340 protein-coding genes, 2 tRNA genes and 4 pseudogenes (1 of these 346 only partly in view) are annotated in these 431,060 nt (G+C 57.7%); 167 read left to right on the forward strand and 179 right to left on the reverse strand.

What is annotated here, in order from left to right:
• Both OHL21_RS22675 and OHL21_RS22680 read right to left on the reverse strand, forming a co-directional pair.
• Positions 1-683, reverse strand: the beginning of a protein-coding gene (locus tag OHL21_RS22675; RefSeq protein ID WP_263419583.1) for a vitamin B12-dependent ribonucleotide reductase. It extends 2,545 nt beyond the left edge of the window; the window shows 683 of its 3,228 coding nt (coding positions 1-683); it begins with the start codon at positions 681-683; its stop codon lies off the left edge, out of view.
• A 461-nt stretch (positions 684-1,144) separates the two neighbouring features.
• Entirely contained in the window at positions 1,145-2,371 is a 1,227-nt protein-coding gene (locus OHL21_RS22680) for an MFS transporter (RefSeq protein ID WP_263419584.1), read from the reverse strand.
• Between the two features lie 63 nt (positions 2,372-2,434).
• Between OHL21_RS22680 and OHL21_RS22685 the strand changes: the two genes are divergently transcribed.
• On the forward strand, positions 2,435-2,923 hold the full coding sequence (locus tag OHL21_RS22685) for a heme-degrading domain-containing protein (protein ID WP_263419585.1): 489 nt from the start codon (positions 2,435-2,437) through the stop codon (positions 2,921-2,923).
• 248 nt (positions 2,924-3,171) lie between these two features.
• Here OHL21_RS22685 and OHL21_RS22690 read toward each other — a convergent pair whose 3' ends face one another.
• Positions 3,172-3,570 carry an ArsR/SmtB family transcription factor gene (locus tag OHL21_RS22690; protein ID WP_263419586.1) on the reverse strand — a complete coding sequence of 133 codons (399 nt, stop codon included), beginning with the start codon at positions 3,568-3,570 and terminating at the stop codon, positions 3,172-3,174.
• Between the two features lie 79 nt (positions 3,571-3,649).
• Here OHL21_RS22690 and OHL21_RS22695 point away from each other — a divergent pair, with 79 nt between their 5' ends.
• From OHL21_RS22695 to OHL21_RS22710, 4 genes are all read left to right on the forward strand, one after another.
• Positions 3,650-4,462, forward strand: coding sequence for an arsenite methyltransferase (locus OHL21_RS22695; protein WP_263419587.1), 813 nt, complete (start codon positions 3,650-3,652; stop codon positions 4,460-4,462).
• Positions 4,459-4,923: an arsenate reductase ArsC gene (locus OHL21_RS22700; RefSeq protein ID WP_263419588.1), complete on the forward strand. Its 465-nt coding sequence runs from the start codon at positions 4,459-4,461 to the stop codon at positions 4,921-4,923. The genes OHL21_RS22695 and OHL21_RS22700 overlap by 4 nt, the downstream gene beginning before the upstream one ends.
• The gene (locus OHL21_RS22705) at positions 4,920-5,633 is read left to right on the forward strand and encodes an aquaporin (RefSeq protein ID WP_263419589.1); all 714 of its coding nucleotides are present in this window, start codon (positions 4,920-4,922) and stop codon (positions 5,631-5,633) included. Before OHL21_RS22700 ends, OHL21_RS22705 begins: the two co-directional genes overlap by 4 nt.
• A 116-nt stretch (positions 5,634-5,749) precedes the next feature.
• Positions 5,750-7,360: a VWA domain-containing protein gene (locus OHL21_RS22710; protein WP_263419590.1), complete on the forward strand. Its 1,611-nt coding sequence runs from the start codon at positions 5,750-5,752 to the stop codon at positions 7,358-7,360.
• A 93-nt stretch (positions 7,361-7,453) separates the two neighbouring features.
• Here the strand turns inward: OHL21_RS22710 and OHL21_RS22715 are convergent, their stop codons facing one another.
• From OHL21_RS22715 to OHL21_RS22745, 7 genes are all read right to left on the reverse strand, one after another.
• Positions 7,454-10,012: a M1 family metallopeptidase gene (locus OHL21_RS22715; RefSeq protein ID WP_263419591.1), complete on the reverse strand. Its 2,559-nt coding sequence runs from the start codon at positions 10,010-10,012 to the stop codon at positions 7,454-7,456.
• A 405-nt stretch (positions 10,013-10,417) separates the two neighbouring features.
• Complete coding sequence (glk, locus tag OHL21_RS22720; protein ID WP_263419592.1) at positions 10,418-11,455, reverse strand: glucokinase; 1,038 nt, start codon at positions 11,453-11,455, stop codon at positions 10,418-10,420.
• Positions 11,452-12,234: a 6-phosphogluconolactonase gene (gene pgl / locus OHL21_RS22725; protein ID WP_263419593.1), complete on the reverse strand. Its 783-nt coding sequence runs from the start codon at positions 12,232-12,234 to the stop codon at positions 11,452-11,454. Before pgl ends, glk begins: the two co-directional genes overlap by 4 nt.
• Before the next feature lie 135 nt (positions 12,235-12,369).
• Positions 12,370-13,908 carry a glucose-6-phosphate dehydrogenase gene (gene zwf, locus OHL21_RS22730; RefSeq protein ID WP_263419594.1) on the reverse strand — a complete coding sequence of 513 codons (1,539 nt, stop codon included), beginning with the start codon at positions 13,906-13,908 and terminating at the stop codon, positions 12,370-12,372.
• Positions 13,909-13,949: 41 nt separating this feature from the next.
• Positions 13,950-14,858, reverse strand: coding sequence for a phosphogluconate dehydrogenase (NAD(+)-dependent, decarboxylating) (gnd, locus tag OHL21_RS22735; protein WP_263419595.1), 909 nt, complete (start codon positions 14,856-14,858; stop codon positions 13,950-13,952).
• 322 nt (positions 14,859-15,180) lie between these two features.
• A complete protein-coding gene (gene tkt, locus OHL21_RS22740) occupies positions 15,181-17,154 on the reverse strand; it encodes a transketolase (RefSeq protein WP_263419596.1) in 1,974 nt (657 codons plus the stop codon).
• A 103-nt stretch (positions 17,155-17,257) separates the two neighbouring features.
• Positions 17,258-19,681: a glycoside hydrolase family 15 protein gene (locus OHL21_RS22745; RefSeq protein ID WP_263419597.1), complete on the reverse strand. Its 2,424-nt coding sequence runs from the start codon at positions 19,679-19,681 to the stop codon at positions 17,258-17,260.
• A 506-nt stretch (positions 19,682-20,187) separates the two neighbouring features.
• Between OHL21_RS22745 and OHL21_RS22750 the strand changes: the two genes are divergently transcribed.
• Positions 20,188-20,799, forward strand: a complete 612-nt coding sequence (locus tag OHL21_RS22750; RefSeq protein WP_263419598.1) for a superoxide dismutase — start codon at positions 20,188-20,190, stop codon at positions 20,797-20,799.
• An 89-nt stretch (positions 20,800-20,888) separates the two neighbouring features.
• Here the strand turns inward: OHL21_RS22750 and OHL21_RS22755 are convergent, their stop codons facing one another.
• A complete protein-coding gene (locus OHL21_RS22755) occupies positions 20,889-21,332 on the reverse strand; it encodes a RidA family protein (RefSeq protein ID WP_263419599.1) in 444 nt (147 codons plus the stop codon).
• A 158-nt stretch (positions 21,333-21,490) separates the two neighbouring features.
• Between OHL21_RS22755 and OHL21_RS22760 the strand changes: the two genes are divergently transcribed.
• Positions 21,491-22,237 carry an SDR family NAD(P)-dependent oxidoreductase gene (locus OHL21_RS22760; RefSeq protein WP_263419921.1) on the forward strand — a complete coding sequence of 249 codons (747 nt, stop codon included), beginning with the start codon at positions 21,491-21,493 and terminating at the stop codon, positions 22,235-22,237.
• Positions 22,238-22,291: 54 nt separating this feature from the next.
• Here OHL21_RS22760 and OHL21_RS22765 read toward each other — a convergent pair whose 3' ends face one another.
• The 3 genes from OHL21_RS22765 to OHL21_RS22775 all read right to left on the reverse strand — a co-directional run bounded on the left by OHL21_RS22765 (position 22,292) and on the right by OHL21_RS22775 (position 26,280).
• Positions 22,292-24,646, reverse strand: coding sequence for a Tex family protein (locus tag OHL21_RS22765; RefSeq protein ID WP_263419600.1), 2,355 nt, complete (start codon positions 24,644-24,646; stop codon positions 22,292-22,294).
• Positions 24,647-24,719: 73 nt separating this feature from the next.
• A complete protein-coding gene (locus OHL21_RS22770; protein ID WP_263419601.1) occupies positions 24,720-25,508 on the reverse strand; it encodes a tetratricopeptide repeat protein in 789 nt (262 codons plus the stop codon).
• Entirely contained in the window at positions 25,498-26,280 is a 783-nt protein-coding gene (locus OHL21_RS22775; RefSeq protein WP_263419602.1) for a coiled-coil domain-containing protein, read from the reverse strand. Before OHL21_RS22775 ends, OHL21_RS22770 begins: the two co-directional genes overlap by 11 nt.
• Before the next feature lie 101 nt (positions 26,281-26,381).
• On the opposite strand from OHL21_RS22775, the gene OHL21_RS22780 reads away from it, so the two are divergent.
• Both OHL21_RS22780 and OHL21_RS22785 read left to right on the forward strand, forming a co-directional pair.
• Positions 26,382-27,533 (forward strand): tetratricopeptide repeat protein, encoded by a 1,152-nt coding sequence (locus OHL21_RS22780; protein WP_263419603.1) that lies wholly within the window; start codon positions 26,382-26,384, stop codon positions 27,531-27,533.
• 84 nt (positions 27,534-27,617) lie between these two features.
• Positions 27,618-28,172 (forward strand): glutathione peroxidase, encoded by a 555-nt coding sequence (locus OHL21_RS22785; RefSeq protein WP_449649509.1) that lies wholly within the window; start codon positions 27,618-27,620, stop codon positions 28,170-28,172.
• A gap of 83 nt (positions 28,173-28,255) precedes the next feature.
• Here OHL21_RS22785 and OHL21_RS22790 read toward each other — a convergent pair whose 3' ends face one another.
• Positions 28,256-28,921 carry a GNAT family N-acetyltransferase gene (locus OHL21_RS22790; RefSeq protein ID WP_263419604.1) on the reverse strand — a complete coding sequence of 222 codons (666 nt, stop codon included), beginning with the start codon at positions 28,919-28,921 and terminating at the stop codon, positions 28,256-28,258.
• A gap of 348 nt (positions 28,922-29,269) precedes the next feature.
• Positions 29,270-31,306: a M1 family metallopeptidase gene (locus OHL21_RS22795; RefSeq protein ID WP_263419605.1), complete on the reverse strand. Its 2,037-nt coding sequence runs from the start codon at positions 31,304-31,306 to the stop codon at positions 29,270-29,272.
• Between the two features lie 264 nt (positions 31,307-31,570).
• Between OHL21_RS22795 and OHL21_RS22800 the strand changes: the two genes are divergently transcribed.
• The 6 genes from OHL21_RS22800 to OHL21_RS22825 all read left to right on the forward strand — a co-directional run bounded on the left by OHL21_RS22800 (position 31,571) and on the right by OHL21_RS22825 (position 35,371).
• Positions 31,571-32,233 carry a DsbA family oxidoreductase gene (locus OHL21_RS22800; protein WP_263419606.1) on the forward strand — a complete coding sequence of 221 codons (663 nt, stop codon included), beginning with the start codon at positions 31,571-31,573 and terminating at the stop codon, positions 32,231-32,233.
• 5 nt (positions 32,234-32,238) lie between these two features.
• Positions 32,239-32,763 (forward strand): SRPBCC family protein, encoded by a 525-nt coding sequence (locus OHL21_RS22805; RefSeq protein ID WP_263419607.1) that lies wholly within the window; start codon positions 32,239-32,241, stop codon positions 32,761-32,763.
• 40 nt (positions 32,764-32,803) lie between these two features.
• Complete coding sequence (locus OHL21_RS22810; protein WP_263419608.1) at positions 32,804-33,673, forward strand: class II fructose-bisphosphate aldolase; 870 nt, start codon at positions 32,804-32,806, stop codon at positions 33,671-33,673.
• 16 nt (positions 33,674-33,689) lie between these two features.
• A complete protein-coding gene (locus tag OHL21_RS22815; RefSeq protein ID WP_263419609.1) occupies positions 33,690-34,646 on the forward strand; it encodes an alpha/beta hydrolase in 957 nt (318 codons plus the stop codon).
• Positions 34,647-34,695: 49 nt separating this feature from the next.
• Positions 34,696-34,929 (forward strand): hypothetical protein, encoded by a 234-nt coding sequence (locus tag OHL21_RS22820; protein WP_263419610.1) that lies wholly within the window; start codon positions 34,696-34,698, stop codon positions 34,927-34,929.
• A gap of 121 nt (positions 34,930-35,050) precedes the next feature.
• Complete coding sequence (locus tag OHL21_RS22825) at positions 35,051-35,371, forward strand: nuclear transport factor 2-like protein (RefSeq protein ID WP_263419611.1); 321 nt, start codon at positions 35,051-35,053, stop codon at positions 35,369-35,371.
• 22 nt (positions 35,372-35,393) lie between these two features.
• Here the strand turns inward: OHL21_RS22825 and OHL21_RS22830 are convergent, their stop codons facing one another.
• The 5 genes from OHL21_RS22830 to OHL21_RS22850 all read right to left on the reverse strand — a co-directional run bounded on the left by OHL21_RS22830 (position 35,394) and on the right by OHL21_RS22850 (position 41,400).
• A complete protein-coding gene (locus OHL21_RS22830) occupies positions 35,394-36,683 on the reverse strand; it encodes a serine hydrolase domain-containing protein (protein ID WP_263419612.1) in 1,290 nt (429 codons plus the stop codon).
• A 132-nt stretch (positions 36,684-36,815) separates the two neighbouring features.
• Positions 36,816-38,540, reverse strand: a complete 1,725-nt coding sequence (locus OHL21_RS22835; RefSeq protein WP_263419613.1) for a DUF4097 family beta strand repeat-containing protein — start codon at positions 38,538-38,540, stop codon at positions 36,816-36,818.
• A gap of 5 nt (positions 38,541-38,545) precedes the next feature.
• Positions 38,546-39,733: a B-box zinc finger protein gene (locus tag OHL21_RS22840; protein ID WP_263419614.1), complete on the reverse strand. Its 1,188-nt coding sequence runs from the start codon at positions 39,731-39,733 to the stop codon at positions 38,546-38,548.
• Positions 39,730-40,632, reverse strand: a complete 903-nt coding sequence (locus tag OHL21_RS22845) for an anti-sigma factor family protein (RefSeq protein ID WP_263419615.1) — start codon at positions 40,630-40,632, stop codon at positions 39,730-39,732. The genes OHL21_RS22840 and OHL21_RS22845 overlap by 4 nt, the downstream gene beginning before the upstream one ends.
• A 9-nt stretch (positions 40,633-40,641) precedes the next feature.
• Complete coding sequence (locus OHL21_RS22850; RefSeq protein ID WP_263419616.1) at positions 40,642-41,400, reverse strand: RNA polymerase sigma factor; 759 nt, start codon at positions 41,398-41,400, stop codon at positions 40,642-40,644.
• Between the two features lie 181 nt (positions 41,401-41,581).
• Between OHL21_RS22850 and OHL21_RS22855 the strand changes: the two genes are divergently transcribed.
• Positions 41,582-42,667 carry an SRPBCC family protein gene (locus OHL21_RS22855; protein WP_263419617.1) on the forward strand — a complete coding sequence of 362 codons (1,086 nt, stop codon included), beginning with the start codon at positions 41,582-41,584 and terminating at the stop codon, positions 42,665-42,667.
• Between the two features lie 281 nt (positions 42,668-42,948).
• Here the strand turns inward: OHL21_RS22855 and OHL21_RS22860 are convergent, their stop codons facing one another.
• The 10 genes from OHL21_RS22860 to OHL21_RS22905 all read right to left on the reverse strand — a co-directional run bounded on the left by OHL21_RS22860 (position 42,949) and on the right by OHL21_RS22905 (position 53,775).
• Positions 42,949-43,464, reverse strand: a complete 516-nt coding sequence (locus tag OHL21_RS22860; protein ID WP_263419618.1) for a superoxide dismutase family protein — start codon at positions 43,462-43,464, stop codon at positions 42,949-42,951.
• 173 nt (positions 43,465-43,637) lie between these two features.
• Positions 43,638-44,255: a thymidine kinase gene (locus OHL21_RS22865; protein WP_263419619.1), complete on the reverse strand. Its 618-nt coding sequence runs from the start codon at positions 44,253-44,255 to the stop codon at positions 43,638-43,640.
• A gap of 200 nt (positions 44,256-44,455) precedes the next feature.
• Positions 44,456-45,229, reverse strand: a complete 774-nt coding sequence (locus OHL21_RS22870) for an ATP-binding cassette domain-containing protein (RefSeq protein WP_263419620.1) — start codon at positions 45,227-45,229, stop codon at positions 44,456-44,458.
• A gap of 1 nt (position 45,230) precedes the next feature.
• On the reverse strand, positions 45,231-47,111 hold the full coding sequence (locus tag OHL21_RS22875) for an amidase (RefSeq protein WP_263419621.1): 1,881 nt from the start codon (positions 47,109-47,111) through the stop codon (positions 45,231-45,233).
• A 164-nt stretch (positions 47,112-47,275) separates the two neighbouring features.
• Positions 47,276-49,603 (reverse strand): M1 family metallopeptidase, encoded by a 2,328-nt coding sequence (locus OHL21_RS22880; RefSeq protein ID WP_263419622.1) that lies wholly within the window; start codon positions 49,601-49,603, stop codon positions 47,276-47,278.
• A 93-nt stretch (positions 49,604-49,696) separates the two neighbouring features.
• Positions 49,697-50,329 (reverse strand): BON domain-containing protein, encoded by a 633-nt coding sequence (locus OHL21_RS22885; protein WP_263419623.1) that lies wholly within the window; start codon positions 50,327-50,329, stop codon positions 49,697-49,699.
• A gap of 133 nt (positions 50,330-50,462) precedes the next feature.
• A complete protein-coding gene (locus OHL21_RS22890; protein WP_263419624.1) occupies positions 50,463-50,768 on the reverse strand; it encodes a hypothetical protein in 306 nt (101 codons plus the stop codon).
• A 168-nt stretch (positions 50,769-50,936) separates the two neighbouring features.
• Complete coding sequence (gene sucD, locus OHL21_RS22895) at positions 50,937-51,812, reverse strand: succinate--CoA ligase subunit alpha (protein WP_263419625.1); 876 nt, start codon at positions 51,810-51,812, stop codon at positions 50,937-50,939.
• Positions 51,812-52,990, reverse strand: a complete 1,179-nt coding sequence (gene sucC / locus OHL21_RS22900) for an ADP-forming succinate--CoA ligase subunit beta (protein WP_263419626.1) — start codon at positions 52,988-52,990, stop codon at positions 51,812-51,814. Before sucC ends, sucD begins: the two co-directional genes overlap by 1 nt.
• A gap of 89 nt (positions 52,991-53,079) precedes the next feature.
• Complete coding sequence (locus OHL21_RS22905; RefSeq protein WP_263419627.1) at positions 53,080-53,775, reverse strand: hypothetical protein; 696 nt, start codon at positions 53,773-53,775, stop codon at positions 53,080-53,082.
• A 44-nt stretch (positions 53,776-53,819) separates the two neighbouring features.
• Between OHL21_RS22905 and trpD the strand changes: the two genes are divergently transcribed.
• Positions 53,820-54,830, forward strand: coding sequence for an anthranilate phosphoribosyltransferase (gene trpD, locus OHL21_RS22910; RefSeq protein WP_263419628.1), 1,011 nt, complete (start codon positions 53,820-53,822; stop codon positions 54,828-54,830).
• Positions 54,831-54,987: 157 nt separating this feature from the next.
• Positions 54,988-55,323, forward strand: coding sequence for a YbjQ family protein (locus OHL21_RS22915; RefSeq protein WP_263419629.1), 336 nt, complete (start codon positions 54,988-54,990; stop codon positions 55,321-55,323).
• A 646-nt stretch (positions 55,324-55,969) separates the two neighbouring features.
• Here the strand turns inward: OHL21_RS22915 and OHL21_RS22920 are convergent.
• The 3 genes from OHL21_RS22920 to OHL21_RS22930 form a co-directional block, all read right to left on the reverse strand.
• The gene (locus tag OHL21_RS22920; protein WP_263419630.1) at positions 55,970-57,028 is read right to left on the reverse strand and encodes an alkene reductase; all 1,059 of its coding nucleotides are present in this window, start codon (positions 57,026-57,028) and stop codon (positions 55,970-55,972) included.
• A gap of 67 nt (positions 57,029-57,095) precedes the next feature.
• Complete coding sequence (locus tag OHL21_RS22925; protein ID WP_263419631.1) at positions 57,096-57,659, reverse strand: LOG family protein; 564 nt, start codon at positions 57,657-57,659, stop codon at positions 57,096-57,098.
• A gap of 68 nt (positions 57,660-57,727) precedes the next feature.
• Entirely contained in the window at positions 57,728-58,081 is a 354-nt protein-coding gene (locus tag OHL21_RS22930) for a hypothetical protein (protein WP_147646937.1), read from the reverse strand.
• Positions 58,082-58,311: 230 nt separating this feature from the next.
• On the opposite strand from OHL21_RS22930, the gene OHL21_RS22935 reads away from it, so the two are divergent.
• From OHL21_RS22935 to add, 4 genes are all read left to right on the forward strand, one after another.
• The gene (locus tag OHL21_RS22935) at positions 58,312-61,056 is read left to right on the forward strand and encodes an ATP-dependent helicase (RefSeq protein WP_263419632.1); all 2,745 of its coding nucleotides are present in this window, start codon (positions 58,312-58,314) and stop codon (positions 61,054-61,056) included.
• A 98-nt stretch (positions 61,057-61,154) separates the two neighbouring features.
• Complete coding sequence (locus OHL21_RS22940; protein WP_263419633.1) at positions 61,155-61,310, forward strand: hypothetical protein; 156 nt, start codon at positions 61,155-61,157, stop codon at positions 61,308-61,310.
• Between the two features lie 158 nt (positions 61,311-61,468).
• A complete protein-coding gene (locus tag OHL21_RS22945; RefSeq protein WP_399259274.1) occupies positions 61,469-63,034 on the forward strand; it encodes an amino acid permease in 1,566 nt (521 codons plus the stop codon).
• A gap of 263 nt (positions 63,035-63,297) precedes the next feature.
• Positions 63,298-64,329 (forward strand): adenosine deaminase, encoded by a 1,032-nt coding sequence (add, locus tag OHL21_RS22950; protein WP_263419634.1) that lies wholly within the window; start codon positions 63,298-63,300, stop codon positions 64,327-64,329.
• A 110-nt stretch (positions 64,330-64,439) separates the two neighbouring features.
• Here add and OHL21_RS22955 read toward each other — a convergent pair whose 3' ends face one another.
• A complete protein-coding gene (locus OHL21_RS22955; protein WP_263419635.1) occupies positions 64,440-64,985 on the reverse strand; it encodes a hypothetical protein in 546 nt (181 codons plus the stop codon).
• Between the two features lie 110 nt (positions 64,986-65,095).
• On the opposite strand from OHL21_RS22955, the gene OHL21_RS22960 reads away from it, so the two are divergent.
• The 4 genes from OHL21_RS22960 (at position 65,096) to OHL21_RS22975 (ending at position 68,215) form a co-directional block, all read left to right on the forward strand.
• Complete coding sequence (locus OHL21_RS22960; protein WP_263419636.1) at positions 65,096-65,368, forward strand: hypothetical protein; 273 nt, start codon at positions 65,096-65,098, stop codon at positions 65,366-65,368.
• A gap of 157 nt (positions 65,369-65,525) precedes the next feature.
• On the forward strand, positions 65,526-66,476 hold the full coding sequence (gene fabD / locus OHL21_RS22965) for an ACP S-malonyltransferase (protein ID WP_399259276.1): 951 nt from the start codon (positions 65,526-65,528) through the stop codon (positions 66,474-66,476).
• Positions 66,476-67,285 carry an ABC transporter ATP-binding protein gene (locus OHL21_RS22970; RefSeq protein ID WP_263419638.1) on the forward strand — a complete coding sequence of 270 codons (810 nt, stop codon included), beginning with the start codon at positions 66,476-66,478 and terminating at the stop codon, positions 67,283-67,285. The genes fabD and OHL21_RS22970 overlap by 1 nt, the downstream gene beginning before the upstream one ends.
• 177 nt (positions 67,286-67,462) lie before the next feature.
• Complete coding sequence (locus OHL21_RS22975) at positions 67,463-68,215, forward strand: metallophosphoesterase family protein (protein ID WP_263419639.1); 753 nt, start codon at positions 67,463-67,465, stop codon at positions 68,213-68,215.
• Positions 68,216-68,325: 110 nt separating this feature from the next.
• On the opposite strand, the gene OHL21_RS22980 is transcribed toward OHL21_RS22975, so the two are convergent.
• The 6 genes from OHL21_RS22980 to rplM form a co-directional block, all read right to left on the reverse strand.
• Positions 68,326-70,572, reverse strand: coding sequence for a patatin-like phospholipase family protein (locus OHL21_RS22980; protein ID WP_263419640.1), 2,247 nt, complete (start codon positions 70,570-70,572; stop codon positions 68,326-68,328).
• Between the two features lie 337 nt (positions 70,573-70,909).
• Positions 70,910-72,091 (reverse strand): RtcB family protein, encoded by a 1,182-nt coding sequence (locus OHL21_RS22985; RefSeq protein WP_263419641.1) that lies wholly within the window; start codon positions 72,089-72,091, stop codon positions 70,910-70,912.
• Positions 72,092-72,236: 145 nt separating this feature from the next.
• Positions 72,237-72,902 carry a translation elongation factor Ts gene (tsf, locus tag OHL21_RS22990; protein ID WP_263419642.1) on the reverse strand — a complete coding sequence of 222 codons (666 nt, stop codon included), beginning with the start codon at positions 72,900-72,902 and terminating at the stop codon, positions 72,237-72,239.
• 147 nt (positions 72,903-73,049) lie between these two features.
• Entirely contained in the window at positions 73,050-73,946 is an 897-nt protein-coding gene (gene rpsB / locus OHL21_RS22995) for a 30S ribosomal protein S2 (RefSeq protein WP_263419643.1), read from the reverse strand.
• 137 nt (positions 73,947-74,083) lie between these two features.
• Complete coding sequence (rpsI, locus tag OHL21_RS23000) at positions 74,084-74,479, reverse strand: 30S ribosomal protein S9 (RefSeq protein ID WP_147646926.1); 396 nt, start codon at positions 74,477-74,479, stop codon at positions 74,084-74,086.
• Positions 74,480-74,501: 22 nt separating this feature from the next.
• Complete coding sequence (rplM, locus tag OHL21_RS23005) at positions 74,502-74,936, reverse strand: 50S ribosomal protein L13 (RefSeq protein ID WP_263419644.1); 435 nt, start codon at positions 74,934-74,936, stop codon at positions 74,502-74,504.
• A gap of 419 nt (positions 74,937-75,355) precedes the next feature.
• On the opposite strand from rplM, the gene OHL21_RS23010 reads away from it, so the two are divergent.
• The 7 genes from OHL21_RS23010 to OHL21_RS23040 all read left to right on the forward strand — a co-directional run bounded on the left by OHL21_RS23010 (position 75,356) and on the right by OHL21_RS23040 (position 82,054).
• Positions 75,356-76,240, forward strand: coding sequence for an energy transducer TonB (locus OHL21_RS23010; RefSeq protein ID WP_263419645.1), 885 nt, complete (start codon positions 75,356-75,358; stop codon positions 76,238-76,240).
• 326 nt (positions 76,241-76,566) lie between these two features.
• Positions 76,567-77,718: a glycosyltransferase family 2 protein gene (locus OHL21_RS23015; RefSeq protein WP_263419646.1), complete on the forward strand. Its 1,152-nt coding sequence runs from the start codon at positions 76,567-76,569 to the stop codon at positions 77,716-77,718.
• A gap of 124 nt (positions 77,719-77,842) precedes the next feature.
• On the forward strand, positions 77,843-79,261 hold the full coding sequence (locus tag OHL21_RS23020; protein WP_263419647.1) for an ArnT family glycosyltransferase: 1,419 nt from the start codon (positions 77,843-77,845) through the stop codon (positions 79,259-79,261).
• A 12-nt stretch (positions 79,262-79,273) separates the two neighbouring features.
• Positions 79,274-79,603 (forward strand): DMT family transporter, encoded by a 330-nt coding sequence (locus OHL21_RS23025; protein WP_263419648.1) that lies wholly within the window; start codon positions 79,274-79,276, stop codon positions 79,601-79,603.
• A 97-nt stretch (positions 79,604-79,700) separates the two neighbouring features.
• The gene (gene hemE / locus OHL21_RS23030; protein ID WP_263419649.1) at positions 79,701-80,741 is read left to right on the forward strand and encodes a uroporphyrinogen decarboxylase; all 1,041 of its coding nucleotides are present in this window, start codon (positions 79,701-79,703) and stop codon (positions 80,739-80,741) included.
• Between the two features lie 25 nt (positions 80,742-80,766).
• Complete coding sequence (hemH, locus tag OHL21_RS23035) at positions 80,767-81,702, forward strand: ferrochelatase (RefSeq protein WP_263419650.1); 936 nt, start codon at positions 80,767-80,769, stop codon at positions 81,700-81,702.
• Between the two features lie 37 nt (positions 81,703-81,739).
• A complete protein-coding gene (locus OHL21_RS23040) occupies positions 81,740-82,054 on the forward strand; it encodes a hypothetical protein (protein ID WP_263419651.1) in 315 nt (104 codons plus the stop codon).
• Positions 82,055-82,068: 14 nt separating this feature from the next.
• On the opposite strand, the gene OHL21_RS23045 is transcribed toward OHL21_RS23040, so the two are convergent.
• Positions 82,069-82,341 carry a ubiquitin carboxyl-terminal hydrolase 14 gene (locus OHL21_RS23045; protein WP_263419652.1) on the reverse strand — a complete coding sequence of 91 codons (273 nt, stop codon included), beginning with the start codon at positions 82,339-82,341 and terminating at the stop codon, positions 82,069-82,071.
• 194 nt (positions 82,342-82,535) lie between these two features.
• Between OHL21_RS23045 and OHL21_RS23050 the strand changes: the two genes are divergently transcribed.
• On the forward strand, positions 82,536-83,936 hold the full coding sequence (locus OHL21_RS23050) for a TolC family protein (RefSeq protein WP_263419653.1): 1,401 nt from the start codon (positions 82,536-82,538) through the stop codon (positions 83,934-83,936).
• Between the two features lie 297 nt (positions 83,937-84,233).
• Here OHL21_RS23050 and OHL21_RS23055 read toward each other — a convergent pair whose 3' ends face one another.
• The 9 genes from OHL21_RS23055 to OHL21_RS23095 form a co-directional block, all read right to left on the reverse strand.
• Positions 84,234-87,722: a hypothetical protein gene (locus OHL21_RS23055; RefSeq protein WP_263419654.1), complete on the reverse strand. Its 3,489-nt coding sequence runs from the start codon at positions 87,720-87,722 to the stop codon at positions 84,234-84,236.
• Between the two features lie 1,681 nt (positions 87,723-89,403).
• Positions 89,404-89,480: transfer RNA gene (locus tag OHL21_RS23060), tRNA-Arg, on the reverse strand.
• Between the two features lie 103 nt (positions 89,481-89,583).
• Entirely contained in the window at positions 89,584-90,462 is an 879-nt protein-coding gene (locus OHL21_RS23065; protein WP_263419655.1) for a TIM barrel protein, read from the reverse strand.
• Positions 90,463-90,777: 315 nt separating this feature from the next.
• Positions 90,778-91,368, reverse strand: a complete 591-nt coding sequence (locus OHL21_RS23070; RefSeq protein WP_263419656.1) for a hypothetical protein — start codon at positions 91,366-91,368, stop codon at positions 90,778-90,780.
• The gene (locus OHL21_RS23075; protein WP_263419657.1) at positions 91,358-92,359 is read right to left on the reverse strand and encodes a YheT family hydrolase; all 1,002 of its coding nucleotides are present in this window, start codon (positions 92,357-92,359) and stop codon (positions 91,358-91,360) included. Before OHL21_RS23075 ends, OHL21_RS23070 begins: the two co-directional genes overlap by 11 nt.
• A complete protein-coding gene (locus tag OHL21_RS23080) occupies positions 92,356-93,099 on the reverse strand; it encodes a DUF72 domain-containing protein (protein ID WP_263419658.1) in 744 nt (247 codons plus the stop codon). The genes OHL21_RS23075 and OHL21_RS23080 overlap by 4 nt, the downstream gene beginning before the upstream one ends.
• 23 nt (positions 93,100-93,122) lie before the next feature.
• Positions 93,123-93,198, reverse strand: a tRNA-His gene (locus OHL21_RS23085).
• A 252-nt stretch (positions 93,199-93,450) separates the two neighbouring features.
• Positions 93,451-94,020 carry an HNH endonuclease gene (locus tag OHL21_RS23090; protein ID WP_263419924.1) on the reverse strand — a complete coding sequence of 190 codons (570 nt, stop codon included), beginning with the start codon at positions 94,018-94,020 and terminating at the stop codon, positions 93,451-93,453.
• Between the two features lie 90 nt (positions 94,021-94,110).
• The gene (locus OHL21_RS23095) at positions 94,111-95,022 is read right to left on the reverse strand and encodes a ComF family protein (RefSeq protein ID WP_263419659.1); all 912 of its coding nucleotides are present in this window, start codon (positions 95,020-95,022) and stop codon (positions 94,111-94,113) included.
• Between the two features lie 173 nt (positions 95,023-95,195).
• Between OHL21_RS23095 and OHL21_RS23100 the strand changes: the two genes are divergently transcribed.
• The 5 genes from OHL21_RS23100 to OHL21_RS23120 all read left to right on the forward strand — a co-directional run bounded on the left by OHL21_RS23100 (position 95,196) and on the right by OHL21_RS23120 (position 99,893).
• Complete coding sequence (locus OHL21_RS23100) at positions 95,196-95,804, forward strand: hypothetical protein (protein ID WP_263419660.1); 609 nt, start codon at positions 95,196-95,198, stop codon at positions 95,802-95,804.
• 139 nt (positions 95,805-95,943) lie between these two features.
• Entirely contained in the window at positions 95,944-98,181 is a 2,238-nt protein-coding gene (locus tag OHL21_RS23105; RefSeq protein WP_263419661.1) for an OPT family oligopeptide transporter, read from the forward strand.
• Positions 98,182-98,185: 4 nt separating this feature from the next.
• Positions 98,186-98,710 carry a DUF2059 domain-containing protein gene (locus OHL21_RS23110; RefSeq protein WP_263419662.1) on the forward strand — a complete coding sequence of 175 codons (525 nt, stop codon included), beginning with the start codon at positions 98,186-98,188 and terminating at the stop codon, positions 98,708-98,710.
• Between the two features lie 332 nt (positions 98,711-99,042).
• Positions 99,043-99,447 carry an energy transducer TonB gene (locus OHL21_RS23115; RefSeq protein WP_263419663.1) on the forward strand — a complete coding sequence of 135 codons (405 nt, stop codon included), beginning with the start codon at positions 99,043-99,045 and terminating at the stop codon, positions 99,445-99,447.
• Between the two features lie 59 nt (positions 99,448-99,506).
• Complete coding sequence (locus OHL21_RS23120; RefSeq protein ID WP_263419664.1) at positions 99,507-99,893, forward strand: energy transducer TonB; 387 nt, start codon at positions 99,507-99,509, stop codon at positions 99,891-99,893.
• A gap of 14 nt (positions 99,894-99,907) precedes the next feature.
• Here OHL21_RS23120 and hemG read toward each other — a convergent pair whose 3' ends face one another.
• Positions 99,908-101,278, reverse strand: a complete 1,371-nt coding sequence (gene hemG, locus OHL21_RS23125; protein WP_263419665.1) for a protoporphyrinogen oxidase — start codon at positions 101,276-101,278, stop codon at positions 99,908-99,910.
• Between the two features lie 51 nt (positions 101,279-101,329).
• Between hemG and OHL21_RS23130 the strand changes: the two genes are divergently transcribed.
• Positions 101,330-101,461, forward strand: a complete 132-nt coding sequence (locus tag OHL21_RS23130; protein WP_263419666.1) for a hypothetical protein — start codon at positions 101,330-101,332, stop codon at positions 101,459-101,461.
• 59 nt (positions 101,462-101,520) lie between these two features.
• On the forward strand, positions 101,521-102,213 hold the full coding sequence (locus OHL21_RS23135) for a DUF6454 family protein (RefSeq protein ID WP_263419667.1): 693 nt from the start codon (positions 101,521-101,523) through the stop codon (positions 102,211-102,213).
• A 181-nt stretch (positions 102,214-102,394) separates the two neighbouring features.
• Here OHL21_RS23135 and bshC read toward each other — a convergent pair whose 3' ends face one another.
• Positions 102,395-103,993: a bacillithiol biosynthesis cysteine-adding enzyme BshC gene (gene bshC, locus OHL21_RS23140; protein WP_263419668.1), complete on the reverse strand. Its 1,599-nt coding sequence runs from the start codon at positions 103,991-103,993 to the stop codon at positions 102,395-102,397.
• A gap of 187 nt (positions 103,994-104,180) precedes the next feature.
• Between bshC and OHL21_RS23145 the strand changes: the two genes are divergently transcribed.
• The 4 genes from OHL21_RS23145 (at position 104,181) to OHL21_RS23160 (ending at position 107,644) form a co-directional block, all read left to right on the forward strand.
• On the forward strand, positions 104,181-104,795 hold the full coding sequence (locus tag OHL21_RS23145) for an NUDIX hydrolase (RefSeq protein WP_263419669.1): 615 nt from the start codon (positions 104,181-104,183) through the stop codon (positions 104,793-104,795).
• Positions 104,796-104,896: 101 nt separating this feature from the next.
• Positions 104,897-105,115: a cold shock domain-containing protein gene (locus tag OHL21_RS23150; RefSeq protein ID WP_147646898.1), complete on the forward strand. Its 219-nt coding sequence runs from the start codon at positions 104,897-104,899 to the stop codon at positions 105,113-105,115.
• Positions 105,116-105,314: 199 nt separating this feature from the next.
• Entirely contained in the window at positions 105,315-107,057 is a 1,743-nt protein-coding gene (gene polX, locus OHL21_RS23155; RefSeq protein WP_263419670.1) for a DNA polymerase/3'-5' exonuclease PolX, read from the forward strand.
• A gap of 5 nt (positions 107,058-107,062) precedes the next feature.
• Complete coding sequence (locus tag OHL21_RS23160) at positions 107,063-107,644, forward strand: hypothetical protein (RefSeq protein WP_263419671.1); 582 nt, start codon at positions 107,063-107,065, stop codon at positions 107,642-107,644.
• 200 nt (positions 107,645-107,844) lie between these two features.
• On the opposite strand, the gene OHL21_RS23165 is transcribed toward OHL21_RS23160, so the two are convergent.
• A complete protein-coding gene (locus OHL21_RS23165; RefSeq protein ID WP_263419672.1) occupies positions 107,845-108,645 on the reverse strand; it encodes a hypothetical protein in 801 nt (266 codons plus the stop codon).
• Positions 108,646-108,728: 83 nt separating this feature from the next.
• Between OHL21_RS23165 and OHL21_RS23170 the strand changes: the two genes are divergently transcribed.
• The 3 genes from OHL21_RS23170 to OHL21_RS23180 all read left to right on the forward strand — a co-directional run bounded on the left by OHL21_RS23170 (position 108,729) and on the right by OHL21_RS23180 (position 112,055).
• Entirely contained in the window at positions 108,729-109,766 is a 1,038-nt protein-coding gene (locus OHL21_RS23170) for an NAD(P)/FAD-dependent oxidoreductase (protein ID WP_263419673.1), read from the forward strand.
• Positions 109,767-109,835: 69 nt separating this feature from the next.
• Positions 109,836-110,981: a citrate synthase gene (locus OHL21_RS23175; protein ID WP_317890003.1), complete on the forward strand. Its 1,146-nt coding sequence runs from the start codon at positions 109,836-109,838 to the stop codon at positions 110,979-110,981.
• Between the two features lie 72 nt (positions 110,982-111,053).
• A complete protein-coding gene (locus OHL21_RS23180; RefSeq protein ID WP_263419674.1) occupies positions 111,054-112,055 on the forward strand; it encodes a hypothetical protein in 1,002 nt (333 codons plus the stop codon).
• A gap of 512 nt (positions 112,056-112,567) precedes the next feature.
• On the opposite strand, the gene OHL21_RS23185 is transcribed toward OHL21_RS23180, so the two are convergent.
• Positions 112,568-113,173, reverse strand: coding sequence for a DinB family protein (locus tag OHL21_RS23185; RefSeq protein WP_263419675.1), 606 nt, complete (start codon positions 113,171-113,173; stop codon positions 112,568-112,570).
• Between the two features lie 76 nt (positions 113,174-113,249).
• Here OHL21_RS23185 and OHL21_RS23190 point away from each other — a divergent pair, with 76 nt between their 5' ends.
• Both OHL21_RS23190 and mnmA read left to right on the forward strand, forming a co-directional pair.
• On the forward strand, positions 113,250-114,431 hold the full coding sequence (locus tag OHL21_RS23190; protein WP_263419676.1) for a cysteine desulfurase family protein: 1,182 nt from the start codon (positions 113,250-113,252) through the stop codon (positions 114,429-114,431).
• 276 nt (positions 114,432-114,707) lie between these two features.
• Positions 114,708-115,832, forward strand: coding sequence for a tRNA 2-thiouridine(34) synthase MnmA (gene mnmA, locus OHL21_RS23195; protein ID WP_263419677.1), 1,125 nt, complete (start codon positions 114,708-114,710; stop codon positions 115,830-115,832).
• A gap of 195 nt (positions 115,833-116,027) precedes the next feature.
• Here the strand turns inward: mnmA and OHL21_RS23200 are convergent, their stop codons facing one another.
• Both OHL21_RS23200 and OHL21_RS23205 read right to left on the reverse strand, forming a co-directional pair.
• Positions 116,028-116,588 carry a hypothetical protein gene (locus OHL21_RS23200; RefSeq protein ID WP_263419678.1) on the reverse strand — a complete coding sequence of 187 codons (561 nt, stop codon included), beginning with the start codon at positions 116,586-116,588 and terminating at the stop codon, positions 116,028-116,030.
• Positions 116,589-116,664: 76 nt separating this feature from the next.
• On the reverse strand, positions 116,665-117,036 hold the full coding sequence (locus tag OHL21_RS23205; protein ID WP_263419679.1) for a YtxH domain-containing protein: 372 nt from the start codon (positions 117,034-117,036) through the stop codon (positions 116,665-116,667).
• A gap of 304 nt (positions 117,037-117,340) precedes the next feature.
• Between OHL21_RS23205 and OHL21_RS23210 the strand changes: the two genes are divergently transcribed.
• From OHL21_RS23210 to OHL21_RS23240, 7 genes are all read left to right on the forward strand, one after another.
• Positions 117,341-118,408 carry a BON domain-containing protein gene (locus OHL21_RS23210; protein ID WP_263419680.1) on the forward strand — a complete coding sequence of 356 codons (1,068 nt, stop codon included), beginning with the start codon at positions 117,341-117,343 and terminating at the stop codon, positions 118,406-118,408.
• A gap of 254 nt (positions 118,409-118,662) precedes the next feature.
• On the forward strand, positions 118,663-120,399 hold the full coding sequence (locus OHL21_RS23215) for a glycoside hydrolase family 57 protein (RefSeq protein WP_263419681.1): 1,737 nt from the start codon (positions 118,663-118,665) through the stop codon (positions 120,397-120,399).
• Between the two features lie 349 nt (positions 120,400-120,748).
• Positions 120,749-121,549 carry a hypothetical protein gene (locus tag OHL21_RS23220; protein WP_263419682.1) on the forward strand — a complete coding sequence of 267 codons (801 nt, stop codon included), beginning with the start codon at positions 120,749-120,751 and terminating at the stop codon, positions 121,547-121,549.
• Complete coding sequence (locus OHL21_RS23225; protein ID WP_263419683.1) at positions 121,546-122,184, forward strand: class I SAM-dependent methyltransferase; 639 nt, start codon at positions 121,546-121,548, stop codon at positions 122,182-122,184. Before OHL21_RS23220 ends, OHL21_RS23225 begins: the two co-directional genes overlap by 4 nt.
• A 19-nt stretch (positions 122,185-122,203) precedes the next feature.
• The gene (locus OHL21_RS23230; RefSeq protein WP_263419684.1) at positions 122,204-124,237 is read left to right on the forward strand and encodes a M1 family metallopeptidase; all 2,034 of its coding nucleotides are present in this window, start codon (positions 122,204-122,206) and stop codon (positions 124,235-124,237) included.
• Between the two features lie 2 nt (positions 124,238-124,239).
• Entirely contained in the window at positions 124,240-125,226 is a 987-nt protein-coding gene (locus OHL21_RS23235; RefSeq protein ID WP_263419685.1) for a hypothetical protein, read from the forward strand.
• Between the two features lie 276 nt (positions 125,227-125,502).
• Complete coding sequence (locus tag OHL21_RS23240) at positions 125,503-126,030, forward strand: SixA phosphatase family protein (protein WP_263419686.1); 528 nt, start codon at positions 125,503-125,505, stop codon at positions 126,028-126,030.
• Here the strand turns inward: OHL21_RS23240 and ppx are convergent.
• Positions 125,982-127,520 carry an exopolyphosphatase gene (gene ppx, locus OHL21_RS23245; protein ID WP_263419687.1) on the reverse strand — a complete coding sequence of 513 codons (1,539 nt, stop codon included), beginning with the start codon at positions 127,518-127,520 and terminating at the stop codon, positions 125,982-125,984. The two genes, OHL21_RS23240 and ppx, sit on opposite strands and share 49 nt — an antisense overlap.
• 106 nt (positions 127,521-127,626) lie before the next feature.
• On the opposite strand from ppx, the gene OHL21_RS23250 reads away from it, so the two are divergent.
• The 7 genes and pseudogenes from OHL21_RS23250 (at position 127,627) to OHL21_RS23280 (ending at position 141,132) form a co-directional block, all read left to right on the forward strand.
• Complete coding sequence (locus tag OHL21_RS23250; RefSeq protein ID WP_263419688.1) at positions 127,627-129,474, forward strand: ArnT family glycosyltransferase; 1,848 nt, start codon at positions 127,627-127,629, stop codon at positions 129,472-129,474.
• A gap of 41 nt (positions 129,475-129,515) precedes the next feature.
• Positions 129,516-131,363, forward strand: a complete 1,848-nt coding sequence (locus OHL21_RS23255) for an ArnT family glycosyltransferase (RefSeq protein WP_263419689.1) — start codon at positions 129,516-129,518, stop codon at positions 131,361-131,363.
• A gap of 157 nt (positions 131,364-131,520) precedes the next feature.
• A complete protein-coding gene (locus OHL21_RS23260; RefSeq protein ID WP_263419690.1) occupies positions 131,521-134,349 on the forward strand; it encodes a bifunctional YncE family protein/alkaline phosphatase family protein in 2,829 nt (942 codons plus the stop codon).
• A 185-nt stretch (positions 134,350-134,534) separates the two neighbouring features.
• Positions 134,535-136,190: pseudogene (locus OHL21_RS23265) on the forward strand (AsmA family protein); the annotation flags it as partial.
• A 457-nt stretch (positions 136,191-136,647) separates the two neighbouring features.
• Positions 136,648-137,913 (forward strand): SGNH/GDSL hydrolase family protein, encoded by a 1,266-nt coding sequence (locus tag OHL21_RS23270; protein WP_263419692.1) that lies wholly within the window; start codon positions 136,648-136,650, stop codon positions 137,911-137,913.
• Positions 137,914-138,105: 192 nt separating this feature from the next.
• On the forward strand, positions 138,106-138,432 hold the full coding sequence (locus tag OHL21_RS23275; protein ID WP_263419693.1) for a PadR family transcriptional regulator: 327 nt from the start codon (positions 138,106-138,108) through the stop codon (positions 138,430-138,432).
• Positions 138,433-138,441: 9 nt separating this feature from the next.
• A complete protein-coding gene (locus tag OHL21_RS23280) occupies positions 138,442-141,132 on the forward strand; it encodes an ABC transporter permease (protein ID WP_263419694.1) in 2,691 nt (896 codons plus the stop codon).
• Positions 141,133-141,460: 328 nt separating this feature from the next.
• On the opposite strand, the gene OHL21_RS23285 is transcribed toward OHL21_RS23280, so the two are convergent.
• Positions 141,461-142,387 carry a hypothetical protein gene (locus tag OHL21_RS23285; protein WP_263419695.1) on the reverse strand — a complete coding sequence of 309 codons (927 nt, stop codon included), beginning with the start codon at positions 142,385-142,387 and terminating at the stop codon, positions 141,461-141,463.
• A gap of 564 nt (positions 142,388-142,951) precedes the next feature.
• Between OHL21_RS23285 and OHL21_RS23290 the strand changes: the two genes are divergently transcribed.
• Genes OHL21_RS23290 through OHL21_RS23300 form a run of 3 tightly spaced genes read left to right on the forward strand, consistent with a single transcriptional unit; the run spans position 142,952 to position 146,129 of the window.
• Positions 142,952-144,424: an ATPase domain-containing protein gene (locus OHL21_RS23290; protein WP_263419696.1), complete on the forward strand. Its 1,473-nt coding sequence runs from the start codon at positions 142,952-142,954 to the stop codon at positions 144,422-144,424.
• 58 nt (positions 144,425-144,482) lie between these two features.
• Entirely contained in the window at positions 144,483-145,601 is a 1,119-nt protein-coding gene (locus OHL21_RS23295) for a sensor histidine kinase (RefSeq protein ID WP_263419697.1), read from the forward strand.
• 60 nt (positions 145,602-145,661) lie between these two features.
• Positions 145,662-146,129, forward strand: a complete 468-nt coding sequence (locus OHL21_RS23300) for a DinB family protein (RefSeq protein ID WP_263419926.1) — start codon at positions 145,662-145,664, stop codon at positions 146,127-146,129.
• A gap of 436 nt (positions 146,130-146,565) precedes the next feature.
• Here the strand turns inward: OHL21_RS23300 and atpC are convergent, their stop codons facing one another.
• The 9 genes from atpC to hfq form a co-directional block, all read right to left on the reverse strand.
• Positions 146,566-147,003 (reverse strand): ATP synthase F1 subunit epsilon, encoded by a 438-nt coding sequence (atpC, locus tag OHL21_RS23305; protein WP_263419698.1) that lies wholly within the window; start codon positions 147,001-147,003, stop codon positions 146,566-146,568.
• Between the two features lie 3 nt (positions 147,004-147,006).
• Positions 147,007-148,443, reverse strand: a complete 1,437-nt coding sequence (atpD, locus tag OHL21_RS23310) for a F0F1 ATP synthase subunit beta (RefSeq protein WP_263419699.1) — start codon at positions 148,441-148,443, stop codon at positions 147,007-147,009.
• 13 nt (positions 148,444-148,456) lie between these two features.
• Positions 148,457-149,548: a F0F1 ATP synthase subunit gamma gene (locus OHL21_RS23315; RefSeq protein ID WP_263419700.1), complete on the reverse strand. Its 1,092-nt coding sequence runs from the start codon at positions 149,546-149,548 to the stop codon at positions 148,457-148,459.
• Positions 149,549-149,554: 6 nt separating this feature from the next.
• Positions 149,555-151,102: a F0F1 ATP synthase subunit alpha gene (atpA, locus tag OHL21_RS23320; protein ID WP_263419701.1), complete on the reverse strand. Its 1,548-nt coding sequence runs from the start codon at positions 151,100-151,102 to the stop codon at positions 149,555-149,557.
• Between the two features lie 68 nt (positions 151,103-151,170).
• Entirely contained in the window at positions 151,171-151,710 is a 540-nt protein-coding gene (atpH, locus tag OHL21_RS23325) for an ATP synthase F1 subunit delta (RefSeq protein WP_263419702.1), read from the reverse strand.
• A complete protein-coding gene (locus OHL21_RS23330; protein ID WP_263419927.1) occupies positions 151,710-152,405 on the reverse strand; it encodes an ATP synthase F0 subunit B in 696 nt (231 codons plus the stop codon). The genes atpH and OHL21_RS23330 overlap by 1 nt, the downstream gene beginning before the upstream one ends.
• 11 nt (positions 152,406-152,416) lie before the next feature.
• The gene (locus tag OHL21_RS23335; RefSeq protein ID WP_263419703.1) at positions 152,417-152,881 is read right to left on the reverse strand and encodes an ATP synthase F0 subunit B; all 465 of its coding nucleotides are present in this window, start codon (positions 152,879-152,881) and stop codon (positions 152,417-152,419) included.
• 525 nt (positions 152,882-153,406) lie between these two features.
• The gene (gene hflX / locus OHL21_RS23340; RefSeq protein WP_399259201.1) at positions 153,407-154,858 is read right to left on the reverse strand and encodes a GTPase HflX; all 1,452 of its coding nucleotides are present in this window, start codon (positions 154,856-154,858) and stop codon (positions 153,407-153,409) included.
• 2 nt (positions 154,859-154,860) lie between these two features.
• Positions 154,861-155,166, reverse strand: coding sequence for an RNA chaperone Hfq (gene hfq / locus OHL21_RS23345; protein ID WP_263419704.1), 306 nt, complete (start codon positions 155,164-155,166; stop codon positions 154,861-154,863).
• Between the two features lie 273 nt (positions 155,167-155,439).
• On the opposite strand from hfq, the gene OHL21_RS23350 reads away from it, so the two are divergent.
• Positions 155,440-156,558, forward strand: a complete 1,119-nt coding sequence (locus OHL21_RS23350; RefSeq protein ID WP_263419705.1) for a DegT/DnrJ/EryC1/StrS family aminotransferase — start codon at positions 155,440-155,442, stop codon at positions 156,556-156,558.
• Between the two features lie 78 nt (positions 156,559-156,636).
• On the opposite strand, the gene OHL21_RS23355 is transcribed toward OHL21_RS23350, so the two are convergent.
• Positions 156,637-157,254 carry a TetR/AcrR family transcriptional regulator gene (locus tag OHL21_RS23355; RefSeq protein WP_263419706.1) on the reverse strand — a complete coding sequence of 206 codons (618 nt, stop codon included), beginning with the start codon at positions 157,252-157,254 and terminating at the stop codon, positions 156,637-156,639.
• A gap of 86 nt (positions 157,255-157,340) precedes the next feature.
• Between OHL21_RS23355 and OHL21_RS23360 the strand changes: the two genes are divergently transcribed.
• The 4 genes from OHL21_RS23360 to OHL21_RS23375 all read left to right on the forward strand — a co-directional run bounded on the left by OHL21_RS23360 (position 157,341) and on the right by OHL21_RS23375 (position 163,947).
• Positions 157,341-158,804, forward strand: a complete 1,464-nt coding sequence (locus OHL21_RS23360; RefSeq protein WP_263419707.1) for an efflux transporter outer membrane subunit — start codon at positions 157,341-157,343, stop codon at positions 158,802-158,804.
• 32 nt (positions 158,805-158,836) lie between these two features.
• Positions 158,837-159,925, forward strand: a complete 1,089-nt coding sequence (locus OHL21_RS23365) for an efflux RND transporter periplasmic adaptor subunit (RefSeq protein ID WP_263419708.1) — start codon at positions 158,837-158,839, stop codon at positions 159,923-159,925.
• Positions 159,922-163,101, forward strand: coding sequence for an efflux RND transporter permease subunit (locus OHL21_RS23370; RefSeq protein WP_263419709.1), 3,180 nt, complete (start codon positions 159,922-159,924; stop codon positions 163,099-163,101). Before OHL21_RS23365 ends, OHL21_RS23370 begins: the two co-directional genes overlap by 4 nt.
• A gap of 72 nt (positions 163,102-163,173) precedes the next feature.
• Entirely contained in the window at positions 163,174-163,947 is a 774-nt protein-coding gene (locus tag OHL21_RS23375; RefSeq protein WP_263419710.1) for an SDR family oxidoreductase, read from the forward strand.
• 460 nt (positions 163,948-164,407) lie between these two features.
• Here OHL21_RS23375 and pqqE read toward each other — a convergent pair whose 3' ends face one another.
• From pqqE to OHL21_RS23405, 7 genes are all read right to left on the reverse strand, one after another.
• The gene (gene pqqE, locus OHL21_RS23380; protein WP_263419711.1) at positions 164,408-165,481 is read right to left on the reverse strand and encodes a pyrroloquinoline quinone biosynthesis protein PqqE; all 1,074 of its coding nucleotides are present in this window, start codon (positions 165,479-165,481) and stop codon (positions 164,408-164,410) included.
• Between the two features lie 6 nt (positions 165,482-165,487).
• Positions 165,488-165,748 carry a PqqD family peptide modification chaperone gene (locus OHL21_RS23385; protein WP_263419712.1) on the reverse strand — a complete coding sequence of 87 codons (261 nt, stop codon included), beginning with the start codon at positions 165,746-165,748 and terminating at the stop codon, positions 165,488-165,490.
• On the reverse strand, positions 165,745-166,488 hold the full coding sequence (pqqC, locus tag OHL21_RS23390; RefSeq protein ID WP_263419713.1) for a pyrroloquinoline-quinone synthase PqqC: 744 nt from the start codon (positions 166,486-166,488) through the stop codon (positions 165,745-165,747). The genes OHL21_RS23385 and pqqC overlap by 4 nt, the downstream gene beginning before the upstream one ends.
• 2 nt (positions 166,489-166,490) lie before the next feature.
• Entirely contained in the window at positions 166,491-167,393 is a 903-nt protein-coding gene (gene pqqB / locus OHL21_RS23395) for a pyrroloquinoline quinone biosynthesis protein PqqB (RefSeq protein ID WP_399259206.1), read from the reverse strand.
• A gap of 3 nt (positions 167,394-167,396) precedes the next feature.
• Positions 167,397-167,477, reverse strand: coding sequence for a pyrroloquinoline quinone precursor peptide PqqA (pqqA, locus tag OHL21_RS24630; RefSeq protein WP_147650507.1), 81 nt, complete (start codon positions 167,475-167,477; stop codon positions 167,397-167,399).
• Positions 167,478-167,633: 156 nt separating this feature from the next.
• Positions 167,634-168,770, reverse strand: coding sequence for an SH3 domain-containing protein (locus tag OHL21_RS23400; protein ID WP_263419715.1), 1,137 nt, complete (start codon positions 168,768-168,770; stop codon positions 167,634-167,636).
• 121 nt (positions 168,771-168,891) lie between these two features.
• Positions 168,892-169,998: a lactonase family protein gene (locus OHL21_RS23405; RefSeq protein ID WP_263419716.1), complete on the reverse strand. Its 1,107-nt coding sequence runs from the start codon at positions 169,996-169,998 to the stop codon at positions 168,892-168,894.
• A gap of 59 nt (positions 169,999-170,057) precedes the next feature.
• Between OHL21_RS23405 and OHL21_RS23410 the strand changes: the two genes are divergently transcribed.
• Positions 170,058-171,071: a M20/M25/M40 family metallo-hydrolase gene (locus OHL21_RS23410; protein WP_263419717.1), complete on the forward strand. Its 1,014-nt coding sequence runs from the start codon at positions 170,058-170,060 to the stop codon at positions 171,069-171,071.
• A 133-nt stretch (positions 171,072-171,204) separates the two neighbouring features.
• Here OHL21_RS23410 and OHL21_RS23415 read toward each other — a convergent pair whose 3' ends face one another.
• The 5 genes from OHL21_RS23415 to nadA form a co-directional block, all read right to left on the reverse strand.
• The gene (locus tag OHL21_RS23415; RefSeq protein ID WP_263419718.1) at positions 171,205-171,750 is read right to left on the reverse strand and encodes a carboxymuconolactone decarboxylase family protein; all 546 of its coding nucleotides are present in this window, start codon (positions 171,748-171,750) and stop codon (positions 171,205-171,207) included.
• An 84-nt stretch (positions 171,751-171,834) separates the two neighbouring features.
• Complete coding sequence (locus OHL21_RS23420) at positions 171,835-172,371, reverse strand: peroxiredoxin (RefSeq protein ID WP_263419719.1); 537 nt, start codon at positions 172,369-172,371, stop codon at positions 171,835-171,837.
• 102 nt (positions 172,372-172,473) lie between these two features.
• Positions 172,474-172,908 (reverse strand): Fur family transcriptional regulator, encoded by a 435-nt coding sequence (locus OHL21_RS23425; protein WP_263419720.1) that lies wholly within the window; start codon positions 172,906-172,908, stop codon positions 172,474-172,476.
• 108 nt (positions 172,909-173,016) lie between these two features.
• Positions 173,017-173,445: a DUF2203 domain-containing protein gene (locus OHL21_RS23430; protein WP_263419721.1), complete on the reverse strand. Its 429-nt coding sequence runs from the start codon at positions 173,443-173,445 to the stop codon at positions 173,017-173,019.
• A gap of 88 nt (positions 173,446-173,533) precedes the next feature.
• Positions 173,534-174,658 carry a quinolinate synthase NadA gene (nadA, locus tag OHL21_RS23435; protein ID WP_263419722.1) on the reverse strand — a complete coding sequence of 375 codons (1,125 nt, stop codon included), beginning with the start codon at positions 174,656-174,658 and terminating at the stop codon, positions 173,534-173,536.
• 240 nt (positions 174,659-174,898) lie between these two features.
• On the opposite strand from nadA, the gene OHL21_RS23440 reads away from it, so the two are divergent.
• From OHL21_RS23440 to OHL21_RS23455, 4 genes are read left to right on the forward strand one after another with little or no spacing between them, the layout of a single operon-like run.
• Positions 174,899-175,384 (forward strand): twin-arginine translocase TatA/TatE family subunit, encoded by a 486-nt coding sequence (locus OHL21_RS23440; protein ID WP_263419723.1) that lies wholly within the window; start codon positions 174,899-174,901, stop codon positions 175,382-175,384.
• On the forward strand, positions 175,377-176,159 hold the full coding sequence (tatC, locus tag OHL21_RS23445) for a twin-arginine translocase subunit TatC (protein ID WP_263419724.1): 783 nt from the start codon (positions 175,377-175,379) through the stop codon (positions 176,157-176,159). The genes OHL21_RS23440 and tatC overlap by 8 nt, the downstream gene beginning before the upstream one ends.
• Complete coding sequence (locus OHL21_RS23450) at positions 176,156-177,082, forward strand: M28 family peptidase (RefSeq protein WP_263419725.1); 927 nt, start codon at positions 176,156-176,158, stop codon at positions 177,080-177,082. The genes tatC and OHL21_RS23450 overlap by 4 nt, the downstream gene beginning before the upstream one ends.
• Positions 177,083-177,087: 5 nt before the next feature.
• Positions 177,088-177,996 (forward strand): TerC/Alx family metal homeostasis membrane protein, encoded by a 909-nt coding sequence (locus OHL21_RS23455; RefSeq protein WP_263419726.1) that lies wholly within the window; start codon positions 177,088-177,090, stop codon positions 177,994-177,996.
• Positions 177,997-178,362: 366 nt separating this feature from the next.
• Here OHL21_RS23455 and nadB read toward each other — a convergent pair whose 3' ends face one another.
• The gene (gene nadB, locus OHL21_RS23460; RefSeq protein ID WP_263419727.1) at positions 178,363-179,913 is read right to left on the reverse strand and encodes an L-aspartate oxidase; all 1,551 of its coding nucleotides are present in this window, start codon (positions 179,911-179,913) and stop codon (positions 178,363-178,365) included.
• Positions 179,914-179,946: 33 nt separating this feature from the next.
• Between nadB and aroB the strand changes: the two genes are divergently transcribed.
• The 4 genes from aroB (at position 179,947) to OHL21_RS23480 (ending at position 184,186) form a co-directional block, all read left to right on the forward strand.
• Positions 179,947-181,053, forward strand: a complete 1,107-nt coding sequence (aroB, locus tag OHL21_RS23465; protein ID WP_263419728.1) for a 3-dehydroquinate synthase — start codon at positions 179,947-179,949, stop codon at positions 181,051-181,053.
• Complete coding sequence (gene ubiE / locus OHL21_RS23470; protein WP_263419729.1) at positions 181,050-181,793, forward strand: bifunctional demethylmenaquinone methyltransferase/2-methoxy-6-polyprenyl-1,4-benzoquinol methylase UbiE; 744 nt, start codon at positions 181,050-181,052, stop codon at positions 181,791-181,793. The genes aroB and ubiE overlap by 4 nt, the downstream gene beginning before the upstream one ends.
• 14 nt (positions 181,794-181,807) lie before the next feature.
• A complete protein-coding gene (locus tag OHL21_RS23475; protein ID WP_263419730.1) occupies positions 181,808-183,235 on the forward strand; it encodes a cation-efflux pump in 1,428 nt (475 codons plus the stop codon).
• Positions 183,236-183,409: 174 nt separating this feature from the next.
• Positions 183,410-184,186 (forward strand): PASTA domain-containing protein, encoded by a 777-nt coding sequence (locus tag OHL21_RS23480; protein WP_263419731.1) that lies wholly within the window; start codon positions 183,410-183,412, stop codon positions 184,184-184,186.
• Positions 184,187-184,334: 148 nt separating this feature from the next.
• On the opposite strand, the gene OHL21_RS23485 is transcribed toward OHL21_RS23480, so the two are convergent.
• The 3 genes from OHL21_RS23485 to OHL21_RS23495 are packed head-to-tail and all read right to left on the reverse strand — an operon-like array spanning position 184,335 to position 186,969.
• Positions 184,335-185,681: an ATP-binding protein gene (locus tag OHL21_RS23485; protein WP_263419732.1), complete on the reverse strand. Its 1,347-nt coding sequence runs from the start codon at positions 185,679-185,681 to the stop codon at positions 184,335-184,337.
• A complete protein-coding gene (locus OHL21_RS23490; RefSeq protein WP_263419733.1) occupies positions 185,678-186,394 on the reverse strand; it encodes a response regulator transcription factor in 717 nt (238 codons plus the stop codon). Before OHL21_RS23490 ends, OHL21_RS23485 begins: the two co-directional genes overlap by 4 nt.
• 26 nt (positions 186,395-186,420) lie before the next feature.
• Positions 186,421-186,969 (reverse strand): hypothetical protein, encoded by a 549-nt coding sequence (locus OHL21_RS23495; RefSeq protein ID WP_263419734.1) that lies wholly within the window; start codon positions 186,967-186,969, stop codon positions 186,421-186,423.
• Positions 186,970-187,267: 298 nt separating this feature from the next.
• Here OHL21_RS23495 and OHL21_RS23500 point away from each other — a divergent pair, with 298 nt between their 5' ends.
• Positions 187,268-188,392: a carboxypeptidase-like regulatory domain-containing protein gene (locus OHL21_RS23500; RefSeq protein ID WP_263419735.1), complete on the forward strand. Its 1,125-nt coding sequence runs from the start codon at positions 187,268-187,270 to the stop codon at positions 188,390-188,392.
• Positions 188,393-188,853: 461 nt separating this feature from the next.
• Here OHL21_RS23500 and OHL21_RS23505 read toward each other — a convergent pair whose 3' ends face one another.
• Genes OHL21_RS23505 through OHL21_RS23515 form a run of 3 tightly spaced genes read right to left on the reverse strand, consistent with a single transcriptional unit; the run spans position 188,854 to position 192,241 of the window.
• The gene (locus OHL21_RS23505) at positions 188,854-190,017 is read right to left on the reverse strand and encodes a trans-sulfuration enzyme family protein (RefSeq protein ID WP_263419736.1); all 1,164 of its coding nucleotides are present in this window, start codon (positions 190,015-190,017) and stop codon (positions 188,854-188,856) included.
• Between the two features lie 3 nt (positions 190,018-190,020).
• The gene (locus OHL21_RS23510) at positions 190,021-191,094 is read right to left on the reverse strand and encodes a VWA domain-containing protein (protein WP_263419737.1); all 1,074 of its coding nucleotides are present in this window, start codon (positions 191,092-191,094) and stop codon (positions 190,021-190,023) included.
• Positions 191,078-192,241, reverse strand: coding sequence for a VWA domain-containing protein (locus OHL21_RS23515; protein WP_263419738.1), 1,164 nt, complete (start codon positions 192,239-192,241; stop codon positions 191,078-191,080). The genes OHL21_RS23510 and OHL21_RS23515 overlap by 17 nt, the downstream gene beginning before the upstream one ends.
• Positions 192,242-192,419: 178 nt before the next feature.
• Here OHL21_RS23515 and OHL21_RS23520 point away from each other — a divergent pair, with 178 nt between their 5' ends.
• The 6 genes from OHL21_RS23520 to OHL21_RS23545 all read left to right on the forward strand — a co-directional run bounded on the left by OHL21_RS23520 (position 192,420) and on the right by OHL21_RS23545 (position 197,063).
• Positions 192,420-193,814, forward strand: coding sequence for a DUF1015 domain-containing protein (locus tag OHL21_RS23520; RefSeq protein WP_317890004.1), 1,395 nt, complete (start codon positions 192,420-192,422; stop codon positions 193,812-193,814).
• 139 nt (positions 193,815-193,953) lie between these two features.
• Complete coding sequence (locus OHL21_RS23525; protein WP_263419739.1) at positions 193,954-194,619, forward strand: N-acetylmuramoyl-L-alanine amidase family protein; 666 nt, start codon at positions 193,954-193,956, stop codon at positions 194,617-194,619.
• The gene (locus tag OHL21_RS23530) at positions 194,616-195,323 is read left to right on the forward strand and encodes a GerMN domain-containing protein (protein ID WP_263419740.1); all 708 of its coding nucleotides are present in this window, start codon (positions 194,616-194,618) and stop codon (positions 195,321-195,323) included. Before OHL21_RS23525 ends, OHL21_RS23530 begins: the two co-directional genes overlap by 4 nt.
• Complete coding sequence (murI, locus tag OHL21_RS23535; RefSeq protein ID WP_263419741.1) at positions 195,320-196,135, forward strand: glutamate racemase; 816 nt, start codon at positions 195,320-195,322, stop codon at positions 196,133-196,135. The genes OHL21_RS23530 and murI overlap by 4 nt, the downstream gene beginning before the upstream one ends.
• A 76-nt stretch (positions 196,136-196,211) precedes the next feature.
• The gene (locus OHL21_RS23540; RefSeq protein ID WP_263419742.1) at positions 196,212-196,598 is read left to right on the forward strand and encodes an EVE domain-containing protein; all 387 of its coding nucleotides are present in this window, start codon (positions 196,212-196,214) and stop codon (positions 196,596-196,598) included.
• A gap of 156 nt (positions 196,599-196,754) precedes the next feature.
• Complete coding sequence (locus OHL21_RS23545; RefSeq protein ID WP_263419743.1) at positions 196,755-197,063, forward strand: hypothetical protein; 309 nt, start codon at positions 196,755-196,757, stop codon at positions 197,061-197,063.
• 181 nt (positions 197,064-197,244) lie between these two features.
• Here the strand turns inward: OHL21_RS23545 and OHL21_RS23550 are convergent, their stop codons facing one another.
• Positions 197,245-198,081 carry an SAM-dependent methyltransferase gene (locus OHL21_RS23550; RefSeq protein WP_263419744.1) on the reverse strand — a complete coding sequence of 279 codons (837 nt, stop codon included), beginning with the start codon at positions 198,079-198,081 and terminating at the stop codon, positions 197,245-197,247.
• 51 nt (positions 198,082-198,132) lie between these two features.
• Between OHL21_RS23550 and OHL21_RS23555 the strand changes: the two genes are divergently transcribed.
• From OHL21_RS23555 to OHL21_RS23585, 7 genes are all read left to right on the forward strand, one after another.
• Positions 198,133-198,726: a DUF1569 domain-containing protein gene (locus OHL21_RS23555; RefSeq protein WP_263419745.1), complete on the forward strand. Its 594-nt coding sequence runs from the start codon at positions 198,133-198,135 to the stop codon at positions 198,724-198,726.
• A gap of 74 nt (positions 198,727-198,800) precedes the next feature.
• Positions 198,801-199,925, forward strand: coding sequence for an aspartate-semialdehyde dehydrogenase (gene asd, locus OHL21_RS23560; protein WP_263419746.1), 1,125 nt, complete (start codon positions 198,801-198,803; stop codon positions 199,923-199,925).
• On the forward strand, positions 199,922-201,370 hold the full coding sequence (gene lysC / locus OHL21_RS23565) for a lysine-sensitive aspartokinase 3 (protein ID WP_263419747.1): 1,449 nt from the start codon (positions 199,922-199,924) through the stop codon (positions 201,368-201,370). Before asd ends, lysC begins: the two co-directional genes overlap by 4 nt.
• Positions 201,371-201,385: 15 nt before the next feature.
• Positions 201,386-202,060, forward strand: a complete 675-nt coding sequence (locus OHL21_RS23570) for a 4-hydroxy-tetrahydrodipicolinate reductase (protein ID WP_263419748.1) — start codon at positions 201,386-201,388, stop codon at positions 202,058-202,060.
• A 135-nt stretch (positions 202,061-202,195) separates the two neighbouring features.
• A complete protein-coding gene (locus OHL21_RS23575) occupies positions 202,196-203,464 on the forward strand; it encodes an aminopeptidase (protein ID WP_263419749.1) in 1,269 nt (422 codons plus the stop codon).
• 256 nt (positions 203,465-203,720) lie between these two features.
• Positions 203,721-204,641: a 4-hydroxy-tetrahydrodipicolinate synthase gene (dapA, locus tag OHL21_RS23580; RefSeq protein ID WP_263419750.1), complete on the forward strand. Its 921-nt coding sequence runs from the start codon at positions 203,721-203,723 to the stop codon at positions 204,639-204,641.
• 165 nt (positions 204,642-204,806) lie between these two features.
• The gene (locus tag OHL21_RS23585) at positions 204,807-205,232 is read left to right on the forward strand and encodes a response regulator (RefSeq protein ID WP_263419751.1); all 426 of its coding nucleotides are present in this window, start codon (positions 204,807-204,809) and stop codon (positions 205,230-205,232) included.
• On the opposite strand, the gene OHL21_RS23590 is transcribed toward OHL21_RS23585, so the two are convergent.
• A complete protein-coding gene (locus OHL21_RS23590) occupies positions 205,229-206,116 on the reverse strand; it encodes an alpha/beta hydrolase (protein WP_263419752.1) in 888 nt (295 codons plus the stop codon). The genes OHL21_RS23585 and OHL21_RS23590 overlap by 4 nt on opposite strands.
• 97 nt (positions 206,117-206,213) lie before the next feature.
• Between OHL21_RS23590 and OHL21_RS23595 the strand changes: the two genes are divergently transcribed.
• The 4 genes from OHL21_RS23595 (at position 206,214) to OHL21_RS23610 (ending at position 212,365) form a co-directional block, all read left to right on the forward strand.
• Entirely contained in the window at positions 206,214-207,059 is an 846-nt protein-coding gene (locus tag OHL21_RS23595; RefSeq protein WP_263419753.1) for a 2,3,4,5-tetrahydropyridine-2,6-dicarboxylate N-succinyltransferase, read from the forward strand.
• A 124-nt stretch (positions 207,060-207,183) separates the two neighbouring features.
• Positions 207,184-208,851, forward strand: coding sequence for a ribonuclease J (locus tag OHL21_RS23600; protein WP_263419754.1), 1,668 nt, complete (start codon positions 207,184-207,186; stop codon positions 208,849-208,851).
• Positions 208,852-208,994: 143 nt separating this feature from the next.
• Complete coding sequence (locus tag OHL21_RS23605; RefSeq protein WP_263419755.1) at positions 208,995-211,622, forward strand: DNA translocase FtsK; 2,628 nt, start codon at positions 208,995-208,997, stop codon at positions 211,620-211,622.
• 275 nt (positions 211,623-211,897) lie between these two features.
• The gene (locus tag OHL21_RS23610; RefSeq protein ID WP_263419756.1) at positions 211,898-212,365 is read left to right on the forward strand and encodes a PA2169 family four-helix-bundle protein; all 468 of its coding nucleotides are present in this window, start codon (positions 211,898-211,900) and stop codon (positions 212,363-212,365) included.
• 156 nt (positions 212,366-212,521) lie between these two features.
• Here the strand turns inward: OHL21_RS23610 and OHL21_RS23615 are convergent, their stop codons facing one another.
• Positions 212,522-213,901: a sigma-54-dependent transcriptional regulator gene (locus OHL21_RS23615; RefSeq protein ID WP_263419757.1), complete on the reverse strand. Its 1,380-nt coding sequence runs from the start codon at positions 213,899-213,901 to the stop codon at positions 212,522-212,524.
• Positions 213,898-215,019, reverse strand: a complete 1,122-nt coding sequence (locus OHL21_RS23620) for a two-component system sensor histidine kinase NtrB (RefSeq protein ID WP_263419758.1) — start codon at positions 215,017-215,019, stop codon at positions 213,898-213,900. The genes OHL21_RS23615 and OHL21_RS23620 overlap by 4 nt, the downstream gene beginning before the upstream one ends.
• A 534-nt stretch (positions 215,020-215,553) precedes the next feature.
• On the opposite strand from OHL21_RS23620, the gene OHL21_RS23625 reads away from it, so the two are divergent.
• From OHL21_RS23625 to OHL21_RS23635, 3 genes are all read left to right on the forward strand, one after another.
• Positions 215,554-216,849, forward strand: a complete 1,296-nt coding sequence (locus OHL21_RS23625) for a TolC family protein (protein WP_263419759.1) — start codon at positions 215,554-215,556, stop codon at positions 216,847-216,849.
• Positions 216,850-216,974: 125 nt separating this feature from the next.
• Positions 216,975-218,114, forward strand: coding sequence for an efflux RND transporter periplasmic adaptor subunit (locus OHL21_RS23630; RefSeq protein WP_263419760.1), 1,140 nt, complete (start codon positions 216,975-216,977; stop codon positions 218,112-218,114).
• A 2-nt stretch (positions 218,115-218,116) separates the two neighbouring features.
• Positions 218,117-221,263, forward strand: a complete 3,147-nt coding sequence (locus OHL21_RS23635) for an efflux RND transporter permease subunit (protein ID WP_263419761.1) — start codon at positions 218,117-218,119, stop codon at positions 221,261-221,263.
• Positions 221,264-221,457: 194 nt separating this feature from the next.
• Here OHL21_RS23635 and moaC read toward each other — a convergent pair whose 3' ends face one another.
• From moaC to OHL21_RS23685, 10 genes are all read right to left on the reverse strand, one after another.
• Positions 221,458-221,922 (reverse strand): cyclic pyranopterin monophosphate synthase MoaC, encoded by a 465-nt coding sequence (moaC, locus tag OHL21_RS23640; protein WP_263419762.1) that lies wholly within the window; start codon positions 221,920-221,922, stop codon positions 221,458-221,460.
• 7 nt (positions 221,923-221,929) lie between these two features.
• Positions 221,930-223,135, reverse strand: a complete 1,206-nt coding sequence (locus OHL21_RS23645) for a molybdopterin molybdotransferase MoeA (protein ID WP_263419763.1) — start codon at positions 223,133-223,135, stop codon at positions 221,930-221,932.
• Between the two features lie 154 nt (positions 223,136-223,289).
• Positions 223,290-224,468 (reverse strand): carboxypeptidase-like regulatory domain-containing protein, encoded by a 1,179-nt coding sequence (locus OHL21_RS23650; protein ID WP_263419764.1) that lies wholly within the window; start codon positions 224,466-224,468, stop codon positions 223,290-223,292.
• Between the two features lie 107 nt (positions 224,469-224,575).
• Positions 224,576-225,271: a 7-cyano-7-deazaguanine synthase QueC gene (queC, locus tag OHL21_RS23655; RefSeq protein ID WP_263419765.1), complete on the reverse strand. Its 696-nt coding sequence runs from the start codon at positions 225,269-225,271 to the stop codon at positions 224,576-224,578.
• Positions 225,255-225,524, reverse strand: coding sequence for a putative signal transducing protein (locus OHL21_RS23660; protein WP_263419766.1), 270 nt, complete (start codon positions 225,522-225,524; stop codon positions 225,255-225,257). Before OHL21_RS23660 ends, queC begins: the two co-directional genes overlap by 17 nt.
• A gap of 111 nt (positions 225,525-225,635) precedes the next feature.
• A complete protein-coding gene (locus OHL21_RS23665) occupies positions 225,636-226,319 on the reverse strand; it encodes a 7-carboxy-7-deazaguanine synthase QueE (protein ID WP_263419767.1) in 684 nt (227 codons plus the stop codon).
• 4 nt (positions 226,320-226,323) lie between these two features.
• Positions 226,324-226,701 (reverse strand): 6-carboxytetrahydropterin synthase QueD, encoded by a 378-nt coding sequence (gene queD / locus OHL21_RS23670; protein WP_263419768.1) that lies wholly within the window; start codon positions 226,699-226,701, stop codon positions 226,324-226,326.
• 251 nt (positions 226,702-226,952) lie between these two features.
• On the reverse strand, positions 226,953-227,198 hold the full coding sequence (locus tag OHL21_RS23675) for a hypothetical protein (RefSeq protein WP_263419769.1): 246 nt from the start codon (positions 227,196-227,198) through the stop codon (positions 226,953-226,955).
• A gap of 178 nt (positions 227,199-227,376) precedes the next feature.
• On the reverse strand, positions 227,377-228,267 hold the full coding sequence (locus OHL21_RS23680; protein WP_263419770.1) for a GDSL-type esterase/lipase family protein: 891 nt from the start codon (positions 228,265-228,267) through the stop codon (positions 227,377-227,379).
• A 239-nt stretch (positions 228,268-228,506) separates the two neighbouring features.
• Entirely contained in the window at positions 228,507-230,513 is a 2,007-nt protein-coding gene (locus OHL21_RS23685) for an ATP-dependent DNA helicase (RefSeq protein ID WP_263419771.1), read from the reverse strand.
• Positions 230,514-230,656: 143 nt separating this feature from the next.
• Here OHL21_RS23685 and der point away from each other — a divergent pair, with 143 nt between their 5' ends.
• Entirely contained in the window at positions 230,657-232,450 is a 1,794-nt protein-coding gene (gene der, locus OHL21_RS23690; protein ID WP_263419772.1) for a ribosome biogenesis GTPase Der, read from the forward strand.
• Between the two features lie 83 nt (positions 232,451-232,533).
• Here the strand turns inward: der and OHL21_RS23695 are convergent, their stop codons facing one another.
• From OHL21_RS23695 to OHL21_RS23720, 6 genes are all read right to left on the reverse strand, one after another.
• Positions 232,534-233,628 (reverse strand): DUF7544 domain-containing protein, encoded by a 1,095-nt coding sequence (locus OHL21_RS23695; protein WP_263419773.1) that lies wholly within the window; start codon positions 233,626-233,628, stop codon positions 232,534-232,536.
• A gap of 15 nt (positions 233,629-233,643) precedes the next feature.
• Positions 233,644-234,717 (reverse strand): DUF7544 domain-containing protein, encoded by a 1,074-nt coding sequence (locus OHL21_RS23700; protein ID WP_263419774.1) that lies wholly within the window; start codon positions 234,715-234,717, stop codon positions 233,644-233,646.
• Between the two features lie 48 nt (positions 234,718-234,765).
• Entirely contained in the window at positions 234,766-236,106 is a 1,341-nt protein-coding gene (gene trmFO / locus OHL21_RS23705; RefSeq protein WP_263419775.1) for a methylenetetrahydrofolate--tRNA-(uracil(54)-C(5))-methyltransferase (FADH(2)-oxidizing) TrmFO, read from the reverse strand.
• Positions 236,103-236,585 (reverse strand): GNAT family N-acetyltransferase, encoded by a 483-nt coding sequence (locus tag OHL21_RS23710; protein ID WP_263419776.1) that lies wholly within the window; start codon positions 236,583-236,585, stop codon positions 236,103-236,105. The genes trmFO and OHL21_RS23710 overlap by 4 nt, the downstream gene beginning before the upstream one ends.
• Before the next feature lie 17 nt (positions 236,586-236,602).
• Complete coding sequence (locus OHL21_RS23715; RefSeq protein ID WP_263419777.1) at positions 236,603-237,211, reverse strand: GIY-YIG nuclease family protein; 609 nt, start codon at positions 237,209-237,211, stop codon at positions 236,603-236,605.
• A 147-nt stretch (positions 237,212-237,358) separates the two neighbouring features.
• Complete coding sequence (locus tag OHL21_RS23720; protein ID WP_263419778.1) at positions 237,359-238,024, reverse strand: hypothetical protein; 666 nt, start codon at positions 238,022-238,024, stop codon at positions 237,359-237,361.
• A gap of 50 nt (positions 238,025-238,074) precedes the next feature.
• Between OHL21_RS23720 and OHL21_RS23725 the strand changes: the two genes are divergently transcribed.
• From OHL21_RS23725 to OHL21_RS23745, 5 genes are read left to right on the forward strand one after another with little or no spacing between them, the layout of a single operon-like run.
• Positions 238,075-239,346 (forward strand): 3-deoxy-D-manno-octulosonic acid transferase, encoded by a 1,272-nt coding sequence (locus OHL21_RS23725; RefSeq protein WP_263419779.1) that lies wholly within the window; start codon positions 238,075-238,077, stop codon positions 239,344-239,346.
• Positions 239,346-240,296 carry a tetraacyldisaccharide 4'-kinase gene (gene lpxK / locus OHL21_RS23730; RefSeq protein ID WP_263419780.1) on the forward strand — a complete coding sequence of 317 codons (951 nt, stop codon included), beginning with the start codon at positions 239,346-239,348 and terminating at the stop codon, positions 240,294-240,296. Before OHL21_RS23725 ends, lpxK begins: the two co-directional genes overlap by 1 nt.
• A gap of 22 nt (positions 240,297-240,318) precedes the next feature.
• The gene (locus OHL21_RS23735; RefSeq protein ID WP_263419781.1) at positions 240,319-241,395 is read left to right on the forward strand and encodes a glycosyltransferase family 9 protein; all 1,077 of its coding nucleotides are present in this window, start codon (positions 240,319-240,321) and stop codon (positions 241,393-241,395) included.
• Positions 241,392-241,955: a methyltransferase family protein gene (locus tag OHL21_RS23740; RefSeq protein WP_263419782.1), complete on the forward strand. Its 564-nt coding sequence runs from the start codon at positions 241,392-241,394 to the stop codon at positions 241,953-241,955. The genes OHL21_RS23735 and OHL21_RS23740 overlap by 4 nt, the downstream gene beginning before the upstream one ends.
• 31 nt (positions 241,956-241,986) lie before the next feature.
• On the forward strand, positions 241,987-242,784 hold the full coding sequence (locus tag OHL21_RS23745) for a DUF3108 domain-containing protein (RefSeq protein ID WP_263419783.1): 798 nt from the start codon (positions 241,987-241,989) through the stop codon (positions 242,782-242,784).
• 8 nt (positions 242,785-242,792) lie between these two features.
• Here the strand turns inward: OHL21_RS23745 and OHL21_RS23750 are convergent, their stop codons facing one another.
• The 4 genes from OHL21_RS23750 to OHL21_RS23765 form a co-directional block, all read right to left on the reverse strand.
• The gene (locus tag OHL21_RS23750; RefSeq protein WP_263419784.1) at positions 242,793-244,346 is read right to left on the reverse strand and encodes a beta-lactamase family protein; all 1,554 of its coding nucleotides are present in this window, start codon (positions 244,344-244,346) and stop codon (positions 242,793-242,795) included.
• A gap of 223 nt (positions 244,347-244,569) precedes the next feature.
• The gene (locus tag OHL21_RS23755) at positions 244,570-245,361 is read right to left on the reverse strand and encodes an SDR family NAD(P)-dependent oxidoreductase (RefSeq protein WP_263419785.1); all 792 of its coding nucleotides are present in this window, start codon (positions 245,359-245,361) and stop codon (positions 244,570-244,572) included.
• A gap of 446 nt (positions 245,362-245,807) precedes the next feature.
• Entirely contained in the window at positions 245,808-246,215 is a 408-nt protein-coding gene (locus OHL21_RS23760; protein WP_263419786.1) for a VOC family protein, read from the reverse strand.
• Positions 246,215-246,958 carry a DUF899 domain-containing protein gene (locus tag OHL21_RS23765; protein ID WP_263419787.1) on the reverse strand — a complete coding sequence of 248 codons (744 nt, stop codon included), beginning with the start codon at positions 246,956-246,958 and terminating at the stop codon, positions 246,215-246,217. Before OHL21_RS23765 ends, OHL21_RS23760 begins: the two co-directional genes overlap by 1 nt.
• A 56-nt stretch (positions 246,959-247,014) precedes the next feature.
• On the opposite strand from OHL21_RS23765, the gene OHL21_RS23770 reads away from it, so the two are divergent.
• On the forward strand, positions 247,015-247,464 hold the full coding sequence (locus tag OHL21_RS23770; RefSeq protein WP_263419788.1) for a MarR family winged helix-turn-helix transcriptional regulator: 450 nt from the start codon (positions 247,015-247,017) through the stop codon (positions 247,462-247,464).
• A gap of 169 nt (positions 247,465-247,633) precedes the next feature.
• The gene (locus tag OHL21_RS23775; protein WP_263419789.1) at positions 247,634-248,536 is read left to right on the forward strand and encodes a tetratricopeptide repeat protein; all 903 of its coding nucleotides are present in this window, start codon (positions 247,634-247,636) and stop codon (positions 248,534-248,536) included.
• A 3-nt stretch (positions 248,537-248,539) separates the two neighbouring features.
• On the opposite strand, the gene OHL21_RS23780 is transcribed toward OHL21_RS23775, so the two are convergent.
• Both OHL21_RS23780 and OHL21_RS23785 read right to left on the reverse strand, forming a co-directional pair.
• Entirely contained in the window at positions 248,540-248,704 is a 165-nt protein-coding gene (locus tag OHL21_RS23780) for a DUF5522 domain-containing protein (protein WP_263419790.1), read from the reverse strand.
• Between the two features lie 215 nt (positions 248,705-248,919).
• Positions 248,920-253,305: a DEAD/DEAH box helicase gene (locus OHL21_RS23785; RefSeq protein WP_263419791.1), complete on the reverse strand. Its 4,386-nt coding sequence runs from the start codon at positions 253,303-253,305 to the stop codon at positions 248,920-248,922.
• Between the two features lie 225 nt (positions 253,306-253,530).
• On the opposite strand from OHL21_RS23785, the gene OHL21_RS23790 reads away from it, so the two are divergent.
• Positions 253,531-254,124, forward strand: a complete 594-nt coding sequence (locus OHL21_RS23790) for a KdsC family phosphatase (protein ID WP_263419792.1) — start codon at positions 253,531-253,533, stop codon at positions 254,122-254,124.
• A 241-nt stretch (positions 254,125-254,365) separates the two neighbouring features.
• Here the strand turns inward: OHL21_RS23790 and OHL21_RS23795 are convergent, their stop codons facing one another.
• Positions 254,366-255,457: an FUSC family protein gene (locus OHL21_RS23795; RefSeq protein ID WP_263419793.1), complete on the reverse strand. Its 1,092-nt coding sequence runs from the start codon at positions 255,455-255,457 to the stop codon at positions 254,366-254,368.
• A gap of 133 nt (positions 255,458-255,590) precedes the next feature.
• A complete protein-coding gene (locus OHL21_RS23800) occupies positions 255,591-257,243 on the reverse strand; it encodes a rhamnogalacturonidase (protein ID WP_263419794.1) in 1,653 nt (550 codons plus the stop codon).
• A gap of 122 nt (positions 257,244-257,365) precedes the next feature.
• On the opposite strand from OHL21_RS23800, the gene panB reads away from it, so the two are divergent.
• Genes panB through coaBC form a run of 3 tightly spaced genes read left to right on the forward strand, consistent with a single transcriptional unit; the run spans position 257,366 to position 260,394 of the window.
• Positions 257,366-258,274: a 3-methyl-2-oxobutanoate hydroxymethyltransferase gene (gene panB / locus OHL21_RS23805; protein WP_263419795.1), complete on the forward strand. Its 909-nt coding sequence runs from the start codon at positions 257,366-257,368 to the stop codon at positions 258,272-258,274.
• Positions 258,275-258,298: 24 nt separating this feature from the next.
• The gene (gene panC / locus OHL21_RS23810) at positions 258,299-259,147 is read left to right on the forward strand and encodes a pantoate--beta-alanine ligase (protein WP_263419930.1); all 849 of its coding nucleotides are present in this window, start codon (positions 258,299-258,301) and stop codon (positions 259,145-259,147) included.
• A 2-nt stretch (positions 259,148-259,149) separates the two neighbouring features.
• Positions 259,150-260,394, forward strand: a complete 1,245-nt coding sequence (gene coaBC / locus OHL21_RS23815) for a bifunctional phosphopantothenoylcysteine decarboxylase/phosphopantothenate--cysteine ligase CoaBC (protein ID WP_263419796.1) — start codon at positions 259,150-259,152, stop codon at positions 260,392-260,394.
• A gap of 348 nt (positions 260,395-260,742) precedes the next feature.
• Here coaBC and OHL21_RS23820 read toward each other — a convergent pair whose 3' ends face one another.
• Positions 260,743-264,183: a TonB-dependent receptor gene (locus OHL21_RS23820; protein ID WP_263419797.1), complete on the reverse strand. Its 3,441-nt coding sequence runs from the start codon at positions 264,181-264,183 to the stop codon at positions 260,743-260,745.
• A gap of 614 nt (positions 264,184-264,797) precedes the next feature.
• Positions 264,798-265,364, reverse strand: a complete 567-nt coding sequence (locus OHL21_RS23825) for a hypothetical protein (protein WP_263419798.1) — start codon at positions 265,362-265,364, stop codon at positions 264,798-264,800.
• 220 nt (positions 265,365-265,584) lie between these two features.
• Between OHL21_RS23825 and OHL21_RS23830 the strand changes: the two genes are divergently transcribed.
• Together OHL21_RS23830 and OHL21_RS23835 are read left to right on the forward strand one after the other, a co-directional pair.
• Complete coding sequence (locus OHL21_RS23830) at positions 265,585-266,718, forward strand: sensor histidine kinase (RefSeq protein ID WP_263419799.1); 1,134 nt, start codon at positions 265,585-265,587, stop codon at positions 266,716-266,718.
• Positions 266,709-267,476, forward strand: a complete 768-nt coding sequence (locus OHL21_RS23835) for a LytR/AlgR family response regulator transcription factor (RefSeq protein ID WP_263419800.1) — start codon at positions 266,709-266,711, stop codon at positions 267,474-267,476. Before OHL21_RS23830 ends, OHL21_RS23835 begins: the two co-directional genes overlap by 10 nt.
• 48 nt (positions 267,477-267,524) lie before the next feature.
• Here OHL21_RS23835 and OHL21_RS23840 read toward each other — a convergent pair whose 3' ends face one another.
• On the reverse strand, positions 267,525-267,899 hold the full coding sequence (locus OHL21_RS23840; RefSeq protein WP_263419801.1) for a VOC family protein: 375 nt from the start codon (positions 267,897-267,899) through the stop codon (positions 267,525-267,527).
• 227 nt (positions 267,900-268,126) lie between these two features.
• Positions 268,127-269,467, reverse strand: coding sequence for a hypothetical protein (locus tag OHL21_RS23845; protein WP_263419802.1), 1,341 nt, complete (start codon positions 269,465-269,467; stop codon positions 268,127-268,129).
• Between the two features lie 208 nt (positions 269,468-269,675).
• Here OHL21_RS23845 and OHL21_RS23850 point away from each other — a divergent pair, with 208 nt between their 5' ends.
• On the forward strand, positions 269,676-273,185 hold the full coding sequence (locus OHL21_RS23850; protein WP_263419803.1) for a carboxypeptidase regulatory-like domain-containing protein: 3,510 nt from the start codon (positions 269,676-269,678) through the stop codon (positions 273,183-273,185).
• Here the strand turns inward: OHL21_RS23850 and OHL21_RS23855 are convergent.
• Complete coding sequence (locus OHL21_RS23855; protein ID WP_263419804.1) at positions 273,182-273,316, reverse strand: hypothetical protein; 135 nt, start codon at positions 273,314-273,316, stop codon at positions 273,182-273,184. The two genes, OHL21_RS23850 and OHL21_RS23855, sit on opposite strands and share 4 nt — an antisense overlap.
• Before the next feature lie 39 nt (positions 273,317-273,355).
• Between OHL21_RS23855 and OHL21_RS23860 the strand changes: the two genes are divergently transcribed.
• Complete coding sequence (locus tag OHL21_RS23860; RefSeq protein ID WP_263419805.1) at positions 273,356-276,301, forward strand: glycosyl hydrolase; 2,946 nt, start codon at positions 273,356-273,358, stop codon at positions 276,299-276,301.
• A gap of 253 nt (positions 276,302-276,554) precedes the next feature.
• Positions 276,555-276,755, forward strand: coding sequence for a cold-shock protein (locus OHL21_RS23865; protein WP_263419806.1), 201 nt, complete (start codon positions 276,555-276,557; stop codon positions 276,753-276,755).
• A 225-nt stretch (positions 276,756-276,980) separates the two neighbouring features.
• Here the strand turns inward: OHL21_RS23865 and OHL21_RS23870 are convergent, their stop codons facing one another.
• Both OHL21_RS23870 and OHL21_RS23875 read right to left on the reverse strand, forming a co-directional pair.
• Positions 276,981-277,778: an alpha/beta fold hydrolase gene (locus OHL21_RS23870; protein WP_263419807.1), complete on the reverse strand. Its 798-nt coding sequence runs from the start codon at positions 277,776-277,778 to the stop codon at positions 276,981-276,983.
• A complete protein-coding gene (locus OHL21_RS23875; RefSeq protein ID WP_263419808.1) occupies positions 277,753-278,604 on the reverse strand; it encodes a DoxX family protein in 852 nt (283 codons plus the stop codon). The genes OHL21_RS23870 and OHL21_RS23875 overlap by 26 nt, the downstream gene beginning before the upstream one ends.
• A 253-nt stretch (positions 278,605-278,857) precedes the next feature.
• On the opposite strand from OHL21_RS23875, the gene OHL21_RS23880 reads away from it, so the two are divergent.
• Positions 278,858-280,459: a putative bifunctional diguanylate cyclase/phosphodiesterase gene (locus OHL21_RS23880; protein ID WP_263419809.1), complete on the forward strand. Its 1,602-nt coding sequence runs from the start codon at positions 278,858-278,860 to the stop codon at positions 280,457-280,459.
• Between the two features lie 96 nt (positions 280,460-280,555).
• Here the strand turns inward: OHL21_RS23880 and OHL21_RS23885 are convergent, their stop codons facing one another.
• Positions 280,556-283,129, reverse strand: a complete 2,574-nt coding sequence (locus OHL21_RS23885; RefSeq protein ID WP_263419810.1) for a hybrid sensor histidine kinase/response regulator — start codon at positions 283,127-283,129, stop codon at positions 280,556-280,558.
• Between the two features lie 380 nt (positions 283,130-283,509).
• Positions 283,510-283,740: a hypothetical protein gene (locus tag OHL21_RS23890; RefSeq protein ID WP_263419811.1), complete on the reverse strand. Its 231-nt coding sequence runs from the start codon at positions 283,738-283,740 to the stop codon at positions 283,510-283,512.
• Between the two features lie 199 nt (positions 283,741-283,939).
• On the opposite strand from OHL21_RS23890, the gene OHL21_RS23895 reads away from it, so the two are divergent.
• On the forward strand, positions 283,940-284,875 hold the full coding sequence (locus tag OHL21_RS23895) for an RNA polymerase sigma-70 factor (RefSeq protein ID WP_263419812.1): 936 nt from the start codon (positions 283,940-283,942) through the stop codon (positions 284,873-284,875).
• 85 nt (positions 284,876-284,960) lie between these two features.
• Positions 284,961-285,587 (forward strand): NAD(P)-dependent oxidoreductase, encoded by a 627-nt coding sequence (locus OHL21_RS23900; protein ID WP_263419813.1) that lies wholly within the window; start codon positions 284,961-284,963, stop codon positions 285,585-285,587.
• Between the two features lie 191 nt (positions 285,588-285,778).
• Here OHL21_RS23900 and OHL21_RS23905 read toward each other — a convergent pair whose 3' ends face one another.
• Together OHL21_RS23905 and OHL21_RS23910 are read right to left on the reverse strand one after the other, a co-directional pair.
• A complete protein-coding gene (locus tag OHL21_RS23905) occupies positions 285,779-287,053 on the reverse strand; it encodes a hypothetical protein (RefSeq protein ID WP_263419814.1) in 1,275 nt (424 codons plus the stop codon).
• Positions 287,054-287,243: 190 nt separating this feature from the next.
• Positions 287,244-287,477: a hypothetical protein gene (locus tag OHL21_RS23910; RefSeq protein ID WP_263419815.1), complete on the reverse strand. Its 234-nt coding sequence runs from the start codon at positions 287,475-287,477 to the stop codon at positions 287,244-287,246.
• On the opposite strand from OHL21_RS23910, the gene OHL21_RS23915 reads away from it, so the two are divergent.
• The 7 genes from OHL21_RS23915 to OHL21_RS23945 all read left to right on the forward strand — a co-directional run bounded on the left by OHL21_RS23915 (position 287,476) and on the right by OHL21_RS23945 (position 298,200).
• Positions 287,476-287,724 carry a hypothetical protein gene (locus tag OHL21_RS23915; RefSeq protein WP_263419816.1) on the forward strand — a complete coding sequence of 83 codons (249 nt, stop codon included), beginning with the start codon at positions 287,476-287,478 and terminating at the stop codon, positions 287,722-287,724. The two genes, OHL21_RS23910 and OHL21_RS23915, sit on opposite strands and share 2 nt — an antisense overlap.
• Before the next feature lie 34 nt (positions 287,725-287,758).
• The gene (locus tag OHL21_RS23920; RefSeq protein ID WP_263419817.1) at positions 287,759-288,043 is read left to right on the forward strand and encodes a hypothetical protein; all 285 of its coding nucleotides are present in this window, start codon (positions 287,759-287,761) and stop codon (positions 288,041-288,043) included.
• A gap of 65 nt (positions 288,044-288,108) precedes the next feature.
• Positions 288,109-290,340 carry a beta-glucosidase BglX gene (gene bglX, locus OHL21_RS23925; RefSeq protein WP_263419818.1) on the forward strand — a complete coding sequence of 744 codons (2,232 nt, stop codon included), beginning with the start codon at positions 288,109-288,111 and terminating at the stop codon, positions 290,338-290,340.
• A 35-nt stretch (positions 290,341-290,375) separates the two neighbouring features.
• Positions 290,376-291,980: a sulfatase-like hydrolase/transferase gene (locus tag OHL21_RS23930; RefSeq protein ID WP_263419819.1), complete on the forward strand. Its 1,605-nt coding sequence runs from the start codon at positions 290,376-290,378 to the stop codon at positions 291,978-291,980.
• A 186-nt stretch (positions 291,981-292,166) separates the two neighbouring features.
• Positions 292,167-294,542 carry a sulfatase-like hydrolase/transferase gene (locus OHL21_RS23935; RefSeq protein ID WP_263419820.1) on the forward strand — a complete coding sequence of 792 codons (2,376 nt, stop codon included), beginning with the start codon at positions 292,167-292,169 and terminating at the stop codon, positions 294,540-294,542.
• 65 nt (positions 294,543-294,607) lie between these two features.
• Entirely contained in the window at positions 294,608-295,636 is a 1,029-nt protein-coding gene (locus OHL21_RS23940) for a LacI family DNA-binding transcriptional regulator (protein WP_263419821.1), read from the forward strand.
• A gap of 71 nt (positions 295,637-295,707) precedes the next feature.
• The gene (locus tag OHL21_RS23945; protein ID WP_263419822.1) at positions 295,708-298,200 is read left to right on the forward strand and encodes a glycoside hydrolase family 95 protein; all 2,493 of its coding nucleotides are present in this window, start codon (positions 295,708-295,710) and stop codon (positions 298,198-298,200) included.
• Between the two features lie 460 nt (positions 298,201-298,660).
• On the opposite strand, the gene OHL21_RS23950 is transcribed toward OHL21_RS23945, so the two are convergent.
• The 5 genes from OHL21_RS23950 to gtdA form a co-directional block, all read right to left on the reverse strand.
• Positions 298,661-299,512 (reverse strand): hypothetical protein, encoded by an 852-nt coding sequence (locus tag OHL21_RS23950; RefSeq protein ID WP_263419823.1) that lies wholly within the window; start codon positions 299,510-299,512, stop codon positions 298,661-298,663.
• Positions 299,513-299,748: 236 nt separating this feature from the next.
• Positions 299,749-300,597: a fumarylacetoacetate hydrolase family protein gene (locus tag OHL21_RS23955; RefSeq protein WP_263419824.1), complete on the reverse strand. Its 849-nt coding sequence runs from the start codon at positions 300,595-300,597 to the stop codon at positions 299,749-299,751.
• Entirely contained in the window at positions 300,594-301,097 is a 504-nt protein-coding gene (locus OHL21_RS23960) for a DinB family protein (protein ID WP_263419825.1), read from the reverse strand. Before OHL21_RS23960 ends, OHL21_RS23955 begins: the two co-directional genes overlap by 4 nt.
• 11 nt (positions 301,098-301,108) lie before the next feature.
• The gene (locus OHL21_RS23965) at positions 301,109-302,491 is read right to left on the reverse strand and encodes an MFS transporter (RefSeq protein ID WP_263419826.1); all 1,383 of its coding nucleotides are present in this window, start codon (positions 302,489-302,491) and stop codon (positions 301,109-301,111) included.
• Entirely contained in the window at positions 302,488-303,579 is a 1,092-nt protein-coding gene (gtdA, locus tag OHL21_RS23970) for a gentisate 1,2-dioxygenase (RefSeq protein WP_263419827.1), read from the reverse strand. The genes OHL21_RS23965 and gtdA overlap by 4 nt, the downstream gene beginning before the upstream one ends.
• A gap of 136 nt (positions 303,580-303,715) precedes the next feature.
• Here gtdA and OHL21_RS23975 point away from each other — a divergent pair, with 136 nt between their 5' ends.
• Both OHL21_RS23975 and OHL21_RS23980 read left to right on the forward strand, forming a co-directional pair.
• Complete coding sequence (locus tag OHL21_RS23975) at positions 303,716-304,198, forward strand: MarR family winged helix-turn-helix transcriptional regulator (protein WP_263419828.1); 483 nt, start codon at positions 303,716-303,718, stop codon at positions 304,196-304,198.
• A 54-nt stretch (positions 304,199-304,252) separates the two neighbouring features.
• Positions 304,253-305,251, forward strand: a complete 999-nt coding sequence (locus OHL21_RS23980; protein ID WP_263419829.1) for a formylglycine-generating enzyme family protein — start codon at positions 304,253-304,255, stop codon at positions 305,249-305,251.
• Between the two features lie 292 nt (positions 305,252-305,543).
• Here OHL21_RS23980 and OHL21_RS23985 read toward each other — a convergent pair whose 3' ends face one another.
• Positions 305,544-307,121, reverse strand: coding sequence for a family 43 glycosylhydrolase (locus tag OHL21_RS23985; protein ID WP_263419830.1), 1,578 nt, complete (start codon positions 307,119-307,121; stop codon positions 305,544-305,546).
• 60 nt (positions 307,122-307,181) lie between these two features.
• Here OHL21_RS23985 and OHL21_RS23990 point away from each other — a divergent pair, with 60 nt between their 5' ends.
• Entirely contained in the window at positions 307,182-308,222 is a 1,041-nt protein-coding gene (locus OHL21_RS23990; protein WP_263419831.1) for an Ldh family oxidoreductase, read from the forward strand.
• Between the two features lies 1 nt (position 308,223).
• On the opposite strand, the gene OHL21_RS23995 is transcribed toward OHL21_RS23990, so the two are convergent.
• A complete protein-coding gene (locus tag OHL21_RS23995) occupies positions 308,224-308,991 on the reverse strand; it encodes a GntR family transcriptional regulator (RefSeq protein ID WP_263419832.1) in 768 nt (255 codons plus the stop codon).
• Positions 308,992-309,024: 33 nt separating this feature from the next.
• Between OHL21_RS23995 and OHL21_RS24000 the strand changes: the two genes are divergently transcribed.
• The 6 genes from OHL21_RS24000 (at position 309,025) to OHL21_RS24025 (ending at position 316,439) form a co-directional block, all read left to right on the forward strand.
• Entirely contained in the window at positions 309,025-310,044 is a 1,020-nt protein-coding gene (locus OHL21_RS24000) for a proline racemase family protein (protein ID WP_263419833.1), read from the forward strand.
• A complete protein-coding gene (locus tag OHL21_RS24005) occupies positions 310,044-311,162 on the forward strand; it encodes an NAD(P)/FAD-dependent oxidoreductase (RefSeq protein ID WP_263419834.1) in 1,119 nt (372 codons plus the stop codon). The genes OHL21_RS24000 and OHL21_RS24005 overlap by 1 nt, the downstream gene beginning before the upstream one ends.
• Positions 311,155-311,403, forward strand: coding sequence for a (2Fe-2S)-binding protein (locus OHL21_RS24010; protein ID WP_263419835.1), 249 nt, complete (start codon positions 311,155-311,157; stop codon positions 311,401-311,403). The genes OHL21_RS24005 and OHL21_RS24010 overlap by 8 nt, the downstream gene beginning before the upstream one ends.
• Entirely contained in the window at positions 311,400-312,680 is a 1,281-nt protein-coding gene (locus OHL21_RS24015) for an NAD(P)/FAD-dependent oxidoreductase (protein WP_263419836.1), read from the forward strand. The genes OHL21_RS24010 and OHL21_RS24015 overlap by 4 nt, the downstream gene beginning before the upstream one ends.
• A 9-nt stretch (positions 312,681-312,689) precedes the next feature.
• The gene (locus tag OHL21_RS24020) at positions 312,690-313,619 is read left to right on the forward strand and encodes a dihydrodipicolinate synthase family protein (protein WP_263419837.1); all 930 of its coding nucleotides are present in this window, start codon (positions 312,690-312,692) and stop codon (positions 313,617-313,619) included.
• Between the two features lie 87 nt (positions 313,620-313,706).
• A complete protein-coding gene (locus OHL21_RS24025; protein ID WP_263419838.1) occupies positions 313,707-316,439 on the forward strand; it encodes a DUF5695 domain-containing protein in 2,733 nt (910 codons plus the stop codon).
• Positions 316,440-316,566: 127 nt separating this feature from the next.
• On the opposite strand, the gene OHL21_RS24030 is transcribed toward OHL21_RS24025, so the two are convergent.
• The 19 genes from OHL21_RS24030 to OHL21_RS24115 all read right to left on the reverse strand — a co-directional run bounded on the left by OHL21_RS24030 (position 316,567) and on the right by OHL21_RS24115 (position 346,936).
• Complete coding sequence (locus OHL21_RS24030) at positions 316,567-318,075, reverse strand: APC family permease (protein WP_263419839.1); 1,509 nt, start codon at positions 318,073-318,075, stop codon at positions 316,567-316,569.
• Between the two features lie 148 nt (positions 318,076-318,223).
• A complete protein-coding gene (locus OHL21_RS24035; protein WP_263419840.1) occupies positions 318,224-322,060 on the reverse strand; it encodes a TonB-dependent receptor in 3,837 nt (1,278 codons plus the stop codon).
• A gap of 621 nt (positions 322,061-322,681) precedes the next feature.
• Entirely contained in the window at positions 322,682-324,943 is a 2,262-nt protein-coding gene (locus OHL21_RS24040; protein ID WP_263419841.1) for a S9 family peptidase, read from the reverse strand.
• A gap of 18 nt (positions 324,944-324,961) precedes the next feature.
• Positions 324,962-326,704, reverse strand: coding sequence for a DUF885 domain-containing protein (locus tag OHL21_RS24045; protein ID WP_263419842.1), 1,743 nt, complete (start codon positions 326,702-326,704; stop codon positions 324,962-324,964).
• Between the two features lie 86 nt (positions 326,705-326,790).
• Entirely contained in the window at positions 326,791-329,181 is a 2,391-nt protein-coding gene (locus OHL21_RS24050; RefSeq protein ID WP_263419843.1) for a glycoside hydrolase family 127 protein, read from the reverse strand.
• A 132-nt stretch (positions 329,182-329,313) separates the two neighbouring features.
• On the reverse strand, positions 329,314-331,044 hold the full coding sequence (locus OHL21_RS24055) for an IPT/TIG domain-containing protein (protein ID WP_263419844.1): 1,731 nt from the start codon (positions 331,042-331,044) through the stop codon (positions 329,314-329,316).
• Between the two features lie 658 nt (positions 331,045-331,702).
• Positions 331,703-332,104, reverse strand: coding sequence for a transcriptional regulator (locus OHL21_RS24635; protein ID WP_399259247.1), 402 nt, complete (start codon positions 332,102-332,104; stop codon positions 331,703-331,705).
• 220 nt (positions 332,105-332,324) lie between these two features.
• Entirely contained in the window at positions 332,325-333,383 is a 1,059-nt protein-coding gene (locus OHL21_RS24060; RefSeq protein ID WP_263419845.1) for a sugar phosphate nucleotidyltransferase, read from the reverse strand.
• Positions 333,384-333,556: 173 nt separating this feature from the next.
• Positions 333,557-334,207 (reverse strand): response regulator, encoded by a 651-nt coding sequence (locus OHL21_RS24065; RefSeq protein WP_263419846.1) that lies wholly within the window; start codon positions 334,205-334,207, stop codon positions 333,557-333,559.
• Positions 334,182-336,353 (reverse strand): PAS domain S-box protein, encoded by a 2,172-nt coding sequence (locus tag OHL21_RS24070; RefSeq protein WP_263419847.1) that lies wholly within the window; start codon positions 336,351-336,353, stop codon positions 334,182-334,184. The genes OHL21_RS24065 and OHL21_RS24070 overlap by 26 nt, the downstream gene beginning before the upstream one ends.
• Before the next feature lie 367 nt (positions 336,354-336,720).
• Positions 336,721-338,010 carry a fumarylacetoacetase gene (fahA, locus tag OHL21_RS24075; protein ID WP_263419848.1) on the reverse strand — a complete coding sequence of 430 codons (1,290 nt, stop codon included), beginning with the start codon at positions 338,008-338,010 and terminating at the stop codon, positions 336,721-336,723.
• A complete protein-coding gene (locus tag OHL21_RS24080) occupies positions 338,001-338,855 on the reverse strand; it encodes a hypothetical protein (protein ID WP_263419849.1) in 855 nt (284 codons plus the stop codon). Before OHL21_RS24080 ends, fahA begins: the two co-directional genes overlap by 10 nt.
• Positions 338,852-340,204 carry a homogentisate 1,2-dioxygenase gene (gene hmgA / locus OHL21_RS24085; RefSeq protein WP_263419850.1) on the reverse strand — a complete coding sequence of 451 codons (1,353 nt, stop codon included), beginning with the start codon at positions 340,202-340,204 and terminating at the stop codon, positions 338,852-338,854. The genes OHL21_RS24080 and hmgA overlap by 4 nt, the downstream gene beginning before the upstream one ends.
• A gap of 12 nt (positions 340,205-340,216) precedes the next feature.
• Complete coding sequence (locus OHL21_RS24090; protein ID WP_263419851.1) at positions 340,217-340,969, reverse strand: phenylalanine 4-monooxygenase; 753 nt, start codon at positions 340,967-340,969, stop codon at positions 340,217-340,219.
• 13 nt (positions 340,970-340,982) lie between these two features.
• Positions 340,983-342,128: a 4-hydroxyphenylpyruvate dioxygenase gene (gene hppD, locus OHL21_RS24095; RefSeq protein ID WP_263419852.1), complete on the reverse strand. Its 1,146-nt coding sequence runs from the start codon at positions 342,126-342,128 to the stop codon at positions 340,983-340,985.
• A 220-nt stretch (positions 342,129-342,348) separates the two neighbouring features.
• Entirely contained in the window at positions 342,349-343,125 is a 777-nt protein-coding gene (locus OHL21_RS24100) for an enoyl-CoA hydratase/isomerase family protein (protein ID WP_263419853.1), read from the reverse strand.
• Positions 343,122-344,012, reverse strand: coding sequence for a hydroxymethylglutaryl-CoA lyase (locus tag OHL21_RS24105; protein WP_263419854.1), 891 nt, complete (start codon positions 344,010-344,012; stop codon positions 343,122-343,124). The genes OHL21_RS24100 and OHL21_RS24105 overlap by 4 nt, the downstream gene beginning before the upstream one ends.
• Before the next feature lie 13 nt (positions 344,013-344,025).
• The gene (locus tag OHL21_RS24110; RefSeq protein ID WP_263419855.1) at positions 344,026-345,735 is read right to left on the reverse strand and encodes an acyl-CoA carboxylase subunit beta; all 1,710 of its coding nucleotides are present in this window, start codon (positions 345,733-345,735) and stop codon (positions 344,026-344,028) included.
• A gap of 34 nt (positions 345,736-345,769) precedes the next feature.
• On the reverse strand, positions 345,770-346,936 hold the full coding sequence (locus tag OHL21_RS24115) for an acyl-CoA dehydrogenase (protein ID WP_263419856.1): 1,167 nt from the start codon (positions 346,934-346,936) through the stop codon (positions 345,770-345,772).
• 546 nt (positions 346,937-347,482) lie between these two features.
• Here OHL21_RS24115 and OHL21_RS24120 point away from each other — a divergent pair.
• From OHL21_RS24120 to OHL21_RS24130, 3 genes are read left to right on the forward strand one after another with little or no spacing between them, the layout of a single operon-like run.
• Positions 347,483-348,181: a CoA transferase subunit A gene (locus OHL21_RS24120; RefSeq protein WP_263419857.1), complete on the forward strand. Its 699-nt coding sequence runs from the start codon at positions 347,483-347,485 to the stop codon at positions 348,179-348,181.
• Between the two features lie 2 nt (positions 348,182-348,183).
• A complete protein-coding gene (locus OHL21_RS24125; protein WP_263419858.1) occupies positions 348,184-348,822 on the forward strand; it encodes a CoA transferase subunit B in 639 nt (212 codons plus the stop codon).
• 47 nt (positions 348,823-348,869) lie between these two features.
• Entirely contained in the window at positions 348,870-350,048 is a 1,179-nt protein-coding gene (locus OHL21_RS24130) for an acetyl-CoA C-acetyltransferase (RefSeq protein WP_263419859.1), read from the forward strand.
• A gap of 220 nt (positions 350,049-350,268) precedes the next feature.
• Here the strand turns inward: OHL21_RS24130 and OHL21_RS24135 are convergent, their stop codons facing one another.
• The 4 genes from OHL21_RS24135 to OHL21_RS24150 form a co-directional block, all read right to left on the reverse strand.
• Positions 350,269-352,638, reverse strand: coding sequence for a heterodisulfide reductase-related iron-sulfur binding cluster (locus OHL21_RS24135; RefSeq protein WP_263419860.1), 2,370 nt, complete (start codon positions 352,636-352,638; stop codon positions 350,269-350,271).
• Between the two features lie 171 nt (positions 352,639-352,809).
• Positions 352,810-353,757 (reverse strand): electron transfer flavoprotein subunit alpha/FixB family protein, encoded by a 948-nt coding sequence (locus OHL21_RS24140; RefSeq protein WP_263419861.1) that lies wholly within the window; start codon positions 353,755-353,757, stop codon positions 352,810-352,812.
• Entirely contained in the window at positions 353,754-354,518 is a 765-nt protein-coding gene (locus OHL21_RS24145; protein WP_263419862.1) for an electron transfer flavoprotein subunit beta/FixA family protein, read from the reverse strand. The genes OHL21_RS24140 and OHL21_RS24145 overlap by 4 nt, the downstream gene beginning before the upstream one ends.
• 154 nt (positions 354,519-354,672) lie before the next feature.
• Positions 354,673-356,070 (reverse strand): hypothetical protein, encoded by a 1,398-nt coding sequence (locus OHL21_RS24150; protein ID WP_263419863.1) that lies wholly within the window; start codon positions 356,068-356,070, stop codon positions 354,673-354,675.
• A 353-nt stretch (positions 356,071-356,423) separates the two neighbouring features.
• Between OHL21_RS24150 and OHL21_RS24155 the strand changes: the two genes are divergently transcribed.
• Complete coding sequence (locus OHL21_RS24155) at positions 356,424-360,242, forward strand: TonB-dependent receptor (RefSeq protein ID WP_263419864.1); 3,819 nt, start codon at positions 356,424-356,426, stop codon at positions 360,240-360,242.
• A 132-nt stretch (positions 360,243-360,374) separates the two neighbouring features.
• Here OHL21_RS24155 and OHL21_RS24160 read toward each other — a convergent pair whose 3' ends face one another.
• Positions 360,375-362,330 (reverse strand): carbohydrate binding domain-containing protein, encoded by a 1,956-nt coding sequence (locus tag OHL21_RS24160; protein ID WP_263419865.1) that lies wholly within the window; start codon positions 362,328-362,330, stop codon positions 360,375-360,377.
• 153 nt (positions 362,331-362,483) lie between these two features.
• Entirely contained in the window at positions 362,484-364,181 is a 1,698-nt protein-coding gene (locus OHL21_RS24165) for a carboxylesterase/lipase family protein (protein WP_263419866.1), read from the reverse strand.
• A 406-nt stretch (positions 364,182-364,587) separates the two neighbouring features.
• On the opposite strand from OHL21_RS24165, the gene OHL21_RS24170 reads away from it, so the two are divergent.
• Positions 364,588-365,658 (forward strand): alpha/beta hydrolase, encoded by a 1,071-nt coding sequence (locus OHL21_RS24170; RefSeq protein WP_263419867.1) that lies wholly within the window; start codon positions 364,588-364,590, stop codon positions 365,656-365,658.
• A gap of 286 nt (positions 365,659-365,944) precedes the next feature.
• On the forward strand, positions 365,945-366,511 hold the full coding sequence (locus OHL21_RS24175) for a hypothetical protein (protein WP_263419868.1): 567 nt from the start codon (positions 365,945-365,947) through the stop codon (positions 366,509-366,511).
• Between the two features lie 149 nt (positions 366,512-366,660).
• Here OHL21_RS24175 and OHL21_RS24180 read toward each other — a convergent pair whose 3' ends face one another.
• Complete coding sequence (locus OHL21_RS24180; RefSeq protein WP_263419869.1) at positions 366,661-367,491, reverse strand: manganese catalase family protein; 831 nt, start codon at positions 367,489-367,491, stop codon at positions 366,661-366,663.
• 569 nt (positions 367,492-368,060) lie between these two features.
• On the opposite strand from OHL21_RS24180, the gene OHL21_RS24185 reads away from it, so the two are divergent.
• The 3 genes from OHL21_RS24185 (at position 368,061) to OHL21_RS24195 (ending at position 370,808) form a co-directional block, all read left to right on the forward strand.
• Complete coding sequence (locus OHL21_RS24185; protein ID WP_263419870.1) at positions 368,061-369,476, forward strand: MATE family efflux transporter; 1,416 nt, start codon at positions 368,061-368,063, stop codon at positions 369,474-369,476.
• Between the two features lie 297 nt (positions 369,477-369,773).
• Positions 369,774-370,070, forward strand: coding sequence for a hypothetical protein (locus OHL21_RS24190; protein WP_263419871.1), 297 nt, complete (start codon positions 369,774-369,776; stop codon positions 370,068-370,070).
• A gap of 72 nt (positions 370,071-370,142) precedes the next feature.
• Complete coding sequence (locus tag OHL21_RS24195) at positions 370,143-370,808, forward strand: Type 1 glutamine amidotransferase-like domain-containing protein (protein ID WP_263419872.1); 666 nt, start codon at positions 370,143-370,145, stop codon at positions 370,806-370,808.
• A gap of 47 nt (positions 370,809-370,855) precedes the next feature.
• Here OHL21_RS24195 and OHL21_RS24200 read toward each other — a convergent pair whose 3' ends face one another.
• The 3 genes from OHL21_RS24200 to OHL21_RS24210 are packed head-to-tail and all read right to left on the reverse strand — an operon-like array spanning position 370,856 to position 376,691.
• A complete protein-coding gene (locus OHL21_RS24200; protein ID WP_263419873.1) occupies positions 370,856-372,301 on the reverse strand; it encodes an efflux transporter outer membrane subunit in 1,446 nt (481 codons plus the stop codon).
• Positions 372,294-375,476 carry an efflux RND transporter permease subunit gene (locus OHL21_RS24205; RefSeq protein WP_263419874.1) on the reverse strand — a complete coding sequence of 1,061 codons (3,183 nt, stop codon included), beginning with the start codon at positions 375,474-375,476 and terminating at the stop codon, positions 372,294-372,296. Before OHL21_RS24205 ends, OHL21_RS24200 begins: the two co-directional genes overlap by 8 nt.
• A gap of 12 nt (positions 375,477-375,488) precedes the next feature.
• Positions 375,489-376,691, reverse strand: a complete 1,203-nt coding sequence (locus tag OHL21_RS24210; RefSeq protein WP_263419875.1) for an efflux RND transporter periplasmic adaptor subunit — start codon at positions 376,689-376,691, stop codon at positions 375,489-375,491.
• 160 nt (positions 376,692-376,851) lie between these two features.
• On the opposite strand from OHL21_RS24210, the gene OHL21_RS24215 reads away from it, so the two are divergent.
• The 6 genes from OHL21_RS24215 to OHL21_RS24240 all read left to right on the forward strand — a co-directional run bounded on the left by OHL21_RS24215 (position 376,852) and on the right by OHL21_RS24240 (position 387,354).
• Positions 376,852-377,463 carry a TetR/AcrR family transcriptional regulator gene (locus OHL21_RS24215; RefSeq protein ID WP_263419876.1) on the forward strand — a complete coding sequence of 204 codons (612 nt, stop codon included), beginning with the start codon at positions 376,852-376,854 and terminating at the stop codon, positions 377,461-377,463.
• 241 nt (positions 377,464-377,704) lie between these two features.
• Positions 377,705-379,843, forward strand: coding sequence for an FG-GAP repeat domain-containing protein (locus tag OHL21_RS24220; RefSeq protein ID WP_263419877.1), 2,139 nt, complete (start codon positions 377,705-377,707; stop codon positions 379,841-379,843).
• A 679-nt stretch (positions 379,844-380,522) separates the two neighbouring features.
• Complete coding sequence (locus OHL21_RS24225) at positions 380,523-381,593, forward strand: glycosyltransferase family 4 protein (RefSeq protein ID WP_263419878.1); 1,071 nt, start codon at positions 380,523-380,525, stop codon at positions 381,591-381,593.
• A 14-nt stretch (positions 381,594-381,607) separates the two neighbouring features.
• On the forward strand, positions 381,608-383,791 hold the full coding sequence (locus tag OHL21_RS24230; protein ID WP_263419879.1) for an amylo-alpha-1,6-glucosidase: 2,184 nt from the start codon (positions 381,608-381,610) through the stop codon (positions 383,789-383,791).
• A 241-nt stretch (positions 383,792-384,032) separates the two neighbouring features.
• Positions 384,033-384,203 (forward strand): hypothetical protein, encoded by a 171-nt coding sequence (locus OHL21_RS24235; RefSeq protein WP_263419880.1) that lies wholly within the window; start codon positions 384,033-384,035, stop codon positions 384,201-384,203.
• Between the two features lie 745 nt (positions 384,204-384,948).
• A complete protein-coding gene (locus OHL21_RS24240; protein WP_449649510.1) occupies positions 384,949-387,354 on the forward strand; it encodes an ABC transporter permease in 2,406 nt (801 codons plus the stop codon).
• A gap of 197 nt (positions 387,355-387,551) precedes the next feature.
• On the opposite strand, the gene OHL21_RS24245 is transcribed toward OHL21_RS24240, so the two are convergent.
• Positions 387,552-388,763 (reverse strand): DUF763 domain-containing protein, encoded by a 1,212-nt coding sequence (locus OHL21_RS24245; RefSeq protein WP_263419882.1) that lies wholly within the window; start codon positions 388,761-388,763, stop codon positions 387,552-387,554.
• A 386-nt stretch (positions 388,764-389,149) separates the two neighbouring features.
• Here OHL21_RS24245 and OHL21_RS24250 point away from each other — a divergent pair, with 386 nt between their 5' ends.
• The 5 genes from OHL21_RS24250 to OHL21_RS24270 all read left to right on the forward strand — a co-directional run bounded on the left by OHL21_RS24250 (position 389,150) and on the right by OHL21_RS24270 (position 397,733).
• The gene (locus OHL21_RS24250) at positions 389,150-392,407 is read left to right on the forward strand and encodes a TonB-dependent receptor (RefSeq protein ID WP_263419883.1); all 3,258 of its coding nucleotides are present in this window, start codon (positions 389,150-389,152) and stop codon (positions 392,405-392,407) included.
• Positions 392,408-392,592: 185 nt separating this feature from the next.
• Positions 392,593-394,173: a sulfatase family protein gene (locus OHL21_RS24255; protein ID WP_263419884.1), complete on the forward strand. Its 1,581-nt coding sequence runs from the start codon at positions 392,593-392,595 to the stop codon at positions 394,171-394,173.
• 103 nt (positions 394,174-394,276) lie between these two features.
• Positions 394,277-395,323: an alpha/beta hydrolase gene (locus tag OHL21_RS24260; protein WP_263419885.1), complete on the forward strand. Its 1,047-nt coding sequence runs from the start codon at positions 394,277-394,279 to the stop codon at positions 395,321-395,323.
• A gap of 651 nt (positions 395,324-395,974) precedes the next feature.
• Positions 395,975-396,811 carry a type IV toxin-antitoxin system AbiEi family antitoxin gene (locus tag OHL21_RS24265; RefSeq protein ID WP_263419931.1) on the forward strand — a complete coding sequence of 279 codons (837 nt, stop codon included), beginning with the start codon at positions 395,975-395,977 and terminating at the stop codon, positions 396,809-396,811.
• Positions 396,801-397,733: a nucleotidyl transferase AbiEii/AbiGii toxin family protein gene (locus OHL21_RS24270; RefSeq protein WP_263419886.1), complete on the forward strand. Its 933-nt coding sequence runs from the start codon at positions 396,801-396,803 to the stop codon at positions 397,731-397,733. Before OHL21_RS24265 ends, OHL21_RS24270 begins: the two co-directional genes overlap by 11 nt.
• A 573-nt stretch (positions 397,734-398,306) precedes the next feature.
• Here OHL21_RS24270 and OHL21_RS24275 read toward each other — a convergent pair.
• The 5 genes from OHL21_RS24275 to OHL21_RS24295 all read right to left on the reverse strand — a co-directional run bounded on the left by OHL21_RS24275 (position 398,307) and on the right by OHL21_RS24295 (position 406,420).
• Positions 398,307-398,483 carry a hypothetical protein gene (locus OHL21_RS24275; RefSeq protein ID WP_263419887.1) on the reverse strand — a complete coding sequence of 59 codons (177 nt, stop codon included), beginning with the start codon at positions 398,481-398,483 and terminating at the stop codon, positions 398,307-398,309.
• 282 nt (positions 398,484-398,765) lie between these two features.
• Positions 398,766-399,050, reverse strand: coding sequence for a hypothetical protein (locus OHL21_RS24280; RefSeq protein ID WP_263419888.1), 285 nt, complete (start codon positions 399,048-399,050; stop codon positions 398,766-398,768).
• A gap of 2 nt (positions 399,051-399,052) precedes the next feature.
• On the reverse strand, positions 399,053-401,527 hold the full coding sequence (locus OHL21_RS24285) for an RHS repeat-associated core domain-containing protein (protein WP_263419889.1): 2,475 nt from the start codon (positions 401,525-401,527) through the stop codon (positions 399,053-399,055).
• A gap of 7 nt (positions 401,528-401,534) precedes the next feature.
• Positions 401,535-403,835, reverse strand: a complete 2,301-nt coding sequence (locus tag OHL21_RS24290; RefSeq protein ID WP_263419890.1) for an RHS repeat domain-containing protein — start codon at positions 403,833-403,835, stop codon at positions 401,535-401,537.
• Between the two features lie 1,361 nt (positions 403,836-405,196).
• Positions 405,197-406,420 carry a hypothetical protein gene (locus OHL21_RS24295; RefSeq protein WP_263419891.1) on the reverse strand — a complete coding sequence of 408 codons (1,224 nt, stop codon included), beginning with the start codon at positions 406,418-406,420 and terminating at the stop codon, positions 405,197-405,199.
• 919 nt (positions 406,421-407,339) lie between these two features.
• Here OHL21_RS24295 and OHL21_RS24300 point away from each other — a divergent pair.
• From OHL21_RS24300 to OHL21_RS24315, 4 genes are all read left to right on the forward strand, one after another.
• Complete coding sequence (locus tag OHL21_RS24300) at positions 407,340-407,978, forward strand: RHS repeat domain-containing protein (RefSeq protein ID WP_263419892.1); 639 nt, start codon at positions 407,340-407,342, stop codon at positions 407,976-407,978.
• 1,069 nt (positions 407,979-409,047) lie between these two features.
• Positions 409,048-409,302, forward strand: a complete 255-nt coding sequence (locus tag OHL21_RS24305; protein ID WP_263419893.1) for a hypothetical protein — start codon at positions 409,048-409,050, stop codon at positions 409,300-409,302.
• Positions 409,303-410,056: 754 nt separating this feature from the next.
• Positions 410,057-410,341: a hypothetical protein gene (locus OHL21_RS24310; RefSeq protein WP_263419894.1), complete on the forward strand. Its 285-nt coding sequence runs from the start codon at positions 410,057-410,059 to the stop codon at positions 410,339-410,341.
• Positions 410,342-410,565: 224 nt separating this feature from the next.
• Positions 410,566-410,796, forward strand: coding sequence for a helix-turn-helix domain-containing protein (locus OHL21_RS24315; RefSeq protein ID WP_263419895.1), 231 nt, complete (start codon positions 410,566-410,568; stop codon positions 410,794-410,796).
• 1,905 nt (positions 410,797-412,701) lie between these two features.
• On the opposite strand, the gene tnpA is transcribed toward OHL21_RS24315, so the two are convergent.
• From tnpA to OHL21_RS24340, 5 genes are all read right to left on the reverse strand, one after another.
• The gene (gene tnpA, locus OHL21_RS24320; protein WP_263419932.1) at positions 412,702-413,142 is read right to left on the reverse strand and encodes an IS200/IS605 family transposase; all 441 of its coding nucleotides are present in this window, start codon (positions 413,140-413,142) and stop codon (positions 412,702-412,704) included.
• Between the two features lie 477 nt (positions 413,143-413,619).
• A complete protein-coding gene (locus OHL21_RS24325) occupies positions 413,620-414,075 on the reverse strand; it encodes a hypothetical protein (protein WP_263419896.1) in 456 nt (151 codons plus the stop codon).
• 110 nt (positions 414,076-414,185) lie between these two features.
• A complete protein-coding gene (locus OHL21_RS24330; protein WP_263419897.1) occupies positions 414,186-414,755 on the reverse strand; it encodes a hypothetical protein in 570 nt (189 codons plus the stop codon).
• Between the two features lie 243 nt (positions 414,756-414,998).
• On the reverse strand, positions 414,999-415,901 hold the full coding sequence (locus OHL21_RS24335; protein WP_263419898.1) for an RHS repeat domain-containing protein: 903 nt from the start codon (positions 415,899-415,901) through the stop codon (positions 414,999-415,001).
• Positions 415,902-415,947: 46 nt separating this feature from the next.
• On the reverse strand, positions 415,948-416,280 hold the full coding sequence (locus tag OHL21_RS24340) for a hypothetical protein (protein ID WP_263419899.1): 333 nt from the start codon (positions 416,278-416,280) through the stop codon (positions 415,948-415,950).
• Between the two features lie 13 nt (positions 416,281-416,293).
• Here OHL21_RS24340 and OHL21_RS24345 point away from each other — a divergent pair.
• Both OHL21_RS24345 and OHL21_RS24350 read left to right on the forward strand, forming a co-directional pair.
• Positions 416,294-416,455, forward strand: a pseudogene (locus OHL21_RS24345) (DUF1738 domain-containing protein); the annotation flags it as partial.
• Positions 416,456-417,237: 782 nt separating this feature from the next.
• Positions 417,238-417,762, forward strand: a complete 525-nt coding sequence (locus OHL21_RS24350) for a helix-turn-helix domain-containing protein (RefSeq protein ID WP_263419900.1) — start codon at positions 417,238-417,240, stop codon at positions 417,760-417,762.
• Positions 417,763-418,244: 482 nt separating this feature from the next.
• Here OHL21_RS24350 and OHL21_RS24355 read toward each other — a convergent pair.
• Positions 418,245-418,454, reverse strand: a pseudogene (locus OHL21_RS24355) (DUF1738 domain-containing protein); the annotation flags it as partial.
• A 198-nt stretch (positions 418,455-418,652) separates the two neighbouring features.
• On the opposite strand from OHL21_RS24355, the gene OHL21_RS24360 reads away from it, so the two are divergent.
• Complete coding sequence (locus OHL21_RS24360) at positions 418,653-418,892, forward strand: hypothetical protein (RefSeq protein ID WP_263419901.1); 240 nt, start codon at positions 418,653-418,655, stop codon at positions 418,890-418,892.
• A gap of 872 nt (positions 418,893-419,764) precedes the next feature.
• Positions 419,765-420,106 carry a hypothetical protein gene (locus tag OHL21_RS24365; RefSeq protein WP_263419902.1) on the forward strand — a complete coding sequence of 114 codons (342 nt, stop codon included), beginning with the start codon at positions 419,765-419,767 and terminating at the stop codon, positions 420,104-420,106.
• A gap of 392 nt (positions 420,107-420,498) precedes the next feature.
• Here OHL21_RS24365 and OHL21_RS24370 read toward each other — a convergent pair whose 3' ends face one another.
• A complete protein-coding gene (locus tag OHL21_RS24370) occupies positions 420,499-420,675 on the reverse strand; it encodes a hypothetical protein (RefSeq protein WP_263419903.1) in 177 nt (58 codons plus the stop codon).
• A 347-nt stretch (positions 420,676-421,022) separates the two neighbouring features.
• Positions 421,023-421,394 (reverse strand): hypothetical protein, encoded by a 372-nt coding sequence (locus tag OHL21_RS24375; protein WP_263419904.1) that lies wholly within the window; start codon positions 421,392-421,394, stop codon positions 421,023-421,025.
• 839 nt (positions 421,395-422,233) lie between these two features.
• Here OHL21_RS24375 and OHL21_RS24380 point away from each other — a divergent pair.
• Positions 422,234-425,611, forward strand: coding sequence for a hypothetical protein (locus OHL21_RS24380; protein ID WP_263419905.1), 3,378 nt, complete (start codon positions 422,234-422,236; stop codon positions 425,609-425,611).
• A gap of 1,225 nt (positions 425,612-426,836) precedes the next feature.
• Here OHL21_RS24380 and OHL21_RS24385 read toward each other — a convergent pair.
• Both OHL21_RS24385 and OHL21_RS24390 read right to left on the reverse strand, forming a co-directional pair.
• On the reverse strand, positions 426,837-430,184 hold the full coding sequence (locus OHL21_RS24385) for a beta strand repeat-containing protein (RefSeq protein ID WP_263419906.1): 3,348 nt from the start codon (positions 430,182-430,184) through the stop codon (positions 426,837-426,839).
• A 644-nt stretch (positions 430,185-430,828) separates the two neighbouring features.
• Positions 430,829-431,060, reverse strand: a pseudogene (locus OHL21_RS24390) (IS630 family transposase); the annotation flags it as partial.

Here is a 431,060-nt window from a genome sequence, read left to right on the forward strand (position 1 = left end):
GTGCCCGATCCCCACTTGAAGAGCATGCCTTCGGTCTTGGCCAGCGTCAGGATGGAATCCAGCGAATCGTTCACCGCATTGATAAAGCAGGCCGAGCACTGCGGCTTACGGTAGCCGGTCACCGAAAACTCAATGGCGCAGGTATGCGCATTCCAGTGCCAGTTCTGCGCGTCGGAGTTCGGCTCCAGACGGTCGCAGCCGACGTTGAACCAGACCGGCGAGTTGAAGGCAGCTTTCTGCTGGATCAGCAGGTGCGCCAACTCGTCGTGGAAGACGGCCGCGTCTTCCTCGGTGGCGAAGTACCCGTCTTTCTTTCCCCAGTCGCGGATCGTCTCCGCCACGCGGCTTACCAGTTGGCGCACGCCGGTCTCACGCTCCGGAGTTCCGAGCTGGCCATGCAGGTACTTACTGGCGACGATGTTGGTCGCCGTCATGGACCAGTCAGCGGGCACCTCGACGTCCTTCTGCTCGAAGATCGTCTTGCCCTTGAAGTCCTGAATGATCGCATCGCGCTTCTCCCAGACAACCTCGTCATAGGGGCTAATGCCGGGTTTGGAGAAATAGCGCTGCCAGGTCAACCCGGGGGCAGACTTGGAGGATGACTGGGAGGGGGATTTGGTTGGAACAGAAGCCGAGGCGGCGACAGAGTCAGCGACAGCAGCGGCCTTACGATTTTCAGCCATAGGGGATACTCCTAGGGAACGTTTAGATGGTCTTTATACGGATCTGGATACGAATCTTGGGACTACGCGCTTCCGTGATTTCTTAGCGACTTGCCGGGCCCCTGAAAAGGAAGCATTTGTGAAAGTAACGCTGTCTGTAGGGCATGTCAACCAGCTTATACAATCTATTGTAGTTGTTTTGTGAATACCCCGCGAATGGCGGCCGCGATGGCCCAAGGGCTCAAAATCCGCCCAAAATCGCTGTGGAAGTTCGCAAAAAGCCTCGCCAGAAGCGAAGTTTACAGTCCGGTTAATACCGCACTCGGCTGAGCTTACGCCTGTTTCCGCCTCGGAAAAGGCGTCATTTGGGTGGAAAAGTCGATCAAGCTGACGCTTATTGGCGGCAGAGGTTCGATTTCATACGAGTCGGGTGCCCTGCCCTCGCAACGCCAGGGTGGACGGGAAACCACTGCGTTTAGACCCTACTGATGTACCTCAGCCCGCCGCAGCAACTGCCACAACGCCACACCCACGGGCGGGCACAGGCTCACAATCCACAAGGTCGCCGAATAGTGCTTCTGGTCAAACAGACGTCCCAGCCAGGGCAGCAACAACCCCGTCAGCAACGCCCAACTCGAAATCGAGAACCCCGCCAGGAAGGCGGCATTCTGCTTCGGCTGCACGCTGGCGCCATCTGCCAGGGCAAAGACCACAAATCCGCCCGCAAAGAACATCTCCAGGAAGAAGAGCATCAGCACCACCGGCACCGAGGTAAACATGGGCACAACCGTGATCAGAAAGCTGGCCACCATCAGGAAGAGAAAAACACCGAGGGGCCGCGAGACGGTCCGGCGGCGGCGCAGGTCGCTCAGCCGGCCGAAGACCAGGTAGCCCACCTCCCAGCCCGCCGGAGGCACCCACAGCATGTGCCCCAGCGACGCCTGCGAGACGTGCAGCACCCTCGACAGGTACAACGGTGTCGCATACAGTCCAAAGGCCAGGGGAGCCGCTCCCAGGCCGTAGATCGCCGCCGTGGCGAAGAGATCGCGGTTCCAGCGGGCGACAGGTCGAACTGCATCCTCCAGCGGCTGTGAATGCTTCGGCGGGTAGATTCCGGCGACTCGCAGACCGAGCCAAAGCACCAGCCACAACGCTCCGACAACTGCGGTAAAGACAAAGGCGGCGCGCCAGCCGTAATGGATCGCCAGTGGCGTAACAATCAGCGGCGTCAGCGCGGCTCCAAGGGAGCCTCCGCTGTAGGCCAGCGCGAGGCCGAAGGATCGCTGTTCTGCCGGGAGGGCTTCGCTCACCGTCTTCAGACCCGCCGGAAAGGTCGCCCCCTCACCGAAACCAAGCACGCCGCGGAAAACGCTCATCGTCAGCAGGCCGGTCATCATGGCATGGCTTCCGGAGGCCAGCGACCAAAGCCCGACTGCCGCAAAACAGGTCCAGAACAAACCCTTGCGGTCCATCACCCATCCCCAGATGGGATTCGCCGCCATGTAGCAGAGCGAAAAAACCAAGATCGCCTCGCCGTACTGCTGCGCCGAGAGATGCAGGTCGGCAAGAATGGTCGGCGACAGGATCGACAACACGCTGCGGTCGACATACGAGATGAACGACAGCAACAGCATGGCGATGGCAGGCAGCCAGCGGCGCACCGGACTGGAAGGGCGCAGCCGGCTGGAAGCGGGAGGAGGTGTAGCCACACTGGAAATCCCAGGGCTGAGAGTCGATACACTGTCGGGCACGAGATAACTTTATAGGAAGCTATGACACTCGACGACGAGATCCGGATCATCACCGAGCAGGAAGCCGCTCTGCAGTTCTCCACCTTCAACGCCGACACGGCTTGGGAACTCGGCAGCCGTCTGCGTGCCCTGGTTGCCAAAGACAGCCGTCCCACGGCCTTCGGCATCTGGATGGGCGGCCAGACGCTCTTCTACGCCACGACACCCAACGTCGCTCCAGGCAACGAAGACTGGGTGCGCCGCAAGCCCAATACCGTCGTTCGCTTTGCCAAGTCCAGCTTTCGAGTGGGCAAGGAACTAGCCAGGCAGAACACCACCCTCGAAGTCCGCCAGGGACTTACGCTCGCCGAGTATGCTGCACACGGCGGCGGATTCCCACTCACACTGCGCGGGTCAGGCTGCCTGGGAGCCATCGTCCTCAGCGGCCTGACCCAACCGGAAGATCACGAGATCGTTGTGTCTGCGGTGGTGGAGATTCTCGGTGTCACCGTGCCTCGTCTCGAGATATAGATAGGCTTATGCCGGGTGCCCCACCCCTCGCAACGCTAGGGTGGGGCACCCCGTGTAGGGAAAGAGCGTCAAAAGCAGATCCCTTCGGGATGACAAACAAAGGGTCTCGGTTGGTTCATCGAGCGGGATATCTCAAGAATTCTGGTGGCTCACAACCCTTTGTCATTTCGTAGCGAAGCGGAGAATCTGCTTCTCTACCCAGACCTCATGAACAAACGGAATGACCGCCAAAAGGCGTAACCGGTCCTTTACTCCGCTGCACGCGCCGGCACCGGTGCACCTTCCAGCGTGACAAACTTCTGCGGAGAGCAGCAGGCCGTCTCCAGTTGCCGCAGATCCGCCTGCATCTTTTTGTCATCTTCCAGCGCCCGGAGTGCCGCGCTCATCGCCTTTCGAAGATCCTTCTCCTCTGGCCAGGCAATGCTGTAATGCACCCACTTGCCTTCTTTGCGTGTCGCCACCATGCCGGAGCTGCGCAGATATGCCAGATGCCTCGAAATCTTCGGCTGCGGCTCCTTCAAAATCTCCACGAAGTAGCACACGCAAACCTCACGCCCGTTCAACAGATTGAGGATACGCAGACGCGTCGGGTCAGAAAGCGCGGTAAAGATTTGCGCCAGTTGCTCCGTTCTCCCCTTCGCCGCCATGCGAAATTCATTATATACGGCTTGACAGATATGTCCCCAGGAGATACATCTGCTTAAGCAGATATGTCAGGAGGGACCGATGGATACTACCTCTGCCGTGAAGGATAAGTACGGCGCCCTGGCGCGCGCCGTCAAACAAAATGAGCCCGCGTGCTGCGATCCGCTGATGCAATGCTGTGATCCCATCACGCGCAATCTCTACACCTCCGGCCAGCATGATGTCCTTCCGGAGAAAGCTCTTCTGGCCTCGCTCGGCTGCGGGAATCCCACAGCGCTGATCGATCTCAAGTCTGGTGAGACGGTCCTTGATCTCGGCTCCGGTGGAGGTATCGACGTATTGCTCTCAGCACAGCGTGTCGGCCCCACAGGCAAAGCCTACGGCCTCGATATGACCGACGAGATGCTGGAGCTGGCGCGCGAGAATCAGCAGAAGGCGGGCGTCACCAATGTCGAATTCCTGAAAGGCAATATTGAAGCGATTCCCCTTCCCGACGCGAGCGTAGACGTCATCATCTCCAACTGCGTGATCAATCTCTCCAGCGATAAGGATCGTGTTCTGCGAGAAGCCTTCCGTGTCCTCAAACCCGGTGGCCGCTTTGCTGTCAGCGACGTTGTTGTTCGTGGACACTTCCCCGACGCGATCCGGAAGAGCATGCTGCTGTGGGTGGGTTGTATTGCCGGAGCTCTGGAAGAGCAGGAGTATCGACGGAAGCTTACTGCTGCCGGATTCACTGGCGTCGGCCTTGAAATCACGCGCGTCTATCGCATCGAAGACGCCCGCCATTTCCTCACCGAAGCCGGTATCGATGTGGACTCCATCGCCTCGCAGGTCGAAGACAGATTTGTCAGCGCCTTTGTGCGTGCCACCAAACCAATGAAAACTCGTTCATGATCAACGTTCTTTTTCTGTGTACCGGAAATTCGGCGCGATCCATTCTTGCTGAAGCCCTGCTGAACCATCGTGGAGCAGGCCGTTTCCGCGCCTTCAGCGCCGGCAGCCAGCCCGCTGGACTGGTGCGTGAAGGCGCTCTGCGTCAGCTCCAGCGTGAAGGAATCTCCACTGCGGACCTGCGGAGCAAGAGCTGGGACGAGTTCGCGCAGCCCGGCGCTCCACAGATGGATATCATCCTCACCGTCTGCGACAACGCCGCAGCAGAGCCCTGCCCTTTCTGGCCCGGACATCCTGCAACCGCGCACTGGGGCCTGTCCGATCCCGCAGCAGTAGACGGTGGTGAGGAAGCGATCGCACATGCCTATGCGGAGGCGTTCGCCACGCTCGATCGCCGCATCAGCCGTCTGCTCAAGCTGGAGACCATTACGCCTGAAGCGCTGTCCGAAGCAGGTTCCCTGTGAACGCAACTCTCGGCCGCCGCGCTGCCTCCGAATTTCTATCGACCGCTCTCCTGCTGGCCATCGTCGTTGGTTCCGGCATCATGGGTCAGGGGCTGGCTCAAGGCAATACAGCAATAGCCCTGCTTGCCAACTCGCTGGCTACCGGTGCGGGCCTGATCGCATTGATCCTCACCTTTGGCGGTCTGTCGTCTCACATGAATCCGGCCGTGACCATCGCAGCGGTCCTCGATCGCTCCCTGGCACGGAGAGACGCCGCACTCTACGTGCTCGCGCAGACCGCAGGCGCCTGCTGCGGCGTTGTTCTGGCGCATGCAATCTTCGGCCTGCCGCTGTTGCAGCATGGAAGTCATATTCGCAGCGGACCGGCCTTACTGCTCTCGGAGTTTATAGCCACCTTCGGTCTTCTGATGGTTGTACTCAGTTGCTCTCGCCTGCGTCCAGCGGCAGTTCCCTATGCGGTTGGTGCGTACATTACTGCCGCATACTGGTTCACTTCATCGACATCCTTTGCCAACCCGGCGGTGACCCTCGCCCGCTGCCTGACCGATACCTTCGCCGCAATTCGCCCCGCCGACGTTCTTCCCTTCACCGTTGTTCAGCTATTGGGAGCACTAGCGGCTATCGGCGTGCAACAGTGGTTTTTTCAATCCTCTACACCGGTGTCCGCCACTGCTTCTCAAGAAGAAGTCATGGTCCAAACAGGTCGCTGATAAATAATCGCTATCTCTGTTATCGGGATCGCAACCTCTGCCCTGCTTTCGTGTCATCTTGAGGATGCCGCTGTTCCCCTGGCGGTATTCGGCAACACACGACAGAGGTGACACCGATGCGACCGATGCTTTGGGCTACTGTTCTGGCAATAGCGGCAACGATCTCCGCGGGGCAGGAGCCCTCCGGTACCAACACGCAACCCACTCAGGAACAGGCCCCGGCCACGCAGTCACCGGCGCCTCAGTCTTCTGCCCCTGGACAGGTGCCGTCTTCGCCGGGTCCGGTTACTGCTCAGCAGCAGAATGGCACCTATACGATTCAGCGTAATGCGCGTCTGGTCATCCTCGACGCTGTCGTCGTCGACAACAAAGGCACCCCCATCCCAGGCCTGAAGAAAGAAGACTTCACCGTATCCGAGATGGGCGAACCGCAGACGGTGTTGAACTTCGAGCAGGCAGGCGCGACCATTCCGCCACCCTCCGTCACCATCAACTCCACCGCAGAACTCGACAAGCTGACTCCTCGAGCGCCCGTAAACATCATTGTTCTTGACGAGTTCAATACACGCTTCGAAGACATGGCCTTCGCGCGTTACTCGCTGAAGAAGTTCCTGGAGAAACAGCCGGACAAGCTTGAAGTACCCACCATGCTGCTCGCTGTCGATCTTCAGCACTTCACCGTGCTGAAGGACTATACCCAGGACAAGCAGGCTATTCTGCAGTCCCTGGACAAACATTTTGTCGCGTATCCATGGCAGACACACAATTACTCCTGGATTGGCGAACGGTATGCCACCGCCTTCATCACTTTGCGCCGTGTCGCACAGGCCACCACCGGACACTTCGGCCACAAGAATATGATCTGGGTCGGCCGCGGCTTCCCGCCCTATAACTTCGTCAATGCTCCGGTTGACCAACAGCACCGTGTCGATAACGCGATCCAGGACGCTGTTAATACGCTGCGTGATGCCCGCATCACTCTCTACACCATCGATCCTGCCGGGGTAATGATAGATCCCGGCAAATACGGCAGCGCCGCTGCGTTCAACGACCCGTTGGGTGGCAACTACCAGTTCTCGGCTCTGGCAAAAGCAACCGGCGGGGCCGCTCTGTATGGCCGCAACGACGTCGATACCGAGATCGGGACCGCGATTAAAGACGGCGCTACTTTCTATACCCTTACCTACCGGCCAACCGACACCTCGCGCGACATGCAGAAGTTCCGCAAGATCGTAGTCACGGTGAACCGTCCGGGAGCAAAGGTCCTCACCCGCGAGGGCTATTACCTCTCCTACGGCCCGGGCCGGGTTGATCCTACAAATCCCTCCCGCCGCCTGGTCTCAGATCTGGTGGCCGCGGAAGGCAGCCAGATGGTCTACGATGGTGTTCCCCTTACCCTCGAGAAAGATCCAACCGACGCCAACACGTATCTGCTGCACGTCGATGCTCGCGGCGTCGCCTGGACCTACGCCACCGACACCGAACCGCGGCACGCGGAACTCATCCTGATGTGCACGCAGTTCGACAAGAAGGGCAAAGAGCTCGACCGCGATGCTCGTTCCATGAAGATCTCAGCCGGAGCCGATGCTCCACCCACCGGCCCTCTGGTGCGCCCTCTTAACCTGCGCTACCACATGAAACGTAATGACAAAGCCGTGCGAGCCCGCTTCACCGTTCGCATGGCAGCGACAGGACGTATTGGGACAGCAGATGCGGAACTGAATTAGTTGAATAGTGGAATGGTTGAATGGTTGAATAGTTCGGGGTTGCCGAAACAGTTGAATTAGCCCCAAGCACTATTCAACTATTCAACCATTCAACTATTTATTCGTTTCCAGCCACCGTGCCAGCTCGCCCTGCTGGCTCTTGCGCAGCGCAATACAGGCATCGATCGACTCCAGCGATTTCTTCAGAGTGCGTTCTGAGGCATCGACCTTGTGCTCGGCGAAGAAGTGTTCTACCTGGGTGCGCTCATCCTGGGTACAGAAGCTGCCGACAGCCGAGACGATACGTGCACCGGAACTCTCTGTCAGCGTCGCCTGCACTTGCTTCCAGTTCTCTTGAATGAAAGTCCAGGTTTGGGCGTGCGTCTCCGGCCGCGAGAGCAGAATCGCCAACAGCACCCAGCTATCCTGCGTCCGCACTTCGCCGGAGATGGCGTACTTCAGAGTCGCCTCTACAAGCGCGGGATTGCTGAAGCGAGCCAGGGTGTGAAGGAAGTCCGTCTTCAGACCGGGATCTTTCACCACCTGCGAGGCCTTCCGCACCTTCTCATAAAGCGATGGATCTCCGTTGCGCGCCGCGATGGCCAATGCCGTTCCGGTCATCGCAGGATCGACCGAGAGCTTGCCACGGAAGAGCTGATCCATCAGGTTCTGCGCCTCGGCGATGATCTCTTTGTCACCGGCAAAACCCAGCAGACCAAAAAGCGTGGCTCGCAGGTTCTGTTTCTCAAAGCTATCGTGCTTAGATGGCTTGCCCAGCGCCTCGTAGACCGGACGGTACTCCATACAGATCCAGGCCTGCAATCGCGCATGCTCCTCGTCCGAGGCGATGCGGGCATCCACACCCAGAAGGCCACCGGCTGCTGTCTCTAGAACCGCAGCGCTATCGTCTTTCTTCACCATGCGCAGCAGGTTCAGGTAGTCGCTCACCTGGATCAGCCCGGCCCGCATCAAGGCCTCGCGCTCGCCAAGAAACAAGATTCGCTCTGACGGAGAGAAGCGTGTCTCCAGTAACTGCAGAATGGTGCTGTACTGCCGCTGCGAATAGGTCGCGCGATAGTAACCCGTAGCTCCGGAGTTTGCGAAGAAGAATGGTTCGGGGATCGTCGTATTCGCGCCATCCGGCTCCATCACACGGCAGAGATCAGCAGCGACACCTTTGAGGCATGTCGGAACGTCCCATGCTTGAACCTGCTCCGCCCTCGCCGCACGCATCGCCAAAGGCGAGAGATAGAAACGACTCTGCGGTGCATCCATCGCCTTGTCGGTAAAACGCAGCAACGGCACTCCGGGCTGGCCAATAAAGCTCTCCATAATGCGATCGACCGGCTGGTGGCTCACCTCGGTCTGCGCCTTCCAGAAATCTTCCGCAGTCGCATTGCCGTAGAGATGCGCGGCGAGATAGTTGTGAACGCCCTGACGAAAGATCTCGGGACCAACGTAGTGCTCCACCATGGCCAGCACAGCGCCCGCTTTGCCGTAAGCGATGCCGTCGAACATCTCGTTGATCTCATCTGGTGTATTCGCTGTTGCGCGGATGGGCCGTGTCGCGGAGTCGGAATCATAGTTGAGTGTCTCGTTCAGCTCGGCGGCGCGCTCCTGCTGCATGTTCCACTCCGGATGCCATGCTGCCAGAGGTTTCTTCTCCATCCAGGTGGCGAAGCCTTCGTTCAGCCACAGGTTGTCCCACCACTGCATGGTCACCATGTCGCCGAACCACTGATGCGCCATCTCATGCGCGATCACCTCGGCGACGTTCTTCTTCGCCTGCACCGAACCATTCTTTGCATCCACCAGAAGGTCGGTCTCGCGATAGGTGATGCAGCCGAAGTTCTCCATCGCGCCTGCCTCGAAATCCGGCAGCGCGATCATGTCGAGCTTCGGCATCGGATATGGGATGCCGAAGTACTGGTTGTAGTAGTGCAGGATGTACTGCGCAGCGTCTACCGCGTACTTCGTGTACTTCACCTTGTCAGGCGTAGAGCAGGCCCGGATAGGCACACCATCCGCCTTCCCGGTAGAGCATGCAAACTCGCCCACTAGAAATGCCACCAGGTAAGTAGACATTTTCGGCGTCGTCGCAAACTTCACACGATGTTTCCCGCTGCCGAACGGGGTATCGCTGACGATCTGTGTATTCGAGATCGCGGTATCCCCCTCGTCGAGCACCAGCTCGAGATCGAAGGTCGCCTTCATCGCCGGCTCGTCGAAGCTGGGAAAGGCACGCCGAGCATCGGTCGGTTCGAACTGGGTGACGCCATAGCTGCGCTGCGGCGTCTTTGAAAGATAAAAGCCACGAAGCTTGTCGTTGAGGGTGCCCGTATACCGGATCTGCAACGTAACCGGCCCGGCGGGCAGCGCATGTTCGAAGGTAAAAGTCGCCTGTTCTTTCGCATCATCCAGAGAGACTCCGGCAACCTGGCCGGAAGCCCGCACGGAGGTAAATTGGATCTCGGCAGCGTTCAGCGTGATCTCTGTCGCGGGAGCGTCCAGCGTGAGATCGATGCTCTCCTCGCCCGCAAAGGTCGCTGCCTTCAGGTCAGGCGTAATGGTTAACGTGTAATGCGTTGGACGGGCATTCGACGGGAGGCGCTGCGCCTGTACAGAGGTGATGAAAGAAAGTGCTGCAAAAAAGAGGAAAAGCCGAAATCGCATCTGTTAAATGAGTTGACGATACTAAAGATCGGCAGGTTTCGCTCGGTCTTTTAGTTTTGGGCCGCTTTTGGGGGAGATTTTTGGTGTTGGGGGTGGATTCTGCGTTTGGGGAGTTCAGCGTTTTGGGGAGATTTCTATGTTCGGGTAGAGAAGCAGATTTCTCCGCTACGCTGCGAAATGACAAAAAGGATCGTGGCAGGTGACAAGGTGGAGGTCATCCGGGGAATTCTCGTTAGAAAGAAGCCTCCAAGAACAAAAGCGTCCTGGTCAATTCAGCGACAGGGACACCCTTACTGATCAAACGGCCCATAATTTTGTCATTTCGCAGCGCAGCAGAGAAATCTGCTTCTCTACCCAGACTTCAAAGAAAAAGCGGATCCCTCAACGGGTATCCGCTTTCCAACCCTACTGGTTCCGCGAAGCCGCACGCTCGCTCATCCCAGAAAACTCCGCCGCCCGCGATTCTGCATAGGCCGCCGCTCCCAGGAGTGCACAGCTCTGATCCAGAATCACGCGCACCGTAATCGTCTCGAGCAATGGTGAAAGCCGTCCCTTGTCCAGAAAAGCCTTCCGGAAGGTACCGTTCTGCAAGGTCTTCAGCAGCTTGGGAGACATACCGCCACCCAGGTACACACCGCCGCGCGCCAGCACCTTCAGCGCGATATTGCCTGCCTCAGCACCGTAGACACCCGCAAAGAGATTCAGAGTCTCCGCGCAGAGCTCGCTGGAACCGTCTTCGCCGCAGGTTCCGATCACGAAGTTCGGATCTTCCTTCGCCATGCGATCCTTCAGCCACTGCGGCTCGTCCATCTTCTTTACGTCGCGGAAGAACTCATAGATGTTGATCAGGCCGAGCCCGGAGATCACACGCTCGTAACTGACACGACCGTTGAGCTTCTTGATCAGATGCTGCAACAGCGCAATCTCGTCCGGCGTGCGGGCGGCGAAGTCGGTATGACCTCCCTCGCTGGCTACAGGGATATGCCGCTTTCCATTCCAGACCAGCAGTGCCTCTCCCAGCCCGGTACCCGCGGAGATCAGACCGGCATTGCCTACCGCCGATGGATCTCCCTGGTAAAGAGTGATCAGGTCTTTCGGCTCCAGCTCGGGAATGCCGTATCCATTCGCTTCGAGATCGTTCAACAGCAGCACATGTGGAATATCGCAGGTGCGCGAGATGACGCGCGCATCCAGCTTCCAGGGCAGGTTCGTGGGCTCCATGCGCTGATCGATCACCGGCCCCGGAGCGCCGAAACACGCTGCGGTAATGCCGTGCGTGTCGCCCTTGCTGTCCTGAGCGATGAAGGCCTGTACGACATCCTCGACGGAGGTGAAGTCGCGCGACGCGAACTTATGCTCGCGCAGCATATGCAAGCGTCCGCTCGTGAAATCAAAGAGCGCTAAATGTGCTTTGGTACCACCGACATCGCCTGCAAGAATCATCCAACCCACTCCATGGTGCCACCATGCGGCGAGGGCAGCTTGGCTGCCGCAGCCGTATCCAGCAAGAAGAGCAGCTTACCATTTGCGGGCCGAATCAGTTGCGAGGGCAGCGTCTCCACGTCCTTCGGACCGGTCAGCACACGCGCCAGGACATCGGTTTTGGCTGCGCCCTCGATCAGGAAAACCACCTCGCGTGCGGCGTTGATCACCGGCCACGACAACGTGATGCGCCACGTATTCTTCTGCGGCACATGATTCGCAAAAGCGATGCGGCCCATCTCATCGATCCCTTCGGTATGCGGGAACAGCGATGCGGTGTGACCATCGTCCCCCATTCCGAGCTGCACGAGATCAAAGACCGGAGTCTCCGCCCCCTCCAGCTTGAAGGTATTGCGGATCAGAGCCTCGTAACGAGACGATGCCTCCTGAGGGTCGAGCTCGCCTTCCATGCGGTAGACCTGGGAGGCCGGCAGGGGGACCTTATCCAGCAGCAGTTCCTTGGTCACGCCGTAGTTGGATTCAGGGTCCGCCGGTGGAACGCAGCGTTCATCCACCCAGTACAGATGGAGCTTGTCCCAAGGAAGAGCGCTAAGAAAGGGTTCCTGCGCGAGCAGGGCGAACATGCGTTTCGGAGTCGATCCGCCGGAGATAGCGACGCGCGCCATTCCGCGCGCCGCTACCGCCTGCTTGACTGTCGCGGCAAAGTGCTCCGCCGCCTTCTTTGCTACAGCCGCTGCATCCGGCGAGACATCCAACGTTACCAGGGTGGTACGAGACATTCAGTTCCTTCTACTCAGTGGTTAAAGCATTTTCACTGTTGCTGGTTATCCCGGAAGAGGAGCGCAGCGGCGTTTTCATTATGGAAAACGCCCATAGATGCAGAAGCCCGACTCTCCACCTACAGGGAAAATACTCTAGCAGCTCTTCCAGCAGCGGCCGTCGCGCGCCAGTAGCTCGTTCGAGGCTTCAGGACCCCAGCTTCCCGCCTCATAGTTCGGAAAATCCGAGACCGGAGTCGCAGCCCACTTCTCCAATAAGGGAGTAAACAATGCCCACGTTGCTTCCACACCGTCACGGTGAGCAAACAGCGTTGCATCGCCCAGCATGGCGTCGAGCAGCAGACGCTCGTAACCGTTGGCCGTGGATTTGCCAAAAGCGTCGGCATACTTGAAGTTCATGGTCACCGGAGCGATGTTGGTCGTCGGTCCCGGAACCTTGGCGCCGAACCGCAGGCTGATACCCTCATCCGGCTGGATACGCATGGTCAGGATGTTCGGTGTGACCTGGGTACCGCAGTCGTTGGTCGTTCCCTTGAAAATATGCAGCGGCGGCTGTTTGAAGGTGATGGTCACCTCGGTCTCGCGGTTAGCCAGACGCTTGCCGGCACGGATGTAGAACGGAACACCCGCCCAGCGCCAGTTCTCGATCTCGAGCTTCAGCGCGGCAAAGGTCTCGGTCTGCGAGTTCGGATCCACACGGTCTTCCTCACGATAGCCAATCACCTGCTTGCCATCGACCGTACCTGGGCCGTACTGCCCGCGAACCGTGTCCTCAAGCTTGAAAGGCTCAATCGCACGCCATACCTTGAGCTTCTCGACACGGATCGTGGAGGCCTCAAATGAGTCAGGCGGCTCCATCGCCACGTAGCTCAGAACCTCCATCATGTGGTTCTGCAGAATGTCGCGCGATGCACCGGCCTTCTCATAGAACGGTCCACGGCCTTCAATGCCAATCGACTCCGCCGCGGTGATCTGCACATTGTCGATGTAGGTACGGTTCCACACCGGCTCGAAGATGCCATTGCCGAAGCGGAAGACGAGGATGTTCTGCACCGTCTCCTTACCGAGGTAGTGATCGATACGGAAGATCTGGTCTTCGTCCAGCACCTGGTTGACCTCATCGTTCAGCTCGCGTGCCGACTGCAGGTCATGACCGAACGGCTTTTCGATGATGACGCGTACCCAGACATCGCTCTCCGGCTTGGCCATCTTGTGCGCGCCCAAACGGTGAATGATGTCGGAGAAATACTCAGGCGCTACCGCCAGATAGAACAGGCGGTTGCCCTTGGTGCCGTACTTCGTATCGAGATCGGAGAGAGCGGCGTTCAGGTTCTGGAACCCCTGATCGTCATCGAAGTTTGTGGTGAAGTAGTGGACGCGATCGACGAACTCCTTCAGCTTCGGATCGTTGTCATCCACACCTCCGCCCTTGAGGATGCCATCGCGCATGTCTTTCGCAAAAGTGGCCGACAGGTCGCGGCGGGCTACACCGACCACCGCAAACTCCTGCGGCAGAAGACCTTCCTGTTCCAGGTGGAACAGCGCCGGCAGCAGCTTACGTTTGGTCAGGTCGCCCGACGCGCCAAAGATGACCACGATGCATGGGTCAGGCTTGCGCTCGTTGCGCTGTTCATTCACGGTCGCGGGAGATACAGTTACTTCGGCAGTCGCCATGGGCTTACACCAACTCCTTACTACTTCAAGGCTAAACGAGGTTAGGACTTTTTGACGGCATGGCCGCCGAATGCATTGCGCATGATGGAGAGCGCGCGGTCCGTGTAGTTGTTGTCCTCACGGGAACGCAGGCGGCGAATCAGCGCCTCCGTAATCACCGGAGCGGAGATATTCAGATCGATCGCCTCGAAGACCGTCCAGCGCCCCTCGCCGGAGTCCGGAACGTACGCAGCCAGGCCCTCCAGGTTCGGATTCTCCTTCAGCGCCTCTGCCGTGAGATCGAGCAGCCACGACCGGACAACCGAACCGTGACGCCAGATCTCGGAGATCTGCGCCAGATCAAGATTCAGGCTCTCCTTGGCCTTCAGAATCGCAAAACCCTCGGCGAAGGCTTGCATCATGCCGTACTCGATGCCGTTATGCACCATCTTGGTGAAATGGCCGGAACCGGTAGGTCCGACATGCCCCCAGCCCTTATCCGCGGCCGGAGCGAGCGCCTCAAAGATAGGCGAGAGATACTTCACCGGCTCCTCATCGCCGCCGATCATCAGCGAGTAGCCTTCCTGCAGGCCCCAGACGCCGCCGGAGGTCCCCACATCGACAAACTCGAAGCCCTGCGGCTTCAGCTCATCGTGACGGCGAATTGTGTCCTTGTAGTTCGAGTTGCCACCGTCGATAAAAATGTCGCCCTGCTTCATGAGCGGCTTCAGCTTGGCAATGGTCTCATCCACCGGATCTCCGGCCGGAACCATGATCCAGATAGCACGCTTTTCGGCCGTCAGGTTCTTGACCAGATCCTCAAGTGAGTTCACGCCGACCGCTCCGGTCGCCGTCAGTTTGGCGGTTGCCTGTGGGTTAAAGTCGAATCCGACTACCTTATGGCCGGCCAGGCGAAGACGCTCCGCCATGTTGCCACCCATCTTTCCCAGACCAATGAGGCCGATTTCCATCTCGACTCCTAACGTAACTTTATTTTTATATCTTCCAATAGAACCAGTACGACGAATTGATAACTATTGAGACGTTTTTGAATTATCCCGCGTCGCATTCATCGTTTGGTTCGATGCTCTGCGTATGCAGGACGGTTCAAGAGGTCTCTTGTGGGACCCCATCCACCGTTCCGAACAACGGCGGAGTCTGCGGCACAGTCTGTATTCCGGAGGAGGCGGGAGGTCGCAGCGGTCTTCAAAGAACCCGAACCAGCCGGAAGGCAATGCCCGTTTGCCTGTCTTGCGAGAGGGCCTCCGTTCCCGGAGGCCCTCCCTTCGTACTTTACTTCCCGGTAAGCTTCTTTGCGTGCTCAACGATGTTTGCTGTGTTGAAGCCCAACTTCTCGAACACGATGGGAGCCGGGGCCGATGCGCCGAACCGATCGATACCGATGACAGCGCCGTTGCCGCCGAGGTACTTGTACCAGCCCATGGTGGCGCCGGCTTCGATAGCAAGCTTCGGCAGGTTGGCGGGCAGAACGCTGGCCTTGTAAGCCTCGTCCTGCTCGTCGAAGAGGCGGAAGCTCGGCATGGAGACAACCTTCGCCGAGATGCCCGCAGCCTTCAGCTCCGGCAGCGCCTTCAGGGCCAGCGAAACTTCCGAACCGGTCGCGATCAGCACGATCTGCGCATCGGCAGCATCTTCTAGAACATACGCACCCTTGCTGACACCCTTGGTCTTCTCAGGATCCAGCACCGGCAGGTCCTGACGCGAGAGAGCCATGAAGCTGGCCGCCTTGCGGTGCAGCGCGATCTTCCAGCACTCGGCGGTCTCATTGGCATCCGCCGGGCGGAAGTCGGTGAGCTGCGGAATAGCGCGAAGGCTCATGAGCTGCTCCACCGGCTGGTGGGTTGGGCCGTCTTCGCCCAGGCCGATCGAGTCGTGCGTGAAGATGAACAGCGAGTGCGTGCTCATCAGCGCTGCCAGACGGATGGCGTTCCGCATGTAGTCGGAGAAGACGAAGAAGGTCGAGCCGAACGGAATCAGACCACCGTGAGCGGCCATACCGTTGACGGCGGCAGCCATGCCGAACTCGCGAACACCGAAGAAGATGTTGCGGCCGTTGGGATCGATGTGGAAGTTGGTCGACTCCTTGAAGATGGTCTTGGTGGAGGCAGTGAGGTCGGCAGCGCCGCCGATCAGCTCCGGAACCGTCTTGTACAAAGCCTGCATTACGACCTGACCGGCGTTGCGGGTTGCAACCGGCTTATCAGTCGGGAAGGGCTTGATGTCCTTGGCGAAATCAGCAGCCAGCTCAGCCTTGACAGTGCGCTCGAACTCATTGGCCAGGTCCGGATGCGCCACCTTGTACTTAGCGAAGAGAGCGTCCCACTCCTCATGGATCTTCTTGCCCTTGGGCTTGATGGTGCCCCAGTCCTCAGCAGCGCACTCAGGAATGTAGAACGACTCTTCCGGCGGGAAGCCGAGAGCTTCCTTGGTCTTCTTGGTGTTCTCGGCGCCGAGGGCCTCGCCATGCACCTTGCTGGTGCCGGCATGCGGGCTGCCGTAGCCAATGACGGTGCGCACGCGAACCAGGGTCGGCTTCTCGGTCTCGGCCTGAGCTTCCTTGATGGCCTTGCGCAGGGCGTCCAGATCGTTGCCGTCGCCAACGTGCAGCACCTGCCAGTGATAGCCCTCAAAGCGCTTGCTCACGTCTTCGGTGAACGAGAGCTCGGTTGGTCCGTCCAGCGAGATCAGGTTGTCGTCGTAGAAGACGATCAGCTTACCAAGCTTCAGCGTTCCTGCCAGCGAAGCGGCCTCGTGCGAGATGCCTTCCATCAGGTCGCCGTCACCGCAGACCACATAGGTGTGGTGATCGACAATCTTCATATCCGGCTGATTGAAACGAGCAGCCATGTGTTTCTCAGCGATTGCCAGACCGATGGACATCGCAAGTCCCTGACCCAGCGGACCGGTAGTTACTTCAACACCTGGGGTCTCGCCGTACTCCGGGTGACCGGGAGTGATGGAATGCCACTGGCGGAAGCTCTTCACCTGGTCCAGCGGAAGGTCGTATCCGGAGAGATGCAGCACGCTGTACAGCAGCGCCGACGCGTGGCCGTTCGACAGCACAAAGCGGTCACGATCGATCCACTTGTGGTCCGCGGGGTCATGCTTCATCACATCGTGGTACAGAAGGTAGGCCAGCGGCGAAAGCGCCAGCGGAGCACCGGGATGGCCGCTCTTGGCCTTTTCCACGGCATCGACTGCGAGAAGACGAAGTGTATTGATGGACTTCTGAACCAGGTCGCTCATGTATTCCTCGGGCACTAGGGCAAAAGCCTTAGTGCGCTCGTGTTAGTAAGGGTTTTCGTTATTCACTTCCAGTGTACAGGCTCCGCTGACCGCCCCTGCGTGGTCAGGCCACCTGCACGGTAAAGTTATAGCCGAGCCATCGATGCTGCTGCGGCCAGTAGAGGGTAAATTCGATTTGGCCTTGCTGTCCGGACTGGGTCGTAATCTCAGCGAAGAAGCCCGGATAGCCCGCCGATTTCGAGTCGGAGGTCTGACGAGTGGTCCAACCATCAATAGTCCAGATCACCTGAAATTGGTCGCGATCCACAATCCTTAGCCGTTTTCCGGCGCCGACGGTATGTACCGGACGGATGATCTTGAAGATCTCGATCTGGCAACCACCCCTGCGCTGCTCACACGGAGCTGCATAACGCTCAGCGACACATGAGATGCGGTCGAAGACCTGACCGTCGGTGGCGGATCGCAATAATTTCAGATACTCCGAGTGCGCCCACACCAGCGGCTGCGCGGCACCGGCAGAGCGGCCGAAGAACAACCCCTCTCCGGGGAGATCGTGGTAGTCCCAGATCTGCTCCGGCAGCATACCGCCGAAGCTGGAGAAACGTTCCAGCGCAGTAATAAACGGAGTCACATCTTTGCCCGCCGCCAGCTCATAGTGCGCACGCTCGCCGGTTAACAAAGGCCAGGCGCGTCCCTGTCCGTAGTGCAGGAAGGGACCTCCATCCTTCTGCTGGCCGTAGCCATCATGGTTGTAACGGCGCCAGCAGGGGCCGTAGGGCGTATCGATGCGGAGTACCTTGTCAATGACTTTCAAGGAATTGATGATCAGCGGATCATCCGCGCGGCGCACACCGTAACGCACAAGTTCCAGGAAGCCGGCGTCCACAATCTCGTTGGCAGCGAAGTTGTACTGCTCCCCCGGGGTGCGATTGGCCAGGTTTAAACGGCCATCGCCGATGGATGGATTGTAGAAAGGGTCTCCGGGATGGGGAGGAACGATACGGACGTAGTGGTATCTCACATCCGGATGCAGCACACCGTTGGTCGTCGTCGTCCACTCTTCCAGATGCGACTCGATCCAGTCGGCGTAGACCTCCAGAAACTCCGCCAGTTCCGGCGCCTTATGACCACGCGCGATATCGGCAGCGCAGATAAGGCCGCTGATCACCGCAGCCAACGTTGATGGGGAATACCCGGCGTTCTCTTCCCAACGTTCCTGCTGGGTCACCGGAGCATAGTGCACCAGGAACGCCGCAGCATTTTCGACAAACGGAAAGACATCGAAGCCCCCCAATCCACCAAGCTTCCACAAACGCCATGCCAGGATGATGGGGAATGCGACTTCATCCAACTGAATACCGGTCCAGTACGGTGTGCCGTCGATCCAGAAGTTCTGAGGGAAGCTGCCGTCAGGCCGCTGGGAGCAGGCCAGGTACACCAGCGCCCGGCGCGCCGTATCGACGCGACCGCAGGCCAGCAGAGCGCTGGCAGACTGCACCATATCCCGCGTCCAGACCAGATGGTAACCGCCCAGGTCATCGTCCCCCTTCGACGCTCCCCAGGGAATCGAGGCGGAAGCAATGAAGGCTCCGGTATAGGTCTTATCTTCGTGCGCCAGAACAACGTTGTGGCTGATGCGCATCAGCCGGCCACCATCGGTCGATTTTCCGGCCAAATATTCGGGAGCAGGAGCGCGGTACCACTGCTCGATAAAGCGCTTCAGGTGCGCTTCATAAGGAGTCGAGAGCGATTGCATCATTCCGGCGAGAGCAGCGTGATGACCCTCTCCCAGGGCGATGGCCAGGGTGAACTCACGGTTGCGGGCGACATCGATCTCGCCCATCAGAGCGATATTGCCATTCAATGCCTGTCCGAACTGCCAGTCCATCCTCATGTTCTGAACCAGATCCTGGTACCCGTCTGAGGAACCGACAAAACCGCAGGAAGAACGCGTGAATCCGCAGGAAGCTCCCATCGACAGTGACGTCCCGTTCTTCCACGCAATCAGGGCACGCTGACCGGCAACTTCAATCGAACGGCCTGAGTTCCCTGCGCCACCACCTTCAATGTGAGGCGCCAGCAGGGCATAACACTTCAACCGCTGCAGCAGGTCCTCTTCACCGTCGATCTTCACGCGGACCAACACCACCGGGTGATGAGGATCGCAGAGAAACTCCTTCGTGACCCGGTATCGTCCCTGCAGATCAGTGGCGACAACCCGGACAGCAAGCGCATCCGGGTCCACATAATGGAAGTCGTATTCAAAATCACGCTTCTCTTCGTGGAAGAAGGTCTCCCCATCGGTGAACAGAAACTCCATGTCACGGATCTGCGGACGATCAATGGTGGGGTAATAAACCTCATTCAGCGTGCCGTGCGAGACAGTGAACCAGACTCTCGAAGAGGCGGCATACGCCGTACAGACAGCATCTTTTTTTGACGAAGTCCAGCGAGGTTCGAGCCCTGGCGCACCAAAGGCCATGCCATGGTCGTCCAGCCAACGATACGCAGCGGATAGAGCGTTCATTGTTACTGATTAAAAACCATCGGCAGGTGGGTAACCGCAAATGGAGGAAAAATGTCAGTCTCCTTCTATGCGAGTCGCACTATTTCTGAGTCATATTGCCGCCACCGCCTTTGACTTCGTGTGGCAGCAGACCTTTCGCTCGCTGCGATATCATCAGAGACCGTGACCTACTGCGCATCGCAGTGCACAATCGCCGCATCAAAGGGCGTGTCATCAAATTTCTGTCGGTCAGCGCCGGGAGCAGATTTTTTCGAGATCAAGGAGCGAGGAGAGAACTGTAGCTGGTCTACTAGAACGACGAGCGACAAAGAGATCGGGAAAATCTGCCCCGGCCCTTTGGGTTGCGGCGCAAATTCGCCCGTACTTCGTTGTCGCCCTCGACTGTGGAATAACCACAGCCTTCGGACTCCGCCTCGTACGAACTAATTTGCGCTCGCAACGCTGACGGCAGAAATTTGATGACTCGCCCTCACCCTGAACCGAAACGACCCGACAGGAGATCTCACGTGGCCTACGAACTACCCCCTCTTCCCTACGACTACGCCGGACTGGAGCCCCATATCGATGAGGCGACCATGAAGCTGCACCACGACAAGCATCACCAGACCTATGTGACCAACCTGAACGGTGCGATTGAGAAGCACCCGGAGCTGGGTTCGAAGTCGCCGGAAGAGCTGATCGCCGGTCTGGCCAGCGTGCCGGAGGACATCCGCACTGTCGTCCGCAACAACGGCGGCGGCCACGTCAATCACACCATGTTCTGGGAGATCATGAAGCCGAATGGCGGCGGAGCTCCGACCGGCGCCATCGCTGACCAGATCACGAAGGACTTCGGCGACTTTGAGACCTTCAAGAAGACGTTCAATGAGACCACCGCGAAGCAGTTCGGCTCCGGCTGGGGCTTCCTGGTCTACAAGGGCGGCAAACTCGAGATCGTCACCAAGCCCAACCAGGACTCACCGCTGACCGACGGCCTGTTTCCGATCCTGGGCAACGACGTTTGGGAACACGCTTATTACCTGAAGTACCAGAACAAGCGGCCGGACTATCTGGCGGCCTGGTGGAACACTGTCAACTGGGACGAGGTCAACAAGCGCTTCGAGAAAGCCAAGAAGTAGCGGTTGGTTGAATAGTTGAATACAAAAAGCCACCTGTGCGGGTGGCTTTTTTGTTTGGGTTGAATGGTTGAATCGTCCGCAAACCAGAGTTAGATATACGCAACCAGGTCGATTTCGATCGTCGTTCCTCGCGGATTGGCAGCCACAATCGTCGTCCGTACCGGCGGTTCCTTGGGAAATCGTGCAGCGAAGATCTCATTCAGCGCAGCGTAGTCCTTGATATCGCTCAGAGCGACATTTACCTTCAGCACCTTCTCCATGGACGAGCCGGCGTTCTTCAACTCCTTCTCCAATTCATCAAAGACCCACTTCGCATCGGCATGAATCTCTCCCGGCGCAGCACTGCGTGAGCTCTTCCCGGCAAGAAACAACAGGTTCCCATACGCGACCGCGGGCGAATAAACCGCCGGCGGCGTCGATGGCGGGTTCGCGCTGAAGATCTTCTTACGCAAGGCTGCTTCCGCCTTCGCAAATGGGGCCAAGAGAGCCAGCCCGAGAGTAGATACAGAGGCAACCACAGATCTGCGATCCATGTGCATGAAGTGCTCCTGATACCAGAAATTTTTCCTGAGCATATCGCGCCATAGCCTGCCTGAGGAAAAAGAGTTGAATCGTTCTTCCTAAAGCCGCCATCCATTTAGACGACTATCGAAACGTTGAAACGATGACGGGACGATTAAAGGAGAAGGTGATGGGACGTCTGGCGAATAAGGTAGCGGTGGTAACGGGAGCTTCCAAGGGTATTGGCGCGGCGATTGCAAAGGATCTCGCCAAAGAAGGCGCGACGGTTGTGGTGAACTATGCCAGCAGCCGCGAGGGCGCGGAGAAGGTCGTCAATGACATTACGAAGTCCGGCGGCAAGGCCGTAGCCATCGGCGGGCGCGTTGAGAACAAGGACGAAGTAACGAAGCTCTTCGCTGATGTGAAGCAGCAGTTCGGCCGTGTCGACGTACTGGTCAACAATGCAGGCATCTACGGCTTCGCTCCGATTGAAGCAGTTACCGCTGAAGACTTCCAGAAGCAGTACGGCACCAACGTTCTGGGTCTGCTACAGGTAACGCAGGCAGCCGTGCCGCTCTTCCCGGCCGAAGGCGGAAGCATCGTGAATATCAGCTCGGTCGTCCGCACCGGAATTGCGAACGCGACCATCTACGCCGGAACCAAAGGCGCAGTCGATACCATCACTTACTCACTCGCCAAGGAGCTCGCACCGAAGAAAATTCGTGTGAATGCGGTAAACCCCGGCCTGGTGGCAACCGAGGGAACAGCAGGCTTCCTGGGTACCGACATTGAAAAGGACGTGGTTGCGAAGACACCGCTCGGCCGCATCGGTCAGCCCGAAGACATCGCACCGACCGTTACCTTCTTCGCCTCCGACGATGCCCGCTGGGTAACCGGTGAGACGCTGCTCGTCTCTGGCGGCGTGCTGAACGTCTAAGACAGGTTTCTCTCCGCAATAAAAAGGCCCGGCAATTTCGCCGGGCCTAACTTTTTATCGTGTCTTCCACTTGCCGCTGAGGGCCGCGAGCTTTTCCTCCATCGTCTGCAGTGGAGCAGGAGCAGAGGGACGCGGCTTCCCTGCAGGAGGCCTGGCTCCGCCAGCGGTCCGATTGGGTCCGCTTCCGCTGGGGACAACACTGCCATTCTTAACCTTTGGTCCAGCAGGAGCTTCTAGTTGTTTGATCGAGAGAGAGATGCGGCGTGTCTTCTCATCCGCACCCAACACTTTGACCTTCACAATCTGCCCCGTCTTCACGGCCTCATGCGGATCTTTGATGAACTTGTTCGAGAGCTCGCTGATATGAACCAGACCGTCCTGGTGCACACCAACATCGACAAACGCTCCGAACTTGGTGACATTGGTGACCACACCTTCCAGCACCATGCCTTCCTGCAGATCGCTCAGCTCGTTCACGCCCTCGGCAAAGCTGGGAGCGACAAATTTCTCGCGCGGATCGCGTCCAGGCTTGCGCAGTTCTTCGAGGATGTCATTCAATGTGAACGCTCCTGCATCGAGACGTGAGCGGTCAACCTTCTCCAGCAACTGCGGATTCTTGATCACATCTTCGATCGGTGTTCCGATGGCTGAAGCAATCTGCTCTACGACGCGGTAGCTCTCCGGGTGCACCGCTGTCGAATCCAGCGGGTTCACGCCGCCACGAATGCGCAGGAAGCCGGCGGCCTGTTCGAAGGTCTTCGGCCCAACGCCGGAGACCTCCAGCAGTTGCTGTCGCGAAACAAATTTGCCGTTGTTGTCGCGATGGCTGACGATGCTCTGTGCCGTACGCTCGCTGATACCGGAGACATAACGCAGCAGAGTCCACGAAGCTGTGTTCAGATCAACGCCCACGCGGTTCACACAGCTCTCAATCGTATGTTCCAGCGACTCCTGCAGGAGCTTCTGATCCACATCATGCTGGTACTGACCGACGCCAATCGCCTTGGGATCGACCTTTACCAGCTCCGAGAGCGGATCCTGCAGACGGCGTGCGATGGAGATGGCTCCACGCACGGTCAGATCGAGATCCGGAAACTCCTGCCGCGCAATATCTGACGCAGAGTAGACACTGGCGCCGCTCTCGCTCACCGTGACTGAGAACACGGTGTTCAGATGATGTTCACGCAGGAACTCGCGCACGAACTGATCGGTCTCGCGCGAAGCGGTTCCGTTGCCGATGGCGATCGCACGCACGTTGTGGTTCTTCAGCAGCGCCGCGACCTTCTGCTTCGCCTGCTCTACCTGGGCTTTGCCGGTGTGCGGATACATCACATCGTGCGCCAGAAACTTTCCCGTCTCATCAACAACAGCAAGCTTGCATCCGGTGCGCAGGCCGGGATCGATGCCAAGCACCGCCAGCGGGCCTGCGGGCGGAGCCAGCAGCAGATGATGTAGATTTTCGCGGAAGACTTCGATTGCCTCTTTGTCGGAACGGCGCTTCAGCTCCAGGCGAATCTCGCTCTGAATCGATGACTTCATCAGGCGCGTCCACGCATCTTCCAGCGCCAGGGTCATGTGCGATGTCCAGTCTCCCTGGTCGCGCAAAACTCGTGCTTTCAGCAACGCCAGAATCCGCTCCTGGTCGCTCTCGATCAGGAAGTAGAGCACACCTTCTTCTTCGCCACGACGAACAGCAAGCATGCGGTGCGACGGAATCGTCTTCACCGGCTCCTTGTAGTCGTAGTACATCTTGAACTTCTCCTGCGGATCCTTCGGGGCATCGCCCTCAAGCTCCATGACCTTGCGCGAGACGATGATGCCCTCATCGAATAGAACCTGCCGCAGCTCCTTCCGCAGATCGGCGTCTTCGCTGATGCGCTCGGCAACGATGTGGCGGGCGCCTTCCAGTGCAGCTTCAATATCAGCGACACCTTTCTCCGTATCGACGAAGGTAGCGGCCAGTGTGACGAGATCCTCTTCGCCACGCTGTTGCGCCCAGAGATAGTCTGCGAGCGGCTCCAGCCCGGCTTCACGTGCGATCGTCGCTTTGGTACGGCGCTTCGGCCGGTAAGGGAGATAAAGATCCTCGAGCTCACTCTTATCCATCGCGGCCTCGATGCGGGCCCTAAGGTCCCCGGTGAGCTTGCCCTGCTCCGTAATGGAGGCCAGAACCGTCTCCCGGCGTGAGACCAGCTCGCGGAAGTAGGTCACGCGCTCTTCGATCGAACGGATCTGCACTTCATCGAGGTTGCCGGTCGCCTCCTTACGGTAACGGGCGATAAACGGAACAGTGCCGCCGTCATCCAGCAGTTCGATCACAGCCACAAGACTGCGCAGCGGAACATTTAGTTCGTTGGAGATGTGTTGCAACAGGGGAAGAGCCAGCGCGGGAAACTTCGATTCAGCCATAGTCCTCGACTGATCTTAAAGGAAGTTGCGATGAGGAAATGTCGGAATGGAGATGTGGCGCAAAAAGAGACTGCTATGGATCGCGATACTCGCGGCGCTTGAGCTCGCGAACCGCCGCTTCGTGTCCCTGCTCGGCGGCCTTCTTTGTCCAATAGCGGGACTGCACATAGTCGTGCTCGACGCCCTGTCCCATGGCATAAAGATGCGCGAGTTGGAACTGAGCTTCGGCATTGCCCTGATCGGCAGCCCTGCGATACCACGTTGCCGCCTGCGTATAGCTCTGCGGAACGCCCTGGCCAAAGTAGTAAAGGCCGGCCAGCCGCTCCTGAGCCTCTGGAAAGCTCTGTGTGGCCGCCAGACGATACCAGTGAGCGGCTTCGGCATTGCTCTGCGAAACGCCTTCGCCTTTCTGATACATCAGGCCGAGGTTGTACTGTGCCCAGGCGAGACTGCTATATGCAGCCCGTTGACACCATGCAAAGGCCTCCGCGAACTCTCCAGCGGAGTAATAACGAAACGAAAGATTGGCCTGTGCATAGGCGTGGCCCTGTTCCGCAGCTTTGCGTTCCCAGAGGGCGGCCTGGGCACTGTCCTGCGGCAGCCCCTGCCCTTCGTCATACATCGTGCTGAGCAGATACTGTGATTCAGCATGGCCCTGTTCGGCCGCAAGCCGAAAGCCGTTTGCGGCTTCAATGAAATTGTGGACCTTGTAGGCAAGGATAGCCTGCCGGTAGTGAGGATTTGCGGCTGCACTGGCGGCATCACGACGGCCACGGGCAATCAGGCCGGAACGCTCGGAATGCAGCGACAACCCGGCTCCGGTCGGGGCATGTTGCAAAACGCCTTTGGACTTATCTTCCATAGGCATCGATCTGGCGGTTGACAAACTCGAAGCGGCAACGGGCGTCGGCGATCTGCTCCTGAAGACTGGTGGCCAGTTCTGTGAGCAGATCACGATGCTCGCGGGCTGCTATCTCAGCGTCGAGAAATAGTTGGGCGATCTCGCTTGCAAGCAGTGTGTGCCGCTCCGCCTCCAGGGCGGCGATATCGCGCTCCGCGTGCTGGATCTGACGGCTGATACGAAGCAGCTCCGCGGCAGCATCTTCGCCCGCGATGGATGCATTGATCTCGCGATGGTCGTCGAGCATGCGCTGCAGGGTCTCTGTATCGCCGCGGCGATAGGCCTGGTTGGCGCGGGCCATCAGCAAGGTGAAGTGTTGCTGCTCGGCCTCATCGCGGGCGAAGTCAGGATGGATACGCTTGGCGACATCGCGAAAAAGAGTCTTGAGATTGGGCGGTGGATCGAACTCTTCCGCTTCGCGCGCCGCACCGAATGCGGCATCATGCGTCTCCTGCGCTCGCTGCCGTGCTTCCTGGGCGCGCTGCCGGGCTGCATCCGAGTCATAAATGGCCACTTCGCGCTCGGCGATGCGCGCTTCCAGATCGTCGAGCTCCGCGTAAAGAATGCCGACCTGGCGCAGATATCGGCCCTCGAAGGCCTTGAGCTGCGCACGGAGCTGCGCCAGCTCCGATTCGCATTCGGCAAGCCTGGCGCGAACGCCGGCAAGCTGCTCGCGCCTGCCGAGCAGGGCGGCAGCGTCCGGAGTTTGCTGGAGGATGATTTCAGCAGGCATACAGGCTCCGCGTGCGGAGCTTCCAGTTTATCGTCATACGCGACTTTCTTCCCTAACCGGCTCACCCTCCGCTTGTCTAAAGGGCACCGGAGAAACGAACTATGGCACGTTTGTGGCTGCTGACAGCAATCCTGTTTACGGCTCCGGCCCTGGTGGCGCAGGAGACCAAGGCCGATGAGGTCATCCAGAAAGCGATCGATGCCATGGGCGGTATTGAGAAGATTCACGCCCTTCACAGCCTGATCTATCGAGGCTTTCACTACGAAGGCAGCTACCAACAGGAGTATGTGCATACCAAAACATCTACTTCGGTGATGGTGCGCATGCGTCCCGGGCTGCGCCTGGTAGGGTGCAGACCAGAGATCCCTGAGTGTCACGGGCAGTGGAGCAGAATCGTCGAAGGCTTTGATGGCCGGCGTGGATGGGAGCTCAACTGGCCGAAGCAACGGCTGGTACGCACCGTTAACAAGGCAGAACACGCCCTGCACTGCGGAGCTGCCTTTGACTATCTCTTCATCGACTATAAGGAACGGGGATTCCATGCCTCTTATCTCGGGACGCAGCACGTTCTTGGCATCGATGTCGAAGCTATTCAGATCGACAGACCGGATTGCGGATCGGCCATGCTCTACTACTTCGATCCGCAGACCTATGCGATCCGTATTACGCGAGCCAAGCTTCCGATTCACGCGCGCGGCGATGCCGTCGACACCATCGCTGTCTATACAAAAAGCCTTGAGGTTAACGGAGTCCGGCTTCTCTCGCGGGAGGAAGAGGTGAACTTCAACACAGGCGACGTCATCGACGGAGTGGATTGGACCTCCATCGAAGCGAACACGATCAACGATCCTGGAATCTTTCAGCCACCTGAGGTACATCCGTCAGGAATCACGGCCATTGTTTTGAAGATGCTGGAGCAGGCCAACCATGACACTCCCAGCCGGATGATGGCGATCTACAGCAGCTTTCGTCACAGCGCAGAAGGCAAGGCAAGCGACGTGGTCTATGACATGAACTGGTTGGGTTACGAACTTCTGAAGGTGGACAAATACAGCCATGCCATACCCGTGTTTCTTCAGATCGTGCGGGAAAATCCGCAGTCAGCGGACGCCTACAACAATCTTGGGGAGGCCTATCTCCAGAAGAAAGACCGTAAACACGCAATTGCCGCCTTCGAACAGGCTTTAAAGCTGGGAGCGAACGGAGATGCAGTTCAGAAAAAGCTGGATCGTCTGCGCAAAGAACAAGGCTAGAGGACGAGCCAGTGACATCTTTCGGCGGCGCAGTCCCTATAATGGCCGCACACGCCACCTTTGGCCACCGGAATGGAGAAGCCTGTGCGGAAACGACTGATACTGTCCTTACTCTGCTTTACGATTGCGGCATTTGCCGGAACAGCAACGCAGGTCTACAACTATCGTCTAAAGACGATCGATGGTGAGCCGACCTCGCTGGCGAAATACAAGGGTAAGGTTCTGCTTGTGGTGAATGTGGCAAGTGCGTGCGGCTTCACCCCGCAGTACACCGCACTCGAGGCCATCTATGAGAAGTACAAGGACAAGGGACTGGTCGTCGTTGGAGTCCCGGCCAATAACTTTGCCAACCAGGAATCCGGCACCGAGGCTGAGATCAAGACCTTCTGCAGTCGCAAGTACCACGTCACCTTCCCGATGATGTCGAAGGTCTCCGTTGTCGGCACCGATCAGACACCGCTGTATCACTACCTGACGGACAAGACCGCAAATCCTGCTGTCGGCGGCGACATCAAGTGGAACTTCACCAAGTTCCTGATCGCACGCAACGGAACACCGGTCAATCGTTTCGAACCGGCGATCAAACCGGACGCCCCGGAAGTGATCACCGCCATTGAAAACGAGCTGAACAAGAAATAAACAAAGCTACGTCGGCAAATGGGGCGCCCATACACCGGCTGCCCCATCCATCGCCAATCACCCCGATACGCGATGGGTGGGGATCAAACGAGTTCTACTTCTTCCGGAAGCGCCCTCAACATAAGATCGATGCGGGGATCATCCGCACTCTGTCCGTAGACATCCACATAGATCTCCGTCAACCACTGTCGTACCTGATGCCGCGGGACAAAATCTACAATGGCGCTTAACGCCATCATCTCCATCGCCGGGGGTGACGCCGCTATCACTGGTGGCATACTCCAGCTAAGGTTGCGCAGTTCGAGCGCGCCCAGTGCGCGGTAGAACTGCTTCCGCCTTGTGCGCAGCAGCCGATCCGGATCGTCGATAAGGTCGGATTCCACCTCCAGCAGAAGCGTTACCGAAGGTGCATCTACAGCTCGCGCGGCAGCAAGGACGATCTGACCGCCGATCCCACGGCGACGTTGTGACGGTGCTACGGCCATGTACTCCAACAGTGCAGCGGTACCGCCACTGAGAACACACACAATCGCGAAACCGACTGTTACCTCGTCCTTCGTAGCAAGAAGGAAGTAGTACTGTTCCGTAGCAAGCATCCGGCGCAGCACATCCGCCGGCTTACGTTCGGAACATGGAAAGGCCTCTTCATAGAGACTGAGCAGATCGGTGAACTCCAGCTCAGAAGAGGGCTGGAGACGCTTCAACACGAGCCCTGAAGGTGATGTCTCCACAACAACCGATCCTGTCATTCTTCGTTTATAACTTCTTCGCATACACAAGGTATATTGACGGATTCGAAATAGCTCATGCACTGGGTGCCCATGTCCCTTAGGGACATGGGCCCGGCCGTCCTATCCCAAGCATCAATCGGCAGATTTGGCCCAAGCTTTGCTCTTGTCCACAGGAACAAACGGTCGCGCGAAGCGCGATACCCCACCCTTCGCAATAAAGCCGAGAAGAATGGGGCAACGAGAGCTTACCTTTGCCGAATATCTCGATACTCCTGAGCTGAAACTTACAGATCGGTAACTGCGGAAGCGCGAAATACACAAGGCCGCACATTCTGTGCGGCCTTTGCCCTTAGAACATAGCAACGACTACGGCTTCGCCGTATTATTCGCCCGGTTTCCATCAGGAATCCGATGCTCCGGATCGATGGTGACCTCGGCGATCTTCTTCGTCGTCGGCAGAGGCATGTTGTACATCGCCTTTTGCATCCAGGTCTCCGCCGGCAGCTTGATCTTCAGATCCGTACCATCCTCATACTTCACCTGCACCCACGCCGGCAGAACAAGCTGGCCGTTCTGCTCGATAGTGACGTGTGCCCCCTTGGACGGATCTGCCGGATCGTTGTATTTCAGATCCTTCGCGGCCATATCCATCGTCCAGTTGTTCTCATACCATCCACGCCAGAAGTAGCTCAGGTCTTCTCCGCCTTCGCTCTCCATCTCACGGAAGAAGTCTGAGGGAGTGGGATGCTTGAATGCCCAGTCGTTGATGTACTTGCGGAATGCCCGGTCGAAAACCTCGTGGCCCAGGATTTCCTCACGCAGCAGATAAAGCCCTTCTGCCGATTTGAAGTAGGTGATGGGATGGCGGTACTTCTCGCGGATGGCGTCAGAACGCATCAGGATTGGCGGAGCCTCCGGATCGGCGATCACCTTCGCGATCTCATCCGCCGGATAGCCGCCGCCCGGAGCATACTCACCATCGCGCTTCGGCCCCCAGACACCATGATTGAACTGATCAGACTCATAGATATCGATGAAGGTGTTGAAACCCTCATCCATCCAGGCATCGCGGCGTTCGTTGGACTGCACCACCATCGGGAACCAGGTATGGCCGATCTCGTGCGCCGTAACGACGAAGAGGCCCTTGCCCTTCGAGCGGATACCGTCAAAGACCAGCCCCGGATACTCCATGCCCGAAGAGAAGCCCGCCACATTGATGCCTGCGGGATAGGGATAGACGTACCAGTCCTGCGAGAAGTGCTCGACGGCATCCTTCAGATACTCCGTGCAGCGTCCCCAACCGTCGTCACCCGCGGCCTCCGCCGGATAGAAGCTCTCAGCGAGCGAGGTCTTTCCACCAGGAAGATTGATCTTTGCGGCATCCCAAATGAATGACGGCGATGCGGAGAAGACAGCATCGCGCGTGTGATCCATATGGTAGTGCCAGGTCAGCGTGCCATCTTTCTTCGGACGGCTCGCCGGGTCGTGCACCTCATCCTGGGTACGAATGAAAATTGTCTTGTCGCTCGTCGCGGCCTGCTTCAGACGGTCTTGTTGCGTCTTGGTGAGCACCTCTGCACCGTTCACCAGATATCCGGTACCGGCGACCAGATAGTTCGAAGGCACAGTCACATAAAAATCGTAGTTGCCGAACTCCGTATAGAACTCATTACCCAGGAAGGGCTGTGTGTCCCAGCCATGAATGTCGTCATAGACGGCCATCCGCGGATACCACTGAGCGATATCGTAGATCGGCCCGTCCTTCACGTCGTCGACCGAGGTACGTCCACCCCAGATACCCGGCACCGTGTAGTGATACTTGATCAGGATCTTGATGCTGCCCGCGTGCGGCAGCGGCGTAGGCAGGTCGATCCGAGCCCGCGTATCGCTGATCACGTACTCGGCCTTCACCGGCTTTGCGCCTTTCGCCGTGGAGAGCAGCTCCATCGACTCGAACACCGTTCCTTCGGTGTTGATAGTCTCCGGCCGCTGACGGCTGCCACCGGAGAAGGCACGCGAACGTGCATCGGCACGATACGTGTTCTGCTCCACCTGGAGCCAGAGGCTGTTGAGCGGTCCCGGGCTGTTGTTCGTGTAGGTGATGGTTTCGATATTCGAGAGCGTCTTGGTTCCCGGATCGATCGTGGCATGCATCTCGTAATCAGCCGAGTTCTGCCAATAAGCCGAGGTGGGTGCGCCATCCCCGCCACGATAGACCGAAGTCGATTGCGGCATGGTATACGGCGCAAAGGTCTTTAGCGGGTCGTAAGTCGCCGAGCGGCCGCCGGTATCCGGAATCTGTGGACGGCGGCCCTGTCCCTCGGGAGGCTGAGCGGCGATCATTGCGGCGGAAACGAGAAGTACGGCAGCGGTAGAAGCGCGGCGCATGGCACACGAGTGCATCAAGGGAATCTCCTGCAAAGCCAAATGAAGCGGTGTGACTGATATGAAAACAGGTGGACGGGAATCGGGCAAGCTGCACCAAGCTCCCTCTTCTCAAAAAGAGATGTGTCAACCAGAAATTTTGTCGCGTATCTCAGAATTTAGAAGCCAGTATCAAGAAGAAACATCGCTTGGGGAAATCGGCTGAAATCTATCCGGTGCGAGCGGCATCCATACCTAAAGAAATGCTCGGGCGAAGGAACGGATGTCTGAAAGGAAGACCCCATGAATGCTATCAATCAGCGCACAGGCGAAACCTCAAGCCCATTCCTGCGGGATATCGAGGACAGATTGAAGAACCCTGAAACCGTATTGCACTGGTATGACCTCCTTTGCCCGTTTTGTTACATCGGGCAGCATCGTACCGGGATTCTCGTTGAACATGGATTGCAGGTCATGGAGCTACCCTTCCAGGCTCACCCGGAGATTCCTCCGGAGGGCACGCCTGCCGGCCCACGAATCGGCCCTATGTACAGCCACCTGGAGCACGAGGCAAAGGCAGCAGGTCTTCCATTGCACTGGCCGGCGCGACTTCCCGATACACGCCGGGCTCTCGCCGCCGCCGAATGGGTACGAAGACATCAACCGGAGAAGTTTCCTCAGTTCCATAAGGATCTCTTCGCTGCACATTTTGTGCACAATGAGAATCTCGGAGATCCCATGGTTATTGAGCGATATGCAGCCGCGCTTGGCATTGACCTAGAAAGGCTCAACACGGCCCTCTCCGATGGCAGCGCGCTTTGGGCTGTAACCGAATCCGAGATGCTGGGCCGGGAATATGGCGTCCGGGGAACTCCGGCATGGCTGATCGGGCATCAGTTGATTTCAGGAGCACTGCCACCGGCAGAGTTTGAACGTCTTGCCGATGCAGTTGCAGGGAAGGGATAGTCCAAATGGCTGCAGCGCCGACATCCGAGAAGTATCAGATCGAAGCCTCCATCACCATACTCCGTCCCGTGGACGACGTCTTTCGCTTCTATCGGGATTTCAGAAATCTTCCTCGTTTTCTCGGCGACGTCATGGCTGTTGAGCTCATCGGCATCAGAACATCGCGCTGGACAATCGAAGGACCCTTCGGTATCCGAACCCACTGGACCGTCGAAGTAACCGAAGAACGGCCCGACGAGCTCATCCGCTACGAAACCGTCACGCTTCCCGAAATCAGAACATCCTGGGACGTTCACTTCGCACCGGCTTCGGATGACGCTGCAACGACCGAAGTACGCGAGGTGATGAAGGCCCCTTTCGGCAAAATAGGGCAAGCCGCGCTTGCCCTTATCGGAAAACGGCCTAGCTCCGAAGTAAGCGCGAACCTTCGCCGCTTGAAAGAACTACTGGAGACAGGACGGGTTATGGATACAACCTACTCCGTGCCGGGAAAATTCCATCACGCAGACCATGAGGTTGCAGCTTCATAAACTTTCGACAGAATTACATCAACTCCAATGGAGGTTATTCATGCTCGGCTTACGAGATGTCCTCGAACAGGCGCAGAAGAACAAGGTGGCCGTCGGCCACTTCAATGTTGCCGACTTCTCTCTCTTGAAGGCGGTCTTCGCCGCCGCTTACGAATTGAAGGTTCCCGTCATCGTTGGAGCCTCCGAAGGCGAGCGAAAATTCCTCGGCGCTCGCCAACTTGCAGCCCTGGTCCGCAGCCTGCGCGAAGAGTTTGATTTTCCCATCTTCCTGAACGCCGATCATACCCATACCCTTGCGAGTGCAATCGAAGCTGCAAAAGCCGGGTATGACGCCATCGTCTTCGATCTCTCCGCATTGCCCATCGACGAGAATGCGGGGCAGACCAGAGATGCTGTCGAGAAGCTAAAGGCGATCAATCCATCCATCCTGATCGAAGGGGAGATCGGTGATATCGGCACTGGGTCTGAGATTCATGATGAAGTCCCTGATCTCTCGAAAGGCCTTACGGATCCGGAGGAGGCGAAACGATACCTCGCCGCAAGCAACATCGATATCCTGTCACCGGCCGTAGGCAACATGCATGGCATGGTCCAGAGCATGGTGCAGGGCAAAACCAAAAAGCGCCTGGACCTTGCTCGCATCGCACAGATCAAGAGCGCCACCGGAGCTCTGCTCACCTTGCATGGCGCATCCGGAACCGATGATGACGACATGCGCGAGGCCATTGACGCTGGAATCAACATCGTCCACATCAACACCGAACTACGCATCGCCTGGCGACAGGGGCTCAATGCGAGCCTTGCAAAGCAGCCTCAGGAGGTCGTTCCGTACAAAATTCTTCCGGCCGTGATCGATGCCATCCAGCAGGTCGCTGCATCACGCCTGAAACTCTTCAACAAGCTGAGCTGATGGCAGGAGAGAGACCATGGTCAGACAAGCCCCGGTTCTGGACAATACGATTCAGAAATTTATCGACGAACTCTCACATCACGACGCCCCGCCGATCTACGAACTTACTCCGGAGGAGGCACGCAATACACTACTTCAGGCACAATCTCTGCCCGTCGATAAACCCGAAGTTGAAATCAAAGACTTGCAGATGAATTGGGAGCCAGGTCCGGTGCATCTCCGGATTTTTCGTCCCATCAATGCGAAGGGAATCACTCCCGTCGTCGTGTACTTTCACGGCGGTGGTTGGGTGATGGGCGATACCACGACACATGACCGCCTTCTACGAGAGCTGACCGCAGCCACTGGTGCAACATTGGTCTTCGTCGATTACAGCCGCTCTCCCGAAGCAAAATATCCGGTGGCCATCGAACAGGCGTATGCAGCCATACTCTATGTTGCCAAATACGCTGGAGAGTTCGGCGTCGATCCGGCACATCTCGCTGTCGCCGGCGATAGTGCGGGCGGGAATATAGCCGCCGTTGTATCAATGCTCGCAAAAGAGCGATCTGGCCCGCATATTGCAGGACAGCTTCTCTTCTATCCGGTGACGAACGCTGATTTTGAAACACCCTCCTATCAGCAATTCGCGGACGGGCCATGGCTTACCCGTCGTGCAATGCAGTGGTTCTGGGACCAGTACCTTCCCGATCGTATGCAACGGAAGGACTCGCATGCCGCCCCACTGCAGGCTCCATTGAGCGTGCTCACAGGCCTACCCCAGATCTTGATCATTACCGCAGAAAACGATGTCCTTCGTGATGAAGGGGAAGCCTATGGACGCAGATTGATTGAGGCAGGCGTAGAAACCGTGACAACGCGATACAACGGCGCTATCCATGATTTTGTCATGCTTAATGGCATCGCCAATGCGCCCCCTGCTCGAGCAGCTATAGCCCAGGCTTCAGACTTCCTCCGGCACGTCCTCTCCTAAAAGCATTCCGGAGATCAGACCATATTCAAATCAGAAGGGTGATTGTTCTATGAAAGACCTACAGCGCATGCAACAGTTGAAGTCGGAGATCGCTCAGGACGAAGAGCGATATCGTGAAGTCGAACGTCTTGAGGCCGAGCTGATGCAGAATATCGGCCTGAAGGGATTCAAGGCCGCATCCACCGAAGGACGCTATCGCGACGAAAAAGAAGCGCTAACCTCGGCAATCCGAGAGAAACGGGAGATGCTCGCCGGCATGGAAACGCAACCCGACCTGGACTAGAGCATTTTCCCTGTTGCTGGGTATCCCGGAAGGGCGTGCAGCGGCGTTTCATTGCGGAAAACGCCCATAGATGTGGAAGCCCTACACTACACCTGCAGGGAAATGCTCCAGGAGCAAAAAGATGAACACCACAGTTATCACCAACCCTGTCGTCCGTTTAGCGATCGATGCCCTTCAAAAGGGCGATACGCAAACGTGGCAATCGCTCTTTGCTCCCGATGCGCAGTTTTTCGACGACGGCCAGCCGCGGAACCTTACGCAGTTTTCCAACGATGCCATGGGACACGAAAGATTTCTCTCAATCGATCATGTCAGCGATAACGGTCTTCTGATCGAAGGAAAGTTCCACTCCGATACCTGGGGAGAGTTCCGGACATATTTCAGGTTCGTGCTGAATCGCGACGGTAAAATTACACGGCTGGATATTGGGCAGGTCGGATAACGATTCACATCATCCTTTCCCCCTATTGCATGTGCTTTTTCAGCTTATCCGCTTCCTTACGCACCCAGCTCTTCTTCTGCGGCTTCGGTGGAGGCGGTGGGGCAAGCTCGGGATGCTCGTTCATCTGCTGCATGCGGATCCGCTCCGGCGTATAGCCTTCCCACTCCCACGGCGTCACCGTATCGCCCAGCAGCTTCTCCAGCAATGGCTTGAAAGCAAACTCTCCGTTTTCACTGTTGGTCAGCATGATCATGCAGTCTTCCGTCTTCTCGAAGCAGATCATGTAGTTCTGTGCGCCATCTCCATGGCCCTCTTTGAAGAACGCCCGGCCATACTTTGTATTCGTCAACAGGCCCCATCCCAACCCGTACGCCAGACCTACCTGCACAGGCTCCTCCGAAGTATCCTCCGCTAGCGTGGGGAACTGATGTGCCGTATGAATTTGGACCTGTGGTGAAAGCATCTGTGCCTGGATCGGTCCACTGAGGAGCTTGCCTGCCAGCAGCGCCTGAGTGAACTTCACCAGGTCATTGATGTCGGTGTCCATCGATCCCGCGGCACGCGGATTGTTGCGATGCGTATGTGTAATGAGCTTGCCGTCAGGAGTGTATCCATCAGCAGCATCCGGAGCAAAGCTATCTTTCCAGCTCATGCCGGTGCGGGTCATGCCGAGCGGTATAAACAGGCGCTCCTCCATCATTTCCCTAAGACTGCGGCCTGTCTTCTGCTCGATCGTGAACTGCAAAAGATTCAACCCCTCGCCGGAGTAGGCAAAGCGAGTCCCAGGGTTGTAATGGATATGCAGCTTATGGTCAGGCTCCAGCGCTGTAAAGTTAGCAAACCCCGCCGTATGCGATAGAAGATGCCGGGGTGTGATCTTTTGCCAGCGGGGATCGTCCGCAAGATCTTTGTACTTCTCATACTCCGGCAGCGGCTTCGGAAGATAGGTCGCGATCGGTGTATCCAGGTCGATCTCATGGGCCTGCACAAGCTGCATGACAAAAGTGGCAAAGACACTCTTGGTAATGGAGGCTGCCCACATCACCGTATCGTTGTCCATCGCCTGTTTCTGTGCCACATTCCGCAGGCCGAAACTCTGCACCCATACGGGCCTGCCGTGATTCAGGACTGCAATCTGCGCTCCTGGAATATGACTCGTGGCGAGGGTCTCGCGCACGATCGTCTCCGCCTGCGCTGTCGTGAGCGTCGTACCGTCCAGGCGATGGATGGCGCTCTGCGCCGGAGATGCCAAAGGGCCTGCAAGGATCACAGCCCCAAGAAAACTACGGCAGACGACTGATTCGAATCGCATCGACCCGGACTCGTTTCCTTAGAGTATTTTCCCTGTAGGTATAGTGTAGGGCTTCCGCATCTATGGGCGTTTTCCGTAATGAAAACGCCGCCGCACTCCTCTTTCGGGATACCCACCAACAGGGAAAATGCTCTAAAAATCGTTGTCGGTGTCTTTGTTCTTATCTTTATTCTTCTGCTTTGAGGTCGTCTTCCTACCCTCGTGCACAACGACACCGTTCTGATTAATGATGACACGGGTGCCGTTCGCGTCTCTTATATCCAACCCCGCCGGCGGAGCCGGAGGTGCAGGCGGCGCCATCGTGATCTTCGGAGGCGCCGGGAGAGTAGCCGGAATCGGCGGCAGTGTGTTGCGATTGATCGAGATGTCGCTTTCAGAGTTAAGGATGCGGATCTGCTTGCCGCCGCCATTGATGGAGCCTGAGAGCATATGGCGATCGCCGCTCGAGTTCCGGTCTAACGGAAGGTCAGTATCGGTCGATCCGTTTTTCGTCTCCGCGGAGATGGTATAACCGGCCTTCTCAGGCACCGTCAGTTTCACATCGCCACTGCGATTGGTCACCGTAACATTGCCGACAGGCTGCGCAATACCGATCTCTACCGTGCCATTCTTATTCGTCACCGTCACATCTCCGGCAACGCGGTTCATGACGATGTCACGGCTGCGTGTATTCAGAACTACGGGACCGAGCACATCCTCTACCGTCATATCGTGATCCGGGTCGATATCAACGTGACCGTCCAGGCGGACAAAGCGGAACTCGGTACGGCTGGTGCGTAGCTGAAATGGTCCCTGGACGCGCTCAATCCGCCCCGCGCCGAAGAAGTCTCCATTCATCTGCACCGGCCCATTTACATCGGAGATGCTGAGCTCGTCGATCTTGCCTTCGATATTGAGCGAACCCGTCAGAGAGTGTGCATTCAGCGACGAATCATTGTTGTTGATATGCACGTTCGAGGTTCCGGTGATAGCTGAGATATCGACGTTCCCATGATTGGCCGTCAGATTCACCGGAGCCTTGAGATTGCGGACATGCAGCTCCCCATGATTCGCAGTTGCCGTAACCATGGCAGTGGCTGGAACCGTAATTTCGAGGTCGAGCTTGCATCCCTTTTCTGCCGCGATATTTACCACCACGCTGTTGCCCATGGCGGAAATGTTAGGATCGATCGCCTTTGCCTTACGCTCCGCCTCAGAGTCGCTGTCGGAGTAAACCTCTTTGTGACCGGTGATGTGCAGCTTGCCGTCGTCGCTGGTACCGGAAATCGTCAGGTCACCCCGCGGATTGTCCACGGTCAGCGTTCCACCCTCAGGAAAAGTCTGTTCAACCGGCGTCAGATCGCTCTCATGCTTGTCGCCTGCAAACTCGTCCCAGTTATCACCGCTGACATGGAAGCTACGGGCAAACCACCCGTTGACGCGCCGGGCATCCGTATAGGCAAAGCTGACGAACGCCAGCAGCATCACCAGGAAGACCACGCCGCCGACACTCCGCCGCACCGGCGGAGCATCGCCGGCCCGTAAATAGCGATCCACAGCCCACTCGGCCAGCATCAGCACGCCGATGGCAATCAGCACCAGCGGCCAGAAGTGTCCGTACCAGTTCCAGAACTGGTTCGCTGCCATGCGTCCCGTCTGGATCAGCAGAAAGACAATCCCGATGGCCACCAGGAGCAGAGGTCCGACGATGGAGCCTCGGCGATACTGCCGCATCTGCCAGCGCATCTGTTCACGCTGCAATCGGGCCTGGGCTCGCCATGCATCCCGCTGCGCCCTGGCCTGATCGCGGGCAATACGCTGCTGCTGACGCCACTGTTCACGTTGAAAACGAGGATCGATTGGAGGAATCGTAGCCATTGCTCTTACCTGGCCTCTCCTTCATGATCCACAGGGTCGGTACCCGAAGAAGGCACGGTTGAAGTCCCGGCCGGAGCCGCGGCGCCTGTACCTGGGGCAGCAGGCTGCGTGTAGTACTGCGCTGCCGCAGCGTCAGAGTAGGCGGCCCGTTCGGCAATCGCCAGTAGACCGACAACGATCAGGAAAATCGGCCAGCTATGTCCCCACGTCAGCACGTGCACCTGATTCAGGAAGAAGAGCACGCCCACCAGAATGATCCATACTGAGCCGCGGAGCGCACGCAACACCCGCAGGCGATATCCCAGACTGCCGTCGTCACCCAGCGTCAGGCCGCTCTCCGTCATCTTGCGGAGAAAGATCCAGACACCGAACCCGATGATCAGGAACGGCCAGAGATAGTTCATGCTCATCTCGCCCAAAATCCCGGAGCTGCCGATCAGGAAGATCACTCCCAGACCGATCAGCCAGATCGCTCCTGTGGGGAAACGGTTGACCGGGGCAGGCTGCCAGTTCGGGTCATACGCGGGAGTGACGGGAGGCACCGGGGGCATCGGCGGAACGCTGTAGTTCGCTGCCGGCGGCGTGTAAGGAGAGCTGCTCCAACCGGAAGGTGGCGGCGGGGCGACAGGTTCGGCGGAAGGCGGTGGAGGCACCGGGCCGACAGGGCCGGTGGCATTGTTCGCGGGCCAGGCCTTTCCAAAACCGAACTTCTCGCCCACGTCGTTCAAACCGAAGGGATCCGGCAGCGGTGTGCCCTCGCGGCGCGCCTTCGCTGTCTGGTAGGCATCGAAGACCATGTAGAAGATCCAACCCGCGACGAAGATCACGAAGAAACCGCTGACGTGGTCACTCATCGAAGCGAGAACGGCAAAGATGGCGAGGTGAACGATGCCCTTGGCAAACTGACCGTTGTACATGGCGCCAACGCCTGGAATCACACCCAGCAGACCCGCAAGACCGGGATTCGGCCCGCTGGAAACCGGCGGGACGGCAGTGTAGGCCGTACCGCCTGAGACTGGCTGCCAGCCCGTACCCACAGGGGGCGGCGGGACAGCGCCGCTCAGCTTGGCCGCCAGGCAGGGCTCACAAAAGACAGCCGAGCCGACGGTACGTGTGCACTCCTGGCAGAGCGGTTTGCCGCAGTTCTGGCAAAACGCCACATTTTCGCGATCGTTATGGTTGGCGCACATCATACCGTGCCTCTTTCCGTTTTACCGCCCGCGCGGACGGCGTTGGCTACTACACCATGGGAGTTGTACTGCAAAACTTTCGGATCGATCTGATTTGAATCGACCAAGTTGAGTTCTACCTGGGCCGTCAGCACATAGCTCGGACGAATGTTTTCCTTCCGGCTCGATCCGTTGCGCGGCCGCTTCTCTTCGTTCTTTTGCTGCTGATTCTGTTGCTGATTCTGTTGTTGATTCTTTGGCTGGGCATTGTTCTGCTTCTGGTTATTGTTGTTGCCCGCCGGTGTATCGTCGCTACGCCGCAACTCACCCAGGCGCGACTCCAGCTCATAGACCACCCGCAGGTTGTCGTAATAACGCACCACGCGCGCATTGGTCTGGTAGAGGGTCCGCTTCAGGTTGCTGGGCTTCAGATCGCTTGCCTTGATGTCGGTGATGCGGATACCGACCAGGTTCATCGTGAGGGCAATTGAAAAGAACGCCATCGCCGCAGTCATTGCCAGGCGCGGCTGCAGCAGCGATTGCCCAAGGTTCTTCAGGTTGAACCAGGCGAGTACGCGAGTCGACCACCGCGCCGCGATCGGCGGCGCCATCACTGGTTCCACCGCTGCCACATAGGCTGGTTGAGCCAGGTGCGCGCCAGAGGTCTGAGACAGAATGCGGGCCATCAGGTCCGCCGTTGGCTGCGGACGATCGCTTTTGAGCATCTCCAGCCAGGCTGCACCTCGCTGGGCGTCTTCGTACGCCATCGCACAGTCTTCGCAACCCAGCAGATGAAGATCGAAACGAGCCCGCTGCTCCGGTGTAAGCAGGCCGTCGATCGCGTCCGTCAGCATAGCCTCACACTCGGCGCACCCCATCCCTCCGGCACGGCTGCCCGGGTTCTGCGCTCCGAATTGGTTCATCTCCGCCACTTACACCACCTGCCTTTCGGTCTTTCCAAGAATTCTTGCCAACTCACCGCGTCCGCGGTTGATGCGGCTCTTGACGGTGCCCTCAGGCACCTTGAGTACCGCCGCAATCTCTTTGTAATCCATGTCTTCCAAATCGCGCAGAATAACTGCTTCACGCAACTCTGGCGAGAGCTGTTTCAGCGCCGTCTGGATACGGGTCTTCAGCTCCAGACCGGCGACATGCTCATGCTGGCCCTTGCGGGTATCGGCCAGCCGATCCGCGAAGGTCGGTCCATCGTCTTCCCCGTCAAAACTCGCGTCCATCGAATCCGAGACCCGATCCATGCGCGTACGGCGGAAGTGATCCACCAGTAGATTGCGCGCCAGCGTCGTAATCCAGGTCTGGAAGCTGCCCTTGAAGGCATCGAAGCTGTCCAGGTTCCGGTACAACTTCAGGAAAACGTCCTGCGTCAGGTCCTCGGCATCCGTGGCCGAACCCGTAAAGCGATAACAGATGGCGTAAATCCGCCGGTGCTGTGAGGCAACCAACTGCTGCCAGGCATGGGAATCCCCCGCCATGCACTGACGAACCAGCTTCTCCATCGCCTCCTGCTCGGGCGTGCGCTCCACAGTACGTTCCTCAACCTGCTTATCTGTCTGATCGAGTGTAACTTGCGGCACAGGCGCGGAGGGTGGAACCTGGCCCTTTCGAGGATCCGGACCCAGCAGCATGGCCCGCTTTACCGGTATGACCGGCAAGCCGTGCGCGGGAATCGCCATGTGTAAAACGCCCATGTGTTTCTATACGAAAAACGGAACTGCGCAGTTCCCCGGCGTGTCCTGGAAAATCTGCCCCAAAAGAGGGACGCGCGTTGACAGTGGTCGGTTCGCCGGAGTCTGATGCTCCTGCAGTACAAACCCACTCATTTCCACCGTTTCATCCACCGTTTCAAGGAGACCCATGTTTAAGGTCCATCTCTGCCTGTCTGCCTGTGCTCTGCTGGCCAGCTCGGCCATCGCCGTTGCCCAGGCGCCGGCGGCCGCTCCAGCCGCACGCCCGGCTCCTCCGCCTCTGGAAAGTCCCAGCCCGCACTACGTTTCGTTCGTCCTGACCCAGGACGTCAACGCGCCCGCCGACACAGTCTGGGTCAGGGTCGGCAAATACTGCGACATCGGGGAGTGGGGATTTCCCTGCACCATCCTCCAGGGGCCAGGAAATGAGATCGGCTCCGTACGGTCTATCCAGAACGAGGTGATGGTCGGCAAAACCAGGTACAGCTATACCTATGCCCAGGCTCCGCGGCAGGGAGTGACCTACAACCTCTACCACGCCACGCTGGAGGTGGTTCCGGTGACCGCAAAGACCTCCCGGCTGGAATACAGCTTCCTCTACGACAACTCCATGCTCACGGATGACGCAGCTCGTAATACCGAGATTGCCACCCGAAAGATGCGCTTTACCGGCTTTCTGAAAAACATGAAGACGCTGGCCGAGGGCGGCAAGCTGGAAAAGCCTACCGCTCCCCCTCCCGTTCTCTCCACCGCACCCTGGCTGGTGGCTGAGCCGCACTATGTCACCATTCCCATGAGCATCGATGTCAACGCTCCGGCAGACAAGGTCTGGGCTCGCATCGGCAAGTACTGCGACATCGGCGAATGGGGCTTCCCGGGCTGCACCATCACCTCGGGCAAAGACGGCGAACTGGGCGCCATCCGCACCATCGGGAATGAGGTGCTGGTCGGCAAGACCAAGTACAGCTACATCTACACTCAGCCCAAACGGGTCGGCAGCAGCTACAACATGTACCACGGCGACCTGGAAGCCGAGCCTCTCACCGCCACTACCACCCGCCTGCACTACACCCTGCTCTACGACAACTCCGCACTACCGGACGACGCCGCAAAGCAGAAGGACATCGAAAATCGCCGCACCCGGTTTACCCAGATGCTCGAAAACATGAAGCTGCTGGCCGAAGGCAAGCCACTGCCAGAGGGCGCTGTGCGGAGGCCTGCACCACCGGCTGCGAGCCCAACGACACCGAAATAGCATGGAGCTCATTTTGTTTTGTCATTTCGTAGCGAAGCGGAGAAATCTGCTTTTCTGCTCAGACTTCAAGCTCGGGTAGACAGAAAAGCTGATCCCATCGGGATGACAAAAATTCGAGCCCCGCTCGAATAGTTCACCCCTGCGAAGCAAGTTCGCCGGGAACCCCGATATCCCACCCATCGCGTCGCGATGGATGGGGCACCCAGATCCGTGATTATTCAAAGCAAAGGGGCTGGAGACATAACGTCTCCAGCCCCTGCTCTTTTCAGTCCGTTGCCCTTTTACATCGCGGGCTTCTCGATCACGCCGCAGGCCAGCCTGCTGCCGGCATTTCCAGCCGGGTCGGTCATCTGATCGTCGGCCTTCTCATGAACGACTACCGTGTGGCCATAGATGGAGTTCGGCGCTGCCGGGTCCACCGATAGATAGTCCGCATCGAAGGTTTTGTGACCCATGTTTCCGGTCATCGTCACCGACTCAGGGAAATCGCCATCATGATGTCCCTCGGGGTTCTTGAAACCGTGATGCTTGTTTTCAGGGTTGAAGTGACCGCCCGCAGACTGGAAGCTCGGAGCCTCACAGGTCGATCCGGCGTGCACATGCACGGCATGCTCTCCGGCGGGCAGATTCTCAAGCATGACCATAACCTTCACACCACTCTTCGCGGGCGAGAAGGTGACGTAACCGGCGTCCTTGCCGTTCGCGTCCTTCAACATGACCTTGACGGGCTGGGGTGCGGCAGCGAAAACGGGAACGGCAACCAGAAGGGCGGCCGCAGCAACGGATGCAAGACGCATAGTGAATCTCCTTGTATCCAGCAGGATACGTATAGGATGCGTCACGATGCAAAACGTGGCCTAGACCATCTTCCCTGTTGCTGGGTATCCCGGAAGAGGAGTGTAGCGGCGTTTTCATTACGGAAAACGCCCATAGAAGCAGAGGCCCCACGCGACCCTACAGGGAAAATGGGCTACCGGGCAACCGCCGGAAGCTCCATCTGCTCACTCTGGTTCTCATCGATAAAGGGCTGGAAGTGCTCACGGCAGCGAGCCTCATACATCCCGGCGGCTCCAACGACGACAAGCTCCTGGCTTTGCCCCAGCCGCTGGGTATGGATCGCCGGATTTCCGCACACCATGCATACCGCCGACAGCTTCGTCACCTCATCTGCAAGCGCCATCAGGTTCGGCACCGGACCAAAAGGCTCATTCGCAAAGGTCGTATCCAGACCGCCCAGAATCACCCGCTTGCCCAGATGCACCAGCTCCATCACCAAAGGAATCACATCCTCATCGAAGAACTGCACCTCATCGATGCCGATGACATCCACCTCGTGAATGTGATCGTTCTCGAAGAGCGTCGCCTTCAGACGCTCTGAGGTCGGCGTAACGACCGCGGCGTCATGCGTCTGCTCGGAGTGTGATGCAATCGCCGTACGGTGATATCGCAGATCAATATCAGGTTTGAAACAGGCGACGCGCTGTTTCGCAATCTTGGCGCGCTTCAAACGGCGGATCAGTTCCTCGCTCTTGCCGGAGAACATAGGGCCGGTGATCACCTCCAACCGGCCAACGTGGTGCTGGGTCATTCCGGAATGGTACTGCTGCACGGGGTGTGCAAAACAAGGCTCGATTTAGCATCAAGCTTTGCCTTTTATTTGTCATTTCGTAGCCCTGCTTCTACGTATCATCTCTCCGGGGTGCCCCACCCTCACGGAGTTAGGGTGGGCAAGGCAACCGCTGTCTTCTAACCAACACGCCTACCTCTGTCGTATTTGGGAACAGCACCCTAGACGGGCAACTCCGGCGTCGCCGCAATCAACTGCTGTGTGTAAGCCTCACGCGGATGATCGCATACCTCGAGCGCCTCTCCGATCTCCACCAACTTGCCACGCTGCATTACCGCGACGCGATCGCAAAGATACCGCACCAGCGGCATGGAGTGCGAGATGAACAGATACGTCAGCCCATAGCTCCGCTGCAGCTCGCGCAGCAGGTTCACCACCTGCGCCGCAACCGAAACATCCAGTGCGCTCACCGGCTCATCCAGCACCAGGAACTCCGGCCTTAACATCAGCGCACGGGCAATGTTGATGCGCTGCCGTTGGCCACCGGAGAACTCGTGCGGATAACGCTCCAGCGCTGACGCATCAAGCCCTACCTCATGCAACAGTTGTTGCACCCGCTCCTCGGGCCGCATCCCCGCGGGTGCACCATGAATCGCACACGGCTCCAAGAGGATCTGCCGCACACGCATCCGCGGATTCAGCGCCGAGTAAGGATCTTGAAAGACCACCTGCATACGACGCCGCAGAGCATGCATGCCCGAACGTCCTGCCGCCAGCACGTCGACCCCATCCACATGTACAGAACCCGCAGTTGGTTCTACCAGACGGAGCAGCATGCGAGCGACCGTGCTCTTGCCTGAGCCTGATTCCCCTACCAATCCAAGTGTCTCGCCGCGTTCGATCGTCAGCGAGACATCGTCCACCACGCGCACCTTACCAGCGGCATTCTTTGCCGGGTACTCCTTCACCAGGTTGTGAGCGACGACAAAAGACATATCAGGCAAGCTTCGGATGAAGTTTGTGGAAGCCGGTAGCCTCCTGGTACGCGTGTGCAAATGCGGCCAGCCGTGCGTCAGAGTAAAGCTGGCCGAGGAACGTAATACTCGTCATCGTACCCGGCCCGCCGGTGTTTGCCGGGTCACCATCGCCTGTCTTCCACGGCAACGGCGCGTCGTCGCCCCGCAAGCCGTTGGGAACAATTACTGCCGGATGCCCCGTTAGATTGGTAGCGCGAAGCTGCGGGCCGCCCGAGGGAGTCACGATCACATCCACCTTCGCGAAGAGCTCCGCCATCTGTTCCATGCCGAGAGTGCGGGCACGCATCGCCTGTACATAATCCACCGCGGAGTAGAAACGAGCGATGCGGAAGGTATTCGGCCAGTCGCCGGAGCCTTGTCCGGTCAGCAGGCGATCGCGTCCGCTCAAGGTAAGTTCATCGAACGCGGCTGCCGCCTCGACCTCCAGGACCGGAGTGATCGCTCCCCAGGGAAGCTTCGGCAGCTCCACCGGAATCAACGTCACACCCATCTTCTTCAACGCATCCAGCGATGCCCGTTCGTAACGGTTGTCGTAGACCGCGCGCTCATAGTTCCGCTTCGCCATCGCCACCCGCTCGGCGAATGCTGCATCTGCCTCGCCGTCCTTGCGCTTCGGCTCTTCGAATTTCGGCGCCTCAAACGCCGCTGACAACACACCGACACGGAGCTTCTTCCAGTCGAAACGCGCATCCCAGCAGAATGATGCTTCTTTGACCATCCGGTCCTGTCCATCGGGACCGTGGATGGCCTCCATCACCAGCGCACAATCTTCCACGCTGCGACAGATGGGGCCGATCTTATCCATCGTCCAGCTCAGTGCCATTGCTCCTGTGCGCGGCACGAAACCGAATGTCGGCCGCAGTCCAGTAACACCGCAGCGGGTTGCCGGAGACGAGATTGACCCCAGCGTCTCAGTCCCGTTGGCAAAACCCACCAGACCGGCACTCACCGCCGAGCCTGAACCGGCAGACGACCCGCTTGAACCCTGCTTCGTATTCCACGGATTGCGTGTACGCGCACCGAACCACAGATCACCCTGCGCCAGGGCTCCCATACTCAGCTTGGCAACCAGCACGGCTCCGGCCTTGTCGAGCCGGTCGACCACCGTCGCGGTAGTGTCAAACTGCTGCTCTTCGAAGCCGGCCGCTCCCCATGTGGTGCGGTATCCCTTCACACTGAGCAGATCCTTCGCACCCCAGGGGACGCCGTGCAGCGGTCCCAGATGTTTGCCTGCAGCAATCTGCCGATCTGCCTCCGCCGCCTGCTGCAGGGCGCGCTCTTCGGTGAGAGTGATGACGCAATGCAGTTGCGGATCAAAGCGCTTGAGCCGCGACAGATACATTTTCGTCAGATCGATGCTCGTGATCTTACGAGTCCGCACCAGTTCGCCCAGCTCTCTCGCCGTGGCGAAAGCCAGCTTCTCTTCATTGCTGAGGGAGAGTCCGCTGACATCGGGCGCTGCTCCCAATACCACAGGCTTCTTCGCCGTCTCAAGCTTCATCCCCGGAGGCACAGGATCAAACGAAAATGCAGGGGCCACACGGTTCGGCAGATGCAGATCCCGAAGCTGGCGAATGGAGTCACGCTGTTCAACAACGCCGTCGAGCAACTGTTTCTTCTGCTCCTCGGTGATCGTCAGCCCCGCCATCGCGGCGGCCTGGTCAATCATCTCCGGCGTGATCTTTGCAAACGTGCCGGGGTCTGCGCCCGTGTCCTGCTGCGCCTGAGCGGCCAGGGTGTACAACGCACCAGGAAACAACGTGGCGCCCACACCGGCTTTGGCGCACACGCCAAGAAAGCGGCGGCGGGACTCGTCAGCTTGCATCATGTTTGCAAGCATAACGCGTAGGCGCCTAGAGCAGTTCTCCTAAAGGCGTAGAGCGGAGTATCGGGGTCCCCAGCGAACGAGTTCGCTGGGTGAAGTTTTGGCAGTTTGCGCCGTTTTCCTTCGAAGAAAACGGCATTCACAGATTTATCCAACACTACAGTATTAGGAGAATTGCTCTAATCGCTCAGCAGATCATGAAATGCATTAAGGAAGACCCGCTTGGGGGTAACGTTCGCAGGAACGGGAATATCCTTTTCCGTAGACGTATTGCCGTGAAGATGCGCAACGCCCAGGCGGCTTTGTTTGCCCTCCCCCAGATCGATATAGAGCGGAACCAACATGCGGAAGGTATCGGGAACGCCGCTCTGCGTGAGTTTGAAGTGCAAGACCTTGCTTCCGTTCTTCTCCTGAAGAGAAGATTCGATTGTGTAATGCGGCACGGTCGTGCCATAGACATAAGCGTCGAAAAACCAGTCGAGCTTTTTGTTGCCATCGAGGTCCATCCAGGGAGGAAGGTCCTTCTCCATGGCCGTCTTGAAATCTTCCGTCGTTGCCGGCTTGTTGCGGTAGGTAGCGCAGAAGTCCTGGAGCGCCCGCTTGAATGGCATTTCACCGGATTGGCTGTCGTAGTACAGCATCTCCAACATGTGCAGAATGTACGCCCCCTTGCCGTAGACGAGGCGCTGGTAGATATCGTTTTTGACTGCCGAGCTATTCAGACGAACTCCCATGGTGACCGGGCCGACATCGACGGCGCGTTTTCCATTCGCGACTTTTTCGAGGATGCGGCGACGCTGAGTCTCCCAGAAGTTCTGATATCCCTTCATGTCTCTGCGGGCGTGTAGCAGAAACAGACTGGTGGAAAAGTCAGCAAAACCTTCACTCATCCATTGATCTCGGTAGCTGTCAAAGCCGACCATCTGTCCCCACCACTGATGCGCGACCTCGTGGGCAGTAACTTCATTCCAGAAGCCGGGATCGCTCCGATCAAGGCCAAGCATATGCAATTGCTGGCTATCGAAGAAGCCACAAATAGGTAGAAAAACGAGCATCGGCCAAGCCTGACCATACGTACAGGCTCCCTGCTGCGTGAGGGAGACATGATCGTAAGGGAGCTTACCGAAGTAGTCGGTGTAGACCTGAAGCGCTGCTGCTCCGTCCGCGAGCTGACCTGGTTGCATACTGAGGGTGTTCAGGGTTCCCATTCCCGCGCCGTTGCGAAGCGGCTGGAGATAATCGGGGAGTTCTTTATTGGCGAAGGTGTCGATCTTCAAAGACTTGTCCGGCAATTCACCGGAGAGCTGTTTGAAGTCGCCGATGTTGAAGCCGGCGACTGCAATAGGAATATCGGTCTTCCATTCTGAAATCACAGTATTCCCTTCGGTGACTTCACGCACCTGCTTCCCGGTGGCAATAACCTTCAGCCCCTTCGGCACGGTGAAGGTTAGGTGGTAGTCTACGTAGCTGCCCAGCGATGAAGTACCCGAGGGATACCAGGAGGTCCGGGCGATGGGATAGTAGTTGCCATTGCCCAGATTCTCGACAACATCTGGTCCCGCGTATTCCATCTTGATGGAGATGGCATCGCCTTGCTTGCCCGCTTTGGACAGCACAACGGCAAACTGGGAGTAGTGATCCTTACTCTCCTGGATAAAGTCCAGAGCTTCTCCGGAAGATGCGGTCACAGCGGAAACACGCAGCGTGGGGTAGAGATGAAATGGGAGAACCCGCACCCCATCTTTTCCAATCGTCAACTGCGTGGTGGCCTGTGCGGCGATCTTGCCGTTTTTCTCAATCTTCGTAGTGATGTCCTGCTGTTTGACAGAAAACGCCTCATGTCCCTTGCTGTCTTTCAACCGCAGGCCGACAGTGACGTCATAATCTTCGTCACCGGAGCTGAGGAGTGCGATCTCGTCCGGTTGTGACCAGTAAACCCCATATGGATCGAGCACATAGAGATAGCGTTTGGAAAATGCACCCTGCCCTTTGAATGTGGCCAAGAAGAAGCCTCCAGGTGCGTCGATATCCTGCAGCAGGCGAGCTTCGACGTTATAAAGCAACTCATTCCGGAAGAGCCGCTGTAGTTCCTGGCCGGAGGAGATCGCGGCTGGCGTGGTAAGCGTCTCCCCTATCGATGCCTTGCGGATCAACGCCTCGGTATCGTCAGTAAAACGTAATGCCAGCGTCGTGAAATCGCGCTGAAAGGAATCTCCCTTGAGAATGAGGCTGAGACTGTGCTTTTCTGCGGGGTCGTGGGGCGCCATCTCGAAATTGCCGGTACCGACGAAGATTGCGCCGGTCGTCCGTCCAGCGACCGGCGCAAAAAAGTAAAACGTGCCGGACTTGAAATGAAATAGCCCTACTTCGCGTTTGAGGTCAAAGTTCTGAACGTTTACTCCGTTACCCGCCGGCAAAGAACCCCGAAGTGCGAGGTAGGAAGCGTTGGAATTCGGGAGTTTTGGCGAACTTTGTGCAGAAAGGGCGGAAGGCAGTAGAAGTGCCACAAGGGCTACAGCTCGGAACATGAAGAAAGCTCAGGAGGTGGAATGCCTAAGTATGGCATCCCATCCATCCCCGGCCAGAAATTTTCTGTAACGTTACTTCTCTTTCTTCGGCTGTGAAGCCACGATCAACTGATTCTCCACACCGAAGACACCTGGCGTAGAGTTCGCCTGCATCTGCGCGATGATGGAATCGCTCTCGTTATTCACCACACCGGCCAGGATCACGTTACCGTTCTTCACGATGATGTGAATTGCGTGATAGCCAAGCGGCGGATCCCAGGTGATGCCGCCGGCAGCCCGCGGAATCGATGGCGTCAGCGCCGCGTTCGGAAAGTTCGAAGTGTACTTGCGAAGCGCCGGCTGCCTGTAGATGTTGGTATAGACCGCCATGCGGATACGGTCGTCGTTGGGCGAGTTCGGCAGAACCTCGATCTGGTTATCGACCTCGGTCACGCCCTCGATCTTTTTCACAACGCGGGCCGCATCGTCTTTCAACGTTGGCCGGCTGGCATAACCGCCGAGAGTCACGACGCCACCGCGCAGGCCGAAGTGCAGGCTGTCGAAGACGCTGTAATTGGGCAATCGCAGAAGTTGCTTTTGCACCTCGCGCGCAATCCGCGAAGCATCCTCGTTGGACCACTTGGATTGCTGCTGCGCATAGGCGGTTAGAGGAGCGATCAGCAGGGCAAGGAGCAGGGGAAAAATAAACCGTGCAGTACGTTTCATTTCGCATCTCCAGAGCAGAATCAGCGTCATTTTTGCTGGCGCCATGCCGTCTGAAATCTTAGACGATAAAACTTGCGCCGAAGGTGGGGATGCCACACTTCGGCGCTCAGGTTGCCATGGAAGCCACGCAGGATTACGCCGCACGTAACTCCTGCTCTCCATTGCGATCATGAACCTGCGCATCGGAGCCATGCTGTTTTACCAGCTTGTTGTAGATGCCGAACAATAAGAATGGAGCGACCCATTGACCAACAAACTGAGCATCCCGGTCGCGGCCAGTAAGTTTGAGGACCAGCGATGCGGCTACAGAAATACCCGCGACACCTAGATAGAACGAACTTGGAAGTTGTGATGTGTGCTTTTCGATATATGAGGTGACCTGATCTTCCTTCACCTGTCCCGGAACTACGCGATGATCCTGATCTGTGAGATTCGACATGCTGTCTCTCCTCCGATGGAAGCATCAGATGGTGAGTGACCGCCTCGCTTTGCCTGCCCAAACGCGACATTCCTGCCGGAACCAAAACTAGTGAAATCTTGAGAACAGATTCTTGCCTAAGTAAGAAGGGGCGGCCGAAGCCGCCCCTCCCTGATTCTGTTACCGAAACTAAGCCTTGCCCAACACCTTGGCCATCATCTCGCCCATTTCCGCGGGCGACTGCACCACGTGGATACCGGCTGCACGCATCGCTTCCATCTTGCTCTGCGCTGTACCTTCTCCACCGGAGATGATCGCACCGGCATGGCCCATACGGCGTCCCGGAGGCGCCGTCTGACCGGCGATAAAGCCGACCACAGGCTTGGTGACATGCTCCTTGATAAAAGCCGCGGCTGCCTCTTCTGCCGATCCACCGATCTCGCCGATCATGATGATCGCCTCAGTCTCCGGATCGTCCTGCAGCAGCTTCAGCGCATCAATGTGCGTCGTGCCGATGATCGGGTCGCCGCCGATGCCGATCGCCGTCGACTGGCCTATACCGCGGGTCGTGAGCTGGTAAACCGCCTCGTAGGTCAGTGTGCCCGACTTCGAGACGATACCGACGTTACCTTCCTTGTGAATACGGCCGGGCATGATACCGATCTTCGCCTTACCCGGCGAAATCACGCCCGGGCAGTTCGGCCCGATCAGGCGCGACTGCGAGTTCTTCACGATTGGCCACGCCTTCACCATATCCAACGCGGGAATACCTTCGGTGATGCAGATAACGAGCGGGAGCCTGGCATCAACCGCTTCCAGAATGCCGTCAGCCGCAGCCGGCGGAGGAACGAAGATCACGCTGGCATTAGCGCCCGTCTCGCGCACGGCCTCTTCCACCGTGTTGAAGACAGGCCAGCCCTCGTGAATGGTGCCGCCCTTGCCCGGCGTCACACCGCCCACAACCTTGGTACCGTACTCGGCGCAGGCCTTGGCGTGGAACGTACCCTCGCGGCCGGTGATGCCCTGAACGATCAGTCGCGTGTTCTTATCGACCAGTACTGCCATTACGCCACCCCCTTGGCTGCCGCGACAGCCAGGTCAGCGGCTTCCTTCATCGTTGCGCCCACTTCGAACTTCAGACCGCTCTCCTTCAGAATCTTGCGGCCCTCTTCCACGTTCGTGCCTTCCAGGCGAAGGACGATCGGAATGTTGACGCCAAGATTTCTTGCAGCGGCCACAACAGCGGTCGCCAGCACATCCACGCGCAGAATGCCACCGAAAATGTTGATGAAGATCGCCTTCACATTCGGATCTTTCAACAGAATGCCAAAGGCCTGCTCGATCTGCTCCTGGCTGGCGCCGCCGCCCACGTCCAGGAAGTTCGCCGGAGCTCCACCGGCGTACTTGATGATGTCCATCGTCGCCATTGCCAGACCGGCGCCGTTCACCATGCAGGCGATGTTGCCTTCCAGGCGGATGTAGTTCAGGTTGAACTTGCTGGCTTCCACCTCGAGCGGATCCTCTTCGGTGATGTCGCGCAGCTCCTTCAAATCCTTGTGACGGAACATGCCATTGTCATCAAAGTTGATCTTGCAGTCGAGCGCGGCGAGCTTGTCGTCCTTCGTCGTAATGAAGGGATTGATCTCCAGCAGCGAGCAGTCGGTCTCAACGAACGCCTTATACAGGCCCATCATGAACTGCACCGCCTGGCCAACCTGCGTTGGCTTCAGACCTAGCTTGAAGGCGAGCTTACGCGCCTGGTATGGCTGCAGGCCGATACCAGGATCGATGTACTCCTTGTAGATCGCCTCAGGATCCTTCGCGGCAACCTCTTCGATCTCCATGCCGCCGGCCTGAGAGGCCATGAACACCAGCTTGGCCGAAGCGCGGTCGAGCACGATACCGAGATACAGCTCACGATCGATGGCCGAAGCCTCTTCGACCAGCAGGCGCTGCACCTTCTGGCCCTGCGGTCCGGTCTGATGCGTCACCAGCTGCATACCCAGGATCGCCTTCGACGCGGTATTGGCATCGTCGATCGTTTTGGCAACCTTCACACCGCCACCCTTGCCACGGCCGCCGGCGTGAATCTGCGCCTTGACGACCACGGCGGGAGCGCCGTTGGAGAAGAGCTGCTTGGCGGCCTTATCGGCCTCTTCCAGCGTGGTGGCCATCTCACCGGCAGGGACGGTGACGCCATACTTCCGCAGGATCTCTTTTGCCTGATACTCGTGAATTTTCATGGTTCCGGAGCTATCCGCAAATGATCGTAGTCGAGCCGCAGAACGAGGCGCAACCGGAGATCGCACTTTCGTGCGATGTTCGAACCGGGTTACGGTGTCAAGAAGCCATCGGGCAAACTTTTAATAATTCCGGAGAATCGCAGCGGCGCACAGACATGCAATGAGACAGGAACGTGCTGCATCTGGCTGCCTGGACGCGTCAACCAACTGAAAGTGTCCGGATCGGCACAGGGGGCGGAGTTGAGCGAACTGAAGCCGATAATCGCGTAAACCACCGCATCGGGCTCCACGACCATCTCCTGCCCGATACTCGAGTTGAAGTGGAATCCACCGCAGTTCTGACAGGTCGTGAGCGGCACTGGACGGTACCGCGTCACGGTCTTCATCACCCATGTATTTCCCTGCCGCACCCGCTCCTGAACCACGGAGCTGTTCTCGAGCTGCATCACCATTACCGATGAGAACGAACAGGAGAAATTACTGCCGTTACGGAAGCTGATGGGAATGCCGTGTTGCCCATTCGAGGCATTGTCCGCGCCGATCTTCACCTCGATCTGTTCCGGGTCGCAGAGAGGCGCTGCCGGGCGGTTCTCCGGATGCCCCATGGGATTGTCATAGTCAATGGAATCAATCGGCACGGAATAGTTGTCGTTTGTCGGGACGCTGCGGATTCTATTGGCGTCATCGCCGGCCTTCGCCGTTCGCTGCGGATCCTGCGCAGCTGCGGAGAGCGTCACGAAGAGTGCGACGAGTGCCATCCAGCGCATACGGGTATTAGATGACATTCCCGGCGGTTTCGCATCTAAATGCTACCCTCAAAAAGACGGATATGGGTCTCTCCCTCACTCTCAAGCGCATCGTCGAACAGAAAGCCATACTCACACGTGAGGAGTCCCGTGCCCTGATGGCCGAGATCCTCGCCGGCGATTTTACCGAGATCACACTGGCCGGTCTGCTTACCGCGCTTGCTACCCGGGGCGAGACCGCCGCTGAGATCGCAGGCTTTGCTGAGGCCATGCGTTCGGCCGCCCTACGGTTTCCCCTGGACGCCAGTGAGCGCGAAATGCTGGTAGATACCTGCGGCAGCGGCGGAGACCTGAGCGGCACGTTTAATATCTCCACGGCGGCGGCCCTGGTCGCCACCGCCGCCGGAGCCCGGGTTGCGAAGCACGGCAACCGCTCCGTCACCTCCATGTGCGGCTCGGCTGACGTTTTAGAAGCCTTGGGCATTCCCATCTCGCAATCTCCGGAGACTGGCGTTGAGGTCCTGCGGCGCGATGGCTTTCTCTTTCTTCATGCGCCGGAACTGCATCCCGGGATGAAGGCCGTCAATCTGGTACGCCGCGCCCTTGGCGTCCGTTCGGTTTTCAACATTCTCGGTCCCATGGCGAACCCCGCCGGAGCCCCCTCTCAGGTGATGGGTGTCTATGCTCCGCACCTGGTTCCGGTCGTCGCCGAAGCTATGGCCATGCTCAATACGCGGCATGCCTTCATCGTGCATGGAAACGGTCTGGACGAAATCACGCTTGACGGCGCCACACAGGTCGCCCAAGTGAAGGGACGCGTTGTCTCTTTGATGACATTGAGACCGGAAGAAGTCGGCCTGAAGAGCGCTCCTATCTCCGAGGTCCGCGGCGGCGATGCAGCAGAAAATGCAGCTATCCTCACCGCCATCTTCGCCGGAGAACAAGGCCCACGCCGCGATATCGTGGTGCTGAATGCGGCCGCTGTACTGGTTGTCGCCGGCAAAGCAGCCACGCTGAAAGAGGGTGTGGCCCTGGCGCAATCAACCATCGATTGCGGCGCGGTTACTGCTCTGTTGGAGAAGCTGCGCAGCTAGGTACAGATTTTGGGTATTCCCTTCCTACCCTGGCGCTGCGACCGTTCACCCCAACGAACAAAGTTCGTGGGGACCCCCGAGGGTGGGGCACCCGGCCAGAGAAAATCTGGAACTACGTAAACCCCCTCCTCGTACAATTCCCCGCAAGGAGAACTCCATGCCTATCGATCCGTCTATGGTCACCACCGCGTTTGAGCTGCCTGGCTATCGCATCGTTCGAAATGTAGGTGTCGTCCGCGGCATTCTGGTACGCTCGCGCTCAATCTTCGGCTCCATCGGCGCCGGTCTGCAGACGCTGATCGGCGGCAATATCACTATCCTCAGCGACCTCTGCGAGAAAACCCGCAACGATGCCTTCCAGATGATGCTGCTGCATGCCGAGCAGAGCGGAGCCAATGCAGTTATTGCCGCCAAGTACGATGCCACGGAAATCATGCAGGGTGTCACCGAAGTGCTTGCCTACGGCACCGCTGTCGTCGTCGAAAAGATTTAGGGCGAATCGATACCCAAAAGCCTATTCCTTATTGAGCCAGAAAGACGTGTTGAGCGCTGAAGGCGCGACCTATACCAGCCATACGAGGTCTCACGAACCGTTTCGTTTGCGACGATTGGGGATTATCGGTCGGGCCTTCAGCCCCAGCCCTTTCAAGGTCTTTGGGGCCAAGATATGTTTCTGTTCGCCTTTCATTTGTCTTCGTCGCTATTAAAAGATCGAGAGATGCATTTCGATGTATCACTCAGCATTAACTCAAAATGATTTCCCTTGCCAAACCTTCAACTAAACGCGCAAAAGAACCAAGTCAGTAAATCTGGCGGCGCATTTTTCTCATTTTGCAAAGACCTTGAAAGGGCTGGCCTTCAGCCCTCTTACCGTTTCCTATCTCCGTACCTGGGGCGTTGCCCCAGGCTGGTATAGAACGCGCCTTCAGCGCTTGATTCTTGATTCTCCGTACCAATGTCCACGGATCGCTTATAGGGCGTTCTGACGCGATGGTTTGCGCTTTTTGCAAGTTGACTTCCGCAGCCTCTAGAAGCCTGGGCATCTCTGTCCACCGAAAGAGAGCCCAGGGCCTTAAACCCATGTATCTTTACAATTTTTTCATTTCGGAGGGCTGAAGCCCGCTGCTCTCACCTATGTCTCAGTCCTCAGGCAGCGTCGGGTAATCCACATACCCTTCCGGATTATGCGTATAGAAGGTCTCCGGATTCGGCTGATTCAACGTCAGCCCTTCCGCAAACCTCCGCGGCAGATCCGGATTGGCGATAAACAGCTTCCCGAACGCCACGGCATCGGCCCAGCCATCCTTCAACGCCTTGCCTGCCTGCTCAAAGGTGAACGCTTCATTCGCCACATAGACGCCGCCGAATTTCTTCTTCAGCTCCGGCCCCAGGCTGTCTTCCGCCACGCGCTCACGGGCGCAGATAAAAGCGATCTTCCGCCTACCAAGCTCCGTTACTACATATCCAAAGGTCGCGGCTGGATTTGAATCCTGAATGCCATGTGCTCCCGGACGTGGAGCTAGATGCATACCAACCCGGTCAGGTCCCCACACACTGATGGCGGCATCCGCACACTCCAGCATCAATCGCGCGCGATTTTCCAGACTCCCGCCATACTCATCCTCACGATGATTGGGCCCATCCTGCAGGAACTGATCGAGCAGGTATCCGTTCGCTCCATGCAGCTCTACACCATCGAAACCGGCACGCTGTGCATTCTGTGCTCCGCGGCGGAACTGCTCTACCACCTCTTTGATCTCTGCGATCGTCAACGCACGCGGCGTCTCGAACGAGACCTGCGGCCGCAGCACATTCACTGTTCCCGGCGCAGCAATCGCACTCGGCGCTACCGGCAACTGACCGTTGAGTAGCTTCGAATGCGAGATGCGGCCGACATGCCAGATCTGGGCAAAAATGCGGCCGCCGGCCTCATGCACTGCCTGCGTAATCGGCTTCCACGCCTCAACCTGCTCATCGCTCCAGATCCCCGGCACTTGCGGATATCCAACACCCAAAGGAGCCACGGGTGTTCCCTCGCTGATAATCAGCCCGGCGCTCGCGCGCTGACGATAATACTCCGCCTGAATTGGCGTGGGTACATGGTCTGGCGTGCCACGCAGCCGCGTCAGCGGTGACATGAAGATACGGTTAGGAAGATCGAGGTCACCGACGCGGATGGGATCAAACAGAGTAGGCATACCTACGCTTGGATGGTTCGATGAACGTGAAAGATTCAACAGATCGCGACGCCCGGAACGCGGCGCACTATCCCAGACAAAGCCGGATCGCTTCGTCCACCGTATCGGCTACCAGCAGCAACTCTCGTCTTGGCTGGGTTAACACACCTTCCGCGATGCAATGATCCAGAAACGCCAACATGCCGTCCCAGAACTTTGCCGTATTCAACAGCACGATCGGTTTGGAATGGAGCTTCAGTGTCGACCAGGCCAGCACCTCAAAGAGCTCTTCCAACGTCCCGAAGCCGCCGGGCAGAATCAGAAACGCATCTGCCTTCTCTCCCATCAGGGCCTTGCGGTCATGCATCGTCTTCACGATATGAAGTTCGGTTATCTCGTGATGCGCTACTTCCATATCGACCAGCACATGCGGAATGACACCGGTCACACGGCCGCCGGCGCGAAGTGTCGCATCAGCCACTGCGCCCATCAGGCCCACACGGGCGCCGCCATAGATAAGGCCAATATTTTGCAGAGCTAGCTGTCGCCCCAGGTCCTCGGCATCGGCACGATATTCGAGCCGTGCTCCATTGGCAGAGGCACAAAAGACACAGATATTACGGGAAGGCGAGATGGCTGCCGGCGAAGACATACTCCATTAGAGTACGCCTTCACCGCCAGCCATCCGGGTAAGGGGAGGGGATTGAGAAATGTGAATTTTTAGTTCAACGCCAGGGTCGCGTTGTTCATATCCTTGGAAAGCTGCACCATCAGAGTGCCAGCGGCGACCTTGTCGGTGGCAGTGTTGCTGTAAACACGGGTACCGTCAGCGGCTTCGAGCTGCTTGCTGCTCTTGGCGGCGATCGTCACGACATCATCGCCGATACGAAGCTCGCGTGCCTCATTGGAATCGTTACGAACGGTGAACTTGATAGTCTTGCCGGCCTTCTTCATGGAGGTCTGCGTATCCGGAGTGCCCTTCTTGAAGAACGACGCGGCATGCGCGGTAGGGGCCAAAGTCATGGCGGTGAAGGCGATAGCGAAAGCGGCGCGCGTAACAGTCTGACGGTTCATTTGAGTTTCTCTCCTTTGCGGTGGCTGATCGAATCTCATCTGCCTAGGTTCAGGTGATTTCGTCACGCAGGAGGCATTACGCGGCCTGTTCCAACTTTGTTCCACCTTTTTTCGAAATTAATTTCGAGTAATTTTCTGCACTTTACTTGCTAACGTCCATTCACCGCGGCTGTCTTATATGCTCTTGTGCGCTGCGGCGGTAAACTTGATGGAGGAGTAGTTTTCTCGTCTTGCAGCATCTTCTCGACAAGTTGAATCCGCAGCAAAGAGCCGGTGTAGAGACCGTCGACGGTCCTGTGTTGCTGCTTGCCGGCGCCGGTTCCGGTAAGACCCGTGTCATCACGCATCGCATCGCGTACCTGATTGATCAACGGGGTGTCTCTCCTGATTCCATCCTCGCCGTGACCTTTACCAACAAGGCCGCGAAGGAGATGGAGGAGCGCGTCCTCTCACTGCTGGGCCACGGATCGCTCTCCAAGCCCTCGATCTCGACCTTCCACTCGTTCTGTGTGCGTACCTTGCGCCGCGATATCGAAGCCCTGCGTGTGAATAACGTCGGTCTCACCAAAAACTTCGCCATCTATGACGAGACCGATCAGCAGGCCGTCGTCAAGCAGGCACTGAAGCGGCTGGGCATCGACGACAAGCAGCTGAAGCCGCGTGTTGCGCTCGGTCGCATCTCATGGGCGAAGAATCACATGATCGATCCGCAGGAGTACTTCCTCAACTCCACCAATCCCCTGGAAGAGCGGATCGCACACATCTTCAAGATCTATAAACAGGAGCTGGCCAAGGCCAACGCACTCGATTTCGACGATCTTCTGCTCGAGACCGTACGCCTTTTCAAGTCCTCCTCCGAAACACGCGAGCGCTACAACCGCCGCTATCGCTACATCCTCATTGACGAGTACCAGGACACCAACCGTCCGCAGTACGAGCTGATGAAGATGCTCGCCGGCGATCATCACAACGTCTGCGTCGTCGGTGATGAAGACCAGTCCATCTACAGCTGGCGCGGCGCCGATATCCGCAACATCCTCGAGTTCGAAAAAGACTTTCCAGAGGTACAGACCATCCGTCTGGAACAGAACTATCGTTCCACCCAGGTCATTCTTGAAGCCGCCGGTGCCGTCGTCTCGAACAACACGCAACGCAAGGGCAAGAATCTCTTCACAACGCGCGATGGCGGATCGCTGATCGGCTACTACGAAGCTCCTGATGGAGAGAATGAAGCTCTCTTTATCGCCGATCGCCTGAAGAGTTATCTAAGAACCGCTTCGGAAGGAGACGGCGAGGCGCGCTGCGCCATTCTCTACCGCACCAACTCGCAATCACGTTTGGTGGAAGAGGCGCTGCGCCGCTACCAAATTAAGTACACGATGGTGGGCGGCTTCTCGTTCTACGAACGGTCCGAGATCAAAGATATGATCAGCTACCTGAAGCTGGTCCAGAATCCGCATGATTCTGTCGGCCTGGCACGTGTCATCAACGCGCCTGCTCGCGGCATCGGCAAGACGACGATGGAGACGCTCGAACGTCTTGCACTCGAGACCGGTATGTCCACATGGGACGCCATTGGCCAGGCGATCAAACAGCGCCTGCTGCCGCAACGTGCCCTCACCGCGCTCGAAGGCTTCAAACGGCTGATCGAAGATGCGCGCGCCATGCTTGGCCCTGGCTTCGCAGAGAAGCTTGCCGAAGATACAGCCGCCGCGGCAGAAGAAGACGTATCGTTTTCGTTCGCCGAAGCGGAAGCAGAGATTGAAAACGAAGAGGCTGACGCCTCCTTCGATACCAGCTTCAATTTCAACTTCAACTTCGACTTCGGCCCAACGGAAGAACAATCGTCCATCGCTCCGGAAAATGCACATGGCACCGAAGACGTCTCCTTCAATCCCTTCGCTCCGGTGGTAGAGAAGCCCACTCCTGCGTCCAAAGCCGATGCTTCCAAGGAAGATGCCTCCACGGAAAAGCTTGAGACCAGCACCCGCATCGACGGCTTCCGTGCACCCGGCGATCCGGCCACGCTGCCTGAGCTGATCAAGTTCCTCAACGACCGTTCCGGATATATCCGCGCTCTTGAGGAAGAAGGCACGCCCGAAGCCTTCTCGCGCATTGAAAACCTGAAGGAACTCGCCAACGCCGCGCAGGACGCCCAGGAGCGCGGCGAGACTCTGGCCGACTTCCTCGATCACGCCGCCCTGGTCTCCGACGTTGACCAGTACCAGGCCGATGCCAAGGTCACGCTGATGACCCTGCATGCCGCCAAGGGCCTGGAATTCCCGCTGGTCTTTCTCTGCGGCATGGAAGAGGGACTCTTCCCACACTCGCGTGTCCTGCAAGACCCCACCGGTCTGGAAGAAGAGCGCCGCCTCTGCTATGTGGGCATCACCCGCGCGATGGATACGCTCATCATCACTAGGGCACGATATCGTCGCCGCTACGGCAATGACATGCCAGAGGCGAGCATGCCCTCACGCTTCCTGGCGGAGATTCCCTCCCGCCTGATGGAAGATCTCGGCAGCCCGCGGCCCACTCCATCGTGGTCGAGCGGCGACAGCTACTCCCGCTATGGCGGTGGTAACCGATATGGCCAGCAGCGGCGCGATCCCTACGAAGAGGGCGAACGCCACTATTCCTACGAGGACGAAGACCAGTCCGGCAACCGCGGACGTCCGCAGCAACGCTATGGCGCCGGCAGCGGTGGAGGCGGCCGTTCCGGCTCCTCCATGGACAACATCGCCAGCTTCTTCTCGCAGCGTGGCCAGAAGGTCTCCCGCCCGAAGATGGATCTCCCCGAGCCCACCGGCAAGACCGGAATGGCCCGCGGAACCCGTGTCCGGCACCCCAAATATGGGGAAGGAATTCTGGTCCGGCGCGAAGGCGAGGGGGATGACGCCAAAATTACGGTAGAATTTCAGAAGCACGGCGTTAAGAAGCTGGTGGAGAAGTTTGCCCAGCTCGAACGCATCTAAGTCGTATCCGGAATTCGTCGTATCGGGATTCCGTATTCAGAAGTTCCGCATCCGGGCGACCTGGGCGTGCAACGTTTTCAGAGAACAGAGAGAAGACAGTGGCAAATACCAAGAGCGTTACCGACACAGCAGAGCGCAAGAAACTGAAGCGCGCCGCCCGCAAGAAGGCGGCTCCCAAGGCCAAGCGCACCACCCCGCGCGGCTCCAACAAGAAGAAGGTACGGAAGTTGACGCGCGGTCAGTCCAAGCGCTAGAGACGCACGCTCTTCCAACAAGCATTCAAGGCAAGGCCCGCCTATGCGGCGGGCCTTGCTTTTTGCTGCCTGGAATCATTGCCTCTAGGACGTAATCTTGCTGTAATCGAACCTGAACCACACACCACATCCGCAGGAGCACTCCGCTGGCCCGGCAAATTTTCGCCACCAAGTCCATTGACAAGCTCATCTCTGAGTCAGAGCAACCGGAACGGAGCCTGAAAAAGACGCTCGGACCGGTCTCACTTACCGCACTGGGCATCGGCGCCGTTATCGGCTCCGGCATCTTCACTGTCATTGGAACGGCCATCGGAGGCAATCCTTCCAAACTTGCGGACTGGAAGGCTTCGCCCATCATTGACCTGATCCTGCACCACGGTTCGGTCGCCGGCCGTCCAGGCGCGGGCCCTGCCCTGGCGCTCTCTCTGATTCTGGTCGCCATCGTCTGCGGCCTGACCGGACTCTGTTATGCCGAGCTCTCCAGCATGATCCCTATTGCCGGCTCGGCCTATACCTACACCTACGCCACTCTGGGCGAGCTTATCGCCTGGATCATCGGCTGGGATCTCATCCTCGAATACGCCTTCTCGAACATGAGCGTCTCCGTCGGCTTCGCGGCACACGTCGTCGACCTGATTGACTGGCTCGGCATCAAGATGGATCCCAAGTGGCTTTCCCCGGCCTATCTGCCGCTTGGCCTGCAGGATCTCGCCGGACATGACATCTACAAACCAGGCTGGCACGTCGGCTTCAACATCCCGGCGTTCCTCATTGTGCTTATCCTCACCGTGATCCTGGTCCGCGGTATCCGCGAATCTGCCCGGACCAACAACATCATGGTGCTGGTGAAGATCTTCGCCATCCTGCTCTTCATCTTCTTCGGCCTGAGCTTCATCCATCCGGGCAACTACCACCCGTTCGTTCCCAATGGCTTCCCCGGTGTTCTCGCCGGCGGCTCCATCATCTTCTTCACCTATATCGGCTTCGACTCCGTCTCTACCGCGAGTGAAGAGTGCCGCGATCCCAGGCGCGATGTTCCCATCGGCATCATCGCCACGCTGGTGATCTGCACCCTGCTCTACGTGGGAGTCGCCGCCACCCTGACGGGCATCGTGCCCTGGCAGTCCATCGCGGGCGACGCTGCCCCCGTGGTAACGGCCCTCAAACGCATCAGCCTCACACCGGAAGGCCATCACCTGCATTGGGTGCGTCTGGCCGTGCTCCTCGGAGCCATCGTGGGCATGATCTCTTCCATCCTTGTCTTCCAGCTCGGTCAGGCGCGCGTCTGGTTCGCCATGTCCCGCGATCGCCTGCTGCCCGATGTCTTCAGCAGCCTGAACCCGAAGTACCGCACACCGGCCTTCTCGACCTGGTTCGCCGGTATCCTTGTAGCCATTCCATCAGGACTCTTCGACGTGGGCTCGTTCGCCGAGATGTCGAACATCGGCACTCTCTTCGCTTTCGTTCTGGTCTCAATTGGAGTGATCGTGCTGCGGCGCCGCCAGCCGGAACGTCATCGCGGCTTCCGCGTTCCCTTCGGTCCGGTCATTCCCGTCCTCAGCACGCTCTGCTGCGTGCTTCTGATGGCGGGCCTGCCGGCTATCACCTGGGTACGTTTCTTCGTGTGGCTGGTGATCGGCCTCTTTGTCTACTTCCTCTACAGCCGCAAGCGCAGCGAGTTCGCGCCTAAGGCTCAGAGCATCGTTACGTTGCAGGAAAAGTAGCTATTATTACCCTTCGCACTCTTCGGCTAGGGCGACAAATTCAGTTGATCTGATACAGCATGACTGAAGGTGGTGGGAGCAGCGGGCTTGAGCCAGGCTTGAGCCCGCTGATAAAGGCGTAAAAGTAGACGGGCTTTTAGCCTTGGGCCTCCTCTGTCTGTGAGGGATGGGGCACCCAGAGCATGGCTATCTGGAATTTGTCGATACGCCCTAGAAACACGTTCATCACGTCGCACCCCCTATCGCCCGGTACACTAACAGTCATGCCGCAACGGCCTCTGTATCCCTTCGATCTCGAACCGCGCGACTGGCTTCGGCGCCTGCCGAAATGTGAGTTGCACCTGCATCTCGAGGGCACCATTGAGCCGGAGACCCTGGTCGAGCTCTCCCGCCGCCACGACGACACTCCCCTTTCGTTGGAACAAGCCCGCAAACTCTACCGGTACGAGAACTTCCTTGAGTTCCTGATGGCGTTCAAGTCAGTGACCGAACGTCTGCAGACACCCGAAGACTATGAGCTGATCACCTACAACATGGTCAGTGCGCTCGCGTCGCAGGGTGTTGTGCATGCCGAGGTTTACATCTCTTTCGGCATCATCTATTTCATCAAGCAGCTTGAAGTCGAGCCATTCGTTGAAGGCATGGAGCGAGGACGTCTCCGCGCTGAAAAAGACTTCGGCGTCACGCTGCTCTGGATCATCGATGCTGTACGCCACTTCGGGGTAGACGAAGCCGCCCGCGTCTTTCGCAAAGCGGCCGAGTTGCGCGAACAGTATCCCAGCATCGTCGGTATCGGCATCGGCGGCGATGAAGCTCGCGGCCCCGCCGATCAGTTCCGCGATCTCTATCTCGAAGCAAAAAAGGCCGGCCTGCGGCTGACGGCACACGCCGGTGAGTCAGTCGGCCCGCACAGCATCTGGTCCGCCATCAACATCGGCGCTGAACGCATCGGCCATGCTCTCACCGCCGCCCAGGATACGGAGCTTCTGGAAGTGCTCGCGGAAAAGCAGATTCCGCTCGAGCTGAACATCACCAGCAACTTGAAAACCGGCTGTTGCCCTTCGCTCGACTCCCACCCGGCCCGCGACTACTTCCATTCGGGACTGATGGTCACGCTCAACTCCGACGACCCACCGATGTTCGGAGCCAATCTGCTGGACGAGTACATCCTCGCCCACGAACAACTCGAGTTCACCTTGGAACAGATGCGCGAACTCGCCGCCAATTCCGTAGAAGCCAGCTTCTTAGGCCCGGAACGGAAGCTGGCGCTGCTGCGGCAGGTGGAGCAATTCTAGTTGCTAGTTGCTGGTTCCTAGTTGCTAGTTGGCCGCATAACTGGTGGCGTTAGCCATCCTTGCTTCTCACTAGCAACTAGGAACTAGCAACCAGCAACTGGTTCCTGCTCCTACGGAGCAGGGACCATCACCGCATTCGGGTCCACCTTCGGGATCCCGAAGTGACCGCTCAGATGCAGCAGGTCCAACGGACGGAGCCGGCACGAGATCGAGATGAAGCTCATCTGTCGCGACTGGCGGATCAGTACCGAGACATCGTCGATCTGCGCTCCGCTGAAGTGCATCCACAGATCGGTACCGGTACCGGGATCGCGCTGGTTCGCATTGACCAGGTGCTTCCATCCGGCGGCTTTGTACTCGGCGGCCACTGACTCCAGCTGCCGAGGGTCATAGCCGATCTCGTCGCGGAAGTGATAATTGGTGACGGTAATTCCATGGATCGCGGCAGCAGCGCGGCGGGCGTCTTCGTCCGCGATGAGAGAATCCGCTGAGTCCAGCATCGCCTTGTCAAAACTGAAGCTGGAGCGCGACCCAGCGGAGCCCATCAGCTCCACCCCCTCAGGTATCCGGTTCATCAGCGGCTGCTGCGCGCGGGCGGTAAACGACAGGATCAGCAGCGGTAAGACCAGGAAACGAAGCCGGGAACGTATCTTCATCACCTTCTTATGAACCCGAAGTTGGCGAGTTGGTTACTCATGGGAAGAAAATTTCCCCGGAAACTAAGGCTTTCTGCAAGCCATGCCGATGGTGCGTTATGATGCATGGCATGAAGCCGTTTGGAAAGCGCCGTATTTTTGGCACAAGGCTCGATAAGATTCCTGCCGTAGTGATCGAATCTCTACCCAGCAGCGAGGCGTCGCGCTCGCGCGTGCTGAAGACTGTCGGCTGGGTCTCCGCCGGTCTGGGCGCGGTCGCCCTCGGCCTCTTCGTCGGCCGCGAACTGCGCCAACGCTACAAGTTCAATCGCCGTACCCCCTACGACATCTACTCGCATGCCGGTGACGAGATGCAGGATGTCGAGTTTGGCGTGGGAATTTAGGGCAGTTGCTGGTTCCTGGTTGCTAGTTGTTCAGTCTCGTATAACGATTGTGGATTCAATAGGAAAGCGTGGTCCGTCGGATCACGCTTTTGGCTTTTAACCAGCAACCAGGAACTAGCAACTAGCAACTGCCCTCCTTTACCATGCCCCTATGAGCATGCAAAAACTGGCGTTTCTCTTTCCTGGGCAGGGTTCCCAGGCGGTCGGGATGGGCCGCGATCTCTATGACAGTTTTCCGGTCGCAAAAGCGGTCTTCGACGAAGCCGATGCAGCGCTTGGGTTTCCGCTCTCGAAGCTCTGCTTCGAAGGTCCGGAAGAGGATCTGAAGCTCACAGAGAATACCCAGCCTGCCATCCTGACGGCGTCTGTCGCCGCTCTGCGTGTGCTCGAAGAGAAGGGCATTCGGCCAGCCATCGCCGCCGGACACTCGCTGGGCGAATACTCCGCCCATGTCGCCGCCGGTACTATCAGCTTCGCCGACGCTGTCCGCACCGTGAAAAATCGTGGCAAGTTCATGCAGGAAGCTGTCCCCGCTGGCCAGGGCACCATGGCCGCCATTCTGGGCCTGCCCGCCGCCACCATCGGAGAGCTCTGCGCCCGCGCCTGGGATGAGACCGATTCGGTCGTCTCCGCCGCCAACCTCAATGCTCCCGAGCAGACCGTAATCTCCGGCGCCATCAAAGGCGTAGAGCGCGCCGCTGAGCTCTGCAAAGAGGCTGGCGCAAAGCGAGTCGTCATGTTGCCCGTCAGTGCTCCTTTCCATTGCTCCATGATGGCTCCCGCCAGGCATCAGCTCGCCACCTATCTGGAGCAGGTCAACTTCCACGACCCGCAGATTCCGGTCGTCTGCAACGTCGACGCCCGTGTCGAGCACCGCCGCGCTGAATCCCGCGATGCCCTCATCCGCCAGGTCACCGGCGCAGTTCGTTGGGTGGAATGCGTACAAACCCTCGTCGCCCAAGGCGCAACCCACTTCATCGAGGTTGGCCCGGGACGTGTCCTCACCGGCCTGATGCGCCAGATCGACCGCAATCAGAAGGCCCTCAATGTCGAAGACTCTGCATCGCTCGAAAAGACACTCACAGCCCTGGCGGACGTAGCGGAGTAATGAGCTCACTGCTCGAAGTCCGCAACCTGCAGGTATCCTTCGGCGGAGACCGCCCCGCGGTCGATGGCATCGATCTCGACGTCGCCGCCGGTGAGTCGCTCGGGCTTGTGGGTGAGTCGGGCAGTGGTAAATCCGCCACATCGCTGGCCGTGTTGCGGCTGCTGCCTCCCTCGGCGCAAGTCCGCGGCCAGGTCCGTTTCAACGGGCGTGACCTGCAGGCACTCTCGACAGAGGCCATGCGACAGGTACGTGGCCGCGAGATCGCGATGATCTTCCAGGAACCGATGACCGCTCTTAATCCGGTCTCCAGCATCGGCACCCAGATCGCCGAGGCGGTCCGTGCACATCACCCCAACCTCTCTCGTGCGGAGGTGAAGGAGCGCGTTCTGGAGTCGCTCGTGCAGGTTGCAATGCCCGACCCTGCCCGCCGCTATGATGACTATCCGCACCAGTTCTCCGGCGGACAACGACAACGCATCCTGATCGCCATGGCGATCGTGAACCAGCCCCGGCTGCTCATCGCCGACGAGCCGACAACGGCGCTCGACGTCACCGTCCAGGCACAGATTCTGCGTCTGCTGGCGGACCTCCGCGAACGGCACGGGCTCTCCATGCTCTTCATTTCGCACGATCTCGCGGTCGTGGCACAGACATCGGACCGCGTCGCCGTCATGCAGCATGGACGAATCGTGGAACATGCGACGGTCCACGAAATCTTCCACCAGCCGCAGCATCCCTATACGAAGCGCCTGCTGGCCTCAGCCCCGACCATGCAGACTGACCGGTCTAAACCTCTCGCCCAGGTTTAGAGCGTGCCATCAAACTTCAGCGGGTCATCATGAACGAAAGGGAAGGATCTGCTTCTCTTTGCAGGGATCTTCTTGAGCCCTCTATTTTCAAGTTTTTAACTTTCCACCCAATCTTGTTACATTGGTGTGCAGGCCCAACCCATAACCGTTGCGCGCCGAACACTGAATTTATCTGTCATGCGCGCGCTTGTTCTCTCTGATATTCACGGAAGTTTGGAAGGCTTAGAGGCTGTTCTCGAAGCCGCCGGGGCCGTCGACAGGATATGGGATCTCGGGGATGTCGTTGGTTACGGCGCCAGCCCGAATGACGTCGTTGAAAAGATTCGCGCAGTTGGCTCGCTGCATGTCCGCGGTAACCATGACCGTGTCGCCGCCGGCCTGACCTCTTCCCTGAACTTCAATCCCATCGCCCGTGCAGCCGCTCTGTGGACACAGGAGGCTCTCTCGCCCACCAACATGGATTGGGTACGCGCTATGCCGCAAGGCCCCCTCTACCCCGAGGGCGTTGCCGTAGCTTGCGTGCATGGCTCCCCGCTCGATGAAGACGACTACATCCTCAACGTGCGCGATGCGTGGGCTCCCTTGCAACAGATGCAGCAGCCGCTCACCTTCTTCGGTCACACCCATGTGCAGGGAGGCTTCATCCAGCAAGGCACCGCCTGGCGCGAACTGATTCCCGAGTACCGCTCCCGCGAAGTCGCCGAGACCTGGGTCCTGAAGCTCGACCCAGAGTGCCGCTACCTCATCAATCCCGGATCCGCCGGCCAACCCCGCGACGGCGACTGGCGTGTCGCCTGCGCGATCTATGACACCGACGAAGCCACCATCACCTTCCACCGCCTTCCCTACGACATCATCAAAGCGCAGGGCAAGATTCTGATGGCAGGACTGCCCGATAGGCTGGCTATTAGGTTGAGGGACGGAAAGTAGAGCGAGTTAAAAGTTGCGAGTTAAAAGTTAAAGCGTTAATGCCGTGGCGAGCTTTGGCTGCATCGACCCACCCTTGCATTAACGCTTCAACTTTCAACTTTCAACCGCTTTCAAAAAGAGCGGCCAATGGTAAAGCTCAGCTTCCTTCTCCCTGCATCGCCGATCGCAGGACCGAAGCTGATCACACCCAATGGAGTCTCTGCCAGCACGCCGAACATGACGTCCTGGCGTAGGAAGCTTGAGACTGGCTGCGCATAGTCTGTGCCTGTGACACCGATCGATCGTGGAGCGCGCATCTGGCCTGCCTCATATGCAATCGCCAGATAGATGTTCTGTCCCAGAGGATCCGGCAGCTTTGCGATCCTGCGTAGATACGCCTCGCGAAGGTAGAAGTAATCCGTTCCGCGATACTCCTCGAAGGCCGAGGCGGAGAGCCTCCCAGGCCCACCCAGCGTGAATCGATAAGGCTGCGCCACGTCGCGATTGAACAACGTGCCACCTTCTACGGCAGCGAGGAAAGTGTTGCCACCGATGGTATGAGCGAACTGAAACTCGCCGACGACGCGCGGAGCCGCTGCCGCCTGCTCGCCTGCCTTCAGATAGCCGGCCCCCAGCTTGTACTGAAAACCACGCTGCGCCACCTCAGCACGGTCCTGTCCGTCGTGGGCGTAGCGCACATCGAAAAGATGCGCCACCTGCGATGAGTCGCCCTGGCCATCGTTGCCGGTCTTCGTCACCCAGCGCTGGCTCCAGGCTTGCCAACCCGCGCGAAGCTCGCTGTTATGGCTGAAGGTATATCCAAGATCGACACCGCCGCCGCCGCGCTGCCACAGCCTCTCCGATAGGCGGTCCTGGTCGTGATAAATGAAATACGGCCGCCGGGTAAACTCTCCATGCGGAGCGAGAAAGAGACCACGTGTATTCAGCAGGCGATAGTACTCAAGATCAAATTGCTGTAGCCAGCCCAGCTCCACGGTGCCGCGAAGTTCCGAGCCATACCGTCCGAAGTCCTGGTGCAAATACGTCAGGTCGAGCGTAAAGCGGGGGGTCTGACCCGACTGCGCCTGCCCATTGATGCCGATAAGAATGAACGGAGGCCCGTTCTCCTTATCAGTCAGCTTCACCGTGATATCCGCATCGCGCACACCACGGATAGGTCCCGACGGATAGCTGACCTGGTAGGTCGCCTCGTAGCGTTCATCCGCCCGCAACTCATCCAGCGGTTTGTCGATGACAGTGGCTTCCGCCGGCTGGCCTACCAGCTTCTGCAACTTATGCTCCACCGCCTCCTTCACCTCGTGATTATGAGTCTCCACCTTGATGGAGGCGATGTTGCGCGGCTTGTCCGCCGTCCTTGAAGCCCGGCTCGCAAGATACGCCGCCCACTCCGTGTCGGAGACCGTGTAGGCCATTAGCTTGTCCTTCTGCGCCTCGGTTGCGTCGTAGCCAAGCTTCACCAGGTCTACAGCTTTGCCGTAGTCCATCACCGTCAGGTCGCCGGTCTGCGGCTCGATGACGACATCCGCCAGTCGGCGTGACTGCAGCTCGTTGCCCCAGATCGCCACTGAGAACGACCTCTGCAACGTTCCCAGCAGGCTGCCGCCGCTGTTCGGCGCCAGCTTGGTCAAAGGCATCGAGACCGCGAGAATCACATCGTCATGCAGATCGGATTTCAACGTCTGTGTCGGCAGGTTCTCAAGTACGCCCCCGTCTACATAGGTGTGTCCGTCTCTCTGCACGGGGGGAAAGATTCCCGGTAGCGCGATGGAGGCGCGGATCGATTCCGGCAGCGATCCGCGCGCGAACACCACCGGCTTGCCCTCGGTGATATCCGTCGCAGTACAGCGGAACGGAACCGACAACTGGTCGAAGCTGGTCTTGTCGCCATACGACAAGAACTGCGCCGAAAGGAAAGCATTCAATCCGGCATCGACCAGCAGGCCATTGCGAATGCTGATGCCATGCTTCAGGCCGATGGTCATGTAGTTGGGTGCGCTACGGCGATCTTCGCGCCGGCGATAGTTCAACGCGCTGAAGTCGTTGGAAAGGCGAAAGACCTTGGTCAGCACCTCATCGGTGGTCAACTGCTGGATCTCATCCGGCGTATGGCCGGTCGCATAAAGCCCGCCGATCAGCGCTCCCATACTGGCGCCCGCGATACCGTCCACAGGGATGTGGTGTTCCTCCAGCCAGCGCAACACACCGATCTCTGTAAGGCCAAGCGCACCGCCGCCACCGAGGGCCAGACCAATCTTCTTCCGCTCAGGCTGGGGTGTGGGTACTGCTGTCTGTGAGGACAGCGGCGTGGTGCAGAGTGCAGCCGTGAGGAGGGCCGCTACGGTCGAACGTTTCCGCATATCTTATGGGATGCCCTTCTTCCACCTGCGGTCCAGTAAAAACTAACCGAAAGAATTGGAATAGCTAATGGTGGTATCGGCGAATAAAACCCATACACTGGGTGCCCCATCCATCGCAACGCGATGGGTGGGATGTTCGAGCATACTCGAACTCGCTTTCCTCTCTGAATCGAGAGAAGTCAAAAAGATGAGATTTACTGCTATCTGTTCCAGACAGCGCTGTAAGCGAAATGGTTCGAGCTGTGCTCGAATCTCCCACTCACGCTTTCGCGTGAATGGGGCACCCAGTGTGTAGTTCAAAAAAAGAGACCCGGCTTTCGCCGGGCCTCTTCATTATTCAATCCTTATAGGGATCGAACTCGTTTGCTCCCGCCATGGCCACACCCAGCGGAGTCAGGGTATGCAGCACACGCACCGTATCGCCATGCTCGGAGATTACTTCGTGCAAACGCTTGTAGCAGTGCGGGCTTTCATCCAGCCCGCCGCCACGCAACACCACACCCGATGCCTGTAGCCACTCCTGCATCATCTGCGTCGTCACCTGCCCGGGACGCTTGCACACCCCGGTCTTGCGGTCATACACACCTGCAGCCTGCTTACGGCCCATCACGCGGCCCGCGCCGTGCACCGTGGAGTACAGCGCCGTCTTCGAGTCCGCAGAGTCAACACCCTCCAGAATCACCGACTGCTCTCCCATTGTGCCGCCGACGAAGCCCTTCTGACCCGGAAATGCAGGCGTGGCTCCCTTACGGCAGACCCACATCTGCTTGCCGCCGTGCTCTTCCAGCCAGGCGAAGTTGTGGTGGTTGTGCACCTCTTCCACCACACTCGCGCCCAGCAGACGAGCCACACGGTCGCACACCCAGTCACGGCCGGCGTACGCATACGCTCCACCCAATTGCATGGCGGCAACATACTGTGCTCCCAGGTCGCTGGTCACGTCCAGAAACACAGGATCAACCATCATGCCGTCCTTCGCTCCCGCGGCCTTGAGGAACCACGTTGCAATACCGTGGCCCAAACCACGCGAGCCGAAGTGCACGCCAACCCATGTGCGGTCCTGCTCGTCGACAAACAGATCGACGTAGTGGTTGCCGCTGCCGATGGTGCCCAACTGCGCCTGCGCCTTACGCTTCAGCGGCTTCGCGGCGTCCGTGTCCCAGCCCGGGTGGCCATCCTTCGCGAAGATCGCATGATCCACCTCTTCGTTGTTTTTACGACCAACACCGAAGGAGAGCGTATTCCACACGTCATCCATGATGCGTGCGATGTTCTGCCGCACTTCACTGCCCGGAATATCCAGGCGCACGGCTTTGTTTCCGCAGGCGATATCGAAGCCCACAGCCGTAGGGCTGATGCGGCCCTCGCTTGCGATCACGCCGCCGATCGGCACGCCATAACCAAGATGTCCATCAGCCATCAAGGCCATATAGTCTGCGTGGCGGGCGCAGACCTTTGCCTGCTCCAGCGTGTTCTCTTCATGCTTTCCCCATACCGGGATCTTGTCTACTAACTGCATTGCTGCTCTCCTTTCTGTCTGATCTCCGCGCCGAGCAAGCGCAGGAACCAAGGCTGAGTGCCGCTGCGGCGCGAATCGCGTTGGCGGCAAAGTAAAAGGCCCGGCTGTCGCCGGGCCTCGTCTGGTGCAGAGTTGAAGCGCAGACTTATGCCTGTGCTTCCTCCGACGAAGCGGCGAGCTTGGTGGTCGCGACGGTCCAGTTGGACTCGCCGATCTTGAAGCGGGCAAAGCGGCGAACCGAGATATTCTCGCCAAGCTTGCCGATCTTCTGCGCGATAAGCTGCGCGATGGTGACCGACTGCTCCTTGATGAAGGGCTGCTCCAGCAGACAGACCTCCTCGTAGAACTTGCTCATCTTGCCCTCGAGCATCTTCTCGATGATGTTGGCCGGCTTGCCGCTGGCGGCAGCCTGAGCGCGGAAGATCTCCTTCTCACGCTCGATGTCCTCAGCCGTAACCTCTTCCTTGCCGACATAGCGAGGATCGGTGGCGGCGATGTGCATCGCGATGTCCTTCAGCAGCTCCTGGAAGTCGTCGGTGCGGGCAACGAAGTCAGACTCGCAGTTCAGCTCCAGCAGAACGCCGATCTTGCCGCCCGCGTGGATGTAGCTGCCCACCAGGCCCTCGTTGGTCGAGCGCGAAGCCTTCTTGGCCGCGGAAGCCATGCCGCGCTTACGCAGCACGACGAATGCCTCTTCCATATCCCCCTTGGCCTCCTGCAGCGCCTTCAGGCAGTCTCCCATGGGAGCGCCGCTCTTCTCGCGGAGTTCCTTTACCAGCTTTGCGTCGATCTTTGCAGTCTCAGTCGCCATGTTCCATTTCCCTTCTTTTCCGTTCAAATCTTCGTTGATCTGCCATCCCGCGCACATCAATGTCCGGTTACGCGGGCAGGCATACAAAAAGAGCGTGGTTGCCAATGAACCGGCAGCCACGCTCCCTTGTGCAAGTTCGTGATCTGCTTAGGCGCCGGCTTCGGCGGTAACCTCAGTCTCGCTCTCCGTCTTACGAATGCCGCCACCGAGGGCAGCTTCCAGATCGACGGTCTCTTCTTCTTCAACCACGGGCTCCGCAGCAGCCACCACATCACCCTCTTCGCCGTCCTCACCGAGGAAGTGCGACGCGGTCTCAACCGGGGTCACATCCTGGTACTCGTCGGCAAACGCCTTGTCGCCAACCATCTGCACGCCCTCGTAGGCGGCATCGGCGATCTTGGTCGTAAACAGACGGATGGCGCGCAGCGCGTCATCGTTGCCGGGGATAACGTAGTCCACCACGGTGGGATCGCAGTTGGTGTCAACAACGGCAACCACTGGAATGCCAAGCTTGCGGGCTTCCGAGACGGCGATGGCTTCGTTGTTCGAGTCGACGATGAAGATCGCATCCGGCAGGCGGCGCATGTTCTTGATACCGCGGAGATTGGCATTCAAATGCTTGCGCTCGCGCTCCAGGCGGATGACTTCCTTCTTCGTCATCAGCTCATAACGGCCATCGGTCGACATCTCGTCCAGCTCCTGCAGACGCTTGACCGACTTCTGCACCGTTACCCAGTTCGTCAGCAGACCGCCAAGCCAGCGGTTGTTGATGAACGGCATACCGGCGCGCTCGGCTTCCTCCGCAACGGCGTCCTGTGCCTGGCGCTTGGTGCCGACGAACAGAACGGTCTTGCCCGAAGACGTCATGTCGGTGACGAACTTCGCAGCTTCCTTGAACATCTTCAAGGTCTTCTGCAGGTCAATGATGTAAATGCCGTTACGCTCGCCGAAGATGTACTCCTTCATCTTCGGGTTCCACCGCTTGGTCTGGTGCCCGAAGTGTACGCCTGCTTCGAGCAGCTCCTTCATCGTAATCGTTGCCATAGAGGCTCCTTCATCAGGTCATCGAGCCGGTACAACAGAGTGGCCGATTGATCCCGTTCGTGGGAAATTTAACTACTTGGCCGGCGGCAGCCGAAGCCGCCGCCGGGTCGAACCAAACCAAAACCAGAAGCCAGCGATTAGCGCTTGCTGAACTGGAAGCGCTTGCGGGCGCCCTTCTGACCGTACTTCTTACGCTCCTTGGCGCGGGCGTCACGGGTCAGCAGGCCATCGGCCTTCAGGGTCTTACGCAGCTCGGGATTCACCTCGAGCAGAGCGCGGGCAATGCCCATCTTCACGGCATCGGCCTGAGCGGCAACACCACCGCCGGCAACCGTCGTCACCACGTCGAACTGCCCCTCGAGCTGAGCGGTCTGCAGGGTGCGCTTCGCCGAAGCGCGCTGCTGCTCCGTCACGAAGTAGACGTCACGGGGCTTGCCGTTAACCGTGAACTCGCCCGATCCCGGGCGCAGAAAAACACGCGCGATCGCCGACTTGCGACGACCCGTGCCATAGTACTGAACCAAATCCGCCATAATCCTCTCGAATCCCTTACCGTTATGCAGTCAGCTCAACAGCCTCAGGCTGCTGGGCCAGATGCGGATGCTTGTCTCCGCGGTAAACCTTCAGCTTGCTCGCCATCTGGCGGCCAAGCTTCGACTTCGGCAACATGCCCTTGATCGCCTCTTCGACGATCGCCTCGGGCTTGCGCGCCAGCAGCTTGTCGAAGGCTTCCTCGCGCAGACCGCCGGGGAACCCGGTGTAGCGGCGATAGATCTTCTGCTGGCTCTTCAGACCGGTCAGCTTGATCTTCTCCGCGTTGATCACGATGACGTGATCGCCCGTATCGATGTACGGGGTGTACTTGGGGCTGTTCTTGCCGGTAAGAATGTTCGCCGCGCTGCTGGCAAGACGTCCAAGGGTCTTGTCGGTCGCGTCCACCACGAACCACTTACGATTGATGTCCTTTGCGCCGGGCACAAACGTCGACATTGCTGCTTCTCCTGAAACCAAAATCCTTCGAAAAACGACTAAATCTCGCTTCCACACGGCCAAAACGGGGCAAGGAAGATGCGCCCGGACCTGCCAGGTGGACTTGCGCTCAATGCAGTGGGTGCTTTCGGGGTCCTTGTCCGTCAAGCGGACGCTACCAGGAGTCGGGCCTCATCGCCGATCGAACGGCTTTTTACCCATTCACTCCAGGCTGCCCCAGGTGGATCCACGGCGGAGTTCCCTCGTCAAAAAGACGCAGAACTGCGCGAGCTTTAACAGTAGCTCACTTTCAGGGAGGAGTCAACGGAGGTACTCCCTCACAGAGCCAACTCCAGTCTAGCCTGAAAAACTGATTCGAACCGCCGCTCTCGCGCTCGCGAGCATTGTTCCGCCCATCACTATCCGGTACCCTTGCCCCCATGCGGCGCTTTTTCTCCCTTTCTACTGCCCTGCTTGCCTTGTTCTGCCTGGCGATCTTTGCCCAAGGCCAGTCCACCGAGGCCGCCCTCGGAAAGCGCCTCATCGGCCGGCAGTTCCTGCTGCGCGGCTGCTGGCAGGGCGCGAACCTCTGGTTCACCGCTGACGGTCGCCCGCTGAACGACTATCCGGAGCTGCCTTTCACCCTCGCCGGAGTCAAAATCGACCACATCAAGCTGCTCAAAAACGGTCTCCAGATCGAAGCACATCGTATGGGACTGGAGATCGACGCCAAGGCCCGCGGAGCGGTCCGCTGGGTGCCTATCACCCTGGCCGACGGCCCCGTGGATCGCACCGGAGCCGAGCCTCTCCAGTTCCACATCAGTCCGCCGGTCTCCGGTGACTACACGGCCGCCCTGGACGCTATCTTCGCCGACAGCGTCAATGAGCTGGCTCCCCGCCTGCCTGCCTACTGGCAGACGGCCGCCACCCAGTTCTTCGGCCAGAACGAGGCCCCGCTACCTGAGGCCTTCCGCCTACACGGCCCTGACCTGAAGCACTATGCCTCCCTGGGTACCTTCTCCGGGCAGGACCCGGCGCAGGCCGCCTCCGGCAACACCGCTCAGCCAACCCTGCTCTCCGGCGCCAACCCGGACTTCACGCCCGCCGCCCGGCGATTGAGATACGCTGCCGTCGTCATCGTCCGGTTCACCGTCAATGCCGACGGCTCCGTCAGCAAACCGCAGATCGCCCAGCCCGCAGGCCTTGGCCTGGACGAAGCTGCTGTGGCCGCGGTGCTCCAATACCGCTTTCGGCCCGCTTCTGTTAGTGGCACGCCTCAGCCCGTGGAAATCGGCACTGCAATCCGGTTCGCACTAGGGAATTGAAAAATTGAATGATTGAAGAATGGAATGAGTTCTGTCTAGACGGCCGACCGACCTCGGACCTGGGTGCCCTATCCATCGCAACGCGGTGGGTGGGATGTATGCCTCGAAACAGCTTCTAAAACGCCGAAGACAGGGTTCCTGGCCAACTTGTTTGCTGGAGCGACGAAGCGAAGGACCCGCTTTCTATTAGCCATTCTGCTTCCCTCCTCATCCCACTGCAAACGACAAATGCGGCGTGGCGTGTAATCAATTCCGTTTGCTCCGCAACAAAAACAGGTACAGCGGGTCACGCACTCTAAAGCGCGAATCCTGCCAGGACCTGAAGCATGAGCGATTTTGCTGTCCAACTCGATTTGCAACATGCCTCAGGCACTGTTGAACTTGCGGTGATTCTGCCGACCTACAACGAGCGCGCCAACATTATCGAAGCGATCCGCCGGACGCAGACAGTCCTGGGAAACCTGCCGCACGAGATCATCGTCGTGGATGATGATTCTCCGGACGGCACCGCAGACGTGGTTCGCCGGCTTGCCCGTCAGGATAGCCGCATCCGCCTTATCCATCGCATCGGCCGCCGTGGTCTCTCTTCGGCCGTGATCGAAGGCATGATGGCCTCCACCGCGCCGATGCTCGCGGTGATGGACGCGGACATGCAACACGATGAGACAGCCCTTCCCCGCATGATCGAGAAGATGCAGCGTGAGCATCTTGACCTGGTGATCGGAACACGCAATGCCCACGGCGGCAGCATGGGAAACTTTGCACGGATCCGTGTCCGCATCAGCCAGCTCAGCGCGCAGCTTTCGCGTTCCGTCTGCCAATGCGAAGTCTCCGATCCGATGAGCGGCTTCTTTCTGGTGCGTGACGACTTCTTCCGCTCCGCCGCTCCCCGTTTGCAGACCGGCGGCTTCAAGATTCTGCTCGATCTGCTGGCATCCAGCGATCGCAAGCCGCGCATCGGCGAAATTGGATATCGCTTCCGTACACGCATGCATGGCCAATCCAAACTATCGTTCCATGTCGGCGTCGAGTACCTTTTCCTCATCGTGAACAAGCTCACAGGCGGACATCTCTGCCCCCGCTTCACGCTCTTCGCGCTCACAGGCGCCAGCGGCCTTTTGGTCCACTTCGCTGTTCTGGCAGCCATGTACCTCGGCCTCCACGCGAGCTTTTTCGATTCGCAAGCCGCCGCTGCCTTTGCAGCCATGAGCACTAACTTCGCCGTCAATAATGCGCTGCAGCAAAGCCGCCTGCGCGGCCGCCGCGCCTGGACCGGTTATCTCCGCTTCCTTATGCTCTGCGGTCTTGGAGCTATCTTCTCTGTCTCCTACGCCAATCGCCTTCATCTCACACACACATCATGGGCGTTAGCCGCGCTCGCCGGCATCGCCATCGGTTCCGTATGGAACTACGCCATGACTCAGATATTTACGTGGGAGACGCCATCAACCCGGCGCGCGGTGAGCCTCTCCAGCTAGGGCATTCTCCTAAAGGAGTTATGCGGAGTGAGGCTGTTTTGCGCCGTTTTCCGCCGAAGAAAACGGCATTCACAGATTTATCCAAAGTTACAGCATTAGGAGAATTGCCTTAGACTCCGTAAGGATGCAGCGCTCTCATAAGCAGCTTCTCGCAGCAGCTCTGGTTGCCGCTTACACCGCTTTTGTTCCGGTGATGCGCTCCGGTATGCGCCTTGAAGTCGGCTACAACGAGGGTTGGAATCTCTATAACGCTCACACCGTTCTACTGCACCAGCCGCTCTATACCGAACGCTTCGGATGGCACGCGGTCAACTATCCCGCGCTGTCGTTCTATATCTCCGCGTGGCTCTCGCACCTGACCGGCGATCTGCTCTATACCGGCCGTGCGCTGTCTATCGTCGGCCTGCTCTGCTCCGCGCTGCTTCTGGGAGCGATGGTGAGGCATCTCGCAGGATCGCGTTATGCCGCCACTTTCACCGCACTGCTTGCCGTCAGCGTCGTCTGTGCCTCCGCCCCCAGCTATATCGGACAATACGATCCTCAGCTCTTTGCCACGCCGTTCTTTCTCGCGGCGCTCTATCTCTATCTGCGTTTCCGCGAACGTCCAGTGGCGATTGTCTTGATGGCGCTGCTCTTCGTCTTCGCCGGAAATATCAAGCACAATCTCATCGACATCCCTCTGGCGGTAACACTGGATCTTCTGCTCTCACGCCGCTGGCGAGGGCTAGCTCTCTTTCTCGGTACAGCGATACCGGCCGCTGTGTTTTCGCTGTGGATCAACCAGCATGTCGCCGGCCCTGCATTTCTCACCAACCTGCTCGCGGGTCGCGGATATTCCCTGCATCACGCCTTCGATAACGGCATCGGCACGCTTGGGCCGCTGATTCCTCTGCTCGTTCTTGCCGGCATCACGGCATGGCGATCGCGGCGATACCCTGCACTCCGCATCACCGGAATCTGGCTTGCATGTGCCTTTGTCCTGAATCTCTTCTTTGCCGGCGGAGTCGGTGTTGCCACCAACTCCCTCTTCGACACGCTTCTAGCCATGGTGTTGTTGGTTGGCATCTTCCTCGATGAGGTACGCGAGGCAGCGCCGCCATTGACTCATCTGCCGCTGGTCATTGCCTTATGGCCGATGCTGCCGCTCTTCATCAACAACGAGACCAGCCTTCCGTTTCGAGATCTTCGGCGCCTGCGACAACAGCAACAAACGTATCGTGAGTCGCTTGCTATCTTGCAACAGACTTCCGGCCCAGCCATCTGCGAGTCTCTGCTGCTCTGCGCCGAAGCCGGCAAGCCCTATCTCTACGACCCGTTCAACGCGACCCGCTTCATTCAGTTGGGCAAACTCGATCCGTCGCCGCTTTACAGACAGCTCGCAAACCAGCAATTCGCTGCCGTGCAATTGAACAAGTCGATCGATCTCACCAAAGCTGATACCGACGCCAACCGTTTCATGCCAGAGATGCTTGAGATCGTTCGCAAGCACTACACACCTGTCCTGCAACGCGACGGCATCCTGATCCTGGTTCCGCTTCGCTAGAATCGAAACGCGATGCGATTCTCATGGCTGGCCGGGGCAATCCTGGCTGAAGTCTGCGCCACCTCCGCTCTCAAGCAGGCCAATGGCTTTACTCGCCTGCTTCCGTCCCTCGTGGTCGTTATAGGCTATGGCGTCGCCTTCTACTGTCTTTCCCAGACGCTCAAGACCATTCCCGTCGGTCTCGCCTATGCGATCTGGTCCGGTGTCGGCACAGTTCTCATCGCTCTGGTTGGATGGCTCTTCTACCACCAGAAACTCGACCTCGCCGCCATTCTCGGCATGGCGCTCATCGTCAGCGGCGTTCTGGTACTGAACCTCTTCTCCAGCACGGTTGGCCACTAATTCGTAGCCCCGATCTACGTTATTGGCGACCTATTCAACCATTCAACGATTCCAACGTTCAACCCTTGGCTTCGCTTCCACGTAGAATCGAAACTGCATGTCCAGCCGTTTTGTAAGAGCCTGCCTCCGACAGTCCGTTGATCGCACACCCGTCTGGTTCCTTCGCCAAGCCGGCCGGTATATGCCGGAGTACATGGCCGTACGCAAGCATCACTCGTTGCTCGAGATCTGCCGCACCCCGGAGATCGCTGCCGAGGTCACCATTACCGCCGCCGAGCGTCTGGGCGTCGATGCCGCCATCATCTTCGCCGACCTGCTGCTGCCGCTCACGCCCATGGGCCTGGACTTCGAGTTCGTCAACGGCGAAGGTCCGGTCGTACACACGCCCATCCGCTCCGCCGATCAGATCGCAGCCCTTCGCACTGACCGCGCCGAAGAGCTCCAGTACGTTGCCCGCGCCATCGAGAAGGTCTCTGCTCACTTTGCCGCACCACGTCCAGACGGCGATGAGCTTGGCATCATTGGCTTCATCGGCGCTCCCTTCACTCTTGCCAGCTACATGATCGAAGGCGGCGGCTCCCGCAATTACATTGAGGCCAAAAAGCTGATGTACGGCGACCGCGCCGCATGGAACCTGCTGATGGACAAGCTGGTCACCATCCTGATCCCCTATGCGAAACAGCAGGTAGAAGCCGGCGCCGACGTCATCCAGATCTTCGACTCCTGGGCAGGAGCACTCTCCGTCTCCGACTACCGCGAGTACGTGCTTCCAGCCACCACCCGTCTGGTACAGGCCGTTCAGGCAATGGGCGTCCCTGTCATCTATTTCGGTGTCGACTCAGCCTCGCTGCTGCCGCATATGAAGCAGACGGGCGCCGATGTCCTCGGTCTCGATTGGCGCATTCCCGTCGACGAAGCCCGCACCCTCTTAGGCAGCAACGTTGCTGTGCAGGGAAACCTCGATCCCATCACGCTCTTCGCGCCGCAGGATGTGCTTAAGCAGCGCACTGAGGAGATCCTTCGCAGCAATGCCGGACAACCCGGCCACATCTTCAACCTCGGACACGGCATCGTTCCCGGCACACCGGTTGAAAACGTCATCGCCGTCGCCGAATGGGTCAAACAGTTCCAGATCTAAATCATGACCCACTAAAATAGAAGCGATGCACGCGATTCTTCTGCTCGCTCACGGCACGCCGGATACTCTCGGCGAGATGAAAGCCTACCTCGACCTCGTAACCTCCGGCCGCGGTGTTCCCGATCACGTCGTCGAAGAGCTGCAGCATCGCTACGCAGAGATCGGCCTTCGGGAGAAGCCCGGCCCTGAGCCGCCGCATCTCACCCGCTGGACCATGAAGCAGGCAGATCTGCTCCGCGCAAAGATCAGTGAACCTGTCTACGTGGCGATGCGCAACTGGAAGCCGCTGATTGCTCCCGTCATCGAGCAGATGAAGGTTGACGGCGTCACTTCGGCACGTGTTCTCTGCCTGGCCCCGCAGAACTCACGCACCTCGATCGGTCTATATAAACGCGATCTAGTGAAAGCCCTGGGCGAGAATCCCGCCATCCAGATTGATTTTGTCGAAGGCTGGCACAGTCACCCGAAACTGATAGAGGCTTTCGCCGACCGTCTGTTGCATACACGCGTTCCTCACGTGCCCATCGACACGAACGGGAAGCGGGCGGTCCTGTTTACCGCACACTCCGTTCCCTCTCGCACAGTGCAGGGCGATAACCCGGATCCGTATGCCGATGAGGCAAAAGACACAGCCGCTCTGGTCGCACAGAAAGCCGGAATCGGCGACTGGTACTTCGCTTTTCAATCACAGGGCGTCAGCGGAGGCCCATGGCTTGGGCCCACGGTGGAAGACTCGCTGCGCTCGCTGAAAGATCGCGGTTATGAGGAGGTTGTGCTGCACCCCATCGGCTTCGTCTGCGACCATGTCGAGGTCCTGTACGACATTGACATCAATTTCCAGCAGTTCGCCAAAGAGATCGGCATTACACTGTCGCGCCCTGAGTCGTTGAACGACCATCCGCTGCTGATCGAAGCGCTCGCCGAGCTAGCTGGTTCCCGCCGCCAGGCGCCTTGCAGTTAGGGGACGGCCTGAGCCGTCCCGTACTACAATCCTCTGCATGGCGAAGTCGAAGGTTGAACAGGGGTTTGAAGTGTTGTGTCCGGACTGTGGTGCGATCCTGAAGATCGATCCCGTCACGCAGCAGATCATCAGCCACACCTCGGCGCCAAAGAAACGCACCTTTGAGAGCCTTTCCCAAGCCTCGGCCGCGCTGAAAGAGCAGGACGACCGCCGGGATTCGCTCTTCCGCCAGTCAGTGGAAGCAGAGAAGAACAAGGAAGATCTTCTCGCCAAAAAGTTCGCTGAGGCGGTGAAGAAGGCCAAAGAGACTCCACTGACGGAGAAACCTCTGCGGGACTTCGACCTGGACTAATTTCGCTGACCGCCTTACTGCGGCAGCTCTTCAACAACTTCATCCACAAAGCACCATGCCCAGCTCTCGCCGGGTTCGACCGAGCGCATGATGGGATGCTTGGTGTCATGAAAGTGCTTGGTGGCGTGCTTGTTCGGCGAGGAATCACAGCAGCCTACATGTCCGCAGACCAGGCACATTCTCAGGTGCACCCAGGAGCTGCCCATCTTCAGGCACTCTTCACAGCCCTTGGCAGAAGGCGTTACCGGATGCAGGTGCGCGAAGTGTTTGCAGGCATGCTGAGCCACAGGGAGTCTCCTTTAGGGACATGGCAGGTGCGAAGAAAAGCTCTCAGACCTGCTTGCCTGTGGGTATTCTTTCACGTGAGAAGTGGGCCGGTGAACACTTTTAGAGTCAATCTTTTGGCATGACGAATCTGTACCATGGAGCATTTCCCTGCAGGTGTAGAGTAGGGTTTACGCATCTATGGGCGTTTTCCGCAATGAAAACGCCGCTGCGCTCCTTTTTTGGGATACCCAGCAACAGGGAAGATGCTCTAAGTGATAAGTATCGAGGATTCCAAAAGAGTTTCCGCATGAAAGCCGTACGTTTTCTTCTTCGCCTCCTGCCTCTGCTATACGGATGCATGCTGCTTGCATCGGCGAGGCTTGAAGCCCAGCTCTCGTTCGCCTCTGCGATTGACCTGGCGCTTCGCAATAGCCCACGGGTAAAGATGGCCGAAGCGGATGCGGCGAAGGCAACCGCCGTTCTTTCGGAATCACGGGTTGTGTTCATCCCGGTATTGAATGCCGGCTCAGGACTGGGTTACTCCTACGGCTTTCCTGTCGGTCAACCGACCCTCTACAACTTCAACCTGCAATCCCTGATATTTGATCTCTCTCAGAAAAGCTACATCAACGCGGCGCGAATGGGGCTGGAGGCCGCCAACCTTGCCTTGGCGGATGCCCGTCAAGTCGTAGCAGAAGATACTGCCCGCACATGCGTTGTGCTGGACCATGACTTACAGCGACTTGAAGCCTTGAAACAGGAACAGGAATTTGCGACGCATCTCGTAGAGATTATGCATTTGCGTCTGGATGCGGGTCAGGACAGCCGGATCGAACTCATCAAATCACGCCTAACTCTGGCACAAATCACGCTTATCAAATTACATACGGAAGCAGACATCGCATTCCAGCGCACTCATCTCGCGAATCTGACGGGATTGCCTGCCGATGGGCTTTTCATTTTTCCCGGCAGCATCCCCTCGTTGCCGGCTCCAAAAACAACGAGCGATGGTGAGTATGCGCCGGCAATTCGGGCGTCGTACGTCAGCGCGCAGTCCAAATTCCAGGCCGCATTTGGCGATGCAAGAAAGCTATATCGCCCGCATGTCGCTTTTAACTTTCAGTATGACCGGTATGCGACTTTCAATAATTACCAGGATTACTACAAGCCCGGCTCTTTTCGGACGGATAACTTCACGGTAGGGACGGTGGTAGACCTCCCCGTCTTTCAGCCTCAGTTACGTGCCAAAGCCAGGGAATCGCTTGCCGACGCATCTCACGCGCAGTCTGACGCGGATCGAGTGAAGCTTGATTTCCTGGAAGGCCGCGCGAAGACAATCAACTCGCTCGCGGAGTTGAACGAAAAAAGCGAGATTGCCACGCTGGAGCGTGAGATTGCCGAACAACAGCTTGAGGCACTACGGATTCAGTTGAATGAGGGATCCGGCAATAGCAACGTTCCCCCCTCTCCAAAAGATGAGCAAAATGCACTTATTCAGGAACGCCAGAAGTATCTCGATCTTCTCGATGCCGACCGGCAGCTCCGTGAAGCGCAGATCATCGCGCTACGCCTGACGGGGCACCTGGAAGAGTGGCTGAAGAACGCCGACCGGTAGTCTGGTGTGGTGAGTCTGAAGTTCATAGCAATGTGTCATCCTGAACGTCCGGGTCCCAGGCGAATTTGTTCGCTGGGGTGATTAGTGAGAACCTGCTTTCTCAACGCTTCGAATCGCAAAAGCACTTCAATGATTTATGGCAATGAATTAATGACTCACCACACTAGCCCGGTTCACTGCTATGCATTTGCAAGCAATCCTGGACCTCTCGTGGGCATCTTGTGATAGTCATAGACCTCTAGTTACGCTGCAGGCCGCCTTTGGGGCGGCCTGCAGTCCATTACGAGCGGTTAGGGTCTACAGGCAGGAATATGCCCACGTATACGTTGTAGAAGCAGCAAGAGCTGAGGCGACACCAATCGTCCATGTGGTGGTACTTGGTGCCGTAGTGTAGATCGAAGATGCCATTGGAGCTGTCGTCGCATCCCGTGCCTGCAAATGGCAGCCGTTTGGAGTAAGGGTCAACGTCCCGCTGAACGTTATTGTTGCAAGAGTTCCGGTTGTCGTCCCCGCGCCAGTCGTGCAGGTAATGACGCCAGCCGTGTTTCCACCGGTGATCGTGGTGCAAGCAGGCGATGTTCCCGCAGCGGCGCCGGCAACCATCGTCGGTACTGCGCCGCCTGTGGTTAGCAGATTCGAGCCAAGGCCTTGAACTCCTGTAATCGGATTCGATGTATTGTTGAAGAATTCGATCGATGCCTGTTTGACGCCAAAGACAGCCGTGTTAGCTCCCCGCAGCAGAGCAAGATAGCCTCCATAACCAGAATCCGAATTGATATGGATCAAAGCTCCACCGCTGGGAGCTGCATTCACTGCGCTCGAACGAAACTCGAAGGCTCCGATTGTTCCTGTGTAGTTTGATGAAGAGCTCTGGATACGAATGGTGGAATTTGTAAATGAGAATGGTTGCAAGTTTACAGGCTGAAGAAAACTAAACTGTGCATTTGCAAAAGTTCCGGCGCATCCAGCTTGAAATCCCCAGCTCGTACTGGCTCCGATGTTAAGTGTGCAGTAATTAGCAATACTTCCATTGTCGAGAATTTTCCATTGCACACCATGACTGGTTCCAAAAATTGATCCCCGTTCGAGATATGCATCAGAATAGGTCCCAGTTCCTCCATCGAACACTCTGGCAGCGAATACCTGAAGAGGATCAAGAAGGCCCGTTGGCCCATTAACACGAATATTGCCGGTAGGAATCCAGGCTGCCGCTGAGTAGCCGGTGCCACTTTGACCAATGTCGTACATACATGTCGGCGTTGTGGCGTTTGAAAATGACTGCGTTTGCTGCACCACCGACGCTCCGGTATATCCAGACTTTCGAATCAGCGCCATCGAAGTGGCTCCGGGGATGGTGTTCGGCAAGCACACCTGGATATAGTTCGAACTGCTAAGAGTTGTCGGTCCGTTTGTGACAGTAAAATCAGGACTGCAGCCAAAGGGGTTCAGATTGAAATTATTGCCGGCACAGATCGCGTAGGTGGCCGAGGTTGATCCCGGATTTGGAACGTAAGAGGTCAGAGCGCCGATCGTCGTCGCGCGACTGAACAACACCCCATCTACACCAAAGGTCCCGGCACTCACCAAAAAACGATTGGCTGACGCGGAGTCTACATACAAGCCATGTCCCCCGCTTCTGAGGAAACCTAGTCCTGGCCGAGTCGCTGCCCCTTGACCTACATGGATTGTAGTTTGAGCCCGGCTCTCAAAAAGGTCCTGTGATGGGATGCCTCGATTTGCTTGAAAAAGACCGTTGAGATAGGCCTGTCCTGCTCCGTCTACATGAACTGAGTCGGTAGAGGTAAAGGCCCGGCGGTTAGCGAATTCCTGACCTGAAGAATTTGGGTAATTTATATCCACGTAGTAGGCATTTCCGCCACCACGATTGATTTGCTCGATCGCATTCATTGCATCACGGTCCACGTCTCTACCAGCCGATGGATCAGTAATGAATCCATTCGTGTAACTACTGATCCATTCAATGTCAGGTGTGTAGGCATTGCAGACGGACGAAGTTGTATTCCACCAATTGCCTGCGGCTTCACATGCACTCTGAGTGCTGATTGAGGACACCTTGTTAGACTGCAGGTTTATACCGCGCGTATTCCACTGCTGCACCCAATAGTTGATGGGGTGCCCGGCCATCTGCGGGTTGTCGAGGTATTCAATCAGAACCGTGTCCGGGGCAGGGATAGCTTGATAAAAACCGTTAAGATAACTACTGGGTGCGGCAAAATCATCATTGAGTCCGCTGCCACCAAACCCCAGGTCCTCATAGACAACTCCGGCGGTATTCGGATCGTACTCCTCCCAAGCAAAGACTTTCACGCTGCTGCCGGATTGATTGGTAATCCGTATGCGACCGAGACCGTCATGTTGCAACGTCACGGCCTGAATGGACATGTTCGATGTAAGGATGTTGCTGAAGGTCGGATTGACCGAACAAGTTCCTCCGCCAGTGCGGGCGATCGTGGTCGTGTAGGGATCGTAACTGCTGCCACCGGAGGTAACTTCAACCCACGAGACTCCACCAGAGGAATTGATGTGCCCAATGCCGGAGAATCCTGATCCCCCACCACCCGAGGCTCCAAGGGTAATGTCCGCCGTGCAAGTACCGCTGCCAGTTCCAGCAACTCCGATGGCTACAATCGAGCCAGTTGTCGCGCAAGAAGATGGCTGCGTCCAGGTCACAGGCTCTGAGAAGTAATTCTGGTTGTCGGGCGAGTAGCTGATATTGAAAGCTCCATGGCCGTCGCACAGGTAAAAGAGTTTGAACTGCGGCATCGGGCGGTACGTAGTATCCGATCCCAAAGTGGTCGCGACCATATAGACATCGAGTTGTCCGGTGGCTGAGGAACTTCCGATGGTGAGGGATGATCCATTGGGACTGGTTGGATCGGGGGTTCCATTTGGACTTATTACTGTCGTGCCAGAACGTACAGAGTTCAGTCCAAAAGCATCTTGGGTTAGGCCATAATACTGGTTATTATTCTGCGTCCCAGCATGGGCCGCCGTCGTCACCACCCCCGATACACCAACACCCAGACTCCTTTGCAGGATGGTCATCTGGTTTGCAAACTGGTTGACTGAATCCCCTGCAGACATAACGATCCATTGCGGCACGGCGGGGATTCCCATGTTAGCGAGATTCGCTCCGTTGCGCGCGAGCTCAATCATCTTAAGCTTCATCTCGGCTTCTTTGGGATGGTATTCAATACGCTCATAGCGGGGTTGAAAGAGAACATTGGCGCGAGCTGATCCAAAAGTTGCTCCCGAGCGTCCATCTGTTAATTGAGAAGTGCAGGTTGAGATCAGATAATTGACCGAGGTCGAGAGGGTGTCAGTCACCGTAGAATTTGCCGGAACATACACGTCCAGGTTAGGAGATGCAGCGCAGGCTGCTGTATAGGCTGCCTGGATTGTCGTGTAGGTAGCACCATCGGCAACGACCAAACCGAGGGAACTCGTGCCACTGCTGCCGCCTCCGGAGATCAGGTTGTAGTTTGCTCCATCGGAGACTGCAATCCCCGTCTGGCCGCTCGCGATGCAGGCAGCCGACCCTGTGGATCCCTTGACGCAAATTTGCTGTGCTCCGGAAGATGTGTTCTTCACGAAGACAGCACGGCCGGGAGACAGTGGAACAATAATGTTTCGCGTAGCCGTCAATGGCACAGAGCTCGTGACGATGAAGGTGCCACGATATGGCCCGTCACCGGATGGAACCGTACACGCGCCTGCAGGCGTCATGACATCGCAGTCCGCGTCGGTCATCACAAGCGATGACATGCCGTGGTCTGAGTCTGTAGTTGATGTAACTGTAGTGTGGGCGTTCAGGGAAACCTGAGCCCATGACGATATGGAGCAAAGCCCTATAGCTGTTATCAGGGCAAGGATAGATTTACGCATATTTCTCCTTGGTGCGTTGTGTCGTGAGGGTTGACTGCAACGTGTTCGCGCAGCAGTGCGGCAACCTCTGCAAACAGGGGCCGGCCGTTGATCTGCCTGCATGGGCGGATCAGGCACACGACGGCCTTCTAGCTGGCAATCGTGACCAACTTAGGAATCTGAGACGTTATGGGGTGATGGAATCGGGAATCTGAGCGCGCCCTCTTAGCACGCTCAAGCGGACCTCAATCATAAGGTCCGTGTTCACCAAGGCAGGGTGTACATCAAAGCTCGTTACAAACGCCTGCAGGAGGCGCTGTGAGGGGCAAAGGGCTTTCTCTTTCATTTGCTGTGTTGTACCCGTTTTTCGTGCTCTATTTCGGATTACAAAGACAAAGAAATGTGGCGATGGAGAGATCTCCACTGCCCATTTGTATTTTTGCGATGTCGGAAGTTTCCAGGCCAGCAGCCAAATGGTCAAGAGAAAGTTTCATAAGTCTTCGCGGGCCGAAAGCGAACACGAAGGTATTCACAAGAGTACGGGTCGTCAAGCCGAATACTGGCGGCGACTTCCAGGAGGCCCCGACGTCCACAAACGCCGTAAGCCATTCTCAACATAGGATGGTATTCGCCATACTGCAACGGCTTTATCGTTTTCTACTACTGCTACTAGTAGGCGTTGAACGTAGTGAAGAACTTGCTTCTTCAACGCTTCGGGTGGCAAAGCTCTTCACGATTTATTCACGAACTTTAGACTCAGGACACTAGATGCGGTCGCCAAAGCTACAAGAATGCGCAAAATTTTCATGCCGACCATCAGTAACTAGCACACTGGTGCCGCAGCTTTAGAGCGGCCCAGAATGAGGTAACCGTTGCGGCGATGAAGATAAGGCCTTCAAGGAGAAGGTATGAAAAGAAACTCCGCGAAGTGTTCCACGCTTATAAGCGGTGTAGGTGAGGGCGAGCGTCATTGCGGATTCCAGAAAACAAAAGACCGACACAACAAAAGCTATTATCGAGAGGGAAATCCCTCATGCCAATATCCCCATTCTTTTCGGATCGAAATACGAGACGATGGCCGGCTTCGACTTAGCATCCTCTGCGTCAGGCCACGTTTCACGCCTGTTAGGTCAATGTCTGCGCAGCGCCTTAACCAGTCCGGCGATGCCGAACGCCAAAGGCAATGCTCCGACGCCAAGGACAGGTAAATCCACTGCTTGTCGGCGCGCTAAAAAAAGCCCGCCATATGAAGCCACCAAACAGTAGGCAGAACGTCTAGATGAGGATGAAACCTAATCGCTGGATTGGGCTTTGGCTAGTTGGGCCAAACCAAGCATTCGAGAGAGCTTTCTGTTCGGATAGCACTTTCTTGATGGGATCGCGAGATGGCTTCTTCCGGTCGTGGTCTGAATGCATGATTAGGCTGAATGATGGAACGTAGCAAAGCCACCCAACGATAACGGATCTGTGCGAAGCCGGCCCCGCGTAACGCCCAACATCGTCGTGGCAGCAGGTGGCACAGGTAATCTCATACGGCGGCTTTGGTTTTCCGGAGGTCAGCGGAGGAGGGCGGAAGACTTTGTGGTAGGCGAGGCAGGGATCGAACCTGCAACCCCGAGCTTAGAAGGCTCGTGCTCTATCCAATTGAGCTACTCGCCCGCCTGCTTTGATTGTATGCGAGCAGGGTGTGCTTCCATACATGGGAATACAGAGAAACCCATCCATGCAGAGCGCAGGGGCGATGCATGGATGGGTTTCTGCGTTACGACTTCAGGGCAGCGATGGCTTCTTCCCGGGCGGTCTTCAGGGTTTTGACCCAGTCGCCGGTGGCACGGAACTCCATGCAGATGACGCGGTTGTACTTCAGCTCGGCCAGCTTACGGTAGACGTTGGTGTAGTTCACTTCGCCGGTGCCGGGCTCGTGGCGTCCTGGGACGTCGGCGATGTGCACCAGACCGACCAGGTCGATATTGCCGTCGAGCTTTTCGATCAGGTTACCGGCCTGCCGCTGCTCATGGTAGAAGTCGTACAACACCTTGATGCGCGGGCTGTTGACCTCGCGGCAGATGGCGAAGGCTTCGCTGACGCTGACCACAGCTTCTTCCTTGTGCTCCAGCAGGTCGATCGGCTCGAGCACGATCTCGATCTGATCCTTCTCAAGGAGGTCGGCAGCGTACTTCAGCGTATCGACGATAGCGGCGTGCTGCTGCTCCGGTGTCTGGCCGGGAACGCGCTTGAAGGCGGTATAGATGAACTGTTTGCAGCCCAGCTCTTTCGCGCCGGGGATGGCTTTGACCAGGTCATCGTGCAAAAAGGTGCGCTTGGTATGGTCAGCCAGAGAATTGCGGCCGGGCACGGCGGAGTCGACGCCGAGCTTGTACTTCTTCAGAGCGGCAAGATTGGTCTTCCACTCTTCCGGGGTCCACTTTTCGTACTCATTGCCGACTTCGACGGAGCTATAGCCGGCAGCAGCCACCATTTCGAGCTTCTGTTCGAAACTCAGCTTGTTGTCCAGCGTCCACAGCATGACGGAGAAGGTGTTGGAGGGGGCCGGGGCGGCGACGGCAGCTTCAAGGCCGCCGAGGAACGGCATTGCGGCCGCACTCAGGGAAAGCTTGTGGAAGTGACGACGATTCATCATGAGTCTGTGGTCTCCAGAGGTTTCAGCGCAGCGAAAAGCGTGGCTGGGTTTGCTAGAGAAGTATATCGGGGGAGTGCTGAAGGAATGTAGTGAAGATATCTCGCGAGGTGAGATTCAGTGATGCGCCCGCGGTGCCGCGTTTTGTTGAATAGTTGAATGGTTGAATGGGTTTGTCATCCCGCAGGGATCTGCTTTTTGGGCTCAGAATCACCTGACGCCCTGGGTAGAGAAGCAGATTTCTCCGCTGCGCTGCGAAATGAAAAATCGAAATTCGAGCGTACTTCGATATCCACGCGAGGAAATTGCGTGAGCGACTTACGGAATCGCGTCTTTGCTGCGCATCAGGACCACAACATCGCTCAACGCGTCTGCCCAGTGCAGATAGGCATCGTTCGCATCCTGTCCAACCGCCTTTACATAGAGAGAAACGGCATAGCCCTCCTGCACCATTCCGAAGTCGGTGACGGCGGGGCGCAGGATGAACTCCAGCTTGGCTGTGGGGTGCTCCAGCTTGCCGGCAAGCCGTGTCAGCCGGTCGAGCAGCGGTGTCAGTTTGTGCGGCGAGAGGAAGGCGTTACGTTCACGCCAGACCAGATCGATGTAGCTGGCGAAGCCCTCGGGCGCCTCCTCGGGTGATTCAATCAGCAACTCCATGCGCAAAGCATCGAGCTCGGCTTCGTCCATCTCCCAGGCATCGCACTTGGCCGTGTAGACAGGTGAACGGGAGACGTTCAGCGAACGCAGCGCGTGCAGCAGGGCAGCGTGCTCATCGGCCTCAGGAATCGAGTCCAGCGCATCGGGGTCTTCCCGCAGATCGACAAAGGCATGAGCCGAACCTTCGGCCTGCCAGGGAAGGACGAGTACCGGATCGTGCTGCCCGGTCTCGGTCGACCACTCAGCGAGCATGCGCCTCCTGTGGGATATGCACGTGCTGTTGCAGGAAGGCAAGTGCGGTGTGCTCGGCCCAGTAGCCATCGTAGTTCTCAACCGCATCGGCAAGGAAGGCGCAGTGGCCGCCGTGCGCCGTCTCGATAAAAGTGATCTTCGGATTTGCAGCCATGGCGGCGCGAGTCTCCGGTGTAATGCGGATGAAGGGGTCGTCGGCAGCGTGAAGAACCAGCGCCGGCAGGGCAATGCGATGAAGAACACGAGCTGCCGCGGCGCGATGGTAGTAGTCGTCTGCGCCGGTAAAGCCGCAGTAGGGCGTCATGACGCGCTCATCGAAGTCACGGATGGAGCGAACATTATTTACTCGTGAAGGATCGTAGATCTGTGGGAAGAGCTCACATTTCCGCTGATAGCGCGCCAGCAGGCCGCGGAGAAACTTCCACTCATAGACGCGGTTTCGGCCCTGGTGCAGGCGATCCGCAGAGGGACCGAGATCGACGGCGGGCGAGACGCCGACGGCCGATTGCAGCTCTGGCATGGAGCTGCCGAGCTCTCCGGCCAGCTTAAGTACGATGTTGCCACCCATCGAGTAACCAATCAGGCTGATGCGCTGCGCGCCATGGGTACGGATCGCCCAGCGCATGACCTCCAAGAGATCGATGGAGAGGCCGGAATGATAAAGCGTAGGTGTCAGGTGCTCCGTACCTCCGCAGTTGCGCATGTTCATGCGAATGACCGACCAGCCCGTGGCCCACAGCTTGGAGGCGTTGCCACGCATGTACTGCGAGTCGGAGGAGCCTTCCAGGCCATGCAGCAGGATGGCCAGCGGAGCATCGGGAGATGGCTGCCAGTTGCAGTGGCACAGGATCTGCGTCTCGGGCTCCGTCTGGATATAGATAGCCTCGGACGGAGGCAGGTGCGGATCGCGCTTCAGGAAGTTGCCGACCAGCGTCTGCAGATCGCCATGCCGCACCCAGCGACGCGGCTTGAAGTGCCTGCTGTGGCTCACTGGGACGCCGCCTGTTCCAGCAGTGAGGCGGCTGCCAACACTCCTGCGGGTTCATCTTCGTGCTTGAAATAGGCAAAGACATCGCGCGTCTGCGTCAGTTCGGCGAAGTGGGCCTTATAGCGCGGCAGATCATCCGTGGTGAAGTGTGCCGGGTTGCGCAGGCGGAAGAAGGTGAAATCCGACGCGGTATGCACCTCGGGTGTGACCAGATCTTCGCTCTCGGCGACGCAGAGCGCGGCATTATGGTTGCGCAGCGCTTCATAGGTCGCATCGGCAAACCAGCTCTCATGCCGGAACTCAAAGGCAACGCGATAGTCGCGCAAAGTGGGGAGATCGAGAAAAGCGTTGAGGCGATCGAGATCGGCCTTGAAGTTCGGAGGGAGCTGAAAGAGCAGCACGCCGAGCTTTTTTGCGGCATACGCATGTGCCAGCGAGCCGGTGAAGGCGTGGACCTGTGGACCACAGTCACGAAGACGCTTGATATGGGTGATGGTCTGCGGAGCTTTGAAGCTGAACCGGAAGTTCTCTGGCACAGCCGCAACCCACCCGGCGACCATGGCGTTGGTGGGTAACGCGCGGAAGGTATAGTTCACTTCCACGGAGTTGCAGCGGGTCGCATAGTACGGGAGGAACTGTTTTGCGGGCGTCTTGGCGGGATAGAAGCCTGGTTTCCAGGTGGGATAGGCCCAGCCCGAGCTACCTGTGTAAAGCGTATGCGGAAGAGTGGGCGATTCGCTCAAGACGCGCAACGAAAAGGTGTGTTTGGGGCGGCTAGAGGGATTTGAACCCTCGACATCGGGTGCCACAGACCCGCGTTCTAACCCCTGAACTATAGCCGCCGTACCTCTGCAATTGTAGCAAAGGTTCGAGCGAAGCTCGAATCGGTGGGAGCCGTGGGCTTCCAGCCCACGGTCTATCGGCTCAATATAGAAATGGGCTTCAGCCCTGGGCTTTTTCCTCACGGGCAGAGGAGGCCCAGGGCTATAAAAGCCCATCTACTTTTAAGGCCTTTATCAGCGGGCTATAAAGCCCCGCTGCTCCCACCAGTTTCAGTCACGCTGTGTCAGATCAACTGAATTTGTCGATACGCCCTAGTAATAGAGATACTTGCGCCAGTTGGCATCACTGGAACCGATCATTCGCATGATGTGGCGACTGGTGTGCAGACTGAAGGGGCGAGGCTCTCGTGCCAGCTTCATATCGGTGAGCTCGTGCAACAGCGAGTTTCCTTTTTTGCGGTTGCAGGTGTGGCAGCAGGCGACCAGGTTCTCCCAGGTGGAGGCTCCGCCGCGAGAACGTGGAACCACGTGATCGAGCGTGAGCTCGCCCGCAGTGAGCACGATGCCGCAGTACTGGCAGGTATTGCGGTCGCGCAGAAGGATGTTCTTGCGCGAGAGCGCGCGCGTCTGGTGCGGGATGCGGCGGTACTCCAGAAGGCGGATCACCGAGGGCATCTCCACCTTCACACGAGCGGAGTGCAGCTCAGTTCCCTGCGCCTCTTCGGTGCGGGCGACTCCCTTGAGCACCAGCACCAGGGCCCGGCGAGCGCCGCAGATGTTAATCGGCTCATACGAAGCATTGAGCACCAGCACAGGGGTCTGCAGCGGCGACGATCCCCGCGTGCGTTCCGGGGCATGTGCCGGTCCCAGACCGTGCTGCATGGTGTGACACTTCGCCAGTGACTTCTGCTTGCGCGCCTTGCCGTGCATTCGTGTTTCTCCTCCGCTGCGTTAGATCAAACCCGTACTTAATCAAACTTGATCCTGTTGCAAACTCGCTGTCCCCGCGATCGGTTGCGTGGGTCTTATGAATCCTGTCCATGGCACCGCCACATCGCGCTGTGTACGCGCCACGGTGGCCACGCGGACAGTGGCTGCACCTTCCCGCAGCAGGATGCGTGCGCACTCCCGCGCTGTGGCGCCGGTGGTGTAGATGTCGTCGATCAGAAGGATGTCTTTGTCCGCGATAGCAGCTTTGTCCTTGACCGCAAAGGCGCCGCGAAGATTCAGGCGGCGCTGGCGGGGCGTCAGCAGGTACTGGTTCTCAGTCGACTTCACGCGGTGCAGTGCGTCAGCAATGCGCAGGCGGAAGTTGTAGCGGCGATTCAGTACGCGGACGACCTGCTCCGCGAGCAGCAACGACTGGTTGAAACCGCGCTCACGCATGCGGCTGCTAAAGAGCGGCACCGGAACCACGATGGCATGACGGGAGAGGCCAGGCATCTGCCGAACTTCCTCAGCGAGCTTTTCACCAAGCAGGCGCGACAGCACCGCCACGCGTTCGAACTTGAACAGACCCACCATCTCGCGCAGCGCGCCTGTGTATTCACCGAAGGCTACTGCCTGGACAAAGGGAGGCGGAGAGAAGCGGCACACACGGCACAACGGAGCGTCTTCGAGCCGAATGGACTCAAAGCCAAGGGCTTCTCCGCACAGGGCGCACATGGAAATTGTCTGGGGAATCAAGAGGCCGCGGCAGGCATCGCAGACCGGCACGCGGGAGGCGCGCAGCAGGGGTTCGCGGCACACGCGGCAATCAGAGGGGAAGAGAACGGTGGAAAGGCTGTCGGCCAGGTTTCGACCGGGCGGCGCATCACTTCGCCCAAGCACGTGACTTCGCAGGTAGCGGACGCGTGCGCGCCAGCGCTCCACACCGAGTTTCATGTCCGCAGCCTGACTGAAGACGCACCTCGATTGGCCGGCGCAGGTTGAAAGTAAGGTTACATCTTGCGCCAGTTGGTCGCAGTATACCCACAGGTTGTGCCGTAACGCCAGTCAATATCTTGAGAATTACCGGAACCACCGCGGATGCAGGCACTTAGAATGGGGCCACGCTCATGACCCGCTCTCAGTTCCTGTGGTGTCTCAAGTTGTTGGGATATTGGCTGCTTGCCTACATTGCGATCCAAGTCGCAGCGCCGGTCCGCTATGTATTGTGGTGGATGTTGCGGAGCGGCGGCCGGATCCACGAGCCTCTTGGGCTCTTCAATACCCGTACCTATCTTCCCTTTCAAATTGCCTGGGGTTGCTTTCTAGGCCTCTTCCCTCTCCCTCGAGTCGTGGATGCTTTCCGGGTTATGTTTGGGCGGTTCCGCCGAACGCTTGCACCTGAAGTTGATGAACGGCACCGGCGCAGACCCATCCTTTGGGCATGGGCTCCGCCAACGGCTATTTTTCTGCTGCGCTTTCTCTCCTTTCACGTGCAAAACGAATCAGTATTCGGCGGCAACGTGGGAGTAACTCGATGGCAGTACTTCTTCTCGAACTACATGCTGGAATGGCTGAATCTAACGGACCCGCTGACACTCCGCTGGATGATTGACCGTCTGGCAATAGCCGGGCCGATGTTACTGACAATTGCCTATGCGGTTACGGTCCATCTCCGTCTTCGCATGCAGGAGAGATGGCCGCTGCAAAAGACGGCGAGCGAGCCGCCGGCCATTTAATCAACCCGTTCGAAGCCTGTTTGGCTCGACTCGCGATCTGGCAGACCGGTTTTGTGACGCCTATCTTTCCATCGGACAAACCGAATTGATCCATCGACTTCACTGATACACTCCTGCTCAACGTAAGGATTGATCTTCGATGGCTCTAGACAACTTCCGCCCCTTTGTTCCTGCAAACGAAACCCGTCCTGAACTCACCCTGCGCGCCCTGTTGATCGGCGCGCTTTTTGGTGTGCTCTTCGGCGCGGTCACGGTCTACGTCGGCCTGAAGGCCGGGCTCACGGTGGCGGCTTCCATCCCCATCTCGGTGCTGTCGATCTCGATCCTGCGCGCGTTCGGACGGTCGTCGATCCTCGAGAACAATATCGTGCAGGCGACGGGAAACGCGGGCCAATCGATCGCTTCGGGTGTGATCTTTACCTTGCCGGCGCTGATCTTTCTCGGCTTCGACCTGGAGGCGGCGCGCATCTTTGCCCTGGCGCTCTTTGGCGGATGGATCGGCGTGTTGTTCATGATTCCGCTGCGGCGGCAGTTAATTGTGGAAGAGCATGGCACGCTGACTTATCCCGAAGGAACGGCGTGTGCCGATGTCTTGATCGCAGGTGAGAAAGGCGGAAGTTTCGCCTCGCGCATCTTCCTCGGGCTGGGCCTCGGCGGCATCTACACGCTCTTCCAGAATGAGAACCTTTTCGGACTGTTTCCGGGAACACCGAACTATCAACCCGATTACGGACCGCAGCATCTGTTGCGAGGCTCGGCGATTCGCGCCGATGTGACACCGGAATACCTGGGAGTTGGCTACATCATCGGAATCCGCGTGGCAGCTATCATGCTGGCCGGCGGTGTCTTTTCCTGGCTGGTGCTAATGCCGGCGATTGTCTTCTTCGGCGGACATCTGCAGGGGCCGCTCTATCCCGGCACAGTACCAATCATGCAGATGTCGCCTTCGGATCTGTGGCGAACCTATGTTCGTCCGATGGGCGCCGGAGCGGTGGCATGCAGCGGTCTGATCACACTGCTGCGAACAGCGCCGACAATTGTCAACGCATTGACCGCAGGCTTTCGGAAGAAAGGAAGCTCCGTGGCGGTCTCGGCTGAGGAAAAGACAAGCCGCGTCGAACACGACATTCCGATGAAGTGGGTCGGACTGGGATCAGTCGCGCTGGTAGTGCTGATGGTGTTGTTCCTGCAGTTGAAGCCGGTGCCGGGAGCGCAGGTAGGGCTGCTGGCGAATATCGCAGCCGCGGTGCTGGTCGTCATCTTCGGATTTCTGTTTGTGACGGTGAGCTCGCGCATCGTGGGCATCGTCGGTTCGTCGGCGAGCCCGGTGAGCGGCATGACCATTGCGACGCTGATGGCGACGGCAGCCATCTTTCTGGTGAAGGGATGGACAGCGCCCGCCTTCGGAGCGCTGGCGATTACGGTTGGCGGCATTGTCTGCATCGCGGCATCGAATGCTGGCGATACCTCGCAGGACCTGAAGACCGGCTTCCTGATCGGAGCGACTCCGTGGAAGCAACAGGTGGCGATCATGGTCGGCGTTATCGTCTCCGTCTTCTCCATTGGAGCGACGCTGAATGCGATGAACACCGGTCTGGAGACCTTTCAGAAGATGCCGGCGCCACGCGTACTGGATCTCGGCGCACTGCCGCAGGGAGTTTCCAGCAATGGCAACTTCACCCGCACGCATATCGAGGTAATGAGTCACGATGCCGCGGGACACCAATCAAAGCAGTCACTGGAAGGAACCAGCAGCTACATTCTGCTGAACGCCATCGGATCGTCGGTGCTGGAGGATGGCAAGTACCTCTATAACCCCGCAACAGGGCAGGCGGAGATCCAGTGGGTACAGGGTATCGGCAGTGAGAAGGCCGCGGCGCCCCAGGGACGTCTGATGGCGACGGTCATCAACGGCATTCTGTCGCGCAAATTGGCGTGGGGACTCGTGATGTTAGGCGTGGCGCTGGTGGTTGTGGTGGAGCTGCTCGGTGTCCGCTCGCTGACATTTGCCGTGGGTGCGTATCTCTCGATCGGAACAACGCTGGCAATCTTTGTCGGCGGTCTAGTGCGGTGGATGGTGGAGCGCGCGCTGGAAAAGCACCGTGCGGCCAATCCGATTCCTGGCGATGAGCTGGCTTCCGAAGAGATTTCTTCAGGCTCGCTGTACGCTTCGGGGTTGATTGCAGCAGGCGGCATCGTCGGTTTGCTGGGCGTGTGCGTCAAACTATACGAGAATCTGAAAGAGACCACGATCTGGCGCTTCCAGGAGACGAATCCGCTTCACAAGGACTGGATTTCGGTGATTGGATTTGCACTGTTGGCCTTCTCTCTCTACTACTTTGCCCGTAAACCGCTGGAACAGAAAAAGGAGCAGTAAACCCATGCGCAAGATTCTTATCGCCGCCACAGCCGTACTGCTCTCACTTCCGCTTTCCGCCCGAGCCGATGAAGCCAGTAAGCGCGCCAAGATCGAAGAGATGCTGACCGTGCTGAAGATGGAAGACAATTTCACTCTCCTGATGAAGCAGGTGGAGCAGCAGGGCCGGCAAATGGGGATGTCAATGACCAACCCGTCGCAGTTAACCGATGCCGACAAGAAGATTCTGGACAACTTTATGACCAAGCTGATGGCCGCAATGCAGGAGACGATGGGATGGCAGAAGCTGAAGTCAGAGTTCATTGATCTTTATGCCAAGGCCTACACCGAGGAGGAGGTCGATGGCATTCTGACCTTCTATAAATCTCCTGTGGGGCAGTCTATGCTCACCAAAACGCCACAGTTGGTGCAGCAGTCGATGGCTATCAGCCAAACGCACATGAAAGAGATCCAGCCGAAGCTGGAGCAACTCACCGACGATCTGAAGAAGGATCTGGATGCCGCGCATGCGGCGAAGCCGAAGCCCTAAGAGGCAGTTACTGGTTGCTAGTTCCTGGTTGCTGGATGAAGGCCTCGCGTGAGCGAGGCCTTTATCTTTCCCCCTAGAAGATCGCCTTCTGACCTACGGCTCGTTGGAGCTTGCGGGCATGGGTGTGGTCCGACCTTCTGTTGCGAGATCGCTCATGCGTAGAAATTTCTTTGTAGATCTGGCTTTCAAGCCCGTCCAGAGCGCACGGTAAGTTATTGATTTTTCGTCGAATTGAAGCGTCTCAAATTATTTTCAAGAAATTAGTTGACAATCATGGTCTATATATTTCATAGTGGTTTTGGCAACTAACAATCTTTTGCCAGGAGATAGCCATGAAGAAGCTTGTCGCAGCCAGCATCGCCCTCGTATCCGTAGCCGCCAACGCCCAGTTGATGCCGATCACGGACGGCTTCCTGGCCCGCGCTGTCGCTCCTGCAGCGATCGCTAGTGCGACAGGTGTGGCCAAGCCGGTCAATGCCGCCATCGCTCTGGTTCCTCCGGTTCGTCAGAGCCAGCTTGATGCTTCCAAGATCGCAGCAGGCGCTGCCGGTCTGGTGACGGCGCACTTCACGGTCGACACCAACGGTGTTCCGCAAGACATCACGCTGGATCGCTCAATCAGCCCCTCGGTCGACGCACGCATCATCAAGGCAGTCTCTGCTCTGCGCTACACCCCGGGCTCGCTGCACGGCGAAAAGATTGCTTACCCCGTTGCTCTCTCGCTGAACCTCAAGTAACACGAGTCCCTGCCACCTACTCACTCTCTGAACTCATAAACCTGTCAAAGGAGACAAAAATGCGCAAACTGATCGCAGCAAGCCTGTTCGTTCTTCCCACCCTGATGCACGCCCAGCAGAGCCCGGTTCGTGCCGAGGCGCCGAAGATGATGGCCGCTGCCGCGGCTGTGGCTCCGAAGGTTCCGGCCTTCACCGGAATCATTGCTCCCAAGCGCATCACCGACATCGACCGCGCGGTCTTCGTTGGCCTGACCTCCTCCCAGCCTGTGGTTGCTAAGTTCACCGTCGATGCTCAGGGCGTGCCGCAGAACATCGTTGTCGAGGGCACGAATGAGATCGCTGCGGCGAAGATCTCTGACGCCGTCTCCAAGCTGCGCTACCAGGCCGGTAAGCTGAACGGCCAGAGCTACGAGTTTCCGATGGTTCTGAAGTTCGACCTCCGCTAATCGGAGTCCTGTCCCTACAACGAGGCTGCCCGCTGGGCAGCCTCGTTTGCTTGGCGCACCAGATCAGGTAGGCCAACGCCGTGATACGCATTCCCCAGCAGCCGTAATCCACTCAGCGAAGCGACCTGCTCTTCCAGGGCAGAGACGCGTTCGCGATGTCCGACCTCATATTGCGGCAGCGATGCCGGCCAGCGCCGAACCAGGCTGATAGCCGGCTCCGGCAACGTCTGGCCGAGGATGCTGGAAAGCTCATTCATCCCCAGGCGGATCAGAACAGAGTCGGGTAGATCCATCAGATCTTCGTCCGCGAAGAAGGCTCGCAGCACACGTCCGCCTTCGGGAGCACGATGGGCAAACTTCTGATCGACGAAGGTGGCTGCGAGCAGGCGGCTCTCACTCGAACCCTCCGGCACCAGAAAGCCAAAGCCCGGAGGCAGTGGGAAGTGTTCGCGGAAAGCGAGGGCGATGATGATGGCCGAGCTCGCGTCACGGGGAAGAAGCTCGGCAGCGCCGGGCAAAAGGGGAGCCAATAGAGCAGACGTCTGCTGGGGCGGAGTCGCGAGCAGCACAGTATCAAAAAATCCCCGGCCCTGCGCCGTCTCAACCTTCCACTCACTGTCCATGCGCGTCAGGGTGACAACGCCTTCACGTAAGCGAAGAGACGAGGGAGGGAGAGCCTCAGCCATACGCTCTATCAGTCCACCAAGTCCGCTGCGCAGCGATGCGAAGAGCGAGGCGCCGGTGCGTTGGCGTGACGCCAGACCGGCGATCAAAGAACCGTGCTCTCGTTCGAGGGCAACGAAAGGCGCCATGACGGCATGGACGGAGAGCTTATGAATGCTGCCGCCGAAGACTCCCGAGAGCAGAGGCGCGGCAAGCTTTTCGGCAACCTCCTGGCCGAAGTGGCGAGCCACGAAAGCGGCAATAGACTCGTCTTCCCCCGCGTGCGCCGCGGCATAGTCCTTCAGCTCCCTGGCTCGTGAGGGCTCCTGCAGATAGGCACGTTTGGCCTCTTCGGAAAAGAGAGAAGAAGCCAGCAGCGAGTCCATGCCTGCCTGTCCCTGCGGTACCATCATGCGCATGTGTGCGGGCATGGGGACGAGTGCTCCCTGCTGCAAAACGTAGGTGAGCCGGTTGTGGTCGTTGGAGGGAATAATCTCGCCGCCTAAACCGAGCTCAATAGCGAGCTCGCGCGCCCAGGGTTTCTCAGCCACCCAGGAGTCAGGGCCGCATTCGATGACAAAGCCATTTTCACGATGGGTCTCGACGATACCGCCGAGGCGCGGTCCAGCCTCGAAGAGAGTACAGGCCATGCCGAGACGATGCAGGCGGTAGGCAGCGGTGAGACCGGAGATGCCTCCGCCGATGATGGCAATCTTCTTCACTCAGGCTGATTGTAGAGGGGACGAGGGTCCGTGTGGTGTGCCGGAGATCACATGCAATCTTCACAAGACGATCCGCAGGTTATTCTGTCGCAGGCGATCGGCACGGTAGAAAGCCAGATGGCCCTTGCCTGGGGAGTGACATGTTGCGAGCAACTGGTTGTCTGGTTCTTACTCTGGTTTTAGCTGTACCTGTCTTTGCACAGTCCACACCTTCTTCCCAAGGCGTGGAGAACGCACGGCTGGTGGAGACTTTGCCCCTTGAGGGAACGCTCTTCCATGTTCAGGGTGTCGATCTCGATGCGCAGCATATCTGGGTGACCTCGGTCGACATCGAGCAGAAGAAGGGATATCTGCATCAGTTCAACCGAGCGACCGGGCACTTTGAACGGCAGGTAGAGGTGACTGACGGTCCCCGCTTTCATCCGGGAGGATTTTCCATCGCAGGCGACTCCATCTGGGTTCCAGTTGCAGAGTACAAGCCGCACAGCACGGCGACACTGGTGGAGCTGGACAAGCGAACGCTCACGACAAAGCGAAGGATCTCAGTCGCCGATCACATCGGTTGCCTCGCCGTAACCGGCGACAGCCTGATCGCGGGCAACTGGGGAAGCCGTCAGTTGTATGTTCTGGCGATGGACGGACAGCAGCAGCGCGTGATCGATGTTGCCTCAAATAACCAATACCAGGACATCAAGTTTGTGGATGGCAAGCTGGTCGGTGGTGGAAATCTAACGAAGACGACCGGAGCCGTAGATTGGTACGCGTGGCCTTCGATGCAACTACTGCGCAGTGTAGCAACGGGCACAACAGACCGGGGCAGACCGTACTCCGGCGAGGGTATGGCGCTGAAGGGGAACGATCTGTATTTCGTGCCTGAAGACGGACCGAGCCGAATCTTCCATTTCGTGCTGACGGCAATGCCTGCTAAGCATTAACGAAGGTGAGAACAAACTCGAACCATACTCTGGGTGCCCCATACATTGCAACCCAATAGGTGGGTGTTCACGATCCCCGGCAAACAATCAGACCTGAGGCGTTGCCCCAGGTGGTATAGAGCGCGCCTTCAGCGCTTACCCTGCCGGGTGAGTTGTGTCGCGAACTTCAGGGACAACGACACTAAAGAAAGATCGCCTTGTGGCCGCTACACTCTTGCCCGGCGTGGCTGACGATCTCTGCGGGGAAGTCGTCGCCGGTGCGGGCGAGGAACCAGGTACCAGCGACAGCGCGCTCCTGCACGTGACCTTGCGGGAAGAGGTTCAGTGTGACCGCATCCGCATGCTTACGCAGCGAAGCATTCTTCTCCTGCTCAAAACGCGCAGCCATGCGGCGCAGACGATTCATCTGGTAGCGCATCTTCGAGGCCGACACCTTGCCAGACTTTGCCAGTTCACCATCAACCGACTGCATCCATCCCAGCAGCGCATCCAGCTCACGATCGAGCGCATTGCCTGCGGCCTGAAGCCTCTTCTTGCCTTCGATCGGCATGGCTCGTGCCCCCAGCCGAAGCGCCAGATCATCTGCTGACGAGAAGGCTTCCTTCAATCCGAGCTCGTGCTGATCCATGACCTTGGCAATCGCCGGCTCCACCAACGTGGCCGACATACGCGGCAGGACCGTCGTACGGCGCCCCAGGATGGTGTCATACAGCACGCCGGATTGCGCAAAGTAAGCGATCTCTGCCGGTCCGCCGATATACGCTGACGTAGGAAGAATCTGGTCCTGAAAGACAGGGCGCAGCAGGGCATTGGGACTGAACCGCTCTGGAGCTGCCGTCAGCAACGTCTTCAACTCTTCAGTCGTGTACGTGACATGACCGGCCTTCCATGCGCCGTCTTTATGACGAAGCGCATGGCGTTCGCCGGTCTGTTCGTCAAAGAGGAAGAGCAGGCTGCCATGCTCCGGCAGCAGGACCTGTGCATGGTAACCGGCATCGACCAAGGCCTGGGAGCGTGCGCGAACTGCAGCCTCCAGCTCCTCGGCCTGTTCGATCGCGGCCAGAAGCACCGGAGAGCCCAACTCGTGATAGCCGCGTTCGGCGGCATCGATTGTCAGTAGCCCCTCAGCCGCAAAGATGTCGCGCAGTAGCCCGGTGAACGCCTTAGCCAATGTCTTGCCGGGAGCGTAGTGGCGCTTCAATGTCTCTGTAATCGGAGCCCACGCGAGCAACTCCGTCGCCTGCTCTACCAGTGCCGTAATCTCTTCCGGCAGCACTACGCCGCCCACAGCGTTATTGCGGTGGACCAGGCTCTTGAGCCGCAGAGTCTCCGCTGAATTCTTCGTTAGCAGCAGGACCTGATTGACTTCGTCGAGGTCATGATCTTCGGTCGCCGGCCAGAAGATCGGCACATGCGGAATGCCCGCTTCGGTCGCCTCCTGTGCCCTCCGAATCGCAGTCGCCGCCTTGAAGAGGGTATACAGCGGTCCACCGAGGATGCCGACCTGCTGGCCACTCACTACGACACCAGCGCCGTCACGCAACATCTCCAGATGCCTGCGGGCTGCAGGCGAAGGATCGGGGTTCTGGGCCTCCAGCAGTGAGACCAGACGGGCGCGATGCTCCGGTGTCAGCTCGGGCGATTTTTCGCGCCATACCGTATCGGCCGGGTGGCCGCCGAAGCTCTCAGCAAGAATGGGATTGTCCCAATGGGCAAGATACTCGCGAAACAGACGCGAGACGCCGGGCAGCACCGTGATGGGGTAGCACTCAGACCGCATGGAGATTACTCGTGCAGAGGCACACAGATGAGTCTCGCACAGAGACACGATCCGTTTTCCAAACTTTCACAGTAAGGAAGAGACGTTCGCCGTACGAGTTTTGTCAGCCGGTGCGTCATATAAATTCGCGTTGCACGGTTAGATTCATCAGCCCGCCCCGGCGATGCAGAGTGTTAGGTTTAGTTTTATGGCGACCAAAACATCCGTGAAACGAACATCCGCGAAAAAGGCTCCGGCACGACGTTCCGGCAAAGCGAAACTCCTCGAACAGAAGCTGGCGTACGATGGCCCGCTCTTCAAGGTATGGTCTGAGACCGTGAAGGAACCAGGCGGCATCGTCTCCAAACGCGACATCATCCGCCACAACGGATCGGTCGTTGTCCTCGCCGTCGACGACCGCCAGTCAAAGCGTGATCCCTACATCATCATGGAGAGGCAGTATCGCCAGGCAGCACAGCAGTTCCTTCTGGAGCTCCCTGCCGGCAGGCGTGAAGCTGACGAGAAACCCTTGGCTGCCGCGAAACGCGAGATGATCGAGGAGACCGGCTACCGTGCCCGCACCTGGAAGAAGCTGGTCCGCTACTACGCCAGCCCCGGTTTCCTGGGTGAGTGGATGGAAGTCTACCTCGCCACCGATCTGACGGAAGGAGATGCTCAGCCTGAAGACGATGAGAAGATCGAAATCCTTCGCATCCGCCTATCTGAATTGTTGAAGATGCGTAATGAAGGTAAGATCCACGACGGAAAGACCATCATCGGCATCTCAATCTACGAAGCACTGCGGCGTACTGGCAAAGCCTAGCGCGTGTCAGAAAACCTTCCTGCCCCTCATCCGCGTCATACCGATCACGCGCGGGTTCATTCGTTCCCGAGCAGACTTCCCTCCCGCGAGGTTCGACGAACGTGGCACATTACAAGGGCAAAGTGAAGTGGTTCAATAACGCGAAGGGCTACGGGTTCCTGGGCCGGGACGATGGACCGGACGTGTTTGTCCACTACAGCTCGATTCAGCTTGAAGGTTACAAGAGCCTCAAAGAAGGCGACGAGGTCGAGTTCGACATTATTGAAGGCCAGAAGGGCCCTCAGGCCGACCAGGTCACACGGCTAAAAGAGGCGTCCTAGAGCAATTCTCCTAATCCTGTAGCTCTGGATAAATCTGCGAATGCCGTTTTCTTTGCAGGAAAATGGCGTAAACAGCCGAGACTCCGCTCTATGCCTTTAGGAGACCTGCTCTAGCCGAAGCGCAGAATTTTCTCATAGCTGTACCGCACGGTGCATACTAGCGGACAGGGCTTTGTCCAAGCTCTGTCCGCTTTGATTCATGGAAAACGTCACAATCGCCCGCCTGCTGGATGAGACCGCCGATCTTCTGGAGATCGATGCCGCCGACCCATTCCGCATTCGCAGCTATCGCCGCGCCGCCGAGGCCGTCGAGCAGCAGACTACGCAACTCGCAACGCTCATCGAAGAACCGAAACAACTGCTTGCCATCGCCGGCATCGGCAAAAGTATGGCATCGAACATTGTCGACCTGGTCAGGTCCGGCACCATGCCGTTGCGAGAAGACTTGCTGACCAAGTACCGCCCGACCATGCTCGACCTGCTGAAGCTCCCAGGCATGGGGCCAAAGACAGTTGCCCTCATCTGGAGCGCTCTCGGCGTCGCTGACATCGACAGCCTGGAGACGGCCGCAAAGGAAGGCAAGCTCAACGAGCTGCCACGCTTCGGACAGAAGCAGATCGACAAGATCCTCAAAGGCATCGAAGACTTCCGCAAGAATACCGGCCGTTACCGGATTGACGACGCGACCGCCATCGCCGAACGCATCGCCGCACTCATCCGCGAATTTCCCGGTATCGACACCGTCACTCCGGCTGGTTCGCTGCGCCGCGGCCGCGAAACCGTGGGAGACCTCGATCTCCTTGTCACAGGATCGGCCTGTGAACCCGACTGCGTCGCCGCCGTCGTCGATCACGTCGCCGGTCTTCCCCTGATCGCCAATCTCATTGCGAAGGGTCAGAACAAAGTGAGCTTCAACATGCGCAACGGCCTGCAGGTCGATGTGCGCATGCTTCCAAAAAGCAGCTATGGCGCGGCGCTGCAGTACTTCACGGGCTCCAAGATGCACAACGTTGCGCTTCGCCAGCGAGCTATCAAGATGGGCTACACCCTCAGCGAATACGTCCTGGCCCGCATGGATGATAGCTCCATCGTTGCTTCGGCGGCAGAGCAGGAGATCTACAACGCCCTGGGCCTCGATTACATTCCCCCGGAGCTGCGCGAAAACAACGGTGAGATCGAGGCCGCCCAGGCTCACACTCTTCCACGTCTGATCGAACTCTCTGACATTCGCGGCGACGTACACTCCCACACGGTTGCCAGTGATGGCCGGCAGACTATCCGCGAGATGGCCGAAGGCGCCATCGCCAAAGGTTACAAGTTCCTCGCCATCACCGATCACACCAAAAACCTCGCCATGACCAATGGCCTTGACGATGCACGGGCGCTGGAGCACATCGCTGCCATCCGCGAGGTCGACCGTGAGATGGAGGGCCGTATCCGTGTCTTCGCCGGCATTGAAGTCGATATTCTGGGCGACGGCGCGCTCGATCTTGAAGACAGCACGTTGGCACAGATGGACGTCGTCATCGGCTCCGTTCATACCCTTTTCAATCAGCCTTACGAAGAGATGACCGCCCGCATCCTGCGCGCCGTAGAGAACCCCTATCTGCGGATTCTCGGACACCCGACCGGGCGCAAGGTGATGGCGCGCGAGGCCTATACCTTTGATCTGGAGCGGGTACTGCGGCGCTGCGCCGAACTCGGCGTCGCGGTGGAGCACAACGCCGGCATGCCTCGCCTCGACCTCAGCGACCGCAATCTACGCCTGGCCAAGGAACTTGGCTGCCGCATCTCCGTCAATACAGATGCGCACGCTGTCTCTGATTTCGAACAGATGCCCTTCGGCATCACCCAACTGCGCCGCGCCTGGCTTACACCGGCCGACGTAATCAACACATACTCGCCGGAGGACTTTCTTGCGGCGTTACGACCCAGGCCGTGAGGAACATGCACGAGATCAAGTTTCATCAGACCCACCGACCCCTTCGCCACTTTCTGTGGCCCATCGCCATTGCCTCGGTAGTTCTTGCCGCGGTCGGCATCGGGATCTATGTCCGCAGCCCGCATGCACCGGCAAACGTGAGCGTGACGCACGTTGCCGCAGTGCCCACGACCGTTACCTACTCCAATGACGTGGGGACACTGAAGCTGCTCGGCAAAACCGATGCGAACGAAAATACCCTCTATGTCCTGGCGACGGTGAAGGTACACAACAACCTGAAGACACCGGTCTTTCTGAAGGACCTGACCGGAGCACTCACCATGCCCGACGGATCGGAGCTGCTGACCAGCGCCGTCGAAAAGAACGACGTTCCGGCCACCTTCACGGCCTTCCCAAAGGTCAAAGAGGCCGCTGCCGGTAAGCCTTTGCTGTTGCGCGAGACCGAAGTCCCCGGCATGAGCGATATGGAAGGCCTGGTTCTCCTCGGATTCCGCGATGCCACCCAGCAGACCTGGGACCAGAGCAAACACGCCGCCGTCAAGATCGCGCCCTACCACTACGACCCTATTGTGGCCGAGCTGAAGTAGCGACCTCCGAGCCAAGGCAGAATTGGGTGGGAGCCGTGGGCTTCGGCCCACGGTACAACGACCTATAAAGAAAGTGGGCTTTTAGGCCTGGGCTTTTGTTCTGCCAGGCAGAAGGGCCCAGGGCTAAAAGCCCTTTCTTTACTTGTATCCATGTCAGCGGGCTGAAGCCCACTGCCTCACCCATACGAACTACGACTACCCTAGCTCTTCGGCGTCGACAGATATCCGCTGATCTGGTTCTTCGCCACACTGTTCACCACAATCTCGAAGAGCGCCGGCGTCTTGCCGGAGTAAAACTGCACCGGCTCCATGATTGTCTTGTCCTTCTTCTCGATATTGCGATCATCGGACGAGATCACCATCGTGTATTTGCCCTTCTTCTGATCAACCTTCTTCAACTGCACCTTGATGGTCGAAAGCAATGTCGGCTGTCCGCCCTTCTGCAGCGTGAATTCGAAGTAGTTGCGGTCGCCCTTGTGCTTCAGAATCTCCAACTCGTCGTGATTCTTCGCAATCAGGCCGCTCATTACGCCGGCATCGCCGACCACCCGTTGAAGCTGGGTCTTGGTGGTATCAAGATCCGCCTTGGTGCTGGCGACATCTGTCTTCACGCCACCCACATCCGTCTTCACACTGCTTACTTCACTCGATACCGCGCTTACCTGCTTGTTCGTCGCCTCCTGCGCGGCGATCAGCTTCTCGTCGGCGGCCCTCTGCGCAGCCAGAATGCTCTGCGCGCGCTGCTCAAGCTGTTTCTGCGTCAAGCCGACACTGGCTCCCAGAGTCTCCGTGGCGGCCTTCAGGCGCGCATTCGTCGCCGTAAGCTTCTCGTTCAGATCGGCGTTCGCGGCTTTGGCCGCAGTCAGATTCTTCTCCGCTTCGCTAAGGTGGTTCTGTAACCCATAGCACCAGATCAGCGAGGCGATCCCCAGCGCCAAGGCGATGAACACCACCGCAATAAAAGCTCCGGACATCTGTCTCTGTTCAATTTCTTCACTCATATTCGTCCCACGTTCTCCTTGCCTTGGGGCAAAGTATAGCCTTGCCCCGCCCGCTGAGATAGACGAGTTTCTACAATGGCCGTATGCAGCAAATGGATGTAGCCGTCGTAGGAGCGGGCGTCATTGGGCTGGCGGTTGCGCTGGAGCTCCGCAGCCGCGGGCTTTCGGTGGCTGTCGCCGATAAAAACGATCCAGTCAGGGAGGCGAGTTGGGCCGCCGGCGGCATGCTCGCCGTCGACGACCCCGAAAACCCCGCTCCCCTGTGGCCGCTCTCCGCCTGGTCGCGCGAACTCTATCCCGAGTTTCTCGCACGCATCGAACAGCAAAGCGGTTTGCGTGTTCCCATCCGTACCCATCGTGCCCTGCAGGGCGCCCATGAAGGCAGCTCTTCGCCCGAGACCCTCCGCGTCCTGAAAGAGATCGGTCTATCTCCGGAGGGATATGCCTGGGCACTCCAGCAGGAAGGCTCACTCGATCCGCGCGACCTCGGCGCGGCTCTCCACGCTGCATGCGCCAATACAGACGTCTCAATACGATCCCGCTGCGCTGTCGACACGCTCACACGCGAAGGCGCCGGCTGGCGGCTGCACACCGCCCATGGCGACATCCTCGCCAGCCGCGTCGTCCTCTGCACCGGAAGCTGGACCGGCCCCCGCAACCTTCCCGTCTTCCCTCGCAAAGGCCAGATGATGGCCGTCGAGATGGATGCGCCGCTCGACACCGTCGTGCGCACGCCGGAGATCTACCTGATTCCACGCGGCGGCGGACGCGTCGTCATCGGCGCCACCATCGAAGATGCCGGCTATGACAAAACCGTACACAGCGCCGACATCGCCGCCCTGAAAGCGCGCGCCGTGAAACTGTTTCCACCGGCAGCGCAGGCGACCATCGTCGAAACATGGGCCGGTCTTCGGCCAGCGACCCACGACGGCCTGCCGCTTATTGGCGCTGTTGAAGAAGGCCTCTACGCCGCCACAGGCCACTATCGCAATGGGATCCAGCTTGCTGCCGCGACCGCTCGCGCCATCGGTCTGGAACTAGCCGGCGAGCCCCTTCCGATCGATATGCAAGCCTACGCCGTAAATCGCACATTTAGGTCGATATTCGCACAACCGTCATGACAATCCTCGCGGCGCTGCGCTATAACCGTTAGTACTAAATTTTCGTTTTCTCACGGAGTAGAGCTCAGCATGACCACGATGACCGCCGCACCCAAAGGCCTGGAAGGCATTATCGCCGCGAACTCTGGTATCTGCTGGATCGACGGTGAAGCGGGCGTGCTTTCCTATCGGGGAATCGATATTCATGAGCTGGCTCCGAAATCGACCTTCGAAGAGGTCACCTATCTTCTCTGGTTTGGCAAGCTGCCTTCGAAGAGCGAGCTGGCTGAGTTTACGAAGCATCTCGCCGAGGCACGCAGCCTGCCTCCGGCTGTCGTCGAGTTTCTGAAGACCGTTCCGAAGGATGGAACTCCTATGGCGGTGCTGCGCACCGCCGTCAGCCTACTCTCCATGTATCCCGAGGGCAATGACCCCGACGAGAAGAGCGTGACCCACGACGCTAACGTCACCAAGGCCTTCCGTCTTACTGCGCAGATCCCGATGATCGTTGCCGCCTTCGATCGCATTCGAAAAGGAAAACCTGTGGTCGAGGCCGATAAATCGCTCTCGCATGCCGCGAACTTCCTGTGGATGCTGACTGGCGAGAAACCGACCGAGACCGCAACCCGCACCTTCGACGTAGCCCTCATCCTGCACGCCGACCACGAGCTTAACGCCTCCACCTTCGCCGCCCGCGTCATCGCCGCTACCCTCGCCGACATGCACTCTGCCATCACCGGCGCCATCGGCGCCCTGAAGGGTCCCCTGCACGGCGGCGCCAATGAGGCCACCATGCGCCTGCTTTATGCCATCGACAAGGCCGGCGCTGATCCCGTTCAGTACGTCAAAGACATGCTCGCGCGCAAGGAGAAGATCTCCGGCTTCGGCCACCGCGTCTACAAGACCGAAGATCCTCGCGCCACCCACCTGCGCAAGATGAGCGAGGAGCTCTCCAAGGCCACCGGCAGCAAGTGGTACGGCATGTCCCGTGAGATCGAACTCTTTATCAAGAACGAGAAGAAGCTCAACGCCAATGTCGACTTCTACTCCGCTTCCACTTATACGATGCTGGGCATCGACATTGACCTGTTCACGCCGATCTTTGCGGTGTCACGTATCTCCGGATGGGCAGCGCATGTTATTGAGCAGCATGACGACAACCGTCTGATCCGGCCGCGCGCTGACTACATCGGGCCCGAATATCCCGCGCCGTACATCCCGATCGAACAGCGGTAACCGCCCCGATTTTCATTGCCATTCGTTGCGGCGCCGGGGTAGCCTTCCTCTAGTTCCCCCCGGAGTGTCACTTTGCACGTCGTTCGAACGATTGCGGGGCTTTGTCTGCTGCCCGTATGCCTTGTCTCTGTTGCACGCGCGCAGAGCTTAGCGGCGCAGGTCCCCGCCACGGCTGTCAGCTCCTCCGTCACTGATTCCAGTCTGCCGGCAGACGATGCTCTTGATGACGCAGTCGCTGCTGAACTCGCAATGGCTGTAGCCCGCGAAGGGTATGATCCGGAGCAATTTCAACTCCCGGATCGCAACGTTCTGACCTTCAGCCTTATCTCCTCCTCCATCCACAACTCTGTCCTCGGATGGACACAGATGACGACGCCGGTTGTGGCATATCGCTTCAATCGTCATTGGTCCGTGGACCTTTCGGTTCCGGCATTCTTCAGCCTCCACAGTTACGTCGCCAGCTCCACTACGACCTACAAACTGGAGACGCTGCGTCATCTTGTTGGAGACACTGCCATTGCAACGCGCTACACCACCGACTTCGGCCGTGCGTTCACCTATACGGGTTCGGCAACCATGTCACTTCCTACGGGAGCTGACAGCTACGGCCTTGGTAACGGTCAGGTCACATACAACTTCAATCATCGGGTGGACTACAGTACCCATTGGGCCGCCGCCCCCTTTATCGAGACCGGCATCGGCGACACTTCGAGCCTGATTGACCGCGAGATTCAGCGGACCTACACGACCATCGGCCACATTGCGCATTTCCAGGCCGGCTCGCAGTTCCTTCTTCCGCTCCGGAGCGCCTTTACCGTTTCGGCCTATGAAAACCTACCGATCGGCGATCAGAAGATCTATCGTCCGGTGCGAGTCAATCATGCCTGGGTGGAACGTGCAGTCGGTGTCAGCCTCGCAGAAGACAATGGCATCGACACCATCGTCGAGGTCCCGGTCAATCGCAATGTGATCGTCTCAGGCTTCTACAGCCGCAGCCTGCGGCTGAAGTACGACACCACCGGCGTCTCTGTGACATTCTCCCTGCGCAATCCGTTTAAGCGCGGTTCCTATTAGGCACGTCGATAAATTCGGTTCTTCTTTTGTTGAGATTTGCGGCTTCCCGCCCACCCCAGAGCATCTTCCCTGTTGCTGGGTATTCCGAAACGGGCGTGAAGCGGCGTTTTCATGCGGAAAACGCCCATAGATGCGGAGGCCCAACTATACACCTACAGGGAAAATGCTCTAACTCCGTGAGAGTAGGGCACCCGGTCAACATAAGCACCAAACCGTTTGCTCTATAGCTGCCAGTAAAAATATCAACCTTTTTGTGCGCCCTATTATCCGATTGGCTCCCGGATTTTTCATTTCGGGGCGTAGCGGAGCAATCTGCTTTTCATTTATTTTCTCCACCCGGGTGCCCCACTCTCGGGGTCCCCAACGAACGCTGTTCGTTGGGGTGAACGCTCGCAACGCCGGGGTGGGCCGAGCACCAAAGAATCTCAGTCAAACAAAGAGAGCATCCGTATACGGTCACAACACGAAACGGGCACGGCCATCGCGTGCCCGTTTCATATCTTTCTCGACATCTACTTATTCGTTGGATTCGCCGGAGGGCGCCCGCTGCTTGCCGGTGGCGCTACGCCGACCATACGTCCCCATACGACCATCTGACCATACTCGTCGCGAATGTGACTCACACCGCCTGCAAGGCTGATCAACTTCGTTGAGGCCGCACCTCGGCCTGCTCCTTCAAAGGCATTTGCCGCCGTAATCGAAGCAGCGGCCTTATGGCCGTACTCCATCGACTCCTTCGCAGCCTTCACGATTGCATCTTTGTCGGTCAGCTTACCGATGGCGCCGATCTTCTCCTGATCGAGCTTCTCGCCCAACACCGGAGACCAGTAGAAGTAGTTCGCCTGGATGGTATGCGTCACCAACTGCGCAAAGGTCCGTACACCTTTGAAATCAACGGACTCGGGCGCCTTGAAGAGGCTGGCTGACGGTGCAAAGCTGTACTTGTCCGCAGGCATGGCTTCGATGAGGCTAATGAAATCCTTCTCAGCTCCGGAGACCATGAAATCCGCCGCCTTTGCCGGTTCTACGGGGCCTTGAGGTGCGGGCGGTGGCGCCTGCCCGAACATGGTTGTGGAACACAACGCTGCCATCGCGATCGCAAGGATCTGTATCTTCATTGCCTCTCCTTTTTGGGTGCTGCGCGCAATCAGGCTAGCACCCGCATTGCAGGGCGTCATCTCATAGAATGGAACGATGCGCCGGATTTATCTGGATGCCAACGCGACTACGCAGGTGCTGCCGGAAGTGCTGGAGGCAATGCTCCCCTTCTACACACAGCGCTTTGGCAACGCATCGTCGATCCATCAGCCGGGACAGCAGGCCCGGGCCGCGGTAGAACATGCGCGCGCGTCCGTGGCGGCACTGCTGCATTGCCGTCCGGCGGAAGTCGTCTTCACCAGCGGGGGAACGGAAAGCGATAATCTTGCCCTCTTCGGCGCCCTGCAGCCCGCCAGTGAGATCGCGCGCGGCGATCATCTGATTTCCAGCGCCGTCGAACACCATGCCATCCTGAACGCCGCCGAAGAGCTGGAACGGCGCGGCGTCGAGCTCACCGTCCTTCGCCCCGACCGCGCCGGCATTATCTCCCCTGAAAGCCTGCGCTCGGCCATGCGGCAGAATACGCGCCTGGTCTCAATCATGCTGGCAAACAATGAGACTGGTGTTATCCAACCGATCAAAGAGCTCGCCGCCATCGCTCATGAAGGCGGAGCCCTCTTCCATACCGATGCTGTCCAGGCGGCCGGCAAGCTTGAGATCAACGCTAAAGATCTTGGCGTCGACCTGCTCTCCATCTCCGGGCACAAGATGTACGCTCCCCAGGGAACAGGCGCTCTGTATGTGCGCCGAGGTCTCCATCTACGTCCGTTGCTTTACGGCGGAAGCCATGAACGGCAGCGTCGCGCCGGCACCGAAAACCTGCCAGGTATCGTTGGTCTGGGACGAGCCGCTGAACTCGCACAGGAATATCTCCAGACAGGCCGCCCTCGGAAGCTGGCCCAGCTGCGCGACCGTCTTGAAACCGGCATTCTGGCAGGAGTTCCGCAGACTGAGATCAACGGCGAAGGCGCCGATCGTGTCGCCAATACGACGAATCTCCACTTCGCTCATCTTGAGGCGGAAGCCCTGGTCATCGCTCTCGATCTGAAGGGCATCGCCGTAAGTGGTGGCTCAGCCTGCCAGTCCGGAGCCACCGACCCCTCGCATGTCCTTCTGGCGATGGGACTTTCCCCTGAGCGCTCGCGCGCCAGCATTCGCTTCTCGCTCTCGCGAACGACCACGGACGACGAAATCGACGCCGTTCTGACGACCATCCCAGAGGTCGTCTCCCGCCTTCGCACGCTCTCTCCCGCGTGGAAGTCGGCTGTGGCGGTTTAAGCATATCGACCCATTCGCCATCAGGAATTTAAGGTATTCCTAACCCACCCTCACTCCGTGAGGGTGGGCACCCGGCACGATAAGGATCATCAGCCTTGGCAGCGCCCCAACGATCCTACATTCTCCCAACCTGGGTGCCCCGTTCGGGGTCCCCGGCGAACTTGTTCGCTGGGGTGAGTACTCGCAACGCTAGGGCGGGGTCGATGGCTATCCACCGAATTCACCGCGAATCCCACTTTCCACAAATTTCCCAGAAATCGGCGAAAATAGAGATGTATGAGTCAGCAGGAGGCCATCGCCGTCGCCATGTCTGGAGGAGTTGATTCCTCCACTGTCGCGGCGATGCTGCGCGCCGAAGGACACACCGTTATCGGCCTTACCCTGCAGTTATGGAACCAGCGCCGCCTCTCCGGGCATGAGGGCATGCCGGAGGCTGTTCAAGGCCGCTGTTGTTCGATCGATGACGTCTATGACGCACGCCGTGTGGCCGAGCAGATCGGTATCCCGTACTACGTCGTCAATCAGGAGGCGCGCTTCGAGCGCGATGTGGTACAGCCCTTTGTCCGCGAGTATCTGCATGGACGCACCCCGATTCCCTGCACCCTGTGTAACAACCACCTGAAGTTCGATCAGTTGCTCCTTACCGCACGCTCCATCGGCGCCGAGCGCATTGCCACCGGTCACTATGCCCGGAACGAGTACGATCCGGCGCGTGACCGCTGGATTCTCAAGCGGCCTGCGGACAAGGCCAAGGACCAGACCTACTTCCTCTTCGGCCTTACCCAGGAACAGCTCTCGCGCACGCTCTTCCCCCTCGGACACATGACTAAGCCCGAAGTCCGCGAACTTGCCGAGGGATATTCTCTTGCTCTGGCAAAAAAGCCGGACTCGCAGGAGATTTGCTTTATCCCCGGCGGCGACTACAAGCTCTTCATGGAAGCCTATCTGGAAGAGCAGGAGGAGCCCCTACCTAATACGTCGGGGGAGCTGGTCACCAGCTCCGGAGAGGTTGTCGGTGCACACGAGGGCGTACATCACTTCACTGTCGGCCAGCGCAAGGGCATACAACAGCGACTTAAGGGACATCAACCGAATCCGTTCTATGTACTGCAGATTGATCCGGACTCGCACCGCGTTACCGTTGGCACAGAAGATGAGCTGCTAACGCAGGCCATGCGCGTAGGCGAGCTGAACTGGATCTCCATCGCCTCGCCCGGCGAACCGATGCGCGTGCAGGCAAAGATCCGCCACCGTCACGAACCCGCATGGGCGACTCTACAGAGGGTTAGCGAGGATGAAGTGGAAGTCACCTTCGATGAATCGCAACGCGCCGTCACGCCCGGCCAGGCCGCAGTCTTTTACCAGGACGACGAAGTTGTAGGAGGCGGCTGGATCCGCTAACAGGAACGACTCGGCCACAAAACTGGGTGCCCCATCCATTGCGTCTCGGGGTCCCCGGCGAACTTGTTCGCTGGGGTGATTAGAATGGGTGGGAAATCTATGGGCTCCCCAAACGGATTCGCGCAACGCGCGAATCTCCCACGCACCCTTCGCGTGCATGGAGCACCCAGAGTATGGGATAGAAACGATACAGCCCTACTCTTCCGTATCTCCTACTCCCGTTGCGACGGAAGCGGCAGTACTCTTCCAGGCTTTAGCGCGTCCGACCAGCGTCTCTAATCCCGCCTTGATCCCATGCATCACACCCGAGATATGACGCACCGGCACCATGATGGCGTGATGCACCTCAGCGGTTACGCGGCCGACGGTATTGAGGCTATCGGTCATCGCAGTATCAACGCGAACCACCTGGGCGCGTGCGCGTGTGGCAGCCTCGGAGACCACAATGTCAAGCTCGTGCGCCTTGTCGCGCAGAATGTTTGTCGTCTCCACAAGGTTGTCGGTAATCCGGTCCACCTTCGGAGCCGTCTTCTCCACGGCGCTCGTGACGCTATCCATGATCGGGATGGCCTTTGCCTGCAGCTCCTGCGCGATACCAAGCAGCTGTTTTTGCGCCTTAGAGACGCCTATCGCCATAGCGATCAGCACGCCGGCCTGCACCACTACGGCCGCGGCAACCACGGCGATAAAAGTAATGAGCAGGTTGGAATGGTCCTGTGCCAGTTGGCTCTGCCAAAGGATAGCTGCTGTAAGCATGGATAGGCCGCGCTTTCTTTCCGGAAATAGTAACAGGGCTCCGCGTCAAGACGGCGGAGCCCCATGCAAGCTGAGTTTACGCCGAGTGCTCGTTGGAAGGTTCTTCGACGGTCTTCCTGCTATAAGCCTGCTTCCCCGCATCTACAGCCGCAGCTACCTTGTCCTGCTGCTCGTGCAGAAAATCCTTCCCCTTCTCCACATATTCGGTCCACTGGCTGCGGCCGCGTTCGTAGTACTGACGGCTGCGGTCAATGTACTCATCCAGCTGTTCTTTACCGCGCTCCACATATTGATTGGCTTTGTCGCGGGCTTCCTTGGCGGAGAGCACCAGCTCTTCACGCGTCTCTTTCCCCGACTTGGGAGCGTACAGCACACCGATCAGCGCGCCGATGCCAAGTCCTGCAAGAAACCAGCCAATTCCGTTCGAGCCATTGTCATTCTCTGCCATTTGTTTCCCTCTTTCCTAAGCGAGATTCGTGTATGGAACCTTCGAGTTGCGGAGAATCGGATGGTAGCAAATCCACCCCCGGGCGGCAAACCTCGCCTGTCATCGCGCACAAAGCTCCCGCTTAATGAGGATGCTACTCGCATCAGGCAGGTTTACCCACAACATTCCCTTTCTTATGACAGAAACATCAGGGATACACTTGGCGTCTAAGATGAGTGACGACACACTCCCCGGAGCTAATCCCCAGAGCTTGCGGGAAATCGCAAATAAGGGGCGCACATCCCGCGTAAGGAGAGGGATTTCCATGAATCTTGAAGGTATGCACAACACTCTTCGCACCACCGGCCTGGCGCTTGTTCTCACCCTTGCCGTAACTGGATGCAAGAAGGCCGATACTCCTGCTCCGGATGACAACAGTCTGGCCTCCTCCATTCAGAGCAGGATCACCTCCGACTCCGCCCTGAGCGCGGAGCAGATTCAGGTAGGCGTGTCGGGCGGTGTCGCCACGCTGAGCGGTAATGTAAGCAATGCGGCAGCCAAAACGCTGGCCTCCAATGACGCGGCAGCCATTCCCGGCGTCAAGACGGTCATCAACAACCTGAACGTCCAGGCTCCTGCCGCAGCCCCGGCCCCGGTTGCTGCTGCACCTGAACCCGTTCCGGCTCGGCCCGAACGCGAGAAGAAGCCCAAGCCCGTCGTCGTTGAGCGTCAGCCGGCTCCCGCCCCAGCTCCAGCACCGGCTCCCGTAAAGCAAGCTGCTGCTCCTGTGGTTCAGGCGCCTCCGCCACCGCCGCCGGCGCCCACTACAAAAACTGTGACGGTCGCTGCCGGAACCTTCCTTCCGGTCCGCATCACGCAGGGCCTGGACTCCGCTACCACACAGACAGGTGACTCCTTCACGGGCGTCATCTCCAACGACATCATCGTTGATGGATGGGTTGCCCTGCGGCAAGGAACCCCGGTCAGCGGGCGCGTGGTGGAAGCGAAAGATGCGGCTCACTTCAAAGGAAGCTCGCTGCTCTCCATTGAGCTGACCAGCATCTCCCGTCGTGGCGAGCGCATCGCGGTCTCAACGGAACCCTTCAGCAAAGAAGGCGCCGGACGCGGTAAGAACACCGCGACCAAGGCTGGTGTCGGCGCAGCCGCTGGAGCCATTCTCGGCGGCATCTTCGGCGGCGGTAAAGGTGCTGCCATTGGTGCAGCCGCAGGCGGTGCAAGCGGCGCGGGCATCAATGCCGTTACCAGAGGTGAGCAGGTACAGATTCCCACCGAGTCGCTCATCCGCTTCCGCCTGACCAACGCGTTCACCATTCAGGCAACACAGGCAGGGGCATCGAGCAACGACGACTCAACGCGTCACCCGATGCAATAACGCGTCCTAAGACGTTTCAGCTTAAGGAGCTCCGGATTCCCTTCGTGGATCTGGAGCTCTTTTTCATACCGGGTGGCTCTGTCGGCAACAGCACTTGCTACAACGCTGTTCCATCAATTTGCGTCTATCCAAACAGCCAAACGAGGTGAGATTTTCCTGTAGTAGACTCGGAGCAACGCAGCCCGGGGGAAGCTTCTTCCTTCCAGAAATACAACGAACCACCTGCAACCAAGACTTGTACGAGGTCTACCGCCTTGGCATCGCCGAAGAAGCCTGCAGGATTTCTGACATTTACGTTGCATTCTCACCTGCCTTACGTGGTCAACCACGGCACGTGGCCACATGGTATGGAGTGGTTACATGAGGCAGCGGCCGAAACGTACCTTCCGCTGCTACGCGTCCTTGGACGTCTTGAAAAAGACGGGCTGGCACTCAAGGCGAATATCAACCTCTCTCCAATCCTGCTGGAGCAGCTCTCCCATCCTATCTTCCGGGCTGAGTTCCCGAAGTATCTCGAACGCAAGATTACCGCCGCTACGGAAGACGAAGCCTTCTTCATTCAGGGAGGCGAGACGCACTTCGCGGAAAATGCCCGCTTCTGGCGAGCGTTCTTCCAGGAAGCGCTCGATGACTTCAACGCTCTCGGCGGCGACATCATCAAGAGCTTCCGCCACTTCAACGACAAAGGCCTCATTGAGATCATCACCTGTGGCGCGACCCACGGGTATATGCCTCTGCTGGGAACTGACGAGAGTGTGCGTGCGCAGATCCGCACGGCGGTCGCCACCCATAAGCGGCACATCGGCAAACATCCGCGTGGTATCTGGGCGCCCGAGTGCGGCTATCGTCCAGCCGGCTTCTGGAACTACCCCGTACCCGACGCCGATGGAACCACACATCCCGGCTACGATCGTATCGGGGTTGAACAGGCTCTCAGCGAATCGCAGATCGAGTACTTCTACGTCGATACTCATCTGGTCGAAGAGTCGGAACGCATTCCTTCGCCCTACGAATTGCTCAACGGACACGTCCCGCGGGACGAAGCCACCATCCAGATGACCTTCAATAACCATCGCGGGCTCTATCAGCCGTACTACGTCGATGGTCCTTACGACAAGCGTTACGCCGCGACGATCTTCCCGCGCGATCCACGCACCGGCCTGCAGGTCTGGTCCGGCGAAAGCGGCTATCCGGGCGACTCCAACTATCTCGACTTCCATAAGAAGCGCTGGCCCGGTGGCCATCGCTACTGGCAGGTGACCGGCCCTAAGCTGGATATGGCCTTCAAGATGCCATACTGGCCGCAGGAAGCCGCCGAAAAGGTCAAGGAACACGCCAGCCACTTCGTGCACCTGGTCTATGAAGCGCTGAAAGATAGCTTCAACGACCCCATCCCGCCGATTCTCTGTGCACCCTTTGACGCCGAGCTCTTCGGCCACTGGTGGTTCGAGGGTCCCCTCTGGCTCGAAGCCATCGCTCGCACGCTGGCCGAATACCCCATCGGAATTGAGCTCATCACCTGCTCCGAGTATCTCGACAAGTACCCGCGCGCGGGCTTCATCTCGATGCACGAAGGTTCATGGGGCGTCGAAGGCACCAACCATGTGTGGATGAACCCGGAGACCTCCTGGACCTACAACCACATTTATTCCGCTGAACTGTACACCCGCGACGTCGCAACCGCCGGCAAGTGGAAAGATGGTGGTCTCGGCGAACGCATCATGAAACAGCTCTGCCGCGAGTTGCTGCTGCTTGAGTCTTCCGACTGGCAGTTCCTCATCACCACCGGAGCCGCACGCGACTACGCCGAAAAGCGATTCAACGTGCATAACGAGCAATTCCTGGAGATAAAAGGCATCTGGCAGGCCTTCGAACAGAACGGCTCTCTCAACGAAGCCCAGGACCGCCGCCTCTCCGAACTCGAAATCAGAGACTCCGTCTTCCCTGATATCGACCCCAGCTTCTGGGCCGCAGGCGCTAAAGCCAGTTAAGAGTTAAAAGTTGCAAGTAAAGTTAAAAGTTAAAGAGGGACGGCATCGGTTGCTGTCCCTTTTTGCTTTGCCCTAAAGGGAGGAAGCAAGCCGCTCAAATTCGATGCCCGGTCTGCCCAAAGGCCTCCATCGTCAGAGAAGCACCGCTTTAACTTTTAGCTTTCAACTTTTAACCAGGCCAGAGACCCTGTCCGATCCAGACACATTCAATGGCAGCAGCCATCACCCATTTGCTTTACCCTTAAAAGATGGAGCAAATCGCTCCATTCGATCATCGGTGTGCCTCAACAGCTCCCATCACCACAGAGGCACCGCTTCAACTTTTAACTTTCAACTTTTAACTCTTCCAATGGCTGTCGCGTTTCCTACACTCCCGACGCACCGTTACAGCGTCTTTCACCGTTGGCATCTGCTCTCGCTCGATGCTCCGACGGTGGCTGTCGTGTGGACTCTCGCGGCGGCGCGCATCACGCACCATGCGCTCTCCTGGTATGTGCCTGGAGCCATGTTCGTCGCAGTGTGGCTGGTCTATGTCGCCGATCGTCTGCTCGATTACAAGCAGGGCGAAGAGCTAGAAGCCCGGCACCGCTTCCACGGCCGCTTTCGCCGCCGCTTCGTAATCGCCGCGATGATTGCCCTGCCTGCGCTTCTGGCTCTGATGTGGAAGATGCCTGCACGCGCCTTGCTCGCCTATATTCTGCTGTGCGTTCCGCTCATCCTCTACTTTGCCGCCATCCACAAAACACGCCTTCGCTATAAGGCTCCGAAGGAGGCCGTCGTCGGCATTTTCTTCGCCGCTGCGGTCTTTCTACCGGAGTTCTTCACACCGCGCGTGGCCATTGCCACTACCTTCTTTGCGCTGCTTTGCTGGTTGAACTGTGTCGCGATCCATCGCTGGGAGAATCCGAAATCTTCCGACTGGAGCGCACGCAACTTCCGCCCGCTCATCGTTACCCTGGCCGCCGTCTGCGCTCTTACGCCCTTCTCTCCCGCACCGCATCCCTTCGCCATCCTTAACCTGTGCACAGCCAGCTCCGCACTCCTGCTGCTGGCGCTGGACTGCACGCGCCGGCCTATCTCTTCGGTCACACTACGCGCCGCAGCCGACGCCGCACTGCTCACCCCGCTTATCCTCTTCTTTCTGCGGTGAACGCCACTCCCAACTTCGATCGCATCGCCAGGCTCTACCGCTGGATGGAGTGGCTCAGTTTCGGCCCGCTGCTGCATCGCACGCGCACCGCATGGTTACGTGAACTTTTCGAAGTCCGCAGGGCTCTTATTCTCGGTGATGGCGATGGCCGTTTCACCCGGGATCTGCTCCGCACCAACCGCCAAGTCCACGTTCACGCCGTAGACCTCAGCGCAGTCATGCTGCAGGAGCTGCGCCGCCGTTGTAGACCCTATACAGATCGCCTTGTCATCACCCAGGACAACGCACTGAATTTCGTTCCCGATGCGTCCTACGACCTTGTTGCCACGCATTTCTTCCTCGACTGCCTCTCCGAGGCAGAGGTAGAGCAGCTCGTACAGACCCTGCTGCCTTCCCTGACAGACAATGCCAGATGGCTGGTCAGCGACTTTCATATCCCGCAACAAGGCGCCATGCGCCCTATCGCAGCGCTGCTGACCCGCATTCTCTATGCGGCCTTCCGCCTGCTGACCGGCCTCCGCGCCAACCACCTCCCCGACCATACCTCCGTGCTGCAGCGTGCGGGTATGGTCTGCATCCGAAGATGTGTGTTCCTTGGCGGCATCCTGATCTCGGAGCTATGGCAAAGGCCCTGAAGCGCATAGAATTCTGGGCATGAGAAAGACCGTCTCCGTTGCTCTGCTTTCTCTTGCCACTGCGCTCGCCGCCCAGACATCCATCGCGACCAACCCGCCCACGCCTTTGTCCGAACGCGTGGTGCAGTACGCGATCGATGCACAGATCGATCCGGTAAAGCATACGGTCGACGCCACGGAAACCCTCGCCTATCGCAACCTGACCGGCCAGCGGCTGACGAGCTTCCCCTTCCATCTCTACCTCAATGCATTTCAGCCGCAGTCCACCTTCGCGCGAGAGACGGCGGAAGGCGGCGGCATCCGCGAGGTAGAGCGTGAGTATCCTGAACATCGCCGCGGCGAAATCCGTATCGCTTCCATCACTGCCGATGGCTTCGGAGACCTGACATCGGCACAGCGCTTCACCGCGCCCGACGACGGCAACACCTCCGATCACACAGTGATGGAGATTCCGCTGCCGCATCCCCTCGAACCCGGCGAGACCATCACCTTTCACATCGCGTTTCACGACAAATTTCCGGAGTCCATCGCGCGCAATGGGTACAAGCGCGACTTCATGATGGGCGGCCAGTGGTTTCCTAAAGTCGGTGTCTTCTGGCACGGCGCATGGAACTGTCATCAGTACCACGCGACCACCGAGTTCTTCTCCGACTTCGGCATCTATAACGTCAAGCTCACCGTGCCGGAAAACTACACCATCGGCGCCACAGGCGCCTCGACTGGCATGACCCACAACGCCAACAGGAAGACGATGTCGTTCTACGCAGAAGACGTCCACGACTTCGCATGGGCCGCCTCCCCGCACTTTACTGAGACCACAGAGACGTACCTCTCGAGCATGGGCCCGGTCCGCATCCGTGTTCTCGCCCTTAAATCTCATCCGCAGGCCGGGCCTCGATATGCCGCCATCCTCCGGCAGACGATGGCGAAGTTCGAGCAATGGTACGGTCCTTATCCCTACAAACAGATTACGGTGATCGATCCTGAACCCGGCTCCGCCATGGAAGGTATGGAATATCCGACGCTCATTACCGGCGGAACCTCCTGGTGGGAGCCTTCATGGCTTCACATCCTTGAGGTTACTGCCGAACACGAGTTCGGCCATCAGTACTGGTATGGTATGGTCGCGACCAACGAGTTTGAAGAGGCCTGGCTCGATGAAGGTATCAACTCCTACACGGAAGTGAAGGTCATCGAGTCCCTCTTCGGGAAGGACAAAGGCATTCTCGGCGGAACCTACGCCAGTGCCGGCGACCGCGATCTGCAGCGCTACGAGTACACCCTTGCGCCGGACTATGATCCGTTGACGCGCTTCGCCTACCAGTTTCGCAACGAGCGGTCCTATGGCGGCATCACCTACGGCAAAACGGCTACAGCGCTGCTCACGCTTGAGGGCATGATTGGCGAAGACACCATGCGCGAAGCGGTGCACCAATACTTCATGAAGTATCGTTTTACGCATCCCACAGCCGACGATTTTCTACGCGAGATCGAAAAAGCGGCGATTGCAAAAAACCGTGTGTACCACTCTTTTGCGCACGTTGTTACCAGCGGCGATCCGTTCACCAGCAGTGGGGCCAATGACTCCCTCGTCCCTGTCGATTTCGCTCCAGCTTTACGTTTCTATTTCCATCAAGCCATCTACGGCACGGCGGTTCTCGACTATGCTGTCGATTCGGTAACGACACAACCCATGCAATGGTGGAAACCCGAACCGGAAGACTCAAAAAACATCGATTATCGCAATACGGTCATCGTGCATCGCAAGGGCGACTTCATCCTTCCAGTAACGGTCGAGGTCGCCTTCGATGACGGCACCCGCACCCGCGTCTGGTGGAACGGCGCAGACCGCTGGCAGCGCTTCACTTTTCAGAAACACGGCGTCAAAGTCATCTCCGCCGAAGTCGACCCGGACCATATCGTTCTGCTCGACAAAGACCGGTTCAATAACAGCTATCGCGTCACACCGCATAGTACGGCAGCACGCAAGCTGACAGCCATCATTCTCTTCCTCGAACAGTGCCTCAGCCAGGTGACGACGTGGATCGTGTGAGTATGGAAACCAACCGCCCGCTGCTTCTACCCGGCCTCCAGATGGCGCTGCGCCACTGGCGGGCCATTGCCTGGACCTACGCGCTGCAACTGTTGCTCACCATTCTTTTCACTTTCGGAGTTCATCACCAGATCGCTGCTCTTCTTTCGCAGTCGCTCGTGTCGGCGCGGCTCACTTCGGGCTTCGACGTCGCACTTCTCGCCGACGTCTCACGAGGCATCAGGCAGCCTCCTTATGCAGGCCAGCAACAGTGGTATCTCTCCAGCATTGTCTTTGCCGTCATCAACTTCATCCTCACTCCAGGTGTGCTCTACGCCTATGTAACTGGAGAACGCGCCTGCTTGCATCGCCTGCAGTACCAGGGCTTCCGCTACTTTTGGCGGTTCGTGCGCATCGCTCTCGTCGCCGTCGTCATCTTCGCTGCGGTGCTCGGCCCACTTGGAGCTCTGCGCTCCTTTCTCAGCGATCGTCTTGATACGGCCGGAGTTCTGGGCAAACCCCACTTTCTGGCTGTGCTGCCGATGACACTGCTCCTGCTGCTCTTCGCCTGTCTGCTGCGCCTCTACTTCGACCTGGTGGAGGTCTATACCATTCGGCTTGGTCTTAATAATGAGCACCGTGTGTACAAAGCCTATGCTCCGGCGTGGAACGCTCTGCGTTCCCGCTTCACCGCGCCGTATCTTGCATTTTCCCTTCTGACCTTCACAGGCGTCGCCTGTATCGCGGCAGCAGCATGGCTTGCCATCCACCGTCTCGCTGCTCCCGGCTCACTCGGCATCTTTCTTCTGCTGCAGAGCGGCATCCTGCTCGATCTTGTTACCCGCTTCTGGCAGCGAGCCCTCGAAGTCCGCCTGGCGGAAGATGCACCTGAAAATGACCTGGGACTCAACCAGGATCCGCTGACTCCGGTTCCTATCTCTCCGTGGCCCAGACCGTATCCTTTCCCCTCAACACAGACACATCCGGAGCCGGAGACCTCGGAGAGCTAGTCTAGAGTGTGTCGAGGAGAACTGCTTTTGCGATAGAAAAGCAGATTTCTCCGCTTTCGCTGCGAAACGACAAAAAAAGATTATCGAGCTTCGCTCGACATCCCACCCATCGCTTTGCGATGGATGGGGCACCCAGTTCCGAGGTAAATCTGTCGATACATCCTGGCAGACAGTGAGAACTTCCCAAGGTCAGAAAACCCCACATTTTCTGATGCCGACGCCGGAGCGACAATCCCATACCATCAACACCCCGCTCTCTGGCATCTTTAATGGGAGATGAATCTTTACGTCCTGCGTCACGCCAGTGCCGGCACCCGCCGCGCTAACCCGCTGCTCGATACCCGCCGCCCCCTCGACAAGGAGGGCAAGAAGCAGTGTCTGCAACTCGGTCATGTACTCAACGGCATGCGGCTGCACTTTGACCTCATTGTCTCCAGCCCGCTGAAGCGCAGCCTGCAGACTGCCTCGCTCGTTGGCATGGAGACCGGTTATGAGGCCTCTATCCTGCTCTCGAACGCTTTGGCTCCGGGCGCCGGTTTTGCCGATTTCCAGAAGCTGCTAAGCGAGTGTGCGGAGGCCGAGAACCTGCTGGTCGTGGGGCACAATCCCAACATCACGACCTTTCTTGGCTCGCTTATCGCGCTGCCCAAGCCGGCACGTATCAGACTGCGCAAGGGCTCGATTGCCCGTGTGAGCTACGACCGGGGCGCCGGCATCCTGCAGTGGCTGCTCGATCCGCGCACCGTACGCACTCTCTACACGGCCTCGACCACCAGCTCGCGCCGGAAGACCTCGAGGAAGTAGTCCGCTTCTTTACGCAGCGACCATACCTCCAGCTCAGCGCTTCCGCGCGCCGCCGACAGGTCCAGCACGACACGCTTGGGATAGACCTTGATACGTAGCTTCACGGCGGCCGAAGCGCGGTCCTGATTCAGGCCAACCGCAAGCCGTAGCAGGCTTACCGCACGCGCCACCGCCGTGTGTTCCTCCACAGGGACCGCACGTAATACACGGTCCATGGCGTCCGGGCGGCTCTTCCCCAGATAACGCGCAATGGCGCTGACAATCGCTCTCTGCTCCGGAGAGAAACCGTAGATTTCAGAATTCGCCAGGATATATTGCGTGTGCCGGTGATGTCCCTGGTGGTTCATGTACTTGCCCACGTCCTGCATCATGGCCGCAGCCTCCAGCCATAATCGGTACTCCGGCGGAAGCTCATGCACCGCATGCAGCGCGTCGAAGAGCTGCGCCACATGCGCCCGGACGGGCTCATTTCTCCTCGGATCGACGCCATAACGGCGGCAAAGCTCGCGGATACCGTTCCAGCGCTCGACCTCCATCTGCTGGTGCACATCGGCGCGGATATCTGTCTCTGCCAGCATCTGAGCCAGGACGCCATCACGAAGGCCCAGTGGCGAGTAACGGAAGCCCTTTAGCTCCATCCGTTCCAGCAACTGAGCATACACATAGGCTCCGCCGACGATGATCTCACTGCGCTTCGGTCCGATGCCGGGCACCTGCACCCGTTCCGCATTGGTCATCTTCGCCAGCATATGCGCCACCTTACGGACGCTGGCTGTATCGGCTTCCAGAGCCTTTGTCTTGGCCCGTGAAGCCCGCTTCTTGAACAGTGCCGCAGAAGCCTCCGCCAGTGCCGCTGCAGTGCCGCTGGTCGCAATGACGAGCGGCACACGCACCGGGCCAAGTTTCTTTTCCGCGCGAAGCAGCTCACGATGGATAAAACGTTCCAGTTGCGCCAGATCTTCCTTGCTGGTCGGATCGCTGTGCAGAAACTCCTGCTGCAACCGCACCGCTCCCAGCGGGGTGCTCACCATCGACTTGATGCGGCCGTGCTCGCTGTGAGTAATCTCGCAGCTTCCGCCGCCAAGATCGATCATCAGGCACCTGCCCCGCGCTCCCGGCTCCAGCGTAGCCACACCAAGATGGATCAGACGGCCCTCTTCCAGGCCTGAAATCACCTCCAGGTGCCATCCTGTGGCCGATTTGACCCAGGCCGCAAAGGCGGCTGCATTGCGGGCATCGCGTGTGGCCGAGGTAGCCACGACCCGCACTTTATCCACAACGTGGGCCTGGACCGCCTTATGAAAACGCTTCAGAGCCCGGATGGTAGTGGCCATCGCCTCCGGCGAGATCACTCCCGTCTCGAAGACGCTTTCACCAAGACGTGTCACCTCGCGGGCCTCATACAACGTCTTGAGCTTATGCATCTGTACGGCGGCGATCTTGAGCCGGCAGGAGTTGGACCCGATATCGATAGCTGCAAATGTCGGCATCTTTCCTCGCGTCAGGATACACGCTTCGCGCATCGAATCTTATGGGTGTTTTTCGTGTCTAACGGAAGGAACACACATCTTTATCGATAAGTAGAGTTGTAGCCGGATGGTAACTACGTACGCTCCGAAGCCTGTCGCGGCACCTTCGCGCCTGACCAGCACCCGCAAGCGCCGGATCTGGATACTGTCGCTCGTCTGGGTGGCAGTCTATTTTGCAAGCCTGTTCTCTCCTCCGTTGCTCGACGACGCGGACGCCACCCATGCCCAGGCTGCCGCCGCGATGGCCCGCACCGGCGACTTCGTCACTCTTTACGTCAATGGCATCCGCTACCTGGAAAAGGCCGCTCTGCCCTACTGGCTGGTCGCGGTCGATTACCGCATCTTCGGCTTCAACGCCTTTGCCACACATCTGCCCCTCGCTCTTGGCGTAGCTATGCTGGCTGCTCTTGCTTATCGCTGGGGCAAGCACGCCATTTCCCGGACAGCGGGCTTCTACGCCTCTCTGGCAACGCTTACTACGGCAGGGGTCTTTCTCTTCACGCGTATCTTCATTCCAGAGGTGCTGCTTTCGTTCTTTCTTTGCGCCTCACTCTACTGCCTGCTGCGTGGGCTTGAGAAGGCGCGCGTGGGCTACTTCTATGGCATGTGGATCGGTCTCGCACTCGCCGTTATGACCAAGGGGCTCATCGGACTGGTCTTCCCTATGGGCGCAACGGCGATTTATCTGGCCATCACCGGCGAGTGGCGCCGCTGGCGCGAACTCCGTCTTGTTACAGGAGGCCTTCTCTTTCTCGCCATCGCCGCTCCCTGGCACATCCTTGCCGGTCTGCGGAACACCGGCGGCGTGAACGGACACGGCTTTTTCTGGTTCTACTTCATCAATGAACACGTGCTCCGTTTCCTCGGCGAGCGCTATCCGAAGGACTACAACAAGCTGCCCGGCTATCTCTTCTGGCTGCTGCACCTGGTCTGGCTCTTCCCCTGGTCGCTCTTCCTTCCCGTCGCCCTGCGTGACCTGTGGACCAACCGCTCCAGATATCTGCGTCCGTACAGCTTCCATCAGCGCTCTGTCCTTCTGCTCGGCATCTACGCCGCCATCGTCCTGGTCTTCTTTTCCATCTCCACCAACCAGGAGTACTACACCTTCCCGGCCTATCTGCCGATCCTTCTTCTCATCGCCTTCTCTCTTGCCCGTCGCGAAGACAAGGTCCTGCGTGGAAATCTGGTTACCGCAGCACACGTCATCTTTGCCATGCTTGGCTTTCTAATCGCCGGAGCACTCTTCTACGGCCTGTGGAGCTCACGCAATCTTCCTTTCGAGCCTAGCATCGGAGACCTCTTGGCCCATCGCGCCGTAGGAGACTACACGCTCTCGATGTCGCACTTCTTCGACCTGACCGCAGCTTCCTTTGCCGCGCTGCGCCTGCCCGCTGCCCTGGCCATGCTGGCCTTCGCCTTCGGTCCAGCCGTCGCCTGGAATCTTCGTCTGCACAAGCGCAACACGGCTGCCTTCTCCACCATGGCATTCACCACTGCGCTCTTCCTCATAGCTGCGCATATCGCTCTCGTGCGCTTCGGCTCCATGCTGAGCTGCAAACAACTGGCAGACACTGCCAATGACCTCGTCGCCTCCCGGCGTATCGAAGGCAACTACCAGCTAATGCTGTATGGCGATCAGTCCTACGGCTCTTCGGTCATCTTCTATACCAACCGCCAGGCACTGCTGGTCGACGGCCGCTCCAGCTCGTTGATCTTCGGCAGCACCTTCCACGATGCGCCACATATCTTCCTCTCCTCACAGGATCTGCTCCAGACGTGGGGACAGGGAGTGCGTCATCTCCTCTTCGTTCCTGAAGAGCATCATAACGACGTAGAGCAACTTCTCAAGGGACGTTACGTTCTGTTGAAAGAGACATCCGGCAATACGTTGCTGACCGACCGCCCGCTCGATTGACGTAGCACTAGAAAAACCAGCACGATGGATAGAAGAACCTCGTGAGCCTCCCGACCTCATCCGCCGTGACGGATCCTACCGCCTCGCCCGCCCCAGCACGCCGGAGATCCATCACCATTCTTCTCATCATCTGGGGAGTGCTGCAGCTCGGCGGCATCTTTACCCCCGGCCTGCTCGACGATGTCGACTCGGTCTATCTCGAGGTCGCGCGCGAAATGCTCGTCCGCCACGACTACGTCACGCCTTATGTCGACGGTATCCGCTTCTTTGACAAGCCTCCGTTGATGTACTGGCTCGCGGCCGGCAGCATGAAGATCTTCGGACCGCATGACTGGGCCGGCCGGCTTCCGCTTGCCCTGCTGGTTCTTGGACTCATCTTTTCGGTTTACTCTCTCGGCAGACGGTTTTTCGGCGAACGTGGCGGCTTTTACTCCGGCCTGGCCATCGCCACCTCGATCGGCCCCTATCTCTTCACGCGCTTCTACATCCCCGACGTTCCGCTGGCGCTATGGATGACCCTCTCCATCCACCTTCTGCTCATCGCCCTCGATCGAGTCCGAGCACACGAGTCCGCGCTGAAACCGATGCTCGGCTTCGCCGCCGTAACGGCTCTCAATGTCCTCACCAAGGGCCTGATCGGGCTCGTCTTTCCGGTCGCATTCGCTCTCATCTTTCTTCTGTTGACGCGCCAGGCCCGCGCCCTGCTCCGCTTGCATCTCGTCCCGTCGATAGCGCTCTTTCTGGTCATCGCGCTTCCCTGGCACATACTCGCAGCGCTGCGGAACCCTGCCATCGACGCCAATGCCCGCGGCTGGTTCTGGTTCTACGTCATCAATGAGCACTTCATGCGTTTCATCGGCAAGCGCATTCCGCACGACTACGGCCAGGTGCCTGTCCTGCTCTTCTGGGGCATGATCCTGGCGTGGCTGCTGCCCTGGGCGGTCTTTCTGCCGCGTGCGATCCGCTGGGGCGCCGCCACGCTGCGCACACAGGGATTGAAGGCTCGCGCCTCAGAAGCTCCGCTGACCCTCTTTCTGTGGGCCGTCGTGGTCATTGGTTTCTTCTCGCTCGGCAGTCGACAGGAATACTACGCCCTTCCAGCACTGCCCGCTCTCGCCGTCCTCACCGGCGGACAACTGGCGCGCGCCGAAGATCCACTTCATCCGGGGTCACGCCATGCGGCGTACTTCTGGACACGGTGGCTGCTTCTGCCCATCACCACACTTGCAGCGGTGGTCTGCACCTGGTTTGCAATGACCGCTCCCATGCCACCCGCCGGCGTCGATATCTCCGCTGTGCTCACCACCAACCCCGAGCGCTACACCCTCGCCCTCGGCCATCTCTACGACCTCACTGGCACGGCGATGGGTTTCTTCCGCTTCCCGCTCATCCTCGTCGCCGTCTCCATGTACGCCGCCGGCCTCACGGCCTGGCTGCTGCGCCGCAAGGGCAAGTGCTATGCGGCCAACGTCACTCTTGCTATCGCCATGATGGGAAATCTCTGGGGCATGCACGAAGGACTGGCGCGCTTTTATCCCATCCTGGGCTCGAAGGGCCTGGCCGACGCCATCAACTCTGTCTTTCAGCCGGGTGACCAGATCATGCTGGACGGCGAGTTGACCTCCGGCTCCTCCATTGCGTTCTACACCCGTCAGCCGCTGCACCTGGTCAACGGACGCGTCAACGGCCCCTGGTACGGCAGCTTCTGGCCCGATGCGGCCAGGGTCTTTGAAACCGAAGATTCCCTGCACCAGGCCTGGGCAAGCCACGACCGCGTCTTCCTCATGACCTACGAACCCCAGCGCCGCCTGACCGATCTGCGGCCCTTCGGCGGCGTCTACGAGCTCAAGTCTGAGGGCGGCAAAACTGTCCTCACCAATCACCCCTGAGAGCTAGAGCGTATCGACAGGGCTTGTTTTTTGCTTGTCATTTCGCAGCGATAGCGGAGAAATGACAAACGAATAACCGATAACCTGACGAGTAGTAAAAATCAGATAAATCACGCGACTCCCGCAATACGGGATTGTTACCCTTCTAACGATCCCTATGACCTCTGTGACGCGTCTCTCCCTCGTTACGTTGTTGGCTGTTGCCCCGGTCTTTGCGCAGTCGCCGATCAATCTACCCAGCAGCAAACAACTGCTCCCCGGCATTCCCGGCGACCCACAGCGCATCAACAGCCTTCCACTGGCGATGGCGTGGTCACCCGACCATCGCTATCTCGCCGTCGTGAACGCGGGCTACGGAACCGCCGAATCGAACTACCAGCAGTCCATCGCTGTGCTCGATACCCAGACCGGCAACGTCAAAGACTTCCCTGAGTCCCGCACGACGCTCTCTTCTGCGCAGACACTCTTCTCCGGCCTGCTCTTTTCCGCCGATGGTCAGCGCCTCTATGCCTCGCTCGATTCTCTCTCCGAACCGGAAGGCGGCGCACCTGGCGAAGACGGCCTCGTCAAGACCGGTAACGCCATCGCCGTCTACAGCTTCCACGACGGCTCGATCACTGCCGACCACCTCATCCCCATCCCGCTACAACAGCTTGCTGCCGGCCGTTCGCAGAACGAGATCGGCAAGCCCATCGCCATGGGCAAAGCGATCCCAGTTCCCACGGGCCTGGCCTTACTGAAGGCAGCCAATGGCGCAGAACAACTTCTGGTCGCGGATAACTTCTCCGACGATGTGCTACAGGTCGATGCTGCCAGCGGTAAGATCCTTCACCGCTTCGATCTCGCCACCAAACCCATCGTCCCTGCGAATTATCCCATCGCTATCGCTGTCGATACAGCTCAGCGCTTCGCGTATGTCGCTCTCTGGAACGGCTCCGCGCTTGCCCAGCTCGATCTGAAGTCCGGTAAGGTTGCCTCGACTCTGCCGCTGCTTCCGCCCGACCCGGCCACTGGCCCCAGCTCGCATCCCTGCGCGCTGGTCTTCTCCAGGGACGGACGAACGCTGTACGTCGCCCTGGCAAATCGCGATGCGGTCGCCGTGGTCTCACTCGCGAACGCGAAGCCGAAGCTCGCCGGAACCCTTGATACGCGCCTGCCCGGACAGAGCTACTTTGGCGCTATCCCCACAGCACTTGCGCTCAGCACCGATGGCAGCCGGCTCTTTGTCGCTAACTCCGGCTCCAACGCGGTTGCCGTCTTCGATACGGCACAGAAGCTCTCCGCCACTGCTTCTATACACGCCGCCGGCTTCCTTCCAACCGAGTGGTTCCCAACGGCTATCGCCGTACAGGGCAACAGGCTCTACGCAGCCACCGGCAAAGGGAAGGGCACCGGTCCCAACGCGCCCAAGCCGCTCATGGCTGCCGATCCCGGCCAGATGCCCGCAAAGTTCAAGACGCGGGCACATGCTTACATTGCGACGCTGCTGCATGGCTCACTGGCCTCCATCGATCTGAGCTCCGCTTTACCCAAACTGGATGAGCTCTCGCGCGCTGTTATTCTTTCAAACCGCATGAACGCCGAGCAGCAACACGTCTTCGCCGATGGGCACAACCCCATCAAGCACGTGATCTACATCATCAAAGAGAACCGTACCTATGACCAGATCCTCGGTGATCTCGGCGTCGGCGACGGTGATTCCTCTCTAACGATATATGGCAAAGACATCACGCCCAACCTGCACAAGCTCGCACTGCAATTCGGCGTGCTTGATAACTTCTACGACTCCGGCGAGGTTTCCGGCGATGGACATGTCTGGTCGACTGCCGCCATCACCTCCGACTACAACGAGAAGAACTGGCAGCAGAGCTATCGTGGCAAAGAACGCACCTATGACTATGAAGGTGTCGTCGCGGAAGGCTATCCGCTGCTCGAAGGCATCTCCGATATCGACGAGCCGCAGAGTGGCTACATCTGGACCAATCTCGCCAAACATGGCAAGTCGCTCTACCACTTCGGTGAGTTCGTCGCCACTAAGTTCTGCGACGATTCCGGCGAGGCTCCGAAAGATCGTTCTCCGCTGAACGGCACACCCGAGCCCTCGCCTCAGCGCTGCGCGGGGAGAGCCTCCATCCTCCCTGGCCAGGAGATTCCTGCCAACTACGGCGGTGGCAAGAGCGAATACCAGTGGCACATTCCGCTTATCTTCAAGAACACTGCCACCAAGCCTGAGCTCGAAGGCCACTTCGATACTGCCTATCCGGACTTCAATCTCAAGTTTCCGGACCAGCTCCGCGTCAGCGAGTTCATTACCCAGTTCGATAAATGGGTCACCGAGCGCAAGGCGGGTAAGGACAACATGCCGCAGTTCGTGATGTTGCGTCTGGGCGACGACCACACCGCCGGCACCGCCGTCGGCTCACCCACGCCGCGCTCCTCTGTTGCGGATAACGATCTCGCTGTCGGCCGCGCCGTGGACGCCATCTCACACTCACCCTACTGGGACGACACGGCCTTCTTCATCCTCGAGGATGACGCACAGGACGGCGCCGATCACGTTGATGGCCACCGGTCGATCTCACTGGTCATCAGCAAATACTCTCCGCGTAACCCGGAGCCTTTCCTTGACCACAACTTCTACACCACGGTCTCTGTCCTGCACACGATGGAAGACCTTCTCGGCGTTCCGCCGATGAATAACAACGATGCCTTTGCTCCGCTCATCGCACCGATCTTCAGCGGTAAGGGCGATCAGCCGGCTTTCACCGCAGACTATGCCAATCGCGACAACAAACTCATCTACCAGGCCAATACGGCAAAGACTGTGGGAGCGAAGCAATCTTCAAAAATGGACTTCACTCATGAAGACCGCGCTGATGCCCGCCTGCTGAACATCATCCTCTGGCGCGACGCCATGGGCGACAAACCGATCCCGCAGATGGTGCTGCATCCCCACGGCCAGAAGAAGGATGATGACGACGACTAGGGCATAACAAGCCGTCGCTTTGTCATGCTGAAAGGAAGATCGAACACAGTTCGATCTTCCTTTTTATTTTGTCATTTCGGAGTGACCGAAAGGAGCGGAGAAATCTGCTTCTTTTATTCACCCTCCGGCGCTGGTAGAAATCCCCAAACAAGCATCTACTAAAGAGGAAGTTCAGGCGCTGGGAGAAGAGCATGGTACAGATCAAACGGAGTTGGGTCATCATCGCAGGCATCGTGCTTCTGGTGCTCGTCGGCTTCTTCGCCGTCGGCCATCTGCTCGATGCAGACACCTACCGCGGACGCATCGAAAAAGCGCTCTCGGATTCCCTCGGACGTCCCGTGCAGCTAGGACATCTCGACTTCTCACTCTTCTCCGGAAGCCTGCTGGCCGAATCCCCCGTTATCGCCGAGGATCCTGCATTCAGCAATCAGCCTTTTCTTACTGCGAAGAGTGTTCACATCGGCGTCGAGGTACTCCCGCTGTTGCTACATCGCCAGATCCACATCAACGGCTTCACGATCGATCAACCGAAGATCGTCCTGATACGCGCCGAGAACGGCGCCTGGAACTACTCCAGCATCGGCAGCGAAGGCAAACGTAAGGCCCCCACGGCCGAAACCAACGACCTCATCCCCAACCTGACCGTCGGCAAGATCGATATCAAGGATGGCAGCGTCACCATGGGCACGCAGCCGCAACATGGGCAACCGCACATCTATAGCGACCTCAACATCAGCGTGCAGAACTTCTCGTTCGCCAAAGCATTCCCCTTCACGGTTAACGGCAAGCTGCCGGCAGGAGGAAATATCGACATCAGCGGGAACGCCGGTCCGATCAACCAGCATGATGCTTCGCTGACCCCGCTTACAGCGCAGATCGCGTTGAAGCATGCAGACCTGGTCTCGGCCGGACTCGTCGAACCCAGCCAGGGAATCTCCGGCATTGCCGATCTCGATGCTAAGGTTACTTCGAACGGCCAGACCGCACAGGCCGATGGGAAGCTCCATCTCACGCAACTGAAGCTGGCGAAGAACGGCACGCCATCCTCGCAGCCTGTCGATCTGCAGTTCAACGTCAATCAGGATCTGCAATCGCTCTCCGGCAAGATCAACAGCGCCACCATGCAGGTCAGCAAGGCTGCGCTTGCCGTCACTGGAACCTACACGACCCGCGGCAACACTACCACGACACAGATGAACGTCGATGGAAAGAACATGCCCATCGATGACCTGGTCGCCTTCCTCCCCTCTCTCGGTGTGCAGTTGCCCTCCGGTTCGCGGCTACAAGGTGGCACCCTCACGCTCTCGCTCGATGTCGCCGGACCAACAACGGCTCCTGTCATCAGCGGTCCCATCCGTATTGCAAATACACAGCTCGCAGGCTTCGATCTGGGACAAAAGCTCGCCAGCGTTCAGGCCCTCACCGGAGCAAAGACCGGGTCGAACACCACCATCCAGGCCCTGAGCACCAACCTCCGCTATAGTCCTGAGGGAGTCCAGACCAACAATCTTGCCGCCATCGTCGCCGGACTAGGCTCCGCCTCCGGCAACGGCTCCATCAGCGCCAACAATGCGCTCAACTACCGTCTGCTGATCAAGCTCGACTCCACTGGCATTGGTGGACTCGCCACGCAAGCCGCCAGCCTGCTACCCGGTGTCTTTGGATCAGCAGTAAGCCAGGCCACTGCAAATGGAATTCCAGTGATCATCGGGGGCACAACCGCCAATCCCACGTTCACACCCGACATGAGCAAGCTGGTTGGCGGAAGCACACAACAACAGAAACAGAACCTGCAATCCAATCCCTTAGGGAAAGCTCTCAGTGGCCTGTTCCACCGATAGGAACAGGCGCCATTCACTTCAACGACGTCCTGGTTGCCTCATTGCTCATGCTGATTTACCAGGGGCGAGGCATGAGCAATATAAGCGCTGAAGGCGCGTTCTATATCAGCCTGGGCCAACGCCCAGGTTAGTTGCCCATAAGGTGTTAAAGGGCTGAAGGCCCGCTCCATAACTCTGAAGCAGCTGGTTAGGCTACAGTGCAGAAGTCATGTTCGAACCGCCTGACGAATTCTGGCCGGAAGAGTGAAGGCCGGGCCCACGTCCCTTAAGGGACATGGGACACCCAGTGCATGGGTTATCGCAATCTATCGGCCGATCGCGGTAGCGTCTTCGACTCCGACACCTGGGAACAGATCTCTGCTGCAAAAGACGCTGCCTTTCTACGTACGGTTCCCGACAATGTCTTCGCTATACTTGCACTGAAGCAGATACAACATATCAACTCTGGAGAACGCCTGTGTCCCCCCTCAGGACCTCTTGGCGCGGCATCTCTGCCTCGCTGCTCTTTCTGTCAACGGTTCTAGTTAATGGTTGTGGTTCGGATGGAAGCTCTTCCTCCACCAGCAAGCCCTTTGCAAGTGTCGTCTTCCTGGGCGACTCTCTCACAGCCGGCTACCAGAACGGCTCACTCCTCGACAGCCAGCAGAAGAACGGCTACGCCGCACTCATTGCTACGCAGGCAAACTTCTCCATCACGCTTCCACTGATTGCACCTCCCGGAGCGCCTGCGGTGCTGCAGCTCGTTAAAGCAGGCCCGCCTCCGGTCATCGTCACCGCATCGGGAACCACCACCGGCCGCGATAATCCCACCGAACAGCCAACCGACCTCGCCGTTCCCGGTCATCTGCTCCATGACATTCTCAGCACTACGCCATCGGCCGTCGCCACGACAGGCCAGCAGCAGATGACAAACCTTGTCCTTGCATTCCCCGCGGGCAACACGAAGTCACAACTCGACGAAGCTGTTGCACTCAAGCCGAGCACCGTGATTGTCTGGGCGGGCAACAACGATGCGCTCATCGCTGATGAAGAGGGCACACCTTCGGTCATGACATCGCTCGCGAGCTTCACCGCTGACTTCACGCAGTTGATGACGACCCTGAAGTCGAAGACGTCCGCCAACCTGGTCGTTGCCAACATTCCCGATGTCACCGCGGTTCCCTACATGGTTCCGGCCAATACCGTCATCACGCAGGTCTCAGCACTGACCAGTATTCCAGCCTCCACCGTGGCTGCGATCCTCGGCATCCAGAATGGAGACCTGGTCAACCTCGACGGCGTGCAGGCTCTCGAGGCCGCTGCCACCGGCGGCAAGCTGGCGAAGCTTGCCGATAACTATGTCCTTACTGCCTCCGAAGTTGCCGCCGTGCAGGCCACGGTCAACAGTTACAACCAGGTAATACAGCAACAGGCACAAGCTGTGGGAGCAACCGTCGTCGACATGCACGCCTACTTCGCTTCCATGCAGGCAGGTGTCACTGTAAATGGCAAAACTGCGACCACAGCGTTCCTTGGCGGCCTCTTCGGCCTGGACGGTATCCACCCCACCAACACCGGCTATGCTCTGTTGGCCAACCAGTTCCTCACCGCGCTGAATGCCAAACTCTCGCTGACTATTCCCCTGGTCAACGTAGACGCAATTGCGGCCAAAGACACTCTCGTCGGACTGAATATCTCGACCGTGAAACAAGCAGTCCCAGCGGTACACTTGCCACTCAACTAACCCACACCCTGGGTGCCCATATCTGCGGAGCAGATGTGGGGTTGTTCACGAAATGCGACGGCTTTTCTTCGTTTCGGACAAACACGGTAAATACGGATCGAGCTCGCGCTCGATACTTCCTTCCAGCCCTTGACATCTAGGTATATCCAGGCGCATCATCCTCCATACCTAGATTTCGAGGCATAGAGTACTATGGCAAAGAACGACCTTCAGGGAACGCTCGAGCTCCTCATCCTCAAGACCCTCGCGCAAAACACCTCTCTCCACGGTTACGGTATCGTTCTCCACATCGAACGAGTCTCCGGCGAACTGCTTCGCGTCGAAGAGGGTTCGCTCTATCCCGCTCTTCATCGCATGGAGCAGAACCAGTGGGTGCGTTCGCAGTGGGCGCTGACTGAGACCAACCGCCGAGCCAAGTTCTACTCCCTTACCGTTACCGGCCGTAAGCAGCTCACCGCCGCTGAACGCGCCTGGGAACAGACCGTCAAGGGTGTACAAGCCGTCCTGCACTTCGCCTGAGGTGAACCGATGAATCTTCTGCGCCGCATCGCTGCTCTCTTCCGCCGTTCCTCCGTCGACCGCGAGATCGCTGACGAGCTTCAGGCTCATATGGCCATGCGTACCGAAGACAATATCGCCGCCGGTATGTCGCCCGCAGAGGCGGCACGTGACGCACGCCTGCGCTTCGGCAATCCAACCACCGCTCGCGAACGTGTAGAACACGTCGACATCGCCACGGGACTCGACTCGTTCTGGCGAGATATCCGATATGCCATCCGCGGCTACTGTAACGCTCCGCTCTTCGCCATCGTCGCCATCACTACACTCGCGCTTGGCATTGGAGCCAACACCGCTATCTTTCAATTGCTCAACGAGGTGCGCCTGCGCAGTCTCCCCATTCAGCACCCGGAAGAGCTCGTCGACATCCGCATCATCGGCGGCAACCAGGGATTAGGGGTCTCCAGCTCCTTCTACTCCTCGCTGACACGCCCCGTCTGGCAGGAGATCGAACGCAACCACGAACCACTCTCCGAGGCCTTCGCCTGGAACTTCGACTTCCAAAACATGCAGATCGGCGCCAACGTCAACGATGTCCACGCGGTCCGCACCATCAACGTCTCCTCTCAGTTCTTCAGCACCCTCGGCCTCGAACCAGCCGCCGGCCGCGTTCTTGATGCGGAAGACATGGCTGCTGCCTGCACCGGATCCGGCGCGGTGGTCAGCTATGCATGGTGGCAGTCGCAGATGGGAGGACGGGCCATAACCGGCGCCGAGTCCGTCGTTCTCAACGGAGTCCCTTATCGCATCGTCGGTGTCACACCACCCCGATTCTTCGGTCTTGCCGTCGGCGAGAACTTCGACTTCATCACGCCTCTCTGCATCCCAAAAAACGCGGCGCGCGAGTTCTTCGATATCGGTGTCATGGGACGCCTCGCCCCCGGCTGGAACATCGACCGAGCCACGCAATGGTTTACCGCCGCCAGCAAAGGCATCTTCGAGGCCACGCTGCCGCAGGGCTATGGCACAAAAAGCACGGAACAGTTCCGCAACTTCAAGCTGGGGGCTTACGCAGCCGGCTCTGGTGTAAGCCGATTGCGTCACGACTACGACGCATCGCTCTGGATTCTGCTCGGCATCACCGGCCTGGTGCTTCTGATTGCCTGCGCTAATCTTGCTAACCTCATGCTCGCTCGCGCCAGTGCACGTCAACGCGAGATCGCTCTGCGCATGGCCCTTGGCGCCACACGCGCTCGCCTGCTGCGTCAGCTATTGCTGGAGTCCGGCCTGCTCGCCATCTTCGGAGCATTCCTGGGCATCGCTCTCGCGCAGGTCTTCAGCCGTTTGCTCATCCGTGTGCTCGCTTCCACCGATGAGAATCTGACACTCAGTGTCCACACTGACTGGCGTGTGCTTCTCTTCACCTCCGGCATCGCCGTGCTCACATGCACCATCTTCGGCACGCTTCCGGCCTTTCGTGCCGCCAAGGCCGATCCCATCCACGCCCTCAAGACTGGCGACACCCACGCCGCCGGCCATCGCGAGCGCTACTCTATGCAGCGGCTCATGGTCGTCCTGCAGGTCGCCGTCTCCATGGTGCTGCTCGTCACAGCGCTGCTCTTCGTGCGCAGCTTCCGCAACCTCATGACCGTCGACCCAGGCATGCGTGAGAACGGAATTACGGTGGGCGGCTTCATGTATCCCACCTCCACGATCACTCGCGAACATTTTGAAGACTTCAAGCATCAACTCGTCGACGAAGTGCGCTCCGTTCCCGGGGTCTCCAACGCTGCGATCGTGACCATGCCGCCTCTCTCCGGCAGTTCCTGGGGACACCTCGTCAGTGTCGGCTCTCGTGAAGGTGACAGTCGCTTCACCTGGGTCAGCCCGACATACTTCGCGACCATGGGAATCCCTATCGTCTCCGGTCGCGGCTTCAACGACAACGACACCGCCAACTCCCCGCGCGTCGCCATCGTCAACCGGGCCTTCGTCGATCGCTACTTGCCGGGAGAGAACCCCATTGGCAAAACCATCCGCACCCAGGCTGAGCCGCGCTATCCCGCAACGCTCTTCGAGATCGTCGGCGTAATTCCCAATACCTTGTATACCGACATCCACGAGAAGCGCATCGAGACAATGGCCTTCGTCCCCGCGCGCCAGTTCCCATCCGAAGCCGACGGCCGCAGTACTCAGATGGTCATCGCATCCTCACTTCCCTCCGCAATCATTAGCGAAGAGATCAAGCGAAACATCAGGGCAAAACATCCTGAGGTACGCATGTACTTCTTCGACGTTCATGAGCGAGTGCTCAAGAGCCTGCTCAAGGAACGTCTGCTCGCCATCCTCTCCGGCTTCTTCGGAGCGCTCGCCGCCATCCTCGTCATGGTCGGCCTGTATGGCGTCGTCTCTTATCTTGTGACGCGCCGCCGCAACGAACTCGGCATCCGCATTGCACTGGGCTCCACGCGCCAGCGCATCGTCTCGCTCGTTATGGGCGAGGCGGGACGCATGCTGCTTGTCGGCGCACTCATCGGCACAGCCATCTCTCTGGCCGTCACCCGCAGTGCCAGTTCACTGCTCTTTGGCCTGAAGGCGTGGGATCCCGCAACCATAGCGTTCGCTATCACCGCCCTCGCCGTCGTAGCCTTCTCCGCCAGCTTCCTGCCCGCTTTCCGCGCTGCCCGCCTCGACCCCGTCGACGCTCTGCGCCGAGAGTAGTACACAGAAGCCTCAGAGCCTATGCACCGGATGCCCCATGTCCCGATTCTGGGACATGGGTATTCGAGCGAAGCTCGAACTGTTTGTTGGTCATTTAGTAGCGACCGATGGGAGCGGAGAAATCTGCTTCTCTACGCCTGCGCCAAATTCCGCAACCCGACGAACCTCAAAAAACACGCCAGTGCTGACCTCGCGGCACCCAGAGCATTTCCCCTGTTGCTGGGTAGCCCGAAAGTGGAGTGCAGCGGCGTTTTCATTGCGGAAACGCCCATAGATGCGGAAGCCCTACTCCTCACCTGCAGGGAGAATGCTCTAGTCCCTCTAGTTCCTACTCCGGCTTTCCATTGAGAACTTCACCCGTCTTCTGAACGCTCTTCTTCACTGCCTTCCATACATTCCTGGAAGAATTCTTCAAAGCCTTGCCAGTCTTGTCCACGGTTGTATCCAAGGCGGAAGAAGTGCTGCTGTCGGCAATACTCAGAGCGGTATCCGTGGCCCTCGCCCCCGTCGCCGCACCGCCAATCCCTGCATTCGCACCAAGGATGGTGGCTTGCGCGGGGCGCTTCGCGGGATTCGCCCAAATGATATCTGTATCGGGCAGCCTTTCAATGCGTGCAACGCGCTTTTCCAGAAAGTCGCTTCGACTCAGTTTGGCGCTCAGCGGCCATTCGATAGAGCTGAGCCAGACTGCGCCGTTCATCGGCAGACCCACCTCGCCCATGTTGATGATCTGTTTGGTCTTCAAGGGCCTCATCTCTGTACATCGGTCCCCGCCGCACCCATGGGTGCACATTAACTCGGACAAAAATGAGGCATGTTTTCCCTCTGAGATCCAGATCGTTGCTCCATGATCTTCTGCATGAAGCGTTACTGCCCGGGCAAGGTGACTGGCATCGCAGATCGTGTCCTCGTGCGCTGCGGCATACCAATACAACGCCTTCGACTCTTCGACGCTCGTTCCAGTTCTCACCAGAACCGATACGTGTTCGGCATCAAGACGATGTCCCATCTCACCGCAATCTCGACGCCATAGATGGTAGTAGTGCAGCTCAACCTGGTTCGGCCGACCCTTTCGAGGAAATGCCTGGCCTCCGTAAGGAAACACCTGACCATAGATCGTTCCATCCTCCTCCAGCACCGTAGGCTTTCGTGTATCCGCGAAAAATCGGGCCGGCTTATCGGAGCAATCCCCGCGGCTGATCATAAACACAGGCGAATACCTCTCCAGCAGGCGGCCTTCCTCGTCGTCGCTCAAGCCATCCCGATCCGTATCTGGACCTGGCCTGACGGCACTCACCGTCTGAAATTGTCCATACGTCTCGACGAAGGAAAACAGGAACAGGCCCAAAACTATTGCCGTTCGAAGCCTTTTCAAGGGTATTGATCTTCTCCATAACGCAATGAGTTGCTCACCGGCTATCGACCGCGCAACGGCGGCCACAGCACAGGCAGCCACCGGCTCGTTCCTATCCGGCAGCTTCGCCCATCGAGATATGATTCCGCAGCCCATCGCTTCACCCACCTTCCATGCTGCGCTACAGCCTCAGCGGATTACAACCGTAACGGCTCGCTGCCGCGTCCTTCCCAGCCACAAAACCGCATCCTGTAAGAACCGCGGAAGGACTCCCCGAGGGACCCGGGGGATGATTTGCAGATGGCAAATCAGACCCTTTTTGGCAGACTTTTCGGGAAAAATGACATCTAACCGCAAAGGAAGGGAGGGAACGGTATGGGCGGCAAGCTTCCACCGAGCAACAGACCCGGGGAGCCGGATTTTCTTTCATCACCTAATGGTTTGCAAAGCCGGGAAGAAAGACTTTTGACCGGCGTCGAAGGATTAGATGACATTCTGAACGGTGGTCTTCCCAAAGGACACCTCTATCTCATAGAGGGAGACCCAGGGACGGGCAAAACCACACTAGCCTTGCAGTTTTTGCTCAAGGGACTGGAAGAGGGCGACAGGGGAATGTACATCACCTTGTCTGAATCCAAACTCGAGCTGGAGCAAGTGGCGGCCTCCCATGGATGGTCGGTGGATTCGATCACAATCTACGAGATGATTCATTCTGACGAGGACCTGAGCGCAGAGGCGCAGTACACCGTCTTTCACCCTTCAGACGTCGAGCTGGCCGACACCATGACGTCGATTCTCAAGCAGGTGGAACAGATTAATCCGCAACGCGTGATTTTTGACTCCCTCTCAGAGTTCCGCATGCTCGCCCGCGATCCGCTCAAATACCGCCGCCAGATTCTTGCATTGAAGCGGTATTTTTCAGGAAGGAACTGCACCGTCCTTTTGCTGGATGACCGAACTGCAGTAGGAACTGGAGACGATCTCCAGCTCCAGAGCATCGCCCACGGCGTCATCAAAATGCAGAGCCTGGAACGAGATTTCGGCATCAAGAGACGCCGTATGGAGGTTCATAAACTCCGCGCCTCCCACTTCCGCGAAGGCTTCCATGACTACACCATCAAGACCGGCGGAATCGAGATCTACCCTCGCCTGGTTGCCTCGGAACACAAACCCGGCTTTAAACGGACCAATGTCGCGAGCGGGGTGAAGGAGCTGGATGATCTCTTCCGTGGAGGAATCGATACTGGAACCAGCACGCTCCTGATCGGTCCGGCCGGCTGCGGCAAATCGACGATCGCGCTTCGATATGCGGTCTCCTCGGCCCAACGCGGTGAGAAGGCAATCATCTTCACCTTTGATGAGTCACTCGCAACATTGATCGAACGTGCCCGCGGTCTGGGTATGGATCCCACCGAACTGTTGCATAGCGGCCTGCTTGAGATCCAACAGATCGATCCCGTGGAGCTTTCTCCCGGAGAATTTGTCTCCAGGATCAGGCGGCTGGTTGACGAAGACAACCTTCGAGTTGTCGTCATCGACAGCATGAACGGATTCCTGAACGCCATGCCGCATGAACAGTTCCTCGCCATGCAACTGCACGAATTATTGGCCTATCTGGGACAGCAGGGCATCGCAACGCTGCTCACGCTCGCACAACACGGCTTCATCGGCGCCACCAATACGCCCATTGACGTAAGCTATCTGGCAGACACGGTTTTGCTGTTCCGTTATTTCGAACGCGCCGGATCCATCCGCCAGGCACTTTCGGTTGTTAAGAAAAGGAGCGGCCCGCATGAACACACTATCCGCGAACTGACCTTTCGCAGAGGAGAAATCAAGGTTGGACCTCCACTCCATGAGTTCGAAGGAGTTCTTAGCGGAATCCCAACCTTCACCGGTTCAAAGGTAGAGGAGAATTCTTCTGAGCCCCGAGAATGAGACGACCTCCAACGAGACACGCACCCTTGTCCTGGCGCCTACAGGACGGGACGCGCCGTTGATCTCCATTCTTCTGGAGAGACTGGGCAAGCCTTGCCATATCGTGAGCTCCGTCTCCGAACTGAGCATCAATATTCGTAAAGGGGCCGGCGCCGCGATTATCACTGAGGAGGCGCTGAAAGGGGACGGCATCCTTGAACTGGAATCAGTGCTGACGGAGCAGCCGGCATGGTCGGACTTTCCTGTCATCCTTTTGGTTGCAGGCGGCCGCGTCACCACCGAAAGTGAACGCCTGCGCCGGTTGCGGATGCCACTGGGAAACGTGCTTCTTCTGGAGCGCCCCATCCGCCCCGAGACCCTTCACAGCACACTCGAAGTCGCATTGCGCGGAAGGCAACGTCAATACCAGGTACGGGACCAGATGGAGCAGATGGTGCGGGCCCAGGAAGCTCTTCGCCGAGCGGAAAAACTGGCGGTCACCGGACGACTGGCAGCGAGTATTGCCCACGAGATCAACAACCCGTTGGAATCCGTGACCAATCTGCTCTACCTGTTACGCTCGGAAGCATCCTCCGACACGGCACAGCTTTACCTCAGTCAAGCCGAGCAGGAGCTCGCGCGTGTGACCGAGATCGCCAAACACACCTTGCGTTATTACAAGGAACCCAACAAGCCGGTGCTTGTAGACGTCAGCGCTGTATTGGACTCCATGCTGACGCTGTATCACTCGCGTCTGATCGCAGCACAGATCGACGTATGCAAAGAGATGCGCTCTCCGGTCGTTTCTGCTCATGCCAATCCCGGAGAGCTACGGCAAGTCATCGCCAATCTCATCGGCAATGCGCTCGATGCGATGCGCACCGGCGGTAAGCTCAGGCTGCGAATCGGCTCCTGGTATAGCCCGAAACTTTCAGATCGCCGATACCTGAGTCTGACCATTGCCGATACAGGGTCGGGTATCGATCCACAGTTGCTGCCAATCGTCTTCGAGCCGTTTGTCACAACCAAGGGAGAAACGGGCACGGGCCTCGGCCTATGGGTCACCCAGGAAATCGTCAGGAAAAATGGGTGGTCCATTCGCGTGCGCAGTTCCATAAACCCTGACCACCGCGGAACCGTCTTTTCGATCCTCATTCCGGCGGAACCCGCTGAGGCTTCAAGTTCTATCGCGGCCTGACGTTCCATTTACAATGATTCGGCATCACGAAGAGGCCACGCCCTGTTCACTCTCACCGGAATCCGTCAGTTACATAGCTGGACTCATTCAACCCTCACTCTTCTGCTCGATCACCTCGCGACGATCCCTGAAGAAGCGTATGCGAAAGAGCTTCCGGGCTTCGGACTTCCAACGCTTCGCGAACAGATGATTCATATCTTTAACTGCGAAGGTTTGTGGACCCACGCCCTCCAGAAGGCCGGGTTCCGGGATGAAGATCCCGCCGACTGGCCGACCATCCCGGATGCAAGACGACTGCAGCACCGTGTCGGCGCAAACACGCTTGCCTACTTGTCAGGCCTGACGGACGAGCAGCTCAATGCGGATACTGAACTGCATTTCCCGGACGGGGACATAGCCATACGCACTCCGGCATTCATCCTTCATCACGTCCTGACCCACGCCTTCCATCACAAAGGCCAGATGGTCTCCATGTGCCGTACGCTGGGCTACCCCGCGCCGGATACCGATCTGAGCAGGTTTGAATAAAGGTTTCAACCTGGACTCGCCGATGCAAACGGGTGATTCGCATTGCAATGGAGAGTTATAGAGCTGGCCTTCAGCCCTTTAACGCTGGGTAGGCACTGAACCTGGGGCGCTGCCCCAGGCTGGTATAGAGCGCGCCTTCAGCGCTTAGAACGGGGAGATCGCTGGTGGCGTCCCGATTCTGCGATGTGGGTATTCGAGCAAAGCTCGATCTTTTTGTTTGTCATTTCGTAGCGAGATCTAGGCGGCATCGAAATTGGCTACTTCGACGAAAGTTATGAACACAGATATGCGATGGTCTGGGCCCAGCATCTAGAACCCCTAACGAGGATTTCAGTTCCTTGGACGGTGCTCTTATGCCAATCCCGAGTAGGATTGAAGGAAGCAAAAAGGCGCGAACCGAAGTCCGCGCCTTTTGTGTTCGTATCTGTAGAACGAGTTAGTGAGCAGCCTTACCCTCAGCCGAAGCGATCTTCTCTTCGGCTACGCGGATCTCCGCGTTGGCATCGTCATACGACTGTGCGTCGTCGCCGGCTTCGGCCCAGTCCTTCTCGCCCTTCTGAAGGTCGGCCTTGGCCTGCTCCACGTTGATCTCGCCCGGCCGCATTGCCTGTTCGGCCAGGATGGTCACACGCTCCGGCAGCACCTCGGCAAAGCCCCAGGCCACGAAGAACTTCTCGTTGCCCGAAGCACCACCGTGCAGGCGAACCTCGCCGGCGCCCAGTTCGGCCAGCAGTGGAGAGGCGCCATAGAGCGTCTCCAGGTAGCCGGACATCGACGGCAGCTCCACCGCCTCAGCCGTGGTGTCGACCACCACGCGCTGCGGCGTGACCAGCCGCACCGAGAGAAGTCCCGTATTGTGTGTTGTCTCGGCCATGGCTTACTTCTTCATCTTCTCCGCGGCTTCGAGCACTTCCTCGATCGAGCCCTTCATGTAGAAGGCCTGCTCCGGAATGCTGTCGTGCTTGCCTTCGATGATTTCCTTGAAGGAGCGGACCGTGTCGGCAACCTTGACGTACTTGCCCGGGTTGCCGGTGAAGATCTCGGCCACGTGGAAGGGCTGCGACAGGAAGCGCTGCACCTTACGTGCACGGGCCACGGTGATCTTGTCCTCTTCCGAGAGCTCGTCGATACCGAGAATCGCGATGATGTCCTGCAGATCCTTGTAGCGTTGCAGAATTCCCTTCACCGCCTGGGCGACACGATAGTGCTCTTCACCGACGACGCGCGGAATCAGGATGCGCGAGTTGGATGCGAGCGGATCGACGGCCGGATAGATACCGATTTCCGTCAATGCACGCGAGAGCACGGTGGTGGCGTCAAGGTGAGCAAAGGTCGTCGCCGGAGCCGGATCGGTAAGATCGTCAGCCGGAACGTACACAGCCTGCACCGACGTAACCGAACCCTTCTTGGTCGAGGTAATACGCTCCTGCAGCTGACCCATTTCGGTCGCCAGGTTCGGCTGATAGCCTACGGCCGAAGGCATACGGCCCAGCAGCGTGGATACCTCGGAACCCGCCTGCGTGAAGCGGAAAATGTTGTCGATGAACAGTAGCGTGTCCGCGCCTTCCTCATCACGGAAGTGCTCCGCGATAGTCAGACCGGTGAGGGCCACGCGCAGACGCGCACCCGGCGGCTCGGTCATCTGACCATAGATGAGTGAGGCTTTGGACTTGGTCCAGTCCTTAGGATCAATAACGCCCGACTCCTGGAACTCGTGCCAGAGGTCGTTTCCTTCGCGGGTACGCTCGCCCACACCGGCGAAGACCGAGAAGCCGCCGTGCTTCATGGCGACGTTGTTGATCAGCTCCTGAATCAGAACCGTCTTGCCTACACCGGCGCCGCCGAAGAGACCGATCTTACCGCCCTTCAAGAACGGCTGGATCAGGTCGACGACCTTGATGCCGGTTTCGAACATCTCTTCCGAGGTCGACTGCTCGTCAAAGGCCGGGGCCTGGCGGTGAATCGACTTGTAGGTCTTGGCCGGAACCGGGCCGAGCTCGTCCACGGGCTGCCCCAGAACGTTCAGCACGCGGCCCAGGGTCTCGCGGCCCACAGGAACGGTGATGGGGTTGCCGGTGTCGACAGCCTTCATGCCGCGAACCATACCCTCGGTCGCCGTCATAGCGACGGTACGCACACGGCCCTCACCCAGATGCTGCTGCACTTCGACGATGACGTCGATCGGCTGGGGCGTGGTGAAGCCCTCGCTGGTGATGCGCAGCGCCTGATAGATAGGCGGCATATTCGACTCTTCGAACTGCACGTCAACGGCCGGGCCGCTGATGGAAACTACGTGTCCAATGTTCTCTGCCATAAATCCTTCTCTCTTACAGAGCGGCCGCGCCGCTCACAATCTCGATCAGTTCCTTCGTGATGGCCGCCTGGCGTGCGCGGTTCATCGTCAAGCTCAGCGCGTCGATCATGTCGCCCGCGTTGCTGGTAGCGTTATCCATTGCTGTCATACGCGCGGCATGTTCCGCAGCCGCCGACTCCAGCATCGCGTGCAGGATCTGGGTCTCAATGTACTTGGGCATCAGGTGCTTGAAGATGCGTGCCGGGCTCTGGTCGAAGATGTAGTCCACATCGGCGGTGCCGAACTTCTTGGCCTCACGCTCGATCGCGGTCTCCTCCGGCTCCAACGTGCTGACACCGGCGGTACGCGCCGCATGTCCGGCAGCTTCCTTCTGCTCCAGCGACATCTCTTCGGCAGCAGTGATCTCCGGAGCTCCCAGCTTGGCGATCGGCAGCAGCTTCTCTACCACCACACGCTGCGCAATCACACTCTTGAACTCGTTGAAGACCACATAGACGGAGTCGATCTCGGCCCGCTCGAAACGGGCAACGATATCGTGCACCATGGCATGCACGGTATTGAAGTCCAGGCGGGCCAGCAACAGCTCATGCTCGCCGGTCAGCTCAACCTTGTGGGCGCGATGACGGATGATCTCGTGATGCTCAGAGAGATCGTTGTCGTACTTCTCCGTCTTGCGCTCATACACAGCCTGCGGATAGAGGCGACGGAAGGCATCCCTCGCCTTGCGGCCCACCGGCTCGACATCGACGTTCTGGCCAAGAGCTTCGCGCTCGCGGATAAAGTTCGAAGCGGCGCGCACGATGTTGGAGTTGAACGCTCCGGCAAAGCCCTTGTCGCCCGCAACCACCACAACGAGGACGTTCTTCTCCTCGCGCTGCACCAGCAGCGGATGAATGGCTTCTCCCGTCGTCGGATCGTAGATATCGGCGCGGCGCTGCAGCGACTCCAGCACGGAGGTAATCATCTGCGCGTAAGGACGCGCCTGCAGAGCGGCCTCCTGCGCACGGCGCAGCTTGGCCGCCGAGACCATCTTCATCGCCTTGGTGATCTGCCGCGTGTTTTTCACGCTGCGGATACGGCGTCGTAGATCGAGAACGCTTGGCATAGTCGGTTAGGCCTTGGCGGCCGCAACCTCCTTCGGCTTACGCTCCGCGAGGAAGGTCTTCTTGTACTCGCTGATGGCGTCGGTCAGCTTCTTCTTGACCTCGTCATCGAGCTGCTTCTTAGTGGCGATATCGTTCAGCACGCCATTGCCGCTAGCCTCGAGGAAGGGAAACAGGCCGTCCTCAAACGCGCGGAGCTGCTTCACTTCGACATCGTCCAACAGACCCTGGGTTCCGGCGAACAGAATTGCAACCTGCTTCTCGGCCGGCAGCGGCTGGAACTGCGGCTGCTTCAGCAGCTCAGTCAGGCGCTGGCCGCGAGCAAGCTGCCGCTGCGTGGCGGGGTCAAGATCGGAACCGAACTGCGCGAAGGCCGCGAGCTCACGATACTGGGCCAAGTCAAGCTTCAGCGTGGAACCCACCTGCTTGGTCGCCTTGATGGCGGCAGCGAATCCTACACGGCTTACCGACAGACCTACGTTCACAGCCGGGCGGATACCCGCGTTGAACAGATCGGTCTCGAGGAAGATCTGACCGTCGGTGATCGAGATCACGTTGGTCGGAATGTACGCCGCAACGTCGCCGGCCTGGGTCTCGATGATCGGAAGGGCCGTCAGCGAACCGCCGCCCTTTTCCTTGCTCATCTTGGCCGAACGCTCCAGCAGACGCGAGTGGAGATAGAACACGTCACCCGGATACGCCTCACGGCCCGGCGGACGGCGGAGCAGCAGCGAGATCTCGCGGTAAGCCACGGCGTGCTTCGACAGATCGTCGTAGATCACCAGCGCGTGCTTGCCGTTGTCGCGGAAGTACTCACCGATCGCGGTCGCGGTGTACGGAGCCAGGTACGACATCGGCGAAGGCTCGGAAGCCGTCGCAGCAACGACGACCGTGTAGGCCATCGCGCCCCTCTCCTGCAGCGTCTGCACCACCTGGGCCACCGACGAGCGCTTCTGACCGATGGCGCAGTAGATGCAGATCAGGTCATTCTTGGCCGAGTTGATGATGGTGTCGAGAGCAACGGCGGTCTTACCGGTCTGGCGGTCGCCGATCAGCAGCTCACGCTGTCCACGGCCGATCGGGATCATCGAGTCGATAGCCTTGATACCGGTCGCCATTGGCTCGGTCACCGACTGACGGTCGATAACGCCCGGAGCGATACGCTCGACGGGCAGCGAGTGCGGGGTGTTGATCGGTCCCTTGTCGTCGATCGGCTGGCCGAGCGCGTTTACCACGCGGCCTACCATCGCTTCGCCTACCGGGACCGACATAATGGTGCCCGTACGCTTGACCTGGTCGCCTTCCTTGATCTCGGTGTAATCACCCAGAAGCACGGCGCCGACCTGGCCCTCGTCCAGGTTCATGGCCAATCCCGCAACGCCCTTGGGGAACTCGATCAGCTCACCGGCCATAACCTTGTCCAGGCCATGGATACGGGCGATACCGTCGCCGAGCGAGATCACGGTTCCGACCTCGTCAACCTGCACGCGCTGCTCGTAGTTCTCAATCTGCTGCCGCAGAAGTTCGGTTATCTCATCTGCCTTGATCTGAGCCATTCCGTCGTTTCCTCTTCAATCCCTTGTACTTAATTTGTCGCGTGCGTCTTGTGCGTTTCCGCCGCGGCTTACGCGTTGACCAGCTTCTGCTTCAACTGGGCCAACTGCGCCTTGACCGAGCCGTCATACAGCGTCGATCCAATCCTGATAATTGCTCCACCCAGCAGAGAGGCGTCCTGCTTATAGCTGGCGCGCACCTTTCCACCGGCCAGGGCTCCGGCCTTCTGCTCCAGCAACACCTTATCCTCGTTGGTCAAAGGACGGGCGCTGATGATCTCAGCCTCCGAAATTCCAGCCTGCCTGTCAGCGATGGCATTGTACTCACCCAGCACATCGCCCAGCATCTCCATGCGGTCGTGTGCGGTCAGCACCGCCAGGAAGTTCCGTACCTGCCTGCTGAAGCCGATCTTTCCACCCACCGCATCCAACACCTTCACCTTGGTGGCCTGGTCGATCGATGGGTTCTCGAGAAGCTCACGAAGCTCACGACTGCCGGCCAGCGTTCCGGCAAAATCATCGAGCTGCTGACGAACCTGGCTGCGGTCGAGCTGCGAAGCAGCAACCACATCCGCAAAAGCCTGCGCGTAACGAAGAGCTACATCTGCCATTAGTTCTGGTCTCCGTTCCCGCCCAGACGCTCCGCAAAGCTGCGGATCAACAGGCGGTCAGTCTCAGCCGAAACCTGCAGCTTCTGCGCTGCCTCTGAGATCGCGAGTTCGGCCGCGTACTCTTTGATGGTGCGCTGCGCATGGGCGCTGGCCGCGGCAATCTCCTGCTCGGCCGCGGTAACAATCTTGTTCTTCTCGTCCTCGAGCTGCGCCTTCATGCGTGCCTCTTCGGCGGCGGCATCGGCCGCGGCCTGCGACTTCAGCGCGGCAATCTCACCGTCCAGCTTCGCCAGGCGGGCCTCGACGGCGGACATGCGGGCATTGGCCGCCTCGGTTGCCGAGCGAGCTTCATTGATCTGCTTGCCGATATCGGCGGAACGCTTGCGGAAGGCCTTAGGCAGCGACTTCATCAGGCCATACAGCACCGCAATCGCCAGCACCGCGAAGTTCAGAACCTGGAAGGCAGTGGCGGCCGTGTCCGGCTGCATGCCCAGTGCATGGCCGATCTTCACGACCATCGGACTTTTCAGGAAAGCCTCGTTGGACTCTTCGTCCTTCTTTTCAGACTTCTGCTCTTCGGGAGCCGGCAACTCCGGCTTATCCTGCTTAGCGACGGGTGCGGGGGCGGCCTGCTGTGCAAAGGTCAGCGGCGCGGGCGCAACAAGAACACCGGCAAAGATCGCCGCGAAAATCATCTTCTTCAACTTCACTGCGCGCCTCCAGCCAAAACTTCCGCGGGAAGAATAGCCTTCACCACCTGAGCCGAAAGCTGCTCGCTGGCTATCTCAATCTGCTTCTTCGCCTCAGCGACGCTCTGCTCTACCTGCTGGCGGGCAGCGGTGACACGCGTCTGCGCCTGCTCACGCGCCGCGGCTAGAATGGCCTCACGCTCGGCGTTGAACTGCTGGACACGCTTCTGGCGGGCCTCGAAGATCTCAGCGCGCGCAATGCGCAACCGCTCTTCATACTCCGACGTCTTGTTTTCAGCGGAGGCTACAGCAGACTTAGCCTGCTCCATGGCGCCGGAAGTACGCGCACGGCGCTCGGACAGCGTCTTCTCCAGAGGACGGCGCACCAGTACGCTATAGGCGATCACCACGAGCGCAAACAACACAATCGTCGGCACGGAGCCGAGCACAAGTTCGCTAAGTGTAGCTAGGATCTGATTCATGAAATGGCTTGTCTGGAAAGCTGCCGTAACCGCGGGAACGGATCTTCAGGGCAGCGAAAGAGGCTGTCTTTTCTTCCCTTCGACATCTTATTTGTAACAAGGCATTTTGGGCCATGTCAATGCAATTTGGTGCGATAAAAGAACGAACACGTCGCTATTCGGACAACTTGACATCCCTGAAATATCCCCGAAAAGTACTTGACGCAATCGAGAACCGGAGTACCCTTTAAGTCACCACCTGGACCCAATTCAGGGTCAATCAGGCCGCCTCGCCGGGGACACTCTCCGCTCCCCCTCTTTGAGGCGGCCTGATCATTTAAACGCTCAACTCGGGATATCTCGATACTCGGGAATATGAATATTGCGGTCCCCATGCACTGGGTGCCCCATCCATCGCAAAGCGATGGGTGGGATTGTTCAAAATGACGTGTCGGGAAACGGATAGATAAGCGATTCGAGCGGGACTCGAACGTCCCACCCATCGCGTTGCGATGGATGGGGCACCCAGTTGTTACAGGGTCAATCCTAAGACGCCGACTCCAATTGAAACCGCCGATACCGGCCCAGCAGACTCGCCGGGCCACGCGCTCGCAGGTAGACCAGGTTTCCCTCAAACCGCTTCTTCTCAATAAACGCTCCGGCCTCAATCGCCGCCAGCGCCGCGCCCTGCTTCTGAGGAATGCGGAACTCCGCCGTCTCCGTAGGATCGGCCGCTCCTTCTCCTCCGATACGTTCATCGATCAGCGTGATCAACCGCTCCAGGCCCTCGCCTGTCCTGGCGCTCACCGTGACCAGATCGCGCTTCCCCGCATGATGCCAAAGATCCTTCCGCTGCGCTTCGCTCAACAGATCCGCCTTATTCATCACCTCAATCACCGGCTTGCGTGCGGCATCGAGCTCTCCCAGCACCTTCTCCACCTGTGTCTTCTGCTCATCCAGCATCGGTGACGAAGCGTCGCGAACATGCAGCAAAATCTCCGCGCGCTCCACCTCTTCCAGGGTTGCGCGGAAGCTGGTGACCAGCGTATGTGGCAGATTGCGGATAAAGCCGACCGTATCGCTCAGCAGCACCTTGCGTCGTGAAGGCAGTGCGAGCTGACGCAGCTTGGGATCGAGCGTCGCGAACATGCGGCTCGACTCCAGCACGCCCGCCTCAGTCAGCGCGTTGAACAACGTGCTCTTCCCCGCATTCGTATAGCCGACGAGCGCCACCACCGGAACTGGGACGCCTTCGCGCCGCTGCCGCTGCTGGCGCCGGATGCGCCGTACCTGCTCGAGCTGGCCCTTCACATGGTCGATGCGGACATGGATGCGCCGCCGATCGGTTTCAAGCTTGGTTTCACCGGGACCACGGGTTCCGATTCCGCCACCAAGCTGGCTCATCGCCTTGCCTCGTCCGGCCAGCCGCGGCAGCTGGTACTCAAGCTGCGCCAGCTCTACCTGCAACTGGCCCTCACGGGTTCGCGCATGGCGCGCAAAGATATCGAGGATAAGCTGCGTGCGGTCGATCACGCGGCACGGCAACAGCTTTTCGAGATTACGAAGCTGCGAGGGCGAGAGGTCGTGGTCGAACAACACCAGCTCGGCGCCCGTGCTCTCAGCCATAGCGGCGATCTCGTCCGCCTTGCCCTGACCTACGAGCAGCGCGGGGTCGGGTTTCTGCCGACGCTGAATCATGACCGAGGCGATCTCCGCACCGGCTGAGCGCGCCAGCTCACGAAACTCTTCCAACGCCGCCTCGAAATCGAGGTCTGCAACTGGAACCGGAGGGTCTACAAGAATGTCGGTCGCCGCAGCGTCAATAGCCGCGGAAGCGCGCGCCTGCGCGGCGACATGCGGAATCCGCCGCCGTTCGCCGGTGAACTCCACCGCGACCAGAACGGCTCGCTCCGCGTGTGCGCTCAGACTGCGCTCGCGCAGTTCGTCAGCCTGCCGCAGCTTCTCCACGAGAAGCCGCGGCTTCTGTATGTCTGCCAATGCTAGGCGCCTGCGGGCTCATGCGCGGCGACAGCGGTCGACGAAGGAGCGCCATGTGACATGGCGGATCCATGCGTCCGTTCGCCGTGACCCGTAGCGGAACGCCCACTGACCACGGTGGAGATAGCGTGCTTAAAGATCAGCTGCTCCTGACTGTTGTTCTCGAGCAACACGGAATACTTGTCGAAAGAGCGAATACGGCCCGTCAGCTTCACGCCGCTTACGAGGTAGATCGTGATAGGGCTCTTGTCTTTGCGGACAGTGTTGAGAAAAGTGTCCTGAATGTTCTGCGCCGGCTTCGAATCCATAAAGGCCGATCTCCTTTTAGATTTTCTGGTTCAAAATGCGTTGCTGGAAACAGTGAAGCTGCACCGCTTCCCCCGGGTTATTTGAGAGAAACTGCAGCGGCGTCCAGACTCAAAAGTCTTGAGCGAGTTCACAATACGAGCATTGTGCCGATTTTTCAACACTTGCTGCCCTAATAGACGCGCAGGGTTGCCCTTAGGCTGCTCAAAATTTGACTGTTTCTTCGCACTCCCGGTCACTTTCTTTCATTCTTCAGGCAGCTTAAGATCAACCTCGTGCCGAATGCCGTTCCTTTGCTTGATTTTTCTCGTGAATACCAGCTCCGCCGCGAAGAGATTCTCGCCGCCCTGGAACTGGTCGCCGACTCTCAGAAGTTCATTCTCGGGCCGGAAGTCGAACAATTTGAAGCAGCCTCCGCCAGAGCTCTACAGGTTAAGCACGCCATCGGTTGTGCCTCCGGCACAGATGCTCTCTGGCTTGCCATGGCGGCCGCCGGCGTAGGCCCAGGTGACGAAGTCGTTACTACCCCATTCAGCTTCTTCGCCTCCACCTCGGCCATCCTGCGCGCCGGCGCCACGCCGGTCTTCGCCGATATTGACCCGGTCACCTTCAATCTCTCGCCCGCAGCAGCCGAAGCCGCGATTACTCCGCGTACGAAAGCTATACTTCCCGTCCATCTCTACGGCCAGCCCGTCGACTGGGACCACTTCCAACAGATCGCAGACCGCCATAAGCTGCTGTTGGTCGAGGACGCCGCCCAGGCCTGGGGAGCACGCTGGAAGCAGACCCCGGCCGGCTCACTCGGCGCTTCTGCTGCCTTCAGCTTCTATCCCACCAAGAACCTCGCCGCGATGGGCGATGCCGGCATGGTTACCACCAACGACGACACCATTGCCGATCACGCACGCGCACTACGCTCCCACGGCATGCGCCAGCGCTACTTCCACGATGAGATTGGATGGAACGCCCGCCTGGACAGCTTCCAGGCCGCGGTGCTGAACGTCCGTCTGAAATATGTCACGGCCGGCAACGAAGAACGCGCACAGCTCGCGGAGAACTACCTGCACCTCTTCCAGCAGGCCGGCCTCATCGGCACGATTACTCTGCCGGAGTTGCTGACGAACGCTCAATCCGCCTGGCACCAGTACGTTATCCGCGCTCCACGGCGTAACGACCTGCGCACCCACTTGGCCTTCCACCAGATTGGCACCGAGATTTACTACCCGCTGCCGATCCACCTGCAGCCATCGCTTGCCAAACTCGGATATGAAGCAGGCGACTTCCCCCACTCCGAACAAGCCGCCCACGAGGTCCTGGCCCTGCCCATCTTTCCCGGCCTGCGACTGGACGAGCAGGAACTCGTGGTTCAGCGAATCGCCGAGTTTTATCGCTAACAACGGTTGAATGGTTGGATTGTTGAATCGTTGAATGGTGGGTCGTTTGAATCGGTGGCGCAACAATGAAGGTGCGCCTCATATCCGCTCAACTACCCGGTTTTGCACGCCGCTTAATGCAGTTGCGACGACCTCCTCCGCGTATAGCCGCCGGCTATCGAACGGAAACTGCTGCGCCGTGATCAGCAGAGATGCCGCCCCATGGGCGGCTGTCCATAGCACCGTACTCACAGCGAACGGATCGCCTTGAAGCACGCCTGCCTTGATGCACGCTTCCACGCGTTTGAATAACGCTCCGAAGGCAGGATTCCGTTCCTGCAAGTCCTCGCGGCTTAGCTTCAGTTTCCCAAGCGTTTCCACCGATAGAAACAGAATCCTGTACTCGTTGGGATTCTCCTCGGCATAAGCGATGTAATCCAGCAGCACTCTGCTGACGGCGGTAAGCGGATCCCGATGAACGGTGGAATCGAACCGCTTCGCTACTTTTTCAAAGCCTTCCAGTGCGAGAGCCGTCAGTAGCGCCTGCTTGTCGGCGAAATACGAGTAGAGTGCCATGGGCGAGCATTCCATCCGCGTTGCCAGTTTGCGGATCGTCAGCCCCTGGTAGCCCTCTTCCTGGATCAGCTTGCGAGCCGCCGTCAAGGTCTCAGCGCGCAGTTCCGAACGATAGCGTTCCCTTCGATTTCGCAGAGTCAATTGCTCCCTCGAAAACTTTGAATCTTTCCTTTTCTGTATATCATATTATACATGTACGTTATTTCGTCCACGTAAGGATGCGCACAATGTCGTCCTATCAAGGCCTACCTGCCGCACAGAACTTCGCCCTACGAATCAGCTTCTCCTTCGCTCTCATCGCAGGAATTGCAGGATGTGCGGTAGGGCCAAAGTATGATCGCCCAACGGTCAAGCTGCAGCCATTTCATAACGCTCCCTCAATTGCAGCCCGTACCACTTCCTTGCCGGCTCCGCCTCTCGATCAATGGTGGACAGGCTTCCGCGATGCCGAGCTGACAAGGATCGTAAGGCGCGCCTTGGATCAGAATCTCGACCTTGCTGCCGCCATGACGCGAGTGCAACAGGCGCGCGCCGCTGCCCGGGGAGCAGGAGCGCAGCGGATGCCGTCGGGATATCTCAATGCTTCAGCGACCACGATTCACCAGTCGACAGAAAGCATGACAGGCCGTCTTGCCTCGCACCTGCCCGGCTACGATCGCAATCAGAACTATTACGACCTGGGATTTGCTGCGAGTTGGGAAACAGATCTGTTTGGCGGTTTGAAAAGAGGAGCTGAAGCCGCAACTGCGGAAGCCCAGGCAGCCGAAGCCTCCCAAACGGGAACCAGGATCACGGTGGCTGCGGAAGCCGCCGATGCCTACCTCCAGATTCGTGGGGCGCAAGCTCGCCTGAACTTTGCCAAAGAGCAAATCGCCACGGACAACCATCTCGTCGAACTCGTGCAGCAACGCAGAGATGCGGGCGTCGCTTCTGACCGTGAACTCGCCCAGGCACAGGCTGTACTGTCGCAAGCCAGGGCGACCATTCCGCTGATCACAGCCTCGCTGGAGGCACAGCTCAACCGGCTTGATGTTCTGATGGGCGCCCAGCCGGGAACATACGCAGCGGAGTTGATGCCGGTGGCCGACATTCCCGAAGTACCGGAGATCTCCGGCTTTGGCGCGCCTACCGATCTATTGCGCAGAAGGCCGGACATTATTGCTGCCGAGCGAATGGTTGCGGCTTCCAACGCGCGCATCGGTCAGGCGCTCGCCGAATACTATCCAAAGCTCTCCCTTTCAGGCATCGTTGGGTCTCAGGCGGTCGCACCCGCACACCTCTTCGAGCAGCAGGGATTTCAGCCGGCCAGTGTCGTTGGTCTCCGCTGGAGACTCTTCGATTTCGGCCGTGTCGCCTCAGAAGTGCAGCTGGCCCGAGGCGCCAACGCCCAAGCCCTGCTCCAGTATCGAAGCTCCGTTCTGCATGCGGCTGAAGATGTCGAAGACGCCTTCAGTCTCCTGGTGCAGTCGGAGAATCGCCGCAATGAAATCCTTCGCGAGATTGCTGAGCTACAGCGCGTGCGCGACCGCTCCGAAGAGTCCTACGCCGCCGGTGTTATTGGCCTCACAGACGTGCTCGACGCCGATCGCCAGTTGCTTGTCGCCAAGGATGACCTGGCGGTAGCTCGAGAGAGTGCAGCGCGCGCGGCGGTCGGCTCGTATCGCGCTCTCGGGGGAGGCTGGCTCCAATGACCGAAATCCAAGACATCAAAAAGGATCGCCCTATGAAAAAGATCAATCTCAGTTACGCCGCTCTGGTTATTACCGGTCTCGTCGTCAGCCTGGCTGGTTGCAGTCAGAAACGGGAGTCAGATCCTAGAACTGAGCCGGAGCTGGTCCGCGTCGTGGAAGTAGGCTCATCTTCCGGAGCAGACCGCGCATTTACGGGCGTAGTCTCAGCGCGCGTCCAGAGCGATCTGGGCTTCCGTGTACCCGGAAAAGTCACGAAGCGCCTGGTCGATGCGGGGCAGTTTGTCCGTGCCGGGCAACAGCTCATGACGATTGATCGAACCGACTATGTCCATGCCATCACGGCGCGAGCAGAGACCGTCACTGCCGCAAAGGCAAAAGCTGATCAAGCGGCCGCCGACGAAGCCCGGTATCGTCCCCTGGTCAAAAGCGGCGCGGTCTCCGCTTCCATCTACGACCAGATCAAAGCCGCCTCCGATGCGGCACAAGCCGACCTCGCCGCTGCCAAAGCCCAGGAGCAGGTCGCGCGAGATGAGGGCAGTTACTCACAACTGGTTGCAGATGCGGACGGCGTCGTTATCGAGACCCTGGCTGAGCCGGGACAAGTAGTAGGCGCTGGACAGACAGTGGTGAAGCTCGCGCATTCCGGTCCGCGAGAGGCCGCTGTGAATCTGCCGGAAACATTGCGGCCTACGCTTGGATCGACAGCGTATGCAACGCTCTACGGAAGTACTGCGAAAGTTCCAGTTCGATTGCGGCAGCTTTCCAATGCCGCCGACCCACAGATCCGTACCTTTGAGGCGCGTTACGTTCTCGAAGGCACTGCTGCAAACGCTCCCTTAGGAGCGACCGTTACGGTTCATCTGTCCGGTGATGGAGCAACCGGCACGTTACAGTTACCAGCCTCATCCATCATCGATCGAGGAAAAGGACCGGGGGTATGGGTCGTGAACCAACCCGCGTCCACAGTGTCATTCCAGCCTGTAGAGGTGCGCCAACTGGATGAAGAACTGGCGACCATCAGCGGAAGCGTGCGCCCAGGACAAGAGGTTGTCTCTCTCGGAGTTCATCTGCTTCACGATGGTGAACGCGTACGCGTGGAGACGAAGGGAGAAGTTCGATGAGCCAGCATCATTCGCCAGAAAACAACGAGAAGTTGTTCCACGAACAGGACGCCTCCGGATCCCAGGTTGCCGAACATGCAGCAAAGCAGTTTCTCAACCTGTCAGCACTCGCCGTCCATGAAAAGGCGATTACCCTGTTTTTGCTGATTGCGATTGCAGCCGCCGGCATCTTTGCCTTCCTGAAACTTGGACGCGCGGAAGATCCCAGCTTCACCATCAAAGTCTTCACCGTCTCCGCGGTGTGGCCTGGAGCGACAGCACAGGAGATGCAGGATCTTGTGGCCGAGCCACTTGAGAAACGCATGCAGGAGCTGCGCACCTACGATCGGGTAGAGACCTTTACCCGTCCTGGGCTCGCGCTGATGATGGTGAGCCTGAAGGACAATACCCGGCCAGAGGACGTCCCCGAAGAGTTTTACCAGGCACGCAAAAAGCTGGGTGACGAAGCCCACAAGCTGCCTCAGGGCGTGTTCGGCCCCTTCATCAATGATGAATACTCGGATGTGACCTTCGCGCTCTACTCAGTCGAAGCGCCAGGTCTTCCTGCTCGCCAGCTCACGCGTGAAGCAGAAACTCTTCGACAGCGGATTCTTCAGGTCCCTGGCGTAAAGAAGGTTGACCTCGTTGGAGAACGCCCGGAGCGTATCTTTGTCGAGTTCTCCTATCCGCGGCTGGCTACGCTGGGCGTAAGCCCACGGGATATTTTCGATGCACTGGTTCGCGAGAACGCAGTTACACCCTCTGGATCGATCGATACGAAAGCGCAACAGGTTTACATCCGTCTGGATGGCGCGCTCGATGATCTCGATAAGATCCGGGATACGCCAATCGTGGCCGGCGGACGCACACTGAAGCTCTCCGACGTTGCCGATGTGAGGCGTGGATATGAAGACCCCGCCTCCTTTCTTATTCGCCATAATGGCCAGCCTGCCTTACTTCTCAGCATCGTCATGAAAGAAGGCTGGAACGGCCTGGACCTCGGCAAGGCCCTCGTTGCCGAGCAGAAGAAGATCTCTGCCGGCCTGCCCGCGGGCATCACCTTCAGCAAAGTGACGGACCAGGCGGTCAACATCCGTGAAGCAGTGGATGAGTTCATGCTGAAGTTCTTTGTCGCCCTTGCAGTCGTGATGATCGTCAGCTTCGTCAGCCTGGGTTGGCGCGAAGGAATCGTCGTGGCAGCGGCCGTCCCGCTGACCTTGGCAGGTGTCTTCGTCATCATGCTTGCCACCGGGAGAGTCTTCGATCGCATCACGCTCGGTGCTCTCATCCTGGGCCTTGGCCTTCTGGTAGATGACGCGATCATCTCCATCGAGATCATGGTGGTCAAAATGGAAGAAGGATGGGACCGCGTGCGAGCGGCCGGCTATGCCTGGAGTCATACCGCTGCTCCCATGCTTGCAGGCACGCTGGTCACTGTCATCGGTCTGATGCCGGTAGGATTCGCTCGATCGAGTGCCGGTGAGTATGCAGGAAACATCTTCTGGGTCGTGGGCTTCGCGCTGCTCGCTTCGTGGGTTGTCGCTGTAACCTTTACTCCTTATCTTGGCGTACAGTTGCTGCCCGAGATCAAAGCCCTGCATGGCGGTCATGCAGCCATCTATGCAACACCCGGCTATGAGAAGCTCCGCCGTCTCATAGTCTGGGCGGTACGTCGGAAGGTACTTGTCGCGTGCATTGTGCTTGGTATCTTCCTTATCTCGATCGCCGGCATGGGACTTGTCAAACAGCAGTTCTTTCCGCAATCCGACCGGCCTGAACTCCTGGTGGAGGTAACGCTGCCTCAAGGCACCAGCATAGAAACCACCAATGCGAGTTCAAAGAAAGTAGAGGACTGGCTGCGGCAGCAGCCAGAGGCGAAGATAGTTACGGCTTACATTGGAGCAGGAGCTCCGCGCTTCTTCTTTTCCTATAATCCGGAGCTCCCGAATCCCAATTTCGCCAAGATGGTCGTTCTGACGGCCAACGAGAAAGATCGGGATCATCTCAAGCTCAGACTGCGGGAACAGGTGCAGCGGGGCCTTGCACCCGAAGCCCGCGTGCGCGCTTCACAACTTGTATTTGGGCCATATTCACCGTGGCCGGTTGCGTTTCGCGTCATGGGGCCTGATCTGGAAAAGGACCGCGCGATTGCTGCGCAGGTACAAGCCGTGATGCTGGCCAATCCCCATACGAGGCAAGTGAATCTGGACTGGGGCGAGCGGGCGCCAACGGTGCATTTCGTGCTCGACCAGGCCCGCCTGCAACTCATCGGGCTGTCATCCCATGACGCAGCCGAGCAGATCCAGTTTCTTCTGACCGGTGCTCCAGTAACGCAGGTTCGTGAAGATATTCGCACAGTAGATGTAGTCGCTCGAAGCGCCGGAACAGATCGCTTTGATCCCAGGAAGCTAAACGATATGACTCTGATGAATCGCTGGGGCAAGGCTGTTCCATTGAGTCAGGTCGGTCATGCCGAGATTCGCTCTGAAGAACCGATTCTCAAACGCCGAGACCGCTTGCCGACAATTACGGTGCAGGGCGACATCGATGAATCCCTTCAGCCTCCACAGGTCTCTGTAGAGATTGAAAAGGCAATCCAGCCGATCGTCGCAAGCCTGCCCGAAGGCTACAGGATCGAAACCGGCGCCAATATAGAAGAAGCCGGTAAGGCGAACAGAGCTCTGGTGACAGTATTTCCCGTAATGATCGTGCTGATGCTCACGGTAATAATCTTCCAGGTTCGATCGTTCTCCGCAATGTTCATGGTGGTTCTTACTGCTCCGCTCGGCCTCGCCGGCGTAGTACCGGCATTGCTCATCTTTCATCAGCCATTCGGGTTCAATGCGATCCTGGGCCTGATCGCGCTGGCCGGCATCCTGATGCGCAATACGCTGATCCTGATCGGCCAAATCAAAACGAATCAGGAGGAAGGGCTTGATAGCTATCACGCTGTCGTAGAAGCGACTGTACAGCGTTCGCGCCCGGTCATTCTTACGGCCCTTGCAGCCGTATTGGCCTTCATCCCTCTGACCTTCTCAGTCTTCTGGGGTTCCATGGCATACACGCTCATCGGGGGGACGGCCGTGGGTACAGTGCTGACACTGCTGTTTCTGCCTGCACTCTATTCCATCTGGTTTGGAGTAAAGCCGGCGCCAATCCGGAGCGATGAAACACAGGCAGTGCTGGCGCACTCATAACCAGCAGGAAGCTGCGGCATCCGGCGTCCTGGCGATGCCAGGACCACTCAACTTCATAACGAAAGGAATCCAATGAAACTCACCGGTCGCACCATACTCATCACTGGAGGCTCCGCAGGTATCGGCCTGGCCTTCGCGTTCAAATTTCTCGAACTTGGCAATCAAGTTATCGTGACTGGCCGCCGTGAATCGGTGCTCAATGAACTAAAAGCAAAATATCCCAAGCTCCACACTATCCAGAGTAACGTCGCAGATCCCGCGCAGATCGCTGCCCTTGCAAAGCGCGTGAAGGCTGATTATCCAAAGCTCGACGTCGTGATGAACAACGCGGGCATCATGCTCCACAAGAACCTCAAAATCCCGGCGACTGACCTCGCGGGACTGATGGCGGAGGTGGACATCAACATAGGCGGCGTCATCCGGATGAGTTCTGCCTTCATCGACATACTCACGGCCAACAAAGGCACCATCATCAACGTATCCTCCGCACTCGCTTTCGTCCCTTTGCCTTCGGCGCCAATCTACTGTGCGACCAAGTCAGCCGTTCACGCCTACACCCAGTCGTTGCGGTTCCAGTTGGAGGAAACTGGGGTAGAGGTGATCGAGCTCATGCCGCCGGCCGTAAAGACCGATCTGACAGCGGAGATTCAGGAAGGAGAGGGCGTCACGCTGATAAGCACCGATGATTTGATCAAGCAGTCCTTTGCAGGTCTCAAAGCGGGTAAGCTCGAGATCAGGCCCGGCCAGTCCAATCTGCTCGCATTCATGCGACGCCTTGCCCCTGATTTCATCAACCGTCAGCTCTGGAAGGCCTCTAAGAGATTAGTTCCAGCCGGAGAGAGATAGGGTCTGTTCGGTCTTAGAGGAATTTTTCTAGACTAGCGTGGTGAGTCATTCGTTCATGCCATAAATCATGAAGTGCCTTTGCCATCCGAAGCGTTGAAAAAGCAGGTCCTTCACTACGTTCAGGATGACAACATTTTGCTATGAACGAATGGACTCAGGACACTAGTTGGTCGTATGGAATGTTGTGGCTTCTTTGCCCACCCTAGCGTTGCGAGGGTGGGGCACCCGGACAGTGGACGGTGATTTAAAAGCGGTCGCGCGTTGCGCGATATCCCACCCTTTTGCTTCGCAAAAGAATGGGGCAACAGGAGTCGTGCCTGAGATGTTCCTCTTGCCACACCAATGAAGCAGGTCCTTCGCGATGCTTAGGATGACAACAAAAGAGATATATATCCCGGCCGTTCCTCTGGTGTGGCGAGTCTGAAGTTCATATGGCATGAACTAATGACGATTCAGGCAATCAACTATTCCGGTAGATCGGCAGCAGCTCATCCCCTACCGGCTTCCTCAGCTCTTCCATCAATCCGTGCTGCGGGCTATATGTACACACCGGATCGATCGCTTCCATATCGCCCGTCAACAGAAAGGCCTGACATCGGCAGCCGCCGAAGTCGCGTTCTTTCCGGTCGCAGCTCCGGCAGGTCTCCGACATCCAGGCATCGCCGCGAAACCGCTCAAACGCAGGCGACTGCTCCCAGATCCACGACAGGCTCTTCTCCCGCACGTTGTCGAACTCGAATCCAAGCAGAATACCTGCCGAGTGGCACGGGAGCGCGCGGCCTGCGGGATCGATAAGGATCATCTGCCGTCCCCACCCACCGACGCATGCTTTGGGGAAGTTGGCATAGTAATCCGGAAGCACAGCATCCAGATGAATCTTTCCTCGCAGACGCGTCTTCGCTGCCTCCACGACAGGCAATGCGTACTGCACCTGTTCCTCAGTGGGCATCAGCAGGCTACGATTCTTCAGCGCCCAGCCGTAGTACTGCACATGCGCGATCTCGATGCGGTTGGGCTCGAGCGATTCAGCCAGAGCAATCATCTCTTCCAAGCAATCGAGATTCTGCCGGTGCACCACCAGGTTCACTGTAAAGGCCAAGCGCTGCCGCTTGATCAGCGGAACCAGCCCTAGCTTCCAGGCATGCGCCCGCGTTCCGGCGATGTAGTTCGCCCGCGCCTCATCCGCATCCTGAAAGCTAAGCTGCAGATGCTCGAGCCCCGCCTGCACGAGTCCTGCAAGCCGCTCCTCCGTCATGCCCACACCAGAGGTCACCATATTCACGTATAGGCCCGCTTCATGGCCTGCCTGGATCAGCTCCGCCAGGTCTTTACGTGCAAGCGGCTCGCCGCCGGTCAGATGCAGATGCAGGATGCCCATCGCGGCAGCCTCCTGAAAGACCCGGCGCCACACCTCGGCCGGAAGCTCCGCCGCTGACTGCTGCATCTCGATCGGGTTCGAGCAGTAGAGACAGTGCAGCGGGCAACGGTGAGTCACCTCACAGATCAGCGATTGTGGCCGTGTCGTCGCAGGCATACATCATTACCCCTGCAGCACGCCGCGTTCGGCCAGACGGCCAAGCAGCGCTACTACATCGTCGAGCATCTCGTTCTCATCGGCTCCTTCATACTTCGCCGCCAGATTATGGACGATCTCACGCACCGTGCGTTTGCCGTCCACCTCCAGCAAGACGTCGCGCGAGGGTCCACTCAGCTCCAGCACACCCTCAGGAATCAGCACCACGTCCTGCGTGGGATGCAGCCGGTATCCAGGTGTCATCTGCGGAATCGAATCTGGCGTCACAGATCCCCCTTTGGCAAAAAGCATCCCGGAGGCGGTATTCCCGGAACTACATACGCATGCTCAATGGCATCGAGCTGTGCCCACAGGATCTCGCACTTGCGTTCCAGCGCGTGAATCACCTGCTCCTGCTCTTCGCGGTTGCGGGCGTGCCTCGTCACATAGTCCAAGGCAAACGCCGCGTCCTCCGGGGCCTGCGTCAACCGGCCTACAAAATAGGCCAGACCCGGCTCCAGATAGGGATAGTGAAGCTTCATCCGGTCCATCCGCAGACTGATCAATTGCCGCGAGAACAGCTCCGTCAGGCTCGATGCCACCGCGACGAGCAGTGAACTGTCACGCACCAGCGCGAGATATGCATCCACCGCGAAGATCACTGCCGGCAGCACGCCCTTGCAGGCAATCGTGTCTTCACGCGAAACACCTGCAGCCTCGGCCAACTGGATCCACTTCTCGACGCCACCGTAACCGCTCTCGTCACCGTCGTGGTCGAGGATCCGCTTTCGCCATGCGCGCCGAAAAGCCGGATCGTCGCTCTTGGCCAGCACCAGCGCATCCTTGATGGGGATTCGGCTCTGGTAGTAGTACCGGTTCAGAGCCCATGCCTGCAGTTGCCCGCGTGTCAGCTCACCCCGGTGCATCCGCTCATGAAACGGATGGCGGTGGTGATACTTCGCCTCTCCTACCGCCTGCAGCCGCGCATGCAACTCGTCCGGACTTAACATCTCCTCTGCGGTCAACATCGTTACAGCTCCCATCCATCCTCCGCGATCTCCCATCCCCCGGCCAGCACGGCCTTACGCTCATCACTCTGGCGGTCAAGAATGGGATTCGTATTGTTCAGGTGCACAAAGACCTTGCGCGGTCCTCGCAGCTCCGCAAGCTGTGCCATCATTCCCTCCTCACCGCTCATCGGAATGTGACCGATCTCACGCGCCAATGGTGTCCCGGGCTGTGCCCGTTGCAGCTCGTCATCGCTCCAGAAAGTACCGTCGACGGCAATCGCATCCGCCGCCGCATACTCGCGGTACAAGGCTTCCGAGATGTGTCCCACCGCCGGTGTATAGAGAACCTTCCGTTCCTCACTCGCCAGAACCAGCCCGACCACAGCCTGTCCCGGTTCGGCGCTCGCACCGAAACTCTTCGCGTAATACGGCAGATCGTCTGACATCGGAATCGCCTTGCATGTGATTCCGGGCAGCAGCTCAAATGGTTCGCCGGGAAGCATCGTGACCCAGGTCAACTGTTGCGGCACCCGCTCCAGCATCCGGAAAAAACTATTGGCTTCCAGCACCCTTCGGACCAGGGGCGTGGCATACACCCGCAGCGGTTGAAACTCGCGCATCAGCAAAAGGCCCAGCACCTGATCCAGATCCGCCGAAGTCAGGACTATGCCATCGATGGGAGTATTTCGCCGGCCATCTGCTGATCTGGGCTGCAGCGTAGGTGTTGTTTCAATCTGCACACGCAGGTCTGGCCCTGCGTTCAACAAAACATTCCGCCCATGCGAACGCACCACAGCCTGTAGCTGCAGCCGGGGCGTGCAGCGCACAGGATCTCTGCGGCTCGAATCGCACAGAGCACAGGCACAGTTCCATTGCGGAAAACCGCCGCCAGCGGCGGTTCCCAGCAATTGCAATGTAAACAAGGGTTAGATTTCGGCGGGGGAGTAGCTATTGATCTCGCAGCCGAGGCTTACTTCTTTGAAATCGGGACGGGTCCAGGTCTTCATGTATCGCTTCTTCCTCTCAAGGTCTGAATGAGTTCTGCGTCTGAGACCCCACAGTACGTAAGTCCCAGTGGAGAGAGAATGCCTGAAGCGGACAACGTCTGTAAAGTCACGCCCCAGCAGTCACAAACAAACGCTAAACAAACCTTTGCCCCCCAACTACTTGCGTTTTTTGGGAGATTTCTTCGCTGCGGCTTTGGTTGCCTCGTCCTCGCTGGCCTTCGCCTCCGCCGGCGGAACCTCGCCCGGCTTCAGCACCCGGCGAGTGATATTTCCTTCCAGCCGGTAGGTCTTCTGCACCAGCTTCGAAGGCTTCGAGATTCCGGTCACAGGATCGGGGATCACCGGGCCGTTGTCCGCAGCCAACACCCGATAGGTAAACGAGGGCGCCGGCAGGGTGTTTGCACTCTGGCGCGGAGCATTCGGCTGGCCCGGGTCGGTCTTGACCTCCACCGGCAGAAAACCCTGGATATTGCGATCGCGGAAAGCCGTCTCATACCGGTGCTTGGCCCGGTTCCAGGTAAAGACGCGCACCTGGTCGAAGTCATACGGCAGCCCGGCCTTCCAGCTATTCATCAGCGTGACGAAGATCGGCACCATCTTGTCCGTGCCTTCAATCTCATCGTCTTCAACCTTCGTCAGCACGTAGTTGCCCACGATGCGTTGGCCTTCGGCGTATCGCGCCACCGAATCCGGCACGTCGACATCCATCATGCGCGAGAGCATCCAGCCTGACCGGTCTCCCGAGCGCACCAGCCACCAGTCCTCCATCGGCGGAGGCGCGGGCGGCTCACCATCTTTCGGTTGCGGCGGCGGAGCGCCCCCAGGCGTAGGCTTGGGCAGTGTAGCCCGGGCAATGAGCCCCAGCTTCTCTCCCTCATTCAGCCGGTAGAAACGATCCGTATCGCGGCCCGGCTTCAGGTGCAGGTACACATCATCCCGCACCACACCGGTGGCCACTGCAGGCTGCCGGGCATACTCCTTCTTCAGGGCCTCGAACTGATCGACGGTGTCCTGGGTCACGACCGCCCGCTCGTTAATCCAGCCCGTCTCGCCCTTATCGGTCACCACGCGGAAGTAGTGCCGCTGACGCTCCAGGATCTTCAACTTCTGTCCGTTGTCGACATTCCCCGTACGGTTTGACACCGCTGCCAAACGATCCCGCAGGTAGGTCCCCTTGGCGGTGACATAGACATACTCGTCCTTGGGTTTAGGGCGTAGACGGCTGCATCCCGCCAGCAGCACAAAGACTGCGGCGAGCGCGAACAATCTACGTTGGAATGACGGAAAGCTCACGTCCGGACAGCTCCGAGCATACTATCTGCAGATGCGTATGCGTAAATCACGGTTCGCCGCAGGCACCTAGTGCGTCAACTACAAGAGCACTTATGAGTGGGTCCACTTGAGTGCGTCCACATTAGTACGTCACAGCCACTGCGACAGGACCGTACGCCGTCGTCGTTGAACTGACCGTATAAATCCGCCCCGCTGTCGAAGAATCAAAGGCATACATCCCCAGATCAGGCGAGCCTCCATTGGCCGCCGCCAGAATGTACTTGCCCGTGGAGTCCGCGGCCAGAGCGGTCATGGTCTTGCCGGCCGAATACGGCGATCCACTAAGCGCAGTCAGTGTTCCTCCCGTACCGATGGTGAAACCCGAGATCGTACCGTCCCCTTGGTTCCCTACATAGACATACGTCGCCGTGTTATCCACCACCACCGAGGTCGACTGGCTGCTGGTCGCAAACGGCGATCCGCTCACAATCGTGAGCGCCCCACCCGTACCAATGGTATAAACCGCCAGCCCCGCCGAGTTCCCACTGCGGGCGATGAACAGATACGCCGTGTTCTTGTCGATCGCAATGGCGTTATCGCTGCTCGATCCAGGAGCCGACAGCCGCTGGTTCTCACTCATTGCGCCGGTCGACGTGTTGAAGCCGTAAACAATCTCGCCCGCCGTCCCCAGAGCCACGATTACGTAGCTGCCGTTAGGAGCAACCTTGATCGCCTTGGGCACCACCGCCGTTCCCGAGCTGAAGCTGTATGACGCTCCGCTGGCTGACGTCAGTACACCAGTCGATGTGTTGATGGAATACTCCTCGATGGTCGCCCCATCCGCATCCAGCGTGAACAGCCACTTCCCATCGGGGGAGATGGCCATGGACACTACATTGCCGTTCGCCACCGCGGTGCCGTTATTCGCCGCCGTCAGTACGCCGCCGGTGCCAATGGAGTACGCATACACCACGCCGCTACCCGCCACATACACGAACGTATTTGCCGGAGTCACCGCAATCGCCGTTGGCGTAAAGCTCAACGTGTAAGGCGATCCGCTGACGGCCACCAGCGCTCCCGTCGACATGGCATAGGCGGTCACCGAAGTCGAACTCGCATTCGCCACATACACGATGTTCGATCCCGAACTGCTTCCGCCACCCTTGATCGGCGGAAAGAAGTCACTGCAACCCGCCAATAGAACGATCGGCAGAACCACAAAGAAGCGCAATGCTCGGCACAGCTTCAACACGCTCACCATTGTCGCAGGAATTGGGTCTGTGTCGTGGCTTTGCCTATAATCCGGCCATGCTCAAACGCTCTTGCATGACCTTTGGCGCAGCCGCGCTGCTGACCCTGACGACCTGCCTGTTGGACGCACAAAGCCCGCAATCCGTTCTGGAACAGCAGGTTCGCGCCGATATGAATTTTCTCGCATCCGATGCCCTGCAGGGCCGAGGGTCGGCCACGCGCGATGAGCACATCGCCGCCCAGTACGCCGCAGCGGTCTTCCAGGAGATCGGTCTGCAACCGGGCAACAACGGAAGCTTCATCCAGAAGGCTCCGGTCGAGCTCTCGGACCGTGCCAAACAACGCATCGAACAACGATACGCCCCCGCTGACCGCTTTGAGACCTGGAACGCCATCGCGATCCTTCCCGGAACCGATCCGAAGCTGAAGTCTGAGGTCATTCTGCTTACTGCCCATCTCGACCACCTGGGCGTCGCCAAACAGCCTGTCAATGGAGACGCGATTTACAACGGAGCGGATGACGACGCCTCCGGCACGACCGCCGTACTCAACCTCGCCCGCTACCTGGCCCATGCCAAGCCGTCTAAGCGCACTGTCGTTTTCGCCATCTTCGGCTCAGAAGAATTGGGCGGCTTCGGCGCCCGCGCTTTTCTGGCCCATCCGCCGGTAGCCATCACCAGCATCGTCGCCAACCTGGAGTTCGAGATGATCGGCCGCTCCGACTTAGCCGTCCCCGAAGGCACCCTCTGGCTCACCGGCTTTGAGCGCAGCACCCTTGGACCCGAACTCGCGAAGCACGGCGCTCACCTCGTGCAGGATCCGCATCCGAAGGAAAACTTCTTCATGCGCAGCGACAACTACGGCCTGGCTCTCGAAGGCATCGTCGCCCATACCGTCTCCAGCTTCGGCCTGCACACGGACTATCACCAGGTCACCGACGAGATCACCACCATCGACTTCAAACACATGACCACTGCCATCGCCTCGATGGAGGCTCCCGTAGAGTGGCTCATCAATACCAACTGGAAACCCGCGTGGAATCCGGGTGGGAAACCGGAGAAAAAAGACTAGATACAGTTGCTAGTTGCTGGTTCCTAGTTGCTAGTTTTTGTTCCGAAAAGATAAAGCCCCATCCACGCTCTGTGCCGGATGGGGCTTTTGTTTTTCAACTAGGAACCAGCAACTAGCAACTAGCAACTGTCGCCTACGCCTGCGGCGTAGGCGACGCCTTCTCCGCATCCAGCACTACGCCGATAGCGTGAATCACTGACGTGACGCGGATGGCTGCGTTCACCACCTCTTCCGTCATGCCCTTCTGGCGAACCACATTCTCGTGTGAGCTGACGCACTTGCCGCACGCGTTCACCGCCGAAACGGCCAGACACCACAGCTCAAAGTCGACGTGATCGACGTTGTGCGTGCGCAGCACATTCATGCGCAGGCGCGCGGGCAGGGTCGCGTACTTCTCGTTGTCCGTCAGGTGATGGAAACGGTAGTAGATGTTGTTCATGCCCATAATCGCCGCGGCTGCTTTGGCGGCATCCAGAGCGACAGGGGTCAGCACCTTGACTGCTTCTTCGATGGTCGCCGCTGTTAACTCCGGATTCCGAGTAGCGATCGCGGTGCTGACTACGGTTCCCCAAAGCTGCTGCGGGCTGAGCTCCGTGTTCTGGCGCACCAGCGAGCTGAAGTTTAGCTTCAGATCTTTCGCGTAGGCAGGCAAGCTGCCGATCACATCATCGAGTGCCATGAAAAAATCTCCTCTCTCTGCGCCATTCGGGCGCAAGAAAAGGCGGCCACTCCAGCGGCGGCCACCTTTTCAGTTCAACTCGGTTTAGACGGCCAGGGTCTCTTCGCCCTTTTGCCAGTTGCAGGGGCAGAGTTCGTCGGTCTGCAGCGCATCCAGAACACGCAGGACCTCCTGCGGATTGCGGCCCACCGAGCCGGCGGTGACGTACACAAACTGGATCACGTTGTTCGGATCCACCAGGAACGTCGCACGCTGGCAGACGCCGCCGTCCGGATCCAGAATGCCGAGCTGACCCGACAGATCACGCTTGATATCGGCAAGCATCGGGAAGGGCAGGTCGCGCAGATCCTCGTGGTTGTTGCGCCATGCCAGGTGCACGAACTCGGAATCGGTCGAACCGCCCAGGATCTGGCAGTCACGATCCGCAAACTCCTGGTTCAGCTTGCCGAAGCCTGCAATCTCGGTCGGACAAACGAACGTGAAATCCTTCGGCCAGAAGAAGTAAAGCTTCCACTTGCCGGGGTAGGACTCCTCGGTGATCGTCTCAAAGGCCTTGTCCTTATCGCGGCTGACCGTGGCTACCACGGAAAAATTTGGAAACTTCTCGCCAATCTGAAGCATGTGTCTCTCCTCGGGGTGTAGTTATCGTGTGCAGACCGGCACACCGGTCCGCAGAAACTCGGAACTGCAAAACTCTCGTAGTCGACTGCGGCAAATACGTTGTTAGTTGCTCTTCTTTGCCTGGCAATCCGGGCAGATGCCGATGACATCCACCGCGTACCGCTCGACGAGGAACCCGCCGGGCAGTTTCTGATGAGAAGGCAATAGGCCGAGATCGGCTTCATCAATATCCGAAATCGACTTGCACATGGAGCAAACCATGTGGTGGTGCGGCCGGCTGTTCATCTCCACGCGCAGCGTGCCATGGTGCATGCTGACCTCGCGAAAGATTCCGCTCTCTACGAACAGATGAATGTTCTTGTAGACGGTTGCCAGACTAATAGCGGGAATCTTCTTCTTCACACGCGCGTAAACCTCTTCCGGAGAGGGGTGCCCGTGCATGCCTTGCATGATCTCAAACAGAACCTGGCGCTGATGCGTCACCGCGATGCCGTGTTGCTGGCACAGTTCGCGGAAGTTTGTCGCAGACGATTCCATCAAGACTTAGTAAACGATAATTCTTATCGTCTGTCAAACACTATCCCTGGAAAACATCTGGCGCTAGAGATCGCAGGAAATAGATATCTCTATGGAATAAAAGAGTAACTACTGTAGCTTTTCGCCGCGTGTAAACCGCTCGTCCAGAGGTTTCCGTCCAGCGAAGCCATCTTCCATGGTGTGCCAGTGCGTGATCGCGGTCTCCCCCTGCTTCCAGCAGAGGAGTACCACGCGGTCCTCAAGCTGGAAGGGAAAATCCAACAGGCCGGTGTCCAGATCCTTTACCTGAACCCCAATGGCGTCGATTTCCGCGAGCGTGTCTTTGGCTTCCTGTATGGCCTTCTCGCGCTGCCCACGGCGACGGGCCACAGCAGCGATATCGACATGCATGCCGCCATGCAAAAAGATCCGCTGCGAGAGGTCCTGCAGCTCCCCCTCCACCTGCGCTGCCAGGCGCGCTGCTGTCTGCGCGCGCTTCAGCAGGCTCTCCAGCACCGGCAACATGGTCTGCGCCTCGGAAAGGGTAAAGGTCCGCATATGACAATTATGCCTCTGAATCAGCGACACCGCGCCGCTTTCCTGATATCTCACACGGCAGTACGCCCGCCAACCTGTCGCTGCAAATCTAAACCTTGATCTCCAGCATCCGGTCCAGCGCCACCCGGGCCCAGTGCTTCACCTCGTCATCCACCTTGATGCGGTTGACGACATTGCCCTCGACCAGGTTCTCCAGCGCCCACGCCAGGTGCTGTGGGCTGATGCGATACATCGTCGTACACAGGCAGCCCGAGTCATCCAGCGTGATGATCTTCTTGCGACCTTCGAAGAGCTTCGCCATACGATTCACCAGGTGAATCTCGGTTCCAACGGCGAACATGGCTCCCTCCGGAGCCCGCTGGATCACCTCAATCAGCTTCTCGGTCGATCCCGTAGCATCCGCCTTCTGGCAGACCTCCCAACGGCACTCCGGATGCACAATCACCTGGATACCCGGATAGTTCGCCCGCACCTGGTCCACGTGTTGCGGCAGGAAGCGCTGATGCACCGAACAGTGCCCCTTCCACAGGATCACCTTAGCGGCTTTCAACTTCGCCGGCGAAACACCGCCGCCGATCACCCAGGGGTCCCAGACCACCATCTCGTCCAGCCCGATGCCCATTGCATACGCCGTATTGCGGCCAAGGTGCTGGTCAGGCAGGAACAAGATCTTTTGCTTACGATCGAAGGCCCAGGTAAAGGCTCCCGGAGCGTTCGAAGAGGTGCACACCAGGCCGCCCCGCTCGCCGCAGAAGGCCTTGATCGCTGCCGAGGAATTCATATATGTCAGCGGCATGACATCCGCCGCAACCCCGGCCCGTTCCAACTGCTCCCAACAATCCTCCACCTGACCGATCTCCGCCATGTCGGCCATGGAACATCCGGCGTTCAGATCCGGCAGAATCACCTGCTGGCCACCCTTGCCCAGCACATCGGCGCTCTCGGCCATGAAGTGCACGCCGCAGAAGATCAGATACTTGGCATCAGTCTTCGCCGCCACCTTCGAAAGCTTGTAGCTGTCGCCGGTGTAGTCGGCGAAGCGGATCACCTCATCACGCTGGTAATGGTGCCCAAGGATGATGGCGGTTTTGCCCAGAACCTCGCGTGCAGCCGCAATACGGGCATCCATGGTGTGGTCGGGTTGGGACAGATAGTTGTCCAGCGAGCAGGCGTCAGCCTGTGGCGCTTCCAATACTTCTTCCAGAACACTCACTTCTCTTCCTGCCTTCAGTCACGCTCAAGGCGCAACGGGGATGTTGAAAGCATTACTGCGATGGCTGCAGTGGATTCGCTGCCCTTCGGCCCACCCCACGGGGATGTTGCAACCATGTCCTGCACCGATAAGACGCCCCAGAGGGGTCCTACGATGCAAGCTTCTTTACAGGGCGGTGAACGCCCCGTAACAACCTCAGTCTACAGCATCGGGTCCGCTCCGCTATGATGGCTGGTAGCGATGCCCAGCTTTGCCGATAGCGTCTTTCTTTTCTTCCTGGCCCTGCTCCTCTTTGGGCCCAAGAAGCTGCCGGAACTCGCCCGTCAGCTCGGAAAGCTGATGGCCGAGTTCCGTCGCGCCTCTAATGAGTTCAAGTATCAGATGGAAGAGGAGTTACGCCTCTCTGAGCAGGCCGAGGAACGTAAGAAACTCGCCGAGCAGGCCAAGGAAGCCGGCCCTGAGGCCGTCAAACCCATCGCGACCGAGGGCGACGTAAGCATCATGCCTCCCTCCACCGGTCTGCCGACTCCGGCGGGCTCCACAGAAACGGGAGCTGCTAGCTCCTCCGATCCGGCTACGCAGACCGAAGTCGATGCGGTCAGCGCCCTCGTAGACTCCGTTCCGGTGGAAACCATCCCTTCGGAGCCGATCCCGCACATTCCTTCCGAGCTGGACCAGCACCTGGACCCGGCCCACACGCATACCACGCAGGAGAGCCATGGCTGACGTCATCGATCGCGCCCGAGCGGCAGTAACGGACCGCGCCGAACTGCCCGGCATGAGCCTGATGGAGCATCTCGATGAGCTCCGCAAGCGCCTCATCCGAGCCGTCATCTACCTGGTCGTTGGCATGGCCATCGCCTATGCCTTCCACGAGCGTCTCTACGACATCGTGCAGAAGCCGCTCACCGACCTGCATCTGAAACTCAACTTCACCCATCCGACCGACGGCCTGAATCTATCGTTGAAGACGGCGCTCTACGGCGGAGCTATTCTCGCCGCGCCTTTCATCCTCTACCAGGTATGGCTCTTCATTGCGCCTGGTCTCTATCAGAACGAAAAGAAGTACGTCACGCCCTTCATGGTGGCGACGGTAGGGCTCTTCCTGGCCGGCGCATGGTTTGGCTACCGCTGGGTGCTTCCTGAAGGCCTGCGCGTCCTCATCCTCGGCTTTGGTAAGCAATTCAATCCCATCATCACCATTGAGGACTACACCAACTTTTTCCTTGCGGTGATCCTGGGTCTGGGCGCGTGTTTTGAGCTGCCCGTGCTCATCTTCTTCCTCGCCCTCTTTGGCATCGTCGACGCCAAATTCCTCTGGAAGAACGTGCGCTACGCCGTCATGATCATCTTCGTCATCGCGGCCGTCATCTGCCCGACGCCAGATCCATTCGGCATGTGCCTCTTCGCTTCGCCCATGCTGGCGCTCTACTTCCTCTCCATCTTTGTGGCCTACATGGTCCACCCGAAGCGCCGCGAGGCCAAGGCACAGAAGGCATGAAGTTCGGTCTCGTAGCCCGCGTACTCCTCTCTATTGCGGTGTTTGCCTCCGCGGCAGAGGGGCAGAAGTTCAGCGGCGCCCGCGCCATGGAGCTGACCCGGCAGTACGTCACCACCAGCGGTCCGCGCTGGCTGGGCTCACCCGGTCATGCCAAAGCCGAAGCCTTCATCAAGAAGTTCTTCGCGCCTGAGATCGCCAAAGGCCAGTTCGAAGAGGATGCCTTCACGGCCAGCACTCCTGCGGGCTACCTTCCCGGTAAGAACTTCATCGTGAAGTTTCCCGGCAAGAAGAACGGCATCATCGTCCTCGCCTCGCACTACGAGACCAACTATCCGCTACGCAATATCAACTTCGTCGGAGCCAACGACGGGGGTGCCACTACCGCTCTCCTGATGGAGATGGCCAATGTGCTCCGCACCCATCCTCCCGAGGGCTACTCCGTATGGCTGCTCTTCGATGACGCGGAAGAAGCCGTCGGCGATCATTGGGACACGCAGCGCGATGCCCTCTACGGCACCAAGCACATCGCCGCCAAATGGGCGGCCAACGGCACTCTGCCGAAGATCAAGGCCTTTCTGCTCGCGGACATGTGCGCCGATAAGGACCTGAACATCAACCGCGAAACCAACAGCACCCCATGGCTGCTGGATCTGCTCAAGCAGGCGGCAAAGAATACCGGTCACTCGAACTCAATCTTCAAACTCGAGTCCGCCGTCGAAGACGATCACCTGCCCTTCAAACAACGCGGCGTGCCCGTCCTCGACATCATCGACATCAACTACGGGCCTTCCAGCTTCATGCATCCCGACGGATACCATCACACCGCCGATGACACGCTGGATAAGATCTCGGCCGCGAGCCTGCAGATCTCCGGCGACCTCTTTGTCGAAATGATCCGGCTCATCAACCAGAGCGGTCACTAAGGCCGATGAACGAGATCCCTCTCTACGACTGGATCGGCTTCCACGTCTTCCTGCTGCTGCTCTTTGTCGGGGAGTTCCTCATGCTGCGCCGGAAGCAGACGCCCGCGCGTGCTGTCTGGGCAACTTGCATGTGGATCGGCGCGGCTCTCGCCTTCGCCGGGTATGTCTGGTACACCCTCGGCAGCCCCTACGATATCGAGTTCATCTCCGGCTACGCCATCGAAGAGTCACTCTCGGTCGACAATCTCTTCGTCTTCCTTCTGCTCTTCCGCGAATTCAACATCGAAGGTCCGCATCAGCGCCGGGTTCTCTTCTGGGGAATCCTCGGAGCGGTCGTTATGCGCGCCGGCTTCATCGGCCTCGGCATCGAGCTATTGGAACACTTTGCGTGGGTAACCTACATCTTCGGAGCCTTCCTGCTCTTCGCGGCAGTCCGCCTGTTGATGCCGCACGGCGAAAAGAAATCCGGCAAACCTGCATGGACGAAGTGGATCGAACGCATCTTTCCTGTCTCGAACAATCAGTCGCATTTCTTTCTGCGTGAACGCGGGAAACTGCATCTGACGATGCTCTCGTTGGCGTTGATTGCCATCGCCTTCACCGACTTCGTCTTCGCGCTCGACTCCATCCCCGCGGTGCTCTCGATCACACGGCATCCGTTCATCGCCTACAGCTCTAATGTGATGGCGGTGATGGGTCTGCGCTCGCTCTACTTCCTGCTGGCGCACCTTCTCGAAAAGCTCGCCTACCTGCACTACGGCCTCGCCGCGGTGCTCGGCTTCGCCGCCTTCAAGATGCTCGCCGCCAGTTGGATCGAAGTCTCCGCGCCCCTCTCGCTCGCCATCATCCTGGGCATGCTTGGCATCACTGTCGTGATCTCATTACTGCTGCCCAAGAAGCACGCTACGGCCTGAGACTGCACGACTTTCAAAGCTTGTCATCCTGAGCGTAGCGAAGGACCTGCTTTTGCGGCTGCACGCGGTGCAGCCAATTCGCACCGCAGGTGCGAACGCCTTGCTTAAGGGCACGGCTTCTAGCCGTGCCATACAAACGTCAATCGAGATAGCGGTTTTAACCGCTGAGGGCAATCTATCCCCAGAAACATGCCCTCAGTGGCTAAAGCCACTTCTCTTTCCGAGTCTTCTACGGGACGGCTGAAAGCCGTCCCCTTAAGCAAGGCATTCGCGCATTGCGCGAACGAAAGCAATCGACAAGACACTCGCACTTGATTTCTTAATTCGTCCAGGCGTTGTGAGCGTTCACCCCGATGGTGATCTCATCTACTCAAACCCAACCCCACCATCCCGCAACACCGAGTGCTTCCCAAACCGCACATCGTCCCGCTGCGGAAAATCATTCCGGAAGTGCGCCCCGCGGCTCTCCTCGCGCGCAAGCGCCGAAGCCACGATCATCGTCGCGATCGCATGGAGATTGCGAGCCTCAACAGATCGCCGCCCATTTCCTGCAGGCAACGCCATCGCATCAAGCTCAGCTTTTGCCTCACGCAATCGCTCTGCATCGCGCAGCAACCCGGCCTTCTCCCACATCAATGCACGCAGATGCGCGATCCAGGTTTCAACATCTCCCGCATCGCTGCCGGCTCGAACCGCCGCCGGAACAACCGGCTTCGAAGCCACCGGAGCACCACACTCCTCGACCATCGCCTCCGCCGCCAGAGCTCCAAAGACCAGCCCCTCTAACAGAGAATTGCTCGCCAGACGATTGGCTCCATGCACGCCCGTGCACGCACACTCACCTGCCGCATACAACCCTGCCAGCGAGGTCCGTCCATGCGTATCCGTACGCACACCGCCCATCAGGTAATGGGCAGCCGGCCGCACAGGTATCAGATCCCGTCCCAGCTCAAGTCCATATTTCTCCAGAAACGCCGATATGCCTGGGAAACGAGCCTTCAGGTCTTTCTGCACATGACGCATGTCGAGATAGACCTCGCCCGTCACGTCCTCGCGCGTAATCGCGCGTGCCACTACATCACGCGGCGCAAGCTCCGCCAGCTTGTGATACCGCGGCATGAAACGCTCGCCTGCTGCGTTGCGCAGATGCGCCCCCTCACCGCGTAGCGCCTCCGACAGCAGAAAGCGTGGTGCGCCTCTCCGCGAAAAGGCCGTGGGATGAAACTGATAGAACTCCATATCGCTGATCGCCGCACCCGCGCGCCAAGCCATCGCAATGCCGTCGCCCGTCGCCACTGCCGGATTCGTCGTATCGCTGTAAACCTGTCCCGCGCCGCCGGAGGCCAGCAGCACCGCACAGGCCTCCACGGCACGCATCTCACCCTGCGCATCTTCCAACATCACACCGCAGATGCGTCCCGTATCGGCGCGCAGCAGATCGACCGTCGTGACAAACTCACGCACTTCAATGCGTGAATTCGCCGTCACCATCCGCAGCAGCGATCGGGCAATCTCCCAGCCTGTAGCGTCACCATGCGCATGCAGAATGCGCGATCGTGAATGCGCGCCCTCACGAGTCCGCATCAGCTCGCCCTGTTCGCGATCGAACTCCGTGCCCCATGCCAGCAGCTCATCCACGCGCGCCGGCCCTTGCGCCACCAGCACCTGAGCGGCTTCGCGGTTCACCAGGCCATCGCCCGCCATCACCGTGTCATCCAGATGCTCGGCGACGTCCTCGGCGCCGCCCATAGCCACGGCAATACCGCCCTGTGCATAGGCCGTGTTCGACTCGGCCATCTTTTCCTTCGTCACTACCAGCACGCTGCCGGCCTTCGCCAGCGTCATCGCTGCCCGAAGTCCGGCGATTCCAGCACCCACTACAACAAAGTCAAAACGTTCCCCGGCACTCACCCTCACAGGGTACGCTTCTGATCGCGATACCATAAAGCTGTGCCAGTTATCGCAGTAAATACGCCTACAGCGAACTACAACGTCGTCATCGGCCGCGGCCTTCTGCCAACGCTCTCCCGCCGCATCGCCAAACTCACCGGTTCTCCGGCAACCCGGCTCTTCGTCGTCACGACTCCCGAGATCTGGAAGCTGTGGCAGCGCAAGTTCCTCGCCTCCTTCCCCAAGGACGCAAAGCCGGTTGTGCTGCTGCATCCCTCCGGTGAATCGCACAAGCGCTTCGCCGCGGTCGAGAGCCTTCTGGAGCAGCTCGCCGAGAATAAAGCCGATCGCGACGCCGTGCTCATCGCCCTGGGCGGCGGCGTTGTCGGGGACATCACCGGCTTCCTGGCAGCGATCTACATGCGCGGCATCCGCTTCATCCAGGTGCCCACCACGCTGCTCGCACAGGTGGACTCCTCGGTAGGCGGCAAGACCGGCGTCAATCTGCGTGCCGGCAAAAACCTCGTCGGCAGCTTCCATCAGCCGCTCGGGGTCTTCATCGATATCGACATCCTCAAGACTTTGCCACCTTCCGAGCTGCGCGCCGGCCTGCAGGAATCCGTAAAAGCCGGCGTCATTCGCACGCCGCGCCTCTTCCGCTACATGGAATCGGAATCGAAGGCCATTCTGAAAGGCGATCCCAAAGCTCTCGAAAAGGTCGTCACCGCTTCCGTAAAGATGAAGGCAGAGGTCGTCGGCATCGACGAGCGCGAGAACGGCCTGCGCATGATTCTCAACTTCGGTCACACGCTCGGCCACGCCATCGAAGCCGCTACGAAGTACAAGCAGCTCCTGCACGGCCAGGCCATCGCCTGGGGCATGATCGCCGCCACCCTCATCGCGGTGGAACGCGGCATACTCGCCGAAGCTGACGGCACACGCATCGTCAATACCGTGCTTGCCTACGGTCCCATTCCGAAGTTCCGCGCGTCGGCGCAGCAGATCGTCGATCTCACCGGCTCCGACAAGAAGAACCGCTCCGGCCAGCGCCGCTTCATCCTTCCCATCTCCATCGGCAAGGTACAGATCGTCACCGACGTTACCGAAGCCGAGATGCTGCACGCCACCGAGCAGACGCTCAAACTCATGCAGGAGCGAGGAGCATGAGCGCAACCGGAGCGCAACCCGGAGAGAACATGACCGAGCAGCAGGCCGCAGCGGCCGTGCAGCAGATGTTCGACTCCATCGCGCCGAAGTACGACCTGCTCAACCATGTGCTCTCCGCCGGTATCGACCGCCGCTGGTGGCGCCGTTGTGCCACCACCTTCCGCGACGTTCTTGCCAAACCTGAGTCCGTGGTCCTCGATCTCTGCTGCGGCACCGGCGATATGACCTCAGCGCTACTCGCGCTTCGTCCCTCGCCCGCCGAGCAGATGATGGCCGTCGACTTTTCGCACGAGATGATCACCCGGGGCATCGAGAAGCATCGCGGACACAACGTCTGCTTCATCGAAGCCGACGCGCTCAACCTGCCGATGTCCGATCACTCTTTCGACCTTGTTGTCTCCGCCTTCGGCTTCCGCAATCTCGCCAACTACGATGCCGGCCTGCGCGAGATCGCACGCGTGCTCAAACCCGGCGGACAGATCGGCATTCTCGACTTCAACCAACCCGGCGGCCCTATCGGCAAACTCTACGCCTTCTATTTCCGCCGCGTGCTGCCGGCCATCGGCGCAGCCATCTCCCGCAGCGCGTCCGCATATGCCTATCTCCCAGCATCTGTAGGCCGTTTCCCCAAGCCACCCGAGATGCTCCGCAAGATGGAAGCCGCCGGATATACCCACACCACCTGGACCCCTTACACCTTCGGCATCGCCGGCCTCTATCGCGGAACCAAATCGGAGTAAGCTAGAAGTCCCAGATGCCTGCAGCGGTCCAACCAATATCCTCCACCGCCCAGCAGGCCGAAAAACGCCGCGCTGCACTCAGCTCCGTCCTGGCGGCAGCCGGCATCACCGCTCTCAAACTGATCGCCGGTCTCCTGACCCACTCCCTGGGCATGCTCAGCGAAGCTGCGCACTCCGGCCTCGATCTCGCCGCTGCCGGCATCACGCTCTTTTCCGTGCAGGTCTCAGATAAGCCGGCAGATGAAGATCACAACTTCGGTCATGGCAAGATCGAGAATCTCTCGGCCTTCTTCGAGATCTTCCTCATGGGCGCATCCTGTCTCTGGATTGTGCTCGAAGCTGTCCGCCGCCTGCTGCACCCGGTCGAGATCCATAACGGCATCTGGCCCATCCTCGTCCTGCTGCTCTCCATTGCTGTCGACTACGGCCGCTCCCGTCATCTCTTCCGTGTCGCCAAGGAGTCCGGCTCGCAGGCCCTCGAGGCGGATGCACTGCACTTCAGCACCGATATCTGGTCCTCGGTCGCTGTGCTTCTTGGCCTTATCGCAACCTGGGCGGGAGCTCACTTCAACATCGCCTGGCTGCATCGCGCCGACTCCGTTGCAGCTCTCCTCGTCTCCGCGATCATCCTGCAGGTTAGTTACCGCCTCGCTCGCCGCACTCTCGACGACCTGATGGACGCGACACCCACGGAAACCAGACGTGAGCTCATCCGCGCCATTGCTCAGGTTCCTGACGTTCTCTCTGTCGACCGGGTACGCGTGCGCCGCGCAGGATCAGAACACTTTGTCGACCTGACCCTGGCGCTTCCCCGTAACCTGACCTTCCAGCGTGCCGAACAGGTCACCAAAGGTGCGCGAGCCGCCGTACAGCGTATCCTGCCGGGCGCCGATATCGACATTAATACGGTACCCACCGCCTCTGAGTCTGAATCGGTCTTCGACCGTGTCAAAGCGGTAGCCGCGCGCCGCAATCTCAGCATTCACGATCTCAGTGTCCGTGAGATCAAGGACAAGCTCTACATCGAGCTCCACCTTGAAGTCCCCGAGATCATGCACCTACGTGCCGCCCACGATTTGGTTACTAAGCTCGAGAGCGAGATGCGCCGCGAAGAACCCCGTATCGCCAATATCCTCACCCACATTGAAAGTGAGCCCGCAACCATCGAGCATACGGACGCCGTCGCCCGCGACACGCAGCTCGAACGCGGCCTGCGCCTCGCCGCACAGGAGTTCCCGCAGATCCTGGATATCCACGATGTTCTGGTCACCCGCACCGGCGATCACCTGCAGATCAGCTGCCATTGCACGCTGCCCGACGATCTGCCGATGTCAGAGGTGCATGCCATCATCACCGAGGTGGAAAGCCGTATGAAGCGCCTGCACCCCGAGGTCTCGCGCGTGTTGATCCATCCCGAGCCGGCAACCGACAACCGCCGTTGATCGCGCACTGAGCTGCGTGGCTGTATCCTGCCCCAAGGGGGCATTTTCCCTGTAGGTGTAGAGTAGGGCTTCCGCATCTATGGGCGTTTTCCGCAAAGAAAACGCCGCTGCACTCCTCTTTAGAGATACCGAGGAACAGGGAAAACGCTCTAGCTGTATCCTGAGCTGCATACCGTGAAACTGCGAACCACCATGATCCGCTTCTTCCGTATCCTGCTGGGTGCGGTCGCCATGATGACCGTAGCGCTGCTCTCGGCCTTCATCACCATGCGCCTCGCCATTCACGGCCGCGAGGTGCAGATCCCCAACTTCACCGGCATGACCTATGAGGAAGCCGCAGCGAAGGCACGCGGCACCGGCCTGAACATGACGCTCGAAAACCGCTATTACTCCGCGGTTGTTCCCGCCGGACGCGTCCTGCAGCAGTATCCCGCCGCCGGAGCACGTGTACGGCGCTCCTGGCAGGTCCGCGTCACCCAATCGCTCGGACCACAGCGCGTCACCATTCCCAATGCCGTCGGCATGTCACTGCGGGAGGCCACGGTCACGCTTCGCCGCGGCAGCCTCGAACTCGGCTCACTTGCTCACCTTCCCATCGCCGGCGAGGCAGACTACGTCCTGGCGCAGTCGCCGCCCCCCAATGCCGAAGGCGTCGACAAGCCCGCAGTCAGCCTGCTGCTCTCAGAAGAGCAAGATGCAGAGCCGAAGGCATGGGTCATGCCCAACCTCTCCGGTCTTACCCTGACGGAAGCCGCCGCACGTATCTCCGCCATGGGCCTGCACATCGCCTACGCCCAGGAAGCCGCCACATCCATCCCCGCAATTCCCTCGGTCGGCTCCACGCCCGCACCACAGCCGGTCAAAGTCATGGGCACAGTCATCGCCCAGTCACCTGCCGTCGGGTCACGCGTCACCGCCGCCGACCCAGTAAAACTCACCATCGTCCACTAAGATCGCCGTGTATCAGTAATGGATTTATTTGTCATCCTGAGCGTAACGAAGGACCTGTTTTTATCTTCCCTACCCGGGTGCCCTACCTCGCAACGCAGCTGCGAATGCCACCAGTTATTCAATCCTTCAATCTTCAATCATTCAATTACTAGCGGCGCTGCAGCGGAAACTCAAACCGCACCATCAACCCACCCATCGGCGATTTGTGCGCGGAGATTGTTCCTCCATTGGCCAGCACGGTCTGCCTCGCAATTGCCAGCCCTAAGCCAGCACCTTTTGTTTCGGAAGAAGCGTCAGAATCCGACACGCGCTGAAAGGGCTCGAAGATTGCCTCTTCCATCCCCTCCGGAATTCCTGGACCATCGTCATAGATCTCCACCAGCCCTACATCACGGCCATCATCCACATGACTTTCGACCGTGATTACCCGTGCGAATCGAAGAGCATTGCGAAGCACATTGTCGAAGGCACGCTGCAACAGATCTGGATAGCCTTCGATCGCAAATGGCTCCTCCCGGGCGAAGGTGACGATCTTTCCCTGATGCTCACCCTCAAACCGCGCATTCTCTACGGCAGCCGTCAGAATCCTTGAAACAAAAAACCTGGTCCGGTTCTGATCCATCTCATTGCCGCTCTCCAGTCGCGCAAAGAGCAATAACTGCTGCACCAGGGCATTGAGCTGTTTCGACTCATCCTCAATCCGCTCCAACTCCGGAGCCTTCGTCGCGTCCAACCTGCGCTTGCAAAGCGCCAGGGCGATATTCAAGCGTGTCAGCGGTGAACCAAGCTCATGCGCCGCATGCGCCAGAAATGTCTTCTGCTGCAGCACAAGCGACTCTATCTTCTCAGCCATCTCATTGAACCCACGGCTTACCCTGCCGATCTCATCGCGCCGCTTTGTCAGCGCGGGCTTGAGGCGTACGCGAAGATCTCCGGTACCAAACGCCTGGGTCGCCTCAGAGAGCAGCGTAATCGGCCGTGTGAAGTAGAGGCTCAATACCAGCGCAGCGATCGCGGAAAACGCGATAAAGCGCAACAGCATGGCAAAGCCAACCTTTGTCTTCGCGCGTCTCGTACCCGGATAAGGCAGTCTGGCGACAAACAAAGGCGATGTACTTACAGCAGGGTCAGTCCGCACGGCAACAACAGTCTCATCGATCGTCGCCATCACCATCGGGCTGATCCGGTTTCTTGCCCACTCCAGCAATTCCGACTCGCCATACGGAAGCCTCACACCCATTGCCGCAGAGGAGCTGTTAGACGTCAGGAGATATCCGTTGAAACACTCTGGCCCAAGGCTTCCATGAAAGCCCTGTGCACGCTTCTGAACAGCGAGCGCCGCACACTCCTGTATCTTCGCGATCGGTAGCTCCCGCGGCCGTTCGAACAACACCATCCTCGGCTCTCTACTGATGGGCAATACCAGCATGATCAGTAGACTGCCCAGCAGGATCAAGAACCAGAAGGTGCGGAAGATGCGGAAGAAGACACTCACAGGCAGGTTCCATCCTGCGGGAGCACATAGCTGTATCCAAGGTTGCGGACAGACTTGAAGCGATCTGTGCCATCCGGATGAACGCCCAATCGCTTTCTGAGATTGTTCACCAGATTATCGATGGAGCGGTCGACCCCATGCGGTTCGCGTCCGAAGATGCGCCGGATCAGATCCTCCCGCGGACGCGCCTCGCCAGGACACTCCAGCAGGAGACGCAGCAACTCATACTGAGCTCCGGTCAGCTCTACCGGCTTACCACTACAGAGCACGGTACGAGAGCCCTCATCCAGGAGGAGATCGCCCACAAGCCTGTTTGAGACCTCCACCGCGGCAGGTTGCGTCCGGCGCAGAATACTGCCGATTCTTGCGACCAGCTCTTCTGGCTGAAAGGGCTTTGTCAGGTAATCGTCGGCGCCGTCGTTCAAACCATGGACACGATCGCGCGTCGCTCCTCGCGTGGTCAGCATCAGTACCGGAGTCCGCGTGATCTCTCGTAATTGCCGCAGCGTCTCAAAACCATCCATTCCCGGCAGCATCACGTCCAGCACGATGAATTGGAATGGACGTTCCGTCACACACTGGATGCCTTCTTCTCCACTGCGGGCGCAGGTCACGCTGAAGCCGGAAGGTTCGCAGTACTCTGCCAGCAGCGCTCCAAGCGAGCGGTCATCGTCGATCAACAGAAGCGAGACACGAACTTTCGGCGCTTGCACGTTTGCTATCACGATAGTCCAGCGCGTCACCTGTTTTGATCACGCGTCTCCAGGGAAGGTGTCAGATGGTCTGGGATGCGGGATTTGTGGTGATGTTCTTGCACCTCGCGCGGCGATCGAACCGCAATCCACTGCGCTCCGCGATCTGTGGTGCCGCGCAGCACTCCTCCGACATAATCCCCTTTTACGGTCCCTGCGCTGCCGCCGACAAAGGACACACTCATTCCATCCACATGCACCGAAATCGTACGGCGTGAGCCCTGAAGAGGGAGAAAGTCATTCATGTCCGCAGCAGTGACGACACTCAATTGCTGACCTGCGGAGACGATGCGGAAGGTGCTGCGGTGCTTGTCGGCCGGTGACGTACCCCATACCACAGTCCAGGCCCCTTCCAGCAGGTCCGGTTGCAGCACCTGCGGCCGAGATTCCTCCGACTGCACGATACTTTGAGTCGTTGCAGGCGCGACAGGCTCATGCGGCCCGCTAAAACCAAGCAACGCGACAACCGCGGGAATGCAGCACGCCACGGCAACCCGTAACCCGTACGGATGCTCTTTTTGGATAAACCTCGTCATCTCAACCGAAGATCGGCATGACAGGAGCGCACTTGAGAACCGTAGCTCCATGACACCTCAATCGCTGTGTATAGGACGCGCGCTCTGCGAATTCGATCCGTTTTCTTTTCAAGCGTCGACACTTTACGACATTCGACCGTTCCCTCGGGAGCCTCGTTTGTCGCGAATCGTCGACTACACCTCCCTTTCCCTGGGCCGAATCGTCGATAGACGCAGGTGCCTGCCCCCCATTTTTCCTTTACACGTACGAAGGAAGACAAAGCGCTTGGCAAACCATCACAGATAGGACTTCTGATTCATGTTGAAATGTGCCGCTTCGGTCTTCCTTCTTGTCTCGACGACTGCATTGTCTGCACAACAGGCCGGCGTCGCGACTGCTTCGTTCGAGCTTCCCGACGCGCCTGCTCCCCAATTCCAGACATCCCCGCTCGCGGCATCCCCCTCGCAAGCACTTGCAGCGCTGCCTGCAGGCTCGGCACAGATCTCAGGCTCCGTCTTCGATAGCACAGGCGCCATCGTCCCCGGAGCACAGGTCACTTTGCTTAACGAAGCAGGCGCCCCAGTGCGATCAGAATTGGTCGATACCAAGGGAGGATTTCTGTTCGTTCGACTGCCCGCCGGCAGTTATCGACTCCGCATTACCTGCAATGGCTTTGCTCCCTACATCTCTCCCTCCTTCGATGTCTCCGGGGAGCAGAACTACGTCGTGCCCGATGTCTCGCTCACCATTGCATCGACAAACACAGAGATCACTGTTCTTCCCACAGAGGTCATCGCTGAGGCTCAGATCAAAGCCCAGGAACAACAGCGAGTCTTTGGAGTCATTCCGAACTTCTACACAAGCTTCGAACCTCATCCCGTCCCCATGACGACGAAGCAGAAGTTCCAGCTCGCAACCCGCGACACGCTCGATTGGACGTCCTTCATCGGCGTAACCGTCAGCGCTGGAGTCGAACAAGCCAACAACTCCTACGCCGGCTACGGCCAGGGAGCCGCCGGATACGGCAAACGCTGGGCAGCACGCTTCGGAGACGGCCGCATCAGCGACTACTTCGACCACGCCATCTACGCCTCACTCTTTCATCAGGATCCCCGCTACTTTTATCAAGGCATCGGCAGTACCAAATCCCGTGTCTACCACGCCATCGCCAGCGCCTTCGTCGCGCGCAGCGACAGCGGTAACATGATGCCAAACTACTCCTATCTTCTCGGAGCCATGACGTCGGGAGCCCTCTCCAACCTTTACTATCCCCACGCCGACCGCGGCTGGGACCTGGTCTTCACGAATGCGGCCATAGGCATCGGTGGCAGAGCCGCAGGCGCAGTCGCACGAGAGCTGCTCGGCAGAAAAATCACCAAACACGTCCCTGGCAAAGACGTCCCCTACACGGATCCAGCCAACACGCCAGCGGCGACCCACTAGCTCTATCGAGACATTTCCACTTCTCTAAGACTTGTCATCTTGAACACAATGAAGGACCAGCTTTATGGCTGTGCGCAGCACAGCCAGTTCGCACCAAAGTGCGAATGCCTTGCTTAGGGCACGGCTTTCAGCCGTGCCGCATTCGAATGTAGAAAGCAAACGGCTTCAGCCGCTGAGGGCTGTGTTCGGAAATTTGTCGCTGCGCTACGGAATGACAGGAGACTCGGGTCGGAATACCACACTACTGGACGGATAGATTGACCTCAGCGGCTAAGCCGCCATCTCTGCGGCTTCCGTATGGGACGGCTAAAAGCCGTCCCCTTAAGCAAGGCATTCGCATCTACCGATGCGAACTGGCTACGCATAACTTGACGCGCTCATGCCGGACGCACCAGCCACAAACAAAAGCAGCATTCGAGAAAGAATCTTTATTCAATCCTTCAATTGATTCAATGATTCAATTACTCAATTCCCGCCAGCGCTTGTTCCAGATCCGCGAGGATATCCTCAACATCCTCACACCCCACGGACAACCGGATCAGCCCGTCCGTAATCCCCAGCGCATCGCGCTGCGCCTGGGTCATCGCCGCATGGGTCATCGAAGCCGAGTGCGAGACCAGCGTCTCCACGCCCCCGAGAGACTCTGCCAGATAGCAAAGCTTCAACGAGCGCACAAACTCGTTCGCTGCTTCCTTGCTTCCGAGCTCGAACGACATCATCGAGCCAAATCCCTTCTGCTGCCGCGCCGCAATCGCATGTCCCGGATGCGACGGCAGTCCGGGATAGAAGACCTGGTTCACCTTCGGATGCTTCGCCAGGAACTCCGCCACCGTGCGCCCATTCGCATCATGCTGCCGCATCCGCAGCGCCAGCGTCTTGAGGCCGCGCAGCACCAGGTAGGAGTCGAACGGCGCCAGGATGCCACCGGTACACTTCTGCACAAACTCGAAGCGCTCCTTGTGCTCCGGCTTTGTCCCAATCAGCACACCACCCAACCCATCCGAATGGCCGTTCAGGAACTTGGTCGTCGAGTGCATCACGATATCCGCACCCAGCTCGATCGGGCGCTGGAGATACGGAGAGAGAAACGTATTGTCGATCGAGAGCTCGACACCATGACCATGCGCTACCTCCGCCACCGCCGCAATATCCACAATCGACATCATCGGATTCGTCGGGCTCTCAATATGCACCAGCTTCGTCGCCGGCGTAATCACGGCTTCCACCTTCGCCGGATCGCTGGCGTCCACATAGGTAAACGTCAGTCCATAGTGAACAAAAATCCTGTCGAAGAGCCGTGCCGTACCGCCGTAAATATTCTCGCTGCAAACAACATGATCGCCGGCCTTCATCATCGTGCACAGCGCCGCAATCGCCGCCATGCCACTGCCGAAGACATGACCGCTGGTTCCACCTTCGAGCGCCGCCAGGCTCGCTTCCAATGCTGAACGCGTCGGATTGGTGACGCGGGCATACTCCCAGCCCTTGTTCTTGCCGATCTCCTGCTGTTGATAGGTAGAGGTGAGATACACCGGCACATTCACAGCGCCGGTCAACTCATCCGGTTCCTGACCGGCATGAATTGCCTTCGTGGAAAACCCCTGGTAGGCCATCGTCGCGTGCACGCCTTACTTGCTGGATTTATCTGCTGCCGCCGCTCTTCCTGAGACTTTCGGGTAGTAACCGGTACGAGTGCGTACTGTCAGCTTGTTGAAGCCCTTGTATTTAGCGTCCACGTGGACCTGACGATAGCCACCGAGCGCAGGCGACTTCGTGGAGTGATAGGTAATCGTGTACTGCTCGCGGATGTCTTTCGCCACCTGGTCAGCGACCGAGTCTACTTCCTGCAGATTGCGCGGGAAGAAGGCGATGCCGCCAGTCTGTTCCGCCAGGTTCTCCAGCACGCGTTTCGCGTGGCGGCTTTCGCGCTTATCTGTGTCCTTGCCGAAGAGCAGGCCGACAGCATAGATCACCGGCCCATCCAGCTCCTGGATACGCGCAATCGCATCTTCCAGCGATGTGGCCGACGCGTTATCTTCACCGTCCGTTACCACCAGCAACACCTGCTTGGGCTGTTTGGCATTCTTCGCCAGATAGTCGGCCGAGGCCAGCAACGCGTCATACATCGCCGTTCCACCGGAAGACTTCACGTAGCTAAGACCCGCCTCCAGCTTGGACACATCACTGGTAAAGTCCGTATCGATGTATGGCTCGAACGAAAAATCCACCAGGAACGCTTCATCCTTGGGGTTCGAGAGCTTGATCAGCCTCACCGCCGCCTTGTTCACGGCATCCCGCTTGTCGTACATCGATCCTGAGCTGTCGATCAGGATTCCGATCGAGACCGGAAGATCTTCCTGCCGGAAAGAGTTAATCGTCTGCGGGGTTCCGTCTTCGAAGACATGGAAGGCGTCCTGCGGCAGGGTCAGGATCGTGCGTCCACTGCCGTCCAGCACCGTCGCATTCAGTCGGACCTCGTAGGCATCGCGGTGCAGGACATAGCCGCCCTTGCCGCCGGAGATCTTGTCTGTGGGCGCGCCTCCAGGCCCCACCGGCGCGGTCGATTGCGCCGGAGCCGTATCCGGATCCGGCGATGCGATCGGATCCCGGTCCACGGTCAAAGAAGGCTGCTGCTGTGCCCAGCCCGCCGTGAAACTTCCAACTACCAGGATGGCGCCAAAAACCTTAGTCCGCAGGTGCATAGTACCCTTGTCGATTATGCACGGTCAGAGGGGGTAGTCCGGGCGGAGGGTTAAGTTTCACTTTCAATTTGCGCCAGGTCCCGTCATGCTTCAGGTCGCCTGGGCGGAAACCGACAACGTACTCGTTGCGCAGCTCCTGCGAGATACGGGCCGCGATATCGCCAAGTTCGGCGACATCGGTCACGCGGAACATGCGGCCGCCGGTCATCTCGCAGATATCGTTCAGCATGATGGGACCGGCAATCTCTTCCGGAGTCGAGGCGTAGGTATCGAAGATGCCGATGGAATAAATCTGCACGTCGCTCTCACGGACAGCCCGGCGCAATTCCCCTTCGGTATAGCGGCTGCGGTTATCGCCGCCATCTGAAATGATCAGCAGCGCCTTGCGGTCATATTTCGCATCCTTCAGCTTATTCAGGCCCAGGTAGACGGCATCAATCAGCGCCGTCCTGCTCTCCGGTTTCATCATCGCCATGCGGGCTTCGACGTCATCCACGTTCGAAGTGTTATCTACTACGACGGCAGGACGGTCGTTAAAGGCGACAACAAAAAATTCATCTTCCGGATTTGAGGTCCGCATAAACGCGCTCAACGCCTTACGCGCCCGCTGAAACTTCGATCCCATGCTTCCGCTCATATCGAAGATGATCCCGATGGTCACCGGAGCATCATCCAGCGAGAAGGTACGGATCTCCTGCGGCTGGTTGTTCTCATAGATCCAGAAGTTCTCCCGCTCCAGGCCGGTTACCAGGCGGTTCATCGGGTCAGTCACCGTCATCGGTACCAATACCAGGTTGACCGAGACACGGATGCTGGCGCTGCGTGGCGCGGAAGCCGCCTCACGTGCGACATTCTCTCCACCCTCAATTACCTTTTTGGGCTCAACCGGCGGCTTCGGTGGAGGAGGCACAGCGGTATTCACGTCCCCCAGGGGATTCTCCTGCGCCCACACGCTCCCGCTCAGCGCTGCACCCATGACAAACAGCACTGCCAGGCGGCGCCATATGCGCTGCCCACGTTCCAGCCGACCCTTGAGACCCAGACCCGCCACCGTTAGCCTCGTTCCGGAGATCACCTCCAGGAAGTACGAGTGTAATCCACCGTTTTCCTGTTTGACGCATCCCCTGGTGAAATCGCAGCCTCTCATTCCATGATCGGGAAAACCGCTCTCTGCACTGTCAACAAAATGTCATTCCAGCGAACGGGTCGGGGAAATCCGTACTTCCTCCGCTGCCCTAACCATTCAACGATTCAACCATTCCACCGGGCCGCCGCAGACTCCTATGTCCCCAAAGTACAATTTCTCCTAGAACCTAAAGATTGGAGTGTCGTCTTCCGCACGCATGGCTCGCATTTATCCGTTCCGCGCCTTCCGTTATAACCCCGCCAAGGTCAAGCTGGAGGATGTCGTCACCCAGCCTTATGACAAGATCACCCCGGAGATGCAGGACCGCTACTACGCGAAGAGCCCGCTGAACCTCATCCGCGTGATCCTGGGGAAACACTTCCCGGGCGACACCGAAGAGGGAGAGAACGTCTACACCCGCGCCGCCGACACCCTCAACGCCTGGCGCAAGGACCAGGTGCTCGTCGAAGAGGCGGAACCGGCTATCTACGGTTATTCGCAGGTCTACACCGTTCCGGGCACTACTGAAACCCGCGAGCGCCGTGGCTTTATCGCCCTCGGCCATCTCTACGACTACGCCGACCAGGTCGTCTATCGCCACGAACAGACTTTTCCCAAGCACAAGTCCGATCGTCTGGCCCTGTTCAAAGCCACCCGCGCTTACTGCGAGCAGATCTACATGCTCTACAACGACCCCGGCTTCAGCGTCGAACGCCTTCTCTTCGAGAACGGCCCCGCTCCAGACCAGGCCGTTGTCGACGAGTACGGAGTCCTTCATAAGCTCTGGAAGATTACTGACCCGTCCCTGATCCGTATCATCGTGGGCGCCATGCAGGACAAGAAGCTCATCATCGCCGATGGCCACCATCGCTACGAGACCTCGGTCGCCTACTCGAAGGAACGCGCGGCCGCTCTTGGCCTGCCCTTTAATCCTGCTCCGGGCTCCGAAACCGCCGGAGCCGACGAGGCGGAAAAGTTGCACGTCACCGCCACCGACCTGCCCACGCCGGCTTACCCCGAAGCTGCCATGATGATGACCTTCGTCAATATGGCTGCCCCCGGAATCACCATTCTGCCGACACACCGCGTGCTCAACGGCCTGCAGAACTTCTCGGCGCACGACCTCCTCGCCAAGGCGGCTCCGTACTTTGAAGCCGCTGCTTTGAACGGCAGCAACCATGTAGCCCTCAAAACAGCCCTCGACGCTACGGAAGGCGTGGCCTTCGTTGCCGTCACCTCTCATGGAAGCTGGCTGCTCACCGCGAAACCTGAAGCCATTGAGCCGAAGCTGCAGGAGTTTTCCCCCCGTCAGCGTCAGCTCGATGTCGTACAGCTCCACGGCCTGCTCTTTGCGCAGATCCTCGGTCTCTCGCAGGAACAGGTGACGAAACTGGGCAACGTAAAGTATCTTCGCGAAGCATCCGAGGCGGTGGATCTGGTGAACAAAGGAGAGGCGGACGTTGCTTTCCTTACCAAACCGGTCACATTGCAACAACTCCGCGATGTTGCCTTCGCCAACGAGGTCATGCCGCAGAAGTCCACGGACTTCTATCCGAAGTTGCTGAGCGGTCTTGCCATCTATGCCCTGGATTAGAGCATTTTTCCTGTTGCTGGGTATCCCGACAGAGGAGTGCAGCGGCGTTTTCATTGCGGAAAACGCCCATAGATGCGGAAGCCCTACTCTGCACCGACAGAAAAAATGCTCTAAACCCGCGTCGTTTGCGGCGGCGGCTGTGGCAGCTCTCCTGCTGCCCGCCGCCCGCGCGCAAACCCCTGCACCACAGCAACCCGTCATCCTTCTCGACGCCGCTCACGGCGGCCCGGATACCGGGGCAAGGCTCACGGAAAAACTCCCGGAGCGCGAAGTGACCATCGCCTTCGCCAACCGCCTCCAATCCTTGCTGATCGTGCGTGGCTTCAAAGTCGTCTTGACGCATACAACACCGGACGATGCCGCTAATCTCACCGGCGATGGCCGGGTTGAGCTCGCCAACCGTTCCGGAGCCATGGCTTGCATTACCCTGCATGCCTCCGGCAACGCCGCCGGAGTCCATCTCTTCACCTCCGCTCTTCCCGAGACCGAACCGGCGCTCCAGGGCGCCAAACCTGTCCCCTGGAATGAAGCGCAGGCTCCCTGGGTCACACGTTCACTTCGCCTCGCTTCAGAGCTGCAGGCTGCTATTTCCCGCTCTCATACGCCCGTCACCAGTAGCCGCACCTGGCTGGCTGCACTCGATTCCCTCGCCTGCCCCGCAGTTGCAATCGAGCTTGGTCCGCTTGATGACGCCACTGCCCAGGATCCCGCCTATCAACAGCGAGTCGCAGAGGCCATCGCCGGAGCCCTGCTCTTCTGGCGAGGCCATCCAAACGCCGTTACCGGCACGGGAGCTGTGCGATGATCCCCCGCTACCAGCGCATCCTGTTTCTGGCGCTGATGACGCTCTCAGTTCTCATGGCGGGCTATCTGTGGCGCGTCCACCAGCGCACCATCGCCCGGCTGAACTCTATTTCCAGTGCAGCCACGCCGATTGAGGCTCCGGGCGGCGCCACAATCCAGACCGAGGCCGTTACCTTCCTCCTGGCAGATGATGCCGCAGGCACGATTACCCCCAGTGACCGCCAGATCGCGCTGCCCAACGAGCCGACGATCCGCCTGCGCGCCATCCTTGAACGTCTTTTCAGCGATTACGGACAGACAGACTCGCGCCACCCCCTCAAGTTCGATGGCTCTGCCATTGCCGACGTCTTCTTCCTTCCACTCCCGCTTACACCTCCCAAGCCGCCCGAATCCGGATATAAAAACACCGAGGAAAAGACCACGCCCTCTCCCACCGCCTTCACCGACATGGCGGCGCGGAACGGATATATGGCGGTGATCAATCTCCGCCAGAGCTTCGCGGATGCACATCCCTCCGGAATCGAGGTCGAGACTCTGACCGTGCTCTCCATACTGGGTACGGTCCATGCAAATTTTCCACAAGTCAGCCGGATTCGGTTCCTCGTGGACGGCAAAACAAGGCCCACATTGGCTGGGCATTTCTCTCTGGATCGGGTGTATCCTTCTACCGACACCACCCTTCAATCGACGAAAGAGATACCATGACCGCCGTGCATGTTGGCGTCTTTGACTCCGGCTTCGGAGGCTTGACCGTATTGCGCGCACTCCTGCCGCTGATTCCAGGAGCCCGCTACACCTACCTGGGCGACACCGCCCGTCTTCCCTACGGCGCCAAGTCCCGCCAGACCATCGCGCGCTACGCCGTTTCTTCCGCCAAGTTTCTTGAAGATCACGGTGCAGAGATGCTCGTCATCGCCTGCAACACCGCATCCGCACTTGCGATGGACGAACTCAGGGCATCGACCAGCCTTCCTATTCTCGGCGTGATTGAACCCGGGGCTGAGGCTGCCCGTGAGGCCACGACCGCCGGCTCTGCCCTGGTGCTGGCCACCCAGGCTACCGTTCAGTCAAACGCCTATCTCAAAGCCCTGCAAGCTGTCGGCATCGAGGCCACACAGAAGGCCTGCCCGCTTCTTGTGCCGCTCGTTGAAGAGGGATGGATCGACCACGACGTCACCGAACAGGTGGCGCGCATCTACCTCACCGAAGCTCTCGCCGATGCCGCCAAGACCGGGCTCTCGCCGTCTACTGTGCTTCTTGGGTGCACCCACTATCCTCTGCTCCGTCCGCTCATCACACGGCTTCTCGCCGAGCTGAGCCCGCAGCCGATCACTGTCATCGATTCCGCAGAGACGACCGCCGGCAAAGTGGCAGAGATGCTCCACGCCTTACCTGGCCGCCCATCGGACAACCTCACCTTCTACGCCACCGATTCGACAGAAAAGTTCCAGGTTCTCGGCTCCCGCTTCCTCGGCCAACCCCTGCCGGAAGTCAAACTACTCGACCTCGGCGGCTAGCGCTCCTGGGTTTCAGGGACTATATCAACGATTCAACTATTCAACCGTTTTCAGAGCCAGCAACTAGAATCTCCCCATGGCTGCCTACCTTCTCAAATCCGAACCCGACGTCTACTCCTTTGAAGATCTGCAGCGTGACGGCGAAACCGTATGGGATGGCATCAAGAACCCCCAGGCATTGATCACTCTGCGTGGCATGAAACCCGGTGAAGACCTGGTCATCTATCACTCCAACGTCGGCAAAGCTGCCGTCGGTCATGCCAAGGTTGTCTCGGTCGATGCTTCTGATCCGAAGAATCCTGCTGTGCGCATCAAGCCGGTCAAAGCGATCGCACGCCCGAAGCCCCTCGCCGAGATTCGCGACAATCCCCTGTTCACAGACTCCATTATGTTCCGTCAGTTCCGCCTCTCCGTAGTGCCTCTGACCAAAGAGCAGTTCACCTGGCTCGTCCAGGGCAAGTAAGTAAAGCAGCTGCCAGTTAACAGTTTCCAGTTGAGAGGTACGGCATGGATATGAAAAAGTCCATCGACGCACCCAGAGAGCCCCCATACGACCATCGCTAGCCCAACTGGCAACAGCATCAGAGGATCGAAAAGAGATCATCACTGACGGAACGCCATGAACCTTCCCTACTTACACCTCGCCTCCACGACGCTTCCATTCTGGTTCCTCGTTCTCTCGCTCTTTCTACCTCGTATCTGCCTCGCCATTGCCTGGCTGCAGGGCAATCTCACACCATTTCATCTCTTCGGGTGGGTGCCGCTGCTCGCCGCCATCTTGGTGCCGCGCATTCTGATCCTGGTGCTCATCTACCAGAGCCAGGGTCTCTCAGTCTGGTTTCTCATCCATGCCGTCGTGATGGTCTGTGTCTTCGCCGGAGCAGGCTCCCAACCCGCCCGCAGACGTCGACGCTCAGAGGACTTCTAGAACGCATCGACGCATTCAGAGCGTCCCAAATCCTGGGTGCCTCATATATGCGAAGCATATGTGGGCTTATCGAGCGCCAGCTCGATCCGTTTTTCGAGTCCAAGAAAAAGGACTTTCAGCTGCTGCAGGAAAAACTCCCTCGCCAAACATGCCGTCATCTTCAACTTTCAACTTGCAACGTTCAACGGCCTTCAAAGAGGCATAGCCGTCCTTCATCCACAGCCGACACCGCCTTGACCCAGGACTGCGCTGCAATCTCCGCCGTGCAAGGCCCGAGGGAAGCAATCCGAATTGGCCGCTTGCGGCTCTCCTCCTCTAACCGTTGCAGCACCTCCGCCAGCATCGAGCCCCGGAACGGCGTGTACAGGTAGAAGACCGTTCCCCAGCCCAGATCAGCCTCCCTGACATCCTGCTCAAGAAAACGTGCCTGCTCCAATCCCAGGTCTGCAGCACATTGCCTCGCGGCCGCCACATAAGCAGCCTGTACTTCAATCCCGACGCTCTGACATCCGGAGAACATTGAAGCCAGCAAGGACACATGCCCCATCCCCGCACCGAAATCGACTAACCGGTCCGTCTCCCGCAGGTCAAACCTCTCGATCAGATCGAGGATGTGTCGCGCCGGCGTTGGCTGATAAAACACCATCTCTTCTGCAAGTTCCGGCAGCTCCATCTCTGGTACGTGAAGCTGCAGCAGGCCGCTCACAATTTCGTCCAACGAGTCATACGAGAGCCCATGTCGTGGCAACTCCGTCTCTCGTTGCCCTCGCAGCCATTGCCAGACATCCGCCACGGAACCCTGCCGTATCTCCTCACGAATCGCGTCATACACGGCTGCATTGGCGGCGTCGAGGCGCGAGCGCATCGTCACAGCGCGCTGCACCCCCAAACTGCTCCGCGGCCCGGCGCTTCCCAAAAAGAAATCCAACCGGTCCAGCGCATCGATCCGCTTCCGCAGTCCATCTCTGCCAAAGAGATCCGAATCGACCTCGAGTTCCGCAAGAAAGCCATCAAGCATATCTTTTAACTACAGTTGAAAGTTAAAAGTTGAAAGTTGAAGCGGTACTGCATGGGGCACGAAGAAGTCCATCAATACACCCAAGCGAGGCAACCCATAGGAGCATCGGCGCTCCATCTGGCATCTGGCATCTGGCATCTGGCATCTGGCATCTGGCATCTGGCAACTGCCTTTACACTGTTGGCCGTGCGCCCTACTATCGCCAACCCAGCCGACCTCCACGCCCTGAAATCCAGGATCGCCTCCCTCACTCCGGACGCGTCTCCGCAGTGGGGCGATATGACCGCGGCACAGGCGGTCTGCCATATGACAGACTCTCTGCTCTACGGCCTCAACCGGCGCACTATCTGTACCAGGATCAAACCTCCTCTCCCAGTCGGACTCTACAAGTGGCTGGCCCTGAACTTTCCGGCCAAATGGCCGAAAGGCGTTCCGACCACTCCCGAGATGAAACAGGGCATCGGCGGTACGCCGCCTGCCGATTTCCAGTGCGATCGCGATGCCCTGCTGCAGGCCCTCGACGCCTTTGCCGCCAACCGGGAGAACTGGCCGCCTCACCCCATCTTTGCTGGTATGACCACCCGGGAATGGCACCGCTGGGCCTGGCTCCATACCGACCACCACCTGCGTCAGTTTGGCCGCTAAACGGACGATCCTTGGTATCCTAGATAAATCACGCTTTCAGTCAAAGACGCGCAGTAACTGCGCGCAAGGACCGTATGGAACGACGTAAAGTAGGCATCCTTGGCGCCACCGGCATGGTGGGCCAGCGCTTTATCCAACTTCTCGCCAACCACCCCTGGTTCGAGATTACATGGCTCGCGGCATCGGACCGCTCCGCCGGTAAACCGTACGGTGAGGCCACCAACTGGAAGCTCGACACGCCGCTGCCGGCGCAGATCGCCAAAATGATCGTGCAGCCCAACACCCCGCCCACGGCGGAGCAGCTCGCGTCCGGCGAAGTGCCGCGCATTATCTTTTCGTCCGTAGATTCGCCGATCGCCAAGGAACTGGAGCCCGCTTACGCCAACGCAGGCTGCGCCGTCATCTCCAACTCCTCGGCCTTCCGCATGACTCCGGATGTTCCTCTGGTTGTGCCTGAGGTCAACTCCGATCACTTCGGTCTGCTCGAGACCCAGGTCTCACGCAGGCAGAATGGTGGCTTCCTGGTCACCAATCCAAACTGCTGCGCCATCGGCCTGGTGCTCGCTCTGGCTCCGCTGGAGCAGAAGTTCGGCATCGAGAGCCTTTTTGTGACCACCATGCAGGCTGTCTCGGGCGCCGGCTACCCCGGCGTTGCGTCCCTAGATATCCTCGGTAACGTCGTCCCCTACATCAAGAACGAAGAGGAGAAGTTGGAGGAAGAGGTCGGCAAGCTGCTCGGCGCGTTCAAGGCCGACGAAACGGCCGGCACCGGCTCCATCGACCTGCTGGACGCAAAAGTCTCGGCGCATTGCAACCGCGTGCCTGTCATCGACGGCCACACCGAGTGCGTCAGCATCAAGCTGAAGACCCCGGCCAACTACGAGCAGATGGTCGCCGCCTGGCGCGAGTTCCAGCCGCTCCGCGCACATCATCTGCCCTCGGCCCCTCTACACCCGGTCGAGTATGACGAGGCGGAAAACCGTCCCCAGCCCCGCCTGGACATCGCACGCGGTAATGGCATGGCCACCACTGTGGGCCGTCTGCGTCCGTGCTCGCTGCTGGACTGGAAGTTTGTCCTGCTTTCGCACAACACCGTTCGCGGTGCTGCAGGCGCGGCCATCCTCAACGCCGAGATCCTGGCAGTGATGGGTAAGTTCAAGTTCGCCGGCGCGCGGCAGGAAGCGCTGGTAAACGCATGAGCACACCCCGCAATCACATCGTCGTTATGAAGTTCGGCGGCACCTCGGTTGAGGACGCCAAAGCGATCGACCGTACCGCCGCCATCGTCCGCACCCGCACCGAGAAGGGCCTTTCTCCGGTTGTTGTCGTCTCTGCCATGGCCAAGGTTACGGACCAGCTTCTGGCAGCCGCTGCTGCGGCCGGTAAGGGCGACAAGATGGGCGCACTTGCGATCTCTGCCCGTTTGCGCAATCGGCATATCGACACGGCCGCTGAACTGCTGGACAACGAGCGTTTCACCGCGCTGCAGCCAGTCATTGGCAATGAGTTCGACTCACTTGACGATCTGCTGCGCGGCATTGCGGCGGTTGGCGAGCTCACACCGCGCACGACGGACAATGTCGTCAGCTACGGTGAGCGCCTTTCGTCGCGGATGGTTGCTGCTGCCTTCGATCAGCGCGGTTTGAACGGCATTCATCATGATGCGCGCGAATCTATCATCACTGACTCCGCCTTCGGCAAGGCCAAACCGCTCAGTGACAAAATCGAAGAGAAGTTGGTCGCAAATGTTCTGCCATTGATCGACGCCGGCAAGACGCCGGTCATGGGTGGCTTCATCGGCTCCAATGAGCAAGGTATTACGACCACTCTTGGCCGTGGCGGTTCTGACTACACTGGTGCTCTGATCGGTGGCGGTCTGCATGCCGGAGCGATCGAGATCTGGACCGACGTCAACGGCATCATGACGACCGATCCGCGCATCACCTCCGATGCGCTCCGGGTAAAGACCATCAGCTTCGAAGAAGCGGCTGAGCTTGCTTACTTCGGTGCAAAGGTGCTGCATCCCGCGACGATCCTCCCGGCTGTTCAGAAGAACATCCCCGTCTGGGTGCTCAATTCGCGCAATGCGGCGAACGAAGGCACCAAGATCATCGCTGCCGCTCCGCCCTGCAAGTCGCCCTTCAAGTGCATTGCAGCGAAGCGCAAGCTGACCATCATCGACATCGTCAGCTCCGGCATGCTGATGTCGCACGGCTACATGAAGGCCGTCTTCGATATCTTCGACCGGCACAAGGTAGTCGTCGATATGGTTTCCACCTCTGAGGTTTCGATCTCGCTGACTGTCGATTCGACTATTGGTCTCGATGCGGTGATTGAAGATCTCAGCGCGATCGCCGACGTCAAGCTGGATCCGAATAAGGCTCTTATCTGCCTGGTGGGTGAGGATATCCGCGGTCATGCCGGTATCTCCGGTCAGGTCTTTACGGCTGTCAGCCATGTGAATGTGCGCATGATCAGCCAGGGAGCCAGCGAAATCAATATGAGCTTCATGATTGAAGAGGCGGATGTGGAGGAGGCGGTGCGCTCGCTGCACAAGAAGTTCTTCGCCAATCCCGACCCCAGTGTCTTCGATGTGGAAGCTCGCGCCGCAGCACAGACCGAACCTGCAACCGCAAAAGCCTGATCAGAGAGATCATTGATGCGTATCCTCGTCCTGGGACACGGTAAGACCGGTAAGCTTGTCGCCGACGTCGCGCATGAGCGCGGCCATGGCGTGCACGTTCTCGATGCGAAAGAGAACCCTAACGCCGCCGCGCTGACGCCTCCATTCGTCACCGGCTTCGATGTAGTGATCGATTTCACTACGCCCGAAGCCGTCATTCCCAACCTGCGCGCCTGTCTCGCGACCGGCGCTCGCGTTGTGGTGGGCACTACGGGCTGGTACGAGAAGCTTGCTGACATGCGCAGCTTGGCCGAACGCAAAGAGGCCGGTCTGCTCTACGGCACGAACTACTCCATCGGAACCCAGGTGATGTTCCAGGCTGCTGCGGTTCTTGCCAAGGGACTCGCAAAGGCCGGCTACACGTTCACGGTTGACGAGACCCACCACGTCACCAAACTCGATGCTCCCAGCGGAACCGCGATCAGCCTGCAAAAGGCTCTTGGTGGAGTAGATGCTCCGATCACCAGCCATCGCGAAGGTGACGCCATCGGTCTCCACACGCTGACAGCAACCTCCAAAGGCGACAGGATCGTTCTAACCCACGAGGCTTTCAGCCGTCGCGCCTTCGCCGACGGAGCCGTCCGGGCTGCCGAATGGCTTTCGACACGCAAAGGCTGCTACGACTTCAAGGACATCTTCTCGGAACTGTAAGTGAAACCAAAGCCAAACCGCGGTCCTGGATCAGGACCGCGGTTTGGTTTTAACCCGGTGATCTACTCGTGCACTTCCCGGATCACATCTTCCGGACTTGCGGAGCAGCCGATCGGCTCCTACCCTAGAAACACTATGTCTTCTGCAACCGTTCTTGCTCCCGTTGCTCCTAAAACCTTCGAAGAAAAGCTCGACGCCCTTGCACTGGTCACTGTCCGTGTCGGTCTCAACCTTCGCGCCGGACAGGAACTGGTCATCACCGCTCCCATGGAAGCTCTCCCCTTTGTTCGCCGCATCACGGAACACGCCTACAAGGCCGGCGCCACGCTGGTGACTACGCTGTTCAACGATGATGAGCTTACCCTGGCGCGCTACCAGTACGCGCCGGACGAAAGTTTCGATAAAACCGCGGTCTGGCTCTCCGAGGGCATTGCCAATGCCTATCGTTCCGGCGCTGCACGACTCGGCATTACTGGAGCCAATCCCTCCCTGCTTGCCGGACAGGACCCAGGCAAGGTCTCCCGCGCCAATGTCGCTGCCAGCAAAGCCGCCAAGCCGGCGATGGAGATCATCACCCGTCACGAGATCAACTGGACGATCGTCGCCTGCGCAACCCCGGCATGGGCAAAGCTCGTCTTTCCTGACCTTCCGGAACAAGAGGCGGTAGCGAAGTTGTGGGATGCCATCTTCGCCGCCTCGCGCAGCGACCAGCCCGATCCAGTCGCCGCCTGGGAGACACATGGCGGCCGTCTAAAGGAGCGTGTGGATTTCCTGAACAACAAGCGCTACTACGCGCTTCGGTTCCACTCAAACGACGGCCTCACCGACGTGACTGTAGGCCTGGCGGATAACCATCTGTGGGCAGGCGGTGGAACGACCGCCGGCAACGGGGTCTACTGCCAGCCGAATATCCCGACGGAAGAGTGCTTCACCACACCCCATAAAGATCGCGTGAACGGCCGCGTGCGTGCTTCAAAACCGCTCTCCCATCAGGGAACGCTCATCGAGAACATCTCGGTTCACTTTGAAAATGGCCGCATCGTCGACGCCTCCGCCTCTGCAGGAGAAGAGGCCCTGAAGAAGCTGATTTCCACCGACGAGGGCGCAGCCCGGCTCGGCGAAGTTGCCCTTGTTCCACACCACTCCCCGATTGCAGAGAGCGGCCTGTTGTTCTGGAACACGCTCTTCGATGAGAACGCGGCCAGCCACATCGCACTTGGTCAGGCCTACTCCACCTGCATCATCGGCGGCGAGAAGATGAGCGAAGAGGAACTAAACAAACTTGGCGCCAACAGCTCTCTGATCCACGTGGACTGGATGATCGGCAACGCCAAGATGAATGTCGATGGCGTATACGCCGACGGTTCCAGCGAACCGCTGATGCGCAACGGAAACTGGGCCTAGAACACAGCTGCATCAGTGCCCATGTCCCTTTTGGGGCATGGGCATCGCTTCGCGCCACACGCCTTAGCGTGTGGCTTCAGCTAGAGCGTATCGACATACAGGGTTGTTTTTGTCTGTCATTTCGCACCGATAGCGGAGAAATCTGCTTTTTCCTGCTGACTGCAGTGGTGACGACCCTGTGGGTAACTCAACCTTTGCGACGAACCGTCGTCCTTCCTGACAAGCACCCGCCCGCAACGGTAAACTAGCATTTGTTATGGACCTACAAGGCTGCGGGACAGCGCTGATTACGCCCTTCCGACCAGACAACACACTCGACGAACCTGCGATTAGCTCTCTGGTTCACTGGCAGATCGATTCCGGCATCAGCTTTCTGGTCGCCGCTGGTTCTACTGGAGAAGCTTCGACGCTTACCGAGTACGAGACCGTCCGCCTGATCGAGACGGTTGTCGGCTCAGCGGCAGGGCGGGTTCCCGTGCTGGCCGGGTGCACCCATAACAACACGGCAGAGGCGGTTGCGCGCGTTGGAAAGCTTTCCCGCATTCCCGGTCTCTCGGCCATCCTGACAGCAAATCCCTACTACAACAAGCCTTCCCAAGAAGGTCAGTACCTTCACTTCAAGGCAATTGCTGACGCATCCCTTCTGCCGGTAGTGCTCTATAACATCCCGGGCCGGACAGCAGCGAATCTTGAGCCGGCTACAGTGCTTCGCCTGGCCGAACACAACAACATCATCGGCATCAAGGAGAGCTCCGGCAATATAGCGCAGATCTCTGAGATGATTGCCACGGCTCCCCGCAACTTCCGTGTCTTTGCCGGTGACGATGGCATTGCTCTGCCGGCCATTGCTCAGGGGGCATCTGGACTTATCTCTGTCGGTTCCAACGTCATTCCACGCCATATGGCGCAGATGATCGATGCCGCACTGAATAACGACTGGTCAACAGCTCGCCGCATTCAGAGGCACTACAGCAAATTTCTTAACGCGCTTTACTGGGAGCCCAATCCCGCTCCGACCAAAGCGATTCTGACCCTGATGGGCAAAATCCACGGTGGCCTTCGCCTGCCCATGACGGAGGTCTCACCTGTCACTCGCAGGAAACTCGATATCCTCATTGGAGAGCTTGGCCTATTGGTCGATGCCTTGCCTACGGGAGAAGATCTGCGCGTTTTTTAAATCTGTAATGAATGATTTCCAGGATATGGATTTTCCATGTCCTGCATCGGGCAAACTTCCACAGCTCAATCAGCGTCAGAGTATCGGGCCTTGTAGATGGGACCTTGGCAATTAACAGCCGATTCACTTTACGCACGTTTCACCTGAGTACGAGAAGTTGCTGTCATGGATTCGCAGTTCCCTCATCGCACCATCCTGCTCGTCGACGATGATTCCGATATCCGGTCGCTCTACAAAGCGTTCCTGCGGCATGCGGGTTACACCGTCTTGAGTTGCCACAATGCGCATCGTGCGGCGGAGGTCTTTGCCAGCCGGCCGGACATCGATCTATTGGTAACCGACATTCACATGCCTGAGAGTTCGGGCGTGGAACTGGCCCAGACACTCACGGCGGCAAAGCCTGAGATGCCGGTCATCCTGATCAGCGGCGAAGATGTGGGTCAGAGCCGGGCGGCGGAGATTCTTTCCCGATCCTGGCGCTTCGTACAGAAACCTGTCAGTCTGCCTTATCTTCTGGATCTAATCCATACACTGCTGACGCCATCACGAAACCGGCGTGGATACAAACCGAGGTTACCTATCCCGGCCTAGTGCAATATCCCGATCGTGTGAAGCCACGTCGTCACCAGCGATGGCCACTTCACAATCGGCAGCCCATTTGCGCGTAATCCATAACCGTGCCCGCCTTCCGCGTACACGTGCAGCTCGGCTTTGACCTTAGCCTCCTTCAATGCCTGGAAGTACACGAGCACGTTCTCTTCGTGCACGGGATCGTCCTCAGCCTGCAGCAGAAAAGTAGGCGGTGTCTCCGAACTCGGCTTAACGCCTTCGTCGACCTGTTTCAGACTCGCATCGGTCAGGTACGCGGGATAGATCAGGACCGTAAAGTCGGGCCTGGCGCTCACAGATGCCTCATCCGCAGGCTCATCCGCGCGTTTGAAGTCGGCATGATTGCTCAACACTGCGGCAAGATGCCCACCGGCCGAAAAGCCCAGAACACCGACCTGCGAGGAATTGATTCCCCATTCAGCCGCATGCATTCTTGTGAGACGAACGGCCTTCTGCGCATCCTCCAGGTCGATTGTGCTGGCCGGATAATGCTCCTTCAGGGGCACGCGGTATTTCACCAGCACACATGCGACGCCCTCCGCATTGAGCCACTGGCAGACCTCAGTTCCTTCGAGGTCATAAGCAAGGATGCGATAGCCGCCACCTGGCAAAACAACCACGGCCGCACCCGTACGCTTTTCTTGCGGCGGCTGGTAGAGAGCCAATGTTGGCTGTTCGATATTGCTTAATTTCGAGACTGAATGGCCGCCTACCAGTTTGTCCGTTGGCTTCATGGTCTCCACTTCGGGACCAGGAGTCCACTGTTCCGGTGTTCCGTTGGGCCACAGCGGCAGAGTCACAACCTGCGCCGATGCGGACAATGCAGCGAAGAGAAGAGAAGAGGAGAGAACCAGGAAGGATCGCACGGACGCATTCTACGTGAATGTCCTGCTGATTGATGGAATTCGCCTGTGGGGGCGTCATCCCCTACACTGGGATTACCGACTTTCAAGGAGATAGCTTTTGAGCACTACCCTCGAGCAGACCATTGAACATCACTTTGCCTCCGGAGCCGCAGCGATCGGCAACCCCGACGCTGAAAAGGCTTTCCTGGAGCTCCGCGGTCAACTCGAAGCTGGTACGCTGCGCTCAGCCTCTCCCGATGATGCCTCGTCGATCGGTTGGACGGTCAATGCATGGGTCAAACGCGGCATCCTTTTGGGTTTCCGGATCGGCCAACTCGAAGATCAGTCCTGCGGCCGCCTGAGCTTCATCGATAAAGCTACCTATCCGGCACGCACCTTTACTCCCGAACAGGGAGTCCGGGTGGTACCTGGCGGTTCGTCAGTACGCAGCGGAGCCTATCTCGCCAAGGGTGTGGTGATGATGCCTCCCGCCTATGTGAACGTTGGTGCGTATGTGGATGAAGGCACCATGGTGGATTCGCACGCTCTGGTAGGTTCCTGCGCACAGATCGGCAAGCGCGTCCACCTCTCGGCGGCATGCCAGATCGGAGGCGTGCTGGAACCCGTCAATGCCTCACCAGTGATCATTGAAGATGACGTCCTGGTAGGTGGAAATACGGGCGTCTATGAAGGGACGATTGTACGTTCTAAGGCTGTCCTCGCGGCCGGTACAGTGCTGACGCGCGGGACTCCGGTCTATGACACGGTGAACGGAACCGTTCTGAAAGCAACGGCGGACCAGCCGCTCATCATTCCGTCAGGCGCCGTTGTGGTTCCAGGTGCGCGTGCTATCACCAAAGGAAAAGGGACGGAGTGGGGGCTCTCTGTCTACACCCCCGTCATCGTAAAGTACCGCGACGAGAAGACGGATCTCTCGACGGCACTTGAAGACCTGCTGCGTTAGAGCATTTTTCTGTAGGCGTAGAGTAGGGTTCCGCATCTATGGGCGTTTTCCGCAATGAAAACGCCGCTGCACTCCTCTTCCGGGATACCCGGCAACAGGAAAAATGCTCTAGCATGAAGGTTTGATGAGTCTCGACAAGCTGCATATCATCCCGCTCGGCGGCCTTGGCGAATTTGGCATGAACTGCTGTGCCATTCGCTATGGCGACCACATTCTTGTCATCGATGCCGGACTCATGTTTCCGGACGAGGAACTCTTGGGTGTCGATATTGTCGTGCCCGACATCGGATACCTGGTCGAGAACCGTGAGAAGGTCAAAGCTATTCTGCTGACCCATGGTCACGAAGATCACATTGGCGGCCTTCCCTGGATTTTGACCGAGCTGCGCGACGTACCCGTCTACGGTACCGAGTTCACTCTCGCCTATGTCGAAGGCAAGCTGGAAGAGCACAAGCTGCTGGACGACACCGAGATGCTGGAGATGATCCCCGGTGAGCAGTTCCAGATCGGCCCCTTCCGGATTCAGCCAATCCGAGTGACGCACTCCCTCGTGGACTGCGTTTCGCTCGCGATCCATACCCCGGTGGGGACAATCCTGCATACAGGAGACTTCAAGGTCGACCTGGCTTCGCCGGACGGGCACCCTTTCGACCTGCAGGCATTTGCTGAGCTTGGGAAGAACGGCGGCGTACTCGCCCTTCTGCAGGATTCAACCAACGTCGATCGGCCAGGACACACGCCGAGCGAACTGGCCGTAAAGCCACGGTTGGACGAGATCTTCGGACGGACAAAGAAGAGGCTCTTCTTCTCTTGCTTCTCATCGTCGATCCACCGGCTGAAGCTGGCCTTCGAGCTTGCGGACAAACATGACCGCAAGGTTGCCGTCATCGGGCGATCGCTCGACAACTCCACCGAGATTGCCGCAGACCTTGGATATATCGATATACCGCCAGGCATTTTGATCAATGGCGGGCAGATCAAAGACTATCCGCCGGAGCAGGTTTGTGTCCTGATCTCGGGAACTCAGGGTGAGCCGATGTCGGCGCTTTCCCGTGCCGCCGTGGACAACCATAAACATGCGCGGATTGAGCCCGGCGACACCGTTCTGCTCTCGAGCCGCATCATCCCCGGCAACGAAAAAGGCATCTTCCGCATGATCGATCACCTGGTCCGCCGGGACGCGAACGTGATCTTCGACGACGGCACCCAGGGAACCATCCATGTGAGCGGGCATGCCAGCCAGGAAGAGCTTCGCCTGATGATCAACCTGGTGAAGCCGAAGTACTTCATCCCGGTGCACGGCGACTATCGGCATCTGAAGCGCCATGCGGAACTTGCCGCATCGACCGGGATTCCGAAACAGACCTTCCTGCTGGAAGACGGAGACGTGCTGGAGCTGACGCGCGACTCGGCCACACGCCAGGACAAAGTGCAGGCAGGCAGAATCCTGATCGATGACGGCTCGACGGCAGATGTGGTGGACGATCTGGTGATTCGCGATCGCCGGCACCTTTCGGAGGCCGGTTTGCTGCTGCCGATCCTCGCCATCAACAAGCTGACCGGCCTGGTAGAAGGAGCGCCGGAGATCATCGCTCGCGGCTTTGCAGTGCCCGATCCAGCCATTCTGACGGAAGCGCGGCAGGTGATTGCGCGCACGCTGGATGCCTCCTCGAACGAGGAGAAAGGCGACTACGGTGTGATTAAGGAGAAGATCCGGACGGACCTGAAGCGCTACATCCAGAAGAATACAAGCCGGCGGCCGTTGATCATGCCGGTAATTCTGGAGATTTAGAGATCCCCTGCCTGGCTCCCCGGTAGCCAGGTAGGTTCCCCAGGTGGCGATTTCCGGCACGGAAGCCGACTCGAAACGAGGACAATGAAAGGTACTTCCGCGCTTTGCGCGCGGAAGCGGTCCGTATTTGTTCCGAGGTGTCGATGAAGCCACTCCGTTTTGTTACAACGCCGACGCGTAATCGCCGCCTGAACGAGCTGATTGGTCTGGCCGTTCTGGTAGGGGGCGGTCTGCTGGCGCTGGCGCTGGTCAGTTATACGGCGACCGATCCCTCCTGGAACACCGTGGGAGGCTACGCCACAGGGCGTCCGGCACATAACTGGACAGGCATCGTAGGCGCCTTCATCAGCGACGCTACACTGCAGCTTCTCGGTATCGCCGCGTTCGCCGTACCACTCTCAGTTATGAGGCTGGGCTACTGCTGGATGCGGTCGCGTCCGGCGGGCTCGCCTGTCGCAAAATCCGTAGGCCTGGCGATCTGGATCTTCTTTGGCCCGGCGATGTTTGCGCTGCTTCCGGGACATATGCTGTGGCGGAGCACGCTGCCCATTGAAGGCGTGGAAGGCCGCTTGATGGCAGACAGCATCATTGCCCTGCTGAACTTCCCAGGCGCCTGCATTGTCGTCGCCCTGATGGTGGTAATGGCCACCTATCTCTCCACGACCTTTACCTTCAACACTGCCCGTGAGTGGGCGACGGCCCGCTTCGCCTTCCTACAGGCCATGCAGGACCGTTGGCGCAACTGGCGTGGCACCCGTGCCTCACGGGCGGATCGGGCAATCGCGGAGTACGAGAGCAAGCGCGAACGCGCCATGGAGCGCGATCGTCGTAGCCGTGAGAAGGCTGACCGTAAAGCGGAGAAGGCCGCCGCCGCGAGCGAAAGCACCTCCCTGCTCAGCAGCCTGTTCGGCTGGTGGGGCCGCAAGAAGGCGCAGCCTCAGCCTTTGGGGGAGCAGACCAACGCGGATCCGGTCGAGACGGAGGCATCGCCGGCACCCTCTGTGTGGGCGAAAGTGCCGCGTACTATGGTCGACGCCCCGGTTGAGAACGGAGATCCTGTGCTGCCCGCCGCTTACGCCGCCGCTGTCGAGGAACGCCTCCACCAGGCAACCATCGAAGAGCCTACTCCGGAATGGGCTCACCATCCTGCACAGGCCGAGCCGGAGACGCCGCGAAAGATCGTCAACTTCCCCGCCCCGGTTACTCCGGCCGCGCAGCAGACAGAGACCGAGGAAAAAGAGATCTCCTTTGGCAAGCGTGCCGACGAGAAGCTGAAGACTGTTACTCTGACTGCGAAGAGCGTGCATGGCTACAAGCTGCCGCCGTCGAGCCTGCTGCACCGCAGCGAGGAGCCGACCATTGTTCGAGAAGAAGCTCTTCGCGAAGAAGCCCGCACACTGGTTGAGAAGTGCGCTGAGTTCGACGTTCACGGTCAGGTTACGCAGATCAACCCCGGCCCCGTGGTTACTACGTTCGAGTTCCGCCCGGAAGCCGGCGTTAAGTATTCGCGCGTTACGGGCCTTGCCGATGATCTCTGCCTGGCAATGGCGGCCGAAAGCATCCTGATCGAACGTATGGCCGGCAAGAGCACCGTTGGTATCCAGGTGCCGAACAGTGAGCGCGAGACGATCTGGCTGCGCGATATTGTCGAGAGTGAGCACTTTGCCAACACGAAGTCTCGCCTGGCGATGGCGATGGGCAAGGACATCAATGGCCGTATCGTTACCGCCGACCTTGCCTCGATGCCGCACGTCCTGATTGCCGGATCCACCGGCTCGGGTAAGTCCGTGGCGATCAATGCCATGATCATGAGCGTGCTCTTCAAGGCGACGCCGGAACAGGTGCGTATGATTCTGGTCGATCCGAAGCGCGTAGAACTCGGCATGTATGAAGGCATCCCGCATCTCTTCACGCCGATCATCACAGAGCCCAAGCTGGCCGCGAATGCGTTGCGCAATGCGGTCCGCGAGATGGAACGCCGGTTGAAACTGCTCGCCTCCAAGCACGTCCGCAATATCGACCAGTACAACAAGCTCTTTGAAAATGGCACGCCGTCTATGTTCGAGGATGATGAAGAGCAGCAGCCGCTGCCGTACATCATGATCATCATCGATGAGCTCGCTGACCTGATGATGCTGGATAAGGCCAACGTCGAAGAGGCCATTACCCGTTTGGCGCAGATGGCGCGCGCTGTCGGAATTCATCTCGTGCTGGCGACACAGCGTCCTTCGGTCGACGTGATCACCGGCCTGATCAAGGCGAATGTGCCGACACGTATGAGCTTCCGTCTCGCGACCAAGGTGGACTCGCGTACCATCATCGACTCCAATGGCGCCGAGAGCCTGCTGGGACGCGGCGACATGCTCTTCCTGCCGCCGGGAACTTCGCGGCTGCAGCGTGTGCACGCTCCGTTTGTTACAGAAAAAGAGATCGCCGCGGTGACCGACTTCTGGAAACAGCAGGGTGAGGCTGAGTATGTTCAGGGCTTCCTGGAAGGTCCGAAGGACGATAAGGGCCGCGACCTGGATGCGATGGATGGCGACGATACAAACGATGAACTCTTTGACGATGCCGTCAAACTGGTCTTCGAGTTTGGGAAGGCATCGACGAGCCTGCTGCAGCGCCGTCTGCGTATCGGATACGGCCGTGCGGCGCATTTGATCGACATGATGGAGCGTGACGGTCTGGTAGGCCCTGCCGAGGGGTCCAAGCCGCGGGAGATTCTCAAGAGCGCGGACTGGCTTCGTGAGACGGATCCAGCGATGCGTTAGTGGTTATTTTGTTAAGCTCCCTTTTTTTTACAACGAGATACGGAACGGTTAAACCGTTCCGTATCGGCTTTTAGGGGCAAACCCTTCAAAGATGAAAGCATCCCATCGTGATACATGGCGCCGGTTAATTATTTTCCGGCGGAGATGCAGAAGTGGCTGGCAGGGGAGTAGGATTTTCGCGATTTCTCCTGCTTGTCGCCGGCGAAGGAGAATCGCAACGCAGCCGGCGGACCCTGTTCCAGCCACAGAAATTTCTGAACTACGGAGGATACCCCATGGCCATGACCGATGCCGAAAAACAGAACCGAATCAACGACACATTACGGGAAGTGATCCAAGTCCTGATCGATGGACAGGAAGGTTTCCAGACGATCGGTGAACACCTGAAGGATGACATGCTGCGGCGTTACTTTCTGGCGGAAAGCCTGAAGCGGGCCAGCTTCAGAGCTGACCTGGAAAACGAATTGCATCGCGCCGGCTTTCATGACGTGAAAGAGAGTGGAACGATAGCCGGTACGATGCGCCGATCGTGGGGCGATCTGAAGGCCAAGCTCGGAGGTGGCGACTACACGTTGCTGGCTACAGCCGAGCAAGAAGAAGACAGCACCAAGAAGGTCTACTCCAAGGCCGTTCAGGAAGCGCTACCGCTGCCGGTGCATAAGATGCTGAGCGAGCAGTATGCGCATATCCAAACGTCGCATGATTACGTCCGCAGTGCGCGTGATCGGCGTAAAGCGGCTTAGAGGAACGATGTTAAACACAAACGGCCCCATGGGGCCGTTTGTGTTTTTGGGTGTTCCTGGCCACCCTAGCGTTGCGAGCGTTCACCCCAGCGAACAAAGTTCGCCGGGGACCCCGAGGGTGTGGACCCGGATAGGTAATACAAGGACAAACAAACACTAGAGATCGTCTTTGGGGGCCGACTCAGGGGCGAGGCCGTGCTTTTCCATGCGATAGATAAGGGTGCGGCGGCTGATGTCGAGGTAGCGGGCAGCCTGGGTCTGGTTGCCGTTGAACTTCTCGAGTGCGCGGCGGATCAGGTCTCGTTCGAGAGCTTCGAGACTAATGCCCTGTTCCGGAAGGTCGGGCCAGAAGGGGGCAGGACGCGGTGGGGCGGTGAGCTCCGGCGGAAGGTCTTCGGTGGAGATGACCTCTGACGTCGAGAGCACCACCAGGCGCTCCATCACATTTTCTAGCTGGCGGACATTGCCAGGCCAGTGATAGGCGATGAGATGTTGCAGCACCGCCGGCGAGAGACGTAGATGCTCAATGGCGTGCCGCTTGCGTGCGCGTTCAAAGAGCACCTCAATCAACTCCGGTAGATCTTCTCTTCGCTCCCGCAGTGGCGGAATGCGCAGCGGAACGACAGCAAGACGATAGTAGAGGTCTTCACGAAAAGTTCCATCTTCGACCATGGCGGACAGGTCGCGATGGGTCGCAGCGATAACACGGACATCGACCTTGATGGGATCAGTTGCGCCGAGCTTGGCAAGCTCTCCTTCCTGCAGGACTCGCAGCAGCTTGACCTGAGCTTCGAGGGGAAGTTCACCGACTTCATCGAGAAAGAGCGTGCCGCCGTTGGTGGACTCGATGCGGCCTTCTTTGTTCGCAACAGCTCCGGTGAAGGCGCCTTTGGTGTAGCCGAAGAGTTCGCTTTCGACGAGATCGCGCGGGATAGCGCCGCAGTTGATAGCAGAGAAGGGGCGTTTGCCTCTGCGGCTATTGTGATGAATGGCGCGAGCCACAAGCTCCTTGCCGGTGCCGGTCTCTCCCTGGATAAGCACCGTTGCATCGCGCTGGGCGACACGGGCCGCCTGATCGAGGACGCGGAGGAGTCCCTTGGAATGTCCGACAATGGCTTCGAAGCCATAGCGCTGGTCAAGCGCGGAACGAAGGGTCTGGACCTCTTCGATGAGGCTCTGACGTTCCATCGCGCGATGAACAACGAGGACAAGCGCATCAAAGTCGAGAGGCTTGGTGACATAGTCATAGGCGCCGAGCTTCATCGCCTCGACGGCCGTCTCGACTGTGCCGAAAGCGGTAACAACAATGACTGTCGTGCGAAGGCCTGCGTGCGTAATACGTGAGAGCAGCTCCAGACCCGTTGTGGGCATGCGCAGATCAGTAATGACAAGCTGAGGCTCGGATTCGCGAAGCATGCGCCAGGCCTCTTCGCCATCGGAGGCGACGGAGACCTGATAGCCCGCTTCCTCGAGCTGCAGCTTCATCACGCGCCGGAGGCTGACATCGTCATCGACGACAAGGATGCGATTACTCACGCCACCTCCACGGGCCGATGTAGCGGCGCGGATGTGAGGGGAAGCTCAACTCGGAAGATGGCTCCCTGACCGGCGTTCGGAGCGCAAGTCAGAGTTCCGCCGTGCTGGCCGGCGATGTTGGCGGCGATCGCAAGGCCGAGACCAGTACCATTCTCGCGGGTGGTAAAGAAAGGCTCGAAGATACGGGCGCGGACTTCGGGACTAATGCCCTTCCCCTGATCGCGCACCTCGATGCAGAGGTTGCTACCTTGCACAAAGCTGCTAAGGGTAACGGTTCCTTCTCCTTCGGTTGCCTGGATGGCGTTTAAGACAAGATTCAGCAGAAGCTGCTTGATCTGCTCCGGATCGCACTCGACAGGGGGCAGTGTTGTGTCATTGAGGACCTGCAGCGTCACGTTCTGACGGTTCGCTGTGTGTTGTGCCAACGCGGCGACAGAGGCGACCATCTCCGCGGGCTCCATCCATTGCATGCGGGGAAGACGTGGTCGGGCAAAGTCGAGGAAGTTCGTGAGGAGCTTGTTGAGGCGCTGCGATTCCTTGGTAAGGATCTCCAGACACTCGGCGCGGGCTTCCGCAGATGCCTGTCCTCGTGCAAGGATGCCCGCGGCGCCGCTGATACTGGCGAGTGGATTCCGTATCTCGTGAGCGAGACTGGCGGAGAGCTGGCCGGCCGCACTGAGGCGCTCTGATTTGCGGAGCTGGTCAATGTTCTGGCGCAACTCGGTGTAGACGTCTTCCAGCTCGCGTTTGGTGGTCTCGACCCGGCGGCGTTGCATGCGTTCGCGGTCAGCGAGCAGGCCGGCGATGACACCGGCAGCGCCGAAGGTGCTGAGCTCGACCACCTGATCCTGTGCATCGATGGGAGCGCGGAACCAGTGACGGTAGATGGAAGGAAGAAACAGAAGAGTCGCTAGAAGAACAGTACGCGCGGCACCACGCCAGCCAAAGAAGAGGCCAGCGAGCATGAAGGGGAGAATATTGAGGTGGTGGAGGATATTGTGCACCACCACATAGCGTGATGGGACTACCCAGGTGAAGATGGCCAGCAACACCACGAGGATGCCGACAAGTGCGGCCTTTGCCTGCGACGATCGCAACGCAGATGGAAGCTGGGCCATAGTGTCATTGTCCCATGCGGGCGGCGACGGCATGGGCCAGCGGGGCTGGTAGACGGCGGGCATCGTTGAGTTGGATAGCAATTCCGGAGCCAATGTGGGGGATATTGCGCTGGCGAGAGCCGTGGGCTTTTAGCCACGGTCTATCTTCTCAATATAGAAACGGGTTTTTAGCCCTGGACCTCCTCTGTCCCTTAAGGAGAAAAGCCCATTTCTTTTACGCCTTATCAGCGGGCTGAAGCCGGCTGCTCCCACCGCTCTTCACAAGGATCAAGCGTAGCCATATTCAGCCTTCAGGACTAGACGGCCTATTGGTTAGTGCTCTCTAGGAAATCTCAGATTCCCTTGTTCCTCTGTGAGCTTCGCTCCCACATTTGCTTCGCAGATATGGGGCACCCGCGATATGGGATGCATCGAGTGCCGGATTGCGGGCAGTGGTGTACCAAATGGGACATCGTAGAGGTTCAAATCCCCATGAATATGGGGATTTTGATTTGGCGCGCGAATTGCCATAGAACTGATGTGACGCTAGGAAAGTTGCTCCTCCTCCCACTGTTGCCGGCGGCTTTGCTGGCAGCCCAGACGCCTGTGGATGCGCCGCTGCCGGCAGAGCCTGCACCGCAGCAGACGGCTGTAGCCGCTACATCCGGCGAGTTGCGGCTGACGCTTGATGATGCCCTGGCCATGGCGCGACGCAACAGTCCGCGCCTGCAGGAGGCGCTTGCGGCAACACAGCGCGGCCAGGCAGCGGTACAGACGGCGCGCGCCTACACGAACCCTAATGTCGAAGTCTTCCAGGGCCGCCAGTATGCACGGCCGATCAAAACACCCGGAACTCCAGGTCTGCTGCAGCACTATGCGGGTTACCAGACCATTGAGATTCCCACGGAACGTAGTGCACGACGCAAGGCAGCGGAGTTCATGGCGGCAAGCGCGCGAGCGGCCGAGCGCGGTGTGGGCCTGAATGTGATGGCGGATACGCAGCGTGCGTTCTATGAGGCGCTGAAGCGGCAGGAGGAGATCAATCATGCGCGCGAGAATCTGGCGCTGGTCGAGGACCTCCGGCGGCGTGTCGAGGTCGAGGTGAATGTCGGCGAAAAAGGCAAGCTGGAGCTGACACGAGCAGAAGCGGAGTTGGCTCGTGCGCGGTTCGCAGTAAACAGCGCGCAAATCGAATACGCTTCGGCAATCGCAATTCTGCGTGCGGTGATTGCGGCACCTGCGGATGCAAATCTGATTCCGGTGGGCGTGACCACGGCACACATGACTCTGCCGCCGCTGGATACGCTACGCGACCAGGTGCTGACCGCACATCCGGCAGTCGCGCAGTCTGAGGCAGAGTTGAATGCAAGCCGATCGACACTGGACCGCGAGAAAGCGCTTCGTATTCCGCAGCCGACTGCTTTTGCCGAATTTGAGAACCAACCCGATCTGCGCTACTGGCGAGCCGGCATCACGATTCCGATTCCGCTGTGGGACAGGCGGCGTGGACAGATTGCGGATGCAAAGGCAGCGATCTCACAAGCCAACGCGACGCTGGATCAGCGGCGCCTGGAGCTGGTGAGCGCGCTGGAACGGGCCTATGAACAGTACCAGCTGGCTGACCAGCAGGTGACATCGCTGGAGGCCGGATCGCTGCGAGCTGCAGAAAGCGCGGTGGAGGCGGCGAAGTCTGCATACCGGTTCGGTGAGCGCGGCATTGTTGAGGTTCTGGACGCACAGCGCGTACTGCAAAGTGTGCGCGGCGATTTGCTGGATGCGCAGTTCGCGCGCCAGTCTGCATTGATCGATCTGGAAGAACTGGGCGCACTGACGCCGGGAGCGAGGCCGTGATGACACGATGGTTGAAGCATTTTTCCTGTTGCTGGGTATCCCGGGAGGAACGTGCAGCGGCGTTTTCATTGAGGAAAACGCCCACAGATGCAAAAGCCCTGTACTACACCTACAGAAAAAATGCTTTGGCGGCCGCGGCAATGGCCGCGGTGTTGCTGGGGGCAGGTTGTAAGTCGAAGCCGAAGGAAGCGAAGGCGGCAACAAGCGCCGGAGATCCAAACATCGTGACGGTGACGCCGGTGCTGGCCGAGAGCCTGAAGTTCGGAACACCGCAGATGGCCGAGGTGAACGGGACACTGCAGGTGGCCGCTCGTGTTGAGACAGATGCGCAACGTATTGCGCGCGTCGGATCTCCGGTCTCCGGACGCATTCTGAACCTGCTGGTCTTTGAAGGGCAGTTCGTGCGCGCAGGAGCGGTTCTGGCAACGTTGCACAGCACCAACCTTTCGGACACGCAGTTCGCCTTGATCAAAGCAGCGTCGCAGCGGGAGCTTGCCGCAGCAGCGGAAAAGCGCGCGGAGCAACTGGTGGCGGCGGATGTGATTGGGCGAGCGGAGCTGGAGCGGAGACGTGCCGAACGATTGCAGGCGGCTACCGAAGAGGCGAGCTATCGCACGCAACTGCTCGGCCTCGGCATGACTGAAGCACAGATCCGGCAACTGGAGACATCACGCAAGCTGAGCGCCGATTATCCAATCGTTGCTCCAAAGAGCGGAACCGTGTTGAAGCGCGAGATCACCATTGGACAAGTGGTACAGCCCGCAGACCCTGCATTCACCATCGCCGACCTGTCGAATGTGTGGATCACAGCGGATGTCCCTGAGCAGGAGGCCGGAATACTGAAGCAGGGGATGAATGTCGAAGTGCGTGTCCCCGCGCTGAAGGATCTGCAGCTCAACGGCCGGCTCTCATTTGTTTCTCCCATTGTCGATCCGGCAACTCGCACCGTAGAGGTGCGTATGGATGTTCCAAACCCCGACGGGCGGTTGAAGCCAGATGAACTCGCCAGCATGACCTTTACTGGGCGCAGCGACCATAAGCTGACGGTACCGAACGCTGCAGTGGTACGTGAAGACAATAAGGACAACATCTTCGTGCAGATCGGGCCACAGCGATACATCCTGCGTGAGGTAACACTGGGCGAGGAAGAGAACGACAGGCGCGTTGTGATTAGCGGTGTAACGCCGGATGAGCGGATGGTGACCGAGGGAGCCTTTCACCTGAACAATCAGCGCAAGCAGGCTGCGATCAAAGGAGAGAAGTAGGCATGTTGCAGTCCATCATTGCAGCTGCTCTGCGGCAGCGCCTGATCCTCGTGGTGGTCGCATGCGTGATGGTGGGGTTCGGCCTCAACGCAGCGCAGAAGCTTTCGGTCGATGCCTTTCCGGATGTAGCCAACATACAGGTGCAGATTGCAACCGAAGCCGCGGGCAAGAGCCCGGAAGAGGTAGAGCGCTTCGTCACCATTCCGATTGAGATCGCGATGACCGGCCTGCCAGGCATGACGGATATGCGGTCCCTGAATAAGCCTGGCCTGTCTTTGATCACGCTGGTCTTTACGGATGAGAGCGATCTTTACCGTGAACGGCAGATGGTTTCGGAAAGGCTCGCGGAGCTGCGTGACCGCATGCCGGAAGGTGTGACGCCGGTATTGGGGCCGATCACCAATGCATTGGGTGAGGTGTACCAGTACACGCTGGAGCTTCCCGGCGAGGCGGAGCAGCACCATGTGCTGACGCGGGATGAGTTGATCGAGCGTCGCACGCTGCAAGACTGGGTGGTTCGTCCCCTGCTACGCGGTGTTTCGGGTGTTGCAGAGATCAACTCCACCGGAGGCTACGTCAAGCAGTACGAGACCCTGGTCGATCCGCAGAAGCTGCACTACTACAACCTGACGATCAACGATGTGAGAGCGGCGCTGGCACGCAATAACGCGAATGCCGGCGGAGGTGTTCTACCGCAACACGCCGAGCAGTACCTCATCCGCAGCGTGGGCCTGGTGCGCGATGTAGCCGACATCGAGAACATCGTTCTGAAGGAGAACAAGAACACTCCGGTTTATGTGCGCGATGTAGCGACGGTACGCATCGGGACCGAGGTCCGCTATGGTGCGATGATGAAGAACGGATACACCGAGGCCGTAGGCGGAGTGGTGCTGATGACCAGCGGCGGTAACGCCAAGGAGATCGTAAGCCGCGTCAAGGAACGCGTGGCGGAGATCAACGGCAAGCACATGATTCCCGGCGGACTGCAGCTTGTGCCCTACTACGATCGGTCGCAACTGGTAGATGCGGCGATTCACACCGTAACCGAGGTGCTGGGGGAAGGTATCGTCTTCGTTGTCGTGATTCTGTTCCTCTTCCTGGGGGATCTGCGATCGAGTTTGATCGTCAGTGCAAACCTGATCCTGACACCACTGCTGACGTTCCTGGTGATGAATAACATCCATCTTTCAGCGAACCTGATGTCGCTGGGCGGTTTGGCGATTGCCATCGGCTTGATGGTGGATGGATCGGTTGTGGTGGTGGAGAACGTCTTCGCCCGGCTGAGCCATAACCATGACCATGTACACAGCGAGGAAAAGCCTTCGAAGCTGCGCATCGTTCTGGATGCGACGCAGGAGGTGGCAACCCCGACACTCTTCGGCGTGACGATTATCATTTTGGTCTTTCTGCCGCTGATGACGCTGGAAGGGATGGAAGGCAAGATGTTCGCTCCGCTGGCGTATACCATCGCGATCGCGCTGGGTATCTCGTTGGTGTTGAGCCTGACGCTGTCGCCGATTCTCTCGTCCTATCTGCTGAAAGGAGGATCGGAGGAAGATACGCGACTGGTGCGGTGGCTGCGCAAACCGTATACGGCCATTTTGAACTGGGCGCTGGGTCATCGCAAGGTTCTGGTCACCGGTGTGGTGCTCGCGTTCTTCGGCTCTCTGGCGCTGTTCCCTTTCCTGGGGACCTCGTTCATCCCTGAGATGCAGGAGGGCACGCTTTCGCCGAATGCTGACCGCGTGCCGAACATCTCACTGGAAGAGTCACTGCGGATGGAAGGACAGATGCAGAAGCTCATCATGAGCGTGAAGGGCGTGGAGAATGTGGTGTCGCGAGTAGGGCGTGGCGAATCACCTGCTGATCCAGCCGGACCGAACGAAGCTGATGTGCTCGCATCGCTGACATCGTTTGATGAGCGTCCGCGCGGCATGACGCAGGACAAGATCGCGGAGGAGATCCGCACGAAGCTGGCGGCTCTTCCCGGCATCAACCTGGTGATGTCTCAACCGATCAGCGATCGTGTGGACGAGATGGTCTCGGGCGTGCGCGCCGACGTTGCGGTGATGCTGTACGGCGATGACCTTGGCCTGCTGGTGGAGAAAGCAAACCAGATTGCGAAGGTCGCGACGGGGATCCAGGGAACACAGGATACGCGCGTAGATCGTGTAGGCGGACAGCAGTATCTGACGATTGACATCGACCGTGGAGCGATTGCGCGCTACGGACTGAACGCCTCGGATGTGAATGATGTTATCGAGACAGCGATCGCAGGCAAGTCAGCCACTGAGGTCTACGAGGGAGAACGGCGCTTCGCGAGCGTGGTGCGTCTTCCCGCCAACTTACGCGATTCGGTGGAAGATATCCGGCAGTTGCAGATCAGCTCTCCCGATGGGCCGCGTGTACCGCTTAAAGATTTGGCCACTGTCAAGGTTGCGGAGGGGCCGGCGCTTATTAATCGCAATATGGGCAAACGCCGTATTGTGGTGGGTGTGAATGTGCAGGACCGCGATCTTGGCGGCTATGTCGCCGAGCTGCAGCAGAAGGTGGGCCAGCAAGTGCCGTTGCCCGCGGGCTACTACATTGAGTGGGGCGGGCAGTTCCATAACATGGAGCGGGCGCTGCATCACTTGATGATCATCGTGCCGATTACGATTGCGGCGATCTTCTTCCTGCTGTTCATTCTGTTCAAGTCAGTTCGCTTTGCGGCGCTAATCATCACGGTGCTGCCGCTGGCCTCGATTGGCGGGATCCTGGGGCTGTTTGTCTCCGGCGAGTATCTATCCGTACCTGCATCTGTCGGTTTCATCGCCCTGTGGGGTATTGCCGTATTGAACGGCGTAGTGTTGGTCAGCTATATCCGCAAGCTTCGCCAGGAGGGATTGTCACAGGAAGATGCCATACGGCAGGGAGCGCGTCTGCGTTTCCGACCGGTGATGATGACGGCGACAGTGGCGGCGCTGGGGCTTGTTCCCTTCCTGTTTGCTACGGGACCGGGGTCGGAGATTCAGAGGCCGCTGGCCATTGTGGTGATCGGAGGTCTGGTGAGCTCGACTGCGTTGACGTTGATTCTGCTGCCGGTGGTGTATGCCACGTTTGAGGGAAAGAATGCGCAGGTGGCGTTGGAGGAGACGCCTGAAGTGTAGCTACTGGTTGAATGGTTGAATGGTTGAATAGTTGGATAGTTGAATGTGAAAAGCGGTTCGCGCGAAGCGCGAATGCCCAGGTTCCAGGGGGGACCTGAAGCACCCGGTGTAGTGGCTAAATAAAGCATTGAGCCACACCTGTGAAGCGGGTCCTTCACTTCGTTCAGCGGATGACAAGCAGAAGACTCGTGCCTTTATTCGCGGCGCCACTCGCCGCTTTTGCCGCCGGATTTGGCGATGAGCTGGACGTGGCGGATGCGGATGCCTTTGTCGAGTGCTTTGGTCATGTCGTAGATGGTGAGAGCGGCGATGGAGGCTGCGGTCATGGCTTCCATTTCGACGCCGGTGCCGGCGACGGTTGCTGCTGTTGCGCGTATGCGGATACCTTCCGGCTCAATCTCAGTTTCGATGTCGATATAGCTAAGCGGCAGCGGATGACACATCGGGATCAGTGTCGAAGTCTGCTTCGCAGCCTGGATGCCGGCGAAGCGAGCCACTTCGAGAGGATTGCCCTTAGGATTCTGCGGCAGCGCGGCGAGGGTCTGGGCCGAGAGCTCTACGAAGGCCTCCGCGATCGCTTCGCGGCGGGTCTGAGACTTGGCGGAGACGTCCACCATATGTGCCTGGCCGGCGTCGTCGTAGTGAGAGAGTTTACTCATGACAGGCCTAGCGTAGCAGGAGCGTGACCGGATCGCCTGCCGCGATGCTCTCGCGATCTGAGGGAAGAACGGCGTAACAGTTGGCGCGGGCGTTTGCCGCGAGGTCTCCGGAGCCCTGCCATGGCACCAGGCGAACCGTTGGTGTGAGCGAAGATTCAAGATGAGCCGGAAGGAAGCGGGTGAGGCCCGGTTTGTGCTTCATCGGTTCCGCGGCAGCAGCCTGTGCAAACACTGGTGAGAGATTCGTCTGTCCGCCAAGAGCGCGAAGCATAGGCGCGGCAAAGAGCAGGAAGGTGACCTGCGTCGAGACGGGATTGCCGGGATGACCGAAGAAGTAGGGGCCGTTGTGCAGACGGCCGAAGACAGCGGGTTTGCCGGGCTGGATCGCCGCACCGGTGAAGTAGAACTCGGCGCCAAGCTCAGCGAGCACCTCTTCGACAAGGTCGTGTTTGCCTGCAGAGACTCCTCCGGAGAGCAGGGTCAGATCGTGGGAACGGGCCTGGAGCAGGAGATCGCGAAGCGATTCGCGAGTGTCGGCGGCGATGGGCAACGCCGATGGAATGCCGCCCGTCTCGCGAACCAAGGCAGCGAGCGCGTGGGTGTTGGAGTTGCGGATCTGGTGGGGGAGCGGAGTCTCTTCGACCGTTACCAGCTCGTCACCGGTCGCGAGGATGGCGACCGAGGGCTGCGTGTGCACCCAGAGTTGGCTGCCGCCGACGCTGGCCGCAAGACCAATCTCGGCGGCGCCGAGGCGGACGCCGATAGGAAGGATGCTCTGGCCTCCGGTGGCTTCGGAGCCTGCAGGGACGATGTTCTCGCCGGGGCGAAGGATGCGGTCTGGAGCGAGCAGGATGTGATCGCTGGAGCGCTCGACGTGTTCGAGCATTACAACGGCGTCGGCACCCGCCGGCACGGGAGCACCGGTCATGATCTCGATCACCTCTCCAGGTGCAATCGCAGTTCCCTGCCAGGCCTTTCCGGCAGGAAGGAAGCCGGTCACCTTCGCCTGCCTGTCGCGGCTGAAGCTTTCGGCATCGACAGCATAGCCATCGCGGGTAGAACGATGGAAGGGCGGCTGGTCGCGGTCGGCGAGCAGTGGAGCCGCCAGCGTGCGGCCCAGGGCTTGTTCGAGAGGGATGGACTCGACTGCCGGTATGGGGAAGTTTCCCGCGTGTTCGAGGACGAGGTCGAGGGCTTGAGTGAAGGTGAGCAAGATAGGCTCCGGAAGTTTCTGGGTATTTCCGAACCCACCCTAGCTTTGCGAGGGTGGGGCACCCTGGTAAAGGTATCGTCTGTAAAGCGGTTCGAGCCGTGAAAAATGCGAAGGCCCCACAGAGCGTGGGGCCTTCTGGTAGATCACAAGCGGCTTACTTCTTCTTGCCGGCCTTGTAGCTGGACTTGATCTCAGCGCCGATGCCTGTGAGGATGCCCTTGACCTCTTCGGCATGAGCGCCGTTGGGGTCAAGCTCCAGATACTGCTGGTAGGCTTCGACAGTTCCCGGAGGAGCGGTGATCTTGTTAGTCTTCGGATCGACCGTAGCCTTGGGGATCAGGGCCTGGCCCTTGATGTAGTAGGCCATCGCCTGATTTGGATCGACAGCGATGGATTTGTCCGCGGCGGCAGCGGCTGCTTCAAGCTGCTGCCCGTTGTAGAAGGTGGCGGCGGCGTTGAAGTAGTAGGTCTTGGCCTTGGCCGGGTTGGTCTTGGCGGCTTCTTCGTAAGCCGCATTCGCTTCATCAACCTTGCCGGACTTGGCGAGAGCTGCGCCCATGTTGCCCAGGGCCTCGCCCGCGATCTCGGGGTTCGGCTTCTTGGCGGTGGCGTTCAGCTCCTTGACCTTCTTGTAGGCATCGGCGGCGGCGGCGTACTTGGCCTGGACATCGGGATCGGTGGCAGCCGGCTTACCGGCCTTCTTGTCGTTCGCGGCGGCGGTATCAGCCTGACCGAGCAGAGCGTTGCCATACTCGAACCAGAGAATCGGCTCGTCGGGCTTGGCGTCGACGGCGCCTTTCATCGTGTTCGCCGCTTCGTCATAGTTCTTGCTGGCCATGGAAGCGCGAGCCGCGCCGAGCGCCTGGTTCAGATTGGCGACCTTGGCATTGGCTGCGGTGGCAGCGGCGTTCTGTTTCTTGAACTCCTCGAGCTGCTTCTTCTCTTCCGGCGTCATCTTGTCCGTAAATTCCTTACGGGTCATATCGATGTCGACCTGCTTGTCCTGACCGGAGGTGAGAGTGACATTGTCGATGAAGTCGATGCTGCGGCCATCGGCGGAGAAGTAGATAGCGACGTAGGTGTCGGGAGCGACATCGCTTCCTTTGTAGTTACCGGTGCCGTCAACCTGGAAGGTATAGGCATACTTGCGGCTCTTCTCGTCGGAGGTGCGGTCTTTTGTCAGCTTGACGGAGCCGGAGGTCATGGCCTGACCGGCGGGATTCTGAACATGGCCGTGGATGCTGGCCGGGGCCTGCTGTGCCACGATGGCGACCGGAGCGGAGAGCGCGAGCGCGACGAAGGCCACGCCCATCGAATTACGGAAGGTGATCATGGTGATTTTCTTCTTCTCCTGCGGCGCGCTAGCTGAGCAGGCGCCGTGTCTGCTTGAAATTTTAAAACCCTGAAATCTGGCGTTCGTTGTCTGCGGCAGGCCTGGCTTCAGCGCGCCGCGTAGGGTATAGGATCGGCCGCTCCTGCCTCGCGGAATGCCCGTAACCGTAGGACGCAGCTTTCGCAGACTCCACAGGCGGCGTCCTGCCCGGAATAGCATGACCAACTTACATGGAACGGAGCACCAAGTTCAACTCCCAGCCGGACGATCTCGGCCTTTTTCAAGTGAATCAGCGGCGTCAAGATGCGAATATCGCCCTCTTTGGTTCCTGCCTGAATGAGCTGATTAAATGCCTCGTAATAGGCTGGCCGGCAGTCAGGGTAGCCGGACGAGTCCTGCTCGACGGCGCCGATAAAAACCGTCTTCGCGCCGAGCACCTCGGCCCAGGAGACGGCAGCGGAGAGGAAATGCGCGTTGCGGAAAGGAACGTAGGTAACTGGCACCTGCTGACCGATGGCAGCTTCCTCTTCCGGAGCGTCGGGGACGGCAATGGACTCGTCGGTCAGAGCAGAACCGCCGATCTTACGGAAGAGATCGATCTTCAGATGCAGAAAGTCTTTGAAGCCGAGAAGTTCGGCCGCCTGCCGGGCAGAGAGAAGCTCACGAGCCTCAGTCCGCTGCCCATAGGAGAAGTGGACGGCATAAGCGTCGAAATCACGCGTGGCAAGAGCAGCACAGACAATAGAGTCCATGCCACCGGAGAGCGAGACTACGGCACGGGGCCGGTTAGAGGTCGTTGCCATCGTCTGCGAGCGGCGCTCCTTCTGCGGGTGCGGGTGGATTATTCAGGAGCTCTAGAGCGGTCTCCTCGTCGGCACGGCGTACTTCAAGGCGTGAGCCGACTCCGGCGGGAATCACATGGCTGGCCTCATCGCCGGAGAGAAAGAATTCGATGCCGGCGGACTCGAGGATACCGCTGGCCAGGTCCGCCTCAGCAGGGTTGGAAAAACGGGCGACAGTCACCAGATCGTCAGGGTTCTTGCTGGTCGAGCTCATTGCGGGGTCCCTTTCTGAAAAGCAGTTCCTAGTTGCTAGATGCTAGTTCCTGGTTGTCAGTTGGTGAGAAGGACTGCACCGTTATCCGGCAGCCGAATGCATCGCTGAAGATTAGACTCCCTTTTTCTGGGGTTCCCAGATGAATTTGTGGATCTGGAGGCTGAGGCGGGCGGGCAGGCCGTCGGCGAGCATCCATTCGACGAGAAGGCGGGGATCCAGGGTCGCGTTGTCGGCGGTGCGCAGCGGAGAGGGCGTCTTCTGGAAGGCCGGGGAGAGCAGAACGTGGCCGCACCTCGCCGCGAGCGCGTGCTCCCGGATGAAGTCGCGGGCAAACTCGTAGTCAGCCCGGTCACTGATGACAAACTTCACCTCATCATTTCCCGTAAGCGCGTCGAGATTGGGCATGTGAAAGCTGTTGGCGGCCGATCCGGCGCCGGGGCACTTCACGTCCACGATCTTATGGACAGCCCGGGGAACATCGGCCAGGGGGCGCTCGCCGCTGGTCTCCATCATGAGCGTAAAGCCTTTCGCCAGGAGGCGATCCATCAGGGGAAGCAGCTCTCGCGCCTGCAGCATGGGTTCGCCGCCGGTGAACTCCACAAGGGTGCAGGGGAAGAGAGCGGCGAGTTCAGCCTCGATCTGTTCGAACGTGTAGGGCTTGCCGCCGGTAAAGGTGTACTCGGAGTCACACCAGGAGCAGCGCAGGTTGCAGCCCGCCAGACGGACGAAGATGCATGGCATGCCGGCGAAAGAAGACTCACCCTGTACCGATTTGTAGAGTTCGATCAGGTGCACGGAGTTACTCGAAGTAGCGAGCCATGGAGGTGTCGGTCTCGTACATGACGCAGTCCTTCACTGAGACACGGCCGTTGGTCATCTCCAGCATTTGCTTGCTGGTCTCCTGGTAGAAGTAGCGCGCCAGGTTTTCGGCGGACGGGTTGACCTCATCGAAGGGCTTGAGATCGTTGATCATCTGGTGGTCGAGGTAGTTGACCACGGGACGCATGACCTGCTTCAACAGCTTGAAATCGAGCAACAAACCACTATCGTCCAGTTCCTTGCCCTGCAAGGTGACCAACACACGGTAGTTGTGCCCGTGCGGGTTCTCGCACTTGCCGTGATAGTTGCGGAGGTAGTGGCCGGAGGAGAAGGTCGCCTCTACGGTGATCTCAAACATGACGCGGTCTGCTTTCTAAAAATGCTTCAGTTACCAGTTTACTTGCTAGAGCATTTTCACTGTTGCTGGATATCCCGGAAAAGGCGTGCAGCGGCGTTTTCATTGCGGAAAAACGCCCAAAGATGTGGAAGCCCGCAGTACACCTACAGTAAAAATGCTCACGTTGCTGGTTTCTGGTTGCTAGTTGCTGGTTGAAGCAAGAGAAGTGGCAACCGGATCACCGTCGGCTCCGCGGCGAATTTGCTGATAAATCAGGAGTTACGGCGACTGCGACGCCTTTCCTCCGCGCGCCGTTCGGCCTGTTCGAAGAGGGTGGAGAGCACTCCGCTGAGGGCAACAATGAGTGAGATTACCAACAGGATAAGGCCCATCGTGCGCCACAGCGAGACATCGCCGGGAGAGCCGGGCTCGCGGGCGATGTTGGTATAGGCCAGACCGCAGGAGATCAGAGCGAACAGGAGGAGCGTGCCGGCAAGAATGAAGAGATTACGTCCCACAAGTTCTATTAAACGCGATTTGTAGGGTATGGGCGATATGGGACATATCCTCACTCCTAATACGAGGCGGGACCAAGTGACGAAAGACGATTCGAGCTTCGCTCGAACATCCCACCCATCGCAAATCACCACGATGCGCGATGGATGGGGCACCCAATGTTTCGGTTCTTGAAACGCCTTAGGGGTGATACGGGGAAACGCTCTCACCTTCTTTCGAGAGCCATGTGCGCACAGGGTTGGGATTCAGAGCGCGCAGTGCGGAGATGACGATGCGGGCGTTGAGCTCAGCGCCTTCGAGTGAGGTGTGGGTGTGGGGGTCGGCGAAGAGTTTTTCGACGGCTTCGTGCGGCATAGCATCGTAAGCGCGGGCGATGGCCTCGTTCAGATCGAGGAAGGGGACATGCTCCTGGTCAGCGACCTCATGCGCCCATGTGCCGTACTGGTCGCGGTGGATCTTGCCAGTGGCTTCCTCCCATGTCTTGCGTGGGATTGGAGAACAGATGACCGGAATCGCTCCTTTGGCCTTCGTCTCGCGTACAAACTGCCGCAGATACCAGCCGTAGCTGTGCACCGTCTCGTGTTTGCGCGTGATGGGATTGTCGATCTCCTGCGCCTCGTCACCGGTTCCCTTCAGCGTGCCGCGAGCGCGGGCTTTGTCATCAAGAGGGCCGCTGTCGTTGTGGCCGAACTGCATGAGAACAACGTCACCCGTCTGCACCTGCGCGAGAACACGGCTCCAGTGATCGCGATAGTAGGTACGCGAACTTCGCCCGCCGAGCGCTCGATTGACGACGTTCATCTTGTCAGTCTGGAAGAAGGGATCGAGCTCATCGCCCCATCCCCACTGGCCGCCCTTGCCCTGGCCGTCGCCATTGCGCACGGTGGAGTCACCGATGAGCCAGAGTGTTGGAAGGCCGGGATGGGCGATGGGTCTCAAAGCGGCTTCGGCCTTGGCGTTATCGAGAGCGGGATCGGTCCACTGGTTGCCGTTGGGATTGCTGTCTGGTGTTTGTGCGTGCAATGTGAAAGCGAGCAGCCAGCAGAGGCCGAGGCAAAGGAGGTTCCGCATGGCAACTATCCTAGGACGTATCGGTAGATTTCGGCGAGGCCTACGCTCGTTCTCTCATTCTTCGTGCTCCGCATCCCGAAGGAGAAATATCTCGCGTTTATGCTCAGAATAATGAAGGCCGGGCCCATGTCCCCGAGGGAGACCATCCCAACGAACGAGTTCATTGGGGACCCCGGACATGGGCACCCCTTGCATCGGCTGTCTTGAATTATGTCGATATGCCCGGAAGATCGATACTCTTATGCGAAGAAGTTTTCGACTTCTGTAATGTCGTCCGTGAGGCGATACGAGGGCAGGCTTTCCAGGAAGATGCGGCCATAACGTTGGCGCTGGATACGTGGATCGAGAAGCATGAGCACGCCGCGGTCGTTGATGCTGCGGATCAGGCGGCCGAAGCCCTGCTTTAATGCGATGACTGCCTGCGGGACCTGCAGATCGAAGAAGGGCTGACCACCGGTGGCGGTGATGGCTTCCATGCGCGCCTGAATGACCGGGTCAGAGGGCACCGCGAAGGGCAGGCGATCGACGATGACGCAGCTTAGCTGTTCGCCCTGCACATCGACGCCTTGCCAGAAGCTGCTGGTGCCAAAGAGCACCGCATTCGGAGTTGCGCGGAACTCATCAAGCAGAGCCTTGCGCGGCGCCTGCCCTTGAAGGAAGAGCGGGAACGGCACCTCAACCAACATACGCTCGTAGAGCTCACGCATCTGCTGATAGCTGGTGAAGAGGCAGAAGGCGCGGCCGGCGGTGATCTCAAGCACGCGGCGGGTTCGTTCGACAGCATGCTTCATAAATGCAGGATCACGGGGGTCGGGCATGCCCTGCGGCAAATAGAGCAGCGCCTGCTTGCCGTACTGGAAGTGCGATGGAACGATGAGCTCGCGTGCGCTTGTCATGCCCAGACGCTTGCGAATGTGCTCAAAGCCGGCCTGCACGGTGAGTGTGGCCGAAGTGAGGATGACGGAGCTGAACTTCTCCCATAACGTCGCAACCAGAAGCTCGGAGACATCGATCGGAGTGGCCTGCAACTGTGTGTGCAGCGCGGGGGCCGTATCGCGGCGGGCAGCGGTGCGCACCCCACCGATAGGGCGGCGCTCGATCCAGAAGACGGTGTTCGGATCTTCCGTCTCCATCAGGAAACGGAGATGAGCGCGGATGTCGTTGCAGCGCTTCTTCAGACCCTGTACCTCGTCGACATCTTTCACACGATCAAGCTCGCCGAAGAAACGTTCGAGAGCGGCGAGTAAGGAGAGATAAGCTTCGCCGTTGAGTTCGAGGAAGTCGGTGCGTCCCGTGAAGGGCATGCGGCCCGGGGAGTTGGCGTGGGGCAACGTGGAGAAGAAGAGGCGCGCGCGGTCTTTGAGGGTGGCGATAGCGGAGTCGACACCGGCAACGACGACCTGACGAGCACGCAGCAGAAGCTCGGTATCGCGCGCCAGCTCGTCAAAACGGCCGGTGGAAAGCGAGATGCCAAAGTAGGCGCTGGCGACATCTTCCAGCTCGTGCGCCTCATCGAAGATCACCGCGGCTGCTTCGGGAAGGACACCGGCGTCAGGTGCTCCTGCCGCTTCCTGTTTGATGGAGAGGTCGGCGAAGAAGAGGTGGTGATTGACGATGATGAGGTCGCTCTCAACTGCCCGGCGGCGCATCTGCGTAATGAAGCAGCGCTCGAAGTTGGGGCAGGTCTGGCCGAGGCAGGCTTCGGTGCGGGCATCGAGTTTGGACCAGAGCGCAGACGACTCCGGGAGCACGGTCAGCTCGGCGCGGTCACCGGTCTCGGTGGTCTGTTCCCACTCGGCGATCTCGCGGTATTGGTTGATCTCTTCCAGGCCGTTGAGGATGGGCTGGTCGCGCAAGGCGTACAGCTTCTGCCGGCAGAGATAGTTGGCGCGCCCTTTCATGTAGGTGACGCGTAAGGCACCGAGCAGTGACTCCAGAAAGGGGATGTCTTTGAAGAAGAGCTGTTCCTGGAGGTTCTTGGTGCCGGTGGAGACGATGACACGCTGGCCACGCTCGCGGGCGAAACGGAGGGCGGGAAGAAGGTAGGCGAGGGTTTTGCCGGTGCCGGTGCCGGCCTCCACGATCAGGTGCCTGCCATCGTCGAGGGCGCTCTCGACGGCCTTGGCCATTTCGAACTGGCCGCGCCGGTGCTCGTAGGTGAGCGAAGACTGGGCCAATACTCCGCCGGGCGCGAAGAACTCGTGCAGCGTGGGGAGGTTCTCCGAGATGGCGGGAGGTGAAGACAAGGTGAAAATCTCACCTCATGATATCGCGGCGGGCTTTCGAAAAACGGTTCGCGCGGAGCGCGAATGCCCAGGTCCCTTAAGGGATCCGGAGCACCCAGTCTCGTGCAGACTGCACGATGGCGCAGCCAATATCAGTTTCTATAATGAAATCTGAGAGAAAGCAGGCGAGAGTGGCCGGGAAGATTCAGAAGAGACTAGGAAAGAAGCACCGGCAGGCATCGACGCGGCCTAAAAAGGGTAAAAGCCCACGTGCGGCGAATACCGGAGCCGGACGGGTATCCGAGGCGTCGCCGAAGGGACGCAAGAAGATTGCAACCAAGAAGCGCGCTGCGATCGAGAAGGCGCGCACACCACGGCGCTCGCCGGAGTTTGAGCGCAAGGAAACCATCATCCCAGATGTTCCTCTCCCGAAGCGCGAGCGCTACGTCGCTCCGCCGGAGAAGATACGCATTGGCGATCGCCCGGCGACGCAGGTCGAGTTGGGCGGTTCGCTCATCGAAGAGGCGCAGCACCCAGCCTCCGAACCATTGATCGCGATCTGTGGCCGCCCCAACGTGGGCAAATCGACGCTCTTCAACCGGCTGACTGGAACCCGGCGCTCGATCGTCGGCGACGAGCCCGGCATCACCCGCGATCGTATCTACGGTGAGGTGGAGTGGCAGGGTCGCAAAGTCCGCCTGGTGGATACCGGCGGTGTTATTCCCGATGACGAAGCTCTGATTCCGAGCGAGATCTTCCGGCAGGCGCAGGTCGCCCTTAATGAAGCCGAGGCCATCGTGATGGTGGTGGATGGGCGCAGCGAGATTACCGCTCCCGATGTAGAGATGGCGCGTCTGCTGGTGCGCAGCGGCAAGCCGATCTTCCTGGCTGTAAACAAAATGGAGAGCACGGCTGTCGCGATGGAGGCGGATAACTTCCGCACTCTTGGCTTCAAGGAAGTCTTCGCCATCAGCGCCGAGCATGGCACCGGCGTGGGCGATCTGCTGGATGCGGTCTATGACGTTCTGCCTGCCTCCGAAGCGGCAACAGAAGCGGAAGAGGAAGCAGCGGACGACGAAATCACAAATGAGGATGAGCCGAAGCTGCATCGCACGCATGGCGAGTTCGATCTGCATGAGACGAAGATCGCCATCATCGGCCGGCCGAACGTCGGCAAGTCCACGCTGCTGAACGCGCTGACTGGGACCAAGCGGGCCATCGTGTCTCCCATCGCCGGAACGACACGCGATGCCGTCGACGAGGTTGTGACGCGCGGCGGGCATGACTTCCGGTTTGTGGACACCGCCGGTATTCGCCGCAAGGGCAAAACCACCGCTATGGCCGAGAAGCTCTCGGTCATCATGGCTCGCAAGCATCTGGAAGCCAGCGATGTGGCGCTGCTTGTCATCGACGCCACCGAAGGTGTCACTGCGCTGGATGCAAACATCGGTGGATATGCGCACGAAAGCGGACGCAGCGTCGTGATCGTGGTGAACAAGTGGGACGCGGTCACCTCGAATCGCGAAGATAAGACCCAGCCAGGAGCCAACCAGAAAGTCTATACCGAGCAAGTGCGCGAGCATCTGAAGTACCTGGACTATGCTCCGCTGGTCTTTATCTCGGCGCAGAAATCGATGAATGTGCCGGCGGTCTTCCGCGAGGTGGCACGAGTCGCCAAAGAACGCCGCAAGCGTGTGACCACCGGTGAGATGAACCGCTTCCTGAAGCGTGTGGACTTCCAGCGCGCCTCGGTGCCGATGTCCAGGCGGGTGAAGATTTACTTCATGACGCAGGCTGCAGTGGCGCCTCCAACGTTCGTTCTGTTCACGGACAAGGATGTGAAGCTGCACTTCAGCTTTGAGCGGTTCCTGGAGAATCAGATCCGTGAGAGCTTCGGGTTTGTGGGAACGCCGATATGGTTTAAAACCAAGGGGCGAAATAAAAAAGTAGAAGAGTAATTGAATAAAGGAATGATTGAATCATTCGATCGTTGCGGACGAAGGCAATGATTCTCAGACGTTCTAGTAAGCGATGGTGAATTCTAACTTGTGGGCTCATCTGCGATCGCAGGTGGCTCCGGATCCAGCGGAGGCGCCGGCTGCAGATTCCACCAGCTTTGTCCTGGCGGTTCGAGAAGGTCGCCGAGTCGTGGGTAGCGGCCGCCGAGATAGTAGGCCGCGTAGCACCGCAGGAAGAGGGTTACCGTACCGATGGTGAAGAGCTGCACGTAGAGCGCGATCGTAAAGAAACACAGCACGAAGATCGCGACGCCGATACCCACTCCCGCTGTGCCGAGAGAATGACCGGTCGCGGTTATGTGAGGGAGCGCAAGGCCGCCAATGATGGCCGGTATGATGACCAGGAAGTAGAAGAACAGCATCACGATCGAACTTACGGTGTAGTGCGCGATGAATCCGACGATCGCCAGGACAATCTTCAGAGCGGCGTAACCGCAGATGCTCCCCGGCTCCTGCCGGAACAGGTCCTGGAAGCGTCGCAACGCGTTGCCCGGCGTGACCTCTTCGAGCACGAGCGAAGGCAAGACGAAATCTGTCAACAGGCCACCGGCGACAATGACGAGCGACACGCCGGCGAAGAAACAAACATATACCAGCAGGAAAGACGCGACGACCGGAAGCGGATTCTGTTGCCCGGCCTGAAGAGCAGGCGCTGATCTGAGAATCCAGAAAAGAAAGAAGAGAAAGGGCAGACATGCCAAAACAGCAAGTGGCGTGGTGATGGCAAGCTTCAGCTTTGCCCAACGCCAGCGCAGTGGATGATATTTCCGCCAGGCAGGAGCAACGAATTGGGCGCGCTCTACCGCGATGTCGAACGAGATCAGTTGCATGCGGGAGGTCAGGGTAAAGATCCAGAACGAGAAAGCATCGAAGGCAAGCGCGCCGAGGATTCCGAGAAAAGCATGACCTGGCCTGATGGGGCCATACACATTCGGTCTCCAGAAGATGAAACAGATGAGGCCGAGAGTGCAGAAGGGGATGTACGCGGTTCCGATGACAGCAACATAGGTCGACGCAGCGAGCTTCCAACTCCGGCCAAAGTGAAAAGGCTGAAAGAGTATCTCGCGGGTTCGATTGAAGGCGGGGCCGATGGCTTCAGATGGGGTAAGTCGTTTCATGCTCTGGTTGTTGCTCTATAGTTCTCCCGCTACGCTTCCGGGAGCAGTAGGCGGAGGATCAAAGGGGACGGAAGGTTGCAGGTTCCACCAGCTTTGTCCGACGGGTTCCAAGATCTCCCCCAGAAGAGGATAGCGACCACCGAGAAAGTACAGCGCATATGCCTGGAAGAAGGTGCAGATGAATCCGGCAACCAGCACCATGACAAAGAGTACCCAGACAACCAGCACGAACAAACCCACAAACAGGCCGAGCCCCAGTAGCGCACTCGCCATCGGCGACTTGTGCACGAGCAGATAGAAGATGGCCCCGACGAGCCCCATGGGTACCAGACCGAGAAATGCCGCCACAAAATAAACGATGTAGCCGCCGATGGCGAAGACAATGAACAGCGCCACCCGGAGCAGCATATAAAGCACGACCTGGCCGGGTTCGTCCCTCACCACCGCCATGCCACGCTCCAGCGCCGTAGCGAGCGATGCATTCTCAAGCGCGATGAACGGCATGACGAAGTCGCGTAGCAGCCAGTAAATGGCAAAGACGCACAGACTGACGAAGCTGATCACCAGAAAGAACTGGAGGAATGCGGGGAAGAATCCAGGTGGAAGCTGGCCGGGAACCGTAGACCGCATCCGCGCGGCGATACCGCGGGTGTAGCGCAGGGTCGCAATGACAACAAGCACGTAAAACAGAAGGCTGGGCAGAAGCTTCAGCCCCATCCAGCGCCAGACCGGCGCGCCATGTTTCCGCCAGAGCGGCAGAATCTCTGTTTGTCTGGTAGCGACCACATCCACCATGACCAACTGCATGCGCGAACCGACGAGAAAGAGAATGGTCGTAACGATAAAGACTGCGAAGATCAAGATGCCGGAGACCGCGGCCATGGCCAGGGCGGATTTGGCCGAGGCTGGGTGCGATGCGCCGGAACGCAGGCCGGCGAAGTTTGGCAGCGAGAGCAGGCTGCCCGCCTCTGCCAGAACAGCACAGAGGGCCAGCTTGAAGTAAAGACTGAATCTGCGTCGTTCGAAGAGGATCTGCTTAGTGCGCTCCCATGCGGGACCGATGCACTCGGACGCGGAGAGGGTATTCATAAAGTGCGGCGGCCCCTTTTGCCTGTTGGGGCTGAGAGTATCGCAGCCCTACGCCGGGAGCAATGACTTTTCCGCCGCGAGCCACTCGGCCCATGCATTAAGGGCACGTTCGCACTGAATACGGTGACGTTCTTTCTTGTCGCGGACCTTCTTCCGGAGCTCTTCTTCGAGCGGCGGCAAAAGGTCAAACGTAATATTGGCCGGCTGGAAGCTTTGCGCCTCAGAGTGCGTGATGTAGTGCACTAAGGAGCCGTGCGCAGTTGGGCGTGGCGGTGTAGCCGGCTGCTCTCCCTTAGCGAGCATGGCGGCGAAGCGGCCGGCAAGAAGACCGCCGGCGATGGATTCCGTGTAGCCTTCCACCCCCGAGAGCTGCCCGGCGATGAGGATCGATGGGTGTGCCTTCAACTGCAGTGTTTCGTTCAGCACGGCGGGCGAGTTGATGTAGGTATTGCGGTGGATCTGGCCGTAGCGCAGGAACTTTGCGTTTTCGAGGCCGGGGATCATACGCAACACCTTCGCCTGATCGCCGTACTTCATGTGGTTCTGGAAGCCGACGAGGTTATAGCTGTCGGCACGCAGGTTCTCCTGCCGTAACTGCACGCAGGCATACGGCCAGCGGCCGGTTTTGGGATTGGTGAGCCCTGCCGGCTTCATGGGACCGAAGCGAAGCGTGTCGCGGCCACGGCGGGCGAGCTCATCGATCGGGAGACAGGCTTCGAAGTACTGCGGCTTCTCCCAATCTTTGCTTGCGACTTTCTCTGCGGCGAGCAGCGCGTCGAGAAAGGCTTCGTACTCCTCTTTGGTGAAGGGGCAGTTGATATAGTCCGCAGTTCCCTTGTCCCAGCGCGCCGCGAAGTAGACCTTCTCCATGTCGATGGTTGAAGCATCAACGATAGGCGCGATGGAGTCGTAGAAGGCGAGCTGGTCGCTGCCAGTAAGCCGCTGCAGCTCGCCGGCGAGGGCGGGTGAGGTCAGCGGACCGGTCGCAAGCACGGTGATGTGGTCTGCACCTTCGGCAAGAGTCGTCACCTCTTCGCGGACGACAGTGATGCGCGGATATGCGGCGATGGCGTCGGCGACACGGCGGGAGAACTCCACGCGATCGACGGCGAGGGCATGCCCGGCGGGAACGGCGGTGGCATCGGCCTCCCGCAACAGGAACGAACCGGCGCGGCGCATCTCTTGTTTTAGGAGCCAGGGAGCGGTGTTCTCACTTTCGCTCTTCAGCGAGTTGGAGCAGACGAGCTCGGCGAAGTCGCTGGTCTGATGCGCCTCAGTCGAGCGGCGCGGCCGCATCTCAAAGAGCGTGACCTCACAGCCCAGGGATGCAGCCTGCAATGCGGCTTCCGGCCCGGCAAGACCACCGCCAATCACGTGAACCTTTTTCATACAGAAAACTTCTTTGCCAGCGCGGGCAGGTCGTCGCCATCGACGCGCATGATACGCCAGGGATGGAGCATCTTCGCTCCGATGGATTCATAGAATTTGATGGCAGGCTCGTTCCAATCGAGCACATGCCACTGGAAGCGATCGCCACGTTCAGCTGCGATGGCGGCAACACTGGAGATAAGCGCTTTGCCGATCCCGAGACGGCGGAACTGGGGCCGCACGAAGAGATCCTCGAGATGGATGCCGGCGTTGCCGCGCCACGTCGAATAAAACGGAAAATACAGCGCCATACCGGCGGGCCTTCCCTCCCACTCGGCGATCAGGCACTGAAAAACGGGACGGTCGCCAAAACCGTCACGAAGCAGGTCTTCGGCGGTCGCAATAGCGGCGTGGGGTTCGCGTTCGTACTCGGCGAGCTCGCGGATGAACGCGAGCATCTCCGGGACATCGGCGGGTGTGGCTTCACGGATCGTTAACATACAGCGCAGTAACCAGTTTACGGCTTCTGGGCGCTGGACACAGGCGGCACATACTTCGCCAGCGGGATTTCAAAGGCATACAGCTCGCGATTGCCCTTTTTATCGAAAACCATGACCTGCTTCACATACATCTGGCCGGTGCTAAAGGGCTGCTTGATCCTCTGCAGATCGTAGATCAGATACCCGGAGACGGTGCTGTGCGGCGCTACCAATGTGGAGCGAAACCCGAACTGTTCGAAGTCGAGAGCAAGGTTCGACTCGATCGCCCGGGGATTTCGGCGGTAGGCCGTAATGCGGCGGTAGACCTCCATCTCCGTCGCAGCCGGAATGCGGTCGTTATTGCTGGAGATGAAGTGCATTCGCACCTCATCCAGCGTCAGCGTATGGTCGGAATCGTTCGTGATGATGATGCGGATCGGGAAGAAATCCCATTCCTGGTAATGCTCGCGAAAGAACGGGCAACGCTGTACCACGTCGCACGGCTCCGCCGCGATGGCAACCTTCTCGTCGGCTTGAATGTCGACAGCAGCATATGCCCTGGCTTCGTGGGCTGGTGGTGCGATGCGGTCAGCGGCAAAGGCAATGGAAGTGATTCCCAGAAAACTCAGCAGAAAAAACCGGAACATTGCCTTTAGGCTATGTCGTTTGGCGCCCTGGAGCAATTTCCCTGTAGGGGTAGAGTAGGGCTTCCGCATCTATGAGCGTTTTCCGCAATGAAAACGCCGCTGCACTCTTCTTCCGGGATACCCAGTAACAGGGAAAATGCTCTAAGACTATGGTTTCTCTGACTTTAGGGAGCGGTAGCTCTTCTTGAGCGCGATCTGGAAGGCGAAGAGCTCCTGATTTTCCGTCTCCTGCGGGGCACGGGTCTTTACCTGGCGAATGTAGAGCTCGCTGCCGTCGATGGGATCCTTCACGCCACGGATGTCGTAGAAGAGATAGCCGGAGACAGTCGTGTGTGGCTTGACGACGGTGGTGGGAAAGCCAAAGTCGTTGAAATCCTGTGTGATCTTCTTATCGACCGGATGATGGACGGTCATGGGAGGAAGCGGCCCCGGCAAAGGGATCTTGGTGCCCTTGGCGCTCTTGTAGGTGAAAAGACGGCGATTGACCTCTTCTTCGATGGCCGCTGGGATCTTGTCGTTATCGCTGGTCATCATCTGCATGCGCGCATCGTCAAGCGAGACCAGGTTGTCAGAGTTGTTGGTCACGATCACGCGGATAGGCAGGAGGTCGTTCTCGACATACTTGATGCGAAAAAACGGGCACTTCTGGTCAGTGTCGCAGACGTCGGCGGCGATAGCCACCTTCTCTGCATCGTGCACATCCTTGGCCGGATAGCTGGTGGCAGGATCGGCTGCGGGCGGTTTCTTGTCCGCGGCAACGGCAGGCAGGGCATATAGAAGAGCAACGGCTAACAGTCGGCGGTGGCGCATCATGGGTTCCCAAACCTTTATCATCTTCGCTGTTAGACGAACAAGACCGGCGAATGATGACCCTCTACAGACTGGCTTATGTGGCGGCGTTGCTGCTGAGCGCTCCCTACTGGCTGGCGCGCATGGCAATGCAGCGGAAGTATGCCTTGAGCCTGCGACAAAGATTAGGCGCGGTACCGGAACGCGTGCGAGAGACCGCAAAACGCGGCAACATCATCTGGCTGCACGCGGTAAGCGTTGGAGAGACACTGGCGGCGACGCGGCTGGTCGAGGAACTGGAACGTGCCCTGCCGGGGTACACGGTAGCGATCTCCACGACGACGGCCACCGGGCAGGCACTGGCGAGACAGCGGTTCGGCGAAGAACGGGTCTTCTACTTTCCGCTTGATCTTCGCTTTTCGGTGCACCGTTATCTTGAGGCTCTTCGCCCCAGGTTGATGGTGCTGATGGAGAGTGAGTTGTGGCCATGCCATCTGGAGGAGTGCCGCCGCGCGGGTGTACCGGTGGTAGTGGCCAATACGCGCGTGTCTGACCGGTCGTTCCAGCGGACACAGCCGGTCCGGCGGCTATGGCAATGGATGACCGGTAGCATTGCACTGCTGTTGGCGCAGAGCGATGAGGATGCGCGGCGCTTGCGCGCTCTGGGTGCGCGTCCGGAACAGGTAGATACAACGGGCAACCTGAAGTATGACATCCGAGCAGGCGCGGAGATGCCGATCACCACTCTGCTGCGTAGCCATCTCCCGCAGGGCTTGCCCTTGCTGGTGGCAGGCAGCACGCTCGCGGGTGAAGAGGAGAAGCTCATCGCGTGCTGGAAACAGGTGCAGGGTGCTGCGATGGTCCTGGCGGTGCGGCATCCCGAACGATTTGATGGGGTAGCGGCGCTGCTGGATCAGAGCGGGCTGAAATGGATGCGGCTTAGCGCATGGAGAAAGGCGCCGCAACCGATTGCTCCAGGGATGGTGCTGTTGCTGGATTCGATTGGGGAGCTGGCCTCCGTCTACTCGCTGGCGCGGGTAGCCTTTGTAGGAGGAAGTCTGTTTGGCGCCGGGGGACACAATCCGCTGGAGCCGGCGCAGTGGAGTGTGCCTGTGGTCCAGGGAATGTCGTATGAGAACTTCCGCGGCCCAGTGGATGCTCTGCGAGCCGCAGACGCCATCGCACTGGTAACGGTGGACCGCCTGTGTGACGGGATTAGCGAACTATTGTTCGATGCAACACATGCCGCAGCCATGGGAAGACGGGCAAGAGATGTCTTTGAGGCACAAGCAGGGGCAACCGCGCGCACGGTATCAGCAATTGTCCGTATGATGGAACGCCTGTAATGAGACAGCTGCTTAAACCACTCGTACCTCTGTATGCCGCCGGGCTGGCCTGGAAAAACTCACGCTTTGACCGGAAACTCAGTCAGGTGCGTAAGCTGAGCCGGCCGGTGATCTCCGTAGGCAGCCTGTCCGCCGGCGGAGCCGGCAAGACACCGGTAGTACTCGCGCTATTGGAGCTGTTGCAACAGTATGGAGTGATAACGGACGTACTTTCGCGTGGGTATGGACGAAAGCTGACCCAGGCGATACCCGTCGATCCGAAGGGCGCCGCAGCAGAGTTCGGCGATGAAACCTTGATGATGGCTCGCAGAGGCTGGGAGGTCTTTGTAGCCCCGCAGCGCTACGATGCCGGGCTGCTGGCCGAAGTGAAGAGCAGTGCCGCGTTGCACCTTCTGGATGATGGCATGCAGCATCGCCAGTTGCATCGTGACCTGGAGATTGCCCTGCTGACGCGAGAGGACGTCAATGATCTGCTGCTCCCGGCCGGGAACCTGCGGGAGCCGCTGGAGAATTTGCGGCGGGCGCAGGTCGTGGTGCTGCGCGAAGAGGAAGCCAAGCAGCTTTCGCTGGCGGTACACCACTATGCTCCGATGGCAAGGCGGTGGATTATCCGGCGTTCGCTTCGCATCGAGGGACCACAGCCTGAACGCGCCATGGCCTTCTGCGGCATCGCGCGGCCCAGCGACTTTTTCACGGCGCTGAAGCGTGGCGGCATCCCTCTGGTATCGCAGCAAACGTTCCCTGACCATCATGCCTATACCGACGCGGAGATTGCATCCATCGGCGAACGCGCGCAGCAGATGCTCTGCGATGCGATGATCACGACCGAGAAAGATGCTGTAAAGCTGCCCACATCGATGCCGGGAATGCGGGTTGCATATCTGGATGCCGTGTTTACCGATCCGGCCACCGTATGGGCCGATCTGCAACAGATGCTCCCGTTGCAGTGACCGCTTCTGCGACAATCGAAGTTTGACCTCTGATCTTCATCGCAAGCCTGACCCGGCGCCCCGCATTCTGGTGGTGCGCACCGGAGCTATGGGAGACATCCTGCATGGCATGCCGGCGATAGCGGCGTTGCGGCAGGCCTTTCCTCAAGCCGAGATTGGATGGGTGGTGGAGCCGCACTGGGCCCCGCTACTTGAGACTTCGGCTACAGCAAAGCCGCGTTCAGCGGAGCGGCCTTTAGTTGATCGCGTGCACTTTGCCGAGACACGAGCGTGGAGCAAGCATCCGGTTTCGAGCACGACGTTACGGAGCATCCTGCGCCTGCGGCGGGAATTGCGGGCTCAACGGTATGAGATTGCGATCGATCTGCAGGGCTCAATCCGTTCGGCAATCATCGCGAAGCTGAGTGGAGCGAAGCAGATTGTAGGTCCGGCGAAGCCGCGTGAGAAGCAGGCTACCTGGATGTATGGGACGAGGATCTTGACGCAAGCGGAGCATGTGATTGAGCAGGCCTGCGAGATTGCCAGTGCTCTCGGTGTGTGGTTGCTGCCTGCGCAGGTGTCGCTTCCTGTGGATGCAGAGGTGGAGCGATGGGCTGAGGCTCAGATCGATGTACAGACAAAGGGCCACGGGGTTCTGCTGGCTCCCTCAGCCGGATGGGGAGCGAAGCAGTGGCCGGCGGAACGATATGGAGAGCTGGCATCGCGGCTTGGCCGGAACGGATACTCTGTCCTGGTGAATGCGGTTGATGAACACGACCCGCTTGCAGCGATTGTGGTACGCACCAGCGAAGGCGCAGCAACGCCTGTGGTTGCGAGCATTGCACAGTTGATTGCGCTGACGCGGCGCATGAGGCTGGTAATCGCGGGCGATACGGGACCGCTCCATCTGGCGGCGGCGCTGCAGACGCCTGTGTTGGGAATCTTTGGGCCGACAGACCCTGTGCGCAATGGTCCGTATGGCACGCGCAGCCGCGTGCTTCGCGATGCCGGCAGCGTACGGGATCATCGGCGGCACGCCGCGCCGGAGGCTGGACTGTTACGTATTTCGGTCGACCAGGTGGAGACGGCCGCACTTGAACTTCTGGAGAACAATGCATGAGTGCTCAACGCACACGATGGCAGAAGATCGCCCGCCGCATCCGCGTGCCGCTGGGATTTGTCTGCGCGGCGATCTTTCTATATGTGGCGAGGCCCAGCGTGATTACATTGCTGGCAAGTATTCCGGTAGTAGGCTGTGGGCTTTGGCTGCGTGGATATGCCGCGGGATACGTGAAGAAAAATGCTGAGCTGACGCAGACAGGGCCTTATGCACACACGAGGAATCCGCTGTACCTGGGATCAATTCTGATTGCAGTGGGATTCGCCGTGGCGGCGCGGAGCTGGCCTATGGCCGTGGTACTGGTGGCGATGTTTCTGGCGATTTATCTGCCGACAATCCGGTCGGAAGAAGAGTATCTGCGCACACACTTTTCTGACTTCGATGCCTATGCAAAGCGCGTTCCGCGACTGTTGCCACGGTTGACGCCTGCGCGCACGACGGCGACAAAGGGGAGCTTCTCGCGGGAGCTGTATCTGCGTCATCGCGAGTACAATGCACTTATGGGTGCGTCGGCGATTTATGCGGCCCTGGTAGCGCGGCTGCTGTTTTGGCCACGCTGATCTTCCTGAGAGAATGGGCTGCAGTTTGCATTTGACCAGACGATTGACCAGACGATTTTTCGCCGTCGCCGCTACTCTCGCGCTCTCCGTCGCCGGCAGCACACAACAGCCATCGCCCGCCGCCGCTCCCGCAATGGCCGCGCCACAGCCCGGTTATACCTTCGCCAGTCCGCAGACTCTTACATTTACCGTTGACTGGCGTGTCTTTACCGCGGGCCAGGCGGTGTTTCGCCTGGAGAATGTCAACGGGCAGATGAAGGTCACGGCAACGGCAGACACACTGGGGGCGGTGAACATGCTCTACCCCGTGTCGGATAAGTACCAGTCGAGCTTCGATGAGCGCACGGGATGCTCCGCGAGCTTCTCCAAGCAGATTCAGGAAGGCCGCCGCAAGGTCAACACCGACCTGACCTTCAACTACGCGGCCGGCAAACAGATGCTCTTCGAGCGCAATCTGATCAAGGGCAATACCAAGCAACAGGACGCTCCGATACCGGCGTGTGTTACTGATTCCCTTTCGGCGATCTTCTATGCGGCGTCACAGCCGATCGTGGTGGGACAGAACATTACGCTGCTGCTGGCTGACTCCATGCGCGTGGTGCCGGTAACGATGAAGGCCGAAGCGAAGGAAGAGATCAAGACGCCGGCGGGAACGTTTCAAACGATCCGCGTGCAGCCGACGGCGGATGCGGGTATTGTGAAGAACCGCGGCAATATCTGGATCTGGTACACGGACGATGCGCGCCATCTGCCGGTACAGATACGCGCGCATCTGCCGCTGGTCTTCGGGACCATAACCTTCCATCTGCAGTCTGTCGAATCGAAGTAAGCAGAGCGTTACGGCTGAAGCTTCTTCAACTGTGCGCGGGCATTGTCGTTGCCTGGATTCAGCTTGAGTGATTGTTGATAGTTGCTGATCGCGAGGTCTTTCTTACCTGCTTTCAGATAGGCCTCTCCGAGACTGTCAAAGGTGTTGGCATCTGCCGGATACAGCTCCGTGTTGCGCCGGAATACCTTGATGGCGTCATCCAATCTTTTCTCAGCCAGCAGATGGTAGCCGAAGCTGTTGAGAGCTGCGGAACTTTTGCTTTCGACGGGATCGGCGGTACGAGCACGTTCATAGGTGGCAAGGGCTGTTTCCATACCCAGCCGTGCTTCGATAAGAGGCAGCGTCTCCTGCAGGGGAACTTGCTTTGCCGTGTACTGCCAGTTCCGCACGCGGGCTATGGTTTCAACGATGTGCGGATAGATGAGATGGAAGGAGTCAGAGTTCCCCATCAGCGCTATTCCCCAGCCACTGTCGGCATCCATGAAAAGGTAGGATTCGAAACCATCATTGCCGCCGGTGTGGCGGAACTGCCCGGGATGACCGCGGTAGCCAACGCCAAAACCCAGCCCTACACCTCCAGTCGGATCCCCCGGCGCGTCGAGGCATTGTGGCGTTAACATCTCCTTCGTCATCGCCTGGGAAAGGATGTGATTCGCCTTGCCTTGGCGCGAAAGCGAAAGCTCGATACCGAATCGTGCGAGGTCGGTCGGTGTGGTCCAGAGGCCGTCGGGCGCTAACTCCGGATAGATATGCCACTTACCCGGTACGGCATTGCCGTCGGAGCGTGTGGCTATGGCGGCGCGCGCCGCAAGCTCAGGAGGAAGCTGCTGCTCAAAGGTGCTGCTCTTCATGCCGGCAGGGAGAAGGACATGCCGTAGGATGAAGTCTTCAAATCGCTCGCCGGATGCGTCCTTAATGAGGAGACCCTCCACGGTGACGCCGCCGCCCGAGTAAATGCATTCTGTTCCCGGCGTCACAGTGACGCGGATGGGAGGATTGTTCGCGGGTGAGAGACCATCGAGTGTCTGCTGCATGGTTGGAACCGGAGTTCCCTGCTCATATCCCGCGAAGCCATGCACGTTCATGCCGGCGTTGTGACTCATGAGGCGCCGCAGGGTGACCTTCTCTTTTTCGGTGAACTGGTTCTCCGGCACCTTCCAGGTCTTCAGAGCGAGGTTGACGTCCTCATCCAGCTTGAGCCTGCCGTGCTCGACGAGCCAGAGGCCTCCTGCGGCGGTGACAGGTTTGCTGATGGATGCGGCCTGGAAGAGTGTGTCGGTCGTCACAGGCGAATTACTGCCAGGAGCTACAACGCCGAAGCCCTTTGCCCATTTGAGTTTGTTGTCTTCGACCACCGCGACGCTGAGACCCGGATCTTTATAGACCCGCATCAGGTCACCGAGGGTAAAGGTCAGTGCAGGCTTACCATCCGCCATGGGGACGGAGAGCACGACCGTGTCAAGCGTCAACAGGTCTGGAGCAGCAGAGGCCGGCGACTGAGCAGAGCTATCCTGCGGTGGAGTTAGGAGCGCGACAGCAAGCAAGGCGACCAGGCATTTCACGGGATATCTCCTCCCATGCAAGATATCCGAAGACCTTCGTAGATATCAACGAAAAGATTCGTACAATCTCTGTATAAGCCGTGAAACGCTTCTAGCGAAACTCGAAGAGGGTGGGAGAAGCGGGCTTCAGCCAGTTTCAGCTTTGCTCTACCGCAGGCAGCTCGGCATACCGGAGGGGTGGAAGGCCAGAGCTACCTGCGAGCTACTGCTTCGTGGGCAGAACTTATGCAGTGATGTTGTAACGTGCAGCCGGGTATTGTTTTGAGAGATTGGGAGCGAGAGCCTTACGAGCGTTGTCAGCCTTCTCCCAGTCGGCGACATCCGGCAGCGACGGGATGGTGACAAGCTCACCGAGCTCCAGGCCCTTGAGAGCGGCGTCGACGAGGTTCTCCGGTGTCATGACCATCTCGGCGGGAAGATTGTGGACCGGGTACTTCAGCCTGTCCCAGAAGGGCGTGTCGATGGCTCCTGGAAGCACAGCCTGAAGACGGATGCCCTTGTCCTTGAGCTCATTGGAGAGGGATTGTGTGAGAGCGAGCACGAAGGCCTTGGTGCCGCCGTAGACGCCATTGAGCAGATCGGGAGCAACGGCGACGATGGAGGCGATATTGATCAGGGTTCCGCTCTTGCGTCCCACGAAGCCGGGAAGAGCGGCCTGCGTCAGGCGGGTGAGCGCGGTCACGTTCAGGGTGATCATGTGCTCCATCTCGTCGGCGGGCGAGTCGAGCAGCTTGCTTGCGGCGCCCAGTCCGGCGTTGTTCACGAGAACGGTGATCTGCGGGTTGGTACGGAGAATCTCTTCCACGCGGGCGAGATCGCTCTTGTTTGCAAGGTCGGCGGCAATGGTCTCGACACTGCGGCCGGTCTCGTTGGTAACGCGCTCGGCATGCTGCTGTAGTTTGGCAGCGTCACGGGCGACAAGGATGAGGTCGTAGCCCTGTTTGGCGAGGCGGTCGGCGTAGACGGCTCCGATGCCTGTGGATGCTCCGGTGATGAGTGCTGTTCCCTTGCTCATGGGTGTTTCTCCTATCGCGATCGTTTCGATCTAAAGCAATAGAGTAGACCGGTCGGTCTAGCGATTCAGAAAATTACCCTACATTGTTTTTCTTTGGCTTGTCATTTCGTAGTGGACCAACGGGAGCGGAGCAATCTGCTTCTCTCCCCACCATCAATCGCCAAAAAGGCCTTAAGCGCTGAAAGGCTCCGGGCTTTTCTTCCTCCCGATAGGAAGGCCCAAGGCTCAAGTCCGTCTCTTACAGAGCTCGTATGCCATAGGCTGAAGTCCACGGCTCCCACCCATCAGCTTCGCTCGATACACCCATATAAGCTGCGTGGATGTGGGCAGCAAGTGGCAACGACATTGCTTGGTTCGCGCGGAGCGCGAATGCCCAGGGTCCCTGAGGAATACCACAACGAAGCAGGTTCGTCGCGACCCCGGGAACCTGGGGCACCGCTTTGGTGTTACTGCATGGGCTTTTCGCGGATCAGCATCCAGAGCACCTTGAATTTGTCGCGCACGATCCCGAACTCGTAGGCGAAGAAGGTCTCGTTGCGCGGCATCAGGATTTCGCCGCCATCGGCGAGCGCTTTCCAGGATTTGTCGAAAACCTCGGCCTCGGGCATGGAGAGTGTGAGGTACGAGCTGCGGATGGGCTCGTAGTTCGGCGTGTCGCTGCCCATGATCTGCGTGTCGGCGATGGAGAGGTTCGCGTACAGGATCTGGTCACCGGCCCCAGGGGGGACGTTGCTCTGATCAGGCGACTGGTTGAAGGTCATCGACATAATGATCTTTGCGCCGAGGTGCTGCTCGTAGTACTCGAAGGCTTGGCGACAGTTGCCGCCGAAGTTGAGATACGCATTCAGTTTCATCAGAGTTGCTCTCCATGGCAGCATGCGGCTGCCTTCGGTTTGGTTTCGTATTCGTCATGCCGCTTGAGAAAGCTCATCGTCCTGCTCTCATTGCGGCCAAGTGGAGCCCGGTCAAAGATCATCAGCGTGCCGATCCAGTCTTCGATACCGCGCGCGTAGCTGGAGAAGGTGTGATACACCGTTCCATCGGCATCGCGGAAGAAGGCGCTCATTCCGGGCAGCTCAGTCTCGCCGCTGTCGCGGCCCGGATGCTTTTCGTAGTTGTAGGTAATACCCTCGGCGATTTGCTGCTGTGTGAACGAGACATGGAAGTCAAAGTTGAAATCGCTGCCGAAAGACGACACCCAGGGGAACTTCCACTCCATTCGCTGCTTGTAGGCCTGGATCTCAGGCAGCGAAGCGCGGGAGACAGCGGTGAAGGTGACGTCGTGGTGGTTGAGGTGTGGCAGGGCGCCGTCGACGTGGTCGACCAGGAAGGAGCAGCCACGGCAACCTGCCTCCCAGCCTGGGCCGAGCATGAAGTGATAGACGATGAGCTGGCTGCGTCCATCGAATAGGCTGGCGAGCGTCCGCGGCCCCTGTTCCGTATCAAAGACGTACTCTTTTTCGACCCTGACCCAGGGCAGCGCCAGACGCTCGCGGTTGATGGCGTCGCGAAGATGAGTGAGCTCTTTTTCGCGCTGGAGGAAGGCTTTTCGGGCTTGGAGCCAGGCTTCGGGGGAGACGACGGCATGATCCGGCATGAGAGGAAGACTCTCCTTCTTGACTTCGATATGTTGATATCAACATAATGTGGGCAGTGTCAACTTCGGCCCCATGCACGGTTCCTTTCGAAACGACGATTCACGTACGAGATACCTGTCTGTGCCTGCACGTTCAGCGGGCAGCGCGAGCCCTGGCGCGGCGCTTTGATGCAGTGCTGAAACCATCCGGTCTGACCAACGGACAGTTCTCGTTGCTGATGTCGTTGAATCGTCCGCAGCCGGCGCCAATGGCTTCGGTTGCGAATCTGCTGGCGATGGATCGGACGACATTGACGGCGGCGTTGAAGCCGCTGGAACGTCGGGGGTTACTGCGCAATGAGGCGAACCCGAGTGACCGGAGGTCACGCTTGCTGAGCCTGACGGAGAAGGGGCATGCGGCACTGCAGGCTGCGCTTCCCTTATGGACGCAGGCGCATGAAGAACTGGACAAAGCAGTCGGATCGGCGGCGGATTTGCGGAGCGGACTAATGGCGCTTTCGCGGTGAATGAAACCGGTATTTGACCGGCTGCCGAAAGCAGTCAAGACTCGGGAAAAATCCTTTGTTTTCCAAAGCGGTACTGGAACCTGCGACAGTTTGTAACTTTTTGACTGCTTGATTGACGGGCCTGTACCTGCGCGCAATAATCGCAGGCACCATATTGGGAGGTGCGCCCATGCGCGTACACTCTGTTTCGTTTCTGATGATGCTGTGCCTCACCGCCCCATGCGCGGTAACGGCCCAGCTTGCTTCTAACCCAGACGGTCGGGTGGCCACCGATGTACGGATGCACGAGACGGAAGAGTGGCACCAAATCTCCCTGCATCTGCCCGACCCGAAGCTCGCTCCCCATGAAAAGCTGGAGGTTGCCGGCGATATTCTGCGCGCGCGCCGGTATCCCCTCGACGCCATGGACTACTATCGCTATGCGCTGGAACGCGGCGGCGACAAGGCGAGACTGACCAACAAGATCGGCCTGATCCAGTTGGAGATGAACGACAACCGTTCCGCACGCCAGAGCTTTGTACTGTCAACGAAGATCAACAAGAAGTATGCCGAGGCCTGGAATAACCTGGGCACGGTGGATTACCTGGAACAGCACTTCGGCAACTCGATCGGCGAGTATAAGAAGGCGATCAAGCTGGACAAGAAGTCCGCTGTCTTCCATGCCAACCTGGCTGCGTCGTACTTCAGCCAGAAGGATATGGAGTCGGCACAGAAGGAGTTCCAGATCGCGCTGACGCTGGATCCGCAGATGTACGAACACCGCGCTTCCGGCGGCATTGCAACTCATGTGATCTCAGCCAACGATCGTGCCCGCTTCTGTTTTGAGCTGGCGCGTGTCTACGCCCGTAGCGGCGAAACCCAGACGATGTACCGTTACCTGGCGAAGGCAGCAGAAGGCGGTATGGATGTGAGTAACGCCGTCAAAGACGATGCTGTGTTCCGCAAGTATCTGAAGGATCCGCAACTGGCGCTGTTGATTCGCGACACACGCGCCTTCCTGATGGCGATCGAGAGCCCGGCCTCGGTTCCGACTCCGGCATCCGCGATTCCACCACAGCCGCCGGCCCACTAGGCCCTAGTCTTCGTAATCAATCTCGCGATACGGGCAGTGCCTGCAGCCGTTGTTACAACAGTAGCCACGGCGCAGCAGGTACTGTGCCGTGAAGACGAGATACTCGCCCTCGTAATAGAAGTCGCCGGGCTTCAGTTCCTCTGGCAGAGATGGTTGTGGCGTATCCATTGCGCGGGCGATTATAGCGAGTTGAGGAAGGCGATGGACACTCCGTCGCCTTCGACAGTTAACGATCAAGATGCTCGAGAATCGGGGCAAGGAGATAGGGACGGAGAATATCCCACCCATCGCCTATCGGGGTCCCCGGCGAACTTGTTCGCTGGGGTGATTTGCGATGGATGCGGCAGCCAGTGCATTGGCTGTTTCGCCTTTATTGATACGTCCTAAAAGAGGCCGACGGGCGGAGCAGTAAGCTGCACAGGAGGTTCCGTGATTGGTGCTGGGGTTTCCTCCTGCTTTTCAGACAGGCCGTTGCGATAGCGGACGACATTACGTGGCATGGCTGCGACGCGTTCGCCGGGGAGAACGACGCCGACGAGGTTCATGGGATCGGCGGCAGCGACAACCACTTCGCGATCGTCAGTAGGGCGGTTCTTCATCTGCCGCAGCGAGTCAACGGCTTCAGGAAGAGCGAACTGTTCGCCGCCAACGCCGATGACGAAGCGGCCGCCGCGGATCTCTCCTCGGGCCTCCATGCGGCGCAGCATGCCTACGAGATCGCGCCACTTCGGGGCGTTGGATTCGCGAGCGAGGAGCTCGCGAAAGACGACGCCATAGCGCGCCAGCAGCATGCGCGCGGCCGATTCGTGAGCCGCATCGACGCGGCGGGCGCGTTCGATGGCGGTTTCGGGAATTGCGGAGGAGTCTTCCACCAGCAGGCTCCAACGGCCGGCATGCGAGCGCACGCCACGACGTCCGGGTTCCATGACGGCAGGCTTCTTCTTCGGATCCATCATCACGCGGAGCTGGTCCCATCCATCGGCCGAGGCAAGGCCGGCGGTCGCCAGTTCCCACATGGCCATCTGCGTCTGCTGTTTACTCAGCAGAAGAATGCGCTGAATATCAGCCGCGAAGCAGGCGCCACGCTCGCGCAGAAGATTGCGCACGCGGTTGGCCTCTTCGCTGAGAGCAACGGCGAGCTTGGGCTCATCCACCTGCTTTTGTTCCAGTGCCCATCCCAGCCAGTCGGCGGTCTCTCGCAGATAGAAGGTGATGGGCGCCATGTTGGTGGGAATAACACGCCGGGGCGCTGTGCCATCGGCCCAGGCGGGATGCGGCGAGACACGGCCCCAGCCGACGACACCGGAGAGGCAGAGATGATCGAGCCAGCGGGGATCGTAGTTGGCGACACGCGCGGGAAGGAGCGTGCGTTCCCATTCGATGGCTGGAGCTTCAAAGCCTTCGAGCTGTTCGAGTGCGGTGAGCACACCTTCTTCGCCGGTGAGTTTGGTTCCGGTGAGGTGCTGCCATTCGAGAAGCCAGCGCATGTAGACGGCCTGGCTGACGGGTTCGACAGCGCGGCGCAGAGAGCCGACGGTGTTGCGATGGATGCGCTGCAGAAGGCGGCGCTCGCACCATTCAATGTCGACGTCATTCGGTACGGAGCGGCCGTTCTCGAAGACGCCGCGGAGAATGACGCCCTGCGATTCCATTAGCACCATCTGTGCGAAGACGGCCTTAGCATCGAGACCGAAGGTTTCGGCGATGCTGCGTGCTGTTGCCGGACCGAGGATCTGCATCCAGCCCTGGAGGAGAAGCTTCAGCGCATCGGCGGCTTCCGCAGGCTGTGTGGAGGACCAGAGCGCCTCGACCATCGGCAGACGTTCGACGGCGATCCAGCACTCGTGATCGGCGAGACGAAGCTGCTTGACGCGGCCCTGGATGGCGAGTGTGTCGAAGAAGCCGGGCCAGTGACGCACATCCCATGCGGTCATGGCATCGACAGGAAGAGCGATGAGACCAAAGAGAAGATCGTGCAGCTCATGCGGGTCGCGAATGTCTGGCCAGCACTCCTTGCGGACCTCGACGATGGCTGCGGGATCAAGCTTGCCTTCTTCGGCGAGCACCGCATCGGGAATACCGCGGCGCAGTGAGACGGCGCGGGCGCGGCGCTCTTCCAAACCAGCTTCATCGAGGAAGGCGTAGGGCATGGCGTTGATGAGCTCGTGCGCAAATTGCGAGGGTACGGGCGTATCGACTGCAAGGCACTGAATGCTTCCGTTGGCGATCCCCTCTAAGACCTGTAGGAGGCCATCGAGGTCCATGGCCTCGTGCAGCACATCCTGCATGACTTCATCGACGAGAGGATGATCGGGGATCTGAATATCGCCTTCGATGTTTTCGAAGCACGCGGCGGCCTGCGGGAAGACGCTGGCGAGCAGGTCCTCCGAGCGAGTGCGCTGAATCTGCGGGGCGACCCGCTTCCCTTTCACAAACCGCAACAGTTGCAACGAGCGGCTTGCGGCCCAGCGCCAGCGCGCTTTGAAGATGGGGGAAGCGAGGGCTGCCTGTTCGAGAAGCTCCTTTGCGGTCTCGACGGTGAGGAAGTGAAAGACGTCAGCGAGCGGGAAGCTGTGCTGCTCGGCAAGGCAGATGTTGATGCCATTGTCGGTGGCGGCTGCCTGCAGCTCGAAGTTAAAGCCGCGGCAGAAACGTTTGCGTAGAGCGAGGCCCCAGGCCTTGTTGATGCGTCCGCCGAAAGGAGCGTGCAGGACGAGTTGCATACCGCCGCCCTCATCGAAGAAGCGTTCGGCGATGATGGTCTGCCGTGTGGGAACAGCGCCGAGGACGGCTTTGCCTTCCACGACGTAGCGTACGAGCTGTGCGGCTCCGCCGGGGCAGAGACCACACTCCTGCTGCAGCCACTCTGCGGCGGCCATGGCTTGTGGATGCGAAGCTGCGGTGAGGCCGGGAAGAACATCGGGTACAAGTTCGGCGATCTCCTGGCGAAGTCTGCCGACACCTTCGCTGAGGAGATCGGTACGTTGCGGAGCCTCGCCTTCCCAGAACGGCAATGTCGGCGGAGCGCCTTGTGCATCTTCGACAAGGACGCGGCCTTCCGCTTCGACACGCTGGATACGCCAGCTTGTGTTGCCGAGCAGCACGACATCGCCGGGGCCGGAGTCGACGGCGAAGTGTTCATCGAGCGTGGCGATCTGCACGTTCTCCGGCTGCAGCATGACGGCGTACTGTGCGACGTCGGGAATCGCTCCGCCGTTGCCGATCGCAGTCATGCGGGCGCCGCGGCGGGGGTGTAGCTCTCCGCGGACACCGTCGCGCATGAGGTAAGCGCCGTAGCGCCCGCGTGAGGACTCGATGCCCTGGTGCAGCAATGCGATCAGTTCGTCGAAGGTGGCGCGTTCGAGATCGCGATAGGGCCAGGCGCGTTTGAAGACAGCAAAGAGATCGTCTTCACGCCAGGGCTCTGCGCCGACGGCGGCGACGATCTGCTGCATGAGTACATCTTTGGGCGCAGGCGGAATCTCCAGCCTGTCGAGATCGCCGGAGCGCATGGCGCGGATGAGCGCAGCCTGCTCCATCATGTCATCGCGGGTGGTGGCGAAGAACCGGCCTTTTGGGATGGCTCCGCGCCAGTGGCCGGCGCGGCCGACGCGCTGCATGGCAACGGCAACGGCGCGTGTGGTGGCAATCTGGCAGACGAGATCGACATCGCCGATGTCGATACCGAGCTCGAGCGATGCGGTGGCGATCAAAATCTTGATCTCGCCGTTTTTCAGCTTCTGTTCGGCGTCGAGCCGCAGAGCACGCGACAGTGAGCCGTGATGCGCGGCAACGTTCTCCGCTCCGAGACGCTCGGCGAGATTGAAGGCAAGACGCTCGACGAGACGGCGCGTGTTGACGAAGACCAGTGTGGAGCGATGCGTCTCGGTCAGAGCGACGAGCTTGTCGTACATCTCATCCCACATGCGGTTCGAAGTCACGGAGCCGAGTTCTTCGCTGGGAACCTCGATGGCCAGATCGAGATAACGCCGCTGGCCAACCTGAACAATGGTGACTGGCCGCTCGCCTGCGCCGACGAGGAAGTTGCCAACCAACTGAATGGGATTTTGTGTAGCGCTGAGGCCAATACGCTGCGGAGTTGTGCTGAGACCGGTCAACATGCCTCCGGCGGCGAGACGGTTCTCTCCGCGCACCAAAGCGTCGAGGCGTTCGAGCGTGAGTGTGAGATGCGATCCGCGCTTGTCGTCGGCAACAGCATGAATTTCGTCGACGATGACGGTACGCACGCGGCGCAAATTTTCACGCGCCTTGAGCGCAGTGAGCATCATGTAGAGGCTCTCGGGCGTGGTGACCAGGATGTGCGGCGGCCGCTTGAGCATGGCGGCGCGATCCTTTGCCGGTGTATCGCCGGTGCGAACGCCGGTACGGATCTCGGGGCAGAGATAGCCGCGTTCAAGAGCGAGAGCCTGGATCTCGCGCAACGGACCGTCGAGGTTCTTCTGCACGTCGTTGGAGAGCGCCTTCAATGGTGAGACATAAACGACGTGAGTCGATGCATCGAGACGGCCTTCGATGGCCTGCCGCAGCAGAGCGTCGATGCAGACCAGAAAGGCCGCGAGGGTTTTACCGGAGCCGGTGGGTGCAGAGATGAGAACTGGCTCGCCGCGAACGATCGCAGGCCAGCCGGCGATCTGCGGCTCAGTGGGTGAGCCGAACTTGCGCAGGAACCACTCGCGTACGACGGGATGCGCCCATTCCATGGCCGGATCGGCAAAGGTCTCCTCGGGCAGCAGGGTCGCGGTGGCCATGCATCATTCTATCGTCTCCTTCGCAATTCCTTCGCCTGTGATTTCCACCAGCTATCCCCTTCAGGGGCTTGGTTTCCGGGTTTTCATGGCACTAGAGCATTTTCCTGCAGGTGTAGTGCAGGGCTTGTACATCTATGGGCGTTTTCCGCAATGAAAACGCCACTGCACGCTTCTCTCGGGATGCCCAACAACAGGAAAAATGCTCTACTGATACCCTCAGTTCTGATGACTGCCACAGAACGCGCCTCCCGTATCAAGCTTCTTGTCTTCGACGTCGACGGTGTCCTGACGGATGGAACTCTCTGGTTTATCCCTATCGGCAAAGATGCCAACGGCCAGCCAGTCGCGGTCGAAACCAAAGGATTCTCCGCCCATGACGGCCTGGGCATTGCCATTGGGCGCACCGCCGGGCTGAAGGTAGCGATCGTGACCAAGCGCCAGTCGGATACGGTCGCCGTCCGCATGCGCGATTTGAAGATCGACTATGTCTACCAGGGCCAGCACTTCAAGATGCGAGCGGTACAGGAGATCTGTGCGAAGGAAGGCATCACGCTGGATGAAGTGGCGTACGTCGGTGATGATGTCATCGATCTGCCGGTGATGAATCATGTCGGCCTGGCGATTGCGGTTGCCAATGCACGTCCCCAGGTGAAGCAGATGGCACATTGGACGACAGCGAATCTGCCCGGCTATGGCGCGGGACGCGATGCGATTGAGTTCATCCTTGAGGCCCAGGGCAAACTTGCTTCAGCAATGGCGTCCTACCTGGATGAGGCCAATGAAGGAAAAGTTGCGGATATCGGCCAGGGCGGAATGTGAAGCGAGTTGAAAATTAAAAGTCGAAATGAAGACGTACTGCAGGGTCAGGCGAAGATTTTGCCTGACCTTTGTTGTAAGGCGTTCTTGTTAGGAACGCTTTGCGTTTGTCATTTCGTAGCGCAGCGAAGAAATCTGCTTTTTCTTCTTTACCCACGGTAGTAACAGGCAAAAAAGCGGTCTCGCTTCGCTCGATACCCCACCCTTTGCTACGCAAAGAACGGGGCAGCAAGTGTGTTCCCAACTAAACGGCGGGCTCATCCTCTGGCGCCGGCCAGGCTCGGCGGAAGAGGTGGAAGATAGCGTGGATCACAAGCGCCAGCAGGCCGCCTATCGTTGTAGCCAACATGCGATTGTGGAGCACATATTCTTCCGGCAAATGGTTGAAGGCCAGCAGGAAGGCGATGTAGCCGGTAATGGCCACCGTGAAGGCTCCGTAGTTCACGTTCATGAAGACATAGGACGCCCATAGATAGATCAGCACCAGCACAATCAGGACCCAGAGGTTCGGCCGCAGCAGCGTAGCGACTACAGTGGCCACGCCCGCACCGAGGTAGGTGCCGAGAAGGCGAAGGACGGTGCGCTCGGTGGTGAGGTAAAACTCCGGCTTCACGACGAGGATGGCCGTCATGGCAATCCAATAGCCATTGGGCATTGGCCACCAGAACCGATAGAGCATCACCGCGATGGCAGTCGTAACCGCCAGGCGTACTGCAAAGTGGAAGTAGATACTGCGTGGTGTGATGTGCGAAAGCAGATAACTCGCGCGGAACTTCTGAGGATCGAAGTGCGGATCGGTAAGGTTGGCGCGAATACGCGGAACAAAGCGCCAGAAGTAGAGGATGGCGAAGAACTCCAGCGCAGCGCCGACTAACGTTGCCACACCGCGCAGCGCCGCCTGATGAAAGGTGCCGAGCAGGCGACCGTGCGTATCAGGAGCGGCGGAAGAGATGATGAGGTAGACGCAGCACTGCACACCGACCCAGGAGGCCGCGGTTCCCTGCGATTGCATCAGGCCATAGACGAAAGCCCACAGGACGCAGACGCAGCCAAGAGCGAAGCTGTCGACGGCGAAGAGCGCTCCTAAAAACGTGGAGATCGTGATGCCGAAGGCCGCGGCCAGCATGGGGCCATAGCGATAGAAGATAGGCTGCTGAAACGATCCGAAGCCTACACACATCGCTCCGCCGACGGCCATGGCTGCCCAGCTCTGCTGGTCAATCAGAATGCCGGCTGCCATCACCAGCAGGACGGCTGGCAGACAGATCAGCGCATGAAGGGGCTCGGCTTCATTCCAGGCGAAGCGTGTGATCTTGATAGCTTCTTCGTTGGCCACGGCACAGGATTATATGCGGAGCGGGAGCATTTTCACTGTAGATGTAATGTAGGGCTACTGCATCTATGGGCGTTTTCCGCAATGAAAACGCCGCGGCACTCGCCTTCCGATACCCAGCAACAGGGAAAATGCTCTATACCGCCCGGTTGTCCACATTTGCCAGCGTCGTATCCTTTGCAGCACGGGACCACATCAGCCGGAAGTCCGTCACGTTGTGCAAGGAGAAGTTCTCCTGCGCAGGCGCGGTGATGGCGAAGAGGTCGGCACGATGCACGTCTTCAAGCCACATGGCGGGACGCGGATCCGCCGTAGCCGGAGCGATCTCGATGTGTGACATCTCGAGGTTACGCAAGTGGCGCAGGAAGAAACCGTGCGAGGGCGTGGGACCGAAGCGCAGCAGCTCGGGGTAGTCCTCTTCCTTCTCAGGGACCTTCAACGTGCGCCACTCGGTCATCGGCTGGCGGTCGTCTCCCCACCCCACACGCATCTGCCTGGGCAGACCTTCGTGTCCGAAGTAGCAGTTGGAAAGCTTGACGTCTTCAATGAGGTTCTCGGGGATGCCGGAGAAGAGGCACGCGGTCGATGCCGCTGAGTTGTAGCTGACCAGATTAGAGATGAGGATGCGGCGCAGAGTGCCTTTGCGCAAAGTCTCCTTCGGATTGCGGTTACGGCGATTCAAACGCAGGAAGAGCGGCGCGTCGACGGTGTCACGCATCGTATTGCCGGTGATGGAGATGTCTTCCAGATACGCGCCATCGGAGGTTTCAAGCGAGATGCCTTTGCTGCCCTCGATTACGTTGCCAGAGATGGTGATATTGCGGAAGCCGCCGTTGGACTCTGTTCCGCACTTGATGCGGCCGTTGCGCGAGACCTTGGCATCTTCTGCAAATTTCTTCCAGGTGCCGGCGAGTACGCTGCCCAGCTCGTAGTATCCCGAGACGAAGTTGTTGGCAATAGTGACATTGTCGGTCGAGCGGGCATAGCCGAGCGCGTAGCTCGACTTCGGGCAAATAGCGTCATCCCAGGGAGAGTTGACGGTGCAGTTGGTGACGCGCACATTGCGGCAGCAATCGATGTCAAAGCCGTCACGGTCGGTGTCGACCAGCAGGTTATCGAGGGTGAGATTGTCCACGCCGGTTGCCAGCAGACCGAAGTGACCACCTTTCAGCAGGCGGAAGTCGCGCAGGATGACATTGCGGCAGTTCTTGAGCGCGAAGGTTTTGTTGCCGACACCGGGCTGCTCCGCCTTGAAGGGCTGGTAGCCGCCGCGAACTGCGGTCGCAATGCCGTGCGAGAGTCCTTTGCCGAAGATGAGTCCCGGGCCGGAGACGGAGAAGTCATGCTCGTTCTCGGCGTAGAAGAGCGAGTTCTTCCAGTGGTTGTGGCCGTAGTCCTGGTACGGCGTCCAGGGGTCATTGGGCTCGGCGGCATCGTAGGTTCCGCCACGATAGCCGGTCGTCTCTCCAATCTTGGGCGAGTCGGCCGCCTGTATGACGCATCCCTGTGCGAGATAAAGATCGACCATCGATTTAAGCCGGATCGTAAAGCACATGTAAGTGCCCGCCGGGAAATAGAGCGTGCCTCCGCCGGCTTTCGCAACCTCTTCAATGGCCTTGTTGATGGCTGGCGTGTCCACAGTCTTGCCGTCGCCGGTAGCGCCGAAGGTGCGCACGTTGTACAGAGCCTGGACGTTCTGCGTTTCGGTCTGAGCTTCGGCCATCGAGACATGGCCGACGGCGCCGGCGAGCGCTAGCGGAGAGAGCTTGATAAGATCGCGACGTTGCATGGCGCGACCAGCATACAGCCCGCATGCGAAACGTTTCAATGAAAGGAAGGAGAAAGGACTATACTTAAAGCATTCGGGTTGCATCCTCTGCGATGATGAGAGGAGCGGCACTGGAGTGAACTATGAGTCTGACCGGATTCCGGGACGCGGCCGTGCGTCCTCTGGGCGTGGCCTCAGCCGTCACACCCGCGAGCCTGCTGGCGCTGAAGCGCTCAGGGGCGCCTATTACCGCTCTCACCGCATACGACTATCCCACAGCACGGCTGGCTGATGAGGCCGGCATTGACATGCTGCTGGTGGGCGATTCGCTCGCAATGGCCGTTCTGGGCCATGAAGATACACTGGCCGTCACCATGGACGACATGCTGCATCATGCCCGCGCCGTGCGCCGGGCAACGCAGCGAGCCTTGCTGGTTGTCGACCTGCCGTATGGCAGTTATCAGATCTCTGTGGAAGATACCCTGCGCAATAGTCTGCGCATGGTGAAAGAGGCAGGCGCCAACGCCGTAAAGCTGGAGGGCGGCGCGGCGATGGCTTCACGCGTACGTGCCGTGTCCGCAGCAGAGATTCCTGTCGTCGCACATATCGGCCTGACACCGCAGTCCGTCAATCGCATGGGCGGCTACCGCGTACAGGGCCGTAGTGAGATCGAAGCGATGACGCTGCTGGATGACGCTCTGGCGCTGGAAGATGCTGGAGCGATTGCGATTGTACTGGAAGGGATTCCGCGTGAGCTGGCCGCACTGATTACGGCACGGCTTCACGTGCCAACCATCGGTATTGGAGCAGGGCCGAAGTGCGATGGCCAGATCCTGGTCTGGCACGATGTCTTTGGCTTGAGCTTCCGCAATGCTCCAAAGTTCGTACGGCAGTTTGAAGATGCCGCAGCGCTGATGCGGAAGGGTCTCGAGGAGTATCGCACCGCCGTAAGCGAACGAACTTTCCCTCGCGATGAGGAAAGCTACCATCTTCCGGCGAATGTAAACCTACCTGAGACGGAAGAGCCGGAACTCTCTGTCTGGAGCGAGTAAGCGACGATGCAGACAGTAACGGCAATGCAGACAGTAACAACCATCCGCGAGATGCAGGCGATTGTGCGCGCAGGAAGAAGAGGCTCGGGCATACTTGGCCTGGTGCCAACGATGGGCGCACTGCATGAGGGACATCTGTCGCTGGTGCGCGCGGCGCGGGCACGATGTACGCATGTGATTGCGACCATCTTTGTAAACCCATTGCAGTTCGGTCCGAACGAAGACTTCTCCCGCTATCCACGAACTTTCGAACGCGACGTCGAACTGCTGACCGATGAAGGTGTTGATTGGCTGTTCGCGCCGAGCGCCGAGGAGATGTATCCGGTGGGCGCGCAGACGACGGTCGATGTGCCTGAACTGGGAGCACGACTCGATGGAGCATCACGGCCTGGACATTTTCGCGGTGTTGCGACGGTAGTGAGCAAACTGTTTCACATCACCCAGCCGGATCTGGCGTTCTTTGGACAGAAGGATGCCGCGCAGGTGGCTGTTTTACGACGGATGGTGAAAGATCTGAACTTTCCGCTGGAGCTCGTGGTTTGCCCAACGGTGCGCGAGGCGGATGGTCTGGCATTGAGCTCGCGCAATCGTTATCTGAATGAGGAAGAACGCAGCCGCGCGCTGGTGCTGTCGCGGGCGCTTCGCAAAGCAGAGGCGCTGGCGGCGACCGGGACACCTGCAATGTTGCGCGATGCGATGCTGAGTGAATTCGAAAGCACCGACGGTGTGCGTGTCGACTACGCTGCCGTAGTCGATCCAGATACGTTGCTGGATGTCAGCGATCTATCGCAAGGCGCGTTGCTGGCGGTAGCAGCGTGGGTGGGCAACACTCGGCTGATCGACAACTTGTTGCTTCCCGCACGTGAGGTGTAACGATGAACGTACTGCTGGGTGTCTGTGGAGGCATCGCTGCTTATAAAGCGGCAGAACTGTTGCGCGAGTTGCAGCGCCAGGGCGCCGAGGTACAGGTAGTGCTGACGCAGGGAGCGGAGAAGTTCGTCACGCCGCTCACCTTTGCCGCTCTGAGTGGACGGCAGGTGCTGAGCTCCTTGTGGACTCCGGCGGTGAGCGAGATTGCAGGCGAACAGCCACAGCCCTTTGGGATTGAGCACATTGATATCGCACAGTGGGCCGATGTTCTGGTTATCGCTCCGGCGACAGCACACGTATTAGCAAAGCTGGCGAACGGCATGGCCGACGATCTGCTGAGCACGATTGCGCTGGCGGCGACGGTGCCGGTGGTCGTGGCTCCGGCAATGAATGTGAATATGTGGCGTCATCCGGCGACGCAGGAGAATCTGGAGAAGTTGCGGGTGCGCGGCGTCTCCATCGTCGAGCCGGCAAGCGGAGAGCTGGCCTGCGGCATGGTGGGTGAAGGCCGTCTCGCTGAGATCCCGGAGATCGTATCTGCAACGCTGCATGCGGCCAATCCGATTCGCGATCTCACGGGAGAGCATCTGCTGATTACGGCCGGAGGTACGCGGGAGGCGATTGATCCAGTTCGATTTCTTGGTAATCGTTCAAGCGGCAAGATGGGAGTTGCTCTCGCCGAAGCTGCGCTGAAGCGTGGAGCAAAGGTCACTTTGATCACAACAGTGAATTGCGCTGTCTCTCCTGGTTGTGAGCGGGTGCCGGTCGAGTCGGCAGAAGAGATGCGGGCGGCTGTGCTTGACCGCCTTCCGGCAGCCACAGCATTGATTATGGCGGCGGCTGTGGCGGACTATCGCGTGACCAATCCTGCGGTGCAGAAGATCAAGAAGAGTTGCGAGAAGCTGACGCTGGAGCTGGAGCGGACGCCGGATATCCTGGCGGAGGCTGCGCGGCTGCGCCCTTCCGGAGCACTGATCGTCGGCTTTGCCGCAGAGACGGAACGCGTTGTGGAGGAAGGCCGGCGCAAGCTGCGCGAGAAGAGTGTCGATGCCATCGTCGCCAACGATGTTTCGGGATCCGATGCGGGTATCGGAGCTGACCACAATGCGGGCGTGATGTTGTTTGCGGATCGTGAGGTGCGGTTGGAGCTGTCTTCGAAGCGGGCAATGGCGGAACGCATTCTCGATGAGGTGCATCGCCTGCGGGTGCTGCGTGATCGATCGGAAGTTGAGCTTACGCCGGGGTATTAGGACTTGTCCTTGTCGGGCACGCCAAAAGAGTAACCAGAACTGGTGGGAGCAGCGGGCTTCAGCCCGCTGATAAAGTGGGTAAAAGAAATGGGCTTTTAGCCCTGGGCCTTTCTGTCGATCATGAAAAGCCCCGGGCTAAAGCCCACTTTCTTGTTAAGCCGATAAGCCGTGGGCTAGAAGCCCACGGCTCCCACCCGATTCGAGCTACGCTCGAATTTCCCCCCATCGCGTTGCGATGGATGGGGCACCCAGTTCCGTGGTTATTAGTCGATACCCCTGACACCCGGCTTAAATAAAGTAGCCAGCGGATTGCTTCGCTGGCTACTCGGTTGAGGGACGTTCCGGCCGCTAGAACTGCAAGCGAGCCGAGATCTGTCCTGTGCGTGCACCGCTGAAGTCTGCCTTGTCATTGGCAGAGGTGATGGTGCCGAAGGCGCCGCTGGAGAGATTCATATTCGGAGTTCCCAGGTTCGCCTTGTTGAGGATGTTGGTAAAGGTGCCTTCCGCGCGCAGCGAAATACGCTCGGTGATAGCGAAGCTCTTGCTAAGGCCAGCGGAGAGATTCACCGTTCCGGGACCCACGATGGAGTTGTTCTGCATATTGCCGAAGCGGCCGATGGGCAGAGGATCGCCGGCCAGACCACGACCGGTGTGGCACTGCGAGCCCGGAGTCCAGGTCGGTGTGCCCGGGCAGGTAAAGGCCGCGGGGTTGAACCAGCGGGCAGCACTGCGATTGGCAGGAACCTCACTGACGCCTACAAGGCGATCCACCTTCTGGCTGCGCCCAGGCAGAGCACCGCCGTTGATATCGCCGTTCAGACCTGCGCCCGTTCCTGAGGGATCGCCCTGGCCGCCGGGGAAGTACGGCGCGAGGAGAGGACCGCTCTGCACAACGAAGATGCTGCTCAACTGCCATCCGCCGACAGCGAGGTCAGTCCAGCGGCTCATGTTGCTACCGAACTGTTTGCCGCGGCCGAAAGGCAAGGCATAGAGCAGTGTCGTGTTCCAGCGATGGCGGCGTGTGCCCGCCGCCTGGCCACGGTCGACATCAGGATCGCGGCCGAAGGAGGCGCGGGAGCCACCACTCTCTCCGGCGAAGGAGGTGCTGTTAGGTCCCTGGTTGTTGGTGAGGTTCTTCGCAAAAGTATAGGTAGTGTCGAAGGTCAGGCCGGAGGTGAGGGTATGACGGAAATCGACCTGGCCGGAGTGATAGGCTGCGGAGCCGCCAGTAGAACGGCTATTGATGGTTCCCCAGTTGGGGAAGGGGCGAGCCGAGAGAGGCTGCCTGTACGCCGAGGTCGTGCTGGAGTACGGCAGGTCATTCAGGTTCGGCGCCCAGACGAGGTGCTTCGTCGTCATGCCGATATAGGAGACGCGAAGACCATAGCCACGGCCAAGGTCGCGATCGACCGAGAGCGAAAACTGGTGCGAGTACGGATCGTTCCAGTGGATATCGTTCGCCGTTCCGAAGTAGGCCTGTCCATAACCGGCAGAACCAGAGCTGGCTCCTGATGCGGTATAGATCTGCGGCCACACATACGACGGACCGCTGGCGGTCTGCGAGTTGGTGTACTGCACGGTATTGGCCTGCAGCGTGCCGGTAAGGGAGTAGAAGTTGGAGCCTAGCAGCGTGATGTTATAGAGACCATATCCGCCACGGACGACCGTACGGTTGTCTCCGAACGGTCGCCACGCGAAGCCGAAGCGCGGAGCGAAGCGGAACCTGACGGCGGTGCGCAGACCATCGGGGAGACCGGCCTGGTTGTTGTCGATGGTCGGCGTGCAGGCGGCTCCGTTGACCGCAGGCTTGCCGGAGGTCTGGCCGAGACCGCAGGAGTTGAAGCTGGCCAGGTACGGCTGTGAGACCAGGCTTCCCTTCCCTGCCGGGAAGATCACCTGTCCCGACTTGGCGACCGAGGGATCGAAATTACCGATGTTGCCGCTGGGATCGTGATAGGCAGGGTGATACTCGTAGCGCAGACCATAGCTGAGCGTCAGGCTGTTAGAGACACGCCACTGATCCTGAGCAAAGAAGTGGTAGTGCATGGTGCGGCCGTCGTTGTCAGACTGCACCACGTCATAGAAGGTGGTGTTAGGAGCGCCGATCAGGAAGTCGGCAAACTCCTGGCCGGTGAAGTTCGCGGAGGAGTAGTCGAAGGTACCGTAGTTGTCAGCGCCGTTGAAACCGAGCGGCGTGATCGCCTGCATTCTGCGGATGTCGAAACCGAACTTCATGCTGTGCCGGCCCTTGACCCAGGTGACGTTGTCGGTAAAGACATGTGTGCGTGACTTGGTGATAGAGGTAAGGCGGTCGGCGTCCAGATTACTGAGATCGCCGAAGTCCAACTCAGGAATACCGTTGTAGAAGAGGTTCTGCAGACCCTGCAGTCCGGAGTTGGTGGTGAAGCCTTTGCCATCAAAGGGATTCACGTTGCCGTTGCTGTCGAAGGTAAAGCCGTAACGAAACTCATTGATCAGGCTCGGTGTGAAGTTGTAGTTCCCGGCAATGAGGAAGATGCGGTCCTGAAATGACTTGGTGCTGGAAGGTACGCCAAGGGGTTGCTGGGCGTCCTGGTTGTAGTTCTTCCAGGTGAAACGAGCGAAGATAAGCGCCTTCTGACCGAGGTACTGATCCCCGCGGATATCGAACTGGTTGGAAAAGAGCGATGTGCCCTTATTCGTGTTGTAATTGACGGCTCCAGGGACATAGGTGCTGGTGTCACCGATGTTGGGATCGGGGAAGAACGAGAGGAACTTCTGCGCGACGGGATTGATGGGAACCGCATTCAATGGGTACGTACCGCCGTAGGGGTTCTTCAACGTCGTGAGTCCCTTGACCTTGCTGAAGTCCCCGCGCTTCATCGCAGCCGTGGGAACGACGGCGGTATAAGGGCTGGTGCGAGGGCTACGGTAGCCCTCATAGGTTCCGAAGAAGAAGGTCCTGTCGTGACCGTTGTAGAGGCGCGGCAGAACAACCGGACCGCCAATGGTTGCGCCGTAGTCGTTGGTCACAAGCTTGGGCTTGGTGCGCGATCCCCAAGGGGTAGCGTTCAAGCCGGAGTCCTGGTGGTACCAGAAGATAGCGCCATGCAGGTTGTTCGTACCGCTCTTGGTCGTCGTGGTGACCTCACCTGGCTGCCCGAATTCTGCGGCGTTGAGCACGCCATCAACGCGCATCTCGGAGATGGAGTCTCCGGAGGGAAAGGCGTTCTGGATCGGCGTATTACCGCCGGTAGCGCTACGCGTGGTGATGCCGTCAACCGTGACATCGGTCTGGAAGGGCAAGCCACCCTGCACCGAGAAGTTTCCGCCGGAGTCAGTCTGTACCCCGGGCAGCGTTTGGATCACATTCAGCGGGCTGGTGCCGTTGGAGCTGGCGCGATAGTTTGCGGGAAGGTCGCGGACAGCAGTCGCAGAGAGCGTGGCATCGATGGAAGGATTATCGGTTTCGATTACACCAGCAGCAGCCGCGTCCACAGATGCTTCCTGCGCGATGGTTCCAACGGAGAGAGTCGCGTCAGCACGAAGCTCCTGCCGCGCGGAGAGGCTGAGGTTACGCAGGACCTGCGTGTTGAAACCATCAGCAGTGATCTCGACCTGATAGTTGCCGGCATTCAGGTTCAGGAACTGATAGGTTCCGGAAGAGTCCGCCTGTACGGTCTTCACTACCCCGGTATCGACGCCAGTGAGCTTGACGGTGGCATTCGTAATAGAGGCGCCACTACTGTCTTTCACAGTGCCGAGAATGGTGCTTTGTGTGGATTGCGCCCAGTTGAATGGACACATCATGCAGACGCATGCAAGAAGAAGAAAAACGAAGCCGAACCGTTTTAGAGCATTTTCCCTGTTGCTGGGCAGCCCGAAAAAGGAGTGCAGCGGCGTTTTCATTGAGCAAAACGCCCATAGGTGTGGACGCCCTACGCTATACCTACAAGGAAAATGCTCCATCGTCATAGCTCTCCGAGTTGTAAACATGCATTGCCATCCGTTATGCAGCAGGATTGCTGCTTCCTGGGGGAAGTTACGGATGCGGTAGGGTTACGCTATCGGGCGCTTCCGCATGTTCTGAAAAGAGAGCGAGAAAAGATGGTTAAATTGCGGCGCGGCATGTGGAGATTTCCCACATATCGGTGCATGATGAATGGTTTTGCAAGGTGCGGCTGACCCAGAGCATTTTCACTGCAGGTGTACCCAGAGGATCCGCATCTATGGGCGTTTTCCGCAACGAAAACGCCGCTGCACGCCTTTTCCGGGATACCCAGCAACAGTGAAAATGCTTTAAATCGCCGGTGGCGCGAGCGAACTTCGTCCGGAAAAAACAAAGAACGGACCACGCGTTCTTCGGCACCGATGATGGAAAACACTGCGAGCCATTCCCCATCATCGGTGCATAGAATGCCAAATCAATGCATCATTGACGAAGTCGCCGCAGGGCACTTGACGTCGGGGTTCCAGGGAGCAAACAGGCCGCTGGGGCTTGGCTTCCAGTTCCAGACGTGAAGGAACCAGAAGCCGATCGAATCCGCTTTGATAAGGGATTGCCCCATAATCCGCGGCGGATCAGTTGATTTCCATGCCGAGATCGGGACAAGGAATTCGACGCCATTCAATTGAAACGTGCCGTCGGGCATCTTCTCGTAAACCAGCACCTCCGGATGCTGCAGATCGAGGGTGGTGTCTAGAAGCGTGTTGTTCTGAAAGTGATAACCCATAGCGCCCGCAGGTTGATGCTCAACACAGCCGGTGTTTTGCTTGTAGCCGGCCGCTTCGGCAGCTTCGGTCGTCTTGAACTTCTCGGTTGCCCTGCGAAGAGTCACGATGTCGTGATCGACTGCTTCGCCAAAGCTGCTGGGGAGAATGCCCGGCGCCTGGCTCATATCCTTTCCTGTGGTTTGCGCCGCGGTTCCACCTGCGAGTGCCAATACCGCCACTATCGCTCCGGATATCCACGCACTCCATTGAGTCCTCATTGCTCCTGCTCCATTCTTCCTTCGGATTTGGCTTTACCTCATGCTGCACAGCGATCCTAGGTGCACGGAAAAAGAGGAAGACACGTGTTTTTGACAAACGGTGGTAATGGGATGTCGAACTGGATTGAAGTCCTGGCGACTGCGGTTTGACACCGCGATAGGCCGTTCCGTCAAAAAGCCGGCTGAAGCGAAAAGTCCGCCGTGGCACAATGAAGCAATCATGTCGCCCCGGACGCGTCAACGGATACGGCTGATCGTAGGAGTGTGGCTCGGTTGGACGATTGCCGGGCTCTTCTACATCATCCAGGACACGGTGCCCCGGCTCTATCGCGGCGGCACCGTGCCCTGGAAGTACGTATTTGTCGGTTGGATGACGGGCATGTATGTTTGTGCCGCGCTCACACCGGCGCTCCTCTGGCTAAGCAATCGATGGCCGATCGAACGTCGCGGCGCCTATGTTGCCTTGCATCTCTGTCTCAGCGTGATCTTCTCGGTTTTAGCCACCACACTCGAAGTCCCACTGTTATTACTGCTTGGCGTCTTCCCGGCGCCGCACCCGCCTCCGTCGATCGCCGCAGGCGTCAGAATCATGTTGTCCTTCGGCATCCAGGGAGGCGTCATCCGTTATTGGGCCGTCATTGCGCTTCATGCGGTGTACCGGTCGCAGAAAGACGCCAAGATTCGCGAGCGGGAGGCATTCGAGCTGAAGGTACAAGCGTCCGAACTCGCCCAGCAGCTTACGACCGCCCAACTGAGTTCCCTGAAGATGCAGTTGCAGCCGCATTTTCTGTTCAATACGCTTGGCGCCATCATGGTCTTGATTCAGCAGCAGAAGACAGCCCAGGCCGAGAGCATGGTTGAGAAACTCGGGAATCTCCTTCGCCTCACGCTCGATGATGTGGAGGCTCAGGAAGTCCCGCTCTGGCGCGAGCTTGAATTCCTGCGGCTGTATCTCTCCATCGAGCAGGTCCGGTTCGAGGACCGGCTGCGTGTCCGTATTGCGCCATCTGCCGCGCTGTCCGAAGTCCTGGTACCGCACATGGTGCTGCAGCCGATCGTTGAAAATGCGGTTCGCCATGGTCTTGGCCAGAGCGAGGAGGCAGTGACAATCGAGGTGAAGGCGACCGGCTCCAATGGGACACTTACCCTCGTTGTGTCTGATGATGGACCTGGGCTGCTTTCAGCCAAGCCCGGCCGCTCAGGAATCGGGTTGACGAATACCCGGAACCGGCTGGCTCGGCTCTATGGCGATGCGGCGCACCTTGTCATCGAGCAAGCAGGGGACCGAGGCGTACAGGTCACGGTCACACTACCGATCCGGACGGTTCCGCAGGAGGGCTCACAGTGCGATTGAACATCCTTGTTGTGGATGACGAGCCCATCGCACGCGAAGGGCTGAAGCTGTTGCTCGGCCGCCAGTCCCACGTCGAGTCTGTCTCGGAAGCGCGAAATGGACGAGAGGCCATTGCTCTGATTCGTGAGAAGAAGCCGGACCTCGTGCTGCTCGACGTGCAGATGCCGCGGACTGATGGTTTTGCGGTGGTCCATGCCATTGGAGCAGAGCGCATGCCGCCGGTGATCTTCGTGACCGCGCACGACCAGTATGCTATCCGGGCGTTCGAGATCGCAGCGCTCGATTATCTCCTCAAACCAGTGACCGAGGAGCGTTTTGAGCTCGCGTTCAAGCGCGCCATCTACAAACTACAAAGCGCGCCGCACGAGGATGCAACAAAGCAAGTGCTGACGATGCTCGATGCCATCGCGAATCCGCCGCGGCAACTCGAGCGCTTCGCGGTTCGATCCGGTGAGAACACGATTTTCGTGCCAGTCCAGGATGTGGACTGGATCGAAGCCTTCCAGAACTACGTCCGGCTTCATGTGGGTCCGTCAACTCACCTGTTGCACGTTCCGATGAACACTATTGAGAGTGTGCTCGATGCAAACCGGTTCCTGCGCATCCATCGATCGCACATCGTCAACGTCAGGCGTATCACGCAATTGTGGTCAATTGCGCACGGTCAGTATGCGATCGAACTCAAGTCGGGGCAACGCCTGCAATCGGGGCGCACCTATAGCGAGCGCATCCGCCGCACGCTCACGAATCCATTTTGACTCGATCTTTTGAAAAGCAGACCCGTCGCCAGGGCAACATGCTCACGGTTACGGATGTTGAGAGATGGAGAGAAGATTGCCGTCGGGATCTTTAAACCAGGCGACCTTCGCGCCATCGGGCGAAGTCCATATTCCCATGCCATCCTGCTGAAGAAAGCTGTACCGCTCGAAGGTGATGCCTTTCGCGGAGAGTTGGCTCGCAAAGCCACCAATGTCATCGACCTTCCAGCCCAGGATGGTAAAGGGCTGCGGCTTGAACTCCGACGCTTTGGCAATACGAAGCATGACGCCATTAGCATCGAAAACGAGAGCGAAGCCGTCGTCCGATACGAAACGCAGACCGAGGGTTTGTTCGTAGAAGTTGCGGGCTTTTCGGAAGTCTTTCGTGGGAATAAAGGCAATGATGGATTGTGAGCCGAGCATGGCGTGCCTCTTGGCCTATCAGCATAGGGCAAGTGCTTTGAAGAGGCAAAGCCGATCAGGCGTACCTGGGGTCTAAGACAAAAACCTTTTCGGTGTTTTGTTAGAAATTTGGGGTATTCCTCGCCCACCCTAGCGCTGCGAGCGTTCACCCCAACGAACAAAGTTCGTTGGGGACCCCGAGGGTGGGGCACCCCGGCGGGGTAGGCCAAAGCGAATCCTCGATATGCTTAGTGATCTTTGATAGAGCGGATGGCGAGTAGTTCGGCGTTGAAAGAGGTTCCGCTGAGGCGCGAGGTCTTCAGCACGGCTTCGAAGTATGGAATCTCCTTCGATCCGGTTCGCGCTCTCAGGCTGAGGATTCCCTTTTCCGAGGTGAGAAATTCGGCTGCCGCAGCCGTGGCATCCGAGTCCGTGCCGGCGAGCAGAATCGCCTTGGCGGTCCGGCCTGGATTGGGAAGATAGTCGACAACGCAGTAGGCCGTAATGGCGTTGCGGTCCATCACGGGGGCGTATTGGGCGTCTTCGCCTGCAAGCGGACTGCTGTTCTTCACATAGGCCTGATTGTGCGCGCCGTCGTACTCCAGGCTGAAGTTCAACTGCTCGTCAAAGAGGCGAGCCCAGGGATTGGCCTTTTTGCCGCCGATCAGAATGACGTTGTCGCGTTTGATGGAGTCGGCCTCATAGAACCGCGCCAGGGTAAGGCGCAGGCGTGGTGCGATCGGAGCGAGATTCAGTATCTGCTGCGCAGCGTGGAAGTCACCCAAAGTCACCAGGTTGTGATTGAAGATGGTCTCAAGGTCCTGGCGACGATCAGGACTCATCTCTTCGGAGCGACGGATGTAGTTGCGGTCGAGATAGTCACTGAGTGAGAGCGGCTTGCCCCGCATCTCCTCGCTCATGCTGACGGAGGCATCGGGAAGGACAATGTCGGTCTGCGGAGCCGCTTGCGAGAACGTGGTCCAAAAGGCGGCCGTGGCGGGGCGCTCAGCCCACAGGTCGGTCTTCTTCCGCAGACCGTAGTTCTGCCAGAGGAGAATGCCGCAGGCCACGGTGAGCACACCCGAGAGGATGACCCAAAGCCAGACGCGGGGAGCGGACGGAGTTGGAAGAGTTTCCACTGGCGAAGCGGATGGAAGAAGCTCCGATTTCACCTGCGGTGGAACAGGGAACGTTTTCTCCACAGATACTGTGCGCCAGCGAAAGACCGGGAGATAGCCGCCACGCGGGATGGAAAAGACCAGAGGCTCGGTTGCCCCCTCGGTCGCGAAGTAGGTCTCGATACGGCGGCGGAGTTCGGTTGCGTTGACGCGGACGATATTGTCCTGACTGCGGTCGTAACTGGCGGAGCGGCCGAAGACGCGGACGCCGATCTCCTGCTCGTGGATCTCGGGAGCATTGGGCTTCAGAGACTCATGGCCGACATAAAGGAGGAAGTCGCGGAGGCGAACCGAGCGGGCGAAGTGGGAGCTACCAGCGACGCGGTCGATGAGAGCGCGGCGGACGGAGATCTCCGGAAGAGGGGCCTTTGCCTCCTCCTCATCCAATACGATCTCTGATCCTGCTGCCATTCTGCTACCTGAAACGGGGTGTGTTTCACGAGCATAGCACCCGCTGTCCGCGCCCGGTCACTTTATCTTCAACTTATTGATTCCAAAGGTAATGGACGTGTCTTAACAGGTTAGGTTTACCTGTGGTCTTCCGGTAAATTAACTTGTCTGTCGTTTTTCGTAAAAAAGAGGATGACTGCCATTCAAAGAAACACTTTGGAGGCAGTCCATGCAGAACCAACCCATCTTTGGGAGAAGGCGATTCCCTGCCCTGCTCCTGATTCTTCTCCTTGCGGTCCCTCTGGGGTATGCGCAACGCTACCTGGGGTCGATCCAGGGACAGGTGACCGACTCGACGGGCGCCGTCATTCCGGGGGCCGAAGTGGTCGCGGAAGAGGTGTCCACCCATTTCAAGACGCTGGCCAAAACAAACGGAGCCGGCGCGTATACGTTTGCCTCGCTTAACCCAGGAACCTACACAGTAACCACCACGGCTGGTGGCTTCAAGTCAACGAGCCATACCGGTGTGATTCTGACCGCCGGCAACCTGCAGCAGATCGATTTTCAGATGGCTACGGGCGACACGACCGAGACGATCAATGTGGCAGCAAGTTCCAACACTCTTCTGGATGCGGGCTCCCCGAACATCGCCACAACCCTGAGCACGCAGGAGGTCACCGACCTGCCGAACGTGGGACGCAATCCCTTCGTGATGGCAACCCTGGCCGCGGGTGTGATCAATACCGGCTCGGGCGGCTACTTCCAAGGCAAGTCCAGCCAGTTCACCAACCCCTTCTCGGGGGTTGCCGTACAGGTCACGACCAACGGCAGCGGCGGCCACAACCGCCTGACGCTGAACGGCATTCCGGATGACCCGGCGGAGCGGCTCTCGGGCGCTTCGTACACCGGCTTTGTTCCGTCACCGGAAGCTGTGCAGGAGGTGAAGGTGCAGACCTCTATCTTCGACGCACAGATCGGCCATGGCAACGGAACCGTGACCAACACGGTTGTCCGTAACGGAACCAACGCCTACCATGGCGCTGCCTACCACTCCTTCCAGAACACGTACCTGAATGCCAACACCTACGAGAAGGCTCCGAACAAGGCAGCCCGCAACAACGACCAGTTGAGCCAGACAGGGCTTGTTTTCGATGGACCGGTACGCATTCCGTTCCTGTACAACGGCCACGATAAGAGCTTCTTCCTGGTCGCGTTCGAACGCTATGCCTCGCATACGGCGATCAACTACACGTCACGTGTACCAACGACCGCGGAACGTGCCGGAGACTTCTCTGCCCTGTGCACGGGCGGCTTCAACACCAGCGGTCTGTGCCAATCGGGTGTGCAGCTTTACGATCCGAACTCACCGGTCGACTCGAGCGGCAACCGCACTGTTTACTTTGCCAACAACAACATCGCATCGCGCATCAACTCCGCCTCGTCAACAATTGCCTCGTACTTCCCTACGCCGAATGTTGCCGGCGCGACGGCACTGACGATTCCGAACTACATCTCGACGCAGACCTCATATCCGAGCACCTATCCGTCGTTCATCGTTCGCTTTGACCAGGCGATCGGAAGCAGGAACAAGCTGTCGGCGATTCTGTTCCGCTCCGGTCTGACGCAAAACTATCCCATGCAGGGCTTCCCGAAGGGAATCGGACCGACGGGCTATGGCTACAGCGTTTATCGCAACAACCGTGGCGGAAGCATCGACGATGTGCACCAGTTCTCACCGACGCTGGTGCTCGACTCGCGCCTGGGTGTACTGTGGCATCCATTCGGCCTGACCTATCCAGGCAATCAGAACTTTGACCTCTCGTCGGTCGGCATCTCGAGCACTGGTCTGCCGTATACCTCGTTCCCTGGCATCAGCTTCAGCTCCGACGGCTATGCCGGCCTGGCAGCCGGTGCAGGTGGCCAGGTGAGCACGAACATGACGGCGGCGTGGGCCGAGATCCTGACCAAGAGCGTGGGCCGTCATACACTGCGGATCGGCTTCGACGGCAACCTGATTCGCTATAACGTCCAAAACCCGCAGAGCGGATTCGGGGCGTTCAACTTCGATCGCCGCTTTACCCAGAAGAACTCGGTCAGTGTCAACGTCGGCTCCGACGCAAGCTCCGGCGATCCGTTCGCGTCGTTCCTGCTGGGAGCGCATTCCTCGGTGAGCTACAACATCCAGGCGGCATTCGCGCTGCAGCAGATCTATGTCGCTCCGTTTGTTCAGGACGATTGGCGCATCACTCCGAAGCTGACGCTGAATCTCGGCGCGCGTTGGGATTACGAGTCGCCGTTCACCGAGCGTTACAACAAGATGGTGACCGGCTTCTGCACGACCTGCCAGAATCCGCTGCAGGCTTCGGTCACGGGCCTGACGTTGAATGGCGGTCTGCAGTACACCAGCAGCAGCAACCGCTTTCCCTATCCCCGTGACTGGAACAACTTCCAGCCGCGCGTAGGCCTGGCCTACCAGGCGACCAACGCGACGGTCGTACGCGGGGGCTTCGGCATCATCTACTTCAATACGCTGGAGTCGCCGATTGGCACCGGCTTCAGCCAGACGACCAGCTACAACAACTACAGCACCAGCGCTCCGCTGAATTCGCTGAGCAATCCGTTTCCTTCCGGCGTAGCACTTCCGACCGGAAGCTCGCTTGGACTTGCAACGTCGCTTGGACAAAGTGTCAGCTATGTCGACCAGAACCACGTGCAGCCAAAGAGCGCGCAGTGGTCGGCCAGCGTGCAGCAGCAACTGGCGGGCAACACCGTGCTGCAGGTAGCCTATGTGGGTGCGCGTCCGACACGGCTTGAAGTAAACCGGAACATCAACTACCTTCCGCAGCAGTACTACGATCAGGGAACTGCCGGCGTGACCTATCTGAACACGGCGGTCACCAACCCAATGGCGGGTAAGTTCAGCGGTACAACCACGTTGAACAACGCCACTATCGCACGCAATCTGTTGCTGCTTCCGTATCCGGAGTTCGGCTCGGTGACGGCGCAATACACGTCCGTGGGTAGCGCGCCGTATAACGCACTGCAGATCCAACTACAGCGGCCAATGAAGAACCACTTCTCGCTGCAGGGTAACTTTACCTGGGCGAAGACAATGCTACACACCAGCTATCTGAATGGATTCGACACGAAGCTGGCGTCGATTCAGGACTCCAATGCCACCCTGGTAGCGAACGTTTTCGGAACACTGGAACTTCCGAAGTTCTCTCGCATGAACTATGCGGAGCGCCTGCTGCTGGGTGGATGGAAGCTGAATAGCGTGATGCGCGCGCAGAATGGAGGATTGATCTCGGCGCCTTCGAACGTGGATATCATTGGACCCGTGACCCAACCCAATGCGTCCTACGGGCGCTACTTCAACACCTGCTACCAGAACGCATCGGGCGTGAATGTGCAGTCGACCGCTTCGGCTCCGGCCTGCGATTCGCTTTCACCTGTCCCGGCCTATCGCCAGCGGCTCGCATATACAACGCAGCATAACTCGACCGTACTGAACATCCGGCAAAGGATTCATCCTCTGGTGGACGCCTCGCTCTTCAAACAGTTCCAGATCCGTGAAGGAACCAGCTTTGAGATCCGCGGTGAGTTCTTCAACGTCTTCAACACGCCGAACTTCGGTGGCCCGGGAACCGGTTTGGGTAGCTCAACCTTTGGTGTGGTGACACTCACGCAGGCAAACGATCCGCGTATCGGACAGCTGACGGCGCGTATCAACTTCTAACGCTGCACTCTTTCCGCAAAGCCGCGGCCGATCCAACGGCCGCGGCTTTCTTGCAGCATCACGCGTTCTTTGCGCATCACGCGTTCTTTGCGCATCACGCGTTCTTTGCGCATCACGCGTTCTTTGCGCATCACATAACTTCAGTACACTTCGATTCAAGGGCTCTCTGCATGCATCTTCCAACGGCGCTGGCCGGTCTTGTCTTCGCTGCAACCTCTACCTTCGGTTATGCACAAAGCAGTGCGCCGCAGAATGGCGCGCCGCAGACAAGCTCGATTGCCGCATTGCGCGCCGGGTTTAAGACACCCCCTCCGCAGGCACGACTACGTTGCTACTGGTGGTGGCTGAATGGCAACACCGATAAGCCCACCATCACGCACGACCTGGAGGAGATGAAGGCCAAGGGATTTGGCGGGGCGTTGCTGGTCGATGCGGGCGGAGCGACACAGAACGGGAACGCCGCAGTTCCAGCAGGACCGAAGTTCGGCTCTACCGCATGGATTGAGCTCTATACGCATGCGTTGCGTGAGGCCGACCGGCTGGGACTCGAGATTACGCTGAACATCATGAGCGGCTGGAATCTGGGTGGGCCTACCGTAACGCCGGAAGACGCATCGAAGGCGTTGACCTTCGCCACAATCGTGGTGAAGGGTGGGACAGCCCAAAAGGTCGATATTCCGCAGCCACAGCACACGCAGGGAATGTTTTACCGCCAGATCGCGGTCCTGGCATATCCGCTTCACCATGGCCAGGCAAAAGCTCCTCAGTTGGAGGACGGCCAGGGAGATCGACATACGGCGGCGGAGCAGCACGCGGCCGATGGGTATTCCAGCAGCAGCATCCGATTTCGCGCGGCCGCGGCGGAGAGCGGCTTCAGCATGAATGACAGCTCGGCGATGTTGAATGACGGGTTGGACACAACCTTTCGTGATGAGAAGGGATATGCCGACGCCTCTCTGACCGAGGTACGGAGGTTGCAACCTGCAGCAGATGGCAAGTTGCATCTCGATCTTCCTGCGGGCGAGTGGGAGATCTTCACGGTGGGATACACCAACACCGGAGCACAGGTCTCGACCTCGAGCGACACGTGGAAGGGCCTGGCGATCGACCACATGAGCCGCAGCGCTTTTCAACACTATTGGGAGATGAATGTAGATCCCTTGCTCGCCGCGGCCAAGCCCTTTCAGAGCCTAAAGTATCTGGCAACGGATAGCTGGGAGTTAGGTGGAACGAATTGGACGGATGGCTTCGATGAAGAGTTTCGGCAGCGCCGCGGGTATGATCCGATTCCTTACCTGCCGGCGCTTGCCGGCCGGATTCTGGGAGATCGCTCGGTAACGACGCGCTTTCTTACGGACTTGCGGCGCACGGTCGCCGATCTGATCGTGGCGAACCACTATGACGTGTTCGCGCAGATGGCAGGACAACATGGCCTGGGAGTACAGGCGGAGAGCGGCGGTCCGCATGGAGCTCCGATCGATGCGCTGGAGACCTTCCGTCATGCCGCTGTTCCCCAGACCGAGTTCTGGTCGCAGAATCCTCACCGGCACGAAGATAACGAGCGTTTCTTCACCAAGCAGGCAGCGTCCGCGGCGCATATCTACGGCCAGCGTTACGTGGCACAGGAGGGCGAGACCTCGATTGGACCTCAGTGGTCAGAGTCTTTGGCAATGGATCTGAAGCCGAGCTTCGACATGGGAATCACCGAAGGCATGAACCGGCTGGTGTGGCATGAGTTCACTTCGAGCCCCGCGGAGTCTGGCATGCCGGGGCAGGAGTACTTTGCCGGAACCCACCTCAACCCGAAGGTGACGTGGTGGAACGACGGTGGGGCCTTCTTCACCTATCTCAATCGCGTTCAGTTCCTGATGCAGCAGGGCACGGCGGTGAACGATGTTCTCTATTTTTATGGCGACCATATTCCGAACTTCGTGCGCCTGAAGGCGGACGACCCGGCACATGTTCTGCCGGGATACGACTACGACGTCACCAATGAAGACGCGCTGCTGCACACGATCCACATCGCAGGACGCGAACTGGTGGGCCCGGGCGGTGTGCACTGGCGTGCCCTGGTGCTGCCACGCACGCGGAGGATCTCTCTATCGGTATTACAGATGGTCGAGCGCTATCTGCGTGCCGGCGGGACGGTGATTTCTCTGCCGGCGCTATCAAGTACTGGCAATCTGCCTGATGCAGAGAAGAAACAGCTGGACACACTGATTGGGCAGATATGGAAGGGATGCCGAGAGGGGCAGTCTCATCGGTATGGAGCGGGAAAGCTCTTCTGCACGGACAATGCGCATGAAGCGTTACGACAGATGCGCGTACCTGCCGACTTCACAGTTACTTCAGGCGATGTGCGCTTTGCACCGGTGAGCACAGATGGGGTTGACGCCATTCATCGCCAGGTCGCGGGGATACAGATCTACTATCTGCGCAGCAGTTACGCAGCAGAAAAGAGCTTTACGATTGCTTTGCGTGCCACGGGTGAGGCCGAGATCTGGGATCCGGTAACGGGCTCGATGCATCGCACTCAGATTGAGCGCCTGCCGGATGGACGCAGTAACGTTTCCATCACACTACCGGCATACGGCTCCGTTGCGATTGTTTTTCTGCAGCACAGTACAGCACGCAATCTTCCACAACTGCTACACACTGAAGCGGTAAATGCAGACTGGTCGCTGGCGATTCCTAGACGAGAACCTGTGCGGCTGACGGAGTTGAAGAGCTGGACGGAAATTAATAACACTAAGTACTTCTCTGGAACAGCGGTGTACAGCGCCAATATCAAGGCTCCGAAGCTCTCCACGGGTGAGACCGCATGCCTGCGCTTCGAAGCAGTGCATGAGATCGCACGAGTTACCTTTGCAGGCAAACAGATGCCGACGACCTGGGCAGCACCTTATGAGGCGTGTCTGCATGGAGCGTTGCCGGAAAGTGGAGTGCTTGAAGTTGCTGTGACGAACCTGTGGCATAACCGGCGTGTCGGCGACGCCGTTGAACCGTCGGCAAGACGGACGAAGAGCAACATTACGCTGCCTTCGCCGGATGAGCCACTTTTACCCTCGGGAGTTACAGGACGAGTCGAATGGCGTATTTATCGTGAGGAGCCGTAAGCGGGAACCGAAGTGATATGTCCCGCGAAGATCTACTTTTCAAAGATGGTATTGATGTCACCAATAGACTTATATCCCGATTGCGGCGTTTGAGAGCTATTGCGGCGTTTGAGAGCTTCGGTGAGCGGCAGGGATGATATCCTGAAAGGGATCGAAGAATCCGATCTGGTTTACTTGCTTGTTCCGGCTTGCCCTCTACTCGCAAAACACTCCACATTGTGTTCGGCGGTACTTCATTCACAGGGAACAACTCATGGAACAGGGAATTGTAAAGTGGTTCAACGATTCAAAAGGATTTGGCTTTATTAGCCGTCAGAGTGGCGATGACGTTTTCGTCCATCATTCCGCCATTAATAGCAATGGATTCCGCAGCCTCGCAGAAGGCCAGGCTGTGCGTTTCAACGTAGTGAAAGGCCCCAAGGGCTGGCAGGCCGAAAACGTCGCGGTTGCCTAAACAGACAGCCAGGATGGCAAGAAAAGGGAGCTGGTGCTCCCTTTTTCTTGTTTAACTCTCGATCGTCTCAAGACAGTAAGGCCCTTCTAGAACATTTTCACTGTCGCTGGGTATCCCGGAAAGGCGCGCAGCGGCGTTTTCATTGCGGAAAACACCCATAGATGCGGATCCTCTGGGCATCTCAAGCGAAAATGCTCTAGCCGCATAGGGAAAGCCGCGGATCACTCATATTCTGCACAGAAAATCCAGAACCACGGCATTGAACTGCTGCGGACGCTGAAGCGGAGCGAAGTGGGTGACATCTTCGAGCAGGACCAGCCTGGCGTTAGGAATCGAGCGCGCGAGATGTTCCGCGTGTTCTGTGCGGATGAACTCGTCGGACCGGCTCTGCACGATGGTGACAGGCACACGGATCTTTGCGAGATCTTCGGCGGTGTAGTTGGGTTGCGTGCGCTGCATGAGCGAGAGGTCGGCGACGAGTTGCTGGAAGCGGTCCGGCGTTGGCGACAGCTCGGCATAGTCCTTGGTGTGGCGGGAGAAGCAGCGGTCGAGGGCAGGAGTAGCTTCGAAGGGCTTTACTCCGCTGGGATCCATATTGCAGGCGAAGAAGAAGACTCCGGAGACACGGGATGGATGAGCCCCAGCGAGGAGCATCGCAGTACATGCGCCGTCACTCCAACCGACGAGAGCAGCCTTCTCGACCTGCAGTGCGTCCATGACAGCGACAACATCGGAGGCCATTAGATCGTAGGAGTAAGGACGCTGCTCGCGCGTACTCCTTCCCTGGCCGCGGCTATCGATCAGAACGACCTGGAATCCATGTTCAAGAAGGAATGGAACCTGATAACCCCAATTGCCGCTATGGCCCAGCCCGCCGTGCAACAGGATGACCGGAGAACCTGAGCCCAGTGTGCGGTACCAGATGCGGGCGCCTTCGTGGGCCACATAGCCGCTCTCTCCGGGCGGTAAAGCTGGAGCTCCGTGAGCCTGAAAGATCTCAAGCGTATCGTCCTGCACTGTCATTTGTAGTCCTTTGTTTCGATGCCTTATCGGTAACTGATCTTTCGTTTGTGAGACTGTCTGCCACCAGCAGCGAGGCCGCGGCGATGATCCAGGTGATAAAGAACGCTGTCAGCGGGAAGCGCGGCCCCACCGGCGAGCCGACCATCTTTGGCGCAGCGGCAAACCAAGTGTCAGGTCCCCAGACCAGAAAGGCGAAGATGGCCAGCATCGCGGTTTCGATATACGCAGCCAGACGTGGCAGAACCAGGAACAAGATGCCCAGGCCGCAGGCTATCTGCCCAACACCGGTCAGATATGCAAAACCGACGCGGAAGGGCAACCACGACGGAACAAGGCTGGCCGTGATCTTCACATAAAAAAGATGACTGAGTCCGACGGGAATTACGGCAAGCCCGAAGAGGATGTGGGCGATCCGTAGCCCACTCGCTCCAGTAAAGCGCTGGAAGAAAGAAGACTGTTCCAGACCAGAGAAGCGGGCAAAGATCACCAATCCCCCGGCAAATAACATGGCAATTTCGCCGATTCCTAGCCAGACAGCCTCGATCTGAGGAGCGACGATCAAAGCCGGAATCTTGAGGCAAAGCCAGACCAGAAGAAACAGGATGACGGCACGCGAAGCGATCGCGACGGTTGCACGAAAGAGCAGTGCCAGACCGGCGATGACCATGAAGAGACCGCAGGCTACGGCGAGTGCTCCACGGCCGGGGTAAAATGCGGGAACGGGCTGCCAGTTGTAGGCGAAGTCGCGGTAGATCGCCGAGAGCGCTCCAAGCGCGATCATGCCGATGGAGAAAAGAGAAAGTGCGGGTTGCTGCTCACGAATCATGTCTTGCAGTCCTTTTCGATGTGCTTCTGAAGGGCCCAATCATTCCGTTTCAGCTTTTCGGTGGCAATCTGTCCATCAGATAGTCGTGTGGGGGGCCGGAATCGACAGCGCACTGAAATTTATTCCCATAATTCTCCCAGCCATTGTTTCATCACAGTAGAAACCTGCCCCCCATTTGAGCGATTATTCTCTACGCCGGGATCTATCGATGGCGAGGTTTCCGTTGAGTTTTTCCTCTGTAAAGGCATTCATCATGCGACATCGCAGATCGCTGTCCGATCTTTCGATCGTGATCGCTACCGTTGGCGTCGGCTTGTACCTGGCGCTGGAGTATGACTTCTTCCGCAATGAGGGCCATGAGACGCTACAGCAGGAAACCGTAGAACTCGATGAAGCCCTGCTTATTGGCGGTGTTCTTGCGCTCCTGCTGCTGTTCTTCGCCATTCGCCGGTACCGGGAACAAAAACGGGAGATCGTCCGCCGCACAGCCGCCGAAAAGCAGATCAGGGTCCTTGCCTTTCAGGACACGCTTACCGGTTTAGCCAATCGCCGCCAGTTTGACGACGCCTTGCGTGCCGCGATCGCAGCACCACCGCGCGAAGGGGCCTGCCATGCCGTCCTCATGCTCGACCTGAATGGCTTTAAACAAATTAACGATATTTACGGCCATGCCGTCGGGGATGAAGTGCTTACCCTTACCGCGCAGAGGCTGCTTTCTGCTGTACGTGAAGGCGACCTTGTGGCGCGCCTGGGCGGGGACGAGTTTGCCGTTCTTGCAACTCACTTGATGGGGCCTGATGCGGCCGCCAATATCGGCCGGCGCATCGTCGACGAGCTCTCCCCTCCCCTGCTCACCGGCCAGATCCGGCATCTGATCGCATCGGGGATTGGCGTGGCGCTTATCCCGTACGACGCCGTCACAGCGGAGGAGGTCTTCCGGAAGGCCGACCTGGCACTCTATCGCGCCAAGGAAGAACGCCGTTCGGCGGTGCACTTCTTTGAAGAGGTGCTTGACCGCCGTATGCGGGAGCGCGAATGGGTTGAGCGGGAACTCCGGTCCGCCGTTGTCTCAGGTCAGATTCAGACTCTCTTTGAGCCCACCGTCGATCTGCGGACACGTCAGATCACCGGCTTTGAGGCCCTGCCACACTGGCTACATCCGACGGCCGGCCCCATCAGCCCACAGCGTTTCATCGCGATTGCGGAAGAGTGCGGTCTGATTCACGAAATCATGGATCACATTCTCCGCCAGGCATGCGAGACCGCGGCTCAGTGGCCAACGCATGTGCGGCTCTCCATCGATGTGCTACCTGTGCAGTTGAAAGACAGGTCACTTGCAACACGGATTCTGGAGATTCTCAGCGAGACGGGCCTCAACCCCAACCGGCTCGAGATTGAGATTACGGAAGCCGCCCTGGTGCGGGACCTGGAATCGGCAAAGCTGCTGCTGGGCACGCTGCGGGATGCGGGTGTCCGCATTGCGCTGGACAACTTCGGCACCGGCTACTCCAGCCTTTATCATTTGCGCAACTTCAAACTCGACAAGATCAAGATCGACTCCAGCTTCATCCGCGCGATGCAGGGGAAAGAGAGCAATCAGTCTGCCGCGTACGCTCATGAAGGAGCGATGGAGAGGGATCTAAAGGCCGAGCAGGAAGAGAGCGCCACGATTGTCCGTGCGCTGGTCGGTCTAGCTCATGGTCTTGGACTGACCATCGCCGCCGAAGGCATTGAGGAACCGAACCAGCAGAGCTCGTTGCTATTGACCGGTTGTGAGCAGGGACAAGGGAATCTTTACAGCCAGCCGTTGTCAGCGGAGCAGACGGTTGATGCGTTGATCGAGAGAACTGCTTGATTAATGCAGGGTGCTCAGGAAAGTGAAAGGCGGGCCCCAGGTCCCCGGGGGCCAGGGGCACCCGGGCATGGGCTATCTCGAATAGGTCTATACACCTCAACTTGCGGTATTGCTGGAGAAGCGCTCGACTGCGGAGCGCAAGTCTCCTCGCCTTGTCGGCTTGCTCAGAACCAGGTCGACATTGGCTGGCGTCTCGTCCTCATTGCCCGAGCGATATCCCCAACCGGTCAGCAGGATTACCGGCGTGGCAGCCGCGGCTTCCTTGATGGAGAGCGCTACTTTTTTACCGTCAACATAGGGCATGCCCAGATCTGTGAAGACGATGGAAAACGGCTTGTTCTGTGAGAGAGCCGCATGAAAGGCATCGATTCCCGACTGACCGCCATTCGCCGTAACAACATCATGACCATCCAGTTCCAGCACCTCGCGCAACGGCTTCAGCAGAAGCGGATCGTCATCAACAAGCAGAATCCTTACCGGCTTCGATATGGGGCCGGCATGCGCAGCGGGAGCCGGTGCACTTACCGCGGCTTCTGTTGCAGTAAAGGTCAGACGGACAGTCGTACCTTTAGCGAGGGCGCTGTCAATCTCCAGCTCGCCACTGTGGCGTTCCATGACTCCCTGCACCATGACAAGGCCGAGTCCGGTGCCACGATCACCCTTCGTGGTAAAGAAGGGTTCCATGCACCGCCGTCTGGCTTCTTCGTCCATACCGACACCGGTATCGATAACTTCGAGATAGACGCCGCGCATCTCGGCCGGCTCGTCCTTTCCGGAGCTGGTCTTCGCGATGCCAGTTCGCAATGTTAACGTGCCGCCATTCGGCATGGCATCGACGGCGTTGAAGATCAGGTTGACGAGCACCTCCCGGATTTCGTTCTCAAGGCCTCGAATTAATGGAATCCCATGCGCCAGATCCGTAACCATGCGGATCACAATCCCATGCTGCTGCGGCATGGCAGACCAGCGGGCATTGGTCAGCTCGATGGTCTGGCGTACAAGTTGATTGAGGTCAATCGGCGCGGAGACAACCTGCGGCTCTCTCTGCCGATATAGATCCGTGAGTCGGGTAAGCGTGTTTGAAACATCATTCAACGCCCGCTGAATCGTCTGGAGAGTGCGGCGCGACTGTCGGCTCAGGCCCGTCTCCATCTCCAGCAGCGACTCGGTATAAAGCGCCGCAGGCGAGATGGTGTTGTTGATGTCATGTGCGATGCCGCTGGCCATCTGTCCAAAGGCGCGCAGGCGCTCCTGCTGCATGACCGTCTGCCGCGTCGACTGCAGATCGTCATAGGCACGTTGCAGAGAGCCATACATCTGAGCCTGGTGTGCAGCCAGCGCCATGAGGTCTCCAAGGTGCTTGAGGAACTCGCAGTCACTGCTGCTGAATCCCTCCCACTCTCGCCTGGCGGCAATCAGGATGCCGAAGAGCGCATCTTCAACCATCAGCGGTACGATGACGCCGGAGTGGAGCCCACCCTGAACCAGTTGCCGCGGAAAGGGTGTGGTCAGGCGATCCAGATCCGGCTCATAGATCAGTTGGCCGTTGAGGCTGCGCCCGAACCCGTTTTCATCAATCCCGATGGTGGTATGTCTCAGGTCTGCGAGCACTGCCTGGCGGACTCCCACATTGGAGACCGTCAGCACCATACCGGCCCGGTCATAGAGAGCAATGCATCCAAAGTCGATAGGCAGATCATCTTCCAGGCTGCGAAGCACGACCTGAAAGATGCTTTGCATATCCTGACGTTCTCCGATGGCCTGCGTAATCTGCCGCAGCAGGTCCAGTCTTGCCAGCTGCTCCAGAAGCTTCCATTCGCCGTTCCTGCGGCTGAGGTCAGAGCGGTGCAGGGCGGCTGCCGTTATCCACACCAGGATGCCGAAGGTCACGACATTGGACAAGGCAAAGAGCGAAAGTCCTGCCTCTGTGCCATACCATCCGGCGCGCTGTCCTTGTAGTCTCAACCAGCCCACGGAAATGGGAACAATCATGGCGGGAAACAGGAGCTTTCTGGCGATAAGGCCTCCGGCGCTGTCGCTGACCAGCAGGCTCATCAACCCATCTTCAGGCCACGAACACAATAGGGCGACACTCCACACCAGAAATAGCAACGATGTGTGCACAGCCAACGTATCTTGAGGAATGAGAGGTGCGCCTCCATAGAGAAACCGGCTGAAGGCCAGCCATGCAATCAGGTTAGCCAGCAGCGTTAACACCTGAAAGAGCTGGAATCCACGGCGCCTGCCGGCGAGCAACGAAGCGGTGCCAAGCAAGATGAAGTTGATCGCCGTGGCCGGCGCCATCGCACTGAAGCGCATGTAGAAGAGATGGTCGATCCCCGAATCTCGTCCTAGAGCGTAGGACAAGAGCCGGCTGAGGCCCATTACAACGACCAGGAGAGAGAGACCCTGCGATGCCCAGAAGGAGATCGAACGTCTTCGGACCGAACTCGACTCCCGTACCAATGGGAGCAGGCCGAGAGCAATGCCGGCGAGCAGGAAGCAAACCGCCGTGGGGACCACCATACGCGGCCACCCGGAGACCACACTTTTAAGCCGAACGTTGTCCGCTGCCCATCCCCAAAGCACCGCCAAAGCAACGAGCACAAGAAGACCGGCAGTGGCTTGATGAATGCGTTGCGGCCAGCGAGGGACCTCAGCTTTGCTCATCGACTGCCCTTCCGGAGTTGGACAACTGCAGGTGAACCTCGCTAAAAAATGGGCTTATTGCCCGTAAGAATATCCCAAATTCCCAGCGCACTTATGACCGGCCACAGCTCGAAAGTGAAACTATAACTCTATTCGTTAACAGAACGAAACTACCCTTCCATAAATCGCTTTCACGGGAAGGAAGCCAGGTCTCAAACCGCAGGAGCAGCCGGCATGACCGGAGATCCGGTTTGGGAGATATCTCTACCTGGCGGGGGCTACACTGCCAATTGCCCAGAGCAACTGCCGGATCGCTCCTCCGAAGATAGCAAACCCCAAAGGCACATGGATGGCTACATGATGGAGATGCCCGGCGGCGAACTCCGCGACCTCGGCGGTCATCAAGCCGAGAGCGGCCACGGGAACCAGAGGGGACACCGCCTTTGCAGGAACAGAACAAGGGCGGCCAACACCTGGCTGCCGCCTAACAGCACCAGAACCTTCGCGGTTAAGGCATGAAGCGCTGCGGATTTCACGTCGCCCGCCAACATTCTGCCTGCAAACGCTGCCTGAACCAGCATGGTGATTGCGCTTATCGCCAGGATGAAACGCAGCAATCTCGTCGCCATCATCTGTTGCTCCTCCGAAAACAAAGTGCCCTCGCGGCACCCGCTGCAGGGGAAGACCGGCGAAAAACATAGAATGTGACAGAGACCGCTGCGAGGGCGGCTCTGTGTCACGCCGCAACCCGCCTGTTTGTCTTGTATGGAGACGAGCAACGCCGAAGGAGACCGGCCTTCGGACCAGAGATTCAGCAAAAGGAGCGGAGCAGTGAGCAGCCATCAGATACCTGGGCCGGAGCCATTGAATGATGCTGAGCGCTCCATACGGCTGGGAACGTTCGATCAGTACCGCAGCCTTCTGTTTTCCATCGCTTATCGCATGCTGGGAAGCGTTGCCGACGCGGAAGACATGCTGCAGGAGACATTCCTACGATGGCATGCAGCCGGCGAAGAGGAGATCCGCTCACCCAGAGCTTATCTCGTCACCATCCTGAGCCGGCTCTGCATCAACCATCTGCAATCGGCGAAGGTTCAACGGGAAGAGTACACGGGTATGTGGCTGCCGGAGCCGATCGTTACCGATCTGGGAGCCCATTCGGGAGCCGATCCCTTCTACCTCATCCGTGTGGATGAGTCGCTTTCGATGGCCTTCCTGATCTTGTTAGAACGTCTCACTCCGATTGAACGTGCCGTCTTTCTCCTGAAAGAGGTCTTCGAGTACGAGCATGCAGAGATCGCATCGATCGTCGGCCAGAGTGAGGTCAACTGCCGGCAGATTCTGAAGCGGGCAAAGCAGCATGTCGCGGCGCTACGGCCTCGCTTTGCGGCTGCCCGGCCTAATCATGGCGCTCTGCTGGAAAGCTTTTTGAAAGCCGTCGGAACCGGTGAGATGACGGACCTGCTCAGCCTGCTAACCGAGGATGTTGTGCTGCGTTCCGATGGAGGAGGCAAGGCGGCGGCTGTTCCCAATGCAGTTCACGGCGCCGACAAGGTTGGCAGAGGCATTCTGGGCGGCATGCAGCGCTTTGTTCCAAAGACGCTGGTTCGGCGGCTCGCCCACATCAATGGCGACCCCGGGCTGGTCACCTATTTCAATGGAGAGCCATATTCCGTGGTGACGATCGAAGTGCGGGACAACCTGATTTCTTCGATCTACGTCATCACCAATCCTGACAAGCTCAAACATCTGCCGCGGCTGAAGTAGAGGCGGGTGTCACGCGCCGCGGCCCTCGCCGGTCTTATGGTGCAAAGCACTATGGTGCTCTGCACCACAGACAGGAGTCGAAAAAGTGAGAGTTGTTATTCTAGGCGCCACAGGCGGCACAGGCATGGAGCTGATCAGGCAATCGCTTGCAGCGGGCCACGCCGTAACAGCATTCGTCCGCAAGCCTGAACCTCTCAGGACGTTCTATGGGCGGATCGATCTTCGCACTGGGGACCTGCTGCACCAGGAGACCATGACCCGGGTACTCGAAGGACATGACGCCGTTCTTTCCGGCTTTGGACCGCGTGTGCCGATTGCGAAGTCGGACGAACATCTGCTCAGAGACTTTGCGACCGTATTGACAGGAGCAATGCAGCAAAGCGGTGTACGACGGGCGGTGCTGATCTCGACCGCATTCCTGTTCAAGGACTCGGTGTTTCCGCCTACATATCTGCTGGGCAGGCTGCTGTTTCCATCGGTCGTGAAAGATTCCGCCGAACTGGAGTCGATTGTTCAGAGCAGCGGACTCGACTGGACAATCGTACGGCCCCCGCAGCTTACCGATCGTCCCTGGAGCGGAAGATATCGCGAGCGCATTGGCCATCTGCCAAGATTTGGCTTTAAGATTTCGCGCGCCGATGTCGCCGACTATTTTGTGAAAGCTTTGTCGAAGGAGTCGCTCATCCGGAAGGTGGTTGGCATTAGCAACTAGGCGGATGGGTGCTACAACAGTCAGTCTTCACGATTGCGAAGTTCATTGCTGAGCTCATTGGCGGATTTGGGGCATTCCCCGCCCACCCTAGCGTTGCGAGGACGGGGCACCCGGCAGGGAAAATGGGGAAAAAAGCAGGTCCTTCGCTAATCAGCCCGAACGCTCAGGATGACATTGTTGATGAAGTACGCCTAGTCGAGTTCGAAGGCGATCACCTTTGGTGGGCTGGCCTTGCCTTCTACCAGACTGGTTTCAATCACGAGCTGTATGTTGTGAGACTCCCAGCCTTTGGGCGCCTGTTTTGCAAAGAGAGCAAAGTAAGCAGGCGTCGTCACAAACTCAGCAGCCGAGGAGTTGCCATAGGGGCCTAGCCCGGCAAGAGAGAGAACGTATTGTCCTGTAAGAGGATCGTTCAAGCGGGTGATAATCGCGTAGCTTTTGGTGATGGAATTCACCGGTGCCGACAAATCGAATGTGCCGAGGGGCGTGTCTGCATTCTCCGTGTCCACGACTCCCGATGCGTCCGGGCTCAGCCGGGAGATCCGATAGCGCATGTTCGACTGAACCCGCGCGGTCCATTGGTTATTGAAGCCGCCGATCAGGATGGACGGTTGTCTGCGCAGGTCCGGAAGAGTCGTGGTATCAGCAATGCGCATATGGGGGTGTTTCCCCTCCGCGCCGAGAAGGCTGGAAACGCTGACAAGAGCAGCGCCGACATTCGGGTCAAGGTGATTGCGGGTCCGAGTGACGTGATTCCACGTATCGTTTTCGACCACCGGCTCATGCATGATGCCGTTCAGCGTTCCGGCGCAGATGAGGATCTCGTTCTCTGAGTTCAAAAGCGGTGTCCAGAAGGAAGCCAGATCGCGATTCTGTTTCTGTGTCTCGGAGGCGCGATAGGCGAAGAAGATAGCTGTGGCACATACGCAGGCAACCACGGCGGCAAGCAGATATCGGCGAATTGTGGGGCGTCGATCCTCCGCGGCAATTTCCGTGATGCTGGGCGTCTCGACGGCAAACGGAGCTGTATCGAGAACCAGTTTTGCCTTAGCTATCGCTATCTTCGACGAAGGACTTCCATCCTCCAACTCAGGCCAGTAGATGTGCGGGACGTACGACCCTACCGGAATCTCGATGCGCAGCTCGCCGCTGTGTGGAGCTTCGGAATAGTAGAGCGTCAGCCGTTTGCGGAGATCGGCCATCGCCCCGCGGACCATCGGATCAAGCGTAAGGTCATAGGCCGGCTTTCGATCGAAGACCTCGATGCCGATCACCCTCTCTGTCAGGCTTTGCATATCGCCGTCGATATGCTTCTGAGTCAGAAAGGTAAGGAGGCGCTGGTGGCGCTTGCTGTTACGGAAATGGGAGCTGGCCAGCAGAAGGTCGACCTGATGATAGATTGCGTCAGACGCAACGCTCCTCGATGGAAAAGGGACATCGAGTACGCTTTCGGTCGATGCAGACATATCGGGCCTCTAAAGAAGTCGGCGCCGAAGAAGTGTAACCACGCGATTAGAGTACAGGCAACCCGTTTCGCCAGACCGATCGAAGAGGAAGCCTACGGTCTGGAGAGCTCTCGCAACTGCTTGATTTCAGAGGAACGATGACAGGTGCGGCACATATGCCGTACCGTCCGGCACTTACTCAGCCGCTGTTTCACCAGGAGTACGCCGACGCGACGCCAATAACGAGACGGTGGGAATAGAAGATCTTCCGGATCAGGACAACCGCGGGCTCCGCCGCGGTCGCTTCGCAGTGCCGGTATGCGACGTTCGCAGTAGGAAGTGGCACCTCACGGCTCGTTATCAGGACGGCAAACCAGGCAATAACTCGACCATGCCCCTGCAGCGTGGCTTCGATTCGATCTGCGGAGCATGCCGTCTCTGCCATGAAGAAGAGCCAGGCAGAACATCCTGAGAAGCCGATATTCCTCTATCTCGCCTTTACGTTTGCGCATACTCTGCTGCAGGCTCCGAAGGAGTACATCGATCGCTACAAGGAGATATATCAGAAGGGCGGGGATGCGATTCGCGAAGAGCGTTTCGCACGGCTGAAGAAGATGGGTATTATTCCAGCGGATGTGAAGTTACCGCCAAGAGAGGCCGGTGATCCGTCATGGGATTCGCTTACCGATTAGCGGAAACGTGTGTACGCACGGTTTATGGCGACCTATGCGGGTTACATCGAACATCGAGATGCGCGGTAACCGGGCGATCCTTAGCGGCGACTGGCGCGTGGTTGCAATGCACATGATGAATACGCCCTTCGATCAGGATCGGTGGCAGTTGTTCGACGTCAAAGACGATCCCACCGAATCGACGCACCTTGCGCAGAAGTTTCCGAAGAAGCTGCAGGAGATGAAGGATCTATGGCAGAAGGAAGCCGAAAAGTATGGCGACCTTCCCATGGAAGAGACACAGTTCAGCAGAGGCTTTGCCGACGCATTTTTAGATTGAGCATCAGGGGCTATTTAACGATGAAATATCAGACGATTCGATTTTTGCTTCCAGCAGCTTTACTGGTGTCGTCGCTCCAGCTTTGCTGCCAGACAGCCGCTACCCCGGACCAACGGGCTAATCTTCTTCTTGCCAAGATGTCGGTTGACGAGAAGGTTGGCCAGTTGAATCAGGTCTTCGATTTCTCGGGGCTGCCGGGTATGCCTGCACCTGCGCAGAAGCTGGAAGATCAGGTTCGCCGGGGAGAAATCGGCTCCATCCTTTTCGTAACCGATCCGAAGCGCATCAATGCGCTGCAGAAGATCGCTATGTCGGAAGGTTCGCACATTCCAATCCTCTTCGGCTTCGACGTCATTCATGGCTTCGACACCGAGTTCCCGGTTCCGATAGGCATGGCTGCCTCCTGGGATCCGGAGATGGCGCGCAAGGTTCAGTCGATTGCTGCCGAAGAGGCGGTACACGCGGGTGTGCGGTGGACCTTTGCTCCCATGCTCGATATCGCACGCGATCCGCGCTGGGGCCGGATCTCCGAAGGAGCAGGAGAGGATCCGCACCTCGGCGCTGCGATGGCGCGGGCACAGGTGAAGGGATTCCAGGGAGAGGCCGGCCAGCCGCTCCGCTTCGCAGCAACGCTGAAGCACTTTGCCGGATATGGAGCCGCGGAGGGTGGGCGTGACTACGATGCCTCCTATATTCCGGAAGAGCTGCTGCAGAACGTCTATCTGCGTCCCTTCCAGGCGGGAGTCGAGGCCGGCGCGAAAAGCGTGATGAGCGCCTATATGGATCTGAACGATGTTCCGGCGACGGGGAATACGCATCTTCTGCGGGAGATTCTCCGTGACCAGATGAAATTCAACGGATTCGTCGTCAGCGATGCGAATGCCGTCGGCGATCTGTATACCCATGGCTTCAGCAGCGATGCCAAAGATTCTGCGTTTCGCGCCGCAACCGCCGGCGTGAATATGGATATGGGAAGCGGCACGTATCTCAAGAACCTGAAGCAGCTTGTTGCGGAAGGAAAGGTCTTGGCGACGGCACTCGACGACCTGGTGCGCCCGATCCTTACAACGAAGTATGCTTTGGGGCTATTTGACAGCCCTTACGCGGATGGCGATGCATCCACGCACGCCGTCATGCTGGCCAAGCATCGTGACCTTGCGCGAGAGGCGGCGGCCAGAAGCGCCGTGCTGCTGCGCAATGAAGGTGGAACGCTTCCTCTCTCGAAGACCACTCGCCGTATCGCCGTTATCGGTCCGCTTGGGGACTCGCAGTACGACATGAACGGTCCGTGGAGCCTGACCGCGAAACCTGCCGACACAGTCACGATTGTGGCTGGGATCCGGAACAAGCTGCCCGGCGCCGACGTGCGCTTTGCCCAGGGAGTTCAGTTGCGCAAACAGTTTCCTTCAATGTTCGACGGCCTTCTCGGACCGAAGCCGGAGCCGGAGTGGGATGCGAGTAAAGCCGAGGCAACGATGAAGGATGCTATCTCTCTGGCCAACGATTCGGACGTTGTTGTGCTTGCTCTGGGAGAATCGGCGCTCATGGATTTTGAGTATGCCTCTCGTTCCTCGCTGGCATTGCCGGGCCGGCAGCAGAAGCTGCTGGAGAAGGTCGTTGCAACGGGTAAGCCGGTTGTCCTGCTGCTCTTCAGCACACGGCCGCTGGATGTGACATGGGCCTCGCAGCACGTCTCTGCAATCATGGATTGCTACTTCGGGGGGACAGAGACCGGGAATGCTGTCGCCGACCTTCTCTTCGGCGACGTCTCGCCTGCAGGGAAGCTGCCTGTGACGTGGCCGCGTAATGCCGGCCAGATTCCGATCTACTACGCCCACAATCTCTCGCACAAACCATATGGCGCGCCTGATTTCACTTCGCGCTACTGGGATCTTCCTACGGAGCCGCTCTATCCCTTCGGGTTTGGTTTGAGTTATTCGAGTTTTGAGATCTCCAATCTCCGGCTGAGTAAGAAAGAGATTCATACCAAAGATCCGGTAACGGCTGTGGTGACCGTTAAGAACACCGGCAAGGTGAAAGCGGATGAGGTCATCCAGCTTTATCTGCATCAGAGATGGGGAAGCGCCTCCAGGCCGGTGCGAGAGCTGAAAGGATTTCAGCGCATCACGCTCTCACCAGGTGAATCGCGCGATGTCAGCTTTGTCGTGGGGGAGGCGGAGAGAACCTATTGGTCGGCCGCCTCTCATGGCTGGACGCTTGACCCATCAGAGTTCGATGTATGGGCTGGGGACAGCTCGACCGCCTCACTGCATGACACGTTTTCCGTCGTGCGGTAATTCCCTTGTTCAATGAAAGAAGAACGGAGCACACTTTGAACCGCAGACAGTTCGTGAGTCTTTCCAGTGGGACCGTGGTGGGGAGCATCTTGCATGCGGACGCCGGCGCGGGTACGCCTTCCGCGGCATTGGACGAGGCTGGCCAGACGGCTCCAGGAACTTCGATGAAGCGGCCGAACCTCATCCTGTTTATGCCGGACGAGATGCGTGCCGACAGCCTCGCCTGCTATGGGAACTCGGTCACCAAAACACCGAACTTCGACAAGCTGGCGGCGAGTGGATCGCTCTTCAAGAACTGCCACGTACAGTTCCCTGTCTGCGGAGCCTCGCGTTGCAGCATGCTCACCGGGTGGCCGACGAGTGTGCGCGGTCACCGCAGCCTCTACTATTTTTTGCGGCCTGAAGAACCGAACCTGTTCCGCTATCTTCGCGAAGCCGGTTATGACGTCTTCTGGTTTGGAAAGAACGACGCACTTGCAGCACAGAGCTTTGCTTCGAGCGTGACGTACTGGGAGCAGGGGACAGACGGACGTTCCCCTGGGGCAATGCGGCCAAATGATCTGACGCCCGGAGCGCTTTCGATGCTCTACGGACCGGCAGGAGACAGACGGCAGACCAGCGATTATCGCCTGCTTTCCCAGGCGATGCGCATACTTGAGCGGAAGGAATCGACCAAGCCCTTCTGCATCTTTCTGCCGCTGATCCAGCCGCACCCGCCGTACACGATTCCGGAAGACTTCTACAACATGTACAACCCGTCTTCCCTTCCCGCGCTGGTCGCGCCGGGACTTCAGAAGAAGCCGGACTATCACGAGGGCATTCGCGAACGCTATGGATTGAAGAAGCTCTCCGATACCGACTTTCGAAAGATCCGTGCGGTTTACTACGGACAGGTGAGCTACAGCGATTGGCTGCTGGGAGAACTTCTGGAGAAGCTGGAAAGCAGTGGGCGGAACAAAGATACGGCCCTCTTCGTGATGTCGGATCACGGCGACTATGCCGGAGATTATGGACTGGTTGAAAAGTGGCCAAGCGGACTGGAGGACTGCCTGACTCACATTCCACTCATCGCCAGGGTACCCGGCGGGAAACAGGGAGTGGTGTCGGACGGCATGGTCGAGCTGTATGACATCATGCGGACCTGCATCGACCTCGCAGGCACGCAAACGAACCACACCCATTTCTCCCGCAGCATGCTGCCGGTGATGGAGGGGGGTACTGCCGACAAAGAACGAGCAGCCTTCGCAGAGGGAGGCTACAACGTCTATGAACCCCAGTGCTTCGAGCCTGGAGGAGCCGGCGGCGGGCCGTATGCGGGAAAGATTGGCTTGCAAAATGAGCAGCCGGTGATGGTCTCCCGTTCCGCCATGGTCCGAACCCAAACGCATAAGCTCATCCTCAGGCCGCAGGGACAATCGGAGCTGTATAGCTATCGCGAGGATCCGCGCGAAGAACACAATCTGTATGGCGATCGAGGCTCTTCAGCAGTCGAGGCCGAACTCACGATGAAGCTGCTCAAACAGTTCATCAATACAACCGGCATTGCTCCCATGGATAAGGACCCGCGCGACGCTCCGCCTTTTTACCCGACGCGTCCTGACCTTCCGGCTCCCGGCTGGCAGGCCAGGATTCTTGACTAAGGTGACCGCACAGAAGACCGTGTGTTAGGACTGTGGTTCAATGCTCGCTCGTGAAACGGAGTGATTTATTCTAGAGCAATTCTCCTAATACGGCAGCTTTGGATAAATCTACAAATGCCGTTTTCTTGGCAGGAAAACGGCGCAAACAGCCAACACTCCGCTCTACACCTTCAGGAGAATTGCTCTATGGCCAACAAACGGAATTTGAGGCGCCCTTTTTCTCCCCTGCTCTGCACCCTGACGGCTGCCTGCGTGGCAACAGCTATGTATGCACAGGCGCAGGACCGCACGGTGCTTCCGATAGCGCCTCCGCCTTTCAGCGGGACCGTGGGGTCGAGCTTTGCGAACTCAAAATCAGCGCCGACACCACCGTTGCAGGCTCCGGGGGGTGCGCCGAATGTGCTGCTGGTACTGATCGACGATGCCGGGTATGGCCAATCCGGCACATTCGGAGGTTTGGTCCCGACACCGACACTCGACGCCCTGGCCGCACAGGGGTTGCGCTATAACCGTTTCCACGTCACAGCGCTGTGCTCCCCCACACGCGCGGCATTACTGACGGGCAGGAATAATCATGCCGTTGGGATGGGAACCATCACCAATCTTGCGACAGACTTTCCCGGCTATAACGCATCGATTCCGAAAAGCGCAGCGCTGTTACCGCAAGTGCTACAGATGAACGGATATGCAACAGCTGCCTATGGCAAGTGGCATCTGATTCCCGAGAGCGAAGATAAGATCTCCGGCCCGTTTGATCACTGGCCGACGCATCAGGGGTTCGATGAGTTTTATGGCTTTCTAAACGGAGAGACGGACCAGTGGTATCCGGAGCTTACCTCTGGAACGCAGCCGGTTGAGATGGCGGCGCCAGCGGGACGCAAAGCCGATTTCACTCTGAACGAAGATCTGGCCGACCACGCGATCCGCTGGATCAAATCGGAAAAGTCGTTGTCTCCCGAGAAGCCGTTCTTCGTCTACTTTGCTCCCGGAGCGACGCATACTCCGCTGCAGGCGCCCAAAGCGTGGATCGATAAGTTCCGCGGTCAGTTCGATATGGGCTGGGACAAATATCGTGAGATTGTCTTTGAGCGCCAGAAGAAGCTCGGAGTAATCCCGAAGGATGCGAAGCTGACACCTCGCCCCAAGGAGATTCCTGCGTGGGATTCGCTCTCGCCGGATGAGAAGAAGGTCGCCTCGCGCCTGATGGAAGTGTTCGCCGGATTTATGGCGCAGACCGATCACGAGATTGGACGTGTGATCGATGCGATTCGCGATACCGGCCAATTGGACAATACGCTGATTCTCTTCATCGCCGGAGACAATGGCGCCAGCCTGGAAGGCGGGCTGCAAGGGACGGGCAACATCATGGCGTCCATCAATGGCGAGCGGGAGTCTACGGCGGAGATGCTCAAGATTCTCGACAAGCTTGGCGGGCCGGAGACAACGCCTCACTATCCTGTGGGCTGGGCGTGGGCAGGAGACACTCCGTTCCAGTGGGGCAAACGCATCGCCTCTCACCTGGGAGGAACGCGCGATCCGCTGGTGGTCTTCTGGCCAAAGGCTATTCATGATGCCGGCGGTTTACGCGAGCAGTTTGAGGATGTGACCGATATCGCGCCCACCGTTTTGGAGGCAGCCCATATTCCGGTCCCTGTTGAAGTGAATGGAGTGAAGCAGCAGCGCATGGACGGTATGAGCATGCTGGCGACATTCTCCTCAGCCAATGTGCCGAGCCTGCGGACGACGCAGTATTTCGAGATGCTGGGCAACCGCGCCATCTATCACGATGGCTGGATGGCCGCTTCACGCAGTGGCCTGCTTCCCTGGGTTTACACCACACAACCGCCTCCGGACCCGAATCGCCAGCCCTGGGAGCTGTATCACCTGAGTGAGGACTACTCCGAAGCGGATGATATCGCCGCGAGGAACCCTGACAAGGTGGCAGAATTGGCAGTTCTCTTCGATGCGGAAGCGAAACAGAATCGTGTTTATCCCCTGGACCCGCGCTTCGGTGGGCGGCAGGCGCGGCCAGAGGGCAACCACTTCAGGTACTACACCGGTACGGGACATCTGTATCTCTCGCTGACGCCTGCATACGAAAACAAATCGCACAAGATTACGGCGTACGTGACGGTTCCTAATGGAAAAACCAATGGAGTGCTGATGGCCGACGGTGGGGAAGGCGGTGGCTTCAGCCTCTATCTGAAGGATGGACGGCCGACGTACACCTATAACTACTTCAAACGGCGCATCACGACGATCGCCTCTCCTGCTCCGCTTCCTCCTGGGCCAGCCAAGATCACGCTGGAGTTCAACTACGACGGCGGAGGCATTGGGAAAGGGGCAAATATCACATTGCTGGTGAATGATAAGGCTGTCGCCAAACAGCGGCTACCCGAGACAGTGCGCATGGCGTTCGCGTTCGAGGACACCTTCGATATTGGCGAAGACAGCGCATCACCGGCAGGCGACTATGAGAGCCCATTTCCATTCAACGGAACGATTCAACATATCGACCTCGATATCGAGCCGGCATCAGTCAATGTGGGCGCGACCCCATAGCGGGGATTCCAGCCCGCACGATAGGGCATTGCCTATCCTTTCCGCGGGTACGATAAGCTTCCCTCATGCGCGCTACGCAGAAAGATATCGCAGAAGCAGTCGGGGTCTCGATCGTTACCGTCTCGAAGGTGATGCGCGGCCACGAAGATATTGGCCCTGAGACCAGACAGAAGGTGCTCGATAAGGCGAAGGAGCTCAACTTCCGTCCTAATCTGGCGGCGCGCTCCCTGGTGACCGGCAAGAGCTCAATTGTTGGCCTGGTAGTCCCAGACCTGCTGCATCCTTACTTTGTCGAGATCGCCAAGTCGCTGGCTGCTACGCTGCGAAAGAACGGCTACTATCTGATGCTTTCTTCTTCGGAGGAAGACCCGCGGATGGAGATGCAGGAGGTAGAGCATCTTCTGGCACTGCGGCTTGATGCGCTGGTTGTCGCTTCCTGCGCCCCGGCTGTTCCCAAGCTCTTTAGCGAGATTCAAGACCAGGGAACACCGCTTATCCTTCTGGACCGTTCTTTCGATGGCTTCCGCTGCAACTTCATCGGTTCGGACAACGCGCAGATGGGATATCTGGCGACGCAGCACCTCTTCTCTCTCAAGCGAAAACGGATCGCCCATATTCGAGGGCCGGAGAACTCCATCGGCCGTGGACGCTTCGATGGCTATCTCAAGGCCTTTGAAGAAGAAGGGTTGGAACCAAGCCCCAAGTATGTCGTGGGAACCACTACCGTGGATGTCGACAGTACGGTGCAGGGCCGTGACGCAATGAAGCGCCTGCTGGCTTTGAAGCCGCGGCCCGATGCGGTCTTCTGCTACAGCGACCCCATTGCGATTGGCGCGATGGATGCGATTCTTGAAGCCGGTCTGCGCATCCCGGAAGACATCGCTGTTGTCGGATGCGGCAATCTGCACTACGACGAGCACCTTCGCGTTCCGCTAACTAGTGTTGATCAGGGAAGTACGCGCATTGGAGAACGCGCGGCTAAGATGCTGCTCTCTATCCTTGATTCCAAAGTGACATCGCCAGGAAAACCGGCAATTCGCCGCGCCATTGAACCGGCGCGAATTATTATTCGCGAATCATCTCGCCGCTCGTAATACTTTCATCGTGACGGATTGCCGAATTTCAAGGAATACACTGTTTTGGTTTCATTCCAGAGGACATCGTAGTGCGCCATCTTACTCGCCGTGCATTTCTTCCGTTCGCTGCCATGGCTCCTCGCGCTATCTCGCAGGTTGCGCGATCCGGATCTCACGGTCACGAAAGTGATCTTGATTCGAATGACACGATGTGGTTTCGCTCGCCGGCATCGGATTGGATCGATGCGCTCCCCATTGGAAACGGAAGGCTGGGTGGAATGGTCTTCGGGGGCGCCACAACGGACCGCATCTCCCTGAACGAAGACACGCTGTACTCGGGATATCCCAAGGATGGCAACAACCCCGGAGCCAAGAGCAAGCTGGCCGCTGTCAGGAAGGCCGTCCTGGAAGATGAGAACTACCATCTTGCCGACCAGATCTGTAAAGAGATGCAGGGGCCATATGGTGAGGCTTACCAGCCGCTTGGTGATATATATGTCACACTCTCCGGCAATGCAGAGGGCGGCGAACAGGTTAGCGAATATCGCCGTGAGCTGAATCTCGCCACCGCGATTGCACGGACCACGTTCCGGCTGGGAACCGTGAATGTCACCAAGCAGTGCTTTGTCTCCTATCCCGACAATGTGCTGGTGATGTCCATTGAAGCATCCGAACCGGTTACCATCACGGTCCATATGGACAGTCAGCTACGACACACGGCTGATATCAGCGATGCGGGCTTTGTAATTCGGGGAAAGGCTCCTGTGGTCAGCAGGCCGAATTATCTGAAGACGGAGAATCCTATTCAGTATTCGGATGAGCCCGGCAAAGGCATGTACTTTGTTAGCGAAGCTCGCATCCTTTCTGATCAGGGGAAAGCTCGGGCCATAGATAACACCTTGCAGATCGAGAAGGTGCGGTCAGCTCACATTCTCTTTGCTGCCGGTACCGGCTTTCGTGGCTACGACAAGATCCCTGATCGGCCCACCAACGAGATTCATACCGTTGTACGGACCACATTGAACAAAGCAGCGGCTAAGCCGCTCCAGCTTCTACGAAACCGCCACGTTGCGGCGCATCAGAAGTACTTCCGCCGCGTCGCCCTTGATCTCGGGGAGCAGGACAGAACGCGCTCAACAGCAGAACGAGTTGCTGAATTTGAGAAGAAGCCGGACCCGTCGCTGCTGGCCCTTTACTTTCAGTTTGGCCGATATCTTTTGATCAGCAGCTCGCGCCCTGGAACACTTCCAGCCAACTTACAGGGCATCTGGAACAATGAGCTTCGCCCCCCGTGGAGTTCTAACTGGACATCGAACATCAATGTGCAGATGAACTACTGGCTGGCGGAGACCTGCAATCTCACCGAATTCCACGGTCCGTTGTTCGAGATGCTGCGGACACTTGCGAAGAATGGGTCGAAGACTGCCGAGGTGAACTATGGTATGCCCGGCTGGGTCTCTCATCACAACATCGATGGATGGTGCCTCTCGAGCCCGGTGGGCGAAGGCAAGGGCGATCCTACGTGGGCGAACTTCGCGATGAGCGCTCCGTGGCTGTGTGCTCATCTGTGGGAGCACTACCTGTTTACCGGCGACCAGGAGTTTCTCGCATCACAGGCATATCCCCTGATGAAGGGCGCAGCGGAGTTCTGTTCCGCCTGGCTGGTTTCAGATGGGAAGGGACGGCTCACCACCTGTCCTTCCGTTTCCACAGAGAACGATTTTCTGGCTCCGGATGGCAAGAAGGCAAATGTCAGCGCCGGTTGCACGATGGATATCGCACTCATCCGCGAGCTCTTCAAGAACTGCATCGAAGCATCAAAAGTGCTCGGAGTCGATACAGAATGGGCAGCACATCTTGGCCGCCAGCGTGAGAGCATTATTCCCTATGCCGTCGGCAAATATGGCCAACTACAGGAGTGGTCTGTCGATTTTGCTGAGTCCACACCGGGACAACGGCACATGTCTCACCTGTATCCGCTCTATCCGGGCAATGAGTTCGACATCGAGGGTGCTCCGAAGTGGATGGCTGCGGGCCGCGTTTCCCTGGAACGGCGCCTGGCCAATGGCGGAGCGTACACGGGATGGAGCCGTGCGTGGGCGTCGAATCTGTGGGCACGTCTTGGCGATGGAGCACAGGCCTGGACCTCGCTTCAGATGCACATGAAGGTGAGTACCGCAGGCAACTTCTTCGATACGCATCCTTCCGGAAATGGCGCCATCTTTCAGATCGACGGAAACTTCGGCACAAGCTCCGCGATTGCAGAGATGCTGCTTCAAAGCCATAACGGTTTGATCCGGATTCTGCCTGCACTGCCACAGACATGGCCGGATGGAAGCGTTGCTGGGCTAAGAGCCCGCGGAGGAGTGACTGTCGATATCGTCTGGAGTGGAGGAGCAGTCACAAAACTCTCGTTGCTGGTGCAACGACCGGGTATTCATAGGATTGTTCTTCCTGCGGGGTCGAACAAGGTTCTCAGCATTCAGGGCACGAAGGGTTCGGCGACTATTACGGCTCGCGATGCTGGGATCGAAGTTAAGTTTCCCTCGCCAGGGCGATATCGTTTTGTCTGGCATACATAGTTAGAGCGTATCGACGGATTTGGGGAACGCATACTCTGGGTGCCCCATCCATTGCAACGCAATGGGTGGGATATTCGAGCGGAGCTCGAACCAGGTGGGAGCCGTGGGCTTTTAGCCCACGGGCTATCGGCTCAACATAGAAATGGGCTTCAGCCCTGGGCCCTTTCCTGATGGACAAAGAAAGGCCCCGGGGCTGAAGCCCATTTACTTTTACACCTTTATCAGCGGGCTGAAGCCCGCTGCTCCCACCATTTCGAGCTTCGCTCGAATCGTTTATCCCAGCGAACCAAGTTGTCCGAGGACGCGAATATCCCACCCATTGCGTTGCGAGGGTGGGGCACCCGTTGCGAGATGGCAAGCAGAGATTGGTCCTGTGCAGTTGGTAAGAGCCAAGCTCTTCCCAACGGCACAGGAACTTCCCTGCACAAAACGAACTACCTTTCCCTCGGCAGCACCGTTGTTACTGTGTTCCTCCACCGGCGCTGGAGGAGATACCCACCACCATCTGCGTACCGCTTTCCAACTGAATATCTTGTTTCGCGCCAAGCAGAATACTGGAGGCCTGAGCCATACGGGGATCCTGCTGACCTGGCGCATTGTTCGCGAGCAGCACGCCCGGGACGGATGTGGTGCTGATAGCGATATTTCCGGTTTTAGCTACGACAGTTCCCGGAGCGGGACTGCCAGCGGCAGGACTATCACCTGCGGAGGATGCAGCCCCACTAGAGCCTGGGCTTTGCGGTGAAGCGCTCGCGCTGCTGTCGCCACTAGCTGCGCCTGGACTGGAGGTGCCGTTCGCTGGAGGAGTGCTCATCGCACTGGATCTTCCGGCCGATGCTGCACCCCCGGCTGGAGTAATCGATTGAATTTGCGAGTGAACCGGTACACTCTGGCCACCCTTCAGTTCGAGGTGATCGAACTGAAGTACGACCTGGGAGTTCTGTCCGCCTTCACTCGCTTTTACGCCGAGTACATGACCCACGAGCTTCGACCCTTTGGGGATATCGGCTCCATCCGAAGTCTTGGCCGGGGCTTTGGTTTGAATGACAACGCTGTCGCCATTCTTCGCGGTCTTTGAGTCTAGCTTGCTGACAAGCTCGCCATTTACCGGACTCAATGGCGCGCTAGACGCTGCACCGGTATTGGCATCCTGACTATCAGGACTCGCCGGTGCTGTACTGGCAGGATTTTGCCGGGTAGTTGGGCTATCTGTTTGCTGATCAGGCTGGCTGGTCGAGGGTGATTGTTGCGCCACGAGCGTATAGCAAGCCATGGCGAGTAAGGTCGTGACAAGCGTCGTGCGTGTTCTCATGAAAATCCTCCGTCGGTTGCTACTCACATCTCCGCACCTGCACGATTTAAGCGAGACACGAAGTCCGGGTGGTTCTGCAACCGTCATGCCAAACACGACGCTTCGCACAATCTGCATCAAAAAGACTGTGGATAGAGCCGATTCAATCCAACACTGTTTGCAGGTTATTGATCCAGGACCGATGACCGCGAATTCTCTGCCCGAAAGCCGTAATTCTTTCCCAGTCGAAAGTTCCATCAGTCTTCTTTTTCCAAGGTCAAATGTAATGTTCCGATACGGCTGATTTCGACCTCTACTGCATCTCCTTTTGTCATATAGAGAGGAGGTGTTCTCTTCATCCCTACTCCGCCCGGAGTCCCAGAGACGATGACATCGCCAGGCGCGAGCGGTGTAAACGAAGAGCAGTACTCGATCAGCTCCGCGACCGTGAAGATCATCTGCGACGTACTTGCATGTTGGACTATCTGGCCATTGAGCCTTGTAGTCAGTTCAAGTTCTTGCGGATTTGTGATCTCATCCGCCGTTATCATCCAGGGCCCAAATCCGCCTGTGTAGGGGAAGTTCTTGCCAGGACCAAACTGGGTGGTATGACGTTGCCAGTCGCGGACGGAAATGTCGTTATAGCAAGAGTATCCGGCAACGTGAGAGAGTGCGTCGGCAGCCGCGATATAACGTCCAGGCTTTCCAATCACAACGGCAAGCTCTCCTTCAAAATCAATCTCCGAAGAGACTCGCGGAATGAGCGCGCTTTGGCCATGAGCCACCTGGCTATCGGCGAACCGGAAGAACGTTGAGGGAAAGGTGGTCTTCGGTCTTCCGGTCTCCAGCCGGTGTTCTTCATAGTTATGGCCAATGCAGAAGATCTTCGATGGATTGGGAATTGGCGGCAGGAGTTCGACTGAATCGAGATCGAAGGAGCGGCATGAACGGCCGGCATCCTGCACACGGTCCCATGCATTTCCGCGGATGACACTCTTCATATCCGGAAATTGCACATGGAGCACAGAGCTGATATCCAGGACTCGGTCGTCCTGTACGACTCCGTAGGCTGGAATGCCTTCGTTCAAAAAAGAGATAAGCTTCATCGGTTCTCCGTGGTCTGACTTACTAGCTGATCGATGTTTCTTTGGATTTGGGCGGAATGGTTTGCCACGTGCTGCACGAGCAGGTGATCAAGAATGAAGGACGCAGGCTTGGTTTCCCAACGCGGGTTCCGGCTTCTTGCTGTGATCTCCAGCATCTCGTTACTCAGGGATAACAGTCGATCACGCATGGACGCGACGGAGTTATGAATCGACGCCAGCACATCGGAGAGCTCCCGCCTGTCTGTATCCGCAAGCGCTTCCAGGCGAGCCGGATCGGCGTGAGTTCTTCCCCACTCCTGATCGGGATGATGGATGATCGCCAGGATCTGGCCGGTCCAATAAGGCACAAACTCTTCCATGTGACAGAGGATGTCCAGGATGGACCACACATCCGCGGAAGGACGCCAAGTGAGCCAGGCCCTGGGTAGCGGCTGCACCTTCGCCTCTATTTCAGCAAGGGTTATGTCGATTTGCCGGCAGGCATCTTGTACACGCGTCATTCATTCGTCTCCTATGCTGTTTCGTCGATTCGGTCGAGAAGTGTTGTGGGCAGAAGATTGGGATCGGAGGGCGTGATGCCGTGCGCTTGTGTCCTAAGCGTCAGAACGGCTATCGATGCCAGCAGCGACGTACCGGCAACCGCGACAAACATGGCTCGGCTGGAGTGATACCGCTGCTGAAGAAGGCCGGCGATGTAAGGCCCAAGAATCGCGCCAAGACGGCCGGTAGCCAGCTCTGCTCCAACACCGGAGGCTCTGATGCTGGTCTCATAGGAGCGCGCCGTAAAGTTGTTGAGCAGAAACTGCGCTCCGGGAATACCAAATCCTGCAAGACCTACGGCAATGAGATTGAAGATATGTTGATTGAAGGCTGCCAGAAGCGCCATGGAGACTGCGCCGCAGAACCAGAGGCAGGCCATCCATTGCTTCGCAGCCCCCATGCGATCGATCAGGTACGCTCCGAGCAGAGCTCCGAGAAACGAAGCGATCTGCATGATCGCCCCGAATGAGAAACCGGTAGCGAAGTTCTCTCCACGCTGAATCATGACGCTCGGAATCCAGCCGGTTAAGGCATACACGCCGAACAGGCTGAGAGACGAAGCGATCCAGATGGTAATGCTGGTTCGCCGATAGAGGGGAGACAACAGCGCTGCGTAGCTGCCTTTTGCCGCCCTGGCCGAGAAGACACGCATCTCGGAGCTCTGATAGTGAGCACCGCGACCGGGATGCAGCTTCGATAAGAGCGCCCGCACCTCTGTTGTGCGCTGCTGCAGGGCGAGATAGCGAATCGATTCAGGAAGGCTGGTATAGGTGATGGCAAGCAGCGGGAATGCAAGCGCTCCCAGAAAGTATAGAAACTGCCAACCGAAGTGCGGGGTCAGGTAGATTCCGGCGATACTGGCCAACGTGGCGCCGAAGGCCCATCCAAGCGCTACTCCCCACACCGGCATCAGATTCGCGAATCGACGCGGCGCAAATTCATTGATATACGTGGTCGCGAGCGGCATCAGGACACCTAAGCCAATACCGGTGATGAACCGGATGGAACAGAAGGTCACAAGAGATACACCGATGACGGGCGTAAGAACGGTGGCTATTGCCGCAAGGCACAGCGCATAGAGAAGTACCCGGCGCCTGCCATATCGATCGGCGAGTATTCCATGGCCGGCCGCCCCGAAGAGGAAACCGAAGAGACCACTTGAGACCAGGAGCCCTCCCTGACTGGGAGAGAGCTTCCAGGCAGGGATCAGATAGTGAACCGCATACGACGGATTCACGGTGTCATATCCGTCAAAGACGATGAGGGCGGCGAGCAGCAGAGCCAGTCGGAGGTGGAATCCGGATAGGGGAGCGGAGGCAAGCTCCTCATGGACATCGAAGGTAGGAGAGCTCATACGTTCGTCGCCTGGACAGGTTCCTGGTCTGCCTCAAGATACTCCTCGCGCCAGATTCCCAGTGCTTTTTGTGCCACACGATCGGAGAAGCTGAAGAGAATCGACTCCTCTTCCGCTTCATGACGAACCGGCTGCCATGATGGAGCCACAAAGACATCGTTGGTCTCCCACGCAAGCTCTGTATCGCCGGCGAAGGTCCTTCCACGACCAGAAGTAGCGCAGAAGACGGTCGCGTCGGTAGAACGATAGCTCTTCCCTTGAAAGCCCGCGGGCAGCAACTGAAGAAATGCGGAAATGGTCGGCATTGGGGATCCGCCCGTAGCCGGGTTGGAGTATTGCAGCTTTACGCCATGCCAGAGGTTGTGATGTCCGCTCCTCAGGAGATGTCTCAGAGCTCCCTGGCTGCGCTCAAAGGGATAGACAAAGACGGGGGCAGACATGCCATCGAGCTTGTACTCCAGCGGTAGCAGGCCCATTCCGAACCGGTGGAGCGCATCTCCCGGCCTGTGGTCAACGGGTTGTGTGGTTTGCGGATGATGCTGGGCAAAACTTGTGCAGAAGAAGTTAGCGATGGGTATATCGAGACCATCGAGCCAGACCACCTCTGATCCACCCGGATTGCCGTGATCATGCCACTGCCATGATGGAGTCAGGATGAAGTCTCCGGGACGCATGGTCGCTCGTTCGCCATTGACAGCCGTATATGCGCCCTCGCCTTCCATGACATAGCGAAGGGCCGATGCGACATGGCGATGGCTGGGAGCAATCTCTCCGGGTGCAATCATTTGCAAGCCCGCATAGAGCGTCTGCGTGATCTGCGACGTTCCAGGCAAGCCCGGATTTTCCAGAATCAGGACACGCCGCTCGGCCTCCTCCGGAGTGATGAGGCGAGCACCTTCCGAGATGAGCGGCCGCATTTCTCGGTAGCGCCAGATGGCTGCACTCGTTCGGTCGCGCGGAACCGGCGTTACCAGGCTTGAAAGCACCTCCCATAACGGCCTGGCTGATTTCTCGGCCAGCCTGCCGTAATACTGACTCCGTGCTTCCGAGATCCCAGGCCGTTCGTGAAATGCAGTTTCTACTGTCATGTGGTCGCAACCTTCTATCCGAATCGAGCCCGTGACAGCTCAATTAGACAGTACACATATATTCAGTACACGTACTATTTGTCAACAGAGCGCGCAACTTTAAAAGCGGCGAGTCCGTCTTATTAGAATCTTGACTATGTCGAACCAAAAGTCCGATTCAGGACAGATGCAGGATTTTCGTTCTCTGCCAGGTCATCTCATCCGGAGGCTACACCAGGCCTCTGTCGCTCTTTTCGCCGAGGAGTGCGCCTCTCTCGATCTGACGCCGGTGCAGTATGCCATCCTGTTTGCCATTGGTGAGTCACCGAAGATTGACGCGACCCGCCTGTCGGAACAGGTGTTCTTCGATCGCTCGACGCTTGGCGCCGTGCTGGATCGCCTGGAAAAGAAAGCCCTTGTGGTTCGCAGCGCGAGCGCGACCGATCGCCGGGTGAAGGTACTGACGCTGACGGCGAAGGGGAAACAGTTGGTAAAGCGGGCCTCGCCTGCGGTGCTGAGGGTGCAGGAACGCCTGATGGAGCCTTTGACAGCCGGCGAACGGGAGCAGATGCAGCAGCTGTTATCACGTCTTGCAGAGGTTCATCGAGGACGCGAAACCGGTCCCAAATTAGACGATTGATCCAGCATGATCTTCTTCTTTCAAACCGTGTAAGCTTGCCCAACAGAGGTCTCTATGAGCTGCATTACTCCCCAGCCATCCAAAGCAACGGAGGGTGAAGCGCCCGCCGCCAAGAAGGGTTGCTGCGCGCCTTCGGCAGAAGCCCGGCAGGGGGTGACAGAAGAGCACTCCGCGCTTCGCTCCGGTACCGATCCCAGAGACCGGATGATCGCGATGCAGGGAGGGACCTTCCTGATGGGAACCGATTATGCCGATGCGTTTCCGGAAGATGGCGAAGGACCTGTCCGCGAAGTGACCCTCGATCCATTCTGGATTGACCGCTATCCGGTGACCAATGAGCTGTTCTCCAGGTTTGTCGAAGAGACGGGATATCGCACCGAGGCAGAACGCTTCGGATGGTCCTTCGTCTTCTGGGCTCACATCCCCAAGGAACGGTTTTATGACCTCGTGGTCGATACGGTCGCCGCGGCTCCATGGTGGTGCAAGGTTCCCGGTGCGAATTGGCGGAACCCGGAAGGGCCGGGCTCCGCAATCAAGAGCAGAGACAATCACCCTGTCGTTCATGTCTCCTGGAATGACGCTTTGAGCTTTTGCGAATGGTCAGGACAACGGCTGCCAACAGAAGCAGAGTGGGAGTACGCCGCCCGTGGTGGCCTGGTGCAGAAACTCTATCCCTGGGGCGATAAGCTCCGGCCGGATGGCGAGCACCGCTGCAATATCTGGCAGGGAGAGTTCCCTCGCCATGACACAGGAGACGATGGCTACACAGGGACATGCCCTGTCGACGCATTTCCGCCCAACGGATACGGCCTTTACTCAACAACGGGAAACACTTGGGAATGGTGTGCCGACTGGTTCAGCACCGACTTTCATCTCACCGGTAGCCGGGTTAATCCGAAAGGACCTGAAGGCGGAGAGAACAAGGTGATGAAGGGTGGATCCTTTTTGTGCCACAAGTCCTATTGCAATCGCTACCGTGTGGCCGCGCGCAGCTCGAATACGCCCGACAGCTCTACGTCACATATGAGCTTCCGATGTGCCCGGGATAGCTAGTGTGATGTCTCAGAGGTTCTTGTCATAAATGTTGTCATCCTGAACGTGGTGAAGGAACTGCTTTTCAAGCTTCGAGTAGCAAAGGCTCTTCACGATTTATGTCACGAACTTGAGATTCACGAGATCAGCCAGCAGAGTTGGTTATACCCAGTTCGTTAAGAGTGACAATACTTTTCCAGGACGTATCTATAACCTCGACTTCACTGCGGAGTTATAGAGCGGGCCTTCAGCCCTTCGTCGACAATGCGCATAAGACCTGCGGCGTTGCCCCAGGCTGGTATAGAACGCGCCTTCAGCGCTTATCACACCGGAGTATCCAACTACCCTGTGCAGGTGATGTCTGCTTCTGCTGCACTGCCGCATGCGGAGTCAGTGCCTCCCATTCCTGCACGGCCACGGCAGCATGTGTGTCTCCTTCGCCCGATGCCTGGAAGATGCTTCGCAGGCATCGCGTTGTGATGGTTCGGAAGCTCACTTCGTTCACACCATCGGTCTTCGTTTCGTAAGCTGTGGCATTTTCAACCGGCTGCCATTGATTCCCTGTCCAATATTCAAGATGCCAGGATGCCGGCGGTGCGACACCCACCTTCGATCCTGCAGGCTGGTCATTCCAGAACTGAATCCGTGATCCGTTGAGTTGCACCGGGTGAGGCCAGTCGTATTCGATCCACTGCAGCGGTGGATTGTGCTGCGACCAGGATGCCCACATGTCAGGCGGCAAAGGGTTCTTACGCACGATGCCATCGTTCAAAGCCGCGAGCGCATACTGCACCGGGATCGGCTCGTTGGAAGCATGCGGGGCTGCGGCGGGAGCGATGTTTCTGGTGGCAACCGGCGGCGGCCCGGGAGCCCGCGTCGGCTTCACCTTTCCGATGCGGGCAGGGATGGAACTGTCATCCCATTGCATCTCGTCGATGGCGACGCTGCGACGAAAGTGCCCGCCTCCTTTTGCATCTGCTGTGTGATAGACGAGGTACCACCTTCCCTGGAAGACAATCGCGCCGGGATGCGAGGTGGTGCTCGAAACCGGATCGAGGATCACGCCGCGATACGTCCACGGTCCCAGAGGATTGGCCGCTGTTCCGTAGGCGATGCATGCGTGATAGATCGCACGGGTACAGTTGGAATCAGGGCCGGCATTGTTCGCCGCATACAGCATGTAGTACGTGTCGCCGCGGCGAAACAACCAGGGAGCCTCGAAGAAGCCCTTGAGAGTTGTGACCGAAATCTCCTGTCCCTTCGGCGTCACCATGTCCTGCTCGAGTTCCATGCCTCGCAGCTTGCCAAAGGTGCCCCAATAGAGAAAGACGCGGCTATCGTTATCGACCATCACGGTCGGATCGATGTTCTGGATCGTGTTCGGCTCCGGTATTGACTGCGAGACGATGGGGCCCGATGGATGCGCGTCTTTCCACGGTCCAAGAGGACTATCGGCAACCGCAACACCGATGGCAAAGGGATCCTTGTTGCTGCTGCTCGTCTGCTGTACCGGTGCGTAGAGATAGAAACGGCCATCTCTCCCGGTAACAATCTGGCCGGCATACGCATGTCCGGGATCTGCCCAGGAGAACACCATCTCGGGCCGCAGGATTGCCGGGTAGTGCATCCAGCGATGAGATGAGACACTCTTTGTCGACAGCAGTTGCCACTCCCGCATCACGAAGTCATTCACGTCCGCAGGGGCCTCATCGCGGCCGGCAAGAATGTAGAGTGTGTCATCCACGACCAGCGGCGCCGGATCGGCCGAGTAATACTGGCCGTCTGCGAGGATTGGATTGCCTTTGCTATGAATCACGCGAGGCGTTTGCGACTGCAATGAAACGCAACCACCGAGAAGGGCAAGGGTAAGACAGCAGGCAACGTGCTTCATGGCGATACAATGATTTTATCGTTTTGTATACGATTTTGTTTTTCTAAAGAGATCCCCTGGATGACTCAGACGACTGACAAAGCTCCGGTCCACATGTCGCTCGACGAGCTGAGGGACTTCGCCAGCAGAATCCTGCTTGAGAACGGCCTTTCCGCGGCGCAGGTCCCAGGGGTTGCCGAGACACTTGTTGCGGGAGAGCGCGATGGTTGTGGAGCGCATGGTATCTATCGGCTGCTCTCTGCGGTCCGCAGTATCCGGCTTGGGAAGATCAACCGGCATGCGGTTCCTGCTGTCACGGAACCGGCGCCGTCGCTTGTCCGGGTGGATGGCGATCGAGGCTTTGCGCAGCTTGCTTTCGAAGCCGGCCGGCCGTTCCTGATCGAAAAGGCTCGCCGCTATGGCATTGCGGCCATGGCGCTTAATCGCTGTATCCACTTCGCCGCGCTGTGGCCGGAGGTGGAAGCCATTGCCAGCGAGAACCTGGTTGCAATCGCCATGACCTCTAACCATGCGTGGGTAGCACCCGCCGGAGGCACACAGCCGCTGTTCGGCACGAATCCGATTGCTTTTGGATGGCCTCGGCCAGGGCAGGAGCCGTTTGTCTTCGACTTTGCGACCAGCGCCATCGCGCGCGGCGAGCTGGAACTTCATCGCCGTGGAGGCAGGCAGCTCCCTCCCGGTTGCGGCATTGATAGCGAGGGAAATCCGACCACCGATCCCGCTGCCATTGCCTCCGGAGCCATGCTCCCATTTGGCGGGCATAAGGGTTCCGCACTGGCGCTGATGGTGGAGCTGCTCGCCGGCCCCCTCATCGGTGACCTCACCAGCAAGGAGTCGCTCCTGATGGATGATGGTGCGGGCGCAGCGCCCATCGGAGGCGAGTTGATTCTGGCGATCGATCACTCCAGATTCGGGAGCCCCAGATTCAACGACGATGCACCCTCGTCCACTGATCAGGCAGAAGCACTGTTTCAACAGATTATCGGGCAGGGCGCGCGGCTACCATCGCAGCGACGCTATATTGCTCGCAAAAAGAGCCTTGCAGAAGGCGTGCATATTCCAGCCGCTCTTTATGAGGAACTCGCAGGCCTGAGCCGATAGGCTACCAGCTACCGCGCTCTCCAAAGATATCGATGACGTGCCCGAGCCGGTCCGCGCCCTTGGTCCAGTTGTTCTGCAGCGCTGCTTCTACACCATCGGCGTCGCCGCGGCGCACTGCCGCGATGATGGCGGCATGTTCGCGAACCGACATGTGCAGATCGGTAATGATCGAGCTGGCATACAAGCGCCAGTAACGCTCCGCCTGCGGCTCGACGGCGCCGTGCAGTGTGGCAAGCCGCGGCCCCGCGCCCGCGTGCACAATGGCGCGATGAAAGTCGCGGTCGACGTCGAAGATGTCTGCCGTACGTCCCTTGCCCTTGGAGATGGCTGCCAGCTTCTGATTGAGATTCTCGAGCGTATCGGCTAGCTTCTCCCGCTCTTCCGCAGAGGCCTGTGCTGCGCCGCGGCCGGCAATTCCTTCCAGCCTGCCGATGATGAAGTAGAGCTCGTTGGCGTCTTCCTTGGTCAGGGGAGCGACGATCATCCTGGACTTGCTTACGTTCCGCTGTTCGAGCACATAGCCTTCGCGCTGCAGCCAGTGGATCGCCGCGCGCACGGGTGTACGGCTCATGCCGAGACGCTCGGCCAGGTCCGCTTCCACAATCCACGTCCCTGGCGACATCTTGCCGTGAACGATCAGCTCACGGATCTCCTGGAAGGCTGTCAGCAGACTGGTGCCATGTTCGGCTTTCTCCCGTTCACCGGTTGGAGATACCGTCCGCACCGCGGTAGTCTTGGTTTTTGTTGGGCCTGCAGCGGTTTTCTTCACGTATCTTTCTCTCAATCCTTACTGTAGCGCACCGTGGAAGGACAGGCATCCTGGAACGAAAAAGGCGTATTTGTATCCAACTTCGTCTACAATTCAGGCATGCCATCGCAACTGCCTGTCTTCGTCTCGGTCGTGGACTCACACACGGCCGGAGAACCGACCCGTGTCGTCATTGAAGGTGGACCGGATCTGGGCTCCGGCCCGCTGGCTGAACGCCGGGCTCGCTTTCAGGCTGAGTACGATCACTTCCGCAGCGGCGTCGTGTGCGAGCCCCGCGGCTCCGAGGTCGTGGTTGGGGCATTGCTTTGTAAGCCTGTCAATCCCGAGGCTGCTGCCGGAGTCATCTTCTTTAATGATGTTGGCTACCTGGGCATGTGCGGTCACGGCACCATTGGCCTTGTCACTACGCTGGCTCATCTCGGACGCATCGGTCCGGGCAAGCATCTAATCGAGACTCCCGTTGGGGATGTACATACCGAACTGCATGCAGATGGCAGCGTTTCTGTTCGCAATGTGCCGGCATATCGATATCGTGAAGCAGTTCGTGTTGACGTTCCAGGCTACGGATCTTTCACGGGTGATATCGCCTGGGGTGGGAACTGGTTCTTCCTCGTCGCCGATCACGGTCAGGAACTCATTGCCACGAACCGCAATCCTCTGGTCATGCTCACCACAGCAATACGCGAGGCTTTGACCGCCAATGGCATCACAGGCGCCGATGGAGCGCTTATCGATCACATCGAGCTGGTCTCCGCACCGCAGGATCCAGAAAACTCCGGCCGTAACTTCGTTCTCTGTCCGGGCGCTTCGTTTGACCGCTCGCCTTGCGGCACCGGAACCAGCGCAAAGTTAGCCTGCCTGCATGCAGAAGGCAAACTTGATGAAGGTCAGACGTGGAAACAAGAGGGTATTCTTGGGACGGTATTTACCGGCTCCGTTGTTTCACACGGCGATCAGGTTATTCCGACGATCAGTGGACGCGCGTGGATCACAGCGGAGTCGAAGCTTTATTTCGATCCCAGCGACCCTTTCGGTAAAGGAATCGCGTTCTGATGCCTGCATTTGATCTCGCCATCATCGGCGCCGGTATCGTCGGCTGCGCCTGTGCGCTGGAAGCTGCGCGCGCCGGCCTGCGGGTGGTGATCGTAGAACGCGGCGTGGTCGGTGGAGGAACAACCGCCGCAGGCATGGGACACGTCGTCGTGATGGACGACTCTCCGGCCCAGCTTGCACTTACAGCTTACTCTCGATCCTTATGGAGAACGCTGGCGCCGCAACTTCCCGCGGACGTGGAGTATGAGTCGCGAGGTACGTTGTGGATTGCAGCCGATGACGAAGAGATGACCGAGGTCTTCTCGAAACAGGCAACCTATGCACGCGCCGGTATCACCTCACAGGTTCTCGACCCCCGAGGTCTCGCTGAAGCTGAGCCTTATCTTCGCTCGGGACTGGCCGGTGCTCTGCTGGTTCCTGACGATGGAGTGCTCTATCCCCCGGTAGCCGCGGAATACTTCCTCTCCGAGGCACGGCGTCTGGGCGCGGTGTTGCTCCCAGGCCATGAGGTTGGCCGTTGCGGCAAGGGCCGCATTCAATTTACGAATGGCGCCTCCATCGAAGCAGAGCGGATTCTTCTTGCCAGCGGCGCCAATATCGATCTGCTGCCGTCATTGCCCATTCAGAAGCGCAAAGGACATCTGCTTATCACGGATCGATATCCCGGGGTGGTGAGTCACCAGCTGGTTGAGCTTGGCTATCTGAAGAGCGCGCACAAACTCACGGCCGACTCAGTGGCATTCAACATCCAGCCTCGGCTTACCGGTCAGCTGCTCATCGGCTCCTCGCGGCAGTATGGCGACGATAGCCGTGAGATCAACCACGCGATCCTGCGCAGCATGCTTGAACGCGCCATCGAATACATGCCCTGTCTGAAGGGGCTTTCGGGCATTCGCGTGTGGACCGGCCATCGCGCCGCAACTGCGGACAAGCTTCCTCTCATTGGACCGACAGCGGATCCTACGCTGTTTCTTGCCATGGGCTTTGAGGGGCTTGGTATCACCAATGCTCCTGGAGCGGCCGTTCTTGCGGTCGATGCTCTTCTCGGCCGGGCATCGGCCATCGACGCCGCGCCGTACTTACCGTCCCGTATTCAGCAGGAGGCCGTTCATGCCTGACCAACAGGTCGTTATTTATGTGAATGGATCGTCTATCTCTGTGCCGGCGGGTTCCATGTTGAGCGCGGCGTTGCTGATGGCCTCGGCGCCCTGCCGTATCTCAATCACGGGCCAGCCTCGCACTGCGCTTTGCGGTATGGGGATCTGCCTCGAGTGCCGCGCTGTCGTTAACGGGGTTCTGCATACTCGCACCTGCCAGACCGTATGTCAGGAAGGCATGCGAGTGGAGACACAGCCATGAAGCCGATGGATGTTCTGGTGGTCGGCGCCGGCCCTGCCGGGCTTGCTGCGGCAACCGCGGCTTCGCGCAACGGGTGCCGCGTTGCCGTACTGGATGACAATCCCGCGGCAGGCGGACAGATCTGGCGTGCAGACATCACACGGCCTCACCACGAAGACGCGGCGCGTAGCGCCGCCATCGCAGCTTTTCATACCTCCGGAGCCGCTCTGCTTCCCGGACGTCGTATCGTCGATGTCCGTTCGCCATCCACACTGCTGGCTGAGGCTGGAGGCCACTTCGAGACTTATCGCTGGGATCGGCTGATTCTTGGCACCGGTGCGCGTGAACGTTTTCTTCCTTTTCCTGGGTGGACGCTTCCGGGAGTCTTCGGTGCGGGCGGGCTGCAGGCCCTGGTCAAAGGCGGATATTCGGTTTCGGGAAAGCGGATTGTTGTTGCGGGGACTGGTCCACTGCTACTGGCCGTCGCGGCTCATCTGCGCGAATATGGAGCCTCAACCATCACCGTCGCCGAACAGGCATCGGCTCTTCAGATATTGCCCTTTGCGGTATCGCTAATGCGCAGTCCGGGCAAGTTGCTGCAGGGCGCCGGCTATCGCAAGGCTCTCGGGGACACCCCATACCAGACGGGCTGCTGGCCGATCTCGGCGCAGGGCGATGAGGAGTTACGCTCCGTGACGCTGACCGATGGGAAGCGAACATGGACCATCGAGTGCGATCTGCTTGCCTGCGGCTTTCATCTTGCCCCCAACACTGAGCTCGCTCAACTGCTGGGATGCACGCTTCAGGAGGGCTTTGTTCGGGTTGACACACAGCAGCAGACATCGGTGCCAAACATCTACTGTGCGGGCGAGCCAACTGGCATTGCCGGTGTCGATGCTGCGCAGGTTCAGGGTGAGATCGCGGGACTTGCAGCCGCGGATTGCAATCCTATCCCGACAAGCCTGCTTGCCCGGCGTGCAAAAGAAGCTGCGTTTGGACGCCGCCTGACGCATGCCTTCCGGCTTCGTCCTGAAGTGCTGAAGCTTGCTTCACAGGAGACGATCGTCTGCCGCTGTGAGGATGTCACCTTCGGTCAACTGCAGACCCGTTCCAACTGGACAGACGCCAAGCTCCATACCCGTTGCGGCATGGGCCCGTGCCAGGGCCGCATCTGCGGCGCCGCGACAGAAGCTCTCTTCGGTTGGCAGCCAACCTCTGTCCGCGCACCTCTTTTTCCTGTTCCTGTCGCTGCCTTCTGCGACGAAACCTCTTCGCTCAACGCACCATCAGCCCGTTAGGAGATCTCTATGAAGTGGACCGGAGTGATTCCCGCTGTCACTACACCGTTTGAACCATCGCTCGCCGTCGATCACAACCTTTTGTTCCAGCACACATCGTGGATGCTGGAGAACGGATGCACCGGCCTGGTGATGCTTGGCTCTCTTGGAGAAGGCGCGACGCTGGAGCATGACGAGAAGGTCGCCATCCTTAAGACGGCGCTTCGCGCATCGGAGAAGACCGGCACTCCTGTCGTAGCCGGCATCTCCTCTCTCTCGACGGCGGCTGCCGTACGTCTAGCCAAAGAAGCGGAAGGCCTAGGCTGCGCTGGCCTGATGGTGCTTCCGCCGTATGTCTACAGCACTGACTGGCGCGAGATGAAGGCTCACATCGCAGCGATCATCCGGGCGACAAAGCTTTCCTGCATGCTCTACAACAACCCGGTTGCGTATAAGACGGATTACATTCCAGAGCAACTGCAGGAGCTTGCGCAGGAGTTTCCCAACCTGCACGCTGTCAAGGAGTCGAGCACTGACGTGCGCCGCGTAATCGCAATCCGCGCCATTCTTGGTAATCGTCTTACGATCTGCACCGGCGTGGATGACGCGATTGTCGAAGCGGTCGCGGCCGGGTCCAGCGCCTGGATCGCAGGCTTGGTCAATGCCTTCCCCGCCGAGTCCGTCGCGCTCTATGAGCTTGCGATGGCTGGCAAGCATCAGGAGGCCTTCGAGCTCTATCGCTGGTTCCTGCCGCTGCTCCGGCTGGATACCGTGCCGAAGTTTGTGCAGCTGATCAAGTGGGTGCAGGAGCAGACCGGCACTGGAACAGCCAGAGTGCGGCCGCCGCGGCTTGAGCTTGTCGGTGCAGAGCTTGAGGAGGCAAAGGCAGTGCTGGCGACAGCGATGGCCAACCTTCCTTCCATTAAGTCCACACCGTTCCCTGCTCTGCAGCAAGCGTAACTCCCGCGGGCGGCCGCATTGCTCCGATGCAGCCGCCCTGTCCGAAAGATCAGCCCTCTCCCTTCGAATACAGCTTCAGGAGTTGCCGTGAGCTTCTCTCCGTTGTTCCGCCTGTCTCGTGCTGTTCTATTGTCCTCTCTTGTGAGCAGCACCTTGAGTTGGTCTCAGCCTCCCAAGCCTCTTCCGCCCGGTCCCATGCTCGATGGCGGCCGCGTGGTACTGAAAGGCAAAGAGCTCACGCTGGAGCTGCTTGCCTACTCCGGCACAGTGGCACAACTGAGGCCTACGGCAGACCCGATGCTGGACTACACTCCCGGTGATCTTCTTAAGGCCCGGTCGGCGGATACCTTCTATCACCTGGGCGATCTCGATCTGAGGCTTCGCGACGGTGCCTCCAGCGAATGGAAGGACTATTCGACGGCTTACCGGCGCAAGCCAGTCCAGGTTCTTGCCAACACATCCACTTCCTTCCGCGCCGATCTCGCGGCAACGCTTCCGGCCGAGATTCCGCTGCGTGTGGTGCGGGAGTGGTCCGTTCGCAACGGCGACATCTATCTCGGCTACACGCTCACCAATCGCACGCACAAGGCTGTGCATCTTGGCGGGATCGGTGTGCCGATGGTCTTCAACAACATCATGAACGGCCACACGCTGGAGCAGAGCTATACGACCTGCTCCTTCTACGATCCCTATATCGGTCAGGATGCCGGCTATGTCCAGGTTGCACGTCTCTCCGGCACAGGGCCTGCACTTCTGATCGCGCCCGAAGGCCATGCGCCGCTTGAGGCCTGGAAACCGATACTCGATAAGCGGGTCAGCCGCGATGGTGAGGCCGCGCTGCTTAATGATCCGACACGGCGGGGCATGACCTTCGAGGGATCGTATGAGTGGATGATTCACTCCGCGGGCTTTGCCGATACCGACTGGAAGGGCGCCGAGCAGTGGAACCAACCGACCGAAGATGTTCTACAGCCGGGGAAGAGCGTCACCTATACGCTGCATCTGTTCGTTGCACCATCGCTTCGCGAGATTGAAGCAACGCTCACGGCTCACGGACGTCCAGTAGCCATCGGCATTCCCGGATACATTCTGCCGCAGGATACGGATGGCCGCCTCTTCCTCCGTTCAGCAAGTCCTGTCACCGGCATCATCAGCGAGCCGGAGGGCGCGCTCACCATCCATCATGACGGCCTGGCGCCTGATGGCAAAACTCAGGCCTATACCATTCATGGTCTTCGTTGGGGACGGGCTCGATTACGCATTACCTATGGGGATGGCAATGTACAGACCATCGCGTATCGCACCATCAAGCCGGAGACGCAGACGGTCACCGATCTCGGCCGCTTTCTTTTCCATGAGCAGTGGTTCGAACAACCGAACGATCCCTTCCACCGCTCGCCTTCGATCATCAGCTACGACAACGATGCCGGAAAACAGCTTGTTCAGGAGTCGCGCGTATGGATCGCAGGTTTGAGCGATGAAGGCGGAGCCGGATCGTGGCTGGCGGCTGCGATGAAGGAAGCGATTGCTCCCGATCCGGAAGAGGTTCGCAAGCTCGAGGCCTTCGTCAATCAAACCGTCTGGGGCCATCTGCAGGAGAGTGAGGGCCCGCAGAAGTTCGGCATCCACAAGAGCCTTTTTTACTACCAGCCGGACGAGATGCCGACCGGCTACTACGATGCTTCAATGAACTGGGGGACTTGGACCAGTTGGAATCGCAAAGACGCTGCCGACATTGGGCGCTCGTTCAACTACCCACACGTCGTTGCGGCATATTGGTCGCTCTACCGCATCGCACGTAACAGCTCTGGCCTTACCGCAAAGCAGGATTGGAAGTGGTATCTCGATCATGCGTATGAGACCACCATGGCCATGCGCTCCCATGCGCCGTACTACACGCAGTTCGGCCAGATGGAAGGCACGATCTTCACATTGCTGCTCCACGACTTGAAGATGGAGGGTTGGAAGGAACAGGCAGCTACGCTCGAAGGCTGGATGCGCGAGCGCGCACAACAGTGGAACGGTGAGCCGTATCCGTTTGGCAGCGAGATGCCGTGGGACTCGACAGGGCAGGAAGAGGTCTACGCCTGGACGCGTTACTTCGGCTTCAAGGAAAAAGCGGACCTTACGCTCAATGCCATCCTTGCCTATACGCCGGTTGTGCCGTCCTGGGGATACAACGGCAGCGCCCGCCGCTATTGGGACTTTCTCTATGGAGGCAAGTATCCACGCATCGAACGTCAGTTACATCACTATGGATCAGGCCTGAATGCGATTCCGCTGCTCAGTGAGTATCGCGCCCATCCCAACGATCTCTATCTGCTAAGGGCAGGATACGGCGGAGTTATGGGACCGCTTGCGAACATCGATGAGAAGGGCTTCGGCTCGGCGGCATTTCATTCGTATCCCGATCGCATGCAATACGATCCATACACCGGCGACTATGGTCCGAACTTTCTTGGCCATGTGCTTAACACGGGCGCATATCTGGTGCAGGATCCTGTGCTGGGCTGGCTCGCCTTTGGTGGAAATCTCGCTGTCAACGGGAATGCGGTCCGTTTGACCGTGCTCGACTCAGCGCGGCAGCGGGTTTATCTCGCGCCTACCGGGCAGTGGCTCACACTTGACGGTGGGGCTTTTACCGCAGTGGAGTATGACACCTCCACGCATCAGGTCACGGTTCATCTGGCGCCTGCGACCGCTTATGTCAAAGAGGTGAAGTTGCATATCTCTTCTCCGACTACGGAAAAGCCGGAAGAGGTGCGCACGGTTTCTCTATCGTCGGAAGAGACGCGTGTGCCTCTTGTGACGCAGCGCTAAGACCGCGGTATCAGATAGGAACGGTACCTCAGCGGCTGAAGCCGCGCGCTTGCCGAACTAATTTGGGACGGCTGAAGCCGTCCCCTTAAGCAAGACATTCGCGCGTAGCGCGAACAGAAGGCGTGAACTACTCGGCAGCAACCTCATCGATTCTGCGCTGCGAAGCACTACGCTGCAGCAAGACATACACGGGGATTCCGCTCAGAATAATGATCAGGCCAGGCCACGTGGTTGATGTGCGATAGCAGAAGAGTACGACCAGAACAATTGCTGCTCCAATGAGATACAACGCAGGCAGCCATGGGTATCCCCAGCAACGGTAAGGCCGGACAGCATCCGGCTTCGTTGCCCGGAGACGAAACAGCCCGGCTACCGTAAGAATGTAGAACAGAAGCGCCGCTGAGATTACGTAATCCAGCAGGTTGCTGTAGAGATTTCCATACTCTCCCGTGGCTGCGTTGTAAGTACGCGGTAGTACCAGCACGAGCGACCATACGCATTGCAGTCCTAGAGCCCATCCTGGAACGCGTGCCCGGTTCAGTACACCGGCACGGCGGAAGAACAGGCCATCCTGCGCCATGGCGTAGTAAGCACGTCCTCCGGCGAGCGTGAGTGCATTGACCGTCCCGAAAGTCGAGACCATGATCAGGAGGCTCATAGCCAGCTTGCCGATTCCGGGCAACACAGTATCCACGACCAGCGTCGCCACACGATCCTGTGGAGCAATCTGAATCCCTTCAACGGGAAGCACCGCCAGGTAGCAGAGATTGCACAGCAGATAGAGGCCAATGACGAGCGAGGTCCCAATCGCCAGCGACAGTGGGAGGTTCCGCTTAGGATTACGCACCTCTCCGGCGACAAACGTGATGTCGTGCCAGGAGTCCGCAGAGAAAAGGGAGCCGGTCTGCGAGACACACAGAGCCACCAACATGCCCCACGCCGTAGCGATCTCTGTATTGCCGATCGCGGTAACGTGCATTGGAGTCCAGGCTCGTGCAAAGTTTGCATGGAAGACCTGCGGGTTCCGCAGGAATGCGTATGCTGCCAAGCCAAGCAGCGCCACGATGCCGGTAAGCTTCGCCACGGTAAATACGTTCTGGATCAGCTTGCCCCACTCGACCCCACAGCTGTTGATCACCGCGATGAGCAGAATGATCACAAGGGCCAGTGCCTGTGCGGTCGAAAGCGAAATAGCATAGGACGAACCCAGATGGATCGGCGCGATCAGATATTGCTTTTCAGAGATCGTGGGAAAGATCCCTCCACTGAAGCGCGCGAATGCAATGGCGACCGCCGCGATAGTACCAGTCTGGATCACCGTCACCAGGGTCCATCCATACAGGAAGCCGAAGAGCGGGGAGAAGGCCTCGCGAAGGTAGACATACATGCCGCCTGCCGACGGCATCATGGCCGCCAGCTCTCCGTAGCTGAGAGCTCCGGCGATGGTCAGCACACCGGTGATCAACCAGGCGACCATCAGCCAGCCGGCCGAGCCCACCTGCCGCGTGATCTCCGCACTGACGATGAAGATGCCGGAACCCACCATGACTCCGGCGACGATCATCACAGAGTCAAACAGACCTAATGCCTTGCGAAACTCACCTTCGTTCTCCCGCTCCAGATGCTGCTGCCCCATTCACTTCCCTCTGCAACCCAAGTGGTATGACGACGTACTCCTTGATACCACGGCGAGCTGTTCGTGATTCGTCGATTGTGTTGGAAAAAGAAGATGCCCGGCACGGAGGCTGTACGCCTGCCACGCCGGGCAACTTTATTTCGTTCGGTTAGAACTCGATGTTGCCACGCAGCTCAATCCAGCGTGGATGGTTAGTAACACCACTGTTGGCAAAGTTCGTGCTCTGCACGCTGCTGGCGTAGGTTCCAGCAGGTCCACCGAACGATCCAGGAGTGCTGCCGAATACAGGGTGATTCCAGACATTCAGGAACTCACTCTGCAGTTTAACTTGAACCCGCTCGTGAACCGGGAAGCTCTTCGAAACCGACATGTCGTGATAGAGGGCATGCGGTCCGTACAGATAGAGCCTCTCTCCAATAGTGCCCGGCGTGGTGTTTGGTTGAATGTATTTCTGGTTGGCGCCCCCTGCAGACAGATACTTCGGATCCAGTTGCCGGGCGTAGGTCTTGCCGGGCACACGATGAACTCCGACGGCACTCTGCAGTTCCTTCGCTGTGACACCGATTAAACGTATGCCGCCGTCCGCATAATCGTTATAGGTCATGTTGCCGCCGGTTATCTGTTGTGCGGCGCCGGTCTGGATGATCATGATCGATCCGATCGTCCAGTTGCCCGCCAACCGGCTGACCAGGTTGTTTGAGCTGAGGAAGGCCTTCCCCTTTCCAAAGGGCAGATCGTAGGATGAGGTGAAATGGACGACATGACGGATATCGTATGGGGTAGGCCCATATCCTTTGCTGAGATCGCGTAAGGTCAGCAGGCTGTCCGCGCCCGCTGTATAGTTCCGTGTCGAGCCAATACCGAGAGCTTTGCCGAAGGTATAGTTCGCGTCGAAGATCCAGCCGTGCCAGTTCTGCTGACGGAAGTCGACCTGCAGGGAGTGATAGTTCGAGTATCCAACGGCCTTCATCAGGCTGGTGGTGGTACCCGCGGCATATGGATTCGCCTGGAAGAAGTTGATTGGATAACCCGCTCCGGCCCCGGTGTATCCGGCGTTGTTAGCGCACGGCGAGAAGGAAGAGCCTACCAGGTTGCAGAAATACGTCGTTGTTCCCGAGATACCGCTCAGGATGTTGGCCATGGCGCCGACCTGGCCAGACTTGATGTAGTTCAGATAGTCGGCGTTCTCGTAGTCGACCGCGCCTCCATAGGTTCCGGAAGGCTCACCGGCGAAGGCTGCATCGAGGATCGGCGTCTTGTTGCTGCCATGGAAGGTTGTTCCACCGCTGGCAGCGTAGTTGGCCTGCGCCCGCTGGAACTCCGCCAGGAAGCCGTTCTCAAAGACATTTACTTCATTTGGATTGATCGCCAGCCACTGGTGCAAAGTCCGGTTGCCGTCATATCGCACCTCGACAGCGCGGTTTCCAAACTTCCGCTCAAAGCCGAAGTTCCAGCTCTGGGTGTATGGCTGTTTGATGTTGTAGTCCATGCCCGCAGCCGCGATCGAGTTCAGGAAGGTGAAGTCAGCCAATGGCTCCGTACGCAGATAGCTTGTGGGTGAAAGGCCACGTGCCGGCAGCGTACTCCCCAGCGAAAGGGAGCCCGGTGTAAAGGTGCCTGTTTGTCCCGAGGTATTTGGATTCAGATAGAAGCTTTGATAGAAGAACGCTCCGTAGGACGAGGAATTGTTCCAGTAGTACTGCTGCGGCATGGTGAACCGGCGCAGGCCATAGCCGCCGCGAATCACCGTATCTCCCTGACCAAAGAGCTTTCCAAGGAAGCCGTCCTGGTTCCGTGGATTCCAGGCAAACCCGAACTGAGGCTGCGGTGAGACATTCCATGGTGCATAAGAGTGCGGCCGTGTCTCGAATAAAGGATTATTCGTTCCCTGCAACGAGCCGGGATGGAAGAGGTTCCCTACGCCGGAAGGACCGTAGACTGAGGCCTCGGTCAGCGAGTGATAGGCGCCGGTCAGATCATGATTGTCACCGGTGAAGTCCCAGCGCATGCCGTAGTTCAGTGTCAGTGTGGGGAAGATGCGCCAGGAGTCCTGTGCGAACAGTCCCCAGGCGGTCTGCAGCTCGTTCAGGTTGTAAGCGCCGACGCCTTTGAAGTAGTCGCCCGTCTTCTGCGAATACGAGTAGCTGCCGTTGACGTAATTGATACGCCCCGTCAGCACGGCGTAGAGCTGCTGGGCTTCATTCAAATTGTCAGGGCTGGCGTTTGGCAGGCTGGAGGAGGAAAAGGCATTGTTCGCAGGATCACCGGATGCCAGGCCCAGGGTGATGTTGTCAAAGCCGGCGGGCGGATTCCAGTAGTGATCCTGCTCACGGTTCCACATGCCGCCGAACTTGATGGAGTGTGATCCCTTCTGCCAGCTAATCGAATCGGATGCATTGAGTACCGGATAGAAGTTTGAGGTCGGCAGGGTATAGGTCTGCCCTGACATGTTGTAGCTACCCCAGTTATCCAGCCCCCAATAGATGGTCGGGTTGGCTGCATACAGCGCAGGTGCGTCCTGTGCGTAGCGATTGACGGTATAGAGGTAGCCCAGCTTCAACTGGTTCATCATCCGAGGACTGATCTGATAATCCAGGCCATATCCGACCGTAAAGGAGCGGTTCTGATATCCAGAGTTCTGGTTTTGAAATGCGCTGCCGGGAAACGGAGGCGCATACGAGCCCGCCTGCTTCACCTGTGACATATTCCAGGTGAGATACATGTGCGTCTTCTCTGACCTTGCATAATCCAAACGCACCGTGGGGTAGTAGTAGATATAGGGCGCGGGAGAATTCCAGAGAATCGAGCTGATGTTCGCGTCGCTGGTGCCAATCGTGCTGCCGGACGAGAGCGAGCTATTGATCGCCGAAAGCTGGCTCGCGATCACCGGGTTCACTGAGGTTGGGAGCGATGCGCTATAGTTCTTCGCCAGCGTGAACACGTTGCGCGTATAGATGTTGCCGTCCGTACCGGTATAGGTGAAGTTGCCGTTCTGTGCCGCAGAGGTAAGGAACGAGTTGCTGTTCGTCTGGTTATAGGGCTGTCGGCGGGTGGAGAAGCTTCCAAAGAAGAAGAGCTTGTCCTTGAGGATCGGGCCCCCGAGGCTTCCGCCAAAGTCGTTATAGATGACCTTGGCTCTGCGGACGCCGGCAGCATTGTTGGCATAGGTGTTCGCGAACAGGCCGGAGTTGCGTGTGTCTACGTACGCTCTTCCGTGGAAGGCATTGGTTCCGGAGCGGGTGACATAACTCAACTGCATGGTTGAACGGCCAAAACCTTGGTCCAGATCGATCTGATCGGTCTGAACCGACATCTCCGCGATGTTCTCTACGCGGGGTGAGGCAGCCGCCTGCACATTGCCGTTGTACTTGCCACGTGATGCCGCACCGACGACACCATCGATGTTCACACCCTGGTTCGTCAAGGGTTGACCGTTCCACACGCCGATCTGGCTGCCGCTGGTGTCCTGCGAGCCGGCATAGCCTGCAGTAAGCCGCGCCAGCGAGGTCAGGTCGCGGCCAACGATCGGCAAAACTTCGATTGCCTTCAGATCAATCACCGCACCGAGCGAATTGGAGCTGACATCGAGCAGCGGCGTCGCCACCGCACTCACATTCACGGTGTCATTCGTGCTGCCGACCTGCAACACCACTGCAACCGGTGTGACCTGCGATGCATGCACGATGATGGTATCGATTCGCGTCGTCGAGAAACCGGGCGAGGAGATATTGAGGCGGTAGGTCCCAATCGGCAGGTTGACGAAGCTGAAGGCGCCTGTGCCTTCCGTTGCCGCTTTACGAGTGATATTGGTGTCCAGCGCTGTCAGTTCCAGGCTGGCTGCGGGAACAACGCCGCCAGTGGCGTCCGCAACGGTTACCGAGACAGTGCCTTGGGTTCCAGACTGTCCATACAGCCGGCAACACAAGATGAGGAGAACGGCCAGAGCGGCGATGGGAAAACGTTTTCCTGACATTCGAATCAACATACGACCTCCTTCAGAATCAGCGAGACTGCACATTCTGCGAACCGAGACGGGGATGGGGAGAAACCAGAAACAGACCGCACGCCGCTTTAACCGCATTTCCCTGTTGCTGGAAGAGGAGTACAGCGGCGTTTTCATTGTGGAAAACGCCCATAGATGCGGAAGGCTACTCTACACCTACAGGGGAATGCTTTAGCGGCTGTATGACAGCTTTGTTAACAACTTGTCCCGATTATGTCGTTAATTGTGTACAAAACTCAATACAAAAATTTGGACGATTTTGAGTTCTATAAATTACTGACAGGCGCGATTGATATCGCGCGGTACCTCAGCAGCTCAAAAGCCGCCGATTTTAGGGACTCATACGGGACGGCTTCAAGCCGTCCCCTTAACCACCCCCGCCAGCAAAGCTGGCCGGGGACCCCGGAGCAAGGCATTCGCGCATCGCACGAACAAAAAACAAACTCTTGTTTTGCTTGAGGCCATGGCTTTATAGCCATGCCGTACTTGGCCTGCGAAGCACGCGGCGTTAAAAGCCGCTGAGGTACTGTGCCAACTCCTTCAACATTGGTTGTCAATAATTCCTCACCGTTATTTCCTCAATGGCTGCTCTGACGATCTGCCTTACGGTTTTGCCGGCCTGTCGAGCGCATTCCAATCAGGAGTACGGTCACCATAGAGCGCCTGCACAAAGAAATCCTCAAGCTTGCGCTGCCCATAGGTTCCCCCAGAGCCATGCTTTCCGCCGGGTACGTACAGCAGGTCAAAGATCTTGTTGGCCTTCTCCAAACGATCAGCAACCTGGAATGTTGAGGCGGGATCGACGTTATCGTCCATCTCGCCAACCACCAGCATCAGCTTCCCTTTCAGGCGCCAGGCGTTATCTACATTCGACGAGGCTGCATACTCCGGCCCGATAGGCCATCCCATCCACTGCTCGTTCCACCAGATCTTGTCCATGCGGTTGTCATGGCATCCGCTATTGGCGACCGCAGCTTTGTAGAACTCCGGATGAAACAGCAGAGCTCCCATTGCGCTCTGCCCGCCGGCCGAGGTCCCGAAGATCCCCATGCGGGTGATGTCGTACCAGGGATGCCCGCTCGCATACGTCCTGTGCCACAGAATGCGATCCTCAAAGCCCGCATCCTTGAGGTTCTTCCAGGCGACATTATGGAAGGCCTTCGATCGATTGTTGGTGCCCATGCCGTCGATCTGCACCACGACAAATCCCAATTCGGTCAGCGGCTCCGCGCGGGTGGAAAACGTCTTGGGAACAAACGATCCCTGCGGTCCAGCGTAGATGTTCTCGACCACGGGATAGCGCTTCTTCGGATCGAAGTTCGCCGGCTTCCATACCACGCCCCAGATCTCTGTCTTGCCATCCCTTCCCAACGCATGAAATGGTTCCGGAGCATGCCATCCAGCGGCCTTGAGCTTGTCGAGCCTTCCCCGCTCCAGCTCTAACACCAGAGAGCAATCACTCGTGCGATGAATGGTAAGCACCGGAGGATCTTCCACTGTACTTACCAGGTCGAAATACAGTGTTCCATCCTCGGAGTACGCGACCTTGTGGTTTCCCGCAGAAGGTGTAAGCGACGTCAGGCCCGTCCCATCGAAGCCAATGCGATAGGCATGCACAAAGTACGGATCTTCGCCGGCATTCATTCCGCCCGCTGAGAACCAGATCATCCGCTTTTCTTCATCCACGCGATCGACGGAGCGCACGACCCATTCCCCTCGCGTGATCCGGTTTTTCACGCTGCCGGTCCGGCCGTCGAGCAGATACAGGTGCTCCCACCCATCACGCTCCGATGCCCAGAGAATCTCTTTTCCGTCGGCGAAATCGCGACGATACACTTTGCCAGTGTCCTGCGGCTCCGGAATCAGCGGACGATAGTCCACGAACGTGTCGCTGGTCTCATTCACAAGTGTCCGTGCAGCTCCCGTGGCGCCATCCACTTCGATTACGCGATAGACCTGATGTCCGCGCTGGTTGTACTCGAAGGTGAATCCACGGCAGTCCTGCCACCAACGTGCACCCGAAAGCTCGTAGGGATTCGGGAAAAGGTCGTTTGCAATAGCTATCTCTTTCTTCGCAGCCACATCGAACAGGACTGGCTGCGGAAGGTCCAGCACATCCCCCGGCTTGGCATACGGGATCTCGGGATAGAGAGGCTGCAGTTGCGTTGCAGGCGACGACTGCACGAACCGGATGGTGCGGTGATAGCCGGGACGCACACGATAAATCACCAGCTTCGATGAGTCGGGCGACCAGGAGACGGTATCGAGGTCGTAGTAATTTCCTTCTGACCCATCTGTACTCAGCACCAGGCGCTGTTTGCCATCGACACTGCGCACCACCAGATTGGAATTAACGACCAAAGCCTCCCACTTCCTGTCGGGAGAGGCGACCGTGCGGCTCTCATTATTGCGAGAGGATTCTCTGCTGCCATCAGCGCCATCTTCGTCCCCCTTGCACGCATAGTTCTTCAGATTGCAGCGCCACGGCGTATAGCCGATGCGGAACGCAAGACTGCTTCGATGATCTTCCAGCCTGGCATCGCGCAGTGGAAGCTGTGCCGGCTTAACCTCTTCATGCGTAGCCGCGCCCAGCGCCGCCGCCAGCCGCTGGTGATCGAAGGCCAGCTCCTTCTTCCCCGTTTCCACGTCCGCGAGAAAGAACTGGTGGCCGCCACCCGCTACTGTCTTGTCGTAGAGCAGAACATGTTCGCCCTGCACCCAGTGGGCGCCGCGGACCACATTCTCGGTCCAGTCTCCGTACTTCTCGTTCAACTTCGCGGCACGCTCGTAATCTTCAGGCGTGACGGCTGAAAAGCTGGTTTGCGCACAGATGAAGGCAAGCACGGCAAAGGCGACGTATCTCATGCATTCCTCCTCACAGGTTCACGGATGGGTGGGGTGTTCGCCGTAAAACTTCCACTGCGGGACAAAGTCACGCGTCAGCGACTCGTGTTCCAGATAGGCTCGCAGCAGCGCGATCGGCATTGCATTCTCGTGCAGCACCGCATCGTGAAACTCGCGTTCGGTCATCTTGCCGCTTCCGACCAGCTCTTTATGCAGCGCACGGAACTGCAAGGCGCCCATCAGGTAAGCGCTCTGGTACAGCGGGCCAACGGACCCATCGAAGGATCGTCTTACTTCGGCGGTGGCATTCTCCGGCTCGAAGCCTACGTTATCGATCAGGAACTGGACACACTGCTGCGGTGTCCACTTGCCGAGATGAAAATTCATCGTGAAGATAACGCGAGCCGAACGATGCATGCGCCAGACCAGCGCTCCGACCCGTTCCTCCGGTGTCCGGTCGAAGCCGCGGTCCCAAAACAGCATTTCCCACCACAATGAATTTCCTTCGTACCAGAAGGGAGTGGAAAACGGTTCGCGATAAGCGCGGTACCGTGCTGCCATATAGAACTGCAGGAAGTGCCCGGGAATCATCTCGTGAAATGTGGTGGCGCGGGCAAACGGGATGTTGTTGCCGCGCATACTCATCTCGCGCTGCTCGAAGGTCATGGTATTCGTTGGATAGGAGACGCTGATCTCGTCGCCACCAGTAAAGAACGGATTCACCAGCTGGCGTTCGGGCGTCATCATAATCATGCGCCACGTCTCTTCTGCCATGGGCGGCACCGTCACCAGATCGTTCTTCTTAACGAAATCGATGCCTTCCACCACCAATTTGCGAATCAACTCCGGTTGATCGCCAGGAGGTACATGCATCGTCTTTACCTTCTCCACGGCGGCGTGCCAGTCATCGCCATAGCCCATTTCGTGCGACGCCCGCAGCATCTCCTTCATGCACCAGTCATACTCTGTCTGAGCAATGGCCGTCAGCTCTTCGGGGGTATATGGAATGAGGTCCGTCGATAGCTCACGCATCAGCGCCTCGTGACCTACCGGATCTCCGATGATGGTCTTCTTGTCGTCGGCAGCGATCCCAACCAGCTTCTCTCTCAGGAACGCCTCATATCCTTCCAGCGCCTTGTCGGCATCGCGATACGGCTGTTCCACCCACCAGGTAAAGCCTGGATCATAGCCGCTGTACTGCCCATACCAGTTGTGCAGGACTTTCTTCAGTTCTTCGGTCGCGGCAGCAGCGCGGTTGGCTACGACGGCATCGAACTTCGGTTTGCCTTCGCTCTTCGCCGGGTCGAGATCATGCTTCGCGTTCTCGATCAGCTTCACCATGGCTGTCAGGGCTGCGGCCGTCTTTTCCGCATCCGGCCGTAGCATGCGCCGATGCTGGTCTTCCAGATCTCCAATCGTGCCGGCAAATGGCAGCAGTGGTCTCATGGCCGTTGCCTTCTCGCGCTGCAGGCCAAGGTCGTACAACTCGCCGCGAAGCTGGTTCCGCAGCAGCAAGTAATCGAGCTTCTCATCTTCCGCCAGTGCCTTGAAGTCGACCGCGGCAAGCTGTTTCTGCTGCTGTTGATAGAACGCTTCCATCCTGTCCAGGCGGCTCGCCGAGAAAGGAATCACATATGCCGCCTCCAGCGCTCTGCGGTCGGCACTGAACTGCTGGATCATCGATGGCAGCTTTGGTTCCGCGGGTTGCGGGGTTGCGGCCCGCGCTTGAAGACAAATGCCAGAGAAGGCAATGCCCGCGAGGATCGCGGCTCTCATTGCCATCGTGCACACTGAAAATTCCTTCGTTCTATCCACGACTTTGCTTCTCTCCTCAAGGCAGAACAAAAGCCGCTCAAGGCGGCTCTTGCTTACAGTGAAACGCTTGCGTCTTTCTTGGCGGTAAACAAGCGGACTCCGAAGACCGGACCGACGGTCGAGCGGTCATGTGGGACAAAGCGCACGCGGATACTCTCTTTACCCTTTGTCAGATCGGTGCTCAACGGATACTCCACATCGAAGAACTTTCCGGGACGATCCTGCTTCAGCGTCTGGGTGGCAACCTTCACATTGTCCACCAGAATGTCGAAGCTTCGTTCGCGTTCGTCGCCCCAATAGGTGGCCTGCAACACCATCTCCACAGGCTTACACTTCAGCGTGAACTCGAAGTATCCGCCGGAACGCGCATCCCGTCCGTTCCGCCCTCGATACGAAACCGGATAGGAAATCTCTGAAACGAGGTTGTGGTCTCGCTCGGGCTGCATTTCACCCAGGTGCATCACATCGACAGACCGTGCGGCGATATCGCGGGCCTTCGCCTGCTCCGCCAGGAAGTTGCTCTCCTCCACCTTCCAGGCAGCTTCAGTGAATCGCTTGAAATAGACCGCGCTACGCCGGTCATATTGGCTGTAGAACGGAACGAACTTCAGATCTGCCGGCCGCACGATACCCTTCGAGGTGTAAACCGCCTTCTCGGGAGAGATTGCTGAAAAGCCCGCCAGCAGATTCTCGCCGACCAGGGACGGATCGGGGCTGTCCCACTTCTCCGAGACCGGGCCAAGATCGGCGCTCAGCACCATGGGGCCGCGAAGCAATGCGACCGTATCGTTGTCTCCGGGCGCAGGCTCCAGCCGCAGATCGAGCGGCAGTGTGATTGCCAGCACATCGCCCTGCTTCCATATCCGCTTCACCAGAAGGTATCCTCGTGTCCGTTCAGCAGAGACCACTTTTCCATTCACGGTAACCTTCGCTTTGTCTCCGGCCCACCCAGGAGAACGAAGGCCGATCGTAAAGTTCTGCCGCTCGGGTAGAGCTATCAAGGTCAGCCGCGATTCCGGCGTGAAGGGATAGTTCGTCTCAAGCCTGAGTTTCGCCTTTCTGCCTGCCCAATCTGCTTCTGCGGGAATGTAGAGATTAACCAGCAGCGTTCCACCGCCTTCCCAGAAGATCGACTCACCATGTTTGGCATGGCTCTCCATCCCGGTGCCTACACAACACCAGAAGGCGTCTTCCTTTGGCGTGGAATAGCCGCGCTCCGCTCCGGACATCAGCGGCGTCATGTAGGTGAACCCGCCGTCTTTCGGATTCTGTGCGGCCATTACGTGATTCAGGTGAGCCCGTTCGTAGTAGTCGAAGTAGGCTCCATCCGGATGCCAGGCATACAGATGCCGCGTCAGCTTCAGCATGTTGTAGGTATTGCAGTGCTCGCAGGTCTGCTCCGTAATGTGCGCGGCGATGGTGTCGGGGGCTGAGAAGTACTCACGGTCTGCGTTTCCACCGATGACATAACTGTGGTGCTTCGTTACTGCTTCCCAGAAGAACTCCGCGGCATGTTCCGGCTCCGGCTTATTCGTGAGCTCGTGAATCCGGGCAAGGCCGATCAGCTTCGGCACCTGCGTATTCGCGTGGAAGTTTGCCAGCTTATCTTCGCCGGCCTCAAGCGGATCCAGCACCTTTCGGTCATAGATCCGCTCTGAAACGGCGAGCCAACGTTTGTCGTGAGTGATGGCATAGAGCTCCGCGTAGCTCTCGTTCAAGCCGCCATATTCGCACGCCAGCAGCTTTTGCATCTGCTCATCGTTCAGCGCATCGAAGACATCCGCAAAATACCCGGCCAGCCCGGTCGCCACCTTCAGCGCGGTGGGGTTTCCCCAGCTTTCGTAAACATCCAATAGACCGGCAAAGACCTTGTGCACGGTGTAAAGCGGAGACCAGGAACCATTCAGGTCGAACCCGCCAGAGCGGATCTCGCCTTGCTTTACCTCACGAAAGATCTCTTCTCCATCGACGATGGTTCCGTCTTTGCGCTTCCGCCCTAACGCTCCGACGTACCCCGTTCCGCGTGCCGCCTGCGCCCTGGCCAGTTCCTCCACAATATAGTTCGCGCGGTCCCTGCAGGCAGCATCTCCGGTCTGTTCATAGGTCCTGACCAATGCGGTGAGATAGTGTCCGAGCGAGTGTCCCGCAATCGTGTCGCTCTCCCACCCGCCATAGATAGGAGCCTTAGGCGGCAGCCCTGCATACTTCAGAAAATTATGCAGAAACCGGTCCGCGCTCAGGCCCAGCAGATATCCACGATTCATCTCCACCGCATTTGCATATACCGAAGGCAGCAGACGGACCGACAACAGCGGCAGAGGCTTGGCGTTAGCCGGAAGCAGCGATGGCGAAACAGCCACAGCGCCTGCGTTCCTTGTGGCGACCGAGGCTGCCAGGCCATACAAAAATCCGCGGCGGGTGATCAGAGGCTCGGGAAAAAGCATGCAGAATGTATACCATAATGTATTCATTCAGGACGACCATGACTTTTATGACCAATAGGGAAGATGCTAAAAAGACAGCGGGGACGGCGTGACGCCGTCCCCGCTGTCTTCTTTTTTGCTGGTTAGAGGATTTTACTGATAGGCACCCATGGACGGTGTGCTGCCGCGCTGGGCTCCGACGATGTCGACCGTCGAGGTCTTAGCCGATGTTCCGGCATCCTTGCCGGCCGAGCTCGACTGCAATGCAAAGTTGGTGCTTGAGACAAAGCTCGGAGCCGTCGTCAGAGGAGCTGAATCCCATGAAGGAGCAGCTCCGGCGCCGGACCACAGGTTATTGGAGCCAGTCACATTTGTCGTGCCTGGTTCGATGTACGGTTGAGCGGCGCTGGGCTGAGCACAGATATTGTTCATCAGGTTCATTCCCGCCCCGGCAAAGACGATACCGAAGCAGCCATTCTGGTTGCCGGTCACATAACCGCCGGCATCCACGACGGTATTGTTGTACACCTGCACGGTGCCGCTGGTAGCTGCCGGCGGATCAGAGTTGATGGCGATACCAGCTTCGTTCGCCACGCCATAGGGGTTCGACGCAATGGCAACGTGAGAAATCACGTTGTTGTACACCTCGACCGTGCCCTGCGATGGATCGACAGAGGCCAGGTTGATACCGTCGCAGTAGCCGCCAGTGATGACATTGTCGTGGACGTGAAGGTCATACAGGTTTCCGCCGGCTGTCGCGTGGAACATGATGCTGCGGCAGTAGCCCTTGAAGTTCTGGCCAATGCTGTTCCAACCCGCGTCCGCATGGTTGACGCCGGTGGAGAAGTAGACAGCGTGATAGGTCTTATCCACGTTGCCGCCGGTGTCGTGTACATTGTTGCCCTGGAAAGCCCACGTGTCTGACGGGCTATCCGTCTCGCCCAGAACACATGCCGTACCGCCAACGCCGCTGGGCGGAGCTGGGCAGGAGATGCTGTTGTTGATGATGCGCATGTTGCCCGCCTCCGCGTCGATGGCCGAAACCTGGCCCACGATATTGAGATTGGCAATGGTGATGTTCTTACCCCACCCTTTCACACCATTGGGAACACTGGTGCTGCCTACATTCACTGTTCCCCCGGGGAACCCAACGATAGACAACTGGCTGGTCGGCGATGACCCACCGATATCGGTAGAGACAGCAGCATTGTAGCCACGGCCGTCATCGAAGCTGACGTCGACGCCAGGCATCAGGTAGATGACTGTGTTCTTTGATGGTGAACTACTGTCGTTTGACGTAACCGAATTGAACGCTGCACGCCAAGTCTTGAAAGGTTGCGCATAGGTTCCCGGATTCGTGTCTACACCGTTTGGGGAGACAAAGACGATGTTGGTTGGAGTGACCGTGAACGGTACGCCGTTCGATGCCAATCCATTCACATTCACGACAATATTTCCCGTGGTTGCGGACGGACCAAGCTGAGCAACGATCTGTGTGTTGGTCCACGAGCACAGGCTGCAATTGGTTACGAGCGGTCCACCAAGTGTAAGTGTGCTTGAGCCCTGCGATGAGCCGAAGTTGCTACCGAAGATGCGTACGTACACACCATTGCCGTTGTCGCCGCCGGTGCCTGCACCAACATTCAGATCAGTGAAGTTAATATGCGGAGCGCCAGAAGTTGTGCTGCCAGAAGATGGAGCAGTCGTTGTTGGTGTTGTAGTTGCGGGAGCTGTTGGAGCCGTGGAAGCAGCGGTAACAGAAATGCTGGTCGATGCGGTCTTGCTTGAAGAACCGTTCGTTGCGACCAGATTGTAACTAGTGGATTGTGTTGGAGCGACGACTGCACTTCCTGAAGCAGCAACTGCGCTGCCGTTAATCGTCACTGAGGTTGCGCCGGAAGTACTCCACGAGATGGTTGATTGGTTCCCCGCCGTAATAGAAGTTGGCGAAGCGTTAATGGAAGCCGACAACGAAGTCGTAGGGGACCATGAACTACGTCTGTGTCTGTAGTACTGTCCGTGTGCGGATGAACTTGCGGCCATTATGGACACACTGCTCCCTACGATGAGGAGACGCATTATTGAACGATTCAAATCAAAAAACTCCCTTGGGGATTGAAGCTGTGCGGGGCTTCATGCAAGTTGGTGGCCAACTTGCCGGGAATTCGATGAGTTTGAAAACAGGTTGCTATGGGTAAAAAATGGAGATTTACCGATGTCGTAGAGGTAAATATTCTCTCGACGATAGGACAAAACTTCCCTATCAGCTCAGAGAGCCGCTAGGAGAGCGGGTTTCCGCGTTGACCATCTCGCGGTTTTCCACAGTTCAGTTTTTAGTCTTGTCCTTCTTGTGGAATCACTACTTAGAAGCAATGTCACCAGGCTTCGTCGATTCCGGTTCCAATATCTCTCGCGTGAAATATCTTTTATGCAAGTTTGGAGTTACTTCCTCAGAATTCTCAGATAAAATGCGTCGCTCTATTTACTTCATGTTACAAGCGAGATTTTCGTTGAGTCAACTCGAGGACAATACAACATACCTTCAGAAGAAAAGACTCAATCGATGCCAGAGGTGTGTAAGTGATTCCCTGATACCATGCCGAGGCGAGACCTGGGTTGCATCGACCTCAGATGTAGTGATATGCGCCGCCAGCCGATATCCATAACCACTTACAGTCTGGATGTAATCCTGTCCATCAGCCATCTTGCCGAGTGACAACCGCAGAAGATATATGGTTTGAATGAGGGTATGGTTTTCAACGTGGATGTTCGGCCATACCTCCCGCAATAACCTATCTTTTCGAACTGGCTGGCCCTGTGCTTGTATCAGGACCCGAAGCACATCAAGTTGTTTCGCAGGGAGAGGGACTTTTTGTGTTCCACGGTTCAAGCTGTTAGGACCCGTTTCGAACGTAAACTCACCGAAGAAATAGATACAGTGCACTACTCACTCCATCCATTGAATGCTTATTTGTTTTTGTTCTTCCGTTCCTTCTTCCAAAGCTGAGTTGTACGTCTCTACTACGTCGCCGGCTCGGGGAGAGATGCTTCTAGAGCATTTTCCCTGTTGCTGGATATTCCGGAAGCGGCGTGCGGCGGCGTTTTCGTTGCGGAGAACGCCCATAGATACGGATGCTCTGGACCACACCTATAGGGAAAATGCTCTAAGCGCCCGGCGGCTGCTCGAACCGTACAGAACTTTGTAGTGGGATAGATTCGGGATCCCGATGATGTATGCGCTGTACTGGCCGTCGCGTTGTCTCCCAGTGCCGTAACCAGTACGGCATCTCAGCATCACGAGACCGCAGCACTGATAACACCCGCTCGGCTTGGCCAAGGTCATGCCAATCCAAGCCATTGAGCTGTGAAACCAGGAGCCGGCTTGCATTTGGAGAGAGAATCTCGCGAGAGAAATCGATGGTGGGAATGCGATCATATACAAATGTTGCAACGCGAAGCTCCCGTCGTTCATTCGCGACCACATGGACGCGCGCGAGAACTGCCAGATCGGGAAGCGCTTCGAAGCACATGCTCAGCAAGGTCTGAACAGAACCGACCATGACGAATGTATTCCATAGCCCACCATTCATCAGAAGCCGCTCCGCTACGCCCAGGCTTGGCTTTTCTTCAAAACTCCGCACTTGAAACAGATTCTCGCCGACTGCGGGACCAGGCACAATCCAGCCGAATTCAACCTCAGGTCCTGAAGGGTGCGCTCCGAGCAGCACAACGCAATCGTGATGTTCAGCCGCGGTCTCGAAGGCAGATTCCATCGCGGCCGTGAACGATAGTTCATTGGAGTAGTAGTGATCACAAGGCAAGACGGCTACCAGCGCATTCGGCTGCTCCTCCGCGATATGGAAGAGGCTGAGAAGAATTGCAGGCGCCGTCCCCCGATTGTATGGCTGCACCAGCTTGTACGACGAGCTGCCGGCGAGATCTTCCTGAAAGTACAAACGGTGCGCTTCCGTGACCGCGTAGATCGTCTGATCTTCTGGGATGCTTCTTGCGGCGCGGTTGCGGGTCTGGCGAAGGAGGGTTTCCGGACTCAGGAGACCGCAGAATTGCTTTGGCCGGTCATCGCCATAGATGACGCGCGTCAGGCACTGCAGGCGCGTGCCGTCTCCGCCAGCCAGAACAATTCCCCAGCGGTTTTGGGACGAGGCCGAAAAGTTACGATCCGTACGTTCTTCGAGATGCAATTGGGGGGCAGGGGTAGTCACTCTTTCACTCTCTCCGTACTTGGATTTCCCGTTTTGTCTAGAGAGACACAGAGGTTCTGTGATAGAGGAGATGAGCACTAACCAGACCGACGAGGTGAACCAATGATGGCATCAATCAAATCGACTGGCATCTCGTACAAATACTAGTTTTTCGGGTGGAATAACGTTTCACCTCAGACATGTTTCGTCGGTACAATCATGCCTTCCTGAACGGCAAAACGTGTCAAATCCGCGACGCTGCGCGCGCCAAGACGCGACATCAGACGCGCACGATGGAATTCCACTGTCCTTACAGAGATATAGAGGGTGTCCGCTATCTCTTTATTCTGTCTGCCCTCGGCGATGAGCTGAAGAATCTGGCGCTGCCGGCCGGTAAGGTCCAAAACCCCTTGTGACGGTTTCTCAGGGCTTTCTGTTACCTCTGTGACAATGCTCCGATCCAACGACGGAGAAAAATACCTGCCGCCGCTTCGCACAATCTGAATCGCGTTGAGAAGCTCCTCTGAGGCGCCGGATTTCAAGACATACGCGACCCCGCCCGCTTCGATTGCCTTGCGCAGATAGACCGGATTGGCATGCATGCTGATAAAAACCAGCTTGGTCTTTGGAAGAGTCTTTCGTATCTCCCGTGCGGCATCAATGCCATTCAGGATCGGCATGGTCACATCCAGAATCACGATTTCTGGCCGCAGCCGCAGAGCCTCTCGGACGAGGCTCTGCCCGTCGGTTGCGGAACCTATAACGTGATGCTGATTCTCCAATAGCCGTCGAATGCCATCGAGAACCAACGAATGATCATCAGCGAGAAGGATTCTGGCTTTCATGGCGCCAATCTCCATGCAACGGTACCGCGGCCGTGACAGAGGTTCCATGCCCCGGCTTGGAAGTAATATCAAGCGTTCCGTTGACCATCCGAATGCGTTCGGTCATACCCAGGATTCCCAGGCCGGCCCTGCTTCGCCGGGACTCCACTGAGAAGCCAACGCCGTTGTCCTGCACTTTGAGCTCAAACACGTCGTCCGCGGTTTGCAATGTCACGCGGATTTTCTTTGCCTGTCCATGGACGAGCGCATTGCGGAGACTCTCTTGCGCGATGCGATAAAGACACGCTGCCTCGGTATCCGTCAGGCAGGAGTCTTCTACCAGGCCATCGAAAACTACCGTGATACCGTGGCCTCTCTCGAATTCACCGCAAAATTCCTCGAGCGCGATGCTAAGTCCGAAATCGGTAATTACAGAAGGATGAAGTCCGTGTGAGATGCGACGTACTTCGGAAGAGACACGTGAGGCCTGCTGCTTTAGCACTTCGATTCGTTTCCGCGATACAGCTTCTTCAGGAAACTCTGTCGCAAACCGTCCCAGTTCAATCGCAAGAAATGCCAGTTGCTGTGTGATGTCATCGTGGAGTTCTCGCGCCAGGTTGCGGCGTTCGTCTTCCTGCGCGGAGAGGAGGCGTGCCGCCAGTGCCCGTAGTCTCTGCTCACTCTCGCGCAAGGCCGATTCGGCGTTCTTACGCGCGGTGATATCGGAGACGAAGCTTACGGCAAGCAACCCTCGCTTGGTGTTGACACTGCTGAGACTCACCTCGATTGGAAACTCCGAACCATCCTTGCGTAGCCCCAGAAGGTCCAGATCGGCCCCCACGGTACGGCTCTTGGGATAGAGATTGAATTCCTCCCGGCGCGATTGATGCGGATTGCGGAGTCTTGGGGGAACCAGGGTTTCAAGCTGCCTGCCGATCAACTCGCCCTGAGCGTATCCAAACATTTTTCCGGCCTGCCGATTAGCGAGTACGATCGTACCGTCACTTTCAATCGCGATGATGGCCTGCGCGGCAGTATCCAGAAGAGTTCGAACTGTTTCTTCACTTTCGCGCAAGCACTCTTCGAGCTCTTTGCGTGCGGTAATGTCTTCCGTAAAGATCAAAATCCCTGCGGGCTTATGATCCTGATCAAACCAGGGTCGAATCTCCCATCGCAACCAGCTGACCTGGCCATCCTGACGAACCCATCGATCCTCTTCCGAACGCATGGTCTCGCCGGCGAGACAACGGCGATGGATCTCCTTCCAGCGATCGGGAATTTCGGGAAATAAGTCGTAATGCGAGCTTCCCTCGAATTGTGACCGGTCCATCCGGTACTCTGACGCCCATCGATCGCTGACCTGCACATAGCGCATATCGCGATCGAGCATTGCAACCGCTGCCGGAACATAGCGCACGAAGGTATTAAGGAGATCTTGCCGCGTTTTCAGAAGAGCGGTCCGCTCCCGCACCCGGTCATCAAGTTCAGCATTAAGCCGGGAGAGCCGCGCCTCGGCCACAGCCGATTGCGCGCTATGCCGCCTGACACCGAAGTACAACGAAGTAACGATCAACACAATTACGGCATATCCAATCAGCAGCATGCCGAGAAAGTCAGAGCGCGCCGTCGTGAGCGCATTCTTCCGAGAGGCAAGCAAGCGCTGTTCCTCGCGGCCCATCTCCTGGATCAGGCCTTTGCTCGTCGCCAGCAGTTCACGCTGCTGATCGATCCGGGATTTCACGGATGAGGGATCGCTTTTCCGCTTCAGATATTCGTCAATCGAGGACTGATAGGACGAGGTCTGGGCTTCGAGTTCCTCCCGAAGCTTCAAAACATTCTGCTGTTGCGAGGGATTGTCGGCAGTAAGACCGGCAATGATAGAGATCTCTTTCCGCAGCTCATCCAGGTCCGCGTTGTAGTCTTCGAGGAATTTGTCTTCGCCGGTAAGCAGGTATCCACGCCCATTTGCTTCCGCTGTATCAATCGCAGAAGCCAGTCTCTCAAGCGAGACCTCTACATGAAGCGTGTGTTCGACCAACTGGGCCTCGCGATCTGCAAATCGCGCAACCAGCCACATCACGATTCCGATGGCAATCGGAATCGCCAATAAGAGCGCCAAACGATCAAACGCCTGAACGTGAACTGCTCGTCGGTCCCGAATCGCCATACGGCCCCGCCCGCAGACACGTAGACATTCTCAAGATCGTACCGGGCCCGCAGGGATGACAATTCTGCGCGGAACGTGCCCCTGTGGTCAACCAGCAGGCGGAATGTCTTTCTCCCGACACAACCACACCGTCCATGCTCCCGATTGAGATACTCCGCGACTCTTTCATTGGATAGAGCATTTTCTCTGTGGGTGTAGAGTAGGGCTTCTGCATCTATGGGTGTTTTCCGCAATGAAAAAGCCGCTGCACTCCTCTTTCTAACTGTGTAGAGAGCTGGAGCGCAGTCACATGACCAGAGCACAGAGCAATAGCAGTCTTTTCATCTATCGCGCCTCGCCGTCGATGCTGTTATCGGGTTGCGGTCGCCTACTCACAAGCTTGTGAAGCGACTACCCTGCCCGTGCAATCGCCAAAGCCAATTCTTGGCAGTCCCGATCTCTGGGTATAGGCACGGAAGATAATCTCATCGTCATCCTCAAGGAAGGTTCGAGTTTCTCCGGTAGGCAAGCGCAGGGGTTCGGGATTCTGTCGCTTTTCCAGAAGGCACCCTTCGGAACCTGCAGCCGGCCCGGAGATGGTTCCTGTGGCAAGCAGATCGCCGGGGCGCAGATTGCAGCCATTGCAGGTGTGATGCGTAACAAGTTGACCGATGGTCCAGTAGAGATCGCGCAGGTTACCACGGCTGAGTATCATGGCCGGCATCTGTTGCTGCCTCATTGCCTCGGATTGGAGATAGACCTCCAGCGTCAGGTCGATGCCGTCTTTCTCGCGAGAGGAAGAGGCAAGATAGGGGAGCGGAGCCGGATCATCTGCCGGACGCTCGAAGGCGGGAACGCGATATGGAGAGAGAGCTTCGAGAGGAACGACCCATGGAGAGATCGTCGTCGCAAAGTTCTTGGCGAGAAAGGGCCCCAGGGGCTGATACTCCCATGACTGGATATCGCGCGCCGACCAATCGTTCACCAGGCATAGGCCAAAGATGTGCTCTTCGGCTTTATCGATCGGGATACTGTGCCCTGGTGAATTCCCTGTGCCAACCAGGATGCCAATTTCCAGCTCATAATCGAGCGATTTCGACGGCCCAAAGACTGGCGCCTCCGCGGCGGCAGCCTTTGTCTGCCCACAGGGACGGCGAATCTCCGAGCCGCTGATCACGATGGAAGAGACGCGGCCGTGGTAACCGATCGGAACGTACTTGTAGTTCGGCAGTAAGGGATTGTCCGGACGGAAGAGACTTCCGACACGGGTTGCATGATAGATCGATGCATAGAAGTCGGTGTAGTCTCCAATATCTACCGGCAGCCGCATGATCGCATCCTTCATCGGAATGAGCAGCGCTTCGACATCCCTCTTCTTCTCGTAGCCCGCATCGAGGAGTGCCATGAGTTGTCGCCTTAGAGCGGACCAGGCATCCCGTCCCAGAGACATCAATGGATTTAAGGTCCGCGCCCGGCAGGCACTGACAACTTCCCTTGAGAGAGAAGAGAGGAGACCGTGATCGGCGCAGGTATAAAGATCAAGAATCTGGTCTCCAATAGCAACACCGAGATGAGCCGTTTCCCGATAGAGAAACACCCCATAGGGCAAGTTCTGGATGGGAAAATCCGACTCCGGGTCATTGGCCGAAGCTACCCAACTGCTGCTTGCTATAGCCATCCCATTCCCTCCAGGGCTTGAATTGGCTCAACAAACGAGCAAGAACCAAAGCCTATTGCAAACTCTCTGCGAACAGTGCGGAGCTGTTCCGTGCTCCACTGCAATGAGCGCCATTCAATCGTATCCGCAGTCATGCGGAAAGCTTCAGGATCTTCCTCCTTAAGGATCTGCTGTGCTCTATCTTCCGTTCCCCCGAAGTAAATATCCATAGCCGCGAGAAACAGGTTGAGAAAGCCATGCATGATTCCCGTTTGACTCTCGGGTTCATAGGTGAATGGGTGGCATCCACGGATCGGATGATGTAGTCCGGCAGTGGCTTTGAATACCAGGCCCCGGCTGGCCATCGCAGTCAACATTGCAGCGATTGCCTCCGGTAAAGGAAATGCCCCGGCCGTTACACCACCGGTCCGTATTTTGACTCGCCCGCCCACCTTCCGTATGGAATCCAGCACCTCTGTTTTAAGAGGCGTAACGGGGACTTCGAAATAGATAATCGTCTCTGGCATTGTCCGGCCAGCTCTGAGGTCTATCTCATCCAGCTTGTCTGGTTTGATCTCAACGGACTCGACGCGAAACCCATCCTCGCGGAATTTCGCAATATTGCTCATGTCCGCGGCGGAAGATGCAACGACGCTTAGAGGCAGGTCAGCAAGCGAATCACCCGCAATCTCGCGAAGCTCGGACAGGCGACTCCAGTCAACAATAAATCGTCCCAATAGCTCCGAACGTCGATTGCGCTTGTACGCAAGATAGTTTCTGACAGCCGGCTGCATGTCGAGACCGGCAGGCGGATACAAGCCTGCGTAGTCGATCAGGCCAGAGAGGAGGCTATCGATCGCATTCATCGGCTCTTGACTCTAGAGCTTCCGGCGGAGGATTTCGGCCTTCCGTTCGAAGAGACTTCAGCATGGAAATGCTTTTTGAGCCCCTGCCAGCATTCGAAATACTCGTGCTGCAGGATGCGGGTATGCATAGCGAACTCTGTAGGACGCACAACCAGTTGCGTCTCGAACATAAAGGCTAGTGTGTTGTCGAGATACTGTGGCTTCAGCTCAGCGGAGCTGGCTCGTTCGAAGGTTTCGGCATCAGGCCCATGGCCGGCCATGCAGTTATGTAAGCTGGCCCCGCCCGGAAGAAAGCCTTCCGCCTTCGCATCATAGGCCCCCACGATCAACCCCATAAATTCATTCATGAAGTTTCGATGGAACCAGGGAGGCCGGAAGCTGTGCTCGGCCACAATCCAACGCGGGGGGAAGATAACGAAATCGCAATTTGCCGTCCCAGGCATTGCTGACGGGGAACTCAGGACGGTATAGATCGAAGGATCAGGATGATCAAACGACACTGTGTTGATGCAGTTGAAGCGCACAAGGTCGTACTTGTAAGGAGCGTAGTTCCCATGCCAGGCAACGACATCCAAAGGCGAGTGGTCGATCTGTGCGGACCAGAGGCGGCCGAGGAACTTTGCAGTGATCTGGAATTCTCCATCGAGGTCCTCAAAGGCGGCTGTCGGCGCCTGGAAGTCTCGCGGATTTGCTAATCCATTCGCTCCGATAGGCCCAAGATCCGGCAGACGAAAGGTCTGGCCGTAGTTCTCGCAGAGATACCCTCTTGCCTGTCCCTCGATCAATTCAACACGGAATTTGATTCCGCGAGGGATCACGCAGATTTCACCGGGCGCCGTTTCTAAAACTCCCAGCTCGGTGTGGAAACGAAGTGCACCCAGCTGGGGAACGACAAGGAACTCGCCATCGGCGCTGTAGAAGAACCGATCGTTCATCGATCGATTGGCGGCATAGAGATGAATGGCGACACCGGTCTGCATGGCAGGATCACCATTCCCACCGAGAGTCACGATACCGTCTACAAAATCTGTGGGCTCCTCCGGCACTGGCAACGGGTCCCACCGTAGCTGATTGGGTGGAGTCGGAATCTCCGTAAACGGGCCACTTCGGATAAGGCGTGTGGGAATCTCTTCATAGGGCCGGTGAGTCACCGATGGGCGAATGCGATAGGTCCAGGTCCGGCGATTCTGAGATCGGGGCGCGGTAAAAGGAGTTCCGCTGAGCTGCTCCGTATAGAGACCTAACGGATGTTTCTGCGGAGCATTCTGGCCAATGGGCAGTGCTCCAGGGACAGCCTCGGACACAAATTCATTGCCGAAGCCAGACTGATACAGGATGCCGACGGACATGGATAAACCTCTCTAAAGGCGACCGCTCGCGGCGAGCCGCTCTGCCTCATGCATGACTTCGTAAAGCTGGTCGAAACTGTTTACGACAAAAAGCAACTTGTGAAGTTCATCGATCTTCACCGGTGTATTCACAACTTCAGCCAGAGAGAATTCCTTGATGGCACAATGGCCGCTCATGACATTCAGGCATTCTCCATGGGAGCTCATAAGGCCGCTGCCATACACTTTGATCTCGCCTTGCTGGCGAATCAATCCGAATTCAACGGTGTACCAGAAAAGACGAGAAAGTTTTTCACGAATGGGCTCCTCCGGTGTAGCGACGCAGACACGGCCATAGTGCTCCAGGAAGTCTGCAAATACCGGATGCGCATGCATCGGCACATGACCGACGACATCGTGAAAGATATCCGGCTCAGGCGTATATTCCATGGATTCGCGGCTGCGCAGCCAAACCGTCGTCGGGAATTTGCGTGCAGCCAGCATCTCAAAGAATGCCTGCGAAGGTAGAAATCCACTCACCGCCGTCGATTTCCATCCGGTTCGGGGCTCTAATCGTGCGTTCACCTCTGCAAGATTGGGCAGCCGGTCGCGCTTCAGGCCGATGATCTGGAAACCATCCAGATACTCCTGTGCTGCATGTTTCTCCAGCTCAGGAAGAACACGTCCGACAAGCTCAGCCCAGATACCGTGCTGCTCCTCGGTATAGGACGAGTAGTCCTGTTGAATGAGGTAGGGCGCCGCCGCGGAAAGTGTTGCCGTTGTCATGGTCGTTCTCCTCTTACAAATTGCCGCGAGCCTGCTGCTCCCTCTCGATAGCTTCAAAGAGCGCTTTGAAATTGCCTTTGCCGAAGCTGCGGCTCCCTTTGCGCTGAATGATCTCAAAGAACAGCGTTGGGCGATCTTCTACAGGGCGGGTAAAGATCTGCAGCATGTAGCCTTCGTCATCGCGATCCACCAGAATGCCGAGCCGTTCGAGTTCATCCACAGGCTCATCAATCCTGCCCACGCGCTGCTGCAGCTCGGAATAATACGTATGTGGAACTCGCAGAAACTCCACGCCCTGCTCATGGAGCTTGTTGACCGTATACAGGATGTCTTTCGTGGCCATAGCAATGTGCTGCACTCCGGGTCCGCCGTAGAAGTCCAGATACTCTTCGATTTGTGATTTTCGTTTGCCCTCGGCCGGCTCGTTGATAGGAAACTTCACATACCCGTTGCCGTTGGACATCACCTTGGACATGAGCGCGGAGTATTCGGTCGAGATGTCTTTATCGTCAAAGTGTTGGTAGAGAGTAAATCCCATCACGTTGGCGTAGAAATCGACCCAGGTATTCATCTCATGCCAGCCGACGTTGCCCACAACATGATCAATGTGCAACAGGCCCACAGGGCGGGCGATGGGGTCTTCCTCTATGGCACGGAAACCGGGAAGAAACGGCCCCTGATAGTCTCCACGCTGAACAAACGTGTGGATGGTATCTCCATAGGCACGAATGCTTGCCAATACGGCCTGGCCGTGATCATCCGATACGACGTAGGGCTCGGCAACACTGATAGCGCCGCGGCTGACCGTCTCATGCCATGACTGGCGAGCATCGTCTACCCATAGCGCCACGCAACGAACTCCATCGCCGTGATGCTGCACATGTTCCGCGATCGCATGACCCGGGCGAAGCACCGTAGTCAACACAAAGCGGATCTTGCCCTGCTGAACAACATAAGAGGCTCGATCTCGTTGCCCGGTCTCAGGTCCCGCATACGCTACCAGGGACATGCCAAAAGCTGTCCGGTAAAAGTACGAAGCCTGGCGGGCATTACCGACGTAGAACTCCAGGTGATCAATTCCCTTAAGTGGAAGAAAATCAGCGTTCGTCGCTGCAGTCGGCTGGGCTGGCTGGGAAAGAATGCTCTTCGTAGCTGACATAGAGCTCCGTCTCTGCCGAAAAGCATCGCCGCCTTCCGGCAACGGAACAGCATAGGCTTCCTCTTGTGCTTTTGGAATACCGATTCTAGAGAAACCGTCGGAATTTAATGAAAAGAGCGTTTACCGCTTTATTTTCAAGGAGTTATCGCGAAGCTAAATTCCAGCATTGCGAACATGCCATCCATTGCTACGCAATGGACGGGGCACCCAGAATATGACCTTACTGGTCCTGCCAGTGAGGCTTTCGCTTGCTCAGGAACGCCGTTACACCCTCCTGAAAGTCAGGGTGCTGCCTGGCCTGTAAACTGGCAGCCACAGCCCGTTCAATTCTCGCGTCCAGTTCTGACGCCGTCTGAGCGATCTGCAGTTCTTTGGTTCTCCGCATCGCGGATGGACTGTTCTGGAGAAGCTCCTGCGCGAAGAGTTGCACCCGCTCCAACAACTTCTCGCCCTCGACAATCTCGTTCACCAGACCCAGCGCATGCGCTCGCTGTGCCTCGAAGAGCTGACCTGTGAGCAAAAGATTTCTTGCCTGTTTCTCACCGAGCTGGAAACCGAGAAAGACAGAGACCAGCGCCGGGATGAAACCGATCTTCACTTCCGTGTATCCGAACTTTGCTCCTGGAACGGCAAAGGTGAAGTCGCAGAGGGTAGCCAGGCCTGTTCCACCCGCGATCGCATGGCCGTTGACTGCTGCGATGGTTGGTATGGGAAGGGTATATAGCGTTCGAAAGAGCTGCGCAGTACGCCGTGCATCCGCTTCCTGCTCCTCGACGGTCTGCGTGAACATTGACTCCAACACGGCAAGATCCAGTCCCGAGCAAAAGGCCGTACCGGCGCCGGTCAAGATAAGCCCCCTCACAGCATCTTTTTTTGCCGCCTCGAACGCTGCAATCAGCTCCTCCTGCATCTCGGGAGTCAATGCATTCCGACGCTCCGGTCGATTCAGTGTGATGGTGAGAATACCGTCTTCCAGATCCGTCAGCAGCGTATTCACGGAGTCATCCTCTGTGTTTCTACTTGTCCATAACGCCGGGCGAACTCTCGGTTGAGAGCGATCAACGTCTCCAGGGGACCAATCTCCGGTGGTGGGACACCCATACCGGCAAGCTCAGCCATGACTATCTCGGTTGGCATATTGCCGACCAGGTCATCCTGTGCAAAGGGACATCCGCCGAGCCCGCCGATCGCCGTGTCGAAGCGGCGGCAGCCGGCGAGATAGGCCGCACGAATCTTTGCTGCTGCATCTCCTGGCTTCGCATGCAGGTGGAGTCCAATTTCAATCTCGCTGTCCACTGACTCACGTGCTGCCGAAAAGACTTCGCCGATCTGTTCTGCGCTAGCCAGGCCGACGGTATCGGCGATGGAGATCTGCCTTACGCCGCTCTCGATGAGCAGCTCACAGGCAGCGTTAACTTCATCGATGCTCCATGGATCGCCGTATGGATTACCAAAGGCCATCGATACATAGGCCACGATATTCAAGCCTGCTTTATAAGCCATCTCACCTATGGCCTCGAGTTCATCCAACGCCTGCTCCGCCGTCTGATTCTGGTTTCTGCGCAAAAACTCCGGCGAGATGGAATACGGGAAGCCGAGTGTCGTTACCACTTCCGTCTTGATTGCCCGCTCCGCTCCTTTTGCATTAACCACGATCCCGATGATCTCAACATCTCCCGGCGGATCAACAAAGGCGAGCACCTTCTCAGAGTCAGCCATCTGCGGAACCGCTTTAGGAGAGACAAAGCTGGCAGCGTCGATATGCCGAAATCCGGCAGCGATCAGCATGCGGAGATAGTCAGCTTTGACCTCGGCAGGAATAACCCTGGAGAGCCCTTGCCAGGCGTCGCGTGGACACTCAATCAACTTGACTGTATTCGTCATGGCTTTGCAAATACTACGTCTGGATTACGCCCGGATTGAACTTCTCGACGTCGGGGTTGAGGCTGACAGCCTCAAGCGCACTGATCAACACAGTGCGAGTCTCCGCGGGATCGATGATCGCATCAATCCATAAGCGAGCTGCTCCATACCGAGGATCGGCTTGAGCATCGTAGGTGCTCTTAATTTCATCAAAGATCTGCTTTCGCTCCTCTTCTGAGATCGCATGGCCTTTGCGCTCAAGCTGTTTGAGGCGTATTTCTACCAGCGTATTCGCAGCAGAGGCCCCACTCATCACGGCATAACGCGCCGTCGGCCAGGCAAAAATAAATCGCGGGTCATAGGCTTTGCCGCACATCGCATAGTGCCCTGCTCCGAAACTGCCGCCGAGGATCACAGAGATCTTGGGTACGACTGAGTTCGAAACCGCCGTGACCATCTTTGCGCCCGCACGAATAATGCCATTCTGCTCAGCATCACGGCCCACCATGAACCCGTTCACGTCATGGAGGAAGACCAGAGGAATCAGGCTCTGGTTGCAGTCGAGGATAAATCTGGCGGCCTTCTCTGCGCTTTCGGTATAGATGACCCCTCCGAATTCGGTACGGCGTTCTCCACCTGGCATGACCATACTCTGGTGCTGCTTTTGATTCGCAACAATCCCTACGGCATATCCGCCGATCCGGGCATAGCCGCAAACCAGAGTGCGTCCGTAGTCAGCACGATATTCATCGAAAGCAGAGCGGTCGACAATGCGCGCAATCACCTCATGCACATCATAGGTATTTGAAGCCGCGCGTACCGGATCGGGATCAATCAACCCGTAGAGTTCGTCTGCAGGATAAAGTGGGGCATCCTTTTCGGGATCAAAGAGGATGGCATCAAACGGAGCACGATTTCGATGTCCCAGCTTGCCAACGAGAGAGCGTACCCTCGCAAGGCAGGCTTCATCATCTGGCTCTTTGAAGTCGACGGTGCCGGAGATCTCCGCGTGCATGGTCGCCCCGCCTAACTCCTCAGCGCCAACCTTTTGCCCAATAGCTGCCTGCACAAGCGCCGGACCAGCAAGAAAAAGCCCGCTGCCCTCGGTCATCAGCACGGTATCTGTCATGACGGGAAGATAAGCCCCACCCGCCACACACATGCCCATGATGGCAGTGATCTGCGGAATATTCCGTGCCGACATCACAGCGTTGTTGCGGAAGACGCGGCCGAAGTCATCCTGATCGGGAAAGACATCCTCTTGTAGAGGCAGAAAGACACCTGCGGAATCGACCAGGTAGAGCGTAGGAATGCGGTTTTCAAGAGCAATCGTCTGCGCTCGAATCACCTTCTTCGCGGTCATAGGGAAGAAGGCGCCGGCCTTCACGGTAGCGTCGTTGGCAACCACCATGACCAGCCGACCGCAGACTCGTCCTAAACCGGCAACCACCCCCGCTGCCGGTGCCCCGCCCCACTCCTCATACATGCCATGGGCGGCATAGAGACCGAGCTCCAGAAACGGAGTACCGGGATCGAGCAGTAATGCCAGGCGCTCCCGTGCTGTCAGCCTCTTCTTGGCGTGCTGCGCCTCAATGGCTTTGGCTCCGCCACCCAGACGAATGGCTGCCTGCTCCTCGCGCATTACTGCCAGCAATGCAAGCAGCGCCTGATGGTTGTTACGGAAGCGCGGAGCATTGCCATCCAGTTTTGTCGGCAACGTGTTCTTGCTGGCGGCCTCTGACATCGATTCCCCGGTAATTCGTCCGATCTGCGAACTTCTACTTCAAGATCTCGCGAGCAATCACCATGCGCTGAATCTCGCTGGTTCCCTCGCCGATTGTGCACAATTTTACGTCGCGATAGAACTTCTCCGCCGGATAGTCCTTGATGAAGCCATAGCCGCCATGAATCTGCACGCATTCATCACAGATACGTACAGCAGCCTCGCCGGCAAAGAGCTTTGCCATCGAGGACTCCAACGTCGTCTTGCGCCCGGCATTCTTCATGCGCGCCGCGTTGAGTGTCAGCAGCTTTGCGGCCTCCAGGTTTGTCGCCATATCTGCCAGTTTGAATTGGATCGCCTGAAACTGGCTGATAGATTTGCCAAACTGATGGCGCTCCTTGGAGTATTTCAACGCGGCATCGTATGCACCCCTGCCAATTCCAAGCGCGAGAGCAGCAATGGAGATGCGGCCGCCATCGAGCACCCGCATCGCATCGACAAAGCCCTCCCCTTCCACGCCTATCCGGTTTTCATCGGGAATCAGACAGTCTTCGAAGATCAACTCCGAAGTATCTGAAGCACGCAGCCCCAGCTTGTCTTCTTTCTTGCCCGGACGAAAACCAGGCGTGCCTTTCTCCACGACGAAGGCAGTCATACCGTGGCTTCCCTTTGCCCTGTCGGTCACCGCAATGACGACGGCACAGTCCGCATGGCTGCCATTGGTAATAAAGGTCTTGCTGCCATTCAGTACCCAACCGCGATCAGAGCGAACCGCCGTGGTGCGAGCTCCAAGGGCATCGGAACCGGAGCCAGGCTCAGTGAGACCCCAGCATCCAAGCCACTCGCCCGAGGCCAACGGTGTGACCCATCGACGATGCTGTTCCGCGTTGCCTGCAAGATAGATGTGGTTCGTACACAGCGAATTGTGCGCCGCCACAATGATTCCGACCGAACCATCTACTCTGGACAGCTCTTCGATGGCCAGCACGTACTCCACATAGCCCATGCCGCTGCCGCCCAGTTCCGGAGGAAAGATAACACCCAACAGTCCCATCTGACCTAGTTGCCGAACAACCTCGCTGGGGAAGATGCACTTGTCATCCCACTCGCGGACGTGCGGAGCAATCTCTGTCTGTGCAAAGCGGCGAATCACGCGCTGCAATTCTTCTTGTTCTTCCGTCAGTTCAAAGCCAGCTCTTCCTGCCTCAGTTTTTCCCGTCATAGATCGCTCCCATGAGCTGCCATGAGCCCATGTTGCGGTTCTGGCCTGCAGACCAGCAGGCAGAATTAAGTTGGAGAAGTCCCTGAGGGCTTCCAAAACGTTGTGAGAGGAGAGATGGATGCACAAGCCGATGGGTGACACCGAATTCTTTTTCAGCCCGTGTTATCGCAGTAGAGTTAACCAGACCGCAACCTTTAATGCTGCTCAAAGCATTTTCCCTGTTGCTGGGTATTGCGGAAAACGCCCATAGATGCAGAGGCGCGACACTACACCCACAGGGAAAATGCTCTAGCCTTTGTGCCTTCACCGTTGCTCCACGTGCGGGCGACTTCCATCGGGAATCGCCAATCAGCCCATCCATCGTCGACAGGGAGTATGGCACCGCCAGATGAGAAAGACAATCCCATTGATTCCGGACGTATTTGATTTTTCTTTCCCACGCAAAGATGCTATCGTCCTTCGATGTTGTAGAGAACGAGCGTTTGCTGCTATCGAATCGTCGCATCGGCTGTTCGATAGCAGACGGCTCGCAACAGGCACGGGATAATGGACAAACTCTGGCCAAGTGCAGCGGCGGTACTGGAGGGAATCGTAACCGATGGCATGCTTCTGGCCATCGGCGGATTCGGATTATGCGGCATTCCGGAGGCATTGATTCTGGCGCTGCGTGATTCTGGGGTCCGGGACCTTACAGTCGCAAGCAATAACGCAGGAGTGGACGGTTGGGGGCTGGGCCTGCTGCTCGAAAGCCGGCAGATCCGAAAGATGATCTCCAGCTATGTCGGAGAGAATGCTGAGTTCGAACGGCAGTTTCTCCAGGGAGAACTCGAAGTCGAGTTCGTTCCTCAAGGCACTCTGGCGGAACGCATGCGCGCCGGAGGCGCCGGAATTCCCGGCTTCTACACGCGTACCGGAGTCGGAACCATCGTCGCCGAAGGCAAGGAACACAAAGAGTTCGATGGGACAACCTACATCCTCGAACGCGGCCTCCGCGCCGACCTGGCCCTGGTAAAAGCATGGAAAGCCGACCTGCACGGGAACCTGGTCTTTCGACGCACAGCACGCAACTTCAATCCCTTGGCCGCAACTTGCGGCAAAGTCACCGTAGCGGAGGCCGAGATCATCGTCGCTCCCGGAGAGCTTGACCCCGATGAGATACATACTCCCGGCATCTTCGTGCAGAGGATCGTCCACAATCCTTCTCCCGAAAAACGAATCGAACGCAAGACAACGAGGATGATCTGACCATGCCATGGACGCGTCACCAGATGGCTCAGCGTGCTGCGGCTGAATTGAAGGATGGATACTACGTTAACCTCGGCATCGGCATGCCGACACTCGTTGCCAACTTCATTCCTGCGGGTATGACCGTAATTCTTCAGTCAGAAAATGGCCTTCTCGGTATGGGGCCTTTTCCCCTGGATAATGAAGTTGATCCAGACTTGATCAATGCCGGCAAAGAAACTGTCACCCTGTTGCCGGGAGCATCGATCTTTTCGAGCGCCGACTCATTTGCCATGATCCGCGGAGGCCACGTCGATCTCGCCATCCTTGGAGCCATGCAGGTCTCTGAAAAAGGTGATCTGGCGAACTGGATGATTCCCGGTAAGCGCGTCAAAGGCATGGGAGGAGCCATGGATATTGTCTCCGGCGTGCGGCAGGTGCTGATCATGATGGAACACAACGCGCAGGATGGCTCGCCAAAGCTGCTTTCCCAATGCACTCTTCCATTGACCGGCGCAGGAGTAGTAAACCGTGTCATCACGGATCTGTGCGTCATGGATATTACGGAGGATGGGGTTGTGGTCATTGAATTAGCCGAAGGAGTAACCTCGGAAGAGGTTGTCAGGCGCTCCGGTGTCTCCGTGCACTTTCAACTTCACTGAGCCCGCATCGATCCCCTTGTGAGAACAACCAGATGGGAGTGGTAACAATGCGAGATGTCGTCATCGTATCGGCGGTTCGGACAGCGGTTGGCAAATTTCTCGGTGGACTGAGCGAGGTTGCCGCAACCCAGCTTGGCTCGGTCGTTGTGCGCGAGGCAGTAAGCCGTGCAGGCATTGCACCAGATTCCGTGGATGAGTGCATCATGGGATGTGTGCTACCTGCCGGCCTTGGCCAGAATCCCGCGCGCCAGGCGGCACTGGGCGGCGGACTTGCGGACACCGTTGCCGCTCTCACGGTCAACATGGTTTGTGGCAGCGGATTGAAAGCCGTCGGTCTGGGAGCACAGGCAATCATGCTCGGCGATGCAGAGATTGTCGTCGCCGGCGGCATGGAGTCGATGTCGAACGCTCCTTATCTGGTGCCACAAGCTCGTAAGGGACTGCGCATGGGCGATGGCAGCATCGTCGATTCCGTGATCAAAGACGGCCTATGGTGCGCCTGCGACAGCCAGCACATGGGTCTCACCGCAGAGCTGGTTGCGGAAAAGCATCATCTGACCCGCGAACAACAGGATTCCTATGCCCTCGAATCGCATCGGCGAGCGGCTTCCGCCAGACGAGAAGGCAGATTCAAAGACGAGATTGTCCCTGTGCAGATTCCGGATAGGAAAGGGACGATCACGAGCTTCGAGTCAGACGAGAGCATTCGCGATGACGCATCCCTGCAGGCGCTGTCTGCATTGCGTCCCGTCTTCAAAAAAGACGGCACCGTGACTGCCGGCAACGCACCCGGGCTCAACGACGCCGCTGCAGCGGTGCTTCTGATGACAGCGGATCGTGCTGCAGCATTAGGGCTCACCCCCATGGCACGCATCCGGGCCCAGGCACAGAGCGGCGTTGCGCCGCGATGGGTCATGCTTGCTCCAGTAACAGGAGTGACCAGAGTTTTGGAAAAGGCAGCCTGGAGAAAGAATGAGGTCGACCTGTATGAACTCAATGAGGCGTTCAGTGTTCAGGCTCTTGGGGTAACAAAGGAACTCGAACTGGATCTCTCCAATGTGAATGTGAATGGAGGAGCCGTTGCGATGGGCCATCCAATCGGCGCAAGCGGCGCTCGAATTCTCGTCACCCTGCTGCACGAAATGATCCGCAGAGACGCAAAGAAAGGCGTTGCCGCCTTATGCCTCGGCGGAGGGAATTCCGTAGCTCTTGCGGTTGAGCGCTAGGGTTTGGTTTTTGTTTGTCATTTCGCAGCCATAGCGGAGAAATCTGCTTTTTGCCCAGAAGAGTATCGGTAGTGAAGCAGATTTCTCCGCTGCGCTCCGAAATGACAAAAAGGAACCAAGCCGAAGCTGAAAGACTTTCGTCATCCGAAGCGTTTAAAAGCAGGTCCTTCACTACGTTCAGGATGACAACACTAATGACACGAACGTCCGAGACAACACACTAGCGTTCTGTTCGTTTGGGGGTCCACTTTTTCCGGGGTGCAGCCACAGGATCAGCTTGAGGAACCTCTGCGACCGACGTCTCCGGGCTGTTCTCTGTCTGAGAGATGTTCGTAGCAGGAGAAGTATCCTGCTGAGCCTTTGTCTTCGGATTCCATTTCGGACGTTTCGGGCTCTCCGGTGTTGTTTCGGCAGCCGTCGTCTGCAATGAATCTTCAACGTTCGTTGGAACCACGAGAGGAGGAACGTCAGGCTTCTCCATTACCGTTACGGCTGGCTGCGCCACCGCCACTTCAATCTGAGCTTCGACATTCGAGGGACGCATCCCGGACGCCTTCTCAACACCCGCCAGCAAAAGCTCGGCGATATCTTTGATCTCAACAGGATGATCGGCAGTCCCCGGTGTGCTCCCCAACATGCTCTTGCAGAAGGGACATCCAACAGCTAGCGCCGACTCACCCGCCCCACCAAGGACTCGCGCGGCCTCGTTATAGCGATTCTCAGAAACCCTCTGTGTTCCAGGTTCTTCTTCCTTCCAGAACTGCGCTCCACCGGCGCCGCAGCAGAACGAATTCTCCCGGGTGCGTTCAAGCTCTACGAAGCCGTTACCAAGGACCTTCAACAGCTTCCGAGGTTCGTCATAAATGCCATTGTGGCGGCCCAGATAGCAGGGATCGTGATAGGTGATCCTGTCCAGCGTGGCCGTTGCGGTGAGTTTGCCCTCGGTAACAAGCGAGGCGAGATATTCCGTATGATGCATCACCTTGAAGTTACCGCCTAGTTGGCGATACTCCCCGCCAAGAGCATTCAGGCAATGGGGACAGGTTGCCACAATCAGTTTGATTCTGCAGGCATTCAGGGTATCGATGTTCTGCTCAGCAAGCTGACGATAGAGATATTCATTCCCTGCACGCCGGGCGCTATCGCCGGTACAACATTCCCGCTTGCCCAGCACAGCAAAGTTGATCCCGGCATACTGCAGCAACTTCACAAAAGCGCGCGCGGTCTTCTGCGCTTGTGGGTCATAGCTGGCGGCGCAGCCGACCCAGAAGAGCACCTCAGGCTCGGGGTTTTCTTCAATGGTTTTGACGGCAAGACCTTCGGCCCACTCCAGGCGTTTTTCCTGACTGATGCCCCAGGGATTTTTGGCTCGTTCCATCCCACGAAACGCAGCCTGCAACTGTCTGGGAAATTCACCGGCCATCATGACCTGATGCCGCCGAACATCGATGATATCCAGCATGGGTTCATCCTGCACCGGACACACTTCCATGCAGGCTCCGCAGGTGGTACATGCCCAGGCCGCTTCAGGAGACAGGGCGAAGGTCAGCAGAGCTTTCGGACTCGGCTCTCCCGTCTCAAACTTCGGCTGACTCCTGGCCAGCTCATTCAGCTCCATGCGCTTGTTGATCTCAAGTGCCGACGGACTCAAGGCTTTGCCGGTCGCAGTCGCGGGACATACATCCTGGCATCGATTGCACTGGATACATGCATACGCATCCAGAAGGCGTGGCCAGGCGAAATCCTCAAGCTTGTTGGCTCCGACAACGATGTCGTTCATCTCGGAAGTTCCCTGCTCCGCACTTATCTCCACGCTGGGGAGTACTCCGGAGCTTGCCGTTCGAGCGGCAAGATACTTCGCCGGAGCCATAAAGATGTGAATGTGTTTCGTGCGAGGAAAGTACATCCAGAAGAGGAGGACGCTCCCGAGCGATCCCCAGTACCCGAAGATCCTCCAGGACTCCGCGTTCTGTGAAGAAAACAGATGCGACAACAATGACGCAAAGGGCTGAAAACGATCTGCTCCGCTGCCGGCCATTTTTGCTCCTGCGCCGATTGCCCGGCTGCCGACGTGAAACAGGATGAATACGGAGACCAGGATGGAGTCCAGGGTGATCGATCGCTGTTGAATAGATTGGTGAAGCAATGTTCGTTCATTGAAACTGAAATCCCCGCGGCTCGGAAGCAAAAACCTGCGTATCACCAGGGCGACAACGCCTATTAGGATGAGTGTGCTCAAGCTATCGGCGAGCAGGTTATAGGACCTTCCCACCAGGGTGGCCGAAGAGATGTCGAAGGGAAAGAAGCCACCGACCAGATCGACCATATTTACGATCAGATAGAAGACGAATCCGTAAAAGATAAAGGAGTGAAAGAGGCTGACGAAGGGCCGCCCCCAAAAGGTACGCTGCTGCGTGAGCGTGGTAACCAGCGAATAGTAAATACGTCGCAGCAGGTGATCGAAGCGCGGCTCAGTATCTCTGCGGCCTGCGGCAATACGACGATAGACGCGATAGAAACCATGAAGGCCAATCCCTATCGTCAGGACTGCAAAGAGCAGAAATGCAAGCTTCTGGATTGGTGGAAGCAATGTCGGCCCTCAACTTCTAGAGCATTTTCCCTGTTGCTGGGTATCCCGGAAGAGGGATGCAACCGCGTTTTCATTGCGGAAAACTCCCATAGATGCGGGATCCCTACACTACACCAACAGGGAAAATGCTCTAGCGCGACATCATACTCCCATGCCTTCGATTTCAGGCTTTCATTTCAGCTTCTCAATGATCGCCGGAACAATCTCTTTTACGTCGCCCACAATCCCATAGTCGGCGATCTTGAAAATGGGTGCTTCCTGATCCCGATTAATCGCGACCACCAATCTGCTTTTGTTCATTCCAGACAAGTGCTGGACTGCTCCAGAGATGCCGAGAGCCAAATAGAGCTTCGGTTGTACGGTTTTGCCCGTCTGACCGACCTGCTCCGAATAAGGACGCCAACCCGCATCCACTACTGCTCGCGTGGCGCCAACCGCTGCTCCAAGTTGATCTGCCAGGCCTTCGACCAATTGGGCATAGACTTCGGCACTCCCCAGCCCGCGTCCACCTGCGACGACAACATCGGCATCCTGCAAGGCAACCCGTTTGCTTTTGATCGTGTTTCTCTCGGTCACGACCACACGTGGCGCAGGTAGATCGAGATCGACGTCGTATTGTTCGGCAGCCTGCGGCCTTGCCGACGCCGGAGGGAAGGCTCCCGGGTGGATGCTCACAACGACTGTCGGAGCCTGCGCCTCAACCCGCTCGACCACTCTCGCCAGGAGGGTATAGTGTTCGGCCACAGTGGTATCATCCGCAAACTTCATGCTGATGACTGCTTCCATCAAAGGAGCATCCAGTTTTACGGCAACACGCGGACTATATTCGCGCCCGCTGCGGCTGCCGCCAATCAGCACGGTATGAGCCTCTCCTTCCCTGGCAATCTGTGCCACCGCCTGCGCCCACACCTCCGGATCGTATGCGCTCAACGCTGGCAGATCGGCAACCAGAACCTGGTCTGCAAGCAGAGCAGCCTGGGTTGCAACCGGGGCCACCCCACTCCCCAGGACAAGCAGCGTAATTGGACCCTCGCGGCCCAGGTCGCGGGCCGCCTGTGTCATCTCGTAAGTACTTTTATTCAGCTTGCCATTTGAATGCTCAGCAACAATCAGAATCATCCAATCACCCTTGTTTCGTTCCGAAGGAATTCCACTAACTGCTGTGCCGCCGCACTTCCATCCTTGCCGTCGACAATCCTGCGCATCCGTTCCTTCACCTGAATCTCGCTGCGGATAAATTTCAACCTGGAGTGAAGACCAAAGCTCTCAAAGGATTCCCGCCGCAGCTCCTTCTTCCTGGCCTTCATGATGTTCGGCAGCGTGGGATATCGGGGTTCGCACAGTCCCTGTTGTGTGGTTATGACCGCCGGAAGCTCCACGCTGAAGGATTCGGTTCCTTCGTCGATGTCATGCGTTCCGGTAAGGGTGCGGCCCTCCAGGTTCAAGGCGGTTGTCCAGGTTAACTGCGGCCAGTTCAGATATTCCGCGATCGCCGCGCCGAATGCCTGACTATCCCAATCGGCTTCCTGTCCACCACAGAAGATTAGATCGCTCTGCTCCTTCCGTGCCACCTGTGCCGCCACATTGCCAACGGTAATAACGTCTAATGGCTCGAAAGTCTCTACCAGGATGGCGCGATCTGCGCCGATGGCGAGGGCGGTACGCAGAGCCTCTTCACACCGGGCAGGACCGACGGCCAGAGCAACAACTTCCGTCTCCGGCTGGGCATCGCGTATTCGCAGAGCCTCTTCCAGGCCATACTCGTCCATAGTGTCCAATACGAGCTTGCTGCTGCTCGGATCCACCATGCCATCTTTGATTCTGACGCTCTCCTCAGCATCGAGAACCTGGCGAATCACCGACAAGATGCGTAATCCCATAGATGCTCCCTCTTCTCTCTATCTCGAGCACTCTCAGGACCCACTGATTGCACTCTCGGTAGAGCCCAAGAATTCTACAGTGGAATCCCCTTTGGAGGAGAATCCGTCAATGAGAAGAACCGTGCGGACAAAACAGCGGTGAATTTGTATTCCTTCAGTAATAGCGGCTCGCAATAACACGAGCGGTCGGGGCATCCGCCGAAATGCCGGATGTTTCGATGAGAAGCTCGAACGGCTTTAACGAACCATCGGCGGCGCGCGCCTTCTCCAGAATCGGGGCCATCGCATTCTCATCAAACAGGAGGTCTTGAGCCGCCTCGGTGCCTGCCATAGTCAGCCCCTCCAGGATAAGCACTCTGCCATTCCCGTCAAGACTCGGTAGAAACGCCATCACGGCGTAGGTCCTGTTTGCGTTTCCGATCGTATTGTTACGGAACAGAGGCGGCTCTCCATCGCGTGGATGCCTGTTCACGATCGCATCAAATGTCGCATAACTCTTATAGTCGAACTGGAAGTTCAACTTATCCTCAAACAACTCTACCCAGGGGTTGGAATAAACGGACCCAATAAGAATCACATTCGAATGCTTGATGTCGTCCATATGCAGCTCTCGCGCATAACGAATGACGAAGCGGTCCGGAACCATCTCCGGGAGCCGCGAAAGTCTTGATACGATGTTCAGGTCCGAGACGCTGGTATAGCGTGCCGAGTTGAGGTCATTCTTGGTGTCCTGATCGATGCCCGCCGGCAGGGAGAGATTGTAGAGATACTGCCGCTTCTCGTACTCCTTCAAAGACAGCGGCCGGCCGGCGATATCCTCGAGGAAGACAAGTCCACTGTCAGCGGGAACCACAAACGTCTCCTTGTCCTTGCTGAAGAGCTGGCTCCAGAGCAGATGAGAGCCACTACGCGGCCGCATAAAGCCTGGCAACCCGGCAACGTACAAAACGCCGGCGCCGAGAATGACAATGCAGACAGCCACCCACCAAACGCGGCGATTGATCGCACGTGCCCATCGCATGCCCGCTTTTTGCCTCAAAGGAGTCGAAGCGCCTGCTGTGTCGTGGAGTACCACAACCTCCGAGAGCGTATCCCTCTGCTCCTGCTCGGCCGTACCTTCTCTATAAAGAGAGACGTCTTTCGTTGATCCGTTAATGGAGTCCTTGGCCGGGCTCTGCGGATGAAATACAGGGACATACCCTCCCCGGGGAATATTGATCCGAAAGGGCTCGTGGCATCCTTCACCATCGAAGTAGTTGTCCAGACGCTTACGAAGGAGACGGGCATACTGGCGAACAATGTTGTCGTCGTTCGGGTTGTAGCTGGTGCGTCTGCCAAAGACCTGCACACCGATCTGGTACTCGGTTATCTCCGAAACTCTGCCACGTAGTTGACGGTCGCAGACGTAAAGCAAGAACTTTGCGAGCAGGGCCGAGGAGGTTAGTCCCTTGCTTGCGGCAACTCTCTGGGCCAGCTCCCACCGGGCATCGCCCTCGAGTGACTCAGAAACCGGAGTCTCCTGGACCGCATCTTCGGTCAACCCATTTTTCATAGTTCAGTCCACGCTCACGCTAACGCTGATCGCTCCCTCGGAATTATCCCAAACCGCAATCGACGACCCTCGCGTCAGGAACCCCGTATCAAGACCCTTTAACTTATAAAAGGAGGGTAAATGGGGCATGAACACCACTACACCTGTCGCTCCACTCATTCGAAAGAGAGCCCACCCTCACCCCGGGCGCGAAGATCCATAACTGCCTGAAAAATATAGGGATCCAGGCCCCACATAGACCGTGAGAGCCGAGTCTTTATACGGTGCAAACCCCTTCCGGAGTTGCTCTTTTGAATGCCAAGATGAGGCATCTAACCCAGGCTTTTAGGACTAGCCAACTCCGGAGAAGACAAATGCGCCAGAAGCACAGCACCCCCCTGCCTGACTCTCACGTAAGCGCTAAGCCGCAACCAAGGCGGCAAAGCCTTTGGCATAGGATCTTCGCGCTCTGGCTTCTGTTTCTGGTGGCTTCCGATCTCTTCGGGCAGGCGGTAACGTCTCTGCGCGGCACTGTTACTGATCCCAGCGGAGCGGTAATCCCCGGAGCCAGTGTCAAGCTGATCTCCGCAGTCACCGGAGCCATTCGGGCGGGGGTTACTGACGGCAGCGGGGGCTACCAATTTCAGCAACTTCAGCCGGGAAGATACGCACTCGAAGTGGAGGCTGCCTCCTTTGGCCCCATCAGGAAGGAGAATATCGAGCTTCAGGTTGCCCTTCCTGCCACGATCAATATCGTCATGCAGGTCGGCTCGACCACACAGGCGGTAGAAGTCTCCACCGAGGCTCAGACTACCATCAATACGACGGACGCTACGCTCGGCAATGTCCTGAACAGCCAGCAGGTTTCAACCCTTCCCATCCAGGGGCGGAATGTCGTGGATCTGCTCAGCCTGCAACCCGGGGTCACCTTCTTAGGTCGCAGCGACGGCTCGTCGTCCGGTACCAGCGGAGGCAACACAAGCGGTGACTCCCGCAGCGGTGCGGTGAACGGAGCCCGCTCCGACCAGTCCAACGTCACGCTCGACGGCGTCGATGTCAACGATGAGAACTACGGCTACGCCTTCGACAGCGTGCTCCGCATGACGCAGGACTCTGTGTCGGAGTTTCGAGTCACTACCAGCAATCCCAATGCCGAGGCGGGACGAAGCTCGGGCGCGCAGATCACGCTCATCACCAAGAGTGGAACCAACCGCTTTCACGGCAGTGTCTACGAGTACAACCGCAACGCCTCGTTCACCGCCAATGATTGGTTCAATAAGCGGACCCAACTCGCAAACGGACAACCGAATCGGCCGCCTGCCCTCATCCGCAATATCTTCGGCGCAGCCGTCGGCGGGCCTATCAAGAGAGATAAGCTCTTTTTCTTTCTGAACTACGAAGGCCGCCGTGACTCACAGGGAGTCGATGTGGGTCCCAGAAACGTACCTACTGCGAGCCTGCGACAGGGAATCGTCCAATATGTCGCGAAGGGAGGCCAGACGCAGACCCTCTCACCGGCACAGATCAAAAACATGGATCCGCAACACGTGGGCATCAATCAGGCCGTGCTTGCAACACTCAACAGCTATCCTCTGCCCAACGATCTGTCTGTGGGAGATGGCCTGAACTTCTCCGGCTTCCGCTTTGTCGATACCGTGCGCCGATCCTATAACACCTATATCGGACGGCTGGATTGGACCATCACGCCGAACCACACACTCTTCTGGCGGGGCAATCTGATGAACGATTCGGAGCCGGGGACGCCGCAATTTCCTGGTCAGCCTGCCTCCACACGTGCTTTGACCAACAGCAAAGGCTTTGCCCTTGGCTACACCGCTGTTTTGCGCGCCAATCTGGTCAATAACTTTCGCTGGGGTCTCACACGCCAGGGATTATCGACATCGGGAATATCCAATCAACCCAGCGTAGGCCTCGCCGGCGTGGATTTGCCGACAGCCTTTACGCGAACCAGCAGCTATATCATTCCCGTGCACAATCTGGTTGACGATCTCTCCTGGATCAAGGGCCGGCATAGCTTCCAATTTGGCGCGAACGTCCGCATCATCGACGACCAGCGCGCCAGCACCGGCAACTCCTTCCCCAGCGCAGGCACAACGATCGGTTGGCTGTTGCCTTCGGGAATTGCGAATCGCGGCGTTCCACTCGATCCCGCGGTTGCCGGCTATCCCGCTGTCGCCAGCAGTTATGCCAGCTACTACAACAACGCGATCGCCGATGCAGTCGGCCTCGTTACCGAAGGCAACGCTGTTTATAACTACGATAAGACCGGCAAAGCTCTTCCACTTGGCGTACCCGTCAAACGCGACTATCGTTGGAGCGAGTATGAATTTTATGCGCAGGATAGTTGGAAGGTACGTTCCGACCTCACCCTGACCTTCGGTCTCCGCTACTCGCTCTTGCAACCACCGACTGAGACCAGCGGCACCCAGGTAAGCACATGCGTCCTGACGAGTAACACCTGCACGCCCTACTCGCTCACTGATTTTTACAACGAGAGCGCGCGTCAGGGCGTTACTGGAGGAACGGCCAGCAAGGTTCCTAATCTCTCCTTTGATCTCAACGGCAGATCCAACGGCCGCGCTGATTTCTGGAGCTGGGATAAATCCAATCTGGCGCCGCGCTTCGCATTTGCGTGGGCTCCCCATGCTGACGAAGGTATATGGCACAGCATCTTTGGTCAGCAGGGCAAAACTTCTTTCCGGGGTGGCTACACACTGGTCTATGACCACTTTGGAGCCGGTATCGTAAACAACTACGACACTACAGGCTCCTACGGACTTACCAGTAAGATCTCCAATCCACCTGGAGTTCTTACAACAACCACCGCACCGCGCTACCAGGGCGTGACTTCATTTCCCACCGGCCTTCTACCGTCAGCGCCCGCAGGTGGCTTCCCAGCTACTCCCGATCCCGAAGGTTTCAATATCAGCTGGGGGCTCGATAGCAAGATCAAGACACCCTACTCGCATCTCTTCGATCTCTCCATCCAGCGCGAGATCGGTTCCAACACCTTTGAGGTGAGTTACGTCGGCCGCATTGCGCATCGCTTGATGGAGCAGATGGACGTTGCCATGCCGCTGAATCTCAGCGGCAATGGCAGCGATTACTTCACGGCCGCGGCCGATCTTTCAAAGATGGCCAACGCCAACGTCCCTGTGACTGCCGTACAGCACATTCCATACTGGCAGACACTCTTCGGAGCGCTCGAAGGCAAAGACATCGGTAATGGCACACTGACCGCCACGCAGAACGTCTACGCTCTGTTCCAGCAGAACTTAGGAAATGAGACCGCCGCTCTTAACCTCCTTGACGAGCCTTCCGGCGGACTTGGAGCCGGAACGCTCTATCCTGCCTATCGGTTTTTTCACAGCCAATACTCGGCTCTCTATGGCTGGCGCTCCATCGGCATGTCGTACTACAACGCTCTGCAGGTGGTGCTGCAACATCATTCCTCCCGTGGTCTGCAGGCCGGCTTGAACTATACCTACTCGCGGGCGATCGACTGGAACTCACAGGCTGAGCGTCTCGGCAACTCAGGCAGTGTCAACAATGCGCAGATCATCAACACCTGGGTGCCGGATCAGCTTCGTGGGCGCGCCGATTTCAATATGACTCACCAGATCAACGGCAACTACGTCTGGGACCTTCCCCTCGGAAGAGGAAAGGCCTTTCTCGGCGGGAGCAACCGTATTGTCGATGCAGTGATCGGTGGTTGGCAGACGACCGGTATTGTGCGCTGGACAAGCGGTCTGCCCTTCGGCGTCGACGACGGCTCCAATTGGCCGACAAACTGGGACATTGAAGGCTTTGCTACGCTTGCATCCAAAATCCCTGCCGCCGCTCTCAAGCGCGGTAAAGGCGCGCAGCGTTTCGCCGATCCTACAGCCGTCTTCAACAGCTTCCGCCTGGCCTATCCCGGCGAATCCGGCACGCGTAACCCTTTGCTTGGAGACGGATATTTCAGCTGGGATACGGGTCTGAACAAAGCCTTCATGTTAACCGAACGCCTTAAGCTGCAACTCCGGGGTGAGGCATTCAATGTCACGAATAGCGTGCGATTCGACCCGCACTCCGTGAGTGCCAACATGAATCAACCCGCCTCGTTTGGCAACGCCAGTTCTACACTGACACAATCGCGCGTGCTGCAAGTGGCAGGCAGAATCGAATTTTGATCTTTTCGCACGAGGCAGCTAGAGCATTTTCCCTGTAGGTGTAATCCAGAGCATCCGCATCTATGGGCGTTTTCCATAATGAAAACGCCGCTGCACGCCTCTTCCGGAATACCCAGCAACAGGGAAAATGCTCTAAAGAGACCGAATCTCAAGTACAGCTACGGTGTATGGTTCCAATCGGATGGACAGGTCCTTGGCGTATTCCAACTGACGGCTCTCGGCCTTGATACGATCGGGGTATTCCAGAGAGGCCGCATCCATCAGACCGGCGCTGATGGTGTGGAGGGTTACGGCAGCTCTCTCCGGAGATTTGGCTCCTTGCAAGCGAATGAGAAGCGTATTCTGTCGCCCTTCATAGTTGACGGCCTTCACCACGATTCGTTTCCCATCAGCGCTGGCAGTCGCTACCGAGTCAACAGAACCGGGCTGCCAGCCTTGAGGAATCGCGGTGGATACCTTATCCAGCAGCAGTTTTGTATCGCGAACTCGATGAAAGGTCCCCGTTGCAGAAGCGAGGAAATGCTCGGCATAGTGCTCACGAAACAGCTTCGAGACCGGGAAGCTTCCGCCGGGAAACCATGAGACATGATCGTGATAAATCGCTGATGTCCAGGTGGGATCGTCGGTGGTATTGCGCATCAGCAGCGCCGGACAGGTCATCGTCAGGTTGGGGCTGAGCTCTTCATACATCATCAGACTTCCCGCTGCATGCAGGCCGGCGCGCCAGTCATAGGTGTGCTGCAGGCTCCATTCCAGCACACCGATTTCGATATTCGGGTGCTTGGACGTGCGTACATAGTCCCGGAGCTTCTCAAGATAATTCTGGATGCGCCGGATACCTGTCTCGAAATTAACCGGCTCGTATTCGTAGTTGTGACATCCCAGGACGTCAAAGTTTGCTCCTGCCAAGTCGATGATGGTTTCGCTCCAGTCCATATCGTTGGAACGCTTCTGACCGCAGGCGATGATCTTCGCATGCGGTGCAGCAGCTCTCAAGCGGGGACCAAAAGCGTTTACGATCTCCGCATACGACTGAGGGGTGAAGCCATTGTTCATCGGTTCGTTATCAATCTGGAAGAGCCGCACGTTGTATGGCTCGACGTGTCCGTTCGCCGCGCGCCGTTTTCCCCACTCTGTTGATGGCGGGTCGTTGAGGTAGTGAACCCAATCCAACGCATACTCGATCTGTTCTTGAGAAGTGCCCTGCGCCGCGAGGGTAATGAGCGGCTCCGCACCAAGCTTCTGGCAAAGGTCAAGAAACTCATCTGTGCCGAAGCCGTAATAATCGGAGTATCCTCCCCAGAAAACGTTCGGGTGGTAGCCCCGCGCTTCATAAGGGCCGATACCCTCTTTCCACTTGTATGTCGAGGCGAATGATCCGCCGGGCCAGCGAATAAAGGCCGGACGCAGCTTGCGCAAGGCCTCCAGGAGGTCTGGCCGGAACATCCCATTCTGACGCACATCGGAGCGCGCCAGAGAGACGAAATCGAGCAGCAGAGCGCCTCGGCCGAATGCAGCGATCTCGATGGTTGCCTGCGTATCGCGAAGACTGCTGCTGAAGTCAAAGGCCACACGATGCCACTCTCCCCGTGCGGCTGGCAGGGGCACTGCTGCGATAGGGTCTCCATTCGCGGCACGGACCTGCAATGACAGGTGAGGACTTCCCTGCTCCTGCTTGACCCAGAGGAAGCCATCGTACGCGACTCCGCGTTCGAGGAAGATTCTTCCCTGCTGGATAGACGCGCGACCGCCATGGACGCTGAGGCGAACACTTTTTGAGCCATTCTTAAAGCTGGAGTCTACAAGCGTCACTTCCCCGCGGGTCGCACCGGCAGTCCAATAGGTCTCGAAGTCTTTCCCCTCGAACCCGGCGCCCCGAATCTGTTCTGCAAAGAGTCCGTCCTCGACGGAGTGGTTAATGTGTTCCAGGAATTGCCCATAGATGCCCTGACTTATAGGCTTCGTCGCTCGATCGGTATCGATCAGCAATACGGCAACCGGATTATCAGCATTCTCTTCACCCTGAAGAAGCGGGGAGACGATGGAGGAGAAAGGGACCGCTGCCGTCAAAGCAGCGGTTCCCCGCAAGAAACGCCTTCTGTTCATCCGTTAACTTCCGATCTGGATTTAAAGCATTTTCCCTGTTTCTGGGTATCCCGGAATGGGAGTGCAGCGGCGTTTTCATTGCGGAAAACGCCCATAGATGCAGAAGCCCTGCGCTACACCTACAGGGAAAATGCTCTAGGCCAGCAGGATCCGCCGCACTTCTCCATCAGGATCATTTTCCATTCGGCAGTGATTATCGAAGATCATCGTCTGGCAGTTCGTGGGATCACTTGGGGTCCAGGTCAAGCCCGGCTGACTGGGATTACCGGTGCGCGCGAAGTTCGCCCAGGCTGTACTCATCTTTGTAGCAAGCGCCTGTGCTTCGGGAGTATTTCCGGTTCCCTGCTCGCAGCGCTTGGTGTTATCGAAGCAGAACTGAAGCTCGGCCGTGTGCCAGGCGCCGGGTAGACCATCGAGCATCGGAGTTTGCCAGGTGAAGTAATAGGCGAAGGCAGGAGCGCCATGAAGTTCGTGCTTCAACCTGGCCATCTTCGCCACATTGTTGCGCATGGTAATTCCATTCAGCCCCGGAGTTCCACCGCACATATATGCCAGGGTTTGCGTCTTCTTTTGAGGATAGTTCTTTTTCAGACCGGCAATAATCGCCGTCGCCTTCTCATCGCCATAGGCTTTGGCGAGGCTGGCATGCCACTCCTCCTCAGTAGGCCGATACGACATGCGGTTGCCCTCCTCGCTGACGGAGCCAACGAGCATGGGAACGTTTTTCGAAATCTCCGGTGCGGCATCGAAGAACGACCGCATGTTGATGATCTTTCCATCGACGCACGGCGACCAACCGACGCGTGGTTTTCCGGGAGTGCCCGGACCGGGCATTGGAGGCCCTGCTGGGTTGATCTTCGCTACGGCTGCATTGCCGGCGGCGATAAGCTTGCTCCACTCCATCTTCTGAAGCGATTGAATGTCATTGGCGGCTAGCCCGAGGTCTTTCATGACCAGGCGCGCAACCTCTTTCTGCTGCTCGCGCGTAGGAATGTTGCCGCCTCCGCCGGACTGGACAGAGGCCCGATGAAAGAGTCCACTCGCAGAAGGCATCCCCATTAAGGTGGTGACTTTCGAACCGCCCCCGGACTGACCGTAGATCATTACGCGGTCAGGATCGCCGCCGAAGTTTTCGATGTTCTGGTGAACCCATTGCAGAGCCGCAACAAGATCCGTCATACCGACGTTGACCGAGTCCTCATAGGCGGAGCCGCCGATCTCCGACACATCAAAGAAGCCGAGAATATTGAGCCGGTGATTGACCGATACCTGAACCACGTCGTGGTTACGAGCCATCTGGGCGCCTTCGTGCGATGGAAGCTCATAGGAGGATCCAAAGCTGAAGCCGCCGCCGTGCATGTAAAACATGACAGGGCGGCGCCCGCTGAGATTCGGAGTCCAGATGTTCAGCTTGAGCATATCTTCGCTCAGCCAACCGTCATCCCAATCCTGCAAGAAGGTCTGTTCGACACTCGTCCAGGGATGTAGCGTCTGGGGGCAATTGGCGCCATAGGTCAGCGTCGGCAGCTCGTCTTTCCAGGGCGTTGGCGCCTGGGCCGGCAGCCAGCGGTTTTGGCCACCAGTGTTCTGGCCATAAGGCACTCCCTTGAACGTATAGACACCGCCGCTGACGTAACCACGCACCTTGCCGTACTGGGTTTTGGCCACAGCACTGCTCGGGGTTGTGCAGACACCCGGATCGAGGTGGGCGCCAGTTTTGACGCTGTCAGAGGCGCGTGCCGTGCCCGGCATTGAAAAACCCAGTCCTGCCGAAGCTGAAAACAGGAGGGCCTCCCGGCGACTAAGGCTTCCATTCTTGCTGATCCTGCTCATTTGAATCTCCTCTGCTGCAAAAATGATCTGAAAGTGGCCCCACCTGCACGCACCGCGATGACGTCGCCGATCTCCACGAAGCACCGACAGTCAGGCCTGTTTGGAGTAAAGGGACGAAACCCAAAGTACAGATCTTCAGTAAACGTTTTCGGGCAACACCATAAGGACCTGCTTCAGGGGTTGTCAAGAAGATAACGGCTTGCAGTAGAAATATTTTTATGGTCGAAGTTAATAATTAAAAAAGCCGGCTCACCAAGCGCTCTAAGGCTTATCAATCACGAAGGTTGACTCATAGAGAGCGGGAGAAATACGATGTCTGTCACTCAAAGAAAGCGTTTGCCGGTTTAATTTCAGCCCCGACTTAAACTGGCATGTTCGGTTCCGAAAGCGGAGGGAAGCTGGAGTGATGATGAAGAGAGTTGCAATCTCACTTGTAATAGCTGCATTGGGCGCCTTAGGCGTGTCGGATGTGCGGGCGCAAGCCAAAACAGAAGTTCCTCCCAAGGTCGATGGAGCAAAGCCAGCGCGGCTCGAGCGGATCAAGATCCACGGAGTCACTCTGGAAGGAAATCTGGAAGGCAACCAGGCTGACCGCGATGTTCTGGTCTTTTTACCTCCGTCTTACGACAAAGAGAAAAACCGGCGATATCCGGTTATCTACGCCTTGCATGGATACTCGATCGGCGCCGAGCAATGGAGTCAGGAGATCCATGTTCCCCAGACGATCGAAGGAGCCTTTGCCCAGGGCGCCAAGGAGATGATCGTAGTCCTGCCCGACTCCAAGACTGTCCACAATGGATCGATGTACTCCAGCTCCGCAACCACGGGAGACTTTGAGCGCTTCATCGCCAACGATGTTGTTGCTTATATCGATGCGCATTACCGCACGCTTGCCACCCGTGAGAGCCGCGGACTTGTCGGCCACTCCATGGGAGGTTATGGCGCCAGCAGGATTGGCATGAAGCATGCGGATGTCTTCGGCAGTCTCTACATCATGAGTCCCTGTTGCCTCTCGGCCCGGCGCGCCGGTCCAGACATGGAGAAGACGCTTGAGGCGGTTAAATCCGCTGAAGACTCGGCTAAGTTACCCTTTCCAGCACGTGCACAACTTGCCGCAGCTGCGGCCTGGTCCCCGGACCCAAAGAATCCCCCGTTGTACCTTGATCTGCCAGTAAAGGACGGTGTTCCTCAGCAGGATGTCCTGTCGAAATGGGCGGCAAACGCGCCACTAGCATTCGTGGATCAATACATCGCAGATCTGAAGCGCTATCATGCCATCGCAATGGATGTCGGAGATCAGGATGGATTACGAACGGATACCGCCAAGCTGCACGAGGTGATGGAGCGCTACGGAGTTTCTAATTCCTTCGAGATCTATCCCGGCACCCATACCAGTGCCGTTGCAGATCGTTTTCAGAACCACGTGTTGCCATTCTTCAGCCGCAACCTGTGCTTTGAGAAACAGTGCCGGCACTGATTTGAGAGCTCCGTACGCTTGGCAACAGAATGTCATCGTGCCTCAATGGCTGCAGTCACGGGAAAGTTACTAATTCATCCGGAAACTTTCCCGAATCGTACGAATTTCATGTAGTGTTGTCGTGCGACAAAGTTCGGGTTACCGGCTACGACCTGAACTCCAAAATATCTGCACAATCAATCCTTCCATTCGAGGCCCCCGAAAGATCGGGGGCCTTCGCTTCCTCGGTGTAGCATTTCGAAGACTCGTTGCGGCAAGAAAGAGGCATCCTCTGAGGAGACGATTTGTGATCAGATCCGTTCTATTCTTAAGCCTGCTATTCCCCGGCCTCCTCACACCCATCCTGCCCGCACAGCAGACCCACCACACAACCGCCTGGAAGCAAACAGTCAGCGAACGCCTACCTCTGCTCGGCCACCGCAACTGGATCCTTGTCGTCGACTCTGCCTACCCGCTGCAGACCTCATCCGGCTTTGAAGTGATCGAGACCAACGCCGGCCAGATCGACGTCACAAGAGCAGTGCTCGCTCAGATCAAAGACTCCATTCACGTTCGTCCAACCATCTTTATGGACGCGGAGCTGCCCTTCCTCACCGAAGAAGACTCCCCCGGAGCAAACTCCTACCGCCAGCAGATATCTGCTGCGCTGCACGACTACACCATTCAGAACGAGCTGCACGAGAAGCTCATCCAGCAGGTCTCCGACGCCGGCAAGGAGTTCAAGATTCTCGTCCTCAAGACGCGACTCACCGTACCTTACTCTTCCGTCTTCATCCGTCTCGACTGCAAATACGTCAGCGCCGATGCCGAAGATCGCCTTCGTGCCCGGATGAAGTCCGCTGTGCAGCATTGAGACTACAAAGGTTTATTGATAGCGGTCAGACGGCTCGATCGGCCAGTACTCAAACGCATTTTTCGAGAGACCGATATTAGAGGCAGACCTTGTTCCGCAGATGATCTTTAGACGCCGAGGAGACCCCTTCGGTCTCCTCGGTCCCGAGGTCAACCCACCTGGCCGACCAGTTCTGATTTTTCTGGAGCGGTAGATGTCGTTCTGGCACTGTCTTGCTTACCGCGATCTTCGCCGGGAAGTTTTCCATTGACCGCCTCAATATCAAGGCCCTGTCCGCCTACGACCTGAGACTCGACTGGCGCCAGACCATAATTGCTCTGCCATGGACCACGCATATCGGTCTCGCCTTCCGAACCTTTTCCGGTTGAACCATTGAAATATTGATCAACCAGCCCCGGTGTAGGACGGAGTCTGCCAATCGAAAATGGATTTTTCTCCAGGCTCTCCAGCGCGGCAGTGAAAGATTTCATATGGGTGATTTCACGCGTCATGAGGAACTGCAACGTATCGATCGTTCCCGGATCATCGGTGTGGTCAATCAAACGTTCGTAGACGATCTTTGCCCGAGCCTCGGCTGCAATATTGTTTCGTAGATCGACATCGAGTTCGCCGGTAATCTTCAGATAATCCGCCGTCCACGGATTACCCATTGAGTTGAAGAGGTTCAAGCCACCTCCACCCGCAATGGTTACAAGCGGGTCGGCCTCGGCCGCTTCACGGTTCGTTTTGAGAGGCTTCAGATGCATACGGATGAGGGCGCCCACAACCTCAAGATGACTCAGCTCCTCAGTGCCGATGTCCATCAAAAGATCACGCCTGGCAACATCATCGACACAGTTCCATCCCTGGATTGTGTATTGCATTGCAGCGGCAAGTTCTCCGTTGGCTCCTCCGAATTGCTCGAGAAGCATATTTCCAAATCGAACGTCAGGCGCTCCAACGTTCACGGTATACATAAGTTGCTTCACATGGTGGTACATATTGACTCCTCTTCCGTGCGCTAGGATGGACGATTGTCGAAGCGAAGACAGACAGCCCTGCCACATGACTGCGCTACGTAGTAGCGTCAAATCCCGACATCTACCCGGCGCAGCCAGTCACTTGCCCATGCAAGCGATGACCTAAAGATGGATTCCGTAGACTTTTAGTTGGCCGAGAATTTCCGCCAAGCTGAGTTTGTATGCGCCAAAGCTATGGCGTCATCGCTTTCGAAGCAATCTCCAATCTGAGGTGCAATTATGCCGCAGGGTTGCCGAGTACCAGTCTCCTGTCCTTGCGGGAGAGCGACTGCTTGCCTTCCGCGACTTAGAGCATTTCCCTGTTGCTGGGTAGCCTCTGGAAGAGGCGTGCAGCGGCGTTTTCATGGCGAAAACGCCCATAGATACGGAAGCCCTACTCTACACTTACAGGGAAAATGCTCCAATCCTTGGTAACGATCAATAAGTGATTTGGATCTTGTTGCCCGGACTGTATTGATAGCGATCCGAGGCGCCAGATCGGTCTAAATCCGACATATTTCACCAAGGACCGATATCATGATCAACGTCTTATGATGGAGACCACTACTCAATCTGAAACCGCCCCCTCCCTTTGGCAGTCCATTCGAGAAGCTCTGCGAGGCGGTCACCAGGACTTTACCTCGGGAAGCCTGAATCGCTCCATCCTGCTGTTGGCCATTCCGATGGTCCTCGAGATGGTGCTGGAATCTCTCTTCGCAGTAGTCGATGTGTTTTGGGTGAGCCGGCTGGGGGCTGATGCCATTGCCACGGTCGGACTAACCGAATCAGTTCTGACGCTGGTCTTCGCAGTGGGTATGGGGCTGGGCATGTCCACCACTGCCATGGTGGCGAGGCGTGTTGGCGAGAAAAATGCTGATGGTGCAGCAATCTCAGCGGTGCAGGCGGCCTTTCTCGGCCTCGTGACCTCTCTGGTGATAGGAGTTCCGTGTCTGCTGCTCGCACCCAGGCTGCTGGAACTGATGGGAGCCACACCCGCTATCGTCGCGACCGGAGCCAATTACACACGTATCGCCCTGGGCGGTTCGGGCGTGGTACTGATGCTCTTCCTCAACAATGCAATCTTCCGTGGCGCGGGTGATGCTGCGATTGCCATGCGGCTGCTGTGGGTTTCGAATATCTTGAACCTGATCCTCGATCCCTGTCTGATCTTCGGTCTTGGTCCCTTTCCAAAACTGGGTGTGACCGGCGCAGCCCTCGCAACTTTTAGTGGACGTGGAATCGGTGTGCTGTACCAGTTCTATCGTCTGGCTCGGGGGACGGAACGCCTGCACATCGCTGCGCGTCATGTGCGGCTGCATGGTGATGTGCTCTGGCGACTGGTGCGCGTCTCTGTCTCGGGCATTCTGCAGTTTTTGATCTCTCAGGCGAGTTGGATCGGGTTAGTACGAATTGTCAGCCTCTTCGGAGCCTCAGCGGTGGCAGCCTACACCATCGGCATCCGCATCGTGATCTTCGCCATCCTGCCTTCATGGGGGCTGAGCAATGCCGCCGCTACCCTGGTCGGACAGAATCTAGGGGCGCGGCATGTCGATCGCGCACGCAAGGCAGTGTGGCGCACCGGCCTCTGGAACATGATCTTTCTCGGATCGGTCGGCGTAGTCTTCATTGTCTTCGCCCCGGCGATCATTCGGCTGTTTACAAACGACCCGGTTGTTATCCCCGCAGCGGTCAACTGCCTTCGCATCTTCAGTTGCGGCAACATAGCCTATGCCTACGGCATGGTGCTCATGCAGGCATTCAATGGAGCCGGCGATACAGTCACCCCAACCTACATCAACGTTGTGGGCTTCTGGGTACTCGAGATCCCACTGGCATGGTGGTTGGCCATGCATACACCGCTCGGCGTCAACGGGGTCTTCACGTCTGTCGTGGTCGCTCAATCTGTCGTGGTAATGATCAGCCTGGTGCTCTTCCGCCGGGGCCGCTGGGAACAGCAGAGGATTTAGATCCTCACTGAAACCTACACACGAACGAAGTTCCTGCGACACAAATGGGGTATTCTACAAGCGAATCCAGAAGTACCAGCCGTTCTGTACCATCTTCTTCATGACAGCTCATCACCCAATACCGCTCGCATCCGCTCAACCCTTCGTTGACGCAGCCGGCGTACGCATTGTGATTGGAATTCGGGTGATCTGCATCGCTATGGAGGCGAACGGGACGGCTTAGAGCAACTCGACAAAGATTCGCAAAAGCCCCCTTCGCCTCCGGCGGAGGGGGCTTTTGCTTTCAGGGAGACAGGAATGCGCTACGAAATACAGCTAGAACTGGAAGATCAGGACCGGATGTTGTCCCGCGTGCTGCAGGCACTGGAGCATGCTCAGGCGGTCCTCGAATATTTAACGTTCTCGCGACACACCAAGCATTTGCAGTGCCGCCTCATCGCTGAAGTCGACGGCCAACGTGGCGCACGCATGGAATCACTCCTGTGGAAGATCCATGGCGTTGTCAGGATGAACATGTATGCATCGCTCTCACTTTCGAGGGAGGGTGGTCATATATCCCATGAAATTGGTGGCTCTCAGACCGAAAACGCTTGAACGTCGTTGCGCCCGTGGGTGCGTCTTGCTCAAGCGTTCCGGAATACATCAGTATGATGACCAGGAGACCTCATGAAGCTACTCCTCACTTCTGCCGGTATCAGCAATACAAGTATCCAGGACGCGCTGGTTGACCTGATGGGTAAACCGATTGCCGAAGCGAGCGCCCTTTTCGTCCCAACCGCGATATATGCCTTGCCCAACGGGGCTGACATCGCGAGCAGGGTGATCCGCGGATCAATCGGCGATCCCTTTTGCGATATGGGTTGGAAGTCATTCGGCGTGCTGGAGCTCACTGCCCTGCCCAGCATCAGGAAGGAACATTGGATCCCCTTATTGCAAGAGACCGACGTTCTGCTGGTTGGCGGCGGTGATTGCCAGTATCTGACGTACTGGATGAAACACTCAGGCCTGGCGGATCTTCTGCCATCACTGCTGCAGAAGACAGTCTACGCAGGGTTGAGCGCCGGGAGTATGGTGATGACCCGCTTCGGAACAACCTACGGCGGCCACACTCTTCCTGCCGATAGCGATAAATCGCTAGCATTGGTCGATATCGCGATTCATCCGCATCTGGATCACGAGTGGTTCCCGCAGAACTCCTTCGCGAACCTGGAAAAATTGGCCGCCACTCTACCTGTGCCGTCGTATGCGATTGACGATCAAACCGCAATCAAAGTGATCGACGGCACGATCGAAGTCGTCTCCGAAGGCAACTGGAAGCTATTTACTCCCTGACGCAGAAACGATGTCCTCGCATCTCCGAGGACACCGTCTCACCGGCTCTATGGCTTACCGGACCTTACGGGCTGCGGTTGCCGCTGAGGCCACCCACCGGCTAATGACCTGTAGAGGCTGACCGCGTCAGAGGCACTCCCAAGGTGACTCATCGTATAAGCGTCCTCGGCCTCCAGTTGCACACGTTGCGCGTCCAACAAATCGAGAAGACCGGTCGCACCCTCCCTGTATCGAACATTCGCCAGATCCGCAGCCCGCTTACTGTCGAGAGCAGCCTGCCGAAGTGCGGCGTCCTGCTCACGTGAGCGCGCATATCTCACCAGTGCGTTGTCAACGTCTTCAAGCGCCAGCAAGACCGTCTGTTGATACTGAGCGAGCTGGGCATCTCCATCCGCACGGCTGGCTGCGATGCGCGCTTTCACTCTGCCTCGATCGAGAAAGGACCAGTCGATGCTGAGTCCCACGAGATTCGTTGGACTCACACCGTCGAAAGCTGTATCGGAGTGATACTGCGTCAGCCCCAGCAGACCGCCGAAGTTCACGCGAGGGAACAGGTCGGCGGTGTTGACGCCGATCTGCTCCGTTGCTGCATGGAGCCGTTGTTCGGATGCATTGACATCAGGGCGGCGGCGAACGAGGTCCGCGGGCGTTCCTGGATCGATGCTCTCGGGGAGATCCGGAAGCGCCTTTTCAACCTCGAGTTCACTAACAAGCGCATCAGGCGGCAGACCGCACAACACAGCGAGGCGATGTTCGTCGACCGCAATCGCGGATTGAAGCGCGGGGATGCGCGAGGTCGTGCTTTCATACAAGGCGCGAGCTCTGGCCGTATCGAATTGTGTTCCACGGCCGGCGGAGAAGGTCGCCTCTACCAGCTTTACAGTTCGCTCCTGGTTGGCCGCATTCTGCCGAGCCACACGTAGGCGCTCCTGCTGGCCCCTGAGATCGATGTAGGTCGCCGCCACCTCTCCCGCGATGGCAACCTGCATCGCGGCAAGATCATTGCCGCCTGCGAGGAGTTGCTGGCGTTGGGCCTCTACGTTATGACGGATACGCCCATAAAAGTCCAGTTCCCAACTGGCGTTAATCGACGAAGTGGAATAGCGATAGTTGCGAGGATATCCGAAGGCCTGGTTAGCAGCGAGCCTCTGGCGCCCAACATCCTCGCTGGCAGTCACTGTCGGATATTTGTCGAATTTGCTGAGGCGTAAAAGAGCAGCCGCAGCGTCGTAGTGTGCGAGAGCCGATCGGAGATCGTTATTGGCCGACAGAGACCGCTCGATGAGGCTCGTCAGTTCCTGATCATGAAAGCTGTGCCAGAACTCCGGGTCAGATGGCTCCGGCCTGGCAGTTGCGTCAGACGAGGCCGCCGCCACCGGAGCCGTAAATTGGCTTGGAAGAGAAACACTGGGTTGCTTATAGCGCGGTCCGACGGAGCAGCCCAGGGTCCCTAAAAGTACAAGTGCTGCAAACAGGACATTCAACTTACGCATGACTGACCTCCGCCTCTTCGTCTTCAAAGCGCCCCTCGTTGTGGTCATGGAGCCTTTGGCCGCTCAACTTCCGCAACGCCACGTAAAAGACTGGTGTCAGAAACAGTCCGAACAACGTGACTCCGAGCATTCCTGAAAACACAGTGATACCGGTTACCTTTCTGACCTCGCTGCCTGCACCGTGGCTGAGAAGCAACGGAACCGAACCCGCAATAAATGCGATCGAGGTCATGATGATAGGACGGAGACGCAGATGGCATGCCTCGAGCGCGGCCTCTATCGTCGACATTCCCTGCATCTCGAGCTCGCGGGCGAATTCGACAATCAGGATCGCGTTCTTGCAGGCGAGGCCCATCAGCACTACCAGACCAACCTGGACGAAGATGTTGTTATCCCCTCCTGTGAGCCAGACCCCAAAGAGAGCGGCAAAGATGCATATGGGAACGATGAGGATCACGGCCAGCGGCAGCGTCCAACTCTCGTAGAGCGCAGCCAGAACCAGGAAGACCAGAAGAATCGCCAGCGGAAATACGATCGCGGCAGAGTGGCTTTGCGTCGTTTGCTGGTAGCTCAGGTCTGTATATTCCAGCACCATGCCCGGGGGCAGCGTCTTCTTCGCGATCTCGTTGAGCTTGTCGATGACCTGCCCTGATGAGAGGACGCGTGGATCGGCATCGCCGATGAGATCAGCTGCGGGATAGCCGTTGTAGCGCATAACCGGGTCTGGACCAAAGGCCTGCGTAATGGTCGCGATCGAGCCAATCGGAACCATTTCTCCGTTTCCATTCCGCACGCGGAGATTTGTGATGTCTTCAGGACGCTGGCGGAATTGCGCGTCCGCCTGCACCATCACGCGATACACGCGGCCGAAGGTATTGAAGTCGTTCACGTAAATCGAACCCAGATAACTTTGAAGCGTGTTGAAGACATCGGTGAGCGAAATACCTTGCGCCTTCGCCTTCTCTCGATCCACCTGAACTTCCAATTGCGGAATGTTCGATTGGTACGAAGAGACCGGATAGGTCATACCGGGAGTTTGCGCGACGGCGGCCTGGAATGCTGCCAGTCCACTCTGCAGGGCGCCATAGCCGAGTCCCGCGCGGTCTTCGATATAGAGCGAGTACCCGGATCCATTACCAAGACCCTGGATCGGCGGCGGCATCAGGGCAAATGCAATCGCACCCGGGATACGGGAATATTTCTGATTGAGCTCCACGAGAATCTGCTGGGCCGTTTCATGACGCTCCTTGAAGTCTTTGAGGCGAATGTAAGAAGTCGCGAGATTCGGCGTGTTTGCAGACTGCAAAGCGTTGAAGCCAGACATGGCCGGCAGCATCTCCACGCCATTGACCTCATGCGCCGCCTTCACCATCTGCCTGAGGACATCATCGGTGCGCGCCAGGGATGCGCCCTCAGGCAACTTCGCTCCGCCGAAGAGATACAGCTCGTCCTGGGTGGGAATGAAGCCGCCGGGCACATTGTTGAACAAAAGATAGATCGAGCCGATCAACACGAAGTAGACAAGAAACACACCGCCGCGGAAGCGGAAACTCCGCCCAACAACCCTTTGATATGCTTCGGAGCTGCTCTTGAAGAGCCGGTTGAAAGGGCGGAAGAACCAGCCGAGTGCGCGATCGATGGCACGCGCGAGCCAGTCTTTCTGAGCACCCGGAGTATGCAGGAGCTTCGCTGCAAGGGCGGGAGAAAGAGTAAGCGAGTTGATGGCGGAGATCACCGTCGAGATCGCGATGGTTACCGCGAACTGTTTATAGAACTGGCCCGTGATTCCGGTAAGGAAGGCCATCGGAACGAACACCGCGCACAGAACGAGCGCGATCGCGATGATGGGTCCTGAAACTTCCTTCATCGCCTGATGGGCAGCCTCTCGTGGAGTAAGCCCATGTTCGATGAACCGCTCGACATTCTCGACCACAACGATTGCGTCGTCCACCACAATGCCAATTGCGAGAACCATGCCGAAGAGGGTCAACGTGTTGATCGAGTATCCCAGGATATAGAGCCACGCGAAGGTGCCGACGATGGAGACAGGGACCGCAATCAGAGGAATGACCGAAGCTCGCCAGGTCTGCAGAAACACGATGACCACGAGTACGACCAGGATCACGGCCTCGATCAGCGTGTGCTGGACCGCATCAATCGAATCTCGAATGAACTCCGTCGGGTCCCAGATGACCTTATAGTCGAGGTCGTCCGGGAACGCCTTCGACAACTCCTTCAGCTTGGCATAGACCTCTTTTGCGACGCCGAGCGCGTTCGCTCCGGGTGTCAGGAAGATGCCCACGATGGCGGTGTCCTGCGTATCGATATAGGTGTGGAGCGTGTAGTCGCTTGATCCCAGTTCTACACGCGCGACGTCTGACAGATGAACGACCTGACCGTTCGAGCCCGACTTCAGGACAATATTGCTGAACTCTTCCGGCGTTGTAAGACGCCCGCGGACGTTGATCGAGGTAAGAAAGTCAGGCTTCTTCGGCGAAGGTTCGGCGCCGAGCTGCCCCGCGGACACCTGAACGTTCTGTTCCCGGATTGCATTGACAACGTCGTCCGAGGTGATACCGCGCGATGCAAGACGGTTAGGATCGAGCCATACACGCATCGAGTAGTCACCGGAGCCCAGCAATTGAACATCTCCGATGCCGTTCAGACGCGACAGTTCGTCCTTTATGTGAAGGACGCCGTAGTTCCGAAGGTACAGCGCATCATGGTGCCCCTTCTTGGAGAGCAGTCCGACATACATCAGTGGTGTCGGTGACTGCTTCTGCGTGGTCACACCAAACTGGCGCACTTCGTCCGGCAGACGAGATAAAGCCTGGCTGACACGGTTCTGTACACGAACCGCAGCAGTATCCGGATCGACACCGGGGCGAAACGTAACGATGACCTGAAGGCTGCCATCGGAACCGGCGACGGACTTCATGTACATGATGCCCTCAACACCGTTGATGGCTTCTTCAAGCGGTTCGGCCACTGTCTCGGCGATCGCCTTGGGATTGGCTCCGGGATAGTTGGTGCGCACCACCACACTCGGCGGAACGACCTCTGGATATTGTCCTGACGGAAGAATTGGAATCGCGATCAGCCCAAGGCAGAAGATGATGATGGAAAGAACAATCGCGAAGATGGGGCGGTCGATGAAGAATTTCGAGATGTTCATTGCCGTGACCTCTTATTTCTTTCCCACAGCGGCAATATTGTTCAGGCCCGCTGTCGAGACTTCCATGCTGGTGTCCTTGGGCGTGATCGGAGCTCCAGGGAAATAAATCAGTTGCAGACCGCCCACGACAACACGGTCTTGAGGCGTCAAACCAGATTTCACAATGCGTAGCCCATCGCTCATGCCACCCAGAACGATGTCCTTGCGTTGTGCGACGTTCCCCTCTCCGACGACGTAGACATATTTGCGGTCTTGATCTGTTAGAACAGCCTTGTCGTCGATCAGAATCGCCTGCGAAGGTGCGGCGCTTTGCAACTGTACGCGGGCAAACAAACCGGGTGTGAGTGTCTGGTCAGGATTCGGGAGGACGACACGGGCGCGGATGGTCCCGGTGGTCGGATTGAGCTGGTTATCGACAAAGTCGATGTGGCCGGTATGTGGAAAGCCTTGCTCATTCGCCAAAGCAACCCGGACTGGATTCTCAGAGCCAACACCGCTCCCGCGATGCGAGCTCTGCTGGAAGCGCAGATAGCTTTGCTCGTCACAATCGAAGTACACATAAACGGGATCCACAGAAACGACTGTTGTCAGCACGGTTTGATCCGCCTGGGCAAGGTTTCCCAGCGTCAGCAGTGTCCGGCTGATGCGGCCATCGATGGGCGAGCGCACTTCGGTGTAGGAGAGATTCAGTTCGGCGGCAGCCAATGCCGCCTCTGCCGCTTTGACGCGTGCCCCACTCTGGAGCAGATCAGAGCTGCGGTTCTGTAACTCCTCCTGGGAGACGGCGTCCTGTTGCTTAAGCCGTTGCGCCCGTTCCGCCTGAATCTTCGCAAAGTCTGCGGCCGCGTGCTCCCGATCGAGTCCGGCCTTAGCGCTGTCTAATGCGTCCTTATAGGGTCGGGGATCGATGACGTAGAGCAGGTCGCCTTTATGGACGATTTGTCCTTCCCTGAAGGCAATGCGGTCGATGTAACCCGTCACGCGGGGACGAATCTCTACAGAGTTCGTCGCCCATACACGGCCATTAAATTCGTCCGAAACGCGAACTTCTCTGGTGATGACCTGCGCCGCATCGACCGGAGCCGCCGCTACTTTTGGCTTCGTTTCAGGCGCTGTCTTCTTGCAGCCGGCCGCGGCCAAAGTGATGGCGGACAAAACAATCAACCACATACCCGCGCGCCCTAACGATAATCTCCGTTTGAGAATGCCTTCCATCGAATCTCCTTCAAAATTGTGTGCATCGCACACGTCTGGCCTACCTTGGCGCACTTTTTTAGAACGATCGTCGCAAAACTAGATGGTGCACGGGCAGCGCAGGATTCAGAAGGCCGCAACTTTTTTTGGAACGTGTGCTCCAATAGGAGGGGATATGGGCATGGCTCAACGTGGGCGGCCAAAGACTTTCGACAGAGAAACCGCATTGGATGCGGCCATGCTGCTGTTTTGGAACCGGGGATTCGAGCAGACCTGTGTTGACGATCTGGCTGACGCCATGGGCATCCAAACCTCCAGCCTCTATTCATCATTCGGTGACAAAGAGACGCTGTTTCTCGAAGCGGTAGAACACTATCGAACCGGGAGAGGCAGCGTCTTTGACGCGGCCGTAATGGAAGGCAAAACGGCGAAAGAGGGCTTCGAGAATCTGTTTCGGGTTACGGCGACAGAGTTGACGCGTAAGGATCAGCCAAGCGGCTGCATGCTTTGTCTCGCCCTTCCAACATGTTCCCCCAAGTACGATCACCTGCAACAGGAGCTGGACCGGCTTCGCGCCCTCTCCGACACGATTTTGTTAAAACGGCTGGAGAATGCGGTGCAGGATAAAGAGATTCCCAAATCGACAGACCTTCGTTCGCTGGTCGCTTACTTCAGAACGACGCTCTTAGGGATGTCACTGCAAGCCCGAGCGGGAGCGAGTAAGGAAACGCTTCTGAAGATTGGGAAACTCGCACTTCAGGTCTGGCCAAGCCCGCCAAATGCCAGGGCATAAAGACGCAGAGAACACGAGATTTGCCGTTGGTCGCGATCTATCTATAGACGAACTTCTTATCCAACTCCATAGCACTGGGCTCCGAATCGTCTTTCGTCGCAGCAAGGCACCGGAATTTTCTAACAGCCGGGTAAACCTTTCCCGGTTCTCCGTTCTCTTAGTCTCTGCTCGGCTGCATTCATGTCTCACCGCGGAGCTTTTACTTATGCGTTCCCTCGCCGTCCTGTTAGCAGGCCTGTGCGTGTCTGCAGTTTCTCTCTCTGCCCAGACCAACTTTTCCGGAAAAACCTACACGAATCTGGCGCCCACCTCGCATCTCGCGATAGGCGATATCAACGGCGACAACTATCCCGATATCCTGATCTATTCCCCGATCATCGATCAAACCGGGAGCACTCTCTCGCATGCCTACGTCCTCTATAACGACGGACAGGGAAACTTCGGGTCGCCTACAGCACTTCCCGGCACCGCACTGTTCAACACTGCGAGAATCGTCGACATGAACGGTGACAGCTACCCGGATGTCGTCGGCTGCTACAACACTGTCTCGGGCAATACCAACCAGCTCAACGTAGTTGTCGAAATCAATAATGGTGGCGGCAACTTCAGCGAGCTTCCCCCTGTCTCCGCTCCAGGCATCTGCCGCGACATGGCTGTGGGCGACGTTTATCGCGACGGCCATCTCGCGGTCATTACAGTCGGCTACGCTGAACCGGCGGCGCAACAGCAGGTCACTCCCGTCTTCGACGTGTTCAGCAATGACGGCTCCGGCCATCTCACCCTGGCGCAGAGCAGCACGCCCAGCTTGGACAGCCCCAACGGCGGGAATTACACCAATTGCGCCCCCACAACAGTTACCGCCGGCGACTTCCAGAAGAATGGCAATTTCGATCTCATCCTGGCCAACCGCTGCTACCCAACGAATCCCACCGTCTCCGGTGTGTTCAGCACCTTCTTCTATGTCTCTCAAGGGAGCTCAGGCTACACCAGCTTCAGCCCGCTAAGGAATACTGAATCCGAAGACATCGTCACCAATCTGAAGACGCTTGATCTGACGCATAGCGGATCGCTGGACTTTCTGGGAGCGGCAAATCGCACGGGTCAGGGTCACATAGAGTGGGGATACGACGTCAATAACGGTTTCGAATATCAGGTCGGCTGGCCCGACTATGGATCGAGCATTCCCTATGTAGGCGGGGCGGCCGCGGCTGACTTCGATGGCGATGGAAACAACGATCTGGTTCGCAGTGGATCCTCTGCGCCGCGAACCTTCTCACAGGTCACACTCTCCGTGCTGCCAGGGCAAGGCGGAACGACCTGGGGCAGTGCCGTCTCCACAACCGTAGGCACGGCATCCTCGTATGCTACCGATGTCATGGTCGCGGATTTCAACCGCGATGGTAAGCCGGACTATGCCACTCTTCTGCCAGACACGGGTACGCAGACGACTACTCTTTACGTTGCCACCAATATCTTCGGCTCCGCCGTTTGCACGGCGCCGGCTACCCCGAACACCAGCACCATCTGTACCCCCACGAAGCTTCAGCAGTTTGCTGCCGGAACTACCAGCGTCAGCGTCACAGCAGCTTCGAACATCACCAGCTTCGCTCACAACCGCCTTTATCTCGACGACTCCACCGTTTACGACACTGACTCTCAGTCGGTCAGCACTTCCATTTCAGTAACCGATGGCAATCATCACCTGGTGCTTGTCAGTTGGAACAGCTCCGGCACTTCGTTCACATCGTCCACGGACTTCACTGTCGGCCAGCCCGGCGGCTGTCTCAAGGATTCCCCTGGCGCCAGCCTCTGCTCTCCCACCCAGCTCGGCACCTACTCGGGCCAAATTACGGTGAACGCCGGAGACCGTGCTCCAAGCGGCCTGGCCGTGACCGCCATCCGTGTCTACATCGATAATCTCGCGGTCTACACCAGCTATAACCCAGGTGTGACCTCCACCTACCAATTCAGCCACAACCTCAACGTGGCCACGGGCGATCATGTCATGGTGATTGTGGGCTATCACAGCGATGGAAGTGCGGACTCAGTGAGCGCCTATTTCACCGTAACCAACAACGGCTGTAGCGCACAGGCCAATCAGAACAACCTGGTTATCTGCGCACCCCAGCCCTCGCAGCAGGTGGGATCACCGGTGACCGTGCTGGCCAGCGCCAGTTCCACCAGCCCCTATATCGCGGCGATGCGCATCTACGTGGACAACAACGCGCTGGCGACTGTTTACAACAACAGTCCAAACGACCCAGTCTTTACTATCCAGCAACCCGTCACCATCCCCTCCGGCACGCACCATGTGGTCGTTGTCGGCTACCCGAGCAGCGGTGGCTATGTCAGTTCCTCAGAACAGATCGTCATCCAGTAACTCACCCGTGCCGTTCCCGTGACAAGCCTTTTGGCTTCGCTGATTTCGTGTGCTAAACAAACGAAATAACACGCGAAAACTAGCGCACGGGCGGCCAACCGGAGGCGGTTCGGCAGATTGTGTAACCTCGGCAACTAAGCTTTTCCGACGAAAGAAATGATGAGTTACCTTTTGCAACCCTGACGAAAGTTGCTGCGTCTATCGACTTAGATCGGGTTTCTCCCGAGAGGTGAATAGGCATGACTGCTCTGAGTATTTTGCAGCCGTTCCGCGAAGTCACTTCTTTGCAGGAACGTCTCAATCAGATCTTTCGCGATATCGCGCCCGAGATGGAATCGTTCGAACGATCGCTTGTGGATGCGCCCCGTCAAATCAAGTTGAACAGGAACGCAGAGCAAAGCGCCTGACTGCTTCACCATCGGCATTTTGTGACACAACCACGCCCGGCGCCGCTGCGACCGAGCCCCGCCTCGGCGAACCACGGAAGCCGGACAGGTTCCTGTAAGGAGGTTGTCAGCGCAAGGCGACAAGACGTAAAGCGAAACCATAGGAGACGAGGAATTGCCCCGGAACAATGCGGCTGCATTCCCTGATGGTCGCAAGCCCAAGAGGCGCAAACGCGAGAGCTCACCGGTAAGGCAGGAGATCGACGGAAGCATTATCAGGAGGGAATCCAAGTATGCGTATCGCGCAGGTCGCACCGCTCTATGAGAGCGTTCCGCCCAAGCTATACGGCGGAACGGAACGTGTGGTTTCATATCTGACTGAGGAACTGGTCCGGCAGGGGCACGACGTAACGCTCTTTGCCAGCGCTGACTCTGAAACGAAAGCCGACCTGCGCCGCATTTGCGAACGAGCTCTTCGTCTGCAGGGCAAGACGATTATCGATCCCATTGCTCACCATATGCGCATGGTGGAGATCGTCGCCCAGGAAGCTTCCGAATTCGATATCGTGCACTTTCATATCGATTATCTGCACTTTCCTGTAGCGCGGCGGCAATGGCTCTCGGCGCTTACAACGCTGCATGGCCACCTTGATATCCCGGATATCCACCCACTCTTCCGGGAATTTCCGGACATGAATCTCGTTTCCATTTCAGATGCTCAGCGCAAGCCCATGAAATGGGCAAACTGGGTGGGCACCGTGCATCACGGTATTCCTGAGAACCTATATACCGCGAAAGAGCAGCAAGGAAAATATCTCGCATTTCTGGGTCGGATATCGCCAGAAAAACGTGTCGACCGGGCAATCGAGGTCGCCAAGCGCGTCGGCATGCCTATCAAGATCGCGGCGAAGATCGATTTAGCAGATCGTGAGTACTTCGAAACCAAGATACGTCACCTGATCGACGACCCGCTCGTCGAGTTTATTGGTGAGATTGGAGAGCACGAAAAGAACGAATTTCTTGGAAATGCCTACGCCCTGCTGTTTCTGATTGACTGGGAGGAACCATTCGGTCTGGTCATGACGGAAGCGATGGCGTGCGGAACGCCAGTGATTGCCTGGCGGAGGGGTTCCGTACCGGAAATAATCGATCGTGAAGTCACCGGACAGATCGTCGAAAGCCTGGATGAAGCAGTACGCGCTGTGGAAGAGGCCGGAGCTATGGATCGGCGACTGATCCGCCATGTCTTTGAGGAGCGGTTCAGCGCGGCTCGCATGGCCCGTGACTACGTCAATATCTATCGCAAAATCAAGGACAGTGATCCCGATCTTACAGCCGGCGAATTGCTGTCTACCGCAGCATAGCTTTCGGAGATACCATGCCTCTCAATCAGCAGGACACGGACGTTGTTAAGCTCGGGGAGCGATTTTACATTCGCGCAGATTCGTCGCTCGCTGATGGTAGAACCTTACCTCTGCTCCACAAGGATACCTTTGCTGTCTTCGACCGGTATGGCGATATTCAGCCCATCGGCCTTGGACAGCAGGGGCTGTTTCATGAAGAAACACGCTACCTGTCCCGCTTCGAAATGCGCATTACGGCACATAAACCGCTCCTGCTGAGTTCTTCCGTGCAGGAAGACAATATCGTGCTGTCGGTCGACCTGACGAATCCCGATATCGAGTTGCCATCGGGTAATCTGCTTTCTCACGGCACGTTGCACATTCACCGCAACAAATTCCTCGCCGAGGGCGCCTGCTTCGATCAGATTGCGATCCGTAATTTTGGAGCAGACGTGCTCGAAATGGAATTGTCATTCACGTTTGCTGCCGATTTTGCTGACATCTTCGAAGTACGCGGGCAAAGGCGGGAACGGCAAGGAAGGCATCTTCCCCAGGAGACAGATCATGGATGGATCATTCTTTCGTATGAGGGACTCGATCAAATCATCCGCCGGACTCGTATCCGGTGCAGCGGAGTCCCAAGTAGAACGGAGTCCGGAATAATCTTTGTTCCCGTCCGTCTTGAACCTCATCAGGAATTGGCCTTCTCCATCGATCTGACGTGCGAGAGCGATGGCACGCACTCTGTGGTGCCCCCATGGGACGAGGCTCTTCATGGGATCCGGAAAGTGCGACAACATTCAGCACTTGCCGATATCGATATCCATACCTCGAATGAGCAGTTCAACGACTGGCTAAACCGTTCGCGCGCCGATCTCAACATGCTGTTAGCGGAGACAAAATTTGGACCATATCCGTATGCGGGAGTGCCATGGTTCAGCACAGTATTCGGGCGCGACGGCATCATTACCGCGCTGGAACTTCTTTGGATTGCCCCTGATATTGCACGAGGCGTTCTGTCTCATCTCGCCGCTCTCCAGGCAACTGAGGTCGATCCTGAACGGGACGCTGAACCAGGCAAGATTCTGCATGAGTTGCGCAAAGGTGAAATGGCTCGCCTACGCGAAGTACCTTTTGGCCGCTATTACGGCAGTGTGGATTCCACTCCACTCTTCCTGCTGCTGGCGGGCGCCTATTACGAACGCACCGCCGACAAAGAGTTTCTGCAGAGTATCTGGCCCAATCTGAGAGCCGCGCTGGAGTGGATCGAGCTTTATGGAGATCTGGATGGAGATGGGTTTGTGGAGTACGCGCGCAAAACCGAGTCAGGCCTCTTACAACAAGGATGGAAGGATTCGCAGGATTCGATCTTCCATACAGACGGCAGGCTTGCTGAAGGTCCTCTTGCGCTCGCCGAGGTACAGGCATACGTGTATGCTGCAAAGCTCGGGATATCACTTGTCGCGGAGGACCTCGGGGAGCATGAACTGGCGAAGAGGCTCAGTTCTGAGGCGGAGACACTGCGACACCAATTTTCTGATTTCTTTTGGTCGGATGAACTGGGTATGTTCGCTCTCGCGCTTGATGGAGAGAAACGTCAGTGCCGCGTGCGCAGTTCCAATGCGGGCCAGTGTTTGTTTACGGGAATCGCTTCGAAAACGCAAGCGTCGCAAATCATGCAATCATTCCTTGCCCCGGAGCTCTCATCCGGATGGGGTATACGGACGATTGCATCGGACGAGAAACGCTACAATCCCATGTCTTACCATAACGGCTCGATATGGCCACATGACAATGCACTGATTGCGTTTGGCTGCAAAGATATGTCCGAAAAAGAACTGGCTTTGCGGACACTGACCAGTCTTCTGGACATGTCGCTGTTTGTTGACCGGAATCGTTTGCCGGAACTGATCTGTGGTTTCCCTCGTCTACCGGGGAAAGCGCCAACACTCTATCCGGTGGCTTGTGCACCACAGGCATGGGCTGCCGGCGCGATCTTTATGATTTTGCAGGCGTGTCTTGGCCTTTCGATAGATGCTCGCGCATCGAAGATCCGGCTGCATCATACGGCTTTACCGGCATCACTGCAGCGTGTCGAAATCCGTAACCTCAGGGTGGGCGCAGCTTCGCTCGACCTTGCGTTCGAACGATATTCGGAATCCGTTGGAGTCAACATACTGCGCCGGACAGGCAATGTCGAGATACTTGCTCAGAGATGACTCCTGAACACAGGAGGCCGGCAAGAATACTCCTGATGCGTTCTTCTAAAACCTACCTGACTAGAGCATTTTCCCTGTAGATGTAGCGCAGGGATTCCCCATCTATGGGCGTTTGCCGCAACCGAAACGCCGCTGCACTCCTCTTCGGGGATACCCGGCAACAGGGAAAATGCTCTTAAGAAAACTGGGTCGCTGCAGGGAGCATACCAACCAAGAAGCAGAACCGAGCATCTTTTTATATATGGAAAATATCCGTCGTCACATCAAGAACCTGATGAAACGAGTGGAGCCGAGGATTGAAGTGATCGAGGTCTTGCCGCCGCAGAGGATGGGCAAGGAAGCGACTCTTGAGACCGATCCGGAAACGGATCTGGCGGCTATGAATGGGCAGGAAGAGCTTCGCTCTCACTGACCGTTCCTGCCGATTGCGGTGGTAACAGGCAGTTGTGAAAGAGAGCAATGGATCGATGTTTGCGCCGCCGACAAATGGGTATCGAATTCTGATCTATGGCTGGGATCCAGCTCTGCTCGAGACCCGCAGGTTGCTACTCGCCAGCGCAGGCTTCGAAGCGAGCGCGGTTTCCAGCATTCAGGAACTGCGCCAAAGGCTGCGTTGGGCTGAGCCTCCGTACCAACTGATTATCCTCTGCCATACAGTGCCAACAGAGGAGAGGATTGAGAGCCGCAAACTCGCCGAAAAGATGGGAATTGGCCTGTACCAGCTGGATTTTCTGGAGACTCCGCCCAGATTTATAGGAACTGTTTCAGAGATGACTCTAGGAAGCTGAATGGGGATCGAGAATTGAGTGATCGCGTAAACCCGGCGTGCGGACTTGCTCTACTCTGATTGCGCCGACCTTGTTTTTCGCAGATTTCTCGCGGGCGCCGGGAAATACCGTGTTTCCGTTGCTGCTCCCTGACAGCCCGTTGCGGCTGCGGGTTTGCTTGCGTTTTCGCAACCCTTCGGCGCTGCCTTTCCGCTGTCCAAAATCGGACGCAAACGCTCGGGGACGGACAGTACTTTCCCAAATCGTCGGAAACTACGTTGATATCGCTGAACTTAGCTCTTCGGGAGTGGCAGCAGGATTGCCTTTAACAGGCCGGGACGGAGGTGCAGCTTGGCGGCACTCATACAAAATGTTCGATTTGCACTACGGATGCTCAAGAAGAATCCCGGTTTTGCAGCGACAGCGATATTGATTATGGCGCTGGGGATCGGAGCAAATACGGCAATCTTCAGCGTGGTACATGCGGTGCTATTGGAGCCGTTGCCCTTCCGAGATGTAGACCGGCTGGTGCAAGTGTGGCATACGCCTCCGCCGAAAAGCTTTCCGGGAATGACGCGATTTGCGGTATCGGCAGGTAACTTCCTGGACTGGCAAAAACAGAACAGCGTGTTTGAGGCGATGACCTTGTACTCTGGCGGACGGTTTGACGTGACGGGTGCAGGCAAGCCCGAGTCAGTCAGAGCGAGCCGAGTGAGCCCGGAGTTCTTCCAGGTGTTCGGAGCGCAGCCGCTGTACGGCAGGGCATTTTCGCAGATGCAGGGAGACCGGGCTCCGGAGCGCGAGGTCGTGTTGAGCTATCGGTACTGGCGGAGCCACTATGGCGCAGAGGAGCACGTTCTAGAAAAGAAGATCAACCTCGATGGCGAACCTTATACCGTCGTGGGAATCATGGGTCCGGCGATGACGAAGCCGGATTTTGCGCAGATATGGGTTCCTCAGGCGCTCACCGATGCGGAAAAGGCGGTGCGAGGCGAGCACCATTTTCTTGTCGCCGCGAGGATGAAGGCCGGTGTAACGCTGGAGCAGGCGCAGGCGGAGATGAACACAATTTCGCGACGGCTGGAAGAGGCTTACCCGGAGGACGATAAAGGTTGGGGTGCTGTGGTGAACTCCATGCGCGAAGAAACAGTAGGATCTGTTCGCCCGGCTCTCCTGATGATGCTGGGTGCGGTGGCGTTTGTGCTGCTGATTGCATGCGCGAATGTGGCGAACCTCGTACTGGGCAGAGCCTATGCGCGGCGAAAGGAAATCGCGATCCGCTCGGCAATGGGCGCACGGCGTGGAAGGATCATCGGGCAGCTTCTGGCCGAGACAGTGACGCTGTCGTTGCTCGGAGGAGCGTTGGGTTTACTGGGAGCCAGGTTCGGAATTCAGTTACTTTTGAAGTACTTTGCGGAGAAATTGCCGCGGATGCATGAGATCGGATTGAGCATGCCGGTGCTGTGGTTTGCGCTGGGCTTATCACTGGCGACGGGAGTACTGGCAGGTCTGATTCCGGCGTTGCGAATGAGTAATGGCAACGTGAACGAGGCGCTGAAGCAGGGGCTGGGAAGAACCGACGCAGACTCGAGCGGGAGTAAAACCCGGGCGGCACTGGTCGTCGTGGAGGTGGCGCTATCGCTGGTGCTGCTGACTGGAGCGGGATTGATGATCCGCAGTTTGTGGAAGCTGCAGAAGATTGATCCGGGATTTGACGAAAAGAATGTACTGACGATGGACGTTCAGGTGAACCGCAAGATGTTCGGCAGTGCGGCAGAGGAGGCGCAGTTCTTCAACCGCGTGCTGGAGCGGGTACGGACGCTGCCGGGAGTAACCGCAGCGGGCGCCGTGGACGATCTGCCTTTGCAGGGAGGATCGAACCAGCCAGTGGCTGTAGAAGGACGGCCGGCAGTGGCGTTGTCGGAGCAGCCGGAGGTTTCGGTGCGGATGACAATGCCGGGATATTTCAAGACAATGCGGATTCCGGTGCTGGAGGGAAGGGACATCACGGAAGACGACCGGGCGGATTCGGCCCCGGTTGTGGTGATTTCACAAACCATGGCCAAGCAGTTCTGGCCGCGGGGCGGAGCCGTAGGACATCATCTGAAACTCTCGTTCTATCCGGAGAAGGAAAGAACAATTGTCGGCGTTGTCGGTGATGTGAAGCAGGATGGGCTGGATACATCGGCAGGCGTAGCCACGCTGTATTGGCCGGCGGCGCAGGTAGCGGCCTCTCCACAGGGCAATTTCACGGCACGCTCCATGACCTTAGCGGTGCGAACAACGGTTCCGCCGCGAAGGCTGGCGGAGACGGTTACGAACGTCGTGCACGAAGCGAAGCCCGATGTCCCTGTAGATCGCGTGATGACATTGGAAGAGCTTGTGGGAGAGACACTGACGCAGCGCAGCTTCAACATGCAACTGCTCGGCATCTTCGGCGCGCTGGCTCTGGTGCTGTGCACCGTAGGCATCTATAGCGTACTGGCCTACTCTGTGCGGCGCGGCATGAAGGAGATCGGACTGCGGATGGCTTTTGGCGCAACCAAGCATGATGTGCTTCAGGTCGTGCTGGTGCGCGGAATGAAACCGACAATGATCGGCATTGCGATAGGATGCATCGCTGCACTTACGCTGGGACAGTTAGTGCAGAGCATGGTATACGGTGTGAGTTCGCGCGATGTGCCAACGCTCGTCCTGGCCATACTGCTGATGACGCTTGTCTCCTTGCTCGCAAGCCTGATACCGGCGATGCGAGCCACACAGGTGAGTCCGCTTACGGTATTGCGGGAGGAGTGAGTGCAGCATCACCGGAGGGCACGCTGGAGCATTTTCACTGCAGGTGTACCCAGAGGATCCGCATCTATGGGCGTTTTCCGCAATGAACGCCGCTGCACGCCTTTTCCGGGATACCCAGCAACAGTGAAAATGCACTCGTCTGCGGGCAATTCCTTTGGAAAGCTTGCACATACTTCAAGGAAGACTCGAACAAAAGCTTAGAAGAGGGATCGTTGATTCGATGCGACGTTTCGTTTCTTTGCTCGGTCGTCAAAAACGGTCCTTCCACCAAGCGACGAGGAGATTCGACGTTCATGTTGAATCGTCGCATGGAAGTCTGCGAGTGGCTGACGTGCAGTTTCGATCGTGCGGGTCAATTCATCGAGCCGCTTGAAGCCTTGAAGCTTTTCGGTGTGGTTCAATCGGGCCGCATCGAGCGAGCGTCGAAGAACTGCCAACGATTCGTCGTACGTTTTGAGCGGAACAGGAAACGGATGTCCATCCTTGCCGCCATGAGCAAACGAAAATCGCGCGGGGTCCGAGAACCGGCTGGGCGCTCCATGGACGACTTCAGCAATTAAGGCAAGCGATTGCAGGGTTCTGGGTCCAAGCCCTTCCACCAAAAGAAAAGATGCGAAGTCCCGCAGGTCCTGTTCATGAGCGACTGCCAATACGGCGCCCAAGCGCTTCAGGTCTACATCCTTGGCCCGCACATCATGATGCGCCGGCATCGTCAGTTTGCGCGCTTCCCTCAATGATGTTTCGATAGGATCTCTGGAAATGGAGAGAAGCACATCTTGCGCTCTGCTCGCCCGAGCGTCAACCAGATTCAAAATCTCTCCCTGCGGTTTTCCCAGGATCGCCGTATGCGGATTGGAGACAAAATCCCGTACCGTGGCAGAGTGCCAGTGGTAGCGTCGAGCCGCATGGTTCTCCTGAGACATTCCCTGCTGTATGACAGCCCACTCGCCTGACTTTGTAACGACGAAGGAATGCAGATAAAGTTGAAAACCATCAGCTACTGCATTGTTGTCTACACGAGCAGTCAGCCGGCTTGTTCTCGCCAGAACTTCCCCATCGACTCCAGTTCTCATACCGAAGTGCCGGAGTTCATCCGGCGTGCGAACGGAATGACGTCCGCGTCCTCCGCAGACCATAATGCCGAGATCGGCAAAACGTGGATTGAGACCTCGCTTCAGCGCCCCCATCACCGAGGTGGTGATGCCGGACGAGTGCCAATCCATTCCCATGACCGCGCCAAAGGCCTGAAACCAGAACGGATCGCTAAGACGCGTGAGCAACTCGCTCACACCATACTCCATCACAATATGCTCGCTGATGGCTGTTCCCAACTCAGTCATTCTGGTTGCGAGCCATGGTGGAACTCTTCCCCCGTGCAGTGGAAGATCGGCTGTGCCGGACCGCTTCACTTTACTTCTCTTAAGCTCCCTCACTTATTTTCGCTTTGCATTCGCCCCAGCGCAATCCCTTTAACAAGACCTCGGCGGCAGATTACCTGGGGACTAGAGGTCCAGTGCCGATTTCGGCAGATCTCATCGCGACCCGACACATCACTCAGTTGTGAACCTTCACGTCCCTCCATCCGCTCAACATTGACGTGAAGGCATGTGGACGTTACCTTAAGCCTGTGATCGCTTCTGCACAGAACCGTTGTTGCCGCTGTTGCTGTAACTAGCAGGCACCAGTTCGTCGCGCTCACAATCCACCACACCCATTCCAACAGACCATTTCAGATGAGTCCCCGTCGCATCCTCAGGGATTCGTCTACGCTGCCCCAGCAGCCTGGAGTCTTTCCGTGCCCTACTCTTTGTCGATCCGCCCTCGGCGACCTGCTCTCACGACTCTTGCATTTGTAGTCCTGGCAGTTTCTGGTTCTGCACTCGCCCAAACTACGGGGACCGGGACCATCACTGGAACTGTTACGGATGCAAGCGGTGCACGCATCCCCAAAGCACGGGTAACAGTGACTGAAGCCTCCACTCATCTGCAGCGTTCGACAGTAACCAATGCGGAAGGTCTCTACGTGGTGCCGGCGTTACGTTTGGGCACCTACTCCATCGTGGTGGAGAGTGACGGCATGGCGCCCACACACCGGGATGACGTTGTGCTCGACGCAGACTCAACGCGCAGCGTCGACCTGGTCGCGTCCGTCGGAAGCACATCCGATGAGGTCATCGTCACCACTGCACCGCCGACCATTGAAAATGCATCCGGCGCACTGGGCGGCGTGATCTCCGGAACCCAGGTGACGGAGTTGCCACTGAATGGAAGAAACTTCAGTCAGCTCCTGACGCTGGGAACGGGCGTCTCCTCTTCTCAAACGGGGCTGCGTATGGGCAGCGGTCAGGAGGGCAATCCGTTGCTGTCTATCAACGGCGGCCGACAGAATGCGAACGCGTTTACCTTCGACGGCGTGTTGGCCATGGACACCGGCGGCAATCGCGGCATTAACCTCTTTCCACCGCCAGAGGCAATCGGCGAAATACAGGTGCACACCAGCAACTACACGGCCGATACCGGATCCTACGGATACGGACAGGTCAACGTGGTTACGCGAGCGGGAGGTGCGGCCTATCACGGCGATGTGTATGAGGTGTTCGCCAACGATGCACTTAATGCGAAGAACTACTTCAACACACAGAAGCCGCCGCTGAAAGACAACAACTTCGGATACGATCTCGGCGGTCCCGTGGTACCGGGCGCGAAGAGTAGCCTCGCAAAAGGCCTGTTCTTCTTCTTCTCAGAGGCATGGGACAAACGCACCGGTCCGGAACTTACCTCCTTCACCTCCCCGCCGCAAAGCACCTTCACGGGAGCCGTCCCCACGCTCGCAATGCGTTCCGGAGACTTCTCCGCCATCTCAACCACGATCAAAGATCCTTCAACGGGCCTGCCCTACGCCGGGAACCGTATTACCAATATCGATCCCAATGCACTGATCCTGCTGAACGCATACATTCCGCTGCCGACCAACGCAGCGGCCGCGGGCGGCAGCACCAACTGGGTCGCGAGTCCGAAGAGCAGAACGGAATGGCGCGAAGAACTCGCGCGTGTCGATCTCAATCTCGGTGAGCGGGACAGTGTGCTTCTGCGGTATGCGCATGACAGTTGGTCTCAGGCACAGGCGATCCTTAAGCCATCCAACCAGGCCTTCACCACGATCGGCGGCAACTTCGCCAAACCCGGATCGAGCACGGTCGTTCAGTGGACACATATCTTCGGGCCGCGTGTGGTGAATCAAGCCATCCTTGGATACAGCCGGAATCAGATCACGCAGACACCGAATGCGGCAGCGCAACGGCCCTCCGGATTGAGAATCCCATCGCTCTTCAACGCGAATCTGACGAACGTCATCCCCTCCATCTCGTTTGGTGGAGGCTACAGCGGCATCGGCGCTCAGGGCCTCACCAACAATACGAACAACGTGTTCACCTACCGCGACGATCTCACCTACCAGCTTGGTGTCCACACGCTGAAAGCTGGATTCAATGTGTTACGCATCCAGAAGTTCGACCGCTTTCCATACGCAGGACAGGCCGGTACCTTCACCTTCGACGGCAGCATTACAGGGAACGCAATCGCGGACTTCCTCACCGGCCGCGCCTTCTCTTACACGGAGCAAGGCGCCATCCCGAATGTCTACCTCTTCTCGAACATGTATGAGGGCTACATCCAGGACACCTGGAAGGCGAGGCCGAACCTGACCATCGACTACGGCGTGCGTGACACCATCTACACCGGCGCTCCGAACGGTTACGACAAGTACGACCACATCAGCACCTTTATCCCTTCGCTCTATGTGGCCGCAAATGCTCCAACGGTTCTGCAGGCCAACGGTGCACTGGTCAGCGGTACAGGCGATCCGACCAACGGGCTGATTACACCTGCAAATCAGAAGGGTCTCCATTACCCGCGCTCTCTCAGCGAACTGCGCAACAACATTGGACCGCGCGTCGGCTTCGCATACACGCCTGGAAGATCCGGCCTGACAGCGATCCGTGGCGGCTTCGGAATCTTCTATCACTGGGACAATGACAACCACGAGAATGGCAGTCAGAATCCACCTTTCTCGAAGTCCGGCACGGCGTATGGGGTCTCGCTCAGCTCCTTCGGCAACACCTCCGCGACAACGTTTCCTCCAACGCTGAACGTCTGGGATCCCCGCAAGCTCTATGCAACGATCTCGCAGTACAGCCTGACAGTAGAGCAGCAACTCCCGTTCGCGACTGCGTTGAGCATCAGCTATGTCGGCAATCAGGGACGCCATCTTGACCAGACGCCTAACATCAACCAGTTGCAGCCAGGGCAGTTGCCGGCATCCGGCACAAACGTAAACTATCTGCGCCCTTACAAGGGCTACGCCGCGATCAACTACGATGTGCGCTCCGCTTCCGCAAACTACAACGCGCTGCAGGTGAATCTGCGCCGTCGTTTCCAGCATGGCTTGTCCTTTGGAGCCGCATACACATGGTCGAAGGCGCAGGTGCAGCAGGTCGGCCAGAGCCAGTTCTTCAACGAACGCGGCCTGAACTCATACGACCGGACGAACATCGTGACGCTGAACTACGTCTGGCAGCCAGCGTTCTTCCGTCAAGGAAATCTCGCCCAGAAGGTACTGCTCGCAAACTGGGAACTGAGTGGCATCACCAACCTGCAGAGCGGACTGCCGTTCACCGCGTCCACTTCTACGGACGTCGCCCGTGTTGGCAACACGGGGCAACGGCCCAACAGACTCGGTCCCATCTCGTACCGGCCGCGTTCCGTCACAAATTATTTCAGTGCCTCCTCGTTTGCGGCAGCGGCCTCCGGCACCTTCGGCAACGAACGGCTCGGCGATATCCGCGGACCGGGAATAGACCTGTGGCAAGTAAACATTGCGAAGAACATTCCCATCGAACGCGTCTCGCTCAAATTCGAAGGGCAGTTCTACAACATCTTCAATCATGCAAACTTCAATGGCATGGGATTGACCTTTGGTTCAGTAGCATTCGGTACGCTCACCAGCGCACTCGATCCTCGCAATATTCAATTCCGGCTGAAAGCATCGTTCTAACTAACCCGCGTCGAAGCTGGAGCATTTTCCCTATAGGTGTAGAGTAGGGTTTCCACATCTATGAACGTTTTCCGCAATGAAAACGCCGCTGCACTCTTCTTTCGGGATACCGAGCAACAGGGAAAATGCTGTGGTTGCCCAACAGTGAAACCGCTGTCTAATCTTGATGGCAAGGAATATCGAAGATGGCCGATTACTTATCCAATGATCTTTCGAGGCGGACCTTTCTTGGCAACTCAGCCCTTGCGGCCGGAGCGCTGATGACAGGCATCGCAGCCAAAGCCGCCCAGGCAAAGTCGCGCCCGAACATCTTGTTCATCATGACCGACGATCATGCCGCGCAGGCTATGAGTTGCTATGGCAGCAAGATCAACCAGACACCCAATCTGGATCGGATCGCGAAGGAAGGCATGCGCATGGACCATGTCTTCGCTACGAACGCGATCTGTACTCCAAGCCGCGCCACCATTCTGACTGGAAAGTACAGCCACCTTAATGGTGTGCCGATCTTCAACCGTTTCGACGGATCACAGCCGACCGTTGCGAAGTATCTGCAAAGCGCCGGGTACTACACGGCGATGATCGGGAAGTGGCACCTGGGCAGCGATCCTACTGGGTTTGACTATTGGAATATCCTCCCTGGACAAGGCGTGTACAACGATCCGGTCTTTTACGACAAGGATGGCTCCACGCAGATTAAGGGGTACTGCACGGATATCATCGCCGACCTGACGATTGAGGCATTGAAGGGCCGCCCCAAGGACAAGCCGTTCTTCATGATGTCGCACCATAAGGCTCCGCACCGTGAGTGGACGCCCGACGAAAAGCACAGGAAGCAGTTTGAGAACAAACACATCCCCGAACCCGAAACGCTGCGGGATGATTACGCCGGGCGTACCGATGCTTTACGCGAACAGAAGCAATCTGTATTCCGGGATCTGACATGCACCGACCTGAAGCTGGTTCCGCCGGCCGGCCTCTCAACCGAGGAACAGAAGCAGTGGCTCGCTGCAAAGCCAATGGAAGTTGAGATCGAAGTGGATGGCGTAAAGAAGACCTTGACCGGCAAGGAGCTGGAGGACTGGAAGTACCAGCGGTACATGCGCGATTATCTTGCCTGCGTCCAAAGCGTAGATGACAACGTCGGCCGTGTTCTGGACTGGCTGCAGGCCAATGGGCTGCGGGACAACACGATCGTCATCTACACCAGCGATCAGGGATTCTTTTTAGGCGAGCATGGGCTGTTCGACAAGCGGTTCATGTATGAGGAGTCACTCCGCATGCCGTTTGTCGTGCGTTGGCCCGGAGTCATTAAGCCCGGTACGGTCTCGGAAGCGATTGGCATCAATTGCGATTTCGCACCTACGTTTCTCGACGCCGCCGGTCGATCCGTTCCTGCAGACATGCAAGGCCGCAGTTTCCTTCCGATCTGGAAAGGACACACGCCGAAAGACTGGCGCCATGCCATGTACTACCGCTACTACCACGATCCAGGAGATCACAACACGCGAGCGCACTACGGCGTCCGCACAGACGAATACAAGCTGATCTACTTCTGGAAAAAAGATCAGTGGGAGTGCTATGACCTGGTGCATGATCCCTTGGAGATGCACAACATCTATAACGAGCCCAGCGCGCAACCGCTGGTTGCGAAGTTGAAGCAGGAGCTATACCGCCTCAAGAAGGAAGTGAAGGATGATGACCAGTTTGCGGAGACGCAGCCAACGGATTCATCTTACGTCCCGGCACCACCCAGAAAACGATAGTGCCACGGCGCGGTTGACGAGCGTCTGAGATCCGAAATAACCCAGAACGACTTCTCGTGCGACGCTCCGGAACCTGCGATATTGGTTGGCGGAGGCGGATCGAATGAAACTGCACCTTGTTGTGGCAGTGTTGTCGGTAGGGCTGGCGGCGGCTGCGCAGGAAAATCCTGCGGCGAAGATTACGGAGAACCATGCGGTGACGGAGGCGGATGGCACGGTGCGGGAGCAGCGAGTGATCCCGCTGCCGCAGTGGCTTAGTCCTGAGGCGAAGGCTTGGCTGAGCAGTCCCATCGCGGCGGATGCAGATGTGCCGCAGACGATTGAGCAGCGGCGTGCGATGCAGGATGCTTCGCAGGCGCGCCATCGCGATGAGCTGCTGAAGATGTTTGCGGTGACTGTGAGAGACAGCACGGTGGGGAGCGTGCCGGTGCGCGAGGTGGTTCCGGCGGCGGTGAAGCACAAGGACCGCGTGCTGATCTGCCTGCATGGCGGCGGATTCAATGCAGATTCGGGATCATACTCGGAGTCGATCCCGGTGGCGGGGCTGACGGGCGTGCGCGTGGTGAGTGTGTTGTACCGGCTGGCTCCGGAGAATCCATTTCCTGCGGGAGTGGACGACGTGATTGCGGTGTACAAGGAGCTGCTGAAGACCTACAAGCCGAACCGCATCGGCATCTTCGGCAGCAGCGCAGGCGCGATGCTCACGCTGGAAGCTGCAGTGAAGATGAAGCAGCTGAAGCTGCCGATGCCGGCGGCGCTTGGACCGTTCTCCTCGTCAGCGAGCATGATGGAGGGCGGCGATTCACGGTCACTGTACAACACGGCTGGATGGCGCGGGTATGTGCCGATCCAGGATGGAACACAGAATGCCGAATATGTGGGAAAGACGGACCGGCGCGATCCGGTGTTGTCGCCGATCTATGCCGATGTGCATGACATGCCACCAACGCTGTTCATCACCAGCGAGCGTGATCTGCTGCTGAGCGCAACGAGCACTTTGCATCGCGCGTTTCTGCGCGCGGGAAACCGGTCGCAGCTGATTGTCTTCGACGGCCTGCCGCATTGCTTCTGGAACAACAATCAGCTGCCGGAGTCGCGCGAGGCTTGGGAGTATATGGCGGAGTTCTTTGACCGGGAGCTTGGGCGCTGAGGTTGGCTTTTGTTTCGTTGTTCATGCAGGGTCGCATTCTGTTGGACTGGACATGACGAACCCTCTTCGTCCGAGCGAATTGCTCGCTTTCCGGTGAAAGTGCTTCTCCCTAAGAGCATCCAAGCCAGGAGCAACTCCATCCATCAGGAGTGAAAAAACCATCGAGCGTAGGCCAACGGAAGCCCGGGAAACGCGGATCAGCAACAGCACCAGAACACAGTGCTGTTCATAGCGGTAGCTGGAAATTTGACACCAAATGACACCAAACTGATCAGAGAGGGTCGGCTTGGTCCCGGCATCTATTTGATTTATAAGGGGTTATTTGGTGGACCTGATCGGGATCGAACCGATGACCTCTTCCATGCCATGGAGCAGCCAAAATGCTAAGTTATTGACGGAAAATGAGTTATAAGTCGGCAAAACCGGCAAAATCGGCCTAATTGGCGATATTTGCGACAAGAATGCGACAAGCTTTTTTGCTACAAACTTTTCACCAAGCGGAGCACGGGCTGGATGTGGGGCCAGCCCAAAACTTTCTTCAGTTTGAGATTTGTCTGTTTTGTGCGTCCAAGACGCACAATTGTTGAGTTCAATAAACCTTTACAGCTGGTTTGAATATGCCTAATAATGTGCGTCATGGACGCACAAAGAATGAATCGGCTAAACCATCTGCTCCTGAGCCTACCGGAAGGATTCCTAGCAGACAGCATATGGCTCCAGGACCAGGGCCTCTCCCGTTCGTCCATACGTGACTATGTGGATCGGGGATGGCTCGAAAGAGTAGCTCCGCGCGTCTACCGGCGCCCCAGTCAATCGGCCAGGGCCTCGCTATCTTGGGAGGTTGTTGTGCTCTCACTTCAACAGATCATGCACAAACCTCTCCATATAGGAGCTCGGACAGCCCTCGGACTGGCCGGATATGCTCACTACGTCGAAGCCGGCGAAACTCCCCGGGTCTACCTGTATGGTTTGGACTTCCCCTCCTGGCTTACCAAACTACCGACAGCGAGTCAGTTTGAAACCCGTTCTACAAGACTGTTCGGCTCGGATACCGGAGTTGAGGCGAGGCGTTATGACATGCGCTCTGGCGAAGCATCGGGATCTCCCCGGGATGCTGAAAACAAAAAACCTTGGGAGTGGGCTTTGATGATGTCCGTTCCTGAACGAGCGATCCTGGAGATGATCGATGAACTGCCTCATCACGAGAGCTTTCACCAAGTTGATGTCATGATGGAAGGCTTGGCTAATCTCCGCCCTCAACTCTTGGGGAAACTCCTGCAGGAATGCACGAGTGTGAAGGTTAAGCGGCTTTTCCTCTGGTACGCGGATAGGCATCGGCACGCCTGGCTCAAACGCTTGGATCAGTCGTCAGTTGACCTCGGAAAAGGAAAACGCCAACTGGTTCCCCATGGCCATTTCGACGCGCGCTATCAGATCACGCTTCCGACGGAACTCTTTCCTGTGGGAGCCAGCAACGATGGCCAATGAAGCTTTTGAAGCGCAAGTTGCTCTTCTCGTCCGGGTATTGCCATATGTGGCGACTGAGAATTGCTTTGCCCTCAAGGGCGGTACAGCAATCAATCTTTTCGTCCGAGATCTCCCGCGCTTTTCCGTGGACATCGATCTGGTTTATCTGCCAATTGAAGATCGAGAAGCATCGCTTCTGGGAATACGAGCTGCGCTGAATCGCATCGTCCAGAAGATTCGCAAAGCGCTCCCTGACAGCATCGTTAACGACACAGCCAACGCGAATGGGACTCTCATCCTGGTTCGTCAAAGAAGTGTCCAGATCAAGATCGAAGTCACTCCCGTTCTTCGTGGGACAGTCCATCCCATTGAGGTGAAGGCTGTCCGCCCCCTGGTAGAAGAGCGGTTTGGGTTTGCTGAGATCCAGGTCGTTTCATTTGCCGATCTTTATGCGGGAAAGCTGGTTGCCGCTCTTGACCGTCAGCATCCTCGGGACTTGTTTGATGTCCGATACCTGCTCGCGAATGAAGGGATCAACAGAACTCTTTTCCAAACCTTTCTTGCCTACATCCTTGGTCACAATCGTCCCGCTCACGAGGTCCTGCACTCCCGCTTGAAAGACATCCAACAAGCGTTCGACAAGGAATTTGTAGGAATGACCGTCGATGAAATCTCCTTAGATGACCTTCTCGCAACCCGAGAGCAATTGGTTTTTGAAATCCATTCGCGTTTGGACGAAGCGTCTCAGCTCTTCCTGAGTTCCTTTCACACGCTCAATCCCAACTGGGAACTCATCGACTTTCCTACCGTTCGCAACCTTCCTGCGGTCCGGTGGAAGCTTCTGAATCTAGAACGATTGCAAATGGAAAATCCAGAGAAGTACCAAGAGCTTCTTGAAAATCTTGCGGCTATGTTTAGGTACCTCCACTCGATCAGAAAGTGACGTTAGAAGTCCGTAGCGTCGCCAGAAAGGGCAATTGTATGGGCAGACTCCCTTTCGGTGAGTCCGACTTTATCGTTCATAAATGCTCCTGCTTGCTGAAGCCCAAGAATACTTTTCGACATCAGTTCCGGCATGATTAGCCTTGTCCAGTTGGCCTTCTGGTTCCGCGAGCGCTATTTCAGCAATCAATCCGACTTTGCTGTGTATTTGGTCGAGGACACACCCTAGGGAGCTCAAGGTAAATTGAAACATTTGCTAATGGTGAAAGCAGAAATCCCGTAATCAACCCAAGACAGTACATTTTCACAGACAGATCCTCAAATTTTCCTTCGGTGACTTCCGTCATGAGCCAGCTTGCTTGTAACAGTTAAGCCCGCGAAAACTCGTGTGCAAAGTCTCCAAATCAGCCGGCTGCCTGTTCTCCATTAACAGGCCAATAATGTGGAGCAAACTGGAAACGTGGAAACTGCTCCATCCGAACATTGTTCGCGTCCGGGTTTCAAGAAACGTGGCGAATTCATGGTTACCCACGGTGCGGATGAAATTGCCGGGAGTCGAACCAAGAGGCAAACTTCAGTCCGCCCCGCCGGCGCGTACCCGGATCGTGAATTCCAGCGCCTCTTTGTAGCTGAGCCTGCGGTCCTTCGCCTCGGCCATCAGGGGGTGGAAGATGATCTCATCCTGCGGCGTAGGGCATGCCAGGCGTTCCAACCGGCGGATTCTGGAGGTGAACTCTTCAGGAAAATCCATGGTTGCTCCGAATTGTCGAACGAGAGAAGATTTGAAACGCTACTTAGCATTGTGCACGCTTCGTTGCTCATTCCACTCACGTTCACCCACAGAAACCTCAGGGATTCTTGCAGTTCCTATTTTGGGGGTGACGGGTCGCAGCGCCAACCCGATGCGTAAACATCGTGCTCTTCAAACGCAGTAGCAACCAGACTGGAGGACATGGTGTAGACGCATCAAGCCAGCAAGATGTAGCGGAAATAGGGGAGCACGTTAGCGGCAGGTCAGAGCCTCCAAGGCTGATCAGGATTTCTTCAACGCCTTAGCGAGTCCGGCTATTCCCAACGCCAGTGGAAACGTGCCGACAACGAGAACTGCTAACCCGGTGCTCGTAGGTTCACTGAAAAATGCCCACCACATGCATCCCCCGATCAGCAGGAAGAAAGTCGACAAAAGGATGAAGCCCAATCTCTGGATAGTATTCTGCGGAGCTTTACCGATCCAAGCATTCGAAAATGTCTTCTGTTCGAGCAACATTTTCTTAACTGGATCATAAGAAGGATCCTTATGGTCATGATCCGAGTTCATAGCTATCTCCCTCCCTGCAGAAGGTAACGGCATGTCACGAAATCACTCCCTAGCGAGAACAACCCACCAACGGAATCCAAAGTTGCACTTGTCCCTACGGTTTGGCTTTGATTGATACCTCTTTCGTTCTCATGCCCATTTCGTGCCATTCTAAACTCTTGTGAAACCGTCAAGGACTCGCTTCCTGTTGTGTGCCCTCCCAGCCCATTATTTCTTAGAGATGCACCGACTATGCACATAGCCGCAATGTCCGCTTCGCTTAGCTTGCGTTGCGAAGCAGGGGTGTACGCACGCATTGAAGGATAAAAAGGACCTTTGTGGTTGGGATCAACTGGAATGTAGCCAGTCGAGATTCCAGTCGACACGCTGTAGTCTCCCAGTCGAGTATTACCGAACGTCTGCGTCATTGAACCCATGAGTGAACCGTCCTTATTCTTTGTCGAGCAAGACGCACAATTTGCAATATTCGTTGTTGACGTTCCATCTACATTGGAATTGACGACGATCTGGTCTGAATTGGAAAAGGTGTGGACATCTCCAGCGGAATTCACCGTTCCTTCCGCCCAATATCCTCCCGTTTCACTGCACTCTCCGACGCTAGAGTGATGATCGATACCATCCTTATCAACGCCGTCTCCCGCATTGTTCAAGTACACGCAATCGAGGCCATTTGGATCGACGTTCTTAAGAGGATTATTTCTCACATAGCTGTACAGATTCCAACTCTGCGGATCAGCGGGATTCTGATCTACGAAGGGCTGATCTGGGGACATGAACCTGCCCATCGTCGAGTTGTAGTACCTGGCCCCGAAGTAGTCGAGCCCGGATTCTTGATCCCGTTCTTTGCCGGTGAAAAGATGTTCCGTTGCGTCAGAACCAGAACCGCCCGATCCGGAATAGCTGATCAAATCATCCCCGAACGGAAGACTTGTCCATGAGCTTTCAGATGCACCATTGTAAGCCGTCTGGACATGCTTGGTGCCTAGCCAGTCCGCCAGAGCGAAATGTAGGTTGCCAGCAACCGGTGTAGTACCACCGTTATCGTTCTGATAGGTCGCAACCAACCTACCGGCCGCGAACGCATTAGTGTGCGTCCACGTCATCGAACCATTCGCTGCCACGCTCATTTCGGTCATCTGTTCTCCGTTAGGACCATGAACATAAGCCGCAGTCTGCACGAAACCGTTCGAGTCGGTATTGCAGCTCCAACTGGTGATCGTGCCTTTCGCCACACGACGACCTTCGGCGTCATAAATATACTGCTCCATCACAAGAGGAAGGCCTGCTACAGGAGGGGGCGCCTGAACCGCGCACAAGCGCCCTTCCCCATCAAATAAATACAGATTCTTGCCATCGTTCGTGATATTGCCACTGTCATCGTATCCAGGTACCCCGCTATTTGTACTCTTGATACGGTTGTTGCTACTGTCATAGTCAGCTGAGATTTGACTTGTGGTGCCCCCGCTGCTCTGACATGAAATACCATCGCTAACTAAGAATCCCTGGGTCGAGTTGTTCTGTCCAAGACGGTTGCCAAAGGAGTCATAGTTCCAACAAAAGTATGGTCCCATCTGCTGCGGAACCGGTCCCGTCTGCGCATTTCCGCTGGATAGACGATTCAAACTGTCATAGCCGAAGCTCCACTGGCCCATCACCTTATCGATATATGCCGCAATGTTTCCATTCGCTGCGTATCCGGTTGCTGTCCCGTCCGTTCGGTAAGTTGTCGTGGTCGGATCGGTTGTAACGCCAAATGAATAAACGGTTGTTCCGATTGCCGGCCCGGAGTGATCGGCGGCCGTTGCATAGACAGTGTTTGAGGTGCTCGCTGCATAGCTCCCGTCTCCGTTGTATTTGGCATACAGCTCATGTGCTCCAGCAAGCAACTGGGGGGTGGTGTATGTCGCCTGAGAAGCGCTGATGACACTCATACCTAGCAACGCACCTCGGTCATAGAATGATACCGTTCCGGTTGCTGATGTCTGGGCCATTGTGGCCGTGAGGTTGATCTGGGTGTATGGAGCAATCGCTTCTCCATGATCCCCAGTGAGCGTAACCTGTGACGGATTAACTATCTGCTGCTGGCTGAAGCTGAAGGAAGCATTGCTAAAATGCCCGCTGTCCCACTGCGAGGTACCACTAATCGCAACCGGTGCGGCACTTGTGTAACGAAGACGGAAGGTAATAACAGCTCCGTCAGCTTTGGCACTTGCGACTCCATAACACTCTCTGGAGATCAATGCTGCGAGACCTGCCGCCACCGAAGCTGGCGTTGAAAATTGGCCATAGGAAACGGTACGCGTCAATCCGTTCACATTAACAGAGACACTCCCGCTATCCCATACATTCCCAGTGGACTGTTCACCACCCAGCACAGAGATTGTCGCGGTTGTCTGAGGGGTACTTTGAGCAAGAACGCCACCACCAAGCACAAAAAGAGACAAGACGAACTTCTTCCAGTGATCGACCTTCATCATTCTCTCCTTACTTCACCGTAACGCTCAGCGCCGAGGGACGGAGGCGGCTGTCGACGTTCTGGATTGCATTCATGTGCAATCCAAGATCGAAGCTGCCTGGAGCCCCGGTCGGCAGAAAGCTATTGACGTTGTAGAGCGCGTTTGGGTGTGTCAAATCGTATGCTGAGCTAGTCACCTTACTTAGGCGGCCAGCCGCATCATAGATATTCGACAGAGTCAGGTTCCGAATGCCGTTGTCGTATTCCGTGAGATTGCCTGCGAGGTCGTAGCTCAGATGCAATGAAAATGGAGTCGTCGATGTTTTGCAATTTGCCAAGACGCACCGTTCTTCTGTCCGCACACGCCCCATAACGTCATACGCTCGAATCGACCTACGAGTTTTTGTTCTGTTTGTATTGCTACTGAAGAGCTGTGATGAGTCGCAGCCTCCTGATTGCGTCCATTCATGGGTTAGACGCCCCTTGAGGTTCGCGTTTGGGTAGCCAATCGTGGACGTATCGTACTGGTAGCAGTTTGAAGGCGTATGAGCGGGATCACTTCCGGGAGTATGGTTGGAGTCGCTGTCGCTGCTATAGGTCTTTGAGGTGATTCGGTTCAATGAGTCATAGCTATAGCTAGTAAGAACGTGGCGGGCGTCCGTTTTATAGCTTAGGTTTCCATTGAGGTCATATCCGTCAGAGGGGCATCCAGTCTCCGTGCCATTCGTACTGGTACCAAAACAGATCACTCCTGTCTCGGGATTGTGGACCCATAAAAGCTGTGACAGCGAATTGTAGCCAAACGTTCTAGTCTGGCCATGCTGGTCAACATTCGTCAGATTTCCAAGAGTGTTGTACGTGTACTGCGTGTGGTAGTTGAAGTTGTCAGGGTCTTCGTAGACATCAGTCACGCGGCCGAGGCTATCCACGGTAGTTTTTGTCTTTTTGCTTGAAGCATCGGCGCGGACGGTATCGAACCCCGCATAGCTCGCGGTCGCACAATCCTGCCCCGGTTTCAGGCAGGTAGACGTCATCCTTCCGATAGCGTCATAGGACATCTCGGTCCGATTAAGCGCCGTGCATGACGTCGCCGACGCAGAATCTGTGGGGTTGCTAATACATGAAGGCCGATCGGCAGAATCGAAGGTTCTCAGGACTACGAAACCGCCTTCATCTTTGGTGTATACATTTCTACCCAAACCATCCACGCGGCTCTCCTGAGTAGCCGCAATTGACGAATTCAGCTTTGTGGTGATCCGAACCGAATTGTTCCCTCCTCCGGAGCATCCGGATGGCGAGGAGCTCTGTGTACCATTCGCCCTTGGGAGCTTGTAGCAAAAATCCTTTTCGCCGCCATCTGGAAAGTCAACTTCTGTAATCCGTCCAACAGAATCGTATGAATAGCTTATACTCTGCTGATTTACATCCTTTACAGATGTCAATAGGCCTGTGTGGTAATCAAAACCTCGTGTAGTATCCCCAGTTGTAGGATCCGTATCGGTGGTCGGATACAAACCCGATGAATCGTACGTATAGCTGTGAGTTTTGTATCCCTTAGCGTCCTTGATGTAGCTGATCATGCCGCTGTTGGTCCATCCCGTGTGAGTCTCCGGCGATGTACCGTGATCGTTGATCTGCTTCACACTCGTTTGATGGCCAGCAATGTTGCCACCGCCGTAGTAGTCCGACTCGTCGTACTTATATTCTGTACGAGACGCCTGTGGCTCAGTAGAAGACGAGACGGTAACCGCGGAGGGAAGGTTAATCAGATTGGCATCAAGATAGCTGGAATGCGCGGAATCCGCGTACCAAAAATCCGTATGCGTATTGACTCCTCCGGTACTCACATCTCCCGGATCGGTGAGATTGTAGGTAACAGGAGTTCCGCTAATGCAATCTGATGCGGCAGAAGTGCAAACATATTCCACGACAGACGTGGTGCCATAACTTGAGTAGCTGGTTGTCGAAGTCGTTACGCCATCCGTTTCGGTGGATTCACTTGACACTTCAGTCGTTGCCACCCCTCCAGGATTGAAGAATCGCACAGTCGGCGTAGTTCTAAAGTTATTGACACGGCTTATCTTCTGAACCTTGTGACTTGGGTCTACGGTTCCTGCATAGACTGTGTGTGCCTTCTCGACTGTTGGTCCGCACGGCTCATAATAGGGGCCGGACTCGAATTCATAGACGGTATTATTTTGCTCCGGGCCGGTCACCGTAACCGAAGTTGCCGAAGGGTCAGTAGCCTTGTCGGTGGTGTAGACGGTTGCGTATTCCGTTCCGCTTCCATCGAACTCGATTCTCCGGGTTACATGGGGGCTAGACCACATGTTATTCCCCGCGTAATTGCTCGCAGGGGTTGTCCAGTAGCAGGAGGGCTGCATGCTATATTCGTAACGGACTCCCCCGCCACTCGGATACAGCAATTTCGATAATGTCCCGTATGCGAAGGCCGAGTTATCTGAAGGCGCAGAATCGTAAATGAATCCCCAAAATGTACCGTCAGGTAAGACAATGCTCTGAATTGCCGTGAATCCCGCTGCGTGGGTCTCGTAAAACCATTGGTTGAAATTACAGGCCGACCCCAATCCGTCGCCACACCCTGTCGGCTCTCCGTTTTCGACAAAGTCTTGACCTTGACGTCCCCAAAAATTTGTCCTGATGTTCAGGGAGGCATAACAGATTAAGTAGTTGACGTTTCCGCCATAGCCCGGAACCGACCATGTGTAGCTTCCAACAAGAGGCTGATTTGCTCCCTGAGTGGAGAGGTCGGGGCAACCTGTAGTACTCGAAGTAAAGTGCCAATTCGTCGAGATCTGGCGATTCACCGAATCCGTGACTCCCTGATCAGACCAGGTTACAGCGTTGCCATCTGGATCGGTTATGCTGTAAGACAGCTGCGACGATGATGGAATAATTTGATACTTTATGCCATCTGAATCTCTGATCGTTCCATTGATTGTAGATTCAGGATAAAAGTATGGATGTAACGAAGTTGGCTCAAAGAGGAGCCTGGAGCCATCAACCGATCGAAGCTTTGTCGGTGTAGCGGAAAGATAGTAGAGCGGATGTTCCGTATTAGAGGAATCAACAGCGCTATAGAGTGTCGCGACATTCACCCCATTGCTGCCATCAGTGGTTTGGGGGTATCCAGGGATGATAGCTGTGTATCCCTGATCCATGGCAATCAGAGGTCCAAATGAAGTGCCTTGTCCAGCTCTGAGGCTAGCGGGAACTAAATCGTTGTAGTACGTGAAATTACAATTGGCTCCCCCAAACCCCGTGCAGTCAGCATTTGCTTGCCACGCATTTGTATTGAGCGAAAGCGAGAAGCTCAATTTGAGCTTCCCTTTCTGGGGCAGCGAAAACAAAGGGATTTTCACCACGACATTCCGGTTAGCCACGTTCACATCGTCTACTTTGAAGTGATTGAAGACCGATCCCTGGGGGTAGCCCAAGGGCTCGTTGGGTGTTTGGGCGACTAGTGACGTTATGAGAGCTGTAACAGCTATCAATAACTGCATCCCTTTTTTCAGCCAAGTTTGAAGATGAAGCGGCGATTGTGTCTCTGCTGCAAGCGTTGGAACCACGGAATTTCCTTTTTTATTTCTCACACTCATATAGTTCAGTCCCCTACAGCACGCAGCGGCTGGAGTCACAATCATTGATAGCGTTCGATCAGCATGGCCTGCTACTGCAGCGACACCAGAACCTCAATCACGCCTTTTCCAGAATCGAGCGTACCCATGGCCTTACCGATGACGGCGCCCGTCAGCTTGCTGGAATCCGTTCCCTTCATCGCATAGCCTTCCGTCCCGGAAGAAACAAGCAGATCACCCACATCAATGGCTCCGTTTTCTGCGCTGACCTTCGTCGGCACGATACCCAGCATCGCCATCGGAGCCTCTTCTCCAGTCACAGTCCGGCCCTGACGACGGCCGGTCAACCCAGGCTTGGTGGAGTAAATACCGGCGACAAGCCTAGAGTATGGTGTCGTGGAGTGCGCGAACTTGTCCGGGGCGGTGCGGTCGATCACCAGTACATCACCGGGCTCATAAGCCTTGCGGTCGCCGGTCACATCGACCGATTCGGCGTAATCTCCGCCGCAGGTTGTGCCATTCCATGCCGTCGACTGCACAGTGCCATCCGGAAAGAGGATCGACGCGCCACCGCCGCTTATCTTGATATTGCCGTACACTTCCAGCTTCTGCGATGGATTCCACACGCCGAGCCCGACATTTCCGTTGTAGTCAATGCGCATCTTCTCGGCGGAATTGGTGAAGAAGAGGATCGGACCGCTGCTGGTTGTTCCGAGAGCCAGATTGGCCGGAATAACACCTGTTGATACTGGGACATGTGAGGTGTCAGCATACGAATTGATGAATGCGCCACGAGTTCGCACGTTTGTGCCATCGTCCCCGAAGAACCCTATTTGCCCGAGGAGCGCTCCGCCCTGCACTGCAACCCGCGACGTTGCAGTGGTACCGCCGGTGGCACCGAGGTAAAGCTCCGATCCCGCCTGATTCATGCCGCCAGCATTCATATTCAGCTGCAGTATTCCGAGACCCGGAGCCGCATTCGGATTACCACCTCCAACGAGCTGAACGAGTGGCACTTTTCCCATTACGATGGAACCGTTCGAAGTAGTGGTGTCGTAACCGAACGCAGCGTTGCCGTAGACTGTCAGCGGGGAAAAGGGTACGGTCGTCCCGGCTTTGATTCCGATGTTGCCGCTTGGAGCCTGCACCATTGATGAATTAGCAATGACAGAGCCGCTTTTGAAGTACGCAACGCCGCCGTACGTACCAGGGGAACTGTCGTTGACCGTCACACTTGTTTGGGCAAGAGCTGCGACACTTCCAAAGATTAGGAAGGCACCTGTTCTGACTAGACCAAAGCTCGATTTGCTACGCATAGATTTCTCCCTCTCCTAAAGCGATCAGTTCTCGTTACTTCGATCCCCAACGGGGATCAGCTTCATCTCCGAGTGGCCGGCAAAGTAACCGTGCGACGGTTGCCTTCGCTACACAACCCGATATGGGTCGAATGGGGGCTATACAGCTGAATGTGTTTCAGAAAACCGATTCACCGGATCCGGAATTGAGTGCCGCAGCCTGCAAACGTGAATCTCACGTCGTCCGACGAGAATGGAGAATAATCAGGCAAAGAGATACGCAGACATGCGAAAACCGAGTTCACAGAGACTCCCATCGTCAGCGTTCGTCACCGACGTTTTATTGTTTGGATTTCGTGACCTTATTTGTTGCAATGGTGTTAGTGCAATACTCAAAGGTATACATACTTTAGTGCCGCCAATGTTTATCACAATCAAAATAGGGCTATTGTCGTAGTCTGGCCACGAATGGTCGCCGCTTTAGCACTCTTCTCCACTTCAAACCCTTGCAGCCTACATACACTGATCACGCGCGGACAAGGCTCCCCTAACGGCTGCCAATGCGCTAGAATCCCAAATAGGGAGGCTTTGAAATAAGCTTCCCAGGCCTTGCCCGCTTCTTTGGATTCAACGTAGATCTCATTGATGTGCTGTGCAGCAGTTTTGTTTGTAGGGGAAATGCCAGCACAGTGAACTGAGGCAGTCATCCCATCCAACTGAAATCACATGGCCATGTGATTTAACACGGATCAGGTCCAAGCCCATCGTTCTCTGTTTGGACGACGAAGAACATGATCAATGGAGCCGGTTATGATGCCGCGGGAAATATGACTGGGGATTGGATACATAGCTACACATACGATGCCGAGGGCAATATTCTGCAGGTCGATAATGGCTCAACAGCGAAGTACGGCTACGACGGGCTGAATCACCGGGTGTCATGCAGGCCAACGGCTCAATCTATGGATATGTCTTCGATTACGCCAACAAGCGCATCTCTGGCTGGCAGTTGCCGAACGATTTCGGCAACCAGGGGCGCATCTATTGGGGCGGGCAGCAAATTGCCTATCGCGCGTGGAATCGCTCGACGTATTTCGATCACCAGGACTGGATCGGAACCGAGAGGTTGCGGACAGATCACGCTGGCGTGGTCTCGTCCACCTACAAGTCACTGCCCTGGGGTGACGGCTATACCGCCAACGAAAACGATCCCACGGGCAATGCTCTCGACAATCTCCAGTTCGCCCAACTGGATCGCGACTCAGAGACGGAAACGCATCATGCTCAGTTCCGCCAGTACTCCTCAGGACTGGGCCGGTGGTTGAGCCCAGATCCCTATGACGGAAGCCATGACGCCTCAAATCCACAGAGCTTCAATCGGTATGCCTATGTTAAGAATCCGCCGTTGATGGGAATTGACCCGAGCGGACTGGAGGAGTTTGATTGTTTTCCATCTTCAAGGAGGACAAATAGACGCTTGTCTAGGGTATTTGGGATATATCAGGAGGAGGCGGCGGCGGTGGTGGTGATGCCACGGCAAAGATCGTTACCATCTATGACATGGTCGGAAACATCTTAGATCAGTTTTCATACCTTCAACTCATGGGTGCATATTGGGGACCAGGAATTTCAGGATTCTCATATGGATCTTCTGTACCGACCGTGGATGTTGGAGGCGGTGGCGGTGGTTCCACCCCAAGTAACTTGCCAGCAATTGATACTGCGGCGATGAAGTCGTGCCTAAATAGTTTCTATAGTTCGAAGGCGGGAAAAGCGACAAATCTGCTTAGCGCAGGCTCTCTTTTGTGGGGTCCGGACGTGGGTGAAAGCTGGCTGGAGACGATTGTTGGAGGTAGTGCAAAGGCTGGTGCAATTAAAGCTGGCGAAGCGGCCGGAGCAGCTTCCCTAACGACTCTCGCTGGAAGAACCGCGATTGCATCACCCTTGAATGCATTAGCGGGACTAGCAGCTCATGGACTCCATAGTGCAGCTAAAGCACTCGGAGGCCTGGCAGTGGGCGCAGCTACAGCAGTGGACATAGCGGCGCATGCAGCTTGCGCGAACTCCGGAAACTCGATGGCAAACACTATGTTTCTAAATCAGGCAGCAAATCCTTCACCAATTCCGTAGAGGCGAGCAGATGGGGCACTTTTCAGGAAGAACAATTCACGCTTTAGTCTATTCCGGCATTGTCTTCGCCGTTGGCGTATTCGCGCATCGTTCTGGTGAGATGAGTAGAGCTTTTCGCTGGCAGGCGTTTGGTATAGCTACGATCTTGGTATACACGATCTTCGCGCTCATAACGATGCCTTGGATCAACGCGGTTGTTTCAGGTGCGCTTTTGGCAATCGAAGTTGCGATTATTCTGCAAAACCGTCGGCTCCGCGATTGAGGTTATAGATTTTCACCAGCGATCGTACCCCGCCACACTATCTTTGCTCGCTCCTGCCCTTGCCCCAAATAGGGGCATCGCCAACAACGCACGATGTGCAGCAGCAAATGCCATCTCAATTGCGAGCCTTGTTGGCATAAGCAAGGACAATTGATTCGGCCAGGCGCTGCTTGGGAACGATATTTCGACAGCTTCCAATCTCGTCTTTGGCCCCGGTCGGTTGAGTTCAGCTGGTCAAGCGGCTATAAGCAGTCCCTTGAAATACAACGCGATCAACTACACGGCTGCACAGTACGGTGCAATGGATAGCGGCACGGGGCGTTGGCTTAATATCGGCAGCCTTGATGAAATGGGCAATCCTAGTGCAGTGTTCAAAGGTTTGTCGGTTGCAGAGACTGCTGCCGGGAAGGCTATATCGGAGGCAGCGGGCGTTTTCACCGCCGCAACATTAGCCTTCGACGCTGGTGCCTATGCCTACGCCTACGCAAAGTGTTCAGGAGTCATTCACTAATGGGAAGCCTGCAACAGTTTATGTTCGGGAGAAGGGAGGGTAAAAGAGGTGAGACTCTGCCTTTCACTCGTTGGGACATACTCCTGTCCGTGATGCTTGGAGTCGCGCTTATGGTGGCGATTGCATACAGTGCGGAGCCTCACAGAGGATGGACTCTGAAAAGAGGGCTAGTGGTGGGATCTATTGTGATGTTTGCGATCTATGCCGCCCAGAATCGTAAAGTGGCTCTCGGATGTGCGTTCGGTCTGGTGGCTGTACGGATGGGGATCGGGATAATGACCGGTCCATATTCCCTCGCCTTTATAGCCGGAACTATCGTTATGGTGTGCGCTGCTTGGCTGCTGCTGCACAATCTTGAGTGAACTAATGATCGATACAACTACGATGCACTCTCACTTTTGTGCATATGGTATTACCTAAGCAACGGGCAACAGAACAAGCCAGCCTATCCTCTATTGAATACATGAAATCAGAATTGTGGAGCAGATGCTAGCGCAGCTCTGCATGCTGAAACCGGAAAGATTCTGAGTGGTGACTGGGTTGGCTCTACCGCTGCTGGTGTCCTTGTACGCGCAGTGACCATTGGAGATGTCACTGTCTCTGGCGTTGGTCAAGGGGCTGCGATCAGCTTTGCCGGGCGAACGCTTTACTACGGAGCTAGGGGACTTCTGAACGGGGCAACTACAGGAAGAGCCTGCGCTATCAGCAGCGGTGTCACTTCACTCTTTGATAATCTGACGGGACAGGATTACTGATGCGAGACTATGCTGACGATTACATCAAGGGATCGGGCCAACCTATGAGCGGCACGCTCAAGACGGTGCTGAAATTAGCAACTCTTGGGTTTGTCTCCGCGGCAGCGACCGACCTACTGAAGACTCATACGCCGGTTCAGGCGCGCTTGGCCGAGCTTGTCGGTCTTCTGTCCGGTGTACTTACTCAGCAGATAATCCCTCCGAGGCTCAGTCTGCGGAAGCTGCTTCTGGTCTTATTGGGGATATGTGCTGTGATGGGCATCCTCTTCTACTTGCATCTCTGAGTTGGTCGTTGCGGCTGTCCTTCGGGGCGGCCTTGCTGCGTCTAGGCCTCCATCCAGCCTCCGTGCCGCTCTGGAGAAAGGGTACGTTGAAGAGTTCGATATGCACGAGACGCTATGGGGATTGTCCGAAGTTCATTGGGTGGCAGGGCCTGATGATCTGATGTCGGTTCTAGACTGAGATCCGCCAGCTACATACTGTTCATTACTTCACAATGGAGCTGCGCATGGCGCTGATGACGCAGGAGCAAGTTGCCGAAGAATTACAAGTACCGGTTAGTCGTGTCAAACGGTGGCGCTGGCATGGTCGCGGGCCGGCCTATGTGGAACTCCAAGGCAAGGAGGTGCGATACCGTCCAGAGGACGTGCAGGCCTATATCGAGGCGAATCGCAAGATTCCCTTGATGAGTGCTGAACAGGATCTCCCGAGCCATGGAAGGTCACGCACTCCCCGCTAGGACTTGATCAAGGTGGCTGAATTGCCGCGTTCCAGATATGCGACTCACCGACGAATTTACAGCTCGTGGGACGCTGGTCAGGTTCTAGCGATGTGTCAGTGGGTCTGGATATTGTTGGCACCGTAATGGAGGTCAGAAATTGCCGTTAGACAAAATAACAACAGAAGAAGATAAGGAAATGCGTCTACCGTGGTGGGGCGCTTTACTTGTTATCTTCGGCACGATTTATTTGTGCTCGGGTTCGTTTATTTCGGAAGATTCGATATAGCGCGTCCAACGCTTATATTTGCAGCGATGATTGTCCTTGCAATCGTAATGAGATGGAACCTAAGGCGGAAGTTGTGGTTTTGGATGACGATGACCTTCGTAGTCGCTATTCACGCATCGCTGATTATGTCTATTTCTTGGGCGACTACTGGATGGTTCCCAACGATCATCTATGCCCCATTCGGTATTGGAGATTTGTATGGAATGCTCTGGGTTCTTTCGGTTGTGGGGAAGCGCGTGGAAAGGGCGAACGTCTCTGAGGGATGAAGAATTTCTGGCGGCAACCGCCAAGCCCATCGTTCTGTTTGGATGGCGAGGAATATGATTAATGGAGCCGGTTATGATGCTGCGGCGTATTCACGGACGCTCGGACTCTTTGGAGGGAATGCAACTTCGGGCGCTTTGCATTCCGTTCCCGGGGCGCATACCTTGACTATCAATGTGCCCAGTGTCAATCGATGCCGCATATACAATTGCTCTCCGCGAATGCATGGCGGCAGGCCGCTGACTTCAGTTGGAAGAGATATGGAAAAAAGCCCCAGACTAAGACTTGCACACCAGTACGGCGGGCTGAAGCTTGTGATCTTGCTTCTGCCCGTAAGCTTTTTGCTCTTCTACTGGCATCAGCACAGAACGCTAGCCCTGGCCCTTGGGCTGAGCTTCGGAATAGGCTTGAGTCAGGTCGTCCCACCAAGGAAGCCGGTGAGGCAGGTTCTCCTATGGATGGTGGGCGCTGTGATCTTGGGGCTTGCAGCTGCGGTGTTCCCTCACTGGAGTTGGTAGCTTCGGGATCGTCTTAGTCCCCGAAATCCTTGCCCTTCCCGGCGACGTCAAAAGCGCGGTGCTCTGCACCGGCAGCCTTCGGTGGTCCTGCGGGAGGAACTGCTGGGTATGACCATCAGTTGGATCGTCATCTACTTCCTTTTTCGATTTAAGGAATTCAGCGCAAAGACGCTGTGGGGCGGCATGGCCCTTGGCTTCGCCAGAACATGGACGTTCGAGCGTCGGCCTGAACTGAAATCCCTCTTACTTGTGGCGCCCGTAATGGCTAGATCCTCTCGGACTCTTGTAGTGATCGCCCTTGTGGCTGGAGCCATGGCCGCCGGCGTACGTGCCGTCGTGAGATGACCTGTGCTTACCGCTGCCATAGTACGGGCGAGAGCTTCGGGATGAGCTATGACTACGAGAGCCGCGGGCCCAGGCAGGCGTGGCTAAGAGTGATAGACCGAGCGGGCAGACAGAAAAGAGGCGCAGGGTTCTAATTTGCGCTTCCTCGAGATGAAATCATTAGGTTCGGTGGTTTCAGTAGCAACTGGTGCGCCTTAACGCCCTTAGACAAAAGCCAGGGGCCGACAAGTTGGGTGGGCTATTGCGTCGGTCTAGCTATCGGAGTTTTCATCTTCGGAGTTTTCAGAGAAATTCTTCGCTCAGCGGACGACGTTACTATCGATCCAGCCGATGATCCCAGAATACAAATGATTGATGCGCTTCAGAAGCGGCGCCTTCGTGATGCCCTGAGTACCAGCGAATTCAACGAAGCTAAATGACCACCAGCTGAAAGCCGGTGGGTTTGATTGCGACTGAAAGTCGCCAGTTTGCGGCTGAAGCCGCCTGAAGGGTGTCCGGCTGAGAGCCGGCTTAAGGCTCGCTCGGCGCTGTGATCTTGAAGTTCTCACCGGGGTCTTCCCACTTCTGAGTTTCGATGTAGCGCTTGACTGTCTCCTCGTCCACCGCGCCTACGCTCGCACAGAAATACCCCCGCGCCCACAGGTGTTGGCCCCAATAACGCTTTTTCAACTGGGGAAATTCCGCCTGCAGCATCCGACTCGATCTCCCCTTCATGTACTGCACCAGCTTGGCTGGCGCTAACTGCGGTGGCACGCTCACCAGCATGTGCACGTGATCCGGGCTCACTGCTCCCTGCACGATAACCACCTCACGACCTTGGCAGATCTGACGCAGCAGATCTCGTGTACGCTCCGCCACGTCGCCGCGAAGCACCTTGTAGCGGTACTTCGTCACCCAGATCACGTGGTACTTTACATCCCACACCCCGTGCGAGTTTTGTCGATACTCCACCATCCTCGCCATTATCTAGCAAGGAGGCTGGAAGCTATCCGCCTAAAGGCGGAGGGCTTAGACCTGGGCGGAAGCTAAAAAAGAAATTTTGTCCGATATAGCAAAAAAACCAAAGGCACAGACCATCCATATCAAGCAAGATTCCGTGACGCGCTAATTCAGTGATCTTAAGAACCTGCGTTTGTATCCAGTGGAGTTAATCCGCCCCACCGGCGCGCATCCGGATCGTGTACTCCAGCGCCTCTTTGTAGCTGAGCCCCTGCTCCTTCGCCTCCGTCATCAGAGCATGAAAGACGATCTCATCGGCTGGTTCTGGGCACGCCAGACGCTCGAGCCAGCGGACCTTGGCGGTGAACTGCTGCGGAGTATCCAGCCCGCACGTCTACTCTGAGCCATTCAGACCAATACGAGTCCACCCACGGCGCATACGATCTACGATCGCCAGCGAGGAATGCAGGAGCTTCTACAGAGGCGCGGCTATTTCTTGTTGTCCAACCCTGGAAACAAGGTACCGGTGATCGCCGCCCTTATCAGCAAAAACGAAGTGGCGCATATCCCAAAGATGAACCCGACTGTAGTCCGCTCATATTTTCCCTGACCGAAAGCAAAGCAAAAGGCAGCCGCTGAGAGAAAAAGGCCAAGGCCGGAGATCCCTATCAATCCACGGAATAGGCCTCGCGACATACTTCTTGGAGCGGAGTATCGCGGAAACCATGTACCGCCTTTGCCAAACTCAATGAGAGGGATAGCAAGGACGGATAGAGCAATCGTCACCAGAACACGCATCTGGTCCCAACTGTCGCCGAAGCTGAACAGTAAAGCGGCCGCCACAGCGATGACAGCTAAGGCCAAACCGAAGAGGGATGCTACGTAGTGCTCCCGCAATTTCCTCTCAACCGTCATATTGACCTGCAGCTCAAATGTTTCACTCATGGGTGATCATTTTCCCGGACCACCGTACCTCAACGTATTCGTTTACGTCCCGTCTGTCCTCAAGCTTCCCACTCTTGTCCAAAGGTGCAGATCCATCCCCAGCATCTTGACTAGCAGCCAATCGAGTCATACTGCTTCCAAACCGCAGCGTCATCAGTTATATAAAAGATCGGCTCCATCTTTCTGTGTTCAATGATTTCTGTTACGCCCTTAACAGTGATAGCCTCGTAAGCTGGATAAAAGTCAGCGGGAGTGTCTTGCGAGCGATTTTTTGGGTGGAAAGGCTTTTTACATCTCATCTTGCCCTCTTCCTTTTCAATAATTCGACCGCTCCTGTCTTGCAGTACAAATTGTGCGCTTCGACCCGATAGCTTAATGTAGTAGTTCATCGTGAGCGACAAATTAGCGGCCGTGAGCCCTTGTGGGAGCCTAACCCATTTAGGCAGCCTCGATTCGCTCGCCAGTTTGAATGAGGCTTCTGGTAGAACACCACATCCCACATTGGTAAAGCAGACAATTGCCAACAATACTCCCAACAATTGTCTTTTGTTCACACGAACAATTAGAAAAAACATCGTCCAGCACCTCCCATTTTGACTCATTTGCCAATCGAAATGCACTTGACCGCTGTCTTGTTGCATACCGTCCTGCATGGTCCAGGCAAACCACCGGGTATCCATGATGTGGCATTGCACTGATATTTTGTATAGCAGTTATCGTGTGCCTGGCAGCACGCTAGAACATGGCGATTACTATTCATTGGCGGTCCGAAGATAGACCCCGTCGAACAGACCCCATCCTGAGCTTCGAAACCGGGCAAAAGAGTCCCGTTATAAGGCCATTCTTGCTGAATCTTCTCTTTCCGCTGATGAAACAAAAAAGAGATCCTCCAGAGATAACCCCGAACTGCAACCTACTCCCAATCACGAAGTACAGTGACCATGATCTCTTGGGCCGAAGAAGTCATTCCCACAGATACCGAATTCGCATTTGTTTTGGTCAATGCCAATTATCGAGCCAAGGTCCCCATTAGGTAACTGTGCATGAGGCAAGCCGAGGTGCTCATTCCAGGCATCGTCCCAATTAGGTACTCCGGTGCTTTCAGGGCGGGGATGATCGCAGGCGTGGCAAGAAGGATGGCTAAACAGGCTGAAAACGCCCATAATTTCTTTTATTGCACTGTATGCGATATCGCCGATACAGATGGCTGTTCCAGCAGTTGCTCCCGCAGGACCACCGAAGGCTGCCCCGAAAGAGGTTGCGACTGCACAAGGGTTTTGGCCAGATGGATCGATTGCCATCAACGGCGAATTCCTGACATAGCTATACCGATTGAAGCTCTGCGGGTCGGAGTCGTCATAGCTTCCGTCATAGGGATCAGGGCTCAACCACCGCCCTTGCATCGGCGAATACTGGCGGAACATGGCGTGATCGGTATTAGACTCCGCATCGTGATCGAGGCCCGCAAAGTGCAGGTTGTCCAGCCCATCGCCCTGAGGACTGATTTCGTTGGCGGAATACTCATCTCCCCATGGAGCGGAGACATAGGTTGCCGCAACCGCGCCGATGTTGTCGGTTCGTAACCGCTCCGTTCCAACCGGGTTCTGGTGATCGAAGTAGGTCCTGCCATTCCAGGCACGGTAAGCGATCTGCTGATTACCCCAGTAAATGCGGCCCTGGGTGGCAAGGTCACCCGGCTGGTACCAACCAGTGATACGGCGGCCAGCGTAGTCGCAGGTCCATTTGTAGGTGGCGCTACTGGTCTGCGTTCGCACCCGGTGGTTCAACGCATCGTAGGTATACTGCGCGGTCGCACCGTTATCCACTTGCGTGATATTGCCTTCCGCATCATAAGTATAACTGTGAAGCCCATCATTGAGTAGGTTCCCAGCCGCATCGTAAGAAGCTCCCGTTAATCCCTGAATCGGTGGAGTTGTTGAAGGAGTAGCTCAGATTGTTTCCCGATGGCGATGAGACAGCAGGCCAGCGATTGCCATACCGGTCATAGCTGTACCGGTAGGTCTGCGACGAGCCGGTGGTGGCAGTAGCCAAGGTGAGCCGGTTCAGGTCGTCATATCCATAATTGAAGCAGCGGCCAGTCTCGCATGTAGTCGTCACCCGCGAGCCTGTCTTCGCGAACCAGGTTCCGTAGAACTGGCTGTTGTAGCAGTTGTTCCTGCTCGTTGTATTGCAGCCCACCTGCATCGTGAGCCGCCCCATGGAGCGGCTGGCCGCGTTTGTTCGTTCGCGCGGCATCACGCTTGGGTACAACCCGAACATCGCTCCAGCCCTCGGCGCGAGCTACGGCGGACGGATTGCCATCGTGCCGGGACAGTCCAAGGCCGAAGAATTTTCGACGCTGGTACACCAGACGGCGCACTTATGTTGCGTCAGAATTTATGTTGAGTAGGCTACGCTCCTCCGGTCGGCGGTGGGTGAGACACAAATCGTAGCCAACATAATCATTGATCCATTGCGGTTATGTCGAATTCCCTTTGCTACGGCGTGTAGCAGTCAGGTAGGGTTCGGCGTAACAACCGTTTCAAGAGCGTTGGTGATATGGTTCCCATGTTGGGAACTAAAGCAACACATTCCTCTCTCGGTGCGCCCGTGCAATCAGGGTGCGGTTGGTTAGTATCTGGACAAATGCCAGACACAAGCAGAGGATGCACAGGCCTATAGCGAAGGGCGGGCCGTCTCTTCCCTTCGCGACCAGCCAGGAGGGTGGCATGTATCGGGTCGCATGGAAAGCGATTGTCTCGATTACAACTATCGCGACGAGGAAAACCGCATGTCGTTTGACCAGCCTTGGCACAGTAGACTGGACGATCTCGCACTGGAAGAAGTAAGGTTGCTGCCCGCGTTGGGCACTGAATGTGGCCAGGACCATCAGGCACGTGTATGGCATGAGTGAACCCAACTGGACACCGAAAGGGAGGTCGGCTATGCCCAATAGAAGGCCGAAGCTTGCGAACATCGCGACGATGAGCGGCAAGAACAAGACCGGGCGGTCCAAGGCGGATCGTTCGTGGTCTCGGCACTGACATCCCACAGAGTCTAGATTGGACATGGTTGCGATAAGCGTATCATTTACGAGCCTGACGGGATTCATGCTGATCCACCAAGTCAGTACCGAGACTGAAGCGGTTCCATTGTGCGCCGATGGCCGCACAATGGAAGGACGCTACAAAGATCGCAGGAAAATCATCAACCGAACTGACAGTTCGTAAGAACAAAACCGGGCATCATAACCACATCAACTCCGAAGAAGTAACGGATCTGATTCGTGAGCTCGCTCTGGTCTGTGAAGATAGCGCCATCGTCTCTATCCTGAACCGTTTGGGTTATCGCACAGGCAACAACAACACCTGGACGGAGAAGCGCGTGCAACACGTTCGCCATAGCAAGGGTTTTCCCGCTTGCCCGCCACCGGAGCAGCGCCTCTGGATCACCATGCAACAGGCCGCTACCGCACTCTCCGTCAGCGATGCAGTGGTCCGCCGTCTCGTCACGCAGAAAACACTTCCCGCCAAGCAGATCGTCAAGTTCGCTCCATGGATGATCGAACGCGCTCATCTCGATCTTCCCGCCGTCCACAGAGCCATTCGCCATGTCCACACTGGGCGGCGCGATTCATCACTCACGCCTAAAGACGCGCAGAGGCGCATTTTTGGTGACTTAAGGTAGTGGGTTAGATGAATCCACAAGGCTATAATCCTGGTGACGGGTGTCCGATGAGACGGGCGATTCTATTCGCGTGCGCGTTGCTGCCAGGGATGATCTCGGTTCCCTTGTATATCCATTCGGTGAACACGGCGAGTGTCAGGATCAAAACACAGATACGAGCCGACGAACAGCTTATCGTGCAGCAGGCCATCCACCAATACACCCTCGATGAGGGGAAACCCCCTGAATCTCTTAATGACCTCGTCCTAAATGGTTACCTGAAGGCTCTTCCTGGGGAGGGGCAAATGTATTTCGATCCAGTTACTCCGCCTGCCCTAGACCACCCAGAATCGACATCGCAACCCTTCACAGGGACCCAATTTCCGCGATCCAAGAGGGCTGACAAATTGGGTCATCCTGCCACAAGCCGTCCATCTCGCGTCATGGATGACGCACAGACCTTGTAATTACTGACTCCAGCGAGGTGTAGCAGTATGTCACGATCTCTGCCGCGCGATCTCCAGTACATTCCCAAAGCTGTAGTTGTGAAAGCGGCTCATGGCGGTGAGGTAGCCGGTGAGGGCGTGGGAGTGTCCTGCTTCCAACTGCTCAATGAGCAACTTGATATTGGCGGCGATCAGTTCCTGTTTGGTGCTGGGCTTCTTGCTGTCGAGGGTGGAAATGCTGTGTGGCTTGGCCGCGGTGTTCCTCATGGTTTGCTCCTTGTCGGCATTTGCTTTGGCACTTTGTTGTCCTCATGGCGCCCTGCGTCTAGAGACAAGCCCCTCAGCCCTTGCCGGGTTTAAGGGTACTTTTGGCTTTGGGTAAGACTGAGGTGCTACACTTTTGAACCTTTGGACAATGCTCGCGTCGAATAGGTTTTAGTGACCTAACCCGGTAGACTTCAGGATATGGCGAGAGTAGCTTTTACTACTGTCAAAGATACCAACGGTATCGTCGGGTATCGCGTATGGCTGCCAGATGCGGCTTCTAATGAAGTGAATATCGCAGTGAAGACTGGATTTTATAAAACAATCGACGAGACCATTGCTGCCTGTAGTCCGCTCAGACTAGCTTGGGAGTCAGCGGTACGCGCAATGATGCAGTACGGTGGCGAGATCATCATCGACCTTTCAGAGGCATTGGAGTGAGTTCAAAAGCACATCCTAGGAGATGGAACCCGTACCCGAATTCTTGCCAAAGATCTGCGTCAGAATTTTCAAATCAGCAGGCTCGGATTTCTCGGACAGACGACTGGCACAAACTTTGGGGTTGATACCGGGAATGTATGGTCCACCGCGTGACCACAAGGTACGTTTGGGCGAGAAGATGAGTCTGCGGCAATGTATTCGGCCTTTGATGGAGCCGCTTGCTCCTGGCCGGATGAGTTCCGCTGCGTGCCTGACCTTACAAATCGGTCCGTCGTTGCTACCACCATCCTCCGCCTCAGGGGAGGGTTACAGTGCCGGACCATGTCATCAGTCGCCTTATCGGAACTTGGGTAGGGTTCCGCGACGGTGTCAGGCGGTAAAGGTCGACACCTCCGCTGTAATTTGGAACGTAAATTTGTCCCCCGTCAATGATCGGCGGGTCGAACTTATTGAACAGAAACGGAATGCCCTGCGCCTGCGAGATGTTGGACTTGCATATGTCAATGGTTCCCATTACCTGACCGGAGGACGGGACGTATCGTACTACCAATTCTTTGCGACCCACTATTGCGGTCCTGGAGGCGCCGGAGAACCTAATGGGACGCTTGATAAAGCTTGCAAGACGCATGATGAATGTTTCGAAACGCTGGACTAGACGCAACCGTCAACGTAGGTACTTCGACGGTTGCTCTAAACGATGCTCAAATCAATGCAGCGCAAAAGTGCAACCAGGGTCTCTACAACCCTGCGAGGAGTAATCCTCAGGCTAGAGGATCAGTAGGCCATCGTCTCTGGCGCACTCAGTCAGTTAGCACGCCGTTTGGTGGTTATGTGCTCTACCCCAAAACGCAAGCAAAGGAATGGTGAGCATCATGGTAAACCTGTCAGTCATCGCAATGATTGTTTGTCTCGCCGGGGAAGGGGTGTTTCTGCTTTTCGCGGGGCTTCCATTTCCCGGCCTACCTCTTTCTCTTTATGCAGCAGGTTGTGTCTGGATCTTTGAATGTCTCTCTGTAGCATTTTTCAAAAGACATCCCCATTATGCTTTGATTTCAGGCTGGATCATGTTCGGATTGATGGTCACTGTTCTCTCGCAAAACAAAAACTTTTTCCATACCCCTAAGGCGTTTTTGTACCAGCACAGCCTAGAGATCATCTTCCTCGCGGCGGCCCATTTAGGACACTTTGCCGTTCGGCGTAAAAGACGAACCTAGGCGCAGATATGTGTATGACGGATGAGCACGTATGTACAAGCTCATGCCATGACCCAGAGGGAGCGGGACGCGGGGAAACCTAGGGACAGAGGGCACATGACGAGATAATTTGTAGCGGTGAGGCTATTCGCACGAGTAGTTCGCTGTTGGAGAACCGCATCATATAATGCAGCGTGGTAACGCGAGACCGTACATAGCTGGACCACGATGAGATCGGGGCGTACATAATAAAAGGCCCCGCGAATGGGGCCACACAATTTCAGCATCAGAACTAGGACGGTTGACATTCCATGTGGAGGTAAAAGTTGAAGTTGCGTCGGGGACCCTATCGACCAATGATGGTGAAGATAAAACCTGTGCTGACTCGGCGATTTGCTGCTTTCGAGACTCTGCTAGTCCGCCCCGCCATTGCAGATCCGGATGGTGTATTCCAGCGCTTCTTTGTAGTTCAATCCGCGGTCCTTCGCCTCCGCCATCAGGGCGTGGTAGAGGGCCTCGTCCTCCGGAGCGAAGCATGCCTGGTGCTCCAGTCGGCGGATTCTAGTCGAGAACTGCGCGGGTGACTCCATGTTGACAGACTACCGCGAGCGGCGATACCCAGAAGTGATGGTACAGTCTGGGCTCCAGCTATACCGGAGCGAGCTTCGGAACAATCCTGAACCCAAGACGCCTGATCGTTAACAACAAAAGGCATCTCCCCATCCAGTCCAGGTTCATATTCTTGTCGGTTCTGCGCTCCGAGACTTTGTGGCCAAAGTGGCTGAACGGGCATGCATAGTTCAGATTTCCGCCTAGCCAAAGGAGTTTCCTTAGTTCTTCTTTTGCCGGGCGAGCCAAGAAATGCCATGCTAGGTCTATGGACGAGAGATTCTTTATTGAGGGATACGCAGATGCCAGCTTGGCAGCCGTCCGAGCTTCAGCCCGTCGGCTCAAAAATGCTAAGTGTCCAACCGGTATCAAGGATGAACCGGAGCTGCGCGAAGCCGTGCGATTCAGAGAAATCCTCTCGCTCTTGTTCCGAAAGCTCGGCCACATCTTTGAGCTCGTGATACCCGGCAAGGACAATCGAGTTCATCGCGACCACGATAAAGTCGACTCTCGCTGAATCCTCATCCTTGTTCGGACCGGCGATGACCAGATCTTCATTTTCCGTTTGGTAGATGGTCCCGATCAGGCTGACTTGAATCCTTTTGTCGACAGAGGACAGGTTTGCCTTTAAAAGAGTGTTCTCCTCAGTGTACTTAGACAAGAGGATAAGGGCTTCTTCTTTGCCGATCGTGTGGTCCATAGGAAGGCCTACATCTTAGCGCACCCTGGGCTGGTCGTCTATGAATGCTTAGTGGCCATATTCTTGTTCGAATACCCCTCTCGAACCTGCGTATTTCTCTTTGGTGGCTTCTACCTCTTTGACGACTGAGTCTATCCGGTAGTCAATCCCGACCTCCTACGGTTCTTTCAAATGCTCTCTACCTCAATCGCGATCTGTGCCGCATATAGTGGTTTTGGTCTTTTTCGGAGTTTTGCCGCAACTTGCCAGAGACAGATGCACAGCGAAGAATGTGAGAATCTTTTTTCAGAAAACCCCAAAGGGAGCATCCGGGACGCGGTTCCGGATGCTCCCTTTGCGCTTGAGGAGCAGGGGTTAGGTTGTATTTATCTCATCGGTTGGCAAGACAGAAACTTTACTTCTTCTGACAGATGCCGCTAGAGAACTGCCGCGCTACGCGGAGAAGGCCTTTACAGATTGGAATTCTTCTCGGATGTACGCGGCTGTTACCAGCGAGGTTGAGAGACACCCGACGCAAGTCGACATCCCTGTTCCGCTAAGAGGTTCAATATCCTGACTATCGATCTGCATCCTGGAAACTGAATGCGATTTCGCCACGTAGGAGCGGCGTGTGTACTCGAAGTCCACTCGTCATCTCGCGTTCATCATGCGTCTGGTTGCGAGCGGCTGAAATGATTGACGGCTTTGCTGGGAGCCACTATAGTCGTTTGACCTAATGTCCGGATTCAATCGTCTGAAGTATAGCCCTGCCTTCCCTCGCGTCTGTCTAAGACGAAACAGGAGGCTGCGTACCAGGATGATTGACCCGGAGGAGGAGATTCTTTATAGCGGAGTTGCACATGAAGAAGTTTCTCTTTTGTCTTTTCTTCTTTGCTCTGCCTGTCGTTGCGCAGAATCTGCGGGTTGATTTCAGCGCAACCACGACGACAGGAAGCGGCACCACGGTGCCCGTTGTAGCCTATCCGAACGCCGGAATCGCAATCTATAGTTGTTCCAGTCCAGCCGCATCGAGCTGCACAAGCTTGATTTCAACCTTCACCTCTATCACTGGAACGAGCGTGTGCCCTGCCACCGCTCAGGTCGTTCTGCAGGGAACGAACACATGCGTGAACACTGCCGATAGCAGCGGCAACTTCGGGGCGTGGCTTCCGCCCTCGGGTTCCTTCGGCTATGCCTATACCGAAACCGTTGGGACGACCGTTTATGGCCCATTCCAATTCACAGCAGGCGTTACGACGGCCGGAGATCTCAGTGTAAGCGGCACGCTTTCGGCGGGAAGTATCCGCTTTCCAAACGCCGCAAATCCACCAACAGCGATTGATGGGTCCTCGGTATCAACCTCGTTAGTGCTATCGCCATATACATTCGGCGCAAAATGCGACGCAGCGTGGAGCAACTCCACAGGCATTCTTACGGGGACCGATGATCGCGTTGCGTTTCGGGCGATGGCTCAGGCAGCGCTTGCAGGTGGAGCTGTGATCGAGATTCCTGCCGGGAAAATATGCCGTGTTGATCCTCCCGGTGGAGTCATTACCAGCGTACAAATCGCGGGCAATATTGTGACGTTTAACACATCAAGCAACAAGCTTTCGGTTGGAGACTATTTCATGCCACATTGCATGTCGTCGGCCTCCTATCTTAATGGCGCCCTACTGCAAGTGCAGACGGCGACCACCACAGCGGTAACAGCGCACTATATCCACGCCAATCTGTCACTCGTTTCAGAGCCAGGTGGAGGATACGACCTCGGGTATGTCGGACAACAAGCGTGCCCCGCCACCATCAGCAACATGGCGGCCCCCAGCGTCATAGCTCAAGGTGTACCTGGAAGTACAACGTATTCATATGAAGTTGTTGCGTCGGAAATTCTTGGGCAGGATCCAAGTCTCCTGGATGTCTCGACTTCCGGTGCCGTAACCACCATTACAAATGGAAATGCGAATCTGAGCTCCACAAACTGCAATCTTGTTTCGTGGCCTGCAGCCAGCGCAGCCAATGGATATCGGCCCGGAAGCTACAAAGTTTACCGCACGGCGGGAGGAGCAAACCAAGGCTTGATTGCGACGCTCAGTTCTCGCTCCTTAAGCTATTGCGATGCTGGTGCAATTGGGGACAGTACCAGCCCTCCATCAGCAAATACGACCCAGCAGGCCGCTGCCGTGCTTGAATCTCCAGCAATTTTATTTAGTGGAACCGGAAACTTGGGCATGACCGTTCGCGGATCGAACGTGGACAATTACAGCGAGGCCTCACGGATCGCGGGCATCGGTATCGGTTCGATATGGCAGTTCTCTACTGATAAGGCCGCGCTTGTGACGACTGCGACTTCCGATGCTAGTGGTAACGTAACGATCAACTATGAGTCTCTTCCCGGAGGTCTAATATTCAACGGAAACAGTTACACATTATGGGGCACGGGGACTGGACTCGATGGCACATACGGTAATGGCTCTACGACCATTAGCTATAGCGCAAATCGCATCACGATCTCGGGAGCAGGAGCTCCTGCCAACGTCAACGCCACTGGCGGAGCGGTGCATCAGCCTTATACACAGCCATCATTCGACGGATATCAAGGAGCAAAGTTTGAAGACGTCGATATGCGAATTATGAATCGCCCCCAAAATTGGACGGGCGGTGTTCTCTATCCAACCGACGGCCAGTATAGCTACTACTCTCCCGGTACATACATCGTCAAAGACTATCGTGGTGGCGACGTGAAAATGCGTCATGTCTATATGGCGGGATGCGAATATTGCTTTTGGGGGATTCAGACCGACTTCGACCGCTTCGAACGAATTTCCCTTGTCGACGACCATGTCGGAATCTATATAGGGCCCAATTCAGGACCGATCGATGGTATCGACTACATAGATGGAGGGGCTGAACAGCTGATCCAGGTAGACGGTAACGGTCAGCAGGGAATGTCCATGTCTCATCTCCACCCCAACGGATCCGGCAATGGGAGGATGGCCCCAATCGGCATTTTTTCCATCATGTATGACCCAACGGCTGGTTACGGAGGCGGCAGTGGCAATTCAATGATCGAGATTCGCGACAGCAATTTCGAGTTTGGTAACGGAGTGCCAAACAACGGCTGTAAAAACGCTCCGATTGCCTTTGTCGATGTTGATGCAGTCGGGAATACCACTTCGGACGACGTCATTATTAAGGGAAGTTCGTATGTGAATGCGTCGCTCGCTACTACGAATTGCAACGTCCCATACTTTGTTCGTACTGGGAGAAATGGTTACGCAAAGCTCGTCGACAACCAGGGTGTGAATGCGCCTCAATTTGCTGCGTGGTTTCTGAATATCGGAACACTCAACCCGACCTACTATGTTGACTCTCAGAATCCGCTGGCGGCCGGAGTTGCGAACTATGCCAGTACTGGCTCCGGAACTCCGAGCGTAGTGCAATTCATGCCCTATAAAGTGGGATCAACGACTAGCCTAAATACCACGATTCAAGCAAATGGTCTAACTGCCAATAGCGGCTATAAACTCTCCCAATTGGACGATGGCAGTACTATCAGCGGGACGTTGGTGCAGATTGGTGCATCAGGTACACCGCAAATTCTAGTCTTGAATGGAGGCAATCCCACCAGTGCGAGAAATTTCAGCTTTCAAACCGCCTCGGGACAAGTATCGATGCTTGCAGGAACCGGCGGGATTGTGTTTAGGAACAGCAGCGGCACGCCTTTATCTTCATTCGTCTTATCTTCTGATATGGCAAACCGTTTTGGATATGTGAATCCCGGATTGTTGCGTTTCCGCTCAGATCAAAATTCGGTTTACGGGCGTCTTCTGTTTGATGACAATACGAACTATGAAGCGTTAGCCACCTTGATGGATCTTGGTTGCGGTGGTAGTGCCGCTGGTGGGAGTTCGGTAAATAAGGGACCAAGTGGAACTCCGTCCAATGCGAGTTATCTCCGAGGTGACTGCACCTGGTCAATTCCGATACTCTCTGGTGCCACCGGCGGTATCGGGGGATCCCCTCTCTCAGCGGGGACATGTGCAAGTACTACTACGACTGTTGCAGGAGCTCAAATCGGCAGCCCGGTAACCGTGTCAACGTCCGATGGAACCCTTCCAAGTCCTCTGGTTAAAGTTGACGCAGCAGTAACGGCTATCGATACCGTAACAGTTCAGGTCTGTGCAATCTCGACCGTTACGCCGGTCGCAAAAGCGTATAACGTCCGTGTAATGCGATGAAGCGCAGTACCAGGAGGCGCGCCTGTCCGGAGCACAGAGCCAGCAACGAACCCTTCACCCCTACATCATTGACCGATTAGCTTTGCGTTAGAAACAAAGGACACTTTCGCGACTAATGGACCATACGATCAGCAAAGAAGAAGCTCTCGTTCTCCTGTCCAAATACGAGTAGTCGGCGAACCGTTTCCTTACATTGCGGGGTCGCCTGGGATCCCCTCCCTGTTGTAGAGCATCGTCGCGTCGAATTTTTCCGTATCGCCTCAGGACGGGCATTCCGAGAGCTGCGTCCGCTGCAGCTCGTAGGCGAACAGAATCAGTTCGCTTGGAGATGTATTCACTGACTCCAGCCGCTGGCCACGTACTCTGAAACCGCCACTAACCATATCTAGATTGGACAACTTGACCGTTGCACCTCATGCAGGTTCGCGGAATGCAGGGGTGGGCGTTTTTCGGAAACTGCCTGCGACGCGACCAGCACCCGCGAATTGTTGAGGGCGGCGAAATGAACAAGCAACACAGGATGCGGACTGACGGCACAATGGTAGTTCTCACCCGTGCCGTAGGGCTATCAACATTCAGACCCACTACTCCGATATCCTTGATGTATGAACGTTTCCTGGATCATCAACGAAATCGACGGAGAGATCGAGCGCCTTCGCGACATCCGCCATTTCATCATCAATTTGTCATCCTCTCTTGCGCCCAGAGGGGGAACCGCTCGAAAGGAATCTTCCAAAAGTAGAAGCGTCTTTCGGAACGAACCACAACCGGCCACTCTTCCGCAAAAAGAAGAAAGAATCCCTCGTGTTTCTGCTACTCCAGTACCGAGAGCATTAACGTCAACCATTCCTGACAAGCCAGTATTTGTATCGAAACAAGCTCTGACATTTCCTTCAAGTACGACTCCGGCAGAGCAGAGGGTTGCGGCCAAGGGGCTAGAGGCAGCCATTCGGAGAAATTTGTTTGGCGAAATGGCATAGGCATCGATACCAATACGTGCAAGCAATTCGGTTTACACGACTTCCTTCGACGTTCCGATCTATGCCTTATTCCACGACAAACCGTATTGACTCAGCAATTTGCTGCTTCGAAACGCTGTCGTCTACCTTGATGGTTACGCTGTACCCGCCAGGTTGCATCTATGTGACGGATTTTCTACAGAGAAAATGCCGCGTGGCCTAGTGCCATCTAGCACTTGGACCTCGCGGCATTCCCGTAGCTCAGCCTACTGAGCCGAGACGTTATAGCTGACCGAGTTGGGTGTGCTGCCGCTGATGGCGCAAATGTTCAAGCCGGCAGTGTTGGTTGCTGAATAGTATGCGGACCAGGTTACGCCGGCTCCGGGGTTTGCGGTTGCTGAGGCGGAAATGGTCATGGTGGAAGTAAGACCGCTGATAGTGACCGTTGTTGTGGTGCATGCGCCCGCCGTGGGAGCTATCGCAGAGGTAACGGCGCGGTATACGGGAGCGATGGCTTGACCATTGATAGTGGTTGCGGCTGGAAGCTGCGTTGGATTAGTGAACACGTTGGTTCCACCCGTGGTGCCGGATTGAACGATGGCTCCGTTCAGCTTGAAGCTCGCAGTACCGATGTTGAAGTACTGGGTTCCGGTGGAGGTGGTTGTGGGAAGCAGGTTGATGGTGCTGGTTGGATTGGTGCCGGCTCCCATGGTCTCCCACATGTTCCAGTTGGAGGCGACAGCGGCTGTGCCATTCCAGAAGGAGCCATACCATGCGAAACCATTATTGCCATAGTTGGAGGAGCCGTAGTTGGTGGTAGACGTCGCAGTGCCTGCGGCTCCGATGGCGATGCCGAAGAAACCGCCGGGTGAGGGTGCGGTTACGGCGCCGCCGTATCCGAGCTGGATGGGACCGCTTGTGGTAAATCCTGAAATCGTCCGCACACCGGTCGTGGGGTCAGATGTAATACCCCAGCCGTTGTCGCCGACGATGGTGAAAGGACCGGCGCTGGAGGTGATGGTCTCGGAGGGCACAGCTGCGGCCTGGTTCTGGTTGAGATAGTAAGTTCCAAGGGCGAGCGATCCCGAGCCACCAACTCCTGTGCCCAGAGTTTTGATGTATGTTCCAGGGTAGATGCCAGTCCCGGAGACGTCCTGACCAAGTGCGATGAAGCCCGAGGTCATAGAGGTTACGGTGAGTATGTTTCCGGTGATAGAGCCGGTGAAGGTGCCTCCAGCTGTGGAGTAGACGCTTCCGGAGCAGACGAGGCAGCCTCCGTTAATTGGGGGATTCCGCATGTACAGACCGCTTTGCCAACCGGCCCCGCTGATCTTGATTCCGGCGGGACGGTCAATCCAGCCGCCATAGGTTCGGTACGTGGTAGCTGCGTTGCTGTTCGTAAGAGAAATTCCGTTGTACAAGGCTCCGACGCCGCCTCCGTTTAATGCCAGATCGATGCCTCCTCCGCCCGTGTTGTTGGTTGGTGTGTTCTGGGTGACCGCGAGATGCAGGCCTACGGTCGAAATCATTGGATAATGGGGATCTTCGATCGTGTCACCAGCGGTAAAGCCTGCGTTGTTCGGTTCGAGGTGGGGAAGATAATTGCCGTCCAGATTGGCCAGGATCTCCGCTCCTGGAATCAGTGTGTATCCAGAATGGATGGTCTCAGCTTCGTCGCCGACCATAGGCAGTCCTGGAACGCCCTGCTGGTTCTCTTTCAGGTTGATCCAGTAGATGAGGTCGTTTCCTGTCAGCGAGCCTACGGCGTAGTAACTGGAGCGGTATCCGGTGTAGGTCAGGTTGTCGTTGAAGCTGATGAACTGTCCTGCGATGCCGCCCTGGAAGAGATAGGGTGTGGCATTGCCATGACGGCTTGCAATGGTGAGCGATTGGGGGTCGGTGGAACCCATCGTCTCCGAGGCCACGGTCTGGCTCTTACTGAGGGTGTAGGTGCTCCCCGCACCGCCACTCCCCGATGCGAGTGCAGTGATCTGGGTGAGATAGGTTACGCCAGGGCCGGTCAAGTATTGATTTAACGCAATGGTGCCGCTAGCGACCGAGGTGACAGTGAGCGTGTTACCCGATATAGATGCGGTGAAGACGGCCTGGGAGGGGGCCGCCCCGGCGGAGATGATGGGAACCTGCTCGGGATCGCTGGGGCCGGGAACAAAGACGAGCGTGGGAGAGGCCACGGCCTGCATAATGGGGACAGTACCGGTTGCGTTTGCGGTTTGAGACTGACTAACCGTATAGGTTCCTGTTCCTCCAGTCCCCGTACCTAGTGCTGTGATGACGGTTCCTGCCAATACATTCGGTCCCGTTATCGTCTGGCCCACGGCGAGTGGGGCTCCACTGTTGGCGTTGACTACTGTGACCGTGAGTGTCGTCCCTGAAATAGACCCCTTAATGCTTGCACCTGTGGTTACGGTCTGCGCTTGATTCAGGGTGTAGGTACCGGTCCCACCGGAGCCGGTTCCGAGCGCGGTGATGAGCGTGCCGACGTTCATGTTTGGACCGAAGACGGTTTGCCCGACCGCGAGTGTGCCGCTGGTGACGGCGGTGACCGTCAGGGTTGTTCCCGAAATGGTTCCCGTGAAGACCGCTGGAGCAGCGGAGGGACCGGCGATAGTTGGCATGGCGCCGTTGACCATGTACGGGATGAATGTGACTGCGCGGATATTCGATTGGTCGGATGGCTTGTAGACGAATGGAAGAGTCTCGAGGATCTGGCCGTATGCGGTGGTGAGTGGAAGCGTATTAGTTACGGGAAGATAAGGCAGTCCCTGGTACGCTCCTGTCACGACCAAGGATGCACCGTTCAGGTTTCCGGCATTGCCTGCCTTCGAGATGTCAAGAAGGAAGGTGCCGTCGGTAAGCCATGCATTGCCTGTACCGAAGCTAAGCGTCGGGAGTGTATTGCTGGCATCGACCGTGGAGACGGTGCCATGGAAATAGCCAGAGTTCTCACCGCCGTTGAGTGCGAGCCCCTCCCAGCCTTCGTCCGATCCGGTGGCAGTTCCGCAATCGCACCAGTCGTAGAGATAGAAGCCTTGCGTATCTCCGATGGCGTGTTTTTGGATGGCTCCGCCAAAGATGTTGGAGATGCCTCTGTCAGACACTGTGTTGTTAAGATTCAGAACCGTATGAACGCGCCAGCTATTCTGTTCGGAGATGCCGGCACCATACGAGGTCTGGTTCATATAGTGCAACGCCTGATGGCTGATTCCCTGCGGGAACAGCGGAAAAGTGACGTTGTCGCTCATGCAGTAGAAGTTTGTTCCACCACCAGTACCGATATTACAGTTGGCAGCAACCGGATTGATGGCCACGTTGCCGGACACAGTAAGGCTTCCGGGAACGGAGAAGCTTCCGGCGGCGTTCGTGGCAGTTGCCGCATTGCCGGTTGTTGCATTGCTGAGCGTGCCAGTTGCGGCGATGTCCGTTGCGTTTAGCGTATGACCACTCACTGTTGTTCCATCGGCTGGGTAGGTTGCGAACTGTCCCGCTGTGCCGGAGTTGACGGTTCCCGAAGATTGAGCGGCGCATCCGGCCGCTATAGCGAATGCTTGCGCAATAGCAGTTGCGACAAGCATCAATCTGATTCGTAAAAGCATTCAATGTCTCCTGAACAATTGCCTGTGTTGGTTCGAGTAAAGGATGGGTTGGGGCATGCCGTGACATCTGCACAGCCCAAGTGCAGTGCGTACATCACACAGCCTCCGCTTACGCTACGGCTTGATGGATTTTTCGATGGAATATCAGGGGCCACCTAGCGGTGACCGTATCCAGATGGACGCTGTTGATCCCGGCACTATGAGTGCCCCGATGGCCGAAGCCAGTGGATTCATTTGGCCGAAGTACAACGGTTTTAGAGTGACGACCGTGATAATCGCCAATGAGAGCGACCGGAAAGACGGACGTTTGTGGCAGGGCAAATAAAAGGTAGCTCAATCAAGTTCTCCAGTCGAGAACCTGGGGAAGACGAAAGATGCCGCAAAAAGTGCAATTCAACGTGCTCAATTCGGGATGAGGCGAGATTAGGTTCGCCTCCCCCAGATGCTTTGTCAATGGTCTGCGCAACCTGCTGATCTAATCACTGCGAAAGTGATGTAGACGCGACGGGGCCGATGGCATGTTGGTCGTCTAGCCGAATACTGGCGGCGACTTCCAGGTAGCGGCCGCCCGAATGCAGTGGCAACTACCTCTTCAACATAAGGTGACGCCGACACCTGAACGACAACTTTTTTGCGTTCTACTACTAGTGTCCTGTCCCTGAAGTTCTTGTACAAAATCTAGCAACGGCAGCCAGTATCTGATCGGCGGTTTTAGTCCAGACGAAGGGTTTTGGATCGCGGTTGTGAATTTGGATGTAGTTGCGGATGGCATTTTCCAGTTCAGCGGTGGAGCGATGGGTGCTGCGGCGAAGTTGTTTTTCGGTCAGCAGCGCAAACCATCGCTCGACCAGGTTGAGCCAGGAAGCGGAGGTGGGA

Origin of the sequence: Terriglobus albidus (assembly GCF_025685425.1) — a bacterium.
Lineage (GTDB): Bacteria > Acidobacteriota > Terriglobia > Terriglobales > Acidobacteriaceae > Terriglobus > Terriglobus albidus.

What these genes read in the sequence shown, in the direction of transcription:
- OHL21_RS23540 (WP_263419742.1), top strand. Translation starts at nt 196,212, where the DNA reads ATGGCTGCCTACCTTCTCAAATCCGAACCCGACGTCTACTCCTTTGAA.
- OHL21_RS24170 (WP_263419867.1), top strand. Translation starts at nt 364,588, where the DNA reads ATGATGAAGAGAGTTGCAATCTCACTTGTAATAGCTGCATTGGGCGCC.
- OHL21_RS24230 (WP_263419879.1), top strand. Translation starts at nt 381,608, where the DNA reads ATGCCTCTCAATCAGCAGGACACGGACGTTGTTAAGCTCGGGGAGCGA.
- OHL21_RS23790 (WP_263419792.1), top strand. Translation starts at nt 253,531, where the DNA reads ATGACTGCCACAGAACGCGCCTCCCGTATCAAGCTTCTTGTCTTCGAC.
- OHL21_RS24040 (WP_263419841.1), bottom strand. Translation starts at nt 324,943, where the DNA reads ATGAGATACGTCGCCTTTGCCGTGCTTGCCTTCATCTGTGCGCAAACC.
- OHL21_RS24235 (WP_263419880.1), top strand. Translation starts at nt 384,033, where the DNA reads ATGGAAAATATCCGTCGTCACATCAAGAACCTGATGAAACGAGTGGAG.
- queD (WP_263419768.1), bottom strand. Translation starts at nt 226,701, where the DNA reads ATGTTTGAGATCACCGTAGAGGCGACCTTCTCCTCCGGCCACTACCTC.
- OHL21_RS23425 (WP_263419720.1), bottom strand. Translation starts at nt 172,908, where the DNA reads ATGGAATCGTCTGCGACAAACTTCCGCGAACTGTGCCAGCAACACGGC.
- OHL21_RS22780 (WP_263419603.1), top strand. Translation starts at nt 26,382, where the DNA reads ATGGCACGTTTGTGGCTGCTGACAGCAATCCTGTTTACGGCTCCGGCC.
- OHL21_RS23010 (WP_263419645.1), top strand. Translation starts at nt 75,356, where the DNA reads ATGCGGCGCTTTTTCTCCCTTTCTACTGCCCTGCTTGCCTTGTTCTGC.
- panB (WP_263419795.1), top strand. Translation starts at nt 257,366, where the DNA reads ATGAGTCTGACCGGATTCCGGGACGCGGCCGTGCGTCCTCTGGGCGTG.
- OHL21_RS23190 (WP_263419676.1), top strand. Translation starts at nt 113,250, where the DNA reads ATGCGCCGGATTTATCTGGATGCCAACGCGACTACGCAGGTGCTGCCG.
- OHL21_RS24090 (WP_263419851.1), bottom strand. Translation starts at nt 340,969, where the DNA reads ATGACAACGGCAACACTTTCCGCGGCGGCGCCCTACCTCATTCAACAG.
- fahA (WP_263419848.1), bottom strand. Translation starts at nt 338,010, where the DNA reads ATGGCTATAGCAAGCAGCAGTTGGGTAGCTTCGGCCAATGACCCGGAG.
- OHL21_RS23935 (WP_263419820.1), top strand. Translation starts at nt 292,167, where the DNA reads ATGGCCAACAAACGGAATTTGAGGCGCCCTTTTTCTCCCCTGCTCTGC.
- OHL21_RS23715 (WP_263419777.1), bottom strand. Translation starts at nt 237,211, where the DNA reads ATGTTCCGGTTTTTTCTGCTGAGTTTTCTGGGAATCACTTCCATTGCC.
- OHL21_RS24020 (WP_263419837.1), top strand. Translation starts at nt 312,690, where the DNA reads ATGAAGTGGACCGGAGTGATTCCCGCTGTCACTACACCGTTTGAACCA.
- OHL21_RS23475 (WP_263419730.1), top strand. Translation starts at nt 181,808, where the DNA reads ATGCCTGCAGCGGTCCAACCAATATCCTCCACCGCCCAGCAGGCCGAA.
- OHL21_RS22820 (WP_263419610.1), top strand. Translation starts at nt 34,696, where the DNA reads ATGAAAGACCTACAGCGCATGCAACAGTTGAAGTCGGAGATCGCTCAG.
- OHL21_RS24330 (WP_263419897.1), bottom strand. Translation starts at nt 414,755, where the DNA reads ATGGATACCCGGTGGTTTGCCTGGACCATGCAGGACGGTATGCAACAA.
- OHL21_RS24080 (WP_263419849.1), bottom strand. Translation starts at nt 338,855, where the DNA reads ATGAATGCGATCGATAGCCTCCTCTCTGGCCTGATCGACTACGCAGGC.
- OHL21_RS23185 (WP_263419675.1), bottom strand. Translation starts at nt 113,173, where the DNA reads ATGAAGATACAGATCCTTGCGATCGCGATGGCAGCGTTGTGTTCCACA.
- OHL21_RS23530 (WP_263419740.1), top strand. Translation starts at nt 194,616, where the DNA reads ATGATCCCCCGCTACCAGCGCATCCTGTTTCTGGCGCTGATGACGCTC.
- OHL21_RS23880 (WP_263419809.1), top strand. Translation starts at nt 278,858, where the DNA reads ATGCGACATCGCAGATCGCTGTCCGATCTTTCGATCGTGATCGCTACC.
- OHL21_RS24240 (WP_449649510.1), top strand. Translation starts at nt 384,949, where the DNA reads ATGCTCAAGAAGAATCCCGGTTTTGCAGCGACAGCGATATTGATTATG.
- OHL21_RS22890 (WP_263419624.1), bottom strand. Translation starts at nt 50,768, where the DNA reads ATGTCGAATCTCACAGATCAGGATCATCGCGTAGTTCCGGGACAGGTG.
- OHL21_RS24125 (WP_263419858.1), top strand. Translation starts at nt 348,184, where the DNA reads ATGCCATGGACGCGTCACCAGATGGCTCAGCGTGCTGCGGCTGAATTG.
- OHL21_RS23545 (WP_263419743.1), top strand. Translation starts at nt 196,755, where the DNA reads ATGAACCTTCCCTACTTACACCTCGCCTCCACGACGCTTCCATTCTGG.
- OHL21_RS22865 (WP_263419619.1), bottom strand. Translation starts at nt 44,255, where the DNA reads ATGACCCAGCACCACGTTGGCCGGTTGGAGGTGATCACCGGCCCTATG.
- OHL21_RS22770 (WP_263419601.1), bottom strand. Translation starts at nt 25,508, where the DNA reads ATGGAAGATAAGTCCAAAGGCGTTTTGCAACATGCCCCGACCGGAGCC.
- panC (WP_263419930.1), top strand. Translation starts at nt 258,299, where the DNA reads ATGCAGACAGTAACAACCATCCGCGAGATGCAGGCGATTGTGCGCGCA.
- glk (WP_263419592.1), bottom strand. Translation starts at nt 11,455, where the DNA reads ATGATTCTTGCAGGCGATGTCGGTGGTACCAAAGCACATTTAGCGCTC.
- OHL21_RS23510 (WP_263419737.1), bottom strand. Translation starts at nt 191,094, where the DNA reads ATGCACCTGCGGACTAAGGTTTTTGGCGCCATCCTGGTAGTTGGAAGT.
- OHL21_RS22685 (WP_263419585.1), top strand. Translation starts at nt 2,435, where the DNA reads ATGACACTCGACGACGAGATCCGGATCATCACCGAGCAGGAAGCCGCT.
- OHL21_RS23050 (WP_263419653.1), top strand. Translation starts at nt 82,536, where the DNA reads ATGAAAACGCCGCTGCGCTCCTTTTTTGGGATACCCAGCAACAGGGAA.
- OHL21_RS22985 (WP_263419641.1), bottom strand. Translation starts at nt 72,091, where the DNA reads ATGCAGTTAGTAGACAAGATCCCGGTATGGGGAAAGCATGAAGAGAAC.
- OHL21_RS23250 (WP_263419688.1), top strand. Translation starts at nt 127,627, where the DNA reads ATGGTAACTACGTACGCTCCGAAGCCTGTCGCGGCACCTTCGCGCCTG.
- OHL21_RS22755 (WP_263419599.1), bottom strand. Translation starts at nt 21,332, where the DNA reads ATGGATCGCAGATCTGTGGTTGCCTCTGTATCTACTCTCGGGCTGGCT.
- OHL21_RS23885 (WP_263419810.1), bottom strand. Translation starts at nt 283,129, where the DNA reads ATGAGCAAAGCTGAGGTCCCTCGCTGGCCGCAACGCATTCATCAAGCC.
- OHL21_RS23820 (WP_263419797.1), bottom strand. Translation starts at nt 264,183, where the DNA reads ATGATGTGTCCATTCAACTGGGCGCAATCCACACAAAGCACCATTCTC.
- OHL21_RS24120 (WP_263419857.1), top strand. Translation starts at nt 347,483, where the DNA reads ATGGACAAACTCTGGCCAAGTGCAGCGGCGGTACTGGAGGGAATCGTA.
- pqqC (WP_263419713.1), bottom strand. Translation starts at nt 166,488, where the DNA reads ATGTTGACCGCAGAGGAGATGTTAAGTCCGGACGAGTTGCATGCGCGG.
- tatC (WP_263419724.1), top strand. Translation starts at nt 175,377, where the DNA reads ATGGCTGACGTCATCGATCGCGCCCGAGCGGCAGTAACGGACCGCGCC.
- OHL21_RS22715 (WP_263419591.1), bottom strand. Translation starts at nt 10,012, where the DNA reads ATGCGATTTCGGCTTTTCCTCTTTTTTGCAGCACTTTCTTTCATCACC.
- gtdA (WP_263419827.1), bottom strand. Translation starts at nt 303,579, where the DNA reads ATGACAGTAGAAACTGCATTTCACGAACGGCCTGGGATCTCGGAAGCA.
- OHL21_RS24225 (WP_263419878.1), top strand. Translation starts at nt 380,523, where the DNA reads ATGCGTATCGCGCAGGTCGCACCGCTCTATGAGAGCGTTCCGCCCAAG.
- atpH (WP_263419702.1), bottom strand. Translation starts at nt 151,710, where the DNA reads ATGGCAGATGTAGCTCTTCGTTACGCGCAGGCTTTTGCGGATGTGGTT.
- OHL21_RS24030 (WP_263419839.1), bottom strand. Translation starts at nt 318,075, where the DNA reads ATGGGGCAGCAGCATCTGGAGCGGGAGAACGAAGGTGAGTTTCGCAAG.
- lpxK (WP_263419780.1), top strand. Translation starts at nt 239,346, where the DNA reads ATGAGACAGCTGCTTAAACCACTCGTACCTCTGTATGCCGCCGGGCTG.
- OHL21_RS23780 (WP_263419790.1), bottom strand. Translation starts at nt 248,704, where the DNA reads ATGGATACGCCACAACCATCTCTGCCAGAGGAACTGAAGCCCGGCGAC.
- zwf (WP_263419594.1), bottom strand. Translation starts at nt 13,908, where the DNA reads ATGGCGACTGCCGAAGTAACTGTATCTCCCGCGACCGTGAATGAACAG.
- OHL21_RS23025 (WP_263419648.1), top strand. Translation starts at nt 79,274, where the DNA reads ATGCGATTCTCATGGCTGGCCGGGGCAATCCTGGCTGAAGTCTGCGCC.
- OHL21_RS23370 (WP_263419709.1), top strand. Translation starts at nt 159,922, where the DNA reads ATGAGCCAGCATCATTCGCCAGAAAACAACGAGAAGTTGTTCCACGAA.
- OHL21_RS23845 (WP_263419802.1), bottom strand. Translation starts at nt 269,467, where the DNA reads ATGGCAGCAGGATCAGAGATCGTATTGGATGAGGAGGAGGCAAAGGCC.
- OHL21_RS23825 (WP_263419798.1), bottom strand. Translation starts at nt 265,364, where the DNA reads ATGAGGACTCAATGGAGTGCGTGGATATCCGGAGCGATAGTGGCGGTA.
- OHL21_RS24265 (WP_263419931.1), top strand. Translation starts at nt 395,975, where the DNA reads ATGAATCGGCTAAACCATCTGCTCCTGAGCCTACCGGAAGGATTCCTA.
- hppD (WP_263419852.1), bottom strand. Translation starts at nt 342,128, where the DNA reads ATGTCAGCTACGAAGAGCATTCTTTCCCAGCCAGCCCAGCCGACTGCA.
- OHL21_RS23950 (WP_263419823.1), bottom strand. Translation starts at nt 299,512, where the DNA reads ATGAGAACACGCACGACGCTTGTCACGACCTTACTCGCCATGGCTTGC.
- OHL21_RS22790 (WP_263419604.1), bottom strand. Translation starts at nt 28,921, where the DNA reads ATGACAGGATCGGTTGTTGTGGAGACATCACCTTCAGGGCTCGTGTTG.
- OHL21_RS23105 (WP_263419661.1), top strand. Translation starts at nt 95,944, where the DNA reads ATGGCTCTAGACAACTTCCGCCCCTTTGTTCCTGCAAACGAAACCCGT.
- OHL21_RS24130 (WP_263419859.1), top strand. Translation starts at nt 348,870, where the DNA reads ATGCGAGATGTCGTCATCGTATCGGCGGTTCGGACAGCGGTTGGCAAA.
- OHL21_RS23800 (WP_263419794.1), bottom strand. Translation starts at nt 257,243, where the DNA reads ATGCAACGTCGCGATCTTATCAAGCTCTCTCCGCTAGCGCTCGCCGGC.
- OHL21_RS24115 (WP_263419856.1), bottom strand. Translation starts at nt 346,936, where the DNA reads ATGACGGGAAAAACTGAGGCAGGAAGAGCTGGCTTTGAACTGACGGAA.
- OHL21_RS23210 (WP_263419680.1), top strand. Translation starts at nt 117,341, where the DNA reads ATGAATCTTGAAGGTATGCACAACACTCTTCGCACCACCGGCCTGGCG.
- OHL21_RS23335 (WP_263419703.1), bottom strand. Translation starts at nt 152,881, where the DNA reads ATGAATCAGATCCTAGCTACACTTAGCGAACTTGTGCTCGGCTCCGTG.
- OHL21_RS23840 (WP_263419801.1), bottom strand. Translation starts at nt 267,899, where the DNA reads ATGCTCGGCTCACAATCCATCATTGCCTTTATTCCCACGAAAGACTTC.
- OHL21_RS23065 (WP_263419655.1), bottom strand. Translation starts at nt 90,462, where the DNA reads ATGATGAATCGTCGTCACTTCCACAAGCTTTCCCTGAGTGCGGCCGCA.
- bshC (WP_263419668.1), bottom strand. Translation starts at nt 103,993, where the DNA reads ATGCGGTCTGAGTGCTACCCCATCACGGTGCTGCCCGGCGTCTCGCGT.
- OHL21_RS23915 (WP_263419816.1), top strand. Translation starts at nt 287,476, where the DNA reads ATGAAGAAGAGCCAGGCAGAACATCCTGAGAAGCCGATATTCCTCTAT.
- OHL21_RS23220 (WP_263419682.1), top strand. Translation starts at nt 120,749, where the DNA reads ATGGCTGTCGCGTTTCCTACACTCCCGACGCACCGTTACAGCGTCTTT.
- OHL21_RS24370 (WP_263419903.1), bottom strand. Translation starts at nt 420,675, where the DNA reads ATGGAGTCACCCGCGCAGTTCTCGACTAGAATCCGCCGACTGGAGCAC.
- murI (WP_263419741.1), top strand. Translation starts at nt 195,320, where the DNA reads ATGACCGCCGTGCATGTTGGCGTCTTTGACTCCGGCTTCGGAGGCTTG.
- OHL21_RS24310 (WP_263419894.1), top strand. Translation starts at nt 410,057, where the DNA reads ATGCGAGACTATGCTGACGATTACATCAAGGGATCGGGCCAACCTATG.
- mnmA (WP_263419677.1), top strand. Translation starts at nt 114,708, where the DNA reads ATGAGTCAGCAGGAGGCCATCGCCGTCGCCATGTCTGGAGGAGTTGAT.
- OHL21_RS23955 (WP_263419824.1), bottom strand. Translation starts at nt 300,597, where the DNA reads ATGAAGCTTATCTCTTTTTTGAACGAAGGCATTCCAGCCTACGGAGTC.
- OHL21_RS23110 (WP_263419662.1), top strand. Translation starts at nt 98,186, where the DNA reads ATGCGCAAGATTCTTATCGCCGCCACAGCCGTACTGCTCTCACTTCCG.
- OHL21_RS23440 (WP_263419723.1), top strand. Translation starts at nt 174,899, where the DNA reads ATGCCCAGCTTTGCCGATAGCGTCTTTCTTTTCTTCCTGGCCCTGCTC.
- OHL21_RS24180 (WP_263419869.1), bottom strand. Translation starts at nt 367,491, where the DNA reads ATGTACCACCATGTGAAGCAACTTATGTATACCGTGAACGTTGGAGCG.
- trpD (WP_263419628.1), top strand. Translation starts at nt 53,820, where the DNA reads ATGGGTCTCTCCCTCACTCTCAAGCGCATCGTCGAACAGAAAGCCATA.
- OHL21_RS22970 (WP_263419638.1), top strand. Translation starts at nt 66,476, where the DNA reads ATGAGCTCACTGCTCGAAGTCCGCAACCTGCAGGTATCCTTCGGCGGA.
- OHL21_RS22765 (WP_263419600.1), bottom strand. Translation starts at nt 24,646, where the DNA reads ATGGCTGAATCGAAGTTTCCCGCGCTGGCTCTTCCCCTGTTGCAACAC.
- OHL21_RS23980 (WP_263419829.1), top strand. Translation starts at nt 304,253, where the DNA reads ATGAGCTGCATTACTCCCCAGCCATCCAAAGCAACGGAGGGTGAAGCG.
- OHL21_RS23360 (WP_263419707.1), top strand. Translation starts at nt 157,341, where the DNA reads ATGTCGTCCTATCAAGGCCTACCTGCCGCACAGAACTTCGCCCTACGA.
- OHL21_RS22835 (WP_263419613.1), bottom strand. Translation starts at nt 38,540, where the DNA reads ATGGCTACGATTCCTCCAATCGATCCTCGTTTTCAACGTGAACAGTGG.
- OHL21_RS23940 (WP_263419821.1), top strand. Translation starts at nt 294,608, where the DNA reads ATGCGCGCTACGCAGAAAGATATCGCAGAAGCAGTCGGGGTCTCGATC.
- OHL21_RS23725 (WP_263419779.1), top strand. Translation starts at nt 238,075, where the DNA reads ATGATGACCCTCTACAGACTGGCTTATGTGGCGGCGTTGCTGCTGAGC.
- OHL21_RS24190 (WP_263419871.1), top strand. Translation starts at nt 369,774, where the DNA reads ATGCGCTACGAAATACAGCTAGAACTGGAAGATCAGGACCGGATGTTG.
- OHL21_RS22915 (WP_263419629.1), top strand. Translation starts at nt 54,988, where the DNA reads ATGCCTATCGATCCGTCTATGGTCACCACCGCGTTTGAGCTGCCTGGC.
- OHL21_RS23120 (WP_263419664.1), top strand. Translation starts at nt 99,507, where the DNA reads ATGCGCAAACTGATCGCAGCAAGCCTGTTCGTTCTTCCCACCCTGATG.
- OHL21_RS24340 (WP_263419899.1), bottom strand. Translation starts at nt 416,280, where the DNA reads ATGCAGGTGGGCTGCAATACAACGAGCAGGAACAACTGCTACAACAGC.
- OHL21_RS22855 (WP_263419617.1), top strand. Translation starts at nt 41,582, where the DNA reads ATGTTTAAGGTCCATCTCTGCCTGTCTGCCTGTGCTCTGCTGGCCAGC.
- OHL21_RS23920 (WP_263419817.1), top strand. Translation starts at nt 287,759, where the DNA reads ATGCGGGTTACATCGAACATCGAGATGCGCGGTAACCGGGCGATCCTT.
- OHL21_RS23170 (WP_263419673.1), top strand. Translation starts at nt 108,729, where the DNA reads ATGCAGCAAATGGATGTAGCCGTCGTAGGAGCGGGCGTCATTGGGCTG.
- OHL21_RS24105 (WP_263419854.1), bottom strand. Translation starts at nt 344,012, where the DNA reads ATGACGAATACAGTCAAGTTGATTGAGTGTCCACGCGACGCCTGGCAA.
- OHL21_RS24315 (WP_263419895.1), top strand. Translation starts at nt 410,566, where the DNA reads ATGGCGCTGATGACGCAGGAGCAAGTTGCCGAAGAATTACAAGTACCG.
- OHL21_RS23910 (WP_263419815.1), bottom strand. Translation starts at nt 287,477, where the DNA reads ATGGCAGAGACGGCATGCTCCGCAGATCGAATCGAAGCCACGCTGCAG.
- OHL21_RS23375 (WP_263419710.1), top strand. Translation starts at nt 163,174, where the DNA reads ATGAAACTCACCGGTCGCACCATACTCATCACTGGAGGCTCCGCAGGT.
- asd (WP_263419746.1), top strand. Translation starts at nt 198,801, where the DNA reads ATGGAACGACGTAAAGTAGGCATCCTTGGCGCCACCGGCATGGTGGGC.
- OHL21_RS23620 (WP_263419758.1), bottom strand. Translation starts at nt 215,019, where the DNA reads ATGGCCCAGCTTCCATCTGCGTTGCGATCGTCGCAGGCAAAGGCCGCA.
- OHL21_RS22980 (WP_263419640.1), bottom strand. Translation starts at nt 70,572, where the DNA reads ATGCGGAAACGTTCGACCGTAGCGGCCCTCCTCACGGCTGCACTCTGC.
- OHL21_RS22860 (WP_263419618.1), bottom strand. Translation starts at nt 43,464, where the DNA reads ATGCGTCTTGCATCCGTTGCTGCGGCCGCCCTTCTGGTTGCCGTTCCC.
- OHL21_RS24145 (WP_263419862.1), bottom strand. Translation starts at nt 354,518, where the DNA reads ATGGGATTACGCATCTTGTCGGTGATTCGCCAGGTTCTCGATGCTGAG.
- OHL21_RS23635 (WP_263419761.1), top strand. Translation starts at nt 218,117, where the DNA reads ATGTTGCAGTCCATCATTGCAGCTGCTCTGCGGCAGCGCCTGATCCTC.
- der (WP_263419772.1), top strand. Translation starts at nt 230,657, where the DNA reads ATGAAATCTGAGAGAAAGCAGGCGAGAGTGGCCGGGAAGATTCAGAAG.
- OHL21_RS24185 (WP_263419870.1), top strand. Translation starts at nt 368,061, where the DNA reads ATGATGGAGACCACTACTCAATCTGAAACCGCCCCCTCCCTTTGGCAG.
- OHL21_RS24280 (WP_263419888.1), bottom strand. Translation starts at nt 399,050, where the DNA reads ATGAACTCGGATCATGACCATAAGGATCCTTCTTATGATCCAGTTAAG.
- rplM (WP_263419644.1), bottom strand. Translation starts at nt 74,936, where the DNA reads ATGTCGACGTTTGTGCCCGGCGCAAAGGACATCAATCGTAAGTGGTTC.
- OHL21_RS23760 (WP_263419786.1), bottom strand. Translation starts at nt 246,215, where the DNA reads ATGAAACTGAATGCGTATCTCAACTTCGGCGGCAACTGTCGCCAAGCC.
- OHL21_RS22955 (WP_263419635.1), bottom strand. Translation starts at nt 64,985, where the DNA reads ATGAAGATACGTTCCCGGCTTCGTTTCCTGGTCTTACCGCTGCTGATC.
- OHL21_RS22905 (WP_263419627.1), bottom strand. Translation starts at nt 53,775, where the DNA reads ATGTCATCTAATACCCGTATGCGCTGGATGGCACTCGTCGCACTCTTC.
- OHL21_RS23975 (WP_263419828.1), top strand. Translation starts at nt 303,716, where the DNA reads ATGTCGAACCAAAAGTCCGATTCAGGACAGATGCAGGATTTTCGTTCT.
- OHL21_RS23710 (WP_263419776.1), bottom strand. Translation starts at nt 236,585, where the DNA reads ATGTTAACGATCCGTGAAGCCACACCCGCCGATGTCCCGGAGATGCTC.
- tsf (WP_263419642.1), bottom strand. Translation starts at nt 72,902, where the DNA reads ATGGCGACTGAGACTGCAAAGATCGACGCAAAGCTGGTAAAGGAACTC.
- OHL21_RS24255 (WP_263419884.1), top strand. Translation starts at nt 392,593, where the DNA reads ATGGCCGATTACTTATCCAATGATCTTTCGAGGCGGACCTTTCTTGGC.
- OHL21_RS23610 (WP_263419756.1), top strand. Translation starts at nt 211,898, where the DNA reads ATGGCCATGACCGATGCCGAAAAACAGAACCGAATCAACGACACATTA.
- OHL21_RS23890 (WP_263419811.1), bottom strand. Translation starts at nt 283,740, where the DNA reads ATGATGGCGACGAGATTGCTGCGTTTCATCCTGGCGATAAGCGCAATC.
- pqqA (WP_147650507.1), bottom strand. Translation starts at nt 167,477, where the DNA reads ATGAAGACCTGGACCCGTCCCGATTTCAAAGAAGTAAGCCTCGGCTGC.
- OHL21_RS23275 (WP_263419693.1), top strand. Translation starts at nt 138,106, where the DNA reads ATGGCAAAGAACGACCTTCAGGGAACGCTCGAGCTCCTCATCCTCAAG.
- OHL21_RS24205 (WP_263419874.1), bottom strand. Translation starts at nt 375,476, where the DNA reads ATGAACATCTCGAAATTCTTCATCGACCGCCCCATCTTCGCGATTGTT.
- OHL21_RS23985 (WP_263419830.1), bottom strand. Translation starts at nt 307,121, where the DNA reads ATGAAGCACGTTGCCTGCTGTCTTACCCTTGCCCTTCTCGGTGGTTGC.
- OHL21_RS22805 (WP_263419607.1), top strand. Translation starts at nt 32,239, where the DNA reads ATGGCTGCAGCGCCGACATCCGAGAAGTATCAGATCGAAGCCTCCATC.
- OHL21_RS23235 (WP_263419685.1), top strand. Translation starts at nt 124,240, where the DNA reads ATGGAAACCAACCGCCCGCTGCTTCTACCCGGCCTCCAGATGGCGCTG.
- OHL21_RS22700 (WP_263419588.1), top strand. Translation starts at nt 4,459, where the DNA reads ATGATCAACGTTCTTTTTCTGTGTACCGGAAATTCGGCGCGATCCATT.
- OHL21_RS24035 (WP_263419840.1), bottom strand. Translation starts at nt 322,060, where the DNA reads ATGTTGATTCGAATGTCAGGAAAACGTTTTCCCATCGCCGCTCTGGCC.
- OHL21_RS24045 (WP_263419842.1), bottom strand. Translation starts at nt 326,704, where the DNA reads ATGGCAATGAGAGCCGCGATCCTCGCGGGCATTGCCTTCTCTGGCATT.
- OHL21_RS24065 (WP_263419846.1), bottom strand. Translation starts at nt 334,207, where the DNA reads ATGAAAGCCAGAATCCTTCTCGCTGATGATCATTCGTTGGTTCTCGAT.
- OHL21_RS24110 (WP_263419855.1), bottom strand. Translation starts at nt 345,735, where the DNA reads ATGTCAGAGGCCGCCAGCAAGAACACGTTGCCGACAAAACTGGATGGC.
- OHL21_RS22930 (WP_147646937.1), bottom strand. Translation starts at nt 58,081, where the DNA reads ATGAACCGTCAGACTGTTACGCGCGCCGCTTTCGCTATCGCCTTCACC.
- OHL21_RS24385 (WP_263419906.1), bottom strand. Translation starts at nt 430,184, where the DNA reads ATGCTTTTACGAATCAGATTGATGCTTGTCGCAACTGCTATTGCGCAA.
- OHL21_RS24380 (WP_263419905.1), top strand. Translation starts at nt 422,234, where the DNA reads ATGAAGAAGTTTCTCTTTTGTCTTTTCTTCTTTGCTCTGCCTGTCGTT.
- rpsB (WP_263419643.1), bottom strand. Translation starts at nt 73,946, where the DNA reads ATGGCAACGATTACGATGAAGGAGCTGCTCGAAGCAGGCGTACACTTC.
- OHL21_RS23555 (WP_263419745.1), top strand. Translation starts at nt 198,133, where the DNA reads ATGGGGCACGAAGAAGTCCATCAATACACCCAAGCGAGGCAACCCATA.
- OHL21_RS23100 (WP_263419660.1), top strand. Translation starts at nt 95,196, where the DNA reads ATGACCCGCTCTCAGTTCCTGTGGTGTCTCAAGTTGTTGGGATATTGG.
- OHL21_RS23145 (WP_263419669.1), top strand. Translation starts at nt 104,181, where the DNA reads ATGGCGACCAAAACATCCGTGAAACGAACATCCGCGAAAAAGGCTCCG.
- atpD (WP_263419699.1), bottom strand. Translation starts at nt 148,443, where the DNA reads ATGGCAGAGAACATTGGACACGTAGTTTCCATCAGCGGCCCGGCCGTT.
- OHL21_RS23870 (WP_263419807.1), bottom strand. Translation starts at nt 277,778, where the DNA reads ATGACAGTGCAGGACGATACGCTTGAGATCTTTCAGGCTCACGGAGCT.
- OHL21_RS23875 (WP_263419808.1), bottom strand. Translation starts at nt 278,604, where the DNA reads ATGATTCGTGAGCAGCAACCCGCACTTTCTCTTTTCTCCATCGGCATG.
- OHL21_RS24015 (WP_263419836.1), top strand. Translation starts at nt 311,400, where the DNA reads ATGAAGCCGATGGATGTTCTGGTGGTCGGCGCCGGCCCTGCCGGGCTT.
- OHL21_RS23410 (WP_263419717.1), top strand. Translation starts at nt 170,058, where the DNA reads ATGCTCAAACGCTCTTGCATGACCTTTGGCGCAGCCGCGCTGCTGACC.
- queC (WP_263419765.1), bottom strand. Translation starts at nt 225,271, where the DNA reads ATGGCAACGACCTCTAACCGGCCCCGTGCCGTAGTCTCGCTCTCCGGT.
- OHL21_RS23200 (WP_263419678.1), bottom strand. Translation starts at nt 116,588, where the DNA reads ATGCTTACAGCAGCTATCCTTTGGCAGAGCCAACTGGCACAGGACCAT.
- OHL21_RS22870 (WP_263419620.1), bottom strand. Translation starts at nt 45,229, where the DNA reads ATGTCTTTTGTCGTCGCTCACAACCTGGTGAAGGAGTACCCGGCAAAG.
- OHL21_RS23070 (WP_263419656.1), bottom strand. Translation starts at nt 91,368, where the DNA reads ATGCTCGCTGAGTGGTCGACCGAGACCGGGCAGCACGATCCGGTACTC.
- OHL21_RS23855 (WP_263419804.1), bottom strand. Translation starts at nt 273,316, where the DNA reads ATGCGCAAAGAACGCGTGATGCGCAAAGAACGCGTGATGCGCAAAGAA.
- pgl (WP_263419593.1), bottom strand. Translation starts at nt 12,234, where the DNA reads ATGTCTCGTACCACCCTGGTAACGTTGGATGTCTCGCCGGATGCAGCG.
- OHL21_RS24210 (WP_263419875.1), bottom strand. Translation starts at nt 376,691, where the DNA reads ATGGAAGGCATTCTCAAACGGAGATTATCGTTAGGGCGCGCGGGTATG.
- OHL21_RS23990 (WP_263419831.1), top strand. Translation starts at nt 307,182, where the DNA reads ATGACTCAGACGACTGACAAAGCTCCGGTCCACATGTCGCTCGACGAG.
- OHL21_RS23175 (WP_317890003.1), top strand. Translation starts at nt 109,836, where the DNA reads ATGACCACGATGACCGCCGCACCCAAAGGCCTGGAAGGCATTATCGCC.
- OHL21_RS23550 (WP_263419744.1), bottom strand. Translation starts at nt 198,081, where the DNA reads ATGCTTGATGGCTTTCTTGCGGAACTCGAGGTCGATTCGGATCTCTTT.
- OHL21_RS23415 (WP_263419718.1), bottom strand. Translation starts at nt 171,750, where the DNA reads ATGGCACTCGATGATGTGATCGGCAGCTTGCCTGCCTACGCGAAAGAT.
- OHL21_RS24295 (WP_263419891.1), bottom strand. Translation starts at nt 406,420, where the DNA reads ATGCGTAGCAAATCGAGCTTTGGTCTAGTCAGAACAGGTGCCTTCCTA.
- OHL21_RS23775 (WP_263419789.1), top strand. Translation starts at nt 247,634, where the DNA reads ATGCGCGTACACTCTGTTTCGTTTCTGATGATGCTGTGCCTCACCGCC.
- OHL21_RS23515 (WP_263419738.1), bottom strand. Translation starts at nt 192,241, where the DNA reads ATGAGAGGCTGCGATTTCACCAGGGGATGCGTCAAACAGGAAAACGGT.
- OHL21_RS24290 (WP_263419890.1), bottom strand. Translation starts at nt 403,835, where the DNA reads ATGTGGTCTAGCCCCCATGTAACCCGGAGAATCGAGTTCGATGGAAGC.
- OHL21_RS23455 (WP_263419726.1), top strand. Translation starts at nt 177,088, where the DNA reads ATGAACGAGATCCCTCTCTACGACTGGATCGGCTTCCACGTCTTCCTG.
- OHL21_RS24365 (WP_263419902.1), top strand. Translation starts at nt 419,765, where the DNA reads ATGGTAAACCTGTCAGTCATCGCAATGATTGTTTGTCTCGCCGGGGAA.
- OHL21_RS23500 (WP_263419735.1), top strand. Translation starts at nt 187,268, where the DNA reads ATGTTGAAATGTGCCGCTTCGGTCTTCCTTCTTGTCTCGACGACTGCA.
- OHL21_RS24375 (WP_263419904.1), bottom strand. Translation starts at nt 421,394, where the DNA reads ATGGACCACACGATCGGCAAAGAAGAAGCCCTTATCCTCTTGTCTAAG.
- ubiE (WP_263419729.1), top strand. Translation starts at nt 181,050, where the DNA reads ATGAGCGCAACCGGAGCGCAACCCGGAGAGAACATGACCGAGCAGCAG.
- OHL21_RS22875 (WP_263419621.1), bottom strand. Translation starts at nt 47,111, where the DNA reads ATGCTTGCAAACATGATGCAAGCTGACGAGTCCCGCCGCCGCTTTCTT.
- OHL21_RS23315 (WP_263419700.1), bottom strand. Translation starts at nt 149,548, where the DNA reads ATGCCAAGCGTTCTCGATCTACGACGCCGTATCCGCAGCGTGAAAAAC.
- OHL21_RS22745 (WP_263419597.1), bottom strand. Translation starts at nt 19,681, where the DNA reads ATGAACGCTCTATCCGCTGCGTATCGTTGGCTGGACGACCATGGCATG.
- OHL21_RS24005 (WP_263419834.1), top strand. Translation starts at nt 310,044, where the DNA reads ATGCCTGCATTTGATCTCGCCATCATCGGCGCCGGTATCGTCGGCTGC.
- OHL21_RS23850 (WP_263419803.1), top strand. Translation starts at nt 269,676, where the DNA reads ATGCAGAACCAACCCATCTTTGGGAGAAGGCGATTCCCTGCCCTGCTC.
- hemH (WP_263419650.1), top strand. Translation starts at nt 80,767, where the DNA reads ATGCACGCGATTCTTCTGCTCGCTCACGGCACGCCGGATACTCTCGGC.
- OHL21_RS24200 (WP_263419873.1), bottom strand. Translation starts at nt 372,301, where the DNA reads ATGCGTAAGTTGAATGTCCTGTTTGCAGCACTTGTACTTTTAGGGACC.
- OHL21_RS23205 (WP_263419679.1), bottom strand. Translation starts at nt 117,036, where the DNA reads ATGGCAGAGAATGACAATGGCTCGAACGGAATTGGCTGGTTTCTTGCA.
- OHL21_RS23905 (WP_263419814.1), bottom strand. Translation starts at nt 287,053, where the DNA reads ATGTCTGCATCGACCGAAAGCGTACTCGATGTCCCTTTTCCATCGAGG.
- OHL21_RS23740 (WP_263419782.1), top strand. Translation starts at nt 241,392, where the DNA reads ATGAGTGCTCAACGCACACGATGGCAGAAGATCGCCCGCCGCATCCGC.
- OHL21_RS23960 (WP_263419825.1), bottom strand. Translation starts at nt 301,097, where the DNA reads ATGACGCGTGTACAAGATGCCTGCCGGCAAATCGACATAACCCTTGCT.
- hfq (WP_263419704.1), bottom strand. Translation starts at nt 155,166, where the DNA reads ATGGATTCGAAGCCGGCGCAGAACATTCAGGACACTTTTCTCAACACT.
- OHL21_RS24050 (WP_263419843.1), bottom strand. Translation starts at nt 329,181, where the DNA reads ATGCTTTTTCCCGAGCCTCTGATCACCCGCCGCGGATTTTTGTATGGC.
- coaBC (WP_263419796.1), top strand. Translation starts at nt 259,150, where the DNA reads ATGAACGTACTGCTGGGTGTCTGTGGAGGCATCGCTGCTTATAAAGCG.
- OHL21_RS23600 (WP_263419754.1), top strand. Translation starts at nt 207,184, where the DNA reads ATGAGTCTCGACAAGCTGCATATCATCCCGCTCGGCGGCCTTGGCGAA.
- OHL21_RS22830 (WP_263419612.1), bottom strand. Translation starts at nt 36,683, where the DNA reads ATGCGATTCGAATCAGTCGTCTGCCGTAGTTTTCTTGGGGCTGTGATC.
- OHL21_RS22845 (WP_263419615.1), bottom strand. Translation starts at nt 40,632, where the DNA reads ATGAACCAATTCGGAGCGCAGAACCCGGGCAGCCGTGCCGGAGGGATG.
- OHL21_RS23860 (WP_263419805.1), top strand. Translation starts at nt 273,356, where the DNA reads ATGCATCTTCCAACGGCGCTGGCCGGTCTTGTCTTCGCTGCAACCTCT.
- hmgA (WP_263419850.1), bottom strand. Translation starts at nt 340,204, where the DNA reads ATGTCCGTCGGCATCCTGTATCAGTCTGGCTTCGGCAATGAATTTGTG.
- OHL21_RS24010 (WP_263419835.1), top strand. Translation starts at nt 311,155, where the DNA reads ATGCCTGACCAACAGGTCGTTATTTATGTGAATGGATCGTCTATCTCT.
- OHL21_RS24140 (WP_263419861.1), bottom strand. Translation starts at nt 353,757, where the DNA reads ATGATTCTGATTGTTGCTGAGCATTCAAATGGCAAGCTGAATAAAAGT.
- OHL21_RS23575 (WP_263419749.1), top strand. Translation starts at nt 202,196, where the DNA reads ATGTCTTCTGCAACCGTTCTTGCTCCCGTTGCTCCTAAAACCTTCGAA.
- OHL21_RS22840 (WP_263419614.1), bottom strand. Translation starts at nt 39,733, where the DNA reads ATGATGTGCGCCAACCATAACGATCGCGAAAATGTGGCGTTTTGCCAG.
- OHL21_RS23865 (WP_263419806.1), top strand. Translation starts at nt 276,555, where the DNA reads ATGGAACAGGGAATTGTAAAGTGGTTCAACGATTCAAAAGGATTTGGC.
- OHL21_RS22850 (WP_263419616.1), bottom strand. Translation starts at nt 41,400, where the DNA reads ATGGCGATTCCCGCGCACGGCTTGCCGGTCATACCGGTAAAGCGGGCC.
- OHL21_RS23785 (WP_263419791.1), bottom strand. Translation starts at nt 253,305, where the DNA reads ATGGCCACCGCGACCCTGCTGCCCGAGGAGACCTTTGCCGATCCGGCC.
- OHL21_RS23160 (WP_263419671.1), top strand. Translation starts at nt 107,063, where the DNA reads ATGCACGAGATCAAGTTTCATCAGACCCACCGACCCCTTCGCCACTTT.
- OHL21_RS22975 (WP_263419639.1), top strand. Translation starts at nt 67,463, where the DNA reads ATGCGCGCGCTTGTTCTCTCTGATATTCACGGAAGTTTGGAAGGCTTA.
- moaC (WP_263419762.1), bottom strand. Translation starts at nt 221,922, where the DNA reads ATGAGTAAACTCTCTCACTACGACGACGCCGGCCAGGCACATATGGTG.
- OHL21_RS24275 (WP_263419887.1), bottom strand. Translation starts at nt 398,483, where the DNA reads ATGGATTTTCCTGAAGAGTTCACCTCCAGAATCCGCCGGTTGGAACGC.
- rpsI (WP_147646926.1), bottom strand. Translation starts at nt 74,479, where the DNA reads ATGGCGGATTTGGTTCAGTACTATGGCACGGGTCGTCGCAAGTCGGCG.
- OHL21_RS24070 (WP_263419847.1), bottom strand. Translation starts at nt 336,353, where the DNA reads ATGGCGATTCGGGACCGACGAGCAGTTCACGTTCAGGCGTTTGATCGT.
- OHL21_RS24150 (WP_263419863.1), bottom strand. Translation starts at nt 356,070, where the DNA reads ATGAAAAATGGGTTGACCGAAGATGCGGTCCAGGAGACTCCGGTTTCT.
- OHL21_RS23015 (WP_263419646.1), top strand. Translation starts at nt 76,567, where the DNA reads ATGAGCGATTTTGCTGTCCAACTCGATTTGCAACATGCCTCAGGCACT.
- atpC (WP_263419698.1), bottom strand. Translation starts at nt 147,003, where the DNA reads ATGGCCGAGACAACACACAATACGGGACTTCTCTCGGTGCGGCTGGTC.
- OHL21_RS24215 (WP_263419876.1), top strand. Translation starts at nt 376,852, where the DNA reads ATGGCTCAACGTGGGCGGCCAAAGACTTTCGACAGAGAAACCGCATTG.
- OHL21_RS22815 (WP_263419609.1), top strand. Translation starts at nt 33,690, where the DNA reads ATGGTCAGACAAGCCCCGGTTCTGGACAATACGATTCAGAAATTTATC.
- OHL21_RS22690 (WP_263419586.1), bottom strand. Translation starts at nt 3,570, where the DNA reads ATGGCGGCGAAGGGGAGAACGGAGCAACTGGCGCAAATCTTTACCGCG.
- OHL21_RS23365 (WP_263419708.1), top strand. Translation starts at nt 158,837, where the DNA reads ATGAAAAAGATCAATCTCAGTTACGCCGCTCTGGTTATTACCGGTCTC.
- OHL21_RS23260 (WP_263419690.1), top strand. Translation starts at nt 131,521, where the DNA reads ATGACCTCTGTGACGCGTCTCTCCCTCGTTACGTTGTTGGCTGTTGCC.
- OHL21_RS23720 (WP_263419778.1), bottom strand. Translation starts at nt 238,024, where the DNA reads ATGATGCGCCACCGCCGACTGTTAGCCGTTGCTCTTCTATATGCCCTG.
- OHL21_RS22960 (WP_263419636.1), top strand. Translation starts at nt 65,096, where the DNA reads ATGAAGCCGTTTGGAAAGCGCCGTATTTTTGGCACAAGGCTCGATAAG.
- OHL21_RS23090 (WP_263419924.1), bottom strand. Translation starts at nt 94,020, where the DNA reads ATGCAGCACGGTCTGGGACCGGCACATGCCCCGGAACGCACGCGGGGA.
- OHL21_RS23280 (WP_263419694.1), top strand. Translation starts at nt 138,442, where the DNA reads ATGAATCTTCTGCGCCGCATCGCTGCTCTCTTCCGCCGTTCCTCCGTC.
- OHL21_RS22810 (WP_263419608.1), top strand. Translation starts at nt 32,804, where the DNA reads ATGCTCGGCTTACGAGATGTCCTCGAACAGGCGCAGAAGAACAAGGTG.
- OHL21_RS23765 (WP_263419787.1), bottom strand. Translation starts at nt 246,958, where the DNA reads ATGCCGGATCATGCCGTCGTCTCCCCCGAAGCCTGGCTCCAAGCCCGA.
- pqqE (WP_263419711.1), bottom strand. Translation starts at nt 165,481, where the DNA reads ATGCCTGCGACGACACGGCCACAATCGCTGATCTGTGAGGTGACTCAC.
- OHL21_RS23965 (WP_263419826.1), bottom strand. Translation starts at nt 302,491, where the DNA reads ATGAGCTCTCCTACCTTCGATGTCCATGAGGAGCTTGCCTCCGCTCCC.
- OHL21_RS24285 (WP_263419889.1), bottom strand. Translation starts at nt 401,527, where the DNA reads ATGATGAAGGTCGATCACTGGAAGAAGTTCGTCTTGTCTCTTTTTGTG.
- atpA (WP_263419701.1), bottom strand. Translation starts at nt 151,102, where the DNA reads ATGGCTCAGATCAAGGCAGATGAGATAACCGAACTTCTGCGGCAGCAG.
- OHL21_RS23680 (WP_263419770.1), bottom strand. Translation starts at nt 228,267, where the DNA reads ATGCGGAACCTCCTTTGCCTCGGCCTCTGCTGGCTGCTCGCTTTCACA.
- OHL21_RS22710 (WP_263419590.1), top strand. Translation starts at nt 5,750, where the DNA reads ATGCGACCGATGCTTTGGGCTACTGTTCTGGCAATAGCGGCAACGATC.
- OHL21_RS24325 (WP_263419896.1), bottom strand. Translation starts at nt 414,075, where the DNA reads ATGAGTGAAACATTTGAGCTGCAGGTCAATATGACGGTTGAGAGGAAA.
- OHL21_RS23570 (WP_263419748.1), top strand. Translation starts at nt 201,386, where the DNA reads ATGCGTATCCTCGTCCTGGGACACGGTAAGACCGGTAAGCTTGTCGCC.
- tkt (WP_263419596.1), bottom strand. Translation starts at nt 17,154, where the DNA reads ATGAGCGACCTGGTTCAGAAGTCCATCAATACACTTCGTCTTCTCGCA.
- OHL21_RS23495 (WP_263419734.1), bottom strand. Translation starts at nt 186,969, where the DNA reads ATGACGAGGTTTATCCAAAAAGAGCATCCGTACGGGTTACGGGTTGCC.
- OHL21_RS24195 (WP_263419872.1), top strand. Translation starts at nt 370,143, where the DNA reads ATGAAGCTACTCCTCACTTCTGCCGGTATCAGCAATACAAGTATCCAG.
- OHL21_RS23130 (WP_263419666.1), top strand. Translation starts at nt 101,330, where the DNA reads ATGCAATCTTCACAAGACGATCCGCAGGTTATTCTGTCGCAGGCGATC.
- OHL21_RS23450 (WP_263419725.1), top strand. Translation starts at nt 176,156, where the DNA reads ATGAAGTTCGGTCTCGTAGCCCGCGTACTCCTCTCTATTGCGGTGTTT.
- add (WP_263419634.1), top strand. Translation starts at nt 63,298, where the DNA reads ATGCCGCAACGGCCTCTGTATCCCTTCGATCTCGAACCGCGCGACTGG.
- hemE (WP_263419649.1), top strand. Translation starts at nt 79,701, where the DNA reads ATGTCCAGCCGTTTTGTAAGAGCCTGCCTCCGACAGTCCGTTGATCGC.
- OHL21_RS23420 (WP_263419719.1), bottom strand. Translation starts at nt 172,371, where the DNA reads ATGCTTCAGATTGGCGAGAAGTTTCCAAATTTTTCCGTGGTAGCCACG.
- OHL21_RS23585 (WP_263419751.1), top strand. Translation starts at nt 204,807, where the DNA reads ATGGATTCGCAGTTCCCTCATCGCACCATCCTGCTCGTCGACGATGAT.
- OHL21_RS22695 (WP_263419587.1), top strand. Translation starts at nt 3,650, where the DNA reads ATGGATACTACCTCTGCCGTGAAGGATAAGTACGGCGCCCTGGCGCGC.
- OHL21_RS23650 (WP_263419764.1), bottom strand. Translation starts at nt 224,468, where the DNA reads ATGATCACCTTCCGTAATTCGATGGGCGTGGCCTTCGTCGCGCTCGCG.
- OHL21_RS23830 (WP_263419799.1), top strand. Translation starts at nt 265,585, where the DNA reads ATGTCGCCCCGGACGCGTCAACGGATACGGCTGATCGTAGGAGTGTGG.
- OHL21_RS22920 (WP_263419630.1), bottom strand. Translation starts at nt 57,028, where the DNA reads ATGCCTACTCTGTTTGATCCCATCCGCGTCGGTGACCTCGATCTTCCT.
- OHL21_RS23240 (WP_263419686.1), top strand. Translation starts at nt 125,503, where the DNA reads ATGAATCTTTACGTCCTGCGTCACGCCAGTGCCGGCACCCGCCGCGCT.
- trmFO (WP_263419775.1), bottom strand. Translation starts at nt 236,106, where the DNA reads ATGAAAAAGGTTCACGTGATTGGCGGTGGTCTTGCCGGGCCGGAAGCC.
- OHL21_RS22885 (WP_263419623.1), bottom strand. Translation starts at nt 50,329, where the DNA reads ATGAAACGTACTGCACGGTTTATTTTTCCCCTGCTCCTTGCCCTGCTG.
- OHL21_RS22925 (WP_263419631.1), bottom strand. Translation starts at nt 57,659, where the DNA reads ATGTCTTCGCCGGCAGCCATCTCGCCTTCCCGTAATATCTGTGTCTTT.
- OHL21_RS23430 (WP_263419721.1), bottom strand. Translation starts at nt 173,445, where the DNA reads ATGCGGACCTTTACCCTTTCCGAGGCGCAGACCATGTTGCCGGTGCTG.
- OHL21_RS22825 (WP_263419611.1), top strand. Translation starts at nt 35,051, where the DNA reads ATGAACACCACAGTTATCACCAACCCTGTCGTCCGTTTAGCGATCGAT.
- OHL21_RS23660 (WP_263419766.1), bottom strand. Translation starts at nt 225,524, where the DNA reads ATGAGCTCGACCAGCAAGAACCCTGACGATCTGGTGACTGTCGCCCGT.
- OHL21_RS23330 (WP_263419927.1), bottom strand. Translation starts at nt 152,405, where the DNA reads ATGATTTTCGCGGCGATCTTTGCCGGTGTTCTTGTTGCGCCCGCGCCG.
- OHL21_RS24300 (WP_263419892.1), top strand. Translation starts at nt 407,340, where the DNA reads ATGCAGGCCAACGGCTCAATCTATGGATATGTCTTCGATTACGCCAAC.
- OHL21_RS24350 (WP_263419900.1), top strand. Translation starts at nt 417,238, where the DNA reads ATGGCCGCACAATGGAAGGACGCTACAAAGATCGCAGGAAAATCATCA.
- polX (WP_263419670.1), top strand. Translation starts at nt 105,315, where the DNA reads ATGGAAAACGTCACAATCGCCCGCCTGCTGGATGAGACCGCCGATCTT.
- gnd (WP_263419595.1), bottom strand. Translation starts at nt 14,858, where the DNA reads ATGGAAATCGGCCTCATTGGTCTGGGAAAGATGGGTGGCAACATGGCG.
- OHL21_RS23115 (WP_263419663.1), top strand. Translation starts at nt 99,043, where the DNA reads ATGAAGAAGCTTGTCGCAGCCAGCATCGCCCTCGTATCCGTAGCCGCC.
- dapA (WP_263419750.1), top strand. Translation starts at nt 203,721, where the DNA reads ATGGACCTACAAGGCTGCGGGACAGCGCTGATTACGCCCTTCCGACCA.
- OHL21_RS24260 (WP_263419885.1), top strand. Translation starts at nt 394,277, where the DNA reads ATGAAACTGCACCTTGTTGTGGCAGTGTTGTCGGTAGGGCTGGCGGCG.
- OHL21_RS23605 (WP_263419755.1), top strand. Translation starts at nt 208,995, where the DNA reads ATGAAGCCACTCCGTTTTGTTACAACGCCGACGCGTAATCGCCGCCTG.
- OHL21_RS23020 (WP_263419647.1), top strand. Translation starts at nt 77,843, where the DNA reads ATGCAGCGCTCTCATAAGCAGCTTCTCGCAGCAGCTCTGGTTGCCGCT.
- OHL21_RS22775 (WP_263419602.1), bottom strand. Translation starts at nt 26,280, where the DNA reads ATGCCTGCTGAAATCATCCTCCAGCAAACTCCGGACGCTGCCGCCCTG.
- lysC (WP_263419747.1), top strand. Translation starts at nt 199,922, where the DNA reads ATGAGCACACCCCGCAATCACATCGTCGTTATGAAGTTCGGCGGCACC.
- OHL21_RS24360 (WP_263419901.1), top strand. Translation starts at nt 418,653, where the DNA reads ATGGCGAGAGTAGCTTTTACTACTGTCAAAGATACCAACGGTATCGTC.
- ppx (WP_263419687.1), bottom strand. Translation starts at nt 127,520, where the DNA reads ATGCCGACATTTGCAGCTATCGATATCGGGTCCAACTCCTGCCGGCTC.
- OHL21_RS23055 (WP_263419654.1), bottom strand. Translation starts at nt 87,722, where the DNA reads ATGTCATCGCTTGTGATGACCGACGCGGACTGCGATGTCATGACGCCT.
- sucD (WP_263419625.1), bottom strand. Translation starts at nt 51,812, where the DNA reads ATGGCAGTACTGGTCGATAAGAACACGCGACTGATCGTTCAGGGCATC.
- OHL21_RS23230 (WP_263419684.1), top strand. Translation starts at nt 122,204, where the DNA reads ATGAGAAAGACCGTCTCCGTTGCTCTGCTTTCTCTTGCCACTGCGCTC.
- OHL21_RS24165 (WP_263419866.1), bottom strand. Translation starts at nt 364,181, where the DNA reads ATGAGCAGGATCAGCAAGAATGGAAGCCTTAGTCGCCGGGAGGCCCTC.
- OHL21_RS23700 (WP_263419774.1), bottom strand. Translation starts at nt 234,717, where the DNA reads ATGAATACCCTCTCCGCGTCCGAGTGCATCGGTCCCGCATGGGAGCGC.
- OHL21_RS22800 (WP_263419606.1), top strand. Translation starts at nt 31,571, where the DNA reads ATGAATGCTATCAATCAGCGCACAGGCGAAACCTCAAGCCCATTCCTG.
- OHL21_RS23095 (WP_263419659.1), bottom strand. Translation starts at nt 95,022, where the DNA reads ATGAAACTCGGTGTGGAGCGCTGGCGCGCACGCGTCCGCTACCTGCGA.
- OHL21_RS24155 (WP_263419864.1), top strand. Translation starts at nt 356,424, where the DNA reads ATGCGCCAGAAGCACAGCACCCCCCTGCCTGACTCTCACGTAAGCGCT.
- fabD (WP_399259276.1), top strand. Translation starts at nt 65,526, where the DNA reads ATGCAAAAACTGGCGTTTCTCTTTCCTGGGCAGGGTTCCCAGGCGGTC.
- OHL21_RS23695 (WP_263419773.1), bottom strand. Translation starts at nt 233,628, where the DNA reads ATGAAACGACTTACCCCATCTGAAGCCATCGGCCCCGCCTTCAATCGA.
- OHL21_RS23165 (WP_263419672.1), bottom strand. Translation starts at nt 108,645, where the DNA reads ATGAGTGAAGAAATTGAACAGAGACAGATGTCCGGAGCTTTTATTGCG.
- OHL21_RS24270 (WP_263419886.1), top strand. Translation starts at nt 396,801, where the DNA reads ATGGCCAATGAAGCTTTTGAAGCGCAAGTTGCTCTTCTCGTCCGGGTA.
- OHL21_RS23755 (WP_263419785.1), bottom strand. Translation starts at nt 245,361, where the DNA reads ATGAGCAAGGGAACAGCACTCATCACCGGAGCATCCACAGGCATCGGA.
- sucC (WP_263419626.1), bottom strand. Translation starts at nt 52,990, where the DNA reads ATGAAAATTCACGAGTATCAGGCAAAAGAGATCCTGCGGAAGTATGGC.
- OHL21_RS22760 (WP_263419921.1), top strand. Translation starts at nt 21,491, where the DNA reads ATGGGACGTCTGGCGAATAAGGTAGCGGTGGTAACGGGAGCTTCCAAG.
- OHL21_RS23040 (WP_263419651.1), top strand. Translation starts at nt 81,740, where the DNA reads ATGGCGAAGTCGAAGGTTGAACAGGGGTTTGAAGTGTTGTGTCCGGAC.
- OHL21_RS22795 (WP_263419605.1), bottom strand. Translation starts at nt 31,306, where the DNA reads ATGCACTCGTGTGCCATGCGCCGCGCTTCTACCGCTGCCGTACTTCTC.